Below are 461,373 nucleotides of genomic sequence, written 5' to 3'. Positions count from 1 at the left end.
TCGACCTCACCGCGCCGCTGAGCGAGGCGACGCCGATCCTGATGCTGCCTGAGCCGTTCGGCAACACCGTGCCGTTCCGGCTCACCGAGATCAGCCGGTACGACGACCGCGGGCCCGCGTGGTACTGGAACGACATCACCACCGGCGAGCACACCGGCACCCACTTCGACGCGCCGGTCCACTGGGTCACCGGCAAGGACGGCGAGGACGTCGCGCAGGTCCCGCCGGCGCGGCTCATCGGCCCCGCCGTGGTGCTCGACTTCGCCGCCGAGGCGGCGGCCGACCCCGATTTCCTGCTCCAGATCGGCCACGTCAAGGAGTGGGAGAGCGTCAACGGACCGCTGCCGGACGGCGGCTGGCTGCTGTACCGCACCGGCTGGGACAGCCGCGCGCAGGATCAGGGTGAGTTCCTCAACGCGAACGAGACGGGGCCGCACACCCCCGGCATCTCGGTGGAGTGCGCCAGGTGGCTCGCGGAGGAGACCCCGATCGCGGGGCTCGGCGTGGAGACCGTCGGCACCGACGCCGGGGCCGCGCACTCCTTCGACCCGGCGTTCCCCTGCCACTCGTTCCTGCTCGGCGCCGGCAAGTACGGACTGACCCAGTTGCGCAACCTCGACCGGCTGCCGGTCACCGGCGCGGTCGTGGTGGCGCCGCCGCTGCCGATCGTCGGCGGGTCCGGCAGCCCGGTCCGGGTGCTCGCGCTCGTCGAACGATGATCGTCGCGCGGGCCGTCGGCGCGGCGCTCGCGGGGCTCGGCGTCCGCACGGTGTTCGGCGTGGTCGGCAGTGGCAACTTCCACGTCACCAACGCGCTCACCGAGCACGGGGCCCGGTTCGTCGCCGCGCGGCACGAGGGTGGCGCCGCCACCATGGCCGACGCCTACGCCAGGCTCAGCGGCGAGACCGGTGTGCTCACCGTCCACCAGGGCCCCGGCCTGACCAACGCGCTCACCGGCGTCACCGAGGCCGCCAAGAGCCGCACCCCGCTGCTGATCCTCGCCGCCGAGGCCGACCAGCCGCGCTCCAACTTCCACATCGGCCAGAGCGCGCTCGCCGAGGCCGTCGGCGCGGTCGCCGTCCGGCTGGAGTCGGCCGGTACGGCGGTCGCCGACGCGGTCCGCGCCTACCGGCTGGCCACAGGGGAACGGCGCACCGTGCTGCTGAACATGCCTCTGGCCGTCCAGAGCCAGGAGACGACGTGGCGGCCAGGCACCGCCGTACCCGGAGGTCCGCCGGGGGCCGGCCCGGTGGACGGCCCGGTGGACGGCCCGGCGGACGGCGGCACGGTCGTGGCGCGCGGTGCGGTCCTGGACGGCGGTGCGGCTGTGGACGGCGTGTCCGCCGCTCCTGAGCCGTCCGCCGAGTCCGCGCGTGCCCTGGCCGGGTCGCTCGCCGGAGCGCGGCGACCGGTGTTCATCGCGGGACGCGGCGCGAGGCGGGCCAGAGCCGAGATCGAGGCGCTGGCCGACCGCGCCGGCGCGCTGCTCGCCACCTCGGCCGTCGCGCGCGGCCTGTTCAACGGGTCCCCCTGGGACCTCGGCGTCGGCGGCGGGTTCGCCTCACCGCTCGCCGCCGAGCTGATCCGCGGCGCCGACGTCGTGGTGTCCTTCGGCTGCGCGCTGAACATGTGGACCACCCGGCACGGCGCACTGATCGGCCCGTCCACCACCGTCGTCCAGGTCGACACCGACCCGGCGGCCCTCGGCGCGCACCACCGCGCCGACCTGACCGTCACCGGCGACGCCGCCGCGACGGCTCGCGCCGTCACCGCCTTGCTGGCCGAGAGCCCCGGCCGGCGCACCCCCGAGCTGGCCGCGCGCATCGCCGGTGAGATCGCCTGGCGGGATGTGCCGTACACCGACACCACCGGCGGCGGCCGCATCGACCCCCGCACCCTGTCCATCGCACTGGACGACCTGCTGCCGGCCGAGCGCGTGCTCGCCGTGGACTCCGGCAACTTCATGGGATACCCGTCGATGTTCCTGTCCGTCCCCGACGAGAACGGCTTCTGCTTCACCCAGGCCTTCCAGTCGGTCGGCCTCGGCCTCGCCACCGCGATCGGCGCGGCACTGGCCCGTCCCGGCCGCCTTCCCGTGGCGGCCCTCGGCGACGGCGGCGCGCTGATGGGGATCGCCGAGCTGGAGACGGTCGTCCGCCTCGGCCTCCCCATGGTCATCGTGATCTACGACGACGAGGCGTACGGCGCCGAGGTCCACCACTTCGGCCCGCACGGCCACCCGCTGGACCACGTGCGCTTCCCACCCGCCGACCTCGCCGCCATCGCGCGCGGCTTCGGCTGCGACGCCGTGACCGTGACCTCCGCCGCCGACCTCACCCCCGTGACGACCTGGCTGGACGGCCCCCGCGACCGTCCCCTCCTGATCCACGGCAAGGTCACCGCCGACCACCCCTCCTGGTGGCTGGAGGAGGCCTTCCGGGGCCACTAGAGCTCACGGCTCACATGGGGATGTCGCCGCGGTACGGCCCGGTGATCGGCTTGAGGGCCAGGGTCTCCTTGACGGAGCGGGGGCTGGTCCAGCGGATCAGGTTGTAGATGGAGCCGGCCTTGTCGTTGGTTCCCGAGGCGCGTGCGCCGCCGAAGGGCTGCTGGCCGACGACGGCGCCGGTGGGCTTGTCGTTGACGTAGAAGTTGCCGGCGGCGAAGCGGAGGCGCTGGGTGGCCTGCTCGATGGCGTAGCGGTCGCGCGCGATGACCGAGCCGGTCAGCGCGTACGGGGAGACGCTCTCCATCTGGTCGAGAACGGTGTCGTAGCGGTCGTCGTCGTACACGTGGACGGCGAGGACGGGGCCGAAGTACTCCTTGACGAAGACCTCGTCGGCGGGGTCGGTGCCGGTGAGCACGGTGGGCCGCACGAAGTAGCCGGTGGTGTCGTCGTAGGAGCCGGTGAGGACCTCGATGGAGGAGGTGGTCCTGGCGCGGTCGATGGCGGCCTTGTTCCTGGCGAAGGACCGCGCGTCGATCACGGCACCCATGAACGTCGACAGGTCGGCGGCGACGTCGCCGACGCTCAGCGACTCGGCGGCGCCGACCAGGTCGTCCTTGATCCGCGTCCACAGCGACCTCGGGACGTACGCGCGGGACGCCGCCGAGCACTTCTGGCCCTGGTACTCGAACGCGCCGCGCACCAGCGAGGGGATCAGCACCGCCGGGTCGGCGGAGGAGTGGGCCACCACGAAGTCCTTGCCGCCGGTCTCGCCGACCAGCCGCGGGTAGCTCCGGTACGTCGCGATGCCGGCGCCGACCGTGCTCCACAGGTGCTGGAAGGTGGCCGTGGACCCGGTGAAGTGGATCCCGGCGAGCTCGGGGTGGGTCACCGCGGCCTCCGACACCCCGGCGCCGTTGCCGGTCACCATGTTGATGACGCCGGGTGGCAGGCCGGCCTCCTCCAGCAGCCGCATGGTGTGGTGCGCGGCGAACTGCTGGGTCGGCGACGGCTTCCACACCACGACGTTCCCCATCAGCGCGGCGGACGCCGGCAGGTTGGCGGCGATGGCGGTGAAGTTGAACGGTGTGATCGCCAGCACGAAACCTTCGAGCGGCCGGTACTCCATGCGGTTCCACACACCGGGGGACGAGATCGGCTGCTCACCGAGGATCCGCCGCGCGAAGGCCACGTTGAACCGCAGGAAGTCGATCAGCTCGCAGGCCGCGTCGATCTCGGCCTGGTGCGCCGACTTGGACTGGCCGAGGATGGTCGCGGCGTTCAGCGTCGCGCGCCACGGCCCCGCCAGCAGGTCCGCGGCCCGCAGGAAGATCGCCGCGCGCTCGTCGAACGGCAGCGCGCGCCACGCCGGGGCCGCCGCCAGCGCCGCGTCGACCGCGGACCGCACGTCCGCCGCGGAGGCGTCGCCGGTGCGGCCGAGCACGTGGCCGTGGTTGTGCGGCTGCACGACGTCGATCAGCGGGCCGGACGCCATGCGCCGCTCCCCGCCGATGGTCATCGTCAGCTCGGCGGGCCCGCCGCCGGACAGCTCCTTGACGCGGCTCTCCAGTGCGGCCCGGTCGGCGCCACCGGGAGGGTAGCCGCGTACCGGCTCGTTGGCCGGGACCGGGACGTTGCTGACGGCATCCATGGCAGACCTCACTTGAACGGAAGCAGGCGTCACTTGGAGCGGAGGGAACGCAGGAAGAAGGCGACGTTGGCGGGACGCTCGGCGAGGCGGCGCATGAAGTAGCCGTACCAGTCGTCGCCGTACGGCACGTACACGCGGACGGTGGCGCCGCCGCGGGCCAGCTCGGCCTGCTTGTCGGTCCTGATGCCGTACAGCATCTGGAACTCGAAGGAGCCACGTTCCCTGCCGTTGTCGTCGGCGAGCATCTCGGCGACGCCGATCAGCCGGTCGTCGTGCGTGGCGACCATCGGGTAGCCCTTGCCCTCCATGAGGACGCGCAGACACCGGACGTACGCGAGGTCCACCTCGTGCCTGCGGCGGAACGCCACACTCGCCGGCTCGGCGTAGGCCCCCTTGACCAGGCGCACCCGTGACCCCTCACGCGCGAGGTCGCGCAGGTCGCTCTCACTGCGCCGCAGGCACGCCTGCACGGCCACCCCGGTGGCGGGGAAGTCCGCGCGCAGGGACCGCAGCACCGACAACGTGGAGTCGACGGTGGTGTGGTCCTCCATGTCCAGTGTCACGGTGGTGCCGGCGTCCCGCGCGGCGGCGCAGATCTCCCCGGCGTGGTCGAGCGCCATCGCGTGGTCGAGCATCTGGCCGACCGCCGACAGCTTCACCGACACCTCGGCGCGCGTGCCGAGCCCGAGCGGCCGCAGCGCGTCCAGCATGGAGATGTACGCCTTGACCGCCTCGGCGGCGGCTCTGGCGTCCCTGGTCTCCTCGCCGAGGTGGTCCAGGGTGACCGTGAGACCGGCCCCGGTGAGCCGCCGGACGGCCGTGAGCGCGTCCCCGGCGTCCTCACCGGCCACGAACCGGTCCACGACCCGCCGGGTCACCGGGAAACCGGAGACCGCGCGGCGGGCCAGAGGGCTGCGCGACGCCGCGAGAAGTACCTGACCGAGCATGCTCACCAGCCTAAATCCGCAGTTCAACGGCATCCATCGACAGACGCCACGTCCGACGGCTACCCGCTTCATACAGATGTATGACAATGGAACGGTGGATTTGCAGGAACTGGTCGAGGACGTCGCGCGGGTGCTCGGCGCGCCGGCCACGCTGGAGGACCGGGCCTTCCAGCTCCTCGCGTACGCGGCGTACAGCGGGGACATCGAGGGGCAGATCGACACGGTGCGGCGGGACTCGATCCTGCGGCGGCGCGCGTCGGACGAGGTGCGGGCCTACTTCGAGGGCTACGGCATCGCGGCCGCCACCGGGCCGGTGCGCATCCCGGCCGACCGGGGGCTCGGGGTGCTGGCCCGGGTCTGCGTGCCGCTGCGGCACGGTGGCGTGACGTACGGGTACCTGTGGCTGCTCGACTCCGGCGACCTGGACGACGAGCGGCTGGCGCCGGCGGCGCCGATGGTGGAGCGCGCGGCGGCGGCGCTGGCCAGGGAGGCGCGCAGCCGCCAGGACCTCGGTGAGCGGCTGCGTGACCTGCTGTCGGCCGATCCCGAGGTGCGGGCCGCCTCCGGTCTCGACCTCACGCCGCCGGTCGCGGCGATCGCGGTGCGCAGCGCGTACGGCCGGGTGGCGCCGCTGTGGACGCTGCCGCGCGGTGTGCTCGCCGACCCCGGTGACCCGGTCACCGCGGTGTTGGCCCCGGCCCCGCAGGCCCGCGCGGTCGCCGCGACCGTGCGCGCGATGTACGGCACGGCGGCGGGGATCGGCGCGCCGCGCGACGACGGGAACGAGGTGTGGCGCAGCTGGCGGGAGGCGACGCTGGCGTTGCGCGCCGCGCAGCGGGTGCCGGCGTTCGCGCCGGTCGCCGAGTGGACGGCACTCGGCGCGTACCGGCTGCTGGTTCGCCTGTCACCCGCCGAGCTGACCGAGCTCGCCGCCGCCGGCGCGCCGCTGGACGCCGAGCTGGCCCGCACCGTCGAGGCGTACCTCGGCCACGGTGGCCGGGCCAGGGAGACGGCGCAGGCGCTCGGCGTGCACCGGCAGACCCTGTACTACCGGCTCGCCAAGGCCGGCCGCGTCACGGGCCTCGACCTCGCGAGCGGTGAGGACCGGCTCACGCTGCACCTGGCGCTGAAGGCCGCCACCCTGCTCGGCTGACCCGCTCCGGCTAGCTCAGCGCCGCGCCGCCGCCGCCCGTGCCGCTCGGAGCGCGGAACACCCGCACCCAGTCGACCCACATCGACACCGTCTTCGGGGTGGAGGCGTTCCGGCACGGCGACCACTCGTTGCACACCACGTCGTTCTGCAGGGTGAGCTGCATGGGCTGCGCGGGGACCAGTGACCCGGTGTAGTCCCACACCTGGCGGCCGTCCAGCCAGAACGTCAGCCGTCCCGGCAGCCAGTCGACCGCCACGGTGTGCCACTTGGTGAAGTCGGCGCGCATCAGGCTCTGCGCCTGCGGGGCCTCGCCGCGGTGGACGAACAGGCCGCTGGTCTGCCGGGTCGGGTCGATGACCTCCGCGAAGTTGACCTCGGCGTACCCGTCGGCGTCGTTCGCGGCCCACAGCAGCGCGACCAGGGAGTACCCCGCGCCGGCCTCGCCGCGGAAGCGGACCTCGTAGCGGCCGTAGGTCTGGCTCAGCGTGTTGGCGACGCCGCCGGAGAGGTCCTTGCCGCCGTAGAAGCCGCCGATCATGTGCAGTGTGCCGTCGTGCACGGTGGTGGCCTGGGAGGTGCGCGGGTTCACCTTGGCGTCGGGGGAGTGGTAGACCTCCCAGCGGCTCCGGTCGATCGCGGTGCCGTCGAAGTTCTCCACGAAGATCGGGTCACCCCACTTGGGGTCGGTACGCGGCGCGGGGCTCCCGGACGGGGGAGCGGACGCCGGCGGGGGAGCGGGCGGGGTGGACGCCGGTGGCCGCGGCGCGGGGGAGACCGGCCACGCCGTGGGGGTGGGGCCGCCGGTCAGGGGCGGCGAGCCCGGCACCCAGCCGCCTACCGGAGGCGGCGGCCTGTCGGGGCCCGCGGTCTCTCGGCTCCGCGGCGGGGGCTGATCCCAGGGGCGGCCGTACACAGGAGGCGCGTGCGGCGGGTACGACGGCGCCGCCTCACGCGCCTGCCCCCGGCCGGCCGGACGGACCGGATCGTGGCCGTCGGCGCCGGGGGTGGGACACAGGCTCAGCGTCGTCGCCGCCGCGACGATCAGATGTGCGGTACGAAACGCCATGGGCCCATGTAAGCAAGCGATGCGCCTCGATCACAGCGTTATCACCATTTGGTGTTCCATCACCGGTCAATTCCCCCGTCCGCTTTGGGACATCGGCCGGAAAAGGGCTGTTCACCCTGCGGCCGATCGCACAGCTTCCCGTATTCCGTCGTTAGCCGCACACTTAGCGTTGTGTCCGATTTCGAGGTTCTTGTACTGGGCTCCGGGCCCGGGGGTCAAAAAGCCGCCATCGCGGCCGCCAAACTGGAACGCCGCGTGGCGATGGTCGAACGACGCGACATGATCGGCGGAGTGTGCATCAACACCGGCACCATCCCCTCCAAGACGATGCGCGAGGCGGTGCTGTACCTCACCGGCCTCAACCAGCGTGAGATGTACGGCCAGAGCTACCGGCTGAAGGAGGAGATCACGATCGCCGACCTCACCACCCGCACCGCGCACGTGGTGGGGCGAGAGGTCGACGTCATCCGCAGCCAGCTCGTACGCAACCGGGTCAGCGTGCTGCCGGGCCTCGGCCGGTTCCTCGACCCGCACACCATCGAGGTGGTGGACGACCAGGGCAAAGAGGTCAAGGTCACCGCCGACAAGATCATCATCGCGACGGGCACCCGGCCGGCCCGGCCCGCCAGCGTCGAGTTCGACGACCGCACGGTCATCGACTCCGACGGCATGGTGCGGCTGGACCGCGTGCCGGACTCGATGGTGGTGGTCGGCGCCGGGGTCATCGGCATCGAGTACGCCTCCATGTTCGCCGCGCTCGGCACCAAGGTCACGGTGGTGGAGCGGCGCGACCGCATGCTGGACTTCTGCGACCTCGAAGTCGTCGAGGCGCTCAAGTACCACCTGCGGGACCTCGCGGTCACGTTCCGGTTCGGCGAGACCGTCGCGGCGGTGGAGCGGCGGGCCCGCGGCTGCGTCACCGTGCTGGAGAGCGGCAAGAAGATCCCCGCGGAGACCGTCATGTACTCGGCGGGCCGCCAGGGCATGACCGACGGCCTCGGCCTGGAGGCGGCCGGGCTCGGCGCCGACGACCGCGGCCGGATCGGCGTGGACGAGAACTACCGCACCGCGGTGCCGCACATCTACGCCGTGGGGGACGTCATCGGCTTCCCGTCCCTGGCCGCCACCTCGATGGAGCAGGGCCGCATCGCCGGCCACCACGCCTGCGGCGAGCCGATCAAGGCGCTGTCGCACCAGCAGCCCATCGGCATCTACACCATCCCGGAGATCAGCTTCATCGGGAAGACCGAGGACGAGCTGACCGGCTCGCACATCCCGTTCGAGGTCGGGGTGTCCCGCTACCGCGAGCTGGCCCGCGGCCAGATCATCGGCGACACCTACGGCATGCTGAAGCTGCTGGTGTCCCCCGAGGACCGCGCGCTGCTCGGCGTGCACGTCTTCGGCACCGGCGCCACCGAGCTGCTGCACATCGGCCAGGCCGTCATGGGCTGCGGCGGCACGGTGGACTACCTGGTGGACGCGGTGTTCAACTACCCGACCCTCGCCGAGTCCTACAAGGTGGCCGCGCTGGACGCCATGAACAAGATCCGCCGGATGGCCCGCTTCGCGGAGTGAGGCCGGCCTGCGAGAACCGGCCCGTGAGACCGGCGCCTGAGCCGGCCGCCGAGACCGGCCCCAGCATGACGGAAGGCCGCCGGGCCCGGACCCGGCGGCCTTCCGTCGTCTGCGGGGATCAGGCGGCTTCCGACTCCTCGGCCTCGGTGTCCAGGGCCTCCATGGGCTGGGCCTGACCGGTGGCGTGCTCGTACACCCGGACCAGCTCGCGCGCGATGCGCTCCAGCGCGTACCGGGACCTGGCCCGGTCGGCGCCGGCGAAGCCCATGGCGGTGCGGCGGGTCAGGTCGCCGAGCAGGCGGCGAGCGCGCAGAGCCAGCAGGGCCGGGTCGCCGGGACGGACCAGCAGACCGGTGACGCCGTCCACCACCGAGTCGGCGTGCGCGCCGACCGCGGTCGCGATGACCGGGACGCCGCAGGCCATGGCCTGCAGCGCGATCTTGCCCTCAGGTGCGGTGGCCGGCAGGGACAGCACGATGTCGGCGCCGCGCATCATCTTCGGCAGCGACGCCGGCGGCACCGAGGCGAGCAGCGTGACCCGGTCCTCGACACCGCATTCCTTGGCGAGGACGCGCAGCCGCTCGATGTACTCCTCGCCTGTGCCGTCACCGGCGACGACCAGCTCGGCGCCGGGGACGCCGTCCAGCGCGCGGATCGCGACGGCGGCGCCGCCTTCGGGGGCGAGCGAGCCGACGAACAGCAGCCGGGGGCTGTCGCCGTGCGGCGCGGCCGGGCCCTGCCGGCGGAAGCGCTCGACGTCCACGCCGTGCGGGACGACCACGATGTGGCCGCGCGGCACGCCGAGCCTGATCAGCTCGGCGGCCTCGGCGGCGCAGCTCGCCACCACCGCGTCGGCGCGGCGGCCGATCGCGCGCTCCACCCGCACGCGGGCCGCGGCGGCGCGGTCGGCGGCGGCGGTGCGGGTGATCGGCCGGCGGCGCGCGGCGCTGCCGAGCGCCGGGAAGCTCTGCACGAGCGGGATGCCGAGACCCTCGGTGGCGGCGACGGCGGCGAGACCACCGGTCCACGAGAAGGCGTGCACGACATCCGGCCGGTCCTTGCGCCACCGCGCCGCCAGGTGCGCGCTGAACTCGGCGATGTGCGGGGTCAGGTCGTGCTCGGCGAGGGGGTGCGCGGGGCCGGCGGCGACGTACTCGACGGTCACCTTGCTCGACGCCTTCACACGGGGCTTGCGGTCGGTGCCGTCACGGCGGGTGTAGACGGTGACTTTGTGGGCACCGGGGAACTCGCGGGCGATGGCCGGGAGGTCGGAGGGAAGTTCGTGCAGCGCGACAATGGCGATCTTCACGGCACACCTCAGGGTGGATCAGGCCTCATGGGCCGACGTGAGTCTGAGTGTGCCTGCGTCTTAGGCACGAAAAGAATACGTGAGTCAGTGTACCGATCTACCGAGCGCTGCAAACCCCTTTGCGGAAAAAAAATTCCCGAATCCGTCTACCCGGGTCAGCGCACCCTACGCAGCGCGAACACCGTCGTCTCGTCCAGCACCTGGCCGCCGCAGAACGCCAGGTGGTCGTCGTCGACGGCCTTCACCACGGCCGCCGCGGCCTGGCCCGAGCACCGCGTGAGCACGTCGGTGAGCCGTCCCTCGCCGTACGGCAGCTCGGCCTGACCGGCGCGGCCCCGCGAACCGGCGAGCCCGTCGGAGTACAGCACCAAAGTCTCCCCCTGCGCCAGCGCGACCTCCTCCACGGGGAACTCGGTGCCGGTCTCGATGCCGAGCGGCATGCCGCCACCCTCGGTGAACCGCACGCCGCCGTCGCCGCGCAGCACCGCAGGCGCGTGGTTGCCGGCCGACGCCAGGCGCACCCGGCCCGCACGGCCCTTGGCCGGGACGAACCCGGCGGCCACCATGACGAACATGCCGGTGTCCTGCGCCACCAGCGCGTCGTTGAGCCGGGCCACCACCGCGCCGGGGTCGTTCTCGCCGGCGCCGAGCGCGCGCAGGCCGCCGCGGATCATCGCGGTCACCGACGCCGCCTCGTCCCCCTGGCCGACGACGCCGCCGACCGCGAAACCCCAGCCGTCCTTGACGCGGTACACGTCGTAGAACTCGCCGCCGACCGCACGCGGCCCCGCTCCCTCGTGGTAGGCGGCCGCGGTCTCGTACCCCGGCAGGTCAGGCACGGTGCGGGGGAGCACCCCGGTCCTGAGGGTGTCGGCGGCCTGTGACCGGCTCTGGAAGATCCGCTGGGCCCGCAGCGCGAGGCCGATGTGCGCGCCGGCGTCCTCCATCAGCGCGAGGTCGGCCAGACCGAACGGCGGCCTGTCGCGCAGCCGCACCAGCGTGATCGCCCCCTGTGTCTCGTCCCCGGCCGTGATCGGCACGCTGAGCATCGACCCGGCGCGCATGGCGGTCAGCACGGGGGACCCGTCGGGGAGCACGCCGAGCAGGGACTCGTCCTCCACCATCTCGTGCACCACCCCGCCCTGGCCGGTCAGCGCTCTGGCGACCAGCGGCGCGGCCGTGGGGTCCACGCGTTCGAGCGACGCCACCAGGCGGCCGGTGGGCTGGCTGGTCGGGCCGATCACCAGGGACCGCCGCGCCACGCCGTCGCGCACCACGTCGGCCAGCACCCAGTCGGCGGTCTGCGAGGCCAGCAGGCGGCCCGCGCGGATCAGCGCGACCGGCTCGCTGAGGCTTTCCTCGTCCAGCAGCAGGCGGGTGAGCTGTGACATCAGCTCTCTGCGGCGTGCGGCCGCGATCACCACCGACTCCTCAGGGCCCTGCTCGTGGCCCTCCTCGCGTGCCGAGTCCGGCACCCGGACCTCGATGGGGAGCGCCATCGCGGCCACCATCTCCTGCCGCTCACCCGGCATGCGCAGCCGGGTCAGCACCAGCCGCACGTCGTGCGCGCGGCCCTGGTGGGTCAGCCGGGTCTGGAACGCCGCCGCCTCGCCGGTGTGCAGCACCGAGGTCAGGTGCGAGCGGAACGCGGCCCGCCGCGACACGTCCACGAGCAGGGGGAACGCGCGTCCGGTGAGGTAGCCGTCGGGGCTGCCGAGCAGACGGGAGGTCTCGGCGTTGACCCGCCGAACCGTGCCGGCCGAGTCCAGGACGGCGATCGGCACCGGCAGCGCGCGGTACAGCGTGCGCAGCAGCTTCAGCTCGCGGCCAGCGCCGCCGTCCTTGCCGCCGGACCGGCGGCGCGACCCGCCGAGCGCGGACTGCAGCAGCTCCCTGGCCAGTTCGAGCTCGGCGAGCGCGGCGTCGGCGGTGGGACCAGGGTCGTCCGGGTACGCCGCGCGCGCGTCGCGCAGCGACGCGATGCGGTCGGTGAGGTCGCTCAGCGACTGCTCCAGGGCCGGAAGATCGGTCGGGTCGCTCACTTGGGGTCCTTCGTGCGGCGTCTGTGGGGGGTGCGGCTCCCCGCTAGACGGTACGCCACCGGCCGGGCTCGAAGCGACGAAGCACCGGCCGTGTGGACTTAACCTGGCTTCCGAGGGAAGCGGTGGCCCACATGGAGACGATGCCGATGTTCAGTCCGGCGCTCGCCCGCGATCTGGCGGCGCTCGGCCGTGTGACCGAGGGAACCTCGATCGAGAGCGTCCTGAGAGGCATCACCACGGCCGTCGCGGTGGGGGTCCCCGGCTGCGCCGGCGGCACGGTGGAGCTGCGGCGCGAGGAGCGGCTCATGCTGGCCGCCTCCCACAGCGACCTGATCGCGCTGGTCGACCACGAGCAGGCCCTCGGCGAGGGTCCCTCGGCCGAGGCGCTGGCGACCGGACGCGACGTGCTGCTGCACGACGTGCTGCGCGACACCCGCTGGCCGCGTTACGCCGCCACCGCGGTGCGCCACGGCGTGCGGTCCACCCTGGCGCTGCCGGTCCGCATCGACGGCGCGATCCTGCTGCTCGGGCTGTACGCCGTGCGGCCCGGCGTGTTCTCCCCGGGGTCGGCGGGGCCGCTGTCGGCGCTGCTCACCGAGCATCTCACGGTGGCGCTCGCCAACATCTCCGACTACGACCACGTGCTCACCGACGCCGCTCAGCTCCAGGAGGCGCTGGCCGGCCGGTCGGTGATCGACCAGGCCAAGGGCATCATCATGCACGCGAGCGGCTGTTCGGCCGAGGCGGCGTTCGACGAGCTGCGCCGCCTGTCGCAGCATCACCAGGTCAAGGTGGCCGACCTCGCGCGGCTGCTGGTCACCGAGCACCAGAGCAAGCACGGCGGCGCCGTCCCCGAGGTCTGAGCCGGCCCCGGAGGGCCGGGCCTCAGGCCCGGAAGGCCGCCAGCGCCTGCTCCAGCGTGTCGTACAGCGGGAGCCGCTGCGCGAGACCGGTGACCCACATCACCCGCGAGTTCGAGTACTGCACACCGACCAGCGCGAAGTGGCCCTCGGCGGCCATGGTGCGCTGCCAGTGGTGGACGATCAGGCCGAGGGCCCGCGAGTCCATGAACGTCACACCCGACAGGTCGAGCACCAGGTCGGGGCCGTGCTCATCGGTGATCTCGGCCAGGCCGTCGATGAACTGGGTGCGTGTCGTCGCGTCGAGCACGCCGCTCACCCTGACCACGGGCACCCCGTCGGTGACCTTCGACTCAAGGGTCAGGGCCGCGCCTGCCCTGTCTGGAACGGTCACCACGTGCCTCCTCGCCGCTTCCCTCTGGCGCATGGCGCCGCCCCTCTTCGGGGGTCCATCGCAACATTACTGTTGCCCGGGGGGTAGCAATACTCTTGATTTTCGGGCAATACTGGATGCGAGGTCCAGCAGAGGGCCTCGTCTCGACAGTAGTACGCGAGGCGATGCCTGCTCTGCATGCACAGGGCCGGTCCCGCCTCGCCGCAGGGCATAAGAGGAGAGCAGCAATGGCTGCCGAGGACCGCATCTTCCCCCAGACCGACGTCACCGCCGAGGACCTGCTGCGTGAGCTCGCCGAGCCGGGCATCACCGAGGACCGCAAGGCTCGCCTGCGCGAGATGATCGTCGAGATGCACCTGCCCATGGCACGTGAGATCGCCCGCCGCTACCTGCACAGGGGCGAGCCCATGGAGGACCTGCTTCAGGCCGCCTACGTGGGGCTCATGAAGGCGATCAACGGGTTCGACGCCGAACTGGGGCACAGCTTCAGAGGCTATGCCATGGTCACCATGACGGGTGAAGTGAAGCGCCACTTCCGCGACCGCACCTGGGCCGTCCGGGTGCCGCGGCTGTACCAGGAGCGGCGTTCGGAGCTGAACCGGCTCGTCGCCGACTTCACCCAGGAGCTCGGCCGGTTCCCGACCGTCGCCGAACTCGCCAAGCGCATGGGGATCTCCGAGGAGGACATGCTCCTCACGATGGACGCGTCCGCCGCGTACAGCACCCTGTCGCTCGACGCCCCGATGGGGGCCGACGACGACGCCGCCGCGCTCGGCGACGTGATCCCCGACGAGGACGACGACCTCAGCACCCTGGTGGACCGCGAGGCCGTCAAGCCGCTCATCGACGGGCTGCCCGAGCGGGAGCGCAACATCCTGCTCCTGCGTTTCTACGGCAACCTGACCCAGGCCGAGATCGCGGCCGAGTTCGGCATCTCGCAGATGCACGTCTCACGGATCCTGCGCAAGGTGCTCGACCAGCTCCGCGCGCAGCTCGTGACCGCGTAACCAGATCGTTCTCACGGATCCGGCCGCCTTTTTGATTAGGCGGCCGGATCCAGGGCACTGAACGGCGTCGGGAGCCCGAATAACCATCCGCATACGGGGCACAGAACGGCGAGCAGGGGCAACGCGCAGGGCACCGTCACTGACGTCCTGGTATGGGGGGGTATCTTCATCGAAGTACGTGGGCGGCGCTATCGGGGTCACGCCCTGCCGTGTCTGATCGCTCTTGGAGGCGGTTATCGGGTGAACGAGGACCAGGTCCCGCATCCCCGTATCCGCGCGGACGGGGACTCGACCCCTCCCATCGGCACCGCCGTCTTCGAGATGACGTTCCGGGTGGGGGACCTCCCCGGCGTCCGTGACTTCGCCGCACTCCAGGCCCGCCGCGCCGGCATGCCGGAGAGCGCGGTCGGCGACTACCTGGTCGCCGTCAACGAGGTGGCCACCAACGCCGTGACCCACGGCACGTCCAAAGCCTGTATGCGCGTCTGGTGCGACGAGGGCGACCTGGTGGTGCAGATCCACGACGAGGGTCACTGGATCATCACCGACACCCCTGGCATGACCGCGCCGCACGACTACTCCACCAGCGGCATGGGCCTGTGGGTGGCCCGCCGCCTGGCCAAGGAGCTGACCCTCATCACCGGCCGCACCGGCACCCATCTGACCATGCGCTTCCCTTTGTGACTTCCGCCGTGGCGGCGGGGGAGAACCGTCGAGGCGCGCGCCGAAGGTCGTGTCCGCTGGACGCTGTCCGCCGCGCTGTCCCCCGCGCTGTCCCCCGCGATCCGCGCCACCCACCTCGTCACCTCCTGGAGGCCGCCTTCTCACGGCCCGGTCCTCGGGCCGTGCCTGACACTCGGAGAACATGAGAGGGCGCCGTCGCCGGGGGGCGACGGCGCCCTCTCTCTCACCGCGCGGGCCCGAGGCCCGGAAGGGCCCGCGCGGCAGGCTCAGCGGGTCACCGGCGAGCGCGGCGGTAGCCGCGCCAGTTGCCGCCGCCGACCGACGAGGTGCCGATGCCGCCCTGGTGCAGTGCGAGGAGGCACAGCCCGAGAGCCAGCAGTGCGGTGGTGGAGATCCCGATGCTCGTCCCGATGAGAGCGAACAGGAAGGCGATCCCGAAGACGATCGCCGCGGCGATGGCCAGCATGTCTACCTCGCGAGGTGTCGGGCCGGTCGGGAGTCCGATCCGGCGGGGTGGTCGGCGATTTCGGCGAGATCGTCGAGCAGGGAGCGGTACTCCCGCAGGGTGACGCGCAGGCGCTCGGTGTCACCCTGGTCGGCGTCCTTCCAGCGGTCGGTCAGCTCCTGCTTGCGCTTCACGACGCGGTCGAAGACCTCGTCCACGAGCTCGTCGGCCTGGCGCACGGCGTCGCGCGGGTCGTCGACGAAGCTCGCCTGCACCTCGCGCCACCGCTGCCGGAAGTCCACACCGTCGCCGGTCCCGGCGGGGGAGGCCGGCGGCACGACGTCCGGCACGTCCCCGTGGCCGGCGAGCACCGGCTCGGCCGTCACCGGCTCGGGGATCTCGGCCGCCGGAGCACTCAGGTCTCCGGGCCGGGGATGTTCGGACGGATCGGGGTAATCGGCCAGGTCGGCCGGCCGGTCACGCTCGGCGGCGTCGGCCTCGCCGGGCCCGTGCTCGGGGTCGGCGTCGAGGCCGGTCCCCGCGGTGGTCCCCGCGACCAGCACGTCGCTGTCGTGGCCGGGCCGGTGGACCTGGCCCGGCTTGTCGTCCGGGCCGATGCCGTCCACGTCGTCCACGCGTCCGTCCGGCCCGATGCCGTCGGGGTCGTCCACGCGTCCGTCGGGGCCGATGCCGTCGGGGTCGTTCACCCGGCCGGCCTCCTCGCGCACCCGGCCGTCCTCCTCGGCCGTCACCGGGTTCGCCGCGTCGCCGTCGTTCCCCAGCCGGTCGAAGTCGCTCTCACGGCCGAAAGCCGTTGCTTCGTCTCTGTCCTTCACCCCGGAGTTCCTCTCCCTGTCACCGTCGTCCGCCTGATCACGGCGATAAGGCTCCACCGCCGTCACCCCCTCTGCCCGTCGCGACCGGCGTCACGCGCGTCGGACGTCGCCGCTGTGTGCTCACGCGCGCGCTCGGCCGCCACGTCGGGCCGTGCGGCGGCGCGGTCCGCGGCGCCGTCGCCACGGTCGTGGTCCGCGACACCGTTCATGTGCTCGCGACCGGTGGTGCCGTGGCCGGTGCCGGCGCCGAGCAGTTCCTCGAACAGGGCCCGGTAGTGCACCATCGCCTGCCGCAGTTCCTCGGTGGACGCCTCCTGCCGCGCGGCGCGGCTGCTGATCTGGTGCGCCGTCCGGTAGTGGTCCATCGTCGCCCCGTGGGCCACCGACAGGTCGGCGACCTGCTGCTCGAAGCCCTCCGTCGGGTAGCCGCGGTCGGCCATCACCGACGTGACCAGGTGATCGGCCTCCGTGACGGCGAACCCCGGCGCGTCCACGAAGCGCTCCTGCACCTCGGTCCACTTCTTCGCGTACATCGAGCGAGTCTCGGGTGCGAGGTCCTTGATGTCGAGCTGCGCATGGCGCTGTTCCCGCTCGCGCAGGTCCTGCTCGGCCTCGCGCCGGCTCTCCCGTTCCTTGACGGCCCTTTCGTATTCCGGGCCGAAGCGCTCCTGCAACCGCCGCCTGCGCTGCTGCCTCGTGGCGAAGTATCCGACCGCGACGATCGCCACCACCACGGCAACAACAACGGCCACCCAAGTGATGGTCATGTCTGCCTCCGGGTCAAGTCGTGCTGCCTAACCACCCCCCGACTGCCCGAGAACCCCAGCTCGAAACGGCACGGTCCAGGTGCGTTCGAGGTGGTCGCCGGGGACCGTGATCACCTCCGGGACGGATAATCGCCTGTCGAGATATGTGTGATTTCGCTAAGTTTGTCCGCGCAACCCGGCGAAAATGGTTCGCTCCCGCCCCCCACGCTGGGTCACCATGGCCATGGCCGTGGGCTCAGAGAGGCGGGTGGTCGTGCTCGGTTTTCTCGATTCTTCAGACAACAATTCATCTGTCCGCAAATCAGCGGTTCTGCTGGCACTGCGGTACTACAACGGGGAACTACGGCGCCTGTGGCGGTTCACGGTGCCGGCGCTGATGGGCCCGGCACTCGGCAACATCTGCCTGAATTATCTGGCGCCACTGATGGTGGCCGGGATCGTCGGACGGCTGTCGGAAGGCGCGGGTGCCACCGCCGGGGTGCTGATGCCGTACGTCCTCGGCTTCGGCGGGCTGCTGATCGCCGGCGAGGTGATGTGGCGGATCGGCATGCACTTCGTCAACCGGACCGACGCCTACGGCATGGAGCATCTCGGCGCGCGCGGCATGGAGGAACTGCTGGCCAAGGACGCCGCCTTCTTCCACGACAACTTCGCCGGCGCGCTGACCAAACGGGTGCTCAGCTTCTCCGGCTCGTTTGAGAACTTCATGGACACGCTGACGTTCTCGATCTTCGCCAAGTTCCTGCCGCTGGGGTTCGCCTCGGTGGTGCTCTGGCGTTACCACCCGCTGCTGGTCGTCGTGCTCGTCGGCCTCATCGCCTTCACCGGGATCGTCGTGGCGCCGCTCATCCGCCGCCGTCAGCAACTGGTGAACCTGCGTGAGGCCGCCAAGGTGCAGGTGTCCGGCCACGTCGCCGACGTGCTGGCCAACATGGACACCGTCCGCGCGTTCGCCGCGGAGCGCCGCGAGGCCGCGGAGAACCGGGTGAGGCTCGCCGAGCAGCGCAGGCTGACGCTGCGTTCGTGGGACTACGGCAACCTGCGGGTGGACACGGTCGTCGCGCCGCTGGCGGTCGTCACCAGCACCGCCGGCCTGCTGCTCGCCGTCGCGCTGCGCGGCGGTCTCGGCGTGGAGGCGATCGTGGTGACGTTCGCCTACTACGCCAACGCGGTCGGCATCATGTTCGAGTTCAACCAGGTCTACCGCCGCGTGGAGAGTGTGCTCACCGAGGCCGCGCAGTTCACCGAACTCCTCCTCACGCCGCCGGCCGTGGTCGACCCCGACGACCCGATGCCGCTGCGGCCGGCCGACGCGGAGGTCAGGTTCGAGCGGGTGGCGTTCGCGCACGCCGGTCACTCGCGCCTCTTCGACGGCCTGGACCTGCACATCCCGGCCGGCACCAAGATCGGCCTGGTGGGCCGGTCCGGCGGCGGCAAGACCACGCTCACGCGCCTGCTGCTGCGCTTCATGGACGTCGAAGGCGGCCGGATCCTGATCGGCGGCCAGGACATCAGCCGGCTGAGCCAGGCCGACCTGCGCGCCATGATCGCCTACGTCCCGCAGGACCCGGCCATGTTCCACCGGTCGCTCAGCGACAACATCGCGTTCGCACGGCCCGGCGCCACCGGCGCCGAGATCCGCGCGGCGGCCGAGGCGGCGCACGTCACCGAGTTCGCCGACGACCTTCCGGACGGCTTCGACACGCTGGTGGGGGAGCGCGGCGTCAAACTCTCCGGCGGTCAGCGGCAGCGCGTGGCGCTCGCACGCGCCATCTTGCGGGACGCGCCGATCCTCCTGCTGGACGAGGCCACGAGCGCGCTGGACTCCGAGAGCGAGATCCTCGTCCAGCAGGCCCTGTGGCGTCTGATGCGCGACCGCACCGCGATCGTGGTCGCGCACCGGCTCAGCACGGTCGTCCGCATGGACCGCCTGGTCGTGCTCGACCAGGGCCGCATCGTGGAGCAGGGTGACCACCACGAGCTGCTCAGGGCCGAGGGCCCGTACGCGCGCCTGTGGCACCACCAGTCCGGCGGCTTCCTCGCCGAGGAGGACGCGCAGGACACCGTACGCCGTTGACCGCACCCTCTGGTGACTGTCGGTGTGAAATGTGAAGATTGGAGGCGTTTGTCGCTAAGACGATTGGGGGACCATGACACGCGATCACACCCGCACGGCTCTGGTGGTCAGGGGTGGCTGGGAGGGACACGTCCCGGTGGAGGCCACGGAGCTCTTCATCCCTTTCCTTGAGGAGAGCGGCTTCGAGGTGCACCGGGCCGACTCCCCCGCGCCGTACGCGGACACCGCGTTCATGGCCGGGGTGGACCTCGTCGTGCAGTGCTACACCATGGGCACGATCGAGCCGGAGGAAATGCGCGGCCTCGACTCCGCCGTCCGCGCGGGAACGGGGCTGGCGGGCTGGCACGGCGGCATCGCCGACTCCTTCCGCAACTCCTCCGACTACCTGCACCTCGTCGGCGGCCAGTTCGCCTGCCACCCCGGCAAGGACCCCGCCGAATGCGTGGGCTCGGAGACCGACAACTTCGTCCCCCACACCGTGAACATCCTCACCGAGGCCGCCGACCACCCCGTCACCAAGGGCATCGCGGACTTCGACCTGGTCACCGAGCAGTACTGGGTGCTGACCGACGAGTACAACGACGTGCTCGCCACCACCACCCAGAAACTCCGGCCCTTCGATCCCTGGCACCGCGAGGTCACCTCACCGGCGATCTGGACCCGCCGCTGGGGCAGCGGGAAGGTCTTCGTCGCGACCCCGGGCCACAGCCTCGACGTCCTGCGCCAGAGCGACGTGCGCACCGTCATCGAGAGGGGAATGCTGTGGGCCTCCCGGTGAACGTCGGCGTCATCGGCTGCGGCGTGATCTTCGCTCAGTACGCGCAGACCATCGAACGCCTCCCCGAACTGCGCCTCGCCGCCGTCGCCGACCTCGACCACGAACGCGCCAGGGAGGCGGCGGGGCGGTACCCCGGCACCGAGGCGCTGACCGTCGAGGAACTGCTCGCGCACCCCGGCGTCGACGTCGTGCTGAACCTCACCATCCCCGCCGCGCACGCCGAGATCGCGCTGCGGGCCATCGCCGCCGGCAAGGACGTCTACGGCGAGAAGCCCCTCGCCGCCACCACCGCGGAGGCCGCCGAGGTGCTGCGCGCCGCCTCCGCCGCCGGCGTACGGGTGGGCTGCGCGCCGGACACGGTGCTCGGCACCGGCACCCAGACGGCGCGCAAGGCCATCGACGACGGCCTCATCGGCAGGCCGGTGGCCGCCACCGCCACCATGATCACCCCGGGTCACGAACGCTGGCACCCCAACCCGGACTTCTACTACGTGCCAGGCGGCGGCCCCCTGATGGACATGGGGCCGTATTACATCACCAGCCTGATCACGTTGTTCGGCCCGGTGACGACGGTCATCGGCGCCGCCGGCCGCACCCGCGCCAAGCGGACCATCGCCTCGGGCCCCCGCAGCGGCGAGGAGATCCCCGTGACCGTGGACACCCACATCACCGGCGTGCTCACCCACGCGTCCGGAGTGATGTCCACGCTGGTGATGAGCTTCGACGGCGAGGCCACCACCTCCCCGAGGATCGAGGTGCACGGCGAACAGGGCTCGCTCGTCGTCCCCGACCCCAACCACTTCGACGGTCCCGTCCAGCTGGCCCGGCCGGGAGCCGACCCCTGGGAGACGCTCCCGGCGACGGCGGGTCACCCCGACGCGGGCCGCGGCGTGGGCCTGGCCGACTTCGCCACCACCCCACCCGGCGACGAGCCGCGCGCGAGCGGAGCCCTGGCGTACCACGTCCTCGACGTCATGGAGTCCCTGCTGCACGCGGCGGCGACCTCGACGGCCGTGACCGTCGCCAGCACCTGCCGGCGACCCGAGCCGGTCACCGGCCTGCCAGGCGCGGCCACGACCGCCGCGACGTGACCGAGCGCCGGGGCTGCCGGCACGGCCGGCCGGCGTCCCCGGCGCACGCCCTACTCGCCTGCGCCTCGCTGTCCCCGCCGGTGCGGGACGGCCCGGGCTACCGCAGGACGTGCCGCGGGTCGCCGGGACCGTTCCTGCGGACGAGCCAGGCGTCGGTGATGTGTGCGAACATGGCGTCGGCGGCGCCGCCGGGGTCGTGCGCGGCGACGCGCTCGTAGATGCGGCGGTGGCCCTGGTTGGACGCCACGCACATCTCGCGCTCGGGGTTGCCCATGTACCTGGCGGTGTTGAGGACCTGGCTCTCCAGGGCACGCACCACGCCGCGGCCGATGCGGTTGCCGGACGCCTGCATGATCGTGTCGTGGAAGGCCCGGTCGTACGGCGCGTAGGCGACGTGGTCGTCCACGAGCTCGTCCATGCGGTCGACGAGCGTCCGCAGGCGTTCGACGGTGTCGGTGTCGGCGACGCGCGCGGCGACGTACGCCATGTCGCACTCCAGCGCGCGCCGGGTGACGACGAGGTCGTCGAGGATGGCGAGGCTCTCGTCCTCGGCGATGCTCGCCGCGAGGACCAGCTCGTCCAGCATGTCCCACATGGTGGGAGAGGTCACCATGGTGCCGGCACCCTGGCGGACCTGCACCAGCCCCTTCTCCTGGAGGATCTTCACGGCTTCGCGGACGACGGTCCGGCTCACGGAGAAGGCCTCGCACAACGCGGGTTCCGCTGGAAGCGGCGTCCCCGGCGGGTACACTCCGCCGACGATGCGCTCCACGAGCTCCGCCGTCACCGCCTTCGCGAGTGTGGCCGGTCGCCGCACCCACGCCGGCGTCGCCGGGACGCTTCGTGGAGTTTCCTGGGGTGCCGTCATCTTTCCTCCGGATGTCCCGACGAGGACAAGCCAGCTCAGTATATGTCACCCGTATTGACGTAAGACGTCATACGAGTTACGTTTTCGCGCAAACGGCCGGGGTCGCCGGCCGCACTCTGGAGAGTGAACAGCTATGAAGCAGCGAATACTGTGGCCGGCGGTCCTGATCGCGGGACTGACCTTGGCCGGCTGCGGCAGCGCCACACCGAGCGCACCCCCCGCCGCGCAGGCGAAGGGCAAGCTGGTGGTCTGGGACTGGAAGTCCGGTGAGCCGGCCGCGGCGTCCTACATCGAGAAGGCGAAGGCCGACTTCGCCAAGAAGCACCCTGATGTCACCGTCGAGTTCGTGGCACAGCCGTACGAGCAGTACTACACCCTGCTCGGTGGGGCCATCCAGTCCGGCACCGGACCCGACGTCATGCTCTTCAACGGCGGCGGCCGGCTCAGCGACCGCGTCGACTCGCTCCTCCCCCTGGACCAGTACGTGGCGCAGGACAAGGAGCGGCTCGCGGGCTGGGACGCCTTCTCCAAGGACGGAAAGGTCTACGCGGCGCCGGTGACGGTGCAGGGCCACCCGATCTACTACAACAAGGCGCTGTACGAGAAGGCCGGGCTCGACCCCGAGAGCCCGCCGAAGACCTGGGACGAACTGCTCAGCAGTTGCGCGGCCATCAAGAAGGCGACGAAGGCCGACTGCTTCGCGCTCGGCAACAAAGAAGGCATCGGCCCCCAGTTCTGGCTGTCCGGCATGGGCTCCGGCGTGCTCACCCCTGAGGAGTACGACCAGTGGGTCTCAGGCAAGCGCGACTGGAACTCCCCCGGAGTGAAGAAGGTCTTCCAGCTGTGGAAGGAAACCGGTGACAAGGGCCTGAACAGCCCCGGCGCCAACTCCACCGCGATGTTCAACGACGCGTTCGGCGTGTTCGAGGCCGGCAAGGCCGCGCACATCATCGGGCTGATCTCGGACGTCGGCCACTGGAAGGACTTCAGCGAGTTCCTCACGCCGGAGAAGCTCGGCGTCATGAAGGCCCCGGTGGCCACCCCCGGAGCCACCCCGGTCCTGCCGTACGACGGCGGCATCGGGTACGCGGTCGCCAAGACGGCCAAGGACCCGCAGGCGGCGGCCGACCTCGTGCGGTCGCTCACCTCGACCGAGGCGCTGAACGCCTTCTACACCAGCGCCGGCGCGATCGCCTCCGACACCACCATCGACGTGTCGTCCGGTGGCCCGGCCGTCGCCGGCATCGTGTCGGACCTCAAGTCCGGCAAGGCCGCGCTGCACGTCCCGCTGTCCTCGCAGACGCTGGACCTGATGGGACGGCTGTCCCAGAAGCTCCTGAGCGGATCGGTCACCGTCGACGACGCGATGAAGCAGCTGGCCGCGTCGGACAAAGCGGGCGGCTGATCTCGTGCCGATCGGAGGTTCACCGTCGCTGGTCGCCCCGGCAGGATCCGGGGGGACCGGCGGCGGTGCCGCACGACAGCGAGCCGGTCGCGGCGCCGGCCGGCGCGGCCGGCAGGACTCGCGCGCGTCGCGATCCGAGCGCCTCACGCCGTACGTCCTGGTCGCCCCGGCCGTACTGATCATCGTGGGGCTGCGGCTGTATCCCCTGCTCCTCGGTGTGAACTACTCCTTCACCGGCGATCTGGAGCGCAACGGGACGACGGTCGGCCTGGACAACTACATCCACCTGTTCCAGGATCCGCTGTTCCGCACCGCGCTCGGCAACGTCGGGCTGCTGGTGCTGCTGCTTCCGGTGGCGGTGGCGATACCGGGCCTGCTCGCGACGTTCATCTACCTGCGTGTCCCCGGCCACCGGGTGTACCGCAGCGTCTACTTCTTCCCGGCGGTGCTCTCGCCGGTGATCGTCGGCGCGATCTTCAACCTGCTGCTCGCGTTCGACGGGCCGGTCAACGCGGTCCTCGGCACGGTCGGCCTCGGCCCGGTCGACTGGCTCGGCGACCCGCGTGTCGCCATGTTCACCGTCGTCGGGGTGCACATCTGGGCCACGTTCGGCATGGCGCTGGTGGTGTTCCTCGCCGGGTTCGCGACCTTGAACGCCTCGCTGCTGGACGCGGCCAGGGTCGACGGCGCCACGCTGCGCCAGATCATCTGGCACGTGATCATCCCGGGTCTGTCGCGCACCATCCAGTTCGTCTTCGTGACCACGATGATCGGCATGCTCACCTCCATGTTCGGCCTGTTGTACGTCATGACGAGCGGCGGCCCGGAAGGCTCCACGTACCTGCCGGAGTACTACATCTGGATCGAACAGGGACAGATGAACCGTCCGGCGCTCGCCTCGGCGGCGTCGACCATCCTGTTCCTCGTGATGCTCGTGGTGGGGCTCCTGCAGATCAGCCTGCTGCGCCGCGCCGGGAGGGAGAACTGATGGCCCGCGCTCGACTCGCCAAATGGGTGGCGGCCGTCCCCATGGCGCTGCTGGCGCTGGCGACGATCTACCCTCTGCTGTTCACGGCCAACGTCGCGGGGAAGACCCGGCGCGAGTACATCCTCGACCGGTTCTCGCTCGCCGAGTCGCCGAGCCTGGACAACATCGTCGGGGCCTGGACGAGCGTCGGCATGGGGACGTACTTCGTCAACTCGGTCGTCGTGGTGACCGCCGCGGTGGTCCTGTTGTCGCTGCTCGGCTCGATGGCCGGGTTCGCGCTCAGCCAGATGCGGTTCCGCGGTTCCTCGGTGGTCTTCCTCGGCATCCTGGCGGCGTTGTTCATCCCATTTCAGGTGATCATGGTGCCGCTCACCAGGATCATGGCGGACATCGGCCTCATCGACACCTACCCGGGCCTGATCCTGGCCTACGTCGCGCAGTTCCTCCCGTTCACGGTCTTCCTGATGACCAGCTACTACAGGACCATCCCCGCGGAGATAGTCGACGCGGCCCGGATCGACGGGAACACCTTGTACGGGGTCTACCGGCGGATCATGCTGCCGATGGGGACGCCGGCGCTGCTGTCGGTCGGCATCCTCAACGCGCTGTTCTGCTGGAACGACGTGCTCATCGCCTTGCTGATGATGCCGTCGGCCGGACATCGCACACTGATGGTCGGGGTCACCTCGCTCCGCGGGCAGTACTCCGACGACATCCCGACGTTCGCCTCGGGGGTCCTGATCGCGGCCGTACCGGTCCTGCTGCTCTACCTGTTTCTCCAGCGCCAGATCGCCGACGGTGTCACCGCCGGTTCCACGAAGGGCTGACATGCGGATCACGGGGTACCGCACTCTCACGACCGTGCACCATTGGGGACGCGCGGTCGGCGACGCCAACGGATTGTTGTCCGACGGCGTCGTCCCTTTCCCGATCGTCATGGTCGACACGGACGAGGGGATCACCGGCGTCGGCTTCGGGCCGCGCGTCGAGATCGACGCGGTGTTCGCCGCCATCGAAGGCGAGGACCCGCGGAGCGTCACGGCGCTGTACGACCGGATGCTGCGGCAGACGTTCAAGGCCGGTCACGCCGGCGCCGTGTTCGGGACCATCGGCGCGCTCGACACCGCACTGTGGGACATCAAGGCGCAGGCCGCCGGTGAACCGCTGTGGCGGCTGCTCGGCGGACGCGACCGCACCGTCCGCGCGTACGCCTCCGGCCTGGACATCGGCCTGACCGACGACGAGCTCGTGTCGGCCTACCAGGAATACGCGCGGTACGGCCTGCGCGCGGCCAAGCTCAAGGGCGGCCTCGACATCGAGCGCGACCGGCACCGCCTGACGCTGGTGCGCGACGTCCTCACCGAGGCCGCGCACGGGGCACGGCCGGGCCTGATGCTCGACGTCAACGAGTCGTGGACCCGCAAGCAGGCGGTCAGGCACGTCGGCGAGCTCGAACGCACCCTCGATCTCACCTGGATCGAGGAACCGGTCCGGCGGTGGGACGCCGAAGGCCTGGCCGTCGTCGGCCGCGGCGTCCGCGCGTCGGTGGCCAGCGGGGAGAACCTCACCGGCCTTGAGCAGTTCCGGCCACTGGTCGCCGCCGGTGCCGTCGACATCCTCCAGACCGCCGCGGTCTGGGGGGTCACCCATTTCCTCCGGGTGGCGGCGCTCGCGCACGCGCACGACCTGCCGGTCAGCCCCATCGGCACCACCCCCATCGGCCTGCTGCACGCCGCGACGTCGGTCCCGAACCACATGGCCAGCGAACTGCAGGACCTGCGGCCACCCCTCGGCGTGACCCTCGACCTGCACGTCGAGAACGGCGAGTTCGTCCTCGGGAACTCACCCGGCCTCGGCGTCACCGTCGACGAGGCCGTGATCACGGCCCTTCCGCGGGCGAACTCCCGGCCCCCCGGCGGCCCCAACGTCCGCCCCGAGCAGGCCGGCCGCCGGCTCCTCGCGGTGGCCGACCACAACGCCTTCGCCGGCCTCGGCCAGTGACCCGGCGGAGCCCCCCGGGTCCGCCGCACCCGGGGGGCCGCCGTCACCAGGGGTATGTCCTACGCATCGACCCGGTCGGCTCCTCGTCGGGTGCCGCCGACCGCCAGGACGCCACCTTCCGCGTCACGTCATGAGGCGCGGGTCCTCGCCTCCTGTTCCGTGACGGTGTCACGCGTCCCCCCGGGGGTGGCAGGCAGCGGTGCGGCTGGTCGTTTCCGGTCCCGAGGGACGAAAATTCGTCCATGTCGTTGACAGAGCAGGCGATCGAGCACATCAGGCAGCTCATCAAGGAAGGGGTGCTGGCGCCGGGTGCCAGGCTGCCTCCGGAGCAGGAACTCGCCGTGGAGCTGGGCCTGTCACGCAATCTGCTCAGGGAGGCCGTGCGTTCCCTGGTCACCACCCGCGTGCTGGAGGTGAGAAGGGGTGACGGCACGTTCGTCACCAGTCTCAAACCCGAGCTGCTGCTGGAAGGCGTCGGTCTCGCCGTCGAGATGATGCGGGGGGACGACCTGCTGGAGATCCTGGAGGTACGGCGCCTGTTCGAGCCCGTGGCGACCGGGCTGGCGGCCACGCGCATCACTCCCGCGCAGCTCACCGTGGTCGAGCGGCACCTCCAGGCGATGGCCGGCGTTCAGCACGACGTCGAGGCGCTCAACCACCACGACGACGCCTTCCACCGTGCCGTGTTCGAGGCCACGGGCAACAGGTCGCTGTTCGCGCTGCTGTCCGGCATCACGGGCCGTACGCTGCGCGCGCGGGTGTGGCGCGGCCTGGTCGAGGACGACGTGGCCGGCCGTACCGTGGCCGAGCACACCGCCATCTACCAGGCACTCGCGGCACGCGACGCCTCGCTCGCCGAGGCGGTGGCGCTCGTGCACGTGCGCACCACGGAGATCTGGCTGAGGGAGAACCTCGGCAGATCAGCCGCCGGCGCGGGTCCGGCGGAGCGGACGGGCTGAGCACCGGTCGCTCGGTACCGGGCCGGCTGTGGGGAGGGAATGCGCTGTTAGCGCTAACACACAGTATTCCGGCGGCTGCTCCTCTCGTTCCACGGTGAGGCGGTGGTGCGCGGAGCCAATCCGACCAGGACGAGTCCCGTCAAGTCATGGCGTCCGGTCCTCGTGGTCCCGCGTCCGTGGCGACGGGCCTCATCTGGCGTGACGGACGTCCCTCCGGACGGCATGCGGCCGGTGCGGTGGTGAAAGATTCATAGGTCGCCGCGGCCGTTCCCGGCGGGTGGCAGGGCCGGTCGGAGGCCGCCACCACCAGGGTCGCCCCACCGGAGCCGCTCCCGTCCCGCGTCGTGACCGCGGGGACCGGCCGGGGAAATGCTTGACATGTTTCAGACACATTTCCAGACTGAGTCCCCGAGCGGCTCCTCTCCCCGGTTCCGGTGGTGGTGCGTGGCAGGAGCCGCAGCTCGCGACGCCGGTGCGCGGCGCAGCACCGCTGAGACGCGATCGCCGGACGTCCGCCGTCGCGCGTGTTCCGCACGCGCTTGAACCACGAACAGTGACGCAGGAGGCTCAGGCATGCCTGGAACCGCCATCCCCCCGCCCCGTACCGGTAGACCCGGCCGGGGTACCCGCCGTGCGGTGATCGCCGCGGCACTCGGCGCCGCGGGCCTGGCCACCGCGCTCGCGGTGCCGGTCCCCGCCGCCGCCGCCAGCACCCTGGGTGCCGCAGCCGCGCAGAGCGGCCGGTACTACGGCGCCGCGGTCGCGGTGAACCGGCTCAGCGAGTCGGCCTACACCACCGTCCTCAACCGCGAGTTCAACTCGGTCACCGCCGAGAACGAGATGAAATGGGCCTCCATCGAGCCCTCCCGCAACTCGTTCAGCTTCTCCGCCGGCGACCGCCTGGTCACCAACGCACAGAACAACGGCCAGTCCGTCCGCGGCCACACCCTGGTCTGGCACGCGCAATACCCCGGCTGGGTCGAGAACCTGCAGACCAACGACCTGCGCAGCGCCATGATCAACCACATCAACGGCGTCATGAACCACTACAAGGGCAAGATCTACGCCTGGGACGTCGTCAACGAGGCCTTCGCCGACGGCGGCGCCGTCGGCACCCTGCGCAGCAGCATCTTCACCCAGCGCCTCGGCAACGGCTTCATCGAAGAAGCCTTCCGCGCCGCACGCGCCGCCGACCCCGCCGCCAAACTCTGCTACAACGACTACAACATCGACGACGCCAACGCCAACAAGACCCGCGGCGTCTACAACATGATCCGCGACTTCAAGGCCCGCGGCGTCCCCATCGACTGCGTCGGCCTGCAGTCCCACTTCGGCAACCCCCCCAGCAACTACCAGCAGAACATCGAGCAGTTCGCCGCACTCGGCGTCGACGTCCAGATCACCGAACTCGACATCGGCGGTTCGGGCTCCACCCAGGCCGACGCCTACCGCCGCGTCACCCAGGCCTGCGTCAACGTCCCCCGCTGCACCGGCATCACCACCTGGGGAGTCACCGACCGCTACTCCTGGCGCAGCGGCGACACCCCCCTGCTGTTCGACGGCAACTACAACAAGAAGCAGGCCTACGACGCCGTGCTCACCGTCCTGAACAACGCGTCAGGCAACCCCAACCCGACCCCGACCGTCACCCCGACCGTCACTCCGACCGCCACGCCGACGGCCGGGACGACGAGCGCGTTCAGAGGTGTGGGCTCCGGCAGGTGCATCGACGTCAACGGCGCCTCGCAGGCCAACGGCACACTGGTGCAGATCTGGGACTGCAACGGCCAGACCAACCAGCGATGGTCGTCGACCTCCGCGAGTGAACTGCGTGTCTACGGCAGCAAGTGCCTGGAGGTCGCCAACTCCGGGACGGCCAACGGCAGCGCGGTCCGCATCTGGGACTGCAACGGCCAGAACAACCAGAAGTGGCGCGTCAACTCCGACGGCAGCATCACCGCCGTCGGTGCGAACAGGTGCCTCGACGTGCCGAACAACGCCACGGCCAACGGCACGAAGCTGGCGATCTGGGACTGCAACGGCGGTTCCAACCAGCGCTGGACCCGCGTCTGAGTGAGATTCTTCGCCGGGACGACAGGGACGACCCCTGCCGTCCCGGCGAAATTTTCATCCGCCGCCGGTCAGGCGGCGGCGCGCGCCGTCATTCCGGCTCCCAGCTCAGAGCCTTCTCCGGCCACTCGCGCCGCCGGTGGGGGAGAAGGCAGACATCTTGACCGGTCGCCGTATATGGGATTTGCTCCGCGGCGAGACGGCGTCCACGGTACGGCGAAACGGGAATCCTCTCGCCATGACATGGCAACGGTCAGGCGCGGTCTGACATCCCGTGATGTTAGCGCTCACACGATATCGGTGAAGTGCCGTGGACGAGCTCGCGCGTCGCCTGCGGCGCGAAGCCGGATCCCCTCTCGCAGAGAGGGGGAACCGGTGAATACCGACATCAGGGAGCGATGATGAAATCCGCGGTCTCATTACCGGTCAGGGCCAGACTCAGGCGTGGTGTGGCTTGGGTGGTGGGTTTGTTGTGTGTGGTGGTGCTGGTTCATGCGGGGCCGGCCAGGGCGGACAATCCGCTGGTGCAGACGATCTACACGGCCGATCCGGCGCCGTTGGTGTACAACGGGCGGCTGTATCTGTACACCGGGCATGACGAGGACGGGTCGACGTACTTCACGATGCGGGACTGGCGGGTGTTCTCCACCACCGACATGGTGAACTGGACCGACCACGGCTCCCCGATGAGCCTGTCCACGTTCAGCTGGGCCAGCGCGGACGCCTGGGCCGGGCAGACGGTCTACCGCAACGGCAAGTTCTACTGGTACGTCCCGGTCAAGGACCGCGCCAGCGGCCAGATGGCCATCGGCGTCGGGGTGTCCACCAGCCCCACCGGGCCGTTCACCGACGCCATCGGCCGGGCCCTGGTCAGAAACGGCGAGATCGACCCCAGCGTCTTCATCGACGACAACGGCCAGGCCTACCTGTACTGGGGCAACCCCAACCTGTGGTACGTCCGCCTCAACACCGACATGATCTCCTACTCCGGCAGCCCCACCCAGATCCCCCTCACCACCGCCGGCTTCGGCACCCGCACCGGCAACGCCTCCCGGCCGACCCTGTACGAAGAGGGACCCTGGGTCTACAAACGCGGCAACCTCTACTACAACGTCTACGCCGCCAAGTGCTGCTCCGAGCACATCGCCTACTCCACCGCCACCGGCCCCACCGGCCCATGGACCTACCGCGGCACCGTCATGCCGACCCAAGGATCCAGCTTCACCAACCACCCCGGCGTCATCGACTACCAAGGCGGATCGTACTTCTTCTACCACAACGGGGCATTGCCCGGCGGTGGCGGTTACACCCGCTCGGTCGCGGTGGAGAAGTTCAGCTACAACGCCGACGGCACCATCCCCACCATCAACATGACCACCAACGGACCGCCGCAGATCGGCACCCTGGACCCCTACGTCCGGCAGGAGGCCGAGACCGCGGCCTGGTCCCAAGGGGTGGAGACCGAGAACGCCGCCGACGGCGGACGCGACGTCGGCTTCATCGAGAACGGCGACTACGTCAAGGTCAAGGGAGTCGGTTTCGGCAACGGCGCGAGCACCTTCACCGCACGCGTCGCCTCGGCCGCCGCCGGCGGACGCATCGAGGTCCGCCTCGGTTCCACCAGCGGCACCCTGGCCGGCACCTGCACCGTCCCGGGCACCGGCGGCTGGCAGACCTGGACCACCGTCACCTGCCCCGTCACCGGCGCCACCGGCACCCGCGACCTGTTCCTCCGCTTCACCGGCGGCACCGGCAACCTCTTCAACTTCGACTGGTGGCGATTCACCCCCACCGGCGGCACCGACCCGACGCCGTTCCCGACGCCGACCCCCACGCCGACGCCGACCCCCACACCGACACCGACCCCCACGCCGACACCGACCCCCACTCCGACCCCCACCCCGACGGCAGGCGGCGCGTGCAGCGCGACCTACCGGACGACCAACTCCTGGTCCGGCGGCTTCCAGGGTGAGGTGACGGTGACGGCCGGCAGCGCGGCGATCAGCGGCTGGACGGTCCGGTGGACCCTGGCGAGCGGCCAGTCGATCAGCCAGGTGTGGAGCGGCACGCTGAGCACCAGCGGCTCCACGGTGTCGGTGGCCAACGCGTCGTACAACGGATCGCTCCCGCCGTCCGGCTCGACGACGTTCGGCTTCCTCGCCAACGGCTCACCGTCGACGCCGTCCCTCACCTGCACCACCTGACGAGGACGGCGGCCGCCTGACGGCACGGCCGGCGAAACGCGGCGGCGGAGTCACCACGGCTCCGCCGCCGCACCGGTAAAGCGCTCCACGCGGAGCGGCGGCGCCGCGGCCGGGGTGAAAATTTCAGCTCGTCCGGGGAACGCGGACTCGTTTTGCGGGCATGCGACCCGCCACCGCCTGGACGGTGACAAGAGCCCTTGACGGGATCACCGCCGGTCATATTTGCTCCGCCTGTCACCGATTCCCCGCCGTGGCCGCACGATTATCGCGGTGGTAATGGTGTTAGCGCTCACAATGACTTTCGAATGCTTCGCGGCCGGGTCGTGCGGTCAGCGACCGCCGGGCATAAGGCTCTCCCGCTTACCTCTAGGAGGAAACTGTGCGAAAGGTGGGATATCGCCCCTTCTCGGCCGCGCTCGCCACCGGAGTGCTCGTCGGCGGCCTGTTCGCCGTCCAGCCCGAGGCAGGCGCGCTGGAGAACGGTGTGGCGCGCACGCCGCCGATGGGCTGGAACAGCTGGAACACCTTCGGGTGCAACATCAGTGAGTCGCTGATCAAGCAGATGGCTGATGCGATGGTCAGTTCGGGTATGCGGGACGCGGGTTACGAGTATGTCGTGGTGGACGACTGCTGGATGAACTCCACGCGGGATTCGGCGGGGAATCTGCAGGCCAACGCGCAGCGGTTCCCCAGCGGGATGAAGGCGCTGGGGGACTACCTGCACGGCAAGGGGCTGAAGTTCGGGATCTATCAGGCGCCGCTGGACAAGACGTGTGCGCAGTACTTCAACTCCTACCCCGGTGCGACCGGTGCGCAGGGGCACGAGGCGCAGGACGCGCGGCAGTTCGCGGCCTGGGGGGTGGACTACCTCAAGTACGACTGGTGCTCTCCCAGCGGCACGATCGACGATCAGGTGCGCACGTTCGCCAAGATGCGTGACGCGCTGGCGGCGACCGGCCGGCCGATCCTGTACAGCATCAATTCCAACAGCGTGCACGACAAGACCGGGCCGCGGCGCAACTGGGGGGACATCGCCAACATCTGGCGGACCACCGAGGACATCACCAACGCCTGGGACACCGGCCAGACCAACGGGTACCCGATGGGGATCCAGAACATCGTGAACGTCACCGTGCCGCTGGCCTCCTACGCCAGGCCCGGCGCGTTCAACGACCCCGACATGATGGAGGTCGGCCGCGGTGGCATGAACGACACCGAGATGCGCAGCCACTTCGCGCTGTGGGCCGTCATGGCCTCACCGCTGATCGCCGGCAACGACCTGCGCAACATGAACGCCGCGACCCAGACCATCCTGAAGAACCAGAACCTCATCGCCATCAACCAGGACACCCTGGGCCTGCAGGCCACCCAGATCAGCAACGACGGCACCCGCCGCGTCCTGGCCAAACGCCTGAGCAACGGCGACGTCGCGGTGGCCCTGTTCAACCAGAGCGGCGCCACCACCACCGTCAGCACCACCGCCTCCGCCATCGGCCTGACCGGCAACGCCTTCACCCTGCGCGACGCCTGGACCAACGGCCTCAGCACCACCACCGGCGCCATCTCCGCCAGCGTCCCCGCGCACGGCACCGTGGTGTACCGCGTCAGCGGCGGAACCTCGCCGACCCCCACCCCGACCCCCACGCCGACCCCCACACCGACGCCGACCCCCACGCCGACCCCCGACCCGGGTGGATGCACGGCGACGTACCGGATGATCAACAGCTGGGGCTCGGGCTTCCAGAGCGAGGTGACGGTCGCGGGTAACGGCGCGATCAACGGCTGGACCGTGCGGATGACCCTGGCGAGCGGCCAGAGCATCACCAGCCTGTGGAACGGCGTGAACACCGGCACCAGCGGCGCGATCTCGGTGAAGAACGCCGCGTACAACGGTTCGGTCCCCGCCGGCGGATCGACGACGTTCGGCTTCACGGCCAACGGCAACGGCTCGGCCACCCCGACGGGCATCTCCTGCACCAGCCCGTAACGGTCAGGCGCGCCACGTCGCGACCCTCCCGCGACGCCGGCGTCACGCGCAGGCACGGTGCCCCCGCATGGCGACCCTCACGGCCATGGGGCGCCGTGCCTGCCCCGTTGCGCTCCCGCGGGCCTCCAGGGACCGCTCAGGCGCGTCGGAGGACGCTCCGCGAGGCTTGGACATGCGGCCTTTCCGTCGCCGCTCTCCGTTTGTGAGAGCCGCATACATCGGATGCCTGACCGGGGTAAGACATAGATCGCGGAGCATTTTCGCGATTCTGCCACAGGGGTCTGGACATCGGCCGGGGTTAGGTCATAGAAAGACATCCCATGTCCTGTCGGTGATGAGCGACCCCAAGGCGATCCTTCCGGGAGTTCCACGCGCCGGGAGAAGTGGGCCCGCCTGAGTGCGGCGCGGTCAGCGACGGCACGGCAACCGTGGTGCTTCAAAAGGAGAGACGATGGAACGCAGACGGTTCGCGCTCGTCGCGGCCCTGGCCATATCGGGGTGTCTGGTCGCGGCCTGCGGCGGGGGCGGCGGCGCAGGCGGAGGCGGCGGCACCGGCGCGTCAGGCGCGCCGGAGAAGCCGGTCATCGGCGTGGACTACCCGCGTTCCGACACCGACTTCTGGAACTCCTACATCAGTTACGTGCCCAAGAGCGCGGAAGAACTCGGTGTGGAGCTCAAGACCACCAACTCGCAGAACGACATCGCCAAGCTGACCGCCAACGTGCAGACCTTCATGGGCCAGGGGGTGCGCAGCGTGGTGATGGCCCCGCAGGACACCGCCGCCGTGGCCCCCACGCTCCAGCAGCTGGAGGCCAAGAAGATCCCCGCGGTCCTGGTGGACACCCGGCCCGACACCGGCAACGCCTTCATGGTCGTGCGCGCCGACAACCGGGCCTACGGCGAGAAGGCCTGCCGGTTCCTCGGCGAGAAGCTCCAGGGCAAGGGCAAGGTCGTCATGCTGCAGGGTGACCTCGCCTCCATCAACGGCCGGGACCGCACCGAGGCGTTCAACGAGTGCATGAAGGCCAACTACGCCGGCATCAAGGTCTTCGGCGAGGCCACCAAGTGGGACGGCGCGATCGCCTCGCAGAAGCTCTCGACGGTCCTCACCGCCAACCCGGACGTCAAGGGTGTGTACATGCAGTCGAGCTTCGCGCTGGCCGGCACACTCCAGGTGCTCAAGCAGCGCGACCTGCTGGTGCCGCCGGACGACCCCAAGCACGTCTTCATCGTCTCCAACGACGGCATCCCGCAGGAGCTCAAGGAGATCGCCGCCGGGAACATCGACGCCACCGTCTCCCAGCCCGCCGACCTGTACGCCAAGTGGGCCCTGTCGTACGCCAAGGACGCCGCGGAGGGCAAAACCTTCCAGCCCGGCAAGACCGACCACGACAGCACCATCATCCAGGTCCGCGAGGGGCTGCTCGAGGACCAGCTCTCCGCGCCGCTCGTCACCTCCGACGGCGGCACGTTCGGCGACATCCCGAGTGTGAAGTACGACGACAAGTCGCTGTGGGGCAACAACCTGAGCTGAGAGGTCCTGTCATGGGCGAGTTCGCGGGAGGGCCCGCGAGCCCTTCACCCGCACGCGGAGGCGAGCCGGCCCACACGGGCCGGCCCGCCGTCGCGGAGGCGGAACGCATAAGCAAGAGGTACGGCGAGACGGTGGCGCTGGACCAGGCGCACATCACGATCAACCCGGGCGAGGCTCATGCCCTCGTGGGCCGCAACGGCGCCGGCAAGTCGACCCTGGTGTCCATCCTCACCGGGCTGCAGGCGCCGGACGCCGGTGAGGTCCGTTTCTCCGGAGCCCCCGCGCCACGGCTCGCCGACCGCGACGCCTGGCGCGCGCGGGTCGCCTGCGTGTACCAGAAGTCCACGATCATCCCCGAGCTCACCGTCGCGGAGAACCTGTACCTCAACAGGCACGAACGCAACGGGCTCGGGCTGATCGGCTGGAAGAGCCTGTGGCGCAAGGCGGCCGAGCTGCTGGAGATGTGGTCGGTGGACGTGGACGTCCGCCGGCCGGCCGGTGAGCTCGGGGTGGAGCAGCGGCAGTTCGTGGAGATCGCGCGAGCGCTGTCGTTCGGCGCGCGGTTCATCATCCTGGACGAGCCGACCGCGCAGCTCGACGGCGCGGCGATCAACCGGCTGTTCCAGCGGATGCGCGTCATGCGCGAACAGGGAGTCACCTTCCTGTACATCTCCCACCATCTGCAGGAGATTTACGAGATCTGCGACACGGTCACGGTGTTCCGTGACGCGAGGCACATCCTCACCGCGCCGGTGGGGGAGCTGCCGCAGGCGGACCTGGTGGCCGCGATGACCGGCGAGGCCGCGGGCCTGCGGCAGCACACCGACCGGCCGCAGGTCCGGCAGGACGCGCCGGTCGTCCTGTCGGCCGAGGGACTGTCCGATGACGGCACCTACCAGGAGGTGGACCTGCGGGTCCACGCGGGGGAGATCGTCGGGCTGGCCGGGCTCGGCGGGAGCGGCAAGACCGAGGTGGCCGAGACCATCGTGGGCCTGCGGGCCCCGCGCTCGGGGACCGTGCGGGTGGCAGGCGACCGTCTGCACCCCGGCAGCGTGCCGGCGTCGCTGGCGGCGGGAGTGGGTTTCGTGCCGCGTGACCGCCACCACCAGGGCCTCGTGCCGTTCATGTCGATCGCCGACAACGCCACGATGACCGTCCCCGAGCGGCTCGGCCCCGCGGGCTTCGTCAGCGGCCGGCGCAAGGACGGCCTGGCCCGCGAGATGATCACCAACCTCGCGATCAAGACACCGGGCCCGGACCTGCCGGTCTCCGGCCTGTCCGGCGGCAACCAGCAGAAGGTCGTCATGGCCCGCGCGCTGGCCAACGACCCGCGCCTGCTCGTGCTGATCACCCCCACCGCCGGGGTCGACGTCCGGTCCAAGGAGTTCCTGCTCGGCAAGGTCGAGCAGATCGCGGGGAACGGGACAGGCGTCGTGATCGCCTCCGACGAACTCGACGATCTGCGCCTGTGCGACCGGGTGCTCGTGATGTTCCACGGACGCGTCGTCGCGGAACTGGCCGCCGGATGGCACGACCACGAGATGGTGGCCGCCATGGAAGGAGTCGACCTCGATGCCTGAGACCACCGCCACCCCCGCCACGACCGGCACCCCGCCGGGCTCCCCGCCGCCGGACGGCACCGGGGAACGCCGGCCCGGGCTCCGCCTGGCGCGGCTGCGCGACTTCGCGCTGGTCCCCGCGGTCATCGTGATCGCCATCGTGGGGCAGATCGTCAACCCGATCTTCCTGCAGGGCGACAACGTGATCAACATCCTGCAGACCATGTCGGAGATCTCGCTGCTCGTGCTGGCGCAGACGCTCGTGCTGGTCGGCGGCAGGATGGACCTGTCGCTCGAGTCGACGTTCGGGCTGGCGCCGGGGGTGGCCGCCTGGATGACGGTCGCGGTCGGTGCGGGACACGGGCTCGGGCTGCTTCCCGGAGGGTGGGCCATCCCGGTCACCCTCGCGGTCGGCGCGCTCGCCGGTGTGGTGAACGCGCTGTTCATCGTCCGCTTCGGCCTCAACGGCTTCATCGTCACGCTCGGCATGCTGATCGTGCTGCGCGGCCTGCTCACCGGCATCTCCGGCGGCCAGACGTTCTTCAACCTCCCGCCGTCCATGACCTACCTCGGCTCCACCCTGTGGCTCGGGGTGCCGGCGTCGATCTGGATCTGCCTGCTGCTGTTCGCGGGAGGCGTCGTGGTCCTCGGGTACACGCGGTTCGGCCGCTCGCTGTACGCCATCGGCGGCAACATCGACGCCGCCAAGGCGGCCGGCATCCGCACCGGCCGGGTCCTGTGGATCACCTTGATCACGGCGAGCCTGCTCGCCGCGCTCGGCGGCCTGCTGCTGTCGGGCCGGCTGGCCTCGGTCGCCGCGGGCCAGGGGAGTGGAGCGATCTTCACGGTGTTCGCCGCCGCCGTCATCGGCGGGGTCAGCCTCAACGGCGGCAAGGGCACGGTGTTCGGCGCGTTCACCGGCATCCTGCTGCTCTACATGATCCAGAACGTGCTCACCCTCGCGGGTGTCCCGGCGCAGTGGATCGAGGCCCTGAACGGCGGGATCATCCTCACCGCGCTCGCCATCTCACGGCTCACCGGCGGCAAGGTACAGGAATGACCGGTGCCGGGGGCCGGCCGCCTCGGCGCGCGCCGCTACGAGGGAAGCAGTGGCAGCAGCGCGTTGAGGCGGCCGGAGGCGAAGCCCGACAGGTCGAGCGAGCAGAACGTGAAGCCGGCGCCGCGCACCGCGGCGTCGACCCGCTCACGCAGCTCGGTGACGCGGGGGATCTCCGCGCGCGGCACCTCGACCCTGGCGAGGGTGCCGCCGGCGTGGGCCCGCACCCGGCACACGGGGAAGCCCATGGCGCGCAGCGCCGCCTCGGCGGCCTCGACCCGGCGCAGGACCTCGGGGGTGACCCGATCGCCGTACTCGACCCGCGAGGCCAGGCACGGCGCGGCGGGCTTGGCCGCGGTCTCCAGGCCGAGCTTCGCGCTGATCTCGCGCACGGCGGCCTTGGTCAGGCCGGCCTCCACCAGCGGCGCGACGGCGCCGCGCTCGGCCGCGGCCCGCTGGCCGGGCCGGTGGTCGCCGAGGTCGTCGAGGTTGGTGCCGAGCGCGACCCGAGCACCCATCGCCGCGGCCAGCGGCGCCACCGCGTCGAACAGCGCCGACTTGCAGTGGTAGCAGCGGTCGGCGCCGTTGGCGGCGTACTCCGGCCGGTCGGCCTCGTCGGTGCACACCTCGACGTGGGCCAGGCCGTGCCGCCGCGCGAACGCGCGGGCCGCGGCCCGCTCGGCGGCGGCGAGGCTGGGGGAGACCGCGGTCACCGCGAGCGCGCGCGCGCCGAGCACCCTGGCGGCGGCGAAGGCGAGCAGCGCGGAGTCGGCGCCGCCGGAGTAGGCGACGATCAGCGCGTCCTGCCGACGCAGCCGCGCCGTCAGCCGCGCCAGGCCGTCACTCACGGCGTCACCGTGCGGCCCGTCCCGGCGCGGGACGGTCGTGCCGTCCGTGTCGGCCGCGCCGGTCGCGCCGGTCTCGCTGGTCGTGTCGTCGACCACACCCATGTCAGCCTCCCCAGCGGTGGCCATCAGGGTAGCGGTAGCCGGCCACGGACTCCGGGTGCATCCGCGCGCTGTAGCCGGGCCGCTCAGGCAGCCGGTACCGGCCGCGCTCGACCCGCACGGGGTCGGTGAAGTGCTCGTGCAGATGGTCGACGTATTCGAGCACGCGGCCTTCGAGGCTGCCGCTCACGCAGACGTAGTCGACGATCGCCATGTGCTGCACGAGCTCGCACAGGCCGACGCCGCCGCCGTGCGGGCACACCGGCACGCCGAACTTGGCCGCCATCAGCAGCACCGGGATGATCTCGTTGACCGAGGCCAGGCGGCAGGAGTCGATCTGGCAGTAGTCGATGGCCCCCGCCTGCAGGAGCTGCTTGAACATGACGCGGTTGTGGCAGTGCTCGCCGGTGGCCACGCCGACCGGCGCGACGGCCTTGCGAATGGCCGCGTGGCCGAGGATGTCGTCGGGGCTGGTCGGCTCCTCGATCCACAGCGGCTCGTACGCGGCGAGCCGGTTCACCCAGTCGATGGCCTGCGGCACGTCCCACACCTGGTTGGCGTCGATCATCAGCGTGCGGTCGCCGAGCTCCTCGCGCGCGATGGCCAGCCGCCGCACATCGTCCTCGACCCGCGCGCCGACCTTGAGCTTGACGTGGGTCCAGCCGTCGGCGACGGCCTCACGGCACAGGCGGCGCAGCTTGTCGTCGTCGTAGCCGAGCCAGCCGGGGGAGGTGGTGTAGCCGGGGTACCCGTGCTCGGCGAGTTCGGCGATCCTGGCCTCGCGCGTGGGGGCGAGCGCGGTGAGCATCTCGACGGCCTCGGCGGGGGTCAGCGCGTCGGACAGGTAGCGGAAGTCGCAGGCGGCGACCAGTTCCTCAGGCGACATGTCGGCGACCAGGCGCCACAGCGGCTTGCCGGCCCGGCGCGCCGCGAGGTCCCACGCGGCGTTCAGCACGGCCGCGGCGGACAGGTGCACCACGCCTTTCTCCGGCCCGAGCCAGCGCATCTGGCTGTCGGCCATGATGTCGCGGTACAGCCCGCCGAGGCCGGCCGCCACCTGGTCCACGTCACAGCCCGTCAGCCGTTGCCCGATCTGCCTGGCGGCGGCCACGCACAGGTCGTTGCCGCGGCCGATCGTGAACGTCAGGCCGTATCCGGCGAGGTCCGGCTCGTCGGTCTCCAGCACGACGTACGCCGCCGAGTAGTCGCCGTCCGGGTTCATCGCGTCCGACCCGTCGAGCGTCGCGGAGGTCGGGAACCTGATGTCGATCACGTTCACGGAGGTGATCGTCGGCATGGGCGAGCTCCAATTGGTCCGATGAATATGATTCGAACAGTAGAGTCACGTCCGAAAGAGGTCAAGTCGGCAGCGGAATTTCCGGCCAAATGCTTTACATTAACCCGATGAATCTGACAGGCTCGCCACGACATATGCCCGTGGACGACCAGCGGAGAAGGCACAGACCGTGAAGTTGATGCGTGTGGGTCCGCCGGGTCGTGAGCGGCCCTGCGTGATGGGGCCGGACGGCCGGGTTCTCGATCTGTCGTCGCTGACGGCGGACATCGACGGCGCGTTCCTCGAAGGCGGCGGCGTCGAGCGGGTGCGGACGGCGATGGCCGCGGGAGAGCTGCCGGAGGCGGGGCCGTACGAGCGGGTCGGCGCGCCGGTGGCCAGGCCAGGCAAGGTCGTCTGCATCGGCCTGAACTACTCCGACCACGCCGAGGAGACCGGCGCCACGCCACCCGCGGAGCCCGTGGTCTTCATGAAGGCCCCGAACACCGTGGTCGGTCCCGACGACGAGGTCCTCGTGCCGCGCCTCAGCGTGAAGACCGACTACGAGGTCGAGCTGGCCGTCGTCCTCGGCCGCACCGCGCGCTACCTGGCCTCGCCGGCGGACGCCGCCGAGGTGATCGCGGGATACGCCGTCGCCAACGACGTGTCGGAGCGCGAGTTCCAGATCGAGCGCGGCGGCCAGTGGGACAAGGGCAAATCGTGTGAAACATTCAACCCGCTCGGCCCCTGGCTGGTCACCCCCGAGGAGACCGGTGACCCGCAGGCACTGGGCCTGCGGCTGTGGGTCAACGGCGAGCTCCGCCAGAACGGCAGCACCAAGAACCAGATCTTCGGCGTGCACCACGTGATCTGGTACCTCAGCCAGTTCATGGTCCTCGAGGCCGGTGACGTGGTGAACACCGGCACCCCGGCGGGGGTCGCGCTCGGCCGCGGCCCCGAGGCGTATCTGCGCGCGGGTGACCTCGTCGAGGTGGAGATCGACGGTCTCGGCCGCCAGCGCCAGCGGATGGGGCAGGCATGAGCGAGCCGGCGGCCGGCCGGGGGGAGTTCGGCGGCCTGGTGGCCGTCGTCACCGGCGGCGCCTCCGGCATCGGCCAGGCCGTCGCGCGTGAGCTGGCCGCGCGCGGCGCCGAGGTGGCCGTCCTCGACCTCAAGGACACCGAGTTCGTGTGCGACGTCACCGACGACGACTCCGTGCGGCGCGCCGTCACGGCCGTCGCCGAGCGGTACGGCCGCATCGACGTGCTCGTCAACAACGCCGGCATCGGCGCGCAGGGGACGGTCGCCGACAACGACGACGCCGAGTGGCGCCACGTGTTCGACGTCAACGTGTTCGGCGTGGTCCGCGTGACCAGAGCGGCGCTGCCGTACCTGCGCAGGTCGCCGAGCGCCGCCGTCGTCAACACCTGCTCCATCGCCGCCACCGCCGGCCTGCCGCAGCGAGCCCTGTACTCCGCCTCCAAAGGCGCGGTGCTCGCGCTGACCCGCGCGATGGCGGCCGACCACGTCCGCGAGGGCATCCGCGTCAACTGCGTCACCCCCGGCACCGTCGACACCCCCTGGGTGGGACGTCTGCTGGACGCGGCCCCCGACCCCGACGGCGAGCGCGCCGCGCTGCGGGCCAGGCAGCCGCACGGCCGGCTGGTGAGCGCGCACGAGGTCGCCTGCGCCGTGGCCTACCTGGCGAGCCCCGCCGCCGGCTCCACGGCCGGCATCGAGCTGCCGGTGGACGGCGGGATGTCCGGTCTGCGGCTGCGGCCCCCCGCGCCATGACCGTCCCCGTGGCGGCGGTAGTGTCGGCGACTGTGACATCGTGCGAGGAGCGACGTCGTGCGGGTTGACCTGGCCTACGGCACCGGCGGCCTTGTCGTGGACCTTCCCGGCGAGCGGACCACCGTGATCACCCCGGCCGACCGGCCGGCGGCACCCGACGAGGCCGCCGAGCTGCGGCGCGCGCTGCGCGACCCCGTGGCGGGCCCGCCGCTGCGTGAGCGCGTCCGGCCGGGCCAGACGGTCGCCGTCTCCGCGTGCGACGGCACCCGGCCGCAGCCGAGACACCTCATGATCCCGGCGATCCTCGACGAGCTCGACGGCGTGATCGACCTCGGCGACGTCGTGATCCTCGTCGCCACCGGCACCCATCGCGGCAACACCCCCGCCGAGCTGCGCGCCATGTTCGGCGACCAGGTCGTGGACGCCGTGCGCATCGTCAACCACGACGCGCGCGACACCTCGTCGCTGCGCTGGGCCGGCCGCCACGGCAAGGACGTCCCGGTATGGCTCAACCGCGAGTGGCTGGACGCCGACGTGCGCATCACCACCGGTTTCGTGGAGCCGCACTTCTTCGCCGGCTTCTCCGGCGGCCCGAAGCTCGTCGCACCGGGCCTCGCCGCGCTGGAGACGGTGCTCACCCTGCACGACGCGGCCCGCATCGGCGACCCGCGCGCCACCTGGGGTGTCATCGAGGGCAACCCCGTGCACGACGACGTCCGCGCCATCGCCGCCGCCACCGGCGTCACGTTCGCGCTCGACGTCATGCTGAACCGCGAGCAGCGCATCGTTCGGGCCTTCGGCGGCGACCTGCTCCCCATGCACGCCGCGGCCACCGCCGCCGTCCGGCAGGCCGCGATGCGGCCGGTCGCCGAGCCGTTCGACGTGGTGGTGACGACCAACGCGGGCTTCCCGCTCGACCAGAACCTCTACCAGTCGGTCAAGGGCATGAGCGCCGCCGCGCAGGTGGTCAGACCCGGCGGCACCATCGTCTGCGCCGCCGAGTGCCGCGACGGGTTCCCCGACCACGGCTCCTACCGTGAGGTCCTCACCTCCGCCGCCTCGCCTGAGGCGCTGTTCCAGGAGATCTCCCGCCGCGAGGTGACCGTCCCCGACCAGTGGCAGGTGCAGATCCAGGCCCGTATCCAGCGCGCGGCCCGCGTGATCATGTACACCTCCGGTCTCGGCGACGCCGAGCTGGCCACGGCACACCTGGAGCGCACCGGCGACGTGGCCGCCACCGTCGCCGATCTCCCCGGCCGGGTGTGCGTGCTGCCGGAGGGACCCATGACCGTCCCCTACCTCACGCAGGAGTAGCAGTGCTCCGCTATCCCCTTCTCCACCCGCCGCTGCTCGGCGCGCTCGCGGCGACCGGCCACGGGTCCCGTGTCCTTCTCGCCGACGCCAACTACGCGCACGCCACCAACGTCCGCGCCGGTGCGCCGGTGATCCACCTGAACCTGCGTCCCGGCATGGTCCGCGTCGACGACGTCCTGGAGGTGCTCGTGGACGCCGTGCCGCTGGAGGCGGTGCACTCCATGCGTCCCGACGACGGCGGTGAACCCGGTGTCCTCGGCCGTTACCGCGACCTGCTCGGCCCGGCCCTGCCGGTCGAGCCGCTGCCACGGCAGGCCTTCTACGAGGCGGCGAAGGGGCCGGACGTGGCGTTCGCGGTGGCGACCGGCGACGAGCGGCTGTACGCCAACCTGCTGCTGACCATAGGTTTCGTCGTCCCCGCATGAGCGAGTCGCTCGACCTCGGGTACGCGCGGGTGGACCTCGGCCGCGAGGCCCGCCAAGGTCTGCCTGAGGTCGTCTACGGGCCCGGCAAACAGGTGGACGAGATCACCGGCATCGTCACCACGCTGCTCGGCAGGAACACCGGGCCGGTCCTTGTGACACGCGTCGAACCCGGCGTGGCCGCCGACGTGCTCGCGGCCGTCCCCGGTGGCCGGCACGACCCGGACGCACGCCTGCTCACCTGGCGCGAGGCCGCTCCGGCGGGACACACCGTGGCCGTGGTCACCGCGGGGACCTCCGACGGCCCGGTGGCCGCCGAGGCCGCCGCCGTCGCCACCGCGCTCGGGCTGCGCACGACGGTGGTGCGCGACGTCGGGGTGGCGGGCCTGCACCGCGTGCTGGCCGCCGTCCCCGACCTGCGCGCGGCCGACAGCGTGATCGTGATCGCCGGCATGGAGGGAGCGCTCGCCAGCGTCGTCGGCGGGCTCGTGGAGACACCGGTGATCGCCGTGCCGACCTCCACCGGGTACGGCGCGGCGCTCGAAGGCGTCACGGCCCTGCTGGCGATGCTCACCTCCTGCGCGGCGGGGATCACCGTGGTCAACATCGACTCGGGGTTCGGCGCCGCGCTCGCCGCCTTCCGCCTGACCAGGAGACCGGGATGATCCTCAGCCTGAACCCGTTCGGCGGCCTCGCGGGGGACATGCTGCTCGCCGCGCTGCTCGACGCCGGCGCGTCACTCGACGCCGTACGCCGCGCCGTCGCACTGACGGGGCTGACCGGGTGGCGGGTGGAGGCCGAGCAGGTACGCACCGGGCCGCTGGTCGCCGTACGTTTCCGCGTCGAGGTCGAGGACGACGCCACCGAGCGTCCCGCGGCGGAGCTGATCGCGATGGCGGCCCGGGCCGGCCTGCCGGTCGCCGAAGCGGCGCTCACCGCGATCGCCGAGGTCGAAGGCAGGCTGCACGGTGTCCCCGCCGCCGGCGTGCACCTGCACGAGCTCGGCGGCCACGACACACTGATCGACATCGTCGGCTGCGCGGCGGCGCTCCGCGACCTCGGCGTCACGCGCGTCCACTGCGCGCCGCTTCCGCTCGGCGGCGGCACGGTGCGCACCCGCCACGGCGTGCTCCCCGTACCGGCCCCCGCCACGCTGGCCCTGCTCCAGGGGGCCGTCGTGCGCGGCGGCGCGGCGGGGGAGGCCGTCACCCCGACCGGGGCCGCGCTGCTGCGCGCCGCCGGCGCGGACTACGGCCCCGCGCCGGAGATGACGCTGCGCGCCACCGGGTACGGCGCCGGCACGCGCGAGGTCCCCGGCCGGCCCAACGTCGTCGTCGCCATGCTCGGGGAACCCACCGCCGAGACCACACAGCAGGTCGTGCTGTCGGCGAACCTCGACGACGTGACCGGCGAGGTCCTCGGTCACGTGATCGAGCGCGCGCTCGCCGCCGGGGCCGCCGACGCGTGGGTCACCCCCGCCGTCATGAAGAAGACCCGTCCCGCGCACGTCCTGCACGTGCTCACCCCGCCGGAACTCGCGGGCCGCCTGGAGGAGCTCGTGCTCGCCGAGACCGGCAGCCTCGGACTGCGGCGCGGTGTGGTGGACAAGGTCGCGCTGCCGCGTCACTTCGAGACCGTGCGCCTGCACGGCCAGGACGTGCGCATGAAGCACGGCCCGTGGGGGGTCAAACCCGAGCACGACGACCTGGTGAGACTGGCCGCGGCCACCGGCAGGCCACTGAGGCAACTCGCACGAGAGGCGCTGGACGCACTGTGACCCGAATCGACGCGCACCATCACATCTGGGACCTGTCTCTGCGGCCGCAGGCATGGCTGGAACCCCCGCACATGGCGCTCATCAACCGTGACTTCTCCGTCGCCGACCACGCCGCCGAGACGGCGAAGGCCGGGATCGACCGTTCCGTCCTGGTGCAGGTCCTCCCCGACCTGGACGAGACCCGCGAGTTCCTCGACGCGGCGGCGCGGTCGGACACCGTCGCCGCGGTGGTGGGCTGGGCCGACCTGACCGGTCCCGGCCTCGCCGACGAGCTCGCCGCGCTCACCGCCGGCCCCGGCGGCGGCCTGCTGCGCGGGATCCGCCACCTGGTGCAGGGGGAGCCCGACCCGCGGTGGCTGGCGCGAGACGACGTGCGCGAGGGCCTGCGGCGGGTGGCCGAGGCCGGGCTCGTCTACGACCTGCTCGTCCTGCCGCACCAGTTGCCCGCGGCGATCGAGACCGTGCGCGCGCTGCCGCACCTGGGCTTCGTGCTCGACCACCTGGCCAAGCCGCCGATCGCGGCCGGAGAGCTCGACCCGTGGGCCGGCCTGATCCGTGAGCTCGCCGCGGAGCCCAATGTGACGGCCAAGGTGTCCGGTCTCATGACGGAGGCGTCCCCCGGCTGGAGTACCGAGGACATGTGGCCGTATGTCGGCGTCGCGCTGGAGGCGTTCGGCCCCGGCCGGTTGATGTTCGGCTCCGACTGGCCGGTCTGTCTCCTCGGGGGCACGCTCACGCAGTGGTCGGAGACGGTGACGGCGCTGCTCGACCGGGCCGGCCTCACACCGGCGGAGCGTGCCGCCGTGTTCGGGGGAACCGCGGCACGGGTCTACGACCTGGACGTGTAGCCACGGCGAGCCGGGACCCGTCCGCCCGTACCCCGGCGAGTGGCGACCCGCCTGCGGGCCGAAGTCGGCGTCGACGGCACCGCGGCGGGCTCGCCGGACGGGCGGACGGGAGCATGTGCGCGCGAGGAACGGCCGCGGTTGTCAGCCGCGGCCGGCCCGCGCGTCACCGGCACGTGCGCGACCGGACCGGTCCTCTCTCACGGCGAGAGGCGACTCCGGAGTGGGGACATCAACATGGGATGTTTTCTAAAGGCCTGAGCCGCTCGTTGTCCAGAGCCGGCGTGTGAAGCCCAAGTTGGCCGACCAAGCCGAAAGCCCGTGTCACGCCTTGATCCCTGGAAGTACCGATGATTTGATACGCGCTAACATCCTATGTCTCAGCTGAAATTTTCAGCTCAGGCACACGGCGCCGCCACCACTTCTCCCGGCGGCCAGGCACCCGCGAGCCACGTTCCGCGGTGAAACTCCTGGTACGGGGAAGGGTGTTCCGCGTGGCCGGGACGGACCCGATCCGCGGCCTGACGGGCCGGTATCGGCGGCCCTTGACACTCGGAAACGTCCCCTTAACATCGGGTCCCTGAGACCGAGTCGGCGCGGTCGATACTCCACTTCTTTCCGGCAACAGCGCGACGGCGCGCGCCTTGCCTGACTGAACTGTTCACGTCAGGAAGGAACGTCCCCTATGTTCCGACGTCCGTGGCTTCATGCGTTGGCCACGTTGGCGCTGGTCACTCCGGTAGCCCTCTCCATCAATGCCCCTGCCGCGGTGGCGGCTCCAGTTCCGGCGTCTGACTATCAGCAGGTGAGGCTGGCGACGGGGAGCTCGGCGCTGGGTGAGGCGATGTCGCTCGCGGTGATGCCGAACCGTTCGGTGCTGCACACCGCGCGTGACGGCACACTGCGGGTGACGACCGCGTCCGGCAGCACGAAGGTCGCCGGGAAGCTGAACGTCTACTCCCACGACGAGGAGGGTCTGCAGGGAGTAGCGGTCGACCCGAACTTCGCGACCAACCGGTGGGTGTGGCTGTACTACTCGCCGCGGCTGAGCACCCCGACCGGTGACGCTCCGGCGACCGGCACCCAGTCGCAGTTCGACCAGTGGAAAGGTGAGCTGTACCTGTCCCGGTTCACCCTCAAGTCCGACGACACATTGGACATGGCCAGCGAGAAGGTCGTGCTCCGGGTCGCCAACGACCGGGGCCAGTGCTGTCACGTGGGTGGTGACATCGACTTCGACGCGCAGGGGAACCTGTACCTGACCACCGGAGACGACACCAACCCGTTCGAGTCGTCGGGGTACTCTCCGCTGGACGAGCGGACCAACCGCAACCCGCAGTACGACGCGCAGCGGTCGGCGGCCAACTCCAACGACCTGCGCGGCAAGTTGCTGCGGATCAAGCCGCAGGACGACGGCAGCTACACCATCCCCAGCGGGAACATGTTCGCCCCCGGCACCGCGAGGACCCGGCCGGAGATCTACGCGATGGGGTTCCGCAACCCGTTCCGGATGAGCGTCGACAAGGGCACCGGCGTCGTGTATCTCGGCGACTACGGCCCCGACTCCGGCGTGACCGACGGCACCCGCGGACCGAGCGGCCAGGTGGAGTTCAACCGGGTCACCGGGCCGGGCTTCTACGGATGGCCGTACTGCACCGGCAGCAACTCCGGCAACGAGACCTACGGCGAGTGGACCTTCCCGAGTGGCCCGTCCGCCGGCAAGTTCAACTGCTCGGGTGGTCCCACCAACAACTCGTTCCGCAACACCGGTCTGACCACGTTGCCGGCGGCCAAGCCGGCGTGGATCCGGTACGCCGGTGACTCGGGTTCGCCGTCGGAGTTCGGCAGCGGCTCGGAGTCGCCGATGGGTGGGCCGGTGTACCGGTTCGACCCGAACCTCAGCTCCACGATCAAGTTCCCGCAGTCGCTGAACGGCCGGTTCTTCGCCGGTGAGTACGGACGGCGCTGGATCAAGGCGATCGAGGTGACGTCCTCCGGCGGCTACGGTGAGATCTCGGCGTTCCCGTGGAACGGCACGCAGGTCATGGACATGGCGTTCGGTCCCGACGGCGCGCTGTACGTGCTGGACTACGGCACCGGGAGCAACAACCAGGCGCTGTTCCGCATCGAGTACATCGGCGCCGGCAACCGCAACCCGATCGCGCGTGCGGCGGTGGACAAGACCTCCGGCGCCGCGCCGCTGACGGTGAACTTCTCCTCGGCCGGCAGCTCCGACCCCGAGGGTGGAGCCCTGTCGTACTCGTGGAACTTCGGTGACGGCACGTCCTCCACGTCGGCGAACCCGTCGAAGACCTACACCAGCAACGGGACGTACACCGCGACGCTGACGGTACGCGACCCGCAGGGGCTCACCGGCACCGCCAGTGTGATCGTCACGGTCGGCAACACCGCGCCGTCGCTGTCGCTGTCGTCGCCGGGAGACGGCCAGTTGTTCGCCTTCGGCGACACGGTGCCGTTCCAGGTCACCGGTAGCGACGCCGAGGACGGTGCGCTGGACTGCTCGAAGGTCACGGTGACCTACTTCCTCGGTCACGACAGCCACAGCCACCAGATCACCGGGAAGGACGGGTGCAGTGGATCGATCACGGTCCCGGTCGACGGTGAGCACGAGGCGGGGGCCAACCTGTACGGGTTGTTCGTGGCGTCCTACACCGACAGCGGCGGCCTGACCACGACCAGCACCCGCACGCTGCAGCCGCGCCACCGCCAGGCCGAGCACTTCGGCAACCAGCAGGGCATCCAGACGGCCGACCACACCAGCGCCGAGGGTGGGAAGACGATCGGGTTCACCGACGACGGTGACTGGATCTCCTTCCAGCCCTACAACCTGAGCGGAGCCAACAGGTTCACCGCGCGGGTGTCGTCGGCCGGTGCCGGTGGCCGCATCGAGGTGCGGGCCGGTTCCGCGACCGGCACGCTGCTCGGTACCGCGACGGTCGGGGTGACCGGAAGCTGGGAGACCTTCGCCGACGTGACGGCGTCGCTCAGCGGCGCGCCGTCCGGGACGACCACGCTGTACCTGGTGTTCCGCGGGGCCACCGGAAACGGCTACCTGTTCGACCTGGACGCCTTCACCATCGACAGCGGCACCACCCCCAGTCCGACGCCGACGCCGACGCCGACGGTGACGCCGACGCCGGGTGGCACGAGCCAGCTGCGCGGTGTGGCGTCCAACCGGTGTCTCGATGTGAACGGCGCGTCGCAGAACAACGGCGCCGCGGTGATCATCTGGGACTGCAACTCCGGCAACAACCAGAAGTGGACGTCGACGGCGGCCACCGAACTGCGGGTCTACGGCAACAAGTGTCTCGACGTGAACGGCGCGGGCACGGCCGACGGCACCGCGGTGATCATCTGGGACTGCAACGGCCAGAACAACCAGAAGTGGCGCCTGAACTCCGACGGCAGCATCACCGCCGTCGGCGCGAACAAGTGCCTGGACGTGGGTGCCACCGCCAACGGCACCACGGCCCGCATCTGGACCTGCAACGGCGGGAACGGCCAGAAGTGGACCCGCGTGTAGCACCACCCCCTGCAGGCGCACCGCCGGCAGGAAACCCCCCGCAGGTCGTTCCTGCGGGGGGCCGTCACACCATCCGGTTTCGACCGCACCTCGATCACCAACGGATGTGACACCCGGCACGGCCCCCACCCGCGGGGCCGTGCCTGGCATCGCGAAAGGACCTCCATGTTCCGACGATCCAGTCTCGTGGCGACGGCCGTCGCCGCCGTGCTGACCGCCGCCGTCTCCGTCGTCCCGGCGCAGGCCGCGGCGTTCAAGGTGCTGGTGTTCTCCAAGACCGCCGGGTTCCGGCACGACTCCATCCCCACCGGCATCCAGGCCATCCGTGACCTCGGCAACGCCAACGACTTCACCGTCGACGCCACCGAGGACTCCAACGCCTTCACCGCCTCCAATCTCTCGCAGTACAAGGCGGTGATCTTCCTCAGCACCACCGGTGACGTGCTGAACAGCACTCAGCAGAGCGCGTTCCAGTCGTTCGTCGACGGCGGCGGCGGCTACATGGGTATCCACGCCGCGGCCGACACCGAGTACGACTGGCCGTACTACGGCACCCTGGTCGGCGCGTGGTTCAACAGCCACCCCGCGATCCAGACGGCCACCGTGCGCACCGAGAACCGCGCGCACCCCGCCACCTCGCACCTCGGCGCGACCTGGTCGCGCAGCGACGAGTGGTACAACTTCCGCACCAACCCGCGCTCCACCAACCGCGTGCTGCAGAACCTCGACGAGAGCAGCTACAGCGGCGGCGGCATGGGCTCCGACCACCCCATCACCTGGTGTCACCCGCAGTCCGCGGGCCGCTCGTTCTACACCGGCCTCGGCCACACCCAGCAGTCCTACTCCGACAGCGCGTTCCGCACCTTGCTGCTCGGCGGCATCCGGTACGCCGCGGGGGCCGCCAAGGCCGACTGCCGGCCCGAGAGCGGCTACACCACCCTGTACAACGGCTCCACCAACGGCTGGACCCAGACCGGCCCGGGGTCGTTCACCAACAGCGACGCCACGCTGACCTCGCAGGGTGGCATGGGGATGCTGTGGTACAACGCCAAGGAGTTCGGTTCGTACTCCCTCAAGCTGGACTTCCGCATCACCGGTGACTCCAACTCCGGTGTCATCATCGGGTTCCCCCCCACCACCAACCCGCAGACCGCGCTGGACACCGGCCACGAGGTCCAGATCGACGCGACCGACTCCGCTGACAAGACCACCGGCGCGGTCTACGGATTCAAGTCCGCCGACATCGCCGCTCGTGACGCCGCGCTCAACCCCCCCGGTCAGTGGAACACGTTCGAGTTGCTGGTCGAGGGTGAGCGCCTGCAGGTGTTCCTCAACGGCTCCAAGATCAACGACTTCACCAACACCGACCCGGTCCGCTCCCTGCAGCAGGGCTACATCGGGATCCAGGAACACGGCGGCACCGACCAGGTCTCCTACCGCAACATCCGCATCAAGGAGTTCAGCGGCCCGAACCCGACCCCGACCCCCACGCCGACCCCGACCCCGACCCCCACGCCGACCCCGACTCCCACCCCCACCCCGACGGCCGGGACCACCACCGCGATCCGCGGTGTCGGATCGGGACGGTGCCTGCAGCCCACCAACAACTCCACCTCCAACGGCGCGCAGATCGTGATCTGGGACTGCAACGGCCAGACCAGCCAGCGCTGGACCTCCACGGCCGCCAGTGAGCTGCGGGTCTACGGCAACAAGTGCCTCGACGTGAACGGCGGCGGCACCGCCGACGGCAGCGCGGTCATCATCTGGGACTGCAACGGCCAGAACAACCAGAAGTGGCGCTTCAACTCCGACGGCAGCATCACCGCCGTCGGCGCCAACAAGTGCCTGGACGTCAGCGGAGCCGGCACTGCCAACGGCTCCAGGCTCCACATCTGGTCCTGCCACGGCGGCACCAACCAGAAGTGGACGCGTGTCTGACGTGTCCCGGTGACCGGTTCACCAGTCGCATGACTCTGACTCCCGGCGGCACGTGCCGTGGCCGCCGGGACGTCAGCCCATCCGCACCCCCTCCCGCGATGGAGAACTTCTATGTCCGACTTTTCGCGTAGGCAGCTGTTCCGCTTCGGCGCCGCCGGCGCCGGAGCGGCGCTGGTGCCGTTGCAGTGGACGGCCACCGCGAACGCCGCCTCCGCTCCTCCCGCGCAGGTGGCGGCGGCCAACGACCTGGCGCTCTGGTACAACGCAGGCGCCGGCACCGACTGGCTGCGGGCCCTTCCCATCGGCAACGGCCGCCTCGGCGCCATGGTGTTCGGCAACGTCGACGTGGAGCGCCTGCAGCTCAACGAGGACACCGTCTGGGCCGGCGGGCCGTACGACCAGAGCAACACCCGAGGCGCCGGAGCGCTGGCACAGATCAGGCAGGCCGTCTTCAACAACCAGTGGAGCCAGGCGCAGACCCTGATCGACCAGAACATGCTCGGCAGCCCCGCCGGGCAGCTCGCCTACCAGACCGTCGGCAACATCCGGCTCACCTTCGGGGCCGGCGGGAGCGGGGTGTCGGAGTACAACCGCCTGCTCGACCTGACCACGGCGACCACGGTGACGACGTACCTGCAGAACGGCGTGCGGTACCGGCGTGAGACGTTCGCCAGCGCACCCGACCAGGTCATCGCCATCCGCCTGACCGCCGACCGGACCGGCTCCATCACGTTCTCCGCGACGTTCGACAGCCCGCAGAGCACGACGCGCACCAGCCCGGACAACCTGTCGGTGGGCCTGAACGGCGTCTCCGGCAACTTCGAGGGCAAGACGGGCTCGGTGCGGTTCCTCGCGCTGGCGAGGGCCGTCGCCGACGGCGGCACCGTCAGCAGCTCCGGCGGCACACTGCAGGTGCGGAACGCCAACAGCGTCACCTTGCTGATCTCCATCGGCACCAGCTACGTCAACTACACCAACGTCGGCGGCGACTACCAGGGCATCGCGCGCAACTATCTCAACGCGGCGCTCGGCAGGACCTACGACGACCTGCGGGCCCGGCACGTGGCCGACTACCAGGCGTTGTTCGGCCGCACGAGCCTGGACCTCGGCCGCACGTCCGCGGCCGACCAGCCGACCGACGTGCGGATCGCGCAGCACAACAACACCACCGACCCGCAGTTCTCGGTGCTGTTGTTCCAGTTCGGCAGATACCTGCTGATCTCCTCCTCACGGCCCGGGACGCAGCCGGCCAACCTGCAGGGCATCTGGAACGACTCGCTGGCCCCGTCGTGGGACTCCAAGTACACGATCAACGCGAACCTGCCGATGAACTACTGGCCGGCCGACACCACGAACCTGTCGGAGTGCTTCGACCCGGTCTTCAAGATGATCAACGACCTGACGGTCACCGGCGCGCGAACGGCACGCGTCCAGTACAACGCCGGCGGCTGGGTCACCCACCACAACACCGACGGCTGGCGGGCCACGTCCGTCGTGGACGGCGCGCTGTGGGGCATGTGGCAGACCGGCGGCGCGTGGCTGTCCACCCTGATATGGGACCACTACCAGTTCACCGGGGACCAGGCGTTCCTGCAGCAGTACTACCCGGCGATGAAGGGTGCGGCGCAGTTCTTCCTCGACACCCTGGTGAACGAGCCGAGCCTCGGCTACCTCGTCACCAACCCGTCGAACTCGCCTGAGCTGCCCCACCACTCGGGGGTCAGCGTGTGCGCGGGCCCGACGATGGACAACCAGATCCTCCGCGACCTGTTCAACGGTGTCGCGCAGGCCAGCCAGGTGCTCGGCGTCGACTCCGACTTCCGCACCAGAGTGCTCGCCGCCAGGGACCGGCTCCCCCCGATGAAGGTCGGCTCGCGCGGCAACATCATGGAGTGGCTGTACGACTGGGTGGAGACCGAGCCGAACCACCGGCACATCTCCCACCTGTACGGCCTGCACCCGAGCAACCAGATCACCAAGCGCGGCACCCCGTCGCTGTACACCGCCGCGCGCCGCACGCTGGAGCTGCGCGGCGACGACGGCACCGGATGGTCGCTCGCCTGGAAGATCAACTACTGGGCCCGCATGGAGGAAGGCGCACGCGCGCACACCCTCATCCGCCTGCTGGTGACCACGTCCAGGCTCGCGCCGAACATGTTCGACCTTCACCCGCCGTTCCAGATCGACGGCAACTTCGGCGCGACGTCCGGCATCGCCGAGATGCTGCTGCAGAGCCACAACGGTGAGCTGCACGTGCTGCCGGCGCTGCCGTCGGCGTGGCCGAGCGGCAAGGTCCAGGGCCTGCGGGGCCGCGGCGGCTACACCGTGGACACCACCTGGAGCTCCGGCTCGCCGAGTGAGATCCTCGTCAAGTTCGACCGCGACGGCACGGTCAACGTGCGCAGCCGCCTGTTCACCGGCACCTACCAGGTGGTGGACACCTCGACCGGCGAGGCGGTCACCGTCACCAAGCCCGAGTCCGACGTCATCCGGCTGACCGGTGCCGCGGGCCGCACTTACCGCGCGACCGGCCAGGGAGGCAACCCCCCGACCGGCGTGGCCACCGTCTACGCCGACACCAACTACGCCGGCGCCAGCGCGTCCCTGCCGACAGGGGACTACACGGCCGCGCAGCTCCAGGCCCTCGGCATCGGCCTGCGAACCATCTCCTCCCTGCGCGTCACCAGCGGCTACCAGGTGACGGCCTTCGCAGGCGACAACTTCTCCGGCACGAGCTGGACCTTCACCGCCGACAACGCCAACCTGAGCAACACCGGCAACAACGACGCCATCGCGTCGCTGCGCGTGACCACCGCGAGCACCACCCCCACGGGGTACTCGCGGATCACCAACGCCACCAGCGGCCTGGTGCTGGACAGCGGCGGCAACGTCGCCTCCGGCTCCAACGTCAAGCAGTGGAACTACGACGGCAGCAACAACCTGCAGTGGCAGCTCGTCGACCTCGGCAGCGGCTGGTACCGCATCGTCAACCGCACCAACGGCATGGTGATCGACAGCTGGGGGAACACCTCCAACGGCGCACCGGCCCGGCAGGCGGCCTGGAGCGGCAGCAACAACCAGCAGTGGCGCCTCAACAGCGTCGGCAACAACCGCTACCAGATCATCAACCGCGGCACGGGAACCGCGCTCGACGGCATGGGAAGCACGAGCGCCGGCTCGACCGTCGGGATGTGGACCCCGAACAACAGCACCAACAACCAGTGGACCATCACCACGGTCTGATCCCTTGAGAAACGCACCTCGCCGCGACCGGTCACCGGTCGCGGCGAGGTTCTTCGCACGTCCGCCTGCTCCGCGGCGGGGTTCTCTCCGCGCGTCCGCCTGTTCCGCGGCGGACGGACGTCCAGGCACCGTCAGGTGCCGGCGTCGCGCGACGCCGGCACCTGACCCCGTGAACGTCACACGGTCGTGACGGTCCACTGGTTGTTGGCGTTGCTGTTCGGGGTCCACATCGCGACCGTGGAGCCCGCGGTGGTGCTCCCCATGCCGTCCAGCGCGGTTCCCGTGCCGCGGTTGACGATCTGGTAGCGGCCGTTGCCGACGCTGTTGAGGCGCCACTGCTGGTTGTTGCTGCCGCTCCAGGCCGCCTGCCGGGCCGGTGCGCCGTTGGAGGTGTTCCCCCAGCTGTCGATCACCATGCCGTTGGTGCGGTTGACGATGCGGTACCAGCCGCTGCCGAGGTCGACGAGCTGCCACTGCAGGTTGTTGCTGCCGTCGTAGTTCCACTGCTTGACGTTGGAGCCGGAGGCGACGTTGCCGCCGCTGTCCAGCACCAGGCCGGTCGCGGCGTTGGTGATCCTGGACCAGCCGGTCGGGGTGGGGCCCGAGCCGAGCGAGGGGATGGTGCCGGAGAAGGTCAGCTTGACCACGTACGCCGGTGCGCTGAACGGCGGGTTGGTGCCTGGCGTGGTGATGTGCAGGCCCGAGCCGTCCTGCGTGCGGGACGGCAGGTCGATGTACTGGCCGGCGGTGGAGCCGAGGAGCTGCACCGACGCCAGAGTGCTCAGGTTGATCCGGTTGGAGCCGAGGGTGGGGATGTGGAAGGTGCCGCCGGGCCACCCGAGCACGGTGGCGTACAGCACGCGGTTGTCCTTGCTGCGGGTGAACCGGATGTCCTGGTTGGTACCGGCCCGCGGCGTCACGAACGAGCCGCCACCCATCTGGGTGGGGCCTTCGCCGAAGACGGCCCACGCGCGGGTGGAGTAGATGGACTCGCCGAACCGCTTCAGGTAGTCGCCGATGCCGAGCAGGATGGTGCGCTGACCCGAGGGGATGGTGCCGTCCGCCATGGGGGCGATGTTCAGCAGCATGTTGCCGTTCTTGCTGACCCGGTCGATCAGCGAGTGCAGCATGGCGTTCAGCGAGTAGTAGCCGATGCCGTTGGTGTAGCACCAGCTCGAACTGGAGATGCTGTCGTCGGTCAGCCAGTACGGCGTCTGGATGCCGGCCGGCCCGCCGCGCTCGTAGTCGACGACCTCGCCGCGGGTGTTGAAGCCGTCCTTGTACGTGGCGACGAAGTCCCTGTTCAGCGACACGGCCTTGTTGTAGTAGTACGCCAGGAAGTTCAGCCGGTGGTTCTCCGGGACGCGGCTGAGGTTGAAGTCCTGCCAGATGACGTCCGGCTGGTACCCGTCGACGACCTCCCTGAGCTTGTCGTACCAGAGCTGGTTCTCGGCGTTGACGTCGAGCTGGCCGTAGAGCTTGCGCAGGCTGGTGCTCGACTGCGACGGGGCCCACTGGTAGAAACCGGTGAAGTTGTAGGCGTGGTGCAGCGCCGCCAGGAGCTTGAGACCCTTGGCGCGGATGGCGTCGGCGTGCAGCCGCAGCAGGTCGAGCCGGGGGCCGGTGGCGACGGAGTTCCATTCGTTCACCGAGCTGTTCCACATCGAGTAGCCGTCGTGGTGCTCGGCCACGGGGCCGGCGAACTTCGCGCCGGCGTCGGCGAACAACTGGGCCCACTCGTTCGGGTCGAAGTTCCCCCCGGCGGACTTCAGCTTCGGCGCGAACTGCACCCACTGACCGGCCCGGTTGTTCGCCCCGTTGATGAAGTTGTGGTACGGCCACGCCGACGGGTCGCCGTAGACGCTCTTGTGGTGGTTGTTCTCGTTCGACCCGTTGTTGTACATGTTGCGCGGGTACCACTCGTTGGCGAACGCCGGAACGCTGAAGACGCCCCAGTGGAAGTAGATGCCGAACTTGGCGTCCTGGAACCACTCGGCCGCCGGCGGGTGCTGGTCCACCGACGACCAGCTCGCGGTGTAGCTCTGCGGGCCCTCGGTGGCCCACGCGGGGGTGCGGATCCCGAGCAGTCCCGCGGCCGCGATGCCTCCGGTGCCTGCGAGCATCGCACGACGGGTGAACTGGTACGGGGACGAAGACATGGGGGTGCCTTTCGGGGACGAGCGGAGCTCTCCACCGGCTCACCTGAAGAGAGCTTCGCACAGAGACATTGGATGTCTTTGTAAATCGGCTCCGATGGTATGTCCAGCAGTCCGGGAGATTAGGCGGATCGGGCCTTTTCGCAGCCATGAAAACATAGGATCTATCTGAAAGTTTCATGCTGTGGATCCGCCGGAAAGCCCTCAACGGCGCCGCCTGCACGGTCGGCTGACCTCCTGAACACTGTGAAGGGGTGGCGGCCCGGAGGACTCCACCCCTTCACGGGTAGGGGCACCCTCGCCGGGGCCGGTCAGCCGCCCCGGCGAGGGTGTGCTCTGTCAGACGCGCGTCCAGCGCTGGTTCGCGCCTCCGTTGCAGTCCCAGATGGCGAGCTTCGTCCCGTTGGCGGTGGCGTTGTTCGGCACGTCCAGGCACTTGTTCGCGCCGACCGCGGTGATGGTGCCGTTGGAGTTGAACCGCCACTGCTGGTTGTTCTGGCCGTTGCAGTCCCAGATGATGACGGTGGTGCCGTTGGCCGTGCCTCTGTTGTTGACGTCCAGGCACTTGTTGCCGAACACCCGCAGTTCACCGGAGGTGGTCGAGGTCCACCGCTGGCTGGTCTGGCCGTTGCAGTCGTAGATCTGCGCCTGCGCGCCGTTGGTCTGCGACGAGCCGGTGACGTCCAGGCACCGGTTCGACCCGACCCCCCTGATCGAACCCGCGCCGGCCGTCGGGGTCGGGGTCGGGGTCGGCGTGGGGGTGACGGTCGGCGTCGGCGTGGGGGTCGGGTTCGGCGTGCCGCCGCCGCTCACGATGTACATGGCGGCCCCGTGTCCGGGGACCGACGCGCTGATCGAGCCGGAGGACGAGCCGGTCGAGTGGGCCCACAGGTCGCGCACCGAGAACGACGACGCCGAGCCGAGGCCGAGCGCCGAGGCCGTGGTGGAGACGGTCGCCGTGCCGCTGCCGCGGTTCAGCAGCACCACCGCGACCGACCCGTTGGCCATCGGCTTGCGCCACACCTCGAGGTCGCCGCTGTCACTGATCTTGTGACCCTGCTTGCCACCCCAGTCCTGGTTGACCGCGATGACCTCGGTGTTGGTGAGGGTCGTCCGCGTGTCCGCGCTCATCGACCGGATGTCGTTGCCGGCGATGAGCGGCGCGTTCAGCAGGGCCCACAGGCTGAAGTGCGCGCGGCCCTCGGTCGCCGACAGGGAGCCGACGCCGACCTCCAGCATGTCGGGGTCGTTCCAGCCGCCGGGTCCCGAGTACGACTCCAGCCCGACCTGCCGGTCCAGGATGCCGGTGATCGAGCCCCAGTTGGCCTGGATGTCCCCGGTGTTGCGCCAGGAGTTGCCGACCGGCATGCCCCAGGTCCACACGTTCTCCTGGCCCCAGTTGCACAGGCTGTACAGGATGCGCCGGCCGGTGGCCGCCAGCGCGTCACGCATGGCGGTGTACCGCTGCTGACCGTTCTTCCCCTGGTGGTCGCCGCAGTTGTCGTACTTGAGGTAGTCGATCCCCCAGGAGGCCCACAGCGCGGCGTCACGCTGTTCGTAGCCGAGGCTCGCCGGGTACCCCGCGCAGGTCGTCGTCCCCGCCGAGGAGTAGATGCCGAGCTTCAGCCCCTTGCCGTGGACGTAGTCCGCCAGGGCCTTCATGCCGCTCGGGAACTTCGCCGGGTCGGCCACCAGGTCGCCGCTGGAGTTGCGGCTCTTGGTCGACCAGCAGTCGTCGATGTTGACGTAGGTGTAGCCCGCCGCCGCCATGCCGCTGGACACCATGACGTCCGCGGTCTGCTTGATCAACGTCTCGTTGATGTTGCAGCCGAAGGTGTTCCAGTCGTTCCAGCCCATCTGCGGCGTGCGGGCCAGTCCGTTCTCCAAGGCGGTCGCCGGCGACATGGCGCCGCCGACCCCCACGAGTGAGCCGGCGGCCAGCGCCGCCGCGAGCGTCCAACGCAGAACCGTACGCATCGGTTTGTCGTACCTCCTGTGCCGTGGTGGTGTGATCAGCGGAAACCGGTGGCGTCCGGCACGTGCGGTGCTCGTCGGGGGCTCGTCGAGGGCTCGTCGAGGGCTCGTCGAGGGCTCGTCGGGGGCTTGTCGAGGGCCTGTCGGGGGCCCGTCGGGGGCCCGTCGGTGGCCCCGCGCGTGCCGGACGCCGTGTGCGGGGATCAGCGGTAGCCGGCGGCCACGATGTTGGCCTGGACGGCGTTCTCGGTGGCGTCCGAGGGATAGCCGGAGGTCATGACGCCTTCGTAGAAGGTGCCTTGCGCGCCGTGGCTGTTGTCACCGCCGATGCCGAGGATGATGGCGCCTTCCTTCTTCATCGGGTTGTAGCCGGACACGTTCGGCCGCACCCCGTTGTAGAAGGTGGACAGGCTCCCCGACTGCGCGTTGCCGCCGCGGATGGCCCAGTGGTTCGGCTCACCCTTGACGATGGCCGTCAGGTAGCGGTGGCTGATGGTCGGGTCACCCGCGTTGTACTTCTGGTTCACCCCGGAGAACAGCCCGTTCTCCAGGTCGGCCATGATCCAGGGTCCGTTGCCCGCGCCGTAGCCCCAGACCTTGATGTTGCCGAAGTAGATGGCCTCCATGGTGCCGTTGCCGTTGTCACGGCTGTTGGTCTCGGCGTTGCCGTAGTCGAAGCAGCAGCCGCCGTTGTAGTGCTGGCCGTTGAAGATGGCGTACATGCCTTCGGGCTGGTCGCCGCGCGCGACGCCGTTGGTGGCGTTGTTGCGGTAGCCGACACCCGGGGCCACGAACACGCCGTACGCCTTGCGGCCGCCGACCGTGGTCGGTGCGGCGGTGGCGTTGGCAAGGTTGTCGTACCCGCCGGCCGCCGGGCCCTGGAAGCCGCCGGGAGGCGCCTGCGTGAGGCGGTTGCCGCGGCCGCTCTGGTCGTAGATGACGCTGATCAGGCAGGTGGTGTTGGCGCAGAACGCGTCCTGCGCCGCGGCGTCGGCGACCCCGCCGGGGCTCAGCACGCCGATGTCGCGCGTGGTGTTGTCCGAGGAGCGCCGCACCTGGTACAGCGGCCCGTTGTAGGCGCCGTACAACGCGCGGGTGGTGCTGTGCGCGGCGACGCACGGGGTGCCGCCGGAGGCGTAGATGTCACAGGGGCCGCTGGTCGGCGGCGGCGGCGTCGGAGTGACGGTCGGTGTCGGGCTGAGCGTCGGGGTCGGGGGCGGCGTGGGGGACGGCGACGTGGTGGCGCCGTTGCACGGGGTGCCGTTGAGCACGAAGTCGTCCGGCGCCGGGTTGGTGCCGTTCCAGGAGCCGTTGAACCCGAAGCTGATGCTCGCCGCGGTGGGGATGCTCGCGTTGTAGGCGGCGTTGGTGACCGTCACCTGTGACCCGGACTGCGTGTGGGTGCCGTTCCAGAGCTGCGTGATGGTCTGGCCCGCTCTGAACGACCACGTGAGGCGCCAGCCGTTGATCGGATCACCCAGATTTTTAACGCTAACATTCGTGCCGAACCCACCGGGCCACTCGTTGGTGACGGTGTAGGTGACCTGACACCCCGCTGCCGCGGCGGACGCCAGACGTGTGCCGGTCACCCCCGCCGCGGCCATGACGAGCGTGATCGCCGCGGCGATCATCACCCCTGCCCGGGTGAGGGAATGTGCCTTCCTCATCGATGCTCCCTTTGCTTGACGTTGAATTTCCGTCTGCACGGGCCGGAACGGCAGCATTGTTAGCGCTAACAAAGCGACTCGTCGCTCACCTCCCGGCGGCGATCGCAGGCGAGGTGGAGCTAATACGACCCCGGAGGCGCCGTCAATGACGCCGCAGGCGATGGCTCCGCGCCGCGCCGCCGGGAAGCGTCTCGGTCTGCGGATACGGCGGCACGAGACGCGGCGGGCCGGCCGCGCGTCCCGAAACTTTCACCGCCACGGAGCACCCGATGTGCGAAGGGGCCACCGGGTCAGGTGAGAGCCGCGGTCATCGGGTCCCGGTTGCGTTCGTGCGCGCCGGCGAGGATGAGGTAGGCGGCGGCCGTCCAGGTGTAGGCGCGGTCGCGCAGACCGGTGCCGCTGCGCGCGTCGAAGTTCTCCGCGAACCCCGACTTCTCGCACAGCGCGCGGAAACGAGCGCTGATCTCGTCCGCCAGGCCGGTATGGCCGGCGCGGCGCAGCCCGTCCTCGATGAGCACGGTCGACGGAGCCCAGACCGGGCCGCGCCAGTAACCGTCGTCCTGGTAGTGCTCGGACGTGGGAAGCTCGGTGGCCAGCCCGAACTCGGTCAGGTGCGCGCTGATGCCGTCGGCCAGCGCCGCCGCGACGGGTTCCGGCAGCTCCTCCCCGAGGACGATCGGCATGTGCGACAGCAGGGTCGCGCTGTGCCACGTGCGGCCGGTGTGCGCGCTCCTGGCGAGGAAGCGCTCGCCGTCCCACAGCTCCGTCAGCAGCGCCTCGCGCATGGCGTCCGCCTCGCGTCCCCACATGGCGGCCGCGTCCGGCATCGCCAGCCCGGCCGCGAGACGCGCCAGCTCACGCATCTGCACGACGAGGAAGGCGGCGAGGTCGGCGGTCTCCACGACCCGTTCGGGGTCGAAGATGGTGGAGTTGTCCCAGCCGCTGTCGTTGCCGTGCTGGTAGTGCGCCAGCGGCCGGCCGGGGACGCGCCGCATGCCGAGCCAGAACAGGGTCCACCGCTCCAGCAGCCGGTACACCTCGGCCGTCTCGCCGTCGTGCGGTGACCGCAGCCGCCGCAGGGCCCAGCCGTGGATCGGCGGTTTGACGAAGTTGTAGAGGATCTCCGAATGGGTGATGGAGTCGGGGAGCGCGCCGGTGGGGTCCTGGTGGTCGAAGACCAGCCGGAACTGGTCCCACGCCAGCTCAGGCAGCCCGCCGGCGAGGGCCAGCGCGTTGAAGCAGTGGTCCCAGCTCCACACCTTGTCCATCCAGTGCTTGGACATCAGCACGGCGGGCCGGGTGACGAACCCGGCCGGCCGCACGGTGGCCGACCACAGGACGTACGCGGCCAGCTCGGCGGCCGGCGTCCGGTCGCTGCGCCACGGGGCCACCGCGTCGCGAAACGGTTCGAACTCCGCGCGCGCGGCGGCGACCACCGCGTCGAACCCCGTCCCGCCGGTGTACGGCGCGCGGCCCGTCTCGTACTCCTCGACCGCGACCTCCCACTCCTCGCCGTCCGGCAGCACGACGCCGCGCTCGGCGGTCCCGAGCGCCTGCACGCCGTGCTCCCCGTCGATCCGGCCGCGCAGCAGCGTGACCCGGTAGCGGCGGCCCGTCTGGTACACCGTGAGCACCCATGAGCCGTCACCGGGATCCCGGTAGAAGTACGGCCCGCTGAACGGCGTGAGCACCGGGTCCGCCGCGATCAGCCGCAGCCCGAGACCCTCGCCGCGCACGCGCACCGTGCCGGTGTCCTCGTACGCCAGGTCGATGCGGCCGGCGTCACAGGCCCAGGTCAGCGTGTGCGGCGTGGCGGTGACGACGGTCTCGGCGCGCGTGCCCCCCGTCGTGGGGATCAGCCGCAGGATCGGGTGCATGCCGGTCTGGTGCGACACCAGATGGATGTCGTCGGCGTAGTCGTTCTCACCGACCACGGGGGACAGGCAGAACCAGGATCCGCGGTAGCTGAACGGGATCTCCCTCGGGGAGAACACCGGGCCTGCGGTCATGTGGTGGGGATCCCTTCGGTCGGATGCGGGCCGGTCAGTGCTTGACCGCACCCGCGGTGACTCCCGCCGCGACGTACCGCTGGGCGATGACCAGCAGGACGGCGGCGGGGATGGAGGCGATCACGGCGGTGGCCATGATGGCGTTCCACTGCTGGTTGTTGTTTCCGATGTAGTGGTAGATGCCGAGCGTGATCGGCTGGTGATCGCCTCCCTGGTCGAGGGTGCTGGCGAAGATGAAGTCCGACCAGGCCCACAGGAACGCGAACAGCGACACCGTGATGATCGAGTTGCGGCTGACCGGCAGCATGATCGACCAGAACGTCCGCACCGCACCCGCGCCGTCCACCTTGGCCGCCTGCAGCAGCTCGTCCGGTACGCCGGACATGAACGTCGCGAGGACCAGCACGGCGAACGGCACGGCGAGCGTCGAGTCGGCCACGATCAGCCCGGGGACGGTGTTGAGCACCCCGGTGCTCAGGAAGATGGCGTAGAACCCCATCGCCATGATGATCCCGGGGATCATCTGCGCGATCAGCAACAGGAAGCCCAGCGTGCCGCCGCCGCGCGGACGCAGCTTGGCCAGCGAGTACGCCGCCGGCGCCGCGACCACCAGGGTGAGCGCCACCGTGCCGAGCCCGACGACCATGCTGACCCCGAGGTACGGCAGCTGCTGGTCGAGCACCGCGCGGTAGCCCTCCAGGGTGCCGTCCACGGGGAACCACGACGGCGGGCTCTTGCGCATGTCCTTCTCCTTGGTGAAGGACACGTTGACCATCCAGTAGACCGGGAAGAGCATGAGCCCGGTGAGCAGCAGCCCCGCCGCGGTCCTGCCCCACCGGTACACGGCGCCGGTCCTGGTGCTCCTCACGGCCCCTGCCTTCGCTGGACGCGGATGTAGATCAGCCCGAACACCAGCGCCGTCACGATCAGCAGGTTGCCGACCGCGGCGCCGGGGCCGAAGGCCGGCAGCAGGTTGCCGAACCCGAGCCGGTAGGACCAGGTGGCGAACGTCGTGGAGGAACCGCTCGGCCCTCCCTTGGTCATGATCCAGATGATGTCGAACACCTTCAGGGTGTAGACGAGTCCGAGCAGCAGCGTGATGGCCGACACCGGCCGCAGCAGCGGGAAGATCACCCGCCAGAACCGCTGCCACCCGGTGGCGCCGTCCAGTGCGGCGGCCTCGTAGACGGCCGGGTCGATGGCCTGGAGCCCCGAGTACAGGACCACCAGGTTGAACGGGATCCCGATCCAGATGTTGGCGATGGTCACCGACCACAGCGACCAGTCCGGCGAGGTCAGCCAGTGGACGGGATCCACGCCGAAGAGCCCGAGCACCGCGTTGACGATGCCGGAGTCGCTGTTGAGCATCCACGACCACGTCGAGGACGACACGATCAGCGGCAGCAGCCACGGCACGAGGAACAACGCGCGCAGCGTCGCCGACAGCCGGAAGTGGCCGCGGAAGAACATCGCCAGCGCCAGCCCGATGCCGAACTGGAAGGCCAGCGACACCACCGTGAAGACCACCGTGTGCCACAGCGCGGGCCCGAACGTCGCGTCCTTGAGCACCTTGGCGTAGTTGGCGAACCCGGTGAACGGCGCGTCCCCCTGGACGAAGGACCGCACCGTGTAGTCGCGCAGGCTCAGCTCGACGTTGCGGTAGAGCGGGAACGCGTAGAACACCAGCAGGTACACGGCGATCGGGAGGAGGAACCCCCACGCGGCCCACTGCGGGGACCAGGGGCGTGCCCCACCGCGGCCCCCGCTCCGGCGCCGTCCCGCCGGGCCGGCGGGGCCGGTGGCGGGACGGGCCGGTGCTTGTGCGACTCGGCTCATGCGGGTCTCTACTGCGTCGCGCTCGCCGCCGCGGCCTGCGCGTCGGTCATCGCCTGCCGCGGGTCCTTCGAACCGCTGAGCGCGGCCTGCACGGCCCCCCACATCGGCTCGGAGATCTTCGGGTACTTGGTGCCGAGGTCGTCACTGGTACGGCCCTTGGCCGCCTTGACCGCCTCCACCCACACCTTCAGGTCGGGGTTCTGCTCGACCTGCTTGGCCTGCACCTGCTCGGTCGGCGCGATGTAGGACAGCGCGGTCGTCGTGGCGAGCGAGTTGTCCGTGCTGGCCAGGCAGCTCACGAGCTTCTGCGACGTGGCGTAGCGCGCGGTGTCCTTCTGCACGGGGATGCTGACGAACTCGCCGCCGGTCGGCGCCGGCGCGGTGCCGCCGTCCTTGGCGGGGACGGGGATGATGCCGTACTCGAAGCCGGCGTCCTTGGCGTTGCCGAGCTGCCAGGTGCCGTTCTCGGCGAAGGCGAAGTCGCCGCTGGCGAACTCCTGCCAGCTCGTGGTCTGCGTGTTGTTGATGACCGAGTTGGGGGCGTACCCCTTCTTCAGCCAGTCGGTCCACAGCGCGACCGCGGACACCGCCTCGGGGGAGTCCAGCTTGGTGAGCTGGGCCCCCGATCCCCAGAACCACGGCAGGAACTGGAAGCTCCCCTCCTCGGTGCCGATCGCCGAGAACGTGATGCCCTTCTTGCCGGCCGCCTTGACCTTGGCGAGCGCCTCGGTCAGCGAGGCCCAGTCCTTGACCGACGCGATGTCGACCTTCGCCTTGTCCAGGACCGCCTTGTTGTAGTACAGGGCCAGCGTGTTGGCGCCGATGGGGATGCCGTACGTCTTGCCGCCGCTCTGTCCGGCGGCCAGCAGGTTCGGCGCGATGGCGGAGGTGTCGAGCTTGTTCTCCTCCGTCGTGGTCAGCACCCCGGCCTCGGCCATGGTGGAGACGACGGGGTTGTCGACGATGAGCACGTCAGGCGCGTTGCCCTGCTGCGCGGCGAGCAGTGTCTTGTTCGTCAGATCGGTGGTGTCGAACCCGGTGCGGTCGATCTTCACCCCCGCCTGCGCGCCGCAGGTGTCGAGCAGCTTGGCCCAGTCGGAGCTCTTGTCGTGCTGCGGGTAGGGATCCCAGATGGTGTAGGTCCCGCCTCCGCCACCCTGGCTCGCCGTCGCCGCAGGGGCGCCGTCGCCGGGGGAGGAGCCGCAGCCGGCGGCGAGCAGCCCGGCGGCTGTTAAGGCGAGAACGGTCACATGCCGGCGAGGTGCCGCTGTTCCCATGATCGTGACCTCCGCGAACGCGTGTTACGCGATTGTTTCAACTCGATGATGTCGAATCGGTTCGCATGAAGATAGGACCGCATTCGCCGGACGTCAATGGGACAGGCCAAAGACCAGGTACGGCATGGGCCGTGCGCACATGCGATCGGTTCGACCTACGATTGGTGCGTGTCGGTCGAATCAGGTGAGGAGCGCCAGGTGAGCATCGGTGAGATCGCCAGGCGGTCGGGTGTCGCGCGCAGCACGGTGTCGTACGCGCTCAGCGGCAAACGCGCGGTGTCGGAGGAGACCCGCAGGCGCATCCAGGCCGTCATCGACGAGCTCGGCTACCGTCCGAACGCCGCCGCCAAGGCGCTCAAGGAAGGCCGCACGCACACCATCGGCCTGGTCATCCCCCCGGCGAGCCAGCGCCTCACCGACGTGCAGCTCGGCTTCGTGGCCAGCGTCATCGACGCCGCCGCGAGCGCCGACCTGGACGTCCTGGTGTCGCCGTCGGGAGGCGAGCACGACCGGTCGTTCGAACGCGTGGTCAGCGGCCGGCGGGTGGACGGCGTGGTGCTGATGGAGATAAGGCTGGAGGACGACAGGGTCACCCGCCTGCGCAAGATGGGCCTGCCGTTCGTCGGCATCGGCCGCACCGCGCGTCCGGAGGAGATGTCCTGGGTCGACATCGACTACGACACCCTGATCGCCAGGTGCGTCCACCACCTGGCCGACCTCGGCCACCGGCACATCGCGCTGGTGAACCGCTCCACCGAGCTGGTGGCCGCCGGCTACGGCCCCGGCCACCGCGCGCAGGCCGGCTTCACTCGCGCCATGGCCGAACGCGGGCTGCGCGGCGTGCAGGTCTGCTGCGCCGACGACGCGCAGTCCGGCGTCTCCTGCGCCGAGCGCCTCCTCGCCGAGACCCCCGGCCTCACCGCGATCGCCACCATCAACGAGGCCGCCATCCCCGGCATGTACCGCGCGCTGTCCCAGGCCGGCCTGCAGATCCCCCGCGACTTCTCCATCGCCGCCGTCGCGGCCCGCTACCTGGCCGAGAACCTCCACCCCCCGCTCACCGCCTCCGACGTCCCCGCCGACGAGCTCGGCGCGCACGCCGTGGAACTCCTCATCCAGCGCATCGCCGACCCCGCGGCCCCCTACCGCCACCTCCTCGTGGCCCCCCCGATCTCGCTGCGCGAGACCACCGCACCGGCCCGCCCCCGCGAACCGCTCACCTGACCGCTCACCCGCCACGCGGGATCCGCGCACGAAGATCTGACGTCTCCGTCCCTCGTCTTCGTTCGCACGCGCCAGAGCCGTCGACGGCCCGGCCGGGAGGGTGCGGGATTTCTGCTGATCTTGGCAGTCCTGCGCCATCTCGGCATGTCTCTTGGGTCATGTCCGCAAGATCCCAATGGTCTTGTGTGGGTGATTCTTTTCAGTTACGTTAACCGCTGGAAATGTGATCAGTAACGTTCGTGCCGCGCGCTGGTCACCTCGGTCGCGCCGGCGGCCCGGACGAGGACGGTCCGCCCCGGAAGGGGGTGACAGACAGCACCAGAACGGCGAGACCCGGAAGAAGCCAGGCCGGGCAGTCGGAGGGCAACCCGCTGTCGGCCGTTGCGGAAAGAGTGTTTCTGATGCGACTTTCTCACGGGAGCTTACGCCGGAGCGGCGTACCGTTCCTGGCGGTGGTCGCCGCCGGACTGCTGACGATCGCCACGGGGGTGATCGCGCCGCGGCACGCGGCGGCGGACACGCCGTGGCTGACGGTCTCCGAGGACCGCTTCGCGTCCTTCAGCGTCCCCGCGGCCTACATCCAGGACAACCTCGGCCAGGTCTCACAGGTCGTCATCGAGGGGAACTTCGGGCCCTCGGCCGCCTTCGCGGAGTTCGGCCTGACCCGCCGGGGCGACCTCTGGTCGGGGACCCTCGGCCCCCTTGAGCCGGGGCTGTACCACTACCAGGTCACCGGTGACGACACCAAGACCCTCAAGGACCCGACGAACGCCGCCGGCGTCGCGTCCAAGCCGTACCTGAGCACCTTCCTGGTGCCCGGCGGCTCGGCGGGCCTGCTCACGGACGTGCCGCAGGGGCAGGGCGGCACGGTCGAGACGCTGACCTACCGGGCCGGGACCACCGAACGGTCGGCCGTGGTGTGGACGCCGCCGCGCCGCTCCGCCAAGGGCCTGCCGGTGCTGTACCTGCGGTCCGGCGACGGCGTGACGGCCACCGACTGGCTCGACCTCGGCCGGGCCAGGCAGATCCTCGACAACTTGTCGGTCCGGGGTGCCATGGAGCCGATGGTGGTCGTCATCGGTGACGGGCCGGACCAGGAACTCAAGGACCTGCGCAAGGCGGTCGGCGACCGGTACCACGTCCACCACGACCCGGCACACCAGGCGATCGCCGGTGTGGCGGACGGCGGGACGCGGGCCCTGCGCGCCGCGCTGGCAAAGCCGGGACAGTTCGCCTACGCCGGCTCGTTCTCCGGCCTGCTGACCGAGGTCACCGGCCGGCCGGACCCGCACGCGATCAAGCTGCTGCGCCTGTACACCGGGAACGTCACCGACCCCGCGTACAACGCGACCGTCGGCCTGACCAGGTCGCTGGACCGCGCCGGTGTCAGGTACGAGTTCGACGGGGTGAATCCCGACGCCGGGGGGAACTGGAACGCCTGGCGGGAGAACCTCGTCGACTTCGTGCCGCGGCTGTTCCGCAAGGTCTCCGGCCACGGCCCGAGCGCCGGTCACGGTCCGTTGAAGGGCCGCTTCTCACCGCCGGCCCCTGGCACCACCCCGACGCCGTTCGTGACCAAGGACGGCTTCGTCACCTTCGAGACGCCGACCGGCCACGCGGACGCGCGGCACGTCACCGTGTGGGCCAACATCGCTCCCGGCGGCAGCTGGCTGCGTGTCCCGATGACCCTCGAAGGCGACCGGTGGCGCGTGACCATCGGGCCGCTCGAGCCGTGGTTCTACTACCACCAGTTCTTCGTGGACCGCGTGCAGGTCAAGGACGCGGGGAACCCGTCGAAGGTGACCTCCGAGCCGGCGTGGAGCACCTTCCTCGTCCCCGGTCCACGCGCGCGCCTGCTGACCGACGTCCCCGCCGGCCGAGGCGGGAAGGTCCAGAACCTGACCTACCAGAGCACCGTGGCGAACCAGCAACGGACCGCGCTGGTGTGGACCCCGCCGGGATACGACGCCAGGCGCGCCGAGCCGTACCCCGTCCTCTACCTTCAGCACGGCGCCGGCCAGAGCTACACCGACTGGACCGAGATGGGACGCGCCAAGCAGATCCTCGACCACCTGTCCCTCGACGGGAAGCTGGTGCCGATGGTCGTCGTGATGGGCAACGGCAACGTCCCCGACTTCACCACCGAGCTCCTTGCGAACATCGTCCCGGCGGCCCGGGCCGGTTACAACATCTCCCGCGACCCCGCGCGGCAGGCCCTCGCCGGTCTGTCGATGGGTGGCTGGCAGACCTTCGCGGTGCTCAGGGCCCATCCGGGGGAGTTCGCCTACGTCGCGACGTTCTCCGCCGGATTCACCGACACCACCGGCGTCGACGCGGCGGCGATCAACAACGGCACCAAGCTGCTGCGCCTGTACGTCGGTGACCGGACCGACTTCGTGTACCCGATATTCCAGACCTCCCTGACCACGCTGGACGGCCTCGGCATCCGGTACGAGTTCGACGGGGTCACCCCAGGGCCGCACGGCTGGGACGTGTGGCAGAAGAACCTCATCGACCTGGCACCGCGCCTGTTCAAGCGCTAGACGAGCCCGTTCGGCGCCGGCGCCACCGGGGCGGCGCGTTCCCCGGTGGTGCCGGCGTGATCCCGGAGGCGAGATCCATGTCCATGAAGAAACCGCTCGCCGCGGTGGCCGCGGTGGCCGTCGCGAGCGCACTCGCCGCCTGCTCCTCCCCTCAGGCGGGAGGCGGCGGCGGAGGCGACGCGAGCAACTGCACGAACAAGATCACCAAGACGAACCTGCCGGCCGTGACGATGTGGGGCTGGTACCCCAACATGCAGCTCGTGGTCGACAACTTCAACAAGCGGAACAACGAGGTGCAGGTCTGCTGGACCAACGTCGGCCAGGGCGGTGACGAGTACCAGAAGTTCCAGACGGCCATCTCGGCAGGCACCGGCGCACCCGACGTGGTCATGGTCGAGATGGACCGGATCCCGACCTTCCAGATCCAGAACGCGCTCGTCGACATCAAGAAGTACGGCTTCGACGCCGTCAAGGCCAACTACAGCGAAGGCGCGTGGAAGGACGTCTCGGTCGGCGACGCGGTCTACGGCGTGCCGGTCGACGGCGGCCCGGTGGCGATGATCTACCGCACGGACGTCTTCGACAAGTACAAGATCACCCCGCCGAAGACGTGGGCCGAGTACGAGCAGGCCGCGCAGAAGGTCAAGGACGCCGGCGGCCCGCTGTTCGGCGACCTCGGCTCCAACGTGTCGGCCCTCACGATGGCGCTGCAGATCCAGAAAGGCGCGGCCCCCTTCACGTACGACCCGGCGCAGCCGAAGGCGATCGGTGTCAAGCTGAACGACCAGGCGTCCAAGGACGTGCTCGACTACTGGGGGAACCTCGCGCGCAAGGGCCTGGTCGGCACGCAGGACCAGTTCACCCCCGAGTACATCGCCGGCGTGATCAACGGCAAGTACGCCACCTACATCTCGGCGGCCTGGGCCCCCGGCTACCTCACCGGCGCCGGCGTCGGCAAAGGTGAGGACACCGGCAAGTTCGCGGTGGCGCCGCTGCCGCAGTGGGACCCCGCCAACCCCGTGCAGGTGAACTGGGGCGGATCGGCGTTCTCGGTGACGAGCCAGGCCAAGAACCCCGAACTCGCGGCGAAGGTCGCGTACGGCCTGTACGCCGACCCCGAGTCGCTCGCCGACGGCTGGACCAACCAGATCATCTTCCCGCTGAACCTGACGGTGCTGAAGTCCTCGGAGTTCGTCGACGCCAAGGTGGCCTTCTTCCATGGCCAGCAGGCGAACAAGGAGGTCTACGTCCCCGCGGCGGACGCCTACAAGGGGGTCACCTACAGCCCGTTCGGCCAGTACTACTTCGACGCCATGACCAAGCAGGTCAGCGCGATCATCGGTGGCTCGGTCACCGGCGCGCAGGCCGCCGACAACCTCCAGCGGGACGTGGCGGCGTACGCCAAGGAGCAAGGGTTCACCGTCCAGTGAGAACCCCGGTGGGCCGTGCCGTCCCCCCGGCCGGCCCACCCGTTCCGTATCCCTCCGTGCCTCTCATCCCGGAGCCCGAGAATGACACTCCTGACAGAGAAGACCGAGCAGCGCACCGAGGACACGACACACAAGGCGCACGGCAAGGCGCGCCTGCGTGAGCACCTGATGGGGTGGCTCTTCGTCGGGCCGTTCGGGATCGTCTTCCTCGCGTTCCTCATCGCGCCGCTCGCCTACGCGCTGTACCTCAGCCTGTTCCAGAAGAAACTGATCGGCGGCACCAGCTTCGTCCTCCTCGACAACTACGCCAAGGCGTTCACCGACCCGAGCTTCCTGTCCGGCGCCTGGTTCGTCATCCGCTTCTCGCTGGTCGCCATCCCCGTCCAGATCCTCGTCGCGCTGGCGACCGCTCTGATCCTGGACGCCGTGACGACCCTGTTCACCCGCTTCTCCCGCCTCATGATCTTCCTGCCGTACGCGATCCCCACGGTCATCGGCGCGGTCATGTGGGGCTTTCTGTACAGCAAGAGCTTCGGGCCGCTCACCGACGTCTTCGGGCTGTTCGGCGCCGCCGCTCCGGACTTCTTCAGCAGCGACCTGATCTTCTACGGCCTGGTCAACGTCGTCACCTGGCAGTGGGCCGGCTACTACATGATCATCATCTACGCGGCGCTCCAGGGCATCGACCCGGCGCTCTACGAGGCGGCGCGCATGGACGGCGCCGGCCGATGGCAGATCGCGCTGCGCGTCAAGATCCCGCTGATCACCCCGGCGCTGCTGCTGATCCTCGTCTTCTCGCTGATCGGCACGCTGCAGTTCTTCAACGAGCCGCAGATCCTGCGCTACCTCGCGGCCGGCACGATCGGCCCGGACTTCACCCCGAACATGTACGCCTACCAGCAGGCGTTCAAGCTCGCCAACTTCAACTACGGATCGGCCATCTCCTTCGCGCTCGGCGGCGTCGTGTTCGTCTGCGTCTACGCCTTCCTGTTCCTCACCCGCAAGCGGAGGAGCTTCCTTCGATGACCCCCCTGTCCCGCACCGCCGGCCGTCCGGGGACGCGGCGCCACCTCCCGGTGCAGATCTTCCTGGGCTTCCTGGTCGTGTACTTCCTCGTGCCGTTCTGGTGGGTCGTCGTCAACAGCTCCAAGGACGCACCCGGTCTCTTCGGCGGCGGCAACACCCTGTGGTTCACCGGCAGCATCGACTACTTCGGCAACCTGGAACGCCTGTTCACCCACGACGGCGGCATCTACGGCAGGTGGATTCTCAACTCCACGCTGTACGCACTGGCCGGGGGGATCGGCGCCACGGTCCTCGCCGTGCTCGCCGGCTACGGCTTCGCCAGATACCGCTTCGCCGGCCGCCGCTTCGCCTTCTCCGTCATGCTCGGCGCACTGATGGTCCCCGCGACCGCACTGGTCATCCCCACCTTCATCATGTTCTCGGGCCTCGGCCTCACCAACACGATCTGGTCGGTGATCCTCCCCTCACTGCTCAACCCCTTCGGCGTCTACCTGATGCACATCTACGCGCGCGACGCCGTCCCCGGCGAGATCCTCGACGCCGCCAGAGTGGACGGCGCCGGCGAACTGCGCACCTTCCTCCAGGTCGCCTTCCCCCTGATGCGTCCCGCCGTGGTGACCGTCCTTCTCCTGTCCGCCGTCGCGTCCTGGAACAACTACTTCCTGCCCCTCGCCATGCTCTCCGACAACCGCCTGTTCCCCGTCACCGTCGGCCTCGGCGTCTGGCAGGGCATCGCCTCGGCCAACAACTCCGGCAGCACCTCCCTGTGGAGCCTCATCATCCTCGGCTCCCTCGTCTCGGTCATCCCCTTGATCATCGCCTTCTTCACCTTCCAGCGCCACTGGCGCGGCGGCCTGTCCGCCGGCGGCCTGCGATAACTGTCAAAGACCGCCGGCTTGCTCTGGCCGTCCGCCGCCGGTGGCCGATGCCGCCGTCATGTGGACGGATGGTGCTCCCCGCACGAGGTGCGGGCGACCAGCGTAGGCGCGAAGACCAGCTCGACCGGCCCGCCGGGCTGGTCGACGACGAGTCCGGCCGCAGTCCGGCCCATCTGGTAGGACGGCTGAGCGACCACGGTGATGCCGAGCGCGGTGGCCCACGGGAAGTCGTCCATGGTGATGAACGCGATGTCGCCGGGGACGGCGATGCCACGAGTGGTGAGGGCCGTGTGGACCGCGACGGTGAGCCGTCCGGTGGTGCAGACGATCGCGTCCAGCGGCTTGCCGCGGTCCCGGCCGCGGGTGAGCAGCGTGCCGACAGCGGCGTTCACCTCGTCCTCGGTCTCGGCGGTCATCACCGCGTCCTCGGGGAGGGGCAGCCCCCAGTCCGTGAGGGCCTGTCTCAGGCCCGCCGTGCGCTTGCGCTGAGACGTGCGGCGTCCCGAGGCGACGACACCGACGGACGACCGTCCGCACCCGGCCAGGTGGACGGCCATCAGCCGTCCGGCCTCGATGTCATCCAGGGTGATCGAGTGCATGCCGGGAGGCGGGTCCGGGACGGAGCGCGCGATGATCACACAGGGGGTGCCGTTCCCGGCCATCCGGCGTGTCCGGTCGTCGGTCGCCTCACCGGTCGTCACGATCAGGCCGCGCACTCGCTGCTCGTCCATGGTCCGCACCTGGACGATCTCGCGGTCGGCGCGGCGGAACGTGTTGGCGAGCATGACGTGGCTGTCGTTCGCCGCCGCCACCTCGTCGGCGCCGCGGATCAGGTCCAGGTAGAACGGGCTGCTCAGGTCGCGGATGACGATGCCGATCGTGCTGGAACGTCCGGCGAAGACCCCCTTGGTGAGCGCGTTCGGGGTGTACTCGAGACGAGCGACCGCGTCCCACACCCGGGTGGCTGTCGCCTCGGTGACGGCGCCGCCGTTGAGCACGCGGGAGACCGTCGCCGTGGACACTCCGGCGTCGGCGGCGACGTCCCCGATGGTGGTTCGCCTCACCATCGATCTCCTGCTCCCTCCGCCGCCTCCGGCGCCGGCCTGGCGACCACACGCCGGCCGGCTCTCACGACGATCTCGCCACTGACCATGACCATGTCCACATGGTGCAGCTCCGCGGGATCCGTCAGCACGAGGTCGGCGACCGTCCCCGGCACGACACGGCCACGCCGCGGCGCCAGGCCGGGGATGGCGTCGGCGACGTTGGCGGTCGCCATCGCGACCGCCGCAGGCAGGCGCACCACACCCGCCTTCACGGACCGGCCGATCGCCAGCAGGATCGGGTCGTGGTGGCCACCCGCGTAGTCGGTCGAGATGGTGTCGACCACCCCCGCGGAGAACATCGCGTACAGCAGCTCCGGCCCCGTCGTGAGCCGCCGGGCCCCGAAGGTGTCCAGCGTGGAGACGTCCACGATCACCCCCATCTCCTTGAGCCGTACGGCGTGCCCGACCGCCTCGCGGAGCTCGAAGCTCGAATGGTTGGAGTGGCCGGCGATCAGGGTCACGTCCGTCGCCGCGATGGACGCGACCTGGGCTATCGACGCCGCCGCGTTGTGCACGAGCACCGGGACACCGGCCTCGCGAGCCTGCGCTGCCGCCTCGGCGAGCCCGCGCAGGGCGATGTCGAAGGCCGGCAGCACGACGCCGCGTACGATCTCACAGGTGTCCTCGATCGAAAGGCTGCCGGTCAGCCCCGCGCTCGCCAGTGCCTCATCGACCCGGTCCCGGCCGAACGCCTTCTCCGAGATGTGCCGGCCCAGCACCGCGATCTTCAGCCCGTTCGCCTGCCGGGGTGTGATCCGCACGCCGGTACGTCTCTCGACCTCCGCCGGGATGTACATGTAGCTGGCCCCGCCTCCGCCGAGCGTGTGCCCCGACCCGATCTCGCCGAGCGCCACCGCGCCGTCGCGTACCGCGTGCCGTGCGGTGAACACACGGTTCGCTTCCGTGAGGCCACCGCCGTCGGCGACGGTCGCCGCCGCCAGGCACGCCGGGGTGTTGCACGAGGCGAGCCTGACGTTGACCGGGTGCGCCTCATCGGTGCGCGCGAGCGCCTCGGCGGTGACGAAACCGTCCACGCACAGCACCGTGGTCGTCCCCTCAAGCAGGTGCCGGTCGAGGTTGGCGAGGACCTGCTCGTGCGGCAGGCCCACGTGTCCGCTGGGGAACAGCGGCCCGTACGCCGTGCCGTGCGTGTGGTTGTTGATCAGCCCGGGGATCGCCAGCATGCCGGCCGCGTCCACGATCTCGTCCACCGTGCCGTAGACGTCAGCCGGTCGCGAGGGAACGACCTCGCGGACGTCACCTCCCGCGACGACGATGTCCACCCCGTGCCGTGGCTTCGTGCCGGTGCCGTCGACCAGGTCACAGCCGTGCAGGACGATCGTGCGCGTGATCGTCACCGGGCCGCCAGTGCCGGCCGTTCGAACCGGAAGGCCGCCAGCGCGTCGTCGTGGTCCTCGCCGAGTACCTCGCCGGCGACCAGGTCACCGGCGTGCACGCTGAGCGTCGCGCCGCTGTGCGAGACCGCGAAGTGGAAGTTCGGCAACTCGGCGACCCGGCCGAGCACCGGAAGGCCGTCGCCGGGGATGGGCCGCTGACCGACCCGGACGCTCTCCACGGTCGCGGCCCGCAGCCCCGGGTACAGCGCACGACCGGCCTCGACCACCTCGGCGACGGCCGCTGGGTCCACGCCGGCCTCACCGGTGCCGGACGCCGCGCCGTCGATCTCATGGGTGTGCAGCAGCACCCGTCCGCCGCCGTCCGGCCGCAGGTGGACGTGAGGCGCATGGACGACGCGCGCGATCGACACCGCGACCGGCGAGGAGACGATGAGCACACCAGGGGTGTTGCGCATGGGCAGGACCAGCCCGGCGAGCGCGGCGAGCGCGGCGGCCCGGGGTCCCGCACAGTTCACGACCGCGTCCGCGAGGAGCCGCCGTCCGGAGGCGAGCCGCACGGCGCGCACCGCACCCGCCGTCACCTCCAGCTCGGTGACGGCGTCGTGCGTCACCGGCTCGGCCCCACCGGTCACCGCGCTCGACAGCAGGTGCGCGACCAGGCGTACCGGCTCGATCCAGCCTTCGCGCGGGAAGTAGGCGATCTCGCCGTCCGGCAACCCGGCGGGGTCCATGTCGGGCTCCAGCCCCAGCGCTTCCGCTCGGCTGAGCCACCGCGCCTCGTATCCGTAGCCGAGGAGACCCGCGACCTTCGCGCGTAGCTCGTCACGTCCGGCGTCGTCGCCGGCCCATTCGAGATTGCCACCCTCGTGGTACCAGTCGCCGTGCGGCACGTCGGCGGCCAGCCGGCGATGAGCCGCCATACCCGCGACGCTGAGATCGTGGTACGACCGCGGCTGCTTGCCGCAGGAATTGATCCACGAGAACGTCGCACCCGACGTGCCTCCCGCCGGCACACCACCGTCCACGACCGTGACCCGAGCCCCCCGCCGCGTGAGCGCGGCGCTCACCGCCGCACCGTAGACACCGGCACCGATGACGACCACATGCTCGACCATGCCGATCCGGCCTCCTCGTCTCTCGGGGGGCTCATGGCGGGGCCGTGACCGGTAAGGACGACTTCGCCGCGGCTCCTCGGCGGATGTAACTAGTTACACAGAAGCATGCGCTGTGCTGCCGGTCAAGAGGGTCTCCTGGCAAGGACGGGTGTGTGGCAGTGAGGTGGCCTTGGATCGACGCGGCCGCTCAAGGCACTCGGAGGGACGGGAGGAGCGGAGCCAGGACGGGGGCGAGCGACTCGGCGTACTGCTCGGTCATGTGGCTGTCGTCGCGGTAGACGAGGGTGTCCCTGACCACCGGAGGGCAGAGGCCCGCCATGGAGCACAGCCAGTGGGTCGGGTCGATCGGTGTCGCGCCTGTGTCCGCGGCGGCCTCGGTGAGCGCGTCGCGGCGGCTCTGGTCCTCGATGGCGCCGGGCAGGTGGTTGGCGCAGCGGGCCAGCCGCGACGGGTGAGCGGCCACGCACTCCGGCGCGTCCCCCATGGGCCAGGGGGTGTCCATCACCACGACCGGCTTCGCTCCGGCGGCGGCGACCGCGCGGAACGTCTCACGGAAGCCGGTGACCCACGCCTTGTGCGGATCCCTGGGCTTCGCCGCGAGCGTTCCGTCGTCCGACGACGACATGACCACCATCGCCGGACGCAGCCCGGCGATCCGCGTGAGCGCCTTCTTCCGCCACCGGTCGCAGGAGGCGTAAGGCCGGCCGCTCCTGATGGTCGTGACCGCGGCGACCTTGCACCAGGCCTTGGTCAGCGAGACGAGCCTCCAGCGCCGCTCCAGAGCGAGCTTCTCCAAGGCCGGGAACCACTGAGCGGCATGGGAGTCGCCGAAGAGCACCACGGTCGTCCGCGACCGGAGATCCCCGTACACGCAGGGGGGACTCCAGTCGCTTTCGTAACCCAGGTGGCACCCGTCCCGGTACACCGGGGACGCGGTGGACCGCACCTCGGTGAGCGCCGGCTTCAGGTTGGCGGGCAGCTCCGACGGCGGCTCGGCCAGCGCGGCCCGCAGGTCGGCCGCCGGGTCGGTGGAGACGGACAGCCGAGCGCCGAGATCGGGTGCGGGCCGTCCGGCCGCGACCTGCTGGGGGACGCCGATCGCGAGCAGGCAGAGCACGGCCGTCCCCCCGGACAGCGCGGCGCCGAGACCGGCCCCCCGGCCGGGACGGCCGCGGAGCCCCCGGTGGAACCGCAGCGGATTCTCGACCGCGAGCAGGGTGACCGCCGCGACCCCCAGACTGACGACGCTCAACGCGAGGTGGAGCGGCACCGACGGCGAGAGCCCCAGGGCCCTCGGCCCGATCACGACGAAAGGCCAGTGCCACAGATACCAGGAATAGGAGACCCCACCGACCCGGACCAGCGGAGCACGGCCCAGCACCAGCCCGGCACCCCGCCGATCCGCCACGGCCCCACCCGCGATGACCATCATGGAGCCTGCCACCGGCAGCAGCGCGAGATACCCGGGAAACGGCGTGGTCGTGTCGAACAGCAGCCCCGCCGGCACGACGGACGCGAGACCGGCCCAGCTCATCGGCCCCGCCACCCGGCCCGGGATCCGGCGCAAGGGAACCAGCGCGAGGAGCGCTCCGCACCCGAGCTCCCAGGCCCGCGTGTGCGAGCCGAAGTAGGCGAAGGACGCCGACCTGGCGGTCTCGGCGACGCTCACCGCGAACGAAGCTCCGCACAGCACGAACAGCAAGCCCACCAGGTACGCGCGGCTCCGGCCCGGCCGCCACACGATCCAGATCAGCAGCGGCCACAGCAGGTAGAACTGTTCCTCCACCGCCAGCGACCAGAAATGCTGGAACGGCGAGGCCGGCCCCGCCTGCGCCAGATAGTCGGTACCGATGACCGCGAGCCGGAAGTTGACCGCGTAGAACGCGCTGCTCACCCCGTCCCAGGCGTACTCCGGGAACCGCACAGGCGACAGCCACACCCGGCACGCGAGGAGAGTGGCGACAAGCACGAGTGTGGCCGCAGGCAACAGCCGCAGCGCGCGCCGCGCGTAGAACCCCCCGATCGAGATCCTGCCGGTCTCATCCAACTCCCTGGACAACAGGGAAGTGATCAGAAACCCGGAGACCACGAAGAACACATCAACCCCGACATATCCCCCGGCCAGCACCGGCACACCGCAATGCCCCAGCACCACCATCCCGACCGCGACGGCCCGCAGCCCCTCGATGTCGGCACGCTTCACGTTCCGCCCCACACCGGAGCCCGCATGACGTCCTACGAAGGCACGGCCGGAGCGCATCTGGGACGTACCTCTCCACGTCGATCAGCGGTGCAAGCTATCCACATACATCGGCTTCCCCTGCCCGTGCGGACGTCCGGCAAGGTGCGCGCAGATGAACGTTGCGCCAACAGCACTCCAGCGAACCGGTCTCGCGTGCCTCACGGCGGCCGTGTCGCCGCTGTCGATCTCCGTCCGGCTCACGGCCGTCGTCATCCTCGGCGTGCCACTGCTCGCGGTGGCGGCCGGACCGCTGCCGGAGCGGCGGAGAGATCATGACTTGACGTATCCACGCGCTTCGACGATCAGACCGTCACGGACCCGCATCAGCGTCACACCACGTATCGACCCGGAAGGGCCGTCGCCGAAGCGATACCGCCGGCGGACCGTCCCCGATCACCGGAGACGATCACCTCCTCCGGTTCGAACAAGGAGGCGCGGTCACTCGCGAGCTTCTCCCAGAACGCGATGCAGGCATCCCGGCCCACGGTGCGCGCGCCGTCCGGGGCGGGTTGAATCGCCTCCATCACGCAGTCGTCCGCCACCAGCTCGGCCAGACGGCGCGGGTCGTGGTCCGCGACCACCTGATTGAAGCAGGCGATGACCTCTTCTGTAGTGCGGTGTGACATGCCGGATACCGGCACTCACAGCCGACCAGTTCGTCATCCTCGTCAACGGCGCTCTCGCCATCGGGGCGACCCGCTCCCACACCCACCCCGCCGCCGTGGCGCGTCGGGTCGCCGAGCGCCTCCTCGACGACATCCCACGGCCCTGATCGGACCACGTCCGCTGATCAGCCGGGGAAGGCCTGCGCGTACCGAGCCGAGATCAGGGTGAGATGCCGCCTCGGGTCTCACCCCGCCTCATCGTGGCGGGCTGACGAACCGGTGGCAGTCGACGTCCACGCTCACCGGTGCCGGATGCGCGATGGAGCCCTCGTCGGTCCAGCCCTGTCGCGCGTAGAAGCGCCGGGCCCCATGGTTCCCGGTGGCCACCGCGAGCCACGCGCGCGGATGGCCCGCCGCGAGCACAACACGCTCGGCGGCTTCGAGCAGCACCGCCCCGATACCGGTGCCGCGTCCGGAGCGGTCCAGGTAGAGATGATCCACTTGGCTGCCGTCGACCATGACGAACCCCACGACGGCTCCGTCCCGCACCGCGACGATCGTGTCGCCAAGGCGATCCGGCGTGCGCTCGGCGAACGAACCCGGCGTACGCACCTCGACCAGCGCCGCCGGAACATTCCCGAGGTGCGCGTCGGCCCATCCCTCCCGCCAGATGCGCGCGATACTTGGCACATCGGCGGCGACCGCCGAACGAAGCCGGACCGAGACGCTCAAGGCCGCGGAGTCGTCGGCCGAGGACGGTTCATGCGGGTGTGGCGCCGCCATAGGAGTGCCCTTCCTGAACGAGAACGACATCGTGCGGCTAATGGTCTCGCACACAACCGTTCAGGAATGAGGCCGGAGAGACGGGAATCCTGGATGGCGGAATGCCGCGGTTCCGGTCAAAGTTCTCAGGAAGATCGCCGGTCATGGGTCCTTGACCACGCCACAGCACTACCTGCATCCGGGTGCACGCTCGATCGCTGACACCGGCGAAGCGTTGAGCGCTCACCTGCCGGCTCGGCGGTCACCGGCTGCGGGCCGGTTCAACCTCGTCAATTCGGTGATCCAACATGAAGAAAAGTCTGTTGACCTGAGGTTTCCCTCAGCTCGACAGAGTCAGCGGAGGGGGTCGAGGTCGGCCAGGCCGGCGGGCTGCTTGCCGGTGGTGATCTGCTCGGCCAGCAGCCTGCCTGTGATCGGGCCGTGGGCCAGGCCCCACATGCCGTGGCCCCCCGCCACGTAGACGGTGGGAGCCGCCGTCGCGCCGACGAGCGGCCGTCCGTCCGGGGTGATGGGGCGGGACCCCACCCAGACGTCGGTACGCTCCTCCCAGCGCACGCCTCGCAGGAGCGGCCGGGCGGAGGCGACGATGGCCTTCAGCCGGGCGGGCACCTGCGGGGCGTCCGGGTCTCGGAACTCCATGGTGCCCGCCACCCGCAGCCCGTCGCGGTACGGCGTGCACGCCACCCGCTCCTCGGGCAGGTAGACGGGGCCGGGGACAGGATGGTCGACCGGCACGGTGAACGAGTAGCCGCGGCCCGCCCGCACCGGGACACGCACGCCCCACTGCCGTGCCAGGCGGGGCAGCCAGGCGCCTGTGGCCAGCACCACCGCATCGGCCGACAGCACAGTGCCCTTGGCCGAGCGGACGATCACCTTCCTGTCGTCGGTGCGCACCTCGTCGACCTCGACGGCGTACATGGTCGCGCCGCGTTGCATGACGGCCTTTCCCAGGGCGTGCACGAAGGCACCCGGGTCGACGTAACGCTGGCCGTCGATCCGTACCCCCGCCGTCAGCGCCTTACCGGCGAGCGGTACCTGCTCGGCCAGCCCGTCGCCGTCCAGCACGGTGTGCTCGACCCGCTGCCCGGCCGTCTGCAGCCTGCGCAGCTCGCGCAGCAGGCTCTCGGCCTGGCGCGGCGTACGGAACGCCGCGGTGATCGGCGCCGCGATGACGGGTGCGGACACACCGTTGGCGGCGAGCACCTCGTAGGCCTCGACGCATTCGTCGTTGAGCGGCAGGTTGGCGTGCGCGGCGCGGGTCCACGACCGCCAGTGGCTGTTGGCGGCGAAGCGGACCAGAAAACGCCACAGACCCGGATCGAGGCTCGCGGGAACGTGCAGCGGCGCGGCCGGGTTGAGCAGCGAGCGCAGGCCGTAACGCAGGACCGCGGGTTCGTTGAGCGGGATGGCCAGACCGGGTGCGATCCAGCCGGCGTTGCCCCAGGACGCGCCGGCCGCCACACCGCCGCGGTCGATCACGTCGACCTGGACGCCGCGCTCCTGCAGGAACCACGCGGTCGACAGGCCCACGATACCCGCGCCCACCACGATCACCGATCGTGGCCAGTTGCCGGCCATGCCAACCTCCAACCAGTACGAATGTCGATGTCATGTCCAGCATCGCCCGGGCGGCGACCAGCGGTGTTGTGAGCGGACGACAATCGCAGCGCCGCCGTTGTGGATCTGGCACAACGGCGGCGCCGGGAACGGTGACGGGTCCTGAGCAGGTCATCGGCGGGGTTCGTCCTCCAGGGCCGCCAGCATGATGGTCATGGCCAGGCGCTGGCGGGTGTCGTCCAGGTCCAGCGGGCCGAGCTCGCCCATTCTGCGCAGCCGGTTGCGGACGGTATTGGGATGCACCGCGAGCCGCTCGGCGGCCAGGGTGAGGTCGCCCTGGCTCTCCAGCCAGGCCCGCAGCGTGGCGACGAAGCGCGTGCCGTGACGGGTGTCGTGCCGCAGCAGCGCGCTCACCGGCCCGCGGGCCGGAGCCCGGCCGGTCCGCGCGGCCGTGCACAGCCGTCGCAGCAGGATGTCGTCCCAGGACTCGTCGTAGGCGGGCGGGACGGCGCCGGGCTCGGCGCTCTCGTGCAGCGCCAGGCACTCGTCGGCCTCCTGGCGGCCGGCGGCCAGGTCCGCCGCCTCGGCGGGTGCTCCGATCCCGGCCGTGACGCGCACCCGGGCGGGCAGTTCGGAGTGCAGGGCCGCGATCCACTGCCTGGCCGCCTCGGCCCGCTCGGCCCGCAGGATGGTGTAGAGGGTGTCGCCGAGCAGCGCGCTGCGCCCGGGCCGGGACCAGCCGAAGCCGTTGGTGGCCTGCTCGAGGGCCAGCAGCAGCGCAGCGTGGCGATCGTCGGGGGTGTACGCGCGGACCGCGATGACGCGTATCGCCTGCGGGGCCAGGCCCAGCTGGCTGATCACCGTCGCGGCATCGGCGCTGCCCTCCAGCAACCGGATGACCAGGTCGGACTCCACCTGCCGCTCCAGGTCGGCGCTGGCCCGGGAGCGCAGCAGATGCAGGCCGACGGTGCGCGCGCCGTCGGCCAGCGCGCGGCGGTTGGCACCAGTCAGCGGGCCGGCGCAGCTGACCCACACCGAACCGAGCAGCTCGCGGCCAGCCCGCACCGCCACCGCCATCCGTCCGGTCAGGCCGTGTTCGGCATCGGCGGGGACGAACACCGGCTCGTCCGTCGCCGCCAGGCGGGCGAACACCTCCTGTTGCCGGAACAGCTCGCGCAGCCGTTCTGGGACCCGCCGTCCAAGGATGGTCTCCAGCCGGGCCGGATCTCCCGCCTGCTGGGAGCGGGAGTAGGCCAGTACCCGCGAGTGCCGGTCCTCGATGGTCACCGCACCGCCGATGACGTCGGTCAGGTTGTCGGCCAGGGCGAACAGGTCGGTGGGTCCGCGTCCCGAGGCGGTCTCGCGGCTCTCCAGCACCAACCCGTACACCACGCCGGCCAGCTGACTCCAGGAGACAGCGGGCTCGGCCAGCAACACGGCCACCCCATGCCGGTCGGCGATCGCGGCGGCCTCCCGCTCGGCGTCCGCGCCGCTCCCGCTCTCGCCCTCACCGCCGGTGCCGGTTCGGGCGGGGCGTACCAGGACCGCCGTGGCCTTGGCCGCGGCCGCCCACTGGACCGCCTCGGCGAGTGAAGAGGTTCCGACGGCGAGGAGCACGTCGCCCGCGACGTGGTGGTCGGTGGCGTCTGGTATCGCCACGCTGCGTAGCCAGGTCGAGCGCGCTTCAGGACGGCCGCACAGCCGCACGCCGTACCCGCCGAGCACATTCACCAGACGGTCCAATGTGATCATGGTCAGCTCCGGGTGGTCGAAGAGGGGCAGACTGCTCCGCCCCCTTTCATGGTGTTCAGGCGGCCTCGTGCCGTCGTTGGCAGTCGATACAGGTGCGTGCCAGCGGCCGGATCTTGAGCCGTTCGAACGGGATGGGCCCCTGGCAGTGAGCGCAGAGGCCGTAGGTGCCGGCCGCCAGCCTGTTGCAGGCCTGGGACAGTTCCGCGACGGTGCGCTCGGCAGTGGTGATTGAAACGGCCAGTTCCTGCCAGGTGCCGTCGGCGCCGCTGCTGTCCTGCTCCTGGGCCCGCAGGCCGTGCAGCTGTCTGCTGCGCTGCTCCAGTTGCTCCCGCAGGTCCTGGCGCAGCGACTGGAGCTGCACACTACTGAGATGTGATGTCGTGTGACCGTCGGTCATGATCAGTGATCCTTTCCGTGATGGATCGGGAAGGTGTTGAGGATGGAGGGCCTCGCGCGGGGTCTCCTGCGCGTCGCAGCGCGTCAGCGGGAAGACAGGGCGAGGCCGGCCGCCAGGGCCGGCTGCAGGCACAGCCGCATCAGGCCGCGGACGGTGGCGTGCTGCGGCTGGGGCGCCGCGCTGACCTGGAGCCGCAGGACGGCGCGCAGCCGGCGCAGCAGCAACTCCTGGTGCGCACCGCCGCCGGTGACCACCACGCCCCGGGCGCGCGCGGCCCGGCACGAGGTGGCGGGCAGGCGGCGTAGCAAGCCCGCTGTCATGTCGACGACGTTCTCCAGCGCGTACGCGACCAGCCCCGCGCTGGTGGTGGCGCTGAGCTGGAGGGCGACCGCATCGGTGACGGCTCCCCGCCTGATGGCCACGGCCTCGACGATTCCCGCCCCGACGTCCAGCAGCAGGCAGGGCCGGGGATCGATGACGTCCAGGCCGACGCCGACGGCGGCGGCCAGCGGCTCCTCCACCAGCCGCACCTCGCATCCGGCGATCTCGGCGACCGCGGCGCGGACCGCCCGGCGGTCGCCGGGTGAGGCCGCCACCGGGACCCCGGCCAGCACCTGCTCCAGCGGCCGGGGGCCGTAGTGAAGGGTGTCCCGCACCGCCATGCGCACCAGTCGCAGGCAGGCATCCGGGTCGGCTACCATGCCGTGCCGGATGGGCTGTACCACGTCCCTCTCACCGGAGGTGGACGACCGCCTCACGATGCTCGAGGGCCGGTCGGCGATCGTGGGCCCGCACACGGTCAGCGACCGGGTACGGGCGGTGCCCAGGTCGAGCGCCATCAAGCGTCGGGTCGGACTCATTTCGTGCTCCCCTCTGCCGCGCGGGGGCGCGCGGCAGGATCGGCGGGCCGGCAGGCGGCGGGCCGGCGCGGAGGCTCCGGCCGCGAACGGGCGTGGGCTGATGCGACAACGGCCATGACGATGATCGACTTCTGGCGGACGCCGACAGGAGAAGACGGCAGGGCCAAAGCGGCTCGAACAAGAGCGGGCTTCAGACGAAGACGGCCTGCCGCCCCCCTGTCAAGGGGACGATCGCATGACGTCTTCAGGGCGCGACGGCATACCCGGGCCGGCGCCAGGGGAAGGCCTGGATGCGGGCGCGTGGGTGCGTCGGGTGCGCGTTGTCGGACTCCGCGGCGCGCGTGGCCGCGGAGCCCGACGGGAAGACGTCGGCTAGGTCAGCGGCGGGCTGCGCGATCCCGTGGCGCGGTGAGCCGGCTGCTGAGGCTCGCGCAGTGTGTCCGCGTCCGAGCCCGGCGTCGGCAGCAGCGCCAGATGTGCGGATTCGCCGTGGCGTTCGCCGCGCATGGGCGGCCACAGGGACAGCACGTGGTGCGCGCGGGCGCCACCCGCCTGCGGCGGCAGGCTGGACAGGTCGGCGTCCCATCCGCCGAGCTCCCACGCCGGGCCGGAGGTCGAACTCTGCGCGACCGTCGGGCCGCCGTAGCTCGCCTTGCACGAAGCGCCGACCAGCACCAGGGACAACAGAACCAGGCCCATCACGCCGGCGAACGCGATGGACCCCTGTGGAGTTCTCCACGGCCCCGTCATAGGGCCGACCATAGCCCACCCCACCGGAAAAGGCATTTCACGGCATCGCCGGTGGTGGGCGCACCCGTGACCTGGTGCTGCGGACTTTCGTCGACGTGGAGCACGCCGAGGACTGGCTGGACAGGGTGACAGGCGCCCTGACCATGCTCCCGGGGACCGGCCGCCGGCTCCCGGACTGGTAGCGGTCGATCCGACCGCAGCGCATTGCGAGTATCCGTCGCTCCTCATGACATATCTGGCGGGCCGGACGGTCCTCGACGCTGAGGGATTGGAAGCGCGCGTCCCTCTGCTGGCCCGTCAACTCGTGGCGATCCACGCGTTGCGACCCGCCGAGCGGCCCCGGAGGTATGTGGCGTTGACGACCGCCGACACTGTCGTGATTCCAAAGGGCGCAGACGCGGCGGCATGGGCCGCGGCGATCGCCGTGATCCGCAGGTTCATGCCGCCCCATGAAGGGCGATCCCTGCACCGGGACTTCCAGCCCCGCAACGTGCTGTTCGACGTGCCGCCCTCGCAGCCGGCGGGTGCCCGGATCACCGGCGTCGTCGACTGGGCGGCCACCTCCTGGGGAGGCGGATCTCGATGTGGCGCACTGCTCCGCCAATCTCGCGCTGCTGCACGGCCCTGTGTGGGGCCTGCGGTTCGCCGAGGCGTACCAGGAGGCCGGCGGGCTGCTGGCCGCGACCGCGAGCGAGCGGCTGTACTGGCAGGTCAGGGAGGGGCCGGCGTTCTCGGAGGATTCGAGGGCGAGGACGGGCGGGAGCCGCTCTGTCGATTCCCGGGCGTGCCGATTCCGGATATGCCATTTCCTCAGGCGAATGAGGTGATCTCAGCGGAATGGTTCCGACAGCCGGGATTTCCGAGGCATGAATGGCGGAACTCCGGGCTTATCAGGAGAGATCGCCGGAACGCTGGATCAGATTTCACAGCCTGCCGGAGTCGAAGCGCTACCCAGACGATGAAGCGGAATACGCCATCGTGCTCAACCGCCACCACACCGTACTGTCCGAACTCGATCCAGGCCCAGACCTCCTGGTCATCACGACCGAGTGGACGAACACTCCAGCGCTCACCCCTCAGCTGCGGCCGGACGATCAGAGGTCACGCCCACGGCACAGCACTGGCAAACCCTCATCGAAGAACCCCACGACGATCCCGAATTCCGCACCTGCACGCAGCTCTACGTCGAGAGACGACCGTAGAGGCCCGGTGTCATCGACGCCGTGCTCCGAGCGGTCACGGACGACGAGATCAGCAACGTGCTCCTCGGCCCCGCGAATCTCCGCTGGCTTTACCACCCCTACGACGGCGGCATCGATGTGATCCTGCCACCCCGGCCGAACGTGATGCCCTCAGGGACCGACACCGTTCCTGGCTGACCACACACCCACGGGGGCTCTGAACGACGTGCTGAATCGCGGACAACCAGCGCCGTCGACGCTTGGCCACCGCTCACAGGCCAAGGGGTCGGGCAGGTCCGACGGAGTCGAACAAGGAACCTGCCACCCACGTAAGATCCTGAGCGCACTTGACTCCGGCTGGCTCCCGAGATCGGAAAAAGGGGCTCCGGAGAGACTCCGAAACCCCTGCCGACCAGCAAACCTGGTCGGGACGACAGGATTTGAACCTGCGACCCCTTGACCCCCGGGACGTAGGACTACACGTTTAGGCAGCTCAACGACTTTCAGGCGAGCGAGGACGGAGTGTGTCCACGTGGTGATCGTTTGGCAAAGCGCATAGTGTGTGGTCCCCATCTGGTCCCCGGCGTTCCCGTGTACACGCGTCCGCCGTTTCTTACTCCCCGTACCCGGTAGGCCGCCGAGAAGTTCGGCGGTGTCCGCATGTTTACCAACCCTCTATGGTCGATCTGGGTGACCATCAGCCGGCTCGGCAACACCTTCGGTTCTCCGCTACGGAGGGGGTTGGACGGCCGCCTCCGAGTACAGACCGTCTAACCCCCTCCGGCGTGGTTCAGTTGTCCTTCCTGCCGAACAAATACCCAGCTACGAGCAAGCCGACCTGGAAGACCCAGTCCATGGTCTTGGTCACCTGCGGTTCGACCTGACCCCATGCCTCCTTGGGGAGGAAGGCGCCCATGAGGATGCTCGCGACGATCACAGCCACGAAGATCCCCAGAAAGATCTTCAGGAACCAACCCCTGTGGCGCTCCGCTGCTGGTTCCAGGCAGACGACTGGATCGTCAGCCGGCGGCGGCGAGTGATCCCGAAGTTCATACTCCGGATCTGGATCCTCGGAGCCTTCAGGCTCCTCCGGGTCGAGCGGTGTACTGCTGTTGGTCATCGATCCTCCACCAGCCAGAGCGTCCTGGCTGGATAGCAAGAGGTGTCCGGGACCACCTCGGGTTGTTCCTGACAGTCCTCGCTCGTGGGGTACGAGCTATGAGCCCGACCGTGGGGTGCTAGGAGCCTTGACACACCCTTCGTTCGATGCCCGTCCGCAGTGATCTCCTGCGGGTGAGTAGAGCCTATCGCGCATCAGACGCACATCAGGTGTGGAGACCATGCGCAATTCGTGGCAGGATCATATGAGTGGAACACCTACTACATGAATGCCCCGAGAGTAGAAGATGTTACTCCGATGTGTAACATGAGCACTCCTGTACGGACTCTCCAGAGATGACAGATCTCGGCGAAGAGCGTCCACCGCAAGTAGCCTGGTTGCCCTTGTCAACACGGTGAGTGACAGGAGATCATCACTTAGTAATGGGCAACCCTATGTCCCTCCACCCTCTGTACGGGGTCTAGGAGTTAGAGAGCATGAGTCCCGAGAATCCCTCAAAAAAGCCTCAATCCGGGGAGGCGGAAGATAAGTCTCGCTTTGTCCGACTATCGGTGAATTTGAGTCCCGATATTGCAAGGACATTCAAGGGCCTTATCGACCGAAAAGGTCTATCCATCACGGAGGGCATTCGACGCGCCATTACGATATGGGGATTCGTCGAAGAGCAGATCGCCCAGGGGAACGACTTAGCGGTAATCGAATCAGACGGCAAGCCGCGCAAGATTCTTATTCTTTGATTTGGTTGCTATGATAAAGATATAAAACGGTTGCGCTAAGTGCATGTCTGTGTTTGGGGCGTTGACTAGTATGCGGCTGCTTCTTATAGCTCCGGTGCTTAGCCATGCACAAAGGGTGGGGCTGTGTGGTCATCTCCTCGTCGGGCAGGTGGAGCCATGCCGGGCCGGTAGCTCGGGGTCAAGTCGTCCTTCGCGTGTTCCATGTGTCCCGGTCGCCGTTCCTCGCGCGCTGGTTGCCCTGCGGTCACAGGACGGCTTGACCTCGGGCGGACGGTCTGGCATCCCGTGTGGTGGCCGGCGAGGAGATGACCACCTTCCCCGTACCGGCCCGCACCTTTTGCAAGATCGCCTCCATCTCCGAGGAGGGCCGGGGTTTGGGGCGGAGCCCCAAGCTCTCTTTCCCCTCCCTCCACCTTTCCTCTCCTTACCCGCCTTGGCGTCTGCCGTGCGTTCCGAGTCATGATGTCCGGCTCTGGCCTGCATCGGTGTCCTGTCTCCCCCTCTTCACCCCTTGGAGAGATCAGGCACCAGCAATCGGCAGCCGCCATCACCTCCGCGTCGCTCTGCGGCGCGGGGGCGCGCCGACCGCGGGCGGACCGGCCGGAGAGCCGCAGCCGCCGGCGGGCGGGCGCGGCCCCCGGACTCCAGGTTGGTGGTTCGGGCAGGTTCCTTGGACATGTCGGCCGTGAATGGCATAAAGGGCTGCGCTGTGCCCCTTCCTCGACTCCTGCGGGTGCCTGGGGCCGACACCTCACCGCCCGGCTGCCTCTTGCCGTACTCTCACCTTGCTCGGCGGGGTTCTGCCTGCGATCCCCCGTCAGCTCCTACGATCAGCGCACGCAAGAGCCCTCCCCGTTTCCCTCCTGCTCGCCCTCGTTCCTGCGCCGGCCGCAGGCGGACCACCGCCGCGACAGCGGCGGCTCGACAACGTAGGGGAATTCGTAACCGGGCCGGATCTTGCGGTGCTGATCCCGGCTAAATGAGCTGTGTGCCGTCGTGGACCCGTACGAACGGGCCGTCATCGCGGAGCGCGTCAAGTACGCGGATCGCTCGCGCTTCCGGCATGAGGTGCTGGACCTGGTCGAGTGTGAGCCACGTGGATTCCAGCGCTTCGTCACTGGCGTGTGGGGTTCCGCTGATCGGGTGGCATCTGAAGGTCAGAGAGACAACGCCTAGATTCATGTTCTTGTAGACGCCGGTGAGAGTCTCGGGCTTGACCTGGACGCCGGTCTCTTCGAGTACTTCGCGGATCACGGCGTGCTCGGGTGTCTCGTCCAGTTCGACAATGCCGCCGGGGGGAACCCATCGCCTGTCGTCTTCACGCTGGATGGCTAGGACTCGTCCGTCAGGGTGGATCACCACAGCGGTCACGCTGACGGAGTGCCGTGGAAGGTCTGCCATGTGAGAACTCCTAGCCGTTCGTCCATTCGTAGGACAGGCGCCACTGCTGGCTGGGGAAAACGTTGATGACAGTTTCTGCTGCCACGTCTTCGGCGGTGTAGGCGATGCGGGTCACTTCGAGGACCTGTTGAGCCTCGGTCAGCTTCAGGAAGTCGGCTTCCTCCGGTGTCGGGTGACGCGCTTCGATCTCTTCGATGAACCGCGTGATGCGGTGTCCGCGCTTGGCAAGACGTTGGTAGAGGCCGGTTGGTCCTGTGTCGGGGAGCGCGATGCTCTCGTCGCCGGCAATGGTGAGCGGCATGTAGGACGTCGCGAGTTGGACCGGCCGCTCTCCCACGAACATGTGCCGCTTCCGCATGACGACCGGATCGTCTTCGGAGATCTCCAGCCGTTCGGCGACTACCGGAGGGGCCAAGATCGTCTTCAGCTCCACAAGCGGTGCCCGTGGCTTCAGGCCGGCCTTCTGCATCTCCTCGGCGAAGCTGCTGCTGTTGGAGTCGCCACGAGGGATGCGGCGCACACGTTTGACGGTCGGTACTTCCTGAACGAACGCTCCGCGGCCGTGCTCGACTCGGACCAGCCCCTCAGCGCGCAGAAGGGCGATGGCGCGATTGATCGAGGTCTGGTTGAGCCCGTACTTTCGGGCTAGCTCGGGTTGGCTCGGAAGGGCTTCGCCTGGTGCGTGCTCTCCGCGCTTGATGGCATTGCGCAGTTCGTCGGCTACCTGACGGTACCGGGCGCGCGGGGTCTCCAAGTTCACATCACGGCCTCTGCCTCAACTTATGACTTCTGTCAGAGCCTACCTCTCCTGGTCACCAACTTTCAGACTCGCCAGTGCTTGCAACTTATGACATATGTGTTAAGCTCCAAGAGCAAGCAACTTATGACACATGTCAGAGGAGGACTCATGCGGAACATCCCGGTGGACATCTCGGGTCTGGCCTTCATCGTCGCCGGTGAGCCGGAGCCCAAGCTCATGGACCGCGAGACGGGGGAGGTCAAGAAGGACGGGGAGGGTCGGGATCTGTACACGATTCCGCTGCTGCCCAAGCCGAACGACGACCGGCGTAACCCGGTCATCACGGTCACGTTCCCCTCGGCGGACTTCCCGAAGATCCCGGAGGGTATCCAGGTTCGCCCGGTGGGGCTGGCGGCGTTCTTCTGGTCGATGAACGGCCGTGCGGGCATGGGGTTTCGCTGCGAGGCGATCCGTCCGGCCGCTGAGCGCGCCGCGTAGTGGGCATCGTCGGGCGGACGTATCTGGAGCGGGGGAAGCCGGTGACGGTCCTGATCCAGTGGGGGCCTGGCGGTGGTCCGCGCAACGTGCTGATCCGTCGCGCGGACGGCACGAAGGTGGTCCGCCCGTTTCGCGGTCTGCGTCGTCCGCCCGAGCAGCGGCCGGCAACACCTGCGCTGTTTTGAGGTTCTGTCCCCGGAGCGGCTGTGCTTGGCGGCGTGCCGCTCCGGGGTCTCCCACCCACCACCAAAGGAAAGGAAGGAGGACCCCAGTATGACGGACTTTCTGTTGCGCCTCGGCGTGTACGTGTTCGCGGTTGCGCTGGCGCTGTGGTGCTGGCGTCGGTGGCATCGGCTGTCGTTCTGGCTGGTCGTGGGCTACCCGGTGAAGCTGCTGACGGTCTACTGCACCTGGCGTGCGGTCGCGTCGGGCTGTGGGCTGGCTCGGCGTCGGCGGCGGTTCCGCTGGACGTTCCCGGGGTTCCCGGGTCTGGGGGGCTGAGGGATGCGCCGTCGCACGGTCATCTCCGTCGCTCAGAGTCGGCGGCTGCGCCGGGTGGAGGTGGAACGCGCTCCCCGGCTGGGGTTCATCCGGCCAACCCGGCTGGGTTTCCGGGTCGGGGTGCGGTTGCACGACGGGCAGACACCGGAGGACTACGTCCGGGTCCTGGACAAGCTGGCTCATGCGTGGAAGGTCCACAGTGTGCGGCTGGCCTCGTGGAAGCCGGGGAAAGTCGTGCTGGTCGCGACCTTGGCCGACCCGCTGGCACACGTCACGCTGCCGGTGCTGTCCGATGGGCTGCTGCGGGTGCGGGTCGGGCTGATGGACACCGGTGCGCCGTTCGTCATCGACTTCCGTGCGATCCCGCATTGGCTGAACGTCGGTGCGACGCAGTCGGGTAAGTCGAACCTGGCGAACGCGCTGTTCGTGGGGCTGGCTCCGCAACCGGTGGCGCTGGTGGGGTTCGACCTCAAAGGCGGTGTCGAGTTCACCCCCTATGAAGGACGCATGTCCGCGCTCGCGACCGAGCGGGACGAGTGCGCCGAGCTGCTGGCCGGGCTGATCGGCATCATCAAGTACCGGATGGCGCTGTGCCGCCGGCACCGGGTCAAGAACATCTGGCACCCCCGTCTGCCTGAGGCCGCGCGGCCGATGCCGCTGGTGCTGCTGGTGGACGAGGTCGCCGAGCTGTTTTTGATGGCCGACCCCAAAGCCGAGAAAGACGCGGTCGCCGCGGTGTCCACGCGCCTGCTGCGGGTGGCTCAGCTCGGCCGTGCGTTCGGGGTGTACCTGGTGGTGTGTGGGCAGCGTGTCGGCTCGGACCTGGGTCCGGGTGTGACGGCGCTGCGCGCTCAGCTCACCGGGCGGGTGTGTCACATGGTCAACGACGACGAGACGGCCAAGATGGCGCTTGGCGACATGGACCCCGGCGCGGTGGTCGCCGCGCGGGAGATCTCCCCGGCGATGCCCGGTACTGCCGTGGTGATCGGGTCTGAGGGCCGCTGGCATCGCATGCGCTCGGCGCACGTGCTGGAAGAACAGGCAGAAGCCGCTGCCGCCGAGTACGCGCACCTGGCGCCGTCGTGGGCCGAGCTGACCCGCGGCGCGGTGGCCTCCGATGACCTCGACCCCGACGAGGTGGACGAGTTCACCGCTCCGGACCTGGAAGACCTTCCGGTCTGACAAGACCAGTTCTCGGGCTGGAAGGGGCTGTGCTCCTGCCGTGCCCTTCGTTCGGCGTGCCTTGTGATGCGCGTCCATGACACCGCGTGTTGCGCGATCGCTGATGACGAGGAGTTTTCATGACGACCTACACACATCCCGACGTGCTGGGCAAAGGGGTCACGGAGGGGTGGGCAGATCCGATCACCGACCCCCGGCAAATCGACTGGACCGCCCGTCAGCGGGCCGCTGTGCTCCCGTTCAGCGTGCTCGACGGGCGGCCGGTCAACCCCTGCGGACCGACCGGGATCCGCCACGGCCGTAACCAGCTCGGGCATTGGGGAGAGCAGGCCTGCGCCGATGCGGTGGTGACCGCCGAGATCGGGGGCGGCCGGTGGCTGGTCATGGTGGAGCGGGCGGACGGCTACGGATGGGCCTTGCCTGGTGGCTGCATCGAGCCGGGGGAGGACTGCGAAACCGCGGCCCTCCGCGAACTCGGTGAGGAAACCGGCCTGGTCATCGAGCACACGCGACGGGTGGTGCTGGCACCCCGGTATGTGCCCGACCCCAGAGCCAGCGATGAAGCCTGGATGGTAACCGTGCCCACCCGCGTCCATCTCGGCACGATCGGCACACTGCCGGCGCTGCTGGGGGCGGACGACGCCAAGCAGGCCGTATGGATGCCCGCGGACACCTACGCCGTGCTGCTGACCCACGTGCAGACGGCCTACCACGGACAGATCTTCCCCGCGCACACGGCCATGCTGCGCGAACTCCTCATCTGACCGGCCACCCCGCACCCCAGCAACCAGGAAGGAACACGACCATGCGCCGGATCAAAGCCGCGCTGATGGACAACGGCCCGGTTCTGGTGCTGGCCGCCATCGCCGCAGTGGGCTCCTTCGACCACATCAGCAAGCTGGCGGCCAAACATGGTCAAATCGAGTGGCGGGCGTGGGCGGTCGCGGTGTGCATCGACCTGATGTGTGTCATGGCCGCGCGTGAGATCCAGCGCGACAAGCGCACCGGCCGTAGACGACACGGGCCGCTGTCGTGGCCTTCGGTGGTCCTGGCCGGTGGCATCACGCTCACCCTGGCGGCCAACCTCGCCGAAGCCGACCCCACCCCGTGGGGCTGGATCGTCGCCGCCACCCCCGCCGGGGCATTCCTGATCGCCATGTCGATGCTCGAACGCCGCGCCGGCCACACCGCCACCCCGGCGGCTGCGGTGCTGGATGCCGAACTGGTCGCCGAACAGCACACCCCGGCCACCGCCACCCCGGCGATAACCGACCCCCATGACCAGCCGCGCACCGAACTGGCTGCGGCCACCTCGGACCTTGCCTCGACTGCTGCGGACTCGGTTCCGCCGGTCAGTGCCGCGCTGCTCGATGACGCGCGGTACCTGGCTGCTGAACACGCACGGCTACACGACACCCCGATCACGGCCGACGACCTGCACCGCCGGTTACGCATCCCTCCGGACACAGCAACCCAGGTGCTACGCCACCTGACCGCCTCGACCCCCGTCCACGAAAGGACCGCTTCATGACCACCGACTCCTCCTTCCGCGCCGAGTACATCGCCGGGCTTCGCCGTCTGGCCGCGTTCCTGGCCGACAACCCCGACGTGCCGGTCCCCAACCACGGAACCGAGATCAACCTCTTCTCTGGTGGCACCGAACGCGAGCGCCGCGCCGCGGTGGACCGGTTCGCCGAGCTGACCGGTGCCCCGGTCTCCGACGGCACCCACTACCAGGCCGTGCGCGACTTCGGCCCCATCGCCCTCGCTGCAGTCGCCATCTCCGACGAGCGCAGGAGCCGACACGACGCATGGATGAGCTACGCCGACGCGATCACCCCCTGAACCGCAGCACACCGGCGCATCCGTCTGGCCCGAACCCCACACATCGCAAAGGAGAACCCCTCAGGTGACGGACCCCCTTGACGTCCCGGTCCACGCCTACATGTGCGCCACCTGCTACGGAACCGGAATCGACCCCGACGACGACTGCTGCCGCGACTGCAACGGAACCGGCATCGACAACCACCCCACCCCCGACCACCCCTGACCAGCAAAGGAGAAACCCCCGTGTCGCACGTGATCACGATCGACATCGACCCCGGCCACCCCGGCATCTGGCCCGGCGGCGAGCCCACCTCGGTCCGCGACGCCTACGACGCACAGCAGGCCGACCAGAAGCAGCAGGCCACCGGGAAGGCGGCCAAGCGATGACCCGCAAGGACGCACAGGGCTACGCCATGGACCTGATCGCCTACAACCAGCTCCGCGACAACAAGCCCAAGCGCAAGCCCGCCGACAACCCTCCGGCACCGGTCCGGCTCCCGGCCAAGCCCACTGTCAGACCTCGCCGCTGACCAACCTCGAATCGACGCCTCCACCGGGCGGCCAGAGCTTGCCGGCCAACGCCGCACCGGGGAGGCGTCTCCTCCGCTGCTCGCAAAGGAGACACCAGTATGCGCGATCCCGCGTTAACCGCGCTCCACCTCCACCGACACAACACCACCACCCTCGCGCCGTGGCTGCCCCCCGGTACCGCCTCGACCTGGGTGTGTCGCTGCGGCGCGGTCAATCCCCGTATCCGTACCCGCTGCGGACGGTGCGGCCGATGACCGGCACGCCGCGCGGGCTGGACTGGAGCGGGAACAAGCGACGCAACCCCAAAGCGGTCAACCACTGGAACGGCGATCGTCGTCGGCCGTGCCGCATCTGCCGCAGGCTCACCTTCCTGCTCGACGACAACGGAAGCCCGTGTCACAAGGTCTGCGCCGAGAACGAGACCACCGGCGGGGGCCTGTGATGGCCGCCTGCGATGTCACCGACCGTGCGGGCCGGCCTCGGCTTCTGGATCTGTTCTGCTGCGCCGGCGGGGCGACCCGCGGCTACCAGCAGGCCGGTTTCCACGTGACCGGGGTGGACCTGCGGCCACAGCCCAACTACATCGGCGACGCCTTCCACCAGGGCGACGCGGTCGAGTTCGTCCGCGAACACGGGCACACCTTCGACGTTATCCACGCCTCACCGCCGTGTCAGGCCGGATGCACCCTCACCGCCGGCACCAACAAAGGCCGCACCTACCCGCAACTGATCCCCGCCGTCCGCGACGCGCTGCGCCACGTCGGCCGACCGTACGTCATCGAGAACGTCGCCGGTGCCCCGGTTCGCAAAGACCTGCGGCTGTGCGGCGAGATGTTCGCCCTGTCGGTCATCCGGCATCGCTTCTTCGAACTCGGCGGCGTCCACATCCCGCAACCCGACCACCCTGCCCACCGGGGCCGTGTGGCCGGCATGCGGCACGGCGAGTGGTTCCACGGCCCCTACCTGGCCGTCTACGGCCAAGGCGGCGGCAAAGGCAGCATCGCCCAATGGCAGCAGGCCATGGGCATCACCTGGACCGACGTCCGCAAGGAACTCGCCGAAGCGATCCCCCCGGCCTACACCCGCCATATCGGCCACCACCTGATCAAGGCCCTGGCCGGCGACGCACCCGTGCAGTTCGAACTCCCCGGCCTGGCCACGCCATGACCGTCAACCACCCCCACCCCCACGTCACCGAGGTAAGGAGGAATCACCACTTGAGCGCTCCCGTGCCGCTCGCCGAGCTGGTCGGGCCGGTCATTCGTGACCTGGCCCGCCACTCGGGCAAAGACCTGTCCCGCTGGCTCGAACAGGTCGCGCGTCTGGGCGGCTGCGCCGAACCGGTGCGCCTGGTCGGCCACAGCGTCACGCTCGACCCCGACACCGGTCAGGTGCTCGGCGAGTACTCCACCCGGCACGAACCGCACGGGCAACTCATGATCCGATGCGGCAACCGGCGTGCGTCTCGCTGTCCCGCCTGCGCCGCGACCTACCGGGCCGACACCTACCACCTCATCCGCGCCGGGCTGCTCGGCGGTAAAGGCGTCCCCGATGCCGTGCGCACCCATCCCCGCGTGCTCGCCACGCTGACCGCGCCATCGTTCGGGGCCGTGCATCGCGGTCCCGGCAAGGACGGCCGGCCGGTGGTGTGTCACCCGCGCCGCAACGGACCGGCCTGCTTCCAGCGGCACACCGCCGATGAACCCCTGCTCGGTCAGCCCATCGACCCCGGCACCTACGACTACACCGGGCACGTGCTGTGGAACGCACACGCCGGGGACCTGTGGCGCCGGTTCACCATCTACCTACGCCGTCACCTGGCCGGGCTGTCCGGGCTGAGCCGCTCCACGTTCAACCGGACCGTGCGGGTGTCGTTCGCCAAGGTCGCCGAGTACCAGGCACGCGGCGTGGTCCACTTCCACGCCGTCATACGGCTCGACGGACGCGACGAATCCGGCGCGACCCTGCCCCCGCCTCACTGGGCCACCGTCGCACTCCTGGACGGCGCGATCCGCTCGGCCGTCGCCGCCGTTCACCTCGACGCTCCCGACCTGGGACAGGCCACGACCGTGCTGAGCTGGGGCGAGCAAGTCGACGTCCGGCCCATCGAAGCGGGTGAGCTGGCCGGCGGGGATGAGTTGTCAGAGCAGAAGGTCGCCGGATACGTCGCCAAGTACGCCACCAAGGCCGCCGAGACTTCCGGCACCCTTAACCGGCGCGTCAAAGCCGCCGACCTGCCTCGCCTGCGACACCTCGGCGTCACCGCGCACGCCGAACGCCTGATCCGTACCGCTTGGAACCTCGGGGACCCGCTGACGTACCCCGACCTGGTGGAACTGAGGCTGCGCAAGTGGGCACACATGCTCGGCTTCCGCGGGCACTTCTCGACACGGTCCCGCGCCTACTCCACCACCTTGACCGCCCTGCGACAGGCACGCGCGCACTTCCGGGAACTCCAGCTCGCCGAGCGACAGGGCCGCACACCCGGAAGCACGCTGGTCCTCGCGCACTGGAGCTACGCCGGACAGGGCTACACGCCGGGAGAGTCCGCGCTGGCTCTGGGATTCGCGGATTCGTCGGGAACGTCAAATCACCACAGAAAGGAGCTTGCGAATGTCGAAAGTCGAGACGGTCTCCCCGAATGAGCCGCTGAGTCCGTCCGTGGATGGCTGGTACACGACGGAGGAATTAGCCCAGATGCTCAAGGTCGATCCTTCGACGCTTCGGCGATGGCGCACGGGTCGGCCGATTCAGGGACCGCCGTTCGTTCAGCTCTCGTCGCGGGTGACGCTCTACGACGTGCGCGACGTACGGCGATGGCTGGAAAGCCGCCGCATCGACCCTGCACAGGTGGCCTGATGGGAAGCCTTCAGCAAGCCTTGCCGCTTGGCGTCACGTTGTCGTCGGATGTGGAGTTCCGTGCCGGCAGACCTCGCCCGTACCGCGCGCGTGTGCGCTGGATTGATCCGGTGACCAAGCGGCGGAAGTCGAAGTCTGAATCAGTGGACACCTCCGAAGCTGCCCAAGCGTGGATCAAAGAGATAGAGGACGCTGCTCGGGGCGGTGTTGATCCGATCTCGGCTACGGCCACGCTCGCCGAGTTCGGGGAACGGGTGATGTCCCTCGCGCTGCGCGGGTTGGAGAGCAAGACCCTGGATCCGTACATGGCGGGCTGGCGCAAACGCGTGGTCCCGGCCTTGGGGCACCTTCCGATTCGGCTGATCACCAATGGTGCTGTTGATCGGGCGGTGCATGCTTGGATCGCCGATGAGTGCGGTCAGTCCACGGTCAAGAACAGCTTGGCGGTCCTCGTGCGAGTCATGGAGCAGGCGGTCAGGGACGGCGTCATTGATCGCAATCCGGCTCGGGTGACTGGCTGGCGACGTGAGTATCAGCGAGCGGAAGACGAGTTGGACAACCCTCGTGCTCTGGCGTTGCCCGATTGGGAAGCTCTCACTCGGCTCGCGGCGGCGTTGGTTGAGCGGTCGGCGGACAACTACTCGGGATGGGGTGAGGTGGTCATCTTCGCCGCTTGCACCGCCGGACGCATTGGGGAGGTCTCGGGAGTGCGGGTCGGGGATATCGACCCTGTTTCGTGGACGTGGACGGTGCGCCGGCAGACCACGCCGAGTCCCGGCGGGCTGGTCGATAAGGGCACCAAAGGCAAGCGGGCTCGAACCGTCCCGCTCATCGCGGAAGTTCGGGAGCTGGTGGCGCGTCGCCTCGACGTGATCGGCTCGGACAAGTCGGCGCGGCTGTTCACCGGTCCTCGCGGTGGACGGATCACGACCGCGGTGCTTCGGGATGCGACCCATTGGGATGACGTGGTGGCGAGGCTCGGCTATGAGCATCTTCGGCGTCATGACCTCCGGCACACCGGGCTTACCTGGATGGCGGATGCCGGGGTTCCGGTCCATGTCCTCAGGAAAATCGCTGGTCACGGGTCGTTGACCACGACGCAGCGTTACTTGCACCCCGATGCGCGGTCGATCGCTGACGCCGGCGAAGCGTTGAGCGCTCACCTGTCGGCTCGCCGGTCCCCAAATGGTCCCCGGCTGCGGGCCGTGTAGCCTCGCTCATTCGGTGATCCGACATAAAGAAAGGTCTGTTGACCTGAGGTTTCCCTCAGCTCGACAGACCTTCTCGTCTGTCGGGACGACAGGATTTGAACCTGCGACCCCTTGACCCCCAGTCAAGTGCGCTACCAAGCTGCGCTACGTCCCGCTGCCCTTTGTGGTGGGCGAGAACAACCTTAGCGCAGATCCAGTGGGCATGTGTAACGGGAGCCGCGGTGGGTGGGGGAGGATGGGGGGCATGGGGCGGAAGGCGTTCATCGATCGGGTGGAGCTTCGGCGGCTGGTCGCGGCGGGGTGGTCCAATGCGGAGATCGCGGCGCGGTTCGGGGTTACGGAGTCGGGGGTGTCGCAGGCGAAGCGGGCCGCGGGGTTGGCGCGGGCGATGCTCGATCATGGGCGGGCTATTCCGTGGAAGTTGAGCAGGGTGCACAACCAGACGGGGCCGGCCACGAATCTGCGGAATCTTTCCGCGGTGGCGCAGGGGGGTGAGGTGCCGCGGGTGAAGGTCAACACGGCGGTGCGGTGGGCTCGCAGGCTGGTCGAGGCGGGGATGGATGTGGCGTACGACCCGGAGAAGGGGTTCTACGAGATGCCGGTCTCGGGGTCGTCGCATGTCGGGAGCGTGTTGAACGACGCGCTGGCCGCGTTGGAGAGGCAGGAGGCTGAGGCGGGGGAGTCGTCCTCCTGAGCCTTGCGGTACGGGTTCCGGCGGGGGGTGTGTGGGCCTCGTGCCCCGGGGCTTTGTGGGGGGCTGGTGCCTGGAGGGCTGCCGGAACGGTGGGGGAGTGAGCCTGAGGGGGTTGGCGAGGCAGGGGGACGGAGGGTTGTCGGACGGGGGCCCCGGGAGCCGGCGGGGTCAGGTGGTGGCGGGTCCCGGGGGGTGGTGGGGGTTCGGGTCAGAACCAGCCGCGGCGGTGGGCCATGGTGGTCAGGCCGGTGTGGAGGGCTTGCTGGATGGTGCCGGGGTGGTCGCCGTAGGTGACGCGGAAGCGGTTGTAGACGTCGTGGCTTGAGGTGAGGAAGCCGCCTCGGGTGTCGGCTTCGAGGATGACGTCCATCGAGTGGGGGCCGGCGATGAAGGTCAGTTCCAGCTCGTTGAAGTGGCGGCGCCAGTCGGGGGAGGCGTAGTACTCGATCTCCTGGAAGAAGGGGAGCGTCGAGCCGCGCAGGGTGCCTTTCTCCAGGTCCGCTCGTTTGAAGCGGAAGCCCATGCGGTCCAGTGCGGCGAGCAGGTGGGCCTGTTCGGGGAGGGGTTCGACGTACAGCGGGTCGAGGTCGCCCTTGTCGAGTGCGCCGGCCAGGGACAGTTCGGTGGCGACGCCGAGGCGCATGCCGTGCAGGGGGTGGCCGCCGACGGAGCTGAGGGGGGTCTCCCAGGGGACGTGGACGGAGAACGGGAGGGAACGGGACTCGCCGGCCCTCAGATCGAAGGGGCCGGAGACCTGGGAACGCATGAACGGGTACGTGGTGCGGTACTCGTTGTCGCCTTGCTCGACCTCGACGACGGCGGTGAAGTCCACGGTTATCGCGTCGACCCGGTGGTCGGACGAGCCACCCTGGAAGCGCACCGTGCCCTCCAGGAGCCCGCCGGGGCGTACGTGCGTGGTGCGCAGCACCGTGTCGACCTCTACGCCGGCACCGAACGCGGCCATCAACTTCCGGAACACCGCTCACTCCTTCTTCGCTGGTCTCTGACCGGCCAACGGTCCACGACCTGCGCTGGTTCCACCTTTATCGACTATGTCTTGATATTTCCGGGACGGGGGACCGGCGTGAAACTCAGGCCCCCCGCCATTCGTTCTCCTGATCGGACACACCTTGGGCCACCGGCGCCGTTCCGCACGTCGCGCGCCTGGCTCCTGAGCGGAGGACGAGCCGATGACGACAGACCAGGCGGCCCCCGGGCCGCCTCCCTTACAGCTCACGGCACGGGAGCTGCGCTACCCCGCCGGGTCGCTGGTGCTCCTCGCCGGGCTGCCAGGCGCCGGAAAGAGCACCCTCCTGCAGCGCCTGTACGGCATGAGCGGCGAGGAGACCGTACCGCTGGCGGCCGGCGACGTGCGCGTGGTCGACTCGCGGCAGGCACGTAACTGGTGGAACCGCTACCTCGGCCCGGTCCCCCCGAGGGTCCGCACCCCTCTCGTGCACGCCACCCACGTGGTCCGCATCGCGCGCGCCGTCATGAACGGCCACACCGTCGTGGCGCACACCCGAGGCACCTGGCCGCACATCCTGCACGGCTTCGCCTGGCTGACCCGCCGCCGCGGCGCCGCCACCCACGTGATCCTCCTGGACGTCCCTCCGCGCACCGCCAGGGCCGGCCAGTACTCCCGTGGCCGCGTCGTCACCGAACTCACGTTCGCCAGGCACTGCCGCCGCTGGCAGGCCCTGATGACCGACGCCGGAGACGGCGCGCTCCACCCGGCCGCGAGCGTCACGACCCTGGACCGCGCCGCCGCCGACCGCCTGCGCGTGATCCGCTTCGACGCCGCCTCCTGACGCCACCGCTAGGCCACCCGGCGCCGGCCGGTACGGCGACGCAGCAGCAGCCCGGCTCCCGCGGCGGCGGCGATCAGGGACCCGGTGACGACGAGCGGACGTCCGTCCCACCCGGCGTCACCACCCCCGCCGGTGTCCGCGCCTCCCGCCGGGGTTCTGGTCACCGCCGGGGCCGGTGTCTCCGCCGAGTCCCCCGGGGCCGGGGAACGCGTCACGGTCGCCGTGACGGTGCTGGTGTGCCGCGGGGTCGGGCTCGTCGTCGGGCTGACGGTGGGGCTGGATGTCGGGGTCGGTGTGAGGGTGGCCGTCGGGCTGCCACCCGGTCCCGCCACGGTCAGGGTGCCCGGCTTGAGCTCTGTCTTGTTCGTGACCTCACACTCGATCAGCGGCTCGGCCGGCCTCTCGCCGATGTTGATCGCCGCGGGGGTCACCGCACCGGTTCCGGCGCTGTTCGGCGTGGTCCGCAGCTCCACCGCGGCCGTAGGCAGCGGGATCTCCTGGCCGGCGCCGACCGTGCCGAGCTGACCCACCCCGGTGGCGGAGGTCAGCCCGGGGAAGCCGCTGATCGCCGCGTACGCGTACACCTTGACGCCGCTGAGCCCTCCGGCGGGGGCACGCAACCCGCTGCCGGCGTAGCTTCCCCGCCACTGGATGACCAGTTGCTGTCCGGCGACCGCTTCCGCCGGCATGGTGAGCCCGACGCTGACGACGATGGTCTGCGTCTCGGCCGCGCCGGTCGTCATGCACCGGTACCGCACCTGGTTGGTGGTCTCCGCGGCTTTCTCCGACGCGTCGGAGAAAGCCGCGGGCTGACAGAGGAGGAGTCCGCCGCCGAGCATGGCGGACAAGAGAACCGGCCGGATACGCAAACCAACTCCTGTTACGACAGAGCAGACGATTGGTGACGGCTCTGGCGTCAGCGGAGTTGTCCTGGTGTCCGCATGCGGACACGTTCGATGGAAGGCGCCGCGAGTCCCACGGCGCGGTGAGAGGACGGAGAGCGCCGCCGGTGGGTCATTCCAGGATGAAGGTGGCGTCCGCCTGTGCGGTCGTGTCCGTCGCCGGTTGCAGGTAGAGCTCGCGGCCGGTGTGGCGGATGTAGCGGCCGGGGAAGTTGACGGACTCGAAGGACACGGCGGCCGAGGAGGCCAGGCCGGGGCGGCGGGTGAAGGAGGCGTCGGAGCGGAAGGTCGCGGTGCCGTCGTTGCGTTCGACCCAGAGTTCGTAGTTGCGGTGGCGCAGGTAGTAGCCGGGGAAGTTGGTGGACTCCAGGGACACGCTGCCGTTGCCGGCGAGGCCGGGGACGATGCGGAACTGGGAGTCGGCGAGGTTGGTGACGTTCGCCTCGATCCGTGCGCGGTAGTCCCAGTGGCGTACGAAACGGTCGGGGTAGTTGTACGACTTCAGGCGGACCGGGGTGACGCCGTCCGGGACGGGGATGCCGAAGTTCGGGGTGCCGTCGGTGTTCCAGTAGAGCTTCTGCAGGCGGACGCGCCGGTTGGGGTCGTTCAGGGGGTCGCCGGAGATGTCGCGGTAACCGCGGTCGTGGTAGACGAGGATGTCGCTCTGGCCGTCCTCGGAGACGGTGAAGGAGTTGTGGCCGGGGCCGTACTGGCCGGTGGCGGCGTTGCTGGTGAACACCGGGGACGGGGTTTTCACCCAGGAGGACGCGCTGAGCAGGTTGGCGGACGCCGAGGCGGTGAGCAGGCCGAGGCAGTAGTTGGCGTCGGTGGCGCTGGCCGAGTACGTCAGGAAGATCCGGCCGTTGCGCTGGATGACCGTCGGGCCCTCGTTGACGGCGTAGCCGCGCCGCTCCCAGTCGTACGTGGGGGTGGCGATGCGCACGGGGGTGCCCGTGATGGCCCACGGGCTGCTCATCCTGGCGATGTAGAGGTTGGAGTTGTTGTTGACGCCGGGCTCGGACTGGGCCCAGATCAGGTACCGCACGCCGCCGGCGACGAACGTCGACGCGTCCAGCGCGAACGTCTCCCACGCGGTGCGGATCTGGCCGCGTTCGGTCCAGGCGGCGGTCAGCGGGTCGGCTCCGGTGCCTTCCAGCACGTACATGCGGATGGCCCAGACGTCGTTGGTGGCGCCGGCGGCGAAGTAGACGTACCACTTGCCGTCGATGAAGTGGATCTCCGGAGCCCAGATGTGGGCCCCCATGACGCCGCTGGTGTGCCGGCGCCAGATGACGGTCTCCGGCGCGGTGGACAGGCCCTGCAGCGTGGTCGCGCGGCGCAGGACGATCCGGTCGTACTCCGGCACGGTGGCGGTCATGTAGTAGAAGCCGTCGGTGTGCTTGTAGATCTGCGCGTCGGCGCGCCGCTCCACCAGTGGGTTGGTGAACTGGACCGACGGGGAGGCCGCGGCGGGTGGCGCGGGGAGCAGGACGGCGGTCAGCGCGGCGGCGACGGCGAGGGACGCGGCGCGCCTGCGGGTACGGGACTGTGGCATGGAAGGTTCCTCTCCGGCCGTCCGCGCGCGCCGCAGCGGCATGGGTACGTGGTCGTGGCGGCGGATCCGCGAAGCCGTGGCGTCCTTTTGTGTCGTCCGGTACGTGTGTGTGTCGCGCGCGACGTTGATGTTTGCGCTCACATTTATGGCTGTCAAGGAATCGACGTCCTGCCATCGCGCCTTCACCACGTCACTCCTGCGGCTGCACCGCGAGGTCTGATGAAAATTTCGCCGGAAAACCCGTGGTGTTTTGGGAATTCGCCGAGGGTTTCCACACGTGCTTGACATGCGTAAATGTGAGCGCAAACATGCAGGCGGCCGAATGCGGCGGAGAAGGCCGAGGCGGACGACGGCGCGCGGAGCCGCCGGGCCGCCGGGACCGCACCGGTGGCTCCGCCTCGATCGAAGGAGAATCGCATGCCCTCCCCGCCAAGGCACGCGAGCCGCCGGTTGCGTGCCGTACTCGGCGCCGCCGTGGCCGTCGTCCTCACCATGGTCGGAACGGTCGTCGGAGCGGTCGTCGCGGTGCCGCCGGCCATGGCCGCCACCGTCGACACCTCCGCCTACTACGTGCTGGTGAACCGGCACAGCGGCAAGGCGCTCGACGTGTACAACCTCGCCACCACCGACGGGGCCCCGATCGTCCAGTGGGCCCGCAACGACGGCAACCAGCAGCAGTGGCAGTTCGTCGACTCCGGTGGCGGCTACTACCGGCTGCGGTCGCGTCTCAGCGGCAAGGTCCTCGACATCTACGAGCGCTCCACCGCCGGCGGCGCCGACGTCGTGCAGTGGGCCGACAACAACGGCGCGAACCAGCAGTTCCGCCTCGCGGACTCGGCCGGCGGCTACGTCCGGCTGATCAACCGCAACAGCAACCTGGCCCTGGAGGTCTACGAGTGGTCCACCGCCGACGGCGGCCGGATCTCGCAGTGGAGCGACCTCGACGGCGCCAACCAGCAGTGGCAACTGGTCAAGGTCGGCGGGAGCACCACCCCTCCGCAGACCGGGTGCGGCAGCGGGACGTTCCACGGCGAGGTCACCGTCAGCGGCGGCGCCTGGACCGCGCGCAACGGCGGCACGACCCGCTACACCGGCGGTGACATGCTGGCCGCCATGCAGGCCGCCGTGAACGGCCTGACCGCCGGCCGCACCAGCAAGCAGCGCGTGGTGGTGCGCGGCTCAGGCAACGTGCCGGCGAGCGCACGGCTGTCCCTGCCGAGCTACACCATGCTCGACGTGTGCGGCACCATCAACGTGACCGGCTCGGGCTCCGGCGACATGGCGCCGGTGTACTCCCGCGGCACCACCGACGTCGAGGTGCAGAACCTGACGCTGACCGGCACCCCGCTGTACGGCGTCTTCATGCGCAACGTGAACAACCTCACGCTCGGCCGGATCGACATGCGCCTGTCGGCGGGTCTCGGCATCCGCATCGACAACCACGGCGGCGACCGCGCGGTGAAGGTGCGCAACATCCGCATCGACGACGTCTACGTGTCCGGCACCGGCACCCACGGCGTGGAGACCTACGGCGTGGACGGCCTCACCATCGGCACCGTCACCGCGCGCAACACCCACGACTCGGGCCTGCTGCTCAACGACACGATCAACGCCACCGTCGGCACGGTCGACGCGCAGAACGCCGGCACCGGCACCGGCTACGCCGCGTTCCGCATGGCCAACCGCAACGGCCGCGTGGGGAACAGCTATCCCACCAACATCCGCGTCGGCAACGTCATCGCGAGCGGCGGCGGACGCGGCGTGTTCTGCGTGTCGGAGAGCGGCGGCGCCGTCATCGACCGGGTCACCATCTCCAACACCGGCAACAACGCGATCCTGGTCGAGAACTGCTACAACGTCACCATCGCCGGCGTCTCCGGAACCGTGACCGGCGGCGGCGAGGTCCGCATCGCCTCACGCGGCGAGTTCCCCATCTCCTCCGGCATCACGTTCCAGAACCTCACCGTCACGGGTACCGGCATCCGCCAGGACCCCTGCGGCGGCGCGAACAACGTCATCCGCAACGTGACCCGCGTCAACTCGTCACTGACCTGGTGCTGACCCGCGCCATCGGCAGCCGGCCGCGCGGCCGTCGCCGCGCGGCCGCGTGAGTCTTTCAGACGGCACGGTGACGTCGGCGCAGGTCGCCGCGCCGCCGGTGACCGGTATCGGTCGCCGCGCTGGGGGACGGGACGGCGATGTCATAGCTTGGCGGCTTGTTTGTCGGCGGAAGGGAGAAAAGGTGCGTAAGTGGGTGGCGGTGGCCGGGGCGGCTCTGCTGGCGGCGCTGGCCGGAGTGCAGGGGGCCACGGCCTCCGACCGGGGGCACGAGAGCGGGACGTGCGGCGGCAGGGGGTTGTTGTTCTGTGAGGACTTCCAGGGGGAGGCGATCGGGGGAGCGAGCAGCCTCAAGTGGGGGGTGGACACCAAGCACGGGATGCTCAGCGTCGAGCGGGACGGCAGGCGCGGGGAGAAGGTGCTGCACGTGCGGACCGAGGGCAACGGCCGCGCGTTCTTGAAGGTCGACGACTTCGCGGCGCCGGGGAACAGCTTCTACGGCAGGGTCCGGCTGAAGGTCAAGGCGTTCCCGACGGCCCCGGACTGGGCCCACTACACGCTCATCGAGACGACCGGCGCCGGGCCGGAGATCGTACGGCCCCTCGGCGGCCAGTACGTCCCCGAGGGCCGCGTCGCGCTGTGGGGGGTCGGCGCGGACGGCGGCCCCACCGGTGACTGGACCAACTGGCGGCAGTCGGCCCCGTCGCGCGCGGGGGTGTGGCAGTGCGTGGAGTGGCGCATGGACGCCACCGACAACCGTGTCACGCTGTGGTTCGACGGCGTGCCGCAGCCCGACCTCACGGTCTCCACCAAGCAGCACGGCGGCAACCAGGTCGACTTCCTCTTCCCGAAGTTCGACACCGTCAAGATCGGCTGGCAGCTCTACCAGGGGAACCCCACCCCCGGTTCGTACGACGTCTGGATGGACGACATCGCTCTCGGCACCCGCCGCGTCGGCTGCTAGAGGGTGTGTCCCCGGGGTGCGCGCCGGCACGACTGAGGCACCCCGGGGACACGTGGTACGGCGGTGCCCTCCTTCGCCGTACCACGGAGAGACCGGGTGGGGTCCCGCGGCCGGGCCGCGACCGCGGGACCCCACCCGGTGGCTTCACGAGCGCGACCGATCCGCACGGGTCGCGCTACGCCTGCGCCAGCGTCAGGCCGCCGGCCACCACCAGGGCGACGGCCCACAACCGGTCCACGTCGAACCAGGCGCGCCGCAGCACGGCGAGCCCGGCCACCTGGTACACGACGACCGCGATCACCCCCGCGACGGTGAACATCGCGAGCGTGTGCAGCACGGCCAGCTCCAGCCCACCGGGCAGCGCGCGGCCCTCGGCCTGGAGCCCGGTGAACAGCGGGATGAGCATCAGGCCGGCGCCGTGCGCCGAGGACATCAGGAACGACCAGGCGGCGAGCTGCGGCAGTGACAGCCGCATCCCCACCCAGCGGAAGTGCCGGGTGGACAGCAGCCGCCACAAGCCGAACGCCACCAGGGCCGTCCCTCCGAGGATGGACAGCACGGTCGCGGTGACCAGGGAGCCGGTGAGGGTCACCGCGAGCGCCACCACCGCCACCGAGCCGAGGTGGCCGGCGGCGATGGCCGGCAGTGACGCCAGCACGACGCTCCTGTCGCGTTCCTGCAGGCCACGTGCGACGGCGAACAGCCACCCCATGGCGGGGTTGAGACCGTGGAACGCGCCGAGCAGCGCGGCGGTCAGCAGGGTCACGGGTAGCAGTAGGAGTCGGAGGAGGCGTCGCCTCCCTGCAGCCGCACCTGGTGGGGACGCAGGCCGCGGAACGCGTCGCCGTTGGGGAAGAACCGCTCGTCGAACGTGAACGAGTCGGCGTCGATCCTGGCGAGCCAGGCGCCGACCCCCTCGGGGTAGAACTGGTCGTCCCAGGCCCCGTACAGGGAGTTGCTGACGTAGACCCGCTTGCCGTCCCTGCTGACCTCGACCATCTGGGGGCCGCCGCGCAACGGGGCCGCGAGCGCCGGGTGCGGCGTGTTGCCCACGATGCCGCCGATGCGCAGGGAGCCGAGCTCAATCGGCTTGAACGGGTCGGACACGTCGTACTGCTTGATCTCGCCGGTGCCCCAGCACGACACGTACAGCCGCTGGTCGTCCACCGACAGGTCGATGTCGGTGACGAGCGGCGGCACCGCGCCGAACGGCTTGAGCACGTCCGGCAGGACCGACGGATCGGCGGGCTCGGCCGGGATGTCGATCACCTTGCGCACCTGCCACCGGCCGTCCTCGTGGAACCACGTCCACACCGACGCCGACAGGTCCTCGACGCTGGTGACGACGCCGACGAAGCCGTAGGTCCGCGTCGGGTCGTGCGCGGGACGCAGCTCCAGCGGCATCTGGTACTGGTCGCCGAGGTCGACCTCCTGCAGGTGCCGGCGTTTGCGCAGATCCCAGAAGTGCAGCCGGTGACCGTACTTGCGGCCGAGCAGCAGCTCACCCACCACGCCGTCCTCGATCATCGAGGGGGTGCCCCATTCGGAGGTGACGAGCACGTCGTGGTTGATGTGCCACCAGAAGTCGTACGCCAGGTACTGCGGCCCGCGGTCGACCTCCCACCGGCCGAGCACCTCGAACGAGGTGTGGTCGAGGACCGCGATGCCGCCGGGGCCCTCCTCGCCGTCCGCGCCGCCGAGCGCCGAGACGTACAGCCCTTCGGGCCCGCAGTGCACGGTGTGCGGCCGGGAGTAGCCGGATCTGGCGAACTGCTCCGGCTCGATCACCTTGACGATCTCGGGGCTGACACGGTCCTTGGTGTCGAGGATGTAGAGCCGCGACGACCGCAGCCCCGGCACGACGAGGTAGCGCCGCTCGACGTGCGGGTGCGGCGCGTACGGGCACAGCGCGCTGCTGCACGCGTTCCAGCCGAAGTGGTGGAGCTCGTCGCCGGTGTACGGCAGGTCGGTCCAGCCGACCACTTCGCCGTAGGCGGGGGAGCCGGGGTCGGTGTCGAGCACGGCTATCGCGTCGGGACGGGATGCCTGCCGGTCGAAGGCCGCGACGTAGGCCAGGCGTTCCGCCGGTGCGGACGCGGCGTCCCGTGGTGAAGGGTAGAACGTGGGGTCCGGTGTCCAGAGTGCCATTTTCCCAGCATCCCGCTAATTCCTACAAGGTCAATAGGTGATTGCTCGGCGTGAGGCCGAGCCGGCCGGCCCCGGGTGGAGGGCCGGCCGGTGTGTCCCCGGGGTCAGGCGGCGAGCGGCGAGTACGCGGAGGCGTCCCCGGCCAGTGCGACGCTCGGCCGTCCGTCGACACCCTCGGGGACGTCCCCGGCGATGGTGACCCGGTGCAGCCGCCGGGCCTGGTCGCCGAAGTCGTGGACCACACGGTGCTGCGTGGCCCGGTTGTCCCAGACGGCCACGTCCCCCGGTGACCAGCGCCAGCGCACCGTGTTCTCCACCTGCGTGACCTGCTCCTGGACGAGAGCGATGATCGACGCCGAGGTCTGCGCCGACAGGCCGGAGATCCGCTTGGCGAAGTCGCCGAGCAGGATCGACCGCTCACCGGTCTCCGGGTGCACCCGCACCACCGGGTGCTCGGTCTCGTAGGTGGTGGCGGAGAACACCTCGGCGTACTTCTTGGTGCGCTCGGGATCGTCGGAGGCGGCGACCCGCGCGTAGTCGAACTGGTTGGTGTGCACGGCCCGCAGCCGGTCCACGAGGTCGCGCAGCGCCTCCGGCAGGTTCTCGTAGGCGGTCACGGTGTTGGCCCAGAGCGTGTCGCCGCCGGCCGGCGGGACGGTGATCGCGCGCAGCACCGACGCGAGCGGCGGCCGGTCGACGAAGGTGACGTCGGTGTGCCAGCGGTCGACCTTCTGGCCTGCGCTGTAGTCCAGGTCGAGGATGTGCGCATTGCCGTGCAGGGCCGGGACGGTCGGGTGCGCGCCGGTCGGCTCGCCGAGCAGGCGCGCGAAGGCGACCTGCTCCTCCTCGCCGAGGTGCCACTGGCTGCGGAAGAAGACGACCTTGTGCGTGAGCAGGAGCCGGCGGATCTCGGCGACCTGTCCGGCCGGCAGGTCGCCGCCGAGGCGCACGCCGGAGATCTCGGCGCCGATGCGGCCCGCGACGGGGGTGACGTTCAGGGACATGGAGATGGTTCCTTCCGGGAGGGGACGTGGGGTCTCAGCGGAAGGGGGGACACAGCGCGCTGGCCACGCGGCAGAAGTCCACGTGACCTCGGATGATCAGGGAGGTGGTGGTCACGTCCCTCACCGTAGGACGCGCCGCGTAAAGTCAACACAACCGGTAGGGAATGCAGGTTTAAGCGACGGTGCGTGTGCGGTCGCTGTCCGGATGTGGCCGTGGCGGCTCTGCCGGGTTGACGTCTCGCGCCGGTAGCTCTATAAACGAGTAAATCTACTAAATAAGTGGGAAATAGGGAGTTTAGATGAACGCTCGCAGGGTTCGCGGGGTGGTGGCGGTCGCCGCCGCTCTGGCGCTCACGACCTTGGCGGCGGCCTGCGGGGGCACGGACGCCGGCACTCCGGCCGGCGGAGGGGCCGGTGGATCGGCGGCGGCGGGCCCGGCCGAGGTACGGCTCGGGTTCTTCCCCAACATCACGCACGCCACCGCGCTCGTCGGGGTGGAGAAGGGCTTCTTCGCCAAGCAGCTCGGCAGTGGCACGACCTTGAAGACCAGCCAGTTCAACGCCGGCCCGGCCGCCATCGAGGCGGTGTTCTCCGGCGCCATCGACGCCACCTACGTCGGCCCGAACCCGGCGATCAACGCGTGGTCCAAGTCCAAGGGCCAGGCCATCAAGATCGTGGCGGGTGCGGCGTCCGGCGGCGTGTTCCTCGTGGTCAAGCCGGAGATCAAGTCCGTCGAGGACCTCAAGGGGAAGAAGATCGCGACCCCGCAGCTCGGCAACACCCAGGACGTGGCCCTGCGGTACTGGCTGAACGAGAAGGGGATCAAGACCGACACCAAGGGTGGCGGCGAGGTCTCCATCGTCCCGCAGGAGAACTCCCAGACCGTGCAGACGTTCGCCACCGGTGACATCGACGGCGCCTGGGTCCCCGAGCCGTTCGCCAGCCGCCTCATCAAAGAGAGTGGCGGCACGGTGCTGGTCGACGAGCGCGACCTGTGGCCGAACAAGCAGTTCGTGATCACCCACCTGATCGTGCGGCAGGAGTTCGCCAAGGAGCACCCCGACACCGTCAAGAAGCTGATCGAGGCGCACGTCGAGGCCAACGCCTACATCAACTCCGACCCGGCCGGGGCCGCGCAGACCATCAACGCCGCACTGGAGAAGCTCACCGGCAAGCCGCTCAAGCCGGAGGTCCTCGACGCGGCGATCAAGAACATCACGTTCACCAACGACCCGATCGCCTCGTCGCTCGTCGGCAGCGCCGACCACGCCGTCAAGGTCGGGCTGCTCGACCCGGTGGACCTGAACGGCATCTACGACCTGACGATCCTCAACGAGGTCCTCGCCGCCAAGGGCGAGCAGGCCATCTCCGACAAGTAGCCGGATCCAGGAGGAACGAGAGCATGACTGCTCCGCTTGTGGAGCAGGCCGGCGGCCGGGTCGAGGGTGACAACCCCGCGATCCGGCTTTCGGCCGTCTCCAAGATCTACGGTCAGGGCAGGAACGGGCTGCTCGCCCTGGACGAGGTGTCGCTGGACGTGGCCCCCGGCGAGTTCGTCTGCCTGCTCGGCGCGTCCGGGTGCGGCAAGAGCACCCTGCTGTCGCTGGTCGCCGGGCTGGACCGGCCGACGGCCGGGACCATCGAGGTGGATCGCAAACGGGTGGCCCTGATGTTCCAGGAACCCGCGCTGTTCCCCTGGCTGACGGTGTCGGCGAACGTCGAGATGGCGCTGCGCGCCAAAGGCCTCGCCAAGGCCGAGCGCCGCGAGCGCGCGCAGGAGTTCCTGCGCGTCGTGCACCTCGGCGACTTCGGCGCCAAACGTCCGCACGAGCTGTCCGGCGGCATGCGCCAGCGCGTCGCGCTCGCCAGGGCCCTGGCCCAGGACGCCGACGTGCTGCTCATGGACGAGCCGTTCGGCGCGCTGGACGCCATGACCCGTGACCTGCTGCACGACGAACTGGAGCGCATCTGGCGCGAACGCGGCCTCGCGGTGCTGTTCGTCACCCACAACGTGCGCGAGGCCGTACGGCTCGGTGACCGCGTGGTGCTGCTGTCCAGCCGTCCCGGCCGGGTCGTCGAGGACTTCCGCGTCACGTTGCCGCGGCCGCGGCGCGGCGAGTCACCCGAGGTGGGACGGCAGGCGGCTCAGATCACCGAACGGCTGAAGCAGGAGGTCATGCGCCATGGCGGCAACTGAGACCCGCGCGGCCGACGCGCACGCGCGGCAACTCGCCGGCCTCGACGCGCTGGAGCTCGTGGCACCGCGTAGGACGGCCCTCCCCACCCGCGCCTGGGCCGCGGCGTGGCCGGTGCTGTCGGCCATCGCCATCGTGCTCGTCATCTGGCAAGGCGTGGTGTGGGCCGGCTGGTGGCCCGAGTACGTCTTCGCCGGGCCCGTCACCACGCTGACCGACCTCGCGCACCGGCTCGGGGAGGCCGAGTTCTACCAGGCGGTCGCCGTCACCATGCGCCGCGCCATCGTCGGCTTCGCGCTCGCGATCGCGGTGGGCCTGGTCGTCGGCGCGCTGGTGTCGCGCATCGGGCCGCTGCGCCGCGCGGTCGGCTCGCTCATCACCGGCCTGCAGACCATGCCGTCCATCGCGTGGTTCCCGCTCGCCATCCTGCTGTTCGGCCTCACCGAGAGCGCGATCCTGTTCGTCGTCGTGCTCGGCGCCGCGCCGTCCATCGCCAACGGCCTGATCGCCGGAGTCGACTACACCCCGCCGATCCTGCTGCGCGCGGGTCACATGCTCGGGTTCCGCCGGCTGTCGCTGTACCGGCACGTCATCCTGCCGGCGTCGCTGCCGTCGTTCCTCGCCGGCCTCAAGCAGGGCTGGGCCTTCGCCTGGCGCTCCCTGATGGCCGGCGAACTGCTCGTCATCATCGCCAACCGTCCCTCGCTCGGCGAGCAGCTCCACTTCGCGCGCGAACTCGCCGACTCACCCGGCCTGCTCGCCACCATGATCATCATCCTGGTGATCGGAATCGTGGTCGACCGGGTCTTCGGTGCGGCCGACAACGCGCTACGCCGCCGCTGGGGACTGCACCAGGTCACCAACTGAAGGCCCGGCGGCGATGCGGATCTCCGCCAGGACACAGTACGCCCTGCGAGCGGCGGCCGAACTGGCCGCCGCCTCGCCGGGCCCCCTGCCGGCCGACAAGATCGCCGAGGCCCAGGGCATCCCCCGCAGGTTCCTGGACAACATCCTGCTGCAACTGCGCCGAGCCGGCCTGCTGCGCAGCCGCCGCGGCCCCGACGGCGGCTACTGGCTGGCCCGCGCTCCCGACCAGATCAGCCTGGCCGACATCGTGCGCATCGTCGAAGGCGTACCGGAAGGCGGCGACCACGGCGGCTTCCCCGGCGTGGCGGGCCCGCTCGCCGACGTCTGGGACGCACTGCGCGACCACGAACAGGCCCTGCTGTCGGACGTCACCCTCGCCGACATCACCCGGCGCTCCGCTCCGCTCGCGCCGCCAGCAGCCGCCACACCTGGTTCTCCTCGGCCGTGAACTGGCCGGTGATCTCGGCGGCCCGGTCAGGCGGCACCGTGTCCACCAGCCGGACCAGCTCAGGGGGGACCGCCGTGTGCGGCGTCCAGCTCATGCGGTGGTCCTCCAGCACCAGGCACCACAGCGCTCCGGCCTCCGGCAGCCGGTCACGCGCGCCGTCGAGCAGCGACGTGATCTCCTCGACGGACGCGCGGTGGTGCAGGTGCGGCCGGTGTCCGCCGAGCATCGCCAGCGCCAGGTAGTAACACACCCGCGGGTCGCCGGGGTCCAGCTCGCGCGCCTCGGCCATGCGCCGCCGCGCCGCCGCGTACCGCCGCGCGCGCAAGGCGCTCAGACCGAGGCCGAACGGGTCGGGACGCTCGGCCGGCGCGTGGATCTGGATGGTCTGCGCCTGGTAGAACGTCTCGCCGTACTGCGCGCCGACACTGAACAACGCGGCCGGGCCGCCGGCGTCCCGTGACGGTGGCGCGGCTCGTCCGGCGGCGTCCCATGACGGTGGCGCGGCCGGTCCGGCGGCGGCTTGCGGCGGCGGCGCGGCGGGACCGCCAGGCCCGCCGGACGGACGGCCGTCGTACGGGGAGGGCCCGCCGGGTGCGGCGGTCGTCCCGCCAGGCGGGTCCCCGCGATCGCCCGCGAGCGGGAAGCCGGGGACGTGGATGTAGGCGAGCTCGTGGAAGCCCTTGCCAGGCAGGTCGACCCCGGCCTCGCGGAAGGCGGCGGGTCGCAGGCCGCCGAACTCCGACAGCACCACCTTGCGGTACACGGCGTCCGAGACGATCAACGCGAGGGACGCGTTCGGCGCGGCCGCCAGTGCCGCGCGCACCGGCGCGGAGTCGAGCAGGCGGCTCACCACGACGAGCGCGGGCCCGGCCGCGCCGAGACTGCTGCGTGCCAGCACATCGGTGTGCATGGCCACCCGCAGCCGTATCGCGTTCCCCGGCGCGTGACCGTCGTTGTGGTCGCGCAGCAACTCGTCGAGCTCGGCCACCCACCGGCCCACCACCGCGACCGGATCGGTCCCCTCCGGCAACTCGGCCAGCTCGCCGTCCCCGCTCATCTGGCGGACCCACCTGCTCCTGTCCATCCCCGACCGCTCCGCCGCCGCGGTGAGGATCTCGTCCAGGTCTTGCTGCACCTCGAGCTGCCTGCGGGTGGTCCGGGAGCTGTACCCGCTGACGTCCACCCCGACGACGAACCGGTCGACCAGTTGAGGACGTGCGGCCACCGGACCTCCCGGCACGATTCGCGTACGGATTTCCACGGGACAGGAGGAACCGGCCATGAACGTTCTTCCCCCATAGGCCGCCGACGGCGTCCCCGCCGTGATGGGGCAAGTATGACAGTCAGCGGGAAGATCGCACCTTGTATAAATAATAGAAATGACGGTCAGGCGTACGGAGAGGTTGTTTCCGTCCCATGGACGGAAACCCGGGATAAGGCGGTGGCACGACTCCAGGAACGGCACCGACCCGGCTGACCGGCAGAGGCTCACCGCCGGCGGACGGTTCGACCCGGTGGCGCGGCCCGCACGCTGGGTCTGGTGATCCGGCCGCTCAGAGCCGGATACCTCTCACGGCCGAGCCTCTGGGTGCCGTACACGCACACCGGATCGTGACCGGTGTCAGGCGTCCGGCGGGGACGGACGCCGGCTGCGCACCAGCCGGGCCAGTGCCGCGGTGGTGCGGCGGGTGAGGTCGCCGGCCGTCGCGAGTTCGCCGGCGGTGCGCAGGTCGGTGGCGTACTGGTCGGCGGCGCGCAGGGTCTCGATGTGGTCCTCGCCGAGCAGGCGCACGCTGCGGCGGTAGGTGTCCTCACTGAGGCGGTACGCGCCGGCGTGGTCGCCGGTGGCGCGCAGCGCGCGTGCCGTCAGGCCGGCCGCGCGCAGGGCCTCGGGGTGGTCCTCACCGGCCGTCGCGCACACCGCCAGCCACGTCTCCTTGGCCTGGCCGGCCGCGAGCACCGGGAAGCCCGCCAGCAGCAGGTCGCGCGCGTGGCTGTGCGCGGAACGCAACGTGTCCAGGTGGCGGGGGCCGAGCACCTTGGCACGACGGCGCAGCGTGTCCTCGTTGAGGCGGCGGGCCCGTTCCGGCTCGTCGCCGGCGAGCAGCAGCGCGAGCAGGTGCGCCGAACGCAGGACGTCCGGGTGGTCGGGCTCCAGCGCCTCGGTCAGGCCGGACAGCGCCTCCTCGCAGAGCTCCCTCGCCTGGTCGCGCCGGCCCTCGGCGTGCAGTTCCGCGGCCAGGTTGTGCACCGATCGCAGTGTCTCGGGATGGCGGGGGCCGAGGACCTCGCGGCGCGCGTCCACCACCGTCTCCAGCAGCTCGACGGCACGCGCGGCGATCCCGGCCGGCGCGTCGCCGCCGCGCGCCAGCGCCGACAGGTCGACCGCCAGGTTGTGGCCGGCGGTCAGCGTGGCCGGGTCGCCGGGGCCGAGCAGCCGGCCGCGCCGGTCGTACACCTCCTGGTCCAGCACCAGCGCCTCGCGGTGCGCGCCGAGGTCGTGATGTGCGCGGGACAGCAGGCCGGCGGCGTCGAGCACCGGCTCGGCGTCCGGCCCGAGGGTGTCACGCCAGCGGTCGCGCACCTCGGTCGCGAGGCGCAGCACGGTACGGGTGTCGCCGCGCACCGCGAGGTAGCGCAACGCGTCCAGGTGCAGCCGGTGGCAGGCGGGGTCGTCCGACCCCGGCAGGTCGAGTGCCAGCGCGTGCGGCAGCACCGTTCCGTACCCGGGCCAGGAGCACGGGTCGCGCGGGTCGCCGGGGTGCGCGCGGGCCAGCGCCGGCCGCAGGTCGGGTACGGGCCCCGGATCCGTGTCACGCAGGAACGCCTGGAGCAGGCCGTGCACGCGCACCGACGTCCCTTCGATGCGCAGCAGGCCGAGACGGGCCGCGTCCGTGGCCGCTTCGGCGAGGCGCAACGGGCTCGCCGCCACGGCGCGCAGCGGCTCGGGCAGGTCGGCCGCCGCGGCGGCCAGCAGGTTCCACGGCACCGGCGCGTCACCGAGGTACGCGCAGGCCCGCAGCAGTTCCGCCGCGGCGGGGCTGCTCCTGGCCAGGGAGTCCATGCTCAGCGTCCACACGGCCGCGAGCGTCCGGCCGTACCCCGGCACGGGCTTGGTGTCGAGCGCGCCGGCGGTCCGCGAGCCGAGCTCCTCGGCGTACTCCTCGGGATCGAGCGGCGCTCCTCGCAGGAACAGCGCTGTCTGCGCCACCGCGAGCGGCAGATGGCCGAGCCTCTCGGCGATCGGCGCGGCCCGCGTGGTGCCGGGCTCGTGGAGCAGGGCCGACATCAGCTCGCGCGACTCCTCGGCCGCGAGCGGGCCGAGGGCCAGCGGCGCGGCCAGCGCGGACCACTCGGGATTGCGTGAGGTGATCAGCACGTGGAGAGCGTCGCTCGCGGGGACGTAGGCCTGCACGGCCTCGGCGTCCGGCGCGTCGTCGAACACCAGCAGCCAGCGGCCGTGATCACGCAGCGCGTCGAACAGCACGGCGCACACCGTGCGCATGTCCCCCTGGACGGCCAGCCCGAGCGCCGTGGCCATGCCGCCGAACTGCTCGCCGAGCAACTCGGGCCGTCCGGCCGCGATCCACCACATCCGCGAGTAATCGGCGGAGAACCTGCGTGCGTACTCCAGTGCGAACTGCGTCTTCCCCATGCCCGGCATGCCGTGCACCGCCACTACCGACGCCGAGGCCCGTCCGGCCTCCATCAAGCCCCGCAGCTCGGTCAGTTCCCGTTCCCGTCCGACGAAGTACCGCACCCGCCGCGGCGCGCCGGACTCCGGCACCCGGGGGTCGGGCCACGCGGCTCCCGGCACCTCCGCGCCGAAGGCCCGCGGGGGATGCTCGCGGGGATGGACGTGGATCGTCTGGGCCTGGTAGAACGCGTCGCCGATCTGGACGCCGGTGTGGAAGCCGCCGGCGGGGGCCGCGGACCCGGCCACCGGGACGTCCGCCGCGGGAAGGGGAGCCCGCGGCGGGAGGGCCGCGGCGCCGGCGGCGGGGACGCCGGAGGTGAGAGGTTCACGGGAGGCGAGGAACGCGGCGGCGGCCCGGCCGGCGAGCCAGGTGAACCAGAGGCGGTCCTCGGCCGGGAGGACGGCGCGGCCGGCGTACAGCAAGGCGCAGGCCACCACGGACGGCAGGTGGAGGTCCTCCCACTCGCCGGTCCTCTTCACCGAGCGGGCCCACGCGGAGGTGGCGAGGCTCGTGCTCGTGACGAGGTCGCTGAGGCCGTTCGGCACCAGGGCCCGGTGGCCGCCGGCCGGGTCGATGAGGAACTCCCCGAGCGCCACCCGCTGCGGTTGCGGCAGGCCCGGCAGGCACGGCGCGATCATCGCCATGACGAAGTGCAGGGGGTCGTGCGTCAGCGGCGCGTCGGTGCCGAACCGCGACAGGCCGGCGAACCACCGCTCCGGGGGGTCGGCGTCCGGGTCCGTGGAGACGATGACGTTCCCGGGACGCAGGTCGCCGTGCGCGTTGCCGGTGAGCACCGGCAGCCTGATCGTCGCGGCGGGCCCGGCCTCGTCGAGCAGCATCAGCGGATCGGGCAGGACCGGCCCGCCGCCTGGCAGGGGCGGCGCGTGGTTCGCCGGGTCGCGCAGCCACTCGTGGATCGTGCCGCCGCCGGCCACGCGGTCACCGAGCACCGAGGTCAGGAACTCCGGCACGGTGCGTTCCACCAGGCGCGGCCCGCCGGGATTCCACCCCGCCAGGGCCAGCGTCATGATCTGCCCGCAGACCGGCGCGACGGCGGCGAACGCCGCGAGGCCTTTCTCCAGCGGCCGCGACAACGGCTCAAGCCCATGGAGCGGGCCTCCCGCGAGCGGGCCCGGCTCCGGCCCGGCCGGGTGCGGCTGCACGATCACTTTGAGCGGCGGGCCCTCGCGCGGTTTCGTGCACGCGGCCAGCAGGCTTGTCGTGGTGTCCCCGTTTCCCGGCCACGTCAGGAGCCGCAGCTCGACGCGTGTGTGGCGCATCCACGCCTTCAGCGCGGACCGCTGCGGCTCCTCGACGAGGTCCAGCAGCCGCCGTGTGCCCTCCGGCTGGTCCATCGGCCCGGCACCGGGCCTGTCACTTCTCGCCGGAGGAACGGTCCAGGCCGGTCTCGGGGTCGTCGCGGTTGTCGTTCGCGGTGTCCGCCGGCAGCCCGTCGTACCGCCTCCAGCGGCGGCCGTCGAAGACCTCGATCTCACCGGACGAGGTGAACCGCACGTCCCCGGCTTCGGCCGACGCGTCATCCCGCATGCTCATATTCCGCAGTATGCCTGCTCATCAGTCGATATGGGCTGCGTTCCGCCGAGGTGGTCGACTAATGGAGTGAGCACTCACTCATTGACAGAGTGAGTGCTCACTCCGTAGAATCCTCTCATGATGAACACAGACGAGGACACCGGCAAGGCCATGGCACTGAGGGCCGCGAGGGCCACCGGCGCGGCCGGGGAGCCGACCCCGGACGAGAGCGGGGAGAGGCGGCGCCGCGCACCGGCGATGAGCGCCGACGAACGCAGGCAGATGATCGTGCAATCGGCGTTACCGCTGGTGGCCGAGTACGGCGCGGCGGTGACCACCGCGCAGATCGCGCGGGCCGCCGGCATCGGCGAGGGGACGATCTTCCGGGTGTTCGCGGACAAGGACGAGGTGCTCGGCGCCTGCATGGCCGAGGCCGCGTCCCCGGACCGGGTGCTGCGCGAGCTCGTGTCGATCTCGCTGGAGCAGCCTCTCGCGGACCGGCTCGTCGAGGCCATCGAGTCGCTGCGCGCCTACCTGAACCGCATGGGTGCGGTGGCGGGTGCGCTGATGGCGTCCGGCCGCGCGCCGAGACGCGACCGGCCGTCGCCGCAGGGACGGCAGCCGGGGCTGGACCGCGAGACGTCGACGGCCGCCGTCCGTGACGCGCTGACCGATCTCTTCGAACCCGACCGGGACGCGCTGCGCCTGTCGCCTGAGCGCTGCGCGCAGGTCTTCATGTCCGCCGCGTTCTCACGGGGCCGCCTCACCGGCCACGACGTCGCCGAGATCACCCCGGCCGAGATCGTCGACCTGTTCCTCCACGGCGCGCTCGCCGCGCGGGAGTGACGGGGTGCCGGCGCTACCGCCGTGAAACTTTCCGGCGCGGAGGCGGGCCGTCCGCACGTCACCCGGGGGCCGGACGGTGAGGGGGTTCGTGGCGACATGAGAATAGTTTGGATGGACACCTAACATAATCGCCACGGTCGCCGTACGTCCGGTGGCGGGACCTGCGCGGGTGCCGTGGCGGCGGCGACGAGGATCTCCAATGTCCCCGCGCGCGGCGAGCGGCGGGTGGAAGGAGTCGGCGATGTCCATCCGGAGAACGGCCGCCGTGCTGGCCGCTCTGGTCGTCGGCCTGGCGGCGGCGGTGTCGATCACGACGAGCGCACGTGCCGCCGCCGGCTGCCAGATCATCTACAAGGTCGCGTCCTCGTGGCCCGGAGGGTTCAACGGGGACGTCACGGTGCGCAACCTCGGCGACCCCATCTCCTCCTGGACGCTGCGCTGGTCCTTCGCCAACGGCCAGCAGATCACCCAGGCGTGGGGAGCCACGGTGACCCAGAGCGGCGCGCAGGTCACCGCGGTCAACGCGAGCTACAACGGCAGCCTCGGGACGTACGCCACCGCCACCTTCGGGTTCAACGCCTCGGTGAGCGGCAGCGCCAACACCGTGCCGACGGCGTTCACCCTCAACGGGGTCGCCTGCGGCAACCCGAACCCGACCCCGCCTCCCACCCCCACCGCCACGGCCAGCCCCACCTTCACCCCCACCCCCACGCCGTCCACCCCCGGCAACCAGCTCTGCACCTCCGGCGACTCGGTCACCATGGGCAAGTACTGGCTCAACAACAACCTCTGGGGCCAGAGCTCCGGCACCGGCCGCCAGTGCGTCTGGTCGGGGTCGACCAACGGCAACACGATCTCGTGGGGCACGAGCTGGACGTGGAGCAACTCGCCGAGCCAGGTGAAGTCGTACGTCAGCGCGGTGCTCGGCTGGCACTGGGGCTGGAAGGTCCCGGGGAGCGGGCTGCCGGTGCAGGTGTCGGCGGGCCGCAACGTGAACACCACCTGGAACTACAACCTGAGCCTCCAGGGGGGCACCAACACCCTCAACGTCGCCTATGACCTGTGGCTGCACCCCAACGCCAGTCCCAATACCGAGAACCCCTCCGACGAGGTCATGATCTGGACCTACCGCGGTGGCGGCGCCTCCCCGGTGGGAAGCCGCCAGGCCACCGTGACCGTCGCCGGGACCACCTGGGAGCTGTGGCGCGGCAACGTCGGCTGGGAGGTCTACTCGTTCGTCCGCACCGGCAACACCAGCAGCGTGCAGCTCAACCTGCGTGACTTCCTCAACGTGCTGACCTCCAGGGGCTGGCTGTCCTCGTCCAAGTACCTGACCAGCGTGCAGGCCGGCACCGAGATCTTCGTCGGCCAGGGCCGCCTCGACACCACGGCGTACTCGGTCGCCGTCTCCTGACCCGGCCGTGTCCCGGGGCCCCTCCGGCCCCGGTCCCGGCGGCGCGGCCCGGCCGCGCCGCCGGGGGTACGGCGGAGCCGCTCGTCCGGCGCCGGCGGGGGCCGGTTACCGTACGGTGGCGGCCCGCATCGCGGCCGTGAACTGCGGAAAGGAGATCCGCGATGGCGCGGCCGGAGAGCGAGCCGGGTGGGGCCGAGGACGAGCGGGACGCCGGTAACGCCGGAGAACACCAAGACCACAGGGAACACAGGGAACACGGAGAAAAGCGAGAAACCGGAGGCCGCGGGGACTCGGGGGACCGTGGGGAGACCGGCGGCCACGGGGACGACGGCGACATGGAGCTGTACGACCTGCGGGTCCGGGTGGACCGGATCGAGGGCCGGTCGGTGTGCGGCATGCGTGTGGGGGATCACTTCGACCTGACCGACAGCGCGCACCTGACGCTGCCGCACGGCCGGCACTTCTGTGTGTACGCGCTCGCGGCCGTCCTGCCGTTCCTCGCCGCCAAGCAGCGGGACCTCGCGGCGGGGGACTGGCTGGCGCGCGACTCGCTGTTCGCCTGCCCCGACCCCGAGGAGCGGCTCGTCATGCGGGTGGAACGCACCGGCAGGCGGCGGATGAACTCGGCGGACCTGACGTGAGCGCCGAGATCGGCCTCGGGCTGCAGAGCGACAAGCGGCCGGGGGACTACGCGAGGCTGGCGCGCAAGGCCGAGGAGCACGGGTTCGACGTGCTGAGCGTCTTCGGCGACCTCATGTACCAGCCGCCGATCTTCCCGCTGCTGGAGATGGCGGCCGTGACGCGCCGCGTGCGGCTCGGCGCGGCGTGCCTCAATCCCTACTCCATGGCGCCGTACGAGATCGCGGGCCAGGTCGCCGCACTGGACCTGGCCTCGGACGGCCGCGCGTACCTCGGCCTGGCCCGCGGCACCTGGCTGGACGCGGTCGGCGTCCCGCAGCCACGGCCGCTCGCCACCGTGGAGGAGGCGGCCGCGGTCGTGTACCGGCTGCTGCGCGGCGACGCCTCCGGCTACGAGGGGACGGTGTTCCGGCTGGCCCCCGGCACGGCGCTGCGGTACGCGGTGCGGCGGCCCGATCCGCCGCTGCTGCTCGGCGCCTGGGGGCCGAAAGGCGCGGCGCTCGCGGGCCGGATCGCGTCGGAGATCAAGGTCGGCGGCAGCGCCAACCCCGCCATGGTGAGGATCGTCGCGGACCGGGTGCGGCAGGGTGAGCTCGCCGCGGGCCGGACCGCGGGGGACGTCGGTGTGGTGCTCGGCGCGGTGACCGTCGTGGACGCCGACGGCGCGGCGGCCAGAGCGCTGGCGCGGACCGAGGTCGCCATGTACCTGGCCGTGGTCGCCGATCTTGACCCGGTGGCCGGCGTGCCGCGCGACCTGGTGGCCCGGGTGTCGTCCCTGGTGGACGACGGCAGGCACGAGGAGGCCGGCCGCCTGGTGCCGGACGACGTCCTCGACCTGTTCGCGTTCTCCGGCACCCCCGACCAGGTGGCCGCGCAGGCGCAGGCGCTGATCGACGCCGGGGTGCGCCGTGTCGAGTTCGGCACCCCCCACGGGCTGACCGGCGACGGCGGCGTGGATCTGCTCGGGACGGCCGTGCTGCCGGCCCTGCGCCGCTGACCTTGCGTTCGTAAAGTCGGTTCGCTCGGCGGCGGGGGATGTCGAGGTTAGCGGGCATATATCCCTTTTGATGGCCATTCAGCAGGCCACCGGGTGTGAGGGAGGATCGGCAGGAAGGACACCACGGCGGACGAGGAGGCGAGAGATGGACGGCACCGAGACGAAGATCCGCGCCGGGTACCGCGTGCGTCCCGTCGGCGCCGGGGAGCGCGACGAGCGCGCGTCGGCCAACGCGGGAGAGCCGACCCTGGAGTTCGCCGAGTCCCTGCCGTACGACGCCTACGTGCGGGCCGGCACGCTGCACAGCCTGCAGGAGCCGCTGGGGGAGGACCCCGGCGAGATGTCCTTCCTCATGATCACCCAGATCATGGAGCTGTACTTCGGCCTCACCCGCTTCGAGGTGGACGAGGCCGCCGCGCGGCTGCGTGACGACGACGTGTGGGGTGCGCTGCGTCCCCTGCGCAGGGCCGCGTACGACCTTGAGGGCCTCAACGCGGCGTGGCGCGGGCTGCGCTGGATGACGCCGTCCGACTTCAACCGGTTCCGCGACCTGCTCGGCGAGGGCTCGGGCTTCCAGTCGGCGATGTACCGGCGGCTGGAGTTCGCGCTCGGCCTGCGCAACGCCGCGCTGGCCCGGCCGTTCCGCGGCCAGCCGTCCGTCCACGCCGAACTGGTGCGCGACCTGCGGGTCCCCAGCCTGTGGGACGAGGTGATCGCGCTGCTCTCCCGGCGCGGCTTCGCCATCCCCGCCGAGGTGCTCGGCCGTGACCTCACCGAGGCGCACGAGAGCCACCCGGCGGTCGAGGCGGCCTGGGTCGCGATCTACCGCGACGACACACCGGACAACCACCTGCGCATGCTCGGCGAGGCCCTGTCGGAGGTCGCCGAACGCTTCTCCGACTGGCGGTACGAGCACCTCAAGGCCGCGCAGCGCGCCATGGGAGGCAAGGCCGGCAGCGGCGGTTCGGCCGGCGTGGCGTGGCTGCGCCGCGGCCTTGACCTGGTGGTGTTCCCCGAACTGCTGTCCGCGCGGACCCTCATGTGAACACGGACCCTCAGGTGAACACGGACCCTCAGGTGAGCACGGATCCTCAGGTGAGCGGGGACGGCGAGGCGGAGGCCAGGCGCCTGGACGCCGCCGATCCCGGTCACCGTGAACTGTTCCACGTGCCGCCGGCCACCGGGGGCCGGTACGCCGAGACCGCCTACCTGGCAGGCAACTCCCTCGGCCTGCAACCGCGCGCGACCCGCGCCGACCTGCTGGCCGACCTCGACGCCTGGGCCACCCTCGGCGTGGAGGGCCACCTGGAAGGCACGCGGCCGTGGCTGCCGTACCACGAGTACCTCACCGGCGCCGCGGCCCGGCTGGTCGGCGCGCTCCCGGAGGAGACCGTGGTGATGAACTCGCTCACGGTCGACCTGCACCTGCTGATGGTGTCGTTCTACCGTCCCGGAGGCGCGCGGCACCGCATCGTCATCGAGGACAGCGCCTTCCCCTCCGACGGCTACGCCGTGCGCAGCCAGGCCCGCTTCCACGGCCTGGACCCCGATGAGGCCGTGGTGCGGCTGCGGCCCCGCGACGGTGAGGACACCCTGCGCACCGAGGACGTGCTCGCCTACCTGGAACGTGAAGGCGACCGGGTGGCCCTGGTGCTGCTCGGCGGCGTCAACTATCTGACCGGCGAGCTGATGGACATCCCGGCGATCACCCGGGCCGGACGCGCCGCCGGAGCCGTGGTCGGCTGGGACCTCGCGCACGCCGCCGGCAACGTCCCCCTCGCGCTGCACGACTGGGACGTGGACTTCGCCGCCTGGTGCTCCTACAAGTACCTCAACGCCGGCCCCGGGGCCCTCGCCGGCGTGTTCGTGCACCGGCGGCACGTCGGCGACCCGTCGCTCCAGCGGTTCGAGGGCTGGTGGAGCACCGACGCCGCCACCCGCTTCGCGATGGCACCGGTGTCCCGTCCCCCGGCGAGCGCCGACGCCTGGCAGGTCTCCAACCCGCCGATCCTCGCCATGGGCCCGGTCCGCACCTCACTGGAGATCTTCGACCGGGCCGGCATGACGGCGCTGCGGGCCCGCAGCATGCGGCTCACCGGGTACCTCGAACGGCTGCTCGGCGACGTCACCGCCACCCGGCCCCTCACCGTGATCACCCCGAGGGACCCGGAGCGGCGCGGCGCGCAGCTCTCGCTGCGGGTGGGCCTCGACGCCGGTGAACTGGCCAAACGCCTGCGGCACGAGTACGGCGTGATCGCCGACGCCAGAGAGCCCGACGTCCTGCGCGCCGCACCGGTGCCGCTGTACTCGACGTACCACGACTGCTGGCGCCTCGCGGACGCGCTCGCCGGGCTGGTGGAGGAGACACGATGACCGAGCACGGCGAGGTCGCGATCGTCGGCGCCGGGCTCACCGGATGCCTGCTGGCGTGCTTCCTGGCCAGGCGCGGCCACCAGGTCACGCTGTACGAGCGCCGCGCCGACCCGCGCGGCCGGCCGCCGGAACGCGGCAGGTCGATCAACCTGGCGCTGTCGGAACGCGGCATCGACGCGCTGCGCCGCATCGGCCTGGACGACCGGATCCTCGCCGGCGCGCTGCCGATGCGCGGCCGCATGGTGCACCCCGTGCACGGCACCCCCGGCTTCCAGCCGTACAGCGTGCGCGGCGACCGCGCCATCAACTCGATCGGCCGCGGCGCGCTCAACGACGCGCTGCTCGAAGCCGCCACCGCGCTCCCCGGCGTACGCGCGGTCTTCGGCCACCGCCTCACCGGACTGGACCCCGCGACCGGGGAGATGGTCTTCCGGACCGGCGACGGCGAGGCCAAGGCGACCGCCGCGGTGGTGCTCGGCGCGGACGGCGCGGGCTCGGCCGTGCGGGCCCGGCTCAAGGAGTACGGCACGCTCACCGAGGACGTCGACCACCTGGAGCACGGCTACAAGGAACTGACCGTCCCGCCGCGTGACGGCGACTTCGCGCTCGACCCCGGCGCGCTGCACATCTGGCCGCGCGGCACGTCCATGGTGATCGCGCTGCCGAACCCCGACCGGTCGTTCACCTGCACGCTTTTCTGGCCGCGGACCGGCCCCGGCGGCTTCGCGTCGCTGGCCACCGCCGAGGCGGTCGAACGGCACTTCGCGGCCGAGTACCCCGACCTCGTGCCGCTGATCCCCGGCCTGAGCGACGACTACCTGCGCAACCCCGTGGGGACGCTCGGCACGGTGCGCTGCGCGTCCTGGCACGCCGCCGGCCGGGTCGGGCTCGTCGGCGACGCCGCGCACGCCATCGTCCCCTTCTACGGACAGGGGGCCAACTGCGCGTTCGAGGACGTCGTGGCGCTGGACCGCTGCCTGGACGACACCGGCGGCGACTTCGCGGCGGCGCTGCCGCTGTTCGAGGCCCGCCGCCGGGAGGACACCGAGGCCATCGCCGACATGGCGCTCGCCAACTTCGTCGAGATGCGCGACAAGGTCGCCTCGCCGCTCTTCCAGCTCGGCAGGCGCGCCGAGCACGCGCTGGAACGCGCGCTTCCCGGCCGGTACGTTTCCCGGTACGAGCTGGTGTCGTTCTCGACCGTGCCGTACGCGCGGGTGCGGCGCCGGGTCAGGCGGCAGCACCAGGTGGTCGCCGCGCTCGCCGCGGCCGCCGCGCTGGCCCTCGGCGCGATCGCCGTCCGGCGCGGGCCGTAGCCGTACTCGCGGAAGGGAACGCAGCATGAGTGACATCGCCGGCCCGGTGAGCTTCCCCGGCTGGATCGAGGAGAACCGGCACCTGCTCAAGCCGCCGGTGGGGAACAAGGAGATGTTCCCCGGCGGGTCGGACTTCATCGTCATGGTGGTCGGCGGGCCGAACCGGCGCACCGACTACCACGTGGACCCCTACGAGGAGTTCTTCTACCAGATCAAAGGCACCATGCACGTCGACGTCATGACTGAGGACGGGCTGCGGAGCGTCCGTATCGGCGAGGGTCAGATGTGGATGCTGCCCGGCGGCGTGCCGCACTCGCCGCAACGACCCGAGGCCGGGTCCATCGGCCTGGTGGTGGAGCGCAGACGCGAGGAAGGCACGCTGGAGCGCTTCCAGTGGTACTGCCCCTCCTGCGGCGCGCTGGTCCACGAGGTCGAGCTGCAGGTGCGGGACATCGTGCGGGACCTGCCGCCGGTGTTCCAGGCGTTCTACGACGACGAGACGGCCCGCACCTGCGGCCGGTGCGGCGCGCTGCACCCCGGCAAGGGCTGACGGCGACCGGCGGCCCGCTTCCGCTCAGCCGCCGGATCGACCTGGTGTGAACATTTGTTCACGATATTTAAGTGCTGGTAAAACTGCGGTATGGACTCTCTGCTCATGGACTGCACCGTCGTGGACGCGCGGGTCCTGACCGGCGCCGGGCCGGTGACCGACGCGGCCGTGTGGGTCCGGGGCGACCGGATCGCCGCCGTGGGCCCCGCCGCCGAGGTCGCGGCGGTCGCGCGCGCCGCGGGGGACGTGCGGGAGATCGGCCTCGGCGGCGCGTACGTCACCCCCGGCCTGGTGAACATGCACACCCACCTGTCGCTGTCCCTGCCGGGGAACGGCGGTGACACGGTCAAGGACATGGGGCCGCACGACCTGGCCCTCCACATGGCGGACGGCGCGCGGCGCACCCTGCTGTGCGGCGTCACCACGGTGCGCTGCGTCGCCGAGAAGGACCACGCCGACTTCGCGCTGCGCCGCGCCATCACCGCGGGCCGCGTGCCGGGGCCGCGTGTCTTCACGGCTGGCCGTGCGCTCGTCTGCACCGGGGGCCACGGCCACGAGGGGACCGACACCCTGGAGTGCGACGGCGCCGACGGGCTGCGGCGCGGGGTCCGCAGCCAGGTCAAGGCCGGGGCCGACCTGATCAAGGTGATGATCTCCGGTGGCATCGCGGGGGAGCACGAACAGATCGGCACGCGGCAGCTCTTCGCCGACGAGACGCGCGCCGTCATCGAGACCGCGCACTCGTGGGGCCGCAAGGTCACCGCGCACGCCGGCCCCGCCGAGGTGATCGCCGAAGCCGTCGAACTCGGCCTGGACTGCGTCGAGCACGGCTATCAGCTCACCGGCCCCGTCGCCGGGCTGATGGCGGCACGCGGCACCGCGCTGGTGCCGACGCTGCTGGTCACCAGGTGCGAGGAGTTCTTCGCCGAGCTCGGCGTCCCCGAGTGGATGCGCCGCCGCTCCCTGGACGCCGGTCCCCGCCACCTGGAGAGCTACGCGACCGCGCTCGCCGCCGGCGTCGAGGTGCTGCTCGGCAGCGACATGCCGCCGTTCTGGCCGTTCGAGGGCACCAACGCCACCGTGCGCGAGCTCGAACACATGGCCGCCGGGGGCCTCGGCCCCGCCAGGGCCCTGTACGCCGCCACCCTCGGCCCGGTGCGCTGGCTCGGCGCCGCCGCCGACCTCGGCACCGTCGAACCCGGCAAGTACGCCGACCTCATCGCCATGGACGCCGACCCCCTGGCATCCGCCTCCGCCTTCCGCGGCGTGCGCTGGGTCATGAGCGGCGGACGCGTCGTCCGCGACGACGCGTCCGGCTGGGCCGTCCTCTAGGCGGATGTGATGATGGGTCCCAGGGGGATGCGGTGAACGAGGAACACACAGCCACCGGTGAGCCGGGCCGTCCCGGCGAGGAACGCAGGGCCGCCGGGGAACCCGGCCGTCCCCGCGGCGGCGAGTCCACGGCCGCGGTGCACGTGCTGGTCGTGGCGGCTCCTGGTCTGACCGCCGACCGGGGACTGCTGCGGCAGGTCGCCGAGGCCGAGTGCCGCGCGCTCGGTGTCGAGGGCCGCCTGGTCGTGGCCACCGGCGCCGCCTCCCTGTGGGACGTCCTCTCGACCGCCGGCAAGGACGAGTCCTGTGCCTTGGTGGTCCTGCACGGCCCCGACCCCGCCGTCCGTCCCGTGCAGTCCCGTCCCGGCCCGCACGCACCCCGCACCGTCTGGTACGACCCCGGCCTCCCCGGCGCCACCGACGTCACCCCCGGCTCCACCCACATGTCCGGCCGCGGGGTCTGGGGCCTCGCCTGGGCCGTCCGTCACACCGTCCACCGCCTCCGCCACCCGGCCCACCGCGTCCCGTACGGCCCCGCCGGCGACCAGTGGGCCGACCTGCGTCTGCCTTCCACACCCGTGAGCTCCGCCGGCTCCGGCGGTCCCGGCGCCGAGCGGCTCTCCGGCGTCGCTCACGCTTCTGACACCGCTCACCTCCCCGCCACAAGCGATGTTTCCGGCATCGCCGATACCTCCGTCGGGCCGGTGCCTGTGGTGATGCTCGTGCACGGCGGCTTCTGGCGGTCGGTCTGGGGTGCCGACCTGATGGACGCGCCGGCCGTGGACCTCACCGCTCGCGGGTACGCCACCTGGAACGTCGAGTACCGCCGTCCCGACCACCACGGCTGGCAGGCCACCACCGCCGACGTCGCGGCCGGACTCGCCGCGCTCCACGACCTCGCCACGACCGACCGGCGGATCGACCCCCGCCGGGTCGCGGTCGCGGGCCACTCGGCGGGTGGACAGCTCGCGCTGCGGCTGGCGGCCGACACCGGCCCGTCCGGGCTGGCGTTCGCCGTCTCCCTGGCCGGAGTCGTGGACCTGCGCGAAGGCGACCGGCGGCGCATGGGAGCCGGTGCCGTCGCCGCGGCGCTCGGTGGCTCCCACGAGGACGTGCCGTGGGTGTACGCGGCGGCCGACCCCCTGTCCCGCCTCCCGCTCGGCGTGCCGCACCTCGTCGTCCAGGGCCGCGACGACGACCTGGACCTGGTCGACATGGCCCGCCGCTACACCGCCGCGGCCCGCGCCGCCGGCGACCACGTCATCCACCTGGAACACCCCGGCGACCACTTCGCCGTCATCGACCCCGCCACCCCCATCTGGGCCGCGACCGTCGAGGAACTGGCCCGCCACCTGCACCCCTGACGCCGCGTCAGACGGTGGAGCGGCGCAGGGCGGGGACGTGCGGTGCGGGCGGGGTGGCCTGGCGGAGGGCTCTCAGGCGTGCGAGGGCTTCGGTGGCGGGGGCGGGGAGACGGAGGTCGGCGAAGATGGTGTGAGCGGCGCGGAGTGCGTCGGCGCAGGCGGTGTGGTGGCCGAGGGTGTGTTCGAGTTCGGCGAGGCCGCGCATCATGACGGCTTCGCCGAGGCGGTTGTCCGTGCATCGGCATGCCATGAGCGCGACCCGGTGCGACTCCTCCAGCTCGTTCCAGAAGCCCCGCCGCACCGCGGCGTTCAGCAGGGACGCGGCGAGCTCCCATGCCAGCTCGGCCTGACCGGTCGCGGCCGCCTGGCGTACGGCGGCGACCAGAGCGGCGCGTTCGCTGTCGAACCACGCCACCGGGTTGTCGATCAGCCACTCGTGGGTCGGGCCGGGTTGCGGCCACCGCGGCGCGCGGCCCCGGACCGGCGTGTACGCCGAACCCGGCAGGTGGCCGTCGGCCTCCTGCGACAGTGCGAGCAGCGTGGCGAGCGTCCGGGTGACCACGGTCCGCACGCTGGTCTCGGTCTCCTCCTCTGCGGCACGTTCCCGTGCGTACAGGCGCACCAGTTCGTGGAACCGGTAACGGGTGCGGCCGCCGGCGTCGGTCCCCGCCACCTCCAGCAGCCGCTCGTCGGTCAGCGCGTCGATGAGCTCCTCGGCCAGGTCAGGGGAGGTGTCCAGCGTCGAGGCGGCGGTGCACGCGGAGAACGACGGCAGGTCCAGCACGCCGAGCAGCCGGAACGCGCGCCGTGCCGCGTCACTGGACCGCCGGTAGCCGACCGCCAGCGTGGCCCGTACGTCCAGGTCCTTCAGCACGAGCTCGTCCAGCCCGCCGTCGGAGAACCGCTCGGCGAAGTGGCCGAGCGTCCAGTGCGGCCGGGTGGCGAGGCGCGTACCTGCGGCGCGGACGCCGAGCGGCAGCCCTCCGCACAGCCGCACCAGTTCGGCCGCGGCCCCCGGTTCGGCACGGCACCGTGCCTCGCCGACGATGGCGGCGAGCATGTTCCCCGCCTCCCCGGGGGTGAGCACGTCCAGGTCCACGGTGCGGGCCCCCGGCCGGCCGGACTGGCGGCAGCGGCTGGTCACGATCACCGAGCAGGTCGGCGAGCCCGGCAGCAGCCGCCGTACGTGCGACTGGCCCGCCGCGTCGTCCAGCACCACGAGGACACGGCGGCCGGCGAGCTGGCTGCGGTACAGGTCCACCCGCTCGTCGATGTCCTCGGGGATCGCCGACGCGTGCACGCCGAGCGCGCGCAGGAACCGGCTGAGCACCCGCGCCGGGTCCGCGGGGGAGGCCTCGGTGGCCCGCAGGTCGGCGTAGAGCTGGCCGTCGGGGAACGCCTCGCTCATGCGGTGCGCCACGTGGACCGCGAGCGTGGTCTTGCCGACCCCGGCCTGGCCGGTGATCAGCGTCACCGGCAGCGGCTCCCCGGCACGTCCGGTGAGGGTCGCGCACAGGTGCTCGACCAGCTTCTCCCTGCCGGTGAAGTCGCCGATCCCGGCCGGCAGCAGCGAGGGCCGCAGCGTCCCGGTGGCCGGAGCGGCGTCGTACGACGGCGGCGCGGCCTCCTGCCGCAGCACCTGCATGTGCGCGGCCCGCAGCTGCGGACCGGGGTCGATGCCGAGTTCGTCGGCCAGCCGGGCCCGCGCGGCGTCGTACTCCGCGAGCGCCTCGGCCTGCGCGCCGGACGCGGCGAGGGCCAGGACCAGCCACGACTGCACCGCCTCGTTCAGCGGCTCGGCCTCGGCGACGGCACGCAGTTGCGGCAGCACCTCGGTGGCCAGCCCGAGCCGCAGCGCGGTGCGTGCCGCCTCCAGCAGGACGTTGATGCGTTCCTGGTCCACCGCGCGCACCCAGGGGTGTCCCTTCAGCACGTGGTCCAGGTCCGACAGGCACGGCCCCTGCCACAGCTTGAGCCCGTCGAGCATCAGCTGGAGGGATTCATGGGGGCTCCCCGCCTGCCTGGCCGACGCGACGGCGGCACGGAAGGCGGCCAGGTCGGCGTCGCAGCGGTCGGGCCTGATGGCGTACGCCGCGCCGAGGCCGGTGAGCCAGGAGGATCCCGAGCGCGCGGCGTCACCGGGGTCGATGCGGCGGCGCAGCCGTCCGACGTAGGTCTGCACGAGGTTGATGACGGAGTCCGGCGCGTCGTCGCCCCACACGGCGTCGATGATCTCCTGGCGCCGGACGGGGGTGCCGGCCTTGAGCAGCAGGAGCGCGAGCACGGCCCGCTGCTTGTCGGAGCTGATCTTGATCTCGGTCTCCCGGAGCCAGACCCGTAACGGTCCCAGCAGGTGAAACCGTAGCTCTGCCATGTTTCCCCCGGAGCGAGTGAGCGGACCACGTGCCGGAAATCTGATGAATCATATGTTTTGACTGCCTGTAATGCGAGGTAGTCGGGTGACCTAATCTGGCCACACCTCGCGTGTTTCGGGCAATGTCAAGAACTCACCAAATCGGTCGTGATATAGGGGGACACCATCCGACTGGATCCCGGCTGGCGATTCGCTGGACCGGGACAGGCCGCCGGATGTCGTCGCGTCCAGCCAGTTGGCGGCACGGATCCAGTGCCGCGAGTCATCGTTGGCACGTGTTTCCGAGCCCTCGGGAGGAGGTCCCCATGAAGAAGATTCAGATTCGTAAGGCCGGTCCGGTTCGCCTGACCGCCGCCGCGTGCACCGTTTACAAGAAGACGAACTAGCACCGGCACCGTCGGGCGCGCCGGACGCGGTATCCGCGTCCGGCGCCTCCCGTCCGAAAACACCCGAAAGACATCCGGGAAACGCGCCGAAAAAGACGAAAGTAAACGCACGGAGGACTGTCCCGTTGACCGAGACCGAGGCACCGGACGACCCTGCCGCGATCCAGTACGACCCCGGCCGGCCGCTCGCGCTGCACCCGCTCGTCCACCTGCCGGACGGCGACGAGGTGACCGTGGGCCGGCGGGACACCGACACCTACGCGATCTTCCCGCCGGACGGCGCCGCGCTGGTACGGAAGCTGGAGGACGGTGCCACGCCTCGTGAGGCCGCCGCCTGGTACGCCGAGACCTACCACGAGACCGTCGACATCGACGACGTGATCGGCGCGCTCGCCGAACTCGGTTTCCTGCGCACCGGCGAACCCGCCGAGACGGCCCCCGACACCCCCGTGCGCTGGCGGCGCCTCGGCATCGCGCTGTTCTCCCCGCTCGCCTGGGTTGTGTACACCCTGGTCATCGGCTGGGCCGTGGTCGCCATGGTCAGGCACCCCGACCTCGTGCCGGACTACCGGAACGTCTTCTTCACCGACTACTACACCGTCATCCAGGTGACCCTGTTCATCGCCGCGGTGCCGCAGCTGCTGCTGCACGAGGGTTTCCACGCACTCGCCGGCCGCCGGCTCGGCCTGCGCTCCAGCCTGTCCATCGGCCGCAGGCTCTACTTCATCGTGCTGGAGACCTCACTGGACGGCCTGGTCGCCGTGCCGCGCCGCAAACGGTACCTGCCGATCGTCGCCGGGATGTTCGCCGACGTCGTCGTCATCGCGCTGTGCACCATCGCCGCCGACCTCAGCCGCACCCCCGGCGGCGGGTTCACCCTGGCCGGCCGGTTCTGCCTGGCGTTCGCGTTCGCCGTCCTGCTGCGCGTGCTGTGGCAGTTCTCGTTCTACCTGCGCACCGACCTGTACGTCCTGGTGTCCACCGTGCTGCGCTGCGTCGACCTCGACACCACCGCCAAGCGCCTGCTGCGCAACCGGTTCAACCGGCTGCTCGGCCGGCACGACAAGCTCGTGGACGAGTCCCGCTGGCACCCCGCCGACCGCAGGGCCGCGCGCTGGTACTCCTGGCTCATCGTCGGCGGCTACACCGTCAGCCTCGTCACGTTCGCCTGGGCCGTCGTGCCGCTGCTGTACACGATGGGTGCCGCCGTGCTGTCCCGCTTCGTGGACGACGGCGCCACCTGGGCCGAACTGCTGGACTCCACGATCTTCGCCGGTTTCATCCTGATCCAGTTCGCCGTACTCGGCGGGCTCGCGCTGCGCGACCGGCTCCGCCGCCGCCAGACCGAGCTCCGCCACGTCATAGCCTGAAAGGGACGCACTCATGGGTGACCGTGACCACTACTGGATCCGGGGCGAAAGACGCCGGGACCGCGACCAGGCCAGGGCCCGGCTCGTCCTGCCGCCGGAGCTCGCCGTGGTCGACGCGCACCGCCGCCTGCGCGGCCCGTACACCGCCGCCGGCACCCTGCTGCGCGCCATCGCCCCCGACCTGCTGGCACGCACCCCCGAGCTCGGCGTCGAGCACAACATCGAGATCATGACCAGCACGCCGGAACTGGCCGACGCCGTGCCGCGCGCCTGGACGTCCCTGGAATGGTCCGCGCGCAAAGGCGAACGCACCCGCTTCTACTCGCGGCTGCACACCCTCAACATCGCCAACGGCCTCGCCGAACTGCTGCGCGACCACCTGGCGGCCCTCGGCGGCGGCCCGCGCACCCTGGTCGTCGAGAACCTCCACCAGGCCGACCCCACCGACCAGGAACTCGTCGCGGTCCTGCTGCGCCGCACCGACCTCGGCGCGCTGACCGTCGTCGCCTGCACCGGCCTCGAACCGGTCGCCGACCCGCCAGGCGAGATCGTCATCTCTCTCGGCACGCTGCTGGAACGGCACGCCACCCCCGTCGAGGCCCCCGCCGGCGACCCCGGTGCCACCGCACCCGACCCCCGCGCGTACGTCCACGGTGACTGCGTCGACGACGACCCCCGCCAGATCGAGGCGTACGAGGCCCTGGACCCGGCCGAACGCGCACGCCTGCACGACGAGCGCGCCGCCGCGCTGGCCGCCGCCGGCGAGTACTCCCTGAAACTCGGCGCGATCCCCTTCCACGCCGAGCACGGCACGGACCCCGGTGGCGCCGGCCTCGCCGCGCTGCGCGAAGCGGTCACCTACTGCCGGGGTGTCGGCCTCTACCAGGCCGCCGCCGACCTCGGCATCCGCGCACGCGCCATCGTCGACCGGGCCACCCAGGAAGAACAGTGGTGGTACTTCGCCGACGCCACCGGCATCACCCTCGCCACCCTCGGCCGCGCCGACGAGGCCAAAGCCATCTACGACGAGTCGCGCGCCGCCACCATCGACCCCGCGATGCACATGGAGCTCGCGTACGCCACCGCGATGCTGTACGCGCGCCACTACCCCGAGCCCCAACGCGACTACCCGCAGGCACGCGCGTGGATGAACATTTCCATCGCCATCGCGTCCCTGTTGGAGGAGCCCAAGGAACGCGCCTTCCACTCGGTGTTCGGCCGCAACGGTCTCGCACTCGTCGAGGTCCGCCAGAACAGCCCCGAGGCGGCGCTGCGCATGCTCGAGGACGGCATGGCCCGCCTGGACCGCGAACTCGAACCCGGCGAGCACATGCTGCACCGCACCGTGCTCCGCTACAACCGCGCGCAGGTCCTCGGCATGATGGGCCGTCTGGAGGAGGCCCTGGCCGACTACAACGCCGTCCTGGAGGTCGACGGCGACTTCCCCGAGCACCACTTCAACATCGGCAACATGCTGCGCCGCCTCAACCGCGACGAGGAGGCCGTCGCCGCGTACGAACGCGCGCTGAAGCTGTCCCCGCCGTTCCCCGAGGCGTACTACAACCGCGGCGACACCCGCCTGGAGATGGGGGACGTCGACGGCGCGCTCGCCGACTTCTCCTACACCATCGAGCTCGACCCGGCCCACGCCGACGCCAGAGCCAACCGCGCCGGCCTCCTCCTCGACCTCGGCGACACCGCCGCCGCCTGGCGCGACGTCACCCAAGGCCTCGAACTGGCCCCCGCGCACGCACACCTGCTGTGCCTGAAGGGCCGCCTGCTGGCCGAACGCGGCGAACCCGGCGCCGCACGCGAGACCCTGGCCTCGGCGCTGGCCCGCAACCCCCGCCTCGCCGAAGCCTGGGCCCTGCGCGGCGAACTCGCCTACCAGGCCGGCGACCTCACCGCGGCCCTCGACGACCTCACCCGCGCCGTCGACCTCAGCGACTCACCCGCCATCCGCTTCAACCGCGCCGTCGTCCACCACGACATCGGCAACCACGCCGAAGCCGCCACCGACTTCGGCAAGGTCCTCGCCGCCACCGGCGACGAGGAGGCCAGGCAGTACCTGGAAGCCTGCCACCGTGCCATGGAGCCGACCCCGTCCTGACCTCGCTCACCCATGACCCGGCACCCCCGCACCGGGGGGAGACCTTCGACCTCTCCCCGGACCGCTGCCTCCCGGTGGCGTGGCGATTCGCCCCCACGCCACCGGGACCCCTACCCCGTTCATGGGACGACCCTCACGTGCGGTACCGCTGACAGGATCGGCTCAGGGATGTCATCGGAGCGCGCCGTCCCGTGCGGCCACCGGCGAGCGGGCCGGCCGCGAGGAGACACGCGGACGGTGGAGCCGGCGGACGACCAGCGGGGACAGCGGGTTCTCGCGACATCCGAAGGGAAGGTGCCACGATGCCCGACCTGTTCGACCCCGTCCGGCTGGGACGCCTGACACTCCCCAACCGCCTGGTGATGTCGCCGATGACCCGCAGCCGCGCCGACGACCGAGGCGTCCCCCCACCCGCCGCCGCTGTGTACTACTCCCAGCGCGCCACCGCCGGCCTCATCATCACCGAAGGCACCCAGCCCAGCCTCGAGGGCCAGGGCTACCCCCGCACCCCCGGCCTCCACACCGACGCACAGGTCACGGCCTGGCGCCACATCACCGAAGCCGTCCACACCGCAGGCGGCCGCATCTACGCGCAACTGATGCACAGCGGCCGAATAGGCCACCCCAGCCTGAACGGCCTCCTCCCCGTGGCCCCGTCCCCTCTCCCCGCCGCCGGCCAGACCTACACCAAGGACGGCCGCCGCGACCTCCCCACCCCCAGGGAACTCACCACCGCCGAAGTCAGATCCACCATCCAGGACTTCGCGCGCGCCGCTCGGCGGGCCGTCGACGCCGGCTTCGACGGAGTGGAACTCCACGGCGGCAACGGCTACCTCATCCACCAGTTCCTCTCCCCGCACACCAACCACCGCACCGACCCCTACGGCCGCGACCCCCTCCTCTTCGCCGTACAGGTGACCACCGCCTGCGCCGAAGCGATAGGCCCCGACCGCGTAGGCCTCCGGATAACCCCCGGCAACACCCTGAACGACATCACCGACCCCGACCCCGACCAGACCTACCCCGCTCTGGCCGCCACCCTGGCCCCCCTGACCCTCGCCTACCTCCACGTAGGCGGCGTCGGTCCCACCACCCCCCTGGCAGCCAAACTCCGCGCCGCCTGGCCCACCACTCTGATAGCCGCCCCCAGCACCGGCGGCACGCTGCCAGAGGATGGCGGCCGAAGCCTCGCAGAACACTGCCTGACCAACGGCGCCGACTTAGTAGCCTTCGGCCGCGCCTTCCTGGCGAACCCCGACCTGGTTACCCGCCTCCGCACCGGAACACCCCTGAACCAACCCGACCCCACCACGTACTACGGCGGTGACCACCATGGCTACACCGACTACGCACTCTCCACCAAACCCGTAGCCTGACGAACCCCGATCTCCGCACACCGCGAGGCAGGGAAAAGCCACACCGCCTACGGCATGGTCCTCCCCTCCAGGCGCAGAGCGCCTTCCCGCTCGGGCTGTGTTTCCCAGAGGGCTCCGCCCCAATGCCGGGAAGTTAAGGCGGGGGGTTGGTTGTCAATAGCGCTGAGATGAGGATGGAGCTCCTGCTAGAACGTTGATCGACCAAGATCTCGTTCGTAGGCAGGAGCTCCGTGTGTGTGAGTGTGTCATGCCGGTGGGTGGGTGTGTGTGGGCTCCGGCGCATCTTGGGGTGCTGAGTGACGGGGTGCCGGTGGAGTTGGTGGATGAGGTGCTTGTGGAGTGCCGGCGAGGTGAGCGGCGGGTGCGGGTGTTGCCTGCACGGGTGGTGGTGTTTTTCGTCTTGGCGATGACCTTGTTCCCGGAGCGGGGGTATGCAGGGGTGTGGCGGGCGTTGTGTTGTTCGGTGCGGGGGGTGGGGGTGCCGTCGGCGGCGGCGTTGCGTCAGGCCAGAGCACGGCTGGGTGAGGCGCCGGTACGGATGTTGTTCGATCGGCTGCGCGGTCCGGTTGCCCCGGTTGCGACGCCGGGGGTGTGGTGGCGGGGGTTGCGGCTGGTGGCCTGGGACGGTTCCACGCTGGATCTGGCCGATGAGGCGGCGGTGCGTAAGGAGTTCGGGGCTCCGGTGCACGGCAGCGGGCGCGAGGGTGCGCCGCAGATGGCGTTCGCGCTCACCATCGAGTGCGGGACCCGGGCCGTCATGGACGCGGTGTTCGGGCATTGCCGCACGAGTGAGTCGGCATTGGTGGAACGGATGCTGGGCGCTCTTGCGCCGGGGATGCTGCTGCTTGCCGATCGCCGGTTCATCGGTCTTGGGCTGTGGCGGTCGGCCCGCCAGACCGGGGCCCACCTTTTGTGGCGCGCCACCGCTACCTTGGCCCCCACCGTGATCGCACACCTCCCCGATGGGTCCTACCTGGCCATGCGCCGCGGCCACAAGCACGAACGGCACCTGCGCGAGATGGTGCGCATCATCGAGGCCACCATCACCGTGACCCTCGCCGACGGCACCACACGCCACCAGACCTACAAGCTCATGACCACCCTGCTGGACCACCGCACCCACCCCGCCGCCGACCTTGTGGCCTGCTACCACCAGCGCTGGGAGATCGAAACCGCGTTATACGGCCTCAAAGCCATCCACAAAGGATCACTGCGACCCCTGCGATCACGCACCGTCCCCGGCATCGTCCAGGAGTTCTACGCCCTGCTGCTCACCCACCACCTGCTACGCCGCCTGGCCTGCCACGCCGCCCTGGACACCGGCCTGGACCCCGACCAGATCAGCTTCACCACCACCCTGCACACCACCCGCGACACCATCATCACCGCACACGGCACCCAGCCCCGCCACGCCCCCCAGGACTGGGCCTACACCCTCACCATGCTCACCAACCGGCCCATGCCCGCAACCCGACGCCCAAGGACCAGCCCACGCGTCAAAAACCGTCCCAAAGTCCGCTACCCCTTCCGACAAACACACCCCGACCCCAAACCCAAAACCGCCAGCTACACCATCACCATCCGCAGCCCCTTGACACTCACCCTCGCCGCCTAACTTCCCGGCATTGGGGCTCCGCCCCCCTCGCTCCCCGGACACCCCCACGGGCCGGCCACCGTAGACGAGCCGGCACCGGCGATCACGGTCACGGGATCCCTGCTCGACGGTCCCCGCGAGAATGAACCAGACCGTCTTACCGGGCTTGCCGTCTTGTGCGGGTCACATCCCCCACCTGATGGCCAGACAGCTATTCAGGGGCAAACGACAACTGTGTAGAGGCGGCACAACTCGCTGACGGCAACCGGGTCGTCCGCGACAGCAAGACCCCGGCAGGGCCGACGCTCGGAGTCTCGGCCGGTGAGTGGAAGATATTCACCGTGAGACTCAAGTCCAGCGAATTCGGCCGGCCGGTGTGAGCTGTCCTTCGTGATCCAATTGCCCCGGCGCATTGTTGAGCGGAGTGCCGGCAGGGCTGGGTGGATCGCTCGGGAGAGTGGTACTTCGTCGTTTCCGGCCACTGTGTTGGTGGGGACGGAGGAATTCAGGCGGCCCGAGTCCGCATGGATCTGCGGCAGCCCAAGGGGGAGATTCCTTCGGGCTGCCGGCTGTTGATCGCTACCTGAAGTCACGTTCCGCGATTACGGTCCGAATTTTTCCCGGCTCCGATAGGCCGGCCGTGAATGGCGCTTTGGTGAAACGTTCAGTCCGCGCTACTGGAGAGTGAACTGTGCGTTCCAGGCGCTGTCACCGGGATAGAGGTTGACCAGCGCAGGGGCTCCTGCGGACGGCGAGGAGCCCGAGATGTTGAGGTACAGGACCGAGCAGCAGGTCGTGCGAACGTGGTAGAGGGGCAGGCCGCCCAGTGTGGCGCCGGTCGGGAGGACCTGGAAGCGCTGGCTGACGCCGGAGTCGCAGTCCCATTGCATCGTCCAGGAGCCGTTGATCTTGTTAGGCCTGGTTGTGAGGTCCAGGCACTTGCCGCTGTTCTGGTTGACCCAGTTGACGTAGCAGTTGGAACCACACGGCGCGTTCATGAGCCATTTCTGGTTCGCCGCGTACGTGCAGGGAGCCTGCTGGATCGACGCGCCGTTGCTGGTAGAGGCCCCTGCCACTTCCAGGCACATGCCGGTGTGCCGGACGCGGAGGAGGTACGGGCCGGTCGTGGCGGCGGACGCCGGCGCGGACGGCACGATCAGACCCAGCATAAGCACCAGGGTGGCGATCGAGGATGTTGCGGTTTTCCGCAATAAGCGCATGTCGCATGCCTCCCAACTGTTTCGGAGACGTCAGAATGGACGATGAACAATGGCTGGTCCAGCCGTCTCCGCCATCCCGAAGGACAGCCCGGACCGAAATACCCCGGACGGTGATGGTGATCGCTACTGAACGCGAGGTTCTACCGAGCGGTGTTCTGAGTCGGATGCAGGCGGAATAGGTTCCGGACTGGCGAAGCGCTCGGTCGCGGCGACTCGTGGGGAAGCGGACTGTAGTGCTGGGACGCAGCGCCGTTCTTGGTAAGCCGGTCGGGATGTTGTTGCCGGCCGGGGACGCCACGGTGACCTACTGCCATTCGCGGACGATCGGGCTGGTGGCGATCGTCGGGGAGGCCGACATCCTGGTGGCGGGCTGTGGGCCGGCCGCGGTTCATACGCGGAAGCTGTGGTCTTCCGCGTCGGTCCGCCGCACCCTGGCAAGTACGCTCGACCCGGAGTGGTCGTCGGTGTCGAACCCGGCGCGTGCCCGCACACCGCGGTCCGGGATGGCCCGACGATCACACCGGCGTCACCGATGTCGCGGACTTCGTCGGCCGGCGGGAGGCGATATGCCTACACCGCCTGTTCGCTGCACCCGGACGCGGACCGGCCCGGCATGCCGTACGTGATGTTCATGTCGGCCGGCGGCGGTGTCCTCCAGGGAGACTGTTACCGTATCGGGCTGGACTGCGGCCCCGGCACGACCGTGCACTTCTCCAGCCAGACCGTCACACGGCTCTACCGCATGGAACACGACTACGCCACTACCACCTGGTGGTGCGCTATGGCGAGCAGGGGCGATGTCACCCTCAGGTGTGAGGCCGCGACGGAGGTTCGACGACCCGCCTCCGGCCTGCGAGGACCGGTTGAAAAGGTGCAGTGAAGGATGCGGGTGCGAGCAAATGCCCGTCGATCGCGGAAGTGCCGAAGGAGAACGATGACCCGGAGGAACCCCCAGGTCGCGGTGCTCGTGCTCGAAGGCGCGAAGCCGCTCGATGTCGGCATCCCGGCGCAGGTGTTCGCCAACCGGCCGAGCATGCCGTACGAGGTGCGGGTGTGCGGCGCCGCACCCGGACTGGTGACCGGCGGCGACGGCCTCTCGTATCACGTGGCCGAGGGGCTCGACGCCTTGGAGCACGCCGGCACCATCTTCATCCCCGGCTTTCGGGAGCCGGTGACCACAGAACCGCCGGCGACGGTCGTCGAAGCGCTCATGGCAGCCCATGAGCACGGGACCCGGCTCGCGGCGATCTCCACAGGGGCGTTCGCGCTGGCGGCGACGGGCCTGCTCGACGGCAAGCGGGCCACGACGCACTGGCACTACACCAAGGCCCTCGCCAAGAAGCATCCGCTCGTACAGGTGGACGAGAACGTGCTGTTCGTGGACGAGGGCGACGTGCTCACGTCGGCGGGTGCGGCATCCGGCATCGACCTGTGCCTGCACTTGGTGCGGCGCGATCATGGCGTCACGCTCTCCAACCACGTGGCGAGACGGCTGGTGGCGGCGCCCTATCGCAGCGGGGGCCAGGCGCAGTACGTTCCCCGGAGCGTGCCCGAGCCGCTTGGCGACCTGTTCGCGAGCACGCGTGAGTGGGCCCTCGCGCACCTCGCCGAGCCGTTGACCCTCGAGGTGCTGGCACGCAACGCGAAGGTGTCGGCGCGCACCTTCTCCCGGCGGTTCAAGCAGGACACCGGCTACACGCCGATGCAGTGGGTGCTCCGGGCTCGGGTGGACCTGGCGCGCGAACTGCTCGAACGCACCGATCTAGGCGTGGAGCAGATCGCCGACCGCGTCGGGCTCGGCACCGGCGCGAACCTGCGTCTGCACTTCCAACGCATTCTCGGCACCTCCCCGACGGAGTACCGTCACACCTTTTCTGCCTGAACGCCACGTTGGCGAGATCCTTGCGGCCGGTGGCGGAGGTTATGGCGTGATCCTTGCGACCCATGTCGCTCAGGCCACTGTCAGGCTGAGACCCGGATGCCGATCATGGAGGTCGTAGCGAAAGGACTCTCAATGACCCGCATCGCCGTCAACGGATTCGGCCGTATCGGACGCAACACCCTCCGCGCACTGCTTGAGCGCGACAGCGACCTCGAAGTGGTCGCCGTCAACGACCTCAGCGCTCCTCAGACCCTCGCGCACCTGCTCAAATATGACAGCTCGTTCGGCCGTCTCGGCCGCTCGGTCGAGGTGGACGGAGCCGAGCTCGTGGTCGACGGCCGCCGCGTCACGGTGCTCTCCGAACGCGAACCGGTCAACCTGCCGTGGGCCGAACTGGGTGTCGACATCGTGCTGGAGTCCACCGGCCGCTTCACCGCGGCGGCCGCCGCCGGCGCTCACATCAAGGCCGGTGCCAGACGCGTGCTGGTGAGCGCCCCTTCCGACGGCGCCGACGTCACGCTCGCCTACGGTGTGAACACCGAAGCGTACGACCCGGCCGAGCATGTGATCATCTCGAACGCCTCGTGCACCACGAACGCGCTGGCTCCGCTGGCATCCGTGCTCGACGATCTGGCCGGCATCGAGCACGGCTTCATGACCACGGTGCATGCCTACACGCAAGAGCAGAACCTGCAGGACGGCCCCCACCGCGACCTGCGCCGCGCTCGCGCCGCAGGCGTGAACATCGTGCCCACCACCACCGGCGCCGCGAAGGCCATCGGGTTGGTGCTGCCGAACCTCGACGGCAGGCTGTCGGGTGACTCGATCCGCGTACCGGTCCCCGTGGGTTCGATCGTGGAGTTGAACACCACGGTCTCTCGCGCGGTCACCCGCGACGAGGTGCTCGCGGCCTACCACGCCGCCGCCGGTGGCAGGCTCAAGGGCATCCTGGAGTACGCCGACGAGCCGCTGGTCTCCAGCGACATCACCGGCCACCCCGCGTCCTCGATCTTCGACGCCGCACTCACCCGCGTCGACGGCAGGCACGTCAAGGTGGTGGCCTGGTACGACAACGAGTGGGGCTTCTCCAACCGCGTCGTCGACACACTCGAACTGCTCGCACGCGACTGACCGATCCAAGACGGTCCTGAGATCCGCGTCGCCCCGCAGCGGCGGCCGCCTCGCCATCTTGTGGCAGGATCGCGGGATGCTGCGACTCACCGATTTCATCATCGACTGTCCGGACACCATGAAGCTGGCGGCCTTCTACTCCGAGGTGACGGGCCGGCCGATCAAGGACGGTAGCGACGAGAACTGGGCCGGTATCCAGTTCGGTGAGGTTGAGCTGGCTTTTATTCGGGTGGAGGACTACCGCGCTCCGCGGTGGCCGGACAGCGAGCACCCCAAGCAGTTCCACCTGGACTTCGAAGTGGACGAGATCGAGGTCGAGCAGCGCCGTGTGCTCGAACTCGGCGCGACGATGCAGCAGGATTTCGTCGACCCCGACGGCTACGGCTGGCGGGTCTACACCGACCCGATCGGCCATCCCTTCTGCCTGTGCCGCAACAGGAGCGCCATTTGGACCGACCAGGGTCTGAGCTGGTCGAAGCGCGACTGAGAGCTGCGTCGTGAGCCAGGGTCCGAAGCGCCGCTCCGGCCGCCGTACCTGCCGTACCTGCCGTACCTGCCGTACCGAGCGAATACGCCGTCCGGTTGCCGAACTGCTGCTTTCCGCCGGCGCATCCGGTTCACGTGAAATTGTTCCGGTAGGTGTGAGGGCTGACGCCGACGACGCGTTTGAAGCGCTCGCGGAAGGCGGTGGGGGAGCCGAAGCCTGCCTGGGCCGCGATGCGTTCTATCGAGTGGTCGGTGGTTTCCAGTAGGTGCTGCGCCTGGCGGATGCGGGCTCGGTGGAGCCATTGCGCGGGTGTGGTGCCGGTTTCCTGGCGGAAGCGCCGTATCAGGGTGCGGGTGCTTGTGCCGGCTTGGTGAGCGATGTCGGTGAGGGTGAGGTCCCGGGTGAGGTTGTCGTCGAGCCAGCGCAGGAGGGGTTCCATGGTGGAGCCGCGGGGGGTGGGTGGGTACTGCTGGACGATGAACTGGGACTGGCCGCCTTCGCGTTCCAGGGGCATGACGGACAGGCGGGCCGCGTCGGCGGCGACGGCGGAGCCGTGGTCGCGGCGGATCATGTGGAGGCAGAGGTCCAGTCCTGCCGCGGCGCCGGCCGAGGTGAGGATCCGGCCGTTGTCGACGTAGAGGACATCTGGGTCGACGTCGATGTCGGGGTAGGTGGTGGCGAGTCGGGTGGCGGCCATCCAGTGGGTGGTGGCGCGCAGGCCGCTGAGTAGTCCGGCGGCGGCGAGGGTGAAGGTGCCGGTGCAGATGGAGGCGATGCGGGTGCCGTCGGCGGCGGCTCCGGCGAGTGCGTCACGGACGGCCGGGGACGGGGGGCCGGCGGGGTGGGTGGTGCCGGGCACGATGATCGTGTCCGCGTCCGCCAGTGCGTCCAGGCCCCAGGTGGTGCGCAGGGTGAAGAAGCCGGCGTTCACGTCGGGGTGCTCGGCGCAGACCCGTACCCGGTAAGCGGGACGGCCGTCGGGGAGGCGGGTGCGGGTGAACACCTCGATGGGAGTGGAGAGGTCGAACGGGATCACCTGGTCCAGCGCGAGGACGGCGACGGTGTGCATGGCGAGAATGTACGCCTGCATCCGATTCTCGCCAACGGTGTGACGCTGCTCGTGGCCGGGTGGTGGGGTGCTCATAGGTGTTGGCGTTATTCCGTTGGTGGTTGTCGCTCCTGCCACTGGGAGACGGGGGATCCGGCTCGTTAGCCTCGACCGCGTCCCGCCGCTTCTCACCGGAACAGGCGCTCCCATGATCGCTCGACTCGTCACCCTCACAGCTTCGGAATTCCTCCACGCGCACGGCACCGCGGGTATCTTCACCGTGCCGTGTGGACGTCGCCAGGAGGGATCCTGACGATGAGCTTCGTCGTACCGATCCTGATCGGCGTCGGGTACGTGTGCCTCATGTCGCTGATCCGCGAACCGCACCGGCGCAGGTTCAACGCGGTCATGGTGGCCGGCGCCGGGGCGGCCTACCTCAGTGGCGGGGGGTTCGGCCCATGGGAGTTCGCCTTCACGGCCGTCATCACCTACTGCGCCTACCGCGGACTGGAGTCGTGGACCTTCGTCGGCGCCGGGTGGCTGCTGCACACCGGCTGGGATCTGTTGCACCACCTGCACGGCAGCCCGATCATTCCCTTCGCGGACCATTCCTCCCTGGGATGCGCGATCTGCGATCCCGTGATCGCCGTGTGGTGCTTCGCCGGCGGCCCTTCGGTCACCGGCCTGCTTCACCTGCGTCTCCGCCGTTCCCGCGTCGAGCGGCCCGCGACGCCTCCACTTTGATGGCTGCTCGGTTGTGAATGGTCAGGGGGAGGGGGTGCGGGGGCGGTTCCACCACAGGGAGAGGGCCAGGGCCGCGGTGATGAGTAGGGCGGCGGTGGCGGTGAAGGCGGGGGCGGTGTCTATTTCCTGGTGGATCACGGTGAAGGTGCTGGGGAGGGTGTTGAGGGCCGAGTCGAGTTCGGCGGCGTTCTCGGCGCGGTGGTAGGTGCCGCCGGTGGTTTCCGCTATTTGCTTGAGGGTGGGTTCGTCGATGTCGCGGAGGGCTCTGCCGGGGCCGCGGCCGCCGAGACCGCCGTAGCGGCCGTAGTCGTTGAGTTGGTTGCCGATGCAGACCATGGGGGCCGGGTCGGTGGTGCCGAAGCCGATGGGGAAGACGCGGATGCGGCGCAGGGCCGCTTCTTCGGCGGCGGTGGACGGTTCCACGCCGTGGCTGTTGGCGCCGTCGGTGAGCAGGACGATGGCGGCGGCGGCGTAGCCGGAGCCGGGGGCTTCGGCGGGGGTGGCGCCAGTGGGAGGGATCGACGGGTCGGCTTCGGCTATGGCGTCGATGGCGGTGAGCATGGCCTGGCCGATGGCGGTGCCGTTGGAGACGGTGATGCCGTCCAGGGCTTTGATCAGTGCGTCGGTGTCGTCGGTGGGGGGGACGAGAAGGCCGGCGCTGCCGGCGAAGGTGACCAGGCCGATGCGGGGGCCGCCTCGCTGGGACTCGATGAAGTCGACGGCGGCTTTTCGTGCGGCGGTGATGCGGTTGGGGTCGACGTCTGTGGCGCACATGGAGCGGGAGACGTCGAGGGCCAGCAGGATCGTGGCGGACGTCCGCGGGACCGGTACCGACGCCTGGGGTCGTGCGGCACCTACGGCCAGCAGGGCGAGGCCGGTGATGAGGAGCGCGGCGGGGATCTTCCTGGTCCAGCGGGTACGGCCCGGGAGGGCGGCTCGTACGAGGGCGATCGAGGTGACGCGGACGGCGGACTTGCGGCGGCGGCGCCTGGCCCACTCGCGTACGGCGAAGAGCAGGGGGAGGGTCAGGAGCGAGAGCAGGGCCCAGGGCCAGGAGAAGGACATTCAGATCACTTGTCCGGTCCGGTGTGGCGACAGAATCCAGGGCCAGGGGTTCGGCATTCAGATCACCCGGCCGGTCCGGAGGAGCGTCAGGGCGGCTCCGGCGGTGAGCAGGGCGAGGGCCAGGCCGCTGAGGGCTCCGGCGAGGGGGAGTGGTTCGTCGGAGACGGTGATGCGGAGGTCGATGGCGCCGGCGACGTCGTCCAGTCGGTTGGCGTCGGAGGCGGGGTGGTAGGCGCCGCCGGTGGTTGTGGCGATCAAGGTGAGGGTGTCCTCGTCGAGGGATGTCTGCAGGTGGTAGCCGTCGACCTTCACTGTCGTGCCGGTCTCGGTGCCGACGCCGACGGTGTGGACGCGGACGCCTGCGCGCTGGGCCGCGGCGGCGGCCGGTTCGATGTCGCCGCCGCGGTTCTGGCCGTCGGAGAACAGGACTATCGTCGCGGACGGCCAGTAGCCGAGGTCGGGGGTGGCGCCGTCGCGGTCGACGGCCACGGCCTTGCCGGTGATCGCCGAGAGTGAGCCGAGGATGGCGGCGCCTATCGAGGTGCCGCCGGAGATCTTCAGGCGGTCGATGGCGGCGAGCGCGAGGGAGTGGTCGGCGTCGGGACGTGCGGTGGTGAGCGAGCCGCGTCCGAACGCGACGACGCCGATGTCGACGCTGTCGGGTTGCGCCGCGACGAACGCGCGGGCCGCGCGCTGCGCCGCGGCCAGGCGGGTGGGGGTGACGTCGTCGGCACCCATGCTGTTGGAGACGTCGACGGCGAGGACGACGGTGCCGGCGGCCCGCGGCACCGGCACCATGGCGGTGGGCCCGGCGGTGGCGACGGCGAGTACGCCGACGCCGGCGACCGTCAGGCCGGTGGCGAGGTACGTCCGGCGGCCACCCGGTACGGTGACGCCGGCCGCGGCGAGCGTGGCCGCGCGGCGGCGCGCGGACGTGACGGCGGCCCAGGCCAGGGCCACTGTCACGAACAGACCCACGACCAGCAGAAGAGGGGAGGACAGCGTCATGAGGAACCCTCCGCCGGCCTCGTGGCCACGGTGCGGAGTCCGGGGCCGGGGATGGCGCCGGGTCCGGTGGGGTGGCCGGTCACGGGGTGCGGTCCCGGGTGCGGGCTACCACCTCGACGAGGGTTTCTGTGAGGTCGTGGCCGGTGTCGACGCGGTGGACGGGGACGCCGGCGCGGCGCATGCCGGTGGTGAGTCTGGCTTCGCGGTCGTCGACGGCGGTGCGGAAGCGGAGGCGGAGGAGGGGGTCGGTGGAGTCGACGAGGAGTTGTTCGCCGGTTTCCGCGTCCTCGACGACGATGAGGCCCGCTTCGGGGAGCGCGTCGTCGGCGGGGTCCACGATGCGCAGCGCGACGACCTCGTGGCGGCGGGACAGGCGCTGGAGTGAGCGTTCCCAGTCGCCGTCGCCGATGAAGTCCGACAGGACGAGGACGAGTGCGCGGCGGCGCGCGAGGCGTCCGGCGGCGTCGAGCATCTCCGCGAGGTCGGTCGTGGCGCCGGTCCTGGTGCCGGAGGCGCGTTCCAGTTCGGCGGCGATGCGGAGCGCGTGCCGGCGGGTGGTGCCTGGGGGGACGACGCGCAGGATGCCGGTGTCGAAGAGGACGGCGCCGACGCGGTTGCCGCCGCGGCCGAACAGGCGGGTCAGGAGGAGCGCGAGTTCGGTGAGGACGTCGTGTTTGCCGCGTCCCGGACGGCCGGCGGTCATGGACGCCGAGCGGTCGAGCACCAGCCACACGGTCAGTTCGCGGTCCTCGGTGAACAGCCGCAGGTGTGGTTCGTCCAGGCGCGCGGTGACGTTCCAGTCGATGTGCCGCGCGTCGTCGCCGTCGCCGTAGGCGCGCAGGCCGGTGAAGTCGATGCCGGAACCGCGGTGCGTGGTGCGGTGCGCGCCTTGGAGTCTGCCGTCGAGCCTGCGGACGACCTTCCATTCCAGGCGGAGCAGGAGCTTCTCCGATGCGGTGGCCATGTCAGCGGTTCCGCAGGACGACTTCGGGGGTCCGTACGGCTCTGAGCACGTTGGTGACGATCGTGTCGGCGTCGACGTCGTCGGCGAGGGCCTCGTAGGACAGCACGAGGCGGTGGCGCAGCACGTCCAGCGCGAGTTCGCCGACGTCGTGCGGCAGCACGTAGTCACGGCCGCGCAGGAACGCCAGAGCGCGTGCGCCGGTGACGAGCGCGATGGACGCGCGCGGGCTCGCGCCGTAGGTGACGTACCGTTCCAGTTCGCCGAGCCCGGCCGTCGCGGGGGAGCGGGTCACCGCGACCAGCCGTACCGCGTAGTCGACGATCGCCGGGTCCACGTAGACCTGCCGCGCGCGGCCGCGCATCGCGATCAGTTCCTCGGCGGTCACCATAGCCTGCGGCGGCTCCGGCGGACGCAACGCGCGGCCGACGATGGCCTGCTCCTCGGCCTGCGTCGGGTAGCCGACGATCACTTTCATCATGAATCGGTCGACCTGCGCCTCAGGCAGCGGGTACGTGCCTTCGGACTCGATCGGGTTCTCCGTCGCCATGACCAGGAACGGCTCCGGCACGCGGAAGGTCTCCCGGCCGATCGTAACCTGGTGTTCCTGCATGACCTCGAGCAGCGCGCTCTGCACCTTGGCCGGGGCCCGGTTGATCTCGTCGGCCAGCAGCAGGTTCGCGAACACCGGCCCGAGTTCGGTGCGGAACTCCCCGGAGTGCTGGTGGTAGACCCGTGTGCCGACCAGGTCGGCCGGCACCAGGTCAGGGGTGAACTGGACCCGCTGGAAGCTGCCGCTGATGGCCGCGGCCAGCGATTTCACCGCGAGGGTCTTGGCCAGGCCCGGCACGCCTTCGACGAGCAGGTGGCCGTCGGCGATCAGCGCGACGGCCATGCGTTCCAGCAGGGTGTCCTGACCGACGATCGTGTGTTTGACCTCGAACAGGACACGTTCGAGCGGATGGGACGGCCCGGAGGAGTTGGTCGAGGTCATGGGTTCCTTTTCATGGTGCTTCGATCAGATCTGCGGCCCGCCGCCTGGGCCTTCGCCGTCGTCGCCGAGCGCCGCGCCGATCGGCACCGCGAACGCGATGCCGGCGAACGCCTCGTCACCGCCGGGGTCGGCGATCGAGACGACGATCCCGATGACCGAGCCGCGCGCGTCCAGCAGTGGACCGCCGGAACTGCCGGGGTTGACGGACGCGTCGAACTGGATGAGCCCGCTCAGGTCGCCTTTCGTGACGGTCCGGTCCAGCCCCGACACGACCCCGGTGGAGACGCTGTAGGTGAGGCCGAGGGGATTGCCGATGGCCACGACCGGCGCGCCGACGGCCACCGCGCCGCCGAGCGTCGCCGGGACGACGATCTCCGGCAGTCTGGCGGGCCTGAGCGTCGCGACGTCGGCCCGTGGGTTGGACGACGCGACGACGGCGTCGGCCTTGGTGCCGTCCGAGAACGTCACGGTGACGTCCTCGGCCTCTTTGACGACGTGGTACGCCGTCACGATCGTCCCGTCCTCGGCGGCGATCACCCCCGTCCCGAGCGACGGCCCCGCACGGATGACCACCACAGAGGGCCCGGTCCTCTCGAACACCTCCGTCACCGTGAGTTCCACGCTCGGCGTCGGACTCGGCGTCACCGCGGCCTGCTCACCTTTCCCGCCTCCTCCGAGCCGGTACGCGAGCAACGCCACGACGACGAGCGCGACCACACCCGCCACGATCCACCTGGCCGTCCCGGCCCCGGCTGTTCGGGTCTCGGGCCTGACGGCCTCATGTGGCGCGTGCTCCATCACACCAATCTATAAAAAGTGGTCAAAAGTGGACCAAACTTCTCCTGGGAACTCCATGAGAATCGGATCCGTACGACCGACGGTCATCGGTGGGGCCGTCGGGGCGACGCGGGCCGGCACCGGTGGTCCCGGGTGTGGCCGACCGGTGCCACGCAGGCGTTTTTGTCGGTGTGGCGGGCCAGACTCATAGCCGACGGCTTTCGTGGAGGAGGGGTGCATGCCGCGGCGAGGGAATGGCAGGCGGAGGTCTCGGCGGAAAAGGGAAATGTGGGTGGCGGGGCTGGTGGGGATGGGGAGTGCGGTTCTGGGTTTGTTATGGTTTGTCGGCAATTATTCGAGATCGGCGTTAGTGGTCGGCTGTCTGCTGGTCATCGCGACCGGAGGCGGGCTCTATCTCCGGTACCGGATGCTGGAGAAGGAGCGGATGCGATTTCTCGCCGCCAATTCCGAGCTGGCGAAGATCGACCGGATGACCGGTGACCAGTTCGAGCATCTGGTCGCGCAGCGGATGATCGCCGACGGGTTCCGGCAGGTCGACAAGCGGGGACGGGCCGGGGACGGCGGGGTGGACATCACGGCGGTGGTTCCGGGCCATGGACGATTCGCGGTGCAGTGCAAGCGTTACCGCAAGAGCGTGGGGGCTCCCGAGGTGCGCAACTTCCTCGGTGCGCTGGCCAACGGCTTCGCCGGCCATACCGGCATTCTCGTGACCTCCGGGTCCCTGACCAGACAGGCGCGCGTAGAGGCGCTCGGCGCACGTCAGCCGCTGGTGCTGGTCGAGCGTGACCGGCTCGCGGAATGGATGCTCGGGAGGGTGACCCTCTCACCGGCCGGGCCACGTGGACGCGGCGAGGTGACGCGGGGAGGGCCGGGGTTCACGCCGAGCGCGGAGTGAGAGGGGGGGATCGGGGAGCGAGCGGGGACGCGGGGGAACGTGGGGCGGGGGGTGACGCTGGGTTGGGTGTCCGGTGACCCTGGGGCTCCTAGCGTGACCGTAGCCGGTGGGGAGCCGGGTACGGACGACGAGGGGCCGGGGTATGTGGGGGCTGTCATCGGGAGACGCGCTGATCAGCGCCGACTCCTGCGCCGTGGGTATGCGGGGGCCGGCATCGGGGGGTCGGGGACGGGGGTCGTACGGCTGGGGGTTGGCTGCGCTTGTGGTGGCGGTCGCGGTGAGTGGGTGCTCGCGTGGGGAGGCGCCGCGTGGGGCCGCCACGCCTTCGGCGTCCGCGTCCGCGCCGGTGTCGGCGCCGGGGCCGGGGACGGCCGCGCCGGGGGAAGGGCAGGGAGCCGGAGGTGCGGCGGCGGCGCGTGTGGAGCCGGGGAAGAAGGTCGATGTCTACCGGCATGACCGGCCGGGGTCGTTGAGCCCGGTGGTGGCGGGGTTTCCTTCGCTGGTCTACGTGCCGAACAGTGACAGCGGGACGGTCAGTGTGATCGACCCGGAGACGTACAAGGTGGTGCGGCACTTCCGGGTGGGGAAGCGGCCGCAGCACGTGGTGCCGTCGTGGGATCTGAAGACGCTCTGGGTGAACAACAACGAGGGGAACACGCTCACGCCGATCGACCCCGCCACGGGGCAGCCGGGTGCGCCGGTCGTGGTGGACGATCCGTACAACCTGTACTTCACGCCGGACGGCACGTCGGCGCTGGTGATGGCGGAGCGGCTGAACCGGCTCGACTTCCGTGACCCCCGGAACTTCACACTGCGGCGGTCGATGGAGATGCCGTGCCGGGGGATCAACCACGCGGACTTCACCGTGGACGGCCGGACGATGCTCGCGAGCTGCGAGTTCTCCGGTCATCTGGTGGCCGTCGATCTCACCGGCCCGAAGGTGCGCAAACGCGTCACGCTGCCGGGTCACAGCATGCCGCAGGACGTGAAGCTGTCACCCGACGGGACGACGTTCTACGTCGCGGACATGGCCAAGGGAGGGGTGTGGCTGGTCGACGCCGCACGGCTCGCGGTCGAGAAGTTCGTGCGGACGGGGGCCGGGGCCCACGGCCTGTACGTCAGCCGCGACTCGCGCGACCTGTACGTCTCCAACCGGGGGGCCGGGTCGGTGTCGGTGGTGTCGTTCGCCAAGCGCAAGCCGGTGGACACCTGGCGCATCCCCGGTGGCGGGTCACCGGACATGGGAGGTGTGTCGGCGGACGGCCGGAAACTGTGGCTGGCGGGCCGGTACCACGGGGTGGTGTACGTCTTCGACACCGTCAAGGGACGCCTGATCCGCACCGTTCCGGTGGACGCCGGGCCGCACGGGCTCGCGGTGTACCCGCAGCCGGGGAGGTACTCCCTCGGTCACACCGGCGTGTTCCGCTAGTCCCTGTGCCACCGGGACGGCAAACGGAGGGTCGTGCGGCTCTGTGCGGCTGAGGGAGCCGGGGGTCGTGCGGCCGGGGGCCGTGTGTTTTCGTGCGGCCGAGGTGGCCGGAGGGATTCGTGTGGTCACCGGGTCGCCGGGGTGGGCCGGAGGGGTTCGTGAGGTGCCGTTGTGGGGAGCAGGTTCCTACCTTTTGGCGACATCTCACCGGGGGAGTGCCGCGTCCTTAATCACGGTGCGGCACTACACAAACGGGGGTCTGATGACTTCATCGGGATATGTCAGGGCGCAACCGCCGAGTGACCGGGTGCTGCGCCTGGCCGGCGATCCGGACGCCGTGGCGCGCGCCAGGCGGCTCGTGTCGTCCGCCGTGGGGGCCGCGCATCCGCTGCACGACGACTGCGTGCTGCTGACCAGTGAGATCGCCACGAACGCGGTGCGGCACTCCGCCTCGGCCGGCGGCACGTTCACGTTATCGGTGTCCTACTCGGCCGAGTGGGTGCGGGTCGCCGTGCAGGACGCCGGGTCGCCGGAGCCGCCGTTCGGCTGGCGTCCCGCCTCGCCGCTGGAGACCGGGGGCCGGGGGTTGCAGCTGCTTGAGGCGCTCGCGCACCGCTGGGGCTTCATCCGGGAGTCCGGCAAGAACAACGTGTGGTTCGAGATGCACATCGAGCTCGCCACCCGCGCACGGGTCCCCGCCAACGGCGGACGCGCGGCCCGGTGACCGGGACGGGTCAGCCGAGGTCCAGGTGGCACAGGCCCTCGGCGAGGACCTTGGTGGTGAGGCGGGTGCGGCTGTCGCAGCCGAGCTTGGCGAAGATGTGCTCCAGGTGGGTGGTCACGGTGCGCACGCTCAGGACGAGCGTCGCGGCGATCTGCGGGTTGGAGTCGCCGAGCGCGACGCGGCTGAGGACGTCCACCTCGCGGGCCGTCAGGTCGTACGGCAGCGAGCACGGCCGTTCGGCGATCACGGCTCCCTGGATGGCGCCGCGCGGTCCCACCCCGGCGCGGTGCACCCGCACCTCGCGCCACGTCCCCGCGCGGTCCAGCCACAGGCCGCGGCGCGACAGCTCACGCGAGTCGATGAAGTCCCTGGCGAGGCCCGTCATCGCGGGTTCGCGCGCCACGGCGTCCGACGAGGGCCATCCGGCCACCTCGCGCCGCCGGCCGCACCGCTCGAACGCCAGCGCGTGGAACCCGGCCGGCAGGCCGAGCGGGTCGATGACGCACCGGGTGATGTCGGTGACGTGCGCGAGCACGCCGGACACGGCGCTCAGCAGCGCCGGGGTCTGCGGCGGCAGCGGCTCGCGGGAGTTGACATGCACGAGGCCGGTGTAGCGGTCGCCGTCGACGAACAGCGGCGCCGTCACGCCGGAGCGCCAGCCGTACGGCGCGAGGTGCCTGCCGAACCACGCCTCGGTGCCGGGTGCCCCCATGTCCAGCGGCACGCGGGACGCCATGGCGCGCCGGTAGGGGTCCAGCCTGGCGTACTCCTCGGCGGCCTCGGCGTGGACGCGCGGGTAGCCCGACGACACCAGGCTGCTGTGCCGGCCGGTCGCCGGGTCGAACGCCACGAAGTCGTACGCCTCGAACGGGACGACGACGCGCAGCGCGGTCATGGCGCCGTGCGCTCCGGACCCGCCGGCCACCTGGAAACCGACCTCGGTGAACGCATGGAGGTGGCGGGCACTCAGGGTGATCTGATCCATCACTCCTCCGCGATCATCATGGCCGACGGCGCGGGCCGCCGGAATACGTAATCCTTCCGATGTAGAGCCTTGCCTCGCTATTTAGCCTCTCCGGCATCACGCCCGAGCGACGGAGAGGCAGAGGAAAAGTGACGGTCGTCAGCAACGCGCGAGGTGCCGCCGTCCTCCTCGCGGCGGCGCTCGCGCTGAGCGCCTGCGGTGGCTCCGGCGGATCGGGTGGTGGCTCAGGCGGCGGGGACCAGGGCCCGAAGCGGTTCTCCGTCGCGCTGACCGAGCCCGACCACCTCACCCCGGGGAACACCTCCAGCAGCTACTCGATCACCGTACTGCAGGCGCTGTTCGACACGCTCGTCGTCATCGGCCCGGACGGCACGCCGCAGATGCGGGCCGCCGAGTCGGTGACCAGCGAGGACCAGAAGACCTGGACCATCAAGATCAAGCCGGGTCAGAAGTTCCACAACGGCGAGGACGTCACCGCGCAGAGCTTCGCCGACGCCTGGAACGCCGCCGCGTACGGCCCGAACGCCTGGACCAACAACTACTATTTCGCCAACGTCGAGGGTTACGACAAGCTGAACCCCGAGGCCGAAGGCGCGAAACCGGCGACCGACAAGCTGAGCGGCCTGAAGGTCGTGGACCCCGCCACCCTTGAGGTGACGCTGACCGCGCCGTTCAGCCAGTTCCCCATCACGCTCGCCTACACCGGTTTCGCGCCGATGCCGAAGGCCGCGTTCACCGACCTGAAGGCGTACGACGGCAAGCCCATCGGCAACGGGCCGTTCGCGCTGGACGGCGACTGGCAGCACAACCGGCAGATCGCGCTGAAGCGGTTCGACGGGTACACCGGGCCGCGTCCCGCCAAGTCCGAAGGCGTGCTGTTCAAGATCTACGCCAGCCGCGACACCGCGTACACCGACCTGCGGGCCGGCAAGGTGGACCTGCTGCAGACCATCCCCCCGGCGAGCGCGCCGGAGGCCAAGCGGCTGCTCGGCGAGCGGTTCGTGCCGACCGCGAGCGGCACCATGGACTACCTCGGCTTCCCGGTGTTCGACAAGCGGTTCCAGAGCGCCGACCTGCGTAAATCCATCTCGATGGCCATCGACAGGCAGGCCATCGTGGACGCGGTGTTCAACGGCGCGTTCAAGCCGATGGGCTCCCTGGTGGCGCCGCTCGTGCCGGGGTACCGCGAAGGCGCCTGCGGCGAGGCGTGCGTGTACGACCCCGCCAAGGCCAAGGCGCTGTACGACAGGTCCGGCGGGTTCTCCGGCACGCTCAACCTGTACTTCTCCAACGCCGACCAGAGCTACGAGCAGTGGATGACGGCCGTCGCCAACCAGCTCAAGGAGAACCTCGGCATCGCCGACATCAAGTTCCGCAAGATCCCCGCGTCCGACTACCTCTCGACCTTGCGCGAGAAGAAAGAGGACGGGCCGTACCGCAACAACTGGGTGATGGACTACCCGAGCCCGCAGAACTACCTGGAGTCGATGTGGGGTGCGGGCAACCGGATGGGCTGGGAGAACAAGGAGTTCACCGACCTGATCGCGCAGGCGAACGCCGCGGCGAGCATGGAGGCGAGCATCCCGCTCTACCAGCGCGCCGAGGACGTCGCGCTCGCCGAGATGCCTATGATCCCGCTGTGGAACTGGCAGGACCAGGCCGGGTACTCCGCCGACGTGACCGGGGTGCGCATCGACGCCTACAGCCCCAACCTCGACACCATCTCGGTCAAGTAGGCATGAATCCGACACGGCCCCCCGTCGGCCGAGGGCCGCAGACGGGGGCCGTGGACGGGGGCCGGGGGTGAGGTACGCCGCGCAGCGCCTCCTGCAGGCCGTCCCGGTGTTCGTCGCCACGACGTTCCTCGTCTACGCCATGGTGTGGGCCCTGCCGGGGGACCCGATCCTGGCGCTGGCGGGGGACAAGCCGCTGCCGGAGTCGGTGGTCCGCACGCTGCGCGCGCACTACCACCTGGACGAGCCGCTCATCGTGCAGTACGGCCTGTACATGGCGGGGGTGTTCCTGCGCGGCGACCTCGGCGAGACGTTCACCGGCCAGCCGGTCGCCGAGCTGCTCCAGGACCGCTGGGGGGTCACCGCGCAGCTCGCGCTCACCGCGTGGGTGTTCGAGCTGGTCGTCGGCATCGGCCTCGGTGTGCTCGCGGGGCTGCGCCGCGGCAGGCTCGCCGACACGATGGTGCTGGCCGGCACGACGTTCGTCATCGCGGTGCCGGTGTTCGTCGTCGGGTACACCGCGCAGATCGTGCTCGGGCTCAACCTCGGGCTGTTCCCCACCGCCGGCACCGACGAGGGGTGGCCGGTGAGCTACCTGCTTCCCGGCATGGTGCTCGGATCGTTCGGCCTGGCGTACGTCGCGCGCCTCACCCGCACCAGCGTGGTGGAGAACCTGCGCGCCGACTACGTGCGCACCGCCACCGCCAAGGGCCTGCGCCGGTCGCGGGTGGTGGGACGGCACACGCTGCGCAACTCGCTGATCCCCGTCGTGACCTACCTCGGCGTGGACTTCGGCAACCTCATGGCCGGGGCCGTGGTCACCGAGGGCATCTTCAACCTTCCTGGTGTCGGACAGCAGGTGTTCCAGTCGATCCAGCTCCAGGAGGGGCCGGTGGTGGTCGGCGTCACGACACTGCTTGTGATGATCTTCATTGTGGCCAACCTGCTCGTCGACCTGCTGTACGGCGTGCTCGACCCGAGGATCCGCCGTGGTTGACGTCAGGGCCGCCGCCGAGTCCGCCGTCCCCGCGGGGGAGGCGCCGGGGTCGCTGTGGCAGGACGCGTGGCACGAGCTGCGGCGGCGCGTGCTGTTCTGGGTGTCGGCCGCCATCTTGCTGGTCGCGTTCGCCATGGCGGCGTTCCCGTCGCTGTTCGCCGCGCTCGGCCCCAACGAGGGCTGCCGGCTGCGCGACTCCAAACGCGGCCCGGGGCCCGGCGCGGTGTTCGGGTACGACCTGCAGGGCTGCGACTACTGGTCCCAGATCGTGCACGGCACCCGCGCCTCGGTGTTCATCGGCCTCGCCGTCACCGTCTTCGCGCTGGTCATCGCGGTCGCGCTCGGTCTGCTCGCCGGTTACTACGGCGGAGTGCTCGACGCGCTCATCTCACGGATCACCGACGTCTTCTTCGGCATACCGTTCGTGCTCGGCGCCACCGTGGTCCTGGTCGCCTTCCCCGGTCACGGCATCTGGGCCATGACGCTGGTGCTCGTCCTGCTCGGCTGGACCACGATGACCCGCCTGATGCGCGGCCAGGTCATCGCGGCACGTGACGCCGACTACGTCCAGGCGGCCCGCGCGCTCGGCGCCGGCGACCTGCGCGTCATGGTCCGCCACATCCTTCCCAACTCCCTCGCCCCTGTCTTCGTCGTCGCCATGCTCAATGTCGGCAACGTCATCGCCGGCGAGGCCGTCCTGGACTACCTTGGGGTCGGCCTCCAGTACCCCGACGTCTCCTGGGGCCTGCAACTCAACGTCGCGCAGTCCTTCTTCGCCGAGCACCCCCACCTGCTCCTGTTCCCCGCTCTGTTCCTCACCGCCACCGTCCTCAGCTTCCTCCTCCTCGGCGACGTCGTCCGCGACGCGCTTGACCCCCGCCTCCACTGAGCGGTGACCTGACCTCACCATCCCGCCCCGGCCGGCCTAGGAGGGGACCGGCCGGGGCGTTCAAGGCCCGCGCACGGGGCATACCGCCTCCATGTCGCAGGAGTCAGAAGACTGGATGCGCCGCTTCCACCTCGGCGACGAGACGGTCGCCGGCACAGGTGAGCTGTCGGTACGGCGAGGCGCGGGACCGCTCGCCGGCGTCCTGTGCGCGCTGCTCCGCCTGCCGCGCACCGGCGACTGCGTCCCCGTCCGTGTCGTCGTCCACCGCCGTCCGGCCCGCCGCGCCGGCCACACCGGCCCGCCTCCGCTCGTGGAGCACTGGGTCCGTGACATCGGTGGTCACCGCCTGACCACCACCCAGGTCCGCACGGGCCCGCACGGCCGCGAACGCCACGGCCTCCTGCTCGTCCACACCCGCACCACCGCCACTCCGGGAGAGGTCACCGTCACCCAGGAACGCGCGGTCCTCGGCGCCGGCCCGTTGGCGATCCCTCTTCCGGCCCGCGCCGCGCCACAGGCGTCGGCCCGGGCCTGGACGACATCGGGTGCGGACGTGCGCTTCCGGATAGAGGTGCGGGTGGCGCTGCCGGTGATAGGCCCGCTGCTGTCGTACTCCGGTCACCTGGACGAGGCCGGCGCGTAGCCGGAGACGACCCCAGAATCGGCCGTGTGCTCTGGACGGCGGGGTCTGCGAGCGGTGTCATGAAGGCCGGATCTCGAAGGGAAGGGCTGCGACGTGGAGTTACCCCGAGTGGTGACGCGTGAGGAGTGGCTGGCGGAGCGGGTGGCGCTGCTGGAGAAGGAGAAGCAGGTCACCCGGGCCCGGGACGCGGTGAACGCCGCTCGCAGAGCGTTGCCGATGGTCGAGGTGGAGAAGGAGTACGCGTTCGAGGGGCCGGACGGGAAGGCCGGCCTGCTTGATCTGTTCGAGGGCCGGCGGCAACTGGTCGTCTACCACTTCATGTGGGTCAAGGAGACGGGACAGGGGTGCACCAGTTGCTCGTTCCTCGTGGACAACGCGGGGGATCTTCGGCACCTGCACGCGTGCGACACGACACTGGCGCTGGTGTCCCGCGCGCCGTACGCCGAGATCGAGCCGTTCAGGACCCGGATGGGGTGGAGCGTGCCGTGGTACTCCTCTCACGGTGGCGACTTCAACTACGACTTCCACGCGACCAATGACGCGTCCGTGGCCCCGGTCGAGTACAACTACATGGACAAGGCGGAACTGGAGCGCAAGGGGCTGCTGTTCCTGGCGGCCGACGACCAGGACGGACACGGCGCCTCCGTCTTCCTCCGTGACGGCGAGAGGGTGTTCCACACCTATTCGACCTTCGGCCGGGGCCCGGAGATCGTCCTGACGACGTACAACTACCTCGACCTGACACCACTCGGCCGGCAGAGGTACGTCAACGAGTTCCCCCACCACGACACCTACGGCCAGGATCCGGCGGCGACCTGCCACTAGATCGCTCAGCGGGATCCGGCTCGAACAAATGCGGATGAAAGCCGCATATCCCGTTAAATCCCCTTTTGGTGCATAGCCTGGTGAGATCAGTGCGGCGTTGTCTCCGGGGGTGGGGAGCGGTTCGCCGGGGTGGGTCAAATACGTGCGCCGAGGCGGGAGGTCCGCGGGGTGCGAGGGTACGAGGTGGGGTGAGGCGGCGGGAGACCACCCGCCGGCGCGGGGCAGGTTGTCGGGCGTCAGGGGGGTGACGGGCCGGGGCCTCGCCTTGGGAACCGGTTCGCCGGTACGGGGGTTCTGGTCACTCACCATGGTGGCCGTTCACCACACCACTTCAAAAGGGGGCAGACGCCATGAGATATCGTCTTCTCGCCCTTCCGATAGCGGCAGCGACCCTGTCGATCTCGGGTATGCACGTCGCCACCGCCGGTGGTGGCACGGGGACGCTCACGCCGGGGGCGGCGGGGGTGCGGGTCCAGCCGACGGAGTCGCCTGGCGAGTCGCCGGCGAGCACGCCTACCGAGTCCGGGACCGCCTCACCTGGCGCGGCGCCGGTCGGGCCGGGGTGCGGCAGCCTGCCGCAGTCGGGGCCCGGGAGCCCGTCGGACCTCGCGGGACAGCCGGTCGGGACCGCGCTGTCGCAGGTGCCTCAGCTGTCCACGCTGGCGCGGGCCGTCGACAAGGCGGACCTGAAGGACACGCTGGACTCCACCGAGGACATCACGGTCTTCGCGCCGGTCGACAAGGCCTTCGAGAAGATCCCCAAGGAGACCATCGACCGGGTCCTGAAGGACAAGCAGACGCTGCAGGAACTGCTCAAGTACCACATCGTCAAGAAGCGCCTCAGCCCGGCCGATCTCGCCAACGGGAACTTCACGTCCGTCCAGGGCGGGAAGATCATCACCAGCGGGTCCGGGCAGGACTTCAAGGTGAACGACGCCAAGGTGCTGTGCGGCAACATCCAGACCAAGAACGCCACCGTCTACATGATCGACTCGGTGCTCAAGCCGAGCGGGTGAACGAGGACGGGACCGCACCGGGAAGGGGCCGGTGCGGTCCTGCGTGTCCGGAGGCGAGGGATCCCGGGTGCGGAGGCCGCGACCGGCCGGGGGGTCCCCCGGTCAGAGGCTCGCGAGGCCGGTCAAACGGTGGTGGCGGTCACGGGATCGGGGGTGCCGGTGAGGAGGCGGTCCAGGACGCGGACGCCGAACTCCAGGCCCTCGACGGGGACGCGTTCGTCGACGCCGTGGAACATGCCGAAGTAGTCCAGGGACGGGTCGAGCATCAGCGGCGCGAAGCCGTAGCCCCGGATGCCGAGCCTCGCGAACGACTTGGCGTCGGTGCCGCCGGTCATGACGTACGGCACCGGCCGGCCCGCCGGGTCCTCGGCGAGCAGCGCGGCGCACAGGTCGTCGAACAGGCCCTCGGTGGGGGAGGCGACGCCTTCCTCCAGGGTGACGAACTCACGGGTGATCTTGGGGCCGAGCAGCTCGTCGATGGTGGCGAGGAACTCGTCGCGGTGGCCGGGGAGGATGCGGCCGTCGATGTGGGCCTCGGCGGTGCCGGGGATGACGTTCACCTTGTAGCCAGCGTTCATCATGGTGGGGTTGGCCGAGTTGCGGATGACGCCTTTGAACAGGGTGCCGGCCCGGCCGAGGCGTTCGGCCTCGGCGTCCAGCCGGTCCAGGTCGATGGTGGTGCCGAGCGCCTTGCCGAGACCGTCGATGAGCGTGGCGACGGCGGGGGTGATCCGCACCGGCCATGTGTGGCCGGCGAGCCTCGCCAGCGCACGGGCCAGCTCGGCCACCGGGTTGTCCACCGGCGGCTTGGAGCCGTGGCCGGCCACGCCGTGCGCCGTCACCTTCATCCAGGCCGTCCCGCGCTCGCCGACCGCCACCGGGTACACCCGCGCCGGCCCGCCGTCCCCGCCGCCGGGAACGGTGACGCTGAATCCGCCGCTCTCGCTGATGGCCTCGGTGCAGCCCTCGAACAGCTCGGGCCGCCGGGTGACGGCGTACCCGGCGCCGTACTCGCCGGTGGCCTCCTCGTCGGCGAGGAACGCCAGCACGATGTCGCGCCGGGGCCGCCGGCCCTCACGGGCCCACTTGCGCACCAGCGCCAGCGTCATGGACAGCGTGCCCTTCATGTCCACCGCGCCGCGTCCGTGCACGCAGCCGTCCTCGACCTCGCCGGAGAACGGATGGGTGCGCCATTCGCCAGGGTCGGCGGGGACCACGTCGAGGTGGCCGTGGATCAGCAGGCCGCGGGGGTCGTCTCCGGGAACGCGGGCCACGACGCTGGTGCGGCGCGGCGCCGACTCGAAGACCTCGGGTTCGAGGCCCGCCCCGTCCAGCAGCCCGGCGACGTACTCGGCGGCGGTCCGCTCACCGGGGCCGCCGCGTGCGCCGTCGTTGGTGGTGTCGATTCTGAGCAGGTCCGAGCAGATGCCCGTCACCTCTGTCACGATCGTCCTCTCAGGGTGAGCGGCGGCACCTCAGGGGTGGGGAGGCCGAAGATGAGCCCGTAGAACGCGAGCTCGGCCTCCAGTGCCGCGACGATGGTCTCCTTCTTCCGCCAGCCGTGCTGTTCCCCGGCGAACGTGAGGTAGGCCCACCTTCCGCCGGCGGCGTCGAGCGCGGCGAGGAACCGCTCCGCCTGGCCGTGGTCCACGATGGCGTCCTCCAGTCCGTGCAGCAGCAGCGCGGGGCCGGACGCGCGTGCGGCGTGCAGCAGCGGGGAGCGCTCCTCGTACCGCCGCCGCGCGGCCGGAAGCGGGCCGATCAGCCCGTCAAGGTAGCGGGACTCGAAGTCGTGCGTCTCGGCGGCCCACGCCTCGGGGTCGGTGATGGCGTACCGCGCCACCGCGCCGCGGAACACGTCGCTGTGGGTCAGCGCGGCCAGCGCCGTCCAGCCGCCGGCGCTGCCCCCTCTGATCGCCACGCGCGCCGGGTCGGCGAGCCCCGCCTCGGCGAGGCCGCGCGCCACGGTCTCGCTGTCGCGCACGTCCACCACACCCCACCGGTGCCGCAGCCGCTCGCGGTAGGCCCGGCCGTACCCGGTGGAGCCGCCGTAGTTGACCTGCGCCACGCCGATGCCTCTGCTGGTGAAGTACGCGGCCTCGACATCCAGCACCAGCGGGCTCGCGCCGGTCGGCCCGCCGTGCACGAAGATCACGTACGGCGCGGGGCCCTCGCCGGACGGCGGGTACACATGCGCGTGGACCCCGTCGAAGATCTGGGCCCACGGCCGCGGCAGCGCCTCGGCCGGCGGCAGCCGCCTCGGCGGGGACACCACATCGTGCTCCCCGGTGGCGAGGTCGGTCACCACCACGTCGAACGGCCGGTACGGCGTCGCGCCGACCCCGGCGGCGCGCGTGCCGTCGGCCGACACCGACAGCGTGGCGGCCCAGTAGGTGTACGGGTCGCCGACGTCGGCGATCTCGCCGGCATCGGGGTCGAGCACGCCGAGCCGCCGGCCGCCGGGGGTGCCGTACGTCACGACCACCCGGTCACCGGCCGGGGCGAACCACGTGAGGCCGAGTTTCCAGGCGGCGTCGCCGAACTCCAGCGGCATCTCCGCGAGGTTGCGCGCCGGCCGGCCGTCCAGCGGAACCAGGTGGAGGTTCCACCAGCCGCTCGCGTCGGTGACGGCGTACAGCGCGCCGTCGTCGCGCCACTCGGCCTGCGCGACCGACTCCTCGCGTCCGCCGGCCATCACCTGGTGCGGTCCCGCGGTGCCGTCCTCGCGCAGCGGCGCCACGCACAGCCGCGTGCCGTCCCACGGCATCGCCGGGTGGTCCCAGCCGATCCACGCGATCATCGCGCCGCCGGGGGACACCCGCGGGTTCATCAGGAAGTGCTGCGCGCGCGTCACCACCCTCGGCTCGTGCGGGCCCGCGCCGAGCGGCACTGCGACGATGTCCCGCCGGTCGCCGGTCTCGCGCACGCACCACACCTCGCCGAGGCTCACGACCAGGTCGGCGTACCTCGCCGGGCCCGGCGGGGTGAGCGGCTCCGGCTCGCCACCCGGCCGCAGGACGTACAGCCGTCCGTCGTCCCAGTGGGTGAACACCAGGCCGCCGTCCGGCAGCGGACGCCAGGAGCGGCCGCCGTACTCGACCACCCGGTTGCGCGCGTTCCAGCCCGCCGGCAGCACGTCGCGCACCGCGCCGGACGGGTCGCGCCGCACCACGCAGCGCCGGCCGGCCTCGGCGGGCCGCGGCTCGTCCCACCAGACCTCCTCACCCTCGGGGGTGGACACGAGCTCCACCCAGCCGGGACGGTCGTCCACGCGCGCCACATCGGCGGCCGTGATGGGAGACGGGATCACCAGTTCCCCTCTGATGGTGGGAGCGTGACGTCACGCGGGTGCACGACATGGACGATTCCCGCGCTTCCGGCACCGCGTAACCAGACGTTCTCGAACGCTGCCCGGGGATAGATTCTCTTGACCGCGGCGTCGGACGGCCCCGCCGGATCGTTGGCGATCACGTCGCCCTCGGCGGTGAAACCGGTCACGACCATGATATGACCGCCGGTCGAGTACCCCGAGCCCGGCAGCTCGTGCTCCTTGAACGCCTGCGAGGTGATGACCGGCACGCCGGCCAGGATGAATCGTTCCAGCTCGCGCAGCGACCGCAGCCGCGTGACGAAACCGTCGAGCCCGTACCGGCCGGCGTAGGCGACGCCGAAGGGCCAGTTGCCGGTGCCCTGGTAGCTGTGGTCGTACATGTCGCGCGCGGCGTGGTCCACGGCGGGACACGGGTCGTCGGGGTCGGCGAACGCCAGCTCCGCGGGCCCGGGGCCGCGTCCCCAGTACCGCAGGACCATGGTCATGGCCGCCGGGCTGCACCACGCGTCGCCCCCGCCACCCCACTGCGGGTGGTGGCCGGCGTGGACGCGCTGTGAGAGCGGCGGCACGTCGAGCCGCACGCCGCGGGCCTCGCCGGGCTCGCTCGGCGGCACGTGGGCCCGGTTCGGCACCGCCGAGGCCATCACCCCGGCACTGCGCACCGTCGCGCCGGCGCCGTGCAGCGTGATCCGCAGCTCGCAGGCGACGACCGGCCGGGCCGCGGCGAACGTGTCGACCGCGACGTCGCCGTGCTCGTCCCCCTGGCCCGGCAGCGACGTGCGGTGGACGTCGTCACCGGTCTCGGCCCAGCGGCCCATGTCGTACCACTTGGTCAGTTCCCCCGCCTCGGTGCGCAGCCGCAGCTCCACCCGCAGCCACGAGCCCTTCGGCGCCGACGCCGTCCACGACGGCACGAGCTGGGTGGCGGGGAAGCCGATGTCCACCATGCCGGAGGTCCACCGGGTGTACGGCCAGGTGCCGGTCCCGCCGCCGAACGGGTCGCGGTAGGTGGTCACGCCGCTTTCCGCGGGGACCACGCCGGTCCAGCGGCGGAAGGTGACGAGTCCCGGTGCTGAGGGTGTCGGGGTGACCACCTGGCCGATTGTGCTTTGGGGGTCAGTGCGGCGCATCGGATGGTTTACGTATCCAGCCCTTCCGCACAGGCATGGCGGCATCGACCGAGGTCAGAGTGGGTATCGTCCCCCGCATGCTCGATCTGGCAGACGTGCGGATGTCCGTCTACCGGTGGTTCGCCGAGCGGGGGTGCCCGCCGTCCCCCGAGGAGGTCGCCGCCGAGTTCGGCGCCGGGCCCGGTGAGGCGCTGGAGGCGCTCCGGGGGCTGCACGAGGCCCATCTGCTGGTGCTGGACGGGGAGCGGCGGCGGATCGTGATGGCGCACCCGTGGTCGGCGGTCCCGCTCGGCTTCGTGGTGGCCAGCAGCGGGGTCAGGTGGTGGGGCGGCTGCGCGTGGGACTCGTTCGCCATCCCGGCCCTGGTGGGGGAGCCGTGCCTGGTGGCGACCCACTGCCCCGGCTGCGCGCGTGCGCTGGCGCTGGACGTGTGCCCCGACGTCCCGCCGGCGGCCTCCCTGGTGGCCCATTTCCTCGTGCCGATCCCGCGCATGTGGGACGACGTGGTGTTCGCCTGCTCGAACCAGTCGCTGTTCTGCTCCGAGGAGCACGTCGGCCGCTGGCTGCGCGAGACGCGGTACCCGCGCGGCGCGCTGCTCGACATGCGCACGCTGTGGCTGCTCGCGACGCGCTGGTACACCGGCCGCATGACCCGTGAGTACCGCAGGCGCACCCCGGACGAGGCGCTGGCGCTGTTCAGGAGTCTCGGGTTGTCGGGTGCGTTCTGGGGTGAGGAACTCGGCTCAGGACCGGCCGCGGCGCCGGCGGGCCGGCCGTCGCCACCGCTCTCCACGAACGAGATGGGTATATTTCCCCAGTACATCGGTCAAGGTGTACAAATGCGGAAGTGGCCCTGGCTAGGGTAGTCATTTGGATTCGGCCCACTGCTATCCGTTATATGCGGTTTGTGGGGCCTAGTTCGGGACAGTGGGTTGAACACCCTGAATATCCGTGCCCCCCTGGAGAAAGTTCGTGGCCATCGACCTCGTCTCGCGCAGCGCCTGGGGTGCCCGGGCCCCGCGCGGCTCTTATTCCACCTTGACGTCCACCAAGGGGGTCAAGGTGCATTACACCGGCGGCCGTGTCGACCCCGGCATCGTGAACGACCACGCCAAGTGCGTCGCCGTCGTGAAGTCCATCCAGAACCAGCACATGGACGGCAACGGCTGGATGGACATCGGCTACTCGATGGTGGCCTGCCCGCACCGCAAGGTCTTCGTCGGCCGCGGCCCGAAGCATCTGCCGGCCGCCAACGGCCCCGGCCTCAACTCCGGCCACTACGCCGTGCTCGGCCTGGTCGGCAACAGCGGCCTGGTCAAGCCGCCGGACGGCATGCTGCACGGCATCGTCGACGCGATCGAGTACCTGCGGGCCCAAGGCGGAGCCGGCCGCGAGATCAAGGGCCACCGCGACGGGTACGCCACCGAGTGCCCCGGCGCCGAGCTGTACGCCTGGGTCAAGAAGGGTGCCCCGCGGCCCGGCGGCACCCCCGACCCCGAGCCGCCGGGTGAGCGGTACCCGAAGTGGCCGGGCCGGCTGCTGAAGTACCCGCCGGTGATGCGCGGCGACGACGTGCGCACCTGGCAGGGCCAGATGGACAAGCGCGGCTGGACCATCGACGTGGACGGCGCCTACGGCGAGCAGTCCCGGCAGGTGTGCATCGGCTTCCAGCAGCAGCAGGGCCTGGACGACGACGGCGTCGTCGGCCGCCTCACCTGGAACGCCGCCTTCGAGGCCCCCATCACCTGACCTACCGTGACGCCGCCGTCCCACCCGGGGGACGGCGGCGTACGCGTGCCGGGGGCCGGTGCCGTCACGGGGGGACAGGTCCGGCGGGGATCTTCGTGACGCGACGGTACCGGGGGGGAGGAATCCGGCGGCGATCTTCGTAGCACGAGGCCCCGGCAGCCCCGCTTCAGGGTCGAACGCCTAACATCCAGACATGACGGTGCAGCCTGACCGGCCAGGGCCGGAACCCGGTTTCCCCGCGGCGACGCGGGACGAGTGGCGGCGGCTGGCCGCCGCCGTGCTCCGGCGTTCCGGGGCCGAGGCCGGCTCTCCGGAGGAAGCCCTCTCCTCCACGACCTACGACGGTGTCACGATCGCGCCGCTGTACGACCCCGGCGACCTGCCCGCCGACCCCGGACTGCCGGGCTTCGCCCCGTACGTCCGCGGCGCGGCCGGCGGCCCGGGGGGGTGGGACGTGCGCCAGCGGCACGCGCACCCCGACCCCGCCACGACGCGTGAGGCCGTGCTCGCCGACCTGGAGAACGGCGTCACCTCCCTGTGGCTGGTCCTCGGCGACGACGCGCTCGACGTCGCCGCGCTGCCCCGCGTGCTGGACGGCGTGTACCTCGACCTCGCGCCGGTCGTGCTCGACGCGGGGCCGCGCACCGCGGAGGCCGCGCAGGCGTACCTGCGGCTGGCGCCGGACGCCGCACCCGGCGGCAACCTCGGCGCCGACCCCATCGGCCTGCGCGCGAGGACCGGGGCCGCGGCCCCGCTGGACCTGCCGGCCCTCGCCAGGCTGGCGGGGGACAACGGCCTGCGCGCGATCACCGTGGACGCCACGCCGTACCACGACGCCGGCGGCGCCGACGCCGAGGAGCTCGGGTGCTCGATCGCCACCGGCCTCGCCTACCTGCGCGTCCTCACCGACGCCGGCCTCACCGCCGAGGAGGCGTTCGGTCAGATCGAGTTCCGGTACGCCGCCACCGCCGACCAGTTCCTCACCATCGCCAAGTTCCGCGCCGCCAGGAAGCTGTGGGCCCGCGTCGCCGAGGTGTGCGGCGTGACCGAGGGAGCGGGCCAGGCGCAGCACGCCGTCACGTCCTCGGCCATGATGACCGCGCGCGACCCATGGGTGAACATGCTGCGCACCACGCTGGCCTGCTTCGCGGCGGGGGCCGGCGGCGCCGGCGCGGTCACCGTGCAGCCGTTCGACGCGCGCCTCGGCCTCCCCGACGCGTTCGCCAGGCGCATCGCGCGCAACACCCACAGCCTGCTCGTCGAGGAGGCGGGGGTGGCGCGCGTGATCGACCCGGCCGGCGGGTCGTGGTACGTCGAGCGGCTCACCGCCGACCTCGCCGCAAGCGCGTGGGAGTGGTTCCAGGAGATCGAGCGCGCCGGCGGCGCCGAGGCGGCCCTGGACCGGCTGATCCCGGCACGGCTCGCCGCCACCTGGGAACGCCGGTCACGCGACATCGCGCACCGCGCCGCGCCGATCACCGGGGTCAGCGAGTTCCCCGATCTGGACGGCCGCGTGCCGGTGCGCGACCTCGCGCCTGAACCCGTACGCGGCGGCCTGCCACAGGTGCACTACGCGCAGGGCTTCGAGAGCCTGCGCGACCGCGCCGACCGCGCGCCGTCGCGTCCGGTGGTGTTCCTCGCCACCGTCGGCCCGGTCGCCGCGCACACCGCGCGCGCGTCGTTCGCCGCCAACCTGTTCCAGGCGGGAGGCCTCGCCACCGTCACCGGCGGCCCCCTCACCGACCCCGAGGAGATCGCGGCGGCGTTCCGCGCGAGCGGCACCGCCGTCGCGTGCCTGTGCTCCAGCGACGAGCTGTACGGCGAGCACGCCGCCGCCGTGGCCGGCGCGCTGCGCCGCGCCGGAGCCAAACGCGTCTGGCTCGCCGGCCGGGGCCGGTACGACGGCGTGGACGCCACCGTGCACGCCGGATGCGACGCGCTCGCCGTGCTGAGCACCACGTTCGACGACCTGGGAGTGACCCCATGATCCCCGACTTCACCACGGTGGCCCTGGACGCACCGGGCCCCGCGCCGGAGACCGGGCCGCAGCGGTGGGAGGCGGCCGTCCGCGAGCTCACCGGCGCCGGCCCCGCCGTCTGGGACACCCCCGAAGGCATCCCGGTCAAACCGCTGTACACCGCCGCCGACCTCGCGGGCCTGGACCACCTTCCCGGGTACCCCGGCGTCGCGCCGTACCTGCGCGGCCCCTACCCCACGATGTACGTCAACCAGCCGTGGACGATCCGCCAGTACGCCGGGTTCTCCACCGCGCGCGACTCCAACGCCTTCTACCGCCGCAACCTCGCCGCCGGCCAGAAGGGCCTGTCGGTGGCGTTCGACCTCGCCACCCACCGCGGCTACGACTCCGACCATCCGCGCGTCGCGGGGGACGTCGGCATGGCCGGGGTCGCGATCGACTCCATCCACGACATGCGCGTGCTGTTCGACGGCATCCCGCTGGACCGCATGAGCGTGTCGATGACCATGAACGGCGCGGTGCTGCCGGTGCTGGCGCTGTACATCGTGGCCGCCGAGGAGCAGGGGGTGCCGCCGGAGAAGCTGGCGGGGACCATCCAGAACGACATCCTCAAGGAGTTCATGGTCCGCAACACCTACATCTACCCGCCGGGGCCGTCGATGCGGATCATCTCCGACATCTTCGCCTACACCTCGCAGCGGATGCCGAAGTTCAACTCCATCTCGATCTCCGGCTACCACATCCAGGAGGCCGGGGCCACCTGCGACCTGGAGCTCGCCTACACCCTCGCCGACGGCGTGGAGTACCTGCGCGCCGGTGTCGCCGCGGGTCTCGACATCGACCGGTTCGCACCGAGGCTGTCGTTCTTCTGGTGCATCGGCATGAACTTCTTCATGGAGATCGCCAAGCTCCGCGCCGCGCGCCTGCTGTGGGCCCGCCTGGTGCGCGGCTTCGGCGCCGCCGACCCCAAGTCGCTGTCGCTGCGCACCCACAGCCAGACCTCCGGCTGGTCGCTCACCGCGCAGGACGTCTTCAACAACGTCGTGCGCACCTGCGTGGAGGCCATGGCCGCCACGCAGGGCCACACCCAGTCGCTGCACACCAACGCGCTGGACGAGGCGCTGGCCCTGCCGACCGACTTCTCGGCCAGGATCGCGCGCAACACCCAGTTGCTGCTCCAGCAGGAGTCCGGCACCTGCCGCGTCATCGACCCCTGGGGAGGCAGCGCGTACGTCGAGCGGCTCACCGCCGAGCTCGCCGCGCGCGCCATGGAGCACATCGAGGAGGTCGAGCGGGCCGGCGGCATGGCCAAGGCCATCGACGCCGGGCTCCCCAAGCTGCGCATCGAGGAGGCCGCGGCGCGCACCCAGGCCCGCATCGACTCCGGCCGCCAGCCGGTGATCGGGGTCAACAAGTACCGGCCCGCGTCCGACGAGCCGATCGAGGTGCTACGGGTCGACAACTCCGCGGTGCGCGCCGGCCAGATCGAGAACCTGCGCCGCCTGCGGGCCGAACGCGACCAGGCCGCCTGCGACGCGGCCCTCGACGCGCTCACCCGCGGCGCGGCGGGGGACGGCAACCTGCTGGCCCTGGCGGTGGACGCCGCGCGGGCCAAGGCCACCGTCGGCGAGATCTCCGACGCGCTGGAGAAGGTCTTCGGCCGGCACGCCGGCCAGATCCGTACCATCACGGGGGTGTACCGCGACGAGGCCGGCGACTCGGCCGCCATCGAGAACGTCAGGACCGCGAGCGCCGCGTTCGCGCGCGACGAGGGCCGCCGGCCCCGCATCCTGGTCGCCAAGATCGGCCAGGACGGCCACGACCGGGGACAGAAGGTCATCGCCACGGCCTTCGCCGACCTCGGGTTCGACGTGGACGTGGGCCCGCTGTTCCAGACCCCGGCCGAGGTGGCGCGCCAGGCCGTCGAGGCCGACGTGCACATCGTCGGGGTGTCGTCGCTGGCGGCGGGCCACATGGCGCTGGTGCCGGAGCTGCGTGAGCGGCTCGCCGGGCTGGGCCGCGACGACATCATGATCGTCGTCGGCGGGGTGATCCCGCCGGACGACGTGCCGGCCCTGCGCGAGGCCGGGGCCGCCGCGGTGTTCGGCCCCGGCACGGTCATCGCCGACGCCGCACTCGGCCTGCTGCGCGAGCTGTCGGCACGGCTCGGACATGCCGGGTCTTGACGAGTACCTCCACGGCGTGCGGTCCGGCTCGCTCGGCTGGATCGCCAGGGCCGTCACGCTCGTGGAGTCCACCCGCGCCGACCACCGCGAGCTCGCGCAGCGGCTGCTGGTCGAGCTGACCCCCCTGTCCGGCAAGGCGCGGCGGGTCGGCGTCACCGGCGTGCCGGGGGCCGGCAAGTCGACGTTCATCGACGCGCTCGGCGTGCACCTCACCGGTCAGGGCCACCGGGTCGCGGTGCTCGCCGTGGACCCCTCCTCCACCCGCACCGGCGGCAGCATCCTCGGCGACAAGACCCGCATGGCGCGCCTCGCCGCCGACCCGGCCGCGTTCATCCGGCCGTCCCCGACCTCCGGCACCCTCGGCGGCGTCACCAAGGCCACCCGCGAGGCCATGGTGGTGGTGGAGGCCGCCGGGTTCGACGTCGTGCTCGTCGAGACGGTCGGCGTCGGCCAGTCCGAGACCGCGGTCGCCGAGATGGTCGACACGTTCCTGCTGCTCACCCTCGCGCGGACCGGCGACCAGCTCCAGGGCATCAAGAAAGGCGTGCTGGAGCTGGCCGACGTCATCGCGGTCAACAAGGCCGACGGGCCGCACGAGATCGACGCGCGCCGCGCGGCCCGTGAGCTGGCCGGAGCGCTGAGGTTGCTGCGCGGCACCGGCGGCGCCTTCGACACCCCGGTGCTGACGTGCAGCGGCCTTGAGGGCACCGGGCTCGAGGAGCTGTGGCGGCAGATCGTGCGGCACCAGGACCTGATGGAGTCGTCCGGTGAGCTGGCCGCCAGGCGCCGCCGCCAGCAGGTCGGCTGGACCCGCACCCTGGTGCGTGAGCGGCTGCTGGCCCTGCTCGCCGCCGACCCCGCCGTCGCGGCCGTCACGCGGCAGGTGGAGCGTGAGGTGCTGGACGGCACGCTCACCCCGGCGCTCGCCGCCGACCGGGTGCTCGCCGCCTTCACACGCGCGGGGAACACCGGTGCGGCCCCGGTGTCAAAGAACACCCCTGATCGGCATAGAGCGCCACCTGAGTAGAAGGAATCCCTTTCCCGACGCGGGTCTTCTCTCCCGTCCGTACCGGCCGGTGGTGTCACCATTACGACACGTCCGGTCACAGGAGGTGCGCGGTGAGCGAGGATCCGATGCTGCCGGAGCCGGTGGCGCAGGCGCTCTGCGCCTATCGCGCGTCGCTGGCCGAGCACGGCATGAGCTGGGGTGAGCCGCTGGTCCCGTACGTCCGGCTGATGAGCCTGTCCAGGTTCGTCTCCGGGGAGGAGTTCTTCCGCGCGGCGTTCGCGCGGGTGCGCGCACGGCTCCCCGGCGTGCCGCCGGCCGAGCACGGCACGCGGATGCTGGACCTCGACTTCGACGAGGTGCTGCGCGACGCGCTCGGCGGCGACATCCCCGACGGTCTCGCGGTGCTGCGACTGACGCCGGCCGGCCCCGAGCTCACCGGCGGCCCCGTCCCCGTGCTCGACGACCGGCCGGTGCCGCTGGCGCTGCTGCTGGACAACGCCACCGCGCACCACTCCGAGGTGCGCGCCGGCGGCGGCACGGTGCGGCTGCGGCCGGGTGGCGCGCGGCTGCTCGACGTGGACACCGCCACCGAGGTCGCCGTGGACGGCACGCCGCTGTGCCTCGGCGCGCTGACCCGCACCGAGCCGCGGGTCACGCTGCGGCTGCGCGCCGGGTTCCCCTGCCGGTGGAGCGTGTGGAGCGACGACGGCCAGGGCTGGTACCCCCACGGCGCCCCGCCGCGCCGCGACTTCCACGGCATCCCCTACTTCCACGGCGACGACCTGCTCGTCGAGGTGCCGGCCCGGCCGCTGACCGTCCGGGTGACCCGCGGCATGGAGTACGGCGTCGCCGAGACCACCGTCACGCCGGTCCCGCACGACCGCGGTGAGACCGGGGGGACGACCCCGGCCGGGGAGGCGACCGGGCCCGCCAGGGTGCCGGGGGGGACCCCGGCCGGGGACGGGGAGATCCTTGTGGAGCTGACCCCGGAGCGGCTGTACGATGCGGCGGAGGCCGGGTGGTACGGGGCCGACCTGCACGTCCACCTGAACTTCGCGGGGGACGTCGTCGCGACGCCGGCGATGGCCGCCGCCATGCAGCACGGCGAGGACCTGCACGTGCTCAACCTGCTCGCGTCCAACATCGCCGGTGACCGGGTGTTCGACCGCGAGGCGCTCGAACACTGGTCGGGGGAGGACCTGCCGTGGTCCGACGCCACGCACGTGGCGCGCATGGGGTTCGAGTACCGCAACGACCTGCTCGGCCACCTGCACGCCTTCGGGTCGTCCGCGCCGCCGAGCCACTACCACAGCGGGTTCGGCGAGACGCCTGACTGGCCGCCGAGCACCGCCGTCTGCGAGGAACTGCGGCGGCACGGCGCGGTCGTCGGGTACGCGCACGCGTTCAAGACCCCCATCGAGACCCCCGAGCAGATCATCGGGGACGGCTCGCGGCAGTGCACCGCGCGCATGGCCGTGGTGGACGCCGCGCTCGGCCTGGTCGACGGCATGGAGGTGCTCCACTACGGCTCGGCGGTGGGCTCCTCGACGGTGTACCAGCGGCTGCTCGGTGGCGGCAACCGGCTGGCCGCGGTCGCCGGCACGGACTCCATGCTGTCGTTCACCCGGCAGCGCATGGAGATGGTGTCGAGCCCGCTCGGCTGGGAGCGCACCTACGCGCGCGTCCACGGTCCCCTCACCGCCGCCGCGTACGCCGAGGCCGTCCGGCGGGGCCGCACCTTCGCCACCACGGGGCCGTTCCTGCGGCTCACCGTCGACGGCGCCGAGCCCGGCGACACCATCGAGCCACGTCCGGGGGACCGGCTGCGCGTCACCGTCCACGCCGTCGGCCCCGAGGTGGAACGCCTGGTGGTCCGCACCGCCGACGGGGTGCTCGCCGAAGGCCCGCCGGGGGAGCTGACCGCCGAGTTCGTGGTCCGCGGCCCCACCTACGTCGTGGCCGTCGCCGACGGCGGCCCCCACCCGCGGTCGCTGTTCACCGGCGTGTACGCGCACACCAGCCCCGTCTACGTGGACGTCGGCCGCCGCCGCGTGGCGAGGCCCGAGGACGTCCGCTGGTGCCTGGACTGGATGGACCGGCTGGAGAAGCTCGTCCGCGATCAGGCCCGCCTGCCGGCGCTCAGCCAGCTCGACGACCATCTCTCCTACATCGACGAGGCGCGCCGCGTCTATTTGTCCCGATTGCCGCATTGACCACTCCGGTGACTGACGAGGCCCCAGGTGGGCAATGAATCCGTCATGGGGAAGGGCACGAGACGCGAGATCCAGGACATCGCAGGGACAGGGCCGGCCGTGGCGGGGCCGGCGGCGGCCGGCCGGAGCCCGCTCGGCGGGGAGCTGGCGGACCGGGTGCTCGCGTTCCGTCCCTCGCTGCGCCGGCGCGTCAAGCGGCGGCTCAACACGCTGGACGAACGGCTGTTCCGGCAGGTCGCGGCCGCTCATCTGCCGGGGCTCGAAGGGGTGCTGCCGCCGCTGTCGCGCGCCGCGGACAACTCGGTGCTGTGGATGGGGATCGCCGCGGCGCTCGCCTCCAGCGGCGAGGCCAGGCTGCGCCGCGGCGCCACCCGCGGCCTGGTGGCCGTCAGCCTGGTGAGCCCGCTGGTCAACCTGCTCGGCAAGCAGGCGTTCGCACGCAGCAGGCCGTCCATCGCGGGCTTCCCGATCGCCCGCCTCGGCCGCGTGCCGACGTCGCACTCGTTCCCCTCGGGCCACTCGGCGTCCGCGGCGGCGTTCGCCGCCGGCGTGGCCATGGAGGCGCCTGCCGCCGTGGCCGTCCCCGTCGCCGCCGCGGCGGGAGCGGTGTGCTTCTCCCGCGTCTACATCGGCGTGCACTACCCCGGTGACGTCGTCGCCGGCGCGTCCATCGGCGTCGCCGCGGCCCTGCTGACCGGACGCCTGTGGCCGCGCCGCCGCCGGCGGTGACCGCGGACGGACGACCGTAATGGTGCGAGGCCTGTGGCCGTAGCACCGGGAAGCGCTTTGACAGCTTGACATGATGAGGTCACTCACCGATCATCGGCGACGTGAACGCCCCCCGACGCTTATCGACCGCTCTTGTCCTGACGCTGGCCCTGGCCGCGTGCAGCACGGGAGGCGAGGGCCTACCGGTCACCGGCGAAGGCGGCCCCGCGACCGGCCGTGTGGGAGGAGCCGGCGGAGGCGGCGGGGGAGGGGCCGGCGTCCAGACCCCCGCCGGCATCACCCCCGCCGAGTACGGCACGGCGCTGGCGGCGGCCATGGGCCCGGTGGGGTCCGCGCTGAAGGACATCGCCAAGTCGCGTTCGCTGAAGTCGCTCGGCGGCCGTGTGGAGCGCGCGAGCGGCGCGGCCGGCGCCGCGGTGGACCGCCTGGCGTCCGTCACCTCGCCGCCTGAGGTCACCAACGAGCACGCCGACCTGCTGGCGGCCCTGCGCGGCCTCGAAGGCGACCTGGAGGCCATGCGCGAGTCGGTGGCCGGCCGCGGCGTGTGCACCGCTCCGGCCGTGCTCGCGCGCCTCGGCAAAGGCGAGGGCCTCGGTGCGGTGCGGTCCGCCGGCGACGACCTGGCCGCCAGAGGCGACTACCCGGCCGACATCGTGGACGTCAAGATCCCCAAGGAACAGACCCGCCGCCTGTCCAACGGCACGGTGATCCGCTCGGGCCCGCGCGGCGGCCTCGGCCGCGTCACCGTGAAGAACGGCAACTCCAAGGACGCCGTCGTCACCCTGGTGCGCGGCAAGCGCAAAGGCACGAGCTTCTACATCCGCAAGAAGAGCAAGACCACCATCCGCAGCGTCCCCGACGGCTCCTACACGGTCTACTACACCACCGGCAGCGACTATGACCGCGGCCGCCGCACCTTCACCCGTGACTGCGCCTTCAAGCGCTTCGAGGGATCCATCCGCTTCCGCACCACCTACAGCAAATACACCATCTGGACTCTCACCCTGAACGCCGTCAAGGGGGGCAACACGCGCGCCGACGACGTGGACCCCGACGACTTCCCGAGCTGACCGGGGTCGTCCGCCGAGACGACGACGGCGCGGCCCCCGTACGGGAGCCGCGCCGCCGGAGAGCCGGTGGTCAGCTGGAGAAGAGCATGCCCACCCAGCTGCGGTTGCGGTGGTGGCCGTGGTGGTAGCCGCCGCCGTGCGGCGGGCCCCAGGCCGGACCCGGAGGGGCCGGCGGCGGGGCGTACTGCTGCTGGGCCCACTGGTTCTCCACGCGGGACAGCGTCTCCAGCTCTCCGTAGTCCAGGAAGATGCCGCGGCAGTTCTCACACTGCTCGATCTGGACGCCGTTGCGGTTGTAGGTCCGCATGGATCCGTGGCACTTGGGGCACTGCATTGAGTCGGTCTCCTTCGACGGGCTTGCGGCGACCCTACCGCGACGGCGTGACACCGACGATCCTCCCGCAGGAGGAGACAAGGGCGTCCTCGACATCGTCCAGCGGACGACCCTCCCCGTGTGCCGCCGCCACCGCCGTGGCCGCCAACTGCACGGTCAACGCGCGGGCCGGACGGTCGAGTTCCCGCCACGGATCGTCAGGCGACACGGCCGTACCCCCCGCGGACAGGTAGGCGCCGAGGAACCGGGCCCACAACTCCGGGTCGAGCAGGCCGGTGGCGAACCACGCCGCGGGCCGCGCCAGATCCCACGCGGGATCGCCGGAACCGAGGTCGTCCACGTCGATGAGCAGCCACTCGCCGCGGTACCGCACCACCTGGCCGAGGTGCCAGTCGCCGTGCACCGGCGCGGCCCCCGGCTCGTGGCCGGCCTCCAGGCCGAGCGGCACGTAGGCCGCGCTGATCGTGCGGACGGCGGCGGCGTGCCGCTCGCCACGCGGCAGACCGGCCACGGCCCGGGTCACGCGCGCGGGACCGCCGTGCGGGGGGAGCGACGGCGGGACCGGCGACGCGTGCAGGCGGGCCAGCAGGGCCGCCGCCTCCTCCCACGGCGCGCCGTACGGGTCGGCGGGGTCGACCGGCTCACCGGCGGGCCACGACGTCACCGGCCGTCCCGCGAGGTGCCGCACCCGCGGCGACAACGGGGGAAGGAACACTCCCGGCATCGACGCGGCGGCCGTCAGGCGCGCCTGGAGCGCGCCGGCGTCGGTCCCCGGCGGCAGGGCCTTGACGACCGTATCGCCGGCCCGCACCACCGTGACGCGGGTGTCCTTGAGCACGGCCGTCCCCGCGTCACCGAGCCGTCCCCCCGCCTCGGCGGCCAGCAGACCGGCCAGACCTCCGGCCGATGTCCCGCCGCGTACGTCCACCGGCCCACCCTAGTCCGCCACGCCGCCCCGCGCGCCGGAGCGGCGACGGGCAGGGGAATAGGGTTGCGGCATGAAGATTGGGTTCGGGGTACCGGTGTCGGGGACCTGGGCGACGCCGGGGAACATGGTGGCGGTGGCGCGGCGGGCCGAGGAGCTCGGGTACGCGTCGCTGTGGACGTTCCAGCGGCTGCTGCACCCGGCGGGGGAGCCGCTGGCGCCGGTGTACCGCAGTGTGCAGGACCCGGTGGTGACGCTGTCGTTCCTCGCCGGGGTGACCAGCAGGATCCGGCTCGGGGTCGCCGTGCTCAACATGCCGTTCTACTCGCCGCCGCTGCTCGCCAAGCAGCTCGCCACCTTGCAGGAGGTGTCGCGGGGACGGCTGGACGCGGGGCTCGGGCTCGGCTGGATGCCGGAGGAGTACACCGCGAGCGGGGTGACGATGGCGGCGCGCGGCCGGCGTGCCGTGGAGTACCTGCACGTGCTGCGGCGGCTGTGGACCGAGGACCTGGTGTCGCACAAGGGCGAGTTCTACGACATCCCGCCGTCCAGCCAGGACCCCAAACCGGTGCCGCCGCCACCGGTCCTGCTCGGCGGCACCGCTCCGGCGGCGCTGCGGCGCGCGGGTGAGCTGGCGGACGGGTGGATCAGCTCCAGCCGTGCCGACCTGGACACGCTCCCCGAGCAGATCTACATTGTGAAGGAAGCGGCTCGTGAGGCCGGCCGCGACCCCGGCGAGCTGCGCTTCGTCTGCCGAGGCGTCGTCCGCGTCGGCGCGGCGCGGGACGGGGAACGCACCAGGCTGACCGGCACGCCTGACCAGATCAGGGACGACATCGAGGCCGTCGCCGCCACCGGCATGACCGAGTTGTTCCTCGACCTCAACTTCGACCCCGCCGTCGGCGCACCCGACGCCGACCCCGACGCCGCGATGCGCCGCGCCGAGGAGGCGCTGGAGGCGTTCGCGCCGCGCTGAGCGGCCGCTGAACGTCACCGAGCTGACAGGGAGAGGTTTCCACATGTCCGCCCTCCCGCCGGTCACCTCCGGTACCGGTGGTGTCATCCTTGTTGCCGTACGCCGACGACCCCCGAACGCGGGAGAACAGTGAACGAGCGCAAGCGGATCGAGTGCTGGTTGTCCGACATGGACGGTGTGCTGGTGCACGAGGGGCTTCCCGTGCCGGGGGCCGGCGAGTTCATCACCAGGCTCCGCGAGTCCGGCAAGCGGTTCCTGGTGCTGACCAACAACTCCATCTACACCCCGCGCGACCTGTCGGCACGGCTGCGCGGTGTGGGCCTTGAGGTGCCGCCGGAGGCCATCTGGACGTCCGCGCTCGCCACGGCCAGGTTCCTCGACGACCAGCGGCCGGGTGGCTCGGCGTATGTCATCGGGGAGGCGGGGCTGACCACGGCGCTGCACGAGGCGGGGTACGTCCTGACCGACACCGACCCCGACTACGTCGTGCTCGGCGAGACCCGCACCTACAGCTTCACGGCCATCACCCGGGCCATCCGGCTCATCGACGGCGGCAGCCGCTTCATCGCCACCAACCCCGACCCGGTGGGCCCGTCCGCCGAGGGCTCGCTGCCGGCCTGCGGCGCGGTCGCCGCGATGATCACCAAGGCGACGGGGGTGGAGCCGTACTTCGTCGGCAAGCCCAACCCGATGATGATGCGCAGCGCGCTCAACGCCATCGACGGCCACAGCGAGAGCACCGCGATGATCGGCGACCGCATGGACACCGACGTGGTGTCCGGCATGGAGGCCGGCCTGTACACGATCCTGGTGCTGACCGGCGTGACCACCGAGGACCAGGTGGACCGCTACCCGTTCCGGCCCTCCCGTGTGGCGGCGTCCGTCGCGGAGCTGGTGGACCTCATCGAGTGACCGGGCCCAGCTCGCACGGGTCACGCGGCCTGACTTCCAGGTGACCGGCGCCGCGCGCGGACCGCACCGCGGGAACGTTCCCGCGGTGCGGCCTTGTGGCGGTGATCGGGCTGCGGCAGAGTGTCGGTGTCCCTCCGTCCGGCCGGGCGGAGTTCTCCCCGGGAGGCCGCGCGGTGGCGACGATCGTTGGAGTGCACGGCATCGGCAAGTACCGCTACTTCGAGGCGGCCGGCACCGCCACGGGAGCGGCCGAGATCATGCGGGGCAAGTGGGACCGCTACCTGCACGCGGGGCTGACCGGTGGCGCTCCGTACGACGGCCGTTCCTATGTCGGCGAGGTGGCCTATTACGCTCACCTGCTGCGCGACCAGGTCCCGGCGGCGGTCCCGCGCGACCTGCGCACGATGGACACCGCGTCCCAGCTCGTGCTCGCCGACTGGATGAAGCAGCTCGGCGGTGCGAGGTCGGTGGCGGGGGAGACGCTGACGGGGCTCATCCACCGGTTCGCCGGGTGGCTGATGCTGCGGCTCGGGCCGCACGCCAAGGAGTTCGCCGAGAACTTCTGCCCCGAGGTGGCGGCGTACTTCGCGAGCGGCAGGGCCGCGGCGCGGGTGCGGGCTCGCGACGTGGTGGCGGCCGCGGTGCGGCGGCACCGGCCCAAGGTGCTGATCGCGCACTCCCTCGGCAGCGTCGTGGCGTACGAGGCGTTGTGCGCGCACCCCGATCTGCCGGTGGAGCTGTTCGTGACGCTCGGCAGCCCGCTCGGCATGCGCCAGGTGGTGTTCGACCGGCTCCAGCCGCTGCCGGTGAAGGGACGGGGTGGCCGGCCGCCGGGGGTGCGCCGCTGGGTGAACATCTCCGACAAGGACGACATCGCGGCCATCCCGGGTGAACTGCGCGGCCAGTTCGACGGCGTGGACCAGGACCTGAGGGTCAACATCGACTGGGCCGACTTCCACACGGTGCGCAACTACCTCGGCTGCGGAGCGCTCAACCAGCACCTCAAGCCGTACCTGCGCGGATAATATCGTGATCATGAAATGGGTCCTGTTCGACTACGGGGAAGTCCTGTGCCACGCGCAGCCGGAGGACGACCGCGTCCGGCTGGCCGAGGCCGCCGGCACCGATGCCGAGGCGTTCTGGGAGGGCTACTGGCGGCACCGGCTGGAGTTCGACCGCGGCACGCTCACGCCGCGGCGGTACTGGTCGCTGGTGCTCGGCCGCGAGGCCGCCGAGGCCGAGACCGAGCGGCTGGTGGAGCTGGACGTGCGCAGCTGGAGCCATGAGAACCCCGGCAGCGTGGCCGTCATGGCGGAGCTGGCCGCGGCCGGCCACGCGCTGGCGCTGCTGTCCAACGCGCCTGAGTGCGTGGCGCGAGGCGTCGAGCGGCTCCCCTGGATCGAGACCTTGCGTGCCCGCTTCTACAGCGCACGGCTCGGCCTGGTGAAACCCGACACCGGCGTCTACCTGCGGGTGGCCGCCGAGCTCGGCTGCGACCCCGGCGAGGTGGTCTTCGTGGACGACCGGCTCGTCAACGTCGAAGGCGCCGAGCGGGCCGGCATGACGGCACTGCACTTCCGTGACCCCGGCACGCTGCGCGCCGACCTGGAGATGGTGCTCGCGCCGCGCTGACATTCCCTACCGCTGACCTGCTTCTTTGTCTCGTTTGCCCTGCTCGCGGGCATACGCCAGAGAAAGGGGGAGGCGAGGGGGACGCGATGGAAGTCACCGGAATCATCAGTGCCATCATCATCGGACTGGTGATCGGCGCGCTCGCGCGCCTGCTCGTCCCGGGCCGGCAGAAGATCCCGATCTGGCTGACCATCCTGATCGGCATCGTCGCCGCGCTCATCGGCACCGCCATCGCGTCCGCGCTCGGCGTGGCCGACACGCGGGGGATCGACTGGATCGAGCTCATCATCCAGATCGTGCTCGCGGTGGTCGGCGTGATGGGGGCGAGCTATCTGTACGGCCGCAGCAAGGTTCACTGACCATGCCGGCGCCGACGCGATTTCGCCTGGCGTGCCGCGAGGTGTCGCCGTCCCTTCGACCACGATTCACGTACGGTGGGTAACCCGCACGTCTGTGCCGCGGCTGTTCACGCGGCCGACATCGACACCTCGCTCGCAGGTCAGGCGGACCGTCTGCACTTGGTGGCGTGGAGCAGAATCCGTCACGCAGAGTGTTCCTCGCCGCCGCCGCCACGGGGGCCGGCGGCCTCGTCCTCTCTTCGTCCGCCGCCGCGTCCGCCGCGCGGCAGACCCCCCTCCCGGCCGTCCGCCCCGCCCGCTCCGCGCCGGACCCGTTCACACTCGGGATCGCCTCCGGCGACCCCGCGCGGGACGGGTTCGTGCTGTGGACCCGCCTCGCACCCGACCCGCTGACCCCTGACGGCCACGGCGGCATGCCGCTCGGGGACGTCACCGTGGAGTGGCAGGTCGCCGAGGACGAGAGGTTCCGCCGTGTGGCGCGGTCGGGCCGGGAGACCGCGCGCCACGCCAGCGCGCACACCGTGCACGTCGAGGCCGAAGGGCTGGAACCCGGCCGCGAGTACTTCTACCGGTTCCGCGCGAACGGTCACCTGTCGCAGGTGGGCCGTACCAGGACGGCGCCGGACACCGCCGGCCCCTTCACGTTCGCCGCGGTGTCGTGCGCGCAGTACGAGCACGGCTACTACACCGCCTACCGCCGCATGGCCGAGCAGGAACCCGACCTGGTGGTGCACCTCGGCGACTATATCTACGAGTACTCCGGCGGCGTCTACACCGCCGCGCAGGGCAACGTGCGGCAGCACGCCGGCGGCAAGCTCCAGACCCTCGCCGACTACCGCGTGCGGCACGCGCAGTACAAGACCGACCCGGACCTGCAACTGGCCCACCAGAACAGTCCGTGGCTCGTGGTGTTCGACGACCACGAGGTCGAGAACAACTGGGCCGGCGGCAACCCCGGCACCCTCGTCCCGGCGTTCGACGCGCGCAAGGCCGCCGGTTTCCAGGCCTACTACGAGAACATGCCGCTGCGCCGCTCCTCGGTGGCCCGCGGCACCCGCATCAAGCTCAACCGCCGCGTGAGCTGGGGCCCGCTCGCGACGTTCCACATGCTCGACACCCGCCAGTTCCGCGACGACCAGCCCTGCGGCGACGGCATGCGCACCGGCTGCGACGAACGCCTCGGCCAGGAACGCGTCCTGCTCGGTGAGGCGCAGCGCGCATGGCTGGAGCAGGGCCTGCGCGACTCGGCCGCCGGCTGGAACCTCATCGCGCAGCAGATCATCGTCGGCCAGCGCGACTACCACCTCGGCCCCGGCCGCGAGCTCAGCCTCGACGCCTGGGACGGCTACCCCGCCGAACGCGATCGCCTGCTGGCCGCGCTGTCGGCCTCCGGCGCCGCCAACCCGGTCGTGCTGACCGGGGACGCGCACGTCGGCTCGGCGTCGGACCTGCTCCTGGACTTCGACGACCCCACCTCGGCGCGCGTCGGCGTCGAACTGGTCGCCACCTCGATCTCCAGCGACGGCGACGGCTACCACGACCCCGCGAGGGACGCGGCCCTGCTCACCGAGAACCCCCACCTGAAGTTCGTCAACGAACGCCGCGGCTACATCATGTGCGGCGTCACCTCCTCCGAGCTGACGGCCGACTTCCGCACCCTGGACCGCATCAGCCGCAGGGGAGCCCCCGCGAGGACCGCCGCGTCCTTCACCGTCCCGGCCGGCGAACGCGTCCTCACCTGAGCCCTTCGCCACGGCCCCCGGCCCCCGTACGGGGCCGGGGGCCTTTCGCGCGTGCCCTACCCGGCGACCGCGAACCCGAACAGAGCACCCTCCGGGCCGGACAGGGTGACGGCGCCGGCCGGCCGCAGGCCCGTGTAGGAGCCCTTGCGCACCGCGGACGGGACCAGGACCACGCGGCCCGCGCCAGGCGCGCCGACCACCAGGCCCGACGGGGTGACGGCGACCGAGGCGCCGTAGTTGTCCCCCGGGTGTCCCTTGCGGCCGTACACGGTCAGGTTGTGGTTGGCGGTCAGCCCCCCGGTGCGGGTGCCGGCGAGCACCAGCACGGCGTTGCCGCCGGGCAGCCCCATGGCAAGTTCGGCGTCGCCGTCGCCGTTGAGGTCGCCGGCCGCGAGCGCCGAGCCGAGCCGGTCGGTGGGCCGGTTGCGGCCGGCCACGCCTTTGCTCTCGCGTGACCAGAACTCGCTGCCGGCCGCGGTGAGACCGCCGCCGCGGCCGTACAGCACGTGCACCGCGCCGTCGCCGTACATCGGCCCGTCCTGGTAGGCGTCCAGGCCCTCACCCGGCACCCCGGCCGCCAGGTCGTCGTGGCCGTCCCCGTCGAAGTCCCCGGCCGCCAGCGTCGCGCCGAGGCCGTCGAACTTCTCGGCGTCCCCCGGCATGCCGGGGCTGTTCTGCGTGTAGACGCCGGCCTGCCGGGCCCGCGGGTCGGCGATGGTGAACGACCCGGCGCCTGGCTTGTCGCCGACGTCGTCCCCCGGCGCGCCGATCGCGATCTCGTCGTCGCCGTCCCCGTCGAAGTCCCCGGCCGCGACGGCCGCACCGAACTGGTCGGTCTCGCCGGGCTCCTGCGCGACCCAGCGGGTGCGCTGCGTGATGAGGCTTCCCGTGCCGTCCGGCCGACGGCCCCGCATGCCGAACAGCGCGACGCCTCCACCGTCCTCCAGGCCGGGGACGCCGACGATCAGCTCGTCGTCGCCGTCGCCGTCCAGGTCCCCCGCGGCGAGCGCCGCGCCGAACCGGTCGGTGCCGCGGGACCGCTTGAGATGGGTGACGTCGAGCGTCCCGGCCGCCTTCAGGCCGTGCGGCGTGCCGCGCAGCAGGTGCACGACGCCGTTGCCGTCCGCGCCGTCGGGGACCGGCGTGCCGGCGAACTCCTCCGAGGCGCCGATCGCGAGGTCCGCGCACCCGTCGCCGTCGAAGTCGCCGGTCACCAGGGCCGAGCCGAACGAGTCCCCCCGCTCGGGGGTGTCCCCGATCTCCCCGGACCCCTGTGTCAGGGTCGATGTGGCCTTCGTCCCCCGGTACAGCGTCACCGACCCGGCGCGGGTCGCGCCGTCCACCGTGGCGTACGGCGCGGCGACGGCGAGCCCGGGATCGGAGCAGGCGGTCGCGGAGGCGGAGGCGGGCAGGCAGGGCACGACGGCCAGCGTCGCGGCGGCGAGCAGGCGGGACGCACGCGAGGCACTCATACTCCGGATGGTCTCCGCCGATCCGGACACCTGCCCCACGGCAGCATGAAGTCCCCGCGTCCGGTACCTGAACGTCGCCGTCAGGCCGGGGGAGCGGCGGGTGTCAGGCCGGCCCCCCGGCTGCGGGGAGCTCGAACGCGACCGCCTGGCCCGTGCCTCCGGTGGACAGCGTGGTGGGATAGGCGACGCACCGGCCCCCCGACAGCAGGTGCGCCAGCAGCAACCCCCGGCCGCCTTCACTGAGCAGGTCGAGCCCGTCCGGCCCGTCGGCGGCCTGCAGGCGGGTCAGCAGCAGCCCGACCTCCCCGGGCTCGGCGCCGCCGTCCACCACCTCGCACCACATGGGGATGCCGCTCAGGTAGTGCACACGCAGCTCGTACGGCCCCGGCGCGTGCCGTTCGGCGTTGGCGGCCAGCTCGGCCACGATGAGCTCCGCCTCTCCCGCGCTCTCGGCCGTGACACCGGTGCCGGCGAGCGCCTCGCGGACCGCGGCCCGCGCGGCGCGCGAGGCCGATCCGGCGCTCAGCCGGGTGACCAGCACGCGGAACGTCCCCCGGTGCGGCGGCCATCCCGGCGGCGGGTCCTCGCGGTACTGGTTGTCGCCGGAGAACTGGACGGCGTCCCGCAGGCGGGCCGCGGCCTCGTGCAGACGGCCACCCGCGTGCGCGCGGGTGTGCTGGACACGATGCTGGGGGACGGGCTCCTCGCCGCGCATGAGCTGATCACTCCCTGGGTCGCCCTGACGGGGGCCGGCGGAGGCAGGCGCGGTGCACCTCCGGCAGGTTGTCTCCGATGGTGGAATACACCGACCCGTGCGGGTAAGCCGTGACACCGATACCGAAGACGGATACGCGGCGATCGGCCTGACCGATCGGCTTCACCGATCGGTCGGGCCGAAAAGGCCGCGAGCCGGCGTCCGGCCTGGTTATCTGGAGTCCCTCCCTTGACTGGACCGTTGCGAGGTCGGCATGAACGTCACACATGTGAACGAGCAGGCCATAAGTTTCACCATCTGGGAGCGACCCGCGATGCGGCGTGCGCTCGCGGAGCGCGATATGGCCGCGGTCTATCTCATGCTTCAGCGCAACGGCGTCTCCCAGCGCCGCCTCGCGGCGCTCACCGGGCAGTCACAATCGGAGATATCGGAAATATTGAACGGCCGTCAGGTGATGGCGTACGACGTCCTCGTCCGCATCGCCGACGGTCTCGGCGTCCCCCGCGGATACATGGGTCTCGCCTACGACGAGGGCCCCGGCTTCGCGGGGCACGAGAGCGACGCGGCCGGCGAGGCCGACGACGACGAGCGCGTGCGCCGCCTCCTCGCGCACGCCGCACAGGTCACCATCGGCGCCGTCACACCGGAGACCACCGACTGGCCGAGGCCGCTGGCCCGCTCGGCCACCCCCGTGCCGGCGCGCATCGGCGAGGCCGAGGTCGAGCAGGTGGAGACCGTCACCGAGACGCTGCGCGCGCTCGACTACCGCTACGGCGGCGGCACCTGCCGCGACGCCGTGGTCGCGCAGCTCGCCTGGTCGCAGAGCCTCCTGCGGGCCGGGTCGAGCGAGCAGGTGCGCCACCGCCTGCACCGCGCGCTCGCCGACCAGCACAACCTCGCCGGGTGGACGAGCTTCGACACCGGCCTGTACGACGACGCCTGCCGCCACTTCACCCGGGCCCTCGAGCAGGCCAAGTACGCCGGCGACCCCTCGCTCGCCGCCAACGTGCTGTACCGCCTCGGCCGCGTCCACCTGCACCGCCACCGGGTCGTCGACGCGCTGCGGTTCTTCCAGCTCGGCCAGATCTGCGCGCAGGACGCCAGCTGCGAGCTCACCGTCGCGCTGCTGTGCGCCAACGAGGCGTGGGCCTACGCGCTGCTCGGCGACGAGCGGCTCGCGCTGAAGTCCATGCGCCGCGCCGAGGACGAGTTCGCGCGCAGCGACCGCGCCGCGGCCCCCGCGTGGGTGCGTTTCTTCAGCGAAGCCGACCTGCACGCCGCCGGCGGCATGTGCCACGCGGGCCTGTCCGACACCCTCGACCACCACCTCGACCCCGCCGCCGAGCTGCTGCTGCGCAGCGTGGCCGGCCGCGACCAGGACATGGCCCGCAGCAAGGTCTTCGAGCTCATCGCGCTCGCCACCGTGCGCTTACGCTTAGGCGACATCGAAGGCGGCCTGCGTGACGGCCACGAGGCCGTGACGCTGACCGCGCGGATCCGCTCGGCCCGAGCGCTGCACCGCATGGACCCACTGGACAAGGCCGCCGCCGCACTCGGGGCCCGCACCGACGCACGCGAGTTGCGACGGCGCATCGCCGACCTGCGGGCCCAATGAGCCTCACCACGGTAGACCCCTCCGGCGGGCTCACCCGCGACACGCTGAACGCCGTGCTCGGCGCCGTCTGCGCGGAGGCCGGCCTCGACCCCGCCGGGGCCGAGCTCATCAAGTTCACCAACAACGCCGTCTTCCGCCTGCGCGCCGCACCCGTCGTGGTCCGCATCGCCGGCTCGTCGGCGGCCCGCGCGCGTGTCGGCAACGTCGTCGGCGTGGCCCGCTGGCTGGCCGCGCACGACTTCCCCGCCGTCCGCCTGCTCCCCGATGTCGTCCAGCCCCTGTGGCTGTCCGGCCAGGCCGCCACCTTGTGGGAGGAGGTCCCCGCGGACGGCGGCCGTCCCGGCGGCGCCGACCTCGCCGCCTTGCTGAGACGCCTGCACGACCTCCCCGGCCCCCCGCCTGACCTCCCCGAGTGGCGTCCCATGGACGAGATCCGCCAGCGCCTCGCCGAGCCCGAGGACCTCGGCGACGCCGACCGCGAGTTCCTCCTCGCCACCTGCGACGAGGTGGAGGAGGCCATGTCCACCCTCCGGTTCGACCTCCCACCGGGGGTCATCCACGGCGACGCCTTCACCGGCAACCTCGTCCCCGCCGTCGGCGGCCCTGTGCTGTGCGACTTCGACAGCACCGCCGTCGGGCCCCGCGAATGGGACCTCACCCCGGTCGCCGTCGGCCGCCTGCGCCTGGACTACCCCGACGACGACCAGACCCCCATGGCCCTCCGCTACGGCGTCGACATCACCCGGTGGCCCGGCTTCCCGGTGTTCCGCCGCCTGCGCGAGCTCAAACTCGTCACCAGCGTCGTGCCGATCCTGCGCAGCCACCCCGCCATCCGGCCCCAGTGGCAGCACCGCATGCGGACCTTCCGCTCCGGCGACCTCACCACACGCTGGCAGCCCTACCGCTGACCCCCGGCGTCCGGCCGTACGCCGGGTCAGGCGGGGGCCGGTCGTGCCAGGATGGGCCTTGTGACGACGGCGGTGGAGACGGGTATCGACCTGGCGGACCTGGCGTTCTGGAACAGGCCGCCAGGCGAGCGCGAGCGCGACTTCGCGCGGCTCAGGCGGCTGGACCATCTGGCGTTCTTCCCCGAGCGCCGGGTGCCTTTGCTGCGGTCCGGCAAGGGCTTCCACGCTTTGGTGCGGCACGCCGACGTGGTGGAGGCCAGCCGCAACGCCAAGGTCTTCTCCAGCGAGCCGGCCGTCACCAACCCCGAGCCCCCCGGCTGGGTGAAGCACGTGTTCGGCGACTCGATGGTCAACCTCGACGACCCCAGGCACGCGCGCCTGCGCCGCATCGTGTCGCGTGCCTTCTCCCCGAAGATGCTCGCCAAACTGGACGACGACATCCGCGAGGCCGCCACCCGCATCGTCGACGACGTCATCGCCGAAGGACCGAGGGACTTCGTGACCCAGGTCGCCGCGCGGCTCCCCATCCACGTCATCTGCGACATGGTCGGCGTCCCCGACGCCATCCGCGCCAAGGTCCACCGGCACGTCGACGTCTCCACCGCCTACACCGGCGTCCGCATGAGCCTCCCCCGCACCGTCGCGATGGCGGGCCGCAACATGGCCGCGCTGTTCTCCCTGCAACGTCTCGTCATCGAGCTCGGCCGCGAACGCGAGAAGAACCCCGGCGGCGACCTGGTCTCCGCGTTGGTGACCGCCAACGTCGACGGCGAACGCCTCACCCCTCGCGAGCTCGGCTCGTTCTTCACGCTCCTGCTCGTCGCCGGCAACGAGACCGCACGCAACACCATGGCCCACGGCCTGAAGCTCATCACCGACACCCCCGAGGCCCGCGACCGCCTGACCGGCGACTTCGACACCCACATCGCCGGCGCCATCGAGGAGACCGTCAGGATCGTCTCCCCGATCATGCAGTTCCGCCGCACCGTCACCGAGCCGTACGAACTCAGAGGCACTTCTCTGACCCCCGGCGACAAGGTCGTCCTGTTCTACGGCTCCGCCAACCGCGACGAGGACGTCTTCCCCGACCCCGGCCGCTACGACATCACCCGCACCCCCAACCCCCACGTCGGCTTCGGCGGCCCCGGCCCCCACTTCTGCCTCGGCGCCAACCTGGCCCGCCAGGAAATAAAGATCATGTTCCGCGAGCTCTTCACCCGCCTCCCCGCGATCCGCACCACAGCCGAGCCCGAGCTCCTCCTCTCCAACTTCGACAACAGCGTCCGCCACCAGGCCTTCACGTTCTGACCCCCGGCCGGAATCCGCGACGACGGCGTCCACCACCAGCCCTTCACCTTCAGGCCCGCGACCTCACGGGTTAAGGTCCGTGAGTGGACATCGAGGACTTCTGCCTGGACCCGTCGATCGCGCATCTCAACAACGGTTCCTTCGGCGCTGTGCCGCTGCGCGTGCGTGAACGGCACGACGAGCTGCGCCGTGAGGCCGAGCGCGACCCCGACCAGTTCTTCGCCACCCTGCCGGACCGTCTCACCAAGGCCAGGACCGAGGTCGCCGAGTTCCTCGGCGCCGACCCGGACGGCACCGCGTTCGTCGCGAACGTGACAGAAGGCATCGCCGTGGCCCTGCACTCGATCCCGCTGACCCCCGGCGACCAGATCCTGCTCTGCGACCACGCCTACGGCGCCGTGGAGATCGCCGTACGCCACACCGCGTCCCGCACCGGCGCCGAGGTCGTCGCACTCACCCTCCCCGGCCGGACCACCGGCGACTGGACCGCCGACGACGCCGCGAGAACGTTCCTCGACGCCGTCACCCCCCGCACCAAGGTCGCCGTCTTCGACCACATCACGTCCCCCACGGCCCGCCTCCTCCCCGTCCAGCGGATGTGCCGTGACCTGTCCGCCGCCGGCGTCACCACCATCGTCGACGGCGCGCACGCCCCCGGCATGCTCGACCTCGACATCACCGAGGTAGGCGCCGACTTCTACACCGGCAACCTCCACAAATGGCTCTTCGCCCCCCACTCCGCCGCCATCTTGTCGGTCACGCCGGCCTGGCGCGACCGCGTCACCCCCCTGATCCCGTCCCACTACCTGCACGACGGCTTCCCCCGCTCCCTGGAGATCCAAGGCACCCGCGACCACACCCCCTGGCTCGTCACCCCGCACGGCGTCCGCCTCCTCACCGACCTCGGCCCGGCCCACGTCCGCACCCGCAACGCACACCTCGCCGCCAGAGCCCAGCAGATCCTCGCCGATGTCCCTGGCCTCACCCCCTGGCCGGCCGACCCCGAGCTGTCCATGCGCACCCTCCGCCTCCCCGAAGGCGTCGCCACCACCTACGAGTCCGCCGTCACCCTCGCCACCGAGATCTACGACCGCCTCCACTGCCGCACCGCCATCCGCCCCTGGCCCGGCGCCGGCCTCCTACGCGTCTCGGCCCAGCTCTACAACCGCGAGAAGGACTACGAACGCCTGGCCGCCGGCCTCCCTGCCATCCTGAGCCGGTACGGCGGCGCCGGGAGAATCGCCGCATGGTAGAGCTGGAGCGCTTCCGGGTCGCCGTGCGCACGTGGGTGGCCGCAGGGGTGGAGGCTCCGGCGGCGGCCGAGGTGGCGCGGGAGTTGGTCGCGCGGGTGGCCACGGTCGTGCTGGTCGAAGGGGTGAGCGATCGGAGTGCGGTGGAGGCGCTGGCCGAGATGCGGGGGCGGGATCTCGGGGATGAGGGTGTGTGTGTCGTGCCGATGGGGGGTGCGATGGGGGTGGCGCGGTATCTGCGGGTTCTCGGGCCGCAGGGACTCGGGGCCCGGGTGCGGGGGCTGTACGACGAGGCGGAGGAGGGGTTCTTCCGGCGGGGGCTGGAGCAGGCGGGGTTCGGGGCCGGTCTGAGCAGGTCGGCCATGGAGTCGCTGGGGTTCTTCGTGTGTGTCGCGGATCTGGAGGACGAACTGATCCGTGCGCTCGGGCCTGAGGGGGTCGAGCGGGTTCTCGCCGCGGAGAGAGATCTGGACAAGTTCCGGCTTTTCCAGAACCAGCCGGCGCAGCGGGGGCGGCCGGTGGAACGGCAGCTGCGCCGATTCATGGGAACCACCAGTGGCCGCAAGGCGCACTACGGCCGTGCGCTCGTGCTGGCGCTCGACCCGGCCGGTGTGCCTCATCCGCTGGACGGGCTGCTTCCCTCGCCTCGCTGTTCCCCTCGCTGATGGTGGCCAGGCGCACCGGCGACGGTGCGACGACGCGCCTGCACGGGTCCGGCGGCCGCTGGGTCAGGTCCGTTCGGCGGCCTCCGTGCCTTTCTCCAGAGGTGGTGCGCACAGGTCGCAGGCGGCCTTGCGCTGGGGGACGCGGTCGGGGTCGCGGAGCGCGTTGGTGCGGATGGTGATCACGGTGAGGACGGCGGCGGCGGTCATCATCGCGGCGGAGATGAGCATGGCGGAGTGGAAGCCGGCGGTGAAGGTCGTGGGGGAGGTGTAGGCGGTGCCGGTGAGGCCGACCAGTGGGGGGATGGCGGCCACGGCGAGGAGGCCGCCGGTGCGGGCCACGGCGTTGTTCACGCCGCTGGCGACGCCGGCGTAGCGTTCGTCGGCGGTGGCGAGGACGGTGGCGGTGAGGGGGGCCACGGCGGCGGACAGGCCGAGGCCGAAGAGGGTGACGGCGGGGAGGACGTCGGTGAGGTAGGTCGCGCCGGGGCCGATGCGGCTGAGCAGGACGAGTGCGGCGGCGACCAGGAGCAGGCCGGCGGTCATGGGGATCCGGGGGCCGATGCGTTTGGCCAGGTCGCCGGAGCGGGGGGACAGCAGGAGCATGAGGATCATCACCGGGAGCATCGCGCTTCCCGCGGCGATGGGGGAGAAGCCGGCGGCGACCTGGAGCTCGACCACGAGCAGGAAGAAGACGACCCCCATGGCGGCGTACATGACCAGGGTCACGGCGTTGACGGCGGTGAACTCACGTGAGGAGAAGATCCGCACGGGGACCAGCGGCCCCACCCGGCCGGTGTGGCGGGAGCGGCGGATCTCCAGGACGACGAAGGCGGCGCCGAGCAGCACGCCGGCCACGCCGGCCGGCAGGGAGGCGGGGGTGCCGACCTCGATGAGCGCGTACGTCACGCCGGCCAGGGCCAGTGCGGCCAGCGCGGCGCCGAGGATGTCGAAACGGCCGGTGGAGGCCTCGTCGCGGGTCTCGGGGACGTGGCGGGCCGCGACGGCGACCACCAGGACGGCCAGGGGAAGGTTGATCAGGAAGACCCAGCGCCAGCCGGCGGTCTCCACCAGCCACCCGCCGAGCAGGGGACCGACCGCGCCGGCGACGCCGCCGAGGCCGGACCACGCGCCGACGGCCCGGGGACGGTCGGCGCGTGCGAACGACGACTGGATGATCGCCAATGAGCCGGGGGTGAGCAGCGCGCCGCCGACACCCTGCAGGGCCCGCGCGAGGATCAGCACCTCGATGTTCGGGGCCAGGCCGCACAGGGCCGAGGTGACGGCGAACCACGCGACACCGATGACGAAGAGCTTGCGGCGGCCGTACCGGTCGCCGAGCGAACCGCCGAGCAGGATCAGCCCGGCCAGGGTGAGGGTGTAGGCGTTGACCGTCCACTGGAGGCCGGAGACCGAGGCGTCGAGAGTCCGCCCCAGCTCGGGAAGCGCCACGTTGACCACGGTGCTGTCAAGGAAGGCCATACCCGAGCCCAGCACGGTGGTGAACAGCACCCACCTGCCCTGGGGGGATCTCATGCGAATGCCGCCGTTGTCCATGCAGCCCATCATGGGGGACCCAGCGGACTGCCCGACCCCGAGGGGAGGTCTGATTACACGATTACGATCGCTCACAGCGAACAGGCGCAGCCTTGGGAACAATCACCGGCTCCCATTAATTGAGTCGATGTAACTCAACCCTTGGAGTTCGCATGAGTCAGAGCTTGATCCTCCCGGTTCTGCCCCTCGACGACGAGGTCGTCCTGCCGGGCATGGTCGTCCCGCTCGACCTGTCGGACGCCGAGGTGCGCGCGGCCATCGACGCCGCCCGGGCCTCCGGCGAGCGGCAGGGGACCGCGCGGGTGCTGCTCGTTCCCCGTGTCGACGGCCGGTACGGCGCCGTCGGCGTGTCCGCGGTCATCGAGCAGGTCGGGAGGCTTCCCGGCGGCAATCCCGCCGCCGTCGTCCGTGGTGCCGAGCGTGTGCGCGTCGGCTCCGGCACGACGGGACCCGGCGCCGCGCTGTGGGTGGAGACGACCCCCATGGACGTCGTGCCGGCCGGGCCCCGTGCCGAGGAGCTCGCCAAGGAGTACAAGGCGCTGGCGGCCACCATCCTGCAGAAGCGCGGCGCGTGGCAGGTCGTGGACGCGGTGAACCAGATCAAGGACGCCTCCGAGCTCGCCGACAGCTCCGGCTACGCGCCGTGGCTGGACACCGCGCAGAAGGTCGAGCTGCTGGAGAACCCCGACCCCGCCGAGCGGCTCGCCAAGCTGGTGGAGTGGGCCCGTGACCACCTGGCCGAGCTGGACGTCGCCGAGACGATCCGCAAGGACGTCCAGGAAGGCATGGAGAAGCAGCAGCGGGAGTTCCTGCTGCGGCAGCAGCTCGCCGCCGTGCGCAAGGAACTGGCCGAGCTGAACGGCGACGCCGCCTCCGAGGAGGAGGACTACCGCGCTCGCGTGGAGGCCGCCGACCTGCCGGAGAAGGTTCGCGAGGCCGCGCTCAAGGAGGTCGACAAGCTGGAGCGCACCTCCGACCAGTCCCCCGAGAGCGGCTGGATCCGCACCTGGCTGGACACCGTGCTCGACCTGCCGTGGAACGTCCGCACCGAGGACTCCTACGACATCTCCGCGGCCCGCGCCGTGCTCGACGCCGACCACACCGGCCTCGACGACGTCAAGGAGCGCATCATCGAGTACCTCGCGGTGCGCAAGCGCCGCGCCGACCGCGGCCTCGGCGTCGTCGGCGGCCGCCGCAGCGGCGCCGTCCTGGCGCTGGCCGGTCCTCCCGGGGTCGGCAAGACCTCGCTCGGCGAGTCGGTGGCCCGCGCCATGGGCCGCGAGTTCGTCCGGGTCGCGCTCGGCGGTGTGCGCGACGAGGCCGAGATCAGGGGCCACCGGCGCACGTACGTCGGCGCGCTCCCCGGCCGGATCGTGCGGGCCATCCGCGAGGCCGGCAGCATGAACCCCGTCGTGCTGCTCGACGAGGTCGACAAGGTCGGCGCCGACTACCGCGGCGACCCGACGGCGGCGCTGCTGGAGGTGCTGGACCCGGCGCAGAACCACACGTTCCGCGACCACTACCTGGAGGTCGAGCTCGACCTGTCGGACGTGCTGTTCCTCGCCACCGCCAACGTGCTGGAGTCCGTGCCGGGCCCGCTGCTGGACCGCATGGAGATCGTCACCCTCGACGGCTACACCGAGGACGAGAAGGTCGCCATCGCACGCGACCACCTGCTGCCGCGCCAGCTCGACAAGGCGGGCCTGACCGCCGACGACGTCACCATCGACGACGAGGCGCTACGCAGGCTCGCCGGCGAGTACACCCGCGAGGCGGGGGTCCGCTCGCTGGAGCGGGCCGTCGCGCGGGTGCTGCGCAAGGTCACCGCCAAGGCGGCCCTCGAGACCGGCGCGCTGCCGGTGCGGGTCGGCGCGGACGACCTGGTCGGCTACCTCGGCCGGCCGCGGCACGTGCCGGAGTCCTCGCTGCCGCAGGCCGCGCAGCGCACCTCCGTGCCGGGGGTGGCCACGGGCCTCGCGGTCACCGGCGCCGGCGGCGACGTGCTGTACGTCGAGGCGTCGCTGGCCGACCCCGAGACCGGGTCCACGGCGGTCACGCTGACCGGTCAGCTCGGCGACGTCATGAAGGAGTCGGCGCAGATCGCGCTGTCGTACCTTCGGTCGCGCGGCGTGGAGCTGGAGCTGCCGGTCGGGTCGCTGAAGGACCGCTCGGTGCACATCCACGTCCCGGCCGGCGCCATCCCCAAGGACGGCCCGTCGGCGGGTGTCACGATGACCACCGCACTGGCCTCGCTGCTGTCGGGCCGGCCTGTGCGCACGGACGTCGCGATGACCGGTGAGGTGTCGCTGACCGGCCGGGTCCTGCCGATCGGCGGCGTGAAGCAGAAGCTGCTCGCCGCGCACCGGGCCGGCATCACCACGGTGCTCATCCCGGCGCGCAACGAGCCCGACCTGGACGACGTGCCGCAGGCGGTGCGCGACGAGCTGACCGTCCACACGGTGAGCGACGTCCGCGAGGTCCTCCAGATCGCCCTCACCCCGGCGGCGGTGGCCCAGACCACCGCCGCCTGACCCCCGGCGGCGGTGGCGCGGACCACGTGCCTGACCCCCGGCGGCGGTGGCGCGGACCACCGCCGCCGGGCCCGGCCGGCGGCGCGACCCGCAGCCGGCCGGGCCCCCACGGACGCGGCCCGCCGTCCGGAGCTCACGGCCCGGACGGCGGGCCGCCTCGTGTGCGCGCGGTTTATCGGTATTTCGCGGGAAAGGTCGCCGCCGGACGGCCCGGGAAATGCGGAAATAAGCGTGATGTAAAAGTGCAGGCCCCCCGGACGGGCTTTCGGTGAATGCCGGGACGCTGTGACGAGGCGGCCACGTCCGAAACCGCGTAAGCCGCATATCGGGTCCTGATCCGTAAGTCGCTCCGATGCCGATGAGCTGCGCGGACAGCGGCGATTCCGCGTGTGTCCACTCGCGGGGGAAGACCCCGGCGGCGGCGTTCAGGGAACCTTCAGAGAACGCTTAGGCGGCTCTTATCGCGTGTTTGTCATCATTGTTTTACCGGCCCCGGCCAGAAGTCGGAGAAAGCCGGTCAGTGCCGACGAGCATGGGGGAGAGATGACCACCGAGGACCCGCGCACGCGGACGCAGGAGATGAACATTCCGGGTGGAGAGCCGCAGCCGGGGGGATGGACCCAGTTCGGCGCCACCCCGCCGCGGTACGGCGCGTACCCGTCGCCTGACGGCGCCGACCAGTCGCGGACCGGCGCGTATCAGTCGCCGGCCGGCGCCTACCCTCCGCCGCCTGGCGCCGAGCCCCCCGCACCGCCGGTACCGCCGTCCGGCGCCACCCCGCCGTGGCGCGGCGGCATCGGACGCAAGGCCCTCGCGGGGCTGGCGCTCGCGGCGGTCGCCGTCGGCGGCGGCGTCACCGGAGCGCTCGTCACCGGCGCGGCGAACGGCACCCCGGCCGCGGCGAGCCCGATCATGCGGCCCGCCTCCAACGCCGCAGGGGCCACCGTGGCGGACGTCGCGCGCGCCGTGCAGCCGTCCGTCGTGTCGATCCTCGTCACCGGAGCGCAGGGCCAGGCCGAGGGGTCGGGGGTGATCCTGTCCGCCGACGGGCTGATCCTCACCAACAACCACGTGGTGGCCGGCGCGGGTCAAGGCGGCCAGGTTCAGGTGAATTTCTCCGACGGCAAGAACGCCGCGGCGACGATCGTCGGCACCGACCCCGCCACCGACCTCGCCGTGATCAAGGCGCAGGACGTCTCCGGACTCACCAAGGCGACCCTCGGCGACAGCGACAAGCTGAACGTCGGCGACGCGGTGCTCGCCATCGGCAGCCCGCTGGGCCTTGAGGGCTCGGTCACCGCCGGAATCGTCAGCGCGCTGGACCGCACCGTCAGCGTCGGCGGCGAGCAGTCGCAGCAGCAGCCCGGCCTGCCTCCCGGCTGGGGACGTCAGCAGCAGCAGTCCGCGCCGACGACCATCGGCGGGGCCATCCAGACCGACGCGGCCATCAACCCCGGCAACTCCGGCGGCGCGCTGGTCGACTCCTCGGGCCAGGTGGTCGGCATCAACAGCGCCATCGCCACCAACGGCGGGGACGGCAACATCGGCGTCGGTTTCGCCATCCCCATCAACACCGCGCGCCAGGTCGCCGACCAGCTCATCAAGAGCGGCAAGGCCACCCACGCCTACCTCGGCGTCAACCTCGCCGACCCCACGGGGAACACCGAGGGGGCCGTCGTCGCCTCCGTACAGGACGGCAGCCCCGCCGCGCGGGCCGGCCTGCGTGAAGGCGACCTGATCACCAAGATCGACGGCACCCAGGTGACCGCCGCCGACACGGTCGTCGGCCGGATCCGCTCCATGACCCCCGGAACGAAGATCACCCTCACCTACGTCCGCGGCGGCGACTCCGCCACCGCGACCGTCACCCTGGCGGAGCGCGCCGCCGAGAGCTGAGACCAGTCGAGCCCGGCCGCCGCGGGGAGGTCCCGCGGCGGCCTCCGCGTGCCTGACGGCGTCACGAGGGGTGCACGGCGACCAGTGCGGCGACGGCGGGAGTGAGCCAGGCGCGGGTCAGGGCCGCGCGGCGGGTGAGCCACGGCTTGGCGGGTGGGGCCGGGTCGTCGTAGCGGCGGCGTTCGATGTCATCGACGACCTCGGCCGGAGCGTCCATGGCGCGCAACTCGGCCAGGGCTTCGCGTTTGGTGATGAGGGTGCCGTCCCGCAAGGTCACCGTGGCGCGCGCATGGGTGAGCATGCCGAGGTCCACCCAGATGTCCTGCCGCCACCGCCTCGGGTGGCGCAGAGCGGGCCGCCAGAAGTCCCGCTGGTCGCGGACCACGAACGCGGCGAGCTGCCGCGCGGTGACCGGCGGGAGCAGCTCACCCGGCTCGGCCCCGTACAGGATCACGCCGAAACGGTGCAGTTCGCTCCTGGTGACCGGGGTGACGGGCCGGTGCAGGATCTCCCGGTGGGCCCAGGCGAGATGGGGCCGGTCAGGGTCGTCCAGCTCGCCGGCGGCGGCGTACCCGCAGTGGAGACCGGCCGCGAGAGGGTCGGCCGCGTCGAGCCGCCGGTGCGCCTCGGCCAGCCGTTCCCCCTCGGCGGGGGTGCACGGCCGGGAGAGGACGGCGATCAGGTCGAGGTCGCTGCGTCCTGGACGGTAGTCGCCGCCGGCGAGCGACCCGTGGGCCCACAGCGCGCGCAGCGGGACGATCGGCTCGACGGTGGCGAGGAAGCGGTCCACGAGCGCCGCGGTGGGGGGATGGCCGATCATGAGGGCTCCTCGGTGGGAGATGTCGTCGGTCATGAGGGTTCCGGCGTGCCTGGCCGGTCGTCCGGGTTCCGGCCTGCCGAGCGGTCGTCCGGGCTCTGGGGTGCCGGTCGGCCGTCCGGGTTCCGGCGTGCCGGTCACGGGAACGGCCGCGGCGGGTCAGGGGTGGGTGGTGAGGGCTTCGGAGCGCCACAGGTCACGGTAGTAGCCGGGGACGGTGGTCAGGGTCTCGTGGGTGCCGCGCTGGGTGACACGGCCGTCCTCCAGGACGATGATCTCGTCGACGTGTTCCAGGCCGCGCAGGCGGTGGGTGACCAGCAGTGTCGTACGGCCGTGGGTGGCGTCGAGCAGGTCGGCCGTCAAGGCGTCCGCCGTGGCGGGGTCCAGGGACTCGGCGGGTTCGTCGAGCAGCAGGACCTCCGGGTCGCGCAGCAGCGCGCGGGCCAGGGCCAGGCGCTGGAGCTGGCCGCCTGACACGGTACGGCCGTCCTCGCCGAGCGTGGCGTCCCAGCCGGTGCGCTCCACCCAGTCCGCCAGCCGGGCCCGGCGCACGGCCGCCGCCAGCTCGTCCCCGGTCGCGTCGGGGCCGGCCAGCAGCAGGTTGTCGCGCAGGGTGGCGCGGAACACGTACGGGTCCTGGGTCAGGCCGGTGATCCGTTCCCGCACGCCGTCCGGGGCCAGCTCGCGCACGTCCACGCCGTTCAGGGTGATCGTGCCGGAGTCCGGCTCGACGGTGCGCATCAGCGCCGCGAGCAGAGTGCTCTTGCCGGCGCCGCTCGGGCCGACCACGGCGACGCGGCGGCCGGGGGTGAGGGTGAGCGAGACGCCGTCCAGGGCCGGAGGCAGGCCGGGGCAGTGCCGGACGACGAGGTCCTCGGCCCGCACGGTCAGCGGCCCCTGCGGCACGGCGGCCGGTGCGGCGGGCTCGGCGACGGCCGGGGGAGTGGCGCGGACCTCGCGCAGCCTGCGCAGCGCGGCCGTCACCCCGGCGAACCGCTCACCGGCGGCGGCCAGCGGCAGGATCGGCTCGAACGCCACCAGGGCCGTCAGCGCCAGCACCGCCGCCGGCACCTGGCCGAGGCCGGCGCGCTGCGCCACCAGCACGATCGCCGCGACGGTGAGGCCTTGCGCCAGCGTGCCGAGCGCGAGCACGGCGGCGCCGGCTCTGGCCTGCCGCCGCTCCAGGACCGCCAGGCGGTCCCCCGCCTCGGCCGCGGCGGCGAGCGCGCGGTCCCCGGCGCCGTAGGCGGCGAGGTCGGCGGCGCCGTGCACCAGGTCGGCCACTCGTGCGGCCAGTTCGGCCCGCGCGGGTGCCAGCGCGGCCGACCTGCGGCGCGCGCCGGCGGCGGCCAGCGCCGGCAGCAGGCCGCCGGCGAACGCCAGGCCGGCCAGCAGGGTGAGCGCGGCGGCCGGCAGCAGCGCCGCGCCGAGCCCGACGGCGGCGACGGCCGTCACGACGGCCGCGAACGCCGGCAGCAGGCAGCGCACCAGCAGGTCCTGCACCGCGTCGGTGTCGTCCACCATGCGGGTGAGCACGTCCGCGCCACGCAGCCGCGGCGTCCCCGCCGGGGCCAGCGCCTCGTACAGCTCCTCACGGGTCGCCGCCTGCGCGCGCAGCGCCACGTCGTGACCGGCCAGCCGCTCGCCGTACCGGAACAGGCCACGGCTGGTCGCGAACGCGCGCACCGCGACGATCGCCACGCTCAGCGCCGCGAGCTCCGGCTGCTGCGCCGCACGCGTGATCAGCCACGCCGCCGCAGCGATCAGCCCGAGACCCGCCAGCTCCGCCGCCGCTCCGGCCGCGGCGGCCGCCACAGCCCGCCGCACCATGCCGTCCTGCCGCCAGACACGGTTCATCGGGCACCCCCCGTGGTGGTCGCGGCGGTGCTACCCGCCGGGCCGGAGGCGTCGACGGTGGCTCCTGAGGTGCTCGCGGTGGTCCCGGTGGCCGGACGGCCCGGGACGACGCGGCCGGCGTGGAGGCGGACCACGCGGTCGGCGAGGTCGATCATGGCGGGCCGGTGCGCGACGATGACGGCGGTGCGGCCGGTCGCGAGCGTGCGGGTGGCCGCCACGATGGCCGCCTCGCTGCGGCCGTCCAGGCGCGCGGTGGGCTCGTCCAGCAGGAGCACCCTCGCTCCGGGACGGCAGAACGCGCGCGCCAGCGCGATCCGCTGCCGCTGGCCCGCCGACAGGTTCACTCCACGCTCCCCGACGACGGTCGCGTACCCCTCGGGCAGCGCCTCGACGAACCCGTCCGCGTGCGCCGCCGCCGCGGCGCCCCGGACCTCCTGCGGCGTGGCGTCCGGCCCCATGCGGATGTTGTCCTCCACCGTGCCGGCGAACAGATGGGGCCGCTGCGGGACGACGGCGAGCCGGCGCCGCCACTCGTCCATGTCGGCGTGCGCCAGATCGACCCCGCCGACCAGCACCCGTCCCGACTCCGGCGTCACGAACCCCAGCAGCAGCGCGAGCAGTGTGCTCTTTCCCGCTCCGCTCTCACCGACCAGCGCCACCCGTTCACCGGGCTCGATGACCAGCGACACCTCGTCCAGAGCGGCGTCCCGCCTTCCCGGATACCGGACCGTCACGTTCTCCAGCCGGATCTCCGGTACCGGGATCTCGATATCCGTCTTTCCGGAAATGTCGGTTGGGGGAGAGTCGCCGTCCCCAGCGGGGTGGCGGATGCCGGTCGGCGGGGTGGTGGGTCGTGTGACGGCGTGAGACGTCGCGGGGACGGCCGGTGTGGCCTCGGCCTGGCCGGACGGCGGCCGGGGGTCGTCGAGGACCTTGAAGGTGTCGTCGGCGGCGGCGACGCCTTCCATCGAGGCGTGGAACTTCGTCCCCATGGCGCGCAGCGGCAGGTAGGCCTCGGGGGCGAGGAGGAGGACCAGCAGCGCGGTCGGCAGGTCGAGGGAGCCGGACAGCAGGCGCAGGCCGACGGGGACGGCGACCAGCGCCAGGGAGAGGGACGCGACGAGTTCCAGCACCAGGGAGGAGAGGAACGCGACTCGCAGGGTGCGCATGGTCGCGGCGCGGTGGGCTTCCGCGACCTGGCGGATCACGGTGGTCTGGTGACGGGTACGGCCGAAGGCGCGCAGCGTCGGCAGGCCGCGGACGACGTCGAGGAAATGGCCGCCGAGGAGCGACAGCGCGCGCCACTGGCGTTCGGTGACGGCCTTGGTCTGCCAGCCGACCAGAGCGCCGAAGACGGGGATGAGGGGAAGTGTCAGCAGGACGATGACCCCGGTGGCCGGGTCGGCGGTGAACAGCCGCGCGAGGACCGCCACCGGGACCACGGCGGCGACCGCGACGGCCGGCAGGTACCCGGTGACGTACGGGTCGAGTGCGTCCAGGCCGCGGCCGGCCAGCGTGACGAGCTCACCCGAGCGGTGCGCGGTGAGCCTGGCGGGGCCGAGGTCGCGCAGCCGGGACAGCAGCCGGTGCCGCAGCACCGTCTTCAGCGCGGTGGCCGTGCGGCCCCCCGCGGTCCCCTGCGCGTGGCCGAGCAGGGCCCGCGCCACCACCACGGCGGCGAGCACCGGCAGCGCCGCCACGGGAAGCGCGCCGGACAGCACCCGGGACAGCACCTCGGCCTGGGCCAGCACCAGCAGCCCGGCGGCGACGGCGGCCGCCAGGCACACCAGCAGATGGCGGCGGACCGCCGGTTCGGTCCGCGCCAGCCGCAGCAGTTCCTTGTGCATCGGTTCCCTAGAAGAACGACAGGACGCGGGTGGTGCCCGTCCGCTCCCGTTCCCGGAGGTCCCGTCCCGGGGAGAACGTGCGCCATACCCATACTTGCGCCACCACGAGGATGGGAAGCACAGGAAGCGCCATGACACTGAGCACACTCAGCGCCTGCGGTGACGCCGTGGCGTCGAGCAGTGACGGAGCGGCCACCGCGAGCACCGCCACGGGGGGCAGCGCGGCGAGCGCCGCCGTCAGCGTGAGCCGCCGTCCGGTGTGACCGATCTCACGCGGCCCCGACAGGCGCCACGCGGCGAACGACCGGCCGTGCACGGCGAGCACCGCGGCGACCACCACGCCGCACAGCACGCCGACGACGTCGAACGGCTGACCCGGGAGGCCGCGCACCACGGACCCGAGCGCCACCCCCCAGCTCAGCGCGAGACCCCACGACCCGGCGCACAGCACCGCGTCCCAGAAGGCCCGCCACGCACCGCCGTCGAGCCTGCGCCGGAACCACAGACCGGCGTCCCGCAGGACCCAGGAGGTGACCAGCGCCACCACGACCCCGTACAGGCCACCGATCACCTGTCCCTCCAGCAGGGGGTACACCCCGAACAGGGTGCCTGCGACGGCGACCAGCCACACCTCGTTGGCCAGGACGAACGGCGCCATCGCCGCCACCAGGTGGTCGCGCTGGTCCTGCCGCGTGCCGGGTTCCCCGGCGCGCTCGCGGGCCCTGGCCAGCACCGGCAGCAGCATGCCGAGGCCGATGTCGAAGCCTTCGAGCGCGAAGTAACCGGCGAGCAGCACCGCGAAGACCGCGAACCAGATGATCTCCATGGGGGCTCCTTCAGAGGGCGAGTGCGGGGGAGGGGGACGGGTCGGCCGGCTCGGGTGCGCCGAGCGCGACCTGGCCGGGCCCGCGCCGTACGGCCCGCGCGATCAGCAGGTAGTCGACGAGAGCGAGCAGGCCGAGCACCCCGGCGAAGGCCACGAAGGACGCCATGACGCTGCCGTAGGTCAGGCCGGGGGACATGGCGTGCGCGACGTCGAGCCTGCCGTACACCACCCACGGCTGCCGGCCGGCCTCCCTGGCCAGCCAGCCGAAGATCGCCGCGATGAACGGCAGCGGCGTCATCAGCATGAGAAGGGGGTGCAGCCACCTGGCGCGGGCCAGCAGGTGACGGAACAGCAGCGGCGCGAGGATGAACGGGATCACGAGCTGCGAGGTCTCGCCGATGAGCCTCATGTTGGCGAGACCGAGTGCCGCGAGCGGGCCGTCGAACTTGTCCGGCTGGATGCCGTCGAGCACGCCGAACTGCGCGTACCCGAACCCGGCCGCCACCAGGCTGCCGATCGCGGCCCACATGACGCCGGTGCGCAGGGACTGCCGGAAGAACTCCTGCTCGCTCGTGCGGCGGAACAGCTTGTAGGCGCTCGCCCCCATGACGACGGCGCCGCCGGCGAACAGGCCGGCCCCGATGACGTGAGGGAACGCCATGACGAGCGCCGGGTTGGCGAACAGGGCCCCGACGTCCGACAGCACGAGCCTGCCACCCCTGAGCACCGAGCCCGCCGGGTTCTGCAGGAAGGAGTTGGCGACCATGATGAAGAACGCGCTGGCGTACGCGGTGAGCGCCACCAGCCAGATGCACGCCAGGTGCAGCCCTCGGGGGAGCCGGTTCCAGCCGAAGATCCACAACCCGAGGAACGTCGACTCCAGGAAGAACGCGATCAGCGTCTCCATGGCCAGCGGCGCGCCGAACACGTCGCCGGCGTAGTGGGTCAGGCCGCTCCAGTTCAGGCCGAACTGGAACTCCATCACCAGGCCGGTGAACACGCCGACCGCGTAGTTGATGACGTAGATCTGGCCCCAGAAGCGGGTCATCCGCTCGAAGACGGGCCGGCCGGTGAGCAGGTGGCGGGTCTGCATGATCGCCACGAGGGGGGCCAGGCCCAGCGTCAGCACGACGAACAGGAAGTGAAGGCTCCCCGTCACCGCGAACTGCAGCCGGGCCAGGTCGAGCACGTCCATGGTGCCTCTTCCTGAATCCGGTGGGTGTGTCTGTCTACATATAGAGAGCCTACATGTAGACTGTCTACATGCGAATTCCGGATAGGCTTCACCGGTGAACACCGACGCGCTGCGCGGCCACATGGACGCTCTGCTGCTCTCCGTCCTTGAGGACGAACCGCTGCACGGCTACGCGATCATCGAGGCGTTGCAGCAGCGCAGCGGCGGCGCACTGACCGTCCCCACCGGCACCGTGTACCCCGCACTGCGCCGCCTGGAGCGAGTGGGCCACCTCACCAGCGAGTGGGCCACCGTCGCCGGCCGCAAACGCCGCACCTACCGCCTGACCCCCTCAGGCCGCACCGCCCTGCACGGCGAACGCACCGCCTGGACCGACTTCTCCGACGTCATCACCCGAGTCCTCAGCCCTCGCCCCGAGAACTGACTCTTCAGCCCGCGGTCTGGCTTGAAGCGAGTGGTTCCCCTACCGCCGTCCGGGCTCCTCCACTCCCAGGCGCCGGTACGGCGGGACGTGGTGCGGTGAAGCCGGCGCCTTCGCACGGTGGCACGCCGGTGGGTGGGTCGGCTAGCCGGGGATGCGACGGACGGCCGTCAGAGGTGGGGTGGTGCCGCGGGTGGTGAGCAGGCAGCGGGTGGCGGCGTACAGGAGCCACACGTGGGAGGCGTAGCTGACGGCGGTCAGCAGGAGGCCGGGGGTGAAGTGGGTGAAGCCGTCGAGGGCCGAGCCGGCGCCGGCGGACAGGATCGTGGACATGACGAAGATGGCGGGGATCTGGATCCACAGCAGGACGCCGAGCCCGTGGGTGAGCGCTTCGGGCCGTCGTCCGCGGCCGAGCAGGTACAGCGCCGTCGCGCCGAGCAGTCCCATGGTGAGCTGGAAGAAGTCGAGGAAGCGTGCCAGCGGCATGAACCACGACGGTTTGCCGTCGTAGGCAGGCGCCGGCAGGTCGGGGTAGAGCCGCCAGATCAACGTCCACAGCACCGTGACGACCGGCACGATGAGGAAGAGCCCGGCCGCGGTCCTGCGTCCCTCGCGCGCCGCCAGCTCCTCCTGGTACCCCGGAGCGATCTCCCCGACGGGCCCGAACTCGGCCACCGCCAGCCGCTCGGCCGCGGCCGGATCGGCCCCCTGCTCGCGGTACGCCTCCGCGGCGTCCTCCAGCCCGTCCCGCGCCTCGGCCACCATGTCGCGCCGCAGCCGCCCCGGGCCGCGCAGGGTGCGGGCCAGAGTGGCCACATAGTCGTCGATCGCCCCGCTGCCGGCCATCATCTCCCCAAGCCCGCCGTGTCGCCGCCCGAGACGGGGCGGCCGGATGCCTCATTGTCGCGGGTGAAGCCGGAGGCCGGTATCCGGGGAACCCCGGTACTCACCCTGAGATCCGGACGCGTCCGCGGGCCGTGACCCCAGGGGCCGGAGAAAACAGAAGCGAGAAACGTCATGAATAGCGAGGATTGACAGCCTATGGGGTGATCGTCGTCGAGCGGAATGTAGCCGGGAGACCGTTTGCACCGTTCCGGCTAGGTCAAGGCACGCCAACCTTCCGACCTCCCGAGGCCACGTTCTGTCAAGATTCCGTCATTTCATCTTCTAGATAGCTCTAGGTGGAGATACCACGGTTTGATCGCTCTACGCTCCCGGTCATGCGTGGTCTATCCCGGGCGCTCACCGCCCTGCTGGCCGCCGGCGTCGCGATCGCCGGCGCCGTCGCTCTCTCCTCGTCCCCGGCTTCCGCCGAGCCCGGGACCGTCGTGATCAGTCAGGTGTACGGCGGCGGAGGCAACTCCGGTGCGCCGTTCACCAACGACTTCGTCGAACTGTTCAACCGCAGCGGCGCGGACGTCTCCCTGGACGGCTGGTCGGTGCAGTACGCCAGCGCCACCGGAACCGGCGCGTTCTCCTCCAACAAGGTGAACCTGTCCGGCACCGTCGCACCCGGCCGCTACCACCTGGTGCAGCTCGGCGCGGGAAGCACCCCGAGCGCGCCGCTGCCGGCCCCCGACACCACCGGCACCCTCGCGCTGAGCGGCACGGCCGGCAAGGTGGCTCTGGTGCGTTCCGCCGACGGCCTGGCCTGCAACGGCGGCTCCACCCCGTGCACCGCCGAGCAGCTCGCCCTGATCGCCGACCTGGTGGGCTACGGCACCGCCAACTTCTCCGAGGGCTCCCCGGCCCCCGCGCTCACCAACACCACCGCCGCGCTGCGCGGCGACCACGGCTGCGCCGACACCGACTCCAACGCCGCCGACTTCGCCGCCGCGACCCCGGACCCACGCAACACGGCCACCCCGGCCGCTCCCTGCGGCGGCGAGCCGTCCCCGACCCCGACCCCGACGCCGACGCCGACGCCGAGCGCCACCCCCACCCCGACCCCGAGCGTCACCCCGACCCCGACTCCCACCCCGACGCCGACCCCCACTACCTCCTGCCAGACCCCGGTGACCCACGAGATCGCGCAGGTGCAGGGCTCCGGCGACACCAGCCCCCTCGCCGGCTCACAGGTGCGGGTCGAGGGAATCGTGACCGGTGACTTCCAGGACACCGGCGGCCTCGGCGGCGTCTACATCCAGGACCCCACCCCTGACGCCGACCCCGCGACCTCCGACGGCCTGTTCGTCTTCACCACCAGTTCCGCCGCCGTGGGGGACCGCGTCCTGGTGAGCGGCACCGTCGTCGAGTTCAACGGCCTCACCGAGATCTCCCCCGCGACCTCCGTCGACGTCTGCGGCACCGGCACGATCAAGCCGGCCAAGCTCCGGCTCCCGCTGGAGGAAGGCACCACGTACGAGCGGTACGAAGGCGTGCTCGTCACCTTCTCGCAGGCTCTCACCGTCTCCGAGACCTACAACCTCGGCCGTTTCGGTGAGATGACGCTCTCGGCGCAGGGCCGCCTGTTCCAGCCCACCGACCGCGACGGCGTCGACCCGGCCGTGGACGCGCGCCGCCGCATCCTGCTGGACGACGGCTCCAACGTGCAGAACCCGCCGACCCTGCCGTACCACACCACGGGCTCCAACACCGTCCGCCTCGGCGACCAGATCGACGACCTGACCGGTGTGCTGACCTACGGCTTCAACCTGTACCGCGTCGAGCCCACCCGGCCCGTCGCCGTCCAGTCCGTCAACCCCAAGCCCGTCAAGCCGGAGAAGGTCGGCGGCGACGTGCGCGTCGCGAGCTTCAACACCCTGAACTGGTTCACCACGCTCGGCTCGCGCGGCGCGAACAACGCCGCCGAACGCGACCGGCAGCTGCCGAAGCTCGTCGCCGCGCTCAAGGGCCTCGACGCCGACGTGGTCGGCCTCATGGAGGTCGAGAACAACGGCCTCACCGCGCTGAACACCCTGGTCGACGCGCTGAACGCTCAGGTCGGCGCCGGGACGTACAAGGGGACCGTCTCGCCGACCCCCGGCACCGACGCCATCCAGGTGGCGCTGATCTACAAGCCGGCCGCGCTCAAGCCGGTGGGCCCCGCCTTCTCCTCCACCTCGTCGGTCTTCCGCCGGCCGCCGCTGATCCAGATGTTCCAGCGCGCCAGAGGCGGCGACGGCACGATCTTCACGATGATGGTCAACCACTTCAAGTCCAAGGGCTGCGACGGCGCCACCGGCGCGGACCAGGACCAGGGTGACGGCCAGAGCTGCTTCAACGCCGAACGCGTCCGCCAGGCGCAGGCCACCCTCGGCCTGATCGACACCTACAACCTGCCGAACCCGGTCGTCATCGGCGACCTCAACGCGTACGGCGAGGAGGACCCGATCGACACCCTCGAAGCCGGCGACCTCGTCAGCGTCAGCAAGAAGCACATCGCCAAGAAGGACCGCTACAGCTACGTCTTCGAGTCCCTGTCCGGTGAGCTCGACCACGCCATGGTCGGCAAGGACCTCGCCAAGAAGATCACCGGCGCCACCATCTGGCACATCAACGCCGATGAGGGCCGCTTCATGGACTACAACACCGAGTTCAACCCGCCGTACCTGTACGCACCCGACGCCTACCGCTCCTCCGACCACGACCCCCTGCTGTTCGGTCTCGACCTGAAGAGCTGACCCCGCCGTGCAGAGAGCCCCGGCCGGTGTTCATCCGGCCGGGGCTCTCCTGCGTCACGTCCGCCGCGTGAGGTGTCCTGGAGGCGTACGGAAGGTAGCCGGGAATAGACCGGGACATTGCGGAAGTTAAGCTCGGTCGATGTCCAAAACGTCAGCCGGGCCGATACGGAGCCGACGAGCCCTTGGTCGTTGATCCACGTGGTGGATCACCTGACGTCCCTGACGAAGCCCCGGCGGCCTGCCGGGCACGCACCAGGAGCTTTCTTGCGTCCGTTACCGGTCGAGACCGAGCCCGGCCATGCCTGGCCGCACGGCATGCCCCCCGTCCCCGTGCCGCATCGGCGTGGCGCCTCCACCGTCCTCCCGGCGGCCCCGGACACGCCTGCCGGCGAACCGGCCCTTTTCCTGTCCGGGCCGGCGGCCCCGCCACGGACCCTGGCCGGCATCCTCGCCGAGACCACCCGCCGCCATCCCCGCGCGGCGGCGCTCGACGACGGGCTGACCCGCCTGGACTACCAGGGCCTCAGCGACGAGGTGGAGCGCCTGGCCGGGGAGCTGCGCACGTCGGGTGTGCGGGCCGGTGACCGCGTGGGTGTCCGCCTGCCGTCGGGAACCGCCGACCTGTACATCGCGATCCTCGCCGTGCTGACCGCCGGCGCCGCGTACGTCCCCGTCGACGCCGACGACCCCGAGGACCGGGCCGAGCTGGTCTTCACCGAGGCCGCCGTCCACGCGGTCGTCGGCGAGGGCCGCACCATCACCCCGCGCGGCGGCCGGGCCGTGCGCGACGACGCGGGACGTCCCGGCCGGGACGACGGCGCGCCGGGACGTCGCGAGCCGCACGACGGCGCGCCGGGACGTCCCGGACCGGACGACGACGCCTGGATCATCTTCACGTCGGGGTCGACCGGCAAGCCCAAGGGTGTGGCGGTGACGCATCGCAGCGCCGCCGCGTTCGTCGACGCCGAGGCGCGGCTGTTCCTCCAGGACGAGCCGATCGGCCCGGGTGACCGCGTGCTCGCGGGCCTGTCGGTGGCGTTCGACGCCTCCTGCGAGGAGATGTGGCTGGCGTGGCGGCACGGCGCGTGCCTGGTCCCCGCTCCGCGCGCGCTCGTGCGCACCGGCATGGACCTCGGTCCCTGGCTGGCCGAGAAAGGCGTGACGATCGTCTCCACGGTGCCGACCCTGGCGTCGCTGTGGCCGGTCGAGAGCCTCGACGACGTCCGCCTGCTGATCTTCGGAGGTGAGGCGTGCCCCCCGGAGCTCGCCGAGCGGCTGGCCGTGCCGGGACGTGAGGTGTGGAACACCTACGGCCCGACCGAGGCCACCGTCGTGGCCTGCGCCGCCCCGCTGACCGGTCAAGGGCCGGTGCGCATCGGCCTGCCGCTCATCGGCTGGGACCTCGCGGTGGTCGGCGGCGACGGCGAGCCCGTCGCGATGGGGGAGACCGGAGAGCTCGTGATCGCCGGCGCCGGCCTGGCCCGTTACCTCGACGCGGCCAAGGACGCCGAGAAGTACGCTCCGCTGCCGTCCCTCGGCTGGGAACGCGCCTACCGCAGCGGCGACCTGGTGCGCGCCGAACGGCAGGGCCTGGTCTTCGTCGGCCGGGCCGACGAGCAGGTCAAGCTCGGTGGCCGCCGCGTCGAGCTCGGCGAGATCGACGCGGCGATCCAGTCGCTCGACGGCGTCCTCGGCGCGGCCGCCGCCGTCCGCGCGACCGGATCGGGACACCGGCTCCTGGTCGGCTACGTCGTCCCCGGCGAGGGCTTCGACCCCGAGGCCGCACGCGAACGCCTCGCGGAGGCGCTTCCGGCGGCGCTGGTCCCACGCCTCGCGATCGTCGAGCACCTGCCGACCCGCACCTCCGGCAAGATCGACCGCGACGCCTTGCCGTGGCCCCTGCCGGGAAGCGCGTCCCCCGGCGCGGCCACCGGGCTGTCGGACGGCGAGCGGTGGGTGGCGGAGCGGTGGGCCGGCATCCTCGGTGTGGACGCCGCCGGCCGTGACGCCGACTTCTTCGCGCTCGGCGGCACCAGCCTGGCCGCGGCCCGGCTGGTGTCGGAGCTGCGGACCCGCCACCCGGCCGCCGCGGTGCGCGACGTGTACGAGCACCCCACGCTCGGCGCACTCGCGGCACGCCTGAGCGAGCTGGCCGGCCCCGACACGACGGCCGTCCGGCGTGTCGTGACGCCGGTGCCACGGCGTTCCGCGGTGGCGCAGGCGGCGCTGATGGTGCCGCTGCTCACCGCCGGCGGCATGCGCTGGATCGTCGGCCTCGCCACGCTGAACAACGTCGTGGCGCTGCCCTGGGCCCCGGTCGTCTCCTGGTGGTGGGTCCTGGCGGGCTGGCTGCTGTTCGTCTCACCGTGGGGCCGCATCGCTCTGGCCGCGGGAACCGCGAGGCTCCTGCTGCGCGGACTCACCCCCGGCGTCCACCCCCGAGGCGGTGCCACGCACCTGCGGCTCTGGTTCGCCGAGCAGTTCGCCTTCCAGATCGGCGTGGGGCAACTGTCGGGGGCCCCGTGGACCGTCCGGTACGCCAGGGCACTCGGCGCGCAGGTCGGCGAAGGCATCGACCTGCACACGGCACCCCCCGTCACCGGCATGCTCAAACTCGGGAAGAACGCCGCGATCGAACCCGAGGTGGACCTGCACGGCTACTGGCTGGACGGCGACCTGCTGCGCGTCGGCGAGATCCGCGTCGGCGCCGCCGCCACGGTCGGCGCTCGCGCCACCTTGCTGCCTGGCGCGCGCATCGGCAAGAACGCGCAGGTGGCCCCCGGTGCCGTGGTCGGCGGCGCCGTCCCGGCCGGCGAGCGGTGGGCCGGCGCACCCGCCACCCGGCAGGGCAAGGCGCGGCGGCTCCCTCCGTCGGAACGGCCACCGCGGTCCCGGCGGTGGGAGGCCATGTACGGCCTGTCGGCGATCCTCCTGAGCCTGATCCCGATCGTCGCGGCGCTGTGCGGCCTGGTCGTGCTCGACGCCTTCGTCCACGACGCGGCCACCCTCGCCGAGGCGCTGCCGGCCGCGCTCTACGGCGTCGCACCCGCCACGGTGACGTCGCTGGCCGCGTTCGCGCTGATCGTCGTGGTGTGCGTGCGGCTGCTCGGCGTGGGCCTGCGGCCGGGACGGCACCCGGTGCACAGCCGCCAGGCGTGGCAGGCCTGGGCCACCGGCCGGCTGATGGCGGCGGCCCGCGTCTGGCTGTTCCCCCTGTACGCCAGCATCCTCACCCCCGCGTGGCTGCGCGCACTCGGCATGAAGGTCGGCCGCGACGTCGAACTGTCCACGGTGCTGGCCCTGCCGACCATGACCACCGTCGGCGACGGCGCGTTCCTCGCCGACGACACGATGGTCGCCCCGTACGAGCTCGGCAACGGAACCCTGCGGGTGGACCAGGTGCGCATCGGCAAACGCGCCTTCCTCGGCAACTCCGGCATGACGGCGCCGGGCCGCAAGGTGCCGAAGGACGGCCTGGTCGGGGTGCTGTCCGCCGCGCCGAAGAAGGCCAAGGCGGGCTCGTCCTACCTCGGCATGCCCCCGGTCGAGCTGCGCAGGACCGCCGAGACCGGTGACCGGAGCCGCACCTACGACCCGCCGCGCCGGCTCAAGGCGGCACGGGCCTTCGTGGAGTTCTGCCGGGTCGTCCCGGCGATGTGCACGGTGGCGCTCGCCGTGCTGGTCGCGGCGACACTGGAGTTCCTCGCGGGCTCGTACGGCTTCGTGGTGGCGGCCTTCGCGGTCGGCGCCGTCCTGGTGTGCGCCGGCGTGACGGCCGCGGCCGTCGCCACCGCCGCCAAGTGGCTGCTCGTCGGCAGGATCGGCGCCGGCAGCCGTCCCCTGTGGAGTTCGTTCGTGTGGCGCAACGAACTCGCCGACAACTTCGTCGAGGTCCTCGCCGCGCCGTGGTTCGCCGAGGGCTGGCTCGGCACCGCTCCGCTCAACCTGTGGCTGCGCTCGCTCGGCGCGCGCGTCGGCCGCGGGGTCTGGTGCGACACCTACTGGCTCCCCGAGGCCGACCTCGTCGAGGTGGGGGACGGCGCCAGCGTCAACCGGGGATGCGTGCTGCAGACCCACTTGTTCCACGACCGTGTGATGAGCATCGATAGGGTCGTCCTGCGGAACGGGGCGACGCTCGGGCCGCACGGAGTCGTCCTCCCGGCGGCGACCGTCGGGCAGGACACCACGATCGGGCCGGCGTCCCTGGTGATGCGCGGCGAGACCGTCCCCGAGGGCTCCCGCTGGTTCGGCAACCCGATCAGGCCGTGGGCCTCCTCGAAGTGATCAGGAAGGCATGACCGAAACGTGAGCGTGGCACCACCCGGCACGTCCCGCCGGCCCTACTTCCCCGAACGCGGGAACGACGGGTACTGGGCCGAGCGGTACGAGTTGTCGCTGGACTACCGGGTGGGTGCCGGCCGGTTGCGCGCGTCGGCGATCATCTCGGCGTTCGCGGCCGTCCCCCTGGACGCGTTCACGCTCGACCTGTCCGACGCACTGCGGGTCGCCGGCGTCGTGGTCGACGGTGTGCCGGCGCGCTACACCCACCGCGGCGACAAGCTGCGCGTCGTCCCGGCGCGCGGCCTGCCGCAAGGCACGCTGTTCGTCGTCGAGGTCGACTACCGGGGCACCCCGCGGCCCGCGCAGAGCCGCTGGGGCGGCCTCGGCTGGGACCGGCTCACCGACGGTGTGATCGTCGCGAGCCAGCCGACCGGCGCGCCGTCGTGGTTCCCCTGCAACGACCACCCGCGCGACAAGGCGGCCTTCCGCATAACGGTCACCACCGGTTCGGCGTACACGGTGGTGGCCAACGGCGACCTGGTCACCCGCCGCCGCGCCGGCTCCACGACGACCTGGGTGTACGAGCAGGCGGAGCCGATGGCGACGTACCTCGCGAGCGTGCAGATCGGCCGGTACCAGCAGACCGACCTCCCGGGCCCGGTGCCGCAGCGGGTGTTCCACCCGCCGCGGCTCGTGGCGCGCACACGGACCGACTTCTCCCGCCAGGGCCAGATGATCGACCTGTTCACCGGCCTCTTCGGCCCCTACCCCTTCGCGTCGTACACGGCGGTCGTGGTGGACGACGACCTGGAGATCCCCGTCGAGGCGCAAGGCATGTCGATCTTCGGCCGCAACCACGTGGACGGCCGCCGCGGCGAGGAACGCCTGGTCGCGCACGAACTGGCCCACCAGTGGTTCGGCAACAGCCTGACACTCGGCTGCTGGAGCGAGATCTGGCTGCACGAGGGCTTCGCCACGTACGCCGAATGGCTGTGGTCGGAGGCCTCAGGCGGTGACCCCGCCGCCGCGCACGCCGCGCGCTGGCACCGCAAACTCGCCGCGCTGCCCCAGGACTTCCCCCTCGCCGACCCCGCCCCCCGCCGCCTGTTCGACGACCGCGTGTACAAACGCGGAGCCCTTACCCTGCACGCACTCAGACACGCACTCGGCGACGACCCGTTCTTCGCACTGCTCCGCGAATGGACGGCCACCTACCAGCACGCCACCGTCACCACCGCCGACTTCACCCGCCTCGCGGCACGCTACTCCGCCGCACCGCTCGACCCCCTCTTCACCGCGTGGCTCCGCACCGAAAACCTCCCGCCGCTCCAGTGACCCCGCGAGGCTCCGTCGCGACCCCGCTCACGACCGGGTAGCACGACGAGCAGGGCCGGCTGGCCGAGTGGCCGGTACGAAAGCGGCCCAATTCCCGCGCGGGCCGGGACTCTCTCCGTCCCCGTGGGAGCCGTCCACGACTTGACCTCAACCAAGGTTGATGTTTCACGCTGGTCTCCTGAGTGTCATGGACGGAAGGAGAATTGTCGTGATCCTGGTCACCGGAGGCACGGGCCGCGTGGGACGGCACGCCGTATCGGGGTTGCTGGCGGCAGGCGCGGACGTCCGGGTGCTGTCCCGCGACCCGGGTGCCGCGGCCCGCCTGCCGTCCGCCGCCGAAGTCGTCCACGGCGACCTGGCCCATCCACGCGGCCTCGGCCCCGCGCTGAAGGACATCGAGGCGGTGTTCCTCGTCTGGCCCACTCTGTCGGCCGACCACGCCGCGGCCGCCGCCGTCGAGGCGATCGCCGCGCACGTCCGCCGCGTCGTCTACGTGTCCGCGCGTGGCGTCTCCCGGATCGGGTGGTCGGAAGGGACGATTCTCGGCTCGCACGCGCGCATGGAGAACCTGATCGAGACGTCAGGGATGGCGTGGACCTTCCTGCGTCCCGGAGGATTCGCGGCCAACACCCTGATGTGGGCCCCGCAGATCCGCGCCACCGGAACGGTACGGTGGGTGCACGGCAAGGCGGCCAGGCCCCTCATCCACGAGCGCGACATCGCCGCCGTCGGCGTACACGCGCTGACCGGCACCGGTCATGACGGCGCGCGGTACGAACTCACCGGCCCGCAGGTCCTCACCCAGATCGAACAGGTCACCGTCATCGGAGAGGCCATCGGCCGTCCCCTCCACTGGCAGGAACTCCCGAGGGAGGCCGCGCTGCGCGCCATGACCGCGCAAGGCATGCCGCCGTCGGTCGCCGGCGACATCCTGGACGCGCACGCCGCCATGGAGGCCACCCCCGAACCGGTGACCACGACCGTCGAGGACGTCACCGGGGCCCCGGCGACACCGTTCCGCCAGTGGGCCGCCGACCACGCCGGCGACTTCCGCTGACCTTCCTCACCGACGGTTCAGCACGACGAGCAGCGCCGGGTGGTCGGTGTACTTGAGCCACGTCGTCTCGGTGCGGACGTACCCGACATTCGCCGCGAAGACATGCTGCACGGAGCCGTCTCCCTTGCGGTAGAACGGCGGCGCGTTGCAGTCCTGCACGTCCGGCCCGACCGTGGACGCGTACCTGAGGTTGAAGTCACCGGCGAGAACGGTCTGCTTCCCGGCGGCGGCCCTGCCGCGCAGCAGGCCGATCGCGGCCGCGCACTGCGCCTTGGCGACGCCGCCTTTAGTGGACAGATGCGTCGCGCACCCGATCAGATCCGGATACTCCACGCACACGTACACCCGCCGTTCCGGACCGCCGTCCTGAGCGGCGTACACGGCGGACGACACCTCTCCTGCGACGGACGACCGGAAGATCAGCCCGTTCCCGTACTCGTCCCCGTTCGTGCACCGGGACGGCGTGCCGTCCGGCCGCCGCGCCGGCGCGAACGTGCCGAACCCGCCACCCATGGCCGCCGCCAGCTCCGGCACGTCTTCCCTGCAGATCTCGTTGAGCGAGACGACATCGGGCCGCTTGGCCGTGATGACCTGGAGTGCCTCCCGTATGGTGGCCGCTCCCCTGAAACAAGCGGTGTTGAGGCCGCCGTGACACAGGTTGAGCTGGAGGACCCGGTACTCCCGCGCGGCCGTGGCGTACGCCGGGGTCATCAGCGAGGCGACGCCGACCAGCACGAGGACCAGACGGGCCGGCGGACGGAGACGCATTGGTTTCTCCTTACAGCGGCACCCGTCCCGGCGGAGGGACCTCGACGCCGGCCGGGGGTGCGGACGAGCGAAACCGATCTCGGCTACGTCGTACCCCGATGATCGTCGCCGACAAACCGCTCACCGGTGCCTGAAAGGATCTCGCACCAGACCAGGCACCCGTGCGGCGACGGCCGATAATCCACCCCCCATCGCGTGGAGCACTGCTCGACGATGAACAACCCCCTGCCTCCCTCCCGGGTCCAGTCGTCCCCCGCCGTCTCGGCCTTCGGCGTGGTGCGCACCGCGCCGGGGTCCTGGACCTCGACGCGGATCAGGCCGCCGAGGTCGTACAGCCGCAGGTGGACCCCGTGTGCCGCCGGCAGGTCCGAATGACGGACGGCGTTCGTGACGAGCTCTGACACGACGAGACGGACGTCGAACCCGGCCGGGTGGTCGTCGCCGAGCCAGGTGTCCACGGCGTCTCGCGCGGCGCCGGGGGAGCTGGTGATCCGGGGGAGCTCCAGCTCGCCGATGAGTGTCGCGCGGAAAGGAATCGGACGCATCGGGATTTGTCCTTTTCTGCCCTTGTTTTGATTCGGGCTTTTACGGTCGGCGGAGAAATGATTTGCGTTTTCCTGCCGCCGGGGAATCCAAGGGTGCATGCTGGGAATCGGATCCGGCCACCGAAGTCCCGCGACACCCGCGCGACACTTCGGTGGCGTCGTTCCTGGTGGTGACCACCACAGGTGTAGCCGGGAAGGAGGCATTCGATGCCACGAAAGAAACGGGACATGTCGAATACGCCTGAGGCTCGTCTCGGTGAAGAATTACGACGCCTGCGGGTGGCGGCCGGCTGGACCCAGGACGAACTGGCGGACAGAATCCAGTTCTCCAGTTCCATGGTCGGCTTCGTGGAACGAGCGGAACGCTCACCGACCGAGGACTTCGTCCTGCGCTGCGAGGCCGCGCTGGGAGCGGACGGGAAACTCGCCCCTTTGCTGGCGGCCTGCGCGAAGTCGTCCCCGCGCTGGTTCCGGCCCTGGACGAAGATCGAGTCGGAGGCCCGGGTCCTGCGGCTGTGGGAGCCGTTGGTCTTGCCGGGGCTTCTGCAGACGGTGGAGTACGCTCGCGCTGTCCTGCGCACCGAACCAGGGGTACTGGAGCGGGAGGCCGAGGAATTGGTCGCCGCCCGCATCCAGCGTCAGAAGGTGTTCGAGCGTCCCGACCCGCCGATCGTCGCGGCGATCATCGATGAGGGAGTGCTGAACCGTCCGGTCGGTGGGCCCGAGGTGATGCATCGGCAATTGGAGCATCTACTTGAAATGGTCAGGCATCCACGCGTCACACTGCAGGTCGTACCAGTCGGCATCGGGGCGACCACCGGGTTAGCTGGAGCTTTCGCTCTCGCGCAGGTGGCGGGTGAGCGAGATGCGGCTTACCTGGATGACTCACTCAATGGCCGAGTAACAGATCGTGCCGACGAGGTGCACACGATTAGTCTCAAGTACGACGCCAGGCCGCGGCGGGTGCCGGCAACCTGGACGCGTTCAACAAGGCGAACGCCGACCTGTCGGCGAAGCTCAAGAGCCTGTCGGACACGTCCGAGGGGGACCTGAAGTCCACGCTGGCGGAGCTGTCCGCGACCTGGGGCGGGATCAAGATCGACCCGGCGAACCCGGCCGCGGCGGCGAACGAGCTCGGCAAGCTGAGCAGCCAGGCCAGTGCGGCCACGCAGAAGCTGGCCAGCAGCTGCTCGTAGCGGATACGGCCGCACGCGATGCATGGCCATCCGTTCCATTTGACCGTTATGTAGAAATTGGTACATGAGACCGGTACATGTAGCCCCGTACATGCGACCAGGTATGAGTGGCCCGTTATGCGGGACTAAGAGGTGTTTGCTCAGAATGGCCACTTAAGTCGGCATCGATGAGGATTCACCGGTAGGAGAACACCGAAAAGCCCGGCAATGCCGGGCTTTTCCGTGTGATCTGGATCGAGACTTTGCCTGAGGCAGGGGAAGAGCAGGTCGACGGTGGAGGTTCGGCCGGTGGCCTGCTGCCGTCCATCACGGCGACATCCTCGGCGCTGACCGCCGTCACGCAGCCCCGTTCCGTTGTGGAGATACCCACCGACGTGCCGGTCGATCCTGTGACCATCCACGCCGGCCCACCACGGGTGTTCGCGGCACGGACCCTGGCCAATCTGCGGTCGGCGATGGAGGGGGATCGGGAAGCGGTCTGGCGCGGGGGGTCGGCAGGACATGCGCGACTGACCGCACGGCCGGAGGCGAAGCGCCGTCGTGGAACGCCGGGCCCTCCAGGGCCGCGTACGCCGGACGGCCCCGCGCCGAAGGAGCTGCGCGGAACCAGCGGTGGGGAAACAGCGGTGTGGAATCATCGGGCCGGGTATGTGGTTATGCCAGCCGACACGAAGAGATGAGAGACGAGGAGCCTCCCGTGGCGACCATCGCGGTTACCGAGACGAACTTCAACGAGATCGCCGACCAGCAGGGAATCGTGCTGCTCGACTTCTGGGCCTCGTGGTGCGGGCCGTGCCGGACGTTCGGGCCGATCTTCGAGAAGGCGTCGGCCAAGCACGACGACATCACCTTCGGGAAGATCGACACTGAGGCGGAGCGGGGCCTGGCCGCGGGGTTCGAGATCACCTCGATCCCGACGGTGATGGCGATCAGGGACGGCATCGTCGTGTTCGCGCAGCCCGGCGCGCTCCCCGAGCCGGCGCTCGAGGACCTCATCCGGCAGGTCCGCGCACTCGACATGGAGGCCATCCGCAAGGAGATCTCCGAGGACATCGACTCCGGCCGCGCCGAGGGCCCGGCGGACGGCAGCCGTCCCTGACCTCACGCCGTGCCGGGAGCCGGGGAACGGTCGTCGTCCCGGCTCCAGGCGCCAGAGGGGACGAGCGTCATCGCCTACCTCACGTGCCGTGATCAAGAGCGGGAAACAGTCGTCGTCATGAGACCAGCCGCCCTACCGAGACGGGGCAGGGTCGTCACACCCGCTCGAGGCGCCGGGCCGAGAAGACGAGTGTTCACGTGAGACGCAGGCAGGGCCCTCCCGGCGGGAGGGCCCTTGGTGTGTGCGGGTCAGGTGGAGCGGTAGAGCTCGGCGACGCGGAAGGCGAGGTCGAGGGACTGGCCGCGGTTGAGGCGCGGGTCGCAGGCGGTCTCGTAGCGCAGGGCCAGGTCCTCCTCGACGATGGGGTGGCCGCCGCCGACGCACTCGGTGACGTCGTCGCCGGTGAACTCGATGTGGATGCCGCCGGGGTGGGTGCCGAGGGCCTGGTGGACCTCGAAGAAACCGGTGACCTCGTCGATGACGTCGTCGAGGCGGCGGGTCTTGTGGCCGCTCGGGGCCTCGAAGGTGTTGCCGTGCATCGGGTCGCAGATCCAGGCGACCTGCGCGCCGCTGGCCCGGATCTTCTCCACCAGCGGGGGAAGCGCGTCGCGCACCCGTGAGGCACCCATGCGCGCGATGAACGTGAGGCGGCCGGGCTCGTTGGCGGGGTTGAGCTTGTCGATCAGCGCCAGAGCGTCCTCGGGGGTGGTGGTGGGGCCGAGCTTGACGCCGATGGGGTTGCGGATGCGGCTGAAGAACTCGACGTGCGCGCCGTCGAGCTGCCGCGTGCGCTCGCCGATCCAGACCATGTGGGCCGACACGTCGTACGGCAGGCCGGTGCGCGAGTCGATGCGGGTGAGCGCGTGGTCGTAGTCGAGGATCAGGGCCTCGTGCGAGGAGTAGAACTCGACGGTGTGGAACTCCTCGGGGTCGGCCCGGCAGGCGCGCATGAACGCCAGCGCCTGGTCGATCTCGCGCGCGAGCTGCTCGTAGCGGCGGCCCGCGGGGGACTCGGCGACGAAGTCCTGGTTCCAGGCGTGCACCTGCCGCAGGTCGGCGTACCCACCCTTGGTGAAGGCGCGGGCCAGGTTGAGCGTCACGGCCGAGGAGTGGTAGGCGCGCAGCAGCCGGCCGGGGTCGGGGGTGCGGGACTCGGCGGTGAAGTCGAAGCCGTTGACCATGTCGCCGCGGTACGCCGGCAGCTCGAGGCCGCCGCGCACCTCGGTCGGCTTGGACCGGGGCTTGGCGAACTGCCCCGCCACACGGCCGATCTTGACGACCGGGACGCGTCCGGCGTACGTGAGGACGATCGCCATCTGCAGCAGCGTCTTCAGCTTGTTGCGGACGTTGTCGGCGGTCGCACCGGCGAACGTCTCGGCGCAGTCACCACCCTGCAGGACGAACGCCTCTCCCCGCGCCACGGCGGCCAGGCGGTCCTTCAGCTCGTCGCACTCGCCGGCGAACACCAGCGGCGGCAGCTCGCGCAGCTCGGTGACGACCCGGTCGAGCGCGGCGCGATCGGGCCAGTCCGGCTGCTGTGCGGCGGGCAGGTCCCGCCAGGATTCGAGGTTGATGGGTTCGGCGCTCACGACTACACAGGCTATTGCACCGGAGGGGCTGTCACCGATGACTGTCCAACTGGCGAGAAAACCACGAGGTGAGATTTCCGTCTCATCCGGCGAAGGGGTGAGGCTCGGTGCGGACGTGCTCCGGCAGGACGCCGAGGCCGACGAACCTGCGCAGGACCGCGCCGGCGATCGGCACCCGCGTGGGGTCCACCGGGATCCGGGTGGTGCCTCCCGTGGTCAGCGCCGGGCTGATCACCCGGTCCTGCACGACCTGCTGCGCGAACTGCGTGATCATCGTGGGGGGTGTCCTGCGGCGCTGCACCTTGCGCAGCAGTTCCACCGGGACGTGTCCCGCGCGCAGCGGCTCGGCGAGGACGTTGGCCGCCGCCACGGCGTCCTGGACGGCGAGGTTGATGCCGACGCCGAACACCGGGGACATGGCGTGCGCCGCGTCGCCGATCATCAGCAGCCCCGGCCGGTACCAGCGGCGCAGCCGGTTGAGTGCCACCCGCAGCACGCCGATCTCGCCGAAGCCCTGGAGCTCGCCGGTGCGGCCGGCGAGGAACGGGATCAGGCGAGCCACCGACGCGCGCAGTTCCTCGATCCCTTTGGCCTTGAGCTCCTCGAACGCGCCTTTCGGTATGACGTACGCGAGCTGCCAGTAGGTCTCGCGGCTGATCGCGACCATGATCGCCCCAGGCGAGATCCGCAGGAACGTGTCCTCGAAGTCGCCGGGGTCGCGCGGCAGCCGGAACCACACCACGTCCATGGGTGCGCCGTGCTCCACCGGCACGAGACCCGCCGCGCGCCGCACGTCGGAGCCGCGGCCGTCGGCCCCGACGGTCAGCGTGGCCCGCAGCTCGTGCTCTCCCTCGGCGTCGCGGTACCGCACGCCGCGGGCCGTCCCGTCTTCGCGGATCAGCCCCGTGACCTCGGCCTCCATGATCAGGCGGAAGTTCGGGTACTCCTTGGCCGCCTCGGTCACCAGGTTGAGGAAGTCCCACTGCGGGACGAACGCGATGTAGCGGTACTTGGACTTGAGCCCTTCGAGCGAGGCCATCTTGACGGCCTCCTCGTCGGTCCACACCCACAGGGCCGTCGTCTTGCGGTGCGGCAGCGCCGCCACGCGGTCCGCGAGCCCCAGCTCGTCCATGACCTGCAACGTGGAGGGATGCAAAGTGTCACCACGGAAGTCCCGCAGGAAGTCCTTGTGCTTCTCCAGGAGCGTCACCTCGACCCCGGACCTGGCGAGCAGCAGACCGAGCACGGCCCCGGCGGGGCCGCCGCCGGCGATCACACATGTCCCAGACATATTCATCACCCGTTGAAATTCTGTCACACCCCGGCCGCCGCGTAAAGCGACGCCGTGCGGCCCCTCCTGCTACGTACGGCCTCCCGCTACGCGACCGAGCCACCCACCTTATGACCTGCCCGTAATCCCGTACCGTCAAGTGTGACGGCGAAGTCATGGGAAACCACAGCAGTGACCGATGAGTCCGCCGCTCCGCGACGGTCCCTTCTCCGAAGAGACCGTCACCCGTCCCAGGAGGACATCCATGACACACGCGGCACTCACTCCGGACACCGCCGGGACCCTGGAGGTCCCCGGAGCGCGTCTGTACTACGAGGTGCGGGGCTCCGGGCCCCTGGTGGTGCTCGTCGGCGCACCCATGGGAGCGGACGCCTTCGCGCCGCTGGCCGGGCTGCTGGCCGGCGACCACACCGTGCTCACCACCGACCCTCGCGGCGCGGGCCGCAGCGAGGTCGACGACCGGGAACAGGACTCGACACCCGAGATACGGGCCGGCGACCTGTCCCGGCTCATCGCGCACCTGGACGCCGGCCCGGCCGCCGTGCTCGGGTCGAGCGGCGGCGCGGTCACCGGCCTGGCCCTGGTGGAGGCGCATCCCGAGCAGGTCGGCGTCCTCGTCGCGCACGAGCCGCCGCTGATCGAGCTGCTGGACGACGCCGGACGGCAGCGCACGCTGACCGACGAGATCGTCGCGGCGCACCGGGCCGGCGACCGCACGGGGGCCTGGCGGAGATTCATGGCCCAGGCGGGCATCGAGCTTCCCGAGCCGGTCTTCCAGCAGATGTTCGGCGAGCACCGCGACCCGGCACAGCTCGCGGACGACGACTTCTGGTTCGGTCACGAACTGCGTCCCACCACCCGCTGGCGGCCGGACCTCGACGTCCTGCGGTCGTCACGGACCCGTGTGGTGATCGGCATCGGAGAGGACTCCAAGGAAGAGCTGTGCGACCGCACCTCCCGTGCGCTCGCCACGGCCCTCGGCCTCGACCCTGTCCTGTTCCCGGGTGGCCACATCGGCTTCGCCGACGACCCTGCGGCTTTCGCGCCGCGCCTGCGTGAGGTCCTCGGCGGGGCCTGAGCGGGACGGCCCGCCGGCGGACGCGACGAAAAGCCGTGGGAACAGGCGGATCGGTGCTGATCGGCAGGTATGAAAGCCGGCTTCGCGGGCAGTCGGGGTGCGGTCGCGAAAGTGGCCGGCACCTCGAAGCGACGTGGAGTTGAGGCACATGATACTGCTGGGGCTACTGCTGATCGTGATCGCCGGCGCGGCTCTCATCGCGGTGGCGAACGACATGACCGGGAACGCGGCGATGTCGGTCACCGTCTTCGACCGGGTTCTCCAGTTCAACGAGCTGGAGCTCTTCCTGGCCGGGGCGGCCACCGCGGCGATCTTCCTCCTCGGGCTGATGGTCTTCACCATGGGCATGCGCCGCATGGGAGCGCGCCGCAGGCAGCTCATGGCGACGCGCAGGGAGTCGCGCGAGCGGGTCGCGCGGCTGGAGGAGGAGAAGCGCCGTCTGGAGCAGCGCCTGGAGACCGTCACCACCCCCCGTCCCCGCACCTCCCCTGACGCGGCCCCCGCTCCGGCGGCGCCGACCGCGCCTGCGGGACGGCACGCGTCGGACCGGGACGGCGACGGCGTGGACGACCGTGCCGAGCGGGGTCGTGCGACCCAGCCGACGCGGCACCCCGACGACCGGCTCGTGGCCGGCAACCGGTCCGAGCGCGCAGACGCCTGACATGAGCGGCATCGGCGAGGACCGCGCGGCCGTCCCGGGGTGTCCCGGGACGGCCGCGCGGGGTGCGGATCGGAGAATGGCAGAGGGACGGCCGGGGTGCGGGCCGGGGCCGTGGGCGGCGCTACCGCCGCGGCGGCGCTGGTCGCGGCCGGTGGCCCATCGCTGCGTGGGGCACCGCCGGACCAGGCGGCAGGGAGCGGGGGGTCACCGCTGCCTGAGGAACGTGAGGCTTCTGGTCAGCCCGGCCGTCGCGAGGTCGCGGATCCGCGCGTAGGACTCCTCGGGGTACTGCCGGGGCCCGTCCTCGACCAGCAGGATCATGTACAGGTAGACCCGGTACAACGCGTCGCGCGTCACGGCGTCCGGGGTCAGGGAGACCCGGCCCCCCGCCTCGCGGTAACCGGCGAGCAGAGGGTCGTCGTCGCGCAGCTCGCCGAAGATCGTGGGGGTGACGAAATCGGCGAGCGGGTCCCCCCAGAAGGCCCGCTCGTGGTCGATGACGGCCTGGATGCGCGGCCGGCCCCCCGGCTCCGCGGTGAGGAACACGTTTCCCGGCCAGAGGTCGAAGTGGACCAGCGACGGCACGGTCACCGCGTCGAGCGCGAAGGCGTTGGCGTGGATCGCGCCGGCGATGTCCACCAGCGAGCACGGCAGCGGGGTCCGGTAGCGCACGGCGTCGTCCAGCAGCGCGCCGGTCATCACGAGGAAGGCGTCCCGCCACGTCGGGCCGGTCAGCGCGGCGTAGGGGTAACCGAAGACCCCGTCACCCGGCACCGTGTGCAGGGCCGCGATGCAGTGGCCGAGTTCGTGCCGCAGCGCGGCGTCGTCCTCCTCCGACAAGGAGGCCTGGTTCCACGGCACCCCGTCGAGAGCCGATATGATCAGGTAGTCGCTGCCGAGCTCGGGATCGTCGAACCCCGAGTGCAGCAGGCGGGGGAGCGGTACGCCGGCGGGGGCGGCGAGGTGGTACACGAGGGCCTCGGTGCGCAGCAGCGCACGTTCGTAACGCAGGAGATCGAGGTCGGGTGGCGGCGCGACCTTGAGCACGACCTGCCGGCCGTCGTCCAGGGTCAGCAGCCACACCGCGTTCGCGAAGCCGTCCCGTAACTCCTCGGCGCTCGTCACCTCGGTGCCGAGCGCGCCGCGTATCAGCGTGCCCAGTTGCGCGGTCGTCAGCCGCTGTTTGGTCCTGCTATCCATCGTTTCCATCACTTCGGCTCGGGGGTGGACGGGTCAGGCGGCCACGGGCCCCGCCGGCGGCGGTGGTTCGGCCACGAGCGCGGCGCGTGTGGCCGTCCGGTCAGAACACCGAGACGGTCCAGCTCGCCTCGTGTTTCCCGCCAGGAGCGAGCTCGATGAGGTCGGTGCCGGAGTTGAAGGCGTCCGGCGGGCACGTCATGGGTTCCACCGCGATGCCCCGGTGACCGAAGCCGGTTCCGGTGCAGACCTGGACCCACGGCAGGGAGGCCGCGTCCCAGGCGATCCGCACGCCGCCGTCCGCGCCGCGCAGCCGCACCTGGGTCGTGCCGCCGGGCCCGGCCTCCAGGCCGGTGAACGCGTGGTCGAGCACCGTGGCCGACAGCTCGCGCGGCACCCGGAAGTCGTACGGCGTGCCGTCGACCGGCTCCAGCGACACCGGCAGGAGCCTGTCGTCGGTGAGGAGCACCCGGTCGGCGGGGAGTTCGAGGCTCCAGCCCGTCTCCGCGCCGCCGTCGGCGATGAGCCAGGGGTGGGGGCCGCAGCCGTACGGCGCGGGCTGCTCGCCGACGTTCTCGGCGGTGAGGGTGGTGGTGAGCCCGTCCTCGGTGAGGGTGTAGCGGACCTGCAGCGCGAGGCGGAACGGGTAGCCGGGGGTCGGCTCGATGACGTGCTCGAACCGTGCGGAGCCGCGGTCGGCCTCCACGGTGCCGACCTCGGCCGGCGTCCACTCGGCGAACGCGACCAGGCCGTGCAGCGCGTGGCCACGCTCGGGCTCGTTGACCGGCACCTGGAAGGTCTCGCCGCCGAAGGTGTAGCGGCCGTCGCCGACGCGGTTGGGCCACGGCGCCAGCAGGGTGCCGCTGTAGTGGGGGACGGGGCCGTTCTCCGGCCAGGTCGCCACGACGTCGCGTCCGCCGTGCCTGAGCACACGCAGGGCCGCGCCCCGTTGCGTGATCTCGGCATGGTAGTCGCCACCGCGGAGGACGTACTGAGGCACGAGGGAATCCTCTCATCGACAATGAGAAAGCTCTGATCCGGGTGTCACGAAGTGCGGGAGCCTCCCGGGGCCCGCGACGCGGCGCCTGTGGGAGCGCTCCCATAGCGAGCCAAATTAAATGCTTTCCGCGGGACCGTCAACTATTGCGGTCAATATCGGCCCCGAGTGGCCACTCATGATTCGCGGACAGGTCCGCGCAGGTCAGACGGTACGCGGGCAGCGGTCACCGAACCCCGGTCCCGCGCCTTCCCCAGTGCCTCGCCACGGGCCGCCGGCGGCGGCTTGACCACCCGTGGCCGTCAGTCCCGCGCGTCGGCCTCCCCGCGCGACGCGACGAGCGCGCCGATCAGTCCGGTGACCGTCGGCGCCTCGAAGACGACCCACGCCGGCAGCTCCACCCCGAGCCGCTCCTTCACGTGCGCCGTGATCCGCGTGACCGCCAGCGAGTCGCCGCCGAGCTCGAACAGGTCGGCGTCCGCCTCCGCGCGCGGCACCCCGAGCACCTCGCACCAGATACGGCCGGCCTCCGCGGCCAGAGCCTCGTCCGCGGGACCCGGCGCCTGCGCCTTTGGCCGGATCCGGCCGTCGGGATCGGTCAGCGGACCGCCGAAGCCGTCGAGCGCGGGGAGCGCGAGATCGTCCACCGGGACGTCCGGCGAGATCGACAGGGCCGTGAGCAGCGTCTCGAACGCGGTGGCGAGCGCGGAGGCGGCCCGGCGCGACACCCGGTCCAGCCGGTGCGTGAAGACCAGGTCGTACCCCGAGTGGTGCGGCGTCATGGTGAGCGTGAGGTCGTAGGCGGTGTCGTCCACCTCCTGGCCCCAGTCGAAGGCCCGAAGGCCGGCCCAGCCGTCCGGCGGACGCGGGTCGTCGCGCTGGATGAACGCGATCTGGAAGACCGGGTGCACCCCCGGACGCCGCCTGCCGCCGAGGCCGGACACCAGCGTGTCGAACGGGATCTCGTTGGCCAGCGCCGCCCCGAGCTCCTGCCGGGTGGCGTCCACCAGCGCGCGGAAACCGAGGCTCCCGTCGACGCGCACGCGCACCGGCACCATGTTGGCGAAGCAGCCGACGATCTGCTCGAACTCCCTGCGTGCTCTCCCGGCCGACGCGGTGCCGACCGTGACGCCGGGACCCGCGCCGCCGCCGGTCTCGGCGCGCACGCGGTGCAGCAGCACCATGAAGGCCGCGAGCACCGTCACGAACGGCGTCGCGGCCCCGCCGCGCAGCGCCTCGACCAGGGCCCCACCCACCTGGAGCGAGGCGGTGCCGGTGCGCCGGGTCTCGCGGGGGTCGTGCTCCTGCGCGGGGAAGCGCACGCACACCGCCGGGTCGTCCCCGAGCCGTTCCCGCCAGAACGGCAGCCGCCGCTCGGCCTGAGGCCGCGCGCGGGCCGCGGCCCACGCGGCGTAGTCGGCGTACCGCACGGCAGCGGGCTCCGGCAGCACGCCGCCGCCGTACAGGGTGGCGAGCTCGCGCGCCACCACGCCGAGCGAGGTTCCGTCGCACGTGATGTGGTGCAGCGCCAGCAGCAGGCGGTGCTCGGACGGGGAGAGCCGGTACACGGTGAGGCGCAGCAGGGGGCCGCCGGTGAGGTCGAACCGCTCGCCGCCGGCGGCCAGAGCCATCTCACGCGCGACGCGTTCGGCTTCCGGCTCGCCGCCGAGGTCCACGACGGTGAACGGCGCCTCCACCCGGCCGAGGATCATCTGGCGCGGCTCGCCGCCGGAGTTGACGAAGACGGTGCGCAGCGTCTCGTGCCGCTCGACGAGCGCCGCGAGCGCGCGGTCCAGCGCGGCCAGGTCCAGCGGGCCCGACAACCCGAGCCCGAGCGTCACGTTCGGTGTCGCGGAGTGCCGGTCGGCCTGCGCGGCCAGCCACAGCCTGCGCTGCGCGGGAGAGCACTCCAGCAGCCCGCCGTCCCTCGGCACCCGCGGCACCTCGTCGCCGGTGCCGCGCCGCCGCGCCGCGAGCAGCCGCGCCGCCAGTTCCCTGCGCTGCTCCGACGGCCCCGCCGGTGACCGCTGCGTGTCCTCCACCGTCATGACGCCGCTCCCTCGGGGAACGCCAAGGCGTCGCGCAGCGCGCCGAGGAACAGGATCACGTCACGGCCGTTGAGCACGCGATGGTCGTAGGCCGCGCCGATGTGCACCACCTCGCGGACCGTGAAGCCGCCGTTCTCATCGGGGACGACCTCCGGTTGCGGCGCCGCGAGCGCGAGGGCGCAGGTGTGGCCGGGGTGGACGATGGGGACCGCGAGCACCACGCCTGGCTCGTTGTGCAGGGTCAGCACGATGTTGGCGCCGCCGAGGTCCTGCTCGCGCAGCTCGCCGCGCATGGCGCGCAGGCGGAAGTCCAGCAGCGTGCGCGAGATCTCCTTGAGGCCGAGCGACGCGGCGTCCCGCACGACCGGGATGACCAGCCCTTTGCCGAGGTCGAAGGTGACGCCGACGTGTGCCGCCCGCGACGTCCGCACGGTGCCGGCGTCCCCTGGGGAGGCGAAGAACAGCGGGAAGCGGTCGTGCAGGCCCGCGACGGCGCGCACCAGCAGCTCGGTCGGCCCGACCAGGGTGCGCAGCTCCGCCGTGCGGGCCCGGCCCTCGGCCAGCGCCGGGCCGATGTCCACCTTCATGAGGGTGTACGCCGGCGGGATCGTGCGGTGCGACAGCTCCACGACGGACGCCGTACGCCGCTGCGCGCGCGACAGCCGCAGCGTCTCCCCGTTCAGCCCCGCGTCGGCGACGGAGTCGGTGTCCCCAGCGGTGTCCCCAGCGGTGTCCGCGACGGTGTCCGCGATGAGGGCCGCGACGGTCTCCGTGACGGCGGCCGGTGCGGTGCCGAGTGAGCCGGCGGCGAGGGACTCGATGTCGGACTCGCGGACGATCTTCTTGCCGAGGGCCCGGACGGCGTCCTCGCCGATCCCGTGCCGTTCCATCAGGGCCCGCGCCTTGCTGGTGATCACCGGCCCGCCCGGCGCGCGGAGGGGTTCCCCTCCCTCCGGCGCGGACGGGCCGGCGGGCTCGGCGGCCGGGGTGAGCATGACCGGCGGGAGGCCTTCGGGAAGGAGGCGCGCGATCAGCTGGCCCGGTTCGCAGTCGGCGCCTTCCGCGAGGAGGTGGCCGAGCAGCCCCTCGTCCTCGGCGGTGATCTCCTCGGCGGCCTTGGACGTCTCCAGGACGGCCAGCGGGTCGCCACGGCGCACGGCGGCGCCGTCCTTCGCGATCCACTCCACGAGCACGTACTGCGTGTCGTTGTTGTTGAGCTTCGGTACGCGGATCTCGGTCACTTCACGGCCTCCAGCACCGCCTGGCGGATGGCGGTGTCCTCCACGAGCACGGCGCGCTCCAGGTGCGGCGCCGTGGGGATCACGTCCGGCGCCGAGTGCACCAGCCGCACCGGACCGCGCAGCGAGTCCCACAGTTGTTCGTGCAGCACGTGCGCGACCTCACCGCCCCACGTGCCGCCGGCGGTGCTCTCCTCCGCCACGCACACGTGCCGTGCCCCGGCCAGCAGCGGCATCAGCGGCCCGGCCTCGAACGGGTACAGGCGCGCGGGGACCAGCAGCCGGGTGGTGATCTCGTCCTCCAGCAGCAGCAGGCGCATGGCGGCCAGCGCGTGGTGCGTCACGCCGCCGGTCGCGATGATCGTGCAGTCGGGGTCGGCGTCGTCGTCCAGGCGCACGCACGCGGTGTACGGCGGCGGCCCGATCAGCTCGAAGGTGAACAGGTCGTCCACCTCGTCGCCGTGGTAGCGGCGCCGCGTGTACAGCACCTTGTCCTCGAACAGCAGGCACGGCTCGCCGAGCCCCAGCATGTACGGCAGCAGCTCGCGCGCGTCGTGGAAGGGGCTCAGCTCGAACACCGACAGCCCGGGGATGCCGATGAAGTGTTTCTGCAGGCTCTGGCTGTGCGTCGGCCCGTACCCCCGGCCGCCTCCGGTGGGGCAGCGCACCACCAGGGGGATCTCGACCCGGCGGCCGTACATTCGGGTCGACTTGCTGGCGAAGTTCAGCAGCTGGTCGAACGCCAGCCCCGCGAAGTCACCGAACATGATCTCCACGATGGCCTTGTCCCCGGCGAGCGCGAGCCCCGCGCCGACGCCGACGATCCCGCCTTCGCTCAGCGGCGTCGCCATCACCCGCGCGCCGTACTGCGTGGACAGCCCTCGGGTGACCTTGAACGCGCCGCCGTACGGGTCGGCGATGTCCTCACCGAGGATGTGCAGGCCGGGGTCGGCCGCCATCGCCTCGTGCAGCGCGCGGTTGAGGTTGTCGACGACGCGCTCGGCCCGGGTCACGTGGGGCCTCCGCCGACCGGCGGACGGGCCGCGACCTCGGCCGCGACCTCGGCGACCAGCTCACGCTGCCGCACGTCCGCCTCGGCGTACGGCCCGGGGAACGCCTCCTCGTACGCGCGGTGCCAGCCGGACAGCTCGGCGTGCTCCCGCTCGGCGACGGGCCGCGAGTCGTCACCCTTGCTGTGCGGCCCGATGCGGTTCGTCATGAACTCCACGATCAGCGGGCCGGAGTTCTGCCGCACCGAGGTGATCAGCGGGCCGAGCGCGTCGCGGATCCACGCCAGGTCCACGGTGGTGATCCGGTGGTACCCGATGCCGAACGCCGCCGCGCGGCCCGCGACCGTGCCGGACATCTGGCGGCCGGTCGGGGTGGACTGCGCGATGCCGTTGTTCTCCACGATCACCAGCAGCGGCACCCGCCACAGCCGCGCCATGTTCAGCGCCTCGTACACCGAGCCCTCGCCGAGCGTGCCGTCGCCGATGTACGCGCACGCCAGCGCGCCGTGACCGGCCCGCTTCAGGCGCAGACCCACCCCGACGGCGACCGGCAGGCTCTCCCCCTGCACGCCGGTGGACAGGAACCGCTCGTGGTAGATGTGCTGGCTGCCTCCGACGCCGCCGCACAGGGCTCCCTCCCGTCCCATGATCTCGGCGAGCAGTCCGCGCGGGTCGGGGTAGCGGGCCAGGAAATGGCCGTGGCCCCGGTGGTTGCTGAAGACGAAGTCGTCATCGCGCAGCAGTGTGCGCAGCGCCACCGGGATGTATTCCTGGCCGAGGCAGGTGTGCGTGGTCCCGTTGAGCGCGCCTGCGCCGAACAGGTCCAGCAGGGTGAGCTCGAAGTGCCGGATGAGCAGGAGGAGGTCCAGGTCCTCACCGGCGATGGCGGCGATGGGCGGGCGGTACGCCTGCGCGATGCCGGTCACGATGCTGTTTCTCCTTGCTCAGAGAGGGGGGCGGTCTTCGCGTGCGCGCGGTTCGCCAGCAAGGCGGCGAGCGCGGCGCGGCGCTGCGGGGTGAGCGCCGTGGCGCCGCCGCGCGCGACGGCCGGTCCGGTCCGGCCCGGCGCGGCGGGGGTGAGGCCGGCGAGGTGACGTTCCAGTGCGCCTTCGTCCAGCGACGCGACGAACGCGGCGGCGGCCTCGGCGGAACGTACGGCGATCTCCTGGTGGTGCGCGGGGTCGTCGAGCAGCCGGTCCAGAGCCGCGAGCCACGGCCCGGCGTCCTGGTCCGGCACGACCGGCACGGGTCTCGCGTGCGCGCCGGCCTCGTACCCGGTGATGCGGCGCACCGGCAGCAGGTACGGCACGCCGAGCTTGGCCTCCGACAGGCCGCCGACGTCGGCGGCGAGCACCGGCACGCCACGCAGCATGCCTTCCACGGCGGTGTAGCCGAACGTCTCGTCCCACAGCGACGGCATCACCAGCACGCGGCTGCGCGCGAGGACCTCGCCGATGTCGTCCACCGGGTCCATCAGCTCGATGTTGGGCCTGGCGCGCAGCGCGGCCAGGTCGTCCGGTGTGGCACCCCACGTCGGCACCGCGAGGAACCGCACGCCGGGACGCGCGTCGGCCAGCGCGAGGAAGATCGGCAGACCCTTGTACGCGCACGGGTTCACCATGGTCACGGCCGTACCCGTACCGCCGGTCGACGGGGTGATCCCGCCGTAGACCTGCGGGTGGATGAGCGCGGCGTCGACGCCGCCGTGGCGTTCGAGGTGGTCGCGCGCCGCGCGGCTGACCGCGACGACCCCGGCGGCGGCCTTCACCAGGCGGGTCCCCGCGGCGCTCGGGTAGAACGCACCCGGCCCGAACGGAAGCTGCTGCAAGGTGTGCGCCAGGTACACGACCCGGCCCGGTGCCGCACGCGACGCGGCGCCGAGCATGATCAGACCGGGGTCGTCGGACGGCACGAGCACCCAGTCGGGGGACAGCTCCTCGCAGACCGTGCCGACCCGCCGGGCCAGGTGGGACGGGTTGACGACGGCGTGCGCCACCACGCCGCGGTACTCGTAGGTCACCTCGTCGCCGTCGAACCGGTGGACCCGCGCACCCGCCTTCTGCAGATAGGCCAGGTGCGCGTCGAGGGACGTCCGGCGCAGGGCTCCCGACAGCGGCGCCACGACACGGCACTGGTGTCCCCGGGCCGCGAGCTGTTCCAGCATGATCCGGTTGGACTTGTTGGCCCCGCCGTGCGTCGGCAGGTGGAACATGTTCTGCGCGAGCAGGATCCTCATCACGCCTCCCGGCGAGCAGGTACGGCCGTCGCGCGACGCCGTGGACGCATCACGCCTCCTGTCCCGAGAGCCGGCCGCGCAGCCGTTCGGCCACGGCCCGCCGCTGCGCCGCCGACATCCGTTCCAGCTGCCGCCGCGCCGCCTGCACCGCCGGACCCGGCTCGTCCGGGAAGTCCGGCGGCGCGACGGCGAGCGGCGCGATCAGCTCCGCGGCCCGTCGCACCCCGTCCTGGGTCCCCTCGTCCTGACCCGGCGCGTCGCCGGCCGGGACGGCGGCGAGCGGGTCCCCGCCGGTGGCGGAGGTGACCAGCGCGGCCACCTCCTCGGGGGTCCAGCGCGGAGCGGGGAGCCAGGCGGCGAGGTGGTGGCGGTGCAGACGCGCGGCGTTGTCGGGCCGGTCCACGCCGTGGGCCAGGATGATCTGGGGGACCCCGGCGCGCAGCGCGCGGCTCAGGGTCCCGATGCCGCCGTGGTGGACGACGGCGGCGACGCGGGGCATCACGGCGCGGAACGGCAGCCTCGGGAACCACGTCATGTCCGGCGGCAGCGGGTCGGGTACCAGGTCGCGGTGCCGCACCACCAGCATCACGGGCCGGCCGGCCTTGCGCGCTCCTTCGACGGCGGCGTCGTAGAAACGCCGGTGCAGCATGCGGCCGGTGCCGCCGGTGACGAGCACGGGGGCGACCGGGCCGCTCAGCGCCTCCTCCGCCTCCGGAGGCAGCGCCTCCTCGGCGTTCTCGTCCGGCAGCGGGAAGCCGGTCAGGCGCACCTTGCCGGGTGACTGGGTCCCCGCGCGGTCGAACCACGCCGGCCACAGGCCGATGTGCAGGTCGGCCGAGGAGAACCACGCGTCCCAGTCCTCGATGGGTCTCAGGCCGAGCCGCCGGCGCACTCCGCCGATGCCGTCGTCGAGCAGGGTGCGGTAGGCGTGCAGCGCGGCACGCTCGGCCATGATCTGGATCGGCGCCACCGCCACCCACGCGGCCGGCGCGCCGAGCGCCTCGGCGGCGAACAGCACCGACAGCGCCGAGGTGTGCCGGCCCACCAGCACGGTCTCCCCGGCGCGGTACCGCGCCGCCATCGCGGTGAACTCCAGCTCCATCTGCCGGTACAGCCCGTTGCGTTCGTAGAACTCGCGCCACCCGAGGCCGTCGAGCAGGTCGTGGGTGTCGGCGAGGGTGCGTTCGAACTCCGTCGCGGTGTCGATCGGCACGAATCCGAGGCCGGCGCGCGCGGCGTGCGGCCCGTAGTGCGCGTGCGTGATGAGCGTGACCTCGTGGCCGCCGGCGCGCAGTTCCCCGCCGAGCCGCACGAACGGCAGCACGTCGCCGTCGGTGCCGTGCGTCACCAGCAACATGGTGGGCATCGCGGAGGTCAGTCCTCCTCGCCGAGGAGCGCGAGCACGTCCTCGTCGGACATGCCTTCCAGCTCCGCGAGGAGCGCGGCGATCTCGTCGTCGCCGGCGGAGGAGAGCCGGCCCCTGTCGATCGCCGCGGCGGCCTCCGCCACCGTGAAGTCGCCGCCGAACAGCAGGTCGATGGGGAGTTCGACGCCGTAGTTCTCCTGGACGCGCGCGAGGAACTGGACCATGGCGAGCGACTGGCCGCCGAGCACGAAGAAGTCGTCGGCCGGCGAGGCGGGGGTCACGCCGAGCAGTTCGGTCCACATCGCGGCGACCGCCGTCTCGGTGGGGGTCATGAGCGTCCCCCCGTGTTCCGGTGCGGTGTGTTTCGGTGCGGTTTCGGCCTCTCCGGCCGGAGTTGATGCGACACGGGACCTCCAGCACGGCGTTCCGCAGGGAATGGGGGCATATGGGAGCGCTCCCAAGACCCTAGGGAGGAGCCTGAAGAGGTGTCAAGGATGATCAGGTGTTTGGGCTGTTTCGGACAGAGGCCTCAGCCTAAATATCCTGGTAAAAAGCCTGTTACGGACGAAACATGGTGGACATCTTGACGACGTCAAACCCGGTCCATAGCCTTTCGGGGCGTGGGAGCGTTCCCACCATCACTGAGCACTATGCATATATCCAGGACGCGCTTGTCTGACGGACATAACGGACAAGGGCCCCCTTTCCCGTCTTAGTCCGGCAGAGGTGTCGACGTCATGCGCGAACTGATCCCGCTTTCGTACGGCCAGGAACGCCTGTGGTTCCTCGACCAGCTACAACCCGGTGATTCCTCGCATCACCTGTTCAGCACTTTACGGTTGGACGGACCGCTGGACGCGGACATCCTGGAAAGATCCATGGCCGAAGTGGTGGCGCGACACGCGCCGCTGCGCGCCAAATTCGCCGCGCGCGACGGCCGTCCCGAGCAGGTCGCCGAGCCGCCTGGCGCCTTCACCCTGGAGCGCGCCGACCTCACCCCCGGCGAGGTGCCGGCATTCCTGGCCGAGCGCACCAACCGGCCCTTCGACCTCGCCGCCGGGCCGCCGCTGCGTGCCGCGCTCGCGCGCCTCGGCCCGCGCGACCACGTGCTGTGCCTGGTCGTCCACCACATCGCCTGCGACGGCTGGTCGCTGAAGCTGCTGCTCGACGAGACCGCGCGCCTGTACACGGCCTACGCCGACGGCAAACCGTCCCCGCTGCCGCCGCTGCCGGCGGCCTTCGCCGACTTCGCGCGCGCGCAACGCGAGCACGCCGAGGACCGGGACGAGGCGCTGGCGTACTGGAGGGAACGGCTCGCCGGGACACGTCCCCTGGAGCTTCCCACCGACCGTCCCCGGCCCGCCATGGCCACCACGGCCGGAGCGGCGCTCGTGGTGCCGCTGCCGGACGGGCTGATGGACGGCGTGCGCCGCCTCGCCGCCGCCGAGCGCTGCACCGCCTTCATGGTGCTGACCGCGGCCTACCAGGCACTGCTGCACCGCTACAGCGGCCAGGACGACGTGTGCGTCGGGTCGGCCGTCGCGGGCCGCGACCGGCTGGAGTACGAGCCGCTCATCGGCTACTTCTCCGGCACGCTGGTGCTGCGCGGCGACCTTTCCGGCGACCCGGACTTCCGTGAACTGCTCGCGCGCACCCGCGCCGCGGCGCTCGACGCCTACCGGCACCAGCACGTGCCGTTCGAGCGGCTGGTCGCCGAGCTCGGCGTGGAGCGCGACCTGAGCCGCGCTCCGCTGTTCCAGACGATGCTGGTGCTGCACGACATGGGGGAGTCGCGCCTCACCCTCCCCGGTGTGCGGGCCGAGGTGCTGGACGCCGGGTACGCGCGGGTGCACCACGACCTGGTGCTCGACGTGTTCGGCGAGAACGGTGACCGGCGCCTCGTCCTCACCTACAACACCGACCTGTTCGACCGGGAGACCGCCGAGGGCTACGCCACGGCCTACCTCTCCCTGCTGGCCCGCGCCGTCGGCGAACCCGGCACCCCCCTGTCCCGCCTGCTCGCCGTGGACGCCGCCGAACGTGAACTGCTGCTGCGCCAGGGAGGCCACCCGCCGGTGCCGCCGGCGTCCCTGCCGACGGTCGTCGAGATGTTCGCGCGCCGCGCCGCCGCGGAACCGGCGGCGGTCGCGCTGACCGTCCCCGCGACGGAGCGGCACCGGTTCCCCGGCTCCCCGTCCGGTCCGCCGAACCCGGCTGCGCACGGGCAGGCGGCGGACGGGGAGCCGGCCCGCACCTCCCCCGAAGGGTCGTGGTGGGCCGCCGGCGGCGTGTCGCTGACGTACGCCGAGGTGGCCGCCGCCGCCGACCGGATCGCACGCGAGCTGCTGCGCGCCGGCGCGGGACCCGGCACGGTGGTCGCGGTGTTCGCCGAGCGGTCCGCCGCCGCCGTCGCCGGTTTCCTCGGCACGATGCGCGCGGGTGCCGCCTACCTGCCGCTCGACCCCGGCTACCCGCCGGACCGGATCGCCATGGTGCTCACCGACTCAGGCGCCGCCGTCGTCCTCGCGCAGCCCTCCCTCACCCACCTGCTGCCGCCGCACGGCGCCACGGTGCTCCCCCTGGACCCCGGCGTCCCCGCCGGCCCGCACGGCGACCTTTCGGCCCTCGGCCCGCACGGCGACCTGCTCACCCCCGGGCCCGGCCCGGACCCGCACGGCGATCTGCTCGCCCCCCGGCCCGGCGAGCCGCCGGCCGGTCCCCGGCCGGACGACCCGGCGTACGTGCTTTACACCTCCGGGTCGACCGGCAGGCCGAAGGGTGTGGTGGTGCCGCACCGCGCGCTCACCGCGTTCCTGCTCGCCATGCGCGACCTGCTCCAGGCGGGCCCGGACGACGTGTGGCTCGCGGTCACCTCGACGTCGTTCGACATCTCCGGCCTGGAGATGTACCTGCCGCTGGTCACCGGAGCGCGCGCGGTGGTCGCGGGACCCGGCGTCGCGAGGGACGGCGCGGCGCTGGCCCGGCTCGTCGACGGCAGCGGCGTCACCCACGTGCAGCTCACCCCGTCCGGCTGGCGCGTGCTGCTGGCCGCCGGCTTCACCGGACCGCACATCACGGCGCTGGCCGGCGGGGAGGCGCTGCCGGCTCCGCTCGCCGCCGAACTGCGCGGCAAGGTGGCGCGGCTGTGGAACATGTACGGCCCCACCGAGACCACCATCTGGTCCACCGCGTGGGAGGTGCCGCGGAACCCGGTCGCGGTGTCCATCGGCGAGCCGATCGCCGGCACCAGCGTGCACGTGGTGGACGAGCACCTGCGCCTCGTGCCTCCCGGCGTCCCCGGTGAGCTCGTCATCGGCGGCGCCGGCGTCACCGACGGCTACCTCGGCCGTCCCGAGCTGACCGCCGAGCGGTTCGTCCCCGACCCGTTCGGCGAGCCGGGGGACCGGCTGTACCGCACCGGCGACACCGTGCGCCGCCGCGCCGGCGGCACGCTGGAGTTCCTCGGCCGGTCCGACGGCCAGGTGAAGCTGCGTGGACACCGCATCGAGCTCGGCGAGATCGAGGCGGCGCTCGAATCCCAGCCCGGTGTGCGGCAGGCCGCCGTCGTGGTGCGCGACCAGACGCTCGTCGCCTACGTCGCCGGTGAACCCGACCGCGACGCGCTGGCCGCGCGCCTGCCGTCCTTCATGCTCCCCGCCACGTACGTCCGCATGGACGAGCTCCCCCTCACGCCGAACGGCAAGCTGGACCGGCGCGCGCTGCCGGATCCCGGGCCCGCCGAGCCCGGCGGCGGCCGTCCCCCTTCCACCCCGGCGGAACGGCTGATCGCGGCGGTCTTCGCCGAGGTGCTCGGCCTGGACGCCGCCGCGGTCGGCGCGGACGACGACTTCTTCGCGCTCGGCGGCCACTCCCTCCTCGCCACCAAGGTCGTCGCGCGCCTCGCCGACGCGCTCGGCGTGCGGGTGCCGGTGCGCGAGCTGTTCGCCGGGCCCACGGTGGCGGCGCTCGCCGCCGCCGCGTCCCGCGCCGAGGAGAGCGCCGCGCCGTACGAGCCGAGGCCCGACGGTTCCCCGGCGCCGCTGTCGGCCGCACAGGAGCGCCTGTGGTTCCTGCACCGCTTCGACCCCGCCGACACGTCGTGGAACGTCTACCTGGTGCGCCGCGTCGGCGGCCCGCTCGACCCGCACCTGCTGGACGGCGCGCTGACGCTGCTGGCGGCGCGGCACGAGGCCCTGCGCACCCGATACCCGCACGACGACGGCCGTCCCCTGGCCGTGGTCGAGCCGCCGTCCGCCATGGCCTTCGAACGCGTGGACGCCGAAAGCGAGGACCACGCGCGTGAGCTGGTCGCCGCGCGCACCGGCACGCCGTTCGACCTCACGACGGCGGCGCCGCTGCGCGCCACGCTGATCAGGATCTCGCCGTCGGACCACGTGCTGTGCCTGGTCACCCACCACATCGCCGCCGACGGCTGGTCGCTCGGCGTGCTGCTGGACGACCTGTCCCGCCTGTACGGCGCGGGCCGCCGCCGCGTGGACGGCGACCCGCTGCCGGCGTCGCTGCAACCCGGCGACATCGCGCACCGCGAGCTGCTGCGCGCCGGCACCGGCAGGCACGAGGAGGCGCTTGCGTACTGGAAGGACAAGCTGAGCGGGCTGCCGGCGCTCGACCTGCCGGTGGACCGGCCACGCGCCGACGTCACGGTGCGGCCCGCCGGCCACCACCGCGTCACGCTCGCCGGCGACCTCGCCGCCGCGCTGGAGCGCACCGGCCGCGACCACGGCGCCACCTTGTTCATGGTGCTGCTCGCCGCCTACCACGTGCTGCTGGCCAGGCACAGCGGCCAGGACGACTTCGCGATCGGCTCGCCGACCGCCGCGCGCGACCGGGTGGAGCTGGAACGGGTCGTCGGCTACCTCACCGACACCCTCGTGCTGCGGGCCGACGTCGCCGGCGACCCCACGTTCGCCGCGTTCCTCGCCACGGTGCGCGAGACCGTGCTGGAGGCGCACACCCATCGCGTCATCCCGTTCGAACGGCTGCCGGGCCTGCTGGAGGCCGGCCGGGACACCGGCACGACGCCGCTGTTCCAGACCATGTTCATCCTGCACAGCGAGGAGAGCGGCACCGCCGAGCCGTTCGACGGGCTGCCGTGCGAGCCGTTCGACGCGCGCGCCGGCCACGTCAAGCTTGACCTGGCGCTGGACGCCTGGCGCCACCCCGGCGGCCTGACGCTGGAGTTCGCCTACGACGCCGGACTGTTCGAGCCCGCCACCGTCGCGAGCGTCGCCGCGCGCTTCGAGGTGCTGCTGCGCGCCGCCGTACGGGCCCCGGACACCCCGGTCGGACGGCTGGCGCTGCGCACCGCCGCCGACGAGGCGGCGCTCGCGGAGCCGCGGGTGATCGCGCTGTCCCCGCAGGACGTCACCGAGGCCGGCGAGGTCCCCGGGCCGTCCACCTGGACGTGGCCCGGCGCGCGCACCGTGCCGGAGATGATCGCCGGCACGGTCCGCAGGACCCCGCACGCCGTCGCGGTGGAGTGCGGCGCGGAACGGCTCACCTACGCCGAGCTCGACACGCGGGCCCGCGCGCTCGCGGCCGCGCTGCGCGGCCACCGGACCGTCGGCGTGTGCGTGGACCGCTCGCCGGCCGCGGTGGTCGCGCTGCTCGCCGCCTGGCACGCCGGGGCCGCCTACCTGCCGCTCGACCCCGGCCACCCGGCCACGCGGCTCGCCGAGCTGGTCCGCGACGCGGGTGTGTCCCTGGTCGTCACCGACGACACCACCGGTCACCTCGGTCTTCCGGCGGCCACCGTGGACGCCGGCCTGGCGATGCACGGTCCGCCGGTGTCGACACCCCCGAGCGCCGCCGGGCCGCACGCGCTCGCGGGGGCCGCCGGGCCGGAGGAACGGGACGCCGCGTACGTCCTGTACACCTCCGGCTCGACCGGCGCGCCGAAAGGCGTGGTCGTCGAGCACGGCAACCTGGCGGCCCGCGTGCGGTGGATGCGGCCCGCGTACGACCTCGGCCCCGGTGACAAGGTGGTGCAGTTCGCCTCGCTCGGCTTCGACACCCACGCCGAGGAGATCTTCCCAGCCCTCGTGGCCGGCGCGACCGTGGTGACGCTGCCGGACGGCGGCGCGTCGCTGCCCGACCTGCTCGCCGCCGACCCCGGCGTCACGGTGCTCGACCTGCCGACCGCCTACTGGCACCGCCTGGTCGACCTGATCGACGACATCCGCTGGCCGGCCGGGCTGCGCCTGGTGATCCTCGGCGGCGAGCAGGCGCACGCGTCCGCCGTGGCACGCTGGCACGAGCGGTTCGGCGGCCGGGTGCGCCTGGTCAACACCTACGGCCCCACCGAGACCACCGTCATCGCGACCGCCGCCGAACTCGGGGACGACCCCGGCCCCCGGCCCCCCATCGGACGGCCCATCGGCGAGACCACCGTGCACGTCATGGACCGGTACGGCGAGCCGGTGCCGCCTGGCGTGCCGGGTGAGCTGTGGGTCGGCGGCGCCGGAGTGGCCCGGGGTTACCTCGGCAGGCCCGAGCAGACCGCCGAGCGGTTCCTCGACGACCCCGCCGGGCCGCCAGGCGCGCGGCTGTACCGCACCGGGGACCGGGTGCGGCGGCGGCCGGACGGCCGGCTGGAGTTCCTCGGCCGTCTCGACGACCAGATCAAGGTGCGCGGCCACCGCGTCGAGCCCGCCGAGGTCGAGGCACGCCTCGCGGCGTTCCCCGGCGCGGGGGAGGTGGCCGTCACGGTGCGGGACGACACGCTGATCGCGTACGTCACCGGTGACGCGCCGGTCGAGGACCTGCGCGCGTACGCCGCCGCCGCGCTGCCGCCGTTCATGGTGCCGGGCCTGTGGACGCGCCTCGGCGCCTTGCCGCTCACGCCGAACGGCAAGGTGGACCGCGCCGCGCTCCCCGAGGTCGAGGCCGAGCGCGACGCGCCGCCGGTGCCGCCGCGCACCGACGCCGAGCACCTGGTCGCCGAGATCTGGGGTGAGGTGCTCGGCCGGCCCGAGGTGGGGGTGTTCGACGACTTCTTCGCGCTCGGCGGCCACTCGCTGCTCGCGGTCCAGGTGACCGCGCGGCTGCGCGCCGGCGTCGGGGTCGACGTGCCGATCCGGGCCGTGTTCGCGCACCGCACGGTGGCGGCGCTCGCCGCCGTCGTGGAGAGCCTGCTTCTGGAGGAACTGGCCGGCATGTCCGACGAGGAGGCCATGCGCCTGCTCGGCGACGGCGCCGATGGAGAGGACGTCTCATGACCGCCGACCTGCCGGCCGCCACGCGGGTGCCGCCGGTGCAGCGGCTGCTCGGTGAGAGGGAGGACGTGTCATGACCACCGACCTGTCGGCCGCCAAGCAGGCGCTCCTGGCCCAGCGGCTGCGCCGCCGCGCGCCGGTCGTCACCGTCACCCCCCGGCCGCCTGGCACGCCGCCGCCGCTGTCGCACGCGCAGGAGCGGTTCTGGTTCCTGGAGCAGTACCTGCCGGGGACCGCCGCGTACGTCGTGCCGTTCGCCGTGCGGCTCCAGGGACCCCTGGACGCCGGGTGCCTGCGCGCGGCCCTGCTGGACGTCACGGCGCGTCACGAGGCGCTGCGCACCCGTTTCCTGACCACCGCCGACGGCCGGCCGGAGGCCGTCGTGGACGCCGAGCCCCGCACACCGATGCGGGTGGCCGACCTCGCCGCCGGCCTGCCTGACCTGGCCGGGGACGAGGCGGCGGCTTCCGCAGGCGGGACGGCGGGCGACCCGGCGGAGGGGGACACCCTTCCGGCGGGGGACGAGCTCCTCGCGGCGGCGCGCGCGCTGGTGGAGGAGGAGATCGGCAGGCCGTTCGACCTGGCGCAGGGGCCGCTCATGCGGGCCCTGCTGGTGCGGATGGCCCCCGAGGACCACGTGCTGCTGCTCGCCATGCACCACGCGGTCACCGACGGCAGGACCTGCGACATCCTCGTCGGCGAGATCCTCGCGCTGCACGACGCGCACCGGTCCGGCACGCCGGCGGCGCTGGAACCGGCCGCGCCGGTGGGGTACGGCGACTACGCCGCCTGGCAGCGGGCCAGGGTCGGCACCGCCGAGTACCGCCGCGACGTCGAGTACTGGACCGGGAAGCTCGCCGGCGTGCCGGCGCTCGACCTCCCCACCGACCTGCCGCGTCCCGCCGTGCACGGTTTCGCCGGCGCGACCTGCGGTTTCGCCGTCGACCGCGAGCTGGCCGCCGAGGTCACGCGGCTGAGCGCCGCGCACGGCGCCACGCCGTACATGACGCTGCTGGCCGTGCTGCAGACACTGCTCGGCCGGTACGGCGGCACCGAGGACTTCGCGGTCGGCTCGCCGGTCAGCGGCCGGTCGCTGCCGGAGCTGGAGACCGCGGCCGGGGTGTTCGTCAACACGCTGCCGCTGCGGGCCGACCTGTCGGGTGACCCGGTGTTCACCGGCCTTCTGGCCCGGTGCCGTGAGACGGCGCTGGACGCGTACGCGCACCAGGAGCTGCCGTTCGACCAGATGGTGAACGAGCTCGCCGTGGCGCGGGACGTCAGCAGGTCACCGGTGTTCCAGGTGATGTTCGCGCTGCAGAACTACCGCAGGGACGCCGGGGTGCCGCGCCACCAGGGGCTCACCGTCACCGGGTTCCCCTTCGCGTCGGCCGTCACACGGTTCGACCTCGCGCTGTACGTGCACGAGACCTCCGACGGCGGCCTGTGGGGCGACCTGACCTACAGCACCGCGCTGTTCCTCCCCGAGACGGCGCGGCGCCTCACCGAGCACTTCCAGAGCCTGCTGCGCGCCGTCGTCGCCGACCCCGGCCTGCCGATCTCGCGGTACGCGCTGCCGCCGGGGGACGCGGCGGGGTTCTCCTCCTCACCCGACCCCGAGCCTCCGGCGTACGAACTGCTGCACGAGCTCGTGACGGCCCGCGCGGCACGCGAGCCCGGCGCGGCGGCCGTCGTGCACGGCGATGTGACCCTCACCTACGGCGAGCTCGACGCGCGGTCCAACCGGCTCGCGCACCACCTCGCCGGCCTCGGCGCTGGGCCGGGGGAGCGGGTCGCGGTGTTCCTGGAGCAGTCCGCCGACCTGGCCGTCGCCGTGGCGGGGATCCTGAAGACCGGCGCCGCCTACGTGCCGCTCGACCACGAGCACCCCGCCGAACGACTCGCGCACGCGCTGGAGGACGCCGGCGTGCGCCTCGCCGTCACCACCGCCGCGCTCCGGGCCGATCTGCCGCTGGACGACGGCGCGCGCGCCGTCGTCCTGGCCGAGGACCTGCTCGCCGGCCCCGACCCCGGCCCGGTGCGCCACGACGCCTGCGGCGAGGACGTCGCGTACGTCATCTACACCTCCGGCACCACCGGCCGCCCCAAAGGCGTCGCCGTGCAGCACCGCGAGATCCTGCGGTACCTCTCCGGTGTGCGTGAGCGCTTCGAGGACGCCATGCGCCAGGTCCCGGGGACGTCCGGCGAGTCCGGTGCGCCTGAGCGCTTCGAGGACGCTATGCGCCAGGCCCGGGGGACGTCCGGCGAGAAGGTCGCGCCGGGGGGGTCCACCGGCGCCGGGGGGTTCGCGCCGGGGGACGGGTTCGCGTTGCTCCAGTCGCCGGCGTTCGACTTCGGCGTCACCGTGTTCTACCTGTCGCTGCTCACCGGCGGCACGCTGCACCTCATCCCGTCGAGGACCGCCGCACCCGACCTCGCCGCGTACTTCGCCGCGCACCGGATCGACCACCTGAAGATCACCCCGTCCCACCTGGCGGCGCTGCTCGCCGAGTCCACCCCGGAGGCGCTGCTGCCACGCCGCCTGCTGGTGCTCGGCGGCGAGGCCTCCCCGTGGGCCTTCGCCAGGGACCTCGCCGCGCGCGGCCGGTGCGCCGTCGTCAACCACTACGGCCCCACCGAGGCCACCGTCGGCGTCACGACCTTCCGCGTGGACCCCGCCGAGCCCGAGGCGGCCCCGGTGCTGCCGATCGGCCGGCCCATGCCGGGAGCCCGGGTGTACGTGCTGGACGCGAACCTGCGGCCGGTGCCTCCCGGCGTGCCGGGTGAGATCCACATCGGCGGGGAACGGCTGGCCCGCGGCTACCTCGGCCGTCCCGGCACCACCGCCGAACGGTTCGTTCCCGACCCCTGTGGCCCGCCAGGCGCGCGGATGTACCGCACCGGCGACCTCGGCCAGTGGACCGCCGCCGGGGAGTTGCGGTTCCTTGGCCGCCGCGACCTGCAGGTCAAGGTGCGCGGCCACCGTGTGGAGCTCGGCGAGATCGACCACACCTTGCAGGAGCACCCCGCCGTGGCCCAGGCCGTCACCGACCTGCGGGACCGCGGCCTGGTCGCCTATCTGGTGCCTTCGGGGGACGGCCCGCGGCCCGGCCCCGGCGAGCTGCGGCCGTGGCTGCGCGAACGGCTGCCGGACTACATGGTGCCGGTCCGGTATGTGTGGCTGGACGAGATCCCGCTGAAGTCGCACGGCAAGGTGGACCGCGCCGCGCTGCCGGAGCCGGGTGACGCGGGGGACGACGCCGAGCACGTCGCGCCTGAGGGACCCCTGGAGGAGGCGGTCGCCGCCGTCTGGGCCGCGGTGCTCGGCGTGGAGCGCGTCGGCGCGCTCGACGACTTCTTCGACCTCGGCGGCCACTCGCTGCTCGCCATGCAGGTCATCGCGCGGCTCCGCGGACTCGACGCGCGGCCGGTCACCATCATGGACCTGTTCGCGCACCCCACGGTCCGCGAGCTGGCCCGGGTGATGACCACCGCCGACGACGGCCCGCGCAAGCTGCTGCACCGTCTCACCCCCGCGCGGCCCGTCACCGCCACCCTGGTCTGCGCGCCGTACGGCGGCGGCAGCGCCGTCATCTACAAGCACCTCGCCGACGCGCTGCCAGGCGACTGGGCCCTGTACTCGATCGCGGTCCCCGGCCACGAGCTCGGCGAGATGGCGCGACCCATCGAGGAGGTCGCGGCCGGCTGCGTCGAGGAGATCCTCGCCTCCGTCGAGGGCCCCCTGGTGGTGTACGGCCACTGCGGGCTCGGCGTGATGCTGGTCGTCGAGATGGTGCGCCGCCTGGAGGCGGCCGGCCGCGACGTGGACGCCGTGTACCTCGGCGGCACCTTCCCCTTCGCGCGGCTGCGCGGCTTCGGCAGGCGGTTCTCCGACCTGATGGAGCGGCTGCGCAGCGACCAGGTCATGGCGAACGCGCTCACCGCCGCCGGGATGGACCTGGACGAGGTGGACCCCGAGCAGGTGCGGCTCATCATCCGCAACCGGCGCAAGGGCACCAAGGAGGCGGAGGCGTACTTCGGCCGGCTCTTCGAGGACAAGACGCCGCCGCTGCGCGCTCCGGTCATCTCGGTCGTGGGGGAACGCGACCCGGCCACCGAGTTCTACCAGGAACGGTTCCGCGAGTGGCACTGCGTCACCCGGTCGGCGTCCCTGGTGGTGCTGGACGAGGCGGGCCACTTCTTCCTCAAGTACCGCGCCGAGGAACTCGCGACCATCCTCACCGAGATCCACACCGCCGTCGCCGGCGGCGACGCGCGGCCGTACCTGCGCCGCGAGGACTCCACCTGGTGGCTGCACGGCACCTCCACGCTCGACCCCGCGGCGAGCACCCCTGAGGCCGCCGTGCTCTCCGGGACCGCGACGGCCCTACCGCCGGGGACCGCGTCCGTCGTCCCCGTCACGGACGCCGCCACCGACGCCGCCACCGACGCCGCCGGAGTGCCGCCGCCTCCGTGGACCCCGGCGCAGCGGAACGCGGGCCCGCCGCCGAGCATGCGGCGGTTCGCGGTGGTCGCGGTGGGACAGCTCGCGTCGATCACCGGGTCGGCGCTCACCGAGTTCGCCATCCCCATCTGGATCTACCTGACCACCGGGTCGCTGGCGAACTTCGCGCTGTTCGCCGTGCTCGGCCTGGTCCCCGGCATGCTGGTGTCGCCGCTCGCCGGCGCGATCGTCGACCGCTCCGACCGCCGCCGGGTGATGCTGGCCGGCGACATCGGGGCCGGCGGCACCCAGCTCGCGCTCGGTCTGCTGCTGTGGACCGGCAACCTGGAGATCTGGCACATCTACCCGCTGCTCGTCGGCCTGTCGATCTCGCTGGCGTTCCAGCGGCTGGCGTACAACTCGGCGATACCGCAGCTCGTGCCGAAGCGGTACCTCGGCCACGCCAACGGCGTCGTGCAGATGGTCACCGGCACAGCGCAGCTCATCGTGCCGCTCGCCGCGGCCGGTCTGATGGCCGGGATCGGCCTGTCCGGCATCCTCGTCATCGACGTCGTCAGCTACGGGGTGGCGATCCTCAGCGTGGTGTTCACCCGGTTCCCCGCCACGATGGCGTGGAAGCGGCGCGAGTCGGTGCTCGCCGAGATGATCCAGGGGTTCCGCTACTCGTGGGGCAACCGCTCGTTCCGCGCCATGCTCGGCTTCTTCGCGGTGCTCAACATCTTCCTGTCCCCGCTGTTCCTGATGATCTCGCCGCTGGTGCTGTCGGACGGCACGCTGGCCGACGTGGGCCGCGTCGCGTTCGCCGGTGGCCTCGGCGCCTTCACGGGGGGCCTCGCCATGACCGTGTGGGGTGGGCCGCGGCGCCGTCGGCTGCGCGGCGTGCTGCTGACCACCTTGGTCCTCGCGGTGTTCTGCCTGATCACCGGTCTGCGGTCCGACCTGCTGGTGATCGGGGTCGGCGCGTTCGGCATGTCGATGTGGCTCGCCATGCTGAACGGCGTCTACGCCACCATCATCCAGGTGAAGGTGCCGCAGCGGTTCCACGGCCGGGTCATCGCGCTCAACACGCTGGTGGCGTGGTCCACGCTGCCGCTCGGCTTCGGCCTGGTGGCGCCGTACGGCACGGCGTTGTTCGAGCCGCTGCTGGCGGACGGCGGGCCGCTGGCCTCGACCGTCGGCACGCTCATCGGCACCGGGCCCGGCCGCGGCATCGGCTTCATGTACGTCTGCTTCGCGATCGCCATGGCGGTGACCGCGCTGGTGGCGATGCGGGTCAAGGCGCTCGCGCGCTTCGACGACGTGGTGCCGGACGCGCTTCCCGACGACCTGGTCGGCGTCGAGGCGCTGCGGGCCCGCACCTCCGTCCGCCGGCCGGAGCCGGCGGACGGGTGAGCGGGCCGCGCGGTCGCTCCGGCCGGTACGGTCGGCGCGGTCAGCGGACGTCGCCGGCCGCGATCACGTCGCGGTACCACAGCGCGCTGCTCTTCGGGGTGCGCCGCTGGGTCTCGTAGTCGACGTGGACGATGCCGAACCGCGGCCCGTACCCCTCGGCCCACTCGAAGTTGTCCAGGAAGGACCACACGCAGTAGCCCTCCACCGGGACCCCGGCGGCGATGGCGTCGCCGACGCAGTCGAGGTGGTCGCGCAGGAACTCGACGCGCGCCGGGTCGTCCACGCGGCCGTCGGGGCCCGCCTCGTCGGGGGAGCACATGCCGTTCTCGGTGATCACGATCGGCACGGCCGGGTACTCGTCCCTCAGGCGCACCAGCAGGTCGTACAGGCCGCGCGGGTGGATCTCCAGCCAGTCGAGCTGCGCCGTCGGGTACTTCAGCACCCGGTTGCCCTCGCGGTCGAGGAACTGCGAGTTGTAGTACTGCACGCCGAGCAGGTCCACCGGCTCGCTGATCACGTCCAGGTCCCCGTCGCGGATGTACCGCGGCATCGGGCTGCGCTCGGCGATCCACTCCAGGGTGTCGGCCGGGTAGGTCCCCGTGAAGACCGGGTCCAGGTAGACGCGGTTCTCCAGGCCGTCCCTGTGCCGCACGGCGCGCGCGAGCGCCGGGTCGTCGTCGGTCTCGTCGGCGGCGTAGGTGGGGTGCAGGTTGAGCGCCGGGCCGACGCGGCGGCCGGGGTGGCGCTCGTGCAGCACGCGGGAGGCCAGGCCGTGGCCGAGCAGCAGGTGGTGCAGCGCCACGAACGCGCGGCCCTCGTCCTGGACGCCGGGTGCGTGGACGCCCCAGCGGTAGCCGCAGTCGACGACGGTCTTCGGCTCGTTGACGGTGAGCCAGTCCCGGATGTCCAGCGCGTCGTACACGATCTCGGCGTACTCGGCGAACCGCTCGGCGGTGTCCCGGTTCTCCCAGCCGCCGGCGTCCTGCAGGGCCTGGGGGAGGTCCCAGTGGAACAGCGTGGCCATCGGCGTGAGGCCACGCTCGCGCAGGCCGTCCACCAGGCGGCGGTAGAAGTCCAGGCCGCGCTGCTCCGGCCGGCCCTTGCCGGTCGGCTGGACGCGGGGCCAGGCGATGGAGAACCGGTAGCCGCGCAGCCCGAGCCCGGCCATCAGGTCGAGGTCTTCGCCGTAGCGGTGGTAGTGGTCGGCGGCGACGGCCCCGGTGGCGCCGTCCTTGACGTTGCCCGGCACCGAGCAGAAGGTGTCCCAGACCGACACCCCCCGGCCGTCCTCGCCGACGGCCCCTTCGATCTGGTAGGCGGACGTGGCGGCACCCCAGGTGAAGTCGCTGGGGAAACGTGGCTCTGGCATGTGCGGCATCCTCTTCGCGCGGGTGGGGGTGCCGTGCGGCGCCACGCGTGAAGGGCCTGGTCGAAGACACGGCGGCCGGGCCGGTGAACGGCGCGCACGGCGGGAAGGGCGGAGCCGCCGCGCGGTTCCGCCGGGTCCCCGGGCCGCCGGGAGGCGGCCGGGGTGGAGCCGATCAGGCCGAGCCGCGCTCGACCAGGTGGGTGTCCAGTATGACGACCGGCTGCTCCAGCCGTTCGCCGTTGATCCTGGCGACCAGCAACTGGGCCATCTGCCGGCCCATGTCCTCGAGCGGCTGGTGGATGCTGGTGAGCGGGGGCACCGTGTGGCCGGAGATGGGGGAGTCGTCGAAGCCGATCACCGCGATGTCCTCGGGGATCGACTTGCCGCGCTCCTTGATCACCTGCATGGCGCCGATGGCCATCGGGTCCGAGGCCGTGAACACCGCGTCCAGGGTCGGGTGCTCGTCGAGCAGCCGGGTCATCGCCTCTTTGCCGCTGGCCTCGGAGAAGTCGCCGAAGACGACGAGCTCGGGCATGCCGGTGGCCAGCAGCGCGTCGCGGTAGCCGGCCAGACGGTCGACACCCACACCCATGTCCTGCGGTCCCGCGATGGTGGCGATGCGCCGGCGTCCCTTGCCGAGGAGGTACTTGACCGCCTGGCGCGCGCCGGCGCGGTTGTCCATGTCGACGAAACTGTAGGGGGTGAACCCGACGGGCCGGCCGCCGAGCACGGTCGGCACCCCCATCTCCTCCAGGCGTCCCGGCAGCGGGTCGGCGCCGTGCAGCGAGATCAGCAGCACACCGTCGACGTGCTGGCCGGTGAGGTACAGCTCCAGCCGCTCGTGCTCGTGCCTCGACTGCGCCATGGTGAGGATGAGCTGCAGCCCCGTCTCCGACAGCGTCGAGCCGATGCCGCGGATGATGCCGGCGAAGAACGGCTCGTCGAAGATCCGCTGCTCGGACTCCGACACGACCAGGGCCACGGTGTCCGTGCGCCTGGTCACCAGGGTGCGCGCCGCCCGGTTCGGCACGTAGCCGAGCTCGTCGATCGCTTGTTGCACCGCCTCGCGAGCCTTCTCGCTCACCTTGGGTGAGCCGTTGATGACGCGCGAGACGGTGCCGCGGCCGACCCCGGCGCGGGCGGCGACCGCCTCAAGGGTCGGTCGCGCCTCCGAGCGGCGGTCCCCGTTCATGAAGGTGCCCCCTCCTGTTCCTAGGCCTATTCTGCCGGAGCGCGCAGACCGCCCCGGCGGATCGTGTCGGCGTACCACGCCGCGCTGGCCTTGGGGGTTCTCCGCTGGGTGGGGTAATCGACGTAGACGATGCCGAACCGCTTGCCGTACCCCCATGCCCACTCGAAGTTGTCCATCAACGACCAAGCGAAGTATCCCTTGAGAGGGATTCCCTCCTCAATGGCGGTGTGACACGTGCGCAGGTGCGCGTCGATGTAGGCCAGGCGCTCCAGATCGTTGACCTGACCGTCCTCCTCGACGACGTCCTCGAACGCGGCGCCGTTCTCCGAGATGACCAGCGGGATCGCCGGGTACTCGCGGTGGAGGCGCTCCAGGACCTCCAGCAGACCGAGGTCGTCGATCTCCCAGCCCATCGAGGTGACCGGCCGTCCGCCGTTGACGAACGACACGTCCTCGCTGCCGGGCCACGGCGAGCCGGCGCCGGTCGGCGCGGCGGCGGCCGAGGCGGGACCGCCGGGCTTGCCGGAGACGGTGAACCGGCTGTAGTAGTTGATCATCAGAGTGTCGAACGGCGTGGAGATGATCTCCATGTCGCCGTCCTGGATGAAGTCGATCTCGGCGACCTTGCTCAGGTCCTCCAGCACGTCCTCAGGGTAGGAACCCTTCAGCAGCGCGTCGAGGAAGAAGCGGTTCTGCAGCCCGTCGATGCGCCGGGCGGCGTCCAGGTCCTCCGGGGTGTCCTCCGCCGGGGTGATGGCGTACAGGTTCACCGAGCCGCCGATCTGCGCGCCAGCCCCCTGGGCGCGCAGAGCCTGCACGGCGAGGCCGTGCGCGAGGTTGAGGTGGTGCGCGGCGCGTACGGCGGCCTGCGGGTCGCGGCGGCCCGGAGCGTGCTCACCGGAGGCGTAGCCGAGGAACGCGGCGCACCACGGCTCGTTGACGGTGCTCCAGTTGCGCACGCGGTCCCCGAGAGCCTGGTGAACGCAGGCTGTGAAGTCGGCGAAGCGCTTCGACGTGTCGCGCGACGGCCAGCCGCCGAGGTCCTCGAGCGCCTGCGGCAGATCCCAATGGTAAAGGGTCACCCAGGGGTCGATGCCGTGCTCGAGCAGCTCGTCGGTCAGGCGGCGGTAGAAGTCGAGCCCTGCCTGGTTCACCTCGCCGGCGCCGTCCGGCATGATGCGCGGCCAGGAGAGCGAGAACCGGTAGGCGGTCAGGCCGAGGTCGGCCATGACCTTCACGTCCTCGCGGTACCGGTTGTAGTGGTCGATGGCGACGCTCGCGTCGTCGCCGTTGAGCACGCGGCCGGGTTGCTTGATGAACGTGTCCCAGATGGAGGTGCCGCGCCCGTCCGCACCGGTCGATCCCTCGATCTGGTACGCCGAAGTGGCGGCGCCCCAGACGAAATCGGCCGGGAAGACCACGGCGGGAGCGTCGATCTGGGGTTGAGTCTGCTGCGTGGTCACGCTTTGACCGCACCTTCCATGAGTCCGCCGACGATCTGCCGGCCGAACGCGATGAATACGACGATGAGCGGGAGAACCGAGAGGGCCGTTCCTGTGAAGATCAGGACGTAGTCCGTGGTGTGCGCCGCCGTGAGGAAGCTGATGGACACCTGGACGGTCGGGTTGTCCGGGGTGAGCACGATCAGCGGCCACATGAACTCGTTCCAGTTCAGCATGAACGTCTGCAGCGCCAGCACGGCCATACCCGGCCGTACGGCCGGCAGGATGACGTTCCACCAGATGCGCATGGTGGACGCGCCGTCGACGCGGGCCGCCTCGACGAGCTCCTCCGGCACGGCCTGGTCGGTGTACTGCGTCATCAGGAACACGCCGAAACCGTTGAGCAGGTACGGCAGGATGACGGCCTTGAGCGTGCCGACCCAGCCGAGGTCCACCATGAGCTGGTACAGCGGGACGATGCCCATCTGCTGGAGCGGCACCATCATGGTGATCAGGATGGAGCCGAGCAGCAGGTTCCTGCCGCGGAAGTGCAGCCTGGCGAAGGCGAAACCCGCGAACGTCGAGATGATCACGACGGAGATCGTCACGGTGCTGGTGACGATCAGCGAGTTCAGCAGGCCCTGCAGGAAGTGCGCGTCCTCGGTGGCGAGCACGCGCGCGATGTTCTCACCGAGGTTCCCGCCGGGGAGCAGGATCGGCGGCACCGACACCGCGTCGGTGTTGGTGCGCGACGCGATGATGATCATCCAGTAGATCGGGAAGATCGAGACGATGACCGTGATCCCGAGGGCGATCTTGGTGAGCATCGTGGCGCGGAAGGGGTCGCGCTTGCCGTCGCTGCGGCTCGGAGCGGTCCTGCCCTGCGCGATGGCGGTCACTTGGTGCCTCCGATCCGGCGGACGAACGTGTAGTTGATCGCCACGCCGATCAGGATGAGCACGAACAGCAGCCACGCGGCCGCCGCCGCGTACCCGTAGTCGAAGTCCCGGAAGCCCTCTTTGACGATGTACATGGCGATTGTCTGGAATTGGCCGGTGCTACCACCCTCCATTCGGTTGCTGCCGAACATGACCGGTTCGGCGAACAGCGTGAGCCCGCCGATGGTGGAGATGAAGACCGTGAAGATGATCGTGGGACGGATCATCGGGAGCGTGATGCTCCAGAACTGCCGGCGCGGCGACGCGCCGTCGATGGACGCGGCCTCGTACAGGTCCCGCGGGATGGTCTGCATGCCGGCCAGGTAGATGATCGCGTTGTAGCCGGTCCAGCGCCAGTCGACCATGCTGGCGATGGCGATCCAGGACGACCACTTGGCGTTCTGCCAGTTGATGTTCTCGACGCCGAACCAGCCGAGAATCCAGTTGATCATGCCGAAGTCGCGGCCGTACAACTGGGTGAACACGATGGCCACCGCGACCACCGAGGTGACCAGGGGGATCAGCACACCGAGGCGGAAGAACAGCCGGCCGCGCAGCTTCTTGTTCAGCGCGTTGGCGAGCATCAGCGCGAGGACCAGCTGCGGCACCGTGGCGAGGATGAAGATGCCGACGGTGTTGATCACCGCGTTCCAGAACGCGCTGTCGGTCAGCAGGCTGGCGTAGTTGGCGAAGCCGGTGAACTCGGCGTCGCCGCCGGCCAGCTCGTAGTCGTGGAGCGACACCCAGAACGTGAAGACGAGCGGGAAGAGCCCGAAGATCGCGAAGAGGATGAAGTACGGCGAGATCAGGAAGTACGGGGTCGCCTTGATGTCGAGCTGCGACCAGAAGCGGCGTGAGGGCTGCTGGTGCCGGCCTGGCCGTGGCCGCACCGGCGCCGGATCCGCCCGCTGCGGAGAGAGGTTGACGCTCATCGGATTTCCGGGGCGGCCACTGGCCTGCGGCCAGGCGGGCGGGGCCCCTTACTCCTTCGCTGGTGAGTGACGGACTGGTACCCGCACACCACGGCGCCGCGTCCGGTGGCGGCGTCGCGGGACCGGGTGCGCGCACGCTCGGCCGCTGCGGAAGGCCGTCTCGCCGGACGCGGCGCGGTGCCGCGTACGACCAGTCCCTTCTCAGGCAGGTCTTCGGAGGTCGTCCGTGCGGGAAAGGTCAATGAAGTCGTCCTTTCGGCGGTCGGCGCGAAGGGCGGCAGCGCGTGTCCCGCTGCCGCCGCTCGCTCGACGGTGGTCACCGGCCCGCTGGAGGGTCGCCACGGCGGGCCGGTGACGCCGGAGGGTTGGTCAGCCCGCCGCCTTCTGTCCCGCCTCGACGAACTTCTGCCAGGCCTGGTCGTAAGGCACCGCGCCCTGGTCCATACCGATGACGACCTGCTCGACGGCCGCCTTCACCTGAGCGTGCTTCTCACCGAGGAAGGTCGGCTGAAGGCTCTTGATGGACGGGCCGAAGATCTCGCCGATCGGCGCGTTGTTGAAGTACTCGTTCTTGGCGCTCTGCAGCTCGGGGTTGTCCTGAGCCGGGACGGTGCTCGGAAGGTTGCCACCCTCCTTGAACGCCATGAGCTGGGCCTCGGGGCTGGTCAGGTAGCTGGCCAGCTCGGCGGCCTCCTTCGGGTGCTTGGACTGCTTCGGCACGGCCAGCCAGGAGCCGCCCCAGTTGCCGCCGCCACCGGGAACGGTCGCGACGTCCCACTTGCCCTTGAACTCGTCACCGGCGGTGCCGGACACCACACCGAGCATCCAGCCCGGGCAGCCGAGGGTGGCGAACTGCGACTTGACGAACCCGGTGTTCCACGGGTCGGTGAAGTTCTGCAGCTTGGCGGTGAGACCGGCCTTGCTGATCTTCTGGGTGAAGTCGAAGGCACCCTTCACCGCGGGGTTCTTGTCCACGATGAGCTGCTGGTTCTTGTCGAAGTAGGTGACGTTGCCGTTCTTGGCGGCCTCCTGCGACAGCACCACGTTGTAAATGGTGTTGACACTGTCGACGAACTTCGCGTCCTTGACCTTGCCCTGGAACTGCTGGCCGACCTTGATGAAGTCGTCCCAGGTCTTCCACAGCTCGGACACCTTGGCCCGGTCGGTCGGCAGGCCGGCCTTCTCGAACAGGTCGGTGCGGTAGCAGATGCTCATGCCGCCGACGTCGGTGCCGAGGGCGAACAGCTTGCCGTCGGTGTTGATGCCGTTCTCCCACTTCCACGCGGGGAAGTCGGCCTGGCGGCTCTGCAGGCCGTACTCGCCGAGGTCGGCGAAGAACTGGGGACGGGCCTTGGCCAGACCCATGCCGCCCTCGTCGATGCCGACGACGTCGCCGGCACCGGTGCCGGACTGCAGCCACTGGAGCATCTGCGGCCAGTAGACGTTCTCGAAGCTGTCGGTCAGGTTGGTGTACTTGACCTGCACGTTCGGGTGCTCGGCGTTCCACTTCTCCACGGCGGCCTTGTAACCGAAGTTGGTGCCACCGCCGAAGGTCTGAAGCGTAAGGGTGATCTTCTCCGCCGGCGCGGACGCGGCGCCGCTGGCGCCGGCGTCACCTTCACCGCCACCTGAAGAACAGGCGGCGCTGGTCACGAGCGCGGCGGTCATCACCGATGCGACCGCGAGCATCCTGCCGCGGCGCATTGAGTTCATCATTCCGGACCCCTCTCAAGGTGGTTGCCCGATCATTGGGAGATGCATCGAGGGCCGGCCCCGACAGTCGGGCCCCGCGATGTGCTGGATCCCTCAAGTCGTGAACCGCGGGAGGATGGTCCCGCGGGCGAGATTTGGGAGCGCTCCCACGAAGAGTCCCCGATGGGCAACGCTGGCGTCAATATGCCGAAACCTAACTGTTACTCCTGGGGTTCCCAGAAGTGCAATATACGGTGATAACCGGCAAAAAGGCCATTGGCGGTATTGGGAGCGCTCCCATCACTACCGGACACGCGTCCGCGCGACGCGGGCACGAAGATGCCGCCGTACGGCCGGTTCGCGGGCTGGTTGGGCCGTACGGCGGCGGGGAGGGCGGGTGTCCCATGGGAGTGGGTGAGCCGGGACACCCGCCCGGTCGCGACGAGGGTCGTCCGTCAGGTCGCGTAGGCGGGGTAGCCGTAGCCGGCCACCTGGTAGGTCGGCCGGTTGCGGATCTCGACCTTCCCGTTGCCCGTGTTGCCCTCGATCGTCTCGATGGTGCCGTCGCCGTTGTCCTTGACGACGAAGCCGACGTGCTCGATGGCCTCGATGCCGCCGCCGCTCCAGGCGAAGAACGCCACAGCGCCGGGCTTCGGCGCGGAGCCGAACCGGCCCTGCGACTCGAACCACTTGGCGTGCTGCACGGTGTAGGCGTCCTGCCCCATCGTGTCCTGGATGCCGAGCTGCTCGCCGATCCACGAGACGAACATGTCGCACCACGGCGCGTTGGCGTAGTCGGAGATCTTGCCGGTGTCCCTGGCGATCGTCTCGACCGCGCGGGGACTGCTCATGTACCACGCGTGGAACTTGGTGCCGCCACCGAGGCTGTTCTCCGTGATGCCGACCTGCTTCCTCGCGAGGTCGAGCACCTGTGCGGCGGTGACCCGGGCCTCGGAGCGCGGAGCGCCGTGCGCCTCGGCCGAGGCGACCTTGGCGAGCGTGTCACCGGGAGGGGTGTCGGCGTGGGCGAGGGCGGTGCCGGTCGCCACCTGGGCGAGGATCAGCCCGCCGAGGGCCATGCCGATCACGCGATGTCGGGGGGCATCCATGAGTCGCTGCGTGAACGTTGACAATTAGGAGACTCCTTCTTCCAAAGGCGCCTACCGGGTTAGCTGACGGGTTCGGGCCTGGAAGCCGCCCTACGACGCGTCCGTGGGAAACGACGCGCCGATTCACCCCAAGAGAACCTGGGTCCCCGGCTCCGCGAGAAGCGGACTCGGCGTCCGGGGCGTACCGGCGGGAGAAGGGATCTCCGCGGCGGACCGGCCTCGCTCCGGCTGGTCTCCACCCGGCGGGATCTCCCTGACGCGGGATGTTTCCCCAGGTGAAGTCCCCCTACAGTAATACATCGGACAAAGAGGTGCAAATAGGACAAACCACTCAGGTTGCCCTATGTGGGCGACGGCAAACACCTGGTCCCTGATCGTCCCGCACCGCATGACCTTCGCCGGTTGTCCGCCGTTCACCGTACGTTACCCGCCGCTTAGGGTCCCGGCACTACGTTGCCTACGTCGTGAACGTCTCATCACCCGGCGTGGAGAGGATCGGTCGAAGCCGCGTGCGGGAGCAGGGTCCGGCCGTCGCCTGGGTGGAGTCGCCACTCCAGCTGCTCTGCGCGGTCGAGGCGCGGTACGCCGGAGTGGTGGGGCCCGATCTCCAGGTGGTGGCCAGAGGGAAGCTGCCGGGCCTGCGGGTGACCCGCACCGAGCTCGCCGCGCTGGCCCTGCCGGACGGATTGCGCCTGTCCACCGCGGGTGACCACATGCCCCGGCCGGGCCGCCGCGAGTCCTGGGTGCTGGGGGACGCCTTCTCCGGCCGTGTGCAGCTCACCTCGCTCGGCGCCGCGCCGCGCCACCTGGTGGTGGTCGACGACGGGCTCGCCACGATCCGGCTGCTCGAACTGCTGACCGCGCGTCCCGGCACGCCGCTGCTGCGGGCCAGGACCACCGCCACCTGGACGCGCCGCGCGCTCGGCGCCGCCGCCTCACTGCGGCTGCGCGCCGCCGCCAGGTCCGGCCGGCTCACGATCTTCACCGCGCTGCCCGTACCCGCCGCGCTGGCCGCGTCCGTCAGGGACACCGGAGCCGAGCTGGTCACGCACGACTTCGCGTGGCTGCGTTCCCAGCCCGCCGCCGCGCATCCCCGTCCCCCCGAGAGCACCGTCGTGCTCGGCACGTCGCTGGTACGCAACGGCCTGATCCACCGGGACCGCTACCTGTCCTGGCTCTTCGCGCTCGAAGGCCCGGTGGCGTACTATCCGCACCGGCGGGAGGATCCCGGCGATCTCGCCGCGGTGCGCGAGCATCCGGGGGTCACCGTGTACGACGGCGGCGCGCCGGTCGAGATGACGCTGCGCGACCTGCGTCCCGGCCAGCGTGTGCTCAGCCTTCCCTCCACCGCGGTGACGTCGCTGCGCGTGCTGTTGTCGGCGCGCGGCGTGCGGGTGGAGACCGTCGACGTCCCGGACGACTGGTGGACCCCATCGGCCACCGCCTCGCTCCGGTCGCACCTGCAGATGTTCGCGCACGAAAGGGCTGCTCCTTGACCCGGGTTCTCGCCGTCGCCGACTCCGACAGCTATCTGAAATGGGCGGCGGGCCTGCTCGACCAGCTTCCGGCGGAATGGACGCGGACGCTCGCCGTCGTGCGCACGCCGATCACCCCGTCCGCCGCGCAGATCGCGGCCGCGGTCAGCGGCACCCGCCTCGGCGGCGGCGAGCCGCCGGTCGTGGCCTCGGCGCGCGGGCTGCGCCGTCTCGCCGAGCGGACCAGGCCCGACGTGGTGCTCGTCGCCTGCACAGGACCCGTGGTCGACGTGCTGGTCAGCGGCGTTCTCGGCGGCATGAGCCCGCGGCCGGTGTTCGTGTCGGGCCTGCCGGGGATCTCGATCCCCGCCACGGAGAAGGCCTGGCTGTACCGCGGCGCGTGCGACCTGTTCGTCGTGCACAGCGGCAAGGAGGTCGCCGAGTTCGGCCGCATCGGCAAGGAGCTCGGCGCGACCGGCGCCGTCGCCCTGGCGAGGCTGCCCTACCTCGACCACGTCACCGGCCGGCCGATGACCGCGGGGACCGGCCGCCGGGTGGTGTTCGCGACCCAGGCCAAGGTGCCGCGGCGGCGCGAGGAGCGCGAGTCGGTCCTGATGGCGCTCGCCGCGCTGGCCGCGCGCCGTCCCGACCTCGACGTGGTGGTGAAGCTGCGGGCCCTGGAGACCGAGCGGCAGACCCACAACGAGCGGCACCACTACGAGCGGCTGTGGCGTGACCTGGCCGCGGCCGGCGCGGTGCCGGAGGGAGCGGTGCGGTTCGCCGCGGGGGCGATGCGCGATCAGCTGGCCGAGGCGGCGGGTTTCGTCACGGTGAGCTCGACCGCCGCGCTGGAGGCCATCGCCGCCGGGGTGCCGCTGCTCGTGCTGTCGGACTTCGGGGTGAGCGCCGAGATGATCAACCTGGTGTTCGAGGACAGCGGCTGCCTCGGCACTCTGGAGGAGCTCACCGCCGCGGGTTTCCGGCGGCCCACCGGCGCCTGGTGCGACGCCAACTACTTCCACGACCCGTCGGCCAGCGACTGGGTGCCCCGGGTCGCCGCACTGGTGGACGACGCGCGCGCCGGCCGCCTCCCCGCGCCGCGTCCCCTGCTCGACGGACCGGCGCACGCCGCCGCGCGCAGGCGCGCGCGTCTGCGCGTGGAGCTGCCGCCGAACGTCATGCGCGCCGGTTACCGCGCGAGCCGCCGCATGCGCCGCTACCTGAAGGCGATGTCCTGACCCGGCACGAGGACGGGCCGCCGTGGCGGGGTGTCCCCCCCGGCGGCCCGGCACGGGAAAGCCCGGTAGGCGTCTCCGTCACGGGAAAGCCCGGTAGGCGTCTCCGGCGGCCGGAGCCGCCTGGTTCTCAGCGGGTGAGCGCGCGGCGCAGGCGGCCGAGCGCGCCGCCGCGGCCGGGCCTGTGCGGCGGGGGGACCTCGACGAGGCCGAGCGCGCTGAGGCGGCGGCTCTTGAAGTACCGGGCCTGCGGGCCGTGCGCGGCGAGGTACCGCACCGCGGCCTCCCGCAGGCCGGGGTACTGCTCGCTTTGCATGCAGTAGCCGACGGCCTCCACCAGGCCCGGCAGGTCGGCGGCCGGCGGATCGGTGATCGAGCCGTCGCGCGCCAGCCGGGGGAGGGTCGCGTCGATGATCGTGGCGGGGATCCTGTTGCTGTTCTCGTACGGTGTGAGCCGTTCAAGGACGGTCTCGCAGCCCATCGTGGCGACCCGCGCGCCGAACAGCCGCCGCGAGGTGACCAGCGCGGTGGAGAAGCAGCCCACGACCAGCCGGGGCCGCAGCGCCTTGACGCACACCTCGGCGGGGACGGTCTCCGGCGCGACCCGCAGGTCCACGCCGAGCGCCTCCGCCGCCGTCCGCAGGCGTCTCGCGTGCCGCCGTCCGGCCGCCGGGTGCGGCTTGAACAGCACCGTGCGGTGGCCGCGCGCCGCCACGGCCTCCAGCATGGCCGCGTGCGTCGCGGCCTCCTCCTCGTCGCTGAGGATGCCGAGCGCCGCCAGGTACTGCCCGAGGATCACCGCCTCGCCCTCCAGGCCGTCCGGCGCGCCGATCGCGTCGATGACCCCGGCGAACGCGGCGTCCGGTATCGCCTGCGGCGCCACCCCGGCCTCGCGCAGCAGCAGCGGCGCGAGACCCGGCACGAGGTCCAGGTGAAGCAGCCGGGTGATCCGGCCGGCGATCTCCGCCGGCAGCGGGTCGCGGGTCGGGCCGTAGCTCATCAGCCCGTCGGAGTACACCGTGATCGGGCAGTCGCGGATCAGCGCGGCGAGCGTGCGCGACGGCGGCACCGCGATCGACTCGACGACCAGCTCCGCCGGCCCGTCGCCGAGGCCGAGGTCGCGCAGCAGCAGGCGGCCGAGCATCGGCAGCTCGGCCTGGCGCGCCTTCCAGTCCGACGGGTGCAGCGGCGCCACGATCTCGTTCCACGACCGCACCTCGTCGAACCGGGCCCGGATCGCCGCGAACCCCTCGGTCTCGTCCACCCCCGGCGTGATCTCCGGGATGGCGGCGTTGTTCGACACCAGCAGCAGCCGCCGTCCCGTGTGCGGCCCGAACCTCCCCTCGTCCACGGCGGCGGCCAGCGTCATCGCGCCGAACAGCGTCGAGCTGTAGAAGACCTGGGTCACGGCAGGCGCACCTCGGCGTAGACGTCGTCGGGAAGCAGGGGACGAAGCAGCTCGGCCCGCTCGGGCTCCAGCCCGCTTCCCGCCACCAGCGCGGGAGGCAGGCCGGCCAGCACCTCGCCGGCCCGCGCGGTGAAGCGCCGCCGCAGTTCGGGGGAGTACCGGTCCGACAGCTCCAGGTGGTGGGCCAGCAGCGCGCAGAAGCTGCGGACCGCCTTCGGCAGCAGGTCCTCCTCGTCGCGGACCTGCGCGAAGACCAGCTCGAAGGCGTCGAAGAAGTGGAGCTGGCGTTCGTCGCCGATCCGGGTGAGCGAGTTCGGCACGAGCCGCCGGTAGAACACCCCGGCGAGCGACACCGCCGCGAAGGACCGCGCCTCGCGGTGCAGCCGCCAGATCCACGGCCGGTCCTCGGCGGTGTGCAGGTGGCCGGGGAAGGTCAGCAGGTCGCCGAGGTCGCGCCGGTAGATCCCGGCCCACGCGTAGGGGTAGTCGACCATCGTCTTGGTGTTCGACGGCAGGATCCCCTCACGCGGCGGCAGCACCACCCCCCGCCGGTGTTCAGGCGCGCGGTTCAGCACGCGTCTGCGGCCCTCCACCTGCACGTGGTCCACCCGCACGAAATCGCAGCCGAGCCCGTCGACGGCCTCGACCAGGCGGGCCAGGTACCCCGGCGCCACCCAGTCGTCGCCGTCGAGGAACGTGACGTACCGTCCGGACGCCAGGGACAGGCCGAGGTTGCGCGCGTCGGCCAGCCCGGCCGCCACCGTGTTGCGCAGCACGGTGAGGCCGGGCAGCTCGCCGCGGAAGTCCTCGACGATCAGCGGGGTCTCGTCCGCCGAGCCGTCGTCGACCACGATGAACTCGAAGTCGGCGCGCGCGTTGCGCGTCAGCGACGTGAGCGCGTCGGCGATGTACGGCTCGGCGTCGCGCACCGGCACCACCACGGAAAGGGTGATCACCGGCGGTCTCCGCGGACGGTCAACGGTCTGGTCACCCGGTCAGACCGTCACGCGGCGCAGCCGGGACTTCGGGGCCTCCTCGCCGGGGAACACCCGCTTGACCCCGTCGCCGAGCGCGGTCTCGATGATGCGGATGTCGCGCACCAGGTGCTCCAGGCCGCTCGGCTCCAGCGAGGCGGCGTGGTCGGAGCCCCACATCGTCCGGTCCAGCGTGATGTGCCGCTCGACGGTCACCGCGCCGAGGGTGACCGCCGCCAGCGAGATCTGCAGGCCGCGCTCGTGGCCGGAGTACCCCACCGGCACGCCGTACCGCTCGCGCAGCGTCACGATCGCGCGCAGGTTGGCCTCCTCGGGAGGCAGCGGGTAGGTCGAGGTGGCGTGCATCATCACGAGTTTGGACGTGCCGAGGATCTCCACGGCCGTGTCGATCTCCTCCAGGGTCGACATGCCGGTCGACAGGATGAGCGGCTTGCCGGTATCGGCGAGCCTGCGCAGCAGCTCCAGGTCGGTGACGCTCGCCGAGGCGACCTTGTGCGCGACGACGTCCATGTCCTCGAGGAAGTCCACCGACGGCACGTCCCACGGGGAGGCGAACCAGTCGATGCCGCGCTCGGCGCAGTACCGGCCGATCTCGGCGTACTCGGCGGCGCCGAACTCCACCCGGTGCTTGTACTCCAGGTAGGTCATCTCACCCCACGGCGTCTGCCGGATCAGGTCGCGCTGCTCGACCGGCACGCAGATCTCCGGGGTGCGCTTCTGGAACTTCACGGCCTGGCAGCCGGCGTCGGCGGCCACGTCGATGAGGCGGCGCGCGATGTCCAGGTCGCCGTTGTGGTTGATGCCGATCTCACCGATGACGTACACCGGCTGCCCCGGCCCGACGAGCGACCCGCCGATGCCGACGGGAGCGGCCTGGACCCGCGGCGTGCGCGGAGCGGGGACGGCGGCGCGGACGGCCGGCGCGGTGGGTGCCGGCCCGCCGGGACGCGCGGCGAGCACGCGGTCGCACAGTTCACGCACGGCGCCGTCGCCACCCGCTCGGGTCAGCACGACCCGCGCGGCGGCCAGCACCCGGGGGTGCGCGCCGGGGGTGGCCACCGGCCAGCCGACCAGGTCCAGGCAGCCGAGGTCGTTGACGTCGTTGCCGACGTAGGCGACCCGCGCCGGGTCCAGGCCCTCGATGCTCAGCCAGTCGCGCAGCGCCGTGTGCTTGGCCGACAGCCCCTGGAGCACCGGCACGCCGAGCTTGCGCGCGCGCGCCGTCACCACCGGGTTGCGCTCGGTGGACAGCACGAGCACCTTCACCCCGGCCCGCTTCAGCAGGTCGAAGCCGAGGCCGTCGGAACGGGACACCGCGACGGCCTCGCGGCCCTCCTGGTCGACGTACACGTGGTCGTCGGTGTGCACACCGTCGAAGTCGGTGATCACGGCGTCCACGTCGATGGGACCCGGCCGGTCCACGACGGGGGCGAGCGCGCGGACGATCTCCAGGTCGCCGGGGGTGTCGACCTCCACGGCGTGGCCGGCCGGCACGGTCTGGACGGCGACGGCGCCGAAGAAGCGGTGGCCGTGCTCGCGCAGGCCCGCGGCGCGCATGACGTAGAAGGCGCCGGTCTCGCGGTACTCGGGTGCGCGGTCCTGGCGGCGCGGCCGGTGCGCCGGGTCGTGGTTGACGCCGCCGACACCGGCGCCGGCCTGGTTCCACACGAACTCGTGGGTCTCCACGGCGGAGAACACCACGTCGGCCTCCCCGGCGAGGACTTTGGCCACCGCGGCGTCCAGGTCGGCGGGATCGATGAAGGCGCTGGTGCACTGCACCAGCACGACGACCTCGGGCTCACCGGTGCCGGCGAGCTGGTGGAGCGCGTGGAGCACGGCGGACTCGGAGGAGGCGGTGGCGCCGCTCAGCCCGGCGGGCCGGTCCACGATCCGCGCGCCGGCCGCCGCGGCGGCCTCGGCGATGCCGGCGTGGTCGGTGCTGACCACGACCTCGTCCACGAGCCCGGCCGCGACGCAGGCGTTCACCGCGCGGGTGACCAGGGGCAGACCCCCGACCTTCGCGAGGTTCTTCAGCGGGACGCCTACGGAACCTCCGCGGGCGGGGACGACGGCCAGGACTCGCACTAGTGACTCCCTGATAGGCGAAAAAGCGAGCGCTCGCCTCTAGGCACGCTCGTGGGTGTCAGGCACGCTAACCACCGGTCCTCACCGGTAAGGGGAGCCGGAGCTGAACACCCGCCGTCGCTCCTGTTAACTCTTGGGGAGCCCTGTTCCCGCCGTCACTCCGCGACCGGCAGTCTCAGCACGAATCTCGTGCCGGTCGAGCAGTCCTCCACCCGCAGCGTCCCGTCGTGCGCGATGGCGACGTCCCTGGCGATGGCGAGCCCGAGGCCCGTGCCGCCGCGGTTCCTGCTGCGTGCCTCGTCCAGGCGGGTGAACCGCTGGAAGACCCGTTCGCGGTCCTCGACCGGGATGCGGTCGCCGTCGTTGGTCACCGACAGCACGGCCGTGCCGCGCGTGGCGCGTACCTGCACGGTGACCTGGCGGTCGGCGTGCCGCTGCGCGTTGTCCAGCAGGTTGGCGACGACCCGGACGAGGTGGGTCGGCACGCCGTGCACCATGACGTCGTCCTGGAGGTCCGCAGCGACCGGTACCCGCTCCCCGCAGCGCCGTATCTCCTCGGCGGTCAGACGGCCGAGATCCACCCGCTCCTGCACGGCGGGGCCGCTGGACCCGAGGCGCGCCATGAACAACAGGTCGGTGATGATGGTCTCGATGCGGTCGGTGTCGCGCAGCGTCCCCTGGACCAGGCTCCGCAGATCGGTGTCCTCGGGGTACAGCCAGGCGTCCTCCAGCTGCGCGCGCAGGCCGGCGATGGGGGTGCGCAGCTCGTGGGAGGCGTCGGCGGCGAAACGGCGCTGCTGCTCCACCGAGTGCTCCAGCCGGGCCAGGGTGGAGTTGACGGTGCGGGCCAGCCCCGAGATCTCGTCGTCGCCAGGCGGTTCGCACACCCGGCGCGACAGGTCGCTCGCGGTGATGTGCGCCAGCTCCGCCTTGATGTTGTCGATCGTGCCGAGTGCGCGGCCCGTGGCCTTGGCGGCCACCCAGCCGGCCAGCCCGACGAGCAGCGCGACCTGCACGCCGATCGAGATGTCGATGAGGTGGCCCCGCAGCAGACCGGGTGTCCGCGCGGCGGCGTACACCACAGGCGCTTCCGCGCGGCTCCCGGTGAGGATCGCCGTGGCGTGGTAGCACTCTCTGCGGCCAGCCGGGCAGGTACGGAAGTCGATCGCGCGGTCGGGGAGCCCGGACGGCGGGCTCGCGAGCACCGGCAGGCCGGCGGCGGACTCCGAGGCGGCCAGCACGTGGTTCCCCGGCCCGATCACCTGCACGAGGACCCGTGACCCCGCCGGGACGGGGATCGGGTTGCGCAGCCTCGCCTCCTGGTAGGCGTCGACGGTGCGGGCCGCGACGCTCCTGGTCTCGCGCCAGAGCGACTGCGCGACGGCGCTCCTGATCACCGCGTCCGCCGCCAGACCCAGGGGGGTCAGGAACACCGTGGTCAGCACGAGCGCGAGGAACGTGACCTGTCCTCTGATCGTGCGGGGCCACAGGGGGACGCGTCGGCGGGACATTCGCAAAGGCTACTGCCGCCACACCCACACAAGGCCCCGCGAGAGGGGAAAGAGCTGGGCAAGCACCGGCAAACTCCCGCCGATCCCCCGGCGTTCTCCCCCCTCGCGCGGCGGTGCGTGGAACGCTACGGTGTGCGTCAGCGATGATCTGATTACCAAGTGTGGGGTTATGGCGCCGAACTTCTGGCGGACGGGTCTTTCTTTACCTCTGATCTGCGTGCTGCTCGCCGACCCGGCGGCGCGTCCCTTGCACGAGGGCACTCCGGTGCCACCGGTCACCGCGGCCGCGGGCCGCGACCTCCACCCGGCGGCCGAGCGCCACGCGTCCCACCGGGCCGCCGAGCGCCGTGCGCTCCACCGGGTGGCCGAAGGCCGCCGCGCGTCCCACCGGGCCGCGGCCGGCCGTGTCTTCTACGTGGACGCCGCCAAGGGGGACGACGACGCGCGCGGCACCACGCCGAGGCGCGCGTGGCGGTCCCTGCGCAGGGCCGGCGCGCAGCGCCTGCGGCCGGGGGACACCCTGCTGCTGCGGCGCGGCGGACGGTGGCAGGGCACGCTTGAGCTGACCGGCAAGGGGACGGCGGCGCGGCCGATCGTCGTCGGGGGGTACGGCAGAGGGCCCCGGCCCCGGATCAGCGCCAAGGGAGACGACTGCGTCGTCGTGGCGGGCTCGTACTTGCGGGTGTCGGAGCTGCGGGCCTCGCGCTGCGGCTGGGCCGGGTTCCGCGTGGAGGGCCGCTACAACGACCTGTGGGACGTCTACGCCGATCACAATGTCACCGGCGTGTGGTTCACCCCGGACGGCGCGAGGAACGTCCTGCGGGGCAGTCAGATGCGCGGCAACGACCGCATGAGCGTCGACGACGACGAGCCCGACAACGACTCCGGAGCGTTCGGCGTGCTGCTCAACGGCGACGACAACCGCGTCGTCGGCAACCTCATCACCGGCAGCTACGCGCGCAGCCACGACTACGTGGCCGACGGCGCCGCGGTGGAGGTGTACGGCGGGGACCGCAACATCGTCACGCACAACCTCGCCAGGGACAACGAGACCTTCACCGAGCTCGGCCACGAGCCGGGTGGCACGGCCACCGGCAACGTGTTCGCGCACAACGTGGTGACGTCCTCGCGTCCGCGAGGATCGTTCCTCATCACCCGCGGTCCCGGTCACGCGGTCGGGCCGGTGCGCGGCACGGTGGCGGTGCACAACTCGGTCTACCTTCCGGCGCGCCGCACCATCGGCTTCTCCTGCGCCGACGGCTGCTCCGGCGGCGTGCTGACCCTGCGCAACAACGTGCTGCGGGTGGGGGGCGACGTCGGTTTCGAGGACGGTTCCGGCATCGACGACGCGGGTGGGGTCTACCACGGCAGGCTGGGACACTTCCGGCCCGGCCGGGGGTCGGTGCGGGCCGACCCGATGTTCCGGAGCCGGAGCGACCTGCGGCTGCGCGCGGGCTCACCGGCCATCGGCCGCGGCCTGCGGCTCGGCCCCTCGTGGTACCGGGACGCGTGGCCGCCGCACGACGCGGCCGGACGGGCCGTCCCCCGGCACCGGAAGCCGGACTCAGGTGCCTATCAGTACTGAGTACGACTCATTCCGGACATGGCGCGGGAACATGCTGGAAACCTCGGTCCGGCACGCTGTGGCGTGACGTGGAACATGGAGGTACGCGGATGGTGCTGCGGGTACGTGTGTCGCTGCCCGACCGTCCCGGCGCGCTCGGTCAGGTGGCGCGGGCGTTCGGCGTGCTCGGTGCGGACATCCTGCAGGTGACGGTGCTGGAACGCGAGGCGGGCCGGGCCATGGACGACTTCACGGTGTCCTGGCCGGGGGGTTTCTCCCCCGAGGAGCTGCGTGAGCGGCTGTCCGTCGTGCCGGGGGTGCGGGTGGACGGCGCGTGGCCGACCCGGGAGGTGCCGGGGAGCAGTCCGGACTACGACCTGATCGGTCATGTCGTGACCGACGCCGACCGCGCGTTCGTCACCCTCGTCGACGCGGTGCCGGACCTGGTGGGTGCCCAGTGGGCCGTCGCGGTCGACTCCGGGACCGGTGCGGTGGTGCACGGGAGCTGGCAGGCTCCCGGCGTGGAGGACATGCCGGACCTGACGCCGCTGCGTCCCGCCGCGTTCAGCGAGGGCTCGCTCCACCTGCTGAGCCTGCCGGTGCGGCCGGCCGGGCTGCACGTGGTGGTGGCGCGCACGGAGGGGCCGCCGTTCCACCAGGTGGAGCTGGACAAGGTGCAGCGCGTCGTCGAGATCGTCGCGCTGCTGGTGTCGACGAGCTCGGTCGCCTGAGGCGTGGCGTGCCTGCGGAGAGCGGCGGACCCGGCGGGTCAGCGGCGCGGCGGGTCGATGCGGTCGCCGGCCGTGGTGAACAGCATGATGCGGCTGAGGTCCACCGCGACGCGGCCGTGCTCGCCGGCACGCCACACCGGACGGCCGCCGAGCCGTACCACGAGGTCGGAGCGGCGGTGGGTGCCACTGCCGATGGCCGGCGGGGTGTCGTCCGGGCCGTGGTCGGTTTCGCCGCCGGTCAGGCGCCGCACCATGGCCCGCAGGCGGGCGGCGGCGCTGTGGCCGTTGCCGTTGCCGTTCGCGTGACCGTTGGCGTGGCCGTTGACCGGGTGCTTCGGCGTGGGCTCCGGAGCGGCGACCGCGGGGATGCCGACCTCGAGGTAGGCCAGCCATTCGTGACCGTGGTACTCGAGGGTGCGCACCCGGCCGGTGAAGTGGGGGCCGTCGACGCCTTCGGGGATCGGCGTGAGGCCGTCGGAGCGGATGCCGACGATGATCTGGCGGCCGGTGTGCTGGGAGACCGCGTAGGCGCGCGGGTCGGTCCACGGCATGGTGATCTGGTGGAGCCCGAAGTCCAGCATGATGTACTGGTTCTGCGGGGTGCGCACCGTCGCCGACAGCAGATTGAGCTGCTGGGAGCTGAGGAACGCCGCGACGAACGCCGTCGCCGGGTCGTTGTATATCTGCGCGGGGGTGCCGACATCCTGCAGCACGCCGCGGTTGAGTATGGCGATGCGGTCGGCCAGGGTCAGCGCCTCGACCTGGTCGTGCGTGACGTAGATGGTGGTGACGCCGAGCGCGCGGACCAGCGAGGAGATCTCCATCCGCAGTTCGGTGCGCATCGAGGCGTCGAGGTTGGACAGCGGCTCGTCCATGAGGAACAGCGACGGCTGGCGCACGATCGCGCGGCCCATCGCCACGCGCTGACGCTGGCCGCCGGACAGCGTGCCGGGACGCCGGTCGAGCGTCTCGTCGATGTGCAGGGCCCGGGACAGCTCGACGACCCGATCCCTGGTCATCGAGGGGTCGGCCTTGGCGATCTCCAGCGGGAAGGCGAGGTTGCCGCGGACGGTCCGGTGCGGGTAGAGCGCGCCGTTCTGGAAGACCATGGCGACGTCGCGGTCGCGCGGCGCGAGGTCGTTGGCGATCCGGCCGTGTAAGTAGAGGTCCCCGGCGGTGATCTCCTCAAGACCGGCGATCATGCGCAGCAACGTCGACTTGCCGCACCCGGACGGACCGAGCAGGACGAGCAGTTCCCCTTCCTCTGCGCGCAAACTCAACTGATCGACCGCGAGAGTGCCCCCTGGGTACACCTTCGTCACGTTGTCGAGAACGACGGTACTCATCGTCACTCGTTCCTCCCGGGCAGCCGCGCCCGGATCCCCAGCCGTCATTGTGATTGATGAGGTAGTACATCGTGTACCGGGGCATCGTGTCCATACGTTGAGTTATAAATCGCTCATCCACCCGTTACTTGACTTGTGAGCGTCCGCCGAGGTCAGGACGGCCGCGAACGCCGACGTGACGGGCCCTGTGCCGCCGGTGTGCCCGCCCGGCGGCCGGCCCTCGGCCCCCCGACCCTGTCTGGCCAGGCAACACAGGTGTAACGACGCCGACATCACAGTTTGCAGAAAGTTTCCGTAAGGCCTTTCATCGACCTTCGTGCGGCTGTTACGTTCCGCGTACCCCGGTGCCACCGTCCCGCTCCCGGGGAGGCGGACGGTGCGCCGAATCCTTGGGCAATGACGCTTTCAGCAAGGAGTGCACACATGCGGCGAGCCATCTCGGCCGCGGCGGCGGCCGCGGCGCTGGCGCTGGCGGTATCCGCCTGCGGCGGCGGCACACCCGAGCAACCGGCCGCGACGGCCACAGGGGCCGCGGAGCCCTCGGGCCAGGTGACCTGGTGGGACACCTCGGACGCCACCCACGAGGGGCCCGTGTTCCAGGAGCTCATCAAGGAGTTCCAGGCCAAATACCCCAAGATCACGGTCAACTACGTCAACGTGCCGTTCGCCGAGGCGCAGAACAAGTTCAAGACGGCCGCGCAGAGCGGCTCCGGCGCGCCGGACGTGCTGCGCACCGAGGTCGGCTGGGTCGCCGAGTTCGCCTCCCTCGGCTACCTCGCGCCGCTCGACGGCACCCCTGCGGTCGACAAGCCCGAGGACTTCCTGGCCAGCCCGGCGAGCAGCGGCAAGTACGACGGCAAGACCTACGCCGTGCCGCAGGTCACCGACACCCTCGGCCTGCTGTACAACAAGAAGCTGCTGGAGAAGGCCGGTCACGACGCGCCGCCGAAGACGTTCGCCGAGCTCAAGCAGACCGCGCTCGACGTCAAGTCCAAGACCGGCGCCGAGGGCCTCGCGCTGAACGTCGACGCCTACTTCCTGCTGCCGTTCATCTACGGCGAAGGCGGCGACCTGCTCGACGTGACCACCAAGAAGATCACCGTCGCGTCCCCGCAGTCGGTCGCCGGCGTCAAGGTCGTGGAGGACCTCATCACCTCCGGCGCCGCCGCCAAGCCCGCCATCCAGGACAGCTACAACAACGCGCAGGCCGCCTTCAAGGAAGGCAAGGTGGCCATGATCTTCAACGGGCCGTGGTCCAACACCGACAACCTCGGCGGCAAGGTCTTCAAGAACGACCCTGACAACTTCGGCATCGCCCCGGTCCCGGCCGGCACGGCGAAGGCCGGAGCCCCCACCGGCGGCCACGACTACGCGGTCTACGCCGGCTCGCAGAACCTCGACGCGTCCTACCTGTTCGTCCAGTTCATGGACTCCGCCGAGAGCCAGGCCAAGATCGCCGGCAAGCTGGGCCTGCTCCCGACCCGCCAGTCCGCGTACACCATGCCGGAGGCCGCCGCCAACGACATGATCGGCAAGTGGAAGGAGCCGATGGCCGCGGCCGTCCAGCGTCCCTGGATCCCCGAGGGGGGCCAGCTCTTCCAGCCGCTGGTCGAGGGCTACCAGAAGCTCGCCGCCGGTCAGCAGGGTGCCGAGCCCATGATGCAGGGGGTCGCCAAGGCCTACCAGGGTCTGCTCAAGGGCTGGAGCCTCTGACCGATGACCGCACAGGTCGCCGACGGGACGGCCGCGGGCACCCCTGCCCGCGGCCGGGCCCGCGACCCGATGCGCCGCGGACGCGCGTACTCCCGGCACTGGTACGCCTGGGCCATGTGCGCTCCTGTGGTGATCGTCACGCTGGTGCTGGTCGGGTACCCGCTGGTCCGGGGGATCTACCTGTCGCTCACCGACGCGACCGAGGCCAACATGGGGCGGACCATCGGGATGAACGTCATCCCCTCCACCTATGAGTTCGTCGGCCTCGCCAACTACACCGCGATCGTCACCAGCGCCGAGTTCCTGTCCCGGCTCGGCTGGACCGTCGTGTGGACCGTCGCCTGCGTCGCGCTGCACTACGGCCTCGGCCTCGGCCTCGCGATGCTGCTCAACCGGCCGGTGCGGCTGCGGTCGCTGTACCGCATGCTGCTGGTGCTGCCGTGGGCCGTGCCGGTGTTCGTGTCGGCGTTCATCTGGCGCTACCTGCTGAACGGCGAGTTCGGCGTGGTCAACGCCATGCTGCGCGCCGTGGGGTTCGCCGGGGTCACCTGGCTGGACGACCCGTTCTGGGCCAAGGTGTCGGTCATCGGGGTGAACGTCTGGCTCGGCGTGCCGTTCATGATGCTGGCGCTGCTCGGCGGCCTGCAGGCCATCCCGCGTGAGCTGTACGAGGCGGCCGAGGTGGACGGCGCGTCGCCGTGGCAGCGGTTCAGGCACATCACGCTGCCGGGCCTGCGGCCGGTGTCCAGCACCGTGGTGCTGCTCGGCACCATCTGGACGTTCAACCAGTTCCCCGTCATCTTCCTGGTCACCAAAGGCGGCCCCGGCGGGTCCAGCGAGATCCTCGTCACCTACGCCTACCGCCAGGCGTTCGAAGGCATCCGCAACTACTCGGGATCGGCCGCGTGGGGAGTGCTCATCCTGGCGCTGCTCGTCGTCATGGCCGTCGTCTACCGGCGCGCGCTGCGCCGCGCAGGGGAGGCATGGTGAGCGTCGCCCCGGCCCGCGCCACACGCACGCGTTCCACTCGTTCGCGGGGTGCCTCCGTCGCGCTCCACGCCGCGCTGATCGTGGCGAGCCTGGTGGCCCTCTTCCCGGTCGCCTGGCTGGTGCTCACCTCGATCAAGCCGCGTGACGCCTGGCAGAGCACCACCGTCCAGCTCTTCGACAGCCCCACCCTGGCCAACTACGTCCAGGTGCTCACGCAGACCGCCTTCCCGCGGTGGCTGTTCAACTCGCTGCTGGTCGCGGCGCTCACCACCGTGCTCGGTGTGGTGATGTCGGCCAGCACCGGCTACGCGGTCAGCAGGTTCCGCTTCCCCGGCTTCCGGTCGATCATGTGGATGCTGCTGATCACCCAGATGTTCCCCGTGGCCATCCTCATCGTGCCGATCTACAACCTGCTGGCGGGGCTCGGCCTGATCAACCAGTTCCCCGGGCTGGTCATCGCCTACCTGACCTCCGCCGTGCCGTTCTGCGCGTGGATGATGAAGGGGTACTTCGACACCGTCCCCGTGGAGATCGACGAGGCGGGACGGGTGGACGGGCTGACCCATTTCGGCACGTTCTGGCGGCTCATCCTGCCGCTGTCGAAGCCGGGGCTCGCGGTCGCGGCGTTCTACTCGTTCATCACCGCGTGGGCCGAGGTCGCGTACGCCACCGCGTTCATGACCGGCGACGACAAGTACACGCTGGCCGTGGGGCTCGGCCAGTTCGTCGGCCAGCACAAGGCCGAGTGGGGGCTGCTCACCGCCTCCTCGGTGCTGATCGCCGCACCCGCGGCGCTGGTCTTCCTGCTCGTGCAGCGCCACCTGGTGACCGGCCTCACCGCCGGAGCCACCAAGGCCTGATGTCCGGTAACGAAACACGGAGATTCGGGGGTCCTTCAATGACCGACCTCGCCCGCGCGGCCCACCCGGTGACCGCACCCGTCCGCTGGTGGCGGGACGCCGTCATCTACCAGGTCTACGTCCGCAGCTTCGCCGACGGCGACGGCGACGGGATCGGCGACCTGCTCGGGGTGCGCGGCAGGCTCGGTCACCTGGCGGACCTCGGCGTCGACGCGCTGTGGCTCACGCCGTTCTACACCTCGCCGATGGCCGACTTCGGGTACGACGTCGCCGACTACCGCGACGTCGACCCGATCTTCGGCACGCTCGCCGACGCGCGGGCCCTCATCGAGGACGCGCACCGGCACGGACTGCGCGTCATCATCGACGTGGTGCCGAACCACACCTCCGACCGGCACGTGTGGTTCACCGCCGCGCTCGCCGCCGGCCCAGGCGCACCCGAGCGGGACCGTTACATCTTCCGTCCCGGCCGCGGCGCGGCGGGGGAGTCGCCGCCGAACGACTGGGAGTCGGTGTTCGGCGGCCCCGCCTGGACCCGGCTGCCGGACGGCGAGTGGTACCTGCACCTGTTCGCCCCGCAGCAGCCCGACCTCAACTGGGACCACCCCGAGGTGCACGAGGAGTTCGACTCCGTCCTGCGCTTCTGGCTGGACCTCGGCGTGGACGGCTTCCGCATCGACGTGGCGCACGGCATGGTCAAGGCTCCCGGCCTGCCGGACGTCGGCAGGCCCGGCCACGTCGAGATGCTCGGCGTCGAGGACCTGCCGTACTTCGACCAGGACGGCGTGCACGCCATCCACCGCGCGTGGCGCCGCCTGCTCGACTCCTACGACGGCGAACGCATCGGCGTCGCCGAGGCCTGGGCCCGCAGCCCCGAACGCCTGGCACGCTACGTCCGTCCCGACGAACTGCACCAGGCGTTCAACTTCCACTTCCTCAAGGCCCCCTGGGACGCCGCGGCGCTGCGCGCCGTCATCGACGAGTCCATCGCCACCGTCGCCCCCGTCGGCGCACCCTCCACCTGGGTGCTGTCCAACCACGACGTCAAACGCCACGTCACCCGCTACGGCGACGGCCCCGGCGGCCTGCGCCGCGCCAGGGCCGCCGCGCTGCTGATGCTGGCGCTGCCGGGGTCCGCCTACATCTACCAAGGCGAGGAGCTCGGACTGCCGGAGGTCCTCGACCTCCCCGACGAGGTCTGCCAGGACCCGCAGCGGCTGCGCGCACCCGGCGACGGCCGCGACGGCTGCCGCGTCCCCCTGCCGTGGGGGGACACCGAGCCGCCGTTCGCGTTCAGCCCTCCCGGCGTCACCGCGACGTGGCTCCCCGTCCCCGCGTCCTTCGGCCCGCTCACCGTGGCGGCCCAGCAGGCCGACCCGGCCTCCACCCTGAACCTCTACAAGGAGGCCCTGCGGCTGCGCCGCGCGCACCCCGCGCTCGGCGACGGCGCACTGACCTGGCTGGACTCCCCACCCGGCACCCTGGCCTTCTCCCGAGGCGGGTTCGTCTGCACGGTGAACGTCTCGGCGTCCCCGGTCGCCGTGCCGCTCCCCGGCACGCTCCTGCTCGCCAGCTCCCCCCTGACGGCGGACACCCGCACCGTGCTCCTGCCTCCGGAGTCCGCCGCGTGGTGGACGGCAGACAGTGCGTAAAGTACAGAACGTGCACGGAGGAAACACCCGCCTGTCCGATATCGCCGCTCAGGCCGGCGTGAGCGAAGCCACGGTGAGCCGTGTGCTCAACGGCAAGGCAGGAGTCTCCGCTCACACCCGGCAACTCGTCCTCACCGCGCTGGACCTGATCGGCTACGAACGTCCGCAGCGCCTGCGTCAGCGCAGCAACGGACTGATCGGCCTGGTCACCCCCGAACTGGACAACCCCATCTTCCCGGCCTTCGCGCAGGCCGTGGAGAAGTCCCTGACCCACCACGGCTACACCCCCGTGCTGTGCACGCAGACCCCCGGCGGCGCACCCGAGGACGAGTTCACCGAGCTGCTGCTCGAACGGGACGTCAGCGGCATCGTCTTCGTCAGCGGCCTGCACGCCGACACCACCGCGCGCATGGACCGCTACACCCGCCTGACCGACCGCGGCCTGCCGATCGTCCTGGTGGACGGCTACAGCCCTCTGATCGAGGCGCCTTTCATCTCACCCGACGACCGCATGGCCGCGCGGCTCGCCGTCCAGCACCTCGTCACGCTCGGTCACCAGCGCATCGGCCTCGCCACCGGCCAGCGCCGCTTCGTCCCCGTCATCAGGAAGATCGAGGGCTTCACCGAGGCCATGTCCTCGCTGCTCGGGGAGGACGACTGCGAGGACCTCGTCCAGCACTCCCTGTTCACCGTGGAAGGCGGCCAGGCCGCGGCGGCGGCCCTGCTGGACCGCGGCTGCACCGGTATCGTCTGCGCCAGCGACCTCATGGCGCTCGGCGCCATCCGCGCCGCGCGCGGCAGGGGCCTCACCGTCCCCGGCGACGTCTCGGTCGTCGGCTTCGACGACTCCCCGCTGATCGCCTTCACCGACCCGCCGCTGACCACCGTCCGCAAACCCATCGGCCCCATGGCCGCCGCCGCCGTGCAGACCCTCCTGGAGGAGATCGACGGCACCAAGCTCAAGAACACCGAGTTGATCTTCCAGCCCGAGCTGATCGTCCGCGGCTCCACCGGCTCGGGCCCCCTGGTGAGCCGCTGACCCGCCGCCTGCTCCGGTCCCCTGGTGAGCCGCTGACCGGCCACCGGCCCCGGCCCCCTGGTCGGCCACCGACCTGCCACGCGGCTTCGGTCACGTCCCGGTGGACCCTGGTCCGGTCTCGCGCAGCAGGTCGTGCTCCAGGACGGCCTCAAGGAGCAGTTCCCGGTAGCCCGCCTCCTCGAACAGCACGATGAGCCGGTCGTCGTCCCGCCGGATGACCTGGCCGGGGCCCCACGTGGCGTGCTCCACGTGGGTGTGCACCGGGAAAGGACCCTCGCCGGGTGCCGGTTCCATGGCCGTGCCGGCGTGGCAGGTGTCGCAGTCGCCGCACGGGCTCGGCAGGTGCTCGCCGAAGTAGCCGAGGAGCAGGCGGCGGCGGCAGTCGCCGGTCTCGGCGTAGCGGCGCATCATCTCCAGCCGGGTGCGCTCGATGTCACGGCGGCGTTCGGCGAGGCCCCGCGCGAGGTCCGCCGCGGTGGCCGGATCGGGCCCGCCGGCGACCGGTGTGATCGCGCGGGACCCCACGCGTACCGCGCCGACCCGCCGCAGCAGGTCGAGCAGCAGCGTCAGCCGCCGCGGCGACACCCCGGCACGCTCGGCGAGCCGCCGCCGTTCCCCGGTGCCGTCCGCGACGGCCTCCGCGACCCTCTCGAGAGTGCCGGCGTCGGGGACCGACCCGGTGAAGAACCGCTGCAGGCCGAGGTCCTCGGGCCGGTAGAACAACACGGCCCGCGCGGGGCCGCCGTCACGGCCCGCGCGGCCGATCTCCTGGTAGTAGGCGTCGAGCGAGCCGGGAACCTCGGCGTGGAAGACGTAGCGGACGTCCGGCTTGTCGATACCCATGCCGAACGCGTTGGTCGCCACCACGACGTCGAGGTCACCCTTCAGGAACCGCTCATGCACCTCGTGGCGTTCCGCGCGCGGCAGCCCCGCGTGGTACGGCGCCGCGCGCAGCCCCGCCTCGCCGAGCACCCGCGCCAGTTGTCCCGTCCTCTTGCGCGTCGCGACGTACACGATGCCCGGCTGCGGCTGCTCCCGCACGGCCGCCGTCACCTCGTCCGTGGCGTCCCCGTGCACCCACCGCGCCTCAAGGGAGATGTTGGGCCGGTCGAACCCCCGGACGATCGTCACGGGGTCGCGCATGCCGAGCCGTTCGACGATCTCCGCACGCACCGGCGGCGCCGCGGTCGCCGTCAGCGCCACGATCGCCGGACGGCCGATGGCGTCGGCGACCGCGCCGAGCCGCAGGTAGTCGGGCCGGAAGTCGTGCCCCCACGTCGACACGCAGTGCGCCTCGTCCACCACCATGAGCGAAGGAGCCGCGGCGGCCAGCTCCTTCACCACGTCGGGCCGCGCGAGCTGCTCCGGTGCGCAGAACAGGAACTCCGCCGTACCGGCGCGCAGCGCCTGGAACGTGGCCTCCCTCTCCCGCGCCGAGGTACCCGCGTCCACGCTGCGCGCCTCCTCGTCGTGCGCGCGCAGCGCACGCACCTGGTCGCGCTGCAAGGCGATCAACGGCGACACCACCAGCGTCGGCCCCGGCAGGAGCAGCGCCGGCACCTGGTAGATCGCGGACTTCCCGCTGCCGGTCGGCATCACGGCAAGCGTGTCGCGGCCCTCGGCGAGCGCCGCCATCGCCTCCAGCTGGCCGGGCCGCAGCTCCGTGAGCCCGAGAGCGCTGCGCGCCGTCCGCGCGCACAGCGCCTCGGTCTCCGCGCTCGGCGCCGGCCCCTGCCGCTCCGCGTCCGCAACCTCGATCTCCGGTCGCCGCATCCCCGGCCTCCCCCCTGTCGGTGCCGGGGCACTGCCCGGCTTCGACGGCCGCGAACCTGTGACCTGGCGGCTCTCCCGATGATCAGCCGGTCAGGGCCTTCACCGCCTGATCGACGTCGTCCTCCGTCGAGTACAGGTGAAAAGACGCGCGGACCTTGCCGGCGCGGACCGAGGTGCGGATCCCCGCCGCGTTCAGGCGTTCCTCCGCGCCGGGGACGTCCACGGTGACGATCGCGCTGCCGGTCGGCTCGCGGTCCAGGGCCGTGAGGAAACGCGCCGCGAGAGCGGTGTTGTAGGTGTGGACGGCCTCCACACCGATCTCGTTGAGCAGTTCCAGGGCCGGAGCCGCGCCGACCTGGCAGAACCACGCGGGGGACAGGTCGAAGGCACGCGCGTCCTCCGCCAGGCGCAGCGGCGGGCCGTAGAACGCCGCGAACGGGTCGTCAGCCGCGAACCAGTTGGCGGCGGTGGGCCGCGAGACGGCCCGGGCCCTCGGGGACAGATAGCCGTAGGAGGCGCCGCGCGGGGCCATCAGCCACTTGTACGCGCCGCAGACCAGGACGTCGAACCGCGACGCGTCCACCGGCAGCCAGCCGCAGGCCTGGCTGGCGTCCACGCACACCAGCGCGTCATGGGTGCGCGCCGCGGCGAGGATGTCGTCGATCGGGGCCACCCGGCCGTCGGCCGACTGCACCAGGCTGAACGCGACCACCCGGGTGCCGGCGTCCACCGCGTCGGCCAGCCGGTCCATGGGGACGGTACGCAGGTCGGCCGACACGGCCCAGGGGAACAGGTTGGAGGTGAACTCCTCCTCCGGCGCCACGACCCGCGACCCCGGCGGCAGCGACGACGCGACCGGAGCGAGCATCTGCGACACCGTGGCCCCCACCGCGACGTCCTGCGCCGCGACCCCCATCATGGCGGCGAACGCGGCACGGGCCCGCGCCGTCGAGTCGTTCCACGGTCGCCAGCTCGTACGGCCCACGCGCCAGTCGGCCAGCGCGCTCTGCAGCGCCTCGAACGCGGGCCGCGGCGGCAGGCCGTAACTGGCGCTGTCCAGCCAGCCCGGCATGGGGTCCCACAACTTCTGTGCCTCGGTGATGTCCAGTCCCATGCGCTGTACTGTACGTCCCGATCATCTCCGTGCGGCGGGGTCGTCCAGCTCGTCGTCGGAGGCGCGCTGCAGTTCGTCGCGGTCCCACGTGACGACCGCGCCAGGCACGGAGTCAGGCAGCACGTCCTCCATGTGGCGAAGGGTGCGCCACCGAAGGCCCGCGACGGCCAGCGCGACCTGCGCGGCGCCGAGCAGCACGATCATCAGGGCCATGCCGCGGCCCGGCCCGGTGCCGAGCAGCCCTCCGGCGGTCCCGGCCAGGGGGCCGTCCGGCGCCATGGCCGGCTCGAACAGCGCGTCCGCGAGCGCGCCTGCGGCCAGATAGCCGAGGGGCTCGGTGAGGTTGGCGGTCATGCGGTTGGTGGCGAGCACCCGGCCCTGCAGTTCCATGCCGACCTTGAGCTGGATCATCGTCTGCCAGTGACCGTTGATCAGCGCGATGGACCCCATGACGAGCGCCAGGCCGATCACCGGGTACGGCGGCTCGGGCCGCAGCCCCGCGACGGCCATGCCGAGGCCGGTGAGCAGCACGAAGCCCACCATCCCCGTCGCGCGCCGCTCGAACCCGCCCCACAGCGCCATCACCGTGCCACCCACGATCCCGCCGACCGCGCCTGCCATGGTGGCGACGCTCAGCGTGCCGGTACCGGCGAACTGGAGCACCATCGGCGGGAACAGCGCGAGCGCGAAGCCGAGCATCAGGTTGTAGCCGAGGAAGAACACCACCATGGCGACCAGCGGCGGACGCCGCGCGATGTACCGCAACCCACCGGCGATCTCCTTGCCGATCGGCTCCTCACGCCTGCGGAACAGCAGGTCGGGGAAACGGACCACCAGCAGCGTGGCCGTCGCGGCGATCGTCGTCCCGAGGTCGGCGACCATGGCGCCGCCGACCCCGGCCGACGCGATCAGCACCCCGCCGAGCAGCGGCCCGCCTGCCTGGCTCAGCGCCGTCACCACCTGCAGGACGCCGTTGGCCCGCGCCAGGTACCGCTTCGGTATGAGCTGCGCCGCCGCCGCCAGGTACGCCGGCTGCTGGAACGACGTGGCGACCGAACCGACGGCCGCCGCCACGTAGATGTGCCACACCTGGAGCGACCCCGCCGCGAACGTCACCAGGCAGAACCCCGTGCCGGCGGCGTTCGCCACCTCGGCCCCGATCAGCAGCGACCGCCGGTTCCACCGGTCGGCCGCCGCTCCGGCGAACGGCAGCGCCAGCAGCCCCGGCAGCAGCGCCACCACCAGGATCACGGAGAACTGGGTCGCGCTCCCCGTCCGCAGATAGACCCAGACCCCGAGCGCGAACGCCAGCGCTCTGCTGCCGGTCATCGACAACAGCTGACCCGCCGTGACCAGCGCGAACGCACGCAGCGTCGCCGCACTGCCGTACGATCCGGGACGCGGCGGGGGAGGAGCCGGGGGTGTGGGGGATCCGGCGGGGGAGTGCGCGACCGGTGCCTCGTCCGGTGTCTCTCGGGGGGCCGGTGGTGTGAGGGGTGCGCCGGTCGTGGTGGGGGAGCGCGTGACCGGTGCCTCGTCCGGCGTCTCCCGGGGGGTTGGGTGGGCCGGTGAGTGATCCGGGGACGGCACCGCCGCCGATGATGGTTTCGTGTGGACCGGCGAGGCGGCCGGGACGTCGAGGGCCGAGGTGGTGCCGAGGAACCGCTCGGTCCACGTCGTGATGGCGGCGGCCAAGAGGTCCGGCTGGTGTTTGAGGAAGTAGTGGCCGGCGGCGGGGATGACCGCGAGGTCGCTGTCCGCGCACAGCAGGTCCCACTCGCGGTACCGCTCCTCGTGGAACTCGGTGATGCGGTCCCGTTCGCCGACCACGCTGAGCGCGCGCAGCGTGCGGGGGCCGGGGGACGCGCACAGCCGTGTGTACAGCTCCTCGGACTCGCGTGCGTCGTGCCGCACCGCGCGCAGCGTCAGGGCCTGCTCCCGCGCGTCGAGCACACCGGTGAGGCCGCCGATGCCGCGCAGCATGTCGCGGTACAGCCGGTCCGAGCGCCACCGGTCGCTGGGGAACACCCGGGCCCACAGGTCGAACAGGCGTCCCGGCAGGCGCGGCGCGGGGAAGGCCCCGCCGAGCACCACCCCCGCGACCCGGCCGCCGGCCGCCTCGACGCGCCGTGCGATGTCGTACGCCAGGGCCGCGCCGACACAGTGGCCGTACACGACCACCGGCCCCTCGACCGTGGCGAGCACCTCCCGCGCGACACCCTCGGCCGTGACCGCGAACGGCTCGAGCTCCCGCTCCGGCAGCGCGGGGTCGTGACCCGGCAGGTCGACCGCGTACAGCGGGAACTCCGGCGGCAGCGCGCCGGCCAGCTCCGCGTACGCCGCCGCGGTCCCCCCGCCGAACGGCACCGCGACCACCGTCGCGGTGACCCCCGCCACCGTCCCCGCACCGGCGACCCGGCCGTCCGTCCCCGCACCGGCGACCCGTGCCGTCGTCCCCGCACCGGGGAGCCGCCACAGGTACCCACCGGCGGCGCCTTCCCCGAGGTGGTCGGCGAGCCCCCGCACGGTGGGGTGCCGGAAGACCGAGATGACCCGCACGTCCTCCCCGACGCGCCGCGCGAGCCGCATGGCGCTGAACGAGTCGCCACCCGACTCGAAGAAGTCGTCGTCGATACCGGCCTCTTCGAGGCCCAGCACCTCTTTCCAGACGCGCAGGATCCGCGCGTCCCTGGCGTCCCGCGGGGGAGTGGCGGCGCTGCGGCGCGCGGCGGGAACGGCCTCAGGCAACGCCGGCCAGTCCACCTTGCCGTTCGGGGTGAGCGGCACCTTGCCGATCACGGCCCACGCCGCCGGCACCATGTACGGCGGCATGGAGTCCCGCGCGAACTCCACAAGCCCGGTCACCCCCGCACCGATCCCCGCGCCGGTTCGCGTGCGGCCGGCGGTGTCGTCCTCCGGAGATGCCGTGCCGTCGTGCGCGGTGCCGTGGGCCGGCACGTAGAAGGCCGCGAGGAACGCGCGTCCCTCACGGTCGCGCCGGACGTCGACCGCGACCTCGGCGACGCCGGGGTGGCGCCGCAGCACCGCCTCCACGTGCGACGGCTCGACCCGGTGGCCGCGGATCTTCACCTGCCGGTCCAGCCGTCCGAGGAACTCCACCGCGCCGTCCGGCAGCAGTCGCGCGCGGTCCCCGGTGCGGTAGGCCCGCGCGTCCACGGAGAACGGGTCGCGCACGAACCGGTCACCGGCGCCACCGTGGGGCCGGGCCGCGGCCGCCGCGGGGCCGGCCGTGCCGGCGGGCCCGGATGTACTCGCCGCACCGGCGGACCCGGCCGCGCGCGCTGGGACGTCGGCCGGGTCCAGGTATCCCCGTGCCACGCTCGCGCCGGTGATCAGCAGCTCACCCGCCGTCCCCCGGGGAACCGGCCGCAGGTCACCGTCCACGACATGCGCGCGGACGTGGTCGAGCGGGAACCCGAGGGGGACGGCGGCGCCGGGTGGGGCCGAGGCGGGGATCTCGTACGCCAGCACCGACACGGTCGTCTCGGTCGGCCCGTAGTGGTTCCACACCGCGACCCCCGGCCGGGCCGCGCGCACGGCCGCCACCAGGTCCCACGGACACGGCTCACCGGCCAGCACGAGGAACCGCGCCGGCACCACGTCCGCGAGCAGCCCCGCCTCGGCGACGGCCTGCAGGTGGCTCGGCACCAGCTTCATGAAGTCGATCGGGTGCCGCCGGAAGTACGCCGCCAACCGCGCCGGGTCGGCCGCGTGCTCGTACGGCAGCACATGCAGCGTCCCCCCGGTGGCGAGCGCGCCGAAGAGGTTGGTCAGCCCGAGGTCCGCGGCGAACGTGGACACGATCGCGAAGCGCAGCCCGCCGGGGACCCGCATCCGCGCGAGGACGGAGTCCAGGTAGGCCGAGAAGTGCCGGTGCTCGACCACCACCCCCTTGGGCCGTCCGGTCGACCCCGAGGTGAACAGCACATACATCTCCGAGTCGGCCGCGGCGCTCCTGGCGCCGCCGGATCCGCTCGGCGGATCAGTGGCGACATGTCCGCCGGCTCCGTCTCGATGTGCGTCAGCGGGGTGTCCGCCGGGTTCGTCCTGACGTCCGGTGGCGGAGGGTTCCGCCGGTGAAGGGTCGTGTGCCGCCGGCAGGTCCTCCAGCCGGGTCACCGGCACGCCGTCCGGTACCGTCGTCGCGTCCACCTCCGCGTGGCTGAGGACGACCTCGGCCCCGGACGACTCCAGGACCGCCGCGAGGTGGCCGGCCGGCATCGCCGGGTCGAGGGGTACGTAGCTCACTCCGGCCTTCAGCGCGCCGAGGATCGCCGCCACATAGCCGGTCGATCGCTCGAACAGCAACGCGACCCGGTGGCCAGGCGTGACACGGCCGCGCAGGTAGGACGCCACCTGTTCCGCTCGTTCGTCGAGCTCGCGGTAGGTCACGGCCTCCTCGCGGCATCGCGCCGCGACCCGGTCCGGGTGCGCCGCGACCTGCGCGTGGAACCGCGCCAGGACGGGGACGGCGTCCCGTGCGGCGGGGGCCGGCTCAGGGGCGGGGTCGCCGGGTGGCGCCGCCGGCAGGGTCGCGGCGGGGGAGTCGAGGTCGGTGAGCAGTCCGGTGAGGACGGCGGTGACGTGCTCGCCGAGGCGGGCCACGAGGCCGGGGCCGAGCAGGTCGGTGGCGTAGGTGAACGTCACGCGCAGCGCGTCGCCGGCGTCGACCACCGTGCAGGTCAGGTCGAACTTGGCGCGTGCGCGCGGGACGTCGAGCGGCACGATCGCGAGGCCGGGGACGCGGGCCGCGACCTCGGTGGCGGGATAGTAGTTGATCATCACCTGCGCGAGCCGGCCGGCGCTGAGGTCGCGGTCCTGGCCGAGTTCCGCCACCAGGTGCTCGAACGGCACGTCCTGGTGCGCGAGGTCGTCCAGGGTGTCCCGCCACACCCGCCGTACCAGGTCACGCCGGGTGCCGGGGCCGCCGAAGCCGAGGCGCAGCACGATCGTGTTGACGAAACAGCCGGCGAGCCGCTCGGTCTCCACACGGTCGCGACCCGACACGGGTGTCGCCACCACCACGTCGCCGGTGGCGCAGTGCCGGTGCAGCACGTACCCGAACGCGGTGAGCAGCAGCGCGAACGGCGTCACCGCGGCGTCCTTCGCGGTGGCGTGCAGGCGCCGCCGCACGTCCGCGCCGAGGTCCACGCGCAGCTCGGCGCCGTGGTCGGACCGCACGGCGGGCCTCGGGTGCTCCAGCGGCAGCTCCAGCACCGGCGGCGCGCCGGCCAGCCGCTCACGCCAGTACGCCAGCGACGCGCGCGCCGCGCCGGACTCCGTCCTGGCCCGCTGCCAGGCGGCGTAGTCGGCGTACTGCACCGGCAGCGGCGGTTCCACCGGTCCGGCGTACCGCTCCGGCGGAGGCTCCGCCGTGCCGCCGTACCGCTCCCGCGGAGGCTCCGCCGTGCCGGTCGACCGGATCGGCGGTGGCTCCTTCGTCGCGCCGGCGTACCCGCGGAAGATCTCCTCCATCAGCAGACGGCACGTCCACGCGTCGGAGGCGATGTGGTGCACGACGAGCAGCAGCGCGTGGTCGTCCTCGCCGAGCCGCGCCACGGTGACCCGCAGCGGCGTCTCACGTTCCAGGTCGAACGGCCGCTCGGCGAGGCGCGAGAACAGCTCACCCGCCGTGCCGCCGGGGGAGACCTCGGTGAACTCGACGACCGGGCCGCCGCCGTCCGCGACCAGTACCGGTTCCCCCGGCCCCGGCACGCACCGGGTCCGCAGCACCTCGTGCCGCGCCACCGACGCCGCCACCGCGTGCCGCAGCGCCTCGGCGTCCAGCGGCCCGAGCAGCCGTACCGCCTCGACGGTGTTGTACGCGGGGCTCTCCGGCCGCAGCCGCTGCAGGAAGTAGTGCCTGCGCTGCGCGAACGACATCGGCAGCACCCCGGACGAGCGGTCGGCCGCCGGGATGGGACCGAGGTCGTCGGCGGCCGCCGGGTCCCGGTCCCGCATCATGCGGCTCAGCCGGGCCCGCTGCTCGGGTGACAGCCGGCTCAGGCGGTCGGCGAGAGAGGACTCGGTCATGACACGGCTCCGGTCAGGCGCTCGGCAGGCGACGGTCGCCTCATGACGCGTCCCCGCCTGACGGGCCGCCGTCGCCGGGGCCGTCCAGTGTGTCGAGCAGCGCGCGCAACTCGTCGGGGTCCTCGGCGAGCAGCCGGTACTCGAGGATCAACGCCGCGATCCCCGTGACGGTGGCGGCGGTGAACACCTCGCGTGGGGACGGCCGCACGCCGTACTCCTGCCAGATGCGCGACAGCAGGCGGGTGGCCGTGATCGAGTCGCCGCCGAGCGCGAACAGGTCGTCGGCCGCCGACACGCGCGCCACGCCGAGCAGCTCGGCGAACCGCGCGGCCACCCATCGTTCCTCCTCGCCGGACGGTTCGGCGAAGGCCGGCGCGGCACGTCCGGCGAGGTCGGTCAGCGCGGCCCTGTCCACCTTTCCGGTCCGGGTGCGCGGCAACTCGGGGACCTCGGTGAACCGTGCGGGGATCATCGCCTGCGGCAGGGTGTCGGCGAGGTCCCGCCGCAGGTGCGCGACCTCCAGGTCACCGGCCGGGACGACGTACGCGGTCAGGCTCGCCGACCCGTCCGCGGCCCTGGTGGCGGCGACGAACGCGTCGCGCACCGCCGGGTGCGCGCGGACGGCCCGCAGCACCTCCGCCGGGTGCACCCGCACCCCGTTGATCTTCACCTCGTCGTCGGCCCTGCCGACGACCACCAGGTCACCGTTGTCGTCCACCCGGCCGAGGTCGCCGGTCCGGTACGCCGTGACGCCGTCGCCGAGCACCGCGAACCTCGCGGCGTTCTCCTCCGGCATCCCGAGGTAGCCGTGGCTGCACGAACGGCTCACCAGCACGATCTCCCCGGCGCGCACCGGGTGGTCCAGCCGTTCCCGCACCAGTCCGGCCCTGAGCACGGACTCCGGTTCGATGAAGCAGTACCGCGTGCCGGGGACGGGACGGCCGGCGGGGATCGCCGCGTCGCCGGACAGGTCGTCCGGTATGCGGTTGTACACGGTGGCCTGGCCGCTCTCGGTGGAGCCGTACGAATTGACGCGCAGTGTCGTGTCCGGGAACAGGTCACGCCACCGGCCGAGCAGATCCGCGCCAGGGGGTTCCCCGACGAAGAACACCGCGCGCACCGAGGGGCACACCTCACGTCCGTGCCGCAGCCACGCGCGCGCCACCGACGGCACGACCGTGACCACGCTGATGTCCCGCCGGGCCAGCCACGCGACGGTCGCCTCGGGGTCGGCCGCCGCGCCTTCCTCAGGCAGCACCAGCGTCGCGCCGGCCGCCAGTGGCGGGAAGACGTCCCGCAGGCACGCCTCGAAGCTCAGCCCGGTGAGGAACGCGAACCTGTCCTGTGGCCGCACACCGAACTCGGGCCCGAACCACTCGGCGAACCCGGCGACCGCCGCCGCCGACCCGAGCACCGGTTTCGGCGTGCCGGTGGACCCGGAGGTGAAGTACACGAACGCCGCGTCCGGCGGCACCCCCGGGTGCCGGTGCGCACCGAGCCGCAGCACCTCGGCGCCGTCCACCAGGAACTCCGGCCGCGCGAGGTCCAGGAACACCGCGCGCCGCTCGGCCGGTGTGTCCGGATCGACCGGCACCACCGTCCCACCCGCCGCGAGCACGGCGAGCAGGTCGAGCACGAACTCCACCGACTTCACCCGCTCGACCGCCACGAACGCACCGCGCGCTCCGAGCGCCTCCAGCTCAGAAGCGCGCTCCGCCACGAGCCCGGCCAGTTCGCGGTAGGTCACGCTCCTGCGGCCCTGCTCCAGCGCGACCCCCGATCCGGGGCCGGCCGCGTGCCGGTGAATGAGCTGAACAAGACGGCTTTTGGTGTCTGTCACAGAGTGCCTCACAGGAACGCGCGACCCGCGGCGGCGGGTCCAGGGAGCAGGGGGATATCCGCGACAAATCAACCGCAGCACTAACCGTCAAAAGGGACATAAATGCATATTTTTAGTGGCAGGTACTCCCCGGCCACCTACTCTGACATCGGAAAACAGGCGTAGTGAGGTGCTTTACGGCAATAGAGGTCTTCGCGGCAGATATTAGTTAAGCAGCCATCTGCCGCTGATGCCGGGTAAAAGGCGCTAAAAGAAAAGGATCAGGTGACCGCGGCCTGCTCGCCGCCGGGTTCCCCGGTCGCCTCCGGCCCGCGGCGCAGCGGGATGACGACCGCGGTCGCGTAGATGGCGACACCGAGCGCGATCATGAAGGCGATGACGGGCCACTGCCAGGGCTCCGGCAGGTACAGGGCCAGGAACCACGCGCGGGTGTCCTCGCCGTTCACCTTGAAGACCGCGGGGAGCACACCCTGGGGGAACAGGGGGATCGCGCCGACGGTGTAGCACACGCCGACGACGAGGCGGTCGCGGCGCGACAGGTTCTCGTAGCGGGTCCACCTGCGCGGCGTGCCGGAGGTGGTGGCGGGGGACGGCCGGCGGCCGGTGCGCATCGTCTCCAGCAGTTCCGGGCCGCGCGCGAGCAGGGCACGCTCGGCGAGCAGGCCGAAACCCCAGTAGCACAGCGCTCCCGTCACGACCCCCACGGCGACCCCGGGCCAGCCGGTCAGCGCCGCGACCACGGTCGCGGGGGCCGCGGTGACCAGGACCAGCGCCAGCACGGCGTACACCATGCCGGTGACCGTGCCGTCCTCCTCGGTGAAGCGCAGCGGGTTGCCACCGCGCTTGTGCGGGTCGATGCCGGGGACCAGCGCGTACACCGAGGCCAGCGGCACCAGGCCGGCGCCGCCGCCGAGCAGCGACACCAGCAGCGCGAGCATCACGGGCCAGGAACCGTCCACGGCGGCGACCGGCGCGACGGTCAGCACGACCGCCACCGGCGCGACGGTGAGCAGCCACGCGTGCTGCCGTCCCCGCACGTCCGCGGTCCCCGGCGTCATGAGCGCGAGCCACAGCGCGGTGCCGTCGGTGCCGTACAGGTTGGCCGACAGCGCCGCGGCCATCACCACGAAGATCGGCCCGGCCAGCGGCAGCATGTCCGGAACGCCGATCAGCAGCGGAGCGGCGGCGAAGAACACCCCGTACGCCAGCGCGAACATGAACTGGTGGGTCCGCACCAGGTCGCGCGACCAGGTGCGCAACTCCTTGGAGAGCACCGCGCCTGACGCCGTGGTGACCCGCATCGGGGCCCGGCCCCTCGGCGCGGTGCGCGTGGCCCCCGCGCGCCGGGTGAGCAGCGCGGCCCACGCGGCCAGCAGCAGCACCGCCAGCACCACCTGCGCGGCGAGCGCCGCGCCTGCCCTGACCCAGTCACCCGACCCCGCGGCCTCCACCGCGACCACACCCCAGCCGGACGGCAGGTGACGCGCCACCTCACCTACCACCGGCGGCACGCCGCCTGGCCGGCCGAGCGCGACGAACACCACCCAGATCTGGCCGAGCAGCGCCAGCACCAGGCCGTTGGCCAGCCCCGCGCCGACCGCGCCGGCCCGGGACCGCAGCGCGATGCCGAGCAGCGCGACGGCCACCCGCGACAGCAGCACGAACACCGCGAGCTGCGTCAGCGCCACGGGTACCGACACCAGCGCCGCGACGGCCCCGAGACGCGCACCGTGGACGGTCAGACCGGCGAGGGCCAGCAGGCTGATGACCGGCGCCACACCGACGAACGCCGACACCAGGAGCCCCGAGGCCAGGCGGCGTGGCGGCAGGCCGAGCAGGGTGAAGAACTCCGGCCGCAGCGTCTCGTCACCGCCTCCGGCGAACGCCGGGCCGAAGATCCAGCCGAGCATCCACACGGCGTACGCGGCGGCGAGCAGCTCCGCCGTGCCGAGCCCCAGCCAGATCGTGCCGCCGGCGAGGACCAGCCCCGTCACCGCACCCATCACCGTGAAGCCCGCGCGCTGGCCGCTCATGGAGTGGCGCAGCACGGCGACCTTCATCTTGACCATGGTCATCGCGACAGCCACGCCAGCTCCTTGATCCCGCCGCTCTCGGCGCCGACGAGCCCGACGAAGGCGTCCTCCAGGGTGCTCGCGCCGCGCACCTCGTCCAGGGTGCCTGCCGCCGCCACCCGGCCCTTGTCGATCACCGCGACGTGGTCGCAGAGCTGCTCGACCAGGGCCATGACGTGGCTGGACAGCACGATGGAACCGCCACCCGCCACGAAGCCGCGCAAGATGGTCTTGATGGTCGCGGCGGACACCGGGTCCACGGCCTCGAACGGCTCGTCGAGCACCAGCAGCCGCGGCGCGTGCAGCAGCGCGGTGGCGAGGCCGATCTTCTTGCGCATGCCGGTGGAGTACTCGATGACCAGGGTCTTCTCCGCCTCGTCCAGCTCCAGCACGGCCAGCAGCTCGGCGGCCCGTTGGTCCACCACCTCACGCGGAAGCCCGCGCAGCAGCCCGAGGTAGGTGAGCACCTCGCGGCCGGTGAGCCGCTCCGGCATGGCCAGGCCGTCCGGCAGCACCCCCACCAGGGCCTTCGCCACGGCGGGGTCGGACCACACGTCCGCACCGAAGATCCGCGCGCTGCCGCCGTCGGGCCGCAGCAGGCCGACGGCCATGGACAGCGTGGTGGTCTTGCCGGCGCCGTTCTGGCCGACGAGGCCGTAGAAGGAGCCCGCCGGGATGGTCAGGTCGATGTCGTCGACGGCGATCTTGTCGCCGAAGGCCTTGCGCAGGCGGGAGGTCTGTAATGCGGGGATCATGGTGTGCTCCGGGTCGCGAGCGTGAAGACGGTGACGAGTTCGCGGGAGATCTCCCGCAGGTCCAGCTCAGGGTTTTTGATCATTTCCGCGGGGACGGCGTCGATGGCCCCGCGTATGGCGAGCGCCATCGGCCGCGTGGCGAAGTCACGGAACTCCCCGGTGTGCCGTCCCCAGTCCAGGACCTTGGCGAGATCGGTGAGCGCGGTCTCGTGCTGCGCCGCGTACGGCCCCGGCCCGCCGTCCTCCGCGCGTCCGTGTCCCACGATCTCCACGAGCGCGAGCAACGGCCGGGGATGCAGCCGCATGAAGTCCAGGTTCGACTCGATGTACGCGCGCAGCCCGCCGGTCGCGGTGGTCTCCGCCATGATCCGCGGCACCATCATCTCGGTCGCGATCCGGGCCACCTCCTCCACGACGGCCCTGATCAGCTCGTCCTTGCTGCCGAAGTGATAAATGATCACCCCGGTGCTCACCTTGGCCAGCTTGGCGATCTTCGCCAGCGAAGCGTTGCCGTACCCGAGCGTCGCGATGGCGTCGATGGCGCAGGCGACGATCTGCGCGCGCCGCGCCTGTTCGATGAACGACCGCGCTTCTGACGGCACATGCAGAAATCTAAACGTGCGTTCAGAAAATCACAAGGTCTTTGCTTGAAGCGGTCATATCACTGCTCTGTGCAGCCGCATCTCTTACGGTCCGCGAACGCGTGCGCGCCGCGCCGTGCCGGCGGCGCGGGCCGCGCCTACGCTCGGCGGGATGAGGATTCTGCTCACCGGCGCGGCCGGGTTCATCGGCGGTCACGTGGCGCGTGCGCTGGAGGCGGCGGGGCACGACGTGACCGGTCTGGACGTCAGGACCGGTGGCGACGTGCGGTCCGCCGCCGATCTGGACCTGGCGTTGCCGGGAGTGGAGGCCGTGGTCCACCAGGCGGCCAAGGTCGGGCTCGGGGTGGACGTGGCCGACCTGCCGGACTACGCGTCGGTCAACGTGTACGGCACGGCCGAACTGCTCGCGGCGATGGCACGGCACGGCACCGGCCGCCTGGTGCTGGCGTCGTCGATGGTCGTCTACGGGGAAGGGGCCTACGACTGCGCGCGGCACGGCCGGGTACGGCCGGGCCCCCGCACCGTCGCCGACCTGGATCGAGGACGGTTCGAGCCGCGTTGCCCTGACTGCGCGGCGCCGCTGGCCCCCGCGATGATCGCCGAGGACGCGCCGGCCGATCCGCGCAACGCCTACGCCACCACCAAGCTCGCACAGGAGCACCTCGCCGCCGGCTGGGCCAGGGAGACCGGTGGTGTCGCGGTGGCGTTGCGCTACCACAACGTGTACGGACCCGGCATGCCGAGGGACACCCCGTACTCGGGTGTGGCGGCGATCTTCCGGTCGGCCCTGGAGGCCGGCCGGGCCCCCCGGGTGTTCGAGGACGGCGGCCAGCGCCGGGACTTCGTGCATGTCGGCGACATCTCCGAAGCCAACGTCGCCGCACTCGCAGGCGGCCGGCCCGGCCGGCTGGTGGCGTACAACATCGCGAGCGGTCACCCGCACACCGTGGGGGAGATGGCCGCGGCGCTGGCGGCGGCCTACGGCGGCCCCGAGCCGGTGGTCACAGGGGAGTACCGGCTCGGCGACGTACGGCACGTCACAGCCGCACCGGACCTCGCGGCCAAGGAACTGGGCTTCCAGGCACGCACCCCGTTCGCCGAAGGCATGAGGGAGTTCGCCGCCGCGCCGCTGGGATGACTCGGCGTGTCACTGGATGGCTCGCCGCGTCACCAGGGTGAAAGCACGAGCCCCTGCAGCAGCAGTCCGGTCACCGCCTGCGCGGTGAGCGCGTGGCGCCACGGCGCGAGCGCGGCGGCCACCGTCACCCACAAGGCGTACGGCACCCAGATCCGCTCCACCTCGCCGCGCGTCACCCCGCTCACGTCGAGGGCCAGCACCGCGACCAGCGCCGCCGCCACCACGACCGTGCCGCCGGGAAGCAGACGGTGCCAGGCCCGTACGAGGGCCGCGACCGGTCCGGTGACCAGACGGCGCCAGGCGCGGGCCGTGCCTGCGGCCGTGACCGGTCCGGTGACCAGGCGGCGCCAGGACCGCGCGAGGCCGACGGCGGTGGCGGGGCCGGTGAGCAGCGCGAGGACCGCGAGGTTCGCCACCAGGAAGTACAGGTACGGACGTGCGGCCCCGGGGTCGGCGGTCCACTGCGCGTGGGTGGCCGCCACACCGGCCGGCCACCAGAAGCCGCCGGCGGCGAACGCGGCCGTCACCGCCGCCGCGCCGCCGAGGGCCGCGCACACCGCCGGGAGCGGCGGCCGGACGGCCACCGCCACCACGACGGGGATCAGCAGGTAGGGCACGAGGCCGTAGCTCAGGTACGGCAGCGCGCCGAGCAGCACCCCGGCGCCGCCGCAGGACACCACCCTGGTCACCGGCCGCCGTCCCGTCACCAGCAACGCGACCCCCCACGCGCCGGCCCCCGCGAAGAACGCGTCCATGCTCGTGGCGATCCACACCGACGCCGGAGCCAGCGCGAGGAACGGAAGCGCGCGCCGCGCGGCCGCCTCGCCGGCGACCCGCCGCACCGTCAGGCCGATCGCCACCGTCGCCGAGCAGCCGACCGCGATCACCAGCAGCGCCGCCGGCAGCGGCCCGGTGAGCCCCGCCCCCGCGAGGGCCCACACCACGAGCACCGGCAGCGGCGGATGGCCGCGCACATGCGTGGGGTACGACGGCAGCCGCTCGGTGAACGTGGCCAGCCACCCCAGGGGGTCGTGACCCACCTGCGGCAGCACCGCCAGGTACTCCTGCGGATGCGTGAACGGCGCCGCCGGCCCGTCGGACGGCGCCGCCAGCAGCACCGTCCACGCCAGCGCGCAGCCGTACGCGGCCAGGCACGCCACACCGAAGCCGGCCCGTGCCGTCAGCCGAGGCAGCACCGGGACGGCGACCGCCGCGAAGGCGGCGGCAGGCAGCAGCGCGAACGTGAGGAACCGGAAATGGCCGTGCAGCGGCGGCAGATGGTCGATGGCGAGCACCCCCGCGCCGTGCAGGACCGCTCCCACCGCGAACGCTCCGGCCACCAGGCCCACCCAGGCCCGCAGCGCACCCCGGCCCTCGGCGTCCGCCGTCATGATCGTCCCGTCACGGTCCAACGATAGGCCTGAACTGCGCATACCCGGCCGGGACGTCATCGCTTCGTAAGAGTTGGACGGCCGTCTTGATCGTAACGTTGGGCCCATGGACATCGATGTCGTGCTGCCCTGCCTGAACGAGGCGGCGGCGCTCACCCGGGTGCTGGAGCGGATGCCGGAGGGATACCGGCCCATCGTGGTCGACAACGGCTCCACCGACGGGTCGGCCGCGATCGCCGCGCGTCTCGGCGCGACCGTGGTGACCGAGCCACGGCGCGGGTTCGGGGCCGCCTGCCACGCCGGGCTGACGGCGGCACGCGGCGACATCGTCTGCTTCATGGACGCCGACGCCACCCTCGACCCCCGGCAGCTTCCCCGGGTCGCGGACCCCGTGCGCGAGGGCCGGGCCGGCCTGGTGCTCGGACGGCGCGTCCCCGCCGAACGCGGCGCGTGGCCGCCGCACGCGCGGCTCGCCAACGCCGCGCTCGCGCGCATGCTGCGCGGACGCACCGGGGTGCCGCTGCGCGACCTCGGGCCGATGCGGGCCGCCACACGGACCGGCCTGCTCGCGCTCGGGTTGCGGGACCGCAGGTTCGGCTACCCCCTGGAGATGGTGCTGCGCGCGTCGGCGGCCGGCTGGGCGATCATCGAGACCGACGTGGACTACCTGGCACGGGCCGGCCGGTCCAAGGTCACCGGCACGGTGCGCGGCACCGCACGTGCGATCGCCGACATGCGGCGCGTCATCCGGGAGACGGCGTGACGCGGCACGTGGCGGGGGGAACCGGGGACGGTGTGACGCGCCAGGCGGTACGTCATCGGGGAGACGGCGTGACGCAGATCGTGGTCATCGCCAAGGAACCCGTGCCGGGCCGGGTCAAGACCCGGCTGTGTCCGCCGTTCACCCCCGAGCAGGCGGCCGGTCTGGCCGCCGCCGCGCTGGAGGACACGCTGCGCACCGTGGCGGACGCGGGGCCCCGGCACCGGGTGCTGGCCCTGCGCGGCGTGCCGGGGCCGTGGCTGCCGGACGGTTTCGACGTGATCGCGCAACGCGGGGACGGGCTGGACCAGCGGATCGCCGCCGCGTTCACCGACGCGCACGAACGGCGTCCCGGTCCTGTCGTGCTCATCGGCATGGACACCCCGCAGGTCACCCCCGCGCTGCTGCGCGTGGCCTGCGCCGCGCTCGGCCGGTACGACGCGGTGTTCGGGCCGGCGGCGGACGGCGGCTGGTGGCTCCTCGGCCTGCGCCGTCCCGACCCCGCGCTCCTGCTCGGCGTGCCGATGTCGGTCCCGGAGACCGGCGCGGCGCAGCTCCGGCGGCTGCGGCAGGCCGGCCTGAGCGTGGCGGCCATGCCGGAGCTGCGCGATGTCGACACCGCGGCCGACGCGGCGCGGGTCGCCGCGCTGGCACCGGGAACACGGTTCGCCGCCGCGCTACGAGCCGTCGGCGGCGCGTCGCGGGTCGTGGACGGCGCGTCGCGGAGCGTCGGCGATGTACCACGGGTCGTGGATGGTGTGCCACGGATCGTGGACGGCGCCTGGCAGGTTGTCGGCGGCGCCTCGCGGGCCGCTGGGCCGGCGAACGGCTCGTGATGGTCCGGTGGCCGACGCGCGTGCCGGCCTGGATGCTCGGGAGGGAACGGCCGCCGGGGCCGTTCCGGCCGGGGTTCTGGCGCAGCCCGCTGCGTACGCCGTGGCTGACGTCGGTGCTCGGTCTGGTGCTGCTGGCCGGCATCCCGGTCGTGGCCGTCACGGGGCTGTTGTCGTACGCCGCCTACGAGCCCCGGCTGCCGGGGAACGACCTCACCCCGGACCGGGGGCTGCTCGGCTTCTACCTGTTCGGCTGGCCCACCCGGCCGGTGTGGCTGTACCGCGTCACCCAGGGCACGCATGTGATCCTTGGGCTGACGCTGGTGCCTGTGCTGCTGGCCAAGCTGTGGTCGGTGATCCCCAAGCTGTTCGCCTGGCCCCCGGTCCGGTCGCCGGCGCACGCGCTGGAACGGGTGAGTGTGCTGCTGCTCGTCGGTGGCGCGGTGTTCGAGTTCCTCACCGGCATACTCAACATCCAGCGCCTCTACGTCTTCCCGTTCTCCTTCTACCCGGCCCACCTGTACGGCGCGTGGATCTTCCTGGCCGCGCTCGTCGCGCACGTAGCGCTGAAGTGGCCCCGCGTCGTCGCCGCGCTCCGGACCCGCGGCCCGCGTCAGGAACCGCGCACCCCGCCGCGTGACCCCCACCCCGGACCGCCGCACCCCGGCGCGGCCGGGAATCCTGGCGCGGCCGGGGATCCTGGCGCGGCCGGGGATCCTGGCGCGGCCGGGAATCGCGGTGTGGCCGGGGATCCCGCGCGGCCCGCCATGTCACGCCGCGGGCTGCTCGCCTTCACCGGCGGGGCCTCGCTGGCCGTGTTCGGCCTGTCGGTGGGCCAGACCCTGGACGGCCCGCTGCGCGGTACGGCCCTGCTCATCCCGCACAGCCGTTCCCACGGCCCCGAAGCCGGCGGCTTCCAGGTCAACACGACCGCCGCGAGCGCCGGCATCGACCCCTCGCTGACCGGCCCGTCGTGGCGCCTGGCCCTGGCCGGCACGCACGAGGTACGGCTGTCGCGTGAGGAACTGCTGGCCCTGGCACAGCGCACCTACCGGCTGCCGATCGCCTGCGTGGAGGGCTGGTCGACCGAGCAGGAGTGGACCGGTGTCCGCCTCGCCGACCTCGCGCGGCTGTGCGGGGCCCCGGACGCCGCCGGCGTGTACGTCGCCTCCTTGCAGGAAGGCGGCGCCTTCAGCCACGCGTCGCTGAGCGCCACCCAGGCCGCCGACCCCCGCTCGCTGCTCGCTCTGCGGGTCAACGGCGCCGACCTGTCGCCGGACCACGGCTTCCCCGCACGGATCATCGTCCCCGGCGCTCCCGGCGTCCACAACACCAAGTGGGTGCGCCGGCTCGAGTTCCGGCGGTTCACATGAGCGGCGGTCACATGAGCGGCGGTCACGTGGACGCCGGTCACATGGACAGTGGTCACGGGAACGTCAGCCGGTACGGCGCGGGGCCGGGGCACGCGTTCGTGATGGCCGTCTGCTTCGCGGTGGCCGCCTACGTCCTCAGCCGCGTGGCCGCCGCCGGCATTCTCGCCGGGTTCCTGCTGTGGTTCCTCGGCGCGGCCGTCCTGCACGACGTCGTGCTGCTGCCGCTGTACACCGGGCTCTTCCACGGCCTGCGCGTCGTCGTGAGGCGCGGCCGGGCCGTCACAGCTCCGAGAAGCGCTCCACCTGTTCGGCGCGGCCGGAGACGAGGATGGTGTCGTCGTAGGTGAGGACGGTCTCGGAGTCGGCGTAGGTGAAGCCCTCGTCCCTGGTCTTGACGGCGACGATGGTGACGCCGTACTTGCGCCGCAGGTTGGACCGGCCGAGGGGGATGCCGACGTAGTCCTTCGGGGGCCGGGTCTTGACGAGCGCGAAGTCGTCGTCGACCTGCATGTAGTCGAGCATGCGGCCGCTGACCAGGTGGGCCACCCGCTCACCCATGTCGTGTTCGGGGAAGACGACGTGATGGACGCCGAGGCGGTCCAGGATGCGGCCGTGCTGGCGGCTGATGGCCTTGGCCCAGATGGAGTCGATCTCCAGTTCGACCAGCAGCGACGCCGTCAGGATGCTGGCCTCCAGGTCGCCGCCGATGCCGACCACGGCGCGGGTGAAGTCGGGGACGCCGAGTTGCTGGAGGGCCTCCATGTCGGTGGCGTCGGCGGTGGCGATCTGGGTGATCTGGCCGGCCAGGTGCTGGGTGACCTTGGCGCGGTGGTCGATGGCCAGCACCTCGTTGCCGCGGCGGGTCAGCTCCAGGGCCAGAGCGGTGCCGAAGCGGCCGAGGCCGATGACCACCACGGGGTCCTTCGATCTGTCAGCCAACGATCACTCGCTCCTCGGGTAGCTGGTAACGGCGGCTCCGCTCCTTGAGCGCCAAGGCGGAGCCGAGGGTGAGGGGGCCGAGGCGGCCGATGAACATCAGGACGACCAGCACCACCTGCTCGGGGCTGCCGAGCCCGGTGGTGATGCCGGTCGAGACGCCGACGGTGGCGAAGGCCGAGATGACCTCGAACAGCACCTTGTCCAGGGTGTACGGCGTGATGACGAGCAGGACGTATGTGGCGACGGCCACGATACCGGTGCCGAGCGCCATGATCGCCACCACCTGGCGTTGCGCGGCCTCCGGCAGGCTCCGGTGGCCGATGTTGACCCGCGGCTCGCCGCGCAGCTCGGCCCATACGATGAAGGCGAACAGCCCGAACGTCGTGACCTTGATGCCGCCGGCAGTGCCGGCGCTTCCCCCGCCGATGAACATCAGCAGGTCGGTGACGAGCCAGCTCGACGGGTACATCTGCGAGATGTCCACCACGTTGAACCCGCCGCTGCGCGGCATCACCGCGGTGAAGAACGCCGCGAGCCACTTGCCTGCGGTGTCCAGCGGCCCGAAGGTGCCGGGGTTGGACCACTCGGTGACGAGGAACACCACGGTGCCGGACAGCAGCAGCCCCGCGGTGGTGGCGACCGTGATGCGCGTCAGGATGCTCCAGCGGCCCGGACGCCGCCACGAGCGCATCAGCTCGAACACCACGGGGAAGCCGAGGCCGCCGACGACGACGGTGACGGCGATGGTGAGGCAGATCCAGGGGTCGGAGACGAAGCGCATGAGGCTGTCGTCCCACAGCGCGAATCCCCCGTTGTTGAACGCCGACACCGCGTGGAAGACGCCGTAGTAGGCCGCACGGCCGAACGGCTCGCCGTACCCGGTGAGGAACCGGACGGTCAGGACGGTCGCGGCGACCGCCTCGCAGGCGAGGCTGAACATCACGACCCGGGCCACGATGCGCCGGATGTCGGCGAGACTCAGCGTCTTGGTCTCCATCTGCGCGAGCATCCTGGCCCGCACGCCGAGCCGCTTGGACACCAGCAGGGTGAACACCGTGCCGAGCGTCATCACCCCGAGCCCGCCGACCTGCATCAGCAGCGCGATCATGGCCTCGCCGAACACCGACCAGTGGGTGGAGGTGTCCACCACCGCGAGCCCGGTGACGCACACGGCCGACGTCGCCGTGAAGAGCGCGGTCAGCCAGTGCGCGGACTCGCCGGTGGTGGTGGCCAGCGGCAGCCGCAACAGCAGCGTGCCGACCGCGATGGCGAACCCGAACCCCATGACGACGACCTGCGCGGGGTGGTGGAACCGGTCAAGCAGGATCGACCCGCCCCGGCTCACCCCGCCTCCCGCAGGGACGAGGACGCGCCGCGGGGACGGCGCGGTGGTACGGCGGCGGGCCGGTGGACGGCGATGCCGGAGGCGAGCACGCCTACGACCGTAGACGACCGGAGGTGGCCCGCGTGCACAGACACCGGACCTTCCCACCAGGCGGACTTATCGCGACAAGTCATGACGCGGCGAAGGTCAGGTGAGGAAGGCCGGCAGGCCGAAGGCGGGGAAGTGATCGGCCCCGACAAAAGACGTGATCGCGGCGACGCGGTCGCCACGCAGGGTGAGGACGCTGACCGACCAGGCGTGATGCACTCCGGCGTCGTCGTCGCGCAGGTAGCACGCGACCGCGGCCTGACCGTTGGCGTCGACGGGGATGTGGCGCCAGTCGCCACAGGTCGTCAGCGGGACCTTCACGGCGAACTCCATCGCCGGGCCCCGGCCCTGGTACCAGTGGGGGAGCGGCGGCATGGACCAGGTCACGTCCTCGGTCAGCAGAGCGACCAGGGCCCCGGCGTCGCCACGCTCCAGCGCGGACGAGAAACCGGCGACGATCTCACGCAGCCGGGTGTCACCCAGTGTGCGCAGCGTGCGCTGCTGGCTGAGGGACGGGATCCGCTCGGCGGCGGCCGACCGGGCCCGTTGCAGCGCGCTGTTCACCGACGCGACCGTGGTGCCCATCATCGCGGCGATCTCGGCCGCGGAGAAACCGAGCACCTCGAACAGCAGCAGCGCCGCGCGCTGGTTCCCCGGCAGGTGCTGGAGCGCCGCCACGAACGCCAGCTCGACGGCCTCCCGCTGCTCGTAGCGCGCGTGCGGCCCCGCCGTCTCCTCCGGCAGTCCCGCCGCCGGATAGGGCCCGAGCCACGCGACCTCGGTCAGCGGCACGTCCGCGAGCACGGCGCGGTCACTGGCGGGACCGAGGTCGACCGGGAGCGCACGCGCGCCGCGGGTGCGGACGAGGTCCAGGCACGTGCGGGTGGCCACCGTGTACAGCCACGACCGCACCGACCCGCGTCCCTCGAACCCCGCGAGCCCCCGCCAGGCCCGCACCATCGCGTCCTGCAGCGCGTCGTCGGCGTCGTGGACCGACCCCAGCATGCGGTAGCAGTGCGCGTGCAGCTCCCCGCGCAGCGGCTCCACCAGCCGGGTGAACGCCGCGCCGTCCCCCTCGCGCGCCGAGCGGAGATCGGCCTCGTCGGAGGCATGTTCCGAAATTTTGTTCACATCAACCGATTCTGCACCACGGCCGCGGTCCGCTGTCGGCCGACCGGCGCGACCGCGGTCGGGGATTGGTAGGGTCTGGGGCGGAAACAGGCTATTCCCGGCGTGGAGGACGGTGCGGTGGAGGTCGAGCAGACGGCGTTGCCCGGGATCGGGTTGCGGCACGAGTTCACGACACGGGCCGGACGACGCGTCGGGGTCGTGTCGCATCGCACGGGGCAGCGCGATCTGGTCATCTACGACTCGGGTGACCCGGACCGGGCCTGCGAGAGCGTGCGGCTCAACGACGAGGAGGCCGACGCGCTGGCCGAGCTCCTCGGCGCGCCACGCATCGTGCAGCGGCTCAACGACCTCCATCGGGAGGTCGAGGGGCTGGTCAGCCACCAGTTGCCGATCGCGACGGGTTCGCCGTACGTGGGACGGCCCATGGGGGACGCGCGCGTGCGCACCCGCACCGGTGCGTCCATCGTGGCGGTGGTGCGCGGCGGGCAGGTGGTGGCGAGTCCGGGGCCCGACTTCGTCCTTGAGGTCGAAGACGTCGTGGTGGTCGTCGGCGGAGCGGAGAGCACGGCCGCGGTCGCCGAGATCCTGGCCAAGGGGTAGGACGGGCTGTTGCACCACACGGCGATACTGTTTCTCGAGTTCGGCGCGGTTCTTCTGGGTCTCGGCATCCTCGGGGCACTGGCGCTCCGGGTCGGCATCTCCCCCATTCCCCTCTACCTCGTGGCCGGGCTGGCGTTCGGCACCGGCGGCATCCTGCCTCTCGCGACGAGCGAGGAGTTCACCGCCGTCGGCGCCGAGCTCGGCGTCATCCTGCTGCTGCTCACCCTCGGCCTGGAGTACAACGCCGACGAACTGGTGACCAGCCTCAAGGGCAACGCGCGCGCGGGCCTGGTCGACCTGGTGCTCAACGCGGCACCCGGCGCCATCTGCGCGTTACTGCTCGGCTGGGGCCCGGTGGCGGCCGTGGCGATGGCCGGCGTCACCTACGCCACGTCCTCCGGCATCACCGCCAAGGTCCTGTCCGACCTCGGCTGGATCGGTAACCGCGAGACCCCGGTGGTGCTGTCCCTGCTGGTGTTCGAGGACCTCACCATGGCGATCTACCTGCCGGTGCTGACCGCGCTGCTGGCGGGGCTGAGCCTCATGGCCGGCGCGGTGACGGTCGCGATCGCGCTCGGCACGGTCAGCGTCGTCCTGCTGATCGCGCTGCGCTTCGGCAGGTTCATCGAGGCGTTCGTGTCCAGCCCCAACAACGAGGTCCTGCTGCTGAAGGTCGTGGGTCTCGCGCTGCTGGTGGCCGGGGTGGCGCAGCAGCTCCAGGTGTCCGCCGCGGTCGGCGCGTTCCTCGTCGGCATCGCGCTGTCGGGTGAGCTCGCCGAGGAGGCCCGCGCGCTGCTCACCCCGCTGCGTGACCTGTTCGCCGCGGTGTTCTTCGTGTTCTTCGGCCTCCAGACCGACCCCACCAAGATCGGCCCGGTGGCGGGGCTCGCCGTGGTCCTGGCGCTGGTCTCCATGGTCACCAAGCTGCTCACCGGCGCGTACGCCGCGCGTCGCGCCGGCATCGGCCGTGCGGGCCGCGCGCGGGCCGGCATCTCCCTGATCCCACGCGGCGAGTTCAACATCGTCATCGCGGGCCTGGCCGTGGCCGCCGGGGCCCACCCCGACCTCGGCCCGCTCGCCGCCGCGTACGTCCTCATCCTCGCCGCGTTCGGCCCCCTCGCCGCACGCCTGGTCCAGCCCTGGATCACCGCGATCGCCAAGCGCGCCTGACCCTTCTCACGCCGCGCGGGCACCCGTGTTAGGAGTGCCTGCCGGAGGGCAGGTGGCGTCGCCGTGGACGGCCGCCCACAGGCGAGCGGCCGGGGTTCGAAGGCGGTGGCCGGATGGCTGCTACAGATACCGACGGGGTGGTCAGGACACTGGTGCCGGCGCGGCTGGACCGGTTGCCGTGGTCGCGGTTCCACACCAGGCTCGTGGTGGCCCTCGGGGTCGCCTGGGTGCTGGACGGCATGGAGATCACGATCGCCAGCGCGGTCGGGTCGGTGCTGCAGGAAAGGGCCACGCTGGGGCTGTCGGCGGTCCAGGTCGGCTTCACCGCGACGGTGTACCTGATCGGCCAGGTCGTGGGTGCGCTGGTGTTCGGCCGGCTGTCGGACCGGTTCGGCCGGCGCAGGCTGTTCATCCTGACGCTCGCGCTGTACCTCATCGCCAACGGCATCACGGCGTTCTCGCCGAACTACGCGTTCCTGCTGGTGTTCCGGTTCTTCGCCGGGGCCGGCATCGGCGGTGAGTACGCCGCCATCCACTCGGCGATCGACGAGCTGATCCCGTCCCGGTTCCGCGGCAGGGTGGACCTCGCGGTCAGCGGGACGTACTGGCTCGGCGCCATCATCGGCACCGCGAGCACCTACATCCTGCTCAACCCCGACCTGCTGCCGGTCGACCTCGGGTGGCGGGCCGGCCTGCTGATCGGCCCGGTGCTCGGCGCCGCGATCTGGGTGCTGCGGCGGCACCTGCCGGAGAGCCCGCGCTGGCTGCTCATGCATGGCAGGCACGAGGAGGCCGAGGCGGCCGTCGCGGAGGTCGAGCGGCACGTCGCCGGCAGCGGCAAGGAACTGCCGCCGGTGCCGGAGGACAAGGCGCTGCACATGCGGCCGCACGGGTCGCCGACCTACCGGGAGATCATCAGGGTGGTGGTGAAGGAGTATCCGACCCGCACCATCCTCGGCCTGACCATGATGATCAGCCAGTCGTTCCTCTACAACGCGATCTTCTTCACGTACGTGCTGGTGCTCGGCACCTTCTACGACGTCTCCGCGAGCGACTCCTCCGTCTACCTGCTGGCGTTCGCGGTCGGCAACCTGGCCGGCCCGTTCGTCCTCGGCCCGCTGTTCGACACCATCGGCCGCCGGCCCATGATCTCCGGCACCTACATCGTGTCCGGCGTGCTGCTGGCGATCACCGGCTGGCTGTTCCACCTCGGGGTGCTGAACGCCTTCACCCAGACCCTGCTGTGGTCGGTCATCTTCTTCGTGGCCTCGGCGGCGGCGAGCTCCGGCTACCTGACCGTCAGCGAGCTGTTCCCCCTGGAGATCCGGGCCCTCGCCATCGCCGTGTTCTTCTCCGTCGCGCAGGGCTGCGGCGCGCTCGGCCCGGTGATCTTCGGCGCGCTCATCGGCGACCAGGACGATCCCGACCCCACCGGCCTGTTCTACGGCTACCTGTTCGCCGCGGCCCTCATGGTCGGCGCCGGCCTCGTCGCCTGGCGGTTCGCCGTCAAGGCCGAGCGCCGGTCTCTGGAGGACCTGACACCGTCGCTGTCGATGCGGGACGTGCAGGCGGCGGAGACGCGCTGACCTCAGGTGACGTCGCACCCGGTTCCCGCTCCGCCTTGAGCGGGAACCGTGCGCCGTCCGGGTCGAGCAGCTGGACCAGCTCCTCCAGCCGGGAGTACAGGAGTCGGACGCGCGGGCCACCCACCTCAGTGGCGGGATCGGCGCCGGCCTCGGCGGCCAGGTCGACGATCTGCCGCGCCAGCGGTTCGAACCAGTAGCCGAATCTCGGGTCGCCGTCGAGCCGGTCGCAGAACTCGGCGAACCCGATGCAGCGCCACCCCCGCTCGGCGACCGAGTCGTCGGCGACGAGCATCAGCTCACCGATGGCGCGCTGGTGCCCGGACGGCACGAGGAAGCCCGGGTCGAGCTCGGGGTCCCACAGCACCCTGCGCACCCGGACGAGCTGCTCGACGAGCCTGCGGTTGCTCGCGCGGTCGCCGAGGTCGAGGAAGCCGATGGACCGCCGCAGGATCTCCACCCAGCCGAGGTACTCGGCGAGCACGAACATCGTGTGGCGTATCGCGTAGGTCCTGCGGAACTCGCTGGACCCCTCCGCGACGTACCTCGCGAGGTGGCCGTGATACAGGATGACCCGCAGCCTGTTGCGCAGGTCGTGGACGGCCCACAGTAAAGGGTCGCGGTAGCGTGCCATCAGGTCGCGTGTGTGGTGCCGCCGCATACGCAGATTGGTGACGTATGTGAGCGGCACGCCGACAAGTCCGACAATGAGCCCGGTGGTGCCGGTGACGAGCGCGACGACGACTTCGGGTTCCATCATGGCCTGTCGGACGGCGGCCTGAACAGCCGGACTGAATGCGGATCACCTGCGGAATTCCATGATAACCAGCGTGAAAGGAAACGCGCTGCGAAAAACCGCCTAAAGGTGTTATGTCGCGATTATGGTGGATATTGACGTTGCCGGTCCCGCCGAGACCTCCTGATTCACCAACGAGAGCGGCATTTCTCCGGCCACACGAAAACGCCGCGCGGCCGGCGGCCTCTCCCGGTGGATAACGTCTCGCCGCATGGGGGACGTCGTGCGGAGCCTGGTGCCCGCGAGGCTGGACCGTTTGCCGTGGTCGGGGTTCCACACGCGGCTCGTGGTGGCGCTCGGGGTGGCCTGGGTGCTGGACGGCATGGAGATCACCATCGCCAGCGCCATCGGGTCGGTGCTGCGGCAGAGGGCCACGCTCGGGCTGACGTCGGTCGAGGTGGGGCTCACCGCCACGGTCTACCTGGTCGGGGAGGTCGCCGGTGCGCTGGTCTTCGGGAGGCTGGCGGACCGGTTCGGCCGCAGGAAACTGTTCCTGTTCACCTTGTCGCTGTACCTGGTGGCGAACGGGATCACGGCGTTCTCGCCGGGCCTGGCGTTCCTGCTGGTGTTCCGCTTCTTCGCGGGGGCCGGGATCGGCGGCGAGTACGCGGCGGTCCACTCGGCCGTCGACGAGCTGATCCCGTCGCACTACCGGGGCCGGGTCGACCTGACGGTGAGCGGCACCTACTGGCTCGGCGCCATGATCGGGACGGCGGGGACGTACTTCCTGCTGAACCCCGACCTGCTGCCGGCCGACCTCGGGTGGCGGCTGGCGCTGCTGATCGGGCCGGGACTCGGGCTGTTGATCTGGGGCCTGCGGCGGCACCTGCCGGAGAGCCCGCGGTGGCTGATGACGCACGGCCACGCCGCCGAGGCCGAGCGGGAGACGGCGCGGGTCGAGGCGGCGGTGCGGGAAGGCGGCCGGGAACTGCCGCCGGTGGACCAGTCGCGGGCCGTCGAGCTGCGGCCGCACGGGACGCCGTCGTACCGGCGGATCGCGCGGGTGGTGCTGCGTGACTATCCCCGGCGTGCCGTGCTCGGCGCCACGCTGATGATCAGCCAGTCGTTCCTGTACAACTCGATCTTCTTCACGTACGTGCTGGTGCTCGGCACGTTCTACGGCGTCTCCCCGCACGACGCGTCGCTGTACCTGTTGCTGTTCGCCGCGGGGAACCTCGCGGGGCCCGTGCTGCTCGGGCCGCTGTTCGACATCGTGGGCCGCCGGCCCATGATCGCCGGGACGTACCTGGCGGCCGGCGCGGTGCTCGCCGTGACGAGCGTCCTGTTCCGCCAGGGCCTGCTCACGGCCACCACCCAGACGCTGCTGTGGTCGGTGATGTTCTTCGTCGCCTCGGCGGCGGCCAGCTCCGGCTACCTGACCGTCAGCGAACTGTTCCCGCTGGAGCTGCGGGCCCTGGTGATCGCGATGTTCTTCTCGCTCGCGCAGTTGTTCGGCGCGCTCGGCCCAGTGGTGTTCGGCGCGCTGATCGGCGACCGGCCCGAACCCGAGCGCCTGTTCCTCGGCTACCTCGGCGCGGCGGTGCTGATGCTGGTGGCCGGGCTGGTGGCCCTGCTGTTCGGCGTGAGCGCCGAGCGCCGTCCCCTGGAGGACGTGGCCCCGTCGCTGTCGATGAGGACCGGCGGCGCTGAGGAGGACGGGCCCGTGGCCGCCGGGTGAGGCGGGCCACGGGCCGAGGTCCATGAACGTCGATCGGGTCACGGCGACTTCATGGCGTTCACCCGCGCGCCTTCCGAGAGAGGAGGGAAGGCCGCAGGCGGACAGGGGGGTCAGCCGCGCAGCGCGGCGGCCTCGGCGGCGAGCTTCTCGATGCGGGTGTAGTCGCCGGCGGCGAGCGCGCCGGCCGGGGTGAGCCAGGTGCCGCCGACGCAGCCGACGTTCGGCAGCGCGAGGAACTCCGGCGCGGTCTGCGGCCGGATCCCCCCGGTGGGGCAGAACCGCACCTCGGGCAGCGGCCCGCCGAGCGCCTTCAGGTACGCCACGCCGCCGGCCGGGACCGCGGGGAAGAACTTCACCTCGGTCAGGCCCCGCTCGGCGAGCGCCATCACCTCGGAGGCGGTCGCCGCGCCGGGCAGGTACGGCACGCCGGAGCCCGCCATCGCGTCGAGCAGCGCCGGGGTGGCTCCGGGGCTGACGAGGAACCGCGCCCCCGCGTCCACCGCCGCGGTGACCTCGGCCGGGGTGCGCACGGTCCCCGCGCCGACCACCGCACCCGGCACCTCGGCGGCGATCCGCGCCACCGCCTCCAGCGCGCAGGAGGTGCGCAGCGTCACCTCGATGGCAGGCAGACCCCCCGCCACCAGCGCCTGGGCCATCGGCACGGCGGTCGCCACGTCCTCCACCACGACGACGGGGACGACGGGTGCCAGGTCGAGAACGCTCACTGCGCGGTGCTCCTCGTTCGTGGGGACGCCGCCGGTCCGGCGGTCCCCGGGGACGGTGGGCCGGCCGGCGGCGCGGGTGACGCCACACGGTCGGCGTAGCCGGGCTTCGGGCCGGGCCGCTGGTCGGCGAACTTCTGGCCGAGCCAGGCCGTCGCGCCGGTCAGCGCGGGCTGCCTCGCCACGATGGCCGTCGTGGAAATGCCGGTCAGGTACCCCGACAGCACGAGATTGGCCTCGAAGCGGCGCCGGAAGTCGCTCTCCCGTATGCGCCGGACGATCCGCGGCACGATCCCACCCCCGAGGTACACCCCGCCGTGTGCGCCGAGCGTCAACGCGACATTAGCCGCAAAGCTCCCCAGTAGCCCACAGAACACCGAAACGGTCTGTGAGCATAGTGAATCATCCACCCGTGCCACGATCTCGGCGGCCGGCAGCGGCGCCACCGCGACCCCCTCGACCAGCGCCAGCCCGTGCCGCAGCCGCTCCAGACCGGGCCCGGACAGCAGGTGCTCGGCGTCCACGAACGCCATGCCGTCGGAGCGCAGGGCCCGGACCACCTCGATCTCCAGGTCGGTCACGGCCGGCGCCGACACGTGGCCGCCTTCTCCCGGCACCGGCACCCAGCCCCCGCGCGCCGGCACCAGCCCCGCCACGCCGAGACCCGTGCCGGGCCCGAGCACGGCCTTCACCATGCCGGGTGCCGGGACGGGACCGCCGAGGGACGCGAGGTCCTCCTCACCGGTCAGCCGCGGCAGCGACAGCGCAAGGGCCTCGAAGTCGTTGAGCAGCTCGACGTGCGGGATGCCGAGCCCGGCCACCGACCCCGACCACCCCGCGTTGGTCAGCCGGTACCGGTCGCGGTGCACCGGCCCGGCGATCGCCAGGCACGCCGCCTCCGGCCGCACGCCCCCGCTGTGCGTCCGCAGGTACGCGCGCACGGCGCCGTCCAGACCGTCGTACTCCGCCACCGGCAGCACGGCCACCGACTCCGGCCGTCCCTGCGGCGCCGTCACGAGCCCGAACCGCGCGTTGGTCCCGCCGATGTCGGCCACCAGCCACGGCGCCGCCGCCGACGGCGGCGCGATGCCGCTCACGCGCGACCCTCCGCGAACTCCGCCGCGCGACGACCCCGCGCGCCTTCCGTGAGGACCCCCCGCGCACCGATCCCGGATCCCCGGCCTCCGCGCGTCCCGTCACCGGATGCCTGGCTCTTTCGCGTCCCGTCCCCGGTACGCAGGCTCATGCCGCCGGCGTCGTCGCGCGCCACCGGCAGACCGCCGAAGGTCGCGGTCTCCGCGCCACTCAACGCGAAGACCCCGGCACCCCGCTCCGGCGGGGCCGCCATGCGGCGGAACGCGGTGAAAAGCTCGCGTCCCGTCCCCACCCACTCGTCGTCGGCCAGGGGACGGCCCGCCGGGGTGCGGGAGGCCAGCTCTGCCTCCGGCACCAGCAGTTCCAGCGTGCCGGCCGCGGAGTCCAGCCGGATCGGGTCGCCGTCGCGCACCAGCGCGATGGGGCCGCCGTCGGCCGCCTCGGGGGACAGGTGGATGGCCGCCGGCACCTTGCCGGACGCGCCGGACATGCGGCCGTCGGTGACCAGCGCGACCTTCATCCCCCGGTCCAGGAGCACCGCGAGCGGCGGCGTCAGCTTGTGCAGTTCCGGCATGCCGTTGGCGCGCGGCCCCTGGTAGCGGATCACCGCGACGAAGTCCTGGCCGTCCAGTGCGCCTGCCTCGAACGCCGCGAGCAGTTCCGCCTGGTCGTCGAAGACCTTGGCGGGGGCCTCGATCACCAGGTGCTCGGGCTTGACCGCCGACACCTTGCTGACCGCGCGGCCGAGGTTGCCGTGCACAATGTGGATGCCGCCGTCGGCGGAGAACGGCTCGGCCACCGGCCGCAGCACGTCGAGGTCGGCGCTCACCCCCGGCGCCTCGGCCCATACCGGCGCGCCGCCGCTGAGAGTGGGACGTTCGCGGTAGCGGCCGAGGCCGCGGCCCGCGACGGTCAGCACGTCCTCGTGCAGCAGCCCGTTGTCCAGCAGGTCGCCGATCAGCACCTGCATGCCGCCGGCCGCCTCGAAGTGGTTCACGTCCGCCTGGCCGTTGGGGTACATGCGGGTCAGCAGCGGCACATGCGCCGACAGCGCCGCGAGGTCGTCCCACAGCAGTTCGACGCCGGCCGCGGCGGCGATCGCCACCAGGTGCATGGTGTGGTTGGTGGAGCCGCCGGTGGCCAGCAGCGCCACGGCCGCGTTCACCACGGCCTTCTCGTCCACCACCTCGCCGACCGGGGTGTACTCCTCGCCGTGCGCGGTGATCTGGACGGCACGCCGTCCCGCCGCGGCGGTCAGCGCGTCCCGCAGTTCGGTGCCGGGGTTGACGAACGTCGAGCCCGGCAGGTGCAGGCCCATGACCTCCATGAGCACCTGGTTGGAGTTGGCCGTGCCGTAGAAGGTGCACGTGCCGGGGGAGTGGTAGGACTTCGCCTCGGCGTCCAGCATCTCGCCGCGGCCGATCTTGCCTTCCGCGAACGCCTGGCGGGCCCGCGCCTTGACCTTGTTCGGCAGCCCGGACGGCATCGGCCCCGCGGGGACGAACAGCGCCGGCAGGTGGCCGAAGTGCAGCGCGCCGATCAGGAGGCCCGGCACGATCTTGTCGCACACACCGAGCAGCAGCGAGGCGTCGAACATGTCGTGCGACAGCGCGATCGCGGTGGCCATGGCGATGACCTCGCGGCTGTACAGCGACAGCTCCATGCCGGGACGGCCCTGCGTGACGCCGTCGCACATCGCGGGGACCCCGCCGGCGAACTGCGCCACGCCGCCGGCCTCGCGCACCGCCGCCTTCAGCAGCGGCGGGTAGGTCTCGTACGGCTGGTGCGCCGACAGCATGTCGTTGTACGCCGACACGATCGCCACACCGGGCCGTTCCGCGCCGCGCAGCGCCAGCTTGTCGGCGGGGGAGCAGGCGGCGAATCCGTGGGCCAGGTTGGCGCAGCCGAGCGCGGTGCGCGCGGGGCCACGCTCACGGGCCTCGCGTGCCGCGGCCTCCACGCGCCGCAGGTAGGCGGCGCGGCTCCACCGGCTGCGTGCGGTGACGCGTGCGGTGACCTCCTCGACGACGGGGTTCACGGCAGGTTCTCCTCGTGCCGGGCCCGGCCGTGGCCGGGCGGTTCACGTGCGGGGTCCGGTCCGGCGGTGCCGGCCGGGTGCGTGCCGAGGCGGTGCCTTCCGTCGCCGGACACGCGCCGTTCGTCGGTGGTGGCGGGGGTTCGGGTACGGCACCGTTCCGAAGGATCGGCCAGTCACGGACAGACCGGACACTAGCCGTAACTTATGCCGGACACAAGCACAGTTTTGCCGATTGATATGAGCAACTTAGGAACTTTGCGTTACAAAAGTGGGTGTGGTTGACTTGTCCCCGTGCGGCGACGATCAGCGGCCACGCTGGCCACCAGCGGTGACGTGCTCGGCCTGATCAGGTCGGGTGAGGCGGTCACCCGCGCCGACATCGGCCGGGTCACCGGGCTGTCCCGGCCCGCCGTGGCCCTGCGGGTCGGCGAGCTGCTGGAGCACGGCCTCGTGGTCGAGGACACCGAGGGCCCTTCCACCGGAGGCAGGCCGCCGGCCCGGCTCAGGTTCGACGCGACCGGGGGAGTCGTGCTCGTCGCCTCGCTCGGCGCGGGACGCACGCAGATCGCGATGTGCGACCTGGCGGCCCGCGAGCTGGCCCGCACCGAGCTGGAGATCGACGTCGAGCGCGGCCCCGACGTGGTGCTGCCGCTGCTGATGGACCACTGGGCCGGCCTGCTCGGCGACCGGCCCCTGTCGTCGGTGCGCGGGGTCGGCATGGGGATGCCGGCGACGGTGGAGTTCGCCGCGGGCCGCGTCGAGAGCGCGCGCGTCATGGCGAGCTGGACCGGCGTGATCATCCCGCCGATCGTCGCGGCACGCTACCCGGTGCCGGTGTTCGTCGACAACGACGTCAACGTGATCGCGATGGGGGAATACCGCGCCGCGTACGCACCCGAGGTCGACGACCTGCTGTTCGTGAAGGTCTCCACCCGCATCGGCGCCGGCGTCATCGCCGGCGGCGGCATCCTGCGCGGCGCGCTCGGCGCCGCCGGCGAGATCGGCCACATCCCCGTGCGCGACGGCGGCGGCGTGCTGTGCAGATGCGGCAACATCGACTGCGTCGACTCGGTGGCCAGCGGCACCGCCATCCTGCGCGACCTGCGGGCCCGCGGACGCGAGGTCTCCTCACTCGCCGACGTCGTCACGCTGGTGCGCGCCGGTGACGCCGAGACCATGGCGGTGGTGCGCCGCGCCGGCCGCCTCCTCGGCGAGGTGGTGGCGAGCGCCGTCAACCTGCTCAACCCCGCCGTCGTCGTCCTCGGCGGCGACGTCACAGAGAGCTTCCAGCCCCTGGTGTCGGCCGTGCGCGAGGTCGTGCACCGCCGCTCCACGGCCCTGGCCACCCGCAGCCTGCGCGTGGAGCGCACCCGCCTCGGCCCGTCCGCCGGCATCGTCGGCTGCGCGCTCATGGTGATCGACCACATCCTCGCACCGGAGGCCGTGGACACGGCGCTACGGTCGGCGGCGCTCGTGGGGGCAGAGCATGGCGGCCAGCGCGCGCTCCAGAGCGTGCGGGGTGGTCACCGGTGAGGGCCACGGCAGGCGGATGAGGGTGGGGTCCTCGACGCCGGAGCGCACGGTCACGCCGTAGCGGTCCAGCTCCCACAGCCACGCGTCCCGCACCGGGTGGCCGAGCAGGACGGCGAGCGCGCCGTGCAACTGCTCGCGATGAGACCCGTTGACGTGCGCCAGCATGCGCTCGGCCGCCTCCAGCAGCGGGTCGGGACCGGTGCCGAAGTAATCCTCGGCGTCCAGCATGCCTGACTCCTGGCCGGTCAGGTAGATCACCTGTGCGACGTCCACCTGGAACAGCCGTGGTCCCGCCGGGTCGTTCTCGACGGCGGCGAACAGGGACTCGTCGGGACAGCGCGCGGCGACCGCCACCGCCGCGGCCCGCAGGCCCGCCTCCGGTACGGCCTCGGCCCAGCCCTGGATCTTCAGCAGGCCGCGAGGGTGGTCGATCCCGGCCAGAGCGCGGGTGGCGGTGAGGTCCACGGTCACCACGGCCTCGTCCCGCAGGGTGTGCAGCGGCTCGCCGGGCCGGACCAGCAGCAGGGGACGGCCGGCCTCGTCCACCGCGCCGCGGGCCGTGTGCGCGGTGCCGTCCAGGGAGACGTGGGTGGGTGCGGCGGTCAGGGCCAGGCCCCGGACGCGCTCGGAGATCGGCGGGACCGTGACGTGCATGGTGATGCTCCTGGTTCTCGTCGCGGGTGGTCCCGCGGCCACGTCGGCACTGATGTTAGGGTTACCTAAGTAAGGCTTACCTAACCACAGTGAGGTGATCGTGCGCTACACCGGTCCCAAGGTGCGGCTGTCACGCAGAGCAGGGGTCCCGCTGACCCGCAAGGCCGTCCGCTACTTCGAGGCGCGGCCCTACCCACCCGGCGAGCACGGCCGCACGACCAGCCGCCGCACGGCCGGGGACTACGGCGTGCGCCGGCTGGAGAAGCAGAAGCTGCGCTGGTACTACGACGTGTCGGAGAAGCAGATGCGCCGGTACTGGGCCCTCGCGCGGCGCCGGCCCGGCAGGTCCGGGGCCGAGCTGGTGGCCATCCTGGAGAGCCGCCTCGCGTCGCTGGTGCTGAGAGCCGGGCTCGCGCCGTCCATCTACGCCGCACGCCAGTACGTCGGCCACGGCCACATCACCGTGGACGGCCGCAAGGTCGACATCCCGAGCTACCTGGTGCGACCCGGCCAGGTGGTGGCGGTCCGGCCGAAGTCGCGCGCGATGCAGCCGTTCGTCGCCGCCGCCGAAGGCGTGCACGCCGACGAGGTCACCGCGCCGTACCTGACGGCGGACCTCGCGAACCTGACCTTCACGCTCACCGCCAAGCCGGAACGCGCACAGATCCGGCTTCCCGTCGACGAACAGCTCGTCGTCGAGCACTACTCGCGCTAGCCGCGCGCCTTTCGACGGTGCGTGGTCCCCGCCGGGCCGGGACCGAGCGCTTCCCGCCGTTCCGGGTCACCGGGGAGGCCCGAACGGCTCGATCGGCGGGTCGGAGTAAGGGCCGCCGCCGGGGGGTGCGGCGCGGCGCGCGGCGGGTTCGGTGACCCGCAAGGCGTACAGGCCCTGGCCGGGGTCAAGGGGGACGAGGCCGTAGGCGTCGTCCACTTCCTCCTCGGTGAGGCCGAGCTCGCGCCGAGCGTCGGCCAGGGTCGCACCGGTCGGCAGATGCACGGTGATCAGGACCATGGCACCACGTTACGTGATCGCCACGCCACGGTCCGGCCGTGACGGTACATGACCACCCGCCACGCCACGGTCCGGCCGGGACGGCGGGTCGGCATGCGGCACGTCACGGCCCGGCGATGCGACGCGGGATCAGTGGACGAACGCCGACGCGCGGCGTTCCAAGGCGGCGAGGAGCGCGACCGGGTCGGTGATGCCGTATCCGTAGTCGTAGTCGTAACCCACGTCGCTGCGGTCCTCGGCGGTGCGTTGCAGGAGGGCACGCAGTTGCGCCGGCGGCAGGACCGAGGCGGGCCAGCGGGTGCGGACGGCGGCCACCAGGCCGGCCGCCACGGGGCAGGCGGCCGAGGTGCCGGAGTCGGGCTTGCCGTCGCCGAAGGCCTCGGAGCCGGCGAAGTGGGTGTAGGCGCAGATGTCGGGCTTGCGGTCGCTGAGCCGGCCGGGACCCTGCGAGGAGTAACCGACGCGCCGGCCGTTGGTGTCGACCCCGCCGATGGACAGCGCCTGCGGGTGGGAGTTGGCGCCGACGATGGGCCGTCGCGGGTAGGCGCAGCGCGCGTCGCGGCACTCGGCCCCGCAGTTGCCGGCCGCGAACAGGATGTCGGCGCCGGCCTGCGCGAGGCTGCCGACGATGATGTTGAACGGGTGCGCGGGGTTGTCGGAGTAGTTGCCGGGCCGGCCAGGCGGCAGGTCCCACAGCGGGGAGAACGACCCCCAGCTGTTGCTGACCACCAGGGCCCGCCGGTCCTCGGGCTGCGCGTCGAGCACCGTGCGCAGGTGCGCGAAGGCGGCGACGGCGTCGGACAGCAGGCCGTCCATCACCGTCTCGCCCTTGCGCCGCGACAGCAGCACAGGGACGTCGATCACCGAGGCGCGCGGCGCGCAGATCAGCGCGTCGAAGGCGCACATCGTGCCGTGGTCCACCTCGAACGCGCCGGGCCTGCCCTCGACACCGGCGGGGTTCCAGCTCCGCTCGTGATCGATCACGCACTCGCGGCCGATCTTGCGCGTGACGTGCGCCGCGTTGACGCCGGTGTCGCAGACGGCCAGCGCCACCCCCGTGCCGTCGCACCCCTCGGCGAGCAGCTCACGCACCGCCATCAGCCGCTCGACGTCCTGCCAGGACCCCACCGGCGGGGAACCGCCACATGTCAGCGTTGTCTCGATCACCGGGTCGGCGTACACCCCGACGACGTCGCGGTGCCGCGTGTGCAGCATCGCCATGCGCGTCGTGCTCTCGTCGTCGGCGATCTCGCCGCGCACCAGCACCGACGCCTCCTCGGCCGCCATGGAGAAGACCAGCGGCTGGTGCAGCGACAACGGGTCGCCGTCCGGCGCGGCGGGCCGCGCGCGGGGCACCACGACCGGCGTGAAACCGAGGTCGAGGTCGACCCCCGGCAACTCCCCGGCCACGTCGGCGGTGGTCGCCGTCATGCCGGGGGTCGCCACCGCGGTGACGAGATCGGGATCGGGACGCAACTGGATCAGGACCCGCATGAGGACACCACCTCGAAGAGACGACGACGCGAATCCCACAACCGTGCCGTACGTATTCCGGCCCGTCTACCAGCAGAAATACCGTGTGCACCGCCATTTCCCCACGATTGCCACAAAGTCGATGTGGTCAATTTCCGGCGGACGGCCGGGATCACGCGCGGCCACCGCGATGTAAGTTTCGCGGCTCTCCGGCGGACAGAGATCGATGACGCGCAGTGACCGGCCGGAGCCACCGCGACTCACCTCCGCAGGCTTCCCGAGCGGGGGCCTTTTGACTACGTTGTCACCCGTGATCGCCGTTGACACCCCACCTCACCCTGACTCCGGTGCCGCGCGGGCACCCCGGCTCGCCGTGCGGCCGAGGCTGGTGGTGGCCAGCGCGTTCATGTTGTTCCTCGAACTGGCCCTCATCCGCTGGACCGGTTCCAACATCGTGCACCTGAGCTACTTCACGAACTTCGTGCTGCTCGGGTCCTTCCTCGGCATCGGGCTCGGGTTCCTCAGGGCGGGACGCACCACGCGGCAGCCGTACTACTCGCCGCTGGTGCTGGCCGCGCTCGTGCTGATCGTGCTGCGGTTCCCCGTCACGGTGAACCGCGAGGCCGAAGGCATCCTGTACTTCACCAGCCTGTCCACGAGCGGCCCGCCGGCGTGGGCCATCCTGCCGGTCATCTTCGTGGCCGCCGCGGTCGTGCTGATGGGCCCGGCCGAGATGGTCGGCCGCTGCTTCACCGAACTGTCCCGGCTCGACGCCTACCGCTACGACCTGATCGGCAGTCTCACCGGCATCGTGCTGTTCTCCGCGCTGTCGTTCCTGAGCGCGCCGCCGGTCGCCTGGGGCCTCATCGTCGCCGTCGCCTACGGTGTGCTGCTGCAGCCGAGGTCGCTCGGCCGGTACGTCGGCCTGGTGACGGTCCCCTCACTGGTGATCGTCGGCGCGCTGGCCTTCGAGACGCTCAACGCCGGCGCGCTGTGGTCGCCGTACTACAAGGTGACCCACAAGTTCTTCGCGGTCGGCGACGTGCCGATCATGGACATCCAGGTGAACGGCATCCCGCACCAGCAGGCCATCCCGGCGCGCAACCGCCTGGAGTGGGAACGCCAGTACGCACTGCCGTACGAGCGCACCGCCGTCGGCACGCAGGGCCGCCTGGACGACGTGCTCATCGTCGGCGCCGGCAGCGGCACCGACGTCGCGATCGCGCTGTCCAAAGGCGCCAAGCACGTCGACGCGGTCGAGATCGACCCCAAGCTGCGTGAGCTCGGCTTCAAGAACCACCCCGACCGGCCCTACAGCGATCCCCGGGTCACCACGCACATCACCGACGGCCGCGCGTTCCTCGAACGCACCGACCGCAAGTACGACCTGATCCTGTTCGCGCTCCCCGACTCGCTGACCCTGGTGTCCGGCGCCAGCTCGCTGCGCCTGGAGAGCTACCTGTTCACCGAGGAGTCCATGCGCGCCGCGCGGAACCACCTCAAGCCCGGCGGCGCGTTCGCGATGTACAACTACTACCGCGAGCTGTGGCTGGTGGACCGGCTGGCCTCGACCGCCGAGGCGGCGTTCGGCCACAAACCCTGCGTGGACGAGGTCGGCGCGGGACGGCAGGCCGTGATCACCGCCGGGTTCACCCCGGACGCGCAGGTCTGCCCGAGCACCTGGCTCGGCGCGAGCGCCGGCACCCCGCCGCCGGCGGTGGACGACCGGCCGTTCCTCTACCTGCACGGCAGGGACATCCCGTCCATCTACCTGATCGCGCTCGGGCTGATCCTGCTGGTCAGCGTGCTCGCGGTCCGTGCGGTCGCCGGGCCGTTCCGCCGGATGCGGCCGTACGCCGACCTGTTCCTGCTCGGCGTGTCGTTCCTGCTGCTGGAGACCAAGAACATCACCGGTTTCGCGCTGCTGTTCGGCACCACCTGGGTGGTGAACGCCGTGGTGTTCGCCGGTGTGCTCGTGGCGGTGCTCGCCGCCGTCGAGGTGACCCGGCGGTTCAGGACGCCGTCACTACCGGTGATGTACGGCATCCTGTTCGGCGGGCTGGTGCTGGCGGCGCTCGTGCCGAACTCGTGGCTGCTCGGTCTTCCGCTGCCGCTGCGGGCCGTGTGCGCGGTGGTGGTGGCGTTCCTGCCGATCTTCGCGGCCAACGTCGTGTTCGCCAAACGGTTCAACGACACCGCCGACGCCACCACGGCGTTCGGCGCGAACCTGCTCGGCGCGATCCTCGGCGGCTGCCTGGAGTACCTGTCCCTGGTGATCGGCTACAACGGCCTGCTCATCGTCGCCGGCCTGCTCTACCTCGGCGCCTTCGCTCTCATGCCCCGAGGGACCAAAGCGGTGGCCTAGCCCGTGACACGAGAAAGGGCCCGGTGACCGGAGGCGGTCACCGGGCCCTTTCGTGCCGGAGGTCGTCGCGTCCCCCCGCCGGGGGTGTCGCGTCTTCGCCCTGAGGGCCGTCCCGTCAGAACCCGCAGGACTCGGCGAGGGACTTGGCCCCTTCCTTCTTGCCCTGGTCGTTCGGGGTCGGGGTGCGTGACGGTGTGGCGGTCACGGCGCGGGACGGGGTGGGGGACGGGCCGCTCGCGGACGGGTCCGCGGTGCCGGACCCCGACGGGGTGGCGGTCACGCCGGCGGCCAGCGGGGGCCGCGCGGTGCGGGCCGACTCGCGCAGCGCCTGCGAGGTGAGGCGGCGGATCTTGAGCCAGTCCGCCGAACCCGGCCAGATGGTCGGCGGCACGAACTGCAGGCTGGTGATCCTCGCGTCCTTGACCTTCAGCGCCAGCGGCACCAGGTGCTCGATCAGGTCGCGGGGGATGTCGGTGCGGAACAGGTGCCGGGTCGCCGAGGCGATCTTGCCGAAGTTGGCCAGCACCACGCTCGGCGTCGCCTGGTCCAGCAGCGCACCCATGACGCACCGCTGGCGTGACATGCGCGAGAAGTCGTCGCTGTTCACCCGGGACCGGCCGTACCAGAGCACGTGCTCGCCGTCGAGCTTGCGGTACCCCGCCTTGATGGTGCCGGCCGTGCCGAAGTGGCCGCCCCACTTGATGTCCTGCTCGACCCGGATGCGCAGGCCCCCGATGGCGTCCACCAGCGCCGCGAAGCCGTACATGTCGACGATCACGTAGTAGTCGATGCGCAGGCCGAGGGTGTGGCCGATCGCGGCCTTGAGCTCCCGCGGGCCGTGTCCCTTGCCGAGGTGGTCCTCGGCGTACTGCCACACCTCGTTGAGCAGGCCCTGGCCGGAGTCACCGGTGAAGCCCTGCGGGAACCGCTCCGCCAGCGGGTCGCCCTTGGGGAAGCGCACGAACTGCAGGTTGCGCGGCAGGCCGAACATGACCGAGTTGCCGGTCCGCACGTCCACGCTCGCCACCGTCATGCTGTCGGTCCGCACCCCGGTGCGGTTGCCTGCGGCGTCGCCGCCGATGAGCAGGAAGTTGACCCGGCGCTGTCCGTCCCACGGGTCCTCCTGCCGGATCGGGGAGGCCGCCGCCGGGTCGTCCGGCTCGCTCGGGAACACCGCGTTTGCGGTGTTGCGCAGGGTCATGACGCTGCCGGCGGTCAGCGCGAACGGCGCCATCACCCCGACGCACAGCACGCCGACGACGATGCCGGAGATGACCTGGCCGGTCTGCGGCAGCCGGTCGGGCCCGAGCGCGACGTAGGAGGTGATCAGGAGCGCGAACCACCCGAGCGCGCCGAGACCCGCGACCGCCATCAGGCCCACCAGTGTGCTGTCCTTGGCGGCGAACCCGAGGTCGGACCGGATGAGCAGCGCGAACCCTCCCGCGGCCAGCAGCAGCGCCGCGAACGCGCCGAGCAGGATGTACCCGGTGCGCCGCCGTCCGGCGCGCAGGTGCGCCGCACCCGGCAGCAGGGCCGACAGCAGGGTCCAGCCGATGATGCCACCCGTCGTCAGCGGCTTGGCGAAGCGCGGCCCCCTCGGGGTGCGCGGCGCACGTGAGGGAGGTGGCGGGGACTCGGGCCGGTCCTTGTCCGGCGGTTCCCCCGCCGCCTGTCCCGGCCGGTCCCGGCGTTCCTCGTGACCGGCCGTTCCCCCGGCCGGCTCCTGTGGTCCGGCCGGGGCGGATGGCTCCGAAGTCCCAGGTGACTCGGCTGTCCCAGGTGTGCTGCCCCCTTCGCCGGCAGCCTCCCGGGTGGTGCGGCCACGAGGCGTGCTCACAAGCGCTCCCTGCTGACTGTCCGATTCCAGCCGCCCACCAGGCGAAACGCCTCTCGTCGGCCCCCCGTGGTCCACGGAATTCCAGGATTCTAACCCCCATACCTGGACATCAAAGACCCAAACCCAATATCAGGAAATCAAGCGGTGACAAGTGGCTTACGGGGACATGACACCGTACCCCGCCTCCTGGCCCGCGCCACGACGACGTTCCCGCCGGTCACAGCACCAGGCGGCCCGTCAGGACACCGTCGAGGCGGGGGCCAGCCAGGTGTTGCACTGCGCGACACGGGTCCGCTCGTACCCCTGCTTGAACCACCGGCCGCTGTTGGCCGGTGAGCCGTGGTCGCGCGGACGGCCCGGCCAGTCGCCGACGTTGGAGAAGAAGTAGTACAGGGTGCCGCGGCGCGCCGGCGGGATCGGGTAACTGGCGGCGACCGACCGCATCCACAGACCGCCGAAGCAGTTGGCCTGCAACTCGAAGCGGCGGCTCAGCGCCAGCCTGCCGCTGGTGGAGCGCGCGTCGAGGTGCCTGCGCCACCAGGAGTCCGACAGGCCCGACAGGTACTGCACGTGGTGACCGTACTCGTGGGCCATCATGCCGGTGATCGCGCCGTGCCAGCTCGACAGCGACCCGTACCCCTGCTGATTACCGCGTCCGCGCGCGATCGGCGACGTCGCGGCGTAGATGGTGGTGTTGCGGGGACAGTAGTACGGCACGATGCTGCCGCGCTGAGGGAAGTCGCCGCACGCGCCGCGGCCGCCGCGCGCCTTGACCGCGTACCCCGGCGGCGCGAACGGGATGCCGGCCTTGCGCAGGGCCGGGGCCCAGGTGCGTCCCATGCACTGGCCGGTCCGCAGGATCAGGTCCTTCAGCTGCGCGTCGTCGTAGATGTCGGTGGCCCTGGCGCGGCACGACTGCCGTGGCAGCCCCGTGATGAGGTACACCGAGTTGCGGGTCAGGGTGGTGTTGCGCACGGGAACCGTGACCGGTGGCCGCGCGTCCCGTGTGGGGGTGGCGCGCGGCCGGGTCGCCACCGGGTCGGGCCGCTCGCTGTGGCTCGGCCGGTCGCTCGAGTCGGGCCGGTGGCTGCGGGAGGCGTCCGGGTCGTACGTGGGGATCGCCACCGGCGACGGCGGTTCGGACAGGCGCGCCTTGGACAGCAGCGCCGAGCCGATGACCAGCAGGACGAACACCACCGCCACCGACCCGAGCAGCCCGGCGATCACCGTGCCGGCCCCCGACCGCCGCTTCGGCGGCCGCCACCCGTGCGGCGTCCCCGGCCCTCCCCACCCCGGCGGCGGCGGTAACGGCCCCCGGCCCGGCCCCGGCGGCGGCGCGTACGGCCGTCCCGGCCGCGGCGGTCCCGGCACCCCCGGTCCGGGGTACGGCCGGCCGGCCCCGGCCGGCGCCTGGCCGGGCCCGTACGGCCCCGGCCCCTGCGGCGGCCCGTACCCGCCTGGTGGCGGCCCTTGCCGCGCGGGTCCCTGCTGCGCGGGTCCCTGCGGCGCGTACGGCGGCCGGTACGCCGGCGGCGCGGGGGCCGCGTGGCGTGCCGGTGGGGGAGGCGGAGCGGGATACGGCCGCGGAGGAGCACCCTGCGGGTACGGTTGCGGTGGCTGGTGACCCTGCGGGCCATGCGGGTCGTGTGGGCTTTGTGGGTTGTGTGGGTTGTGCGGCCCCTGCGGGTTGTGCGGCCCCTGCGGGTTGTGCGGCCCCTGCGGGTTGTGCGGCCCCTGCGGGTTGTGCGGCGCCTGCGGTCCCGGTCCGCCATGAGGTGGAGCGTCCTGCGGCGGTCCCGGGAGGGGATACGGCCGGGTCGCGGACGGCGGCACCCGGCCGCCGTGCGGCGGTCCGTAGGGATGTCTGCCGCCGGCCGGTGGGTGCGCTCCGTTGTCGGTCATATCCGGGCCCCCTTAAACAGCCTCAATGGGCCGCGCCGAACTCCCCCGTCACAAGATCCCCATCTTCCCGGATTTAGGGCAGAACTTTACTCATTTCTCTATAGTCACGGATGTCGCTGTATCTGGTCACATTCTGAAATCGTCCGAGGTGATCTCCGCGATGTTCCGGAATCGCCGTGGCTCTCTGCCCTAGCTTCATTGCCATGAATCTGCAGCAGCTCCGTTATGTGGTCGCCACTGCGGAGCACCGCACAATGACAGACGCGGCACGATCGCTGTACATCGCACAGCCCGCTCTCTCCCGTGCCATCCGCGATCTGGAACGGGAGCTCGGCATGACGCTCTTCGCCAGATCCGGCAGGGGAGTGGTCGTGACGGCCCAGGGCCGCCGCGTCGTCAAACTCGCCCGAGAGGCCCTCGACGCCGTCCACGAGATCGAGGCCCTCGCCACGCAGACCCATTCAGGCGGCGAGCTGCGCCTCGCGTCCCCGCCGAGCCTGGAACCGGTCCTCGCCGGCCGTCTGCTGCCCGCGTACGTCGCCGAGCATCCCGGCGTCCGCGTGCACCTGGTGCGGTGCGACGGCCGTGACGGCGTGGTCAACGCCGTACGCGAGCAGCGCGCCGACCTCGGCCTCACCGACCTTCCGGTCCCCGCCGACCTGGTCAGCCACCCCCTGGAACGGCAGGAGATCGTCCTGCTCTCCCCACCGGGGCTCGAACTGCCGGACACGGTGCCGATGATCCGCCTGAACGCCATGCGCCTGGTCCTGCCGCCTCCCGGCAGCGCGAGACGCCGCGAGTTCGAGCAGCTCTTCGCCACCTACGGCGTGCGGCCGGTGATCGCGGCCGAGATCGACGAACGCGGCTCGTGGCCGATGGCCATCCGCGCCTCGTCGGCGTCCATGCTGGGGTACCGCGGCATGGCCGAGCAGGCGGCCAAGGCAGGTCTGGTGGTCCGTTCCCTCGATCCCGCGCTGCGCCGCATCATCGCGCTGGTGCACGTGCGAAAGCGCCTGGCCGGCATGGCGCAGGACTTCTTATCGGTGGCCGAGAGCGGCACCTCGGCCTGACCGTTTTGGAGCGTTCCCGAGTGCGGGCCCCCTTCCGGCCCCGTACGTCACGGCCGTTCGCGCGGTGTGGGGCCGCGCGGCGCTTCCCCGGCCCGGCGTACGCTTGCGGTGATGCACACACCGCACACCCTGCGCCTGCGTGGCCGTGAGTTCCCTCCCGGAGCCTTCGCCGTCATGGCCGTGGTGAACCGCACCCCCGACTCCTTCTTCGACCAGGGCAGGACCTACGGCTTCGACGCCGCGCTCGCGGCGGTCGGCGACGCGGTCCGCGCCGGCGCCGACATCGTGGACATCGGCGGGGTCAAGGCGGGCCCCGGTGACACCGTGGACGCCGCCGAGGAGATCCGCCGGGTCGCCGGCCTGGTGGCGGCCGTGCGCGAGGCACATCCCGATCTGGTGATCAGCGTGGACACCTGGCGCGCCGAGGTCGGTGAGGTGGTCGCGGAGGCCGGCGCCGACCTGCTCAACGACACCTGGGGCGGCCCCGATCCCCGTCTGGCCGAGGTCGCCGCCGCGTACGGCATCGGCCTGGTGTGCGCGCACGCCGGCCGCGCCGAGCCTCGCACCCGGCCGCACCGTGTCGGCTACGACGACGTGGTGGCCGACGTCGTGGCGCACGTCACCGCGCTGGCCGAGCGCGCCGTCGCCGCCGGGGTGCGTGCGGACGCCGTGCTGATCGACCCCGCGCACGACTTCGGCAAGAACACCTGGCACTCCCTGGCGGTGAGCCGCCGCCTGCACGAGCTGACCGCCACCGGCCTGCCGGTGCTGGTGGCCGTCTCCAACAAGGACTTCGTCGGCGAGACCCTCGGCGGGCTGCCGGTGACCGAGCGCCACGCCGGCACGCTCGCCACCCTCGCCGTCTCCGCGTGGCAGGGGGCACGCGTGTTCCGGGTGCACGACCCCGCGTCGGCCCGCACCGCGCTGGACACCGTCACCCGCCTGCGCTCGCTCAGCCGTACAGCGCCGACAGGAACCTGATCAGGACGGCCTCCCTGGTCGCGGCGGGGAGCGCGTCGAGCACGGTGTTCACCACAGCCATCTCGGGCTGTCCCGAGCCGCCGAGCTCCACCCCCACCGACGCCGCGAGCTCGGTGAACGTCGCGTCGTCGAGCGCGTCGAGGTCCAGGGACGCGAGGATCTCCGGCAGGCCCTCCGGCACGCGCGCGGGGCCGCGCTCGCGCGCGGCGCGCGCCGAGGCGGCGATCACCTCCAGCATGGCGTCCACCCCGGCGAGCGTCACACCGGTCACCGTGATGTGGAGGTTGGCCGGGATGCCGGCGTAGGAGAGCTGGGGCTGGAGGAACCAGCCGAGCTTGCGCGCCTCGTCCGCCAGCACGAAGACATCCACCTCGCCGTCCCCGGTGAACGCCACCAGCGACGACTCCGGCTCGCCGAGCACCCGCAGCCCCGGGATCTCGCCGATGCCGTCGATGAGGCGGCGCGTGGCGGTCAGGGTGTTCTTGGCGAGGTCGAGGTACCCGTCGCGGCCGAGCGCGTTGAGCGTGGCCCACGCACCGGCGAGCGGGCCCGCCGACTTGGAGCTCTGCACCGTCGCGTTGATGATCGTGTACCCGGGCCACGCGCCGGAGGCGAAGTACGCGGCGCGGCGCATCGCCGGGTCGGCGAACAGCACGACCGACGCGCCTTTGGGGGTGTACCCGTACTTGTGCAGGTCGCACGAGATGGACGTCACACCGGGGACCGACAGGTCGAACGGCGGCACCGGCTGCCCCGCCTCGGCCAGCCACGGCAGCAGCCACCCGCCGACGCAGGCGTCCACGTGGCACGGCACACCGCGCGCGGCGGCAGCCGCGGCGATCTCCGTCACCGGGTCCACCACCCCCTGCGGGTACGACGGCGCCGACGCCACCACCAGCACCGTCGCCGGCGTGATCGCCGCCGCCGTCGCGTCCGGATCGGCCCGGAACGTCGCCGCGTCCACCGGCACCGCCACCACGTCGAGCCCCAGGTAGTGCGCCGCCTTGCGGAACGCCGGATGCGCCGTCACCGGCACCACGATCTGCGGCCGGCCACGTCCGTGTTCCCGCGGCGGTGCCATGGCGGCGCCGGCCGCGTCCGCCGTCCCCTCCACGGGCCGTCCGCCACCGGCCCGCCACGTGTCACGTGCCGCCTTGACCGCGAGCATGATCGACTCGGTGCCGCCGCTGGTGAAGATCCCCGGCGTCCCCGGACCGCCGCCGAGCAGGCCGGCGACCGCGCCGACGACCTGCCGCTCCATCGCCACGATGCTCGGGAACGCCGTCGGGTCGAGGGTGTTCACCTCCAGCATCCGCGCGTACGCCCCGGCCGCCGCCTCGTGCACCTCGGCGCGGCCGGTGTCGTACACGTAGGCGGTGACCTTGCCACCGCGCACCTGCAGGTCGTCCCGCCGCAGCCGCTCGATCTCGGCGAGCAGTTCGCCGGCGGACCGGCCTTTCTCAGGAAGCACTGGCCCTCCACACGCTGGTGACGAATCCCCTTATGAGATCACATGTCACCACGGAAGAGGCAGCGTGGACGAGCCTGTGCCTCCCTCTCACGGAGGTACCAGGAGAAGATCATCTGTGGTCCTCCGGTAAGGCGTGACGGCGGTGGTCAGGCGAGCGGAAGCACGACGACGGCACGCAGGCCGGGGCCGGCGTCCTCCAGGCGTACCGAGCCGCCGTGCGCGCGCACCGTCTCGCGGACGATGGCGAGGCCGAGCCCCGCGCCGCCGTCGTCCCTGCTGCGCGCGTCGTCCAGGCGGGTGAACCGGTGGAACACCCGCTCGCGGTCCGCCTCCGGCACTCCCGGCCCGTCATCGGTGACCACGAGCACGGCCCGGTCCCGCGCGCGCAGCTCCACCGTCACCCGCGAGCGCGCGTGCCGCACGGCGTTGTCCAGCAGGTTGACCAGCACCCGCGTGAGGTCCATGGCGTCACCCCGCACCCGCGCGGGCTCCATCGCGCCGAGCGTCACCAGCGCGCCGTCGTACCGCTCGGCGGTCGAGGCGGCCAGGTCGGCGAGGTCGACCTCCTCCATGCGGTGCGGCCGGCGCCGCTCGTCCAGCCGGGCCAGCGTGAGCAGGCCCTCGGCGAGCCGGCTGAGCCGCATGGTGTCCTCCAGGACCCCCTCGGCGGTCTCCCGCCAGTCCTGGCCCTCGGGGTGGCCGAGCGCCACCTCCAGTTGCAGGCGGATGCTGGCCAGCGGACTGCGCAGCTCGTGCGCGGCGTCCGACACCAGGGCCCGCTGCGACGCGCCGGCCGCCTCCAGCCGATCCAGCATCGCGTTCAGGGTGGTCGCGAGGTCGTGCACCTCGTCGCGGGCCTCCGGCACGGGGAGGCGGCGGGCCCGCGCGGTGCCGCTGATCTCCTCGGCGCCGGCGCGCAGGGCCGCGATGGGCCGCAGCGTACGTCCGATGATCATCCAGCTCACGGCGGCCAGCAGCAGGAGCAGCAGGGGAGTGCCGACGACCAGTGTGTGGACCGTCGTGGAGATGCTGTCGGAGACGTCCTTGAACGACCGCGCGGCGATCACCGTGCGGCCCTGGTCGGCCCGCACGACGACCACGCGCAGCGGGCCGGGGATGCCGTACGGCCCGCCGTCCACGAACAACCCCCGGCCACCTCGCCGCGCGGCGCGGTCGCGCTCAGGCACCAGAGGCACCAGCCGGTCGGCCCCCGGCGTGACATGGGTGACGCGGCCACGCGCGTCGAGCACCTGCACGATCGTGCCGTCCGGCACCGTCACCGGGTCGTACAGCCGTCCCGCGTCGGCGAGCGCCGCGACGTCCCTGGCCCGCTGGTAGGCCACCTCGTCGGTGGAGGCGATCAGCGCGCGGCCGAGCACCAGCACCAGCAGCGCCGCCGCCAGCGCCAGCGCCACGGCGAGCACCGCCGACGCCGTCACCGTCAGCCGCAGCCGCAGGCTCCGCCGCCGCCACCACACCAGCGGCCCGGGCCACGCGGACCGCGCCGCACGCGGCGTGCCCGCCGATCCGGCGTCGCGATCCCGGCCGATCCGTCCGGCGTCCCCCGGCCGCTCGGCGCCGGCCGTCTCAGCCGCCATCGCCGGACAGACGGTAGCCCGCGCCGCGCACCGTGCGCAGCGTGGCGCGGCCGAACGGGACGTCGATCTTCCTGCGCAGGTAGCCGACGTACACCTCGACCACGTTGGGGTCGGTGTCGTAGGTGTCCCAGACGTGTTCGAGGATCTCGGTCTTGGACACCACCTCGCCGGGACGGCGCAGCAGGTACTCCAGCAGGCCGAACTCGCGCGGCGTCAGCTCGATCGGTTCCCCGCCGCGGCTGACGGTGCGGGCCGCCGGGTCCAGCTCCAGATCACCGGCGCGCAGCACGGCCGGACGGCGGCGCGCGCCGCGGCGCATCAGCGCGCGCAGCCGCGCCACCAGCACGACGTAGGAGAACGGCTTGGTGAGGTAGTCGTCGGCGCCGAGGTCCAGGCCGTCGGCCAGGTCGTACTCGCCGTCCTTGGCCGACAGCATCAGGATCGGCACCCAGTTCTCCTCGGCGCGCAGCCGCTCGCACACCTTGTACCCCGACAGCCCCGGCAGCATGATGTCCAGCACCACGACGTCGTAGTCGCCTTCCCTCGCCAGGTGCAGGCCGTCCTCACCGTCGTGCGCGAGGTCCACCGCGAACCCCTCCGCCTGCAGCCCGCGGCGCAACGCGGCGGCCATCCGCCTCTCGTCCTCCACGACGAGCACCCGCATGCGCCTGACCCTTTCCGCCGCCTTCGAACCTGTCCGTTCACATCTTGGCCCGGCGCGGCTGAGACGCGGCTGAGACACCGCTGAGAGGGCTCTCAGCTCGTCTCAGCTTCGGCACAGGGACCACCCGGCAGTCTGTGTCGTGTCCGCTCCGGACGACACCGGAGCGGCATAACGTTGAGGAGTGACATGCCGTACAACACGACACGCGCCATGAGGTGGGGTGTCCCGGTCGCGGCCGCCGCCGTCGCCGGCGCCGCGCTGGCCGCCGGGCCGGTCATCGCCGCCGTCCAGGGCGACCCCACGCTGCCTGAGCGTACCGCCGCGCAGCTCCTGGCCGAGGTCGCCAGGACCGCGCAGCGGGCCGGGCCCCCGGTCATGTCCGGCACCGTGGTCGCCACCACGTCGCTCGGCCTGCCGTCGCTGCCGCTTCCCGGCGGCACGAGCAGTTCACCGCTGGCGCTGCTGTCGGGTTCCCACACGGTGAAGGTCTGGTACGGCGGCGACGACCGGGTGCGGATCGCGCTTCCCGGCACGATGAGCGAGACCGACCTCATCGCCGACGGCAAGGGCCAGGCGTGGCTGTGGCGCAGCGACGCCAACACCGCGACCCGTTTCACCCTGCCGAAGCCCGCGGCCGGTCACCCGAGCCGGCCGCCGTCCTCGCTGGCACCCGCGCTGACCCCGGACGCCATGGCCGCCGAGGTGCTGAAGGCCGCCGAGTCCGGCGGCACGTCCGTCACGGTGGACAACACCCAGGCGGTCGCCGGCCGGTCGGCCTACCAGCTCGTGCTCACGCCGAAGCAGCCGGAGTCCCTGGTCAAGGAGGTCAGGCTCGCGCTGGACGGCGAGCGGTACGTCCCGCTGCGTGTCCAGGTGTACGCCAAGGGCACCACCGAGCCCGCGATCGAGGTCGGCTTCACCCAGGTGACGTTCACCGCTCCCGCTCCGGAGAACTTCGCCTTCACCCCGCCGGCCGGCGCCAAGGTCGAGCACAAGAGCTTCGGGATGGACGCGGCACCCGGTGGGCCGTGGGGGGACAAGGGGGGCCCGCCGTCGTCGGCCGCGAAGCTGCGGACGTTCGGCAGCGGCTGGGCCACCGTCGCCGAGCTGCCGTTCTCGGCGGCGGACCTCCCTCAGCCGTCCGCCGGTGACCGCCGTCCCGGCGGCGCCGACCCGTCCCAGGTCCTCGACGGTCTGCTCAAGACCGGCAAACCGGTCTCCGGCTCCTGGGGCAGCGGCCGGGTCATCCAGACCAAGCTGGTCACCGCCTTGATCACCGACGACGGCCGCCTGCTGTTCGGCGCCGTGACCCCGCAGGCCCTCACCGAAGCGGCCGGCCGAGGGTGACCACCACAACCGGCGAGGGCGCGCACCAGGCGGCGCACCCTCGCCCCACCTCCTCCACCGTCTGGGACACCGAACCCCGTGAGGCAGGCACTCCGTCCGGGAGGCAGACGATCGTGTCGCACGGCTTGACCGGGTCGCGCGAGACGGCGGCCACTTCCGGCGAGGGACACGCGATCGTGTCGCACGGCCTGACCAAGCGGTTCAGGAGCGGGCAGGTCGCGGTGGACGCGCTGGACCTGGTGGTGCCGCGGGGGTCGGTGTTCGGGTTCCTCGGGCCCAACGGCTCGGGGAAGACCACGACCATCCGCATGCTGCTCGGCCTGGTGCGGCCCACCGGCGGCGGGTGCGAGGTCCTCGGCCGGCCCATGCCGGAGGCGCTGTCGTCCGTGCTGCCGAAGGTCGGCGCCGTCGTCGAGGGCCCCGCGTTCTACCCCTACCTCACCGGTGAGGCCAACCTGCGGCGCTACGACGCGGCCGACCCCACGGCGGACCCGCGTACCGCGCGGCGCCGCGTGGCGGCCGCGCTCGACCGCGTGGGGCTCGGGGCCGCCGCGGAAAAGCGGTACAAGGCGTACTCGCTCGGCATGCGCCAGCGCCTCGCGCTCGCCGCCGCGTTGCTGAGGCCGCGCGAACTGCTCGTCCTGGACGAGCCCACCAACGGCCTGGACCCGCAGGGCACCAGGGAGGTACGCGCGCTGATCAAGGACATCGCCGCCGACGGCACCACGGTCTTCGTCTCCTCCCACCTGCTGTCGGAGGTCGAGCAGATGTGCACCGACCTGGCCGTCATGCGTACCGGCCGCCTGGTGGCGCAGGGCCCGCTCGGTGACCTGCTCTCCCGCCGCGCTCCCCGCATCCGCGTGGAGACCCCCCACGTCGCGCAGGCCGCGTCCGTGCTCGGCCACCTCGGCCTCACGGGCCTGCGCACCGAGGAGACCGAGGTCACCGCCGACCTCGGCGACCTGCTCCCCGAGCGCGTCAACGCCGCGCTCGTCGGCGACGGCGTCGCGGTCCGCGGCTTCGCCGTGCAGCGGCCGAGCCTTGAGGAAGTGTTCGTGGACCTGACCGGGGAGGGCTTCGATGTCGACGGTTGACACGACCACGCAGAGCGCGTCCATCCCACGCGCCGCGACCACCGGGACACCCGGCACGGTACCGGCGGACGCGCGGCGGACGCGGGAGGCGGACAGCACAATGGCGGCGCCGGGGACACCGAGGACAGCCGGCTCCGAGGCGCCGGGAACATCGGACCGGCCGGGGACGCCAAGGGGGCCGGGCCGGGTGCGCGCGGCGGCGCGGCTGCTCGGGTCGGAGGTCGGGCTGACGTTGCGCAGGCCGAGGAACCTGCTGCTGATCGGCCTGGCGTCGAGCGTGCCGGTGATCGTCGGCCTGGTGGTGCGGCTCGTGGGTGCCGACGGCGACGCTCCGGCGTTCGTCCTGCAACTCGGCGGGAACGGGCTGATGCTGACGTTCGCGTCGATGCTGCTGCTGGTGCAGATGCTGCTCCCGCTCACCGTCGCGGTCGTCGCCGGGGACTCGGTCGCCGGTGAGGCCGGCCTCGGCACCTTGCGCTACCTGCTCACGGCCCCCGCCGGCCGCACCCGGCTGCTCCTGCTCAAGTTCGCCAACGTCGCCGTCTACGCGCTGGTCTGCTGCGCGTCGGTGGCCGTCGTCGCACTGATCACCGGCTTCGTGCTGTTCCCCGTGGGTCCGGTGCAGCTGCTGTCCGGCGCGACCGTGCCGATCGCCGACGGCCTGCTCCGCGTCGCGATGGTCGTCGGGTACGTCACGCTCGGCATGGCGGCGTTCGGCGCCATCGGCATCGCCATCTCGACGTTCACCGACGTCCCGATCGGCGCCGTCGCGGCGAGCGTGGTCACGATCGTGTTCTCGCAGGTCATGATGCTGGTCCCGCAGCTTGAGCCGCTGCGTCCCTACCTGCTGACCACCTGGTGGGGCTCGTTCGACGGTGTGCTGCGCGACCCCATCGCCACCGATGTGCTCGGCCAGGGCCTGCTGGTCTTCGCCGCCTACACCTTCGTCTTCGGCGCGATCGCCTGGGCTCGCTTCACCGGCAAGGACATCACCGCCTGACCTGGCCGCATCTGGCCTGTGGCGCCGGTGGGGAGAGCGACCACGTCGTCTCCCCACCGGCGGCTCGCGAGGGTCAGGCCGCGGGGGTGCCGCGGCCTCTGCGCAGGGCCAGCGCGGCGACCACGAGGCCGATCACGCCGACGGCGAGGCCGATGCCGCCGAGCAGCCGGGCCGTGCCGTCGGAGGCCGCCGCGCTGTGCGCGGCCGGCTCGGCATGCAGGGTCGGGCCGTCGGACGCCGCCGCGGCGGCGGACGGGGAGGCGCTGTCGTGCGCCGCGCCGCCGTGCTCGTCCTCACCGGTGGCGGCGACGAGCTTCAGGGTCGGCACGGGATGCTCGGCCTCGGAGCCGTCGGACTTCGGCTCGTCGGCCCACTTGACGACCTCACCGCTCGAATAGGTCTGCGTCGTGGGGAACAGCAGCTGGTCGGTGTCCTCGGGGATGCCGCCGAGCGACACCTCGAACTCCTGGAACTGGTGCGGGTCGATCTTCCCGCCGGACCAGGTGATCTTGGTGACGGCCTTGGCGACCTCGCCGTACTTGGTCGTCACCGGCTTCGGCAGCTTGCCTTCGGTCACCTCGACCTTCCAGCCAGGCAGGGGACGGACCGACACGAACGGCAGCGGGTGGTCGACCGGGAACTCCACGACCAGCTTGGTCGTGGAGGCGTCGTCCCGCTCGTTGGGGACCCGGAAGGCGACCTTGCTGAAGCTGCCCTTCTGCACCGAGCCGGGCTGGATGGTGACGTGGGCGAGCGCGGGCAGGGCCAGGCCGACGGTGAGAGCGAGGGTGCCGGCGGCGACGGCGGCCACACGGCGCGCCGCGGAACGCAGGGACATCGAGAGGTCTCCACTTCGTACGAGAGGCAGGACCGGACGCGCGCCGGCGTCCGAAGAGGCAAGGCAGGGACAGGGGGACGCGCGGCCGTCGCCGTCACGCGGGCCGGGGGTCCGCGGGGGCATGGTGACCGGCGTCCTCGTCGCACCACCGGCGTACCGGCGCAGGCGCCGCCGGGGATCGCCAAGGAGCCGTCGCGGCCCGTCGTGCGGGCCGTGACTCACGGCAGTGGTGTCAGGGTGGTGTCAGAAGGCGGCGCGAAGCGGTGGGCCGCGCCTGCGCACGGCGTCGCGCAGTTCGCGGCGCGCCGGGGGGACCCGCAGGTGGCGGGGTGGCCGGGTCGCGTGGCGCTGCGGGGTCACCGTGGCGGCGGCACAGAGCACGGCCAGCACGCGGCGCAGGGCTCGCGTGGTCAGGGTGCCGACCCGGCGCAGCACCGACCACAGGGCCGACTCGCCTTGGGCCAGCCACCAGCCGGTGATGAGCGTGGCGGTGAGGTGGGCCAGGAGCATGCCGATGTCGACGCCGAGCCCGCCGCCGTGGGTGAGGTGCGCGTTCAGCGCGGGCCCGCCGGCGGACGCGCCGAGGAGCTGGTGCAGCGCCGTCTGTGTGCCGATCAGGAAGAGCGTGATGGTGAGCGGCGACCGCTCACGTCCGGCGGCCAGGGCCGCCAGCACGGCGACCGCTCCGCCGCCGGCGCACAGCGCGCGCCAGTCCGGCCCGCTGCCTCCCGCCACCCGGTGGCCGAGCACGGCGAGACCCACGCAGACGACCGTGAACGCGGCCGCCCGCGCGAGGCGCAGGGGGAGACGGGCATGCATGACGCCCCACATAGTGTCACGGCAGCCACACGCTTGTCCCTAGGCCGGCCCCGCGTATCCGCACCTCCTGGTGATGCCGGGGGTGAGGACAAGTGCCGGCTCGTTGCAACGTCTGCCGCTATGAGTGATTTGTCGCTACTGTTGCGCGCGACCGCAGCTTTCGTGAGGGGCGAGGTGGTGGCCATGCGGCACTTCCTGGGACTGCTGCTCGGCATCGTCATGAGCGCGGTGCTGACGGCCGGCGCGGGATGGGCCTCGCAGGACGTGGCACGCGGTCTGCTGAGCACCGCCGGCGGCGCACCCCCCGTGGACCCGGTGCGCGACACCAAGGCCCTGGTCGCGATCGGCGCCATGGCGGTGGCCGGGCTCCTGCTCGGCCTGGTGGTCGCCGGGAGGGTCTCGCCGCTCGCGACGTTCGTGCCGTCGATGGTGCTGCTGGCGTGGACGGTCATCTACGTGCTCGACGTCAACCGGGCCCTCGGCCTCGCGCCGACCGACCCCGGGCTCGACCCGAGGATCGTGCAGGCCGGCCGCGGCATGCAGGACCTGCTGGCCAAGGGGGTCTTCGCGATGCTCGGCATCGCGCTGTTCATCCCCGTGCTGATGCCGTCCCGCTGGGCGGGCCGCCACGCCGAGGAGCCGTACGAGGAGGAGTCGCAGGAGGCGGCGGGCTACTACTGAGCCTGTGACGGCGCGTTCCGTGTGTACAGGTGGGTGACCACGGCCTCGATGGTGGTCTCGGCGGGTGCGGTGGCCATCAGCGCGGGGAGGGTGCCGTCGAACGCCAGGCTGCCGTGGTCGATCAGCATGACGCGGCGGCACAGCCGTTCGATGTCGCCGAGGTCGTGTGTGGTGAGCAGCACGGTGGTGCCGCGCTCGGCGTTCAGGTCGCGCAGGAAGTCACGCACGGCGGCCTTGCTGACGACGTCGAGGCCGATGGTCGGCTCGTCGAGCACCAGGACCGGCGGGTCGTGCAGCAGGGCCGCGGCGATGTCGCCGCGCACACGCTGGCCGAGGCTGAGCTGCCGCACCGGTGTGTCGAGGAACGGCCCGAGCTCCAGCACCTCGCCGAGCTCCGTGAGTCGCCGCGCGAACACCTGATGATCTACTTTGTAAAGGTGCCGGATCAGGTGGAAGCTGCTGCGCAGCGGCAGGTCCCACCACAGCGTCGTCCGCTGACCGAACACCACGCCGATGCGCCGCGCCAGCGTGGTGCGCCGCCTGGACGGGTCGAGCCCCGCGACCCTGATGCGTCCGCTGGTCGGCGTCAGGATGCCGGTCAGCATCTTGATCGTCGTGGACTTGCCGGCGCCGTTCGGCCCGAGGTAGCCGACGAACTCCCCGGGCTCGACGCGGAACGACAGGTCGCGTACGGCGTGCACGACCCGCGTCTGCCTGCGCAGCGGCCCGGTCCGCCGCCGCACGGTGAACGAACGTCCCACACCGTCCAGCTCGATCATGGTCAGCTCCCCGTGGATCGGTAACGGCGGATCCCGGCACGCCACAGCAGCGCCGCCAGGGTCGCGAGGGCCAGCGCGGCGGCCGGGCTCATGAAGCGCAGCAGGTGCGGCAGCCCGAACGGGTCGGGCCGGTCCAGCACGTACAGGCCCGGCTGCCAGTTGACGAACGCGAGCGGCAGGACGAACGTCACCCCGCGCACCAGCTCGGCGCCGTACACGCTGAAGGGGTACTGGGTGAGCTGGCCGCCGCCGTAGGTGAAGGCGTTGGCGAGCTCTGGCGCGTCGGTCAGCAGGAACTGCAGCGCCGCACCGATGGTCCACACCGCTCCGAACAGCACGATGCCGCACACCACCATCACCGGGACCATCCAGGCGCGCTGCCACGGCACGTGCAGCCGGGGCAGCGCGACGGCCAGCACCACCGCCGCCTGCGCGACCCGGCCGGTGCGCTGCACGCTGAACCGGTCCACGGCCATCTGCACGAACGGGCTGACCGGCCGGATGAGCATGAGGTCGAAGGCCCCGGACCTGATCTGCTGGCCGAGCCGGTCGACGTTGCCGAACAACAGGTCCGCCAGCGCGAACGACACCCCCGCCGTGCCGTACAGGAACATCACCTCGTACAGGCTGAACCCGCCGAGCCTCTCGACGTGCGCGAAGATCACGACGATGGCCGCGACGTCCAGGCTCGTCACCACGAACGCGCCGACGATCATCATCACCATCGACGCGCGGTACTGCGCCGCCGCTCTGGTCCAGGCCGCCGCCAGCAGCACGTACGCGCGCACCGGGTTCATCGGCCGCTCACCCACCCTGGATCACGACCTTCCTGCGGGCCGCTCGCGTGGCCAGGGCCCCGAGGCCGAGCAGCGCCGCGGCCCACAGCGCCTGGAAGCCGAGCGCGGCGGCGAGGCCGGTCTTGCCGAGGAAGACGTCGGCGGGGACCTGGACCAGCGCGGCCCACGGCAGGACCCGTGCGACGTCCCCCAGCCAGCCGGGGAAGATCACCAGCGGCAGGATCATGCCGCTGAAGAAGGTCGTCAGGACCAGCGACAGCGACTGCACCCCCCGGTCGTCCAGGATCCAGCACGACGACAGCGCGATCAGGTAGCGCAGCGCGAAACTCACCACGACCCCGAGCGCCATCGACGCGGCGAAGGCCACCCACGTGCCGGCCGAGGACGGCAGGCGGATGCCGAACAGCGCCGCGCCGGCCAGCGTCGGCGGGACACTGCGGGCCAGGAACAGGAACGCGGCCCGTCCGAGGTCGTCGGAGAGACACCACAACTGCAGCGACGCCGGCCGCACCAGATCGAGCGCCACGTCACCGGTACGCACCCGCTGGGACAGTTCGAGCCCGCCGCCGAACACCTGCATGGGCCCGATGAACCCCTGGGTGAGGAAACAGAAGGTGATCGCGTCGAGCACGTCGTACCCGGCGAGCCCCGGCCGCGCCTCCCACAGCGCGATCAGCACGTACGCGCGGAGCACACCGAAGACGGTGTTGGTGAACGCACCCGCCACAGCGGCGGCCCGGTAGGTGGAGTGACGGCGGAAGCCGTACCGGAAGACGGTCAGATAGAGCGCGAAGGTCGGGCACCTCCAGGTCCGGGGGAGCAATCGTAACCGCCACACCCCACCCCGGTCCCGTCGTTTTCCCCGGCCGTCCCATACGTCCACGATCACTCAGCATGACGACTCGGGGACGCTTCGCACATGGACCATGGTCGTTCACGCGACGTTCCAAGGTCACCGGACATACCGGCCCATGGTCATGCCGCACCGTTTCATGGCCACCGGTACGGCGGTCCACGGTCGCCGGACGCACCGGCCCAGGGTCGCGCGGCGCCGTTCACGGCCACCGGTACGGCGGTCCGCGGTCGCTCAGGCGCCGAGTCATGCCGCCGGCGCGGTGGTCCCATGGTCGTTCAGGCGGCCGCCGCAGACGTCGGATCATGCGCGGCGATTCTGATCGATGGTCACGTCACCCGGCTGTCATGGTCATCCGGCCTCGCTTCGCCGATCGAACCCCTTTCCGGGCTCTTACCAGGTCAAATCTCGCGGCAAGCTATCGACAAATGTGTAACGTCCATGTAAACCGGAATGTACTCACCGGTAGATAGATCGGCTGACCGCTTGGTTCGGGGATGGAGGTCCGGCGCGCATGCAGGAGGAGATCGACGTCGACGTACATCCCCGGTACCCGCTCAGCTGGCAGGCCGGGGCCTTCAACACCTTGCTGCGCGGCACCACCAAGCCGGCGTGCGCACTGCTTCTGCGGCACGGTCTCGGTCTCACCCTCCTGTCCCGAGTCGTCGCCATGGGGGAGCGGTTGCCGATCCCGGTGCCGTCCGGGGTGTCCATCGCCAAGGACGGGCCGCGGCGCACCGAGTGGGTACGCGCGGGGGAACAGGACGAGAGCAAGGTCGTGCTGTACTTCCACGGCGGCGGCTACTTCCTGTGCTCGCCGGCGACCCACCGGCCCATCACCTGCCGCCTGTCGGCCGTGGCGAAGCGTCCGGTGCTGGCCCTCGACTACCGCCAGGGCCCCGTGCACCCCCTCAGCCAGTCGCTGGCGGACGCGCTGGAAGCCTACGAAGGACTGCTCGACCAGGGCTACGACCCGTCCGGCATCGTCCTGGCGGGTGACTCCGCCGGCGGCCACCTCACCCTCACCACGCTCCTGGCGCTGCGCGACCGGGGCCTTCCCGCGCCGTCGGCCGCCGTGTGCCTGTCCCCGTGGTCCGACCTGTCCGACGTCCGGCGCAGGGTGAACCGCTGGGCCGACCCGAGCCTGTCCGCGAGCCGCGTCGACTGGCTGGCCCGCCGCTGGACGGCCGGCCTCGACGCACGCGACCCCCTGGTCTCCCCGGTCTACGGCGACTACGAGGGCCTCCCCCCACTCATGATCGTCACCGGCTCCACCGAGGTCCTCCGCGACGAGGGCCGCCGCGTCGCCGTCCGCGCACGCGAGTCCGGCGTCCCCGTGACGTACGAGGAATGGCCCCGCATGCCCCACGTCTTCCCCATCCTCGCCGACCTGGTCCCCGAGGCCCGCCTGGTGTTCGGCCACATCTCGCGCTTCCTCTCCGCCGTATCCACCACCGACACCCCCACCACCCTCCACCCCGCCGACCAGGCCACCGACGCCGCCTGAACCCTCCACCGACGAAATCACCGCCGTGGCAGGTGACTTGGAGACGGGTCACGGCGCCGGTGAACACGCGACTCGTGGATATCGGCATGAGGCGAGTGACCCGAGCCCGTTCCGACACGCGAAGTGCTCCCCGGCCGGCGAGCGACACCCCGGCGTGGACGGCGAAGTGCTCCCCGGGCCGACAAGCAAGACCCCGTCGTCGATGGTCGTCTGCTGTGGCGCCGACGCGGTGGGATGTGGTGCGGTGAATCCGGCGCCTTGTGCGGTGGCCGGCCGGTGGGGCGCGGTGATGGCCTGAGTGTGTTCCGGTGTGTTCCCCGGTCGGCGAGTGACATCCCGTCGTCGATGGTGGTCTGCTGTGGCGCCGACGCGGTGGGATGTGGTGCGGTGAATCCGGCGCCTTGTGCGGTGGCCGGCCGGTGGGGCGCGGTGATGGTCTGAGTGTGTTCCGGTGTGTTCCCCGGTCGGTGAGTGACATCTCGTCGTCGATGGTGGTCTGCTGTGGCGCCGACGCGGTGGAATGTGGTGCGGTGAATCCGGCGCCTTGTGCGGTGGCCGGCCGGGTTGAAGGACGCTGCTTGGACGTCCGGATTGGGCCCCGCCGTCCGTAATTCGTCTGGGAGATGCTTCTTGTTGTGACGTGGACTTTTCCCTGAACGTGACCGGGTCTTTACGGACGGCGTCCGAGGTTTCGGGCCCGGTCACACCAGTCCGTCTTGTCACACTGTGCACGGTGGTGACTTACTCTCAGGTATCAGTCGTCTAACCTCTCATGCCGACTCGAACTAGTTGCCGCCGAATCTCCTTCGGTAGCGCCACAGTGGGCCGTGCCGCACCACTCGTAGAGAGGGCACCCACGGATGGCACGTGGCACGGGCTCGCCCGGCGGGACGCCTCCGGGCGTCCGGCCGCTGACGGTGGGCGATCCGGTGATCATCGGTCGCTACCTCCTGCTCGGCCGCCTCGGGGCGGGTGGCATGGGGGTGGTGTACCTCGCCGAGCGGCCTGAGGGCGGCCTGGTCGCGCTGAAGACGCCGCACGCCGTCCACCTCAGCGACCCGACGCTGCGCGCGCGGTTCGCCGAGGAGGTCGAGCTGTCGCGTCGCGTGGTGCCGTTCTGCACCGCGGCGGTCCTGGAGGACGGCACCGACCGCGACCGTCCCTACCTCGTCACCGAGCACATCCCCGGCCCGTCGCTCTCGCAGGTCGTCGGGGCCCGCGGCCCGCTCACCGCCGACCTCGCGTACGGCGTCGCGCTCGGCGCGGCGGCGGCGCTCGCCGCCATCCACGAGGCCGGTTTCGTGCACCGCGACCTCAAACCCGGCAACGTCCTGCTGTCCCCCAAGGGCCCCCGCGTGATCGACTTCGGCATCGCGCGTGAGGTGGACGCCGCCGTGGCGCTCACGCAGGCCGGCCAGGTCATGGGGAGCCCCGGCTGGGTGGCGCCGGAACGCCTCACCGGCGGCCCCGCCATCCCGGCCTCCGACGTGTTCGCCTGGGGCTGCCTGGTCGCGTACGCCGCCACGGGTCACCACCCGTTCGGCACCGGGGACACCGAGGCGCTGACCCGGCGCATCCTGGTCGAGCAGCCCCGCCTGGCGTCGGTGCCGAAACTCCTGTGGGACCCGGTCTCCGCCGCGCTCGCCAAGGAGCCCGGAGCCCGTCCGTCCGCCGCGGCCCTGCTGTCGGCCCTGCTGTACGCCGGGGGAGTGGACCCCGCGTGGGATCCCCGCGAGGCGGTCACCGCGGTCCTCGAGGAACTGTGGGTCCCCGTGCCGCACCCTGTGGGCCGGCTCAAGCTCGACGACCGTGCCGCGGACGTCCCCGCCGAGGGCACCACCACCGGCGCGCGCGCCGCACGCCGCGCCGCGGCCCGCCGCGGCCACGTCTCCCACGCCGGCTTCGCGGCCCTCGCCACCGTGTCCATCGCCGCCGTCACCGTCGTCGCGGCCGGAACCGGCGGCACCCCCGTCAACCCCATCGCGGGCCCCGGCACCCCCGAGCGCGTCCCCTTCGTCGTCCCCTTCCACGACACCCGCACCCCCACGGTCCCCACCGGAGCCCACCTGCCGGTGGCCGCCGCATCCGGTCCCCGCGCGTCCACCGGCCCCGCCGTCCCTCCCGGCGTCCCCGCCACCCCCGGCCCCGCCATGACGCGATCCGCGCCACCGACCGACCAGCGCGACCCCGGCGACCCCTGGCAGTCCCAGATGCCCCGGCCACGACCCACCGGGACCCGCACCACGAACCGTCCTCCCGATCCCACCCCCACCTGCGCCGACCGCCGCGGCCGGGAGAAGCCCTGCGAACCCACCCGCACCCCACCCCCCAAACCCACTCGCACCCCCAAACCCACGGTCAGCATCAGCCAGATCCCCGAATGGGGCGACGGCGAAGACCCCTCCGCCACCCCAACGGCCACGATCACCTTCACCCCCGCACCCCCCGCCGGCGACCCGTGATCATCCCCGCGACCACCTCAGCCGACCCGTGATCACTTTCACGACGAACTCCGGCGGCCTGTACTCACCCTGACGGCGGCCTCGGCCTTCACCCTCACACCGCCTCCGGCCACCCCTCCCTTCCTCCGCCGGTCCTATGCTGCTTGCCGTACGGCCGGACAAAGGAGTGGTGGATGACCCAGTCGACGAGGCAGGACGCGGTGTCGCCGCGGCGGGACGGTGCGGCGGTGGAGTTCGCCGGTGTCGGGGTCAAGGTCGGCGGGGGTCGTTCGCTGGTCTCTGAGGTGGACTGGCGCGTCGAGTACGGCAGCCACTGGGTGATCCTCGGCCCGAACGGCGCCGGCAAGACCACCCTGCTGTCCGTCGCCGCCGCCGTACGCCACCCCACCACCGGCGCCGCCACCGTCCTCGGCCACCGCCTCGGCCGCGTCGACCTGCGCGAACTGCGCCGCCACATCGGCCTCGTCTCCGCGGGAAAGCGCCTGGTCGACGAGGACCTGATGGAGGAGGAAGGCCTGACGGCTCATGAGGTCGTCCTCACCGGCCACACCGGCACCAGCGTCCCCCTGTGGGACCGCTACACCTCCACCGAACACGACCGGGCCCACACCCTCCTCGCCGACCTCGGCTGCAAGGACCTCGCGTCCCGCCCCTTCGCCGTCTGCTCCCAAGGCGAACGAGCCCGCATCCGCGTGGCCCGAGCCGTGATGCCGGACCCGGCCATCCTCATGCTCGACGAGCCTTTCGCCGGCCTCGACCTCCCCGCCAGAGAAGACCTCATCACCGCTCTGGAAACCCTCGCCGAAACCCGGCCGTCCCTCACCACCGTCCTCGTCACCCACCACCTCGAAGAGGTCCCCGCCACCACCACCCACGCACTCCTGATGCGCGACACCCGCATCCAGACCGCGGGCCCCACCGGCCGTTCACTGACCTCGGATTCCCTCTCCGAGTGCTTCTCCCGCCCCCTGACCCTCACCCCCGCACAAGGCCGCTGGTACGTCCGCGCCACCCGCACCCCGTAGCTCGAACCACACCACCGTCCCACCCCCACGCCGCTCGAACCCCCACCCCCGCGCGATCCGATCCACCAGCAGCAACCCCCTCCCGTCCGTCTCCTCCACCCCCGGAACCCGCACCACCGGCACCGTCCGAGCCCCGCCGTCCTCCACCGCCACCACGACCTCGTCCCTCCCCACCACCACCGAAACCAAGAACTCCCTCCCCGCCGCGTGCCGCACGACGTTCCCAGCGAGCTCACTGACGAGCAACTCCGCGTCATCCAGGCACACATGCCGGTCCCCGAGCACCCCCGCCACGAACCGCCTGACCTGCCGCACCTCCTCCGCCACCGGCGCGAACCTGCGAGACCTTACAGCGGACTCTGTCGGCTGGCCAGGCCTACGAGTCTGCTCGATCTCTGTCATCAAGTGCCTCCTGCGTCGCGGACTTCCCTGACCGGCATCGGCTTCGCCACTCTGTGTGTACGATCCGTCACTTGACGATGTCATGTCGCACACATGATTGGCGGCACAACCACAAATTTGTGCGACACAAAATCCGGTCTTCATATCAGGGCATATCTACGCAGGGGCGGTGAAAGTTGAGTGCCAAGCGCGCGATGACCTTGCGGGCTCAATGGCTCGGCCGAGAACTACGGCGACTCAGGGAGACGTGCGGACTCACCCTCAAAGAAGTAGGCGGCTTCATTCAGCGGGATGGTGGCACTGTCAGCCGTATCGAGGCAGGCATCTACCCTGCCCGTACGCCGGACGTTCTTGCCATGCTGGATTTGTACGGCGTGACCGAGCCGCGTCGCCGTGACGGGTTGCTGCGTCTCGCGCATGAGGTCTGGCAAAGCGGCTGGTGGGATAGCTTTTCCGAAGATCTGTCAGGGACGATGGTGGACTATGCCTGGGTCGAGTCGCGCGCCAGACGGATTCGTTCGTTCGACGCGCTAGTAATCCCTGGCCTCCTGCAGACCCGTCCCTACATGGAAGCCGTGCAGCAGGCTGTCGCGGACTTCTCTCCCGTCCAGATCTCCTCCGGGATCCGATTCCGGCTCACCCGCCAGCAGATCCTCACCGACAGGAGGCCTCCGCATATCGAAGCGATCTTGGACGAGAGCCTTCTGCGGCGCCAGCAAGGCGGTAAGGACGTCCTCAGAGATCAACTGCACTATATCGCGACCTTGGCCGCGCAACCTCATATCGAAGTGCGCGTCCTGCCGTTCGCTTCCGGCGCTCATGCGAGCCCTGAGGGAGCGTTCAGGATCTTCGAAATGTCCGATCCGTATCCCGATGTGGTCTATATGGACACTCCTGGCGGCGGCATTTACATGGAAGGTGATGAGGTGCGGAGGTTTATACTCAAATTTGATCACATTCGGCATGATTCATTGACTGTGCCGGAATCTATCGCACTACTGCACGAGATAGCCGAAAAGCTGCGCTGACCAGGATGGAGCCGTACCGTGTCTCCCTCGCCGGAACACTCTCAGATCGCCGCATGGCACATCAGCACCTTCAGTCCTGACGGCGGCCCCAACTGCGTCGAGGCCGGTCCCTTGCTGGACGGCAGCGGTCGTATCGCCGTACGTCACAGTCGTCACCCGGAGGGCCCGGTGATCGTGTACACGCGGGCCGAGTGGGACGCGTTCCTCGCGGGTGTGCGGGCCGACGAGTTCGATTTCCAGTAGTCGGTCAGGTGGTGCCGAGGCGGCGTTGTGCGAGGTCGTGGCCTGCTTGGGCTGGGGTTGTGTCCTGGGTGGCGGCTGTGGTCAAAAGGTCGGTGACGATGGTCTCTATGGCGTTGACCCGGGTCGAGGACTGGGTGGCGTCCAGGTGGTGCAGTTCTGTGGTTATCGCGTTGATGACGCCGCCGGCGCTGACGACGTAGTCGGGGATCCAGAGGATGCCGCGCCGGTGCAGCAGGCCGGCCACCTCGGGGGTGTCGAGTTGGTTGTTGGCGGGGCCGGCGATGGCGCGGCAGCGGAGGTCGTGTGTGGTTTGTGCGGTCAGCAGGCCGCCTAGGGCGGCGGGGATGAGGATATCGGTCTCCTTGGAGAGGATCGTGGCGGAGGAGTGCCAGGTGGCGCCGAGTTCTTCGGCCAGGGGTCTCTTGGCGGGGTCGATGTCGGTGACGGTGAGGTCGGCGTTCTCGGCGGTGAGGAGGCGGGCGAGGTGTTCGCCTACGTGGCCGAGGCCGATCAGGGTCATCCGGCGGCCGTCGAGGTCGCGATCGCCGTACAGGTGGTGGCTGACGGCGTGGAGGGCCGCGAGGGTGCCTTGTGCGGTGTGGGGGGAGGAGTCGCCGCTGCCACCTAGGTGCGGTGGCTTGCAGAAGACGTGGGGGGTGGTCTCGCCGATCACAGCCATGTCGGCGGGGGAGGTGCCGACGTCGGGGCCCACGGCGTACGTGCCGTCGAGCGCGTTGATCACCTCGGCCACGTCGCGCAGGACGTCGCGGCGACTCGGCGGGTCGAGTTCCGTGCCGGGTGGGAGGGCCACGACGGTCTTCCCGCCGCCGCTCGGCAGGCCGGCCGCCGCGAATTTGAGGGTCATGGCGGACGACAGGCGCAGTGCGTCGGTGAGGCCGTCCCGCCAGCCGGGGTAGTGCCAGAGCCGGAGACCACCCGCGGCGGGGCCGAGTGCGGTGGAGTGGACGGCGAGGACGATCGGCAGGCCGGAGCGTGGGCCCCGGCGGATGAGGATTTGTTCGTGATCCAGCACAGGCGTGTCCCTTCTCGCGATCGGCCACGACGATAGCGAGCGAGCCAGGCATCTGATCTGTTCCACGGGTCTGTACCGAACGTTTGGCTGGAAACCGCTCTAGCATCCGTACATGGACGAACTTGATGCGGAGATCCTCCGGCTTCTCCAGACAGATGCGCGGCAGTCCAACCGCGAGCTGGCTCGTAGGCTCGGCGTCGCGCCGTCGACGTGCCTGGAACGGGTCCGCGCGCTGACTCGCCGTGGGGTCATCCGCGGCTACCACGCCGACATCGACCCGGCCGCGCTCAACCGGCGGGTGCAGGCCCTGGTGTCGGTGCAGATCCGGCCGCTCAGCCGGTCCGTAATCGACACGTTCAAGGAGTTCGCCGCCGGCCTGCCGGAGGTGCTCAGCGTCTTCGTGATCTCCGGTGGGGACGATTTCGTGCTGCACGTCGCCGTCCAGGACCTGGACAGCCTGCATGCCTTCCTCATCGACCGGCTCAGCAAGCGCCGTGAGATCACCGGGTTCCGCACCTCGATGATCTTCCAGCAGGTCGGCACGACCGCGCCTGCCCGCCTTCCGGAGGTGTCCTAGGTACGTCGGCCGCCTGAACGGTCATCACAGGAGGCGGTGGGTCCAGCGGCCGGCGAGGAGGGTGCCGGTCACCTCTATGGTGCGGAGTTTGCCGTCGGGGACCGTGGCGGGGTCGTCGGCGGTGATGACGAGGTCGGCGGGGGTGCCGGGGGTGAGGGTGGTGCGGCCTCGGGAGGAGGCGGCGAGGGCTGTGCTCAGGGGGAGGGACTGGTCGGGGTGCCAGGGGGAGCGGGTGTCGTCGGTGCGGGTGACGGCGGAGGCTATGGCGTCCCAGGGGTCCAGGGGGGCCACGGGAGCGTCGGAGCCGAATTCGAGGGTGGCGCCGGCGGCGGACAGAGCGGCGTAGGGGTAGGCGTGGTGGGTTCGGTCTTTCCAGTACGTGTCGGCTATGTCGCGGTCGTCGGGGGCGTGGGCCGGTTGGACGCTTGCCACCAGGTGGGGACGGCGGAACCTGGGGAGGTCGGCGGGGGCCACCAATTGGACGTGTTCGATGCGGCCGGGGCAGCCCACGGTTTCGAAGGCGTCCAGGGTGATGGTCACGGCGAGGTCGCCGATGGCGTGGACGGCGGGGTGGACGCCGTGGGCCGTGGCGAGGGCCATGAGGGTGCGCAGTTCCGCGGGGGCGATCTCCAGGGAGCCTCGGGAGGTGGTGCCGGGGTAGGGGTGCTCGCAGTAGGCGGTCTTGGTGTTGAGTGAGCCGTCGGTGAAGATCTTGACGGGGCCGACCTCCAGCAGGCCGCCGGAGCCCGGTACGGGGTCGCCGGTGCGCAGGCCTCGGCCGATGGCCTCCTCCAGGCGGTTGCGGGGGATGGAGCAGACGACCCGTACGTCGAGGAGCCGGGTCCTCGCGCGCCGGGTCCAGTCGGTGACGTTGTCGGCCATCTCGAAGTCCTGGATGCCGACCACGCCCCGGGCCGCGGCGGCGGTGGCGGCCTCGGCGACCCAGCGGTCGAGCTCCTCCTCGGGGGGCCTGGGGAGGGCCGTGACGGCGGCGTAGCACTCCTGCTCGCGCAGCACGCCGGTCGGGTGGTCGCCGCGGCCCACGAGGGTCAGCGCGGCGGGGCTGAGCCACACGGTGTGCAGGTCCTGGCTCATCAGCGCCAGCGCGGCACCGGGGGCGGCGGCTTCGAGCAGGGACTTGCCCGGGGTGTCGGGCCACATGGCGTCCCGGAAACCGAAGCCCACGGTCACTCCTGACGACAGATTCGCCGTCATCAGATCCACCGCGTGGCGGGCCGAGGTCGCACCGGACAGGTCCACGCGGCGTCGGGTCTGGGCCCACTGGACGGCGTGCACGTGTGTGTCCCACAGGCCCGGCAGCACAGTGCCGCCGTGGACATCCACCGTCTCGGTTCCGGGAGGTGGCTGCGTGCCGGGCTCGGCGATCAGGCCGTCCACGATCAGGATGTCGCCCACGGGACCGCCGGGGCCGGTGCGCGCGTCGCGCAGCAGGAGTGAGGACATGCCTCGCATGCTAGGCCGACGGGAAAGAACCGGCCGTGCCGCCGGGGAAACCGCCGTCGAGCGGGGGACACGCCGCCGTCGCGTGTGCCGTGATCCAGGACCGGGCCGTGATCGTTGTTTGCGTGGACGGACTCGGGGCACGGCCAGGAGAAGCGGCCGGGCCCGGCCGGACAACATGACGGACGGTGTCACGTTCCCCGGGACACAGGCGGCCACCTGCGACCCGGTGCACGACCACTCACCTGCACAGGAACCGGCGTGGCCTCACCGCGCCGCGGCACAGGCCTCGACGCGATCTCGTCGCGGGCTCCGGCGCCGTGAGCCGGCACCACGCGCGTCCGGTGCGTGAATCGCCGCCGGAGACAGCGCATGAGCGCGGGCTCGTCTCTTGCGCGGCGAAGGAACTCCCGCCGTCCGACTCCGAAGGCGCCAGTCGTGTCCTCCTCCCGGCGCGTACGAGAGGCGGTCCGGTGGCGTCCCGCGATCGGCATCCCCACACGGAGGCGGCACATGAAGGAAATCGTCGGAGAGGGTCTCGCGAGGCGGCTCGTCGAGTGGGGGGTCGACACGATCTTCGGGTTGCCGGGGGACGGGATCAACGGGCTGATGGAGGGGTTCAGGCGCGAACGGGAGAACCTCAGGTTCGTGCTGGTGCACCACGAGGAGGCGGCGGCGTTCATGGCGGCCGGGTACGCCAAGGCGACCGGGAAACTCGGGGTGTGCGCCGCGACGTCGGGGCCCGGGGCCATCCATCTCCTGAACGGGTTGTACGACGCCAAGCTCGACCACGTGCCGGTGCTGGCGATCACAGGGATGCAGGAGACGTCGGTCCTCGGCACGTACTACCAGCAGGAGGTGCACGTCGACCGGCTGTACCAGGACGTCGCGGCGTACAACCTGATGATCACCAATCCGCAGCAGGTCCCCGGTGTGGTGGACCTCGCGATCCGCACCGCGTTGTCGCAGCGGGCCGTGGCGCACCTGACGTTCCCCAACGACATCCAGGTCGCGGCCATGGACGAGGACCCCTACCGGCATGTCGGCCCGGGAAGCGCGCCGAGCAGCCTGCCGACGTGGTCGCGGCCGCCGCTGCGGCCCGCGCCGCGGGACCTGGAACGGGCCGCCGAGGTGCTGCGGGCCGGCCGGAAGGTCGCGATGCTCGTCGGCGCGGGGGCCAGAGGCGCGCGGCACGAGGTGCTGGCCGTCGCGGACCGGCTGGCCGCGCCGATCGTGAAGACCCTTCCCGGCAAGCACGTCGTGCCGGACGACCATCCTCTCACCACCGGCGGGCTCGGCCTGCTCGGCACCCGGCCGAGCGAGGAGCTGATGGAGGAGTGCGACACGCTGCTGATGGTCGGCACGTCGTTCCCGTACGGCAAGTACCTGCCGCCGGACGGCCAGGCGCGCGTGGTGCAGATCGACGCCGACCCGAGCCTCATCGGCATGCGCAGGCCCACCGAGGCGCCGGTCGCCGCCGACGCCAAGGCCGCGCTCCAGGAACTGCTGCCGCTGCTGGAACCCGCGGCCGACCGGTCGTTCCTCGCCAAGTACCAGCGCGCGATGGACTCCTGGCGGGACGACATGACGTCGCTGCAGGACGCGTCGCGCGACCCGATCGCGCCGCAGTACCTCATGGCGTGCGTGGACGAGGCGGCGTCCGACGACGCCATCTTGACCTGCGACTCCGGGACCATCGCCACCTGGGCCGCGCGGCACTGGACGATACGCGGCGGCCGGGAGTTCTACCTGTCGGGGAACCTCGCCACCATGGCGCCGGGTCTGCCGTACGCGATCGCGATGCAGCACGCGTTCCCCGGCAGGCAGGTCGTCGCGTTCGTGGGGGACGGCGGGTTCGCGATGCTGATGGCCGAGTTCCTCACCGCCGTGCGGCACGACCTGCCGGTCAAGATCGTGATCAACAACAACAACTCGTACGGCCAGATCCTGTGGGAGCAGATCATCCTCGGCTACCCCGAGTACGCGGTGCGGCACCGGCAGCCGGAGGCGGACTTCTCGGTGTGGGCCCGCGGCTGCGGCGCGTTCGGCGCCAAGGTGACCGACCCCAAGGACCTGCCGGCCGCGCTGCGTGAGGCCTTCGCGCACGACGGCCCCGCGCTGGTGGACTGCGACGTGAACCCGAACGAGCCGCCGATGCCGGGGAAGGTGAAGTACGAGCAGGCCAAGGCGTTCACCGAGGCCTTCCTGCGCGGCCAGCCGCACAAGGCCGGCATCCTGTCCACGGTCGCGCGCGATAAGTTCAACGAGCTGCGGCCATGAGCACGACCGCGCGCCGCCGCGCCGCGCCGTCCGGTCACGCGGCCGAGCCCGTGCGGTACGTCGACGTGGCGGCACTTCGGCGGGACCTGGAAGAGGCCGTGGACGGCGAGGTCCGTTTCGACGCGACGATGCGGGGGGCCTACTCCACCGACGCCTCCAACTACCGCCAGGTCCCGCTCGGCGTGGTGTGTCCCCGTACCGTCGAGGCGGCGGTGGCGGCCGTCGCGGCCTGCCGGCGGCACGGCGCGCCGCTGCTGTCCCGCGGCGGCGGCACCAGCCTCGCGGGGGAGTGCGCCAACACCGCCGTCGTGCTCGACTGGTCCAAGTACTGCCACCGGCTGCTGGAGGTGGACCCCGAGGCGAGGACCTGCCTGGTGGAGCCCGGCATCGTGCTGGACACGCTCAACGAGCGGCTCGCCCCGTACGGCCTGGAGTTCGGCCCGCGGCCGGCGACGCACGACCACTGCACGATCGGCGGCATGATCGGCAACAACTCGTGCGGCGCCACGGCGCAGCGCACCGGCAAGGTCGTGGACAACGTCGTGGAGCTGGAGTTGCTGCTGCACGACGGCACACGCATGTGGGTGGGGGAGACCAGCGCCGAGCGGTACGACGACATACGGCGGCGCGGCGGACGCCAGGCCGAGATCTACCAGCGGCTCACCGCGTTGCGCGACGCGCACCTCGGCCAGATCCGCACCCGCTACCCCGCCATCCCGCGCCGCGTGTCGGGATACAACCTCGACAGCCTGCTCCCCGAACGCGGCTTCCACGTGGCACGCGCGCTGGTCGGCTCCGAAGGCACCCTGGTCGTCGTGCTGCGCGCACGATTGGCCCTGGTGCCGATCGTCAAGGCCCGCACCATGGCCTACGTGGCGTTCCCCGACATCGCCGCCGCCGCGGACGCCGTCCCCTCGATCCTGCCGCACGCGCCGATCGCGCTGGAAGGCGTGGACGACAAGCTCATCGGGTTCGAGCGGATGAAGCACCTCAACCCCGAGGCCGTGGAACGGCTCCCCGAGGGAGGCGCGTGGCTGCTCGTCCAGATGGGAGGGGAGGACAAGCAGGACGCCGACCGCGCGGCCGACGCGATGCTGCGCGCGCTCGGCAGGACACGTGACGACCCGAGCGTCGGGCTGTTCGACGACGAACGGCTCGAGGAACAGATGTGGCAGATCCGCGAGTCGGGGCTCGGCGCGACGGCGCGGGTGCCGGGGATGGCCGACACCTGGCCCGGCTGGGAGGACTCGGCGGTCGGTCCCGACCGGCTCGGCGGCTATGTGCGCGACCTGCGCGGGCTGTTCGAGCGGTACGGCTACCAGCAGGCCTCGGTGTACGGTCATTTCGGCCAGGGCTGTGTGCACTGCCGCGTCCCGTTCGACCTGACCAGCGCCGCCGGGGTGGCACGTTTCCGGTCGTTCATGGAGGACGCCGCCGACCTGGTGGTGTCCTACGGCGGGTCCCTGTCGGGGGAGCACGGCGACGGCCAGGCGCGCGGCGAGCTGCTGCCGAGGATGTTCGGCCACGACCTGGTGCGCGCCTTCGGGGAGTATAAGGCGATCTTCGACCCGGACGGCCTGATGAACCCCGGCAAGGTCACCGATCCCTACCCGCTCGACACGCTCCTGCGGCTCGGCCCGGACTACGACCACAGCGGCGTGACGACGAACTTCGCCTATCCGGACGACGACGGTGACTTCGGCCGTGCCGTGCTGCGGTGCGTCGGGGTGGGGAAGTGCCGCCGCGAGCACGGCGGCGTCATGTGCCCCTCCTACATGGTGACCCGCGCCGAGGAGCACTCGACTCGGGGCCGCGCACGGCTGCTGTTCGAGATGCTCGACGGGACGGCCCGCGCCGGCGCGGTCGGCGACGGCTGGCGGTCGAAGGCCGTGCACGAGGCACTGGACCTGTGCCTGGCCTGCAAGGGCTGCAAGTCCGACTGCCCCGTCAACGTGGACATGGCCACCTACAAGGCCGAGTTCCTCTCCCACCACTACGCCGGCCGGCTGCGGCCCCGCGGTCACTACGCCATGGGGTGGCTGCCGGTGTGGGCCGACATCGCGGCTCACGCGCCGCGCCTGGTGAACGCGCTGTCCCACGCGCCGCTGATCGGCCGCCTCGCCAAGGTGGCGGCCGGGGTGGACCACCGGCGTGAGCTGCCGCTGTTCGCGCCGCGGACCTTCCGGGACTGGTTCGCCGGCCACCGGCCCGCCGGGGACGGGGAACGCGGGGAGGTCGTGCTGTGGCCGGACACCTTCACCGACCACTTCCATCCCGACGTGGCGCGCGCCGCGGTCGAGGTGATGGAGTCGGCCGGCTGGCGGGTGCGGGTGCCTGACGGCGCGGTCTGCTGCGGTCTCACCTGGATCTCCACCGGTCAGCTCGGCCTTGCCAAGCGCGCGCTGCGCCACGCCGTCGCCGAGCTGGCCCCGGCCGTACGCGCCGGGACGCGGGTGGTGGTGCTGGAACCGAGCTGCGCCGCCGTGTTCCGCTCCGACGCCGCCGATCTGCTCCCCGGCGACAAGGACGTCCGGCGGCTGGCGGGCCTGACCGTGACCCTGGTCGAGCTGCTGCGCGACCACACCCCCGGCTGGACGCCGCCACAGGTGTCCCGGGAGGCCCTGGTGCAGGTGCACTGCCACCAGCACGCGGTGCTCGGCTACGACGCCGACCAGGCGGTGCTCCGGGACGCCGGGGTGGACGCGCGGGTGCTCGACTCCGGGTGCTGCGGCCTCGCCGGGAACTTCGGGTTCGAGAAGGGACACTACGAGGTGTCGGAGGCGTGCGCGGAACGGGTGCTGCTGCCGGAGATCCGGCAGGCGTCCCCCGCGGCCCTCGTCCTCGCCGACGGGTTCAGCTGCCGTACCCAGATCGAGCAGAGCGACGCCGGCGGACGCGAGGCCGTGCACCTGGCTCAGGTGCTGCGCGCCGGGCTGCGGCACGAACGAGGCCCGGAGGCGTGTCCGGAACGATCCTTGGCGGTCCGTACGGCCCCGCCGTCCACGGCGGCACGGGTGGCCGCCACGGCCGCCGCGGGGACGGCAGCGGCAGCGCTGGCCGTGCTCGCGCGGCGGACGCTCCGGCGGAGATCGGGCTGACCGTGCACGCGTGCCGTGCGGGGTCCGTCTCGCGGAGGCGCCGGTGGCGATCGAGCTGACCGCGCGTGCCTACCACGTCCCCACCGACGCACCCGAGGCCGACGGGACCTTCGCGTGGACCGGCACCACCGCCGTCGTCGCGCACGCCTCCTCAAGCGGGATCACCGGCCTCGGGTGGACGTACGCGCCGGTCGCCGCGGCGGGGATCGTGACCGGCATGCTGGCGCCGGCCGTGGCGGACCTCGACCCCGACGACGTGCCGCGTGCCTGGGCCGCGATGGCGCGGCGGCTGCGCAACGCGGGCCGTCCCGGCGTCGCGGGGTGCGCGCTGTCGGCCGCCGACTGCGCGCTGTGGGACCTCAAGGCCCGCCGGCACGGCCTGGCGCTGGCACAGCTGCTCGGCCGTGTGCGCGACGACGTCCCGGTGTACGGCAGCGGGGGGTTCACCACCTACGACGAGGAACGCCAGCACCGGCAGCTCGCGCACTGGACCGGCGAGCAGGGCATCCCCCGGGTGAAGATCAAGATCGGGGAGTCGTGGGGACGGCGGCCCGGCCGCGACCTGCGCCGCATGGCCGCCGCGCGGCGCACCGTCGGCGACGACGTGGAACTGTTCGTGGACGCCAACGGCGCCTACACCCGCAAACAGGCCGTCCGGATCATGCGCGAGGCCGCCGGCCTGGACGTGCGCTGGTTCGAGGAGCCGGTGTCCTCCGACGACCTCGAAGGCCTCGGGATCGTCCGCGACGCGGTGGACGCCGACGTCGCGGCCGGCGAGTACGGCTACGACCTGGTGTACTTCGAGCGCATGGCGCCGTTCGTGGACTGCCAGCAGATCGACGTGACCCGCTGCGGCGGCGTCAGCGAGTTCCTGCGGGCCGCCGCGGTCGCCGCCGCGCACGGCCTTGAGGTGTCGGGCCACTGCGCACCCCACCAGCACCTCGCGGTCGCCGCGGCCGTGCCGAACCTGCGGCACCTGGAATGGTTCCACGATCACGTCCGCGTCGAGTCGATGCTCTTCGACGGGACCCGGCCGGTGGTGGACGGCCGGGTGGCGGCCGTGCGGGACGCTCCGGGTAACGGGCTTGTGCTGAAGGAACCGGACGCCGAGCGGTGGCGGGTAGGCTGAGACCGGAGGCGCGGGGGCGGCACGATGATCGTCCCCGGCGTGTCCGGATCCGGCGGTCACGCTGAATCAGAGGCCTTCCGATGGCGCGCCGACCGGACGTGCCGATACGTTGGAGACGTGGGAACGGGAACGGCGGACCGGTGCTGAAGACGCGCCTGGGTGACTCGAAGGGCCGATCGCGGACGGTGCTGAGTTCGCTGCCGTTCATCGCCGTCGGCCTGGTCGCGGTGACCGACCTGCTCGCCGGGCCGCGGCTCGGGTTCCTCCCGCTGCTCACCCTCGGGCCGACCTTCGCCTCGGTCTCGGGCAGCGTGCGCAGGACGTTCGCGGTCGGTGGCCTGTCCCTGATGGTCAGCCTGCCGCTGGCCTACTACAGCGAAGTGCTCTTCACCCCCCAGAACAACCTCGTGCTCGCGACCCTCGTCGCGGTCACCGGCGCGAGCGCGCTGGCCAGCCATCTGCGCATCCGCCGTGAGCGCGAGCTGGCGGACGTCCGGCTGGTCGCCGAGGCCGCGCAGCGGGTCCTGCTGCGTCCGGTGCCGCGGCGGGCCGACGACCTGCGCATCGCGCTGTCCTACACCTCCGCCGCGGCCGAGGCGCAGATCGGCGGCGACCTGTACGAGGTCGTCAGCACGATGCACGGGGTCCGCCTGCTCATCGGCGACGTCCAGGGCAAGGGGCTCGGGGCCGTGGAGACGGCGGCCTGGGTGCTCGGCGCGTTCCGGGAGGCCGCGTACGACGAACCGGACCTCGCGGCCGTGGGGGAGCGGGTCGAGCACAGCCTCATGCGGCACCTCGGCGGTGAGAAGTTCGTCACCGCCGTCATCGGCGAGGTCCACGAGGACGAGATCTCGCTGCTCAACTTCGGCCACCCCGCGCCGTTGATCATCCGCCGGGACGGCGACGTCGTCGAGGCCGAGCCCGAGATCGAGTGTCCCCCGCTCGGCCTGGTGGCGCTCGGTGACGGCGGGGTGAAGCCCTACCGCTTCCCGTTCACCGACGGCGACCAGATCCTGCTGTACACCGACGGCGTGATCGAGGCCCGCGACCGCTCGGGCTCGTTCTACCCGCTGCTGGAACGCGCCGGGCTGCTCACGGCCGCCGACCCGCAGGCCGCGCTCGACGAGCTGCGCTCCGACCTGATCTCCCATGTCGGCGGGCCGCTCGGGGACGACGCGGCCATGCTGTTCATCCGCAGGCATCCCGCCTGACCGCCGTCACCTGGCACGGCGTCCGGCCCTCTCGCGGTGAGGGCCGGACGCCGCGACCCGTGGCCCCCTGGTCAGGGGTCAGTGAGCGGCGGTGAACTGCTCGGCCTCGGTGGAGCCCTTCAGTGCCACGGTCGAGGAGTCGGGGGCCACGGCCGTGCTGACCATGTCGAAGTACCCGGTGCCGACCTCCCGCTGGTGGCGGGTGGCGGTGTAGCCGCGGCGTTCGGCCGCGAACTCCTCCTCCTGCAGCCGGACGTAGGCCGGCATGCCGTCGTCGGCGTACCCGCGGGCCAGGTCGAACATCGAGTAGTTCAGCGAGTGGAAGCCGGCCAAGGTGATGAACTGGAAGCGGTACCCCATGTGGCCGAGCTCGCGCTGGAACTTGGCGATCGTGGAGTCGTCCAGGTGCTTCTTCCAGTTGAACGACGGTGAGCAGTTGTACGCCAGCATCTGGTCGGGATACTGCGCCTTGACCGCCTCGGCGAAGCGGCGCGCCACGTCCAGGTCCGGCGTGGAGGTCTCCATCCACAGCAGGTCGGAGTACGGCGCGTAGGCGAGGCCGCGCGCGATGCAGGCGTCCACGCCGTTGCGCACCCGGTAGAAGCCCTCCGCGGTGCGGTCGCCGGTGGTGAACACCGCGTCACGGGGGTCGACGTCGCTGGTCAGCAGGGTCGCGGCCTGAGCGTCGGTCCGCGCGATGATCAACGTGGGTACGTCGCACACGTCGGCGGCGAGGCGGGCCGCGTTCAGTGTCTTGATGTGCTGGCCGGTGGGGATCAGCACCTTGCCGCCGAGGTGGCCGCACTTCTTCTCCGAGGCGAGCTGGTCCTCCCAGTGCACCCCGGCGGCACCGGCGGCGATCATGCCTTTCATCAGCTCGAAGGCGTTGAGCACGCCGCCGAACCCGGCTTCGGCGTCGGCGACGATCGGCGCGAGCCAGTGCGGGGCCCCGCGGTCGCCTTCCGACCAGGTGATCTGGTCGGCCCGCAGCAGCGCGTTGTTGATGCGCCGCACCACGGCCGGCACCGAGTTGGCCGGGTAGAGGCTCTGGTCGGGGTAGGTCTGGCCGCCGAGGTTGGCGTCCGCGGCGACCTGCCACCCCGACAGGTAGATGGCTTTCAGTCCGGCTTTGACCTGCTGGACGGCCTGGTTCCCGGTGAGCGCGCCGAGCGCGTGCACATAGTCCTCGGTCCGCAGCAGCGACCACAGCCGCTCGGCGCCGAGGCGTGCGAGGGTGTGTTCCTCCTGGACCGAGCCCCGCAGGCGGACGACGTCTTCGGCCGTATAGGTCCGTTCGACGTCCGCCCAACGCGGGTCGCTCTCCCACTCCCGCCGCAGTTCGTCCGCAGCTCCCTTGAGGCGATCTTTCATTTTGACTCCTTTGACGTCCCCTGGGCGCTTGGTACGAGTCTGCGACGACTCAGGGCTCACACATAGCCCTGATCATGGAAAAAGTCGCTGAATTTTCGCTATAGAGCAATACTGGCCGGTCTTCTGGCATGAAGAAATGCAAAGTTTTCTGAATGGCCTAGACCAATTCTTGTGACCTGGCTCACTATGTGGCGGGGAGTGGTTGCCGGGATGCCCCGGCTAACAGGGACATTCCGCCGTGCCGGCGGATGGGTGCTTCGCACCAAGCCGGCCTTGACCCCGCCGCCACCCCGTCACGGCGGCACGATGACCGATGTCACTGGAAGAAGCTCGAATTTTGCGCCTAGGATCGAGACATGGCGTCCTTGGTGGGAGAAGAACCGCTGACTTTGACGCAGGAGTTGGACCTGCTGGCGTTCGGCCAGCGCCTGCGGCACCTGCGCAAGCAGCGTGGTCTCACCCTGTCCGAGCTCGGCGAGCGCGTCGGCCGCGCACCGAGCCAGCTCTCCCTGCTGGAGAACGGCAAGCGTGAGCCCAAGCTGTCCCTGCTGAAGTCGCTGGCCTCCGCGCTGTCGGTGCCGGTCGAGGAACTGCTGCGCCGCCAGGCCCCGAGCCGCCGCGCGCAGCTGGAGATCGCGCTGGAGGAGGCGCAGCGCGACCCCCTGTACGCCGGCCTCGGCCTGCCTCGCCTGAAGGTGTCCGCGCGCGTGCCGAACGACGTGCTCGAACACATCCTCGGCCTGTACGAGGAACTGCGCGCGCGCCAGGCCCGCGGCACCGCCACCCCTGAGGAGGCCAGGGCCGCCAACGCCGGGCTGCGCCTCAAGCAGCGCGAGCAGGGCAACTACTTCGCCGAGATCGAGTCCGCCGCCGCCGAGGCCCTCGCCGCCGTCGGGTACCGCACGGGTCCACTGTCCCAGGGCACCGTGCAGGCCCTGGTCACCCACTTCGGGTACACGGTGCGCACCGCGCAGGACCTGCCGCGGTCGGTCCGGTCCATCACCGACCTGCGCAACCGGCGCATCTACGTGAAGAACGAGCAGCTCGGCATGCACACGCCGCGCACCATCCTGCTGCAGACCATCGGCCACCTGGCGCTCGGCCACCACCGGCCTCGCGACTTCGCCGACTTCCTGCGCCAGCGCACCGAGGCCAACTACTTCGCCGCCGCCGTGCTCGTCCCCGAGGCCACCGCCGTGCCGTACCTCAAGGAGGCCAAGCAGGACCGCGCGCTGTCGGTCGAGGACCTGCGCGACGTGTTCGCCGTCTCCTACGAGATGGCCGCGCACCGCTTCACCAACCTCGCGACGCACCACCTGGACCTGGTGTGTCACTTCGTGCGCAACGACGCCGGCGGCATCATCTACAAGGCCTACGAGAACGACGGCATCGTGTTCCCCGCCGACGAGCAGGGGGCCATCGAGGGCCAGCGCATGTGCCTGCGCTGGTCGGGCCGCCAGGTGTTCCTGTCCCCCGACCGGTTCTCGGTGCACTACCAGTACTCCGACTCGCCGACCGGCACCTACTTCTGCGTGGCGCACGTCGACCCGTCCCGTGAGCGCGACTTCGCGATCACCCTCGGCGTGCCGTACCGCGAGTCGCGGTGGTTCCGCGGCAGGGAGACCACCAACCGCACCCGGTCCGAGTGCCCGTCCGGGGACTGCTGCCGCCGGCCGCCGGCCGAGCTGACCCAGCGCTGGGAGGGGTACGCCTGGCCGTCCGCGCGCGCCAACTCCCACGTCCTCGCCGCGCTGCCCCCCGGCTCGTTCCCCGGCGTGGACGAGGCCGACGTCTACACCTTCCTGGAGCGGCATGCCGCCGTCTGAACCTCGGAGGGAACGCCGGTTTCGCGGGCGAATAGAGTGATGAGGGTGTTGTGTGACGGGGGGTCGGCGGGTGCTGCCTGAGGTCGAGGAGTGGCTGCGCACCCGGACCACCGCGTCGGCCGACTGGCCGCTGGACGCGCTGCTCGCCGCCAAGGGCGGCACCACGATCAGCGTCGTGCTGCCGGCCAGGAACGAGCAGGAGACCGTCGGCGAGATCGCCGCCGCCGTCCGCCGCGACCTGATGGAGGCCGCGCCGCTGGTGGACGAGCTTGTCGTCGTCGACTCCCGTTCCACCGACGACACCGCCGAGCGCGCCGTGCGGGCCGGTGCCAAGGTCTTCGGCCAGGACGAGATCCTTCCCAGCCTGCCGGCCATGGACGGCAAGGGGGACGTGCTGTGGAAGTCGCTCGCCGTCACCACCGGCGATCTGCTGGTGTTCGTGGACGCCGACCTGCGCGAGTTCCGCACGTCGTTCGTCACGGGCTTGCTCGGCCCGCTGCTCGCCGACCCGTCGGTGGTGCTGGTCAAGGGCTGCTACGACCGGCCGCTGCGCGAGGCGGGGGAAGGCGGTGGCCGGGTCACCGAGCTGGTCGCGCGGCCCCTGCTCAACCTCCACTGGCCGATGCTGGCCGGTTTCGTGCAGCCGCTCGCCGGCGAGTACGCCGCGCGCCGCGCCGTACTGGAACGGGTGCCGTTCGCCACCGGCTACGGCGTGGAGATCGGCCTGCTCATCGACCTGCTCGACCAGGCGGGCCTCGGCGCGCTCGCGCAGGTCGACCTCGGCCGCCGGGTGCACTCCCACCAGTCCACCGAGGCGCTCGGCGTGATGGCGGGCCAGATCATGCACACCGCGTGGTCCCGCCTGGAACGGCAGTGCAAGCTCATCTCCCTGCACACCCCCGCCGCCGGCCTCACGCAGTTCCGCCGCGGCCCCGCCGGCCACGTGCCGATGACCCGGGACGTGCTTCCCGGCGAGCGTCCCCCCATGCTGGACATCCCCGAGTACGCCGCCGCGCGCACGCCGGAGCCTCGCACCGCCTCGTCGTGACCGTGCCGGTCAGCCGGTGAGCGCGTCCAGGGGAATGCCGATCTCGGCGGCCGTCGCCGTGCGCACGAGGTCGGCCAGCCGGGCCCTGGTCAGCACGCGTTTGTGCACCGTGGCCTGCACCGCGAGCCCGTCGATCAGGGACACGATGCGCCACGTGGCGGCGTCGGGATCGGAGCAGTGGAACACGCCTTCGGCGACCCCGTCGTCCAGGATGCGGCGCAGCGCCTGCTTCCAGCACAGGTCGATGCGGCGGGACACGTCCTCCAGCTCCGTGCTGCGCAGCGACTCCGACCACGCGTCGATCCACAGGGCCCACGACTTGGACTTGCCGCTCGGCGAGTACAGGCGCAGCAGGTCCCGCAGCCGGTTCATCGGCGGGCCGCCTGACTCCTCCAGCTTGGCGAGCGCGTCGAGGTCGCGCTGCGCGGCGTAGGCGAAGGCCTCGGCGAACAAGCGGTCCTTGGTGGCGAAGTGGTAGAAGAGCAGCCCTTGGCTGACCCCCGCCGCACGCGCGATGTCGACGGTGCGGGTGTGGCCGAAGCCCTGTGCGGCGATCACCTCGCAGGCGGTTTTGAGCAGATCTTCCCGGCGTATCCGGCCAAATCCTCGTGCCACAGGGGGAACCCTAGCGCGGCGGAGGCCGTCGAAAGGGGCAAAACGGTTGTCCTACCGGTCGCATGCTTGGGTGAATCGGCCGTTGTCATGCTCAAGGCCGCTGCGTTTGATTCACGACTCAGATGACCGCGTCAGGGATGCCGCGGTGGCGAGGCGCACCACGAACCGGACCCGCCCCTGGTCGAGCACAGGTTCCGGGTTACCCACTTACCAGTGAAATGTGTGTTACATGAGGCGTGTCGGTATTACTCCGCTTGTGGCGGTACGGCAGGGTAGGAGCACCGACCCCGGAGGATCACCGATGCTCAAGCGCACGCTACTTTTCGGGCAGAAGACCCGTGTCACCTTTGCTCTGCCGATGGACCACCCCACAGGAGTCGTCAGCGTCGTCGGCGACTTCAACCACTGGAGCCCCGGGCGGCACGAACTACGCCGCCGCCGCGGCGGCATCCGCACCGTGTCGGTGATCCTGCCGGCCGGAGTGCACCGCTTCCGCTATCTGGCCACCGGCGGCGTGTGGTTCGACGACGACACCGCCGACGCCGTCGACCCCGGCGGCAGCCTCATCCACCTCTGACCCGGGCCGGGGGAGCGTTCCCCCGGCCTCCGGCAGACCCCCGCTCAGCCGGTGATCGTGATGCGGCGCATCCGGTTGATCTCGGCGGCCTGGCTGACCGAGATGTCGGACGCCAGTTCCAGCGGCACCGTGTGCGAACCCTTCTCCAGTTCCCCGGCGGCCATGGTGATGGCACCCATGTGATGCGCGGTCATCAGCGAGATGTACAGGCGGTCGAACTCCGGCCCGCGGGCCGCGCGCAGCCGCGCCATCTGCTCCGGTGTCGCCATGCCGGGCATGCCGTCGTGTGCGGCGTGGTGGTCCGGCACGCGCTGCCCCTGCTGCCGCAGCCACCGGATCATCGCGTTGATCTCCGGCCCCTGGACGTCGGCGATGCGCGCCGCGAGCCGCCTCACCTCATCGGAGGAGGCCCGCGTGGGAGCGGCGGCGCTCATGTCGAGCGCCTGCCGGTGATGCACGACCATGTCCTGGAAGAACCGCACGTCGGCGGCGTTCGCGGTGGGGCTCGGCACCGCGGTCACGGCCTCGTCGGGGCTCAGCGTCCTCGCCTGCTCGCCGGGTCTGCCGGGGGCGATGACCGGAGCGGTGGACGTCGCGCGCGGCGGCTCGGCGCCGCCGGCGCAACCGGCGAGGGCGACCGCGGCCGCACCGATGACGATGGCGAGCGCTGCGCGCACCCGGCCTCCTAGAAGATCGCTGGTCGTGCGCGTGCACCCTAACTCACGCGACAGATCTCGGGTAAGCCGACAAGTCGGAACCTTTTGCTGACAGGGTGCCCTATGGTCAACTGTTCGGGTTTGGGAGAAAATCTGCCAGCATATGTTCTCCTGTGGCGCTTAGTACCAAGGAGGGTACCTGAGTGTTGTCCATCCCCCGCGGCGCCGGACGCGTCAGCCGGCTGTTGGTCCTGGTGGGTGCGGCGGCGGCCCTCGTGCTGTCCACGTTCCCGGCCGAGGCTGCGGACATCCCGGGCACCGATGAGATCGTGATGAGCCCGAACGTCCAGCATGTCGCCAACATCCCCAAGCCGGCGAGCCTCGCCGCCACCATCAACACCGACATCGCCTTCCAGGGCGACTACGCCTACGTCGGCAACTACGGCGGCTTCTCCATCTACGACATCAAGAATCCGAAGAAGACGAAACTCGTCAGCTCCGTGGTCTGCCCCGGTTCGCAGATGGACATCTCGGTGTACGGCAACCTGCTGTTCGCCTCGGTGGACTCCTCCCGCAACAACGACTCCTGCGCCAGCGTCGCGCAGCCCGCGTCGGTGAAGGAGTCCTGGGAAGGCATCCGCATCTTCGACATCACCGACAAGGCCAACCCCCGGTACGTCAAGTCGGTCGAGACCAACTGCGGGTCGCACACTCACACGCTGCTCCCCGACAAGCGGCGCGGCAACGTCTACCTGTACGTGTCGTCGTACCTGCCGCAGGCGACGTTCCCCGACTGCCTGCCGCCGCACGACAAGATCTCGATCGTCAAGGTGCCGCTGCGCGACCCGGCGTCCGCCGCGGTGGTCGCCACCCCGGTCGTGTTCCCCGACGGCGGCAACGAGACCCAGCCCGGCCTGCTGGTCCCGACGTCCGGTTGCCACGACATCACCGTGTACCCCGAGCGGAACATCGCCGCGGGTGCCTGCATGGGTGACGGCGTGCTGTTCGACATCCGCGACCCGGAGAACCCCGTGGTGACCGCGCGGGTCACCGACCCGAACTTCGCGTTCTGGCACTCGGCGACCTTCACCAACGACGGCAAGAAGGTCGTCTTCACCGACGAGCTCGGCGGCGGCGGCGCGGCGACCTGCAACGAGGCCACCGGGCCGAACCGCGGCGCCGACGCCATCTACGACATCTCGCGCGGCACGTTCGTCTTCAAGTCCTACTTCAAGATTCCGCGCTACCAGGCCGACACCGAGAACTGCGTCGCGCACAACGGCTCGCTCATCCCCGTCGAGGGCCGCGACATCATGGTGCAGGCGTGGTACCAGGGTGGCGCCTCCATCTGGGACTTCACCAACCCGTCCCGTCCCGAGGAGATCGGCTACTTCGAGCGCGGCCCCGCGGCCGAGGGCTCGGGTGGCTTCTGGTCCGCCTACTACTACAACGGTCACATCTACGCGAGCGACTTCAACCGCGGCTTCGACGTCATCAAGATCAACGACCGTCGTACCGACCCCGCCAAGAAGGTCAAGTTCGACATCCTGAACACCCAGACCCAGGCCTCCTACCGCGACAAGCACGGCCACCCCCACGGGCCCCTGTCCGACGACCCGGTGACCCTCGCGTCCGCCGGCGAGTGAGCGGCGTACGGCGGTAGCCGGAGCCGCGGCCACGGCCGACTGACGCACGCATCCGAGACCGGACATCGACGGCCCGGTCTCGGATGCGCGCGGCCTGGATGCCAGTAGGGTTGCGGCATGTCAGAGCCCACCGGCGGCTTCAGTCTCGACCCCGGCGACGACCTGCGTGAGGTCCGCGACTGGGTGCACGAGTTCGCCGCCACCGTGATCCGCCCCGCCGCCGCCGAATGGGACGAGCGCGAGGAGACCCCCTGGCCCGTCATCCAGGAGGCCGCCAAGATCGGCCTGTACTCCCTGGACTTCTTCGCACAGCAGTGGTTCGCCCCGAGCGGCCTCGGCATCCCCGTCGCCTTCGAGGAGCTCTTCTGGGGTGACGCCGGCATCGGCCTGTCCATCGCCGGCACCGGCCTCGCCGCCGCCGCGCTCGCCGCGGCCGGCACCCCCGAGCAGCAAGGCGAGTGGCTTCCCGCGATGTTCGGCACCGCGGGCGACGTCAAACTCGCCGCCTTCTGCGCCTCCGAACCCGACGCCGGCTCCGACGTCGGCGCCATCCGCACCCGCGCCGTCCACGACGAGGCCACGGACGAGTGGGTGCTCAACGGCACCAAGACCTGGGCCACCAACGGCGGCATAGCCGACGTCCACGTCGTCGTCGCCTCCGTGGACCCCGCACTCCGCGCGCGCGGCCAGGCCACCTTCGTCGTCCCCCCTGGCACCAAGGGCCTGACCCAAGGCCAGAAGTTCCGCAAACACGGCATCCGCGCCTCCCACACCGCCGAGGTGGTGCTCGACGACGTCCGCCTCCCCGGTTCTTGCCTCCTAGGCGGCAAGGACCGCCTCGACGCACGCCTGGCCCGCGTCCGCGAGGGCGGCAGAAGCGGCGAGCAACCCGCCATGCGCACCTTCGAGACCACCCGCCCCACCGTGGCCGCCATGGCCGTAGGCGTGGCCAGAGCCGCCTACGAGTACGCGCGCGACTACGCCGGCACCAGAGAACAGTTCGGCCGCAAGATCGCCGAGAACCAGGCCATTGCCTTCCTCCTCGCCGACATGGCCACAAGAATCGACACAGCCCGCCTGATGACCTGGCGCGCCGCCTGGCTGGCCCGCACCGGCCGCCCCATGCCCCAGGCCGAAGGCTCCATGTCCAAACTGGTCGCCGCGGAAACCGCGGTCTGGGTCACCGACCAGGCCATCCAGATCCTCGCCGGCGCCGGCTACACCAGAGACCACCCGGTGGAACGCTGGCACAGAGACGCCAAGATCTTCACCATCTTCGAAGGCACCAGCGAGATCCAGAGACTCATCATCGGCCGCGCCGTCACCGGCCTCCCCGTCCGGTGACCGCCGCCAGGCGGTTTCACGCTTCCTAGTAGTCGGCGGGCACGCCGTCGAGCAGGAGGCCGAGGCGTTCGACTGTGGGGCGGGATTCGACGTGGAGGCGCATGACGTCGAGGCCCTCGTCGGCGAGGACGACGAGGAGGCCGCTTCTGCGGATGGCGTAGACGACGACGTAGCCGGTGGCGCAGCGGATGACGACTTCGCGGAGCTCGCCCATGCCCATTTCGCTGCCGGTGCGTTTGCCGAGGCCCAGCGTGGCGGCGGAGAGGGCGGCGAGGACTTCGGGGCGTGCGCCGTCGGTGTCGGCGGTGACGAGCAGGCCGTCCACCGAGGCGACGGCGGTCTCGGTGACGCCGGTGATGCGGTCACGTAGCGCGTGGAGTTCGGTGAGCACTTCGTCGTGGCTCATGTACGGCCTTCCTGTTCGTCTTCGTCATCTGACGGTGTCGGTGGCCGCGGTGCCGCGGCGGCGGGGGTCGCTCACAGTTCTTCGCCGGCGGAGGGGGGCCGGATGCTTCGGGGAGCGAGAAGTCTGCGCCGCGGTGGTGGAGTGGTCCCCGTGACGGGGAGGACGTCGACGACCTTGCTGGTTCCCGGCCGGCGCAGTGGCAGGTCCAAGGGCTCGGTGATGCCTGTCGAGGAGGGTGCGGGGGGAGTGCGGCCGAGGGAGAGCAGGCCGTCCTCGATCATGAGCGCGGTCTCGGTCAGGACGGCGAACAGGCCGCGGCCGATGGTGAAGGCGATGTCCCGTGCGGTCCTGCGGCCGTTGGCGTGCTCCAGGATGGCGCGCCGCAGCGCCGCGGGGGAGATCGCGGGTACCGAGCCCGGTGCGACGGCGACGGGACGGCTGCGCATGGTCAGACCCAACGGTGCCCACGCGGCGGTGCTCTCCAGGCGGCGGGCCGTCTCTCGGACGAGGCGCCTCGGGTCCACGCCTGGGTCGGCGGGCAGTTGCGGCGGCAGGTCGTCCGGGCCGGGGAGTTCGAGGGCGATGTCCCCGGGGCCGCACCACGCGATGGCGAACACCGCGTCGAACACGGCGGACAGGCAGACGCTCTCCAGTCCGGCGACACCGAGGCCGTCGATCTTGACCAGTTCGCCGGCCAGGTCGCCTCGTGGCGCGCCGGCGGTGTAGGCGCGGGACCAGTCCTCCTCGCCGACCCTGCCGGACCGCAGCAGCAGGGACTCCGGGCCGGGGGTCGCCGGGCTGGAGGCGGCCACCACCAGGCCGTTCCGGAACAGGACGGTGCCGCCGGGGTCGCCGTCGGCCCTGAGCGTCCCGGTGAACCCCTCCTCGCCGCAGCTCAGCAGGACCGGTTCGATCGGGCCCGTGCCGGTGCCAGAGGGCTCAGGGTCGGGGCCGTTCATGTTCTCCTGTCCGATATATGGAGCTGACCTGCGGAAAAGCCGGCGGATGCCGACGGTCCACAGGGTGGGGCCTGAGGTGGGGAAAACGGGGAGACGCATGTTCCCGCCTTCCTACGGGAGGCGGGAACACCGGTGAACCGCCTCGGAGCGTGGCCGCCGGTGGTGACGGATACGCATCGGCCCTTCACTATCGGCGGTGGCTAACGGTACTTTAATGCCTCCGTATCCGTAAACCGACAGTGTGTCACTGTTGATCATCAAACGGTCAAGACTTCTGTCGGACTTGCCTTTCAGGAAAGAAGCAGATGAACATCGACACCGCTCTCAAAGAAGCCATGACCATCACCGGCGCCATCGGCGTCGCGCTCGTCGACTACGAGAGCGGCATGTCGCTCGGCTACATCGGCGGCGGCCGTGAGCTCGACGTCGAAGTCGCGGCGGCGGCGAACACCGAGGTCGTCAGGGCCAAGCTGCGTGCGCTGGCCTCACTCAACCTCGACGAGCGGATCGAGGACATCCTGATCACGCTGGACCGTCAGTACCACATCATCCGCCTCATCCCGAACACCGGCAGCTCCCTGTTCCTGTACCTGGCCCTCAACCGCGAGCGCGCCAATCTGGCCCTGGCCCGCCACAACCTGAGAAGCATCGAACGCGAACTGGCCTCCTGAGCGGGCCATCTGCTCAAGGCTCCGCGCGAGGGAGGGGGACGGTGCCGCGCCACAGGCGCTCACCGTCGTCGAAGCGCGAGGTGGGGACGAGGCCCAGATGCGCGGCCACGGCCATCGAGGCCTGGTGGCCGGGGTGGATGTGGGCCTGCACGACCGGGACGCCGCGGGCCGCCAGCCAGCCGGCCAGCGCGGCGGCGGCCTCCTTGGCGTACCCCCGGCCCTGCCACGGCTCGCCGACGATCCAGGCGATCTCGGCCCACGAGGAACCGGTGGGGATGGTGGCCTGGACGGTGCCGACGGCCGTGCCGCCGGGGTGGAGGCGGAGGATCCAGTTGCGCCACTCCTCGGTGCCGTCCGGTGAGTGGCCGCGGACCTGGATCTCGTAACGGGCACGCAGCGCGGCGGGGGTCGGCGGGGTGCCGCCGGTGTAGACGTAGAGAGCGGGGGACGACAGGACCGCGGCCATCTCCTCGGCGTCGGACACCTGCAGTGGGTGCAAGGTGAGGCGCTCGGTCCTGATGGGGGAGTCGTGCCCCGAGGGGGGTGGCGGCGGGCCGGTCAAGGGGACCTCCCGGTTTCGCTGCGGTGCGACCGACACCAGGATCGTACGGCCACCGGGATCGTACGGCGTCCCGTGGCCGGCCGGCGGGACGGTCCGGCCACGGGACGGGGTCAGACGGCCGGGGGAGTGGGTCCGGCCATGGGACGGGGTCGGGCCGGCCGGGAGGATGGTCCGGACGGCCGCGGGGTCAGCGCCTGGACACGGTGAAGGTGCCGGTGAGCGGGCCGAGGCGCACGGTGTAGGTGCCGGGTTCGGTGCGGCGTACCTCGAAGGTGAGGCGCACCGCCGTGCCGGGGGCGGCCTGGACGGTGCGGCGTGGCTCGGGCCGGTCGCCGACCACCAGGTCGGCGACGTACGCGCCGGCCTTCTCGCCGACGTTCTTCACCCACGCCGTGACGCGGACCGGACGGCCGGGGTGCGCGGTGGCCGGGGTGATCTCCAGCGTGGACACGGCGAACCGCGGCTCGGGGCCGGGTCGGCGGTCGTGCAGGAAGATGTCGGACCTGCGGTTGGTGTCACCGTCCACGAGGTTCGCCGACGTGCTCTGGAAGGCGACGTACCGTCCGTCGCCGCTGAGCGCCGGAAGTTCGGACGTGCCGTCGCCTTCCGCGCCACCGAGTCCGCCTGAGACCCGTTCGAGCGTGCCGGCGGCCAGGTCGCGCACGTAGACGTCGGTCTGGCCGTTGGTGTCACCCGGCACCAGGTTCGCGGCGTAGGTGTAGAAGGCGACGGTGCGGCCGTCGTCGCTGAGGGACGGCGCGAACGACAGGCTGTCGGCCGGTGTGCCGTCCAGGGCCGCCGACACCCGCGTCGTCGTGCCGGCCTTCCGGTCATAGACGAAGATCTGGAACCCCGCCATGTACACCACGACCTGGCCGTCGGCGCTGATGACCGGGCTCCCTGGCTCGGTTCCGTCCGGCACGGGGATCCGCTCGGTCGTCCCCGCGGCCCGGTCGCGCACGAACACGTCGTGCACGCCGTTGGTGTCACCGGGGACGAGGTTCGCCGACGCGCTCTCGAACGCGACGTAGCGGCCGTCGGCGCTGATGCTCTGCTCGCGCGACGACGCCTCACCCTGCACGCCGCCGTCGCCGACCGACACACGTTCGGTCGTGCCGGCGGCCCGGTCGCGTACGAACACGTCGGTCACGCCGTTGGTGTCGCCGGCGACCAGGTTGGTGGCGTCGCTGATGAAGACCGCGAACCTGCCGTCCGCGCTGAACGACGGCTGCGACGACATGTCGTCGGCCTGCGTGCCGTCCGGCCCCACCGAGATCCGCTCGGTCGTGCCGGCCAGCCGGTCGCGCACGAAGGTGTCGGCCACGCCGTTGGTGTCACCGGGGACCAGGTTGGTGGCGCCGCTGTTGAACCCGACGAACCTGCCGTCCGCGCTGACCATCGGGACCAGCGAGAACGCGTCGGCCTGCGTGCCGTCCGACGCCACCGACACCCGCTCGGTCTCCCCGGTGCGCAGGTCGGTCGCGAAGACGTCGAGGTCGTCGTTGGTGTCGTCGGGCACCAGGTTGGACGCCGCGCTGGCGTACACCACGTGGTTGCCGTCGGCGCTGACGCGCGGCCACCACACGTCGCCACCGGCCTGCTTGTGATCGGCCGTCAGGGACACCCGTTCGGTGGGAGGCGGTGCCGGGAGCGCGAGGTCCAGCCGCGCCGTCCCGGTACGGACCCGCACGTTCGCGGGGCCGGACCGTGACACGCCGGGTGCGGCGGCGGCCACCTGATAGTCGCCTTCCGGCACACCGGCGATGGTGTACCTGCCGTGCAGGTCGGTGGCGCCGGTCAGCCGGTCCGGCACGCCGAGCACGGTGACCGCCGCGCCTGGCACGGTGGTGCCGGTCGGGCCGTACACGACCTGGCCGGAGATCGTCCCGCGCCGGGTCCGGTCCAGCTCGATCCGCGTGCCGGTGAAGCGGTCCCGCCGCACGACGACGCCGGCCTGCCGCTGCTTGTAGCCGAACCTGGTCAGGGTCAGGTCGTAGGAGCCCGCGGCGGCGCGGAACTCGAACCGGCCGCCGGCGTCGGTCGTCACCGCGCGGCCCGTGCCGCTCCTGGTGACGGTCACGCCGGCCAGCGGCTCACCGGTCTTTCCGTCGGTGACGGTGCCGCGCACCCCACTGGTGAGCGCGGCCTCGGCGACCGCGGCGTGGGCGTCGATCCGGCCGGCGCCGTACCGCGGGTTGGGCCGGGGGCCGTACCGGTCGTCGGAGAAGGACGTGCCTTCCAGGATGGCGAGGGCCTCGGCGACCCCGAGCTCCGGCCGGGCCTGCAACATGAGCGCGACGACGCCGGAGACGTGCGGCGTGGCCATCGAGGTGCCGCTGGCCTCGCGGTAGCCGCCGCCGGGTACGGCCGACAGCACGTCCACGCCGGGTGCGGACACGTCCGGCACGACGTAGGTGTCCGGCCACTCGCCTGGCGCGTCCGTCCAGTCCGCACGCCGCACCACGCCGCCGCAGGAGAAGTCCGGCACCTCGTCGCCGGGGCCGGTCGCGCCGACCGCGACCGCCTCGAACACGTTGCCGGGGCTGCCCGATCCGCCTGGCAGGCAGTCGTTGCCGATGGCGAACGACGGGAACGCGCCGGCCCGCAGGATGTTGCGCGTGGGCTCGATCATCTCGTCGGAGAAGCCCTCACCGCCAAGCGACATGCTGACGATGTCGGCCGGCTCGCCGGCCGGCCTGCCGTTCCTGTCGTACGGCGCGACGGCCCACTGCATGCCGGCGATCACCTGGGCCAGCGTGCCGTTGCCACCGGGGATGACCAGGCCGGCCATCAGCTCGACCCCCGGCGCCACACCGATCCGCGTGCCTGAGGCGTCGCCTCCGGCGATGGTGCCGGCCACGTGGGTGCCGTGGTAGCTGCTGTCGTGCGGCATGGTCGGCAGCGGCCTGCCGTCCGGGCCGAACTCGATCCAGCCGCCGGGGAAGTACGGGTCGGCGGCGTCGTCGGTGGCGAGCCTGCCGGTGAGGTCGGGGTGGGTGATGTCGACACCGGTGTCGAGCACCGCGACGCGCACGCCTTCGCCGGTGAGGCCGCGCTCGCTCCGCACCCGGTCGGCGCCGATCTTCTCGATGCCCCAGGTGGTCTCCCCTTCGGCCGCCGCCTGGCGCGGCGCGGTCTCAGGCGCCGTCAGCCTGAAGTTGGGGATGACCCGCTTCACCAGGGGAGACGCGGCCAGCGCGTCCAGCGTGGCGGGCCTGACCCGGACCAGGAGCATGTTCTTCAGCCAGAACGTGTTGAGCACCTGGTCCCCATGGGACTCGACCAGGCCGGCCACCGGGGCCTGTGTGGCCTCGGCCGTCTTCTCCAGTTCGCCGGGTACGTCGGCGGGAGGCGCCGTCCCGGCGGGCTCGGGAGCGTTCACGATGACGACCGCCTCGACGCGGTCGCCGGCACGGGCCTTCGCGTCACCCGGCCGGCGCAGCAACTCCGGTGCGATCTTGCCTGCGTGAGAGGGGTCGGCCGGGGGCTCCTGTGCCGCCGCGGGAACCGCGGGGAGGGCCGTCAGCAGCGACCCGAGGGTCAGCGACACCGCGACGATCAGGCGTCGCCCGCGCGAACGCGGGGCGCACAACGACATTGAGGCTCCTTCGGGGGGATGCACGCGGGGACGCAGGCAAAACGCTGACATGTCAGGCGACAGCCGCTCAAGGCGATGAAGCGGCGAATACCCGACAGGTGGCGTGAATGCGACAATGAGCCGGTTCATCGGGGGTTACGTCGGCGGAGGCCTCGTGCTGGAGGCCGTCGGGTCGAGCCGGCAGGACGAGGTGGAGACGTAGTGCTAGAGGCCATCGGGTTGAGCCAGCAGGACGAGACGGTGTACGACGCGCTGGTGCGCCGGACGCAGGCCACAGGCGCCGAACTGGTCCAGGACTGTCACCTGCCGGAATCGGCCGTCAGGCGCGCGCTGCGCACCCTCACGAGCATCGGCCTCGCCAGCCGGACGGCCACCCGTCCCGTCCGTTATGTCGCCGTCTCGCCGGACCGCGGGCTGGAGGCCGTGCTGCGCGAACGCGAAGCGGGACTGCAGGGTGTCCGCGTGCACATCAGGACGCTGATGGAGATGTACCGCGCGGGGACCCGGTTCGCGCACCCCGGAGAGCTGATCGAGGTCATCTCCGGCAGGGACGAGGTCAACCACCGCTGGGTCCGCATGCAGCAGGACACGCACGCGCAGATGCGGGGCTTCGACCGGCCCCCGTACGCCGCGCCGAAGGGGCACACCGAGTCCAACCACGTCGAACTGGACCTGTTGCGGCGCGGCGTGCGGTACCGCGTCGTCTACGACACGAGCGCTCTGGAGCTGCCGGGCTGGCTGGACGACGTCATTGTCGGGGTGCGGCAGGGTGAGCAGGCGCGGATCGCCGAGGTGCCGATGAAACTCGCCGTCTCCGACGACCGCCTGGCGATGCTCCCCCTGCTCCGGTCCGGCGACAACCAGGTCACCGCGTCCTACATCATCCACCCCTCGCCGCTGCTCGACGCGCTGATCGCACTGTTCGAGACGACCTGGGACCGCGCCGTCCCGGTCCGCCTCGGCACCCCCGCCACCCCCGACCTGTCCGAGGAGGAGACCCGGCTGCTGGCCCTGCTGGCGTCAGGCGCCACCGACAAGGCCGCCGGCCGCGCACTCGGCTGGAGCGAACGCACCGTGCAGCGCCACGTCACCAAACTGATGAACCGCGTCGGCGCACGCACCCGCTTCCAGATCGCCATGGAGGCCACCCGCCGCGGCTGGATCTGAACCCGTCACGCATCGGATCCGAACCCGGCGCGCCGCGCGACAGCCGCGCGGACCCTCGCGGCCGGGTCCGAACCCCCGCAGGTCGTGGACCGATTCTGTCGGTCCCTGTCGTTACTGTGGCGGTGAACGGCTTCGGCACGACCCTGGAGATTGTCATGACCAGCAAGCTCAATCCCTATATCGGCTTCGACGGCGACGCGCGCGAGGCCATGGAGTTCTACCGGTCCGTCTTCGGCGGCGACCTCACCCTGCGCACCTTCGGCGAGTTCGGCGCACCTCAGCCCGAGCTGGCCGACAAGATCATGCACGGCACGCTGGAGACCCCTCAGGGCTTCACCATCATGGGCTCCGACACCCCGCCGGGCATGACCCGCACCGTCGGCGACAACATCACGATCAGCCTCAGCGGCGACGACGCCGACCTGCTCCGCGGCCACTGGCAGCAGCTCTCCGAGAGCGGCACCGTCACCGTCCCGCTGGAGAAGCAGATGTGGGGCGACGAGTACGGCTCCTGCGTCGACCGCTACGGCGTCAACTGGATGGTCGACATCACCCCGCAGGACTGACCACGGCCTCCCCGGTGCTCCGGGGCCCTCCGGCCCCCACGCGGAGGGTCCCCCGGTCAGGCGGCCGGCTCGGGTGCGCTGTCCGACCTCGGCGGGGTCGGTGCGCGTGGCCGGCTCGGGTGCGCTGTCCGGTGCAGGCGGGGTCGGTGCGCGTGGCCGGCTCGGGTGCGCTGTCCGGTGCAGGCGGGGTTGGTGCGCGTGGCCGGCTGGGTCGGGATGGGGGGTCAGGCGGGGAGGTGCACGGTGAAGTCGTCGAAGGAGACGGTGAGGTCGCCGCCGCCTGCTTCGGGGACCTGGGTGAGGAGGCCGACCTGGCTGTTGGCGGTCTCCGGGGGTGGTTCGGTGTCCACCGCGTCGAGGGCCTCGGAGCCGTCGACCCAGAAGGTGAGGGCCACGCCGGTGCCGGAGCGCGCACAGCGCGCCTGCAGGCGGACGTCCGTCCCGGGGGCCGGGGGGCTCAGCTTGGCCGGGGGGATCACGTCCAGGCGCTCGCCTGAGGTGGTCCTGGTGATGCGAGCGGTCCCGTCGAGGCCGAGCGTGAAGGCGTAGCCGTGCGGCACGTCCTCGTCCCAGCGGCACGTCAGCCCGAGGACGCCGGGGCTCGCCGAGCCTTCCTTGAGCCGCGCGGTGACCGCGATCAGCACGTCACGCTCCGGTGTGGCCGACCCCTTCGGCGGCACGGGGGAGAAGGCGGCGCCGTGGGGGTCGGTGGTGTCGGCGTGGATGCTGTACACGCCACGGTCGATCTCGTACCCGTGGGTGGTCCGCGAGTCGTCCGCCGCGTCAGGCGCGAAGGTGTACCCGTCCCAGTTGCCCCGCTCGGAGAAGTCGTCCGCGTACAGCAGCTTCCCCGCCGCGGGTCCCGTCCCCCACGGGGGCCGCACCACGAGGACCACCGCCGTGACGAGGACCGCCGCCACGACCGCGGCGGCGGGCCACAACAGCCGCCGCCTCCGCGCGCTGGGTCCGCGCGGGCCGGCGACGGCCGGCGCGGCGCCGGAGGCCGGCGGCCCCGTCGCCGCGTCCAGCGGTGCCGTACCCGCGGAACCGGACGGAGCGACCGGTGCGATGGGGCCGGGTCCAGGTGCGGTATGGCCGGATCCAGAGGGTGCGACCGGTGAAGTACGGCCGGGTCCGGACTCTGTGAACTGTGCTGTGGGGCCGGGTCCGGATCCTGTGAACTGTGCGGTGGGGCCGGGTGCGGATCCTGTGAACTGTGCGGTGGGGCCGGGTGCGGACTCTGTGAACCGGGTCGTGTGGCCGCGGTCGGATGGTGTGAGACGTGCGGTGGGGCCGGGGCCGGGTAAGGCGGCGGGGCCGGGGTGAGGGGGTGGGGCCGCCGGGTCGGGATGGCCGGTCGGGGCCGGGGAGGGGGTGAGTGTGGTGGCGGGGAGTGACGGGCCGGTGGTGAGGGGGGTGTCGTCGCCGGTGAGTTCGCGCAGGAGGGTGGTGGCGGAGGGCCGGGCCGTGGGGTCCTTGGCCAGGGAGGCGGACAGCAATGGGTGCAGGTCGGCGGGGACGCCGGTCAGGTCGGGGTCGGCGGTGCTGATGGCGTACAGCAGCGCGGTGAGGTTGCCGCCGCGGAAGGCCGTGCGGCCGGTCGCGGCGTACACCATCGTGGCGGCCCAGCTGAACACGTCGGACGCGGTGCCGGGGGTGTGACCGGCGAGCAGTTCGGGGGAGACGTACGCGGGGGTGCCGACCAGGCCGGTGGACGTGGTCCCCTGGCCGAGGTCGCGGGCGATGCCGAAGTCGATGACCACCGGACCTTCGGGACCGAGGATCACGTTGGCCGGTTTGACGTCGCGGTGCACGACACCGGCCCGGTGGATCGCCGCGAGCGCGGTCAAGGTGGCGACCGCGAGCCGCTGCAGGCCGCTGCCGGTGCGCGGCCCGTCACTGGTGACCGTCTCGGCGAGCGAGGGACCGGGGATGTACTCGCTGACCACGTAGGGACGTCCGTCGGCGGTGCCGGCGTCGAGCACGCGTGCCGTGCAGAACGGCGCGACCCTGCGCGCGGTGTCGGCCTCCCGCAGGAAACGCCGGTGGCTCTCGGCGTCCACGTCGCGCAGTACCTTCACCGCGACCCGCACGCCGGACGGCCCCTCGGCGAGATAGACGACCCCCTGACCCCCCTCGCCGAGCGTCCCGGTCAGCCGGTAGCCCCCTATCCGCTCCGGATCTGACGGCCCCAGGGCACGCGGACGCACGGCCACCTCTTGCTGTTGTTCTCGGCGCAACGGTGCAGGGCCCCACCTTAGGGCCTGCCGTGCGCGCGGGGAAAGCGCCGCGTCACCCCGGGTCGCCGCCGCGTCACGGCGGCGGTTCCTGCCACCGCCGGGGTACCGCGGCGCGGACCCACGCGAACCTTCCGTGGCACACCGTCATGGACCGCACGCCGTGCGCACGGTCCGGCGTCGTCGTGCGCGGCGCCTTGCCGGACGGCCGCCGCTACAGCGGGATGTTGCCGTGCCTGCCGCGGCTCTCCGGTATGACGGAGAAGGCCTCCACCAGGCGGCGGCGGGTGCGGGCCGGGGTGACGACCTCGTCGACCACGCCGAGGGACATGGCGCGGTCGACGCCGCCGGCGATGCGGCGGTGCTCCTCGACCAGTTCGGCGCGCAGCTTCTCGCGGTCCTCCTCGGGGGTCGCGGCGAGGCGCTTGCGGTGCAGGACGTTCACGGCGGGTTCGGCCGCCATGACGGCGACCTCCGCGTCCGGCCACGCGAACACCGCGTCCGCGCCGAGCGAGCGTGAGTTCATCGCGATGTACGCGCCGCCGTAGGACTTGCGGGTGATGAGGGTGACCCGCGGCACGACGGACTCGCCGAACGCGTGCAGCAGTTTGGCGCCGCGGCGCACCACGCCGTCCCACTCCTGGCCGACACCCGGCAGGTAGCCGGGGACGTCCACGACGACGAGCAGCGGCAACCCGAACGCATCGCACATGCGGACGAAACGGGACGCCTTCTCGGCGCTGAGCGAGTCGAGGCAGCCACCTTTGCGCAGCGGGTTGTTGGCCACCACACCGATGCTGCGGCCACCGAGCCGGCCGAGGCCGACGACCATGTTGGGGGCCCATTTCGGCTGGAGCTCCTCCAGCGCGTCCCCGCCGCCGTCGAGGAGGCGGCGCAGCAACGGCCGCACGTCGTAGGCGCGGCGCGGCCGGTCCGGCAGCAGGCCGATCAGGTCGTGGTCGTCCTTGTCGGCCTGCTCGACGTCGAACTCGCTGTGCCGCGCGAGCAGGCCGGTGATGCGGCGGGCCCGCACGTACGCCTCCGCCTCGGTGTCGGTGACGACATGCACGACGCCGGACTTGCGCGCGTGCACGTCGGTGCCGCCGAGCCCGGTCATGTCGATGCGCTCGCCGGTCACCATGGAGATGACGTCGGGGCCGGTGATGAACACCTTGCCCTGCTCGGACATGATGACGAGGTCGGTGAGCGCGGGGCCGTACGCGGCGGCCCCCGCGGCGGGGCCGAGCACGACCGAGATCTGGGGGACGCGTCCTGAGGCCCGGATCATCGCCTGGAACATGCGTCCCACGGCGTCCATCGACTCCACGCCGTCGGCGAGGCGCGCGCCGCCGGAGTGCCACAGGCCGATGACGGGACGCCGCCGCACGACGGCCTCGTCGATGGCGGCGATGATGCGTCCCGCCTCCTCGGTGCCGAGGGAGCCACCCATCAGCGTGGCGTCGGTGCAGTACGCCATGACCGGCGAGCCGCCGATCCGTCCCCGCACCGCGGCCACACCGCGGCCGCCGGGGTCGTGGATCGGGTCGATCGATCCCTCGTCGAGCAGTGCGGCCAGCCGCACCAGCGGGGCCCTGGGGTCCGGCGTCACCTGGGTGATCGTCATCGTCGCTCCGTTCAGGCGTGAATGAGCACAGCGGTGAAGAGGTTCCTTGGTGCACGGCTCCACGGGTAACGGGCGGACGCGTCCCCTACGTCGCCGGTCCGACTTTACCTCGGAGATCGATCACGGCGGCAGGTTCCGGACACATGCCCCATCGCGTCGTGCCGCCAGGCGTCCGCCGTTCAGCCGATCCACGTGCCGGCCAGTAGTTCCAGCGAACGGACCCGGTCGGCGTGTTCGTGCGTGATGGTGGTGACGAGCAACTCGTCGGCACCGGTCACGTCGCGCAGCACCCGCAGCCGCTCGGTGACGGTGGCCGGTGAGCCGGCGAACTGTGTGTCCACCCGGTCGGCGACCAGGGCCCGGTCCTCGTCGGTCCACCGGTGCGCGGCGGCCTCCTGCGGGGACGGGAACGGTGGCGCTCCCGCGCCGGTCCGGATGGACCGCACCCACAGCCCGTACGGCTCGGCGAGGCGCCGCGCCTCCTCGTCGGTGGGGGCCACCACGACGTCCGCCGACACCATGACGTACGGCGCGGAGAGCACCGCCGACGGCTTGAACGCGTCACGGTAGGCCGTCACGGCTTCGAGCACCGCCGCCGGCGCGACGTGGTAGTTGGCCGCGAACGGCAGCCCTCGCTCCCCGGCCACCTGCGCGCTCTCCCCGCCGCTGCTGCCGAGGATCCACAGCTCCAGCTCGGCACCCTCTCCCGGCTGCGCGTGCGCGGCCTGTCCTTCGGCGGACCGGTAGGTGCCGGCGACGAACGCCTGGATGTCGTCCACCTGCTCGGCGAAGCCGGGAGGCTCGGCCCCCGGCTGGTGGAGCAGCGAGGCGGAGAAGGCGAGCAACGGGGTGCGGCCCAGGGACGTGTGGTCGAACGGCGGCGGGATCAGCAGCCCGTCCACCACCCGCGGCTCGTGGCGCGCGGCCGGCGCCGGCGTGTGCGCGCCGGCCCGCACCTCCTTGGCGCGCTGCCCCGAGCGGCCGAGCCCGAGGTCGATCCGGCCCGGATGCAGCGCGTCGAGCGTGCCGAACTGCTCGACCACCGTCAGCGCGGTCTGGTGACCGACCTGCACGGCCCCCGACCCCACCCTGATGCGCCGGGTGGTCGCCGCGACGGCCCCGATGAGCACCGCGGGTGCCGAGCTCGCCACCCCCTCGGCCAGGTGGTGCTCGGCCAGCCAGTACCTGTGGTAGCCGGCGTCGTCGGCCCGCCGCGCCAGGTCGAGCGTGTGGCGCAGCGCGTCCCGCGCGGTGCCGCCGGACAGGACAGGCGCGAGGTCGAGTACGGACAACCGGGTCATGAGGGTCCTCCCGGGGAGAGCGGCCTGCTCGGGATCTCCTTGCGCAGGACGGGGGCGATCTCGCTCTGGAACAGTTCCAGTGAGGCGCGGAACGGACCGGGGGGCAGCCCGTCCGGTTCGGCGGACAGGTACATCACCTCGTGGCCCAGCCGGTCGTGGTACCGGTGGACCTTGTCGATGGCCGGTGGTCCTCCTTCACGAGGCCGTCACGTAACGGCTCGGGGGACGCGGCAGGCCGAGACGGCCGCGCAGGCCGGTGGTCTCGTAGGCGCGGCGGAAGACGCCTCTGGCCTGCAGCTCGGGTACCAGGCCGCGGGTGACGGCCGGCAGGTCGTGCGGCAGGACGCCGGGACGCAGGCGGAAGCCCTCGACGCCGGAGGCGCGCCACATCAGGAGCAGGTCGGCGAGCTGTTCGGGGGTGCCTTCGAAGACGTGCGCGTCGCTCACGTGGGTCGCGCCGTCCAGGTCGTCCAGGCGGGCCCTGCGGCCGGGAGGGCCGAGGTACACCTCCAGGTCGGCGAAGATCTTCAGTGGCGGCCCGGTGCGGCCGGCCGCCGTCTCGGCGGCGCGCACCTCGGTGACGACGGCCGCCGCGTCGTCGGCGTCGCGCGGCGTGACGTACACGACGTCACTGGTGCGGGCCGCGAAGTCGTACGGCAGGGCCGAGTGCGCGAGAGAGGTGACCAGGGGCCGGCCCTGCGGGGAGCGGGGGGTGATGGACGGGCCCCTGACGCTGAACCACTCGCCGCGGAAGTCGATCGGGTGGAGCTTGTCACGATCAACGAAGCGGCCGGTCGCCGTGTCGCGGATCTCGGCGTCGTCCTCCCAGCTGTCCCACAGCCGGCGCACCACCTCCACGAAGTCGACGCCTTCGCGCAGCAGCCGCTCGATGTGGCGCCGCGCCGTGGGGCCGGCCGGGTCGATCGGCGGGAAGGTGCGGCGGCCGAAGTGCGCCGCCTCGTGGGGACGGGCCGACACCCGGGGCCGCCAGCCGGCGCGTCCCCGGGCGGCGTGGTCGAGGGACGCGATGCCGATGGACACGTGGAACGGCTCGGTGTGGGTGACGCCGGTCGTCGGCACGAGGCCGATCCGGGTGGTGAGCGGTGCGAGCGCGGAGGCGAGCAGCACCGCGTCCAGCCGGCCTCTGACCTGGTCGCGCCGGCCGTCGGGGGAGTCGTGCCGCGTGGACTGCACGGCGAGCGAGTCCTCGAACGTCACCCAGTCGAGCAGGCCGCGCTCGGCCTCCACCACCAGGTCGGCCCAGTACCCGGCGGTGAACAGCAGATCGGGCCGCGCGCCGTCGGCCCGCCACGCGGCGGGGTGCCAGCCGGCGCCGTCCAGCGCGACGGCCAGGTGCAGCGTCATGACGTCTCCTTCACGGGGGAACGCAGGCCGAGGTGGTCGCGCAGGGTGGTGCCGGTGTAGTCGGCGCGGTACACGCCTTTCTCCTGCAGCAGGGGGACCACCTGGTCCACCAGCTCGTCCAGGCCGCCGGGGGTCAGGTGCGGCACGAGGACGAACCCGTCGGCGGCGCCGGTCCGCACGAATGACGTCATCTGCTCGGCGACCGACGCCGCCGTGCCGACGAAGGTCTGCCGCGCCGACATCTCGATCACCAGCTCACGGATGGTGAGGTTCTTCTCCTGCGCGACGGCGCGCCACTTGGCGGCCGTCGCGGCCCGGTCGCCGCGGAACTGCGCGCGGCCCCGCGACACCCCTTCGCCGAGCTCGGGTTCCACGTCCGGCAGCGGCCCGTCGGGGTCGCAGAACGACATGTCCCTGCCCCACACGCCTTCGAGGAACACGATCGCGTTGGCCGGGCTCACCTGGGCCCGCCGGATCTCGGCCGCACATTCGGCGGCCTCGGCCTCGGTGTCGCCGAGCACGTACGTCACGGCCGGCATGATCTTCAGGTCGGCCGGCCGCCTGCCGTACGCCGCGAGCCTGCGCTTGACGTCGCGGTAGAACGTGCGGGCCTCCTCGGGACGGCCGTGCCTGCTGAAGATCACGTCGGCGGACGAGGCGGCGAACTCGCGTCCCTCGTCGGAGTCCCCCGCCTGGATGATCACCGGGTGTCCCTGCGGGCCGCGCGGCACGTTGAACAGCCCCTGGATGTCGAAGTGCCTGCCGGTGTGCCGGAACGGCGTGACGCCTCCTTCACGCAGGAACTCGCCGCGCACCGGGTCGGCGGTCACCGCGTCATCGGCCCAGGTGTCCCACAACTCCCTGGCCGTCTGCAGGAACTCCTTGGCGCGGGTGTAGCGGTCGGCCTCGGCGAGGTACCCGCCGCGCCGGAAGTTCTCGCCGGTGAACGCGTCCCAGCTCGTCACGACGTTCCACGCGGCCCGGCCGCCGCTCAGGTGGTCGAGTGTGGCGAGGCGCCGCGCCACCTCGTACGGCTCGTTGAAGGTGGAGTTGACCGTGGCGGCCAGCCCCAGCCGGGTGGTGACGGCCGACAGCGCGGCCAGCACGGTGAGGGACTCGGGACGTCCCATCACGTCCAGGTCGTGGATGCGGCCCTTCATCTCGCGCAGCCGCAGTCCCTCGGCGAGGAAGAAGAAGTCGAACCTGCCGCGCTCCGCCGTCTCGGCGAGATGCCGGAAGGAGCCGAAGTCGATCTGGCTGCCGGACCGGGGGTCGGACCAGACGGTCGTGTTGTTGACGCCGGGGAAGTGCGCGGCGAGGTGGATCTGCTCGGTCACAAGGCCCTCCTGCCAATAAACCCACTAACAGAGTAGGAAAAGTGGGTATATTGGTCAACAGGCCTCGGTGACAAAAAGACCGGGGCCCGCCGCGCCGGCGGGCCCCGGAGAACCGGTTTCTGGCGTGAGGTTCTAGCGCAGCGCCGTCTTCGGCACGACGAGCAGCGTGACCGAGCCGGCCGGGAAGGTGCGGGTGAAGGTGCCGTCCGCGGCGATGGGCTGCGCCGCGCCGGGGACGATCGCCGTGGGGGAGGCCGCCGAGTACTGGTACACCGACGCGGCGCCGCGCCGCGCGCCGGCGATGCTCACCGGGCTGGTCAGGTCGGTGCCGCCCTTGTTGACGACCATCAGGGTCAGCGCGCCGTCACGGGTCCTGCGTGCCCCGTACACCGCGAGGGCCCCCTGGTCGGCGCTGGTGGAGCTGACCGACACGTCGCCGAACCGCGAGCCCGCGCCGTCGTAGTTGAGGTACATGCGGAACGCGTACGCGCCGGGCTGGCCCGCCGACGGCGGGTCCCACAGCGTGGCGAGGTCCAGGCCCTCACGGCCGAAGATGCCGAGGATGTCGGCCTGGGTCAGCGCGCCGTTCATCGTGCCGAGCGCACCCCAGTTGTACTCGGTGATCGCGGTCCTGGTCCCGGGGTACCGGGCCGCGATCAGCTCCTTCATGCGGGGGATGAGCCGCACCTGCGTGCCGATCCAGCTCTCGTCGGTGTAGGCCGGGTCCCACAGCGCACGGGTGGACCGCAGCCGCAGCGCGTTGGTCGCCGGGTCGGTGTCGTTGCCGAACGCCACCCCGGGGGCCTGCGGGTAGAAGTGCATGTCGAAGTAGTCGAGGATCCGCTTGCGGTACTTGTCCTCGTACTTCTTCATCTCCCGCAGGTACCACGCGGTGAACGGCAGGCCGTCGCGCGCGGCGCGGTCCGGCGGGTCGCCCCAGCAGCCGGTGCGCGAGCAGGTCTCCTGGTCCAGGCCCGAGTAGTCCCACGACGTCCAGCCCCAGCCGACCGGGCCGAGCGTCTTGGCGGTCGGGTCGGCGGCCTTCACCGCGGCGGCGATCTTGTAGGTTTGGTCGCGCAGCTCGGCGGCGCTCGCTCCCTGCGGGTGCACGTCCCGGTGGGTGGAGTGCCAGATGTCCGGCTCGTTGTCCAGGTTGTAGAACTTCACGCCACCCTGCGCGGCCTTGCCGTACGTGGTGGTCAGGTGGCGCAGCCAGTCCTTGATGTACTGCGGCCCCACCTCGACGCTCGTGTCGTGCGGGTCGTTGCCGGTGACGAGCGTGCCGTCCGGTTTGACGCCGTTGCCGCAGTCGGGCCGCCACTCGTCGGTGCGCTGCTGCGGGCCGTACTTGGTCACCGAGAAGCCGCAGGAGCCGTCCCGCGCCTTCGGGGCCCACCCGATCAGCGGCACCGTCAGGATCGAGTCGGTTCCGGTGCGCCGGTTCTGGTCCACGAACTTGTCGGTGGTCGAGCCGCGGGGGAGCAGTTCGGGGTGGTCGTTGGCCTCGGCGATGTTCTCGAAGAACCAGTCGGACGCGCGGTTGGTGGTGTCGTACAGGTAGTGGTACCGCGTCGTCGCGTTGCCTCCCCACCGCCGCACCGGCAGCCGCAGTTCGGCGGCCAGCGCCTCGTCGGTGAAGTTCATGCCGTAGATGTGCGGGCTGATCGGGTGTTTGCCGGCGGACGGGTCGATGGTGAGCCGCGGTCCGGCGTCGGCCTGTGCCGGCCCGCTCATCGGCACCGCCCCCGCCGCGAGCACCACCGACACGGCCGCGAGCCTGAGCAGCTTGCCGCGCATGAGCAACCTCCCTCAACGGATCCGGCAACCGTGCACGCACCGGCGGCGTCCCGGCAACCACGCCACGGGCCGGACATCGCCTGACCTGTCGTGACGTGGTCGCACGGCATGCAACTTTCAGTGGTGCGCGCGCCGGTGAAGATTGGTTGCGCGGCGTCAGTGGTGGTAGGCGTGCACCACGGCGTGTCCCTTGCCGCGGCCGATGATCCACTTGTTGACCGGCGTGGTGACGAGGAAGGCGAGCACGAGGGACCCCGCGAGCGAGGCCCAGAACAGCGCCGTGGTCAGCCCGGCGTCCATGGCGCCGGGGATGAGCAGCATGACGGAGTTGTCGATGATCTCCATCACGACGATCGAGGCGGTGTCGGCCGCCAGCGCCAGCTTGACGGCCGACGTCCAGCCGACCCCGGCCCTGCGCAGCGGCAGCAGCGTGAGCAGGTAGCCGAAGAAGAACGCGAGGACGACGGAGGCGGCGACCGTGGACGCGTTGTGCCAGCCGAGCGCCGTGCCGATCACCATGCCGGCGACCTCGCCGATGGCGCACCCGGTGAGGCAGTGCAGGGTGGCGGAGGCGGCGGTGCCCCACGTCGCCTTCCCGGTGTGGCCCTCGTGCGCGGAGTGGGTGTGCTCGGAGTTGGTGTGCTCGGACATGGTCGACATCCCTTCGGCGGGTCGCGTGACGCCAATATACCCCCCCACCGTATATCCGCGCCATGGGCCGGCCGGAGTCTGTGACAATGGCCCGGCACGCCGGTCGAGATCAGGAGGCCTTACGCATGTGGGACGAAGCCGAACTCAAGCACCTCAGGCGGTGTATCGCACTCGCGGAAGAGGCGCTTGAGGCCGGGGACGAGCCGTTCGGCTCGGTGCTCGTGGCCGGCGACGGCACGGTGCTCGCCGAGGACCGCAACCGCGAGACCACCGGCGCAGACCAGACCCTGCACCCCGAGTTCGCGCTGGCCCGCTGGGCCGCGGCCAACATGACCGCCGAGGAGCGTGCCGCCGCGACCGTCTACACCAGCGGCGAGCACTGCCCCATGTGCGCCGCCGCGCACGGCTGGGTCGGGCTCGGCCGCATCGTGTACGTCGCCTCCTCGCGCCAGCTCACCGACTGGCTCGCCGCGCTCGGCGTCTCGGGAACCCCCGCCGTCGCCGCCATCCCCGCCGGCCAGGTCGCGCCGCGCGTGACGGTCGAAGGACCGGTGGACGAGCTCACCGAGGACATCCGCGCGCTGCACGTCCGCTTCCGCCGGTGAACCGGCCCCGGCGTCAGGCCACGGCCAGCGCGTAGGCCGCGCAGGCGAACGACACGATGTGCCCCACGGTGCGCACCAGGTTCAACGCCACCCAGCGCGGCTCGAAGGCGCGGCGCACGGCGCCGAGGTCGGCGACCTGATCAGGCTCGCCGGCCTGTTCGAGGCGGTTGTTCAACGGCACGTTGCCGGCGCCGGTGACGAGGAACGAGACGACGTACAGCGCCAGCGCCGCGACGAGCCAGGGGAGTGCCGGGCCGTCCCGGAACAGTGCCACCGCGGCGGCGAGCAGGGGGAGCGGGCCGAGGAAGCACAGCATGAACCACGGGTTCACGATGGTGCGGTTGATGTTGCGCATCCCCTCGACCAGCACGAGGTCGCGGGAGCGGCCGAAGGCCGGCATCACCGCGTGCGCGAAGACGGCGAACAGGCCGGCCGTCAGGCCGGTGGTGAGGACCGCGGCGAGCAGCACGGCGGTCTGGAGGGGGCTCACGGTGCGATCACTCCTGTGTGCGGTTGCCTGACCCTGCGACGATCATGCCAGGCAGGGGTGAGCCCGTGCTCACGGCGCCTGGCCCGGCGGCGCGACGTCGGCACCCCGCGCGGCGAGCAGTTCCATGAGACGGGCCGCGTTGCGCTGCGAGTTGTCGGCGCAGCAGTTGTTGGTGAGCACGTACGTGGTCTTGGCCGTCTCCGCGAGACCCGCGATCCGGCCGGCCCAGTCGTCCAGCTCGGCCTCGGAGTACAGGTAGCCGAAGCGTTCCTCGATGTTCTTGCTGGTCCACTTGTCCGAGTGGCCGTGCAGCCGCACCACCGACACGTCCGAGGTGGCCGCGAGGACCGGCGGCACCGACGAGGGGTGGCCCTGCGGCATGTCCACGCAGACGTACGGCAGGTCGTGCTCGGCGAGGAACTCCAGCGTGGCCGCGCGGTTCCGCTCGCTCATCCAGGTGGCGTTGCGGAACTCGACGCAGACCGGCAGCGGCAGGCACCGGTCCCTGCACTCCAGGATGTACCGCCGGTTCGCCGCGCCGCGCGGGAACCACTGCGGGAACTGCAGCAGCACCGCGCCGAGCTTCCCCGCGTCGTGCAACGGCCGCAGCGCCGAGATGAAGCGCAGCCACACCTCGTCGAGCACGGCGGGGTCCACGTCGCGCGCGTACACGGTGCGCTTGGCGGCGCCGAGCCGTTCCCGCAGGTCCTTGTGGATCGCGTCCACCCGGGTGGGATGCTGGGTGAGCAGGGAGAACGCCTTGACGTTGAAGACGAAGCCGCCGGGGGTGCGGTCGCGCCACAGCTCGGCGGTGCGCTCGGACGGCGGGTGGTAGTAGGTGGCGTCCACCTCGACCATCGGGAACCGGGTGGCGTAGTAGGCGAGGCGCGTCTCGGCGGTTCTCGCGCCGGCGGGGTACCACCCGGAGGCGAGCAGTGACTTGTCCGTCCACGAGGCCGTGCCGACGAGGATCTTGCTCATGCCGATCACGCTACGTCCACGCCGGCGCGGACGGGTGGCCGTTCCGCGCCACCGTCCGATTACCTATTGACTCGGTAGGGTTAGTAGGTAAAGGGTGAAGGTGAGGGGAAGGGGAGACCACATGAGCGTCACCGACGAGTTGCTCGCCAACGCCGAGCGTTACGCCGAGACCTTCGACAAGGGGCACCTGCCGCTGCCACCGGCCACGGGGGTGGCCGTCGTGGCCTGCATGGACGCGCGGCTGAACGTCTACGGGCTGCTCGGGCTGGCCGAAGGCGACGCGCACGTCATCCGGAACGCCGGTGGCGTGATCACCGCCGACGAGCGGCGCAGCCTCGCCATCAGCCAGCGGCTGCTCGGCACCCGCGAGATCATCCTGATCCACCACACCGACTGCGGCATGCTCACGTTCACCGACGACGGCTTCAAGGAGAGCATCCGCGCCGAGGTCGGCATCAAGCCCGACTGGCCGGCCGAGGCGTTCCCCGACCTGGAGGAGGACGTCCTGCAGTCGATCGCGCGCGTCAGGGCCGACCCGTTCATCCCCGAGAAGGGCTCGGTCCGCGGCTTCGTCTACGAGGTCGAGACCGGACGGCTGCGCGAGGTCAAGGCGTAGCAGGCGGCGGGTCGCCGAGGCCGGCCGGCACCCGGTCCGCATCCGGCACACCGAGGCTGCGGTAGGTCGCGAGCGCGGCGCGCCAGTGCTCACGGGCCTCCGCCTCGTGGCCGGTGCGGGCCAGGACGTGCGCGATCCCGTCCGTCGCGCGTGCGTGCTCGTACCGGTCCCCGGTCCGCTCGGCCAGCGTCAGCGCGGCGCGGTGCCGGGTGAGCGCGGCGCCGGGCTGTCCCATGGCGCTCAGCGTCTCGCCGAGCGTGTTGAGCGTCTCCACCTCAAGGTTGCGGTCGGCCGTCTCGCGGCTGATGGCGAGCGCGCGGTGCAGGTGGTCCAGGGCCTCCGCGTGCCGGCCGAGCCGCAGGTACACCGCGCCGGTCGTGCCGATCGCGCTGCCCTCGCCGCCGGGGTCGCGGGCCGCGCGGCAGTCGGCGAGCGACCGGCCGAGATGCTCCAGCGCTTCGGCGTACCGGCCGAGCAGGTTGTCCAGCGCGCCGAGGTTGCCGAGCGCGTACCCCCGCAGCCGCCGGTCCCCGAGCTCGGTGAACACCTCGGCGGCCCGCGTCTGGTACGCCGCCGCCTCCTCGTACCGGCCGAGCCGCCGGCACATGATGCCGATGTTGACGAACTGCGTGCCCTGCGCGTGGCGGTTCCCCGTCCGCTCGAAGACCGCGAGCGCGGCGCGCATGACCGCCAGGGACCGGTCGAGGTCGCCGAGCCGCTCGTGCACCAGGCCGAGCCGGCCGAGCACCCGCGCCTCACCCTCGGCGTCGCCTTCGCGCCGTGCGCTCGCCAGGGCCTGCTCGAACGTGGCACCCGCCTGGTGGTGGTCGCCGAGCCACCAGTGGACGGCGCCGAGGTTGGTCAGCACTCCGGCGACGCCGTGACCGGTGGCGAGCGCCGCCTCGGCCGCGGCGCCGTGCAGCGTCAGCGCCTCGGTGGAGTGGCAGTGCACCTCCAGGTGGCGCCACAGGACGCGGGACAGATCGACGGCGTGCCGCGGCCGGCCGTGCCGCGCGGCGTGCACGGCCACCGCGACCAGCGCGGGCCGTTCCCGCTCCAGCCAGCGGGACGCCTGATCGGCGTCGCCGACCGGCGGGCCGGGGGTGCGCGGCGGCGGCACCGCCGGCCGGCCGCGCTCGTAGGGGTACAACGTGTCCATGGCCGCCGCGGCGGTGCTCAGGTAGTGATCGAACAGCCGGGTCAGCGGCTCATCGCCGCCGGTGGCGCGCTCCACCGCGAAGGCCCGCAGCAGGTCGTGCATGGCGTACCTGCCGGGGCCCGCCTGCTCGATTAGGTGACCGCGTGCCAGCTCGTCGAGCAGCGCCGCCGCGCGTGCCGTCCCGGTCCCCGCCAGCGCGGCGGCGCCGTACATGTCGAACTCGCGGCCCGGATGCAGGCCGAGCAGGTCGAACAGGCGGGCCGCCTCGCCGCTCAGGTGCCGGTGGGACCACGAGAACACCGACCGCACCGCCGTGCGCGTGTCCCCCGCGGCGTCCAGCAGGTCCAGGCGGCGCGCCTCGTCGCGCAGCTCTGCCACCAGCTCCGACAGCGGCGCCGTGGGCCGTGACGTGGCCATCTCGGCGGCGACGCGCAGCGCGAGCGGCAGCCGCGCGCACGCCTCGGCGAGCGCCGCCGCGTCGTCAGGCGTCTCGTCCACCCGGGGCCCGATGAGGCCGCGCAGCAGGCCGGCCGCCTCGGCCGCGGTGAGGGTGGTGAGGTCGATGCGCAGCGCGCCTTCACGCGCCACCAGCCCCGTCAGCGCGTCCCGGCTGGTCACCACCACCATGCACGACGCCGAGCCCGGCAGGAGCGGACGCACGTGGTCGGCGCCGTGCGCGTTGTCCAGCACCACAAGCACGCGGCGTCCGGCCAGCAGCGTGCGGTAACGCGCGGCCCGCTCGTCGAGGTCCTCGGGGATGTCGGCCGGCCGCACGCCGAGCGCGCGCAGGAAGGCCGCCAGCGCGTCGGCGGCGGTCACCGGGCTGCCGGGGTCGTACCCGCGCAGGTCCATGTAGAGCTGGCCGCCGGGGAATCGCCTGGCCACCCGGTGCGACCAGTGCACCGCGAGCGCGGTCTTGCCGACCCCCGCCGTCCCCGCCACCGCGGAGATCACCACCGCCGGCCGGCGCTCGCCGGCGGCGAGCGCGGCGTCCAGCTCGGCGAGCTGAGCGGCGCGGCCGGTGAAGCCGAACACGTCCAGCGGGAGCTGCCGCGGCACCGGGCCCTGCTCCGGGGCCGCGGCCCTGCGGTTCTCCTCCACCTGGTCCCGCGCCGTGGCGAGGGCACCCATCTCGGCGGGACTCGCGCCGAGCAGCCCGATCAGGATGTCGAAACGCTCGGTCGGCGGCAGGATGCGGCCCGACAGGTACTCCCCGATGATGCCGTGCGACCACCCGGTGGCGGCGGCCAGCTCGCGATAGGTCGGCTCCGGCCTGCCCTGCCTGCGCGCATGACGACGGCGCAGCTCACGCAGGACACGCGCGAGGTCCGCCACGGTGCGGACCTCGCCGGCGCGCCACGCCGCCACGTCAGATGAGGGCCCCTCGGGCCCGGGGGGACGACCGTCGATGGGGGAAGGAAACCATGCCGGACGGCCCGCACGCGAATGCGGGCCGTCCGGGGCCGTGACGTGCGGCCCGTGCGGGAGACGGCGCGGGCCGGTGTCACGTCACGACGTGCAGGGGACCCCGTTGAACGTGAACGCGCTCGGCGGGGTGAACGGGACGGCCGAGCCGGTGAAACCGACCGACAGGCGGCCGCCGGGGCCGATGGTGGTGGTGTACGACCGGGGGGTGAGCGTGCCGTTCGCGCCGTCGCGGGTCAGCACGCCGTTGAACACGTTGTTCACGGTGGCCGTGGCCGGCAGCGTGAATCCGACGGTCCAGCCGGTGACCGGCGCGACGGTGGTGTTCACGACGTTCACGTTCGCCGTGAAGCCCGGGTTGTACGTGATGATCTGCACGGTGCACACCGGCACCGAGGTGGTGGCCAGGGTGGTCAGCACGCCGGTCGCCGAACGGGCCGACTGGTTGCCGCGCGCGTCGAAGGCGATCACCGCGAAGTCGTAGGACGTGCCGGGGGACAGCCCGGTCACCGTCTGGAACCGCGCGGCCGGCCCCACCGTGCGGATCGTCGTCCACGTGCCGCCGGCCAGTTGCTGCAGGTGGTACCCGGTGACCTGCACGTTGTCGGTGGTCTCCGGCCAGAACACGTCGGCCGTCGTCGTGGTGACGGAGCTGAAGGTCGGCGCCGCCGGGGTCGCCGGCGGCACGGTGTCCGGCCCGGGCAGCGTCGTGAACGACACCGGCGCGGAACGGTCGCTGGTGACGTACCCGAGCCCCGCCACCGGGATCGAGTAGACCCGGAAGGTGTACGTGGCCCCCGGCGTCAGCCCGGTGAGCAGCAGCTGGCCGTACAGGCCCCTGGCGTACTCCCGCCACACCGTCCCGTTCTTGATCTCCACGACGTCCTGTGCCGACGCGCCGTTCCGCAGCCACTGCAGATCCGCGCCGGTGTCCGACACATGCAGGGCCTGCACGTTCGCCGGCGCCGGTAACCGCGTGTCCGCCGACGCCGGTCCGGCGGCACCCCCCACGACTCCCGCCGCGAGTGCGGCCCCGAGCACGAGCCGCGTGATCGTCTTTCGCTTCACGTCCGCGATGAACCTTTCGAGTGGGTCAGGCACCAGTCGTTCATCCGTCCGGCACCGGCGAACCGCGCCTCGGCGCGGGCCGCACACCGGCTTGCCTCACATGGTGAACACCTCCGCCGTCGCCTGCCCCCGATCCTGGACACGGCTGGACAGGCATCCCCGCCGCCACGTCCCCGCCTGGCCGCCGTTCACCGGAACCGTTGACTGCTCCGCAGGTGACGGCCTATAGTGAACCACATGGTTCAGTCTTTGCTCGATCGCACGTTCGCCGCCCTGTCGGACCCGACGAGGCGCGAGATCCTCGTCAGGCTCGGTGGCGGTCCGGCCTCCGTCACCGAGCTGGCCGAACCGTTCGGCATGACCCTGACCGGGCTCAAGAAGCACATCCAGGTGCTCGAGGACGCGCGGCTGGTCACCACCGAGAAGGCCGGCCGGGTGCGCACGTGCCGCCTCGGTCCCGGACGCCTGGAGGACGCCGTGGAATGGATCGACATCTACCGCCGCCAGTGGGAACGCAGGCTCGACGGCCTGGAGGCCTACCTGGACGGCAAGAGCACCAAGAACAGCGAGAAGGGAAACCCCCAATGAGTCACCAGCTGACCGTCGAGCGTCTCTTCGACCACCCGCCGGAGGCCGTCTTCGACGCGTTCACCGACGCCGAGGCGCAGAAGGTCTGGTTCACCATCGACGCCAACGGCCACCCCGCGCACGGCTTCGTCGAGGCCGAGTGCGACCCCCGCGTCGGCGGCGAGTGGGTGCTCGCCTGGGGCGACCCCGACAAGCCGTTCCGCGAGCGCAACGTCTTCCAGGTCGTCGACCGGCCACGCCGCCTGGTGATGAGCTCCACCGGCTGGACCCCGGACGGCGACCGCCTGGACACCACCATCGAGATCCAGTTCGAGGACATGGACGGCAAGACCCGCATGGTCGTCACCCAGAGCGGCCTGCGCACCGTCGAGGAACGCGACTTCTTCACGCACGAGGTGTGGTCCGGCGCGTTCGACCGCGTCGGCGCGTACCTGGACCTCCCCGAGGAGGCCAAAGCCCGCTGATCACACCGGCGCGGGGCCGAGGTCCCAGGTGCGGACTTGCTCGTCGCGGCCGGCCGCGACCAGCACGGTACGGCCCCCCACCACGCCGAGAGCCAGCCGCACGTAGGCGCGGCCGGTGTCCACCGTGCCGAGCACGGCGGGACCGGTGAGGTCCCACAGCCGGACCACGCCGTCCCCCGCCATCGTGACCGCGACCGGCCGGTCACCGAGCCTGCCGTACAGGACACTCTGGACACCCTTGCGGTGGCCGCGCAGCGGGGCCGCGACCTCCGCACCGGTGCGAGGGTCCCAGACGTGCACCGCGTCGCCGCGTCCGGACAGCACCACAGGAGCGCAGCGCAGGCGGCCGGAGGTGAACGCGTCCTCGCCGCCGGCCTTGAGCACGGTGCGCAGACGCCTTCCCGTCGCCAGATCCGACACGCGCGACCGCCGCCGCACCTCCACCACCGCCGTCCTGCCGTCCAGGTCCATCAGCAGGTAGCGGCCCGGCGAAGTGGCGGCGACGGCCACCGGCGTGCCGGTGGCGGCCCGGGTGGCGAGATCCGTCACCCGGGTACGGCCGCCTCTGGTCTCGAGCAGCAGCATGCGTCCGCCGTACGCGGCGACCACGGCCGTCTCACCCACCGGGATCGGCTCGCCGATCCCGGTGCGGGTGGCCAGGTCCCACAGGCGCAGCACGCCGCCGCCGCTGCTCGCGACGACCTGGCGTCCGCCGATCCGTCCGGTGGCGACGAGGACCACCGGGCCATCGGGGTGCGTCATCACCGGGCCGGACCGCCGGCCGGCCGCGAGGTCCCAGACGACGATCCGGCCGTCGGTCCCGCCGGTGACGGCGAACGGCGGGCCGGACCCGCCGCCGGTCGTGGCCACCCCCGTGATCTCGTCGGTGTGACCCTCCGGCGTGACGGACGCCACCAGCCGTGCCTCGTCCAGGTCCCACAGCCGCAGGGTGTCGTCGGCGCCGCCGGCCAGCGCGTACGCGTGACCGCCGACGGACGCGGTGGCCACGTGCTGGCCACGGGACATGATCCGGCCACCCGACGCGGGGAGGTCCGGGCCGGGGATGACCGCGAGCCGGCGGCGGCTCTCCGGGTCCCACAGCGTGATCGTCCCCGAGGCGGTCCCCGCGTCGTCCACGGGCTGGTCCACCGTGAGCAGCGCGACGCGGCCGCGCAGGGACACCGCGCGCACCGTGGAGAAGTCACCGGTGATGCCGCCGAGCCGTCGGCCGGTGCGCAGGTCGAAGAACCGCAGCGGGTCGGGGCCCGGCTCGTTCTCGTCCCCGCCGTCGTCGTTCACCACCGCCGTGGGCCGGCCGCCGACGTCCAGCACCACCAGCCCGTTGACCCCGTTGTCCTCCCCGAGCGGGATCCGCGGTCCCACCCGGCGTCCGGTCGCCACGTCGGTCAGCACGAGCTCGTCACCGGCCGTCACGCGGGTGGGCCGGCCGCCGAGCCGTGCGACCTGCTCGCGGTCCGGCGCCACGGAGAGCTTCTCACCGCCGAACCTTCGTGACGCGATGACGCTCAGGCCGCGACCCACCTCGACCGGCTTCCCGGCCGGCGCCAGCGACGGCACGTCCCAGACCCGCAGCGTGCCTTCCCTGCCCGAACTGACCGCCACCGTCCGCGTCCCGAGCGTCCCGAACGCCACCGCCGTGATGTCGGTGTGCCCGTCACCGACCACGGCGGGCCCCTCGGGAACGCCGGGTGGCGGCGTCGCCGGCCGCTCGTCGCACAGCCGCGGCGCCGGTGCCGTCTCCTGGACGGCGGGACCAGGCGCCACCAGCGCGAGCAGGGCCAGCGTCACGGCCACAGGCCCGAGCACCCTGAAGCGGAGGACGTTCAAGCCCGAAACCCTACCCCGGCCGCGGACCCCCGGACAGACCGTTCCGCACGTGCCGGGCCCCGCGTCAGCGGACCAGGCCGTGGATGTGCATGTCGTGCCAGCCGTCGGCGTGCAGCAGCGCGCTGCGCAGCACGCCTTCGGCCGTGAAGCCCGCGCGTCCGGCCACCCGGCAGGACGCGACGTTGGCCATGGAGTGCCGCAGCTCCAGCCGGTGCAGCCCGAGGTCGTCCAGAGCCCACCGGGCCAGCTCGCTCACCGCGCGCGCCGTGACCCCTCGCCTCCGTGCGGCCGGCAGCGTCCAGTACGCCACCTCGCCGATCCCGAGCGCCAGGTCGACGGTGCGCAACCCCACCCGTCCGAGCACCACCCCCTGCTCGGTGACGGCCCACGAGGCCCCCGTCTCCAGCCGCCACCGCGCCTGCCACACCCCGATGAGCCGCGCCGCCTGGTCCTCGCCGAGCTCCCCTTCGAGGTTCCACAACTGGATCGCCGGATCCCGGAACGCCTCCACCACCACCGCGACGTCGTCGGCGTTCCAGGGCCGGAGCACGAGCTCCCCGGCATGCAGCCTCGGCTGACCGGTGGTCCGCATGGCGCCGACCGCGACGACGGGGGAAATGGGGGTGAGCACGACCCGATTATCGGGGCCGGGACGCCGGCCCCGTGAGCCGGGGTGTCACGGTCCCGGGCCGCGGCCGGGTGACGAGGAGGCGAGGACGTCGCGATCCTCCGGCCGGGACGGCGGCACCGTGACCCGGCGTGTCACGTGAGCACCCTCCGGCAGAGTGGCGGAGGGTCGAACCGATGGGCCCTGTGATACGTGATGGGGGCATGAAGTCGCGTGCCGTCATCGTGATCCTGCTCGTCACCGCCGCGCTGGCCGTCGCGCCGGGGACGGCGTGCGCCTGTTCGTGCGCGCCGCTCAAGCCGGCGGCCCAGATGCGGGAGGCCGCGGCGGTCTTCACCGGGACGGTCGTGACCTCCCGTGAGATCGGCGGCGGGCCGGAGGGGATCACGCCGCCGGTCGTCTTCACCTTCCAGGCCGACCAGGTGTACAAGGGCCGGGCCACGGCGACGTTCCAGGTCGCCACCAACCGGGACAGCGCGGCGTGCGGCGTGAACTTCGAGACCGGCCGCCGCTACCTGGTCTTCGCCGCCTCCGGCCCGTCCGGGCTCCTGGCCGTCGACCCCGGCGTCGACCTGACCACCTCGCTGTGCGCGGGAAACCAGCAGGTACGACCCGGCACCGGCCCCCTGCGGCCCGCCGACGGCGTCCCCGCCGGGTCCCCCTTGCCTGCCGACCTCCTCACCGCACTCGGCACCCCCGGACGTCCCGAGGACCAGGCCGCTTCACCCGCCGCTCCGCCGTCCCCCGGCGAGACCCCCGCGTCCCCGGAGCAGAGCCCCGAGCCGTCCTCGCTCACCGCGACCCCCGTCGCCGGTGGCGGCCCGGCCCCCGCCTGGACCTTCCCGGTGATCGCCGTCGCGGTCGCGATGTTCGCCGCCGCCGGATGGTGGCTCGTGCGCCGCCGCACGGGACGGCGATCCTGAGTGAACCGCACGAGGCATCCAGCCGGCACGACAGGAGGCCCGTCGGTGTCGCGCCGGCGGCACGGCGGCGTCCGGGGAACATTCGAACGACGGACATCCAAGGTTGTTCCCGGCATAGACCGCCGGCGCCACCATCAGCCTGGAAAGCACCGCACGGGTGTGGACCCTCGGCGACGCCGAGCCGTACGGCGCGCCGCTCACCGGCACAAAGGCACCGTGTGGGCCGTCGCTGCCGGCAGGCTCGGCGGCGCCCCCGTCGCCGTCACCAGCGGGAACGACGGCACCGAGCGGGTCCGGGACCTGCTCACGCGGCGGCGGCTCGGCCGTTCCCTGACCGCGCGCGCCGCAGGTGCCGTTCCGCTCCTACGCCAGACACCCGCGCACGCCGTGGCGGGTCCCGTAGGTGAACGCGTTCACGCGCTGGCGTGCGTTGCCGTGGTCGCCGGTGTCGGTCCACGGGGTGTCGTCGGCCAGTGCGCGTAGCGCGGCGCGGAGTTCGCCGACGTCGCCGTCCTCGAACACCAATGTCCTGTCCCTGGCGGCGCCGGACAGGACCGCGCCGGCGAGGCAGTCGGCCTGGAGTTCCTTGGCGGCCGGCACGAATCGTGAGGGAATGCGGTTCTGCACGGCGTGAGCCCATTCGTGCGCGATGATGAGGTAGACCCACGCGTCGCCGGCGCGGTACCCGCCGGCCATCAGCGTGATGTCCCACGCGATGTAGTCACCGTAGGGGCAGTACACCGCGTTGTCGTAAGCCACCCTGCTGTTGCCGCAGACCGGTGCCGCGCGCAGCCCGCCGCCGTAGGCGCCGAGCACGTAAGGCGGCCGGTAGTAGCCGGGGAAATACTGCCGCCAGTGCGCGGCCCAGTACCGGTTCACCGCGTACACCGCGGTCTTGATGTCTTGGTTCATATCGTCGGGGACACGGCCGCTCGCCGTGGCGGCGGTCGCCGCCTGCGCGTGCCCCAGGAGAAGTAAGCAGAAAACCGTGACAAGTGCCACGCGGATCTTGGTTCGCCGCAATGCCGCGACCGCCTTTCAGATTCCTGTTCCCATGAACAGCAAAAGGAGTCTAAATCGGCGAATGGCGAGATGAGTGGCTCTGTTACGGCTTGGAGCGAAATTCCGGTGAATTATCCGGCGATATTTACCGGCATATATGTGGTTTCGCCCTGATTTGTACGGCGGCGGGTGCCGGAGCCCGTGCGGTCAGGCGTCGGCGCTCGTGATCACGGCGAAGCGAGCGCCGTGCGGGTCGGTGAGCTCGGCGAAACGGCCGACGCCGTCGGCACCCATCACGGGGGACAGGACGCGTCCGCCGAGCCGCTCGGCACGGGCCAGCGTGGCGTCACAGTCGGAGACCTCGAAATAGGGCAGCCAGTGGGGGGTGTCGCCGGGCTGGAGGGGCATGATGCCGCCGAGGCCGGGATGCTGCGCGTCGGCGGTCGAGGCGACGATGTAGGTCATCTCGCCGAACGGCATGTCGTCGAAGGTCCAGCCGAGCGCGTCGCGGTAGAAGGACCGCACGTCGTCCGGCACGGGGACGTACAGCTCGGCCCAGGCGAGGGAGCCGGGGACGGTGACGAGGTCCAGGCCGGCGACGCCGCCGGGCTGCCACACCGAGAAGGCGGCGCCGCCGGTGTCGGTGCACGCGGCCATGCGGCCCGCGCCGGGCACGTCGAAGGCCGGGACTCGCAGCGTGCCACCCGCCTGCTCGACCGCCTTGCCGGTCGCCTCGGCGTCAGGCGTCATGAAATAGATCGTCCACACCGGCGCCTGCCCGTCGTCGGCAGGGCCGAGCGCCGCGACCGTCCTGCCGTCGAGCTGGAGGAAGCCGTACCCCCCGGCCTCCGGGCCGGCGGACCGGAACTCCCACCCGAGCAGGGACCGGTAGAACGCGGCGGCGCCGTCGACGTCGGTGGTGCTGAGGTCGATCCAGTTCGGCGCGCCGGGGACGAAATCGGTGGTGAGCATGACGGCTCCTCATAAGGCGTGCGGGGGTAGGCGCGACGGCGGCGTCCGCCACCGTCGTGCTGCACGCCAGACTTCCAGGCGCCACCGACATTTTCCGGCCGCGTCCCCGGCGGCCGGCGCGAGGGCCGGCCGTGCCGACGCCTCACACGGTCAGGGCCGGGGAGCCGGTGCGGAGACGATGAGAGGACCGGGACGCACACTCAGGCTGTAGGTGCCGGTCAGGGTGCGCTCGCGGGTTGCTCCCGCGCGGACCCTGGTGGCGGCCCGCAGCAGGCCCCGCTTGCAGCCGGCGCCGGAGTGGAGCACGACGTCGGCGTCGGTCTTGTTGTCCAGGGACACCCGGCTCAGCAGGGAGAACTCGGGAAGCTCGTAGCAGCCCGGCTTGGGGTTGACGAACGTGACGACCAGCGTGCCGTCCGCACGCAGGGCGACGGTTCCGGTGGCCGCGGTCGCGGGCTGGGTGGTCGCGGCCATCAGGGGGGCGGCGGCGAACAGGAGCCCGAGGCTGGTCAGGGCGCGTCGCATGGCATTCCTCCTCTAAGCGCGGGATCGTCGAGCACTCCCAGGGTAACGGAAAATGATCATTCGCTCACTGAGGCGCGCAAGCGACGGGCCCCGGCACCGCCGTGGACGGTGGTGCCGGGGCCCGGGACGAGACAGCGGTGGCGCGGCTGTCCGGGTGCGGTCAGTCGCCGAACTCGTCGCGGACACCCGGTGGGGTCAGTGCGGAGATGTAGTGCTGGGGCAGGTGGTCGTCGATGGAGTACACGGCGGGGAGCGCACGGGTGGCGTGCAGCCGCCGGGTCAGGTACGCCATCGCGGCCAGCGGGATGCCGGCGAGACCCGCCATCTGCCGGGACGGGTCGCGGCGCTCCTCCCATCTCCCGGTGCGCGCGGTGCGCAGGGAGGGGGCCAGCATGCCGAGCAGGCCGTCGCGCAGGTGCGGGACGCTGTAGTGCCGTTCGCGGCCGAAGTGCCGGAACGGGCCGTTGGCCGTGGAGGGGAGGTGCGGGACCACGTCGCAGTCGTAGGTGTACCTGATCACCTTGTCGCGCAGGAACTCGTCGGCCTCGCAGGCCCGCGCGAACGCCGGGTCCCCGATCATCGGCTGGCCGAAGGTGTAGACCGCCTTGATCCGCTCGCCGATCGCCTCCCGGTACCGGCGCTCGTGCCGCATCATCACGGTCATCAGCGCCGCCATGGCGCCACCCATGCTGTGCCCGGTGACGTACAGCGCCTCGCCGCCGGCCGTCCCCGTGCCGTCCCCGGCGTGCGCGGTGTGACGCAGCGCGTTCACGACCTCGTACCGGGTGGCGCGCACGTTGCGGTAGATCCCGGCGTGCACCGTGGCGCACGGGTCACCGGCCTGGTAGCCGATCCGCTCGGGCTCGACGTCGATGTTGCTCACCCAGTGCGCGAAGTCCAGCGGGTCGGTGCCCCGGTAGCACAGGATCGCGGCCCGGCCGTGCGCGCCGCGCACGATGCAGGCGGTGGACCGGATCAGCATCGCGTCCGCGGACGAGCGGATCATCTCGACGCGGTTGTCCTCCAGGCCCATCCTGGCCATGATCATGGACAGGGTGTGGGGGTCGGAGTAGGCGTAGGCCGAGCACACGGCCATGACGTGCGCGATGGCGGGGTCGGGGTGCTCGGCCGCGTTCGCGAGCCGGTCCTCCAGGTTCCTGTACACGGGGAACCCGGCCGTCTCCCGCTGTCCGAGCGGCCGCATCTCGTCGTACGACGGAGCCTTCGCCACCCGGGCCCAGCGGTCCTCGGTCTCCGGTGCGTCGCGCAGCCGCTCCTCCGACTCGGCGGAGGAAGATTCACCACTCTTCCTGGTCCCCCCGATGACCTTCCCGACTCCCGCCGGCGCCGGGACGGACTTCTCCGCCTGCCGGTTGTTCCGCGTGGTCTCGACACTGGCCACGACATCCCTCATTTCGATCGCCCCGTCTGCCTGCGAGATTTCCGGCGGGTCCCGCTATGAACCTCATGACAGGGCAAACAGATCATCACAGAGAGTGGCGGCCCGTCAGTTCGGCCGTGCCGGCTGCGCCGCCGGGACGGGGACGCCGCCGGGGGCCAGGGGGAGGCGCAGCAGGAACCGCGCGCCGCCGGCGCAGGAGACGCCGGCCGTGACGGTGCCGCCGTACGCGCGCGCGATGTCGCGGACGATGGCGAGGCCGAGCCCGGTGCCGCCGCGGTCGCGGCTGCGGGAGGCGTCGAGCCGGGTGAACCGCTCGAAGATGCGCTCCCTGTCGGCCTCCGCGACGCCGTCCCCGTCGTCGTCGACGCTGAGCTCCGCGAAGTCCCCCGCGCGGCGCACCTCCACCAGGACCAGGTTCCTGGCGTGGCGCTGCGCGTTGTCGAGCAGGTTGGTCAGCAGGCGGGAGATCTGCGTCTCCACGCCGTGCACGACGACCCCGGGGATGAGCCGCACCTGCACGGGGAGCCGGTCGTCGCGCCGCCGGATCTCGGTGCGGACCGCCTCGGCCAGGTCCACCTCGGTCATGGCGGCGGGAGCGCCGGCGCCGATCCTGGCGAGCAGGAGCAGGTCGGTGATGATGGCCTGGAGCCGGTCGGTGTCGCGCAGCGTGCGGTCGAGCAGATCGCCGAGGTCGGTCTCGCCGGGGTGGAGCTTGGCCTCCTCCAGCTGCGCGCGCAGGCCGGCGACCGGGGTGCGCAGCTCGTGCGAGGCGTCGGCGGCGAACCGCCGCTGCTGGGTCATCGCCAGTTCCATGCGCTCCTTGGCGTCCTCCAGGCGCCGCAGTGTGCCGTTGACGGTGCGGGCGAGCCTCGCGACCTCGTCGTCGCCGGGGGGTTCGGGGACGCGGGTGTGGAGGTTGCCGACGTTGGTGGTGGCCAGCTCGGCGCTGATGGCCTCCACCGGCCGCAGGGTCCGGCCGGTGATCTTCCAGGTGGCCAGGACCGCCAGGGAGATCAGGACGACGGACTGGATGGCGAACATGGCGTCGAACACGCCGGTCGAGGTGAGCGTGCGCACCGGCCCGCCGGCGTACACCACGGTCGAGCCGGGGTCGTCGGTCACGCGCAGCGCCGACAGCCGTACGCAGCCCACGCTGGGCTGGTCGCAGGTCTGCACGTCACTTTGGGGGGCCTGCGGCGTCGGCCACACGTCTGTCAGCGGCGGCAGCCCCTTGGCGGCGGGGGAGGCGGCGATGACGCGGGCCCCCGGGGCCACGATCTGGATCAGTTGCGCTCCGGGGACGGGCAGGGAGATGTCGCCTTCGTCCAGCCGGCCGGAGCGGTCCGCGGCGGCCACCAGGTCGGCGGCGTGCCGCGCGTCCAGCCAGCCCGCGTCGGCGAGCTGCTTGCGCGCCACCATGCCGGCCAGCAGCCCCGACGGCACGAGCAGCGTCATCGCCAGCAGTGCCACCAGGGCCGTCACGCGTCCTCGTATCGACCGAGGCCGCAGCCGGCGTCCCAGCCGGCGAACCCGCTCACGCACGTCGTTACCTCCTCGCAGCCGGCGTTGGCCGGCTGATGACTCAAGGGGGGGCGATTTCGGCTGACTGGCCGCGGCGGGAACGGCGCGCGGTGATCTCCGCACCGTCCGGTCAGGACGGCGGAGGTGATCTCCCCGGCCGCCGAGCGGCACGGGGTCGGTGAGCGGTGGCGCGTCACCGCGCCGGGCCCTGATGTGGGGCGCAAAGCGGCTCGCGTACGCAAAGCCATGCTTTGGGCTGGATGCCTAGGGCAAAAACCACCCTAGCAGTTACCCCAAAATGGTGCAAACCAGACAAAAGGGATCTCGTGGGTGTCTCTGGACATGGCAAGACCTGCTCACGGAACGGTGACCGACTGGTCCGCTTCGGGGACGGCGGCCACACCGGCGAGAGGGCTACGGCGTGTCACAGGCAGAACGTGGCCGCACCGTTCGACCGGCGGCCGGACGTGGTGCGAGCGGTCCGGCTTCTTCGCGCGGGGGAGCGGCCGCGACGTGGGACGTCAGCGATCGGCAGAGGACTCGGCGCGGGGGTCGAGTTCGTCGTCCACCCGGTGGTCGGTGGACGTGGTCAGCTCCTCGCGCAACCGATCGAGATCGAGGTCGTGGCTGCTGTACTTGAGCTGACGGGCCACTTTCGCCTGCTTCGCCTTGGCGCGGCCTCGCCCCATCCTCGCTCCTCTCCCGCCGGGCCGCTCCTACGCGGCCGGGCTCCGGTCCCCTCGCCATGACGATCGAAGAATTTGCGGGTTTGCCACATTGTAAAGCGCGATCAGCCATGGACGGGGGAGGATCGCGCGTCCGCTCCTCCTCCCTCCTCGGCGGAGCGGGGTTCCGGCGCGGCGAGCGGCAACCGCAGGATGAGCCTGGCGCCGCCGAGAGGCGACGCGCACACCCCGATGGTCCCGCCGTGAGCGCACGCGACGTCACGGGCGATGGCGAGGCCGAGGCCGGTGCCGCCCCGGTCACGGCTGCGCGCCGAGTCGAGCCGGGTGAAGCGCTCGAACACCCGCTCCCTGTCCTCTTCCGCGATCCCTTCGCCGTCGTCGTCGACCACCAGTTCGGCGTGATCCCCGTCGCGCCGGACCTCGACCAGCACGGTGCTCCTGGCGTGCCGCTGCGCGTTGTCCAGCAGGTTGGTGACGACCCGGCCGATCTGCGTGTGGATGGCGTCGATCAGGACCCCCGGGGTCAGCGCCAGCCGTACCCCCGGCCGTCCGTCGTGCCGCGACAGCTCGGTACGCACGATGGCCGCGAGGTCGGACCTCTCCCTGAGCTCGGGACTGGAGGCGCCGACCCGGGCGAGCAGCAGCAGGTCGGTGATGATGGCCTGCAACCGGTCCACGTCGCGCAACGTGCGGGTCACCAGGTCGTCCAGATCGGTCTCCTCGGGGTGGAGCTGCGCCTCCTCCAGTTGGGCCCGGATGCCGGCCACGGGGGTGCGCAGCTCGTGGGAGGCGTCGGCCGCGAACCGCCGCTGCTGGTTCAGCGCGTGCTCGGTGCGCAGCCGCGCGGCCTCCAGCCGCGCCAGGGTGCTGTTGATGGTGCGGGCCAGCCGCGCGATCTCGTCGTCACCCTCGGGTTCCGGCACGCGGCTGCTGAGGTCGTTGACGTTGATGGCGGCGAGTTCGGCGCGGATGGCCTCCACCGGCCGCAGTGTGCGGCCGGTGACCTTCCACGTGGTGGCCACGGCGAGGAAGAGCAACATGGTCCCTTGGGTGGCGAACAGCGAGTCGATGGCGCGCGTGGAGGTGTCGGAGGCCGCGGGCCGGCCGGCGTAGACGACGCGGGAATCGGGTTCGGTGGTGACGCGTTCGGCGGACAGCCGTACGCACCCGACGCGGGTGTCGGTGCATGTCCAGATGTCGCGCTCGGGGTCAGAGGGGTTCGGCCACACAGTGGAGAGCGGGGGCAGCCCCTTGGCGGCGGCGGAGGCCGCGACGATCCGGTGGTCCGGGCTGACCACCTGGACGAGGTCGATCCCGGGTGTCGTGGAGGTGATCTCGGGGGTGAGCCGGTTGAGGCGGTCGGCCGCCGCGGTGACGGACGCCTGCTCCCGCGCGTCTCTCCAGACGGTCTGCACCACCGACTGCCGCGCGATCATGCCGGCCAGGATGCCGGAGGGGACGAGCAGGAAGACGGCGAGGAGGCCCAGCAGCAGCGTGATACGGCCACGGATGGACCGTGGCCCCTGCCAGGCCGGACGCCGTGCGGTGCGCGGGGGTGATCTCCGCGTCATAGGGTCACCTCACGGGCTGGACATGAAGGTGGTCGGCCGCCGACGACGGAAAGCGCTTTCCGCAGCCAGGGCTGCCAACATGCCACCGGCGTCCCACTGGTACCGGCGGACGCGCCGGGACGGCCGGCGCGACCGCAGGCGAGCGCTGTACGTCGCCACGGTCCCGAGGGCCGCAGGCGGTCCACCTGCGCGAAAATGTACGGCATACCTATTGAAAATAGCACCTGACCTGCGTGTTCCTTAGGCCGAGACCCCGCCTTTGGCCGATCCGGTACGGATGATGAACGATCTGTGTACCGCACATGGAACGCCGTCCCCCCTGCCGGCCCGGAGGAACTGGTGGCGGCGCCGGCCGCCGCGGCTCCGGGCGGCGCGGAGCCGGTCCGCCACCAAAGGGGAGGGCCCGGGGTCAGGACGAGACCCTGGAGCGGCGCCGAGATCGAGACCGTGCGGTGCCCGTACGCCGCGGAGGGCCCGGTGTCAGGAGGAGACCTCGAGCGCGGCGCGGACCGCGGACTCCAGTGAGCCCTCGATCCAGGCGTGCTTGAGCGAGGTGTGCTCACCCGCGAAGTGCAGCGGCCCCTCCGCCACCGGGACGGCCGGGTGGATCTCGGTCATCTGCCCCGGCGTGAAGACCGCGGCCTCGCCGAACGCGTACCGGTTGCGCAGCCAGCTCTGCGTCTGGCCGTGGCCGGTGTAGAACTCCGCGATCCTCTCGCCGTGCACCTCCTGAAGGCCGCGCAGCGCGTAGGAGTACCGCTCGCGGTCGTCCATCGAGTCCCAGCGCGCGGCGTCGTCGGCCCAGACATAGCTCGCCAGCACCACCCCGCCCTCGCTCCCCGGCACCCGGTGCGAGGGGTAGTAGGTGAACCGGTTGGCGTTGTCGGCCACCGAGCCGCCGCCGGTCACGTGCGTGGCGGGGCCGGGCCGGTACCGGGAGCCGAGCTCGCGCTTCCAGTCCTCCTCGGCGAACTCCCACCAGCGCCTGCGGAACTCCAGCAGCACCTTGGTCGCCGAGTCGTAGTGCAGCTCCATGATCGCGCGGCGCTTGGCGTACGACAGGGCCGGGGAGATCTCGACGTGCCGCAGCGCCGGGAACGGGATCGTGATGATCGCCACGTCGCCGCGGAACGTCTCGGCGCGCCGCTGCGGCGCGGACACCGACTCGTCGCTGCCACGCTCGCTGACCGTGTCGACGCGCACCCCGCCGCCGGAGGTCTCGATGCGCACGGCCCTGCGGTCCAGGTGGATCTCGTCGTGCAGCCCCGGCTCCAGCCGGTACGGCAGGGTGCGGCTGCCTCCGGCGAGCTCCCAGTAGGTGGCCGCCGGGTTGACCAGGCTGCGGGTGAGGAAGGTGTGCATGAACGCCAGCGGCAGCCGAGAGGTGAGGTTCTCGATGGTGCCGATCGCGTCCACCGCCGCGTCGCTCAGCTTGGCGTGCTCGGTCAGGAAGCGGTGCATCGAGTAGCCGTCGAAGTCGTACAGCACCCGGGCCCAGCCCTTGATCAGCTCCGGCAGCGGCTTGTCCACGCGGTGTCCGCCGCGCACCTCCGAGAACAGGTCGCGCACCGGGTCGAGCGCGTCGTCCAGGATCCGCGCGGCCGTCCTGCGGTCACGCAGGCCGAACGTCGCGTTGACCCGCCGCGGGTCCGCCGCGTACCGGTCGCGCCGCTGCTGGACGCCGTTGACCCTGATCCAGGTGTGGCCGAGCCGCGCGGGTGCCTCGAACGTGCCGCGCGGCGGGGCCGACCGCCACACCTCGCCGTGCCTGGACGTGTACACGACCGGGGGGATCGGGCCACGCGGCACGGCGCCGGGCCGCACGTCGACGTTGTAGAACGGCCGGCGCGTGATGCCGAGCTTGTCGACGAGCGCCAAGGTGAGGGGGTGGAAGTCGGGGATGCGCATCGCGCCGGCCTCGGCGTACTGCAAGGGGTCGGCGAAGCCGGTGGTGAAGGTCTTGATCCGGCCGCCGATGCGGTTGCCGTTGGCCTCGATGACGGTGACCCGGTGGCCGGCCCGCTTGAGCAGCGTGGCGGCCACCAGTCCGGCGATGCCGGCCCCGACGATGAGGACCCGCTTGGGGGAGCGGGTGCGCGGCAGGCCCTTGTCGATCAGGATCTCCAGCTGGCGCAGCTTCAGGTCCGTGCCGTCACGGTCCACGAGCAGCAGGTCCCGCGCGACGCGCAGGCAGGTGCGCCGGCGCGCCGGGTCGTGCGGCGCGAGCAGGGGGGCCTGCGGCAGGGCCGGTCCGGCGAGAGCGCTCGCGGGTGCGGCCAGGCCGGTGGCGAGGGTGCCGGCGGCGCCGAGCCCGGCGAGCCGGGTGAATCCGCGCCGATCCATCGTTGTCACGGTGATGTCCTCCTCGGGGAGACGAACACGTAGGGTCGCGATGCGACCACGCGTAGTCTCGGCCCGGGTGGAGGTGTCGTCGCGCGGCGCGCCACGCCGCGGAAAGCTGGCACCCCAGCCGGATCCGGCCGTCGGTCCCCGGCCGGACCCGGTTCAGGCGGCGGCCCTCGCGGGGCCGCTTCCTCTCATCCGGCGCTCAGGGAACAGGTGTTGGCCAGGTCGCCTGAGGTGGGCCGCGGCAGGGTGGCCCCGGCCGGCGGGGCCTGACCGCCGGAGGTCCAGGTGGCGAGCGCGGTGAAGGCGCCGCGGAAGCACGGCAGGATGGGACGCAGCAGGCCGGGGAAGGCGTCGTACAGCCCGTCCACGTGGTTGCCGCCCTCGACGCGGTAGTAACGGTGCAGCGCGGCGCGGCCCTGCTTGCGGATCAGCCCCGCGTACACGTCGGAGTCCTCGCCGATCGGCAGCAGCGTGTCCAGGGTGCCGTGCAGGGTGATCAGCGGCCGGCCGATGCGGCCGGTCAGCTCGATGCGCCGCACGGCCTGGCGCACCGCGGCGGGCCTGGCGGCGTAGTCGTAGTCGGCGTCGCAGGCCGGTGTGCCGGAGGCGCAGAACGGCGTGCCGGCCTCGGTGGCGCCGTCGAAGCCGGGGTCGAGCTCCTCGCGGTAGATGCGCTGCGTGAGGTCCCAGTACACCTTGTGGTGGTAGTCCCACAGCGGCTCCGACCCCGGCGCGAAGCCGGCCGCGACGATGGCGTCGTGCGCGGCGGGGTCACCGGTGGCCGCGTACTTCGGGTAGTGCCGCAGCGCCGCCGGCAGCGAGGTCAACAGGTTCGGCCCGTCGGCGCGCCACAGCGTGCCCTCCCAGTCCACGCCGCCGGTGTACAGCTCGGGATGGTTCTCCAGCTGCCACCGCACCAGGTACCCGCCGTTGGAGATGCCGGCCGCGTACGTGCGGCGCGGCGCCGTGCCGTACCGCTGCGCGACGACCGCTTTGGCGGCGCGGGTGAGCTGCGTGACCCGGTGGTTCCACTCCACGATGGCGTCGCCGGGCCGTTTCCCGTCCCGGTGGAAGTCGGCGCCGGTGTTGCCCTTGTCGGTGGCGGCGTAGGCGTACCCGAGGGACAGCACCCAGTCGGAGATCGCGAAGTCGTTGGCGTACTGGCGCCGCACCCCCGGCGACCCGGAGACCACGAGGCCGCCGTTCCAGCGTGCCGGCAGCCGGATGACGAACTGGCTGTCGTGGTTCCAGCCGCGGGTGGTGTTGCCGGTCGAGGTGTCGGGGAAGTAGCCGTCGATCTGCGCACCCGGCACCCCGGTGGGGTTGACCGCGCCGGCCGGGGTCAGCCCGGCCCAGTCGGCCGCGACCGAGTGTCCGGAGGCGACCGTGGCCGAGGTGGTCAGGTCGTCCAGGCAGGCGGACACCTGTCTCTGCGCGCCGGGGACCTTGATGTGGCCGAGACGGCCGCAGGCGGACGCGGCGGCGCCTGGTGCGGGGCCGAGCAGGCACACGACGGCGGCCACCGCCGTCGCCGCGCCGAGCACCCCTGCGGGCCGGCGTCGGATGGAAGGCATGAGAACTCCTCGTGGGGGGACTGCCGCCATGGTGTCCACCGCCGGTGAGCCGGGCCACGTCCCCCGTCGCCACAATCGACGGGGCCGATGTGTCGCCGCGGCCCATGCCGGGCCCCGGCCGGTGCCGCCACTCAGGGACCCGCCGTGCGCCGGACGCCGTGCCCGGTGCCGTACGTGGGGGACCCACATGCGCCGGCCATGAGATGCGTGTTGCCTCGCCGACCTGGGCTCTGTGTGTGCAGAAGTCATGGTCGGCCGATGGAAAGTGTGGTCGGTCCACATGGAACCTTGTTCCGGTCTCACCTAGTGTCCCCGGCACGACGACATCGTCCGTTCACCCCGGGGTGATCTGGACGAAACCCATCGAGACGAGGAGGCCCCCATGGACGGTCCGGTCCTGTGCGCACGGGGTCTGACCAAGGAGTTCCGCGGCTTCCGCGCCGTCGACGGCGTCGACCTGGACGTCGCGGAAGGCAGCGTGCACGCGCTGGTCGGCCCGAACGGCGCGGGGAAGACCACGCTGTTCAACCTGCTGACCGGCTTCCTCACCCCCACCGCCGGCCGTATCACGCTCGGCCCGCACGAACTGGCCGGCCGGCGGCCCGAGCAGGTCGCGCGGCTCGGCGTCGCCAGGTCGTTCCAGATCACCAGCCTGTTCCCGCAGATGACCCCCCGTGAGCACGTCGAACTGGCCCTCGCGGGACCCACCGGCGTCACCTGGCGGTTCTGGCGCTCGGACCGGCTGCTCGACCGCCACCGCGCACGCGCCATGGACCTGCTCGGCGAGGTCGGGCTGGCCGGTCACGCCGCCACTCCGGCCGGCACCCTCGCCTACGGCCACAAGCGCGCGCTGGAGCTGGCGCTCGCCCTGGCCCTCGACCCCAAGGTGCTGCTGCTGGACGAGCCGACCGCCGGCATGGGGGCCGAGGACGTGGACCGCACCGTGGAGCTGATCCGCGCGGTACGCGCCGGCCGCACCGTCGTCATGGTCGAGCACAACATGAACGTCGTGGCCGGCCTCGCCGACCGGGTGACCGTGCTGCAGAGCGGCCGGGTGCTGGCCGAGGGGCCGTACGCCGAGATCCGCCACGACCCCCGGGTCGTCGCCGCCTACCTGGGAGACGCTCATGCCGAGGACTGACGCTCCGCTGCTGTCCACCCGCGGCCTGTCCGCCTGGTACGGCGAGGCGCAGGTCCTGCGTGAGGTGTCGCTGGAGGTCGGCGAAGGCGAGATCGTCACGCTGGTCGGCCGCAACGGCGCGGGGAAGACCACGCTGCTGCGCTGCCTCATGGGCCTGCAGGCCCGCTTCGCGGGAACCGTGGAGTTCCTCGGCGCGGACGTCACCCGGCTGCCGGCGCACAGACGCGCGCGGCGCGGCCTCGGGTACGTGCCGGACGACCGCGGGGTGTACGCCACGCTCACCGTCGAGGAGAACCTGACGCTGCCCCCCGTCACCGGCCCGCGGCCGTGGCCGCTCGCCAAGGTGTACGAGACCTTCCCCCGGCTGCGGGAACGGCGCTCGTTCCCCGGCACCAAGCTGTCGGGTGGCGAGCAGCAGATGCTCGCGCTGGCCCGGGTGCTGCGCACCGGGGCCCGGCTGCTGCTGTGCGACGAACCCACCGAGGGCCTGTCGCCGCTGATCGTGCGGCAGATCGGCGACATCCTGCGCGAGGTCAGGCGCGAAGGCGGCACCGTCCTGCTGATCGAGCAGAACGTCCACTTCGCCGCCACCGTGGCCGACCGCCACTACCTGATCGCCGAGGGACGGGTCGTGGAGTCCCTCGACAACGACCAGATGCGGGCCAGGGAGCACGAGCTGCTCACCTACCTCGGCATCTGACCCCCGCTTCGACGAAGAACCGGACAGGAGAACAGCACATGAGAGCTCTGGGCCGAGCGGCCGCCGCCGTGGCCGCGGCAGGAGTCACGATCGCCGGGTGCGCCGGCGGACCCGGCGCCGGGGGGAGCGCCGGCGGGATCAGCGACGGGAAGGTCGTGCTGGCCGTCCTGAACGACCAGTCGGGGATCTACGCCGACCTGTCGGGCAAGAGCAGCGTCGAGGCCGTCAAGATGGCCGTCGCCGACTACAAGGCCAAGTACGGCGACAAGGCCGTCGCCACGGACGTCGAGGTGCTGTCGGCCGACCACCAGAACAAGCCGGAGGTCGCCAACTCCAAGGCCCAGGAGCTGTACGACCGGCAGCGCGCCGACCTCATCCTGGACGTGCCGTCGTCGGCCGCCGCGCTCGCGGTCGCCGGTGTCGCCAAGGCCAAGAAGAAGATCTTCATGGACATCGGCGCCGCCACCACCGAGCTGGAAGGCGCGCAGTGCAACAAGTACACCTTCCACTACGGCTACAACACGTACATGCTGGCGCACGGCACCGGCGCCACGGTGACCAAGGACGGCGCGAAGAACTGGTACATCGTCTACCCCGACTACGCGTTCGGCCAGGACATGCAGAAGAACTTCACCGCCGCCGTGCAAGGCGCCGGCGGCACGGTCGTGACGAGCGACCCGGCGCCGTTCCCCAACGACAACTTCTCGACGTTCCTGCTCAAGGCCCCCGGCCTGGACCCGAAGCCCGAGGTGCTCGGCACCATGCAGGCCGGCGGTGACCTGGTCAACCTGGTCAAGCAGTACAACGAGTACAAGCTGCGCGACAAGGGCATCGGGCTCGCGGTCGGGCTGATGTTCATCACCGACATCCACTCCCTCGGCCCCGACGCGCTGGCCGGGACCAAGTTCACCGAGGCGTGGTACTGGAACGGCTCGCCGGAGAACCGCGCGTGGGCCGACAAGTTCCAGAGCGTCGCCGGCAAACGGCCGAGCTTCCCCAACGCCGCTAACTACTCCGCGGCCCTGCAGTACCTGGAGGCCGTGCAGCGCGCCGGCACCGACGGCGCCGACGCGGTGGTGAAGCAACTGGAGGGCCACACGTTCGAGGACGTCTTCGCGCGCAACGGCAGCATCCGCGCGCAGGACCACCTGCTGCTGCACGACGTGCACCTCGCGCAGGTCAAGCCGTCCGCCGAGGTCACCGAGCCGTGGGATTACGAGAAGATTCTCAGCACCATCCCCGCCGACCAGGCGTTCCAGCCGGCCGACCCGGCCTGCAAGCTCTGATCCCCCTCCCGGCGCGCCACCGCGAGGCGGCGCGCCGGGGCTACCCCTCGGAGGTCACCGTGCTCCAACAGGCGTTCAACGGCCTGGTCGGCGGCGCCTTCTACGCCATGCTCGCCCTCGGCCTCGCCGTCATCTTCGGCATGCTCGGCGTCGTCAACTTCGCCCACGGTGCCTTCTACATGCTGGGTGCGTTCGGGTCGTACGTGCTGCTCGACTCCTACGGCGTGAACTTCTGGGTCTCCCTGGCCGTCGTGCCCCTGGCGCTCGGCCTGGTCGGCGTGCTGCTGGAACGACTGTTCGTCCGCAGGCTCACGCCGCTGGACCCGCTGTACAACTTCCTGTTCACCTTCGGCCTGGCGCTGATCCTGCAGGACCTCGTCAAACGGAGGTACGGCGTGCAGTCCCAGCCGTACCCGAGGCCCGCGCTGCTGGACGGCACGGTGGACCTCGGGCTGTTCACCTACCCCGCCTACCAGGTGTTCGTGCTCGCGGTGTCGCTCGTGCTGTGCGCGGCCGTGTGGCTGGTGCTGACCCGCACCCGGGCCGGCATGATCGTGCGCGCCGCCACCGAGCGGCCGGAACTGACCCGCGCGCTCGGCGTGGACGTCGGCCGCTGGGTGACCCCGGTGTTCGGCTTCGGCATCGCGCTCGCCGGGTTCGCCGGGGTGCTCGCCGCACCCATGCGCGCGGTCAACCCCCTGATGGGGGCCGACCTGATCATCACGGTGTTCGCGGTGGTCGTCATCGGCGGCCTCGGGGCGATCTTCGGGTCGGTGACCGCGGGTTTCGCGATCGGGCTCGTCTCCGCGCTCGGCAACCTGTACGTCCCCGCGTTGTCGCAGACCATGGTCTTCATCCTCATGGCCGCCGTGCTGCTGTGGCGGCCGGCCGGCCTGTTCGGACGCGAGGAGGCGCTGTCGTGATCCTCTCCCGGCTGGCCGCACGGCCGCTCCTGCTCGCCGCCGGCCTGGTGGCCGTGCTCGCGCTCCCCTGGATGATCTACCCGCCGGTCGCGCTGGACATCATCTGCTGGGCCCTGTTCGCCGCCGCGCTGGACCTGTTGCTCGGCTTCACCGGCCTGCTGTCGTTCGGCCACGCCGCGTTCTGGGGCTCCTCGGCGTACGTCGCGGGGCTCCTCGCGCTGCGCGCGGGGCTGCCGTTCCCGCTGGCGGTGCTCGGCGGCGCGCTGTTCGCGGCGGTGCTCGCCGTACCGGTGGGGTACCTGTCGGTGCGGCTGCGCGGCATCTACTTCGCCATGGTGACGCTGGCGTTCGCTCAGATGATCTACTTCGTGGTCAACCAGTGGCGCGATCTGACCGGTGGCGAGAACGGCCTGCAAGGCGTGCCGCGCGAACTGGCCGGTCTGGACCTGTCGGACTCGTTCGTCTTCTACCACGCCGCGCTTCCGCTGGTGCTGCTCGGCTTACTCGCGGCGTGGCGGATCGTGCGGTCGCCGTTCGGCCGCGTGCTGATGTCGGTGCGCGACAACCCGGCGCGCGCGCAGGCGCTCGGTTATCCCGTGCAGCGCTACAAGCTGCTGGCCTTCGTGCTGTCGGCCCTGCTGTCCGGTCTCGCCGGCGGCGTGTTCGCGCTCGGCCACGGCTTCGCCTCACTGGAGAGCGTCTACTGGACCACCTCGGGGCAGGTCGTGATGATGGTCGTCCTCGGCGGCATCGGCACGCTGTGGGGCGGCGCGCTCGGCGCGGCCCTCGTGGTGCTGCTCAACGACTACCTGGTGACGTCCGGCTTCGAGGGCATCGGCATCGTCACCGGCACCATCTTCGTGATCATCGTCTTGGTGTTCCGCAGAGGGATCTGGGGAACGGCGCGCCACCTGGTCCAGGACCGGGCCAGGCGGCCGGGAGGACCGCCGTCCGCCGCGGGTGAACCCGACGGCGCTCCCGCGCCGACCGGCGTCGGCTCACCGGTGTGACGGCACGGCCGGCACCTCTCGACGATCGCGTTCCCGTACCTCTCTAGGAGCATCAGCCGTGGTTTCAACGAGCGTGACCGCCGAGGCGGAGGCCGGCCTCACCGGCCGCCGGGCCTTGGTGACCGGTGGCGCGGGAGGCATCGGGCTGGCCTGCGCGCGCCGGCTGGCCGGCGCGGGTGCGCGGGTCGTCGTCGTGGACGTCCGCGCGGACCTCGCACGGCAGGCGGCTGCGGAGATCGGCGGGGAGGCGATGGCCGCCGACCTGACCGACATGGCGGCGGTGGAGTCGCTCGACCTGACCGGCGTGGACATCCTCGTGAACAACGCCGGGTTCCAGCACGTCGCGCCGATCGAGGACTTCCCGCCGGAGACGTTCGCCGCCATCACGCGGATCATGGTGGAGGCGCCGTTCCGGCTGCTGCGCCGGGTGCTGCCCGGCATGTACGAGCGGGGCTACGGCCGGGTGGTGAACATCTCCTCGGTGCACGGCCTGCGCGCCTCGCCGTACAAGGTGGCCTACGTGACCGCCAAGCACGCGCTGGAAGGCATGTCCAAGGTGGTCGCGCTGGAAGGCGCGCCGCACGGCGTCACCTCCAACTGCGTCAACCCCGCCTACGTCCGCACGCCGCTGGTGGAGCGGCAGATCGACGACCAGGCCCGCGTGCACGGTCTCGCGCCTGAGCAGGTGGTGCGGGACGTCATGCTGGCGCCGGCCGCCATCCGCCGTCTCATCGAGCCCGGCGAGGTGGCCGAGGCGGTGGCGTACCTCTGCTCCCCCCAGGCGTCCATGATCACCGGGGCTTCGCTGACCATCGACGGCGGCTGGACGGCCCACTAGCGCGGGGGACCGGGGGCGATCTGTGACCAGGGGGACAATGAATCCCATGACCTGCACCGTCTTTCTCGACCTGCTCGCCAGGGAGGCGCCGCCGGTCGAGTTCGAGGCCCCGCTCGTCGAGGCACGCGCGGCCGGCGCGGCGCCGGAGGTGCTGGCCGAGCTCGACCGGGCCAAGGTGGCCGCGCTGCGCGTGCGCGCGCTGCTCGAACACCGCGCGAGGCGCGAGGCCGAGCTGTCAGCGCTGTTCGAGACGGCCGGCGACCTCGCGGGTCTGCGTGACGTCGGCGCGGTGCTCGAAGCCATCGTCCGCAGGGCCAGACGGCTGCTGCGCGCCGACATCTCCTACATGACGCTGCACGACCCGGACAAAGGCGACACCTACATGCGGGTCACCGACGGCTCGGTGTCGGCGGCGTTCCGCGGGCTGCGGCTGCCGATGGGGGCCGGGCTCGGCGGCCTGGTCGCGCAGACCGGCCACCCGTACGCCAGCCCCGACTACTTCGCCGACGAGCGGTTCCGGCACCGGGCCCACATCGACATCGCCGTCAAGGAGGAGGCACTCGTCGCCATCCTCGGGGTGCCGATGCGCCTCGGCGCGCAGATCATCGGGGTGCTGTTCGCCGCCAACCGCAGCGCGAGGCCCTTCGCGCAGGAAGAGGTCACGCTGCTCGGCTCGCTCGCCGCGCACGCCGCCGTGGCCCTGGACAACGCGCGCCTGCTGGAGGAGACCCGTACCGCGCTCGGCGAGCTGAGCGCCGCCAACCGGCTCATCCAGGCGCGCAGCGCGGCGGTGGAACGCGCGGCGCAGGCCCACGACCGCATGACGGGCCTTGTGGTGCGCGGCGGCGGGGTGGAGGACGTCGCGGCCGTCGTCACCGACATCCTCGGCGGCGCGCTCATCGTGCTCGACGCCGACGGCCGCCGGCTCGCCGCCGTCGGGACCGTCGGCGACCTGGACGAGGCGGAGGTCGCCGAGGCGGCCGCCGCCTCGCGCGGACTCGGCCGCACCGTGCGGCGCGGCGACCTGTGGGTGACGTCGGTCGCCTCCGGCACCGAGATCCTCGGCACGCTGGTGCTGCGCGCCGCCGGCGAGGTGTCCGGCACCGACCAGCGCATCCTGGAACGCGCCGCGCTGGTCACCGCGCTGCTGCTGCTGTTCCGCCGCACCGCCGCCGCGGCCGAGGGCCGGGTCCGCGGCGAACTGCTCGACGACCTGCTCACCGGTCGCGACCTGCGCTCCGACGCGCTGTACGGACGCGCACGGCTGCTCGGCGTGGACCTCGACGCACCCCACGTGCTCGTCGTGGCCCGGCACGGCGCCGCCGACCAGGCGTCGAGCGGCCGCACCGCCTTCTGGGCCTCCGCCGACGCCGCCTCCAGGCACGGACTGGTGGCCGCGCGCGCCGAGGAGACCATCCTGCTGCTCCCCGGCGAGGACCCCGGCGCCGCGGCCCGGCGCGTGTCACGCGAACTCGGCGCCGCGCTCGGCATCCCCGTCACCGCCGGCGCGGCCGGCCCGGTCCGCGGCCCCGCCGCCGTCGCCGCCGCCTACGGCGAGGCGTGCCGCTGCGCCGAGGCCCTGGTGTCACTCGGCCGCGCCGGCGACGGCGCGAGCGCCGACGAACTCGGCTTCGTCGGCCTCCTCCTCGGCGGCGACCGCGACGTCACCGGTTTCCTCGACTCCGTCATCGGCCCCGTCCTCGCCTACGACCGCCGCCGCGGCACCTCCCTGGTGCGCACCCTGGAGACGTACTTCGACTCAGGCGCCGCCCTGACCCGCACCGCCGAACGCCTCCACATCCACGTCAACACCGTCACCCAGCGCCTCGACCGCGTCACCCACCTGCTCGGCGACACCTGGCAGACCCCCTCCCGCACCCTGGAGATCCAGCTCGCGCTCCGCCTCAACCGCCTCCAGCCGCGACCGCGGCACCCCGGCTGACGAGAGATCGATAATGCCGCGCGCGGCGCGGCGTCCCCTGCCACAATGCCTCTGACTCACCGCAGCACCGATCGCGCCTCCGACCTGTCCGGGCCGCCGGCGCCGGGTGAGAAGGGGGACGGGGTGGAGAAGGACCGATTACCCCGAGACGACGGGGAGAGATCACGCGGACCCGGCGTCTCGCGACGCACGTTGACGGCCGGCGCCGTCGCGATCGCGGCCGGAGCAGGCGGCCTGGTGCTCTGGCGCTCGCGCACCGGCACACCGGCCACGCCGCCGACCGGCACAGGCCCTGCCGGGGGTACCGGCGGTACCGGCGCAGGTGAGATCATGTGGCCGGTCAGGGCCCGGATCAGCTATCTGGGAGACATCCTGGTGCCGGTCGGATCGGCGCTGTGCTTCGGCGAGGACTCCGGGGTGGTCCGGGCCGTGGACGGCCGGACCGGCGGCCCGCTGTGGCGGTTCCAGGAGGCCGGTTCGCGACCGGCGACGATCACGACGGACCTGGTCGCCGGCGACGGCCGCGTGATCGCGTGCCTGTCCCGTGGTGACTCCGCCGCCACGATCGTCGCACTCGACGCGGCCACCGGCCGGCCGCTGTGGCGGCATCAGGTGAGCGCGGCCGTACCGACGATCCACGGTCGCGGCGGACTGCTGCTGTACACCGGGGAGTCATCTCTCAGCGCGTTGAACGCCGCCGACGGGTCTGCCGCGTGGACGCTGCCGCGGCCCGGCACGACCTTCGTCGAGTTCGCGGGGCCGCTGGCCGCGGTCTCGCACGACCACGGGCAGGCGATGACCGTGCTGCGGCTCTCCGACGGGCAGCCGGTGTGGGACCGCGACTTTCCCGGCGCTTCGGGGGTGTTCACTCGTTCTCTGGACCAGGCCGTCCTCGTGGCCGCGTCCTGGCCGGAGGCCACCGAGATCAGCGCGCACCGGGTGCGCGACGGCCGGCGTCTGTGGAGCAGGCGGTGGCGCGGCTACGTGACCCCGGCCGCCGTCGACCGGTCGGTGCTGGTCACCACCGACCTGGACCGGCTGCGCGGCCTTGATCCGGTCACCGGCGCGACCCGCTGGACCCTGCCACGGCACACCGGCGGCGGCCCGCAGACCTGGATCGCCGGCGATCTCGTGGTCACCTCACTGATCGCGCGCCGCGCCGACGGCCGGTTCGACCTGCTCGGCCTGGACCGGCGGACCGGCCGGGTCAGATGGACGCTGCCGCTGCCACGCCGGTTCGACGCCGGCGTCGTCGGCGGCGGGGTGCTCTACGCGACGACCGACGACGACCGTAACCACGTGACCGCCGTGGACACGGTGAGCGGTACGGAGCTGTGGACCACGACGGTGCAGCCGGGAAGCAGGCTGACCCTGGCGCACGGGCTCCTCTACGCCTACTCGGGCTACACCGACCCCGGCGGTGACCGGATCCAAGCCCTCGACATCGCCACCGGAAGGGTGATCGAGCGATGAGGCGCAGGTCTTCTGGCGACGGCCCTGACAGACCGGCCACGCACGGAGCCGGACCGGCCGGTGGGGCCGGCCGGGCCGGGGAGACCGCAGGTGGCGACAGCCATGCCGGTGGTGCTGTCGCCGGGGCCAACGGTGCCGACGGGACCCGGCGGGATCGTCGGGGAGAGGGATGGTTCTCGCCGGGCACGCTGCTCGCCGTGGCCGCGCTGCTGGTCAGCCTCGTGTCGCTGTACTTCGCCTGGTCGGCGGATGTCAGCGCGCGGCGCGCGGCGGACGCGGCGCAGGCCGAGACCGACCGGCATCCCCTGCTGGAGATCGCGTCGGTCGACGTCGCGGTGGTCGGCGGGCTGAGCGGGACCGAGAAGGCCGGCGAGCGGACCAGCCGCGTCACCGGCGCGCGGGGTGCCGTCGTCGACATATCGCTGCGCAACAGGGGAAGCGGGGAGGCGTACGTCACCTCGGCGACGGTCCTCGTGCAGCGCGTGAACCGGTTGCAGGGCTGCTCCCAGTTGGGAGGGCCGTTGACGGTGGAGGCGGACTACGACGTCGCCGTGCCGGAGGACATGCAGATACCGGGGACGCTGACCAGGGAGACACGTTTCCTGGTCGAGTCGGGCCGGCACGGCCGGTTCACGCTGACCGTCGGCCCGGAAGGTACGACCGATGTCGACTCGCCCTGGCTCGCCGTGGTCGGCGTCACCCTGCACGAGGCGGAAGGCCGGGACCTGGCGCTCCCCACGATCGCGCTCGTCGTCCCCGGCGGAGGACGCGGGATGACGCTGGACGGCCTGCGGTGGCGTCTGCCGCGGACATCGGACATCCGGTGCATGAGAGGCAACGCGTCCGTCGTCGCCGAGGTCACCGCGCTTCCCGGAGTGGTCGTGCCGAACGAACTCGCGGCGCTCGACCGAGCGCTGGCCCGGTATCGCTGAACCTCCGGAACGCTGGAGCTCCCACGTCGGCCGGGTCGTCCCCGTGGGATCTCGTGCCGCCGCACCTCCTCAAGACCGTGCTGGCTGCAAGAATGCGACCGAGTTGCGTAATATTTCCAACAGGTTACGTGGTCATGCCGATGGCTGCAGTCTCCCGCGGCGCAAGGCCTTGCCGTCGGCCGGATCGGATGGAGAACCGTCGCCGTACCTGGCTGGGACGTGAGGTGCCGCCGGTCGGGGAGTGGTCAGGCGGCAAGGGCTTCTCGTCGACGACGGTGTCTCGACTGTCCGACACTGTCAGTGGTTTGCGTGTTTCTTGCCTTATGATGTCAGTGTGACGCGTCGACTTGCGGAAGTGGCGAAGAAGGTCGGGGTCAGTGAGGCCACGGTCAGCCGGGTGCTCAACGGCAAGCCCGGGGTGTCCGAGGCCACGCGGGCCGCCGTGCTGACCGCGCTCGACGTGCTCGGGTACGAGCGGCCCACGCAGTTGCGGGGGGAGCGCGCGCGGCTGGTCGGGCTGGTGCTGCCGGACCTCGGGAACCCGATCTTCCCGGCGCTCGCCGAGGTGCTCGGCGGCGCTCTCGCGCAACGCGGTTTCACGCCGGTGCTGTGCACGCGCACCGCGGGGAGCCTGTCGGAGGCCGACTACGTCGGCATGCTGCTCGACCAGCACGTCTCCGGCATGGTGTTCTCCGGTGGCAACTACGCCGAGGCCGACGCGCCGCACGACCACTACCATCGCCTGCGTGAGCTGCGCCTCCCCGTGGTGCTGGTCAACGCCGCCACCGAGGACCTCGGCTTCCCCTGCGTCGCCACCGACGACGCGGTGGCCGTGGAGCAGGCGTACACCCACCTGACGTCCCTCGGTCACGAGCGCATCGGGCTGGTGATCGGTCCGGAGGACCACATGCCGTCGCGGCGCAAGCTCGCCGCGTTCACCGCCGCCGCGCACCGGGCCGGCCTGCCGGCGGGGCCCGGCCTGGTGGAGCACAGCCTGTTCTCGCTGGAAGGCGGCCAGGCGGTCACCACCCGCCTGGTCCGCGACGGTGTGACCGGCGTGATCTGCGCCAGCGATCCCCTGGCGCTCGGCGCCATCCGCGCCGTGCGCAGGCTCGGCAGGTCGGTGCCGGGGGACGTGTCGGTGGTCGGCTTCGACGACTCGTCCTTCATGAACTCCACCAACCCCCCGCTGACCACGGTGCGCCAGCCCATCGAGGCGATCGGCCGCGCCGCCGTGACGCTGCTGGTCAGCCAGATCGACGGCGGCTCGGTGAACCCCGAGGAGCTGCTGTTCGAGCCCGAACTGGTGGTCCGGGGCTCCACGGCGCCGGCCCCCGTCCCGTCGCGCGCACTGAGCGCCGCGGCGGGCTGACACGAGGGCCGCCGGGGTCAGTGGCCGTAGCGGCGCATCAGGTGGGTGAGCTGGTCGCGGATCTGCGCGGCCACCACGGGGTCGAGCTGGTCGGTGAGACCGAGGCCCCTGCTGAGAGCGTCGCGCGCGGCGTCGTCGTCGCCGAGTTCCTTGTGCGCGTCGCTCAGGGTGATCAGGGTGCGTGCCTGTTGCAGCGGCATGTGCATCTTGGCGAACAGAGCCAGGGCCTGTTCGTAGTACATGACGGCCTGTGAGGCGTCCTCCCTGTTCATGCACAGCTCGCCGAGGGCCAGCAGCACGCGGGCCTCGACGAGCTGCTCGTTGGAGGTGCCGGCGAGCATCAGCGACCTGCGCAGCGCGCTCTCGGCCTCGGCCGGCTCCCCTCGCCGGAGCCGGGCGACGCCGAGACCGTGCAGCACGTACGCCTCGCCGGTGGGGTCACCGATGTTGCGCACCACCAGCAGTGCCTCGTTGAGCACCTCCACCGCGAGCGCCGACTGGCCCGACTGGAGGTAGGTCTGGCCGATGCGGTGCAGCACCTGGGCCTCCACCCGGCGGCTGCCGCTGCTGCGGCTCAGGTCCAGGGCCTCGGCGAGCAGCCGTTGCGCACCCGGCAGGTCGTCGAACTCCAGGCGGAGCTGGGCCAGGTTGTGCAGGACGTAGGCCGAGGCCACCTGGTCGCCGTTGGCGCGGAAGATGTCCAGGGCCTGTCTGTAGTGTGCCTCGGCGTCGTCGAACCGGCCGCTCACCCGGTCGAGGAAACCGATGTTCCTGATCACCAGGGCGACCCCCTGGGTGTCGCCGATGTCGCGGAACAGCCTCACCGCCGCCTCGAAGTCGCCGCGCGCGTCGCCGAAGCGCTGCTGGGTGATGTAGAGCGAACCGCGCGAGTACAGCATGGCGGCCTGGCCGCGCTTGTCGTCCGCCTGCCGCGCCGTGGCGAGCGCGATCTCGTGGGTCTCGCGCCAGTCGTCCAGGTAGACCCGCGACTCGAACAGCGTCACCGAGCTGATCGCGAGGTCCCAGCACAGCTCCACGAACCCCGCCTGCGCCGCCTGGCGGATGCCGGACACCAGCGTCGAGCGTTCACGTTCGTACCACTGCAACGGGGAGGCGACCAGACGGTCCACCAGGCGCTGAGGCAGCGGCCAGCGCGGCGCGGAGCTGTGGATCTGCACGTAGTCGCCGCCGTACTCACGCCGGTGCGCGGCCTCGGCGAGGAACAGCAGCCCGCCGAGCACCCGCGCGAGGGCCGCGTTGCGTTCCTCGGGGGTCTCCTCGGCGGCCAGGCGTTCCCGCGCGAACACCCGGATCAGGTCGTGGAACCGGTACTGGCTGTGCACGCCGTGGCCGACGCCTGTGGTCTCGATGAGCTGCGCGTCGGCCAGGTCGTCCAGCAGGTCCTGCGCATCGGTGAGCGGCCGGTCGAGCAGCGCGGCGGTCACCCACGCGGAGAACACCTGGGTGTCGAGGATGGTCAGCAGGCGGAACAGTCGCCGCGCGTCGGCGCCGGCGCTCTCGTAGGTGAGGGAGATGCTGGCGCGGATCCCCATGTCGCCGTGCTTGAGCTCGTCCAGCCTGCGGGTCTCGTCCTCGAGGCGGTGCACGAGCTGCTCGATGCTCCAGTGCTGGCGGGCCGACAGCCGGGCCCCCGCGATGCGCAGCGCCAGCGGCAGGTGGCCGCACAACTCGGCCAGGGCCTCGGCCGCCTCCATCTCCGACCGCACCCGTTCGGCGCCGGCGATGCGGGTCAGCAGGTCCACCGACTGGTCGGCGTCGAAGGTGTCGACGTCCACGTGGGTGGCGCCGGCGAGCCCGGCGAGGCGGCTGCGGCTGGTGATGATCACACCGGACGCCGGGTTGCCCGGCAGCAGCGGCAGGATCTGGCTCTCGCTGCCGGCGTCGTCGAGCACGATCAGCACGCGGCGGTCGGCCAGCAGCGCGCGGTACATCTCGGCGCGCTCCTCCAGCCCGTCCGGGATGCCGGTGCCGGGTACGCCGAGGACCCGCAGGAAACGTTCGAGCACCTGCATGGGGCCGGTCGGCCGGGACGCGGCGCCGTGCAGGTTGGCGAACAGCTGGCCGTCGGGGAACCGCTCGCCGACGCGGTGCGACACGTGCACCGCGATCGTGGACTTGCCGACGCCGGGCTTGCCGACGATGACGACGATCGGCACCGCGAACCGTGAGCGCTCCTCTCCTGCCAGCATCAGGCGCTGCCGGATGTCGTCGATCTGCTTGGTGCGGCCGGTGAAGTCGGCGATGTCGGTGGGGAGCATGCCGGGGACGTTCGGCACCGTGAGCGGCGCGGACGGCTCCACCTTGGGTGGCGCGACGGGGAGGTCCAGGCTCTCGTCGGAGGTCAGTATCGCGTGTTCGAGCTGCTGGAGCCGCTCGTTCGGCTCGATGCCGAGTTCGTCGATCATCGTGCGCCTGGCGTCGCGGTACACCTGCAGTGCCTCGGCCTGGCGTCCCGAGCGGTACAGCGCCGTCATGAGCTGCCCCCGCAGCCGCTCGCGCAGGGGGTGCTCGTCCACCAGCTCGTTCAGCTCACCGACCAGTTCGTGGTGCCGGCCGAGGTCCAGTTCCAGCTGGACGCACTCCTCGTGCGCGGCGATGCGCTCCTCGGTGAGCCGGCTGGCCGCCGACTGCACGAGGCGGCTGTCGATGCCGTCGAGCGCCGGGCCGCGCCACAGCGCCAAGGCGTCCCTGTAGTGCTTGATGGCCTCGTTGGCGTTGCGTGTCTCTTTGGCGCGGCGGGCCCGTCGTACCAGGATGTGGAACTGCTGCATGTCGATCTGGTCGGGGGCCACCTGGATCGCGTAACCGAGCGACTGGGTGGCGATGAGGTCGGGGCTGCCGTTGGCGGCGAACAGGCGGCGCAGCGACGAGATGCAGATCTGCACCTGCGCGCGGGCCGTCGTCGGATGGTCGTCGCCGTAGATCGCCTCCATGAGCCGGCCGATGGTGACCACCCGGCCGGCGTCCAGCAGCAGCACCGCCAGGACGATCTGCTGCCGGATCCCACCCAGATCCAGTCTGCGGCTGCCCGCGGTCGCTTCAAGCGGCCCCAGAATCCCGAATTCCACCTGCGTCTCCTCGCCGAAAGCCCGGGCCCATCCGGAAGTTCGCTCACCCTCCGTGCGAGCATGTGACAGGTGCGTGGTTCCAGGAGATCCGCCTCCTTGGACATCGCCGTCGATCGGGCGGGCCGCCGTGCACGAGAATATTTTTGCGCATGGGTTACCCACGTGGGGCGATGTCCACTTATGTCGGGATCGTACTACTATACGTGTTTCCGGGCTACAGCATCCCCTGATGACTTTCCGACGTTCTCGCGCTGTTTGCCAGGCCCTCGCCATGACATCCCGCATTACAGGATGTATATAGCTCGATGTCCTACAACGGGTAGTTGATTCAGACTATTTCTGACGTGCGATGAGGCCGGAGACGGTGTGTCCCGGCCTCGTGGTGACGGTGAGGCAACGCCGCGTGCGCGGGGGAGGCCTCTACCCCCACGGAGTGTTGCCGCCACGGGCCGCGGCGGCCGGCGCGGAACCCGTCCCCCGGGAGGCGCGGATGGCGGAGCCGGCGAGGGGGAGGACACGGCTGCCGGGGAGAGCGCTCATGCTGCTGACCTCTTATCGAGTCGCGGACCGTGGATTTCTCAGCCGCTTCGCTGGAATGCCGTCACGCTATTGCGGCCCGCCATTCGCTCCTTATCGGATCGCTTCTCTCCTGCCATCGGCCCATCTCGTGACGATGGCGCCGCGTTATCCGGCGCGTCCGCCACGGCATCGGTGACCGCCTGCCTCCCGGGTGCGCGCTTTCGCCGGCGAAAGCGGCGCGAGCTGCGCGGACGATGGCCGGCGATAGCGGAGGGACGGCGGGGGATAGCGCGGCGAAAGTGCTTCGATAGAGCGTTGCGGCAGTCTCGGCGAAAGCCGGGACCGGTCGCCGTCCGACCTCTCCCCGTCCCGGCCCGTCAGGCGCGCCGGGTCGAGGACGCCGGGGGGAGGGCCTCCGCCGTCCGTGAAGCTCGCGCGCGCACCCGCGCGGCTCCTTTGGGGGCCACGCCGGGTGCGGTGGTCGTGGGACTGTCCGTCACGGCGGGCCGGCATGAGCGGGGTGTCTGTGGATGAGCATTAGCGCGCACGCGCTCGACGGCGTGTACGGCCGGTCGGCCGCCGGGGTGCGGGCCCGGCTGGAACGCGACGGGGGCGGCCACTGGCACGACGTGGCCGGCGGCGAGACCGACAGCGAGGGCCGCATCAGCGACTGGTGCGACGAGAAGTTCGAGCGCGGGCTGTACCGCATCGTCTTCGACAGCGACTACTACTTCGTCGGACTCGGCCTCACCGCGGTGTATCCCGAGGTGATCGTCACCTTCCGGATGAAGGACGAGGCCGACGACTACCAGATCCAGGTGATGTTCTCCCCGTACTCGTACTCGACGCATTTCCGGATCTCGTGACCGTGGTGTGCCTCCGGCCGTCCGCTCTGCGGTCCCCGCCCGCGGCGGGCCGCGCCGGCCGGCCGGGTCCAGAAGGGATCTGCCAGTGACAACCGAGAGCGACGCCGCCGCCGTACCGGGCCCGGCGTGGACGGCCGGGGCCCCGGCCGCGAGATACCGGCCGTTCGAGCCCGTCGGCCTCCCCGGGAGGCGGTGGCCGGACCGGACCATCGCGACAGCACCCCGGTGGCTGTCCACCGACCTGCGCGACGGCAACCAGGCCCTGGCCGCGCCGATGACCCCCGAGCGCAAACTCGCCATGTTCGAGCTGCTCACCGGCATGGGTTACCGCGAGATCGAGGTTGGCTTCCCCGTCGCGAGCCAGGACGACCTGGCGTTCGTGCGCGCGCTGATCGAGCGGGACCTGATCCCCGCCGACGTGCGCATCTCGGTGCTGACCCCCGCACGGGACGAGATGATCAGGCGCACCGTGCTGAGCCTGGAAGGCACGCGCCGGGCCACCGTCCACCTGTACAACGCCACCTCGCCGCTGTTCCGGAGAGTGGTGTTCGGCATGAGCCGCGACGAGTGCAAGGACATGGCGGTGCACGGCACCCGCCTGCTGATGAAGTACGCCGACAAGCTGCTCGGCGGCTGCGACCTCGGGTTCACCTACTCACCCGAGCTGTTCAACGAGACCGAGCTCGACTTCACGCTGGAGGTCTGCGAGGCCGTCATGGACGTCTGGCAGCCGGAGCCGGGCCGCGAGATCGTGCTGAACTTCCCCACCACCGTGGAGCGCTCGCTCCCCAACGTGTTCGCCGACCAGGTGGAGTGGCTGGACCGCAACCTGCCGAGGCGCGCCGACGTGTGCCTGTCGGTGCACCCGCACAACGACCGCGGCACCGGTGTGGCCTCGGCCGAGCTCGCCATGCTGGCCGGCGCGCAGCGGGTGGAGGGCTGCCTGTTCGGCAACGGCGAGCGCGCGGGGAACGTGTGCCTGGTCACCCTCGGGCTGAACCTGCTCACCCAGGGGGTCGACCCCGGCGTCGACTTCTCCGACCTGGACCGTGTGCGCCGCGTCGCGGAGGAGTGCAACGGCCTGCCGGTGCACCCGCGCCACCCGTACGCCGGCGACCTCGTCTACACGGCGTTCTCCGGTTCGCACCAGGACGCGATCAAGAAGGGCTTCGACGCGCTGGACGGCACGGCGGCCCGGCGCGGAGCGCAGCCGGCCGAACTGCCGTGGGAGGTGCCGTACCTGCCGCTCGACCCTCACGACGTCGGCCGGGCCTACGAGGCGGTGGTGCGGATCAACAGCCAGTCCGGCAAGGGCGGCGTGGCGTACGTGATGAGCACCCGTCACGGGCTCAACCTGCCTTTGGCGCTGCGTGCGGACTTCTCCCGGGTGGTACAGGAGCACGCCGACGGCGAGGGCGGCGAGATCTCGCCGGACGTGCTGTTCGGTCTGTTCCAGCGCGCGTACGTCGAGTACCCGGCGCTGCCGCTGCCGCTGGTCCTGTGCGCGGAGCCGGTCACGGCCGAGCTGCACCTGGACGGGGGCCGGCTCTGCCCGCCACCCGCGGCCGTGAAGGCGGCGAGGGACGCGCTCACCCGGTGGGGTGTCGAGGTGCGCGTCGTCCACCGTCCGCCGCCGGGGTCCCCGGCGGCAGGCGGGGACGGGGTCGTCGTCTACGCCGAGTGCCGGGTGCGGGGCCACGCGTTCTGGGGTGCGGGGATCGAGGACGACCTCACGGCGGCGGTGCTGTCCGCGGTGCGCTCGGCGGTGACGCGGGGACGGATGACGATCAACGGGCTGGACGTGCCGACGCCTCGGGGGAGTGGGCCGGCCGTGGTCGCGGGGCCGGTGATAGCCGGGCGATAAGGCACCGAAGGCGTGCCGACATACGTTGTCAATTGTCCGATAAGAGCTATTCATCCGACAAATACACAGCATCGGAAGGCACTGCGAGCAATGGTGAGAACGGCCCTGGTCTCCGCGAAAGATGAAGGAAACATCGGATTCGCGAATTCCGTCCGGCTGGCGACCGCGAGTCCTATATGCGGCGACCTGAGTTTTCCGTCCGTGAAGAGGGGGGCTCTTCATGAGCCTGAACGATCGACATGAGGCGCTATCGACGCTGGAGGGCATGCTCGCCGGCGCCGTAGGGGGGAAGGGCCGTGTGGCCCTGGTGAGCGGTACCGTCGCGACCGGCAAGAGCGAACTGCTGCACTCCATGGCCGAGCGCGCCGTGGACCTCGGCGCGCTGCCGATCACCGCGACGGCGTCCCTGGCCGAGCGCGATCTGCCGCTCGGCGTGTTCGGCCAGCTCGTGCAGGACGCGCCGCTCGTGCTGGAGGAGCGCGACCGCGCGATGTCGCTGCTCGAGGAAGGCGCACGCACCGTCATGTCGTCGGGCCCGGAGGCCGAGACGCTGAACCAGGTCGACGCGCAGATCGTGCACGCGCTGTGCACCGTGCTGCTCGAGCTGTCCGAGCGCCACCCGCTCATGATCATCGTGGACGACGTGCACCACGCCGACCGAGCGTCACTGCTCTGCCTGGCCTACCTGGCGCGGCGCGTGCGGTTCGCCCCCATCCTCGCGATGTTCAGCCACTCCGACCACGGCAGGTCCGCCGAGTCGTCGTTCGCCACCGAGCTGACCCGCTACCCGCACTGCCAAGAGGTACGGCTCACCACGCTCTCTCCGGCCGGGGTGACCGAGATGGTCACCGCAAGCGTCGGCTCCGACGCCGCCACGCTGTTCGAGGCCGACTGGTACGCCTACGGCGGCGGCAATCCGCTGCTCACCGGAGGTCTCATCGAGGACCACCGCCGCGCCGTCCGCGCCGGCGGCGGGCAGACGCCGGCCGCGCTGACACCGGGGGACGCGTACGGGCAGGCGGTGCTGGCCTGCCTGCGCCGCGCCGACCCGCGCATGATGCGCGTGGCGTGGGGGCTGGCCGTGCTCGGCGAGCCGCTCCTGCTCGACCAGCTCCTGGACGTCAGCCCCGAGCACGTCGGCCGCGAGCTGCACTCGCTGGAACTCGCCGGGCTGCTGTCCGGCGGCCGGTTCCGCCACGAGGCGGCGCGCACCGCCGTCCTCGCCGAACTCGGCTCCGGTGAACGGGGAAGGCTGCACCGCCGCGCCGCCACCCTGGCCTACGGCGGCGGGGCCACCACCACCCAGATCGCCGACCATCTGTTGCTCGCCGACGAGGTGACCGAGCCGTGGGCCGTGGAGGTGCTGGAGGACGCCGCCAGGCACGGGCTGCGCGACGGCCGCGTGGAGCCCGCCGTGGAGTACCTGCGGCTGGCCTGGCGCATGTGCACCGACGAACGTCAGCGCGTGAAGATCACCACGGCGCTGATGCGCGCCGAGTGGCGCATCAACCCCAGCACGCCGACCGGCCACTTCCCCGAGCTCACCGACGCGCTGCGCCGCGGCCACCTGCGCGGCAGCGACGCCGTCGTGCTCGCAAAGGCGTTCCTGTGGCACGGCAGGTTCGACGACGCGCGCGACGTGCTCGGCCGGCTCAACGAGGCGGGGGAGGACCCCGATCCCGAGACCGTCACCGAGCTGGTCATCGCACGGCCGTGGCTGCGGTGCACGTACACGCCGTTCCTGAGCCACCTGCGGCAGACCACCGGCGAGCAGTCACGCGGCGCGATCCTCTCGGTGGCGGCCGACCGGCGGCTGGAGTCGGCCATCGCGCTCGCCGCCGTGCTGACCCGCGGCCCACGCCAGGAGTTCGCCGGGGCCGTCGAGCGGATCCTGCGCGGCTCGCGGCTCGACGAGGTGTCCATGGACACCGTGGAGAACGCGCTGCTCGCTCTCACCTACGGCGGCCGGCCGGACAAGGCCGCGCCGTGGTGCGACCTGTTCATCGACGAGGCGTCGTCCCGGCACGCGCCGAGCCGCCGCGCGCGGCTGTCGGCGATCCGCGCCGAGATCGCGTTCCGCATGGGGGACATGCTCGGTGCCGAGTTCCACGCGAGGCTCGGCCTGGACACCATCCCGGCGAGCGGGTGGGGGGTCGCCGTCGGCGCGCCGATAGCCGCGCTGGTCATGGCCTCCACCGCGATGGGCCGGTACGACACGGTCAGCGACCTGCTCGACCAGCCGGTACCCGACGCCATGTTCCAGACCCGCTGGGGCCTGCACTACCTGCACGCCAGAGGCCGCTACAGCATGGCCACGGGGTACGCGCAGCTCGCTCTGCGCGACTTCCAGCGCTGCGGCGAGCTGATGGGCACCTGGAACCTCGACGTTCCGGGTCTTGTCCCGTGGCGCGTTGAGGCCGCCGAGGCGTGCCTGCGGCTGCGCCGTCCGGACCAGGCCCGCCGGCTCGCCGAGGACCAGATCCGCCGCTGCGCGTCCAGCTCTCCTCGCGTGCACGGCATGGCGATGCGCCTGCTGGCCGCCACCAGCGACCTGCGACACCGTCCCATGCTGCTGCGCCAGGCCGGTGACCTGCTCCAGTCCGGCGGCGACCGTTACGAGCTGGCCCGCGTGCTGTACGACCTGCACGAGACCTTCCACGCTCTCGGGGAGTACCGCCGCGCCGCCATGATCGCCGGCCGGGCCAGGGCCGTGGCCCAGGAGTGTCACGCCGATCCCCTGATCCGCGCGCTGTCCCGCGACACCGACCAGAGCGCCATGCCGCTCCCCGCGGCCGCCGACGGCAACGACGACACCTCGGTCCTGTCCGACGCGCAGCGCCGCGTCGCCGTACTCGCCGCCGCCGGCTACACCAACCGCGAGATCGCCGACAAGCTCTACATCACCGTCAGCACCGTGGAACAACACCTCACCCGCACCTACCGCAAACTCAACATCGCCAGCCGCGCCGAACTCCCCGCCACCCTGGAACCCGGCACCACCCTCCCGGTGTGAGGCCGCGCAGGACGTCCCCGCCTCGTTCTCGGGGGGACGTCCCCACTCTGTCCCGCCGGCTTCTCAGCAGTCCTGTCCGCTGAGCAGTCCGATCTCCGGCGTGAGTGTGACATTGCGGCAGTCGTACTCCCCGGCGTACGGCCCGGAGACGATGGTGACCGGCCCCGGGCCGGATCCCTCACCCGTGCACCCGCTGCCGATGATGATGTAGCCGACCAGGCCGGACATGAAGAACCGCGACCCGTCGGCACAGCTGTACGCGCCGGCGTACGCGGCCGTCGCCGGAAGCGCCGCCATCGCGAGCACGCCTCCGACCGCGACGGCGGCGATCCGCCGCGAGAACCTTGCCGCGACACTCCTTCCGGAAAACCCGGCGGTCACCCCTCTTCCGGCGAAACCCGCCATAACGCTCCTTGGTGGAAGAACCTAAACGATTATCTGCGCGAACGACCAGAGTGAAATTCCGCACGACGGATCGGCCACCAGGTCATTCGTGCCGGACCAATGGCTCGTTTCATGAAGAACCACAGGAATTCATGTCCTACCCCTCGTGCTCTCCGCCATCGCCCCGGCTGCTGTCCACTTCCGGACGCCGGTGCCGGGCTCGCGCCTGCCAGGCCGCGTGCGCCGCGGCGACGGCCACCAGGTAGACCGCCACCGCCGTCAGGGTCCAGGGGACACCGGCGTGCCGTACCAGCAGCGCGCCGCCGAGCGCGCCGAGGAACATGCACGCGACGGCCGCGACCCGCCGCGCCGCCAGCCGGTCACCGCCGCCGCCGAGCGGTGACTGCGCCGCCAGCCCGGTCAGGATCCGTGTGAGCACCGACCCGGTCACGTCGGGGATCGCCAGCAGGCGCACCGTGGCCCCTTGCAGGCCCATCGCCGCCGCGAGCACCCCCACCACCGCGTACCGCCACCCACCCGCCACCTCGGCGCCGTCCACCCACCTCGCGACCCCCGCCGCGACGGCCACGGCCACCGTCTCCACCCCGAGCGCCATCAGGACGCGCCTCCCCCCGGCCGTCCTCCCCACCCGGCCCCCCGCGACCGCCCCCGCGAGGAACGCCGCCAGCGACACGACGGATCCCGCCGCCGAGAACCCCGGCATGCCGCCGGTGGCGAAGCCCAGCACGATCACGTTCCCCGTCATGTTCGCCGTGAAGACCTGACCGAACCGCAGGAAAGTGACCGCGTCGATCATGCCGCTGACCACGGTCAGCGCCACGACCACCCCGACCGGCGCCTCCCGCCTCCCACGCATAGGGCCGTCCCCGTGTCCGAAGTCCCCTCCGGCCGAAGCTACGCCACCGGCCGCCGCGTCCCCCGCCGCCATGCCGTTCGCCCCGGCGACCCGCGCCGGTCAGGTGCGGAGCAGCAGGCGGGCCTCGGCGGCGACGGACGGCATGCCGAGGCGGCCGGCGAGTTTCAGCGAGCGGTGGAGGAGGCGGGTGGCTTCCCCGGTGGGGTCGTCGGGGGTCAGCCGGAGGAGGGCCTTGGCTCTGTCGAGCTGGATCCTGGCCATGTGGGGTGGGGCGGCGGAGACCATCCTGGTGGCTTCGGCGAAGTGGTCCAGGGCTTCCTCCGGTGCGCCGGCGGTCATGGCGAGCAGGCCGCGGAAGCGGGCCGTGGGGCCCATGAGGACGGTGGGCCAGCCCGCGAGGACGAGTTCCCGGGGGTGGGCCGACAGGCGTTCGCGCAAGAGGGGGACGTAGGCCTCGACGCCGCCGCCGGTGGTGCCCCGGACGCCGGGGAGGGTGCCCTGGACGCCGGCGGAGGCGATGGAGTGGCACGCCACCGACAGAGCGGCGAGAGTCGGGACGGCCCAGCCGTGCGGGGGGAGGGCCCGCAGGAACGAGGTCTCGTGCATGACGGCGGCCAGGTGGTCGGCGGCCTCGTCGTGACGGCCGGTCTCGCACAGCGCGACGACGTGCGCGGCGCGCCAGACGGGGAAGTAGCCGTGCTGCTCGATCTGGCGGGCCAGGCCGAGGTCGAACAACTCCTCCATGCGGCCCCGCTCGTACAGCAGCCAGAAGTACTGGCCCATCAGGGTCTGGTTCAGCGTCTCGGCCGGCATGGCCTGGTTGGCGGACAGTTCCTGCACCATGGGCAACGACTCGCCGGTGATGCGCTGCTCGGCGCGCGCGAAGTCGCCGTTCCACAGGTCCATCAGCGTGTCCAGGGTGCCGCGCAGCCACGGGCCGAGGGAACGGGGGTCGCGCGTCACCAGCGATCGGTGCCGGTCCACGGTGGCGAGCGCGTCGGCGAGACGGCCGAGGCGGAGCTGGTCGATGGCCGTCGCGACGAGCGCCTCACCCTGGAAGTGCGCGGAGCCGGCGCGGATGCCGGCCTCCTGCAGGCGGGTGGCGATGCCGAGCAGTTCGGCCGGCCCGGCGTGGTCGTACAGGGCCCAGCGGCACTCGGTGAGCACCTCGCAGCGCACCAGGTCGTCCCCGCCTTCGGGAAGCTCGCGCAAGGTGGCGCGGGCCAGCTCGACGGCGCCGGCCGCGCCGTCACCGGGGATGACGGCCATGGTGTGTTTCTTGGCGAGGTGCGCCGTCAGCTGGAGCCGTAGCTCGGCCGCCTCCTCGCCGGTGTCGTGGGACAGGCGGGTGAGCGCCGTGCTCAGCAGGTGGACGAGCTGCTGGTCGATCTGGCCGGGGGGAGACCAGCGGCGGGCCAGGCGGATCGCGGCGGTCGCGGCGGGCCGCGGCAGCTCGGCGCCTGCCGCCTGGTACGCCTCCAGGTAGCGCCGGCCCGCCTGCTCCATGTCCCCGCCGTCGCCGAGCGCGTCGCCGAGCGTGATGAGCAGCCCGACCCGGGTGGCCGCGTCGGCACGCAGCCGCAGGCCCTCCTCGGCCCAGGTCACCGCGTCGCCGACGCCGAAACCGCGCTGCTCGGCGCGGGCGGCGTCCAGGCAGGCGGCGGCCGTGCGCTCCTCGGGGAGCGCCGCGCCGGCGGCGCGCGCGTGCTGTGCGACGCGGACCGGCAGCGACGGGTCCATCCACCCGCCGGCGGTCACGCGTCCGGTCAGCGCCTCGAAGGCCCTGCGGTGCAGGTCCCTGGCCAGCGCGGGGTCGCGCTTCAGCTCCTCCAGCACGTCCTCACGGGAACGGTCGTGCGTGAAACGCACCCGGTCGTGCCCCTTGACGGTGTTGCCGGACGCGGCCAGCGCCTGCCTGCGGTCGGCGTCCTCGGGGGTCAGGTCGAGCATGCGCGCCACCAGCGCGGGATCGATGTCCCGTCCGACCGCGGTGATCGCCGCCGCGGCCAGCCACACGAACGTCGTGGCGGGCCCGGCGCCGGTGGCAGGAGAGACGTCGTCGTGGGGCCGCCGGGGGGCCGGTACCCGTTCCACGGCCGGCCGGGCCGCGGCGGCGCCGTCCGGGGAGGCTGAGCCGTCCAGGGAGCCGGCCAGAAGGTCTCGTGCCGTGCCGCCAGGAGTGGCCGGCGCGGAGCCGTCCAGGGGACGGGTCAGGGTGGTGAGGGGCCCGCCGGTCTCGGTGAGGCGGCACAGTTCCAGGGGCAGGCCGTCGGTGACGCGGACCGCCTCCTTGGACTCGTCCACGCTGGGCTCACGTCCCCACGCGCGGCCGAGCCACGTCGCCACCTCGTCCACGGTGAGCGGAGCGACGGCCAGGGTGTCCATGATGTGGTCCCAGTGCGTGGAGTCCTGTCGGGTGGCGAGCAGGAAGCCCACCGGGGCGGTCTCCAGGCCCTTGCGTACGTGCTGGAGCAGCTCCACGGCGTGGGAACCGAGCAGGTGCGCGTTGTCGAGGGCCACGAGCAGGCCGTTGCCCGCGGCCCGGCGTAACAGGCTGACCAGCAGGAACGTCAGCTCACGTGGATCGCGTTCGTGGCCGGGCCGCGCGGGTGAGGCGGTCACGCCTGCCGACATGAGCTTGCCGAGCGACTCACGCTCACGCGGGGTGATCGGCTCGGGTGGCGCGGCGAGGTCGCGCCGCAGGTGACCCCACACGGCGCCTGCCAGCTCCCGCCAGGGTTGCAGTCCGTCGAGGTCCTGGCACATCACCGTCACCATGAGCACGCGCTCGCGGGCGGCCACCCGCTCGGCCTCGCGCAGCAGGCGGCTCTTGCCGACGCCGCCTTCGCCGGTCAGCGCCAGCGCGGCGGAACGGCCGGCGGAGAGCCGGCGGACGAGGCCGGTGAGCCTGCCGATCTCGTGCTGCCGTCCGATCAGCTCCTCCGGGCCGTCCTGCTCCTGCCACCGGGACGTGCCGAGCGGCGCGGTGGCGTCGAAGCCGTGCTCGTGCAGCGCGAGCAGGTCCATGGCGCGCCGCGCCGCGTCGTCGTTGGGTGAGCGGGAGCCGCGCCGGTCCGCCACGCGCCGCGCGGACGCGCCGCCGTCCTCGCGCAGCCCGGTCAGGAACCGCAGCAGCCACAGCGCCGCCGTGTCGTCCTGTCCTTCGCCGACCGTGCCGCGGGTGACGAACGCCGCCTCCTCGTGCCTGCCGAGCCGCAGCGCGATCCGCGCCGTGAGGCGCACGAGCTCGCCGCGCTGCTCCTCCAGCCGCGCGCGATGGCTCTCGCAGACCCACGGCAGGCTCCATCCGGCCGCGAGCGACGCGAAAGGCGCGCCGCGCCACTCGCTCGCCGCGTCGCGCAGCGCGGTCAGCGCGCCGTCGAGCTCGCCGGCGTCGTACAGCTCGCGGCCCCGGCGGACCCCGGCCTCGAAGCGCGCGGCGTCGACCGTGGCGGCGAGGTACCCCGGCACGCGCTCCACCAGTTCGTAGGCGTGCGACCACTTGGCAGGAGGGATGTCGAGCTCGCTGCCGGACAGGGCCGTGCGCAGGCGCGACAGCGGCGGTGCGACGTCGGGGACCGGCCAGTCGGGGCTCTGGCCGAGCGCGGCGGCCAGGGAGTTCTGCGGCACCGGATTGCGCGCCGAGACCAGCATGGCCAGGGCCTTGGCCGTCTGCGGGAGGAGCTTGCGTGGAGCTCCGTCCACCAGGATCGAGACGTCGCCGAGCAATCGGATGTCGAAACGCGCCACTTTCACCGCCGCGAAGAGTGATGTCTGATTCTCGATCGACGGCCTTCTCCGCAAGGTCATCGCAAGGATCGGTGGCGACGATGGGGCCGGTGGCAGAAAACAGCCGTAAACGTCATTAACGCTATGACGCGAGGTGAGTCCGTGGCAAGGATCGACCGAATTTCGGTTGATGCCCTCGGCGAGCGCCGGTTGGAAGAGGTGCGCGAGAACGTGCGCGCCGAACGCGACGCCGAGGCGGCCCGGCCGCTGAGCGTGGCCGTGATGGGCCAGGCCGGTGTGGGGAAGTCGTCCCTGCTCAACGCGCTTTTCGGGACCGATCTGACGGTCGGCGACGTGAAGCCCGTACCAGAAAAGCCACAGGCGGTAACTGTCCCCGGTAATTCCGGCCATCACCTTACCTTTTGGGATATGCCCGGAATTGGGGAGTCGCCGGCCACCGACCCGGCATACGCCGCGATGTACGTGGAAAAGCTCGCCGAGGCCGACGTCGTCATCTGGGCCGTGCACGCCGACAGCCGCTCGGCCGCCTACGACGCCGAGCGGCTGCGCCTGCTGCTCGCCGGTGTGGACGACGAGGAACGGCGCCACGTGATGAGCAAGCTCACCGTGGTCCTCACCAAGGCCGACACCCTCACCCCGCCACCGTGGATCTTCGACATGCGCGGCAGGCACGGCACCTTCGTGCCGAGCGCTCAGCTCGCCGGCCGCCTCGCCGCCAAGGCGGCGTACTTCGAGCGCGCGCTGCTCGAACCGTGGGACGACCTGCTCACCGCCACCACCTACAACACCGGCGGGTTCACCCCGGCCGACGACCGGCTCGCGTCCGACGGCCACACGGTGCGCTACCGCGGCCACTTCTCCCAGGCGGTGTGCGACGCCTACCGCGCCGCGCACCCCGAGCACGCCGAGGTCTTCCAGCGGCTGCGGGACAACCACCGCGTGCTGCCGTGCTCGGCGCTGTTCCGCTTCAACCTCGCGCCGCTGCTGGTCACCGTGGTCAGCAAGCTCGGCCCGACCGCGATCTTCCGGTTCCAGCGGCTGCTCGACGACGTGACCGCGCTCGGCGGCGTGCCGGTCGCGGACATGCGGGGGTTCGGCAACTTCATGATCTGGGACGGCGTGCGCGGCGTCACCGCGTTCGACCTCGGCCGGCACCCCTTCAATCCGCTGTGACCCGCGTCACCCCGTACCCGCGAGGAACCCCGACCATGACCGACGACGACATCAGCGACGTGGTGGACCGCCGGCGCCGCGAGGACGCCGAGTACGCGTTGCGCCTGGACTACGCGGTGCAGTACCGGGACGAGACCGCCATCGAGCACGTGATCGCGACCGCCGCCGGCCGCGTGCTCGGCGTGCCTGGCGGCGTCGGATTCGACCTGGTCAGAAGCATCTGGGCCTGGCTCGTCGTCCACTGACGCCGGTCACCGCACGCGCGGCGAACCCCTCCGTGACGTGCGCGTGATCGGTATGTGATGGAATACGCGCCTCTCCGGCACGCTTGTCGCGCACGCGCTTCGCGGAATTGTGGAAAGAATGTCTATGGGAGAGGTTTAGTACGTGCCAGTCCGGGGGTGACGGGGAGCGGTGAACACGCGCGGGGCCGCCGGGCCGCCTATGAGCCTGGAGGGGATCGACCACGCGTTGCGCCGCCGCACCGAGGAGCGCGACCGCGTCGGCGGCGACCTGCTGGATCTCGACGCGCACGCCACCCACCGGCTGCTCACCGGCATGACCCCCGAAGGGGAGACGGGACGGCGCTGGGACGCCGCGCGCGGCGCCACGGTCACCCTGTGGTGGCTGTTCGACGCCTACCGCCGCGTCCTCGACCAGGCGGCCGAGCTGCGCGCCGCCGGACGTCCCGACCTGGAGGCGCTGACGGCGCTGCTCACCGGGCCGTCGGTCGAGCTCAAGCCCGGCGACGTGCCGGTGGAGAAACGCTCACTGCTGCGCGCCGCCGGCGAGTGGGTCACCCTGGACGCCGCGCTGGCCCGCATGGACCACGCCTACCGCGAGATCGCCGCCACCGTCGCCGCGATCGACGACGCGTGGAGCGCGCTGCTCCCCACGCTCGACGAGGCCGACGCCGCGCGCCGCGCCGCGCTCGACCTCGCCGGCGGGCTCGGTGCCCCCGACCCCGAGCTCGACCGGCTCGGTGACACACTGGACCGCCTGCGCGCCGCCGTGACCGCCGACCCGCTCGGGTCGGCCGGCCGCCGCGACGAGATCGCCTCGGTCGCCGGCGCGGTCACCGCGCGCCGCGCCGCACTGGAACGCGCGGCCGGCATCCGCGACGACTACGAGACACGGGCCGGCCGGCTCGGTGAGCGCATCGACGAGGTCGCCGAGGCCGAGAGCGCGGCGCGGCGCGCGCGTGACGTCGTGCTCGTGAAGATCGCCGACCCGGCCCTGCCCGCGCTGCCCGACCAGGCGGGTGCGCTGCGCGACCGCCTCGCCGCGCTCGCCACCGTGCGGGGCCGCTGGCTCGAACTGGCCGGCCGCATGGCCGACCTGGAGCGCGCAGTGGAGGACTCCTTGTCCAGGGCCACCGCGATCGGCGAGTCCATCGCCGGCCTCATCGGCCGCCGCGACGAGCTGCGCGGCCGCCTCACCGCCTACCAGGCCAAGGCGGCACGCCTCGGCCGTGCCGAGGACCTGGCCCTCGCGGCCCTGTACGGCAAGGCTCGCGACCTGCTGTGGACGGCCCCCTGCGACCTGCGCGGGGCGACCGTGGCGGTCGCCGAGTACCAGCGGGCCATCAACCGGATCGGAGCGGCCGGATGACCGACGACGACGAGCTCGTGGCCGCGTGCCGGAGCGGAGGGGCCGGATGACCAAGTGCGAGCAGCCCGGCTGTGCCGGGACGGTGGTGGACGGGTACTGCGACACCTGCGGCATGGCACCCGTCCCCGCGTCCTCGGGACGGCACGCGGCGTCGCCGGCCGGCCCGCAGGCCGGGCCGCCTGGCGGGTACGGCCCCGGCACGGGGCACCCGGCCGGCCCGCCGATGGGCCCACCCGGCGCCGTCCGGCCCGGACAGCCCGGCACGCTGCCTCCCGGCGCGCCTGGGTCCGCGCAGCCGCAGATGGGCCCCTCGGGCCGGCCCGGCACGGCGTGGCCTTCGGGTGCCCCCGGGGGACAGCCCGCTGGCCCCGTGGGCCCCGGCCGTCCCGGCACCGCCTGGCCCTCAGGACCCGGCCCCGACGGGGGCCGGCCGCCAGGCGCGCCTGGCGGACCGGAAGGCAATGGCCGGCCGGGCCCGGCGGCACCGTCGGCGGCACTGCCGCAGATGACGAGGCCGTCGATCGGGGGTGCCGCGCCGACGGGGAGCACACCCAGTCAGATCAGTTCGTCCCGGCGCACCAGCACGCGATCGCGGCGCGGCATGCTCGGCATGGGCCTGGTCGAGGTGCCGCCGGTGCCGTACCGGGACCCGTCCGCCGTCGTGATGCAGGACCCGGTGGTGCCGGAGGACCGCCGTTTCTGCGGCAATCCCGACTGCGGCAAGCCGGTGGGACGCCACCGGGACGGCAGGCCCGGACGGCCCGAGGGGTTCTGCCCCCACTGCGGCCAGCGCTTCTCGTTCACCCCGAAACTCGTGGCCGGCGACCTGGTGGCCCACCAGTACGAGGTGAAGGGCTGCCTCGCGCACGGCGGCCTCGGCTGGATCTACCTGGCGGCCGACCGCAACCTCGACGGCCGCTGGGTCGTCATGAAGGGCCTGCTCGACACCGGCGACCTGGAGGCCCTGGCGGCCGCGGAGGCCGAGCGGCGGTTCCTCACCGCGATGGACCACCCCAACATCGTCAAGATCTTCAACTTCGTGAACCACCCCGACCCCGGTACCGGGACGCTGGTCGGCTACATCGTCATGGAGTACGTCGGCGGCCAGTCCCTGCAGGACCTGCTGCGCCGCCGCCTGCGTGAGAGCGACAACCGCCAGGCCCTCCCGCTGTCCCAGGTCATCGCCTACGGCCTGGAGATCCTGCGCGCGTTCGGCTACCTGCACGACCGCGGCATGCTGTACTGCGACCTCAAGCCCGCCAACGTCATCCAGGTCGAGGAGCAGCTCAAGCTCATCGACCTCGGCGCGGTGCGGCGCGTGGACGACGCCGACAGCGCGATCTACGGCACCGTCGGCTACCAGGCCCCCGAGATCGCCACCGAGGGCCCGACGATCGCGTCCGACCTGTACACCGTCGGCCGCACGCTGGCCGTGCTCGCCATGCCGTTCAGCCCGGTCGCCGGCGGCGGCCCCGCGCCGCTGCCGGACTTCGGCCCCCGGCACGAGTCGTTCCAGCGCCTGCTGCAACGCGCCACCGATCCCGACCCCGCGCGCCGTTTCCAGAGCGCCGCCGAGATGAGCGACCAGCTCGTCGGCGTGCTCAGGGAGACCAGGGCCGCCGAGGACGGCGTGCCGCATCCCGCGCAGTCGGGGGTGTTCGGGCCCGAGCGCGGCGCGGTCGGCACCGAGCTGGCCCCGGCCACCACCAAGGCCGTCTTCGGGCCGCTGGACCGCCTGGACGCCGCCGCGTCGCTCCCGGTGCCGCTGGTCGACCCGCTGGACCCCGGCGCCGGCCTGCTGGCCGGCCTGACCTCGGGGAACCCCGACGAGCTGGTCGCGTTGCTGGAGTCCGCGCCACCCACCCCGGAGACCACGCTGGCCCGCATCAGGGTGCTCAGCGAGCTCGGCCGCCAGGTCCCCGAGGACCTGTACGCCAGGGCCGCCAGGGACCTGCCGGGTGACTGGCGGCTGTGGTGGTACCGCGGCGTCGGCGAGCTGGCCGCCGGCGACCCCGGCGCGGCGGTGCGGTTCTTCGACGGCATCTACGGCTGGTTCCCCGGCGAGGCGGCACCCCGTCTGGCGCTGGCCTTCGCGATCGAGGCGGCGGGGGCCGGTCCGGACGCGGCGCGTCACTTCGAGGCCGTGTGGGGCACCGACCGCTCCTACGTCGGCGCGTGCTTCGGCCTGGCGCGGATCCGCCTCGCGCAGGGCGACAGGACCGGCGCCGCGGCGGCCCTGGAAGAGGTGCCGCCGACCTCGATCCACCGCACTGCCGCACAGGTCGCTCTGGTCGCGGTCACCGTACGGGGCCAGGCCCCCGCCGAGCCCGAGCTCGTCGCGGCGGGGGAGCGGCTGCGCACGCTCAAGCTCGACTCGCGCGACCGTGACGGCCTCGCGTCCGAGGTGCTGGAGAGCGCGCTCGCCAGGTTCGTGACCGGCCAGAGCAGACAGGGCCCGGTCGGCGTCACGCTGCTCGGCACCCCGCTGAGCGAGGGCGGCGTGCGCAGAGAACTGGAACGGGTCTACCGCTCGCTGGCACGGTCGGCCGGCTCGACCGCCGACCGGCACGCGCTCATCGGCCGCGCCAACGCCGTACGGCCGAGGACGCTCTGGTGAGCGCCTGCTGCCCGGCCTGCGGCACGACGGTGCTCGCGGGGGAGGCGTTCTGCGAGCAGTGCGGCCAGGATCTCGCCGCCGCCGGCCACAGCGGATCGTGCACCGCCTGCGGCTCGGCCGCCGTGGGCTCCGACGGCTACTGCGAGAACTGCGGCATGCTCCAGCCGACCGGCCGTGACCACGCAGAGACCGAGGTGGAGACCTCGGCCGGGGTGACCGACCGCGGCCTTCGGCACAGCAAGAACGAGGACGCCATGGCCCTGGTCACCGCGGGGCCCGGCACGGTGATCGGCGTCGTCTGCGACGGCGTCTCCACCTCGTCGCGGCCCGAGGAGGCCTCACAGGCCGCGGCCGACATGGCCGCGCTGACCCTGGCCAAGCGGATCGCCGAGGGCGAGGACGCCGCGACCGCCACCCGCGAGGCCGTCGCGATGGCCGCGCGCGCCGTCGCCGCCGCGGCCCGTCCCGGGGAGGACGCGCCGGCCTGCACGTACGTGTCCGCGGTGGCGGCCGGCCGGCACGTCACGGTCGCCTGGGTGGGGGACAGCAGAGCGTACTGGCTCGGCGCGCACCCGGCGCTGCTCACCGAGGACGACGCGGCACCCGGCACCCACATGCTGACGGCCTGGCTCGGCGCCGACGCCGGCGAGGTCGTGCCGCACGTGCGCGAATTCACCACCGACGGCCCCGGCCTGGTGCTGCTGTGCAGCGACGGCCTGTGGAACTACTACCCCGAGCCGGAGGCGCTGGCCGCAGCGGCCCTGGACGACACCCCTGTCGCCGCGGCGCGCCGGCTGGTCCGGATGGCGAACGACGCCGGCGGTCAGGACAACATCACCGTGGTGCTCATCCCGTTCGGACAGGGGGACGCGGGCGACGCCACGGTGGCATTCCCGAAGGAGAGAAGTGGCTGACTTCACCATCCGTGTGGACCAGAACAAGTACCTGCCCGCGGGGAGCCAGGAGGTCCACGGCATCGTCACGGCCGAGGCGAGCGGCCCGGTCGGCGCGGCTCCTGCGGCCGACGCCGCCGAGGTGATCATCGTCGACACCTCGGGCTCCATGTCGTACGGCAAGATCAACGACGCGCGCAAGGCCGCGCAGGCCGCCATCGACACCCTGCGCGACGGGGTGTTCTTCGCGGTGATCGCCGGCAACCACCAGGCCGAGGTGATCTACCCCGGCCACGGGGGCCTCGCGCCGGCGACCCCGCAGACCAGGTACGAGTCCAAGCAGGCCGTGGCGCAGCTGCGCGCAGACGGCGGCACCGCGATGGGCCGGTGGCTGCGCCGCGCGGCCGACCTGTTCAGCGCGCACCAGATGGCCCACCCGGACGCCATCAAGCACGCCATCCTGCTCACCGACGGCAAGAACGAGCACGAGTCCGCGCCGGAGTTCGACGCCAACCTCGCCTACAGCGCGGGGAAGTTCGTCTGCGACTGCCGCGGCGTCGGCACCGACTGGGTGGTGGCCGAGGTCCGCAGGATCGGCTCCACGCTGCTCGGCAGCGTGATGGACGTGCGCAGGCCCGAGGAACTGGCCGACGACTTCCGCGCCATGACCGAGGCCGCGATGGGGAAGACCGTCGCCGACGTCGCGCTGCGGATCTGGACGCCGCGGTCGGCCACACTGAACTTCGTCAAGCAGGTGTCCCCGGCCCTGGAGGACCTCACCGGCCGCAGGACCGACGTCGACGCGCTGACCGGCGACTACCCCACCGGCGCGTGGGGCGGCGAGACCCGCGAGTACCACATCAGCGTGCGCGTCCCTCCGGGCCAGGTCGGCCAGGAGATGCGCGCGGGCCTGGTCAAGCTGGTCGTCCCGCAGACCGGCCAGGTTCTGGCCTCCGGCAACATCCTCGCGCTGTGGTCCGACGACCCCGCGCTGTCCACCCGGCTCAACCCCAGGGTCGCGCACTACACCGGCCAGCAGGAGCTCGCCTCGCTGATCCAGGAGGGTCTGCAGGCCCGCAACGACGGCGACATCGAGACCGCCACCGCGCGGCTCGGCAAGGCGCGCGGCATCGCCGAGCGCGCCGGGAACGACGAGACCGCGCGGCTCCTCGACAAGGTCGTCGACATCGACCCGGCCACGGGAACCGCGCGGCTGAAGCGGGTCGTTGACAAGGCGGACGAGATCGCGCTCGACACGCGGTCGGTCCGGACCGTCCGCATGCGCAAGGACCCGGAGAGCTGAGCATGGCGACCTGTCCCGCGGGCCACGAATCCTCCGACGAGGAGTACTGCGACACCTGCGGCATGCAGATCACCGGCGCCGCCGCGCCGGCCACGGCCACGCCGCCACAGAGCGGCGGCCCACCGGCCGGGGGGTGTCCCGACTGCGGGGCTCCGCGCGACGGCCGGTTCTGCGAGAGCTGCGGCTACGACTTCGTGCTCGGCGGTCCCGGCCACTCCTCCCGCGCGACGCGGCCGCCGGCGTCCGGCGTGAGTTCCCAGCGCACGGGCCCCCCGTCGTCCTCGACGTCCTCGTCGTGGCGGCCGGCGGAGATCGTGCGGCCCGGCATGTCCTCGTCGTCCTCGCCGCCGCCGCCGCCGCCGCAGAGCGGGTGGGTGGCGGTGATCGAGGCCGACCGCGCGCACTACGACGCCATGATCGGCCAAGGCGGCCCCGACGCCGGAGGGGTGGCGTTCCCGCCGTACTGTCCCGAGCGCCGGGTGGCGATGTCGGGGCCCGAGATGCGGGTGGGAAGGCGCAGCAGGTCGCGGTCCCTGGAACCGGAGATCGACCTGTCGGGACCACCGGAGGACCCCGGTGTGTCCCACCTGCACGCGGTCTTCCTGGCGCAGCCCGACGGAGGCTGGCAGCTCATCGACCCCGGGTCGGCCAACGGCACCCTGCTGAACGGCAAGGCCGTCGAGGTCAACGTCCCGGTGCCGGTCGCCGACGGCGACCGGGTGCACGTCGGCGCCTGGACCGTCATCACCGTGCGGAGGGCCTGACATGACCGTCGTCGATCCCGCGGCGGCCGATCCCGCCGTCGCCGGCCCCGCCGCGGGCCCCCCGGCCACGACCGGACCCGGCGCCGATCCGGCGCTCGCCGGCGCGCCGCCGGTGCGCCGCGTCCGCCGTGCGCGCACCGTCCCCGGCCGCATCCGCCTGATGGCGGCCCTCGGCGTCGTCGCCGTCCTGCTGCTGTCCGGCGCGACGGCGCTCGCCGCGAGCCACGCGCGGACCGGCCTGAACGTCCTCGGCCGCACCGCCGGACCGCAGGTCGTCACCACCGCCGACCTGTACTTCGCGCTGAGCGACATGGACGCGCAGGTGGCGACCATGCTGCTCACCGGCGGCACGTCCGGCCCGAGCCGCGACGCGCTGCAGAAGCGCTACGAGAGCAGCCGTGCCAGAGCCGACCGCGCGGTGCTCCAGGCCGCCGTGCTGGCCGGCGACGACCCCACCCAGCAGGCCACGGTGCAGGCCGTGCTCGACGGCCTCGGCCGCTACGAACGGCTCGCCGCCGCGGCCCTGCTGCTCGACCAGCAGGGAGGCGCCGCGCGCGGCGGCACCGGCGGCACCGCCGGCACCGCGCGGAGCGACAACGTCCTGAACACCTACCGGCAGGCCACCGACCTGATGCGGCTCGACCTGCTGCCGAAGGCCTACAACCTCACGCTGGACAGCGCCACCATCGTGCGCCACTCCCACATGGCCGAGCTGTCGGCGGTGCGGACCGGCTGGATCGGCGTGGCGATCCTCGGCCTGCTCACCCTGGCCGTCCTCATCGTGCTGCAGGTCTACCTGAGCCGCGGCTTCCGCCGCACGCTGAACCTTCCGCTGCTGGCCGCGACGGTCGTGGTGGCCGCGCTCACCGTGGCGGGGGTGTCGGTGCTGCAGCGTGAGGGCACCGCGCTCACCCACGGCAAGGAGAACGGCTTCAACTCCGTGCTCGCCCTGTCCAGGGCCCGCGCCATCGGCAACACCCTGTACGGCGACCAGAACAGGTTCCTGCTCGACCCCGGCCGGGCCGACACCTACGAGCAGGTCTACCTGGACAAGTCCCAGGCCGTGCTGTACGTCCCCGCGGGGAACCTCGACAAGTACCACACCGAGGTGTCCCGGCTGGCCGAGGCGGGACGTCAGGACGGCCTCGGCTTCCTCGACGCCGAGGCGGCCGGCGGGCTCACCGGGACGGAGCAGCACGTGGCGTTCGCCGGGGTGCTGAAGCGGTACCAGGAGTTCCAGCGCAACGACGGCGACGTGCGCCGCGCCGCGGCCGGCGGCGACCGGGCCCGTGCCGTCAGCCTCGTCATGGGCCCGGCGTTCACCGAGTTCGACAAGGCCCTGCAGGGAATGATCGCGCTGCACGACCAGGAACTGAAGCGCGCGGTGGCCGACGGGGACGGCGCGATCGCCGGCTGGGACTGGCTGCCACCCGCCGGCGCGCTGGTCGCCGTGGTGCTCCTCCTCATCGGTGTCAGGCCCCGCCTCGCCGAGTACCGCTGAAAGGGAACATCCGATGGTCACACTCCACCGGCCCGGCCGGCGTCTCGTCGCGGCGGCGCTGGCGCTCACGGCCGCGATCCCCCTGCTCGGCGGCTGCGCGGCGACCGACTCGATCCTCGGCAAGCCGTCCCTGGTCATCGGGGTCAAACCCGACCAGCCGGGCCTCGGCATGAAGTCCGGCGGCAAGTACACCGGCTTCGACGTGGACATGGCCCGCGAGGTCGCGCGGCGGCTCGGCAAGACGGTGAGCTTCGTCGACGCGCCGTCGGCCCGCCGCGAGACCATGCTTCAGAACGGCCTGGCCGACCTGATCTTCGCGACCTACTCGATCACCCCGCAGCGCAAGACCAAGGTGTCGTTCGCCGGGCCGTACTACGTGGCGCACCAGGACACGCTGGTACGCGCGGCGGAGACCGGCATCGACAACGTGCGCGACCTGCGGGACCGCAAGCTGTGCGAGGTCACCGGCTCCAACTCCTGGCGCCGGGTCAAGGAGGAACGCAAGATCCCCGTCGAGCTGGTGCAGTCGAAGTCGTACAAGACCTGCGTGGACGACCTGCTGGCGGGCCGCCTCGACGCGGTGTCCACCGACGACCTCATCCTCGCGGGGTTCTCCACCGGCCAGACCAGGATCGTCAACGCGCCGTTCAGCGACGAGCGGTACGGCGTCGGCATCCGCACCGGCGACATCGACGGCTGCGAGGCGGTCAACACCGCGCTCACCGAGATGTACCAGGACGGCACGGCGCGCGAACTGCTGCGCAAGTGGTTCGCCAAGTCGGGTCTGGCGCTGAACTTCGACGTGCCGCAGTTCGAGGGCTGCGGCTGAGCCGTCCCGGCGCGCGGTCAGCCCTCCAGCGGGGTGAGCGCGCGCCAGGGGAGCGGGCTCGACAGCATCATCATGCTGGACGGCTGGCCGTAGGGGGCCAGGCGGTCGATCAGCTCCTCGAACGCGCTCATCGAGGTCGTGGCGACACGCAGCAGGCAGCAGGTGTCGCCGGTGACCCGGTGCACCTCGACGATCTCCGGCCAGGCGAGCGCCGTCTCGTCGCGCAGCACGCAGCGCACGCCGTAGCACGACATGCGGACCAGCGCGCTCACCCTGCGGCCGGCCCGCGCGAGGTCCACCCTGGCGTGGTACCCGGCGATCACGCCGGTCTCCTCCAGGCGCCGCACCCGCTCGGCCACAGCGGGGGCCGACAGGTGGACCCGGCGGGACAGCTCGTTGTACGACAGCCTGGCGTCCGCCTGCAGCTCGGTCAGCAAGGCCCAGTCCATCGCGTCCACGGTCCCGCTCCGTCCGTACCCCGGGAAAGCCGCACGCGCGCCGCACGGCACGCGTTTCACCGGAATTCTATGCGAGTGAACAAAATCGTGAACGTGAGCGCGGGAACGCCTAGAACAGCCGCGGGGTGACCACCGACACGACCGTGGTGACCTGGTCGGTGTCGTTGTACATGCGGTGCGGCACCGTGGAGCGCAGATGCACGCTGTCCCCCGCGCGCAGCCGGTGCTCGACGCCGTCCACCTCGTACAGCAGCTCGCCGGACAGGACGTACGCGAACTCCTCTCCCGCGTGTCCGTAGGCGTCCTCGCGGCGGCCACCCGGCGCGATGCGCACCAGCAGCGGTTCGAGCACCAGGTGGGGGCCACGACCGGACAGCATGCGGTAGGTCTGCTGGCCCGAGACGTACTCGGCGGCGGGGGTCTCGGCGCGGGTGAGCGTGAAGTGGGACGGCAGGTGCGCCACCTCGGCGGCCCCGCCGCCGTCCCCGGGACCGGCCTCGAAGAAGTCGGCCACGCGGCGGTCGAGCGCCGCCGCGACCCCGGCGAGCGCGGTCAGGCCGATGGAGGAGATGCCCCGCTCCACCTGGGAGAGGAAGCCGATCGACAACCCCGAGCGGGTGGACAGGCCACGCAGGGTCATGCCGCGCTCCTTGCGGAACCGCCGCATGCGCGCACCCACGACGTCCCGCCGCTCGGCGGCGCCGGTGTCGTCCTCGCGGCCGGGTCGCTCCGATGTGCCCACGAGGCCTCCTGCCGGGTCCAAGGATGGCGGCCGCGCGCCGGCCAGACATATTCCACAACAGCCCGGCGTGCCGTGCCAACCGGGCCCCGGTGAACGGCCTTGCCGGTTTCGTGGGGTAAGCCATACCCGTACGCGGGTAGGGCAGCGCGGGTGAACGGCCAAGCGAACACGCCAAGAGACGACCCCACCCCGGCCCCGATCACCGTCGAACTCCGGCTTACCGTCAACGACGCCACCTACCCGGTCACCGTCGACACCCGCGAGACGCTCCTCGACACCCTGCGTGAGCGCCTCGGCCTCACCGGCACCAAGAAGGGCTGCGACCATGGTCAGTGCGGCGCCTGCACCGTGCTCGCCGGTGGACAGCGCGTCGTCTCGTGCCTCACCTTGACCGTCGGCGTGGACGACCGCGCCATCACCACCGTGGAGGGTCTGGCCCGCGACGGGGTGCCGCATCCGCTGCAACAGGCGTTCGTCCGCCACGACGCGCTCCAGTGCGGCTACTGCACCCCCGGCCAGCTCTGCTCCGCCGTCGGCATGCTCGCCGAGGCCGCGGACGGCCGGCCGAGCGCCGTCAGCGAGGACCTCACGGCCGTCCCCGTCCTGGACGACGCCGAGATCCGTGAACGGATGAGCGGCAACCTGTGCCGCTGCGGCGCCTACCCCGGCATCGTGGCCGCGATCCGGCAGGTGGCGCCATGAGACCGTTCACCTACCAGCGGCCCGACGGCGCGGAGGCGGCCGTCGCGGCGGTGCGCGACCGGCCCGGCGCGGTGTACCTCGGCGGCGGCACCAACCTCGTCGACCTGATGCGGCTCGGCGTGGCCGCACCGGAGGCACTGGTCGACGTGTCCCGCCTGGACGGCGTCGGGATCCAGGAGACGTCCGGCGGCGGCCTGCTGATCGGCGGCGCCGTGCGCAACGGCGACCTGGCGGCCCACCCCCTGGTGCGGCGGCGGCAGCCGATGCTCGCCGAGGCGGTGCTGTCGGGGGCCTCGGGACAGATACGCAACATGGCGACCGTGGCGGGGAACCTGCTGCAGCGGACCCGCTGCTCCTACTTCCAGGACGTCACCAAGCCGTGCAACAAGCGCGAACCCGGCACCGGCTGCCCCGCGCGCGACGGCGACCACCGCAACCTCGCGATACTCGGCCACACCGAGGAATGCGTCGCCACCCACCCCTCCGACCTGGCGGTGGCGCTCACCGCGCTCACCGCGGTGGTCCACGTCGAAGGCCCCGGCGGGCCCCGCGAACTGCCGATGCCGGGCCTGCACCGCCTTCCCGGCCACGCGCCGGACCGCGACACCCGCCTGGAACCCGGCGAGCTGATCACCGCCGTCGAGGTGCCCGCGCTGCCGTTCGCGGCACGCTCGCGCTACCGCAAGGTCCGCGACCGCGCGTCCTTCTCGTTCGCCGTGCTGTCGGCCGCCGTCGCGCTGGACATCGAGACAGGCGCCGAGGGGGACGCCGAGGGGGACACGGTGCGGGACTGCCGTGTCGCGTTCGGCGCGGTCGCGCACGCGCCGTGGCGGGCCTGGGAGGCCGAACGGGTGCTGCGTGGCGCGCCGGCCACCATGGAGACGTTCACCGAGGCGGCGCGGGCCGAGCTGGAGCAGGCCCGGCCGCTGCCGCGCAACGCGTTCAAGGTGCCGCTGGCCAGGAACCTGCTGGTCCGGATGCTCGCCGACCTCGCCGGCACGGCCACACCGGAGACGCGATGACCGTCACACGTCCCTGCCACCTCGGCGCGCCGATCGAGCGGGTCGACGGCCTGGCCAAGGTCCGGGGTGAGGCCAGGTACGCCTACGAGAACACCCCCGACTCGGCGGTGTACGCCGTGCCGGTTCAGGCGACCGTGGCGCGCGGCGAGGTCACCCGGGTCGACGTGGACGCCGTGCTCAGCTCACCCGGCGTGATCGCCGCCATGTGGTACGCCAACGCGCCGCGGCTGGCGACCGGAGAGGACGCCGAGCCCGCCGTGCTCCAGTCCCGGCGGGTCGCCTACCGGGGCCAGTACGTCGCCGCCGTGATCGCCGCGACGTACGAGCAGGCCCGCGAGGCGGCGCGGACGCTGCACGTGGAGTACACCGCCGAGCCGCACGACGTCGGGCTGCGCGACGGCCATCCCGGCCTGTACCGGCCCGGGAGCGTCAACCCGGGCCTGCCGGCCGACACCCTGAAGGGAGACCCCGAGGCGGCACTGGCCTCGGCCCCGGTCGTCGTGGACGAGACCTACCGCACGCCGGCCGAGCACCACAACCCCATGGAGCCGCACGCCACCGTGGCGTTGTGGGACGGCGACGGGCTCACGATCTACGACTCCACCCAAGGCACCTACGCGACGCGCGACCAGATCGCCTCGCTGTTCGGCCTGCCACCCGGCAACGTGCGGGTCGTGTCCCCGTACGTCGGCGGCGGCTTCGGCTCCAAGCTGTCCCCGCACCCCCATGTGGTGCTGGCGGTGCTGGCCGCCAAACAGGTCGGCCGGCCCGTCAAGGTCGCGGTCACCCGGCACGAGATGTTCGCCGTCACCGGGTACCGCACCCCCACCATCCAGCGGGTACGGCTCGGCGCCGAGCGCGACGGCAGGCTCGTCGCGATCACGCACGACGTGGTCGAGCAGACCTCCACGGTGGGTGAGTTCGCCGAGCAGGCCGCCGCGCCGACCCGCCTGATGTACGCGGCGCCGCACCGGAGCACCACACACCGGCTGGTGCGGCTGGACGTGCCGACCCCGACGTGGATGCGCGCGCCGGGTGAGGCACCCGGCATGTTCGCGCTGGAGTCCGCCATGGACGAGCTGGCCGCCGCGTGCGGCGTCGACCCGGTGGAGCTGCGGCTGCGCAACGAACCGGCCACCGAGCCCGAGAGCGGGCTGCCGTTCAGCTCCCGCGGCCTGGTGGCCTGCCTGCGGGAAGGGGCCCGCAGGTTCGGCTGGCACGGACGCGACCCGCGGCCGGGGACGCGCCGCTCGGGACGGCTGTACACCGGCACCGGCGTGGCCTCGTCCACCTACCCGGTGATACGCAGGCGGTCCCGGGCCGAGGCCCGCGCCGAGCCCGGCGGGACGTTCACCGTGCGTGTCGCCGCCGCCGAGATCGGCACCGGGGCCCGCACCGTGCTCACCCAGATCGCCGCCGACACCCTCGGCGCGCCGCTCACGGCCGTCCGGGTGGAGGTCGGCGACAGCGCGCTGCCTCTGGCGCCGCTCGCCGGCGGCTCGATGGGGACCGCCTCCTGGGGCACCGCCGTGGTGCGGGCCTGTGAGGCGCTGAAAGAGGAACTCGAGGCGCGAGGCGGCGAGGTGCCGCCACAGGGGGTCGAGGCCGCCGCCGACACCGGCGAGGAGATCCGCGCGCAGGAGAAGTACGCGCGTCACGCGTTCGGCGCGCAGTTCGCCGAGGTCACGGTGGACGCCGACACGGGGGAGACCCGGGTGCCGCGCCTGCTCGGGGTGTTCGCCGTGGGACACGTGCTCAACCCGCGCACCGCGCGCTCGCAGTTCGTCGGCGGCATGACCATGGGCCTGTCGATGGCGCTGATGGAGGAGAGCGTGCTCGACACCGAGTTCGGCGACTACCTCAACAACGACCTGGCCCAGTACCACATCGCGTCCTGCGCCGACGTGCGGGACATCGACGCGGTCTGGGTGGACGAGGAGGACCCGCACCTCAATCCGATGGGCAGCAAGGGCATCGGTGAGATCGGCATCGTCGGCACCGCCGCGGCGATCGCCAACGCCGTGTACCACGCCACCGGCGTCCGGGTGCGCGACCTGCCGATCACCTTGGACAAACTGATCCGCTGACATGCGCCTCCCCATGCGCCTCCCCTTGCGTCTCCACGCCGGACGGCTGGCCGACGCGGCCCCCGGCTGGCTGGTGGAGACGGTGCGGCCCCTGCCGGGCCGCCTGCGCTGGAGCGCGATGCCGCGCACCGCCGTCGCGGTGGCCGGTCCGCTCGTGGCGGCGATGCTCGCCGGCCGGCTCACGCTCGGACTGCTGCCGGCGATGGGGGCGATGGCCGCGTGCCTCGCCGACCGCGGCGGCTCCTACCGTGCGCGCGCGGCGCGGATGTCGGGGGCGGCGCTCGGCGGCGCCGCCGGGTACCTGGTCGGGGACGCGCTGCGCGGGGCCGGCTGGTGGCTGGTGCCGGCGGTCGTGGTGGTGGCGGCGGTGTCGGCGCTGATCAGCACGACCGGCGGCGCCGGGTCGCTCGCCGGGCTCCAGATCCTGGTGATGACGGTGATCGGCTCGGGGGTGCGGCTGAGCGACCACCCGCTCCTCGGGGCCGTCGCCTACCTCGGCGGGGGGACGTGGGCCCTGCTGCTGGTGCTGTCGGGCTGGCCGCTGCACCCGACGGCGGGGGAGCAGCTCGCGGTCCTCGACGCCTACCGGGCACTCGGCAGGTTGTTCCGCGACCCCGTGGCCGGGCTCGACCCGCTGGACACGGCCGTCAAACAGGGGTACGACACGGTGCTCGGCGCGCGCTCGGCCGCCGGAGGCGCCGACCATGAGCGCGAACGCCTGCTCGCTCTGCTCAACCAGGCCACGCTGATCCGCAACGCGCTGGTGACCCTGACCGAGGAGGGAAAGGCGCCTCCGCCGTGGCTGGCGCACACCGTCGAGGAGGTCGCGGCGGCCCTGGAGCGGCGGCGCGCACCGCCGCCGAGACCGCCGCACGGGCCGTACGGCACCCCCGCCATGCGCGCGCTGTGCGATGGGGTGGGGCACGCCGTCATGCTGGTGTCCGGCGGGGACGCGGGCCCCGCGCCGGAGCCGCGCGAGCCGGCCGGCCGGGCCGCGCGGCTGCGCGCGGCCTGGGAACGCATGCTGTACGGCCACCTGACCCGGGTCTACGTCGTCAGGCTGTCGCTGTGCATGGGGGTGGCGGCGGTGGTCAGCGAGTTCTACCGGATCGAACGGTCCTACTGGATCATGCTGACCGTCGCGCTGGTGCTGAAGCCCGACTTCGGTTCGGTGTTCACCCGAGCGGTGCAGCGGGGCCTCGGCACCGTGGCGGGTGCGCTCATCGGCACCGCGGTGCTGATCGCGATCCCGGTGGGGCCGGGCCTGGTGGCGGCGATCGCGGTGTTCGCCGCGCTGCTGCCGTACGGTCAGCAGCGCAACTGGGGAATGATGTCGACCTTCCAGGCGCCGCTTGTGGTGCTGCTGGTGGACCTGTACACGCACGCGGGGCCGCGGCTCGCGCTGGTCCGGCTGGAGGACACGCTGATCGGGTGCGGCATCGTGCTGGTGCTCGGCTACCTGTTCTGGCCGGCGAGCTGGTACGCGCCGGTCGGGCCGAGCTTCGCCGGCGCGGTGTCGGCCACGGCGCGCTACCTGCGGCACGCGTTCGGCCCCGGTGACCCCGTGCGCCGGCTGCGGCACCGCGAGGCCTACGACGCGCTCGCCGACCTGCGCACGGTGTTCCAGCGCGCGGTGGCCGAGCCCGCCGTGATCGGCCGGCGGGTCACGACGTGGCTGCCGGCGATGGCCGCGCTGCAGCAGGTGGCCGACGCGATCGCCGCCGCCGTCACGCGCGCCGACCACGGCGGCAGACCACCGGAGCGCGCCACGGTGCGCGCGGTGGTGCGCTCACTCGACGACATCGCCGAGAACCTGCGCGCCGGCGCCACGGTCCGGCCGCCGTCCCCCGAGGGGGAGGCCCCCGGCGGCACGGCGCGGGACCTCGGCGAGGTCGGCCGGGCCGTGCGCTGCCTGCGCACCACCCTCTCCACCGGTTCACCCGGCCGGTCACCCCGCGGGGACCCGTGAGGGCCGTCCCCGGTCAGACGTCCTCCCAGAGGATCTGCCGTGGGGCCTGCGGCATGCGCACGGCGCCGCTGCGGTCGGCCAGCAGGACGGCGCGGAACAGCAAGGGATGGCCGTCACCGAGCGGCGGCCGGTTGTGCGCCAGCGGGGTGCGGTCGAGCAGCGGCGCGAGCAGCTCGTCCAGGTTGTCGAACCGTCCCTCGTCGAACAGGCGGTGCGCCTTGTCGTAGCCCGCCTCCAGCAGCACCGGGTGCGTGGCGTCGAGCCCGTCGTCGGTCAGCGCGGCCAGCGCCGTCCGGTGGCGCGCGGCGGTCACCGGTTCGCCGCACAGGTCGGCGCAGCGCGCCGCCAGCAGCAGGGTGCGGGCCCGTCCCGGCGGGTCCCCCGGCCGTGACTCGGCCGCGCGTGCGCGCTCCAGCGGCACCATGGCCCCCTGCGGGTCGCCGCCGGCCAGCCGCACCTCGGCCAGCGCGCGCCACGCCGACAGCACCAGCGCGTCCGGCCGCGCACCGGCGATCAGGCGGGTCAGCTCGTCGAGGGACCGGCAGGCCTCGGAGTGCTCGCCGCCGAGCGACAACGCGAGCGCGCGCGTCACCCGTGCCTCGGCCCACAGCCGGAACGACACGTGCCTCGCGAACCACTCGTCCAGCACGGGGGACCGCTCCAGCACCCGCAGCGCGGAGCCCCCGTCCTCAAGAGCCAGCTCCGCCTGCGCCAGCCGCACCGTGTCGTGGCCCGGCCAGTAGGCGATCGGCTGCAGCAGGTCGGCGCGGTGCCGTCCCGCCTCCTGGAGCAGGTGGCGTGCCTCCACCGGCTGGCCCGCCTCCAGCAGGGCCTCGCCGAGCGACACCCTGGCCCCCACCACGTTGATGTCGCCGAGCTCCCCGAGGCGCTCACGCCGGTCGGCGACCACCGCCTCGGCGAGCCGCACCCCCTTCACCACCCGGCCCGCGCGGACCGTCGCGCGCGCCGCGGCCTGCGCGGTGAGGGTGTAGCGGCGCCACGCGGCCGACACCCCGGCCGTCCTCGTCGCGGCGTCGGCGCGCGCCGTCCGCGCCTGCTCGATGTGCGCGCCGCCTTCGACGGGACGGCCCTCCTCGACGAGCACCTCGCCGAGGTTGTTGCGTGCGCGCGCGGCGTAGGAGGAGGCCTCACCGGCGGGGCAGAACGGCTCCTTCTCGTTCTCGGCGATCTTCAGGGACGACTCGAAGCTCTCCCTGGCCGCCTCCAGGTCGCCGAACCGCAGCAGCGCGAGCCCCCGGCGGCTCAGCACGTCGCACCGTGAACGCAGGTCGTTGTCGGTGCGCGCGTCCGGCAGCGACAGCAGGCGGGTCAGTTCCGCGGCCTCGCGTGCGGCCCGTTCGAGCAGGATGCCGGTGTCGAGGAGCGCGCGCACCACGCCGGCCTGCGCGTCGGACTCGGCGTGGGTGCCGGCGCCGGTGCGCCTGGCGACGTCCCTGGCGCGCTCGGCCACGTCCAGGTCGTGGATCCACGTGCCGGCGAGCGGCACCAGGTGGCGTTCGTACCAGTGCGCGCTCAAAGCCGCGGCCTGCCGGTCCACCGGCCCGTCGGTGTCGTCGGCCAAGGCGTCGAAGGCCAGGTGGGACAGCTTCTCGGCGCTCTCACGGATCCACTTGGCCGTGGGCAGGCACACGGCGCTCGCCGCGGCGCTCAGCACCGGCGCCAGGTGGTCGGCGTAGGCGATCACCCGGCCCGACCACCCCGCGGCGGCGACCTGGCCGATGCCTCCCGGCCAGACCGGCGGTCCCTGCGGCGCGGACTGCCGCTTCTCGGAGGTCGCGATGTCGCCGATGCCGAGCTGCACCTGCCGGGTCAGGAACGACTCCGCGCGGTGGAACCGCGCGATCACCAGCAGTGCCTGCGTGACCAGGTCACGGGCCTCCACCAGGCTTCCCGGCGTGGCCGGCGGCTCAAGAGGGCCGTTGCGCTCGGCGAACTCGGTGAAGGCGTGCCGGATGGCCAGCGCGACCAGGACCCGGCGGCTCTTCACCTCGTTGTACAGCCACACGGCGCTACGCCGTCCGCTCTGTCCCTCTCGGGACAGCCGTACCGCCGCCGCGACGTCCTCGGCCCGCACCAAGTGGTAGTCGGTGTGGCGGAGGACCCCTGCCGCGGCCTCCCCGATCGCGGAGAGCCGTCTTTCCTGCGCCGACACCCTGGAACCTCCTCGGTCAGTCCTGCGGTTCACCTGGAGTAGGGATATCAACGGCAAAAGGTCCATTGATCTACAAAGCATATATCTCGCACCACGAATCGGCGTCCTGCGCGACCCCCCGCCATCCCCGCTCCGGCCTGCCCCTGCGGCCCCGGTAATTACGGCAGTGCCCGCAAACCGCCCGTACTGCGACCCGCAATCAACCAACCAAATACTCAAATCTCCGGCAATAGATGTATGAAATTCCCACACTTCGCTCACCCGCCACCCCACCGCCTTCGTGACCCTGCCGTGCGCCGGACGGCCGTCGGCGTGCGCCGGACGGCACCCTCGTCGCGCCGGACGGCCCTCGCTCCGCGCCGGACGGCGTCCCCGGCCCGTGCGCGGCCGGTCAAGGGCCGGGGGACGGCGGCGGGGACGCCAGCGGGAGCCCGGTGACGACGGCGGCGGCGGTGCGCTCCTTGCGCGTCATCAGGTGGACGTCCCACGGGCCGGGGACCGACAGCTCCGGCTCCAGCGCGGCCCAGAGGTAGGCGAGGCCCGTCTCCGGCGGCAGCCCCCCACGGCCGGCGCCGAACACCGGGAAGCAGAGGGAACGCAGCGGCGGGCCGAAGCGGTCGCGTTCCGCGCGGGCCATGGCGAAGACCGAGCGCACCGCGCGCAGCACCGCAGCGGGGTCCACGGTGTAGCCGTCGGTGCCGGGCCGGGGGACCGCGGTCGCGGCGTGGTAGACCCGCCGCACCCCCTGGCGTGCCAGCTCCCCGGGGGAGGTGGCCACCACGGTTCCCGGCGTCACCGGCATGCCTTCGCGGCCGTGCGCGCGCAGCCACTCGCGCAGCTCCCGCTGCAGCACGTCGTCCACCATCTCGCCGGTCACCGCGCGCCGCGCCGCCGCGTTGCGCAGCGTGGCCGACAACGACGACCGGTAGGTCTTGGCCATCTCCAGGTAGATGTTCTCCGAGGACACCAGCACGTCCATCCCCCGGAGCGTCTCCACAGGGGCCCGGTGCACCGTGATCGTCACGTCGGCGTCCCCGGCCCGCACCACCAGCCGCCGTGCCCTCCCCACCGCCGGCACGTCGCGACCACCCGCGGCGGCCTCCGCGCACAGCGCCAGGATCGTCTCGGCGACGTGCCCGAGGATCAGCCGCTCCCGGTCCTTGCGGAACCGCTCCACGCTGAGCCCGTACACGTCCGCGGCCCGCTGCCGCCGCGTCTGCGCCGGCCAGTCACGCGTCCCCGGCACGAGACCCAGTGTGTACGCCGTGGCCTCGCCGAGCGTGCCGCCGCCGAGGCGTTCCAGCACCTGTTCGAGCATCCTGATGATCGACGGAGCGAGCAGCCCCTCCGCCGCCGGCAGCCCGAGGGCCGTGACCGCGGACGCGAGAGCGGGAAGCCGCACCTGACCGAGCCGTAGCAACCCCCTCTCCCGCACCAGGCGGATCTCCGCCATCACTTCCCCAAGATTCGGCACCGCCGGCCCCGGCATGCCGCCATGGTCCCATCGGCCGGCCGCCGCGCGGCGGCAGGGGCCGCGGTCCCGGTGGCGACGCGTCGCGCGGAGCTTTCTGACATGAATCTTTCGCGGGAAGCCGCACCAGTTCGTAAGCCTATGGTGACGCCTGCGTCGAGGGCGGGTGCGGGGGTGACGGGGAGTGGCGGAGGGCAGGGGAGAGCGGGTGAGGATCATCGTCGCTGTTCCGATGGGTCACCGGTCCCCGGCGGGCCACAGGGCCGGGCGGCCGGAAGCGGGGACGGCGGTCGTGGGGAGTGACCGGGGAACGACCCGCCGACGGCCGGGGGGTGACCAGGCGCAGCGGTTCTCTAGTAAGAGTACCTTTCCGTCATTTTGCTCATTTTGCTCATATCACTCGGCGCTGCTGGGTCCGGTGAAATCCCCGCCGGACGGCGGTGTTCGCGGCGACGCGTGCCCGTCCCCACCCACCGACGCGAGGAGGAGTCATGCGGGAGACCGAGATCGCACGCGCACAGGAGGAACTGGCGGCCCGCGGCTGGGCCCTGCTGAACGACGCGCCGTTCCTCCCGCACGGCCGGCCCGACCCCGAGGGGGTGCTGCGCATCGCCACGGGGTTCGGCAGACCGTCGGACCGGGACGGCGGACGGGAGATCTGGACGATCGCGCCGCGCACCACCCGGCCGGGAGCCACCTTCTCGATGCGCGCGGGCGGCGCGGCCTTCCACACCGACGCGCAGTACCACAGCAGGCCGGAGGACGTGATCTGCCTGTTCGTGGTGCGGCCCGCCGACGACGGCGGGGACACCATGCTGCTCACCGAGCGCGACGTGGTCACCGCCTTACGCCGCGAACCGGCGGGGGAGACGGCGCTGGAACGCCTCGCGCAGCCCGTCTGGACCTGGACCCCGCCGGACGTCTTCAGCAAGGCCGCCGCGGCCGTCCCGCCGATGCCGGTGCTCCCCGGCGACGGGACGGTGCGGTGGCGCAGGGACAACCTCGGCCCGCTCCGGCCGCCGCAGGCGCAGGCCGCCACCGTGTTCGAGTCCGGGCTGCGCCACGCACCCGCCGTCCGCCTGTGCCACCACCCCGGCGACGTCATCGTCATCGACAACCGGCGCACCCTGCACGGCCGCACCCCCTTCGCCGACCCCGAGCGTCGGCTGCTGCGGGTACGCCTGTGGGCGGACCGATGAGCCGGGCCTGGGCCGTCGCCGCGGCCACCGAGGCCACCCACGTCCCCGCCGCGGGACGCGAGGCCGCCGCCTGGCGCACCCGTGGCTGGGCCGAGATCGCCTTCGCGGGGCTCGCGCTCGCCGAGCACGACGAGGTCGCCGTGGAGGCGTTCCGCGGACTGGACGAGGTGGTGCGCAGGGTCGGGATCCGGTACGCGGGATGTCACGCCACGCGGCTGCGCGCACTGCGCGCGCTGGCCGGGCCCCTGCCGCCGTACTACCTGGCCGCCGGACGCGCCGCGCACCCGGTCGCCGCCTGCGTCTCGCCGGGCCGGTCCCCGGCCCTGTGGGACGCGTGCCGTGCGATCGGGGAGTTCTGCGACGCCGTGGCGGAGGCCTGCCCGGGGGAGCCCTCGACCGGCGGGACGCGGCAGGACGCGGCGGCCGACCTGCGCTGGGGAGAGCGGCACCGGCCCTCGCCGTGCGGCGCCTACACGATCGTGCGGACCGACCGGTGCGGAGGGCTCGCCGGACGGTGCTGGATGCGGCTGCCCTCCCCGGCCGGGCCGAGGAACGTGTACGCGGACGTGCCGCGCAGGGCCGCGCCGCTCCAGGAGCGCATCTGGCGCGGGGTGCACGAGGGAGCGCACCTGGACCATCTCGCCGCGACCCCGCTCGGCGTGGAGTTCGGGTACGGGCTGATGGCGGCGGAGACCTACGCGATGGCCGTGGAGGTGCTCGCCACGGTCTCCTGCGTGCTGGCGGGTGACCTGGAGGAGGCGCGGTGGCTGCGCGTGGGGCTGGCCGAGCGCGTCGGCCGGTTGCCGGGGTACGGCGCCTGGCTGGCGTCCGCCGGACCCGTACCCGCCGCGCTGCGCGCCGCCGCGACCAGGCCCTCACCGGACTTCGCGCCGCTGCCCCGCCTCGCCGCGGTGTACGTACGCGGCCCGCTGCTCCTGCTCGGCGGCCATGACCTCGGCCCGCTCGCACCGTACCTGCCGGCCTCGCTGACCGGGCCGCTGCTCGACCGCTGGGCCGCCGCGCGCGCCGCCTTCCCACCCGCGGCGGCACTGACCGGCCCGCCGCGGCGCGCGTGACCGCTTCCGGCCGCGGCGTCGCCGGCCGGCCATGCGGCGCGTGCGTCAGTAGTCGTCCCAGGCGGGTCCCGGCTCGGCGGGACCAGGCAGGGCGAACTGGTCGGCCAGGTCCCTGGCGGCCAGGTGCAGCGGGTGGCCGTCGCCGATCGCGGGCCGGCCGTGCGCGAGGGGACGGCGGCACATCAGTGGCGCCAGCAGCTCCGCGGCCGCCGCGGGATCGTGCGCGCCTCGGCGGCGGGCCTCCTCGTAGGCGACGCGCAGCAGCACCGGATGCGCCGGGTCGAGACCCAGCCGGACCAGCTCGGCACGCGCCGGGTCGAGCCCCGGCCCGGCCGCGTCGCCGTCGGCGGCCGCTACGGGGATGTCCCGCACGTCGCGGCGCTCCGCCGTGACCGCCTCGCGGGGAGCCGGCACCCCCTGCGTGGCGCCGTCCTCGTGCGCGGCGAGCAACGTGCGCAGCAGCAGGGTGTAGGCGTGGCCGGGAAGGTCCTCGGCGGCCGGCGGCTCGGCCTGCGTGACACGGGAGAGCAGGCACCGGGCCTGATCGATCTCCCCGGTGGCGATCAGGAGCTCGCACAGGTCCCGCCACACCACCACGGCGAGCGCGTCCCCCGCCGGACGGGAGTCGAAGGTCTCCGACAGAGCGCGCAACCCGTCCAGGGCCAGGCCGGTCTCGTGGAGCGCGGCGTGCGCGAGGGCCAGCAGGCGGTGCGCGTTGAGCGCCAGACGGGCCGACACCCGCGTGGCGAACCACTCACCGGTGACCGGAGCCGCACGCAGGATCTCCACCGCGGCGCCGGGAGCGCCGAGCGCGATGTGCGCCTGGGCCAGCAGCACCCTGTCGTACTGGGGCCAGTAGCCGGTGGCGACCAGCCGGCCGCGGCGGTACTGGGAGGCGTCCTCGATGTGGTGGCGGGCCTCGCCGGGATGGCCCGCCGCCAGCAGCGCCTCGGCCAGGGTGACCCGCGCGCTCGCCGCGCTCACGTTGTCCACGCCGCCGAGGCGTTCCCTGCGGTCGGTCACCAGTTCCTCGGCGGCCCGCACCGCCGCGACCACCCGGCCCGACCTGGTCAGCGCGCGGACCCGCACCTCGGCCGTCAGCGTGGCGCGCCGCCAGGCGGCATCGGTGCCGGACGGCGCCGCCGCGGCGGACCGCACGCGGTGCACCTGCTCGGCGACCGCCAGCCCCGCACCGGGCCGGCCCTCCTCGATCAGCACGTCCGCGATGTTGTGCCTGGCCCGCAGGGCCAGCGAACGCCGCTCGTCCCCCGTCCCCCGGCCTTCGGCCGCGCTCTCCACCGCGCTTCCCACCACGGCCCCGGCGAGCTCGTACGCGGCCCGCGCTCCGGCGATGTCGCCGAACCGCAGCGCCGCGATGCCCTGACGCGTCGCGGCGTCGCACAGCGACCGCAGATCGGACCACTCCGCCGTCCCGGACGGCCTGGCCGCCGCCGTCCCGGACGCCGTGATCCCCGCCGCCGGAGGTAGAGCGGGACGGCCGGCGAGCCGGTGGAACATCGTGATCGCCTCGGTGCCCTCGCGCGCGGCCCTGGCGTGCAGGGTGCCGGCCTCCAGGAGGGTGCGCAGGATCGTCACCTGCGCGGCGGCCTCGGCGCGTGGATCGGTGCCGCGGCGGCGCACGGCCGTCAGCGCCACCTCGGCGGCGTGCAGCTCACCGGCCCAGGGGCCGGTCAGCATCGTGAGGGAACGGTCGAACCAGTACGCCGCGAGGCCCGCGGCCTGGCGGCCGGGAGGGCAGTAGGCGTCACCCAGGTAGGCACGGAAGGCCAGGTCGGACAGGAACGTGGCGCTCTCGGCGGCCCAGCCCGCCGGGGGGTCGGTCACCGAACGGGCCGCGAGGAGCAGCACCGGCTCCAGCATGGGGGCGAACACGGTGAGGCGGCCGGTCCACGCGGCGGCGGCGACGCGGCCGAGCGGTGTCGGCGGCCAGGCGGGGGGGCGGGACGGGGCCTCGCTGGTCCTGACGCGCTTCTCCGACGTCGCGATGTCGCCGATGCCGTGACCCACCTGCGTCATCAGGAACGCCTCGGCGCGCTGGAACCGGCAGACCTCGGTGAGCGCGTCCGTCACCAGGGCCCTGGCGTCGGTGACGGTGAACGGCCCGGTGTCCGGAGGAGACCAGCCGCCGGCCGCCATGTGACGTTCGAAGGCGTGCAGCGCCGCGAGCGCGACGAGCACGCGCCGGCTCTTCACCTCGTTGTACAGCCACACGGCGCTGCGGCTGCCCCCCGCCGGCCGGTCCACCCGCGTGTCACCCAGCCGCACCTCGGCCGCCACCTGCTCGGTACGGACCTGGTGGTAGGCGACCCGGCTGAGCACGGCCGCCCCCGCGGCCCCGATCGCGCGCAGGCGCTCCTCCTGGGCGGGCATCGGGTCCCGGCCTCCTCGATCAAGATCGAATTGTGGTGTTTACACGCTAGTGAGAGGGTGCGCCACAGGCAAGCGGAAAACCTATAGCCAGGAGTGTCATCCGGTGGCCACTTCCGGAAGGCTGACTACGCTCCGGCGGCGCCGGAGCCCTCGCGTCCGGGGAGATTCACCGGTGTGAGCGCGTCGCGCTTTCGGAAGGCCGGCGGTGATCCGCCGCCATGCCATCGCCGGAGTTAGCCGGGAAACCGGAGAATTCTTCGGCGGAAGGTCCATATCCAATCCAATGATGAATTCACGGCCGTTGCTCCGCAATATCCTGCGGCCGTGATCTCCACCTCCACGAGGAACGTTTCACGGGCCGAGGCGTGATGCCGGGTACGGTGCCGCCGCCGAGGTACGCGGGCCGGCCGAACCGGTTCCTGCTGCCCGCGGGTACCCCGGTGTGGCGGGTGCACCATCGCGCGGTCCGGGCCGACCGCTTCACCCGGCCCCGTGCTCCCGGCCGGGCCGGCGGGAGGTTCGACGGCACGGTGCGCACCGACCCGTACCGCTTCTACTACGCGAGCCTGGACGTCTCCACCGCGCTCGCCGAGGTCCTGCTGCGCGGGCTGCCGTTCGGCGCGGACGGACGCCGCTCCCTCCCCTACGACCATGTCGCCGAACGCCTGGCGAGCCGTCTGCGCACCACACGTCCCCTGGCGCTGATCTCCCTGGTCACCGGCCCCGACCTGGCCGCGGTCGCGCAGGACGACTGGCTGGTGCGCGCCGAGCCGCACGACTACCCGCGCACCCGTCTGTGGGCCCACTGGATGCGCAGGCAGGCGCCGTGGGCCCAGGGCCTGGTGTGGTCGTCCAAGCGGGACGAGGGCAAGCGGGTGCTGATGTTGTTCGGCGACCGGGTGCCGGGCACCGTGCTCGGCGACCCGCCGGTCCAGGCGGTCGACCTCGGCGACGCGGCCGGCACGCGGTGGGTCGACACGGTGCTCGCGCCGTACCGCACCTTCGTGGCGTCCCCGCAGCGAGGAGCCGTGGCGTCCGCTCCGCTCGCCGTGTCAGGCGCGCCGCGTGCGTGACGGCCCGCGCTCGGTGACCGTGCCGGGTCGTGCCGGGTCCTCCGGCACGTGCGCGAGGACGAGCGCGAAGTCCTTGGCGGGGTCGGTGTACCACGCGCCGAGGGCGAACCCGGCGCGCGTGAGCTCACGCTCCAGCCGGTAACGGTGGAACTTGGCGCTGATCTCGGTGCGCATCTCCTCACCGGCCCTGAACTCCACCACCATGCCGAGTGCGCCGATCACCACCCGCATGGCGCGCGTCGCCCTGAGACGCATCTCGATCCGCTGCGACGTGGCGTCGTACAGCGCCACGTGCTCGAAGGCCCGCGGCTCGAAGTCCGCGCCGAGTTCGCGGTTCAGCACGTTCAGCGCGTTGCGGTTGAACGCCGCGGTCACCCCTGCGGCGTCGTCGTAGGCCGCGACGAGCCGTCCGGTGTCCTTCACCAGGTCCGCGCCGGCCAGCACCGCGTCCCCCGGCGCCAGCGTGCCGCACAGCTCACGCCAGAACGTCTCCCGCGCCTCGGCGCTCAGGTTCCCCACGGTCCCGCCGAGGAACGCGACCAGCCGCCGTCCGATGCGCGGCAGCCTGCCGAGGTGGCGCTGGAAGTCGGCCCGCACGGCCCACACCGCCAGCCCCGGATACGCCTCCGCGACACGCCTCGCCGCGGCGTCCAGGGTGACGGCGTCCACGTCCACCGGTGAGTACGTCCGCAGCGTGCCGGCCGCGCCGAGCGCGTCGAGCAGCGGCACGGTTTTCTCGCTGGTGCCGGAGCCGAGCTCCACCAGCGTCTCGGCGCGGGTCCGCGCGGCGACGTCCGCGGCGTTGTCCCGCAGGATCGCCGTCTCGGTGCGTGCCTGGTAGTACTCCGGCAGCCGGGTGATCCGGGTGTAGAGCTCGCTCCCCGCGGCGTCGTAGAACCACGTCGGGGACAGCCATTTGGGAGAGTCGGCCAGCCCGGCGCGTACCTCGCGCGCGAGGACGGCCCGGTGGTCGCCGGGGCCGAGGAGGTCGACCGTGTACAGGAACGGCAGCGGGATCTGTGTGACGGACACGCGGGCCTCCCGGTGTGACGGCGCGGCACGGATCAGGGGGTCACAGGGATCGCGAGCGGGCTGGTCACCACGCCGTCGGGGGTGGCGTGGACCAGATGGCGGTCGGGTACCGAGCGCCATCCCTCCTCGTGGTCGAGCGGCTCGCTGGCGATCAGCACGCCGCCGGTGAGGTGGACGAACAGGGTGTCACCCCAGGCGGTGGCGGCGACCTGGCCGCCGTCGGCGACGATCAGGTTGAGCCGCGCGGCGGGATCGGCCGCCGCGGTCAGGGTGACCACCTCGGCGACGGCCTCGGCGAGCGGCGTCCCGGCGGCGAGGCGCGCGAACACCGCGGCGGCCAGCCACGCCGAGTCGGTGCCGCTCTCGGGGTCGAGGCCGCGCAGCAGGGGTCGCACCGCCGGCGGCGCGACCCGGCCGTTGTGGCTGAGCAGCCACGGCCCGTGGGTGAACGGCGCCGTCGACGACTCCTCCACGGCACTGCCCGCGGTCGCGGACCGCACGGCGGCGACCATGCATCCGGACGCGGCCACGGCGGCGAGCCCCGGCAGGTTGGCGTCGGTCCAGATCGGCACGGCCCGCCGGTACCGCACGGGCTCGGCCCGCCGCGGCGCGTACCACCCGGCGCCGAACCCGTCGGCGTTGACGGCGCCGTGGCGTTGCAATCGCGGCGCGTACGACTGGCGGATCAGGCCCGCGTCGCCGTCCAGCAGCGTGGCGAGCGTCCGCGGGGCCCCGACCCACGCCACGTGGCGGCACACCTCAGTGCTCCCCGCGCGCGGCGCGGCGGCGGCCCGTCACAGCTCGTCCCGTGTGACGTCGCGCGCGCAGCGGAAGCCCGCGAAGATCTGCCGCCGCACCGGCAGGTCCCAGTTGCGGAACGTCGCGCGGACCGCCGCCGGGTGGGTGGCCCACGAGCCGCCGCGCAGCACCCGGTGCGTGCGGCCGAAGAACACCTCGCTGTACTCGCGGTAGGGGAAGCCGGTGAACCCCGGGTACGGCGCGAACCACGAGGCGGTCCACTCCCACACGTCGCCGATCATCTGCTCGGCGCCGCACGGGCTCGCGCCGGCGGGGAAGGCTCCGGCCGGGGCCGGCCGGGAGGCCCGGTGGCCGAGGTTGGCCTGCCGTGGCCCCGGGTCGCCGTCCCCCCACGGGTACCGCAGCGCCTGTCCCGTGCGGGGGTCGAACGCGCAGGCCTTCTCCCACTCGGCCTCGGTCGGCAGCCTGCGGCCGGCCCACCGCGCGTAGGCGTCGGCCTCGTACCAGCTCACGTGCTGCACCGGCTCCCGAGGCGGCACCGGTTCGTGCCTGCCGAACCGCAGCCGCCACCACCGGCCGCCGTCCTTGATCCAGAACAGCGGCGCCGCCACCCGGCGCGCGCACCGCCACCGCCAGCCGTCCACGGTCCACCAGCGCGGGTCGTCGTACCCGCCGTGCTCGACGAACTCCTCGTACGCCTCGTTGGTCACAGGGAACCTGTCGATCCAGAACGCCGGCAGGTCCACCTGGTGCGCGGGCCGCTCGTTGTCGTAGGCCCACGCGCTCGCCGAGGTGCCGATCTCGCACGGCCCCGCCGGCACCAGGACCTGGTCGTGTCCGCGTGCGCGGCCCGAGGGCAGCGCGCCGTCGCGCACCAGGCCCGGCAGCCTCGACAGCTGCAACGTGGCCAGCATCGTCTCGGCGTGCTGCTGCTCGTGCTGCAGGACCAGCCCGAACACGTAGCCGTCCGCGCGCAGCGGGTGCGGGTCGGACAGGTCCATGTGGTCGAGGACGTCGAGGGTCCGGTCGCGCACCCCGGCGATGTAGCGGCGCGCCTCGGCCGGCGGCAGCAGCGGCAACGCGGGCCGTTCGGCGCGCGGGTGCGCGAACGCGTCGTACATCGCGTCGATGTCCGGACGCAGGGCCGCGAGGCCGCCGGCCCGGCGCAGCACCCACTGCTCCTCGTAGTTGCCGACGTGCGCGAGGTCCCACACCAGCGGCGACATCAGCGGGGAGTGCTGGCGCAGCAGCGTCTCGTCGTCGACGTCGGTGTAGCGCAGCGACCGGCCGCGGCCGGCGACGAGCTCGGCGGCGATCCGCGCCTTGACGCCGCTCACGCCGCGGCCGCCTCGAAGATCCGCCCCGGCAGCGGCCCGCCGAGGTCCCGCGCGCGCAGCAGCAGCTCCGCCGCCGGGCCGAGACCAGGGGTCACGTGCCGCGCGGCGTACTCCTCCACCTCCGCCACCAGCGCGGGGGAGGCGCCGAGTGAGGGGAGCGCGCCGATCGCGGCGTGGAAGCAGCCCTCGGCCGCGCCGCGCAGCCGCCGGTCGGCGAGACCGGCGTGCGCCGCCTGCCACCAGTGTCCCGCCAGCGGCTCGGCGTACGCGGCGGCGGTGTCCGCCGCGGCGTCGTCGAGCAGCAGCGCCGACGTGACCGCCACACAGACGGGCCACCAGCGCGGGTGCAGCGCGTCGAGGTAGCGGATCTCCAGCCAGCCTCTCGGCCGGACGGGAGGGAAGACGGTGGTCGCGTGGTAGGCGAGGTCGGCGGCGGTGGGGGCAGTGCGCGGCAGGCGGGGGCCGCGCATCCAGTCGCCGAACGTGCGGCGCGGCGGCGCGGGACGGCGGCGCCGTTCGCGGCCCGGCATCAGGCGCGCGCCGGCCAGGTAGGCGGCCCAGGTGGCGACCGGGTCGGCGTCGGACGGCAGGGGACGGGTACGGGTCGGGTCCAGGTGCAGCCACACGGCCTGCCGGCCGGACATCCAGCCGCAGGGCCGGCCGCGCAGCAGCGGCGAGTTGGCGAACGCGGCGTTCAGCACGGGGCCGAACATGTTGGCGTGACGCCACCGGACGGCGGGACGGCGGCCGAGGTCCACGTTGACCTGGATGGACGCGGTCAGGCACATCATCAGCGGCCCGTACGGCAGGCCGAGCAGCCGCGCCATCGCCTCGTACCGCTCCTGGTGGAGCTGACGGACGGGACGGCGCAGGGGGTCCAGGCCGAAGCCGGCCACCGTCAGGCCCGCGCGGTCCAGGGCCTCGGACATCCCGGTCACGTCGGCGGCCATACGGCAGACGGCGCCTGGCAGGTCACCCGGCGGGCCGGACAGTTCGACCTGGCCGCCGGGCTCGAACGTCACGGTGCTGCCTCCCGGCATCGGCGGCAGCGCGCGCTCGATCTCCTCGACGGCCACCTGCCGGGCGGGGTCCGACCGGTCGAACACCAGGAACTCCAGCTCGACGCCGATCCGGTCGCCAGGCGTCCCCTGGAAGCACTGCCGCGCGAAGTCCTCCACGTCCGCCATCCGGCGGATCGGCGCGTCGTCGTTCTCCGTACCGATCATGGGTCCTCCTGCGGCCGTACGGCGGTGAAGGCATGCGGATGCGGGTGCTGACGGTTGGATGAGCGGGCCGTGTGCGTGGCCCGCCCCGGTGGAGGCGGTGCCGGCACCGCCGGCCGGTGTGCCGAGCCCGGTGGCGTCGACTAATCACGTCTTACCCGTCTATACCTCGCATAAAGCACGAAACCCGACGTACGGCGCATGCCGGACGCGGCGCGCCGGGTGTCGCCGTCCTCTTGTGGTCATGACGGGCCGGCCAGGCGCCGCCGGCGCGCCGGAGATGGCCGGGAGCGCACGGGAAAACCGCAGGTGATCGGGATGGTGGGGTGCCGGGAGGAGGTGCGGAGGCGGCCGGGTGGCCAGGCGGGTCAGGATTCGGTCATGGACACGGACAGTAGTCATGTGGATACTTCACGTGACGATCCAAAGGCCCCGCCGTCCCGCGTCCCGCGCGGGGGAGCCGTCCCGGCTCGAAGGCGGAACGATCAAAGGAGGACCTTCATGCAGCGCAAGAAGCTCTACACGCTCGGGCTCGCCGCCGCGGCCTGCTGCGCCGGCCTGGTCGTGGTGGCGGAGGCCCCCGCGTCGTCCGCCGCGCCGGCCCCCGCGTCGCGTGCCGCCGACTTCACCGGCTACCAGATCGTCAAGCTGCCGAACGCGAACGTCCCGAACTTCACCCGCCGCTACGCGCGCTGCCCCGCCGGCAAGCGTGCCGTCGGCGGCGGCGCGGAGGCCCAGGGCAACGACGCCATCCTCGTCGGCAGCTTCCCCACCGACGACGGCACCGGCTGGATCGGGCTCGGCCGCCAGAACAACTACTCCGACGTCGGCATCAGCGTCTACGTCATCTGCGCCACCGTGAGCTGACCCGTAAGATCAACACGGCGGACGGCCGAGCCCGGTCCCGCCATCCGGCGGACGGCCGAGGCCGGCCCCGCCACCCACAGCACGGCCGCCGGTGGGACCGGGCCCACCGGCGGCCGTATTATTCTCTTTTCCCGCCGCCGGCGTCTTCGCTCGGCCCGTTCAGCCGCCTGACACGTGGTCGCGGACCGCGCGCGCGATCCCCGGGTCGTCGGAGAACACCCCGTCGACGCCGAGGCCGTACAGCCGTTCGAGCCAGCCCGTCACGTCGCCGGTCGCGCGCGGGTAGACCGGGCTCGCCGGGTTGCCGGCCCGGTGGTCGAGCGGGAGCTGGGAGTTCTCCGGACGCACCGTCCAGGTGTGCACCAGCAGGTTCCTGCGATGCGCGTCGCGCACCAGTGGTGTGGGTTCGAGCAGCCGGCCGTCGGGGCCGGCCGGGATCAGGCGGGTGGTCGCCACGCCGACGCCGTCGGCGTACCGCGCGATGTCGCGCAGGCCCTGTGGCGTCACCAGGTCGTCATAGGTACGCGGGTCGCCGGCCGCCACCAGGTCGTACGGCGCGCCGGTCGCGTTGATCAACTGGATCAGGCGCAGCCTTGTCAGCGGACGCAGCCGCTTGAGGTTCCCGGTCTCGAACGACTGGACGAACACCGGCGCCGTCGGCCCGTCCCAGCCGTTCTCGCTCAGCGTGCGCAGCAGCGGCTCCTCCAGCGGCAGCCCGATCGACCGGAAGTACGTCGGGTGCTTGGTCTCGGGGTACACCCCGACGCCGTGCCGCTTCGCCAGCTCGACCACCTCGTCGAACGTCGGGACCGGGGCGAGCCCGTCGAACGCGGTGTTGTCCGGCCGCAGATCCGGGATGCGTTCCTCGGCCCGCAGCGTGCGCAGCTCGGCGAGCGTGAAGTCCTCGGTGAACCATCCGGTGATCGTCACGCCGTCGATCGTCTTGGTCGTCCTGCGGTCGGCGAACTCGGGGTGCGCGGCCACGTCGGTGGTCCCGCCGATCTCGTTCTCGTGCCTGGCGACCAGCACGCCGTCCTTGGTGGACACCAGGTCGGGCTCGATGTAGTCGGCGCCGAGCCCGATCGCGGCCTCGTAGGCGAGCAGCGTGTGCTCGGGCCGGATCGCGCTCGCGCCGCGATGAGCGATCACCAGTGGTTCCGCGGTGCGGCCGTGCCTGCCCGGTCCGTCGTGGCCGCCTCGCCGCGCCGTCGCGCTCACCACTCCCGCCGACCCCGCGACGGTCAGGACGAGCGCTCCGGCGAGCACCGTGAGCATTCTCTTCACCATCAGGGCATACCCCACTCTCCTGGACACATGGGGCACGCTAGTTCGGTGACCTGTACCCGGGGTGGCGCGCGAGTCAACGATCAACACCTGCCGGGGGCCGGGTCCCGGCGGCGGATCATGAGCGGATAATCGTAGACGACGCCGCCGACGACCAGAGGACGACCGTGACCCACGACTTCCCCGTGTTCCCTCCCGGTTTCGTCTGGGGTACCGCCACCTCCGCCTACCAGATCGAAGGCGCCGCACGTGAGGACGGCAGGGGACCCTCGATCTGGGACACCTTCTGCCGGGTGCCGGGAGCCGTGGCCGGCGGCGACACCGGGGACGACGCCTGCGACCACTACCACCGCTTCGCCGAGGACGTCCGGCTCATGACCGGCCTCGGCGCGGGGGCCTACCGGTTCTCCGTCGCCTGGCCACGCGTGCAGCCCGAAGGCCACGGCCGGCCGGAGCGGCGGGGGCTGGACTTCTACAAGCGGCTGCTGGACCTGCTGCGCGACCGGGGGATAACGCCGTTCGTCACCCTGTACCACTGGGACCTGCCGCAGGCGCTGGAGGACCGCGGCGGGTGGCGCGAACGCGACACCGCCGAGCGTTTCGCCGACTACGCCGGCATCGTGCACGACGCGCTCGCCGGCTGGGAGCCGTACTGGATCACGCTGAACGAGCCGTACTGCTCCTCGATCACCGGGTACGCCGAGGGCCGGCACGCACCCGGGGCCACGGAGGGCCACGGCGCGCTCGCCGCCGCGCACCACCTGCTGCTCGCGCACGGCCTCGCGGTACCGCGGCTGCGCACCCAAGGCGGCGAGCGCGTGGGGATCACCCTGAACATGTCCCCGGCCGTGCCGGCGAGCCCGAGCCCGCGCGACGCCGAGGCCGCAGGACGTCAGGACCTGCTGGTCAACCGGCAGTTCACCGAGCCGGTGTTCGGCGGGGCCTATCCGAGCGACATGGAGGAGACATTCGGCGCGATCACCGACTTCTCGTTCCGCCGGGACGGCGACCTGGAGATCATCGGCGCGCCGCTCGACTTCTTCGGGCTGAACTACTACTACCGCATCCACGTGGCCGACGCCCCGCACGCCGAGCCCGACCCGGCGCGGCGCACCGCGTTCGACATCGGGGTGCGCGCCGTCACCCCCGAAGGCACGGCCACCAGCGGGCTCGGGTGGCCCGTCGAGCCCGAGGGCCTGCGGCAGACCCTCACCGGCCTCGCGACGCGCCACCCCGGCCTGCCGCCGGTGTACGTCACCGAGAACGGCTACGGCGAGCACGGCGACGACCTCGACGACCAGGGCCGCGTCGCCTACCTGCGCGGTCACGTCGCGGCCGTCGCCGAGGCCGTCGCGCAAGGGGTGGACGTGCGGGGGTACTTCTGCTGGTCCCTGCTGGACAACTTCGAATGGGCCCGGGGTTACGCCGCGAGGTTCGGCCTGGTCCACGTGGACTACCGCACCCAGACCCGTACCCCCAAGACCAGCTACCACTGGCTGCGCGACCGCATCGCCTCCACCTGAGCGTGCTCACGGGAGCCCGGCGGCGTGCGGGTCCCGGTGAACCCGGCGGTGACCTGCCTGACCCGCGTGTCCGCGGGAACCGGCGGACCGTGCGAGGGTCAGGGGGCCGGTTCGGGGGAGCAGGTACCCGCGTCGTCCACGCCGGCGGCACGGGCGGCCAGCCAGTCGCCGGCATGGGTCATGTCGCCGTCGGTCAGGCCGTCCTCGGGGTCCACCTCGACCAGCAGGAAATCCCCGACGCCGGGGTGGTCCTTCAGGTACTCCCAGTCGGCGATGCCGAGGCTGTCGTCGAACCACACGAACGGCCGGCCCGCGACGTACTCGGCGACGTGACGCGTCTTGAAGTGCTCACCCGCGCGCGACCCCGGGTCGCCGTTCACCGCGATCACCGGCAGCGGCGGCAGGCCGAGACGCGGCCCGATCTCGGTGTTGGCGTGGTCCTCCCACGTCGTCGCCCACACCAGCTCGGCCCCCGTCGCCTCGGCCAGGGCGAGCAGCCCGCGTCCCTGGCGCGCGCTGAGCAGCACCCGGAAGGTCCTGCCGTCCAGGACGATGTCGTGGCGCCGGTGCCGCAGCGTCGCCCGCCGCGCGGGGTTCAGAACCCCGTCGACGTCAAGCAGGACCAGGGGACGCTCGGTCACGTGCCGCTCCTTCGTCGTCGGTGCTTGAGTCATGATGCCTTGGCCGGAGCTCCTCTTCCATTCGGGACCGCACACCCGTCACATCCGGCATGTACCGCACCACCCGTGCCACGGTGCCGCCGGACACTTCACCATCGATGCCATCCACGACCCCGCGAGCTCCGAAACACCTGTGTCCGTTCACGTGTCCGTTCCGGTGCCGCCTCGACGTCCGCTTGAATGTCCGCTTCAGAGTCCGCTTCTGAGTCCGCTTCGATGTCCGCTTCTCCCACGGTTGGGGTGACTGGATGAGGTCCGACCGGGCCCTCCCTCTGGACGGGGGCCGCCATGAGCGCCCCGGCCTTGAACAACTGCTGGAACAGGTCGCCCGCGGTGACCGTCCGGCGTTCGAGCAGGTGTACGACCTGGTGTCGGGCCCGGTGTACGGCCTGGCGCTGCGGGTGCTGCGGGACCCCGCACAGGCCGAGGAGATCGCGCAGGAGGTGCTGGTGGAGGTGTGGCGCTCCGCGGCGCGGTTCGACGCCGCACGTGGCTCGGCCATGTCGTGGGTGATGACCATCGCGCACCACCGCGCCGTGGACCGTGTGCGCGCCGCGCAGGCCGCGACCGACCGGGAGACGCGCGTCGCGCGCCTGGAGGTCCACCGGCCCTACGACGATGTGGCGGAGGCGGTGGAGACCAGCATGGAGGGGGAGCGGCTGCGCCGGTGCCTCGGCTCCCTCACCGAGCTGCAGCGCGAGTCGGTCACCTACGCCTACTACGGAGGGTACAGCTACCGTGAGGTCTCGGAACTGCTGCGCGTGCCGCTCGCCACGGTGAAGACCCGCATGCGCGACGGACTGATCCGCATGCGCGACTGCCTGGGGGTGGGCCGATGAGCCACGACGCGCACACACTGGCAGGCGCCTACGCGATGTACGCCATCGACGACCCCGCCGACGTGGCCCGCTTCGAGGAGCATCTGTCCCGGTGCGCCGAGTGCGCCGAGGAGGCGCGGGGCCTGCGGGAGACCACGGCCCGTCTCGGCGCCGCGGTGGCGAGGCCGCCCGCACCCGCGCTCCGCGACCGGGTCATGGCCGAGATCGGCCAGGTGCGCCAGCTTCCCCCCGCCGTGACGCCGGTGCGGCGGCACGCCAAGACGGCCGAGCGGCCGGCGTGGTGGCCGCGTCTCGCCACCGGTCTCGCCGCCGCGTGCCTCGCCGTCGCCGTCGGCGCCGGCGTGATCGCCGTCCGCGTGCAGGACATGCTCGACAGGGAACGGGCCGGCGGCCGGGCCGTCGCCGCCGTGCTCGCCGCGCCGGACGCGCGCACCGTCAGCCGCGGCACCCCCGGCGGCGCCGCCACCGTCGTCGTCTCCCGAGGCGAGAACACGATGGTGTTCTTCTCCTCCGGCCTGTCACCCCTGCCGGACGGCAAGACCTACCAGCTGTGGCGCATCGGCCCCGGAGGCGCGCTGCCGAGCGGCCTCACCGAGCCCGACGGCGACGGCCGCACCCCGCCGGTCGTCCTCGGCGCGGTCGGCGACGCCACCACGGTCGGGGTCACCGTCGAACCCGACGGGGGGTCGGCCACCCCGTCCGGAGATCCGGTGGTGGCGGTGCCCCTGCCGAAGGCCTGACGTCTCACGCGGCGCTGCGCTCGGGCCGCGGAGGGAGGGGGAAGCGCAGCGCCGCGGCGACCAGGTGGTCCTTCAGTTCGGTGTCGGCGACGACGTGCTCCACGGCGCCGCCTTCGTCGATCACAGCCTCCGCCAGTGCCCCGAGCACGTCAGGCGTGGGCCGGGCCGGGCCGCCGCACAGCGGGCACACGTCGCCGGCGGCGGCGAGCCACCCCGACTCCTCGCACACCACCCCGGGGACCGTCATGCCCTCCTGCACCAGCAGGGCCTGCACCGCCGCGACCGAACCGGCCCACAGGCAGTCGTCCAGCCCGATCGCGGCCGGCCGGCCCTCCGCGGCACGTTCCAGCACGTCCGCCACCCAGCGACGCTCCTCCTCGCGTTCGTACCGCTCGGCGATGTCCTCGGCGCTGTGCCGGATGTCGGCAGGGGTGGCCGTGCGCGGATCCACCGCGAACGTGCCGGCCAGTCGCTCCCGCAGCGACCGGGGCAGGAACTCCACCATGC

The 461,373-nt window shown here is 71.9% G+C and carries 372 protein-coding genes, 1 tRNA gene, 3 pseudogenes and 1 riboswitch (2 of these 377 only partly in view); of the genes and pseudogenes, 208 read left to right on the top strand and 168 right to left on the bottom strand.

All coding sequences use genetic code 11. The annotated features are described in order from the left end of the window. Positions 1–719 carry the 3' portion of a cyclase family protein gene (locus tag BJ992_RS19125; protein WP_184982901.1) on the top strand. Its footprint begins 55 nt before the window's first position, so only the last 719 of its 774 coding nucleotides appear in the window; the start codon falls outside the window, past its left edge; its stop codon occupies positions 717–719. Further along, entirely contained in the window at positions 716–2,449 is a 1,734-nt protein-coding gene (locus BJ992_RS19120) for a thiamine pyrophosphate-binding protein (RefSeq protein ID WP_184982899.1), read from the top strand. The genes BJ992_RS19125 and BJ992_RS19120 overlap by 4 nt, the downstream gene beginning before the upstream one ends. A 10-nt stretch (positions 2,450–2,459) precedes the next feature. Here the strand turns inward: BJ992_RS19120 and pruA are convergent, their stop codons facing one another. Both pruA and BJ992_RS19110 read right to left on the bottom strand, forming a co-directional pair. After that, positions 2,460–4,097 (bottom strand): L-glutamate gamma-semialdehyde dehydrogenase, encoded by a 1,638-nt coding sequence (pruA, locus tag BJ992_RS19115; protein WP_184982897.1) that lies wholly within the window; start codon positions 4,095–4,097, stop codon positions 2,460–2,462. Positions 4,098–4,126: 29 nt separating this feature from the next. Continuing rightward, the gene (locus BJ992_RS19110) at positions 4,127–5,044 is read right to left on the bottom strand and encodes a proline dehydrogenase family protein (RefSeq protein ID WP_184982895.1); all 918 of its coding nucleotides are present in this window, start codon (positions 5,042–5,044) and stop codon (positions 4,127–4,129) included. A gap of 94 nt (positions 5,045–5,138) precedes the next feature. Between BJ992_RS19110 and BJ992_RS19105 the strand changes: the two genes are divergently transcribed. Next, positions 5,139–6,197, top strand: coding sequence for a PucR family transcriptional regulator (locus tag BJ992_RS19105; protein WP_343072747.1), 1,059 nt, complete (start codon positions 5,139–5,141; stop codon positions 6,195–6,197). Between the two features lie 10 nt (positions 6,198–6,207). On the opposite strand, the gene BJ992_RS19100 is transcribed toward BJ992_RS19105, so the two are convergent. Continuing rightward, entirely contained in the window at positions 6,208–7,263 is a 1,056-nt protein-coding gene (locus BJ992_RS19100; RefSeq protein WP_184982891.1) for a glycoside hydrolase family 16 protein, read from the bottom strand. A 171-nt stretch (positions 7,264–7,434) separates the two neighbouring features. Between BJ992_RS19100 and sthA the strand changes: the two genes are divergently transcribed. Beyond that, positions 7,435–8,838: a Si-specific NAD(P)(+) transhydrogenase gene (sthA, locus tag BJ992_RS19095; protein WP_184982889.1), complete on the top strand. Its 1,404-nt coding sequence runs from the start codon at positions 7,435–7,437 to the stop codon at positions 8,836–8,838. A 118-nt stretch (positions 8,839–8,956) separates the two neighbouring features. On the opposite strand, the gene BJ992_RS19090 is transcribed toward sthA, so the two are convergent. Both BJ992_RS19090 and BJ992_RS19085 read right to left on the bottom strand, forming a co-directional pair. Then, entirely contained in the window at positions 8,957–10,147 is a 1,191-nt protein-coding gene (locus tag BJ992_RS19090; protein WP_184982887.1) for a glycosyltransferase, read from the bottom strand. A 155-nt stretch (positions 10,148–10,302) separates the two neighbouring features. After that, a complete protein-coding gene (locus BJ992_RS19085; protein WP_184982885.1) occupies positions 10,303–12,189 on the bottom strand; it encodes a SpoIIE family protein phosphatase in 1,887 nt (628 codons plus the stop codon). Between the two features lie 131 nt (positions 12,190–12,320). Here BJ992_RS19085 and BJ992_RS19080 point away from each other — a divergent pair, with 131 nt between their 5' ends. Then, a complete protein-coding gene (locus BJ992_RS19080; RefSeq protein ID WP_246496716.1) occupies positions 12,321–13,052 on the top strand; it encodes a GAF and ANTAR domain-containing protein in 732 nt (243 codons plus the stop codon). A 22-nt stretch (positions 13,053–13,074) separates the two neighbouring features. Here the strand turns inward: BJ992_RS19080 and BJ992_RS19075 are convergent, their stop codons facing one another. Beyond that, positions 13,075–13,443 carry an STAS domain-containing protein gene (locus tag BJ992_RS19075; RefSeq protein ID WP_343072746.1) on the bottom strand — a complete coding sequence of 123 codons (369 nt, stop codon included), beginning with the start codon at positions 13,441–13,443 and terminating at the stop codon, positions 13,075–13,077. 227 nt (positions 13,444–13,670) lie between these two features. On the opposite strand from BJ992_RS19075, the gene BJ992_RS19070 reads away from it, so the two are divergent. Together BJ992_RS19070 and BJ992_RS19065 are read left to right on the top strand one after the other, a co-directional pair. Next, complete coding sequence (locus BJ992_RS19070; protein ID WP_184982881.1) at positions 13,671–14,450, top strand: SigB/SigF/SigG family RNA polymerase sigma factor; 780 nt, start codon at positions 13,671–13,673, stop codon at positions 14,448–14,450. Between the two features lie 240 nt (positions 14,451–14,690). Beyond that, positions 14,691–15,134 carry an ATP-binding protein gene (locus BJ992_RS19065; RefSeq protein WP_343072745.1) on the top strand — a complete coding sequence of 148 codons (444 nt, stop codon included), beginning with the start codon at positions 14,691–14,693 and terminating at the stop codon, positions 15,132–15,134. A 274-nt stretch (positions 15,135–15,408) separates the two neighbouring features. Here BJ992_RS19065 and BJ992_RS19060 read toward each other — a convergent pair whose 3' ends face one another. The 3 genes from BJ992_RS19060 to BJ992_RS19050 all read right to left on the bottom strand — a co-directional run bounded on the left by BJ992_RS19060 (position 15,409) and on the right by BJ992_RS19050 (position 17,182). Beyond that, positions 15,409–15,600 (bottom strand): hypothetical protein, encoded by a 192-nt coding sequence (locus BJ992_RS19060; protein ID WP_184982879.1) that lies wholly within the window; start codon positions 15,598–15,600, stop codon positions 15,409–15,411. Positions 15,601–15,602: 2 nt separating this feature from the next. Next, positions 15,603–16,415 carry a hypothetical protein gene (locus tag BJ992_RS19055; protein WP_184982877.1) on the bottom strand — a complete coding sequence of 271 codons (813 nt, stop codon included), beginning with the start codon at positions 16,413–16,415 and terminating at the stop codon, positions 15,603–15,605. Positions 16,416–16,477: 62 nt separating this feature from the next. Next, positions 16,478–17,182, bottom strand: a complete 705-nt coding sequence (locus BJ992_RS19050; RefSeq protein ID WP_246496714.1) for a hypothetical protein — start codon at positions 17,180–17,182, stop codon at positions 16,478–16,480. Positions 17,183–17,399: 217 nt separating this feature from the next. Here BJ992_RS19050 and BJ992_RS19045 point away from each other — a divergent pair, with 217 nt between their 5' ends. From BJ992_RS19045 to BJ992_RS19035, 3 genes are all read left to right on the top strand, one after another. Beyond that, the gene (locus tag BJ992_RS19045) at positions 17,400–19,259 is read left to right on the top strand and encodes an ABC transporter ATP-binding protein (protein WP_246496713.1); all 1,860 of its coding nucleotides are present in this window, start codon (positions 17,400–17,402) and stop codon (positions 19,257–19,259) included. A 73-nt stretch (positions 19,260–19,332) separates the two neighbouring features. Then, complete coding sequence (locus BJ992_RS32990) at positions 19,333–20,037, top strand: ThuA domain-containing protein (protein ID WP_184982875.1); 705 nt, start codon at positions 19,333–19,335, stop codon at positions 20,035–20,037. Beyond that, positions 20,022–21,128 (top strand): Gfo/Idh/MocA family protein, encoded by a 1,107-nt coding sequence (locus tag BJ992_RS19035; protein ID WP_184982873.1) that lies wholly within the window; start codon positions 20,022–20,024, stop codon positions 21,126–21,128. Before BJ992_RS32990 ends, BJ992_RS19035 begins: the two co-directional genes overlap by 16 nt. Positions 21,129–21,225: 97 nt before the next feature. On the opposite strand, the gene BJ992_RS19030 is transcribed toward BJ992_RS19035, so the two are convergent. After that, entirely contained in the window at positions 21,226–21,996 is a 771-nt protein-coding gene (locus BJ992_RS19030; protein ID WP_184982871.1) for a FadR/GntR family transcriptional regulator, read from the bottom strand. A 133-nt stretch (positions 21,997–22,129) separates the two neighbouring features. Between BJ992_RS19030 and BJ992_RS19025 the strand changes: the two genes are divergently transcribed. The 11 genes from BJ992_RS19025 (at position 22,130) to BJ992_RS18975 (ending at position 37,763) form a co-directional block, all read left to right on the top strand. After that, positions 22,130–23,401: an ABC transporter substrate-binding protein gene (locus BJ992_RS19025; protein ID WP_184982869.1), complete on the top strand. Its 1,272-nt coding sequence runs from the start codon at positions 22,130–22,132 to the stop codon at positions 23,399–23,401. A gap of 4 nt (positions 23,402–23,405) precedes the next feature. After that, the gene (locus BJ992_RS34350) at positions 23,406–24,389 is read left to right on the top strand and encodes an ABC transporter permease subunit (protein WP_184982868.1); all 984 of its coding nucleotides are present in this window, start codon (positions 23,406–23,408) and stop codon (positions 24,387–24,389) included. Then, positions 24,389–25,216, top strand: a complete 828-nt coding sequence (locus BJ992_RS19015; RefSeq protein ID WP_184982866.1) for a carbohydrate ABC transporter permease — start codon at positions 24,389–24,391, stop codon at positions 25,214–25,216. Before BJ992_RS34350 ends, BJ992_RS19015 begins: the two co-directional genes overlap by 1 nt. A 1-nt stretch (position 25,217) precedes the next feature. Continuing rightward, positions 25,218–26,390 (top strand): mandelate racemase/muconate lactonizing enzyme family protein, encoded by a 1,173-nt coding sequence (locus BJ992_RS19010; protein ID WP_184982864.1) that lies wholly within the window; start codon positions 25,218–25,220, stop codon positions 26,388–26,390. Positions 26,391–26,632: 242 nt separating this feature from the next. Continuing rightward, a complete protein-coding gene (locus tag BJ992_RS19005; RefSeq protein WP_184982862.1) occupies positions 26,633–27,349 on the top strand; it encodes a FadR/GntR family transcriptional regulator in 717 nt (238 codons plus the stop codon). 636 nt (positions 27,350–27,985) lie between these two features. Continuing rightward, positions 27,986–29,422 carry an endo-1,4-beta-xylanase gene (locus tag BJ992_RS19000; RefSeq protein ID WP_343072744.1) on the top strand — a complete coding sequence of 479 codons (1,437 nt, stop codon included), beginning with the start codon at positions 27,986–27,988 and terminating at the stop codon, positions 29,420–29,422. A gap of 521 nt (positions 29,423–29,943) precedes the next feature. Beyond that, positions 29,944–31,623 (top strand): family 43 glycosylhydrolase, encoded by a 1,680-nt coding sequence (locus tag BJ992_RS18995; RefSeq protein ID WP_343072743.1) that lies wholly within the window; start codon positions 29,944–29,946, stop codon positions 31,621–31,623. Between the two features lie 388 nt (positions 31,624–32,011). After that, positions 32,012–33,610, top strand: a complete 1,599-nt coding sequence (locus BJ992_RS18990) for a cellulose binding domain-containing protein (protein WP_221474893.1) — start codon at positions 32,012–32,014, stop codon at positions 33,608–33,610. A gap of 451 nt (positions 33,611–34,061) precedes the next feature. After that, positions 34,062–35,144: a sugar ABC transporter substrate-binding protein gene (locus BJ992_RS18985; protein ID WP_184982856.1), complete on the top strand. Its 1,083-nt coding sequence runs from the start codon at positions 34,062–34,064 to the stop codon at positions 35,142–35,144. Between the two features lie 11 nt (positions 35,145–35,155). After that, positions 35,156–36,724, top strand: coding sequence for a sugar ABC transporter ATP-binding protein (locus BJ992_RS18980; protein WP_184982854.1), 1,569 nt, complete (start codon positions 35,156–35,158; stop codon positions 36,722–36,724). Beyond that, on the top strand, positions 36,717–37,763 hold the full coding sequence (locus tag BJ992_RS18975; RefSeq protein ID WP_184982852.1) for an ABC transporter permease: 1,047 nt from the start codon (positions 36,717–36,719) through the stop codon (positions 37,761–37,763). The genes BJ992_RS18980 and BJ992_RS18975 overlap by 8 nt, the downstream gene beginning before the upstream one ends. 35 nt (positions 37,764–37,798) lie before the next feature. Here BJ992_RS18975 and larE read toward each other — a convergent pair whose 3' ends face one another. Continuing rightward, positions 37,799–38,710 (bottom strand): ATP-dependent sacrificial sulfur transferase LarE, encoded by a 912-nt coding sequence (larE, locus tag BJ992_RS18970; protein WP_184982850.1) that lies wholly within the window; start codon positions 38,708–38,710, stop codon positions 37,799–37,801. A 1-nt stretch (position 38,711) separates the two neighbouring features. Beyond that, entirely contained in the window at positions 38,712–40,004 is a 1,293-nt protein-coding gene (locus tag BJ992_RS18965) for an L-fuconate dehydratase (protein WP_184982843.1), read from the bottom strand. A 169-nt stretch (positions 40,005–40,173) separates the two neighbouring features. Here BJ992_RS18965 and BJ992_RS18960 point away from each other — a divergent pair, with 169 nt between their 5' ends. From BJ992_RS18960 to BJ992_RS18915, 10 genes are all read left to right on the top strand, one after another. Continuing rightward, positions 40,174–41,022: a fumarylacetoacetate hydrolase family protein gene (locus tag BJ992_RS18960; RefSeq protein WP_184982841.1), complete on the top strand. Its 849-nt coding sequence runs from the start codon at positions 40,174–40,176 to the stop codon at positions 41,020–41,022. Continuing rightward, positions 41,019–41,774: an SDR family NAD(P)-dependent oxidoreductase gene (locus BJ992_RS18955; RefSeq protein WP_184982838.1), complete on the top strand. Its 756-nt coding sequence runs from the start codon at positions 41,019–41,021 to the stop codon at positions 41,772–41,774. Before BJ992_RS18960 ends, BJ992_RS18955 begins: the two co-directional genes overlap by 4 nt. Positions 41,775–41,831: 57 nt before the next feature. Next, positions 41,832–43,088: a nickel-dependent lactate racemase gene (larA, locus tag BJ992_RS18950; protein ID WP_184982835.1), complete on the top strand. Its 1,257-nt coding sequence runs from the start codon at positions 41,832–41,834 to the stop codon at positions 43,086–43,088. Positions 43,089–43,090: 2 nt separating this feature from the next. After that, entirely contained in the window at positions 43,091–43,513 is a 423-nt protein-coding gene (locus tag BJ992_RS18945; protein ID WP_184982833.1) for an RbsD/FucU domain-containing protein, read from the top strand. Next, the gene (gene larB, locus BJ992_RS18940; RefSeq protein WP_184982831.1) at positions 43,510–44,175 is read left to right on the top strand and encodes a nickel pincer cofactor biosynthesis protein LarB; all 666 of its coding nucleotides are present in this window, start codon (positions 43,510–43,512) and stop codon (positions 44,173–44,175) included. Before BJ992_RS18945 ends, larB begins: the two co-directional genes overlap by 4 nt. Beyond that, on the top strand, positions 44,172–45,287 hold the full coding sequence (larC, locus tag BJ992_RS18935; protein ID WP_184982824.1) for a nickel pincer cofactor biosynthesis protein LarC: 1,116 nt from the start codon (positions 44,172–44,174) through the stop codon (positions 45,285–45,287). The genes larB and larC overlap by 4 nt, the downstream gene beginning before the upstream one ends. Next, positions 45,284–46,135: an amidohydrolase family protein gene (locus BJ992_RS18930; RefSeq protein ID WP_184982816.1), complete on the top strand. Its 852-nt coding sequence runs from the start codon at positions 45,284–45,286 to the stop codon at positions 46,133–46,135. The genes larC and BJ992_RS18930 overlap by 4 nt, the downstream gene beginning before the upstream one ends. 802 nt (positions 46,136–46,937) lie before the next feature. Continuing rightward, positions 46,938–49,676 (top strand): PQQ-dependent sugar dehydrogenase, encoded by a 2,739-nt coding sequence (locus BJ992_RS18925; protein ID WP_221474891.1) that lies wholly within the window; start codon positions 46,938–46,940, stop codon positions 49,674–49,676. Positions 49,677–49,841: 165 nt separating this feature from the next. Further along, a complete protein-coding gene (locus BJ992_RS32975; RefSeq protein WP_184982812.1) occupies positions 49,842–51,614 on the top strand; it encodes a ThuA domain-containing protein in 1,773 nt (590 codons plus the stop codon). A 111-nt stretch (positions 51,615–51,725) separates the two neighbouring features. After that, positions 51,726–54,857: a glycosyl hydrolase family 95 catalytic domain-containing protein gene (locus BJ992_RS18915; protein ID WP_184982810.1), complete on the top strand. Its 3,132-nt coding sequence runs from the start codon at positions 51,726–51,728 to the stop codon at positions 54,855–54,857. 176 nt (positions 54,858–55,033) lie between these two features. Here BJ992_RS18915 and BJ992_RS32970 read toward each other — a convergent pair whose 3' ends face one another. The 7 genes from BJ992_RS32970 to BJ992_RS18880 form a co-directional block, all read right to left on the bottom strand. Then, a complete protein-coding gene (locus tag BJ992_RS32970; protein ID WP_184982808.1) occupies positions 55,034–57,016 on the bottom strand; it encodes an alpha-L-fucosidase in 1,983 nt (660 codons plus the stop codon). A gap of 336 nt (positions 57,017–57,352) precedes the next feature. After that, on the bottom strand, positions 57,353–58,990 hold the full coding sequence (locus BJ992_RS18905) for a lectin (protein WP_184982806.1): 1,638 nt from the start codon (positions 58,988–58,990) through the stop codon (positions 57,353–57,355). Positions 58,991–59,190: 200 nt separating this feature from the next. Next, a complete protein-coding gene (locus tag BJ992_RS18900; RefSeq protein ID WP_184982803.1) occupies positions 59,191–60,654 on the bottom strand; it encodes an arabinofuranosidase catalytic domain-containing protein in 1,464 nt (487 codons plus the stop codon). 290 nt (positions 60,655–60,944) lie between these two features. After that, entirely contained in the window at positions 60,945–62,663 is a 1,719-nt protein-coding gene (locus BJ992_RS18895; RefSeq protein ID WP_184982802.1) for an amylo-alpha-1,6-glucosidase, read from the bottom strand. A 34-nt stretch (positions 62,664–62,697) separates the two neighbouring features. After that, on the bottom strand, positions 62,698–63,531 hold the full coding sequence (locus tag BJ992_RS18890; protein ID WP_343072742.1) for a carbohydrate ABC transporter permease: 834 nt from the start codon (positions 63,529–63,531) through the stop codon (positions 62,698–62,700). Next, the gene (locus tag BJ992_RS18885) at positions 63,528–64,499 is read right to left on the bottom strand and encodes a carbohydrate ABC transporter permease (RefSeq protein WP_184982800.1); all 972 of its coding nucleotides are present in this window, start codon (positions 64,497–64,499) and stop codon (positions 63,528–63,530) included. Before BJ992_RS18885 ends, BJ992_RS18890 begins: the two co-directional genes overlap by 4 nt. A gap of 8 nt (positions 64,500–64,507) precedes the next feature. Further along, positions 64,508–65,776 carry a sugar ABC transporter substrate-binding protein gene (locus BJ992_RS18880; RefSeq protein WP_184982798.1) on the bottom strand — a complete coding sequence of 423 codons (1,269 nt, stop codon included), beginning with the start codon at positions 65,774–65,776 and terminating at the stop codon, positions 64,508–64,510. A 168-nt stretch (positions 65,777–65,944) separates the two neighbouring features. Here BJ992_RS18880 and BJ992_RS18875 point away from each other — a divergent pair, with 168 nt between their 5' ends. The 5 genes from BJ992_RS18875 (at position 65,945) to BJ992_RS18855 (ending at position 72,877) form a co-directional block, all read left to right on the top strand. Then, positions 65,945–67,000: a substrate-binding domain-containing protein gene (locus tag BJ992_RS18875; RefSeq protein WP_221474890.1), complete on the top strand. Its 1,056-nt coding sequence runs from the start codon at positions 65,945–65,947 to the stop codon at positions 66,998–67,000. A 452-nt stretch (positions 67,001–67,452) separates the two neighbouring features. Further along, a complete protein-coding gene (locus tag BJ992_RS18870) occupies positions 67,453–69,543 on the top strand; it encodes an alpha/beta hydrolase-fold protein (protein WP_221474889.1) in 2,091 nt (696 codons plus the stop codon). A gap of 77 nt (positions 69,544–69,620) precedes the next feature. After that, on the top strand, positions 69,621–70,973 hold the full coding sequence (locus tag BJ992_RS18865; RefSeq protein ID WP_184982794.1) for an ABC transporter substrate-binding protein: 1,353 nt from the start codon (positions 69,621–69,623) through the stop codon (positions 70,971–70,973). An 81-nt stretch (positions 70,974–71,054) separates the two neighbouring features. Beyond that, positions 71,055–71,999 (top strand): carbohydrate ABC transporter permease, encoded by a 945-nt coding sequence (locus BJ992_RS18860; RefSeq protein ID WP_184982792.1) that lies wholly within the window; start codon positions 71,055–71,057, stop codon positions 71,997–71,999. Continuing rightward, positions 71,996–72,877 (top strand): carbohydrate ABC transporter permease, encoded by an 882-nt coding sequence (locus BJ992_RS18855; protein ID WP_184982790.1) that lies wholly within the window; start codon positions 71,996–71,998, stop codon positions 72,875–72,877. The genes BJ992_RS18860 and BJ992_RS18855 overlap by 4 nt, the downstream gene beginning before the upstream one ends. A gap of 56 nt (positions 72,878–72,933) precedes the next feature. Here the strand turns inward: BJ992_RS18855 and BJ992_RS18850 are convergent, their stop codons facing one another. From BJ992_RS18850 to BJ992_RS18830, 5 genes are all read right to left on the bottom strand, one after another. Further along, positions 72,934–73,944 (bottom strand): LacI family DNA-binding transcriptional regulator, encoded by a 1,011-nt coding sequence (locus BJ992_RS18850; RefSeq protein WP_184982788.1) that lies wholly within the window; start codon positions 73,942–73,944, stop codon positions 72,934–72,936. Then, complete coding sequence (locus BJ992_RS34345; protein ID WP_221474888.1) at positions 73,938–75,341, bottom strand: amidohydrolase family protein; 1,404 nt, start codon at positions 75,339–75,341, stop codon at positions 73,938–73,940. The genes BJ992_RS18850 and BJ992_RS34345 overlap by 7 nt, the downstream gene beginning before the upstream one ends. Continuing rightward, positions 75,338–76,456, bottom strand: coding sequence for an NAD(P)/FAD-dependent oxidoreductase (locus tag BJ992_RS18840; RefSeq protein ID WP_184982786.1), 1,119 nt, complete (start codon positions 76,454–76,456; stop codon positions 75,338–75,340). The genes BJ992_RS34345 and BJ992_RS18840 overlap by 4 nt, the downstream gene beginning before the upstream one ends. 187 nt (positions 76,457–76,643) lie before the next feature. Beyond that, a complete protein-coding gene (locus BJ992_RS18835; protein ID WP_184982784.1) occupies positions 76,644–78,659 on the bottom strand; it encodes an SGNH hydrolase domain-containing protein in 2,016 nt (671 codons plus the stop codon). A 368-nt stretch (positions 78,660–79,027) separates the two neighbouring features. Beyond that, a complete protein-coding gene (locus tag BJ992_RS18830; protein ID WP_221474887.1) occupies positions 79,028–79,324 on the bottom strand; it encodes a nuclear transport factor 2 family protein in 297 nt (98 codons plus the stop codon). Here BJ992_RS18830 and BJ992_RS18825 point away from each other — a divergent pair. After that, a complete protein-coding gene (locus BJ992_RS18825) occupies positions 79,318–79,470 on the top strand; it encodes a hypothetical protein (RefSeq protein WP_184989478.1) in 153 nt (50 codons plus the stop codon). The two genes, BJ992_RS18830 and BJ992_RS18825, sit on opposite strands and share 7 nt — an antisense overlap. A gap of 88 nt (positions 79,471–79,558) precedes the next feature. Here BJ992_RS18825 and BJ992_RS18820 read toward each other — a convergent pair whose 3' ends face one another. From BJ992_RS18820 to BJ992_RS18795, 6 genes are all read right to left on the bottom strand, one after another. Further along, on the bottom strand, positions 79,559–80,035 hold the full coding sequence (locus BJ992_RS18820; RefSeq protein WP_221474886.1) for a GNAT family N-acetyltransferase: 477 nt from the start codon (positions 80,033–80,035) through the stop codon (positions 79,559–79,561). Between the two features lie 384 nt (positions 80,036–80,419). Then, on the bottom strand, positions 80,420–81,664 hold the full coding sequence (locus BJ992_RS18815) for an NAD(P)/FAD-dependent oxidoreductase (protein ID WP_184982780.1): 1,245 nt from the start codon (positions 81,662–81,664) through the stop codon (positions 80,420–80,422). A 150-nt stretch (positions 81,665–81,814) separates the two neighbouring features. Beyond that, positions 81,815–83,395 (bottom strand): PucR family transcriptional regulator, encoded by a 1,581-nt coding sequence (locus tag BJ992_RS18810; RefSeq protein WP_184982778.1) that lies wholly within the window; start codon positions 83,393–83,395, stop codon positions 81,815–81,817. 55 nt (positions 83,396–83,450) lie between these two features. Further along, positions 83,451–83,792, bottom strand: coding sequence for a TraR/DksA family transcriptional regulator (locus BJ992_RS18805; RefSeq protein WP_184982775.1), 342 nt, complete (start codon positions 83,790–83,792; stop codon positions 83,451–83,453). A gap of 83 nt (positions 83,793–83,875) precedes the next feature. Then, complete coding sequence (locus BJ992_RS18800; protein ID WP_281390667.1) at positions 83,876–84,631, bottom strand: rod shape-determining protein; 756 nt, start codon at positions 84,629–84,631, stop codon at positions 83,876–83,878. A gap of 393 nt (positions 84,632–85,024) precedes the next feature. Next, positions 85,025–85,402: a hypothetical protein gene (locus tag BJ992_RS18795; protein ID WP_184982772.1), complete on the bottom strand. Its 378-nt coding sequence runs from the start codon at positions 85,400–85,402 to the stop codon at positions 85,025–85,027. 112 nt (positions 85,403–85,514) lie between these two features. On the opposite strand from BJ992_RS18795, the pseudogene BJ992_RS34565 reads away from it, so the two are divergent. The 3 genes and pseudogenes from BJ992_RS34565 to BJ992_RS32205 all read left to right on the top strand — a co-directional run. After that, positions 85,515–86,213 (top strand): annotated as a pseudogene (locus BJ992_RS34565) (aminoglycoside phosphotransferase family protein); the annotation flags it as partial. Positions 86,214–86,272: 59 nt separating this feature from the next. Continuing rightward, a pseudogene (locus tag BJ992_RS34560) lies at positions 86,273–86,485 on the top strand (DUF3885 domain-containing protein); the annotation flags it as partial. A 131-nt stretch (positions 86,486–86,616) separates the two neighbouring features. Beyond that, a complete protein-coding gene (locus BJ992_RS32205; protein WP_425503732.1) occupies positions 86,617–86,781 on the top strand; it encodes a DUF3885 domain-containing protein in 165 nt (54 codons plus the stop codon). A 592-nt stretch (positions 86,782–87,373) separates the two neighbouring features. On the opposite strand, the gene BJ992_RS18780 is transcribed toward BJ992_RS32205, so the two are convergent. Then, positions 87,374–87,703 (bottom strand): hypothetical protein, encoded by a 330-nt coding sequence (locus BJ992_RS18780; protein ID WP_184982770.1) that lies wholly within the window; start codon positions 87,701–87,703, stop codon positions 87,374–87,376. Between the two features lie 476 nt (positions 87,704–88,179). Between BJ992_RS18780 and BJ992_RS18775 the strand changes: the two genes are divergently transcribed. Next, on the top strand, positions 88,180–88,440 hold the full coding sequence (locus BJ992_RS18775; RefSeq protein ID WP_184982768.1) for a ribbon-helix-helix domain-containing protein: 261 nt from the start codon (positions 88,180–88,182) through the stop codon (positions 88,438–88,440). A gap of 975 nt (positions 88,441–89,415) precedes the next feature. On the opposite strand, the gene BJ992_RS18770 is transcribed toward BJ992_RS18775, so the two are convergent. Further along, a complete protein-coding gene (locus BJ992_RS18770; RefSeq protein ID WP_184982766.1) occupies positions 89,416–89,841 on the bottom strand; it encodes an NUDIX hydrolase in 426 nt (141 codons plus the stop codon). Positions 89,842–89,851: 10 nt separating this feature from the next. Next, positions 89,852–90,601 (bottom strand): UTRA domain-containing protein, encoded by a 750-nt coding sequence (locus tag BJ992_RS18765; protein WP_184982764.1) that lies wholly within the window; start codon positions 90,599–90,601, stop codon positions 89,852–89,854. 147 nt (positions 90,602–90,748) lie between these two features. Here BJ992_RS18765 and BJ992_RS18760 point away from each other — a divergent pair, with 147 nt between their 5' ends. From BJ992_RS18760 to BJ992_RS18700, 14 genes are all read left to right on the top strand, one after another. After that, positions 90,749–91,078, top strand: a complete 330-nt coding sequence (locus BJ992_RS18760; RefSeq protein ID WP_184982762.1) for an SCO3933 family regulatory protein — start codon at positions 90,749–90,751, stop codon at positions 91,076–91,078. Positions 91,079–91,351: 273 nt separating this feature from the next. After that, on the top strand, positions 91,352–91,579 hold the full coding sequence (locus BJ992_RS34340; protein ID WP_343072741.1) for a hypothetical protein: 228 nt from the start codon (positions 91,352–91,354) through the stop codon (positions 91,577–91,579). A gap of 3 nt (positions 91,580–91,582) precedes the next feature. Further along, positions 91,583–92,761, top strand: coding sequence for an FtsK/SpoIIIE domain-containing protein (locus tag BJ992_RS18755; RefSeq protein WP_343072740.1), 1,179 nt, complete (start codon positions 91,583–91,585; stop codon positions 92,759–92,761). A gap of 119 nt (positions 92,762–92,880) precedes the next feature. Continuing rightward, a complete protein-coding gene (locus BJ992_RS18750) occupies positions 92,881–93,525 on the top strand; it encodes an NUDIX domain-containing protein (protein WP_184982760.1) in 645 nt (214 codons plus the stop codon). A 41-nt stretch (positions 93,526–93,566) separates the two neighbouring features. Beyond that, positions 93,567–94,292, top strand: coding sequence for a DUF2637 domain-containing protein (locus tag BJ992_RS18745; protein WP_184982758.1), 726 nt, complete (start codon positions 93,567–93,569; stop codon positions 94,290–94,292). Beyond that, a complete protein-coding gene (locus BJ992_RS18740; RefSeq protein WP_184982756.1) occupies positions 94,289–94,606 on the top strand; it encodes a hypothetical protein in 318 nt (105 codons plus the stop codon). The genes BJ992_RS18745 and BJ992_RS18740 overlap by 4 nt, the downstream gene beginning before the upstream one ends. A 64-nt stretch (positions 94,607–94,670) precedes the next feature. Next, positions 94,671–94,811 (top strand): hypothetical protein, encoded by a 141-nt coding sequence (locus tag BJ992_RS18735; RefSeq protein ID WP_184982754.1) that lies wholly within the window; start codon positions 94,671–94,673, stop codon positions 94,809–94,811. 20 nt (positions 94,812–94,831) lie between these two features. After that, positions 94,832–94,975 (top strand): hypothetical protein, encoded by a 144-nt coding sequence (locus BJ992_RS18730; protein ID WP_184982752.1) that lies wholly within the window; start codon positions 94,832–94,834, stop codon positions 94,973–94,975. Next, complete coding sequence (locus tag BJ992_RS18725; RefSeq protein ID WP_184982750.1) at positions 94,972–95,118, top strand: hypothetical protein; 147 nt, start codon at positions 94,972–94,974, stop codon at positions 95,116–95,118. Before BJ992_RS18730 ends, BJ992_RS18725 begins: the two co-directional genes overlap by 4 nt. A gap of 161 nt (positions 95,119–95,279) precedes the next feature. Further along, complete coding sequence (locus BJ992_RS18720) at positions 95,280–95,561, top strand: hypothetical protein (RefSeq protein ID WP_221474885.1); 282 nt, start codon at positions 95,280–95,282, stop codon at positions 95,559–95,561. Further along, a complete protein-coding gene (locus BJ992_RS18715; RefSeq protein WP_184982748.1) occupies positions 95,561–96,286 on the top strand; it encodes a DNA cytosine methyltransferase in 726 nt (241 codons plus the stop codon). The genes BJ992_RS18720 and BJ992_RS18715 overlap by 1 nt, the downstream gene beginning before the upstream one ends. A 50-nt stretch (positions 96,287–96,336) precedes the next feature. Next, positions 96,337–97,764: a replication initiator gene (locus BJ992_RS18710; protein ID WP_184982746.1), complete on the top strand. Its 1,428-nt coding sequence runs from the start codon at positions 96,337–96,339 to the stop codon at positions 97,762–97,764. Then, complete coding sequence (locus BJ992_RS18705) at positions 97,733–97,978, top strand: helix-turn-helix domain-containing protein (protein ID WP_184982744.1); 246 nt, start codon at positions 97,733–97,735, stop codon at positions 97,976–97,978. Before BJ992_RS18710 ends, BJ992_RS18705 begins: the two co-directional genes overlap by 32 nt. Then, positions 97,978–99,189 (top strand): tyrosine-type recombinase/integrase, encoded by a 1,212-nt coding sequence (locus tag BJ992_RS18700; protein WP_184982742.1) that lies wholly within the window; start codon positions 97,978–97,980, stop codon positions 99,187–99,189. The genes BJ992_RS18705 and BJ992_RS18700 overlap by 1 nt, the downstream gene beginning before the upstream one ends. 80 nt (positions 99,190–99,269) lie before the next feature. Here BJ992_RS18700 and BJ992_RS18695 read toward each other — a convergent pair. Further along, a tRNA-Pro gene (locus BJ992_RS18695) sits at positions 99,270–99,343 on the bottom strand. 90 nt (positions 99,344–99,433) lie between these two features. Between BJ992_RS18695 and BJ992_RS18690 the strand changes: the two genes are divergently transcribed. Then, positions 99,434–99,883 (top strand): hypothetical protein, encoded by a 450-nt coding sequence (locus tag BJ992_RS18690; protein ID WP_184982740.1) that lies wholly within the window; start codon positions 99,434–99,436, stop codon positions 99,881–99,883. A 208-nt stretch (positions 99,884–100,091) separates the two neighbouring features. Here BJ992_RS18690 and BJ992_RS18685 read toward each other — a convergent pair whose 3' ends face one another. After that, entirely contained in the window at positions 100,092–100,862 is a 771-nt protein-coding gene (locus BJ992_RS18685; protein WP_343072739.1) for a sporulation protein, read from the bottom strand. A gap of 211 nt (positions 100,863–101,073) precedes the next feature. Between BJ992_RS18685 and BJ992_RS18680 the strand changes: the two genes are divergently transcribed. Next, positions 101,074–101,694, top strand: a complete 621-nt coding sequence (locus tag BJ992_RS18680) for an AAA family ATPase (RefSeq protein ID WP_184982739.1) — start codon at positions 101,074–101,076, stop codon at positions 101,692–101,694. Positions 101,695–101,702: 8 nt separating this feature from the next. Here the strand turns inward: BJ992_RS18680 and BJ992_RS18675 are convergent, their stop codons facing one another. Together BJ992_RS18675 and BJ992_RS18670 are read right to left on the bottom strand one after the other, a co-directional pair. Then, positions 101,703–102,563, bottom strand: coding sequence for a hypothetical protein (locus BJ992_RS18675; RefSeq protein WP_184982737.1), 861 nt, complete (start codon positions 102,561–102,563; stop codon positions 101,703–101,705). A 145-nt stretch (positions 102,564–102,708) separates the two neighbouring features. After that, the gene (locus BJ992_RS18670; RefSeq protein WP_184982735.1) at positions 102,709–104,151 is read right to left on the bottom strand and encodes a family 43 glycosylhydrolase; all 1,443 of its coding nucleotides are present in this window, start codon (positions 104,149–104,151) and stop codon (positions 102,709–102,711) included. 417 nt (positions 104,152–104,568) lie between these two features. On the opposite strand from BJ992_RS18670, the gene BJ992_RS18665 reads away from it, so the two are divergent. Beyond that, the gene (locus BJ992_RS18665) at positions 104,569–106,212 is read left to right on the top strand and encodes an RICIN domain-containing protein (RefSeq protein WP_184982733.1); all 1,644 of its coding nucleotides are present in this window, start codon (positions 104,569–104,571) and stop codon (positions 106,210–106,212) included. A gap of 181 nt (positions 106,213–106,393) precedes the next feature. After that, positions 106,394–107,173: a hypothetical protein gene (locus BJ992_RS18660; protein WP_184982731.1), complete on the top strand. Its 780-nt coding sequence runs from the start codon at positions 106,394–106,396 to the stop codon at positions 107,171–107,173. A gap of 175 nt (positions 107,174–107,348) precedes the next feature. Here the strand turns inward: BJ992_RS18660 and BJ992_RS18655 are convergent, their stop codons facing one another. The 3 genes from BJ992_RS18655 to BJ992_RS18645 all read right to left on the bottom strand — a co-directional run bounded on the left by BJ992_RS18655 (position 107,349) and on the right by BJ992_RS18645 (position 110,325). Then, the gene (locus tag BJ992_RS18655) at positions 107,349–107,939 is read right to left on the bottom strand and encodes a hypothetical protein (protein ID WP_343072738.1); all 591 of its coding nucleotides are present in this window, start codon (positions 107,937–107,939) and stop codon (positions 107,349–107,351) included. Then, positions 107,936–109,321 carry a selenium-binding protein SBP56-related protein gene (locus tag BJ992_RS18650; protein ID WP_184982729.1) on the bottom strand — a complete coding sequence of 462 codons (1,386 nt, stop codon included), beginning with the start codon at positions 109,319–109,321 and terminating at the stop codon, positions 107,936–107,938. Before BJ992_RS18650 ends, BJ992_RS18655 begins: the two co-directional genes overlap by 4 nt. Positions 109,322–109,425: 104 nt before the next feature. Further along, on the bottom strand, positions 109,426–110,325 hold the full coding sequence (locus tag BJ992_RS18645) for a TauD/TfdA dioxygenase family protein (RefSeq protein ID WP_184982727.1): 900 nt from the start codon (positions 110,323–110,325) through the stop codon (positions 109,426–109,428). A gap of 299 nt (positions 110,326–110,624) precedes the next feature. Between BJ992_RS18645 and BJ992_RS18640 the strand changes: the two genes are divergently transcribed. Genes BJ992_RS18640 through BJ992_RS18625 form a run of 4 tightly spaced genes read left to right on the top strand, consistent with a single transcriptional unit; the run spans position 110,625 to position 113,835 of the window. After that, positions 110,625–111,704 carry an ABC transporter substrate-binding protein gene (locus tag BJ992_RS18640; protein ID WP_184982725.1) on the top strand — a complete coding sequence of 360 codons (1,080 nt, stop codon included), beginning with the start codon at positions 110,625–110,627 and terminating at the stop codon, positions 111,702–111,704. Positions 111,705–111,727: 23 nt separating this feature from the next. Then, positions 111,728–112,522 (top strand): ABC transporter ATP-binding protein, encoded by a 795-nt coding sequence (locus BJ992_RS18635; RefSeq protein ID WP_184982723.1) that lies wholly within the window; start codon positions 111,728–111,730, stop codon positions 112,520–112,522. Next, positions 112,509–113,387 (top strand): ABC transporter permease, encoded by an 879-nt coding sequence (locus tag BJ992_RS18630; protein ID WP_184982721.1) that lies wholly within the window; start codon positions 112,509–112,511, stop codon positions 113,385–113,387. The genes BJ992_RS18635 and BJ992_RS18630 overlap by 14 nt, the downstream gene beginning before the upstream one ends. Positions 113,388–113,400: 13 nt before the next feature. Continuing rightward, positions 113,401–113,835: an RrF2 family transcriptional regulator gene (locus BJ992_RS18625; protein WP_184982720.1), complete on the top strand. Its 435-nt coding sequence runs from the start codon at positions 113,401–113,403 to the stop codon at positions 113,833–113,835. Here BJ992_RS18625 and BJ992_RS18620 read toward each other — a convergent pair. From BJ992_RS18620 to BJ992_RS18610, 3 genes are all read right to left on the bottom strand, one after another. Then, positions 113,771–115,060 (bottom strand): hypothetical protein, encoded by a 1,290-nt coding sequence (locus BJ992_RS18620; RefSeq protein WP_184982718.1) that lies wholly within the window; start codon positions 115,058–115,060, stop codon positions 113,771–113,773. The genes BJ992_RS18625 and BJ992_RS18620 overlap by 65 nt on opposite strands. Before the next feature lie 396 nt (positions 115,061–115,456). Then, a complete protein-coding gene (fxsT, locus tag BJ992_RS18615; protein ID WP_184982716.1) occupies positions 115,457–118,888 on the bottom strand; it encodes an FxSxx-COOH system tetratricopeptide repeat protein in 3,432 nt (1,143 codons plus the stop codon). 19 nt (positions 118,889–118,907) lie between these two features. After that, entirely contained in the window at positions 118,908–119,087 is a 180-nt protein-coding gene (locus BJ992_RS18610) for a hypothetical protein (RefSeq protein WP_184982714.1), read from the bottom strand. Positions 119,088–119,204: 117 nt separating this feature from the next. Between BJ992_RS18610 and BJ992_RS18605 the strand changes: the two genes are divergently transcribed. The 10 genes from BJ992_RS18605 to BJ992_RS34335 all read left to right on the top strand — a co-directional run bounded on the left by BJ992_RS18605 (position 119,205) and on the right by BJ992_RS34335 (position 129,897). Beyond that, positions 119,205–119,912: a TetR/AcrR family transcriptional regulator gene (locus tag BJ992_RS18605; protein ID WP_246496710.1), complete on the top strand. Its 708-nt coding sequence runs from the start codon at positions 119,205–119,207 to the stop codon at positions 119,910–119,912. A gap of 241 nt (positions 119,913–120,153) precedes the next feature. Then, on the top strand, positions 120,154–121,326 hold the full coding sequence (locus tag BJ992_RS18600; RefSeq protein WP_184982712.1) for a GH12 family glycosyl hydrolase domain-containing protein: 1,173 nt from the start codon (positions 120,154–120,156) through the stop codon (positions 121,324–121,326). A 161-nt stretch (positions 121,327–121,487) separates the two neighbouring features. Then, entirely contained in the window at positions 121,488–121,967 is a 480-nt protein-coding gene (locus BJ992_RS32200; protein ID WP_221474884.1) for a TIGR04076 family protein, read from the top strand. Then, positions 121,964–122,962 (top strand): LLM class flavin-dependent oxidoreductase, encoded by a 999-nt coding sequence (locus BJ992_RS18590; protein ID WP_184982710.1) that lies wholly within the window; start codon positions 121,964–121,966, stop codon positions 122,960–122,962. The genes BJ992_RS32200 and BJ992_RS18590 overlap by 4 nt, the downstream gene beginning before the upstream one ends. Before the next feature lie 145 nt (positions 122,963–123,107). After that, complete coding sequence (locus tag BJ992_RS18585; RefSeq protein WP_184982708.1) at positions 123,108–124,007, top strand: tryptophan 2,3-dioxygenase; 900 nt, start codon at positions 123,108–123,110, stop codon at positions 124,005–124,007. A gap of 32 nt (positions 124,008–124,039) precedes the next feature. After that, on the top strand, positions 124,040–125,335 hold the full coding sequence (kynU, locus tag BJ992_RS18580) for a kynureninase (protein WP_343072737.1): 1,296 nt from the start codon (positions 124,040–124,042) through the stop codon (positions 125,333–125,335). Further along, a complete protein-coding gene (locus BJ992_RS18575; protein ID WP_184982706.1) occupies positions 125,332–126,651 on the top strand; it encodes an FAD-dependent oxidoreductase in 1,320 nt (439 codons plus the stop codon). The genes kynU and BJ992_RS18575 overlap by 4 nt, the downstream gene beginning before the upstream one ends. Positions 126,652–126,676: 25 nt before the next feature. Then, positions 126,677–127,201 (top strand): 3-hydroxyanthranilate 3,4-dioxygenase, encoded by a 525-nt coding sequence (locus BJ992_RS18570; protein ID WP_184982704.1) that lies wholly within the window; start codon positions 126,677–126,679, stop codon positions 127,199–127,201. Positions 127,202–127,291: 90 nt separating this feature from the next. Continuing rightward, entirely contained in the window at positions 127,292–128,533 is a 1,242-nt protein-coding gene (locus BJ992_RS18565; RefSeq protein WP_184982702.1) for a metal-dependent hydrolase family protein, read from the top strand. 32 nt (positions 128,534–128,565) lie between these two features. After that, on the top strand, positions 128,566–129,897 hold the full coding sequence (locus BJ992_RS34335; RefSeq protein ID WP_184982695.1) for an alpha/beta hydrolase fold domain-containing protein: 1,332 nt from the start codon (positions 128,566–128,568) through the stop codon (positions 129,895–129,897). Positions 129,898–129,904: 7 nt separating this feature from the next. On the opposite strand, the gene BJ992_RS18555 is transcribed toward BJ992_RS34335, so the two are convergent. Beyond that, positions 129,905–132,271 carry an AfsR/SARP family transcriptional regulator gene (locus BJ992_RS18555; RefSeq protein WP_184982693.1) on the bottom strand — a complete coding sequence of 789 codons (2,367 nt, stop codon included), beginning with the start codon at positions 132,269–132,271 and terminating at the stop codon, positions 129,905–129,907. Between the two features lie 511 nt (positions 132,272–132,782). Between BJ992_RS18555 and BJ992_RS18550 the strand changes: the two genes are divergently transcribed. From BJ992_RS18550 to BJ992_RS32960, 5 genes and pseudogenes are all read left to right on the top strand, one after another. Beyond that, on the top strand, positions 132,783–134,027 hold the full coding sequence (locus tag BJ992_RS18550) for a hypothetical protein (RefSeq protein WP_184982690.1): 1,245 nt from the start codon (positions 132,783–132,785) through the stop codon (positions 134,025–134,027). A 13-nt stretch (positions 134,028–134,040) separates the two neighbouring features. Then, complete coding sequence (locus tag BJ992_RS18545; protein WP_184982688.1) at positions 134,041–136,137, top strand: tetratricopeptide repeat protein; 2,097 nt, start codon at positions 134,041–134,043, stop codon at positions 136,135–136,137. 302 nt (positions 136,138–136,439) lie between these two features. After that, complete coding sequence (locus tag BJ992_RS18540) at positions 136,440–137,513, top strand: alkene reductase (RefSeq protein ID WP_184982686.1); 1,074 nt, start codon at positions 136,440–136,442, stop codon at positions 137,511–137,513. Positions 137,514–137,760: 247 nt separating this feature from the next. Beyond that, entirely contained in the window at positions 137,761–139,128 is a 1,368-nt protein-coding gene (locus BJ992_RS18535) for an IS4 family transposase (RefSeq protein ID WP_246497042.1), read from the top strand. Between the two features lie 200 nt (positions 139,129–139,328). After that, positions 139,329–139,487: pseudogene (locus tag BJ992_RS32960) on the top strand (DUF397 domain-containing protein); the annotation flags it as partial. 294 nt (positions 139,488–139,781) lie between these two features. Here the strand turns inward: BJ992_RS32960 and BJ992_RS18525 are convergent. Continuing rightward, entirely contained in the window at positions 139,782–140,276 is a 495-nt protein-coding gene (locus tag BJ992_RS18525; protein WP_184982684.1) for an RICIN domain-containing protein, read from the bottom strand. 266 nt (positions 140,277–140,542) lie between these two features. Here BJ992_RS18525 and BJ992_RS34555 point away from each other — a divergent pair, with 266 nt between their 5' ends. The 5 genes from BJ992_RS34555 to BJ992_RS18500 all read left to right on the top strand — a co-directional run bounded on the left by BJ992_RS34555 (position 140,543) and on the right by BJ992_RS18500 (position 143,827). Continuing rightward, entirely contained in the window at positions 140,543–140,953 is a 411-nt protein-coding gene (locus BJ992_RS34555; protein ID WP_425503677.1) for a hypothetical protein, read from the top strand. Then, positions 140,860–141,207 carry an urease accessory protein UreD gene (locus BJ992_RS18515; RefSeq protein ID WP_184982683.1) on the top strand — a complete coding sequence of 116 codons (348 nt, stop codon included), beginning with the start codon at positions 140,860–140,862 and terminating at the stop codon, positions 141,205–141,207. The genes BJ992_RS34555 and BJ992_RS18515 overlap by 94 nt, the downstream gene beginning before the upstream one ends. A 54-nt stretch (positions 141,208–141,261) precedes the next feature. Further along, positions 141,262–142,209: a GlxA family transcriptional regulator gene (locus BJ992_RS18510; RefSeq protein WP_184982681.1), complete on the top strand. Its 948-nt coding sequence runs from the start codon at positions 141,262–141,264 to the stop codon at positions 142,207–142,209. A 132-nt stretch (positions 142,210–142,341) separates the two neighbouring features. Continuing rightward, a complete protein-coding gene (gene gap / locus BJ992_RS18505) occupies positions 142,342–143,340 on the top strand; it encodes a type I glyceraldehyde-3-phosphate dehydrogenase (protein ID WP_184982679.1) in 999 nt (332 codons plus the stop codon). A 76-nt stretch (positions 143,341–143,416) separates the two neighbouring features. Then, on the top strand, positions 143,417–143,827 hold the full coding sequence (locus tag BJ992_RS18500) for a VOC family protein (RefSeq protein ID WP_184982670.1): 411 nt from the start codon (positions 143,417–143,419) through the stop codon (positions 143,825–143,827). A 130-nt stretch (positions 143,828–143,957) separates the two neighbouring features. Here BJ992_RS18500 and BJ992_RS18495 read toward each other — a convergent pair whose 3' ends face one another. Beyond that, a complete protein-coding gene (locus BJ992_RS18495; RefSeq protein WP_246496709.1) occupies positions 143,958–144,917 on the bottom strand; it encodes a GlxA family transcriptional regulator in 960 nt (319 codons plus the stop codon). Positions 144,918–145,190: 273 nt separating this feature from the next. Here BJ992_RS18495 and BJ992_RS18490 point away from each other — a divergent pair, with 273 nt between their 5' ends. After that, positions 145,191–145,619 carry a DUF6010 family protein gene (locus tag BJ992_RS18490; protein WP_184982668.1) on the top strand — a complete coding sequence of 143 codons (429 nt, stop codon included), beginning with the start codon at positions 145,191–145,193 and terminating at the stop codon, positions 145,617–145,619. A 21-nt stretch (positions 145,620–145,640) separates the two neighbouring features. Here BJ992_RS18490 and BJ992_RS18485 read toward each other — a convergent pair whose 3' ends face one another. The 5 genes from BJ992_RS18485 to BJ992_RS18465 all read right to left on the bottom strand — a co-directional run bounded on the left by BJ992_RS18485 (position 145,641) and on the right by BJ992_RS18465 (position 150,445). Next, complete coding sequence (locus tag BJ992_RS18485) at positions 145,641–146,684, bottom strand: VWA domain-containing protein (RefSeq protein ID WP_184982666.1); 1,044 nt, start codon at positions 146,682–146,684, stop codon at positions 145,641–145,643. A 57-nt stretch (positions 146,685–146,741) separates the two neighbouring features. Then, a complete protein-coding gene (locus BJ992_RS18480) occupies positions 146,742–147,692 on the bottom strand; it encodes a VWA domain-containing protein (RefSeq protein ID WP_184982664.1) in 951 nt (316 codons plus the stop codon). A 79-nt stretch (positions 147,693–147,771) separates the two neighbouring features. Next, positions 147,772–148,656, bottom strand: a complete 885-nt coding sequence (locus BJ992_RS18475; protein ID WP_184982662.1) for a DUF58 domain-containing protein — start codon at positions 148,654–148,656, stop codon at positions 147,772–147,774. 1 nt (position 148,657) lies between these two features. Then, a complete protein-coding gene (locus BJ992_RS18470; RefSeq protein ID WP_184982660.1) occupies positions 148,658–149,647 on the bottom strand; it encodes an AAA family ATPase in 990 nt (329 codons plus the stop codon). Positions 149,648–149,671: 24 nt separating this feature from the next. Then, positions 149,672–150,445, bottom strand: a complete 774-nt coding sequence (locus BJ992_RS18465; protein ID WP_184982658.1) for a S1C family serine protease — start codon at positions 150,443–150,445, stop codon at positions 149,672–149,674. A gap of 271 nt (positions 150,446–150,716) precedes the next feature. Here BJ992_RS18465 and BJ992_RS18460 point away from each other — a divergent pair, with 271 nt between their 5' ends. The 3 genes from BJ992_RS18460 to BJ992_RS18450 all read left to right on the top strand — a co-directional run bounded on the left by BJ992_RS18460 (position 150,717) and on the right by BJ992_RS18450 (position 153,493). Then, entirely contained in the window at positions 150,717–151,340 is a 624-nt protein-coding gene (locus BJ992_RS18460) for a restriction endonuclease (RefSeq protein ID WP_184982656.1), read from the top strand. A gap of 250 nt (positions 151,341–151,590) precedes the next feature. Beyond that, positions 151,591–152,769 (top strand): YncE family protein, encoded by a 1,179-nt coding sequence (locus BJ992_RS18455; RefSeq protein WP_221474882.1) that lies wholly within the window; start codon positions 151,591–151,593, stop codon positions 152,767–152,769. Positions 152,770–153,031: 262 nt separating this feature from the next. Beyond that, a complete protein-coding gene (locus tag BJ992_RS18450; protein ID WP_184982654.1) occupies positions 153,032–153,493 on the top strand; it encodes an ATP-binding protein in 462 nt (153 codons plus the stop codon). Between the two features lie 10 nt (positions 153,494–153,503). Here the strand turns inward: BJ992_RS18450 and BJ992_RS18445 are convergent, their stop codons facing one another. Next, positions 153,504–154,478: a helix-turn-helix transcriptional regulator gene (locus BJ992_RS18445; RefSeq protein WP_184982652.1), complete on the bottom strand. Its 975-nt coding sequence runs from the start codon at positions 154,476–154,478 to the stop codon at positions 153,504–153,506. A gap of 128 nt (positions 154,479–154,606) precedes the next feature. On the opposite strand from BJ992_RS18445, the gene BJ992_RS18440 reads away from it, so the two are divergent. The 6 genes from BJ992_RS18440 to BJ992_RS18415 all read left to right on the top strand — a co-directional run bounded on the left by BJ992_RS18440 (position 154,607) and on the right by BJ992_RS18415 (position 160,581). Beyond that, positions 154,607–156,214: an ABC transporter substrate-binding protein gene (locus tag BJ992_RS18440; protein ID WP_184982650.1), complete on the top strand. Its 1,608-nt coding sequence runs from the start codon at positions 154,607–154,609 to the stop codon at positions 156,212–156,214. Positions 156,215–156,281: 67 nt separating this feature from the next. Beyond that, the gene (locus tag BJ992_RS34330; protein WP_184982648.1) at positions 156,282–157,208 is read left to right on the top strand and encodes an ABC transporter permease subunit; all 927 of its coding nucleotides are present in this window, start codon (positions 156,282–156,284) and stop codon (positions 157,206–157,208) included. Then, positions 157,201–158,097 (top strand): ABC transporter permease subunit, encoded by an 897-nt coding sequence (locus BJ992_RS18430; RefSeq protein ID WP_184982646.1) that lies wholly within the window; start codon positions 157,201–157,203, stop codon positions 158,095–158,097. Before BJ992_RS34330 ends, BJ992_RS18430 begins: the two co-directional genes overlap by 8 nt. Positions 158,098–158,188: 91 nt before the next feature. After that, the gene (locus BJ992_RS18425; protein ID WP_184982644.1) at positions 158,189–158,740 is read left to right on the top strand and encodes a DUF4166 domain-containing protein; all 552 of its coding nucleotides are present in this window, start codon (positions 158,189–158,191) and stop codon (positions 158,738–158,740) included. A 93-nt stretch (positions 158,741–158,833) separates the two neighbouring features. Beyond that, the gene (locus BJ992_RS18420) at positions 158,834–159,565 is read left to right on the top strand and encodes a DUF899 family protein (protein ID WP_184982642.1); all 732 of its coding nucleotides are present in this window, start codon (positions 158,834–158,836) and stop codon (positions 159,563–159,565) included. A 407-nt stretch (positions 159,566–159,972) separates the two neighbouring features. Further along, the gene (locus BJ992_RS18415; RefSeq protein ID WP_184982640.1) at positions 159,973–160,581 is read left to right on the top strand and encodes a fasciclin domain-containing protein; all 609 of its coding nucleotides are present in this window, start codon (positions 159,973–159,975) and stop codon (positions 160,579–160,581) included. 122 nt (positions 160,582–160,703) lie between these two features. Here the strand turns inward: BJ992_RS18415 and BJ992_RS18410 are convergent, their stop codons facing one another. The 3 genes from BJ992_RS18410 to BJ992_RS18400 are packed head-to-tail and all read right to left on the bottom strand — an operon-like array spanning position 160,704 to position 165,006. Next, the gene (locus tag BJ992_RS18410; protein WP_184982638.1) at positions 160,704–162,026 is read right to left on the bottom strand and encodes a M20/M25/M40 family metallo-hydrolase; all 1,323 of its coding nucleotides are present in this window, start codon (positions 162,024–162,026) and stop codon (positions 160,704–160,706) included. Further along, the gene (locus BJ992_RS18405; RefSeq protein ID WP_343072736.1) at positions 162,023–163,891 is read right to left on the bottom strand and encodes a S9 family peptidase; all 1,869 of its coding nucleotides are present in this window, start codon (positions 163,889–163,891) and stop codon (positions 162,023–162,025) included. The genes BJ992_RS18410 and BJ992_RS18405 overlap by 4 nt, the downstream gene beginning before the upstream one ends. After that, positions 163,888–165,006, bottom strand: a complete 1,119-nt coding sequence (locus tag BJ992_RS18400) for a C39 family peptidase (protein ID WP_343072735.1) — start codon at positions 165,004–165,006, stop codon at positions 163,888–163,890. Before BJ992_RS18400 ends, BJ992_RS18405 begins: the two co-directional genes overlap by 4 nt. 113 nt (positions 165,007–165,119) lie before the next feature. Between BJ992_RS18400 and merB the strand changes: the two genes are divergently transcribed. The 8 genes from merB (at position 165,120) to BJ992_RS18360 (ending at position 175,976) form a co-directional block, all read left to right on the top strand. Continuing rightward, positions 165,120–165,908 (top strand): organomercurial lyase, encoded by a 789-nt coding sequence (gene merB, locus BJ992_RS18395; protein WP_184982634.1) that lies wholly within the window; start codon positions 165,120–165,122, stop codon positions 165,906–165,908. Between the two features lie 85 nt (positions 165,909–165,993). Beyond that, positions 165,994–166,791, top strand: a complete 798-nt coding sequence (locus BJ992_RS34325) for a peptidoglycan recognition protein family protein (protein ID WP_343072734.1) — start codon at positions 165,994–165,996, stop codon at positions 166,789–166,791. Between the two features lie 193 nt (positions 166,792–166,984). Further along, positions 166,985–168,778 (top strand): methylmalonyl-CoA mutase family protein, encoded by a 1,794-nt coding sequence (locus BJ992_RS18385; RefSeq protein WP_184982632.1) that lies wholly within the window; start codon positions 166,985–166,987, stop codon positions 168,776–168,778. Next, on the top strand, positions 168,775–170,955 hold the full coding sequence (scpA, locus tag BJ992_RS18380; RefSeq protein ID WP_184982630.1) for a methylmalonyl-CoA mutase: 2,181 nt from the start codon (positions 168,775–168,777) through the stop codon (positions 170,953–170,955). Before BJ992_RS18385 ends, scpA begins: the two co-directional genes overlap by 4 nt. Continuing rightward, complete coding sequence (meaB, locus tag BJ992_RS18375) at positions 170,942–171,982, top strand: methylmalonyl Co-A mutase-associated GTPase MeaB (protein WP_184982628.1); 1,041 nt, start codon at positions 170,942–170,944, stop codon at positions 171,980–171,982. The genes scpA and meaB overlap by 14 nt, the downstream gene beginning before the upstream one ends. Positions 171,983–172,074: 92 nt before the next feature. Beyond that, positions 172,075–174,177, top strand: coding sequence for a CehA/McbA family metallohydrolase (locus BJ992_RS18370; RefSeq protein WP_343072733.1), 2,103 nt, complete (start codon positions 172,075–172,077; stop codon positions 174,175–174,177). Between the two features lie 45 nt (positions 174,178–174,222). Next, positions 174,223–174,906, top strand: a complete 684-nt coding sequence (locus BJ992_RS18365; RefSeq protein ID WP_184982625.1) for a phosphatase PAP2 family protein — start codon at positions 174,223–174,225, stop codon at positions 174,904–174,906. Positions 174,907–175,007: 101 nt separating this feature from the next. Further along, positions 175,008–175,976: a hypothetical protein gene (locus tag BJ992_RS18360; protein WP_184982622.1), complete on the top strand. Its 969-nt coding sequence runs from the start codon at positions 175,008–175,010 to the stop codon at positions 175,974–175,976. Between the two features lie 70 nt (positions 175,977–176,046). On the opposite strand, the gene BJ992_RS18355 is transcribed toward BJ992_RS18360, so the two are convergent. Together BJ992_RS18355 and BJ992_RS18350 are read right to left on the bottom strand one after the other, a co-directional pair. After that, entirely contained in the window at positions 176,047–176,310 is a 264-nt protein-coding gene (locus tag BJ992_RS18355) for a TFIIB-type zinc ribbon-containing protein (RefSeq protein ID WP_184982620.1), read from the bottom strand. Between the two features lie 34 nt (positions 176,311–176,344). After that, a complete protein-coding gene (locus BJ992_RS18350; protein ID WP_343072732.1) occupies positions 176,345–177,238 on the bottom strand; it encodes a phosphotransferase family protein in 894 nt (297 codons plus the stop codon). 70 nt (positions 177,239–177,308) lie between these two features. Here BJ992_RS18350 and BJ992_RS18345 point away from each other — a divergent pair, with 70 nt between their 5' ends. The 6 genes from BJ992_RS18345 to BJ992_RS18320 all read left to right on the top strand — a co-directional run bounded on the left by BJ992_RS18345 (position 177,309) and on the right by BJ992_RS18320 (position 182,856). Beyond that, the gene (locus BJ992_RS18345) at positions 177,309–178,211 is read left to right on the top strand and encodes a TIGR03619 family F420-dependent LLM class oxidoreductase (protein ID WP_184982616.1); all 903 of its coding nucleotides are present in this window, start codon (positions 177,309–177,311) and stop codon (positions 178,209–178,211) included. A gap of 129 nt (positions 178,212–178,340) precedes the next feature. Continuing rightward, positions 178,341–179,123, top strand: coding sequence for an HAD-IIA family hydrolase (locus tag BJ992_RS18340; RefSeq protein ID WP_425503675.1), 783 nt, complete (start codon positions 178,341–178,343; stop codon positions 179,121–179,123). A 173-nt stretch (positions 179,124–179,296) separates the two neighbouring features. Next, on the top strand, positions 179,297–180,148 hold the full coding sequence (locus tag BJ992_RS18335; RefSeq protein ID WP_184982614.1) for a hypothetical protein: 852 nt from the start codon (positions 179,297–179,299) through the stop codon (positions 180,146–180,148). A 10-nt stretch (positions 180,149–180,158) separates the two neighbouring features. After that, entirely contained in the window at positions 180,159–180,755 is a 597-nt protein-coding gene (locus tag BJ992_RS18330) for an HAD-IA family hydrolase (protein WP_184982611.1), read from the top strand. Positions 180,756–180,841: 86 nt separating this feature from the next. Next, positions 180,842–181,114 (top strand): GlsB/YeaQ/YmgE family stress response membrane protein, encoded by a 273-nt coding sequence (locus BJ992_RS18325; RefSeq protein ID WP_184982609.1) that lies wholly within the window; start codon positions 180,842–180,844, stop codon positions 181,112–181,114. 167 nt (positions 181,115–181,281) lie between these two features. Continuing rightward, positions 181,282–182,856, top strand: coding sequence for an alkaline phosphatase D family protein (locus BJ992_RS18320; RefSeq protein ID WP_184982606.1), 1,575 nt, complete (start codon positions 181,282–181,284; stop codon positions 182,854–182,856). A 56-nt stretch (positions 182,857–182,912) separates the two neighbouring features. Here the strand turns inward: BJ992_RS18320 and BJ992_RS18315 are convergent, their stop codons facing one another. Together BJ992_RS18315 and BJ992_RS18310 are read right to left on the bottom strand one after the other, a co-directional pair. Beyond that, positions 182,913–184,328, bottom strand: a complete 1,416-nt coding sequence (locus BJ992_RS18315; RefSeq protein ID WP_221474881.1) for an FG-GAP repeat protein — start codon at positions 184,326–184,328, stop codon at positions 182,913–182,915. Positions 184,329–184,431: 103 nt separating this feature from the next. Beyond that, positions 184,432–185,043 carry an ATP-binding protein gene (locus BJ992_RS18310; protein ID WP_184982602.1) on the bottom strand — a complete coding sequence of 204 codons (612 nt, stop codon included), beginning with the start codon at positions 185,041–185,043 and terminating at the stop codon, positions 184,432–184,434. 253 nt (positions 185,044–185,296) lie between these two features. Here BJ992_RS18310 and BJ992_RS18305 point away from each other — a divergent pair, with 253 nt between their 5' ends. From BJ992_RS18305 to BJ992_RS18285, 5 genes are all read left to right on the top strand, one after another. Then, positions 185,297–186,658 carry a helix-turn-helix domain-containing protein gene (locus tag BJ992_RS18305; RefSeq protein WP_184982599.1) on the top strand — a complete coding sequence of 454 codons (1,362 nt, stop codon included), beginning with the start codon at positions 185,297–185,299 and terminating at the stop codon, positions 186,656–186,658. Next, a complete protein-coding gene (locus BJ992_RS18300) occupies positions 186,655–187,566 on the top strand; it encodes an aminoglycoside phosphotransferase family protein (RefSeq protein ID WP_184982597.1) in 912 nt (303 codons plus the stop codon). The genes BJ992_RS18305 and BJ992_RS18300 overlap by 4 nt, the downstream gene beginning before the upstream one ends. Before the next feature lie 51 nt (positions 187,567–187,617). Next, positions 187,618–188,874: a cytochrome P450 gene (locus BJ992_RS18295; RefSeq protein ID WP_184982596.1), complete on the top strand. Its 1,257-nt coding sequence runs from the start codon at positions 187,618–187,620 to the stop codon at positions 188,872–188,874. An 83-nt stretch (positions 188,875–188,957) separates the two neighbouring features. Beyond that, positions 188,958–190,127: an aminotransferase class V-fold PLP-dependent enzyme gene (locus BJ992_RS18290; RefSeq protein ID WP_184982593.1), complete on the top strand. Its 1,170-nt coding sequence runs from the start codon at positions 188,958–188,960 to the stop codon at positions 190,125–190,127. Then, positions 190,121–190,789, top strand: coding sequence for an ATP-dependent endonuclease (locus tag BJ992_RS18285; protein ID WP_184982591.1), 669 nt, complete (start codon positions 190,121–190,123; stop codon positions 190,787–190,789). The genes BJ992_RS18290 and BJ992_RS18285 overlap by 7 nt, the downstream gene beginning before the upstream one ends. Positions 190,790–190,852: 63 nt before the next feature. Here the strand turns inward: BJ992_RS18285 and BJ992_RS18280 are convergent, their stop codons facing one another. Continuing rightward, positions 190,853–192,322, bottom strand: a complete 1,470-nt coding sequence (locus BJ992_RS18280) for an MFS transporter (protein WP_246496708.1) — start codon at positions 192,320–192,322, stop codon at positions 190,853–190,855. Positions 192,323–192,495: 173 nt separating this feature from the next. Here BJ992_RS18280 and lon point away from each other — a divergent pair, with 173 nt between their 5' ends. Together lon and BJ992_RS18270 are read left to right on the top strand one after the other, a co-directional pair. Further along, positions 192,496–194,874 (top strand): endopeptidase La, encoded by a 2,379-nt coding sequence (gene lon, locus BJ992_RS18275; protein WP_184982587.1) that lies wholly within the window; start codon positions 192,496–192,498, stop codon positions 194,872–194,874. A gap of 543 nt (positions 194,875–195,417) precedes the next feature. Then, positions 195,418–196,770 (top strand): S1C family serine protease, encoded by a 1,353-nt coding sequence (locus BJ992_RS18270; protein ID WP_246496707.1) that lies wholly within the window; start codon positions 195,418–195,420, stop codon positions 196,768–196,770. 61 nt (positions 196,771–196,831) lie between these two features. On the opposite strand, the gene BJ992_RS18265 is transcribed toward BJ992_RS18270, so the two are convergent. The 5 genes from BJ992_RS18265 to BJ992_RS18245 form a co-directional block, all read right to left on the bottom strand. Then, a complete protein-coding gene (locus BJ992_RS18265) occupies positions 196,832–197,623 on the bottom strand; it encodes a nucleotidyltransferase domain-containing protein (RefSeq protein WP_246496706.1) in 792 nt (263 codons plus the stop codon). Between the two features lie 123 nt (positions 197,624–197,746). Then, entirely contained in the window at positions 197,747–199,444 is a 1,698-nt protein-coding gene (gene cydC, locus BJ992_RS18260; protein WP_246496704.1) for a thiol reductant ABC exporter subunit CydC, read from the bottom strand. Continuing rightward, positions 199,441–201,291 carry a thiol reductant ABC exporter subunit CydD gene (gene cydD, locus BJ992_RS18255; protein WP_184982585.1) on the bottom strand — a complete coding sequence of 617 codons (1,851 nt, stop codon included), beginning with the start codon at positions 201,289–201,291 and terminating at the stop codon, positions 199,441–199,443. The genes cydC and cydD overlap by 4 nt, the downstream gene beginning before the upstream one ends. 7 nt (positions 201,292–201,298) lie before the next feature. Beyond that, positions 201,299–202,117, bottom strand: coding sequence for a cytochrome d ubiquinol oxidase subunit II (locus tag BJ992_RS18250; protein WP_184982583.1), 819 nt, complete (start codon positions 202,115–202,117; stop codon positions 201,299–201,301). A gap of 10 nt (positions 202,118–202,127) precedes the next feature. Next, positions 202,128–203,312 (bottom strand): cytochrome ubiquinol oxidase subunit I, encoded by a 1,185-nt coding sequence (locus BJ992_RS18245; RefSeq protein WP_184982581.1) that lies wholly within the window; start codon positions 203,310–203,312, stop codon positions 202,128–202,130. Between the two features lie 94 nt (positions 203,313–203,406). Between BJ992_RS18245 and BJ992_RS18240 the strand changes: the two genes are divergently transcribed. Further along, positions 203,407–203,736, top strand: coding sequence for a helix-turn-helix transcriptional regulator (locus BJ992_RS18240; protein ID WP_184982579.1), 330 nt, complete (start codon positions 203,407–203,409; stop codon positions 203,734–203,736). Between the two features lie 141 nt (positions 203,737–203,877). On the opposite strand, the gene BJ992_RS18235 is transcribed toward BJ992_RS18240, so the two are convergent. After that, complete coding sequence (locus tag BJ992_RS18235; RefSeq protein WP_184982577.1) at positions 203,878–204,582, bottom strand: permease prefix domain 1-containing protein; 705 nt, start codon at positions 204,580–204,582, stop codon at positions 203,878–203,880. 371 nt (positions 204,583–204,953) lie between these two features. Here BJ992_RS18235 and BJ992_RS18230 point away from each other — a divergent pair, with 371 nt between their 5' ends. The 4 genes from BJ992_RS18230 to BJ992_RS18215 all read left to right on the top strand — a co-directional run bounded on the left by BJ992_RS18230 (position 204,954) and on the right by BJ992_RS18215 (position 214,029). Then, the gene (locus BJ992_RS18230) at positions 204,954–207,356 is read left to right on the top strand and encodes an ExeM/NucH family extracellular endonuclease (RefSeq protein WP_184982575.1); all 2,403 of its coding nucleotides are present in this window, start codon (positions 204,954–204,956) and stop codon (positions 207,354–207,356) included. Positions 207,357–207,620: 264 nt separating this feature from the next. Next, positions 207,621–211,640, top strand: coding sequence for a Pls/PosA family non-ribosomal peptide synthetase (locus BJ992_RS18225; RefSeq protein ID WP_246496702.1), 4,020 nt, complete (start codon positions 207,621–207,623; stop codon positions 211,638–211,640). Between the two features lie 21 nt (positions 211,641–211,661). Beyond that, on the top strand, positions 211,662–212,972 hold the full coding sequence (locus BJ992_RS18220; RefSeq protein WP_343072730.1) for a M1 family metallopeptidase: 1,311 nt from the start codon (positions 211,662–211,664) through the stop codon (positions 212,970–212,972). Positions 212,973–213,132: 160 nt separating this feature from the next. Further along, complete coding sequence (locus BJ992_RS18215; protein ID WP_343072729.1) at positions 213,133–214,029, top strand: SDR family oxidoreductase; 897 nt, start codon at positions 213,133–213,135, stop codon at positions 214,027–214,029. A gap of 6 nt (positions 214,030–214,035) precedes the next feature. Here the strand turns inward: BJ992_RS18215 and BJ992_RS18210 are convergent, their stop codons facing one another. Both BJ992_RS18210 and BJ992_RS18205 read right to left on the bottom strand, forming a co-directional pair. After that, positions 214,036–214,797, bottom strand: coding sequence for an endonuclease/exonuclease/phosphatase family protein (locus tag BJ992_RS18210; protein WP_184982573.1), 762 nt, complete (start codon positions 214,795–214,797; stop codon positions 214,036–214,038). Positions 214,798–214,880: 83 nt separating this feature from the next. Then, on the bottom strand, positions 214,881–215,342 hold the full coding sequence (locus BJ992_RS18205; RefSeq protein ID WP_221474879.1) for an ATP-binding protein: 462 nt from the start codon (positions 215,340–215,342) through the stop codon (positions 214,881–214,883). A 207-nt stretch (positions 215,343–215,549) separates the two neighbouring features. On the opposite strand from BJ992_RS18205, the gene BJ992_RS18200 reads away from it, so the two are divergent. Together BJ992_RS18200 and BJ992_RS18195 are read left to right on the top strand one after the other, a co-directional pair. Beyond that, on the top strand, positions 215,550–216,395 hold the full coding sequence (locus BJ992_RS18200; protein ID WP_184982571.1) for a helix-turn-helix domain-containing protein: 846 nt from the start codon (positions 215,550–215,552) through the stop codon (positions 216,393–216,395). A gap of 840 nt (positions 216,396–217,235) precedes the next feature. Next, a complete protein-coding gene (locus BJ992_RS18195; protein ID WP_184982570.1) occupies positions 217,236–217,637 on the top strand; it encodes a thioredoxin domain-containing protein in 402 nt (133 codons plus the stop codon). A 248-nt stretch (positions 217,638–217,885) separates the two neighbouring features. Here the strand turns inward: BJ992_RS18195 and BJ992_RS18190 are convergent, their stop codons facing one another. After that, on the bottom strand, positions 217,886–219,226 hold the full coding sequence (locus tag BJ992_RS18190; protein WP_184982569.1) for a class II 3-deoxy-7-phosphoheptulonate synthase: 1,341 nt from the start codon (positions 219,224–219,226) through the stop codon (positions 217,886–217,888). Between the two features lie 82 nt (positions 219,227–219,308). Continuing rightward, entirely contained in the window at positions 219,309–220,517 is a 1,209-nt protein-coding gene (locus tag BJ992_RS18185) for an FAD-dependent oxidoreductase (RefSeq protein ID WP_246496701.1), read from the bottom strand. 244 nt (positions 220,518–220,761) lie between these two features. On the opposite strand from BJ992_RS18185, the gene BJ992_RS18180 reads away from it, so the two are divergent. Together BJ992_RS18180 and BJ992_RS18175 are read left to right on the top strand one after the other, a co-directional pair. After that, entirely contained in the window at positions 220,762–221,595 is an 834-nt protein-coding gene (locus tag BJ992_RS18180; RefSeq protein ID WP_184982567.1) for an alpha/beta fold hydrolase, read from the top strand. Positions 221,596–221,743: 148 nt separating this feature from the next. Beyond that, complete coding sequence (locus BJ992_RS18175) at positions 221,744–222,256, top strand: hypothetical protein (protein WP_184982566.1); 513 nt, start codon at positions 221,744–221,746, stop codon at positions 222,254–222,256. Positions 222,257–222,460: 204 nt separating this feature from the next. On the opposite strand, the gene BJ992_RS18170 is transcribed toward BJ992_RS18175, so the two are convergent. The 9 genes from BJ992_RS18170 to BJ992_RS18130 form a co-directional block, all read right to left on the bottom strand. Continuing rightward, positions 222,461–223,456 carry a phosphotransferase family protein gene (locus BJ992_RS18170; protein ID WP_184982564.1) on the bottom strand — a complete coding sequence of 332 codons (996 nt, stop codon included), beginning with the start codon at positions 223,454–223,456 and terminating at the stop codon, positions 222,461–222,463. 100 nt (positions 223,457–223,556) lie between these two features. Beyond that, positions 223,557–224,453, bottom strand: coding sequence for an aldose epimerase family protein (locus tag BJ992_RS18165; RefSeq protein ID WP_184982562.1), 897 nt, complete (start codon positions 224,451–224,453; stop codon positions 223,557–223,559). A 299-nt stretch (positions 224,454–224,752) separates the two neighbouring features. After that, positions 224,753–226,498, bottom strand: a complete 1,746-nt coding sequence (locus BJ992_RS18160; protein ID WP_184982560.1) for a condensation domain-containing protein — start codon at positions 226,496–226,498, stop codon at positions 224,753–224,755. After that, the gene (locus BJ992_RS18155) at positions 226,495–227,739 is read right to left on the bottom strand and encodes a 2-oxo acid dehydrogenase subunit E2 (RefSeq protein WP_184982558.1); all 1,245 of its coding nucleotides are present in this window, start codon (positions 227,737–227,739) and stop codon (positions 226,495–226,497) included. Before BJ992_RS18155 ends, BJ992_RS18160 begins: the two co-directional genes overlap by 4 nt. Beyond that, on the bottom strand, positions 227,736–228,749 hold the full coding sequence (locus BJ992_RS18150) for a transketolase C-terminal domain-containing protein (protein ID WP_184982556.1): 1,014 nt from the start codon (positions 228,747–228,749) through the stop codon (positions 227,736–227,738). The genes BJ992_RS18155 and BJ992_RS18150 overlap by 4 nt, the downstream gene beginning before the upstream one ends. Beyond that, complete coding sequence (locus tag BJ992_RS18145; RefSeq protein WP_343072728.1) at positions 228,746–229,672, bottom strand: thiamine pyrophosphate-dependent dehydrogenase E1 component subunit alpha; 927 nt, start codon at positions 229,670–229,672, stop codon at positions 228,746–228,748. Before BJ992_RS18145 ends, BJ992_RS18150 begins: the two co-directional genes overlap by 4 nt. Continuing rightward, on the bottom strand, positions 229,669–230,982 hold the full coding sequence (locus BJ992_RS18140) for a glycosyltransferase family 4 protein (protein ID WP_184982553.1): 1,314 nt from the start codon (positions 230,980–230,982) through the stop codon (positions 229,669–229,671). Before BJ992_RS18140 ends, BJ992_RS18145 begins: the two co-directional genes overlap by 4 nt. 49 nt (positions 230,983–231,031) lie before the next feature. Then, positions 231,032–232,348: a glycosyltransferase gene (locus BJ992_RS33835; RefSeq protein WP_184982551.1), complete on the bottom strand. Its 1,317-nt coding sequence runs from the start codon at positions 232,346–232,348 to the stop codon at positions 231,032–231,034. An 8-nt stretch (positions 232,349–232,356) separates the two neighbouring features. Beyond that, positions 232,357–232,680: a phosphopantetheine-binding protein gene (locus BJ992_RS18130; protein ID WP_184982549.1), complete on the bottom strand. Its 324-nt coding sequence runs from the start codon at positions 232,678–232,680 to the stop codon at positions 232,357–232,359. 405 nt (positions 232,681–233,085) lie between these two features. Here BJ992_RS18130 and BJ992_RS18125 point away from each other — a divergent pair, with 405 nt between their 5' ends. Next, positions 233,086–239,586 (top strand): non-ribosomal peptide synthetase, encoded by a 6,501-nt coding sequence (locus tag BJ992_RS18125; protein WP_184982547.1) that lies wholly within the window; start codon positions 233,086–233,088, stop codon positions 239,584–239,586. A 70-nt stretch (positions 239,587–239,656) separates the two neighbouring features. Then, a complete protein-coding gene (locus tag BJ992_RS18120; RefSeq protein ID WP_184982545.1) occupies positions 239,657–245,437 on the top strand; it encodes a non-ribosomal peptide synthetase/MFS transporter in 5,781 nt (1,926 codons plus the stop codon). A 40-nt stretch (positions 245,438–245,477) separates the two neighbouring features. On the opposite strand, the gene BJ992_RS18115 is transcribed toward BJ992_RS18120, so the two are convergent. From BJ992_RS18115 to BJ992_RS18085, 7 genes are all read right to left on the bottom strand, one after another. After that, the gene (locus tag BJ992_RS18115) at positions 245,478–246,806 is read right to left on the bottom strand and encodes a GH1 family beta-glucosidase (protein WP_184982543.1); all 1,329 of its coding nucleotides are present in this window, start codon (positions 246,804–246,806) and stop codon (positions 245,478–245,480) included. Positions 246,807–246,978: 172 nt separating this feature from the next. Further along, on the bottom strand, positions 246,979–247,998 hold the full coding sequence (locus BJ992_RS18110) for a LacI family DNA-binding transcriptional regulator (protein WP_184982541.1): 1,020 nt from the start codon (positions 247,996–247,998) through the stop codon (positions 246,979–246,981). Positions 247,999–248,024: 26 nt separating this feature from the next. Continuing rightward, positions 248,025–249,461: a GH1 family beta-glucosidase gene (locus BJ992_RS18105; RefSeq protein WP_184982539.1), complete on the bottom strand. Its 1,437-nt coding sequence runs from the start codon at positions 249,459–249,461 to the stop codon at positions 248,025–248,027. Further along, entirely contained in the window at positions 249,458–250,267 is an 810-nt protein-coding gene (locus tag BJ992_RS18100) for a carbohydrate ABC transporter permease (RefSeq protein ID WP_184988416.1), read from the bottom strand. The genes BJ992_RS18105 and BJ992_RS18100 overlap by 4 nt, the downstream gene beginning before the upstream one ends. Before the next feature lie 68 nt (positions 250,268–250,335). Continuing rightward, positions 250,336–251,310, bottom strand: coding sequence for a carbohydrate ABC transporter permease (locus BJ992_RS18095; protein WP_184982537.1), 975 nt, complete (start codon positions 251,308–251,310; stop codon positions 250,336–250,338). A 369-nt stretch (positions 251,311–251,679) separates the two neighbouring features. Beyond that, positions 251,680–253,014, bottom strand: coding sequence for an ABC transporter substrate-binding protein (locus BJ992_RS18090; RefSeq protein WP_246496699.1), 1,335 nt, complete (start codon positions 253,012–253,014; stop codon positions 251,680–251,682). Positions 253,015–253,457: 443 nt separating this feature from the next. Then, positions 253,458–254,111 (bottom strand): CHAP domain-containing protein, encoded by a 654-nt coding sequence (locus tag BJ992_RS18085; protein ID WP_184982533.1) that lies wholly within the window; start codon positions 254,109–254,111, stop codon positions 253,458–253,460. 33 nt (positions 254,112–254,144) lie between these two features. Beyond that, a riboswitch (cyclic di-AMP (ydaO/yuaA leader) is annotated at positions 254,145–254,294 on the bottom strand. 326 nt (positions 254,295–254,620) lie between these two features. On the opposite strand from BJ992_RS18085, the gene BJ992_RS18080 reads away from it, so the two are divergent. Both BJ992_RS18080 and BJ992_RS18075 read left to right on the top strand, forming a co-directional pair. Continuing rightward, positions 254,621–255,607 (top strand): hypothetical protein, encoded by a 987-nt coding sequence (locus tag BJ992_RS18080; RefSeq protein WP_343072726.1) that lies wholly within the window; start codon positions 254,621–254,623, stop codon positions 255,605–255,607. Next, the gene (locus BJ992_RS18075) at positions 255,604–256,824 is read left to right on the top strand and encodes a DUF6716 putative glycosyltransferase (protein ID WP_184982529.1); all 1,221 of its coding nucleotides are present in this window, start codon (positions 255,604–255,606) and stop codon (positions 256,822–256,824) included. Before BJ992_RS18080 ends, BJ992_RS18075 begins: the two co-directional genes overlap by 4 nt. Positions 256,825–256,951: 127 nt before the next feature. On the opposite strand, the gene BJ992_RS18070 is transcribed toward BJ992_RS18075, so the two are convergent. From BJ992_RS18070 to BJ992_RS18055, 4 genes are all read right to left on the bottom strand, one after another. Next, positions 256,952–258,229, bottom strand: coding sequence for a polysialyltransferase family glycosyltransferase (locus BJ992_RS18070; RefSeq protein WP_343072725.1), 1,278 nt, complete (start codon positions 258,227–258,229; stop codon positions 256,952–256,954). Continuing rightward, positions 258,226–259,185, bottom strand: a complete 960-nt coding sequence (locus BJ992_RS34320; RefSeq protein ID WP_184982527.1) for a glycosyltransferase — start codon at positions 259,183–259,185, stop codon at positions 258,226–258,228. The genes BJ992_RS18070 and BJ992_RS34320 overlap by 4 nt, the downstream gene beginning before the upstream one ends. A gap of 39 nt (positions 259,186–259,224) precedes the next feature. After that, positions 259,225–261,309, bottom strand: coding sequence for an N-acetylneuraminate synthase family protein (locus BJ992_RS18060; protein WP_184982525.1), 2,085 nt, complete (start codon positions 261,307–261,309; stop codon positions 259,225–259,227). 155 nt (positions 261,310–261,464) lie between these two features. Continuing rightward, the gene (locus BJ992_RS18055) at positions 261,465–262,820 is read right to left on the bottom strand and encodes a sensor histidine kinase (protein ID WP_184982524.1); all 1,356 of its coding nucleotides are present in this window, start codon (positions 262,818–262,820) and stop codon (positions 261,465–261,467) included. A 169-nt stretch (positions 262,821–262,989) separates the two neighbouring features. Here BJ992_RS18055 and BJ992_RS18050 point away from each other — a divergent pair, with 169 nt between their 5' ends. Continuing rightward, complete coding sequence (locus BJ992_RS18050; RefSeq protein WP_184982522.1) at positions 262,990–264,405, top strand: right-handed parallel beta-helix repeat-containing protein; 1,416 nt, start codon at positions 262,990–262,992, stop codon at positions 264,403–264,405. Between the two features lie 89 nt (positions 264,406–264,494). Continuing rightward, positions 264,495–265,115, top strand: a complete 621-nt coding sequence (locus tag BJ992_RS18045) for an ACT domain-containing protein (protein ID WP_184982520.1) — start codon at positions 264,495–264,497, stop codon at positions 265,113–265,115. Positions 265,116–265,153: 38 nt separating this feature from the next. Here BJ992_RS18045 and BJ992_RS18040 read toward each other — a convergent pair whose 3' ends face one another. Then, complete coding sequence (locus BJ992_RS18040; protein ID WP_184982518.1) at positions 265,154–266,461, bottom strand: ABC transporter ATP-binding protein; 1,308 nt, start codon at positions 266,459–266,461, stop codon at positions 265,154–265,156. A gap of 423 nt (positions 266,462–266,884) precedes the next feature. On the opposite strand from BJ992_RS18040, the gene BJ992_RS18035 reads away from it, so the two are divergent. Genes BJ992_RS18035 through BJ992_RS18015 form a run of 5 tightly spaced genes read left to right on the top strand, consistent with a single transcriptional unit; the run spans position 266,885 to position 272,715 of the window. After that, entirely contained in the window at positions 266,885–268,174 is a 1,290-nt protein-coding gene (locus BJ992_RS18035; RefSeq protein WP_184982511.1) for an extracellular solute-binding protein, read from the top strand. Positions 268,175–268,177: 3 nt separating this feature from the next. Then, positions 268,178–269,164, top strand: coding sequence for a carbohydrate ABC transporter permease (locus BJ992_RS18030; RefSeq protein WP_184982508.1), 987 nt, complete (start codon positions 268,178–268,180; stop codon positions 269,162–269,164). Further along, positions 269,158–270,024: a sugar ABC transporter permease gene (locus BJ992_RS18025; RefSeq protein WP_184982506.1), complete on the top strand. Its 867-nt coding sequence runs from the start codon at positions 269,158–269,160 to the stop codon at positions 270,022–270,024. Before BJ992_RS18030 ends, BJ992_RS18025 begins: the two co-directional genes overlap by 7 nt. 38 nt (positions 270,025–270,062) lie before the next feature. Beyond that, positions 270,063–271,676 carry a glycoside hydrolase family 13 protein gene (locus BJ992_RS18020; RefSeq protein ID WP_184982504.1) on the top strand — a complete coding sequence of 538 codons (1,614 nt, stop codon included), beginning with the start codon at positions 270,063–270,065 and terminating at the stop codon, positions 271,674–271,676. Positions 271,677–271,686: 10 nt separating this feature from the next. Continuing rightward, positions 271,687–272,715, top strand: a complete 1,029-nt coding sequence (locus BJ992_RS18015) for a LacI family DNA-binding transcriptional regulator (protein WP_343072724.1) — start codon at positions 271,687–271,689, stop codon at positions 272,713–272,715. Positions 272,716–272,805: 90 nt separating this feature from the next. Here BJ992_RS18015 and BJ992_RS18010 read toward each other — a convergent pair whose 3' ends face one another. The 7 genes from BJ992_RS18010 to BJ992_RS17980 all read right to left on the bottom strand — a co-directional run bounded on the left by BJ992_RS18010 (position 272,806) and on the right by BJ992_RS17980 (position 286,925). Continuing rightward, positions 272,806–274,488: a RecQ family ATP-dependent DNA helicase gene (locus tag BJ992_RS18010; RefSeq protein ID WP_184982500.1), complete on the bottom strand. Its 1,683-nt coding sequence runs from the start codon at positions 274,486–274,488 to the stop codon at positions 272,806–272,808. Between the two features lie 82 nt (positions 274,489–274,570). Next, positions 274,571–275,602 (bottom strand): aminotransferase class V-fold PLP-dependent enzyme, encoded by a 1,032-nt coding sequence (locus BJ992_RS18005; RefSeq protein ID WP_246496697.1) that lies wholly within the window; start codon positions 275,600–275,602, stop codon positions 274,571–274,573. Between the two features lie 21 nt (positions 275,603–275,623). Next, entirely contained in the window at positions 275,624–281,656 is a 6,033-nt protein-coding gene (locus BJ992_RS18000; RefSeq protein ID WP_184982498.1) for a non-ribosomal peptide synthetase/MFS transporter, read from the bottom strand. Positions 281,657–281,696: 40 nt separating this feature from the next. After that, positions 281,697–283,496, bottom strand: a complete 1,800-nt coding sequence (locus BJ992_RS17995; RefSeq protein ID WP_184982496.1) for an AMP-binding protein — start codon at positions 283,494–283,496, stop codon at positions 281,697–281,699. A 260-nt stretch (positions 283,497–283,756) separates the two neighbouring features. After that, a complete protein-coding gene (locus BJ992_RS17990; protein ID WP_184982494.1) occupies positions 283,757–285,583 on the bottom strand; it encodes a hypothetical protein in 1,827 nt (608 codons plus the stop codon). Further along, positions 285,568–286,323, bottom strand: a complete 756-nt coding sequence (locus BJ992_RS17985) for an ABC transporter ATP-binding protein (RefSeq protein WP_184982492.1) — start codon at positions 286,321–286,323, stop codon at positions 285,568–285,570. Before BJ992_RS17985 ends, BJ992_RS17990 begins: the two co-directional genes overlap by 16 nt. Beyond that, a complete protein-coding gene (locus tag BJ992_RS17980; protein ID WP_184982490.1) occupies positions 286,320–286,925 on the bottom strand; it encodes a TetR family transcriptional regulator in 606 nt (201 codons plus the stop codon). Before BJ992_RS17980 ends, BJ992_RS17985 begins: the two co-directional genes overlap by 4 nt. A gap of 151 nt (positions 286,926–287,076) precedes the next feature. On the opposite strand from BJ992_RS17980, the gene BJ992_RS17975 reads away from it, so the two are divergent. Beyond that, the gene (locus BJ992_RS17975; RefSeq protein ID WP_184982488.1) at positions 287,077–288,063 is read left to right on the top strand and encodes an NAD-dependent epimerase/dehydratase family protein; all 987 of its coding nucleotides are present in this window, start codon (positions 287,077–287,079) and stop codon (positions 288,061–288,063) included. A 29-nt stretch (positions 288,064–288,092) separates the two neighbouring features. On the opposite strand, the gene BJ992_RS17970 is transcribed toward BJ992_RS17975, so the two are convergent. Next, positions 288,093–289,454, bottom strand: a complete 1,362-nt coding sequence (locus BJ992_RS17970; protein WP_184982486.1) for a hypothetical protein — start codon at positions 289,452–289,454, stop codon at positions 288,093–288,095. 106 nt (positions 289,455–289,560) lie between these two features. Between BJ992_RS17970 and BJ992_RS17965 the strand changes: the two genes are divergently transcribed. From BJ992_RS17965 to BJ992_RS17950, 4 genes are all read left to right on the top strand, one after another. Beyond that, positions 289,561–290,217 (top strand): glycosyltransferase family 2 protein, encoded by a 657-nt coding sequence (locus BJ992_RS17965; RefSeq protein WP_184982484.1) that lies wholly within the window; start codon positions 289,561–289,563, stop codon positions 290,215–290,217. Positions 290,218–290,285: 68 nt separating this feature from the next. Next, positions 290,286–291,050, top strand: a complete 765-nt coding sequence (locus BJ992_RS17960; RefSeq protein WP_184982482.1) for a TIGR04282 family arsenosugar biosynthesis glycosyltransferase — start codon at positions 290,286–290,288, stop codon at positions 291,048–291,050. Positions 291,051–291,070: 20 nt separating this feature from the next. Beyond that, positions 291,071–292,420, top strand: coding sequence for a molybdopterin-dependent oxidoreductase (locus BJ992_RS33825; RefSeq protein ID WP_343072723.1), 1,350 nt, complete (start codon positions 291,071–291,073; stop codon positions 292,418–292,420). Next, the gene (locus BJ992_RS17950; protein WP_184982480.1) at positions 292,417–292,767 is read left to right on the top strand and encodes a hypothetical protein; all 351 of its coding nucleotides are present in this window, start codon (positions 292,417–292,419) and stop codon (positions 292,765–292,767) included. Before BJ992_RS33825 ends, BJ992_RS17950 begins: the two co-directional genes overlap by 4 nt. On the opposite strand, the gene BJ992_RS17945 is transcribed toward BJ992_RS17950, so the two are convergent. From BJ992_RS17945 to BJ992_RS17935, 3 genes are all read right to left on the bottom strand, one after another. Next, on the bottom strand, positions 292,700–293,359 hold the full coding sequence (locus BJ992_RS17945) for a potassium channel family protein (RefSeq protein ID WP_184982478.1): 660 nt from the start codon (positions 293,357–293,359) through the stop codon (positions 292,700–292,702). The two genes, BJ992_RS17950 and BJ992_RS17945, sit on opposite strands and share 68 nt — an antisense overlap. Continuing rightward, positions 293,352–294,704 carry a TrkH family potassium uptake protein gene (locus BJ992_RS17940; protein WP_343072722.1) on the bottom strand — a complete coding sequence of 451 codons (1,353 nt, stop codon included), beginning with the start codon at positions 294,702–294,704 and terminating at the stop codon, positions 293,352–293,354. Before BJ992_RS17940 ends, BJ992_RS17945 begins: the two co-directional genes overlap by 8 nt. A gap of 186 nt (positions 294,705–294,890) precedes the next feature. Then, complete coding sequence (locus BJ992_RS17935; protein ID WP_221474877.1) at positions 294,891–295,922, bottom strand: sigma-70 family RNA polymerase sigma factor; 1,032 nt, start codon at positions 295,920–295,922, stop codon at positions 294,891–294,893. A gap of 117 nt (positions 295,923–296,039) precedes the next feature. Between BJ992_RS17935 and BJ992_RS17930 the strand changes: the two genes are divergently transcribed. The 3 genes from BJ992_RS17930 (at position 296,040) to BJ992_RS17920 (ending at position 299,278) form a co-directional block, all read left to right on the top strand. Next, positions 296,040–296,522 carry a cation:proton antiporter regulatory subunit gene (locus BJ992_RS17930; protein WP_184982474.1) on the top strand — a complete coding sequence of 161 codons (483 nt, stop codon included), beginning with the start codon at positions 296,040–296,042 and terminating at the stop codon, positions 296,520–296,522. Positions 296,523–296,531: 9 nt separating this feature from the next. After that, a complete protein-coding gene (locus BJ992_RS17925) occupies positions 296,532–297,692 on the top strand; it encodes a cation:proton antiporter (protein ID WP_184982471.1) in 1,161 nt (386 codons plus the stop codon). Positions 297,693–297,805: 113 nt separating this feature from the next. Then, on the top strand, positions 297,806–299,278 hold the full coding sequence (locus BJ992_RS17920) for an MFS transporter (RefSeq protein WP_184982469.1): 1,473 nt from the start codon (positions 297,806–297,808) through the stop codon (positions 299,276–299,278). Here BJ992_RS17920 and BJ992_RS17915 read toward each other — a convergent pair. After that, positions 299,199–300,035, bottom strand: coding sequence for a hypothetical protein (locus tag BJ992_RS17915; RefSeq protein WP_184982467.1), 837 nt, complete (start codon positions 300,033–300,035; stop codon positions 299,199–299,201). The two genes, BJ992_RS17920 and BJ992_RS17915, sit on opposite strands and share 80 nt — an antisense overlap. Positions 300,036–300,282: 247 nt before the next feature. Here BJ992_RS17915 and BJ992_RS17910 point away from each other — a divergent pair, with 247 nt between their 5' ends. Next, the gene (locus BJ992_RS17910; protein WP_184982465.1) at positions 300,283–301,749 is read left to right on the top strand and encodes an MFS transporter; all 1,467 of its coding nucleotides are present in this window, start codon (positions 300,283–300,285) and stop codon (positions 301,747–301,749) included. Between the two features lie 110 nt (positions 301,750–301,859). Here the strand turns inward: BJ992_RS17910 and eda are convergent, their stop codons facing one another. Genes eda through edd form a run of 3 tightly spaced genes read right to left on the bottom strand, consistent with a single transcriptional unit; the run spans position 301,860 to position 305,604 of the window. Then, the gene (gene eda, locus BJ992_RS17905; RefSeq protein ID WP_184982463.1) at positions 301,860–302,474 is read right to left on the bottom strand and encodes a bifunctional 4-hydroxy-2-oxoglutarate aldolase/2-dehydro-3-deoxy-phosphogluconate aldolase; all 615 of its coding nucleotides are present in this window, start codon (positions 302,472–302,474) and stop codon (positions 301,860–301,862) included. Beyond that, entirely contained in the window at positions 302,471–303,568 is a 1,098-nt protein-coding gene (locus tag BJ992_RS17900) for a glucokinase (protein WP_184982461.1), read from the bottom strand. Before BJ992_RS17900 ends, eda begins: the two co-directional genes overlap by 4 nt. Continuing rightward, the gene (gene edd / locus BJ992_RS17895) at positions 303,565–305,604 is read right to left on the bottom strand and encodes a phosphogluconate dehydratase (protein WP_343072721.1); all 2,040 of its coding nucleotides are present in this window, start codon (positions 305,602–305,604) and stop codon (positions 303,565–303,567) included. Before edd ends, BJ992_RS17900 begins: the two co-directional genes overlap by 4 nt. Before the next feature lie 291 nt (positions 305,605–305,895). Between edd and BJ992_RS17890 the strand changes: the two genes are divergently transcribed. Next, on the top strand, positions 305,896–307,137 hold the full coding sequence (locus tag BJ992_RS17890) for an ROK family protein (protein WP_184982459.1): 1,242 nt from the start codon (positions 305,896–305,898) through the stop codon (positions 307,135–307,137). Here the strand turns inward: BJ992_RS17890 and BJ992_RS17885 are convergent. Then, complete coding sequence (locus BJ992_RS17885; RefSeq protein ID WP_221474876.1) at positions 307,060–307,791, bottom strand: DUF2470 domain-containing protein; 732 nt, start codon at positions 307,789–307,791, stop codon at positions 307,060–307,062. The two genes, BJ992_RS17890 and BJ992_RS17885, sit on opposite strands and share 78 nt — an antisense overlap. 100 nt (positions 307,792–307,891) lie before the next feature. On the opposite strand from BJ992_RS17885, the gene rpsD reads away from it, so the two are divergent. Then, positions 307,892–308,506 carry a 30S ribosomal protein S4 gene (gene rpsD / locus BJ992_RS17880; protein WP_184988398.1) on the top strand — a complete coding sequence of 205 codons (615 nt, stop codon included), beginning with the start codon at positions 307,892–307,894 and terminating at the stop codon, positions 308,504–308,506. Between the two features lie 66 nt (positions 308,507–308,572). Here the strand turns inward: rpsD and BJ992_RS17875 are convergent, their stop codons facing one another. Together BJ992_RS17875 and BJ992_RS17870 are read right to left on the bottom strand one after the other, a co-directional pair. Next, entirely contained in the window at positions 308,573–308,803 is a 231-nt protein-coding gene (locus BJ992_RS17875) for a hypothetical protein (protein WP_184982457.1), read from the bottom strand. Positions 308,804–308,932: 129 nt separating this feature from the next. Further along, positions 308,933–310,297, bottom strand: a complete 1,365-nt coding sequence (locus BJ992_RS17870; protein WP_184982455.1) for a S8 family serine peptidase — start codon at positions 310,295–310,297, stop codon at positions 308,933–308,935. A gap of 289 nt (positions 310,298–310,586) precedes the next feature. Here BJ992_RS17870 and BJ992_RS34315 point away from each other — a divergent pair, with 289 nt between their 5' ends. Beyond that, entirely contained in the window at positions 310,587–312,641 is a 2,055-nt protein-coding gene (locus tag BJ992_RS34315) for a spermine/spermidine synthase domain-containing protein (RefSeq protein WP_343072720.1), read from the top strand. A gap of 115 nt (positions 312,642–312,756) precedes the next feature. Here BJ992_RS34315 and BJ992_RS34310 read toward each other — a convergent pair whose 3' ends face one another. Further along, entirely contained in the window at positions 312,757–314,478 is a 1,722-nt protein-coding gene (locus tag BJ992_RS34310; protein WP_184982451.1) for an LCP family glycopolymer transferase, read from the bottom strand. Positions 314,479–314,715: 237 nt separating this feature from the next. Then, entirely contained in the window at positions 314,716–316,380 is a 1,665-nt protein-coding gene (locus tag BJ992_RS17855) for a neutral zinc metallopeptidase (RefSeq protein WP_184982450.1), read from the bottom strand. Positions 316,381–316,583: 203 nt separating this feature from the next. Here BJ992_RS17855 and BJ992_RS17850 point away from each other — a divergent pair, with 203 nt between their 5' ends. Both BJ992_RS17850 and folP read left to right on the top strand, forming a co-directional pair. Continuing rightward, on the top strand, positions 316,584–317,450 hold the full coding sequence (locus BJ992_RS17850; protein WP_184982448.1) for a LysR family transcriptional regulator: 867 nt from the start codon (positions 316,584–316,586) through the stop codon (positions 317,448–317,450). A gap of 111 nt (positions 317,451–317,561) precedes the next feature. Further along, the gene (folP, locus tag BJ992_RS17845) at positions 317,562–318,431 is read left to right on the top strand and encodes a dihydropteroate synthase (RefSeq protein ID WP_184982445.1); all 870 of its coding nucleotides are present in this window, start codon (positions 317,562–317,564) and stop codon (positions 318,429–318,431) included. Here the strand turns inward: folP and BJ992_RS17840 are convergent. The 3 genes from BJ992_RS17840 to BJ992_RS17830 all read right to left on the bottom strand — a co-directional run bounded on the left by BJ992_RS17840 (position 318,403) and on the right by BJ992_RS17830 (position 322,164). Next, positions 318,403–319,902 carry an aminotransferase class V-fold PLP-dependent enzyme gene (locus tag BJ992_RS17840; protein ID WP_184982443.1) on the bottom strand — a complete coding sequence of 500 codons (1,500 nt, stop codon included), beginning with the start codon at positions 319,900–319,902 and terminating at the stop codon, positions 318,403–318,405. The genes folP and BJ992_RS17840 overlap by 29 nt on opposite strands. A 146-nt stretch (positions 319,903–320,048) precedes the next feature. Further along, positions 320,049–321,500 (bottom strand): sensor histidine kinase, encoded by a 1,452-nt coding sequence (locus BJ992_RS17835; protein ID WP_184982441.1) that lies wholly within the window; start codon positions 321,498–321,500, stop codon positions 320,049–320,051. Continuing rightward, positions 321,490–322,164, bottom strand: a complete 675-nt coding sequence (locus BJ992_RS17830; protein WP_184982439.1) for a response regulator transcription factor — start codon at positions 322,162–322,164, stop codon at positions 321,490–321,492. The genes BJ992_RS17835 and BJ992_RS17830 overlap by 11 nt, the downstream gene beginning before the upstream one ends. Before the next feature lie 186 nt (positions 322,165–322,350). Between BJ992_RS17830 and BJ992_RS17825 the strand changes: the two genes are divergently transcribed. From BJ992_RS17825 to BJ992_RS17815, 3 genes are all read left to right on the top strand, one after another. Then, complete coding sequence (locus BJ992_RS17825; protein ID WP_184982437.1) at positions 322,351–323,511, top strand: LolA family protein; 1,161 nt, start codon at positions 322,351–322,353, stop codon at positions 323,509–323,511. 113 nt (positions 323,512–323,624) lie between these two features. Continuing rightward, positions 323,625–324,605 carry an ABC transporter ATP-binding protein gene (locus BJ992_RS17820; RefSeq protein WP_343072719.1) on the top strand — a complete coding sequence of 327 codons (981 nt, stop codon included), beginning with the start codon at positions 323,625–323,627 and terminating at the stop codon, positions 324,603–324,605. Next, a complete protein-coding gene (locus tag BJ992_RS17815; RefSeq protein WP_246496692.1) occupies positions 324,592–325,605 on the top strand; it encodes an ABC transporter permease in 1,014 nt (337 codons plus the stop codon). The genes BJ992_RS17820 and BJ992_RS17815 overlap by 14 nt, the downstream gene beginning before the upstream one ends. A 73-nt stretch (positions 325,606–325,678) precedes the next feature. On the opposite strand, the gene BJ992_RS17810 is transcribed toward BJ992_RS17815, so the two are convergent. Beyond that, positions 325,679–326,443, bottom strand: coding sequence for a YcnI family copper-binding membrane protein (locus BJ992_RS17810; RefSeq protein WP_184982435.1), 765 nt, complete (start codon positions 326,441–326,443; stop codon positions 325,679–325,681). A 243-nt stretch (positions 326,444–326,686) separates the two neighbouring features. Further along, complete coding sequence (locus tag BJ992_RS17805; RefSeq protein ID WP_246496690.1) at positions 326,687–327,262, bottom strand: MFS transporter; 576 nt, start codon at positions 327,260–327,262, stop codon at positions 326,687–326,689. A gap of 183 nt (positions 327,263–327,445) precedes the next feature. Here BJ992_RS17805 and BJ992_RS17800 point away from each other — a divergent pair, with 183 nt between their 5' ends. Then, positions 327,446–327,943, top strand: a complete 498-nt coding sequence (locus BJ992_RS17800) for a hypothetical protein (RefSeq protein WP_184982431.1) — start codon at positions 327,446–327,448, stop codon at positions 327,941–327,943. Here BJ992_RS17800 and BJ992_RS17795 read toward each other — a convergent pair. Genes BJ992_RS17795 through BJ992_RS17785 form a run of 3 tightly spaced genes read right to left on the bottom strand, consistent with a single transcriptional unit; the run spans position 327,937 to position 330,342 of the window. Then, positions 327,937–328,722, bottom strand: a complete 786-nt coding sequence (locus BJ992_RS17795; protein ID WP_184982429.1) for an ABC transporter ATP-binding protein — start codon at positions 328,720–328,722, stop codon at positions 327,937–327,939. The genes BJ992_RS17800 and BJ992_RS17795 overlap by 7 nt on opposite strands. Before the next feature lie 2 nt (positions 328,723–328,724). Further along, on the bottom strand, positions 328,725–329,519 hold the full coding sequence (locus BJ992_RS17790) for an ABC transporter permease (RefSeq protein ID WP_184982419.1): 795 nt from the start codon (positions 329,517–329,519) through the stop codon (positions 328,725–328,727). A gap of 7 nt (positions 329,520–329,526) precedes the next feature. Beyond that, a complete protein-coding gene (locus BJ992_RS17785; RefSeq protein ID WP_246496688.1) occupies positions 329,527–330,342 on the bottom strand; it encodes an ABC transporter permease in 816 nt (271 codons plus the stop codon). A gap of 544 nt (positions 330,343–330,886) precedes the next feature. Between BJ992_RS17785 and BJ992_RS17780 the strand changes: the two genes are divergently transcribed. The 3 genes from BJ992_RS17780 to BJ992_RS17770 all read left to right on the top strand — a co-directional run bounded on the left by BJ992_RS17780 (position 330,887) and on the right by BJ992_RS17770 (position 335,366). Further along, entirely contained in the window at positions 330,887–331,879 is a 993-nt protein-coding gene (locus BJ992_RS17780; RefSeq protein ID WP_184982417.1) for an alpha/beta hydrolase, read from the top strand. Between the two features lie 929 nt (positions 331,880–332,808). Further along, positions 332,809–334,341 carry a protein kinase domain-containing protein gene (locus BJ992_RS17775; RefSeq protein ID WP_184982415.1) on the top strand — a complete coding sequence of 511 codons (1,533 nt, stop codon included), beginning with the start codon at positions 332,809–332,811 and terminating at the stop codon, positions 334,339–334,341. A 173-nt stretch (positions 334,342–334,514) separates the two neighbouring features. After that, the gene (locus tag BJ992_RS17770; RefSeq protein WP_184982413.1) at positions 334,515–335,366 is read left to right on the top strand and encodes an ABC transporter ATP-binding protein; all 852 of its coding nucleotides are present in this window, start codon (positions 334,515–334,517) and stop codon (positions 335,364–335,366) included. Here BJ992_RS17770 and BJ992_RS34550 read toward each other — a convergent pair. Next, positions 335,268–335,768: an ATP-binding protein gene (locus BJ992_RS34550; protein WP_425503674.1), complete on the bottom strand. Its 501-nt coding sequence runs from the start codon at positions 335,766–335,768 to the stop codon at positions 335,268–335,270. The two genes, BJ992_RS17770 and BJ992_RS34550, sit on opposite strands and share 99 nt — an antisense overlap. Before the next feature lie 176 nt (positions 335,769–335,944). Between BJ992_RS34550 and BJ992_RS17760 the strand changes: the two genes are divergently transcribed. Then, positions 335,945–336,796, top strand: a complete 852-nt coding sequence (locus BJ992_RS17760; protein ID WP_246496687.1) for a helix-turn-helix domain-containing protein — start codon at positions 335,945–335,947, stop codon at positions 336,794–336,796. Positions 336,797–336,814: 18 nt separating this feature from the next. After that, entirely contained in the window at positions 336,815–337,039 is a 225-nt protein-coding gene (locus tag BJ992_RS17755) for a DUF397 domain-containing protein (RefSeq protein WP_343072718.1), read from the top strand. Between the two features lie 4 nt (positions 337,040–337,043). On the opposite strand, the gene BJ992_RS17750 is transcribed toward BJ992_RS17755, so the two are convergent. Then, positions 337,044–338,072 carry a Glu/Leu/Phe/Val dehydrogenase dimerization domain-containing protein gene (locus tag BJ992_RS17750; RefSeq protein WP_221474875.1) on the bottom strand — a complete coding sequence of 343 codons (1,029 nt, stop codon included), beginning with the start codon at positions 338,070–338,072 and terminating at the stop codon, positions 337,044–337,046. A gap of 112 nt (positions 338,073–338,184) precedes the next feature. Between BJ992_RS17750 and BJ992_RS17745 the strand changes: the two genes are divergently transcribed. Next, positions 338,185–338,649 carry an Lrp/AsnC family transcriptional regulator gene (locus BJ992_RS17745; protein ID WP_184982409.1) on the top strand — a complete coding sequence of 155 codons (465 nt, stop codon included), beginning with the start codon at positions 338,185–338,187 and terminating at the stop codon, positions 338,647–338,649. 24 nt (positions 338,650–338,673) lie between these two features. On the opposite strand, the gene BJ992_RS17740 is transcribed toward BJ992_RS17745, so the two are convergent. Next, the gene (locus BJ992_RS17740) at positions 338,674–340,113 is read right to left on the bottom strand and encodes an amidohydrolase (RefSeq protein ID WP_184982407.1); all 1,440 of its coding nucleotides are present in this window, start codon (positions 340,111–340,113) and stop codon (positions 338,674–338,676) included. 510 nt (positions 340,114–340,623) lie between these two features. Here BJ992_RS17740 and BJ992_RS17735 point away from each other — a divergent pair. The 4 genes from BJ992_RS17735 (at position 340,624) to BJ992_RS17720 (ending at position 347,828) form a co-directional block, all read left to right on the top strand. Further along, positions 340,624–342,390, top strand: coding sequence for a thiamine pyrophosphate-dependent enzyme (locus BJ992_RS17735; protein ID WP_184982405.1), 1,767 nt, complete (start codon positions 340,624–340,626; stop codon positions 342,388–342,390). After that, the gene (locus tag BJ992_RS17730) at positions 342,387–345,488 is read left to right on the top strand and encodes an FAD-binding and (Fe-S)-binding domain-containing protein (RefSeq protein WP_184982403.1); all 3,102 of its coding nucleotides are present in this window, start codon (positions 342,387–342,389) and stop codon (positions 345,486–345,488) included. The genes BJ992_RS17735 and BJ992_RS17730 overlap by 4 nt, the downstream gene beginning before the upstream one ends. Positions 345,489–345,531: 43 nt before the next feature. Beyond that, entirely contained in the window at positions 345,532–346,617 is a 1,086-nt protein-coding gene (locus BJ992_RS17725) for an enolase C-terminal domain-like protein (RefSeq protein WP_343072717.1), read from the top strand. Positions 346,618–346,757: 140 nt separating this feature from the next. Further along, a complete protein-coding gene (locus BJ992_RS17720) occupies positions 346,758–347,828 on the top strand; it encodes a SpoIIE family protein phosphatase (protein ID WP_221474873.1) in 1,071 nt (356 codons plus the stop codon). 78 nt (positions 347,829–347,906) lie between these two features. On the opposite strand, the gene aceA is transcribed toward BJ992_RS17720, so the two are convergent. After that, positions 347,907–349,199: an isocitrate lyase gene (aceA, locus tag BJ992_RS17715; protein WP_184982397.1), complete on the bottom strand. Its 1,293-nt coding sequence runs from the start codon at positions 349,197–349,199 to the stop codon at positions 347,907–347,909. Positions 349,200–349,555: 356 nt separating this feature from the next. On the opposite strand from aceA, the gene BJ992_RS17710 reads away from it, so the two are divergent. Beyond that, on the top strand, positions 349,556–351,025 hold the full coding sequence (locus BJ992_RS17710) for a helix-turn-helix domain-containing protein (protein ID WP_425503673.1): 1,470 nt from the start codon (positions 349,556–349,558) through the stop codon (positions 351,023–351,025). A gap of 70 nt (positions 351,026–351,095) precedes the next feature. Then, positions 351,096–352,073, top strand: coding sequence for a glucosyl-3-phosphoglycerate synthase (locus BJ992_RS17705; RefSeq protein ID WP_184988364.1), 978 nt, complete (start codon positions 351,096–351,098; stop codon positions 352,071–352,073). A gap of 9 nt (positions 352,074–352,082) precedes the next feature. Here BJ992_RS17705 and BJ992_RS17700 read toward each other — a convergent pair whose 3' ends face one another. Continuing rightward, positions 352,083–352,688, bottom strand: coding sequence for a TetR family transcriptional regulator C-terminal domain-containing protein (locus BJ992_RS17700; RefSeq protein WP_184982395.1), 606 nt, complete (start codon positions 352,686–352,688; stop codon positions 352,083–352,085). Between the two features lie 301 nt (positions 352,689–352,989). Here BJ992_RS17700 and BJ992_RS17695 point away from each other — a divergent pair, with 301 nt between their 5' ends. Further along, positions 352,990–353,265: an isoamylase early set domain-containing protein gene (locus tag BJ992_RS17695; RefSeq protein WP_184982393.1), complete on the top strand. Its 276-nt coding sequence runs from the start codon at positions 352,990–352,992 to the stop codon at positions 353,263–353,265. A 44-nt stretch (positions 353,266–353,309) separates the two neighbouring features. Here BJ992_RS17695 and BJ992_RS32925 read toward each other — a convergent pair whose 3' ends face one another. Continuing rightward, complete coding sequence (locus BJ992_RS32925) at positions 353,310–353,942, bottom strand: DUF305 domain-containing protein (RefSeq protein WP_184982391.1); 633 nt, start codon at positions 353,940–353,942, stop codon at positions 353,310–353,312. A gap of 185 nt (positions 353,943–354,127) precedes the next feature. Here BJ992_RS32925 and BJ992_RS17685 point away from each other — a divergent pair, with 185 nt between their 5' ends. Together BJ992_RS17685 and BJ992_RS17680 are read left to right on the top strand one after the other, a co-directional pair. Further along, the gene (locus BJ992_RS17685; RefSeq protein ID WP_246497349.1) at positions 354,128–355,567 is read left to right on the top strand and encodes an LVIVD repeat-containing protein; all 1,440 of its coding nucleotides are present in this window, start codon (positions 354,128–354,130) and stop codon (positions 355,565–355,567) included. 117 nt (positions 355,568–355,684) lie between these two features. Next, positions 355,685–356,911: an acyl-CoA dehydrogenase family protein gene (locus tag BJ992_RS17680; protein WP_184982389.1), complete on the top strand. Its 1,227-nt coding sequence runs from the start codon at positions 355,685–355,687 to the stop codon at positions 356,909–356,911. A 25-nt stretch (positions 356,912–356,936) separates the two neighbouring features. Here BJ992_RS17680 and BJ992_RS17675 read toward each other — a convergent pair whose 3' ends face one another. Together BJ992_RS17675 and BJ992_RS17670 are read right to left on the bottom strand one after the other, a co-directional pair. After that, on the bottom strand, positions 356,937–357,317 hold the full coding sequence (locus BJ992_RS17675) for a roadblock/LC7 domain-containing protein (RefSeq protein WP_184982387.1): 381 nt from the start codon (positions 357,315–357,317) through the stop codon (positions 356,937–356,939). A 71-nt stretch (positions 357,318–357,388) separates the two neighbouring features. Beyond that, positions 357,389–358,276 carry a hypothetical protein gene (locus BJ992_RS17670; protein ID WP_184982378.1) on the bottom strand — a complete coding sequence of 296 codons (888 nt, stop codon included), beginning with the start codon at positions 358,274–358,276 and terminating at the stop codon, positions 357,389–357,391. 305 nt (positions 358,277–358,581) lie between these two features. Between BJ992_RS17670 and BJ992_RS17665 the strand changes: the two genes are divergently transcribed. Beyond that, positions 358,582–358,947, top strand: a complete 366-nt coding sequence (locus BJ992_RS17665; protein ID WP_184982376.1) for a hypothetical protein — start codon at positions 358,582–358,584, stop codon at positions 358,945–358,947. A 13-nt stretch (positions 358,948–358,960) separates the two neighbouring features. On the opposite strand, the gene BJ992_RS17660 is transcribed toward BJ992_RS17665, so the two are convergent. Together BJ992_RS17660 and BJ992_RS17655 are read right to left on the bottom strand one after the other, a co-directional pair. Then, positions 358,961–359,509 (bottom strand): GNAT family N-acetyltransferase, encoded by a 549-nt coding sequence (locus tag BJ992_RS17660; RefSeq protein WP_246496686.1) that lies wholly within the window; start codon positions 359,507–359,509, stop codon positions 358,961–358,963. Positions 359,510–359,696: 187 nt separating this feature from the next. Continuing rightward, positions 359,697–363,107 (bottom strand): S8 family serine peptidase, encoded by a 3,411-nt coding sequence (locus BJ992_RS17655; RefSeq protein ID WP_184982374.1) that lies wholly within the window; start codon positions 363,105–363,107, stop codon positions 359,697–359,699. Positions 363,108–363,308: 201 nt separating this feature from the next. On the opposite strand from BJ992_RS17655, the gene BJ992_RS17650 reads away from it, so the two are divergent. Beyond that, positions 363,309–364,274: a helix-turn-helix domain-containing protein gene (locus BJ992_RS17650; RefSeq protein WP_184982372.1), complete on the top strand. Its 966-nt coding sequence runs from the start codon at positions 363,309–363,311 to the stop codon at positions 364,272–364,274. A 155-nt stretch (positions 364,275–364,429) separates the two neighbouring features. After that, positions 364,430–364,840, top strand: a complete 411-nt coding sequence (locus BJ992_RS17645; protein ID WP_184982370.1) for a VOC family protein — start codon at positions 364,430–364,432, stop codon at positions 364,838–364,840. A gap of 224 nt (positions 364,841–365,064) precedes the next feature. On the opposite strand, the gene BJ992_RS33820 is transcribed toward BJ992_RS17645, so the two are convergent. From BJ992_RS33820 to BJ992_RS17605, 8 genes are all read right to left on the bottom strand, one after another. Then, positions 365,065–367,050 (bottom strand): protein kinase domain-containing protein, encoded by a 1,986-nt coding sequence (locus BJ992_RS33820; RefSeq protein ID WP_184982368.1) that lies wholly within the window; start codon positions 367,048–367,050, stop codon positions 365,065–365,067. A 241-nt stretch (positions 367,051–367,291) separates the two neighbouring features. Then, on the bottom strand, positions 367,292–368,701 hold the full coding sequence (locus tag BJ992_RS17635; protein WP_184982366.1) for an acyl-CoA carboxylase subunit beta: 1,410 nt from the start codon (positions 368,699–368,701) through the stop codon (positions 367,292–367,294). 179 nt (positions 368,702–368,880) lie between these two features. Continuing rightward, the gene (locus tag BJ992_RS17630) at positions 368,881–370,002 is read right to left on the bottom strand and encodes an LLM class flavin-dependent oxidoreductase (protein WP_184982364.1); all 1,122 of its coding nucleotides are present in this window, start codon (positions 370,000–370,002) and stop codon (positions 368,881–368,883) included. Continuing rightward, a complete protein-coding gene (locus BJ992_RS17625) occupies positions 369,999–370,136 on the bottom strand; it encodes a hypothetical protein (protein WP_246496684.1) in 138 nt (45 codons plus the stop codon). Before BJ992_RS17625 ends, BJ992_RS17630 begins: the two co-directional genes overlap by 4 nt. A gap of 61 nt (positions 370,137–370,197) precedes the next feature. Further along, entirely contained in the window at positions 370,198–371,367 is a 1,170-nt protein-coding gene (locus BJ992_RS17620) for an LLM class flavin-dependent oxidoreductase (protein WP_184982362.1), read from the bottom strand. Then, the gene (locus BJ992_RS17615) at positions 371,364–372,704 is read right to left on the bottom strand and encodes an NtaA/DmoA family FMN-dependent monooxygenase (protein WP_184982360.1); all 1,341 of its coding nucleotides are present in this window, start codon (positions 372,702–372,704) and stop codon (positions 371,364–371,366) included. The genes BJ992_RS17620 and BJ992_RS17615 overlap by 4 nt, the downstream gene beginning before the upstream one ends. Positions 372,705–372,836: 132 nt before the next feature. Then, the gene (locus BJ992_RS17610; RefSeq protein WP_184982353.1) at positions 372,837–374,501 is read right to left on the bottom strand and encodes a glycoside hydrolase family 44 protein; all 1,665 of its coding nucleotides are present in this window, start codon (positions 374,499–374,501) and stop codon (positions 372,837–372,839) included. A 156-nt stretch (positions 374,502–374,657) separates the two neighbouring features. Further along, complete coding sequence (locus BJ992_RS17605; protein ID WP_221474872.1) at positions 374,658–375,152, bottom strand: DUF4396 domain-containing protein; 495 nt, start codon at positions 375,150–375,152, stop codon at positions 374,658–374,660. Positions 375,153–375,277: 125 nt separating this feature from the next. Between BJ992_RS17605 and BJ992_RS17600 the strand changes: the two genes are divergently transcribed. Next, a complete protein-coding gene (locus tag BJ992_RS17600; RefSeq protein ID WP_184982349.1) occupies positions 375,278–375,757 on the top strand; it encodes a nucleoside deaminase in 480 nt (159 codons plus the stop codon). A gap of 13 nt (positions 375,758–375,770) precedes the next feature. Here BJ992_RS17600 and BJ992_RS17595 read toward each other — a convergent pair whose 3' ends face one another. After that, positions 375,771–376,247 carry an anthrone oxygenase family protein gene (locus BJ992_RS17595; protein WP_184982347.1) on the bottom strand — a complete coding sequence of 159 codons (477 nt, stop codon included), beginning with the start codon at positions 376,245–376,247 and terminating at the stop codon, positions 375,771–375,773. 69 nt (positions 376,248–376,316) lie between these two features. Next, positions 376,317–377,228, bottom strand: coding sequence for a DUF72 domain-containing protein (locus BJ992_RS17590; protein WP_184982345.1), 912 nt, complete (start codon positions 377,226–377,228; stop codon positions 376,317–376,319). 121 nt (positions 377,229–377,349) lie between these two features. Here BJ992_RS17590 and BJ992_RS17585 point away from each other — a divergent pair, with 121 nt between their 5' ends. After that, positions 377,350–377,844 carry a beta-class carbonic anhydrase gene (locus BJ992_RS17585; RefSeq protein ID WP_184982343.1) on the top strand — a complete coding sequence of 165 codons (495 nt, stop codon included), beginning with the start codon at positions 377,350–377,352 and terminating at the stop codon, positions 377,842–377,844. Here BJ992_RS17585 and BJ992_RS17580 read toward each other — a convergent pair. Together BJ992_RS17580 and BJ992_RS34305 are read right to left on the bottom strand one after the other, a co-directional pair. Next, entirely contained in the window at positions 377,834–380,371 is a 2,538-nt protein-coding gene (locus BJ992_RS17580) for a tetratricopeptide repeat protein (RefSeq protein ID WP_184982341.1), read from the bottom strand. The two genes, BJ992_RS17585 and BJ992_RS17580, sit on opposite strands and share 11 nt — an antisense overlap. 141 nt (positions 380,372–380,512) lie before the next feature. Beyond that, positions 380,513–381,496 (bottom strand): cellulose binding domain-containing protein, encoded by a 984-nt coding sequence (locus BJ992_RS34305; protein ID WP_184982340.1) that lies wholly within the window; start codon positions 381,494–381,496, stop codon positions 380,513–380,515. Between the two features lie 237 nt (positions 381,497–381,733). On the opposite strand from BJ992_RS34305, the gene BJ992_RS17570 reads away from it, so the two are divergent. Then, positions 381,734–382,084: an ArsR/SmtB family transcription factor gene (locus tag BJ992_RS17570; RefSeq protein WP_184982337.1), complete on the top strand. Its 351-nt coding sequence runs from the start codon at positions 381,734–381,736 to the stop codon at positions 382,082–382,084. Further along, a complete protein-coding gene (locus BJ992_RS17565) occupies positions 382,081–382,548 on the top strand; it encodes an SRPBCC family protein (RefSeq protein WP_184982335.1) in 468 nt (155 codons plus the stop codon). Before BJ992_RS17570 ends, BJ992_RS17565 begins: the two co-directional genes overlap by 4 nt. On the opposite strand, the gene BJ992_RS17560 is transcribed toward BJ992_RS17565, so the two are convergent. Both BJ992_RS17560 and BJ992_RS17555 read right to left on the bottom strand, forming a co-directional pair. Next, entirely contained in the window at positions 382,549–384,396 is a 1,848-nt protein-coding gene (locus BJ992_RS17560; RefSeq protein ID WP_184982333.1) for a WD40 repeat domain-containing protein, read from the bottom strand. It abuts the gene before it with no gap. A 64-nt stretch (positions 384,397–384,460) separates the two neighbouring features. Further along, positions 384,461–385,027, bottom strand: a complete 567-nt coding sequence (locus tag BJ992_RS17555; RefSeq protein ID WP_343072715.1) for a GNAT family N-acetyltransferase — start codon at positions 385,025–385,027, stop codon at positions 384,461–384,463. Between the two features lie 200 nt (positions 385,028–385,227). Between BJ992_RS17555 and BJ992_RS17550 the strand changes: the two genes are divergently transcribed. After that, positions 385,228–385,947, top strand: coding sequence for a hypothetical protein (locus tag BJ992_RS17550; protein WP_184982331.1), 720 nt, complete (start codon positions 385,228–385,230; stop codon positions 385,945–385,947). 363 nt (positions 385,948–386,310) lie between these two features. Here BJ992_RS17550 and BJ992_RS17545 read toward each other — a convergent pair whose 3' ends face one another. The 9 genes from BJ992_RS17545 to BJ992_RS17505 form a co-directional block, all read right to left on the bottom strand. Further along, positions 386,311–386,949 carry a neutral zinc metallopeptidase gene (locus BJ992_RS17545; RefSeq protein WP_184982329.1) on the bottom strand — a complete coding sequence of 213 codons (639 nt, stop codon included), beginning with the start codon at positions 386,947–386,949 and terminating at the stop codon, positions 386,311–386,313. A gap of 207 nt (positions 386,950–387,156) precedes the next feature. Further along, positions 387,157–387,921: a VOC family protein gene (locus BJ992_RS17540; protein WP_184982327.1), complete on the bottom strand. Its 765-nt coding sequence runs from the start codon at positions 387,919–387,921 to the stop codon at positions 387,157–387,159. Between the two features lie 150 nt (positions 387,922–388,071). Continuing rightward, the gene (locus tag BJ992_RS17535) at positions 388,072–388,446 is read right to left on the bottom strand and encodes a hypothetical protein (protein ID WP_184982325.1); all 375 of its coding nucleotides are present in this window, start codon (positions 388,444–388,446) and stop codon (positions 388,072–388,074) included. A gap of 160 nt (positions 388,447–388,606) precedes the next feature. Further along, positions 388,607–389,848 (bottom strand): lipase family protein, encoded by a 1,242-nt coding sequence (locus BJ992_RS17530; protein ID WP_184982323.1) that lies wholly within the window; start codon positions 389,846–389,848, stop codon positions 388,607–388,609. Between the two features lie 105 nt (positions 389,849–389,953). Continuing rightward, positions 389,954–391,330 carry a sensor histidine kinase gene (locus tag BJ992_RS17525; RefSeq protein ID WP_343072714.1) on the bottom strand — a complete coding sequence of 459 codons (1,377 nt, stop codon included), beginning with the start codon at positions 391,328–391,330 and terminating at the stop codon, positions 389,954–389,956. A 560-nt stretch (positions 391,331–391,890) separates the two neighbouring features. Further along, positions 391,891–392,058, bottom strand: coding sequence for a DUF3073 family protein (locus BJ992_RS17520; protein ID WP_184982321.1), 168 nt, complete (start codon positions 392,056–392,058; stop codon positions 391,891–391,893). Between the two features lie 101 nt (positions 392,059–392,159). Then, entirely contained in the window at positions 392,160–393,626 is a 1,467-nt protein-coding gene (locus BJ992_RS17515; protein WP_184982319.1) for a sensor histidine kinase, read from the bottom strand. A gap of 480 nt (positions 393,627–394,106) precedes the next feature. Beyond that, positions 394,107–395,969, bottom strand: a complete 1,863-nt coding sequence (locus BJ992_RS17510; RefSeq protein WP_184982317.1) for a flavin monoamine oxidase family protein — start codon at positions 395,967–395,969, stop codon at positions 394,107–394,109. 194 nt (positions 395,970–396,163) lie between these two features. Beyond that, positions 396,164–397,549 carry a tannase/feruloyl esterase family alpha/beta hydrolase gene (locus BJ992_RS17505; RefSeq protein WP_246496683.1) on the bottom strand — a complete coding sequence of 462 codons (1,386 nt, stop codon included), beginning with the start codon at positions 397,547–397,549 and terminating at the stop codon, positions 396,164–396,166. Between the two features lie 382 nt (positions 397,550–397,931). Here BJ992_RS17505 and BJ992_RS17500 point away from each other — a divergent pair, with 382 nt between their 5' ends. The 10 genes from BJ992_RS17500 (at position 397,932) to BJ992_RS17455 (ending at position 409,166) form a co-directional block, all read left to right on the top strand. After that, positions 397,932–398,690 (top strand): ABC transporter ATP-binding protein, encoded by a 759-nt coding sequence (locus BJ992_RS17500; protein ID WP_184982313.1) that lies wholly within the window; start codon positions 397,932–397,934, stop codon positions 398,688–398,690. Next, positions 398,677–399,390, top strand: a complete 714-nt coding sequence (locus tag BJ992_RS17495; protein ID WP_184982311.1) for an ABC transporter ATP-binding protein — start codon at positions 398,677–398,679, stop codon at positions 399,388–399,390. Before BJ992_RS17500 ends, BJ992_RS17495 begins: the two co-directional genes overlap by 14 nt. A 38-nt stretch (positions 399,391–399,428) precedes the next feature. Further along, on the top strand, positions 399,429–400,676 hold the full coding sequence (locus tag BJ992_RS17490) for an ABC transporter substrate-binding protein (protein ID WP_184982309.1): 1,248 nt from the start codon (positions 399,429–399,431) through the stop codon (positions 400,674–400,676). 59 nt (positions 400,677–400,735) lie between these two features. After that, positions 400,736–401,599, top strand: a complete 864-nt coding sequence (locus BJ992_RS17485) for an ABC transporter permease subunit (RefSeq protein WP_184982307.1) — start codon at positions 400,736–400,738, stop codon at positions 401,597–401,599. Next, positions 401,596–402,609: an ABC transporter permease subunit gene (locus BJ992_RS17480; RefSeq protein ID WP_221474871.1), complete on the top strand. Its 1,014-nt coding sequence runs from the start codon at positions 401,596–401,598 to the stop codon at positions 402,607–402,609. The genes BJ992_RS17485 and BJ992_RS17480 overlap by 4 nt, the downstream gene beginning before the upstream one ends. 58 nt (positions 402,610–402,667) lie before the next feature. After that, positions 402,668–403,447: a 3-hydroxybutyrate dehydrogenase gene (locus BJ992_RS17475; protein ID WP_184982305.1), complete on the top strand. Its 780-nt coding sequence runs from the start codon at positions 402,668–402,670 to the stop codon at positions 403,445–403,447. 46 nt (positions 403,448–403,493) lie between these two features. Next, on the top strand, positions 403,494–405,389 hold the full coding sequence (locus BJ992_RS17470) for a helix-turn-helix domain-containing protein (RefSeq protein ID WP_246496682.1): 1,896 nt from the start codon (positions 403,494–403,496) through the stop codon (positions 405,387–405,389). Positions 405,390–405,434: 45 nt separating this feature from the next. Next, positions 405,435–406,862 carry a PQQ-like beta-propeller repeat protein gene (locus BJ992_RS17465; protein WP_184982301.1) on the top strand — a complete coding sequence of 476 codons (1,428 nt, stop codon included), beginning with the start codon at positions 405,435–405,437 and terminating at the stop codon, positions 406,860–406,862. 197 nt (positions 406,863–407,059) lie between these two features. Next, on the top strand, positions 407,060–407,794 hold the full coding sequence (locus BJ992_RS17460) for a hypothetical protein (RefSeq protein WP_184982299.1): 735 nt from the start codon (positions 407,060–407,062) through the stop codon (positions 407,792–407,794). A 334-nt stretch (positions 407,795–408,128) separates the two neighbouring features. After that, entirely contained in the window at positions 408,129–409,166 is a 1,038-nt protein-coding gene (locus BJ992_RS17455) for a substrate-binding domain-containing protein (protein WP_184982297.1), read from the top strand. A 17-nt stretch (positions 409,167–409,183) separates the two neighbouring features. Here the strand turns inward: BJ992_RS17455 and BJ992_RS17450 are convergent, their stop codons facing one another. After that, complete coding sequence (locus BJ992_RS17450; protein WP_184982295.1) at positions 409,184–412,255, bottom strand: BTAD domain-containing putative transcriptional regulator; 3,072 nt, start codon at positions 412,253–412,255, stop codon at positions 409,184–409,186. 1,049 nt (positions 412,256–413,304) lie between these two features. Here BJ992_RS17450 and BJ992_RS17445 point away from each other — a divergent pair. The 3 genes from BJ992_RS17445 to BJ992_RS17435 all read left to right on the top strand — a co-directional run bounded on the left by BJ992_RS17445 (position 413,305) and on the right by BJ992_RS17435 (position 418,517). Then, complete coding sequence (locus BJ992_RS17445; protein ID WP_184982293.1) at positions 413,305–413,640, top strand: hydroxyisourate hydrolase; 336 nt, start codon at positions 413,305–413,307, stop codon at positions 413,638–413,640. Positions 413,641–413,725: 85 nt separating this feature from the next. Further along, positions 413,726–415,504, top strand: coding sequence for a 2-isopropylmalate synthase (locus BJ992_RS17440; protein WP_184982285.1), 1,779 nt, complete (start codon positions 413,726–413,728; stop codon positions 415,502–415,504). Positions 415,505–415,724: 220 nt separating this feature from the next. Beyond that, positions 415,725–418,517, top strand: a complete 2,793-nt coding sequence (locus BJ992_RS17435; protein WP_184982283.1) for a helix-turn-helix transcriptional regulator — start codon at positions 415,725–415,727, stop codon at positions 418,515–418,517. A gap of 63 nt (positions 418,518–418,580) precedes the next feature. Here the strand turns inward: BJ992_RS17435 and BJ992_RS17430 are convergent, their stop codons facing one another. The 3 genes from BJ992_RS17430 to BJ992_RS17420 form a co-directional block, all read right to left on the bottom strand. Then, entirely contained in the window at positions 418,581–418,814 is a 234-nt protein-coding gene (locus BJ992_RS17430; protein WP_184982281.1) for a hypothetical protein, read from the bottom strand. A gap of 244 nt (positions 418,815–419,058) precedes the next feature. After that, complete coding sequence (locus BJ992_RS17425) at positions 419,059–419,778, bottom strand: YoaK family protein (protein WP_184982278.1); 720 nt, start codon at positions 419,776–419,778, stop codon at positions 419,059–419,061. Positions 419,779–419,877: 99 nt separating this feature from the next. Continuing rightward, positions 419,878–423,534 carry an AAA family ATPase gene (locus BJ992_RS17420; RefSeq protein WP_184982276.1) on the bottom strand — a complete coding sequence of 1,219 codons (3,657 nt, stop codon included), beginning with the start codon at positions 423,532–423,534 and terminating at the stop codon, positions 419,878–419,880. Between the two features lie 117 nt (positions 423,535–423,651). Between BJ992_RS17420 and BJ992_RS17415 the strand changes: the two genes are divergently transcribed. From BJ992_RS17415 to BJ992_RS17375, 9 genes are all read left to right on the top strand, one after another. Then, positions 423,652–424,701 carry a GTPase family protein gene (locus BJ992_RS17415; RefSeq protein ID WP_246496681.1) on the top strand — a complete coding sequence of 350 codons (1,050 nt, stop codon included), beginning with the start codon at positions 423,652–423,654 and terminating at the stop codon, positions 424,699–424,701. A gap of 35 nt (positions 424,702–424,736) precedes the next feature. Beyond that, a complete protein-coding gene (locus BJ992_RS17410) occupies positions 424,737–424,946 on the top strand; it encodes a hypothetical protein (protein WP_184982265.1) in 210 nt (69 codons plus the stop codon). A 169-nt stretch (positions 424,947–425,115) separates the two neighbouring features. Beyond that, positions 425,116–426,312 (top strand): hypothetical protein, encoded by a 1,197-nt coding sequence (locus BJ992_RS17405; RefSeq protein ID WP_343072713.1) that lies wholly within the window; start codon positions 425,116–425,118, stop codon positions 426,310–426,312. Positions 426,313–426,358: 46 nt separating this feature from the next. Further along, positions 426,359–428,929, top strand: coding sequence for a serine/threonine-protein kinase (locus BJ992_RS17400; protein ID WP_246496680.1), 2,571 nt, complete (start codon positions 426,359–426,361; stop codon positions 428,927–428,929). After that, positions 428,926–429,843: a protein phosphatase 2C domain-containing protein gene (locus BJ992_RS17395; protein WP_343072712.1), complete on the top strand. Its 918-nt coding sequence runs from the start codon at positions 428,926–428,928 to the stop codon at positions 429,841–429,843. Before BJ992_RS17400 ends, BJ992_RS17395 begins: the two co-directional genes overlap by 4 nt. Next, positions 429,836–431,125 carry a VWA domain-containing protein gene (locus BJ992_RS17390; protein WP_184982263.1) on the top strand — a complete coding sequence of 430 codons (1,290 nt, stop codon included), beginning with the start codon at positions 429,836–429,838 and terminating at the stop codon, positions 431,123–431,125. Before BJ992_RS17395 ends, BJ992_RS17390 begins: the two co-directional genes overlap by 8 nt. A 2-nt stretch (positions 431,126–431,127) precedes the next feature. Beyond that, complete coding sequence (locus BJ992_RS17385; RefSeq protein ID WP_184982261.1) at positions 431,128–431,889, top strand: FHA domain-containing protein; 762 nt, start codon at positions 431,128–431,130, stop codon at positions 431,887–431,889. A 1-nt stretch (position 431,890) separates the two neighbouring features. Continuing rightward, a complete protein-coding gene (locus tag BJ992_RS17380; protein ID WP_221474869.1) occupies positions 431,891–433,390 on the top strand; it encodes a hypothetical protein in 1,500 nt (499 codons plus the stop codon). 13 nt (positions 433,391–433,403) lie between these two features. Continuing rightward, positions 433,404–434,219 (top strand): glutamate ABC transporter substrate-binding protein, encoded by an 816-nt coding sequence (locus tag BJ992_RS17375; protein ID WP_184982259.1) that lies wholly within the window; start codon positions 433,404–433,406, stop codon positions 434,217–434,219. A 17-nt stretch (positions 434,220–434,236) separates the two neighbouring features. Here BJ992_RS17375 and BJ992_RS17370 read toward each other — a convergent pair whose 3' ends face one another. After that, a complete protein-coding gene (locus BJ992_RS17370) occupies positions 434,237–434,668 on the bottom strand; it encodes an Lrp/AsnC family transcriptional regulator (protein WP_221475526.1) in 432 nt (143 codons plus the stop codon). Between the two features lie 118 nt (positions 434,669–434,786). After that, on the bottom strand, positions 434,787–435,419 hold the full coding sequence (locus BJ992_RS17365) for a cupin domain-containing protein (protein ID WP_221474868.1): 633 nt from the start codon (positions 435,417–435,419) through the stop codon (positions 434,787–434,789). 150 nt (positions 435,420–435,569) lie between these two features. Here BJ992_RS17365 and BJ992_RS17360 point away from each other — a divergent pair, with 150 nt between their 5' ends. Genes BJ992_RS17360 through BJ992_RS17345 form a run of 4 tightly spaced genes read left to right on the top strand, consistent with a single transcriptional unit; the run spans position 435,570 to position 441,199 of the window. Further along, positions 435,570–436,121, top strand: coding sequence for a (2Fe-2S)-binding protein (locus BJ992_RS17360; protein ID WP_184982255.1), 552 nt, complete (start codon positions 435,570–435,572; stop codon positions 436,119–436,121). Continuing rightward, the gene (locus BJ992_RS17355) at positions 436,118–437,143 is read left to right on the top strand and encodes an FAD binding domain-containing protein (protein WP_184982253.1); all 1,026 of its coding nucleotides are present in this window, start codon (positions 436,118–436,120) and stop codon (positions 437,141–437,143) included. Before BJ992_RS17360 ends, BJ992_RS17355 begins: the two co-directional genes overlap by 4 nt. Further along, positions 437,140–439,230, top strand: a complete 2,091-nt coding sequence (locus BJ992_RS17350; protein WP_184982251.1) for a xanthine dehydrogenase family protein molybdopterin-binding subunit — start codon at positions 437,140–437,142, stop codon at positions 439,228–439,230. The genes BJ992_RS17355 and BJ992_RS17350 overlap by 4 nt, the downstream gene beginning before the upstream one ends. A gap of 13 nt (positions 439,231–439,243) precedes the next feature. Further along, positions 439,244–441,199, top strand: a complete 1,956-nt coding sequence (locus BJ992_RS17345; RefSeq protein WP_184982249.1) for an FUSC family protein — start codon at positions 439,244–439,246, stop codon at positions 441,197–441,199. A gap of 13 nt (positions 441,200–441,212) precedes the next feature. Here the strand turns inward: BJ992_RS17345 and BJ992_RS17340 are convergent, their stop codons facing one another. Then, on the bottom strand, positions 441,213–443,372 hold the full coding sequence (locus tag BJ992_RS17340; RefSeq protein ID WP_184982247.1) for a hypothetical protein: 2,160 nt from the start codon (positions 443,370–443,372) through the stop codon (positions 441,213–441,215). A 391-nt stretch (positions 443,373–443,763) separates the two neighbouring features. Then, complete coding sequence (locus BJ992_RS17335) at positions 443,764–444,861, bottom strand: macro domain-containing protein (RefSeq protein WP_221474866.1); 1,098 nt, start codon at positions 444,859–444,861, stop codon at positions 443,764–443,766. Positions 444,862–445,334: 473 nt separating this feature from the next. On the opposite strand from BJ992_RS17335, the gene BJ992_RS17330 reads away from it, so the two are divergent. Beyond that, complete coding sequence (locus BJ992_RS17330) at positions 445,335–446,042, top strand: TauD/TfdA family dioxygenase (protein WP_184982245.1); 708 nt, start codon at positions 445,335–445,337, stop codon at positions 446,040–446,042. After that, the gene (locus BJ992_RS17325) at positions 446,039–447,118 is read left to right on the top strand and encodes a hypothetical protein (RefSeq protein WP_184982238.1); all 1,080 of its coding nucleotides are present in this window, start codon (positions 446,039–446,041) and stop codon (positions 447,116–447,118) included. The genes BJ992_RS17330 and BJ992_RS17325 overlap by 4 nt, the downstream gene beginning before the upstream one ends. Positions 447,119–447,163: 45 nt before the next feature. Here the strand turns inward: BJ992_RS17325 and BJ992_RS17320 are convergent, their stop codons facing one another. Further along, a complete protein-coding gene (locus tag BJ992_RS17320; RefSeq protein WP_184982236.1) occupies positions 447,164–449,509 on the bottom strand; it encodes a hypothetical protein in 2,346 nt (781 codons plus the stop codon). A gap of 368 nt (positions 449,510–449,877) precedes the next feature. Here BJ992_RS17320 and BJ992_RS17315 point away from each other — a divergent pair, with 368 nt between their 5' ends. Further along, a complete protein-coding gene (locus BJ992_RS17315; RefSeq protein WP_184982234.1) occupies positions 449,878–450,582 on the top strand; it encodes an RES family NAD+ phosphorylase in 705 nt (234 codons plus the stop codon). Here the strand turns inward: BJ992_RS17315 and egtD are convergent. The 4 genes from egtD to BJ992_RS17295 form a co-directional block, all read right to left on the bottom strand. Further along, a complete protein-coding gene (gene egtD, locus BJ992_RS17310) occupies positions 450,562–451,584 on the bottom strand; it encodes an L-histidine N(alpha)-methyltransferase (protein ID WP_246497338.1) in 1,023 nt (340 codons plus the stop codon). The two genes, BJ992_RS17315 and egtD, sit on opposite strands and share 21 nt — an antisense overlap. Before the next feature lie 62 nt (positions 451,585–451,646). Continuing rightward, positions 451,647–452,360: an ergothioneine biosynthesis protein EgtC gene (gene egtC, locus BJ992_RS17305; RefSeq protein ID WP_343072711.1), complete on the bottom strand. Its 714-nt coding sequence runs from the start codon at positions 452,358–452,360 to the stop codon at positions 451,647–451,649. A gap of 48 nt (positions 452,361–452,408) precedes the next feature. Next, entirely contained in the window at positions 452,409–453,710 is a 1,302-nt protein-coding gene (gene egtB, locus BJ992_RS17300; RefSeq protein ID WP_184982228.1) for an ergothioneine biosynthesis protein EgtB, read from the bottom strand. After that, positions 453,707–454,936 (bottom strand): glutamate-cysteine ligase family protein, encoded by a 1,230-nt coding sequence (locus tag BJ992_RS17295; RefSeq protein ID WP_184982226.1) that lies wholly within the window; start codon positions 454,934–454,936, stop codon positions 453,707–453,709. The genes egtB and BJ992_RS17295 overlap by 4 nt, the downstream gene beginning before the upstream one ends. A 498-nt stretch (positions 454,937–455,434) precedes the next feature. Between BJ992_RS17295 and BJ992_RS17290 the strand changes: the two genes are divergently transcribed. Next, the gene (locus tag BJ992_RS17290) at positions 455,435–455,800 is read left to right on the top strand and encodes a hypothetical protein (protein ID WP_184982224.1); all 366 of its coding nucleotides are present in this window, start codon (positions 455,435–455,437) and stop codon (positions 455,798–455,800) included. Positions 455,801–455,959: 159 nt separating this feature from the next. Here BJ992_RS17290 and BJ992_RS17285 read toward each other — a convergent pair whose 3' ends face one another. Further along, complete coding sequence (locus BJ992_RS17285; protein ID WP_184982222.1) at positions 455,960–457,087, bottom strand: glycerophosphodiester phosphodiesterase; 1,128 nt, start codon at positions 457,085–457,087, stop codon at positions 455,960–455,962. A gap of 164 nt (positions 457,088–457,251) precedes the next feature. Between BJ992_RS17285 and BJ992_RS17280 the strand changes: the two genes are divergently transcribed. Then, complete coding sequence (locus tag BJ992_RS17280; protein ID WP_184982220.1) at positions 457,252–458,607, top strand: GH1 family beta-glucosidase; 1,356 nt, start codon at positions 457,252–457,254, stop codon at positions 458,605–458,607. A gap of 98 nt (positions 458,608–458,705) precedes the next feature. Here BJ992_RS17280 and BJ992_RS17275 read toward each other — a convergent pair whose 3' ends face one another. Next, positions 458,706–459,248 (bottom strand): HAD domain-containing protein, encoded by a 543-nt coding sequence (locus tag BJ992_RS17275; protein WP_184982217.1) that lies wholly within the window; start codon positions 459,246–459,248, stop codon positions 458,706–458,708. Positions 459,249–459,535: 287 nt separating this feature from the next. Here BJ992_RS17275 and sigK point away from each other — a divergent pair, with 287 nt between their 5' ends. Continuing rightward, positions 459,536–460,126, top strand: coding sequence for an ECF RNA polymerase sigma factor SigK (sigK, locus tag BJ992_RS17270; RefSeq protein WP_184982215.1), 591 nt, complete (start codon positions 459,536–459,538; stop codon positions 460,124–460,126). Further along, on the top strand, positions 460,123–460,866 hold the full coding sequence (locus BJ992_RS17265; protein WP_184982213.1) for an anti-sigma factor: 744 nt from the start codon (positions 460,123–460,125) through the stop codon (positions 460,864–460,866). Before sigK ends, BJ992_RS17265 begins: the two co-directional genes overlap by 4 nt. 4 nt (positions 460,867–460,870) lie before the next feature. Here the strand turns inward: BJ992_RS17265 and BJ992_RS17260 are convergent, their stop codons facing one another. Further along, on the bottom strand, positions 460,871–461,373 hold the 3' end of the coding sequence (locus BJ992_RS17260) for a baeRF10 domain-containing protein (protein ID WP_184982211.1). 658 nt of this gene lie beyond the right edge of the window; the window shows 503 of its 1,161 coding nt (coding positions 659–1,161); its start codon lies beyond the right edge, outside the window — the gene reads right to left on this strand; the stop codon is at positions 460,871–460,873.

Source organism: Sphaerisporangium rubeum, from assembly GCF_014207705.1.
GTDB lineage: Bacteria > Actinomycetota > Actinomycetes > Streptosporangiales > Streptosporangiaceae > Sphaerisporangium > Sphaerisporangium rubeum.
Note: the sequence above shows the minus strand (reverse complement) of the source record. Positions and strands in the feature narration are given on the sequence as shown.

Coding starts and splice junctions, on each gene's coding strand:
- BJ992_RS18100 (WP_184988416.1), bottom strand. CDS start 250,267: ATGCTCACCAAGATCGCCCTCGGGATCACGGTCATCGTCTCGATCTTC.
- meaB (WP_184982628.1), top strand. CDS start 170,942: ATGCCGGGTCTTGACGAGTACCTCCACGGCGTGCGGTCCGGCTCGCTC.
- cydC (WP_246496704.1), bottom strand. CDS start 199,444: ATGAACCGTGTCTGGCGGCAGGACGGCATGGTGCGGCGGGCTGTGGCG.
- BJ992_RS18690 (WP_184982740.1), top strand. CDS start 99,434: ATGGGGCGGAAGGCGTTCATCGATCGGGTGGAGCTTCGGCGGCTGGTC.
- BJ992_RS17825 (WP_184982437.1), top strand. CDS start 322,351: ATGCCGTACAACACGACACGCGCCATGAGGTGGGGTGTCCCGGTCGCG.
- BJ992_RS18415 (WP_184982640.1), top strand. CDS start 159,973: ATGCACGTCGCCACCGCCGGTGGTGGCACGGGGACGCTCACGCCGGGG.
- BJ992_RS18000 (WP_184982498.1), bottom strand. CDS start 281,656: ATGACCGAGTCCTCTCTCGCCGACCGCCTGAGCCGGCTGTCACCCGAG.
- BJ992_RS17950 (WP_184982480.1), top strand. CDS start 292,417: ATGAGCGGCGGTCACATGAGCGGCGGTCACGTGGACGCCGGTCACATG.
- BJ992_RS17510 (WP_184982317.1), bottom strand. CDS start 395,969: ATGGATCGGCGCGGATTCACCCGGCTCGCCGGGCTCGGCGCCGCCGGC.
- BJ992_RS18475 (WP_184982662.1), bottom strand. CDS start 148,656: ATGGCCACCGCATCGGAGAAGCTCCTGCTCCGCCTGGAATGGAAGGTC.
- BJ992_RS32975 (WP_184982812.1), top strand. CDS start 49,842: ATGTTCCGACGATCCAGTCTCGTGGCGACGGCCGTCGCCGCCGTGCTG.
- BJ992_RS18885 (WP_184982800.1), bottom strand. CDS start 64,499: ATGAGCCGAGTCGCACAAGCACCGGCCCGTCCCGCCACCGGCCCCGCC.
- BJ992_RS18895 (WP_184982802.1), bottom strand. CDS start 62,663: ATGACCGCAGGCCCGGTGTTCTCCCCGAGGGAGATCCCGTTCAGCTAC.
- BJ992_RS17745 (WP_184982409.1), top strand. CDS start 338,185: ATGGACGAACTTGATGCGGAGATCCTCCGGCTTCTCCAGACAGATGCG.
- BJ992_RS17635 (WP_184982366.1), bottom strand. CDS start 368,701: ATGACGATCACCCAGGTGACGCCGGACCCCAGGGCCCCGCTGGTGCGG.
- BJ992_RS18425 (WP_184982644.1), top strand. CDS start 158,189: ATGTCGCAGGAGTCAGAAGACTGGATGCGCCGCTTCCACCTCGGCGAC.
- BJ992_RS18535 (WP_246497042.1), top strand. CDS start 137,761: ATGCCGGTGGGTGGGTGTGTGTGGGCTCCGGCGCATCTTGGGGTGCTG.
- BJ992_RS17920 (WP_184982469.1), top strand. CDS start 297,806: ATGGCTGCTACAGATACCGACGGGGTGGTCAGGACACTGGTGCCGGCG.
- BJ992_RS17535 (WP_184982325.1), bottom strand. CDS start 388,446: ATGCGACGCGCCCTGACCAGCCTCGGGCTCCTGTTCGCCGCCGCCCCC.
- BJ992_RS17380 (WP_221474869.1), top strand. CDS start 431,891: ATGACCGTCGTCGATCCCGCGGCGGCCGATCCCGCCGTCGCCGGCCCC.
- BJ992_RS17610 (WP_184982353.1), bottom strand. CDS start 374,501: ATGCGCGGCAAGCTGCTCAGGCTCGCGGCCGTGTCGGTGGTGCTCGCG.
- BJ992_RS18645 (WP_184982727.1), bottom strand. CDS start 110,325: ATGTCCCTGAACGTCACCCCCGTCGCGGGCCGCATCGGCGCCGAGATC.
- BJ992_RS18285 (WP_184982591.1), top strand. CDS start 190,121: ATGGTAGAGCTGGAGCGCTTCCGGGTCGCCGTGCGCACGTGGGTGGCC.
- BJ992_RS18315 (WP_221474881.1), bottom strand. CDS start 184,328: ATGAGTGCCTCGCGTGCGTCCCGCCTGCTCGCCGCCGCGACGCTGGCC.
- BJ992_RS19060 (WP_184982879.1), bottom strand. CDS start 15,600: ATGCTGGCCATCGCCGCGGCGATCGTCTTCGGGATCGCCTTCCTGTTC.
- BJ992_RS17330 (WP_184982245.1), top strand. CDS start 445,335: ATGCGGGAGACCGAGATCGCACGCGCACAGGAGGAACTGGCGGCCCGC.
- BJ992_RS17645 (WP_184982370.1), top strand. CDS start 364,430: ATGACCAGCAAGCTCAATCCCTATATCGGCTTCGACGGCGACGCGCGC.
- BJ992_RS17795 (WP_184982429.1), bottom strand. CDS start 328,722: ATGATCGAGCTGGACGGTGTGGGACGTTCGTTCACCGTGCGGCGGCGG.
- BJ992_RS18235 (WP_184982577.1), bottom strand. CDS start 204,582: ATGATGGCCGGCAGCGGGGCGATCGACGACTATGTGGCCACTCTGGCC.
- BJ992_RS18855 (WP_184982790.1), top strand. CDS start 71,996: ATGACCCCCCTGTCCCGCACCGCCGGCCGTCCGGGGACGCGGCGCCAC.
- BJ992_RS17465 (WP_184982301.1), top strand. CDS start 405,435: ATGCCTCTGACTCACCGCAGCACCGATCGCGCCTCCGACCTGTCCGGG.
- BJ992_RS17415 (WP_246496681.1), top strand. CDS start 423,652: ATGACGCGAGGTGAGTCCGTGGCAAGGATCGACCGAATTTCGGTTGAT.
- aceA (WP_184982397.1), bottom strand. CDS start 349,199: ATGAAAGATCGCCTCAAGGGAGCTGCGGACGAACTGCGGCGGGAGTGG.
- folP (WP_184982445.1), top strand. CDS start 317,562: ATGCACACACCGCACACCCTGCGCCTGCGTGGCCGTGAGTTCCCTCCC.
- BJ992_RS17605 (WP_221474872.1), bottom strand. CDS start 375,152: ATGTCCGAGCACACCAACTCCGAGCACACCCACTCCGCGCACGAGGGC.
- larC (WP_184982824.1), top strand. CDS start 44,172: ATGATCCTCAGCCTGAACCCGTTCGGCGGCCTCGCGGGGGACATGCTG.
- BJ992_RS17565 (WP_184982335.1), top strand. CDS start 382,081: ATGAGTCACCAGCTGACCGTCGAGCGTCTCTTCGACCACCCGCCGGAG.
- BJ992_RS18470 (WP_184982660.1), bottom strand. CDS start 149,647: ATGACCTCGACCAACTCCTCCGGGCCGTCCCATCCGCTCGAACGTGTC.
- BJ992_RS18705 (WP_184982744.1), top strand. CDS start 97,733: ATGTCGAAAGTCGAGACGGTCTCCCCGAATGAGCCGCTGAGTCCGTCC.
- BJ992_RS17870 (WP_184982455.1), bottom strand. CDS start 310,297: ATGCGGGTCCTGATCCAGTTGCGTCCCGATCCCGATCTCGTCACCGCG.
- BJ992_RS32990 (WP_184982875.1), top strand. CDS start 19,333: ATGACACGCGATCACACCCGCACGGCTCTGGTGGTCAGGGGTGGCTGG.
- BJ992_RS18120 (WP_184982545.1), top strand. CDS start 239,657: ATGACCACCGACCTGTCGGCCGCCAAGCAGGCGCTCCTGGCCCAGCGG.
- BJ992_RS18795 (WP_184982772.1), bottom strand. CDS start 85,402: ATGACGGGGCCGTGGAGAACTCCACAGGGGTCCATCGCGTTCGCCGGC.
- BJ992_RS18305 (WP_184982599.1), top strand. CDS start 185,297: ATGAACGTCACACATGTGAACGAGCAGGCCATAAGTTTCACCATCTGG.
- BJ992_RS18965 (WP_184982843.1), bottom strand. CDS start 40,004: ATGCCGACGATCACCTCCGTGAACGTGATCGACATCAGGTTCCCGACC.
- BJ992_RS18085 (WP_184982533.1), bottom strand. CDS start 254,111: ATGGATGCCCCCCGACATCGCGTGATCGGCATGGCCCTCGGCGGGCTG.
- BJ992_RS18625 (WP_184982720.1), top strand. CDS start 113,401: ATGCGGATCTCCGCCAGGACACAGTACGCCCTGCGAGCGGCGGCCGAA.
- BJ992_RS18490 (WP_184982668.1), top strand. CDS start 145,191: ATGAGCTTCGTCGTACCGATCCTGATCGGCGTCGGGTACGTGTGCCTC.
- BJ992_RS17385 (WP_184982261.1), top strand. CDS start 431,128: ATGGCGACCTGTCCCGCGGGCCACGAATCCTCCGACGAGGAGTACTGC.
- BJ992_RS18510 (WP_184982681.1), top strand. CDS start 141,262: ATGACCCGGAGGAACCCCCAGGTCGCGGTGCTCGTGCTCGAAGGCGCG.
- BJ992_RS18865 (WP_184982794.1), top strand. CDS start 69,621: ATGTCCATGAAGAAACCGCTCGCCGCGGTGGCCGCGGTGGCCGTCGCG.
- BJ992_RS19010 (WP_184982864.1), top strand. CDS start 25,218: ATGCGGATCACGGGGTACCGCACTCTCACGACCGTGCACCATTGGGGA.
- BJ992_RS18280 (WP_246496708.1), bottom strand. CDS start 192,322: ATGAGATCCCCCCAGGGCAGGTGGGTGCTGTTCACCACCGTGCTGGGC.
- BJ992_RS17830 (WP_184982439.1), bottom strand. CDS start 322,164: ATGCGGGTGCTCGTCGTGGAGGACGAGAGGCGGATGGCCGCCGCGTTG.
- BJ992_RS17500 (WP_184982313.1), top strand. CDS start 397,932: ATGGACGGTCCGGTCCTGTGCGCACGGGGTCTGACCAAGGAGTTCCGC.
- BJ992_RS17370 (WP_221475526.1), bottom strand. CDS start 434,668: ATGGACTGGGCCTTGCTGACCGAGCTGCAGGCGGACGCCAGGCTGTCG.
- BJ992_RS18630 (WP_184982721.1), top strand. CDS start 112,509: ATGGCGGCAACTGAGACCCGCGCGGCCGACGCGCACGCGCGGCAACTC.
- BJ992_RS17290 (WP_184982224.1), top strand. CDS start 455,435: ATGCAGCGCAAGAAGCTCTACACGCTCGGGCTCGCCGCCGCGGCCTGC.
- BJ992_RS18180 (WP_184982567.1), top strand. CDS start 220,762: ATGACACACGCGGCACTCACTCCGGACACCGCCGGGACCCTGGAGGTC.
- BJ992_RS18985 (WP_184982856.1), top strand. CDS start 34,062: ATGGAACGCAGACGGTTCGCGCTCGTCGCGGCCCTGGCCATATCGGGG.
- BJ992_RS18030 (WP_184982508.1), top strand. CDS start 268,178: ATGACCGCACAGGTCGCCGACGGGACGGCCGCGGGCACCCCTGCCCGC.
- pruA (WP_184982897.1), bottom strand. CDS start 4,097: ATGGATGCCGTCAGCAACGTCCCGGTCCCGGCCAACGAGCCGGTACGC.
- BJ992_RS17540 (WP_184982327.1), bottom strand. CDS start 387,921: ATGCTCACCACCGATTTCGTCCCCGGCGCGCCGAACTGGATCGACCTC.
- BJ992_RS18110 (WP_184982541.1), bottom strand. CDS start 247,998: ATGAACGGGGACCGCCGCTCGGAGGCGCGACCGACCCTTGAGGCGGTC.
- BJ992_RS18045 (WP_184982520.1), top strand. CDS start 264,495: ATGGTGCTGCGGGTACGTGTGTCGCTGCCCGACCGTCCCGGCGCGCTC.
- BJ992_RS19015 (WP_184982866.1), top strand. CDS start 24,389: ATGGCCCGCGCTCGACTCGCCAAATGGGTGGCGGCCGTCCCCATGGCG.
- BJ992_RS18005 (WP_246496697.1), bottom strand. CDS start 275,602: ATGGGACTGGACATCACCGAGGCACAGAAGTTGTGGGACCCCATGCCG.
- BJ992_RS18760 (WP_184982762.1), top strand. CDS start 90,749: ATGCGGAACATCCCGGTGGACATCTCGGGTCTGGCCTTCATCGTCGCC.
- BJ992_RS18480 (WP_184982664.1), bottom strand. CDS start 147,692: ATGACGCTGTCCTCCCCTCTTCTGCTGGTCGTGGGTCTGTTCGTGACA.
- BJ992_RS17805 (WP_246496690.1), bottom strand. CDS start 327,262: ATGCATGCCCGTCTCCCCCTGCGCCTCGCGCGGGCGGCCGCGTTCACG.
- BJ992_RS18200 (WP_184982571.1), top strand. CDS start 215,550: ATGCCACGAAAGAAACGGGACATGTCGAATACGCCTGAGGCTCGTCTC.
- BJ992_RS18355 (WP_184982620.1), bottom strand. CDS start 176,310: ATGCAGTGCCCCAAGTGCCACGGATCCATGCGGACCTACAACCGCAAC.
- BJ992_RS19030 (WP_184982871.1), bottom strand. CDS start 21,996: ATGACGGCACCCCAGGAAACTCCACGAAGCGTCCCGGCGACGCCGGCG.
- BJ992_RS18575 (WP_184982706.1), top strand. CDS start 125,332: ATGACCGAGCACGGCGAGGTCGCGATCGTCGGCGCCGGGCTCACCGGA.
- BJ992_RS17695 (WP_184982393.1), top strand. CDS start 352,990: ATGCTCAAGCGCACGCTACTTTTCGGGCAGAAGACCCGTGTCACCTTT.
- BJ992_RS17625 (WP_246496684.1), bottom strand. CDS start 370,136: ATGTACCTGTCCGCCGAACCGGACGGGCTGCCCCCCGGTCCGTTCCGC.
- BJ992_RS19025 (WP_184982869.1), top strand. CDS start 22,130: ATGAAGCAGCGAATACTGTGGCCGGCGGTCCTGATCGCGGGACTGACC.
- BJ992_RS17965 (WP_184982484.1), top strand. CDS start 289,561: ATGGACATCGATGTCGTGCTGCCCTGCCTGAACGAGGCGGCGGCGCTC.
- BJ992_RS17335 (WP_221474866.1), bottom strand. CDS start 444,861: ATGCCGGGGCCGGCGGTGCCGAATCTTGGGGAAGTGATGGCGGAGATC.
- BJ992_RS18450 (WP_184982654.1), top strand. CDS start 153,032: ATGACTTCATCGGGATATGTCAGGGCGCAACCGCCGAGTGACCGGGTG.
- BJ992_RS17435 (WP_184982283.1), top strand. CDS start 415,725: ATGAGCCTGAACGATCGACATGAGGCGCTATCGACGCTGGAGGGCATG.
- BJ992_RS17295 (WP_184982226.1), bottom strand. CDS start 454,936: ATGATCGGTACGGAGAACGACGACGCGCCGATCCGCCGGATGGCGGAC.
- BJ992_RS17470 (WP_246496682.1), top strand. CDS start 403,494: ATGACCTGCACCGTCTTTCTCGACCTGCTCGCCAGGGAGGCGCCGCCG.
- BJ992_RS17315 (WP_184982234.1), top strand. CDS start 449,878: ATGCCGGGTACGGTGCCGCCGCCGAGGTACGCGGGCCGGCCGAACCGG.
- BJ992_RS17770 (WP_184982413.1), top strand. CDS start 334,515: ATGACCCAGTCGACGAGGCAGGACGCGGTGTCGCCGCGGCGGGACGGT.
- BJ992_RS17495 (WP_184982311.1), top strand. CDS start 398,677: ATGCCGAGGACTGACGCTCCGCTGCTGTCCACCCGCGGCCTGTCCGCC.
- BJ992_RS18725 (WP_184982750.1), top strand. CDS start 94,972: ATGACCCGCAAGGACGCACAGGGCTACGCCATGGACCTGATCGCCTAC.
- BJ992_RS17355 (WP_184982253.1), top strand. CDS start 436,118: ATGAGACCGTTCACCTACCAGCGGCCCGACGGCGCGGAGGCGGCCGTC.
- BJ992_RS17410 (WP_184982265.1), top strand. CDS start 424,737: ATGACCGACGACGACATCAGCGACGTGGTGGACCGCCGGCGCCGCGAG.
- merB (WP_184982634.1), top strand. CDS start 165,120: ATGCTCGATCTGGCAGACGTGCGGATGTCCGTCTACCGGTGGTTCGCC.
- BJ992_RS18600 (WP_184982712.1), top strand. CDS start 120,154: ATGTCCATCCGGAGAACGGCCGCCGTGCTGGCCGCTCTGGTCGTCGGC.
- BJ992_RS18160 (WP_184982560.1), bottom strand. CDS start 226,498: ATGACGGTGGAGGACACGCAGCGGTCACCGGCGGGGCCGTCGGAGCAG.
- BJ992_RS18465 (WP_184982658.1), bottom strand. CDS start 150,445: ATGGAGCACGCGCCACATGAGGCCGTCAGGCCCGAGACCCGAACAGCC.
- BJ992_RS19045 (WP_246496713.1), top strand. CDS start 17,400: ATGGCCATGGCCGTGGGCTCAGAGAGGCGGGTGGTCGTGCTCGGTTTT.
- BJ992_RS18640 (WP_184982725.1), top strand. CDS start 110,625: ATGAACGCTCGCAGGGTTCGCGGGGTGGTGGCGGTCGCCGCCGCTCTG.
- lon (WP_184982587.1), top strand. CDS start 192,496: ATGAGTCAGAGCTTGATCCTCCCGGTTCTGCCCCTCGACGACGAGGTC.
- BJ992_RS17915 (WP_184982467.1), bottom strand. CDS start 300,035: ATGATGGAACCCGAAGTCGTCGTCGCGCTCGTCACCGGCACCACCGGG.
- BJ992_RS17665 (WP_184982376.1), top strand. CDS start 358,582: ATGAACATCGACACCGCTCTCAAAGAAGCCATGACCATCACCGGCGCC.
- BJ992_RS18670 (WP_184982735.1), bottom strand. CDS start 104,151: ATGCCACAGTCCCGTACCCGCAGGCGCGCCGCGTCCCTCGCCGTCGCC.
- BJ992_RS18485 (WP_184982666.1), bottom strand. CDS start 146,684: ATGTCCTTCTCCTGGCCCTGGGCCCTGCTCTCGCTCCTGACCCTCCCC.
- BJ992_RS18495 (WP_246496709.1), bottom strand. CDS start 144,917: ATGCAGGCGTACATTCTCGCCATGCACACCGTCGCCGTCCTCGCGCTG.
- BJ992_RS18295 (WP_184982596.1), top strand. CDS start 187,618: ATGGGCCTTGTGACGACGGCGGTGGAGACGGGTATCGACCTGGCGGAC.
- BJ992_RS18800 (WP_281390667.1), bottom strand. CDS start 84,631: ATGGCGCTCGACCTGGGCACCGCCCGTACCCGGTCGCTGACCGTGTGC.
- BJ992_RS17490 (WP_184982309.1), top strand. CDS start 399,429: ATGAGAGCTCTGGGCCGAGCGGCCGCCGCCGTGGCCGCGGCAGGAGTC.
- BJ992_RS18090 (WP_246496699.1), bottom strand. CDS start 253,014: ATGCGCCGCGGCAGGATGCTCGCGGTCGCATCGGTGATGACCGCCGCG.
- BJ992_RS17850 (WP_184982448.1), top strand. CDS start 316,584: ATGAATCTGCAGCAGCTCCGTTATGTGGTCGCCACTGCGGAGCACCGC.
- BJ992_RS18525 (WP_184982684.1), bottom strand. CDS start 140,276: ATGCTGGGTCTGATCGTGCCGTCCGCGCCGGCGTCCGCCGCCACGACC.
- BJ992_RS18545 (WP_184982688.1), top strand. CDS start 134,041: ATGGGTGACCGTGACCACTACTGGATCCGGGGCGAAAGACGCCGGGAC.
- BJ992_RS19110 (WP_184982895.1), bottom strand. CDS start 5,044: ATGCTCGGTCAGGTACTTCTCGCGGCGTCGCGCAGCCCTCTGGCCCGC.
- BJ992_RS18210 (WP_184982573.1), bottom strand. CDS start 214,797: ATGCGTCTCCGTCCGCCGGCCCGTCTGGTCCTCGTGCTGGTCGGCGTC.
- BJ992_RS18130 (WP_184982549.1), bottom strand. CDS start 232,680: ATGACCCCCACCGAGACGGCGGTCGCCGCGATGTGGACCGAACTGCTC.
- BJ992_RS33835 (WP_184982551.1), bottom strand. CDS start 232,348: ATGCCCACCATGTTGCTGGTGACGCACGGCACCGACGGCGACGTGCTG.
- BJ992_RS17445 (WP_184982293.1), top strand. CDS start 413,305: ATGAGCATTAGCGCGCACGCGCTCGACGGCGTGTACGGCCGGTCGGCC.
- BJ992_RS17550 (WP_184982331.1), top strand. CDS start 385,228: ATGAAGTCGCGTGCCGTCATCGTGATCCTGCTCGTCACCGCCGCGCTG.
- BJ992_RS17505 (WP_246496683.1), bottom strand. CDS start 397,549: ATGCCTTCCATCCGACGCCGGCCCGCAGGGGTGCTCGGCGCGGCGACG.
- BJ992_RS17655 (WP_184982374.1), bottom strand. CDS start 363,107: ATGTCGTTGTGCGCCCCGCGTTCGCGCGGGCGACGCCTGATCGTCGCG.
- BJ992_RS18650 (WP_184982729.1), bottom strand. CDS start 109,321: ATGGCACTCTGGACACCGGACCCCACGTTCTACCCTTCACCACGGGAC.
- BJ992_RS18140 (WP_184982553.1), bottom strand. CDS start 230,982: ATGAGGATCCTGCTCGCGCAGAACATGTTCCACCTGCCGACGCACGGC.
- BJ992_RS18385 (WP_184982632.1), top strand. CDS start 166,985: ATGACGGTGCAGCCTGACCGGCCAGGGCCGGAACCCGGTTTCCCCGCG.
- BJ992_RS18035 (WP_184982511.1), top strand. CDS start 266,885: ATGCGGCGAGCCATCTCGGCCGCGGCGGCGGCCGCGGCGCTGGCGCTG.
- BJ992_RS17735 (WP_184982405.1), top strand. CDS start 340,624: ATGAAGGAAATCGTCGGAGAGGGTCTCGCGAGGCGGCTCGTCGAGTGG.
- BJ992_RS19005 (WP_184982862.1), top strand. CDS start 26,633: ATGTCGTTGACAGAGCAGGCGATCGAGCACATCAGGCAGCTCATCAAG.
- BJ992_RS19050 (WP_246496714.1), bottom strand. CDS start 17,182: ATGACCATCACTTGGGTGGCCGTTGTTGTTGCCGTGGTGGTGGCGATC.
- BJ992_RS17855 (WP_184982450.1), bottom strand. CDS start 316,380: ATGACCGACAACGGAGCGCACCCACCGGCCGGCGGCAGACATCCCTAC.
- BJ992_RS18175 (WP_184982566.1), top strand. CDS start 221,744: ATGATACTGCTGGGGCTACTGCTGATCGTGATCGCCGGCGCGGCTCTC.
- BJ992_RS18515 (WP_184982683.1), top strand. CDS start 140,860: ATGTCGCGGACTTCGTCGGCCGGCGGGAGGCGATATGCCTACACCGCC.
- BJ992_RS17600 (WP_184982349.1), top strand. CDS start 375,278: ATGTGGGACGAAGCCGAACTCAAGCACCTCAGGCGGTGTATCGCACTC.
- BJ992_RS18230 (WP_184982575.1), top strand. CDS start 204,954: ATGCGTGGTCTATCCCGGGCGCTCACCGCCCTGCTGGCCGCCGGCGTC.
- BJ992_RS34550 (WP_425503674.1), bottom strand. CDS start 335,768: ATGACAGAGATCGAGCAGACTCGTAGGCCTGGCCAGCCGACAGAGTCC.
- BJ992_RS32200 (WP_221474884.1), top strand. CDS start 121,488: ATGGCGCGGCCGGAGAGCGAGCCGGGTGGGGCCGAGGACGAGCGGGAC.
- BJ992_RS17910 (WP_184982465.1), top strand. CDS start 300,283: ATGGGGGACGTCGTGCGGAGCCTGGTGCCCGCGAGGCTGGACCGTTTG.
- BJ992_RS18310 (WP_184982602.1), bottom strand. CDS start 185,043: ATGCGCGGCGAGGAGCCCGTCCCCCAGCATCGTGTCCAGCACACCCGC.
- BJ992_RS17800 (WP_184982431.1), top strand. CDS start 327,446: ATGCGGCACTTCCTGGGACTGCTGCTCGGCATCGTCATGAGCGCGGTG.
- BJ992_RS18245 (WP_184982581.1), bottom strand. CDS start 203,312: ATGGACGTGCTCGACCTGGCCCGGCTGCAGTTCGCGGTGACGGGGAGC.
- BJ992_RS18025 (WP_184982506.1), top strand. CDS start 269,158: ATGGTGAGCGTCGCCCCGGCCCGCGCCACACGCACGCGTTCCACTCGT.
- BJ992_RS17885 (WP_221474876.1), bottom strand. CDS start 307,791: ATGCACGTCACGGTCCCGCCGATCTCCGAGCGCGTCCGGGGCCTGGCC.
- BJ992_RS18755 (WP_343072740.1), top strand. CDS start 91,583: ATGCGCCGTCGCACGGTCATCTCCGTCGCTCAGAGTCGGCGGCTGCGC.
- BJ992_RS18635 (WP_184982723.1), top strand. CDS start 111,728: ATGACTGCTCCGCTTGTGGAGCAGGCCGGCGGCCGGGTCGAGGGTGAC.
- BJ992_RS17590 (WP_184982345.1), bottom strand. CDS start 377,228: ATGAGCAAGATCCTCGTCGGCACGGCCTCGTGGACGGACAAGTCACTG.
- BJ992_RS17620 (WP_184982362.1), bottom strand. CDS start 371,367: ATGACGCTGCACCTGGCCGTCGCGCTGGACGGCGCCGGCTGGCACCCC.
- BJ992_RS18745 (WP_184982758.1), top strand. CDS start 93,567: ATGCGCCGGATCAAAGCCGCGCTGATGGACAACGGCCCGGTTCTGGTG.
- BJ992_RS18665 (WP_184982733.1), top strand. CDS start 104,569: ATGCCCTCCCCGCCAAGGCACGCGAGCCGCCGGTTGCGTGCCGTACTC.
- BJ992_RS18955 (WP_184982838.1), top strand. CDS start 41,019: ATGAGCGAGCCGGCGGCCGGCCGGGGGGAGTTCGGCGGCCTGGTGGCC.
- BJ992_RS18805 (WP_184982775.1), bottom strand. CDS start 83,792: ATGACCGACGGTCACACGACATCACATCTCAGTAGTGTGCAGCTCCAG.
- BJ992_RS18605 (WP_246496710.1), top strand. CDS start 119,205: ATGATGAACACAGACGAGGACACCGGCAAGGCCATGGCACTGAGGGCC.
- BJ992_RS18330 (WP_184982611.1), top strand. CDS start 180,159: ATGAAATGGGTCCTGTTCGACTACGGGGAAGTCCTGTGCCACGCGCAG.
- BJ992_RS18700 (WP_184982742.1), top strand. CDS start 97,978: ATGGGAAGCCTTCAGCAAGCCTTGCCGCTTGGCGTCACGTTGTCGTCG.
- cydD (WP_184982585.1), bottom strand. CDS start 201,291: ATGCACAAGGAACTGCTGCGGCTGGCGCGGACCGAACCGGCGGTCCGC.
- BJ992_RS18300 (WP_184982597.1), top strand. CDS start 186,655: ATGAGCCTCACCACGGTAGACCCCTCCGGCGGGCTCACCCGCGACACG.
- BJ992_RS18585 (WP_184982708.1), top strand. CDS start 123,108: ATGGACGGCACCGAGACGAAGATCCGCGCCGGGTACCGCGTGCGTCCC.
- BJ992_RS18830 (WP_221474887.1), bottom strand. CDS start 79,324: ATGTCACACCGCACTACAGAAGAGGTCATCGCCTGCTTCAATCAGGTG.
- BJ992_RS19120 (WP_184982899.1), top strand. CDS start 716: ATGATCGTCGCGCGGGCCGTCGGCGCGGCGCTCGCGGGGCTCGGCGTC.
- BJ992_RS18565 (WP_184982702.1), top strand. CDS start 127,292: ATGGACTCTCTGCTCATGGACTGCACCGTCGTGGACGCGCGGGTCCTG.
- BJ992_RS18265 (WP_246496706.1), bottom strand. CDS start 197,623: ATGACCGACGACATCTCCCACCGAGGAGCCCTCATGATCGGCCATCCC.
- BJ992_RS17570 (WP_184982337.1), top strand. CDS start 381,734: ATGGTTCAGTCTTTGCTCGATCGCACGTTCGCCGCCCTGTCGGACCCG.
- BJ992_RS17320 (WP_184982236.1), bottom strand. CDS start 449,509: ATGCCCGCCCAGGAGGAGCGCCTGCGCGCGATCGGGGCCGCGGGGGCG.
- BJ992_RS18900 (WP_184982803.1), bottom strand. CDS start 60,654: ATGAGGAAGGCACATTCCCTCACCCGGGCAGGGGTGATGATCGCCGCG.
- BJ992_RS17670 (WP_184982378.1), bottom strand. CDS start 358,276: ATGAACGGCCCCGACCCTGAGCCCTCTGGCACCGGCACGGGCCCGATC.
- BJ992_RS18775 (WP_184982768.1), top strand. CDS start 88,180: ATGAGTCCCGAGAATCCCTCAAAAAAGCCTCAATCCGGGGAGGCGGAA.
- BJ992_RS19100 (WP_184982891.1), bottom strand. CDS start 7,263: ATGGCGTTTCGTACCGCACATCTGATCGTCGCGGCGGCGACGACGCTG.
- BJ992_RS18325 (WP_184982609.1), top strand. CDS start 180,842: ATGGAAGTCACCGGAATCATCAGTGCCATCATCATCGGACTGGTGATC.
- BJ992_RS18810 (WP_184982778.1), bottom strand. CDS start 83,395: ATGATCACATTGGACCGTCTGGTGAATGTGCTCGGCGGGTACGGCGTG.
- BJ992_RS18540 (WP_184982686.1), top strand. CDS start 136,440: ATGCCCGACCTGTTCGACCCCGTCCGGCTGGGACGCCTGACACTCCCC.
- BJ992_RS17675 (WP_184982387.1), bottom strand. CDS start 357,317: ATGAGCCACGACGAAGTGCTCACCGAACTCCACGCGCTACGTGACCGC.
- BJ992_RS18170 (WP_184982564.1), bottom strand. CDS start 223,456: ATGGATAGCAGGACCAAACAGCGGCTGACGACCGCGCAACTGGGCACG.
- BJ992_RS17975 (WP_184982488.1), top strand. CDS start 287,077: ATGAGGATTCTGCTCACCGGCGCGGCCGGGTTCATCGGCGGTCACGTG.
- BJ992_RS18020 (WP_184982504.1), top strand. CDS start 270,063: ATGACCGACCTCGCCCGCGCGGCCCACCCGGTGACCGCACCCGTCCGC.
- larE (WP_184982850.1), bottom strand. CDS start 38,710: ATGGGTGTGGTCGACGACACGACCAGCGAGACCGGCGCGACCGGCGCG.
- BJ992_RS18880 (WP_184982798.1), bottom strand. CDS start 65,776: ATGGGAACAGCGGCACCTCGCCGGCATGTGACCGTTCTCGCCTTAACA.
- BJ992_RS18840 (WP_184982786.1), bottom strand. CDS start 76,456: ATGGTCGAGCATGTGGTCGTCATCGGTGCCGGTGTCTACGGTGCGGCG.
- BJ992_RS17585 (WP_184982343.1), top strand. CDS start 377,350: ATGAGCGTCACCGACGAGTTGCTCGCCAACGCCGAGCGTTACGCCGAG.
- BJ992_RS17790 (WP_184982419.1), bottom strand. CDS start 329,519: ATGAACCCGGTGCGCGCGTACGTGCTGCTGGCGGCGGCCTGGACCAGA.
- BJ992_RS18185 (WP_246496701.1), bottom strand. CDS start 220,517: ATGTCTGGGACATGTGTGATCGCCGGCGGCGGCCCCGCCGGGGCCGTG.
- BJ992_RS18125 (WP_184982547.1), top strand. CDS start 233,086: ATGCGCGAACTGATCCCGCTTTCGTACGGCCAGGAACGCCTGTGGTTC.
- BJ992_RS18680 (WP_184982739.1), top strand. CDS start 101,074: ATGACGACAGACCAGGCGGCCCCCGGGCCGCCTCCCTTACAGCTCACG.
- BJ992_RS18095 (WP_184982537.1), bottom strand. CDS start 251,310: ATGAGCGTCAACCTCTCTCCGCAGCGGGCGGATCCGGCGCCGGTGCGG.
- BJ992_RS18815 (WP_184982780.1), bottom strand. CDS start 81,664: ATGGCCGGCAACTGGCCACGATCGGTGATCGTGGTGGGCGCGGGTATC.
- BJ992_RS18905 (WP_184982806.1), bottom strand. CDS start 58,990: ATGCGTACGGTTCTGCGTTGGACGCTCGCGGCGGCGCTGGCCGCCGGC.
- BJ992_RS17680 (WP_184982389.1), top strand. CDS start 355,685: ATGTCAGAGCCCACCGGCGGCTTCAGTCTCGACCCCGGCGACGACCTG.
- BJ992_RS17740 (WP_184982407.1), bottom strand. CDS start 340,113: ATGTCCTCACTCCTGCTGCGCGACGCGCGCACCGGCCCCGGCGGTCCC.
- BJ992_RS18055 (WP_184982524.1), bottom strand. CDS start 262,820: ATGTCCCGCCGACGCGTCCCCCTGTGGCCCCGCACGATCAGAGGACAG.
- BJ992_RS18345 (WP_184982616.1), top strand. CDS start 177,309: ATGAAGATTGGGTTCGGGGTACCGGTGTCGGGGACCTGGGCGACGCCG.
- BJ992_RS17875 (WP_184982457.1), bottom strand. CDS start 308,803: ATGGTCCTGATCACCGTGCATCTGCCGACCGGTGCGACCCTGGCCGAC.
- gap (WP_184982679.1), top strand. CDS start 142,342: ATGACCCGCATCGCCGTCAACGGATTCGGCCGTATCGGACGCAACACC.
- BJ992_RS17985 (WP_184982492.1), bottom strand. CDS start 286,323: ATGATCCCCGCATTACAGACCTCCCGCCTGCGCAAGGCCTTCGGCGAC.
- BJ992_RS17350 (WP_184982251.1), top strand. CDS start 437,140: ATGACCGTCACACGTCCCTGCCACCTCGGCGCGCCGATCGAGCGGGTC.
- BJ992_RS18715 (WP_184982748.1), top strand. CDS start 95,561: ATGGCCGCCTGCGATGTCACCGACCGTGCGGGCCGGCCTCGGCTTCTG.
- BJ992_RS18980 (WP_184982854.1), top strand. CDS start 35,156: ATGGGCGAGTTCGCGGGAGGGCCCGCGAGCCCTTCACCCGCACGCGGA.
- BJ992_RS18050 (WP_184982522.1), top strand. CDS start 262,990: ATGGCGCCGAACTTCTGGCGGACGGGTCTTTCTTTACCTCTGATCTGC.
- BJ992_RS19080 (WP_246496716.1), top strand. CDS start 12,321: ATGGAGACGATGCCGATGTTCAGTCCGGCGCTCGCCCGCGATCTGGCG.
- BJ992_RS18365 (WP_184982625.1), top strand. CDS start 174,223: ATGGGGAAGGGCACGAGACGCGAGATCCAGGACATCGCAGGGACAGGG.
- BJ992_RS18010 (WP_184982500.1), bottom strand. CDS start 274,488: ATGCGGCGACCGGAGATCGAGGTTGCGGACGCGGAGCGGCAGGGGCCG.
- BJ992_RS18115 (WP_184982543.1), bottom strand. CDS start 246,806: ATGCCAGAGCCACGTTTCCCCAGCGACTTCACCTGGGGTGCCGCCACG.
- BJ992_RS17375 (WP_184982259.1), top strand. CDS start 433,404: ATGGTCACACTCCACCGGCCCGGCCGGCGTCTCGTCGCGGCGGCGCTG.
- BJ992_RS17325 (WP_184982238.1), top strand. CDS start 446,039: ATGAGCCGGGCCTGGGCCGTCGCCGCGGCCACCGAGGCCACCCACGTC.
- BJ992_RS32970 (WP_184982808.1), bottom strand. CDS start 57,016: ATGTCTTCGTCCCCGTACCAGTTCACCCGTCGTGCGATGCTCGCAGGC.
- BJ992_RS17430 (WP_184982281.1), bottom strand. CDS start 418,814: ATGGCGGCGCTTCCGGCGACGGCCGCGTACGCCGGCGCGTACAGCTGT.
- BJ992_RS18570 (WP_184982704.1), top strand. CDS start 126,677: ATGAGTGACATCGCCGGCCCGGTGAGCTTCCCCGGCTGGATCGAGGAG.
- BJ992_RS18445 (WP_184982652.1), bottom strand. CDS start 154,478: ATGGATCAGATCACCCTGAGTGCCCGCCACCTCCATGCGTTCACCGAG.
- BJ992_RS17345 (WP_184982249.1), top strand. CDS start 439,244: ATGCGCCTCCCCTTGCGTCTCCACGCCGGACGGCTGGCCGACGCGGCC.
- BJ992_RS17810 (WP_184982435.1), bottom strand. CDS start 326,443: ATGTCCCTGCGTTCCGCGGCGCGCCGTGTGGCCGCCGTCGCCGCCGGC.
- BJ992_RS18750 (WP_184982760.1), top strand. CDS start 92,881: ATGACGACCTACACACATCCCGACGTGCTGGGCAAAGGGGTCACGGAG.
- BJ992_RS18500 (WP_184982670.1), top strand. CDS start 143,417: ATGCTGCGACTCACCGATTTCATCATCGACTGTCCGGACACCATGAAG.
- BJ992_RS17515 (WP_184982319.1), bottom strand. CDS start 393,626: ATGACGCGGAGATCACCCCCGCGCACCGCACGGCGTCCGGCCTGGCAG.
- BJ992_RS18770 (WP_184982766.1), bottom strand. CDS start 89,841: ATGGCAGACCTTCCACGGCACTCCGTCAGCGTGACCGCTGTGGTGATC.
- BJ992_RS17630 (WP_184982364.1), bottom strand. CDS start 370,002: ATGACCCGGTTGTCCGTACTCGACCTCGCGCCTGTCCTGTCCGGCGGC.
- BJ992_RS17730 (WP_184982403.1), top strand. CDS start 342,387: ATGAGCACGACCGCGCGCCGCCGCGCCGCGCCGTCCGGTCACGCGGCC.
- BJ992_RS17970 (WP_184982486.1), bottom strand. CDS start 289,454: ATGACGGCGGACGCCGAGGGCCGGGGTGCGCTGCGGGCCTGGGTGGGC.
- BJ992_RS18040 (WP_184982518.1), bottom strand. CDS start 266,461: ATGAGTACCGTCGTTCTCGACAACGTGACGAAGGTGTACCCAGGGGGC.
- BJ992_RS17425 (WP_184982278.1), bottom strand. CDS start 419,778: ATGCGTGGGAGGCGGGAGGCGCCGGTCGGGGTGGTCGTGGCGCTGACC.
- BJ992_RS18205 (WP_221474879.1), bottom strand. CDS start 215,342: ATGCGTCCGATTCCTTTCCGCGCGACACTCATCGGCGAGCTGGAGCTC.
- BJ992_RS18740 (WP_184982756.1), top strand. CDS start 94,289: ATGACCACCGACTCCTCCTTCCGCGCCGAGTACATCGCCGGGCTTCGC.
- BJ992_RS17265 (WP_184982213.1), top strand. CDS start 460,123: ATGAGCCACGACGCGCACACACTGGCAGGCGCCTACGCGATGTACGCC.
- BJ992_RS18555 (WP_184982693.1), bottom strand. CDS start 132,271: ATGGCAGAGCTACGGTTTCACCTGCTGGGACCGTTACGGGTCTGGCTC.
- BJ992_RS17520 (WP_184982321.1), bottom strand. CDS start 392,058: ATGGGGCGAGGCCGCGCCAAGGCGAAGCAGGCGAAAGTGGCCCGTCAG.
- BJ992_RS18780 (WP_184982770.1), bottom strand. CDS start 87,703: ATGACCAACAGCAGTACACCGCTCGACCCGGAGGAGCCTGAAGGCTCC.
- fxsT (WP_184982716.1), bottom strand. CDS start 118,888: ATGGACCAGCCGGAGGGCACACGGCGGCTGCTGGACCTCGTCGAGGAG.
- BJ992_RS17835 (WP_184982441.1), bottom strand. CDS start 321,500: ATGGCGGCTGAGACGGCCGGCGCCGAGCGGCCGGGGGACGCCGGACGG.
- BJ992_RS34340 (WP_343072741.1), top strand. CDS start 91,352: ATGACGGACTTTCTGTTGCGCCTCGGCGTGTACGTGTTCGCGGTTGCG.
- BJ992_RS18270 (WP_246496707.1), top strand. CDS start 195,418: ATGACCACCGAGGACCCGCGCACGCGGACGCAGGAGATGAACATTCCG.
- BJ992_RS18610 (WP_184982714.1), bottom strand. CDS start 119,087: ATGAGCATGCGGGATGACGCGTCGGCCGAAGCCGGGGACGTGCGGTTC.
- BJ992_RS18915 (WP_184982810.1), top strand. CDS start 51,726: ATGTCCGACTTTTCGCGTAGGCAGCTGTTCCGCTTCGGCGCCGCCGGC.
- BJ992_RS17400 (WP_246496680.1), top strand. CDS start 426,359: ATGACCAAGTGCGAGCAGCCCGGCTGTGCCGGGACGGTGGTGGACGGG.
- BJ992_RS18215 (WP_343072729.1), top strand. CDS start 213,133: ATGTTTCACGCTGGTCTCCTGAGTGTCATGGACGGAAGGAGAATTGTC.
- BJ992_RS19070 (WP_184982881.1), top strand. CDS start 13,671: ATGGCTGCCGAGGACCGCATCTTCCCCCAGACCGACGTCACCGCCGAG.
- BJ992_RS17285 (WP_184982222.1), bottom strand. CDS start 457,087: ATGGTGAAGAGAATGCTCACGGTGCTCGCCGGAGCGCTCGTCCTGACC.
- larB (WP_184982831.1), top strand. CDS start 43,510: ATGAGCGAGTCGCTCGACCTCGGGTACGCGCGGGTGGACCTCGGCCGC.
- BJ992_RS18850 (WP_184982788.1), bottom strand. CDS start 73,944: ATGGTGAGGCGAACCACCATCGGGGACGTCGCCGCCGACGCCGGAGTG.
- BJ992_RS18975 (WP_184982852.1), top strand. CDS start 36,717: ATGCCTGAGACCACCGCCACCCCCGCCACGACCGGCACCCCGCCGGGC.
- scpA (WP_184982630.1), top strand. CDS start 168,775: ATGATCCCCGACTTCACCACGGTGGCCCTGGACGCACCGGGCCCCGCG.
- BJ992_RS17710 (WP_425503673.1), top strand. CDS start 349,556: ATGGCGTCCTTGGTGGGAGAAGAACCGCTGACTTTGACGCAGGAGTTG.
- BJ992_RS18860 (WP_184982792.1), top strand. CDS start 71,055: ATGACACTCCTGACAGAGAAGACCGAGCAGCGCACCGAGGACACGACA.
- BJ992_RS17815 (WP_246496692.1), top strand. CDS start 324,592: ATGTCGACGGTTGACACGACCACGCAGAGCGCGTCCATCCCACGCGCC.
- BJ992_RS18250 (WP_184982583.1), bottom strand. CDS start 202,117: ATGGAGATCATCTGGTTCGCGGTCTTCGCGGTGCTGCTCGCCGGTTAC.
- BJ992_RS17780 (WP_184982417.1), top strand. CDS start 330,887: ATGCAGGAGGAGATCGACGTCGACGTACATCCCCGGTACCCGCTCAGC.
- sigK (WP_184982215.1), top strand. CDS start 459,536: ATGAGGTCCGACCGGGCCCTCCCTCTGGACGGGGGCCGCCATGAGCGC.